Annotated in this window: 416 protein-coding genes, 4 tRNA genes, 1 other RNA gene and 1 pseudogene (1 of these 422 running past the window's edge); 217 read left to right on the plus strand and 205 right to left on the minus strand. The window is 64.5% G+C overall.

The features are described from left to right. Positions 1–235: 235 nt before the first annotated feature. The gene (metG, locus tag ACFSUD_RS02335) at positions 236–1,948 is read right to left on the minus strand and encodes a methionine--tRNA ligase (RefSeq protein WP_386371102.1); all 1,713 of its coding nucleotides are present in this window, start codon (positions 1,946–1,948) and stop codon (positions 236–238) included. A 65-nt stretch (positions 1,949–2,013) separates the two neighbouring features. Further along, positions 2,014–3,255 carry an MFS transporter gene (locus ACFSUD_RS02340; protein WP_386371104.1) on the minus strand — a complete coding sequence of 414 codons (1,242 nt, stop codon included), beginning with the start codon at positions 3,253–3,255 and terminating at the stop codon, positions 2,014–2,016. 158 nt (positions 3,256–3,413) lie between these two features. Between ACFSUD_RS02340 and ACFSUD_RS02345 the strand changes: the two genes are divergently transcribed. Continuing rightward, positions 3,414–4,457, plus strand: a complete 1,044-nt coding sequence (locus ACFSUD_RS02345) for an aldo/keto reductase (RefSeq protein ID WP_386371106.1) — start codon at positions 3,414–3,416, stop codon at positions 4,455–4,457. Here the strand turns inward: ACFSUD_RS02345 and ACFSUD_RS02350 are convergent. Beyond that, entirely contained in the window at positions 4,451–5,464 is a 1,014-nt protein-coding gene (locus ACFSUD_RS02350) for a GlxA family transcriptional regulator (protein ID WP_386371108.1), read from the minus strand. The genes ACFSUD_RS02345 and ACFSUD_RS02350 overlap by 7 nt on opposite strands. Positions 5,465–5,548: 84 nt before the next feature. On the opposite strand from ACFSUD_RS02350, the gene ACFSUD_RS02355 reads away from it, so the two are divergent. The 4 genes from ACFSUD_RS02355 (at position 5,549) to ACFSUD_RS02370 (ending at position 9,467) form a co-directional block, all read left to right on the plus strand. After that, on the plus strand, positions 5,549–6,460 hold the full coding sequence (locus ACFSUD_RS02355) for a BKACE family enzyme (protein ID WP_386371110.1): 912 nt from the start codon (positions 5,549–5,551) through the stop codon (positions 6,458–6,460). A gap of 5 nt (positions 6,461–6,465) precedes the next feature. Further along, positions 6,466–6,945, plus strand: coding sequence for a hypothetical protein (locus ACFSUD_RS02360; RefSeq protein ID WP_386371112.1), 480 nt, complete (start codon positions 6,466–6,468; stop codon positions 6,943–6,945). Then, positions 6,942–8,417 (plus strand): carnitine 3-dehydrogenase, encoded by a 1,476-nt coding sequence (locus ACFSUD_RS02365; RefSeq protein ID WP_386371114.1) that lies wholly within the window; start codon positions 6,942–6,944, stop codon positions 8,415–8,417. The genes ACFSUD_RS02360 and ACFSUD_RS02365 overlap by 4 nt, the downstream gene beginning before the upstream one ends. Before the next feature lie 132 nt (positions 8,418–8,549). Continuing rightward, on the plus strand, positions 8,550–9,467 hold the full coding sequence (locus tag ACFSUD_RS02370; RefSeq protein ID WP_386371116.1) for an EamA family transporter: 918 nt from the start codon (positions 8,550–8,552) through the stop codon (positions 9,465–9,467). 72 nt (positions 9,468–9,539) lie between these two features. On the opposite strand, the gene ACFSUD_RS02375 is transcribed toward ACFSUD_RS02370, so the two are convergent. Both ACFSUD_RS02375 and ACFSUD_RS02380 read right to left on the minus strand, forming a co-directional pair. Continuing rightward, positions 9,540–10,235, minus strand: a complete 696-nt coding sequence (locus ACFSUD_RS02375; protein WP_386371118.1) for an NUDIX hydrolase — start codon at positions 10,233–10,235, stop codon at positions 9,540–9,542. Between the two features lie 41 nt (positions 10,236–10,276). Beyond that, positions 10,277–10,684 carry a DUF983 domain-containing protein gene (locus ACFSUD_RS02380; RefSeq protein WP_386371120.1) on the minus strand — a complete coding sequence of 136 codons (408 nt, stop codon included), beginning with the start codon at positions 10,682–10,684 and terminating at the stop codon, positions 10,277–10,279. 170 nt (positions 10,685–10,854) lie between these two features. Here ACFSUD_RS02380 and ACFSUD_RS02385 point away from each other — a divergent pair, with 170 nt between their 5' ends. Continuing rightward, on the plus strand, positions 10,855–11,334 hold the full coding sequence (locus ACFSUD_RS02385) for a hypothetical protein (RefSeq protein ID WP_386371122.1): 480 nt from the start codon (positions 10,855–10,857) through the stop codon (positions 11,332–11,334). Between the two features lie 24 nt (positions 11,335–11,358). Here ACFSUD_RS02385 and ACFSUD_RS02390 read toward each other — a convergent pair whose 3' ends face one another. Genes ACFSUD_RS02390 through ACFSUD_RS02400 form a run of 3 tightly spaced genes read right to left on the minus strand, consistent with a single transcriptional unit; the run spans position 11,359 to position 13,915 of the window. Beyond that, positions 11,359–11,961 (minus strand): TadE/TadG family type IV pilus assembly protein, encoded by a 603-nt coding sequence (locus ACFSUD_RS02390; RefSeq protein WP_386371124.1) that lies wholly within the window; start codon positions 11,959–11,961, stop codon positions 11,359–11,361. Next, complete coding sequence (locus tag ACFSUD_RS02395; protein WP_386371126.1) at positions 11,961–12,500, minus strand: TadE/TadG family type IV pilus assembly protein; 540 nt, start codon at positions 12,498–12,500, stop codon at positions 11,961–11,963. Before ACFSUD_RS02395 ends, ACFSUD_RS02390 begins: the two co-directional genes overlap by 1 nt. Further along, positions 12,497–13,915: a pilus assembly protein TadG-related protein gene (locus ACFSUD_RS02400; protein ID WP_386371128.1), complete on the minus strand. Its 1,419-nt coding sequence runs from the start codon at positions 13,913–13,915 to the stop codon at positions 12,497–12,499. The genes ACFSUD_RS02395 and ACFSUD_RS02400 overlap by 4 nt, the downstream gene beginning before the upstream one ends. Before the next feature lie 344 nt (positions 13,916–14,259). Here ACFSUD_RS02400 and ACFSUD_RS02405 point away from each other — a divergent pair, with 344 nt between their 5' ends. From ACFSUD_RS02405 to ACFSUD_RS02435, 7 genes are all read left to right on the plus strand, one after another. Then, positions 14,260–15,690 carry a Glu/Leu/Phe/Val family dehydrogenase gene (locus ACFSUD_RS02405; RefSeq protein ID WP_386371130.1) on the plus strand — a complete coding sequence of 477 codons (1,431 nt, stop codon included), beginning with the start codon at positions 14,260–14,262 and terminating at the stop codon, positions 15,688–15,690. A gap of 226 nt (positions 15,691–15,916) precedes the next feature. Next, entirely contained in the window at positions 15,917–16,183 is a 267-nt protein-coding gene (locus ACFSUD_RS02410; protein WP_386371132.1) for a hypothetical protein, read from the plus strand. An 82-nt stretch (positions 16,184–16,265) separates the two neighbouring features. Continuing rightward, positions 16,266–18,236 (plus strand): DNA primase, encoded by a 1,971-nt coding sequence (gene dnaG, locus ACFSUD_RS02415; RefSeq protein ID WP_386371134.1) that lies wholly within the window; start codon positions 16,266–16,268, stop codon positions 18,234–18,236. Positions 18,237–18,377: 141 nt separating this feature from the next. Then, a complete protein-coding gene (rpoD, locus tag ACFSUD_RS02420; RefSeq protein ID WP_386371136.1) occupies positions 18,378–20,363 on the plus strand; it encodes an RNA polymerase sigma factor RpoD in 1,986 nt (661 codons plus the stop codon). 165 nt (positions 20,364–20,528) lie between these two features. Further along, on the plus strand, positions 20,529–20,939 hold the full coding sequence (locus ACFSUD_RS02425; RefSeq protein ID WP_386371138.1) for a hypothetical protein: 411 nt from the start codon (positions 20,529–20,531) through the stop codon (positions 20,937–20,939). An 18-nt stretch (positions 20,940–20,957) separates the two neighbouring features. After that, positions 20,958–21,362 carry a hypothetical protein gene (locus ACFSUD_RS02430; protein ID WP_386371140.1) on the plus strand — a complete coding sequence of 135 codons (405 nt, stop codon included), beginning with the start codon at positions 20,958–20,960 and terminating at the stop codon, positions 21,360–21,362. Between the two features lie 44 nt (positions 21,363–21,406). Continuing rightward, a complete protein-coding gene (locus ACFSUD_RS02435; protein WP_386371142.1) occupies positions 21,407–21,823 on the plus strand; it encodes a secondary thiamine-phosphate synthase enzyme YjbQ in 417 nt (138 codons plus the stop codon). Positions 21,824–21,829: 6 nt separating this feature from the next. Here the strand turns inward: ACFSUD_RS02435 and ACFSUD_RS02440 are convergent, their stop codons facing one another. Next, positions 21,830–22,501, minus strand: coding sequence for an SDR family oxidoreductase (locus ACFSUD_RS02440; RefSeq protein WP_386371144.1), 672 nt, complete (start codon positions 22,499–22,501; stop codon positions 21,830–21,832). A gap of 203 nt (positions 22,502–22,704) precedes the next feature. Here ACFSUD_RS02440 and nrdR point away from each other — a divergent pair, with 203 nt between their 5' ends. Both nrdR and ribD read left to right on the plus strand, forming a co-directional pair. Beyond that, on the plus strand, positions 22,705–23,172 hold the full coding sequence (gene nrdR / locus ACFSUD_RS02445; RefSeq protein WP_386371146.1) for a transcriptional regulator NrdR: 468 nt from the start codon (positions 22,705–22,707) through the stop codon (positions 23,170–23,172). Positions 23,173–23,186: 14 nt separating this feature from the next. Further along, entirely contained in the window at positions 23,187–24,257 is a 1,071-nt protein-coding gene (ribD, locus tag ACFSUD_RS02450) for a bifunctional diaminohydroxyphosphoribosylaminopyrimidine deaminase/5-amino-6-(5-phosphoribosylamino)uracil reductase RibD (protein WP_386371845.1), read from the plus strand. 58 nt (positions 24,258–24,315) lie between these two features. Here the strand turns inward: ribD and ACFSUD_RS02455 are convergent, their stop codons facing one another. The 3 genes from ACFSUD_RS02455 to ACFSUD_RS02465 form a co-directional block, all read right to left on the minus strand. Then, a complete protein-coding gene (locus ACFSUD_RS02455; RefSeq protein ID WP_386371148.1) occupies positions 24,316–26,340 on the minus strand; it encodes a capsular polysaccharide biosynthesis protein in 2,025 nt (674 codons plus the stop codon). Between the two features lie 31 nt (positions 26,341–26,371). Next, positions 26,372–27,508: a polysaccharide biosynthesis/export family protein gene (locus ACFSUD_RS02460; RefSeq protein ID WP_386371150.1), complete on the minus strand. Its 1,137-nt coding sequence runs from the start codon at positions 27,506–27,508 to the stop codon at positions 26,372–26,374. 115 nt (positions 27,509–27,623) lie between these two features. Then, positions 27,624–28,916, minus strand: a complete 1,293-nt coding sequence (locus ACFSUD_RS02465; protein WP_386371152.1) for a capsule biosynthesis protein — start codon at positions 28,914–28,916, stop codon at positions 27,624–27,626. A gap of 130 nt (positions 28,917–29,046) precedes the next feature. Between ACFSUD_RS02465 and ACFSUD_RS02470 the strand changes: the two genes are divergently transcribed. The 4 genes from ACFSUD_RS02470 (at position 29,047) to nusB (ending at position 31,964) form a co-directional block, all read left to right on the plus strand. After that, the gene (locus tag ACFSUD_RS02470) at positions 29,047–29,640 is read left to right on the plus strand and encodes a riboflavin synthase (protein ID WP_386371154.1); all 594 of its coding nucleotides are present in this window, start codon (positions 29,047–29,049) and stop codon (positions 29,638–29,640) included. 164 nt (positions 29,641–29,804) lie between these two features. Next, entirely contained in the window at positions 29,805–30,929 is a 1,125-nt protein-coding gene (gene ribB / locus ACFSUD_RS02475) for a 3,4-dihydroxy-2-butanone-4-phosphate synthase (protein WP_386371156.1), read from the plus strand. A 4-nt stretch (positions 30,930–30,933) separates the two neighbouring features. Further along, positions 30,934–31,485: a 6,7-dimethyl-8-ribityllumazine synthase gene (locus ACFSUD_RS02480; protein ID WP_386371158.1), complete on the plus strand. Its 552-nt coding sequence runs from the start codon at positions 30,934–30,936 to the stop codon at positions 31,483–31,485. Further along, positions 31,482–31,964, plus strand: a complete 483-nt coding sequence (nusB, locus tag ACFSUD_RS02485; protein WP_386371160.1) for a transcription antitermination factor NusB — start codon at positions 31,482–31,484, stop codon at positions 31,962–31,964. The genes ACFSUD_RS02480 and nusB overlap by 4 nt, the downstream gene beginning before the upstream one ends. 271 nt (positions 31,965–32,235) lie before the next feature. Here the strand turns inward: nusB and ssrS are convergent. The 3 genes from ssrS to ACFSUD_RS02500 form a co-directional block, all read right to left on the minus strand. Next, a non-coding RNA gene (gene ssrS, locus ACFSUD_RS02490) (6S RNA) lies at positions 32,236–32,389 on the minus strand. Between the two features lie 118 nt (positions 32,390–32,507). Then, positions 32,508–33,269 carry a COG3904 family protein gene (locus ACFSUD_RS02495; RefSeq protein WP_386371162.1) on the minus strand — a complete coding sequence of 254 codons (762 nt, stop codon included), beginning with the start codon at positions 33,267–33,269 and terminating at the stop codon, positions 32,508–32,510. Next, positions 33,266–34,618 carry a hypothetical protein gene (locus tag ACFSUD_RS02500; protein WP_386371164.1) on the minus strand — a complete coding sequence of 451 codons (1,353 nt, stop codon included), beginning with the start codon at positions 34,616–34,618 and terminating at the stop codon, positions 33,266–33,268. The genes ACFSUD_RS02495 and ACFSUD_RS02500 overlap by 4 nt, the downstream gene beginning before the upstream one ends. Before the next feature lie 106 nt (positions 34,619–34,724). Here ACFSUD_RS02500 and ACFSUD_RS02505 point away from each other — a divergent pair, with 106 nt between their 5' ends. Next, entirely contained in the window at positions 34,725–35,183 is a 459-nt protein-coding gene (locus tag ACFSUD_RS02505; protein ID WP_386371166.1) for an MmcB family DNA repair protein, read from the plus strand. Positions 35,184–35,228: 45 nt separating this feature from the next. Here the strand turns inward: ACFSUD_RS02505 and ACFSUD_RS02510 are convergent, their stop codons facing one another. Next, positions 35,229–35,423, minus strand: a complete 195-nt coding sequence (locus tag ACFSUD_RS02510; RefSeq protein WP_386371846.1) for a DUF6324 family protein — start codon at positions 35,421–35,423, stop codon at positions 35,229–35,231. 228 nt (positions 35,424–35,651) lie between these two features. On the opposite strand from ACFSUD_RS02510, the gene ACFSUD_RS02515 reads away from it, so the two are divergent. Next, positions 35,652–35,728: transfer RNA gene (locus ACFSUD_RS02515), tRNA-His, on the plus strand. Between the two features lie 57 nt (positions 35,729–35,785). On the opposite strand, the gene ACFSUD_RS02520 is transcribed toward ACFSUD_RS02515, so the two are convergent. After that, the gene (locus tag ACFSUD_RS02520; RefSeq protein WP_386371168.1) at positions 35,786–36,070 is read right to left on the minus strand and encodes a DUF6476 family protein; all 285 of its coding nucleotides are present in this window, start codon (positions 36,068–36,070) and stop codon (positions 35,786–35,788) included. Here ACFSUD_RS02520 and ACFSUD_RS02525 point away from each other — a divergent pair. The 3 genes from ACFSUD_RS02525 (at position 36,069) to ACFSUD_RS02535 (ending at position 38,541) form a co-directional block, all read left to right on the plus strand. Next, positions 36,069–37,100, plus strand: coding sequence for an RluA family pseudouridine synthase (locus ACFSUD_RS02525; RefSeq protein WP_386371170.1), 1,032 nt, complete (start codon positions 36,069–36,071; stop codon positions 37,098–37,100). The two genes, ACFSUD_RS02520 and ACFSUD_RS02525, sit on opposite strands and share 2 nt — an antisense overlap. Positions 37,101–37,303: 203 nt before the next feature. Further along, positions 37,304–38,200, plus strand: coding sequence for an RNA polymerase sigma factor RpoH (gene rpoH / locus ACFSUD_RS02530; RefSeq protein WP_386371172.1), 897 nt, complete (start codon positions 37,304–37,306; stop codon positions 38,198–38,200). A 71-nt stretch (positions 38,201–38,271) separates the two neighbouring features. Next, the gene (locus ACFSUD_RS02535) at positions 38,272–38,541 is read left to right on the plus strand and encodes a DksA/TraR family C4-type zinc finger protein (protein ID WP_386371174.1); all 270 of its coding nucleotides are present in this window, start codon (positions 38,272–38,274) and stop codon (positions 38,539–38,541) included. A 1-nt stretch (position 38,542) separates the two neighbouring features. Here the strand turns inward: ACFSUD_RS02535 and ACFSUD_RS02540 are convergent, their stop codons facing one another. The 6 genes from ACFSUD_RS02540 to ACFSUD_RS02565 all read right to left on the minus strand — a co-directional run bounded on the left by ACFSUD_RS02540 (position 38,543) and on the right by ACFSUD_RS02565 (position 44,701). Further along, entirely contained in the window at positions 38,543–38,776 is a 234-nt protein-coding gene (locus ACFSUD_RS02540) for a hypothetical protein (protein WP_386371176.1), read from the minus strand. A 104-nt stretch (positions 38,777–38,880) separates the two neighbouring features. Beyond that, positions 38,881–40,701, minus strand: a complete 1,821-nt coding sequence (locus ACFSUD_RS02545; protein WP_386371848.1) for a M3 family oligoendopeptidase — start codon at positions 40,699–40,701, stop codon at positions 38,881–38,883. A 69-nt stretch (positions 40,702–40,770) separates the two neighbouring features. Then, entirely contained in the window at positions 40,771–42,369 is a 1,599-nt protein-coding gene (locus ACFSUD_RS02550; RefSeq protein WP_386371178.1) for an ATP-dependent DNA ligase, read from the minus strand. Next, positions 42,366–43,379: a ligase-associated DNA damage response exonuclease gene (locus ACFSUD_RS02555; RefSeq protein WP_386371180.1), complete on the minus strand. Its 1,014-nt coding sequence runs from the start codon at positions 43,377–43,379 to the stop codon at positions 42,366–42,368. The genes ACFSUD_RS02550 and ACFSUD_RS02555 overlap by 4 nt, the downstream gene beginning before the upstream one ends. An 84-nt stretch (positions 43,380–43,463) precedes the next feature. Further along, entirely contained in the window at positions 43,464–44,411 is a 948-nt protein-coding gene (locus ACFSUD_RS02560; RefSeq protein ID WP_386371182.1) for an alpha/beta fold hydrolase, read from the minus strand. Then, positions 44,411–44,701, minus strand: a complete 291-nt coding sequence (locus ACFSUD_RS02565) for an SCP2 sterol-binding domain-containing protein (protein WP_386371184.1) — start codon at positions 44,699–44,701, stop codon at positions 44,411–44,413. Before ACFSUD_RS02565 ends, ACFSUD_RS02560 begins: the two co-directional genes overlap by 1 nt. Positions 44,702–44,776: 75 nt before the next feature. Here ACFSUD_RS02565 and ACFSUD_RS02570 point away from each other — a divergent pair, with 75 nt between their 5' ends. The 5 genes from ACFSUD_RS02570 to ACFSUD_RS02590 all read left to right on the plus strand — a co-directional run bounded on the left by ACFSUD_RS02570 (position 44,777) and on the right by ACFSUD_RS02590 (position 50,039). Then, entirely contained in the window at positions 44,777–45,349 is a 573-nt protein-coding gene (locus ACFSUD_RS02570; protein WP_386371186.1) for a tetratricopeptide repeat protein, read from the plus strand. A 14-nt stretch (positions 45,350–45,363) separates the two neighbouring features. Further along, the gene (locus tag ACFSUD_RS02575; protein WP_386371188.1) at positions 45,364–48,360 is read left to right on the plus strand and encodes a helicase-related protein; all 2,997 of its coding nucleotides are present in this window, start codon (positions 45,364–45,366) and stop codon (positions 48,358–48,360) included. After that, positions 48,361–48,747 (plus strand): RNA-binding S4 domain-containing protein, encoded by a 387-nt coding sequence (locus ACFSUD_RS02580; RefSeq protein WP_386371190.1) that lies wholly within the window; start codon positions 48,361–48,363, stop codon positions 48,745–48,747. A 52-nt stretch (positions 48,748–48,799) separates the two neighbouring features. Continuing rightward, a complete protein-coding gene (gene fdxA, locus ACFSUD_RS02585; RefSeq protein ID WP_386371192.1) occupies positions 48,800–49,138 on the plus strand; it encodes a ferredoxin FdxA in 339 nt (112 codons plus the stop codon). A gap of 388 nt (positions 49,139–49,526) precedes the next feature. Beyond that, positions 49,527–50,039, plus strand: coding sequence for a CarD family transcriptional regulator (locus tag ACFSUD_RS02590; protein ID WP_386371194.1), 513 nt, complete (start codon positions 49,527–49,529; stop codon positions 50,037–50,039). A 112-nt stretch (positions 50,040–50,151) separates the two neighbouring features. On the opposite strand, the gene cobS (ACFSUD_RS02595) is transcribed toward ACFSUD_RS02590, so the two are convergent. After that, the gene (gene cobS, locus ACFSUD_RS02595; RefSeq protein ID WP_386371850.1) at positions 50,152–50,913 is read right to left on the minus strand and encodes an adenosylcobinamide-GDP ribazoletransferase; all 762 of its coding nucleotides are present in this window, start codon (positions 50,911–50,913) and stop codon (positions 50,152–50,154) included. A gap of 80 nt (positions 50,914–50,993) precedes the next feature. On the opposite strand from cobS (ACFSUD_RS02595), the gene cobT (ACFSUD_RS02600) reads away from it, so the two are divergent. Then, a complete protein-coding gene (gene cobT / locus ACFSUD_RS02600; protein WP_386371196.1) occupies positions 50,994–52,007 on the plus strand; it encodes a nicotinate-nucleotide--dimethylbenzimidazole phosphoribosyltransferase in 1,014 nt (337 codons plus the stop codon). A gap of 7 nt (positions 52,008–52,014) precedes the next feature. Here the strand turns inward: cobT (ACFSUD_RS02600) and ACFSUD_RS02605 are convergent, their stop codons facing one another. Both ACFSUD_RS02605 and ACFSUD_RS02610 read right to left on the minus strand, forming a co-directional pair. Then, the gene (locus tag ACFSUD_RS02605) at positions 52,015–53,934 is read right to left on the minus strand and encodes a cation:proton antiporter domain-containing protein (RefSeq protein WP_386371198.1); all 1,920 of its coding nucleotides are present in this window, start codon (positions 53,932–53,934) and stop codon (positions 52,015–52,017) included. 24 nt (positions 53,935–53,958) lie between these two features. Beyond that, positions 53,959–54,414, minus strand: coding sequence for an Lrp/AsnC family transcriptional regulator (locus tag ACFSUD_RS02610; protein ID WP_386371852.1), 456 nt, complete (start codon positions 54,412–54,414; stop codon positions 53,959–53,961). A 146-nt stretch (positions 54,415–54,560) separates the two neighbouring features. On the opposite strand from ACFSUD_RS02610, the gene hppD reads away from it, so the two are divergent. Further along, positions 54,561–55,658 carry a 4-hydroxyphenylpyruvate dioxygenase gene (gene hppD / locus ACFSUD_RS02615; protein WP_386371200.1) on the plus strand — a complete coding sequence of 366 codons (1,098 nt, stop codon included), beginning with the start codon at positions 54,561–54,563 and terminating at the stop codon, positions 55,656–55,658. 117 nt (positions 55,659–55,775) lie between these two features. Here the strand turns inward: hppD and ACFSUD_RS02620 are convergent, their stop codons facing one another. Then, the gene (locus ACFSUD_RS02620; protein ID WP_386371202.1) at positions 55,776–58,595 is read right to left on the minus strand and encodes a hypothetical protein; all 2,820 of its coding nucleotides are present in this window, start codon (positions 58,593–58,595) and stop codon (positions 55,776–55,778) included. Positions 58,596–58,800: 205 nt separating this feature from the next. Between ACFSUD_RS02620 and ACFSUD_RS02625 the strand changes: the two genes are divergently transcribed. Continuing rightward, positions 58,801–59,514: an SIMPL domain-containing protein gene (locus ACFSUD_RS02625; protein ID WP_386371204.1), complete on the plus strand. Its 714-nt coding sequence runs from the start codon at positions 58,801–58,803 to the stop codon at positions 59,512–59,514. Positions 59,515–59,643: 129 nt separating this feature from the next. On the opposite strand, the gene ACFSUD_RS02630 is transcribed toward ACFSUD_RS02625, so the two are convergent. The 7 genes from ACFSUD_RS02630 to ACFSUD_RS02660 form a co-directional block, all read right to left on the minus strand. Next, positions 59,644–60,936, minus strand: a complete 1,293-nt coding sequence (locus ACFSUD_RS02630; RefSeq protein WP_386371206.1) for an O-acetylhomoserine aminocarboxypropyltransferase/cysteine synthase family protein — start codon at positions 60,934–60,936, stop codon at positions 59,644–59,646. A 79-nt stretch (positions 60,937–61,015) separates the two neighbouring features. Further along, positions 61,016–62,020 carry a hypothetical protein gene (locus ACFSUD_RS02635; protein ID WP_386371208.1) on the minus strand — a complete coding sequence of 335 codons (1,005 nt, stop codon included), beginning with the start codon at positions 62,018–62,020 and terminating at the stop codon, positions 61,016–61,018. 145 nt (positions 62,021–62,165) lie between these two features. Further along, positions 62,166–62,240, minus strand: a tRNA-Glu gene (locus tag ACFSUD_RS02640). 79 nt (positions 62,241–62,319) lie between these two features. Next, positions 62,320–64,059, minus strand: coding sequence for a single-stranded-DNA-specific exonuclease RecJ (gene recJ, locus ACFSUD_RS02645; RefSeq protein WP_386371210.1), 1,740 nt, complete (start codon positions 64,057–64,059; stop codon positions 62,320–62,322). A gap of 93 nt (positions 64,060–64,152) precedes the next feature. Further along, positions 64,153–65,121: a class II fructose-bisphosphatase gene (gene glpX / locus ACFSUD_RS02650; protein ID WP_386371212.1), complete on the minus strand. Its 969-nt coding sequence runs from the start codon at positions 65,119–65,121 to the stop codon at positions 64,153–64,155. A 70-nt stretch (positions 65,122–65,191) separates the two neighbouring features. Then, positions 65,192–66,478: a homoserine dehydrogenase gene (locus ACFSUD_RS02655; RefSeq protein ID WP_386371214.1), complete on the minus strand. Its 1,287-nt coding sequence runs from the start codon at positions 66,476–66,478 to the stop codon at positions 65,192–65,194. Positions 66,479–66,564: 86 nt separating this feature from the next. Further along, complete coding sequence (locus ACFSUD_RS02660; protein WP_386371216.1) at positions 66,565–66,864, minus strand: hypothetical protein; 300 nt, start codon at positions 66,862–66,864, stop codon at positions 66,565–66,567. A 78-nt stretch (positions 66,865–66,942) separates the two neighbouring features. On the opposite strand from ACFSUD_RS02660, the gene ACFSUD_RS02665 reads away from it, so the two are divergent. Then, positions 66,943–67,557, plus strand: coding sequence for a TetR/AcrR family transcriptional regulator (locus ACFSUD_RS02665; protein ID WP_386371218.1), 615 nt, complete (start codon positions 66,943–66,945; stop codon positions 67,555–67,557). A 184-nt stretch (positions 67,558–67,741) separates the two neighbouring features. Here ACFSUD_RS02665 and ACFSUD_RS02670 read toward each other — a convergent pair whose 3' ends face one another. Both ACFSUD_RS02670 and ACFSUD_RS02675 read right to left on the minus strand, forming a co-directional pair. After that, positions 67,742–69,115 carry an L-serine ammonia-lyase gene (locus ACFSUD_RS02670; RefSeq protein WP_386371220.1) on the minus strand — a complete coding sequence of 458 codons (1,374 nt, stop codon included), beginning with the start codon at positions 69,113–69,115 and terminating at the stop codon, positions 67,742–67,744. Further along, positions 69,115–69,306 (minus strand): hypothetical protein, encoded by a 192-nt coding sequence (locus ACFSUD_RS02675; protein ID WP_386371222.1) that lies wholly within the window; start codon positions 69,304–69,306, stop codon positions 69,115–69,117. Before ACFSUD_RS02675 ends, ACFSUD_RS02670 begins: the two co-directional genes overlap by 1 nt. A 200-nt stretch (positions 69,307–69,506) precedes the next feature. Here ACFSUD_RS02675 and rpiA point away from each other — a divergent pair, with 200 nt between their 5' ends. The 6 genes from rpiA to ACFSUD_RS02705 all read left to right on the plus strand — a co-directional run bounded on the left by rpiA (position 69,507) and on the right by ACFSUD_RS02705 (position 75,976). Further along, positions 69,507–70,295 (plus strand): ribose-5-phosphate isomerase RpiA, encoded by a 789-nt coding sequence (rpiA, locus tag ACFSUD_RS02680; RefSeq protein ID WP_386371224.1) that lies wholly within the window; start codon positions 69,507–69,509, stop codon positions 70,293–70,295. 10 nt (positions 70,296–70,305) lie between these two features. After that, positions 70,306–71,781 carry an FAD-dependent oxidoreductase gene (locus tag ACFSUD_RS02685; protein WP_386371226.1) on the plus strand — a complete coding sequence of 492 codons (1,476 nt, stop codon included), beginning with the start codon at positions 70,306–70,308 and terminating at the stop codon, positions 71,779–71,781. A gap of 68 nt (positions 71,782–71,849) precedes the next feature. After that, entirely contained in the window at positions 71,850–73,058 is a 1,209-nt protein-coding gene (hflK, locus tag ACFSUD_RS02690; RefSeq protein ID WP_386371228.1) for an FtsH protease activity modulator HflK, read from the plus strand. Then, positions 73,058–74,137 carry a protease modulator HflC gene (hflC, locus tag ACFSUD_RS02695; RefSeq protein ID WP_386371230.1) on the plus strand — a complete coding sequence of 360 codons (1,080 nt, stop codon included), beginning with the start codon at positions 73,058–73,060 and terminating at the stop codon, positions 74,135–74,137. The genes hflK and hflC overlap by 1 nt, the downstream gene beginning before the upstream one ends. Beyond that, positions 74,134–74,328, plus strand: coding sequence for a DUF2065 domain-containing protein (locus ACFSUD_RS02700; RefSeq protein ID WP_386371232.1), 195 nt, complete (start codon positions 74,134–74,136; stop codon positions 74,326–74,328). The genes hflC and ACFSUD_RS02700 overlap by 4 nt, the downstream gene beginning before the upstream one ends. A 163-nt stretch (positions 74,329–74,491) precedes the next feature. Next, on the plus strand, positions 74,492–75,976 hold the full coding sequence (locus ACFSUD_RS02705; protein ID WP_386371234.1) for a DegQ family serine endoprotease: 1,485 nt from the start codon (positions 74,492–74,494) through the stop codon (positions 75,974–75,976). Between the two features lie 62 nt (positions 75,977–76,038). Here ACFSUD_RS02705 and ACFSUD_RS02710 read toward each other — a convergent pair whose 3' ends face one another. Then, positions 76,039–76,581, minus strand: a complete 543-nt coding sequence (locus ACFSUD_RS02710) for a peptidoglycan-binding domain-containing protein (protein ID WP_386371236.1) — start codon at positions 76,579–76,581, stop codon at positions 76,039–76,041. A 181-nt stretch (positions 76,582–76,762) separates the two neighbouring features. Between ACFSUD_RS02710 and ACFSUD_RS02715 the strand changes: the two genes are divergently transcribed. Beyond that, positions 76,763–77,086 (plus strand): 2Fe-2S iron-sulfur cluster-binding protein, encoded by a 324-nt coding sequence (locus tag ACFSUD_RS02715; RefSeq protein WP_386371238.1) that lies wholly within the window; start codon positions 76,763–76,765, stop codon positions 77,084–77,086. Between the two features lie 71 nt (positions 77,087–77,157). Here the strand turns inward: ACFSUD_RS02715 and purD are convergent, their stop codons facing one another. Further along, positions 77,158–78,429, minus strand: a complete 1,272-nt coding sequence (purD, locus tag ACFSUD_RS02720) for a phosphoribosylamine--glycine ligase (protein WP_386371240.1) — start codon at positions 78,427–78,429, stop codon at positions 77,158–77,160. A 172-nt stretch (positions 78,430–78,601) separates the two neighbouring features. Here purD and ACFSUD_RS02725 point away from each other — a divergent pair, with 172 nt between their 5' ends. Together ACFSUD_RS02725 and xseA are read left to right on the plus strand one after the other, a co-directional pair. Continuing rightward, positions 78,602–78,976, plus strand: coding sequence for a peptidoglycan-binding domain-containing protein (locus ACFSUD_RS02725; protein WP_386371242.1), 375 nt, complete (start codon positions 78,602–78,604; stop codon positions 78,974–78,976). A 31-nt stretch (positions 78,977–79,007) separates the two neighbouring features. Then, positions 79,008–80,651: an exodeoxyribonuclease VII large subunit gene (xseA, locus tag ACFSUD_RS02730; protein WP_386371244.1), complete on the plus strand. Its 1,644-nt coding sequence runs from the start codon at positions 79,008–79,010 to the stop codon at positions 80,649–80,651. 15 nt (positions 80,652–80,666) lie between these two features. On the opposite strand, the gene ACFSUD_RS02735 is transcribed toward xseA, so the two are convergent. The 3 genes from ACFSUD_RS02735 to ACFSUD_RS02745 form a co-directional block, all read right to left on the minus strand. Then, positions 80,667–81,068: a hypothetical protein gene (locus ACFSUD_RS02735; protein ID WP_386371246.1), complete on the minus strand. Its 402-nt coding sequence runs from the start codon at positions 81,066–81,068 to the stop codon at positions 80,667–80,669. A gap of 48 nt (positions 81,069–81,116) precedes the next feature. Beyond that, entirely contained in the window at positions 81,117–82,130 is a 1,014-nt protein-coding gene (locus ACFSUD_RS02740) for an alkane 1-monooxygenase (protein ID WP_386371247.1), read from the minus strand. A gap of 82 nt (positions 82,131–82,212) precedes the next feature. Continuing rightward, the gene (locus ACFSUD_RS02745) at positions 82,213–83,076 is read right to left on the minus strand and encodes a lytic transglycosylase domain-containing protein (RefSeq protein ID WP_386371249.1); all 864 of its coding nucleotides are present in this window, start codon (positions 83,074–83,076) and stop codon (positions 82,213–82,215) included. Positions 83,077–83,194: 118 nt separating this feature from the next. Here ACFSUD_RS02745 and ftsY point away from each other — a divergent pair, with 118 nt between their 5' ends. Next, positions 83,195–84,514 (plus strand): signal recognition particle-docking protein FtsY, encoded by a 1,320-nt coding sequence (gene ftsY / locus ACFSUD_RS02750; RefSeq protein ID WP_386371251.1) that lies wholly within the window; start codon positions 83,195–83,197, stop codon positions 84,512–84,514. Between the two features lie 9 nt (positions 84,515–84,523). On the opposite strand, the gene ACFSUD_RS02755 is transcribed toward ftsY, so the two are convergent. Beyond that, complete coding sequence (locus tag ACFSUD_RS02755; RefSeq protein ID WP_386371853.1) at positions 84,524–85,009, minus strand: MgtC/SapB family protein; 486 nt, start codon at positions 85,007–85,009, stop codon at positions 84,524–84,526. A gap of 63 nt (positions 85,010–85,072) precedes the next feature. Here ACFSUD_RS02755 and ACFSUD_RS02760 point away from each other — a divergent pair, with 63 nt between their 5' ends. Together ACFSUD_RS02760 and ACFSUD_RS02765 are read left to right on the plus strand one after the other, a co-directional pair. Further along, positions 85,073–85,975, plus strand: coding sequence for an EamA family transporter (locus ACFSUD_RS02760; protein WP_386371253.1), 903 nt, complete (start codon positions 85,073–85,075; stop codon positions 85,973–85,975). Further along, positions 85,972–86,622, plus strand: coding sequence for an inner membrane-spanning protein YciB (locus tag ACFSUD_RS02765; RefSeq protein WP_386371255.1), 651 nt, complete (start codon positions 85,972–85,974; stop codon positions 86,620–86,622). Before ACFSUD_RS02760 ends, ACFSUD_RS02765 begins: the two co-directional genes overlap by 4 nt. 56 nt (positions 86,623–86,678) lie before the next feature. Here the strand turns inward: ACFSUD_RS02765 and ACFSUD_RS02770 are convergent, their stop codons facing one another. Next, complete coding sequence (locus ACFSUD_RS02770; protein ID WP_386371257.1) at positions 86,679–87,161, minus strand: hypothetical protein; 483 nt, start codon at positions 87,159–87,161, stop codon at positions 86,679–86,681. Between the two features lie 351 nt (positions 87,162–87,512). On the opposite strand from ACFSUD_RS02770, the gene metZ reads away from it, so the two are divergent. From metZ to ACFSUD_RS02790, 4 genes are all read left to right on the plus strand, one after another. Then, positions 87,513–88,694 (plus strand): O-succinylhomoserine sulfhydrylase, encoded by a 1,182-nt coding sequence (metZ, locus tag ACFSUD_RS02775; RefSeq protein WP_386371258.1) that lies wholly within the window; start codon positions 87,513–87,515, stop codon positions 88,692–88,694. 114 nt (positions 88,695–88,808) lie between these two features. Beyond that, on the plus strand, positions 88,809–89,903 hold the full coding sequence (gene folE2 / locus ACFSUD_RS02780) for a GTP cyclohydrolase FolE2 (protein ID WP_386371260.1): 1,095 nt from the start codon (positions 88,809–88,811) through the stop codon (positions 89,901–89,903). 137 nt (positions 89,904–90,040) lie between these two features. Next, positions 90,041–90,277 carry a DUF1127 domain-containing protein gene (locus ACFSUD_RS02785; RefSeq protein WP_386371261.1) on the plus strand — a complete coding sequence of 79 codons (237 nt, stop codon included), beginning with the start codon at positions 90,041–90,043 and terminating at the stop codon, positions 90,275–90,277. Between the two features lie 153 nt (positions 90,278–90,430). Next, on the plus strand, positions 90,431–91,879 hold the full coding sequence (locus ACFSUD_RS02790) for a TrkH family potassium uptake protein (protein ID WP_386371262.1): 1,449 nt from the start codon (positions 90,431–90,433) through the stop codon (positions 91,877–91,879). A 60-nt stretch (positions 91,880–91,939) separates the two neighbouring features. Here ACFSUD_RS02790 and ACFSUD_RS02795 read toward each other — a convergent pair whose 3' ends face one another. Continuing rightward, on the minus strand, positions 91,940–93,802 hold the full coding sequence (locus ACFSUD_RS02795; RefSeq protein WP_386371264.1) for a serine protease: 1,863 nt from the start codon (positions 93,800–93,802) through the stop codon (positions 91,940–91,942). 155 nt (positions 93,803–93,957) lie between these two features. On the opposite strand from ACFSUD_RS02795, the gene ACFSUD_RS02800 reads away from it, so the two are divergent. From ACFSUD_RS02800 to glmM, 9 genes are all read left to right on the plus strand, one after another. Beyond that, positions 93,958–94,896: a glycine--tRNA ligase subunit alpha gene (locus tag ACFSUD_RS02800; protein ID WP_386371265.1), complete on the plus strand. Its 939-nt coding sequence runs from the start codon at positions 93,958–93,960 to the stop codon at positions 94,894–94,896. A 93-nt stretch (positions 94,897–94,989) separates the two neighbouring features. After that, a complete protein-coding gene (locus ACFSUD_RS02805) occupies positions 94,990–95,520 on the plus strand; it encodes a DUF6446 family protein (protein ID WP_386371267.1) in 531 nt (176 codons plus the stop codon). A gap of 116 nt (positions 95,521–95,636) precedes the next feature. After that, positions 95,637–96,461 (plus strand): DUF1206 domain-containing protein, encoded by an 825-nt coding sequence (locus ACFSUD_RS02810; RefSeq protein ID WP_386371269.1) that lies wholly within the window; start codon positions 95,637–95,639, stop codon positions 96,459–96,461. 185 nt (positions 96,462–96,646) lie between these two features. After that, positions 96,647–98,698, plus strand: coding sequence for a glycine--tRNA ligase subunit beta (gene glyS, locus ACFSUD_RS02815; RefSeq protein ID WP_386371855.1), 2,052 nt, complete (start codon positions 96,647–96,649; stop codon positions 98,696–98,698). 85 nt (positions 98,699–98,783) lie between these two features. Then, positions 98,784–101,363: a pyruvate, phosphate dikinase gene (gene ppdK, locus ACFSUD_RS02820; protein WP_386371271.1), complete on the plus strand. Its 2,580-nt coding sequence runs from the start codon at positions 98,784–98,786 to the stop codon at positions 101,361–101,363. Positions 101,364–101,480: 117 nt separating this feature from the next. After that, entirely contained in the window at positions 101,481–102,125 is a 645-nt protein-coding gene (locus tag ACFSUD_RS02825) for a cell wall hydrolase (protein ID WP_386371273.1), read from the plus strand. A gap of 99 nt (positions 102,126–102,224) precedes the next feature. Then, positions 102,225–103,154, plus strand: coding sequence for a dihydroneopterin aldolase (locus ACFSUD_RS02830; RefSeq protein ID WP_386371275.1), 930 nt, complete (start codon positions 102,225–102,227; stop codon positions 103,152–103,154). Then, the gene (gene folP / locus ACFSUD_RS02835; protein ID WP_386371276.1) at positions 103,151–104,167 is read left to right on the plus strand and encodes a dihydropteroate synthase; all 1,017 of its coding nucleotides are present in this window, start codon (positions 103,151–103,153) and stop codon (positions 104,165–104,167) included. Before ACFSUD_RS02830 ends, folP begins: the two co-directional genes overlap by 4 nt. Further along, complete coding sequence (glmM, locus tag ACFSUD_RS02840) at positions 104,164–105,513, plus strand: phosphoglucosamine mutase (RefSeq protein WP_386371278.1); 1,350 nt, start codon at positions 104,164–104,166, stop codon at positions 105,511–105,513. Before folP ends, glmM begins: the two co-directional genes overlap by 4 nt. A gap of 84 nt (positions 105,514–105,597) precedes the next feature. Here glmM and ACFSUD_RS02845 read toward each other — a convergent pair whose 3' ends face one another. Together ACFSUD_RS02845 and ilvC are read right to left on the minus strand one after the other, a co-directional pair. Next, positions 105,598–106,536, minus strand: coding sequence for a DMT family transporter (locus ACFSUD_RS02845; RefSeq protein WP_386371280.1), 939 nt, complete (start codon positions 106,534–106,536; stop codon positions 105,598–105,600). Positions 106,537–106,629: 93 nt separating this feature from the next. Next, a complete protein-coding gene (gene ilvC / locus ACFSUD_RS02850; RefSeq protein ID WP_386371282.1) occupies positions 106,630–107,652 on the minus strand; it encodes a ketol-acid reductoisomerase in 1,023 nt (340 codons plus the stop codon). A 138-nt stretch (positions 107,653–107,790) separates the two neighbouring features. Here ilvC and ACFSUD_RS02855 point away from each other — a divergent pair, with 138 nt between their 5' ends. The 3 genes from ACFSUD_RS02855 to ACFSUD_RS02865 all read left to right on the plus strand — a co-directional run bounded on the left by ACFSUD_RS02855 (position 107,791) and on the right by ACFSUD_RS02865 (position 109,886). After that, on the plus strand, positions 107,791–108,246 hold the full coding sequence (locus ACFSUD_RS02855; protein ID WP_386371284.1) for an Lrp/AsnC family transcriptional regulator: 456 nt from the start codon (positions 107,791–107,793) through the stop codon (positions 108,244–108,246). Next, positions 108,243–108,698, plus strand: coding sequence for an Lrp/AsnC family transcriptional regulator (locus ACFSUD_RS02860; RefSeq protein WP_386371286.1), 456 nt, complete (start codon positions 108,243–108,245; stop codon positions 108,696–108,698). The genes ACFSUD_RS02855 and ACFSUD_RS02860 overlap by 4 nt, the downstream gene beginning before the upstream one ends. A gap of 72 nt (positions 108,699–108,770) precedes the next feature. Further along, positions 108,771–109,886 carry an aminotransferase class V-fold PLP-dependent enzyme gene (locus tag ACFSUD_RS02865; RefSeq protein ID WP_386371287.1) on the plus strand — a complete coding sequence of 372 codons (1,116 nt, stop codon included), beginning with the start codon at positions 108,771–108,773 and terminating at the stop codon, positions 109,884–109,886. 36 nt (positions 109,887–109,922) lie between these two features. Here ACFSUD_RS02865 and ACFSUD_RS02870 read toward each other — a convergent pair whose 3' ends face one another. Next, the gene (locus ACFSUD_RS02870; RefSeq protein WP_386371289.1) at positions 109,923–111,119 is read right to left on the minus strand and encodes a UbiH/UbiF family hydroxylase; all 1,197 of its coding nucleotides are present in this window, start codon (positions 111,117–111,119) and stop codon (positions 109,923–109,925) included. 9 nt (positions 111,120–111,128) lie between these two features. Next, complete coding sequence (locus tag ACFSUD_RS02875; protein WP_386371290.1) at positions 111,129–111,776, minus strand: pyrimidine 5'-nucleotidase; 648 nt, start codon at positions 111,774–111,776, stop codon at positions 111,129–111,131. A gap of 98 nt (positions 111,777–111,874) precedes the next feature. On the opposite strand from ACFSUD_RS02875, the gene ACFSUD_RS02880 reads away from it, so the two are divergent. Then, positions 111,875–112,543, plus strand: a complete 669-nt coding sequence (locus ACFSUD_RS02880) for a GntR family transcriptional regulator (protein ID WP_386371292.1) — start codon at positions 111,875–111,877, stop codon at positions 112,541–112,543. An 18-nt stretch (positions 112,544–112,561) separates the two neighbouring features. Here the strand turns inward: ACFSUD_RS02880 and ACFSUD_RS02885 are convergent, their stop codons facing one another. Beyond that, the gene (locus tag ACFSUD_RS02885) at positions 112,562–114,445 is read right to left on the minus strand and encodes a glycosyltransferase family 2 protein (protein ID WP_386371294.1); all 1,884 of its coding nucleotides are present in this window, start codon (positions 114,443–114,445) and stop codon (positions 112,562–112,564) included. A gap of 91 nt (positions 114,446–114,536) precedes the next feature. Beyond that, complete coding sequence (gene carA, locus ACFSUD_RS02890; RefSeq protein ID WP_386371296.1) at positions 114,537–115,700, minus strand: glutamine-hydrolyzing carbamoyl-phosphate synthase small subunit; 1,164 nt, start codon at positions 115,698–115,700, stop codon at positions 114,537–114,539. A 193-nt stretch (positions 115,701–115,893) separates the two neighbouring features. Here carA and ACFSUD_RS02895 point away from each other — a divergent pair, with 193 nt between their 5' ends. Further along, positions 115,894–116,358: a GatB/YqeY domain-containing protein gene (locus ACFSUD_RS02895; RefSeq protein ID WP_386371298.1), complete on the plus strand. Its 465-nt coding sequence runs from the start codon at positions 115,894–115,896 to the stop codon at positions 116,356–116,358. Between the two features lie 105 nt (positions 116,359–116,463). Here ACFSUD_RS02895 and ACFSUD_RS02900 read toward each other — a convergent pair whose 3' ends face one another. The 3 genes from ACFSUD_RS02900 to ACFSUD_RS02910 form a co-directional block, all read right to left on the minus strand. Then, the gene (locus ACFSUD_RS02900) at positions 116,464–116,946 is read right to left on the minus strand and encodes a DUF2244 domain-containing protein (RefSeq protein ID WP_386371300.1); all 483 of its coding nucleotides are present in this window, start codon (positions 116,944–116,946) and stop codon (positions 116,464–116,466) included. A 92-nt stretch (positions 116,947–117,038) separates the two neighbouring features. Further along, positions 117,039–120,479, minus strand: coding sequence for a pyruvate carboxylase (locus ACFSUD_RS02905; protein WP_386371302.1), 3,441 nt, complete (start codon positions 120,477–120,479; stop codon positions 117,039–117,041). Positions 120,480–120,614: 135 nt separating this feature from the next. After that, the gene (locus tag ACFSUD_RS02910) at positions 120,615–121,781 is read right to left on the minus strand and encodes an alpha-hydroxy acid oxidase (RefSeq protein ID WP_386371304.1); all 1,167 of its coding nucleotides are present in this window, start codon (positions 121,779–121,781) and stop codon (positions 120,615–120,617) included. A gap of 150 nt (positions 121,782–121,931) precedes the next feature. Between ACFSUD_RS02910 and ACFSUD_RS02915 the strand changes: the two genes are divergently transcribed. Beyond that, positions 121,932–124,352: an ATP-dependent helicase gene (locus tag ACFSUD_RS02915; RefSeq protein ID WP_386371306.1), complete on the plus strand. Its 2,421-nt coding sequence runs from the start codon at positions 121,932–121,934 to the stop codon at positions 124,350–124,352. A gap of 251 nt (positions 124,353–124,603) precedes the next feature. On the opposite strand, the gene ACFSUD_RS02920 is transcribed toward ACFSUD_RS02915, so the two are convergent. Beyond that, positions 124,604–124,813, minus strand: coding sequence for a DUF1127 domain-containing protein (locus ACFSUD_RS02920; RefSeq protein ID WP_386371308.1), 210 nt, complete (start codon positions 124,811–124,813; stop codon positions 124,604–124,606). 480 nt (positions 124,814–125,293) lie between these two features. Here ACFSUD_RS02920 and ACFSUD_RS02925 point away from each other — a divergent pair, with 480 nt between their 5' ends. Then, a complete protein-coding gene (locus ACFSUD_RS02925; RefSeq protein WP_386371310.1) occupies positions 125,294–126,358 on the plus strand; it encodes an Mrp/NBP35 family ATP-binding protein in 1,065 nt (354 codons plus the stop codon). A 21-nt stretch (positions 126,359–126,379) separates the two neighbouring features. Here the strand turns inward: ACFSUD_RS02925 and ACFSUD_RS02930 are convergent, their stop codons facing one another. Next, positions 126,380–127,132: a hypothetical protein gene (locus ACFSUD_RS02930; RefSeq protein WP_386371312.1), complete on the minus strand. Its 753-nt coding sequence runs from the start codon at positions 127,130–127,132 to the stop codon at positions 126,380–126,382. Positions 127,133–127,932: 800 nt separating this feature from the next. On the opposite strand from ACFSUD_RS02930, the gene mraZ reads away from it, so the two are divergent. Genes mraZ through mraY form a run of 7 tightly spaced genes read left to right on the plus strand, consistent with a single transcriptional unit; the run spans position 127,933 to position 135,609 of the window. Further along, positions 127,933–128,436 (plus strand): division/cell wall cluster transcriptional repressor MraZ, encoded by a 504-nt coding sequence (mraZ, locus tag ACFSUD_RS02935; RefSeq protein WP_386371314.1) that lies wholly within the window; start codon positions 127,933–127,935, stop codon positions 128,434–128,436. 5 nt (positions 128,437–128,441) lie between these two features. Then, on the plus strand, positions 128,442–129,431 hold the full coding sequence (rsmH, locus tag ACFSUD_RS02940; RefSeq protein ID WP_386371316.1) for a 16S rRNA (cytosine(1402)-N(4))-methyltransferase RsmH: 990 nt from the start codon (positions 128,442–128,444) through the stop codon (positions 129,429–129,431). A 4-nt stretch (positions 129,432–129,435) separates the two neighbouring features. After that, the gene (gene ftsL / locus ACFSUD_RS02945) at positions 129,436–129,789 is read left to right on the plus strand and encodes a cell division protein FtsL (RefSeq protein ID WP_386371857.1); all 354 of its coding nucleotides are present in this window, start codon (positions 129,436–129,438) and stop codon (positions 129,787–129,789) included. Next, on the plus strand, positions 129,786–131,573 hold the full coding sequence (locus ACFSUD_RS02950) for a peptidoglycan D,D-transpeptidase FtsI family protein (protein WP_386371318.1): 1,788 nt from the start codon (positions 129,786–129,788) through the stop codon (positions 131,571–131,573). The genes ftsL and ACFSUD_RS02950 overlap by 4 nt, the downstream gene beginning before the upstream one ends. 13 nt (positions 131,574–131,586) lie before the next feature. Further along, on the plus strand, positions 131,587–133,068 hold the full coding sequence (locus tag ACFSUD_RS02955; protein ID WP_386371320.1) for a UDP-N-acetylmuramoyl-L-alanyl-D-glutamate--2,6-diaminopimelate ligase: 1,482 nt from the start codon (positions 131,587–131,589) through the stop codon (positions 133,066–133,068). Then, entirely contained in the window at positions 133,065–134,492 is a 1,428-nt protein-coding gene (locus tag ACFSUD_RS02960; RefSeq protein ID WP_386371322.1) for a UDP-N-acetylmuramoyl-tripeptide--D-alanyl-D-alanine ligase, read from the plus strand. The genes ACFSUD_RS02955 and ACFSUD_RS02960 overlap by 4 nt, the downstream gene beginning before the upstream one ends. Positions 134,493–134,526: 34 nt before the next feature. Beyond that, complete coding sequence (mraY, locus tag ACFSUD_RS02965; RefSeq protein WP_386371324.1) at positions 134,527–135,609, plus strand: phospho-N-acetylmuramoyl-pentapeptide-transferase; 1,083 nt, start codon at positions 134,527–134,529, stop codon at positions 135,607–135,609. Positions 135,610–135,700: 91 nt separating this feature from the next. Here the strand turns inward: mraY and ACFSUD_RS02970 are convergent, their stop codons facing one another. Continuing rightward, positions 135,701–136,612 (minus strand): glutaminase, encoded by a 912-nt coding sequence (locus ACFSUD_RS02970; protein WP_386371326.1) that lies wholly within the window; start codon positions 136,610–136,612, stop codon positions 135,701–135,703. 102 nt (positions 136,613–136,714) lie between these two features. On the opposite strand from ACFSUD_RS02970, the gene murD reads away from it, so the two are divergent. Further along, positions 136,715–138,115, plus strand: a complete 1,401-nt coding sequence (gene murD, locus ACFSUD_RS02975) for a UDP-N-acetylmuramoyl-L-alanine--D-glutamate ligase (RefSeq protein ID WP_386371328.1) — start codon at positions 136,715–136,717, stop codon at positions 138,113–138,115. 2 nt (positions 138,116–138,117) lie between these two features. On the opposite strand, the gene ACFSUD_RS02980 is transcribed toward murD, so the two are convergent. After that, positions 138,118–139,293, minus strand: coding sequence for a BaiN/RdsA family NAD(P)/FAD-dependent oxidoreductase (locus ACFSUD_RS02980; RefSeq protein WP_386371330.1), 1,176 nt, complete (start codon positions 139,291–139,293; stop codon positions 138,118–138,120). Between the two features lie 111 nt (positions 139,294–139,404). Between ACFSUD_RS02980 and ACFSUD_RS02985 the strand changes: the two genes are divergently transcribed. The 16 genes from ACFSUD_RS02985 to ACFSUD_RS03060 all read left to right on the plus strand — a co-directional run bounded on the left by ACFSUD_RS02985 (position 139,405) and on the right by ACFSUD_RS03060 (position 156,272). After that, positions 139,405–139,932 (plus strand): redoxin domain-containing protein, encoded by a 528-nt coding sequence (locus ACFSUD_RS02985; protein ID WP_386371332.1) that lies wholly within the window; start codon positions 139,405–139,407, stop codon positions 139,930–139,932. Positions 139,933–140,077: 145 nt separating this feature from the next. After that, positions 140,078–141,247 carry a peptidoglycan glycosyltransferase FtsW gene (locus tag ACFSUD_RS02990; RefSeq protein WP_386371334.1) on the plus strand — a complete coding sequence of 390 codons (1,170 nt, stop codon included), beginning with the start codon at positions 140,078–140,080 and terminating at the stop codon, positions 141,245–141,247. 31 nt (positions 141,248–141,278) lie between these two features. Then, positions 141,279–142,379 carry a UDP-N-acetylglucosamine--N-acetylmuramyl-(pentapeptide) pyrophosphoryl-undecaprenol N-acetylglucosamine transferase gene (locus tag ACFSUD_RS02995; protein ID WP_386371336.1) on the plus strand — a complete coding sequence of 367 codons (1,101 nt, stop codon included), beginning with the start codon at positions 141,279–141,281 and terminating at the stop codon, positions 142,377–142,379. Continuing rightward, the gene (gene murC / locus ACFSUD_RS03000; RefSeq protein WP_386371337.1) at positions 142,376–143,791 is read left to right on the plus strand and encodes a UDP-N-acetylmuramate--L-alanine ligase; all 1,416 of its coding nucleotides are present in this window, start codon (positions 142,376–142,378) and stop codon (positions 143,789–143,791) included. Before ACFSUD_RS02995 ends, murC begins: the two co-directional genes overlap by 4 nt. Further along, on the plus strand, positions 143,788–144,039 hold the full coding sequence (locus tag ACFSUD_RS03005; protein WP_386371339.1) for a DUF2484 family protein: 252 nt from the start codon (positions 143,788–143,790) through the stop codon (positions 144,037–144,039). Before murC ends, ACFSUD_RS03005 begins: the two co-directional genes overlap by 4 nt. Next, complete coding sequence (locus tag ACFSUD_RS03010) at positions 144,036–144,296, plus strand: DUF2484 family protein (RefSeq protein ID WP_386371341.1); 261 nt, start codon at positions 144,036–144,038, stop codon at positions 144,294–144,296. Before ACFSUD_RS03005 ends, ACFSUD_RS03010 begins: the two co-directional genes overlap by 4 nt. A 10-nt stretch (positions 144,297–144,306) precedes the next feature. Beyond that, entirely contained in the window at positions 144,307–144,618 is a 312-nt protein-coding gene (locus tag ACFSUD_RS03015) for a hypothetical protein (RefSeq protein WP_386371343.1), read from the plus strand. A gap of 31 nt (positions 144,619–144,649) precedes the next feature. Then, complete coding sequence (murB, locus tag ACFSUD_RS03020) at positions 144,650–145,597, plus strand: UDP-N-acetylmuramate dehydrogenase (protein WP_386371345.1); 948 nt, start codon at positions 144,650–144,652, stop codon at positions 145,595–145,597. Between the two features lie 63 nt (positions 145,598–145,660). Continuing rightward, positions 145,661–146,581: a D-alanine--D-alanine ligase gene (locus ACFSUD_RS03025; protein WP_386371347.1), complete on the plus strand. Its 921-nt coding sequence runs from the start codon at positions 145,661–145,663 to the stop codon at positions 146,579–146,581. Further along, positions 146,569–147,450 (plus strand): cell division protein FtsQ/DivIB, encoded by an 882-nt coding sequence (locus tag ACFSUD_RS03030; RefSeq protein ID WP_386371349.1) that lies wholly within the window; start codon positions 146,569–146,571, stop codon positions 147,448–147,450. The genes ACFSUD_RS03025 and ACFSUD_RS03030 overlap by 13 nt, the downstream gene beginning before the upstream one ends. Before the next feature lie 46 nt (positions 147,451–147,496). After that, positions 147,497–148,831, plus strand: coding sequence for a cell division protein FtsA (gene ftsA / locus ACFSUD_RS03035; RefSeq protein ID WP_386371351.1), 1,335 nt, complete (start codon positions 147,497–147,499; stop codon positions 148,829–148,831). Between the two features lie 173 nt (positions 148,832–149,004). Then, entirely contained in the window at positions 149,005–150,648 is a 1,644-nt protein-coding gene (gene ftsZ / locus ACFSUD_RS03040; RefSeq protein ID WP_386371353.1) for a cell division protein FtsZ, read from the plus strand. Between the two features lie 206 nt (positions 150,649–150,854). Next, positions 150,855–151,778 (plus strand): UDP-3-O-acyl-N-acetylglucosamine deacetylase, encoded by a 924-nt coding sequence (gene lpxC, locus ACFSUD_RS03045; protein WP_386371355.1) that lies wholly within the window; start codon positions 150,855–150,857, stop codon positions 151,776–151,778. 235 nt (positions 151,779–152,013) lie between these two features. Beyond that, positions 152,014–152,883 (plus strand): outer membrane protein assembly factor BamD, encoded by an 870-nt coding sequence (locus tag ACFSUD_RS03050; RefSeq protein WP_386371859.1) that lies wholly within the window; start codon positions 152,014–152,016, stop codon positions 152,881–152,883. A gap of 36 nt (positions 152,884–152,919) precedes the next feature. Further along, on the plus strand, positions 152,920–154,590 hold the full coding sequence (gene recN / locus ACFSUD_RS03055) for a DNA repair protein RecN (protein ID WP_386371357.1): 1,671 nt from the start codon (positions 152,920–152,922) through the stop codon (positions 154,588–154,590). Next, a complete protein-coding gene (locus tag ACFSUD_RS03060) occupies positions 154,587–156,272 on the plus strand; it encodes a chloride channel protein (RefSeq protein WP_386371359.1) in 1,686 nt (561 codons plus the stop codon). The genes recN and ACFSUD_RS03060 overlap by 4 nt, the downstream gene beginning before the upstream one ends. Positions 156,273–156,296: 24 nt before the next feature. Here ACFSUD_RS03060 and ACFSUD_RS03065 read toward each other — a convergent pair whose 3' ends face one another. From ACFSUD_RS03065 to ACFSUD_RS03090, 6 genes are all read right to left on the minus strand, one after another. After that, positions 156,297–156,641, minus strand: coding sequence for a DUF427 domain-containing protein (locus ACFSUD_RS03065; protein ID WP_386371361.1), 345 nt, complete (start codon positions 156,639–156,641; stop codon positions 156,297–156,299). Between the two features lie 13 nt (positions 156,642–156,654). Next, entirely contained in the window at positions 156,655–158,463 is a 1,809-nt protein-coding gene (locus tag ACFSUD_RS03070) for an aminopeptidase P family protein (protein WP_386371363.1), read from the minus strand. A gap of 42 nt (positions 158,464–158,505) precedes the next feature. Continuing rightward, positions 158,506–160,380, minus strand: a complete 1,875-nt coding sequence (gene cobT / locus ACFSUD_RS03075; protein WP_386371365.1) for a cobaltochelatase subunit CobT — start codon at positions 160,378–160,380, stop codon at positions 158,506–158,508. Continuing rightward, entirely contained in the window at positions 160,377–161,084 is a 708-nt protein-coding gene (locus ACFSUD_RS03080; RefSeq protein WP_386371367.1) for an aspartate/glutamate racemase family protein, read from the minus strand. The genes cobT (ACFSUD_RS03075) and ACFSUD_RS03080 overlap by 4 nt, the downstream gene beginning before the upstream one ends. A gap of 7 nt (positions 161,085–161,091) precedes the next feature. Next, positions 161,092–162,078: a cobaltochelatase subunit CobS gene (gene cobS, locus ACFSUD_RS03085; protein ID WP_386371369.1), complete on the minus strand. Its 987-nt coding sequence runs from the start codon at positions 162,076–162,078 to the stop codon at positions 161,092–161,094. 289 nt (positions 162,079–162,367) lie between these two features. Next, positions 162,368–162,994: a J domain-containing protein gene (locus ACFSUD_RS03090; protein WP_386371371.1), complete on the minus strand. Its 627-nt coding sequence runs from the start codon at positions 162,992–162,994 to the stop codon at positions 162,368–162,370. A 74-nt stretch (positions 162,995–163,068) separates the two neighbouring features. Between ACFSUD_RS03090 and ACFSUD_RS03095 the strand changes: the two genes are divergently transcribed. After that, positions 163,069–163,326 carry a BolA family protein gene (locus ACFSUD_RS03095; RefSeq protein WP_386371373.1) on the plus strand — a complete coding sequence of 86 codons (258 nt, stop codon included), beginning with the start codon at positions 163,069–163,071 and terminating at the stop codon, positions 163,324–163,326. Positions 163,327–163,333: 7 nt separating this feature from the next. Here the strand turns inward: ACFSUD_RS03095 and ACFSUD_RS03100 are convergent, their stop codons facing one another. The 3 genes from ACFSUD_RS03100 to ACFSUD_RS03110 all read right to left on the minus strand — a co-directional run bounded on the left by ACFSUD_RS03100 (position 163,334) and on the right by ACFSUD_RS03110 (position 167,007). Continuing rightward, positions 163,334–163,723, minus strand: a complete 390-nt coding sequence (locus ACFSUD_RS03100) for a DUF4177 domain-containing protein (protein ID WP_386371375.1) — start codon at positions 163,721–163,723, stop codon at positions 163,334–163,336. A 380-nt stretch (positions 163,724–164,103) separates the two neighbouring features. Next, positions 164,104–165,615, minus strand: coding sequence for an Asp-tRNA(Asn)/Glu-tRNA(Gln) amidotransferase subunit GatB (gene gatB, locus ACFSUD_RS03105; protein WP_386371861.1), 1,512 nt, complete (start codon positions 165,613–165,615; stop codon positions 164,104–164,106). 84 nt (positions 165,616–165,699) lie between these two features. After that, a complete protein-coding gene (locus ACFSUD_RS03110) occupies positions 165,700–167,007 on the minus strand; it encodes a hypothetical protein (protein WP_386371377.1) in 1,308 nt (435 codons plus the stop codon). A 369-nt stretch (positions 167,008–167,376) separates the two neighbouring features. Between ACFSUD_RS03110 and ACFSUD_RS03115 the strand changes: the two genes are divergently transcribed. Then, the gene (locus ACFSUD_RS03115) at positions 167,377–167,970 is read left to right on the plus strand and encodes a lytic transglycosylase domain-containing protein (RefSeq protein WP_386371863.1); all 594 of its coding nucleotides are present in this window, start codon (positions 167,377–167,379) and stop codon (positions 167,968–167,970) included. A gap of 66 nt (positions 167,971–168,036) precedes the next feature. Here ACFSUD_RS03115 and ACFSUD_RS03120 read toward each other — a convergent pair whose 3' ends face one another. Continuing rightward, the gene (locus tag ACFSUD_RS03120) at positions 168,037–168,495 is read right to left on the minus strand and encodes a hypothetical protein (protein ID WP_386371379.1); all 459 of its coding nucleotides are present in this window, start codon (positions 168,493–168,495) and stop codon (positions 168,037–168,039) included. 4 nt (positions 168,496–168,499) lie between these two features. Continuing rightward, the gene (gene pepN / locus ACFSUD_RS03125) at positions 168,500–171,052 is read right to left on the minus strand and encodes an aminopeptidase N (protein ID WP_386371381.1); all 2,553 of its coding nucleotides are present in this window, start codon (positions 171,050–171,052) and stop codon (positions 168,500–168,502) included. 111 nt (positions 171,053–171,163) lie between these two features. Here pepN and ACFSUD_RS03130 point away from each other — a divergent pair, with 111 nt between their 5' ends. The 6 genes from ACFSUD_RS03130 to ACFSUD_RS03155 all read left to right on the plus strand — a co-directional run bounded on the left by ACFSUD_RS03130 (position 171,164) and on the right by ACFSUD_RS03155 (position 179,601). Next, positions 171,164–171,442, plus strand: a complete 279-nt coding sequence (locus tag ACFSUD_RS03130) for a hypothetical protein (protein ID WP_386371383.1) — start codon at positions 171,164–171,166, stop codon at positions 171,440–171,442. Positions 171,443–171,678: 236 nt separating this feature from the next. After that, entirely contained in the window at positions 171,679–173,820 is a 2,142-nt protein-coding gene (locus tag ACFSUD_RS03135; RefSeq protein ID WP_386371385.1) for a malate synthase G, read from the plus strand. A gap of 125 nt (positions 173,821–173,945) precedes the next feature. Next, entirely contained in the window at positions 173,946–174,722 is a 777-nt protein-coding gene (locus tag ACFSUD_RS03140; RefSeq protein ID WP_386371387.1) for a gamma-glutamyl-gamma-aminobutyrate hydrolase family protein, read from the plus strand. 321 nt (positions 174,723–175,043) lie between these two features. Beyond that, a complete protein-coding gene (locus ACFSUD_RS03145; protein WP_386371389.1) occupies positions 175,044–176,618 on the plus strand; it encodes a Re/Si-specific NAD(P)(+) transhydrogenase subunit alpha in 1,575 nt (524 codons plus the stop codon). A 14-nt stretch (positions 176,619–176,632) separates the two neighbouring features. Beyond that, entirely contained in the window at positions 176,633–178,081 is a 1,449-nt protein-coding gene (locus ACFSUD_RS03150) for an NAD(P)(+) transhydrogenase (Re/Si-specific) subunit beta (protein ID WP_386371391.1), read from the plus strand. A gap of 239 nt (positions 178,082–178,320) precedes the next feature. Continuing rightward, positions 178,321–179,601 carry a DUF3422 family protein gene (locus ACFSUD_RS03155; protein WP_386371393.1) on the plus strand — a complete coding sequence of 427 codons (1,281 nt, stop codon included), beginning with the start codon at positions 178,321–178,323 and terminating at the stop codon, positions 179,599–179,601. Here the strand turns inward: ACFSUD_RS03155 and ACFSUD_RS03160 are convergent. From ACFSUD_RS03160 to ACFSUD_RS03175, 4 genes are all read right to left on the minus strand, one after another. Beyond that, a complete protein-coding gene (locus ACFSUD_RS03160; protein WP_386371395.1) occupies positions 179,537–180,610 on the minus strand; it encodes a YeeE/YedE family protein in 1,074 nt (357 codons plus the stop codon). The two genes, ACFSUD_RS03155 and ACFSUD_RS03160, sit on opposite strands and share 65 nt — an antisense overlap. A 217-nt stretch (positions 180,611–180,827) precedes the next feature. Beyond that, positions 180,828–181,826 carry an ABC transporter permease gene (locus tag ACFSUD_RS03165; protein ID WP_386371397.1) on the minus strand — a complete coding sequence of 333 codons (999 nt, stop codon included), beginning with the start codon at positions 181,824–181,826 and terminating at the stop codon, positions 180,828–180,830. Then, on the minus strand, positions 181,819–182,856 hold the full coding sequence (locus ACFSUD_RS03170) for an ABC transporter permease (protein WP_386371399.1): 1,038 nt from the start codon (positions 182,854–182,856) through the stop codon (positions 181,819–181,821). Before ACFSUD_RS03170 ends, ACFSUD_RS03165 begins: the two co-directional genes overlap by 8 nt. Before the next feature lie 183 nt (positions 182,857–183,039). Continuing rightward, positions 183,040–184,758 (minus strand): peptide ABC transporter substrate-binding protein, encoded by a 1,719-nt coding sequence (locus tag ACFSUD_RS03175; RefSeq protein WP_386371401.1) that lies wholly within the window; start codon positions 184,756–184,758, stop codon positions 183,040–183,042. Positions 184,759–185,092: 334 nt separating this feature from the next. Here ACFSUD_RS03175 and ACFSUD_RS03180 point away from each other — a divergent pair, with 334 nt between their 5' ends. The 4 genes from ACFSUD_RS03180 to ACFSUD_RS03195 are packed head-to-tail and all read left to right on the plus strand — an operon-like array spanning position 185,093 to position 190,689. Then, entirely contained in the window at positions 185,093–186,925 is a 1,833-nt protein-coding gene (locus ACFSUD_RS03180) for an ABC transporter ATP-binding protein (protein WP_386371403.1), read from the plus strand. Positions 186,926–186,937: 12 nt separating this feature from the next. Then, entirely contained in the window at positions 186,938–188,101 is a 1,164-nt protein-coding gene (gene argE, locus ACFSUD_RS03185) for an acetylornithine deacetylase (RefSeq protein WP_386371405.1), read from the plus strand. A 30-nt stretch (positions 188,102–188,131) separates the two neighbouring features. Then, positions 188,132–189,475, plus strand: coding sequence for an NAD(P)/FAD-dependent oxidoreductase (locus ACFSUD_RS03190; RefSeq protein WP_386371865.1), 1,344 nt, complete (start codon positions 188,132–188,134; stop codon positions 189,473–189,475). 47 nt (positions 189,476–189,522) lie between these two features. Then, the gene (locus ACFSUD_RS03195; protein ID WP_386371407.1) at positions 189,523–190,689 is read left to right on the plus strand and encodes a M20 aminoacylase family protein; all 1,167 of its coding nucleotides are present in this window, start codon (positions 189,523–189,525) and stop codon (positions 190,687–190,689) included. A 10-nt stretch (positions 190,690–190,699) separates the two neighbouring features. Here the strand turns inward: ACFSUD_RS03195 and ACFSUD_RS03200 are convergent, their stop codons facing one another. Genes ACFSUD_RS03200 through moaA form a run of 3 tightly spaced genes read right to left on the minus strand, consistent with a single transcriptional unit; the run spans position 190,700 to position 194,082 of the window. Continuing rightward, a complete protein-coding gene (locus ACFSUD_RS03200; RefSeq protein WP_386371409.1) occupies positions 190,700–191,782 on the minus strand; it encodes a glycosyltransferase family 4 protein in 1,083 nt (360 codons plus the stop codon). Next, positions 191,779–193,062, minus strand: coding sequence for a 3-deoxy-D-manno-octulosonic acid transferase (locus ACFSUD_RS03205; protein WP_386371411.1), 1,284 nt, complete (start codon positions 193,060–193,062; stop codon positions 191,779–191,781). The genes ACFSUD_RS03200 and ACFSUD_RS03205 overlap by 4 nt, the downstream gene beginning before the upstream one ends. Before the next feature lie 12 nt (positions 193,063–193,074). Further along, positions 193,075–194,082: a GTP 3',8-cyclase MoaA gene (moaA, locus tag ACFSUD_RS03210; RefSeq protein ID WP_386371867.1), complete on the minus strand. Its 1,008-nt coding sequence runs from the start codon at positions 194,080–194,082 to the stop codon at positions 193,075–193,077. Between the two features lie 86 nt (positions 194,083–194,168). Between moaA and ACFSUD_RS03215 the strand changes: the two genes are divergently transcribed. Beyond that, on the plus strand, positions 194,169–194,681 hold the full coding sequence (locus ACFSUD_RS03215) for a hypothetical protein (protein WP_386371413.1): 513 nt from the start codon (positions 194,169–194,171) through the stop codon (positions 194,679–194,681). 15 nt (positions 194,682–194,696) lie between these two features. Here ACFSUD_RS03215 and ACFSUD_RS03220 read toward each other — a convergent pair whose 3' ends face one another. Genes ACFSUD_RS03220 through glmU form a run of 3 tightly spaced genes read right to left on the minus strand, consistent with a single transcriptional unit; the run spans position 194,697 to position 198,554 of the window. After that, on the minus strand, positions 194,697–195,383 hold the full coding sequence (locus tag ACFSUD_RS03220) for a DNA alkylation repair protein (RefSeq protein WP_386371414.1): 687 nt from the start codon (positions 195,381–195,383) through the stop codon (positions 194,697–194,699). Continuing rightward, entirely contained in the window at positions 195,380–197,200 is a 1,821-nt protein-coding gene (glmS, locus tag ACFSUD_RS03225; RefSeq protein WP_386371416.1) for a glutamine--fructose-6-phosphate transaminase (isomerizing), read from the minus strand. Before glmS ends, ACFSUD_RS03220 begins: the two co-directional genes overlap by 4 nt. A gap of 1 nt (position 197,201) precedes the next feature. Continuing rightward, positions 197,202–198,554, minus strand: a complete 1,353-nt coding sequence (gene glmU / locus ACFSUD_RS03230) for a bifunctional UDP-N-acetylglucosamine diphosphorylase/glucosamine-1-phosphate N-acetyltransferase GlmU (RefSeq protein WP_386371418.1) — start codon at positions 198,552–198,554, stop codon at positions 197,202–197,204. 151 nt (positions 198,555–198,705) lie between these two features. Between glmU and ACFSUD_RS03235 the strand changes: the two genes are divergently transcribed. Both ACFSUD_RS03235 and ACFSUD_RS03240 read left to right on the plus strand, forming a co-directional pair. Beyond that, positions 198,706–199,380, plus strand: a complete 675-nt coding sequence (locus ACFSUD_RS03235; RefSeq protein ID WP_386371420.1) for an HAD-IIIA family hydrolase — start codon at positions 198,706–198,708, stop codon at positions 199,378–199,380. Then, positions 199,377–200,591, plus strand: a complete 1,215-nt coding sequence (locus ACFSUD_RS03240) for a DegT/DnrJ/EryC1/StrS family aminotransferase (RefSeq protein ID WP_386371422.1) — start codon at positions 199,377–199,379, stop codon at positions 200,589–200,591. Before ACFSUD_RS03235 ends, ACFSUD_RS03240 begins: the two co-directional genes overlap by 4 nt. Before the next feature lie 127 nt (positions 200,592–200,718). Here ACFSUD_RS03240 and ACFSUD_RS03245 read toward each other — a convergent pair whose 3' ends face one another. After that, positions 200,719–201,195, minus strand: coding sequence for a pyridoxamine 5'-phosphate oxidase family protein (locus ACFSUD_RS03245; protein WP_386371424.1), 477 nt, complete (start codon positions 201,193–201,195; stop codon positions 200,719–200,721). 206 nt (positions 201,196–201,401) lie between these two features. Between ACFSUD_RS03245 and ACFSUD_RS03250 the strand changes: the two genes are divergently transcribed. The 35 genes from ACFSUD_RS03250 to ACFSUD_RS03420 all read left to right on the plus strand — a co-directional run bounded on the left by ACFSUD_RS03250 (position 201,402) and on the right by ACFSUD_RS03420 (position 234,096). Next, positions 201,402–202,565 (plus strand): isovaleryl-CoA dehydrogenase, encoded by a 1,164-nt coding sequence (locus tag ACFSUD_RS03250; protein WP_386371426.1) that lies wholly within the window; start codon positions 201,402–201,404, stop codon positions 202,563–202,565. Positions 202,566–202,603: 38 nt separating this feature from the next. Then, entirely contained in the window at positions 202,604–203,005 is a 402-nt protein-coding gene (locus tag ACFSUD_RS03255) for a DUF1622 domain-containing protein (protein ID WP_386371428.1), read from the plus strand. After that, the gene (locus ACFSUD_RS03260) at positions 202,998–203,717 is read left to right on the plus strand and encodes a flavodoxin family protein (RefSeq protein WP_386371429.1); all 720 of its coding nucleotides are present in this window, start codon (positions 202,998–203,000) and stop codon (positions 203,715–203,717) included. The genes ACFSUD_RS03255 and ACFSUD_RS03260 overlap by 8 nt, the downstream gene beginning before the upstream one ends. Before the next feature lies 1 nt (position 203,718). After that, positions 203,719–205,236, plus strand: a complete 1,518-nt coding sequence (locus ACFSUD_RS03265; protein WP_386371431.1) for an AMP-binding protein — start codon at positions 203,719–203,721, stop codon at positions 205,234–205,236. After that, positions 205,233–205,724: a lysozyme inhibitor LprI family protein gene (locus tag ACFSUD_RS03270; RefSeq protein ID WP_386371433.1), complete on the plus strand. Its 492-nt coding sequence runs from the start codon at positions 205,233–205,235 to the stop codon at positions 205,722–205,724. The genes ACFSUD_RS03265 and ACFSUD_RS03270 overlap by 4 nt, the downstream gene beginning before the upstream one ends. A 1-nt stretch (position 205,725) precedes the next feature. Then, the gene (locus tag ACFSUD_RS03275) at positions 205,726–207,330 is read left to right on the plus strand and encodes a carboxyl transferase domain-containing protein (RefSeq protein ID WP_386371435.1); all 1,605 of its coding nucleotides are present in this window, start codon (positions 205,726–205,728) and stop codon (positions 207,328–207,330) included. Between the two features lie 43 nt (positions 207,331–207,373). Further along, the gene (locus ACFSUD_RS03280) at positions 207,374–207,883 is read left to right on the plus strand and encodes an O-acetyl-ADP-ribose deacetylase (protein ID WP_386371437.1); all 510 of its coding nucleotides are present in this window, start codon (positions 207,374–207,376) and stop codon (positions 207,881–207,883) included. Positions 207,884–207,931: 48 nt separating this feature from the next. Then, a complete protein-coding gene (locus tag ACFSUD_RS03285; RefSeq protein ID WP_386371439.1) occupies positions 207,932–209,884 on the plus strand; it encodes an acetyl/propionyl/methylcrotonyl-CoA carboxylase subunit alpha in 1,953 nt (650 codons plus the stop codon). Further along, on the plus strand, positions 209,881–210,546 hold the full coding sequence (locus tag ACFSUD_RS03290) for a glutathione S-transferase family protein (protein WP_386371441.1): 666 nt from the start codon (positions 209,881–209,883) through the stop codon (positions 210,544–210,546). The genes ACFSUD_RS03285 and ACFSUD_RS03290 overlap by 4 nt, the downstream gene beginning before the upstream one ends. Positions 210,547–210,598: 52 nt before the next feature. Then, entirely contained in the window at positions 210,599–211,453 is an 855-nt protein-coding gene (locus ACFSUD_RS03295; protein WP_386371443.1) for a hydroxymethylglutaryl-CoA lyase, read from the plus strand. 4 nt (positions 211,454–211,457) lie between these two features. Beyond that, positions 211,458–212,243: a crotonase/enoyl-CoA hydratase family protein gene (locus tag ACFSUD_RS03300; protein WP_386371445.1), complete on the plus strand. Its 786-nt coding sequence runs from the start codon at positions 211,458–211,460 to the stop codon at positions 212,241–212,243. 247 nt (positions 212,244–212,490) lie between these two features. Beyond that, complete coding sequence (locus tag ACFSUD_RS03305) at positions 212,491–212,856, plus strand: NADH-quinone oxidoreductase subunit A (RefSeq protein ID WP_386371447.1); 366 nt, start codon at positions 212,491–212,493, stop codon at positions 212,854–212,856. Continuing rightward, positions 212,847–213,380, plus strand: coding sequence for a NuoB/complex I 20 kDa subunit family protein (locus tag ACFSUD_RS03310; RefSeq protein WP_386371449.1), 534 nt, complete (start codon positions 212,847–212,849; stop codon positions 213,378–213,380). The genes ACFSUD_RS03305 and ACFSUD_RS03310 overlap by 10 nt, the downstream gene beginning before the upstream one ends. Beyond that, on the plus strand, positions 213,377–214,006 hold the full coding sequence (locus ACFSUD_RS03315; protein ID WP_386371451.1) for an NADH-quinone oxidoreductase subunit C: 630 nt from the start codon (positions 213,377–213,379) through the stop codon (positions 214,004–214,006). Before ACFSUD_RS03310 ends, ACFSUD_RS03315 begins: the two co-directional genes overlap by 4 nt. Further along, positions 214,003–214,179 carry a hypothetical protein gene (locus tag ACFSUD_RS03320; protein ID WP_386371887.1) on the plus strand — a complete coding sequence of 59 codons (177 nt, stop codon included), beginning with the start codon at positions 214,003–214,005 and terminating at the stop codon, positions 214,177–214,179. The genes ACFSUD_RS03315 and ACFSUD_RS03320 overlap by 4 nt, the downstream gene beginning before the upstream one ends. Beyond that, complete coding sequence (locus ACFSUD_RS03325) at positions 214,179–215,399, plus strand: NADH-quinone oxidoreductase subunit D (RefSeq protein WP_386371453.1); 1,221 nt, start codon at positions 214,179–214,181, stop codon at positions 215,397–215,399. Before ACFSUD_RS03320 ends, ACFSUD_RS03325 begins: the two co-directional genes overlap by 1 nt. Positions 215,400–215,480: 81 nt before the next feature. Next, complete coding sequence (locus ACFSUD_RS03330; RefSeq protein ID WP_386371455.1) at positions 215,481–216,752, plus strand: NADH-quinone oxidoreductase subunit E; 1,272 nt, start codon at positions 215,481–215,483, stop codon at positions 216,750–216,752. A 45-nt stretch (positions 216,753–216,797) separates the two neighbouring features. Further along, complete coding sequence (locus ACFSUD_RS03335) at positions 216,798–217,568, plus strand: hypothetical protein (RefSeq protein ID WP_386371457.1); 771 nt, start codon at positions 216,798–216,800, stop codon at positions 217,566–217,568. After that, positions 217,568–217,852, plus strand: coding sequence for a DUF5337 domain-containing protein (locus tag ACFSUD_RS03340; RefSeq protein ID WP_386371458.1), 285 nt, complete (start codon positions 217,568–217,570; stop codon positions 217,850–217,852). The genes ACFSUD_RS03335 and ACFSUD_RS03340 overlap by 1 nt, the downstream gene beginning before the upstream one ends. Before the next feature lie 4 nt (positions 217,853–217,856). Beyond that, positions 217,857–219,152 (plus strand): NADH-quinone oxidoreductase subunit NuoF, encoded by a 1,296-nt coding sequence (nuoF, locus tag ACFSUD_RS03345; protein WP_386371460.1) that lies wholly within the window; start codon positions 217,857–217,859, stop codon positions 219,150–219,152. 156 nt (positions 219,153–219,308) lie between these two features. Further along, positions 219,309–219,635, plus strand: a complete 327-nt coding sequence (locus ACFSUD_RS03350) for a hypothetical protein (RefSeq protein ID WP_386371461.1) — start codon at positions 219,309–219,311, stop codon at positions 219,633–219,635. Positions 219,636–219,753: 118 nt separating this feature from the next. Beyond that, entirely contained in the window at positions 219,754–220,158 is a 405-nt protein-coding gene (locus ACFSUD_RS03355; RefSeq protein ID WP_386371463.1) for a DUF5333 domain-containing protein, read from the plus strand. Positions 220,159–220,162: 4 nt separating this feature from the next. Next, the gene (gene nuoG / locus ACFSUD_RS03360; protein WP_386371465.1) at positions 220,163–222,178 is read left to right on the plus strand and encodes an NADH-quinone oxidoreductase subunit NuoG; all 2,016 of its coding nucleotides are present in this window, start codon (positions 220,163–220,165) and stop codon (positions 222,176–222,178) included. Then, positions 222,175–222,558, plus strand: a complete 384-nt coding sequence (locus ACFSUD_RS03365; RefSeq protein ID WP_386371467.1) for a hypothetical protein — start codon at positions 222,175–222,177, stop codon at positions 222,556–222,558. The genes nuoG and ACFSUD_RS03365 overlap by 4 nt, the downstream gene beginning before the upstream one ends. 6 nt (positions 222,559–222,564) lie before the next feature. Then, positions 222,565–223,605, plus strand: coding sequence for an NADH-quinone oxidoreductase subunit NuoH (gene nuoH / locus ACFSUD_RS03370; RefSeq protein ID WP_386371469.1), 1,041 nt, complete (start codon positions 222,565–222,567; stop codon positions 223,603–223,605). A gap of 1 nt (position 223,606) precedes the next feature. Further along, positions 223,607–224,101: an NADH-quinone oxidoreductase subunit NuoI gene (nuoI, locus tag ACFSUD_RS03375; RefSeq protein ID WP_386371471.1), complete on the plus strand. Its 495-nt coding sequence runs from the start codon at positions 223,607–223,609 to the stop codon at positions 224,099–224,101. Beyond that, positions 224,098–224,517, plus strand: a complete 420-nt coding sequence (locus tag ACFSUD_RS03380; protein ID WP_386371473.1) for a carboxymuconolactone decarboxylase family protein — start codon at positions 224,098–224,100, stop codon at positions 224,515–224,517. Before nuoI ends, ACFSUD_RS03380 begins: the two co-directional genes overlap by 4 nt. Beyond that, positions 224,514–225,116 (plus strand): NADH-quinone oxidoreductase subunit J, encoded by a 603-nt coding sequence (locus ACFSUD_RS03385; RefSeq protein ID WP_386371474.1) that lies wholly within the window; start codon positions 224,514–224,516, stop codon positions 225,114–225,116. The genes ACFSUD_RS03380 and ACFSUD_RS03385 overlap by 4 nt, the downstream gene beginning before the upstream one ends. 259 nt (positions 225,117–225,375) lie before the next feature. Next, positions 225,376–225,681 (plus strand): NADH-quinone oxidoreductase subunit NuoK, encoded by a 306-nt coding sequence (nuoK, locus tag ACFSUD_RS03390; protein ID WP_025048953.1) that lies wholly within the window; start codon positions 225,376–225,378, stop codon positions 225,679–225,681. 4 nt (positions 225,682–225,685) lie between these two features. After that, positions 225,686–227,812 carry an NADH-quinone oxidoreductase subunit L gene (nuoL, locus tag ACFSUD_RS03395; protein ID WP_386371476.1) on the plus strand — a complete coding sequence of 709 codons (2,127 nt, stop codon included), beginning with the start codon at positions 225,686–225,688 and terminating at the stop codon, positions 227,810–227,812. Next, positions 227,812–229,374: an NADH-quinone oxidoreductase subunit M gene (locus ACFSUD_RS03400; protein WP_386371478.1), complete on the plus strand. Its 1,563-nt coding sequence runs from the start codon at positions 227,812–227,814 to the stop codon at positions 229,372–229,374. Before nuoL ends, ACFSUD_RS03400 begins: the two co-directional genes overlap by 1 nt. A 13-nt stretch (positions 229,375–229,387) precedes the next feature. Beyond that, positions 229,388–230,830, plus strand: coding sequence for an NADH-quinone oxidoreductase subunit NuoN (gene nuoN, locus ACFSUD_RS03405; protein ID WP_386371480.1), 1,443 nt, complete (start codon positions 229,388–229,390; stop codon positions 230,828–230,830). A gap of 66 nt (positions 230,831–230,896) precedes the next feature. Next, positions 230,897–231,631, plus strand: coding sequence for a biotin--[acetyl-CoA-carboxylase] ligase (locus tag ACFSUD_RS03410; RefSeq protein ID WP_386371482.1), 735 nt, complete (start codon positions 230,897–230,899; stop codon positions 231,629–231,631). A gap of 19 nt (positions 231,632–231,650) precedes the next feature. After that, the gene (locus ACFSUD_RS03415; protein ID WP_386371484.1) at positions 231,651–232,427 is read left to right on the plus strand and encodes a type III pantothenate kinase; all 777 of its coding nucleotides are present in this window, start codon (positions 231,651–231,653) and stop codon (positions 232,425–232,427) included. A gap of 1 nt (position 232,428) precedes the next feature. Further along, positions 232,429–234,096: a ribonuclease J gene (locus tag ACFSUD_RS03420; protein WP_386371485.1), complete on the plus strand. Its 1,668-nt coding sequence runs from the start codon at positions 232,429–232,431 to the stop codon at positions 234,094–234,096. An 8-nt stretch (positions 234,097–234,104) separates the two neighbouring features. Here the strand turns inward: ACFSUD_RS03420 and ACFSUD_RS03425 are convergent, their stop codons facing one another. The 5 genes from ACFSUD_RS03425 to ACFSUD_RS03445 all read right to left on the minus strand — a co-directional run bounded on the left by ACFSUD_RS03425 (position 234,105) and on the right by ACFSUD_RS03445 (position 240,355). Continuing rightward, positions 234,105–234,749: a hypothetical protein gene (locus ACFSUD_RS03425; protein WP_386371487.1), complete on the minus strand. Its 645-nt coding sequence runs from the start codon at positions 234,747–234,749 to the stop codon at positions 234,105–234,107. A 118-nt stretch (positions 234,750–234,867) separates the two neighbouring features. Then, positions 234,868–236,451, minus strand: a complete 1,584-nt coding sequence (locus tag ACFSUD_RS03430; protein ID WP_386371489.1) for a DEAD/DEAH box helicase — start codon at positions 236,449–236,451, stop codon at positions 234,868–234,870. Positions 236,452–236,576: 125 nt separating this feature from the next. Next, positions 236,577–237,521: a glycosyltransferase family 2 protein gene (locus ACFSUD_RS03435; RefSeq protein ID WP_386371491.1), complete on the minus strand. Its 945-nt coding sequence runs from the start codon at positions 237,519–237,521 to the stop codon at positions 236,577–236,579. Between the two features lie 67 nt (positions 237,522–237,588). Further along, positions 237,589–239,196, minus strand: a complete 1,608-nt coding sequence (locus ACFSUD_RS03440; protein WP_386371869.1) for a peptide chain release factor 3 — start codon at positions 239,194–239,196, stop codon at positions 237,589–237,591. Positions 239,197–239,341: 145 nt separating this feature from the next. Continuing rightward, on the minus strand, positions 239,342–240,355 hold the full coding sequence (locus ACFSUD_RS03445) for a Hint domain-containing protein (RefSeq protein ID WP_386371493.1): 1,014 nt from the start codon (positions 240,353–240,355) through the stop codon (positions 239,342–239,344). A 160-nt stretch (positions 240,356–240,515) separates the two neighbouring features. On the opposite strand from ACFSUD_RS03445, the gene ACFSUD_RS03450 reads away from it, so the two are divergent. The 5 genes from ACFSUD_RS03450 (at position 240,516) to ACFSUD_RS03470 (ending at position 244,604) form a co-directional block, all read left to right on the plus strand. After that, positions 240,516–241,295 (plus strand): SDR family oxidoreductase, encoded by a 780-nt coding sequence (locus ACFSUD_RS03450; protein WP_386371495.1) that lies wholly within the window; start codon positions 240,516–240,518, stop codon positions 241,293–241,295. Between the two features lie 97 nt (positions 241,296–241,392). After that, positions 241,393–242,751: a sodium:proline symporter gene (locus tag ACFSUD_RS03455; protein ID WP_386371497.1), complete on the plus strand. Its 1,359-nt coding sequence runs from the start codon at positions 241,393–241,395 to the stop codon at positions 242,749–242,751. Between the two features lie 41 nt (positions 242,752–242,792). Beyond that, positions 242,793–243,878 (plus strand): ABC transporter ATP-binding protein, encoded by a 1,086-nt coding sequence (locus ACFSUD_RS03460; protein WP_386371499.1) that lies wholly within the window; start codon positions 242,793–242,795, stop codon positions 243,876–243,878. Positions 243,879–243,889: 11 nt separating this feature from the next. Beyond that, complete coding sequence (locus tag ACFSUD_RS03465; RefSeq protein ID WP_386371501.1) at positions 243,890–244,240, plus strand: Lin0512 family protein; 351 nt, start codon at positions 243,890–243,892, stop codon at positions 244,238–244,240. Beyond that, positions 244,233–244,604 (plus strand): Lin0512 family protein, encoded by a 372-nt coding sequence (locus tag ACFSUD_RS03470; protein ID WP_386371503.1) that lies wholly within the window; start codon positions 244,233–244,235, stop codon positions 244,602–244,604. The genes ACFSUD_RS03465 and ACFSUD_RS03470 overlap by 8 nt, the downstream gene beginning before the upstream one ends. A 29-nt stretch (positions 244,605–244,633) precedes the next feature. Here ACFSUD_RS03470 and ACFSUD_RS03475 read toward each other — a convergent pair whose 3' ends face one another. Then, entirely contained in the window at positions 244,634–245,278 is a 645-nt protein-coding gene (locus ACFSUD_RS03475) for a helix-turn-helix transcriptional regulator (RefSeq protein WP_386371504.1), read from the minus strand. 193 nt (positions 245,279–245,471) lie between these two features. Here ACFSUD_RS03475 and ACFSUD_RS03480 point away from each other — a divergent pair, with 193 nt between their 5' ends. From ACFSUD_RS03480 to ACFSUD_RS03495, 4 genes are read left to right on the plus strand one after another with little or no spacing between them, the layout of a single operon-like run. Further along, positions 245,472–245,738 (plus strand): twin-arginine translocase TatA/TatE family subunit, encoded by a 267-nt coding sequence (locus ACFSUD_RS03480; RefSeq protein ID WP_386371506.1) that lies wholly within the window; start codon positions 245,472–245,474, stop codon positions 245,736–245,738. 5 nt (positions 245,739–245,743) lie between these two features. Beyond that, positions 245,744–246,433, plus strand: a complete 690-nt coding sequence (gene tatB, locus ACFSUD_RS03485) for a Sec-independent protein translocase protein TatB (RefSeq protein ID WP_386371508.1) — start codon at positions 245,744–245,746, stop codon at positions 246,431–246,433. Beyond that, the gene (gene tatC, locus ACFSUD_RS03490; protein ID WP_386371510.1) at positions 246,430–247,305 is read left to right on the plus strand and encodes a twin-arginine translocase subunit TatC; all 876 of its coding nucleotides are present in this window, start codon (positions 246,430–246,432) and stop codon (positions 247,303–247,305) included. Before tatB ends, tatC begins: the two co-directional genes overlap by 4 nt. Then, complete coding sequence (locus ACFSUD_RS03495; RefSeq protein ID WP_386371512.1) at positions 247,302–248,141, plus strand: ATP-binding protein; 840 nt, start codon at positions 247,302–247,304, stop codon at positions 248,139–248,141. The genes tatC and ACFSUD_RS03495 overlap by 4 nt, the downstream gene beginning before the upstream one ends. On the opposite strand, the gene ACFSUD_RS03500 is transcribed toward ACFSUD_RS03495, so the two are convergent. The 20 genes from ACFSUD_RS03500 to ACFSUD_RS03595 all read right to left on the minus strand — a co-directional run bounded on the left by ACFSUD_RS03500 (position 248,131) and on the right by ACFSUD_RS03595 (position 267,953). Further along, entirely contained in the window at positions 248,131–249,165 is a 1,035-nt protein-coding gene (locus ACFSUD_RS03500; protein WP_386371514.1) for a Hint domain-containing protein, read from the minus strand. The genes ACFSUD_RS03495 and ACFSUD_RS03500 overlap by 11 nt on opposite strands. 152 nt (positions 249,166–249,317) lie before the next feature. Next, a complete protein-coding gene (locus tag ACFSUD_RS03505; RefSeq protein ID WP_386371871.1) occupies positions 249,318–250,649 on the minus strand; it encodes a peptidoglycan DD-metalloendopeptidase family protein in 1,332 nt (443 codons plus the stop codon). Between the two features lie 57 nt (positions 250,650–250,706). Further along, positions 250,707–251,381 (minus strand): protein-L-isoaspartate(D-aspartate) O-methyltransferase, encoded by a 675-nt coding sequence (locus ACFSUD_RS03510; RefSeq protein ID WP_386371516.1) that lies wholly within the window; start codon positions 251,379–251,381, stop codon positions 250,707–250,709. Next, positions 251,378–252,166, minus strand: a complete 789-nt coding sequence (gene surE / locus ACFSUD_RS03515) for a 5'/3'-nucleotidase SurE (protein WP_386371518.1) — start codon at positions 252,164–252,166, stop codon at positions 251,378–251,380. Before surE ends, ACFSUD_RS03510 begins: the two co-directional genes overlap by 4 nt. Positions 252,167–252,239: 73 nt before the next feature. Next, positions 252,240–252,890 carry an SDR family NAD(P)-dependent oxidoreductase gene (locus ACFSUD_RS03520; RefSeq protein WP_386371520.1) on the minus strand — a complete coding sequence of 217 codons (651 nt, stop codon included), beginning with the start codon at positions 252,888–252,890 and terminating at the stop codon, positions 252,240–252,242. A 32-nt stretch (positions 252,891–252,922) separates the two neighbouring features. After that, positions 252,923–253,915 (minus strand): mechanosensitive ion channel family protein, encoded by a 993-nt coding sequence (locus tag ACFSUD_RS03525; protein WP_386371522.1) that lies wholly within the window; start codon positions 253,913–253,915, stop codon positions 252,923–252,925. Positions 253,916–253,973: 58 nt separating this feature from the next. Next, the gene (locus ACFSUD_RS03530; RefSeq protein ID WP_386371524.1) at positions 253,974–254,240 is read right to left on the minus strand and encodes a type II secretion system protein N; all 267 of its coding nucleotides are present in this window, start codon (positions 254,238–254,240) and stop codon (positions 253,974–253,976) included. Between the two features lie 154 nt (positions 254,241–254,394). Further along, positions 254,395–254,706 (minus strand): hypothetical protein, encoded by a 312-nt coding sequence (locus ACFSUD_RS03535; RefSeq protein WP_386371526.1) that lies wholly within the window; start codon positions 254,704–254,706, stop codon positions 254,395–254,397. Between the two features lie 119 nt (positions 254,707–254,825). Continuing rightward, the gene (purF, locus tag ACFSUD_RS03540; RefSeq protein WP_386371873.1) at positions 254,826–256,310 is read right to left on the minus strand and encodes an amidophosphoribosyltransferase; all 1,485 of its coding nucleotides are present in this window, start codon (positions 256,308–256,310) and stop codon (positions 254,826–254,828) included. Between the two features lie 136 nt (positions 256,311–256,446). Then, positions 256,447–257,586: a PAS domain-containing protein gene (locus tag ACFSUD_RS03545; RefSeq protein WP_386371528.1), complete on the minus strand. Its 1,140-nt coding sequence runs from the start codon at positions 257,584–257,586 to the stop codon at positions 256,447–256,449. A gap of 69 nt (positions 257,587–257,655) precedes the next feature. Continuing rightward, the gene (locus ACFSUD_RS03550) at positions 257,656–258,210 is read right to left on the minus strand and encodes a CvpA family protein (protein WP_386371530.1); all 555 of its coding nucleotides are present in this window, start codon (positions 258,208–258,210) and stop codon (positions 257,656–257,658) included. A 28-nt stretch (positions 258,211–258,238) separates the two neighbouring features. Next, positions 258,239–259,606 (minus strand): DNA repair protein RadA, encoded by a 1,368-nt coding sequence (gene radA / locus ACFSUD_RS03555; protein ID WP_386371532.1) that lies wholly within the window; start codon positions 259,604–259,606, stop codon positions 258,239–258,241. 116 nt (positions 259,607–259,722) lie between these two features. Next, entirely contained in the window at positions 259,723–260,517 is a 795-nt protein-coding gene (locus ACFSUD_RS03560) for a DNA repair protein (protein WP_386371534.1), read from the minus strand. Positions 260,518–260,730: 213 nt separating this feature from the next. Then, a complete protein-coding gene (locus ACFSUD_RS03565; RefSeq protein ID WP_386371536.1) occupies positions 260,731–261,447 on the minus strand; it encodes an ABC transporter ATP-binding protein in 717 nt (238 codons plus the stop codon). Then, positions 261,444–262,232, minus strand: a complete 789-nt coding sequence (locus ACFSUD_RS03570) for an MlaE family ABC transporter permease (RefSeq protein ID WP_386371538.1) — start codon at positions 262,230–262,232, stop codon at positions 261,444–261,446. The genes ACFSUD_RS03565 and ACFSUD_RS03570 overlap by 4 nt, the downstream gene beginning before the upstream one ends. Next, entirely contained in the window at positions 262,229–263,263 is a 1,035-nt protein-coding gene (gene alr, locus ACFSUD_RS03575) for an alanine racemase (protein ID WP_386371540.1), read from the minus strand. The genes ACFSUD_RS03570 and alr overlap by 4 nt, the downstream gene beginning before the upstream one ends. Positions 263,264–263,523: 260 nt before the next feature. After that, positions 263,524–265,017, minus strand: a complete 1,494-nt coding sequence (locus ACFSUD_RS03580; RefSeq protein WP_386371542.1) for a replicative DNA helicase — start codon at positions 265,015–265,017, stop codon at positions 263,524–263,526. 150 nt (positions 265,018–265,167) lie between these two features. Next, positions 265,168–265,845, minus strand: coding sequence for an orotate phosphoribosyltransferase (locus tag ACFSUD_RS03585; RefSeq protein ID WP_386371544.1), 678 nt, complete (start codon positions 265,843–265,845; stop codon positions 265,168–265,170). A 68-nt stretch (positions 265,846–265,913) separates the two neighbouring features. Beyond that, positions 265,914–266,948 carry a dihydroorotase gene (pyrC, locus tag ACFSUD_RS03590; protein ID WP_386371875.1) on the minus strand — a complete coding sequence of 345 codons (1,035 nt, stop codon included), beginning with the start codon at positions 266,946–266,948 and terminating at the stop codon, positions 265,914–265,916. A gap of 66 nt (positions 266,949–267,014) precedes the next feature. Further along, complete coding sequence (locus ACFSUD_RS03595; protein ID WP_386371546.1) at positions 267,015–267,953, minus strand: phosphoadenosine phosphosulfate reductase; 939 nt, start codon at positions 267,951–267,953, stop codon at positions 267,015–267,017. A 228-nt stretch (positions 267,954–268,181) separates the two neighbouring features. Between ACFSUD_RS03595 and ACFSUD_RS03600 the strand changes: the two genes are divergently transcribed. Then, positions 268,182–269,090 carry an AAA family ATPase gene (locus ACFSUD_RS03600; RefSeq protein WP_386371548.1) on the plus strand — a complete coding sequence of 303 codons (909 nt, stop codon included), beginning with the start codon at positions 268,182–268,184 and terminating at the stop codon, positions 269,088–269,090. 76 nt (positions 269,091–269,166) lie between these two features. Then, positions 269,167–270,426, plus strand: coding sequence for a vWA domain-containing protein (locus tag ACFSUD_RS03605; protein ID WP_386371550.1), 1,260 nt, complete (start codon positions 269,167–269,169; stop codon positions 270,424–270,426). A 27-nt stretch (positions 270,427–270,453) separates the two neighbouring features. On the opposite strand, the gene purL is transcribed toward ACFSUD_RS03605, so the two are convergent. Together purL and ACFSUD_RS03615 are read right to left on the minus strand one after the other, a co-directional pair. Then, positions 270,454–272,613: a phosphoribosylformylglycinamidine synthase subunit PurL gene (purL, locus tag ACFSUD_RS03610; RefSeq protein WP_386371552.1), complete on the minus strand. Its 2,160-nt coding sequence runs from the start codon at positions 272,611–272,613 to the stop codon at positions 270,454–270,456. A 390-nt stretch (positions 272,614–273,003) separates the two neighbouring features. Continuing rightward, on the minus strand, positions 273,004–273,909 hold the full coding sequence (locus ACFSUD_RS03615; protein ID WP_386371554.1) for a LysR family transcriptional regulator: 906 nt from the start codon (positions 273,907–273,909) through the stop codon (positions 273,004–273,006). Positions 273,910–274,076: 167 nt separating this feature from the next. Here ACFSUD_RS03615 and ACFSUD_RS03620 point away from each other — a divergent pair, with 167 nt between their 5' ends. The 9 genes and pseudogenes from ACFSUD_RS03620 (at position 274,077) to ACFSUD_RS03660 (ending at position 284,570) form a co-directional block, all read left to right on the plus strand. Then, positions 274,077–277,493 carry an indolepyruvate ferredoxin oxidoreductase family protein gene (locus ACFSUD_RS03620; protein ID WP_386371556.1) on the plus strand — a complete coding sequence of 1,139 codons (3,417 nt, stop codon included), beginning with the start codon at positions 274,077–274,079 and terminating at the stop codon, positions 277,491–277,493. Positions 277,494–277,660: 167 nt separating this feature from the next. Next, the gene (locus ACFSUD_RS03625) at positions 277,661–278,470 is read left to right on the plus strand and encodes a glutamate racemase (RefSeq protein WP_386371877.1); all 810 of its coding nucleotides are present in this window, start codon (positions 277,661–277,663) and stop codon (positions 278,468–278,470) included. 43 nt (positions 278,471–278,513) lie between these two features. Then, the gene (gene argC / locus ACFSUD_RS03630; protein ID WP_386371558.1) at positions 278,514–279,542 is read left to right on the plus strand and encodes an N-acetyl-gamma-glutamyl-phosphate reductase; all 1,029 of its coding nucleotides are present in this window, start codon (positions 278,514–278,516) and stop codon (positions 279,540–279,542) included. Positions 279,543–279,546: 4 nt separating this feature from the next. Beyond that, the gene (gene ccmE / locus ACFSUD_RS03635) at positions 279,547–279,990 is read left to right on the plus strand and encodes a cytochrome c maturation protein CcmE (RefSeq protein WP_386371560.1); all 444 of its coding nucleotides are present in this window, start codon (positions 279,547–279,549) and stop codon (positions 279,988–279,990) included. 74 nt (positions 279,991–280,064) lie between these two features. Beyond that, positions 280,065–280,679 (plus strand): annotated as a pseudogene (locus ACFSUD_RS03640) (holin-associated N-acetylmuramidase). Then, entirely contained in the window at positions 280,670–281,239 is a 570-nt protein-coding gene (locus ACFSUD_RS03645; protein WP_386371562.1) for a holin family protein, read from the plus strand. Before ACFSUD_RS03640 ends, ACFSUD_RS03645 begins: the two are co-directional and overlap by 10 nt. A 69-nt stretch (positions 281,240–281,308) precedes the next feature. Beyond that, positions 281,309–283,276 carry a heme lyase CcmF/NrfE family subunit gene (locus tag ACFSUD_RS03650; protein WP_386371564.1) on the plus strand — a complete coding sequence of 656 codons (1,968 nt, stop codon included), beginning with the start codon at positions 281,309–281,311 and terminating at the stop codon, positions 283,274–283,276. Continuing rightward, the gene (locus ACFSUD_RS03655) at positions 283,273–283,725 is read left to right on the plus strand and encodes a cytochrome c-type biogenesis protein (RefSeq protein ID WP_386371566.1); all 453 of its coding nucleotides are present in this window, start codon (positions 283,273–283,275) and stop codon (positions 283,723–283,725) included. The genes ACFSUD_RS03650 and ACFSUD_RS03655 overlap by 4 nt, the downstream gene beginning before the upstream one ends. A 68-nt stretch (positions 283,726–283,793) precedes the next feature. After that, complete coding sequence (locus tag ACFSUD_RS03660; protein WP_386371568.1) at positions 283,794–284,570, plus strand: enoyl-CoA hydratase-related protein; 777 nt, start codon at positions 283,794–283,796, stop codon at positions 284,568–284,570. Between the two features lie 16 nt (positions 284,571–284,586). On the opposite strand, the gene ACFSUD_RS03665 is transcribed toward ACFSUD_RS03660, so the two are convergent. The 4 genes from ACFSUD_RS03665 to gltX all read right to left on the minus strand — a co-directional run bounded on the left by ACFSUD_RS03665 (position 284,587) and on the right by gltX (position 288,467). Next, positions 284,587–284,883, minus strand: a complete 297-nt coding sequence (locus ACFSUD_RS03665; protein WP_386371570.1) for a hypothetical protein — start codon at positions 284,881–284,883, stop codon at positions 284,587–284,589. A 364-nt stretch (positions 284,884–285,247) separates the two neighbouring features. Continuing rightward, the gene (locus ACFSUD_RS03670) at positions 285,248–285,496 is read right to left on the minus strand and encodes a peptidase (protein ID WP_386371571.1); all 249 of its coding nucleotides are present in this window, start codon (positions 285,494–285,496) and stop codon (positions 285,248–285,250) included. Positions 285,497–285,657: 161 nt separating this feature from the next. Next, positions 285,658–286,953, minus strand: a complete 1,296-nt coding sequence (gltA, locus tag ACFSUD_RS03675) for a citrate synthase (RefSeq protein ID WP_386371572.1) — start codon at positions 286,951–286,953, stop codon at positions 285,658–285,660. Positions 286,954–287,066: 113 nt separating this feature from the next. Next, positions 287,067–288,467: a glutamate--tRNA ligase gene (gltX, locus tag ACFSUD_RS03680; RefSeq protein WP_386371573.1), complete on the minus strand. Its 1,401-nt coding sequence runs from the start codon at positions 288,465–288,467 to the stop codon at positions 287,067–287,069. A 121-nt stretch (positions 288,468–288,588) separates the two neighbouring features. Here gltX and ACFSUD_RS03685 point away from each other — a divergent pair, with 121 nt between their 5' ends. Continuing rightward, on the plus strand, positions 288,589–290,637 hold the full coding sequence (locus ACFSUD_RS03685; protein ID WP_386371575.1) for a ComEC/Rec2 family competence protein: 2,049 nt from the start codon (positions 288,589–288,591) through the stop codon (positions 290,635–290,637). A 3-nt stretch (positions 290,638–290,640) separates the two neighbouring features. On the opposite strand, the gene lexA is transcribed toward ACFSUD_RS03685, so the two are convergent. The 7 genes from lexA to ACFSUD_RS03720 all read right to left on the minus strand — a co-directional run bounded on the left by lexA (position 290,641) and on the right by ACFSUD_RS03720 (position 296,111). Continuing rightward, on the minus strand, positions 290,641–291,333 hold the full coding sequence (gene lexA / locus ACFSUD_RS03690) for a transcriptional repressor LexA (protein ID WP_386371577.1): 693 nt from the start codon (positions 291,331–291,333) through the stop codon (positions 290,641–290,643). 64 nt (positions 291,334–291,397) lie between these two features. Beyond that, the gene (locus ACFSUD_RS03695) at positions 291,398–292,570 is read right to left on the minus strand and encodes a molybdopterin molybdotransferase MoeA (RefSeq protein ID WP_386371579.1); all 1,173 of its coding nucleotides are present in this window, start codon (positions 292,568–292,570) and stop codon (positions 291,398–291,400) included. Further along, positions 292,567–293,040 carry a cyclic pyranopterin monophosphate synthase MoaC gene (gene moaC / locus ACFSUD_RS03700; protein ID WP_386371581.1) on the minus strand — a complete coding sequence of 158 codons (474 nt, stop codon included), beginning with the start codon at positions 293,038–293,040 and terminating at the stop codon, positions 292,567–292,569. The genes ACFSUD_RS03695 and moaC overlap by 4 nt, the downstream gene beginning before the upstream one ends. After that, positions 293,040–293,852 carry an indole-3-glycerol phosphate synthase TrpC gene (gene trpC, locus ACFSUD_RS03705; protein ID WP_386371583.1) on the minus strand — a complete coding sequence of 271 codons (813 nt, stop codon included), beginning with the start codon at positions 293,850–293,852 and terminating at the stop codon, positions 293,040–293,042. The genes moaC and trpC overlap by 1 nt, the downstream gene beginning before the upstream one ends. Beyond that, a complete protein-coding gene (locus ACFSUD_RS03710; protein WP_386371585.1) occupies positions 293,849–294,520 on the minus strand; it encodes a uracil-DNA glycosylase in 672 nt (223 codons plus the stop codon). The genes trpC and ACFSUD_RS03710 overlap by 4 nt, the downstream gene beginning before the upstream one ends. Further along, positions 294,517–295,533 carry an anthranilate phosphoribosyltransferase gene (gene trpD, locus ACFSUD_RS03715; protein WP_386371586.1) on the minus strand — a complete coding sequence of 339 codons (1,017 nt, stop codon included), beginning with the start codon at positions 295,531–295,533 and terminating at the stop codon, positions 294,517–294,519. The genes ACFSUD_RS03710 and trpD overlap by 4 nt, the downstream gene beginning before the upstream one ends. After that, positions 295,530–296,111, minus strand: a complete 582-nt coding sequence (locus ACFSUD_RS03720) for an anthranilate synthase component II (protein ID WP_386371588.1) — start codon at positions 296,109–296,111, stop codon at positions 295,530–295,532. The genes trpD and ACFSUD_RS03720 overlap by 4 nt, the downstream gene beginning before the upstream one ends. A gap of 162 nt (positions 296,112–296,273) precedes the next feature. On the opposite strand from ACFSUD_RS03720, the gene ACFSUD_RS03725 reads away from it, so the two are divergent. Then, positions 296,274–297,875, plus strand: a complete 1,602-nt coding sequence (locus ACFSUD_RS03725; protein WP_386371590.1) for a divergent polysaccharide deacetylase family protein — start codon at positions 296,274–296,276, stop codon at positions 297,873–297,875. A 33-nt stretch (positions 297,876–297,908) separates the two neighbouring features. Here the strand turns inward: ACFSUD_RS03725 and ACFSUD_RS03730 are convergent, their stop codons facing one another. The 6 genes from ACFSUD_RS03730 to fabI form a co-directional block, all read right to left on the minus strand. After that, positions 297,909–298,949: a succinylglutamate desuccinylase/aspartoacylase family protein gene (locus tag ACFSUD_RS03730; RefSeq protein ID WP_386371592.1), complete on the minus strand. Its 1,041-nt coding sequence runs from the start codon at positions 298,947–298,949 to the stop codon at positions 297,909–297,911. A gap of 2 nt (positions 298,950–298,951) precedes the next feature. After that, positions 298,952–300,463 carry an anthranilate synthase component I gene (gene trpE / locus ACFSUD_RS03735; protein WP_386371594.1) on the minus strand — a complete coding sequence of 504 codons (1,512 nt, stop codon included), beginning with the start codon at positions 300,461–300,463 and terminating at the stop codon, positions 298,952–298,954. A 10-nt stretch (positions 300,464–300,473) separates the two neighbouring features. After that, positions 300,474–302,318 (minus strand): peptidyl-prolyl cis-trans isomerase, encoded by a 1,845-nt coding sequence (locus ACFSUD_RS03740; protein ID WP_386371596.1) that lies wholly within the window; start codon positions 302,316–302,318, stop codon positions 300,474–300,476. A 66-nt stretch (positions 302,319–302,384) separates the two neighbouring features. Beyond that, the gene (locus tag ACFSUD_RS03745; RefSeq protein WP_386371598.1) at positions 302,385–303,563 is read right to left on the minus strand and encodes an aminotransferase; all 1,179 of its coding nucleotides are present in this window, start codon (positions 303,561–303,563) and stop codon (positions 302,385–302,387) included. Positions 303,564–303,694: 131 nt separating this feature from the next. Next, the gene (gene gpt, locus ACFSUD_RS03750; RefSeq protein WP_386371600.1) at positions 303,695–304,216 is read right to left on the minus strand and encodes a xanthine phosphoribosyltransferase; all 522 of its coding nucleotides are present in this window, start codon (positions 304,214–304,216) and stop codon (positions 303,695–303,697) included. 34 nt (positions 304,217–304,250) lie between these two features. After that, on the minus strand, positions 304,251–305,057 hold the full coding sequence (fabI, locus tag ACFSUD_RS03755; RefSeq protein ID WP_386371602.1) for an enoyl-ACP reductase FabI: 807 nt from the start codon (positions 305,055–305,057) through the stop codon (positions 304,251–304,253). Between the two features lie 202 nt (positions 305,058–305,259). Between fabI and pdxH the strand changes: the two genes are divergently transcribed. The 6 genes from pdxH to ACFSUD_RS03785 all read left to right on the plus strand — a co-directional run bounded on the left by pdxH (position 305,260) and on the right by ACFSUD_RS03785 (position 311,842). After that, positions 305,260–305,865 (plus strand): pyridoxamine 5'-phosphate oxidase, encoded by a 606-nt coding sequence (gene pdxH / locus ACFSUD_RS03760; RefSeq protein WP_386371604.1) that lies wholly within the window; start codon positions 305,260–305,262, stop codon positions 305,863–305,865. Positions 305,866–305,945: 80 nt separating this feature from the next. Next, on the plus strand, positions 305,946–306,524 hold the full coding sequence (locus ACFSUD_RS03765; RefSeq protein ID WP_386371606.1) for a cold-shock protein: 579 nt from the start codon (positions 305,946–305,948) through the stop codon (positions 306,522–306,524). Between the two features lie 14 nt (positions 306,525–306,538). Beyond that, on the plus strand, positions 306,539–306,982 hold the full coding sequence (locus ACFSUD_RS03770) for a DUF192 domain-containing protein (protein WP_386371608.1): 444 nt from the start codon (positions 306,539–306,541) through the stop codon (positions 306,980–306,982). 41 nt (positions 306,983–307,023) lie between these two features. Further along, positions 307,024–307,100 (plus strand) — tRNA-Pro (locus ACFSUD_RS03775). A gap of 674 nt (positions 307,101–307,774) precedes the next feature. Next, the gene (locus ACFSUD_RS03780) at positions 307,775–311,419 is read left to right on the plus strand and encodes a vitamin B12-dependent ribonucleotide reductase (protein WP_386371610.1); all 3,645 of its coding nucleotides are present in this window, start codon (positions 307,775–307,777) and stop codon (positions 311,417–311,419) included. 129 nt (positions 311,420–311,548) lie between these two features. After that, positions 311,549–311,842, plus strand: coding sequence for a hypothetical protein (locus tag ACFSUD_RS03785; RefSeq protein ID WP_386371613.1), 294 nt, complete (start codon positions 311,549–311,551; stop codon positions 311,840–311,842). 126 nt (positions 311,843–311,968) lie between these two features. On the opposite strand, the gene ACFSUD_RS03790 is transcribed toward ACFSUD_RS03785, so the two are convergent. Then, positions 311,969–313,270: a D-amino acid dehydrogenase gene (locus ACFSUD_RS03790; RefSeq protein ID WP_386371615.1), complete on the minus strand. Its 1,302-nt coding sequence runs from the start codon at positions 313,268–313,270 to the stop codon at positions 311,969–311,971. A gap of 255 nt (positions 313,271–313,525) precedes the next feature. Then, complete coding sequence (hmpA, locus tag ACFSUD_RS03795) at positions 313,526–314,701, minus strand: NO-inducible flavohemoprotein (RefSeq protein WP_386371617.1); 1,176 nt, start codon at positions 314,699–314,701, stop codon at positions 313,526–313,528. A 132-nt stretch (positions 314,702–314,833) separates the two neighbouring features. Here hmpA and ACFSUD_RS03800 point away from each other — a divergent pair, with 132 nt between their 5' ends. Further along, complete coding sequence (locus ACFSUD_RS03800; protein ID WP_386371619.1) at positions 314,834–315,259, plus strand: RrF2 family transcriptional regulator; 426 nt, start codon at positions 314,834–314,836, stop codon at positions 315,257–315,259. Between the two features lie 24 nt (positions 315,260–315,283). Here ACFSUD_RS03800 and metH read toward each other — a convergent pair whose 3' ends face one another. From metH to ACFSUD_RS03855, 11 genes are all read right to left on the minus strand, one after another. Then, on the minus strand, positions 315,284–318,007 hold the full coding sequence (gene metH / locus ACFSUD_RS03805) for a methionine synthase (RefSeq protein ID WP_386371621.1): 2,724 nt from the start codon (positions 318,005–318,007) through the stop codon (positions 315,284–315,286). Beyond that, complete coding sequence (locus ACFSUD_RS03810) at positions 318,000–319,046, minus strand: homocysteine S-methyltransferase family protein (RefSeq protein ID WP_386371623.1); 1,047 nt, start codon at positions 319,044–319,046, stop codon at positions 318,000–318,002. Before ACFSUD_RS03810 ends, metH begins: the two co-directional genes overlap by 8 nt. A gap of 132 nt (positions 319,047–319,178) precedes the next feature. Continuing rightward, positions 319,179–320,831, minus strand: a complete 1,653-nt coding sequence (xrtE, locus tag ACFSUD_RS03815; RefSeq protein ID WP_386371624.1) for an exosortase E/protease, VPEID-CTERM system — start codon at positions 320,829–320,831, stop codon at positions 319,179–319,181. A gap of 89 nt (positions 320,832–320,920) precedes the next feature. Next, positions 320,921–321,109: a VPEID-CTERM sorting domain-containing protein gene (locus tag ACFSUD_RS03820; protein ID WP_386371626.1), complete on the minus strand. Its 189-nt coding sequence runs from the start codon at positions 321,107–321,109 to the stop codon at positions 320,921–320,923. Between the two features lie 737 nt (positions 321,110–321,846). Continuing rightward, positions 321,847–323,346 (minus strand): SpoVR family protein, encoded by a 1,500-nt coding sequence (locus tag ACFSUD_RS03825; RefSeq protein WP_386371628.1) that lies wholly within the window; start codon positions 323,344–323,346, stop codon positions 321,847–321,849. Then, positions 323,339–324,661 (minus strand): YeaH/YhbH family protein, encoded by a 1,323-nt coding sequence (locus ACFSUD_RS03830; protein ID WP_386371630.1) that lies wholly within the window; start codon positions 324,659–324,661, stop codon positions 323,339–323,341. Before ACFSUD_RS03830 ends, ACFSUD_RS03825 begins: the two co-directional genes overlap by 8 nt. A gap of 23 nt (positions 324,662–324,684) precedes the next feature. Then, positions 324,685–326,619 carry a PrkA family serine protein kinase gene (locus ACFSUD_RS03835; RefSeq protein WP_386371632.1) on the minus strand — a complete coding sequence of 645 codons (1,935 nt, stop codon included), beginning with the start codon at positions 326,617–326,619 and terminating at the stop codon, positions 324,685–324,687. 458 nt (positions 326,620–327,077) lie between these two features. Beyond that, positions 327,078–328,421: an HlyD family type I secretion periplasmic adaptor subunit gene (locus ACFSUD_RS03840; protein WP_386371633.1), complete on the minus strand. Its 1,344-nt coding sequence runs from the start codon at positions 328,419–328,421 to the stop codon at positions 327,078–327,080. After that, positions 328,414–331,008, minus strand: a complete 2,595-nt coding sequence (locus ACFSUD_RS03845; protein ID WP_386371635.1) for a type I secretion system permease/ATPase — start codon at positions 331,006–331,008, stop codon at positions 328,414–328,416. Before ACFSUD_RS03845 ends, ACFSUD_RS03840 begins: the two co-directional genes overlap by 8 nt. 30 nt (positions 331,009–331,038) lie before the next feature. Next, positions 331,039–333,633: a hypothetical protein gene (locus ACFSUD_RS03850; RefSeq protein ID WP_386371637.1), complete on the minus strand. Its 2,595-nt coding sequence runs from the start codon at positions 333,631–333,633 to the stop codon at positions 331,039–331,041. Positions 333,634–333,779: 146 nt separating this feature from the next. Next, positions 333,780–337,208 (minus strand): beta strand repeat-containing protein, encoded by a 3,429-nt coding sequence (locus ACFSUD_RS03855; RefSeq protein ID WP_386371639.1) that lies wholly within the window; start codon positions 337,206–337,208, stop codon positions 333,780–333,782. A 727-nt stretch (positions 337,209–337,935) separates the two neighbouring features. Here ACFSUD_RS03855 and ACFSUD_RS03860 point away from each other — a divergent pair. Beyond that, the gene (locus tag ACFSUD_RS03860; RefSeq protein ID WP_386371641.1) at positions 337,936–338,670 is read left to right on the plus strand and encodes a helix-turn-helix transcriptional regulator; all 735 of its coding nucleotides are present in this window, start codon (positions 337,936–337,938) and stop codon (positions 338,668–338,670) included. A gap of 10 nt (positions 338,671–338,680) precedes the next feature. Beyond that, positions 338,681–339,175 carry a hypothetical protein gene (locus ACFSUD_RS03865; protein WP_386371643.1) on the plus strand — a complete coding sequence of 165 codons (495 nt, stop codon included), beginning with the start codon at positions 338,681–338,683 and terminating at the stop codon, positions 339,173–339,175. A 32-nt stretch (positions 339,176–339,207) separates the two neighbouring features. Here the strand turns inward: ACFSUD_RS03865 and ACFSUD_RS03870 are convergent, their stop codons facing one another. The 3 genes from ACFSUD_RS03870 to ACFSUD_RS03880 form a co-directional block, all read right to left on the minus strand. After that, positions 339,208–340,122, minus strand: coding sequence for a mechanosensitive ion channel family protein (locus tag ACFSUD_RS03870; protein WP_386371645.1), 915 nt, complete (start codon positions 340,120–340,122; stop codon positions 339,208–339,210). 373 nt (positions 340,123–340,495) lie between these two features. Next, positions 340,496–340,930, minus strand: coding sequence for a nucleoside diphosphate kinase regulator (gene rnk, locus ACFSUD_RS03875; protein WP_386371647.1), 435 nt, complete (start codon positions 340,928–340,930; stop codon positions 340,496–340,498). 117 nt (positions 340,931–341,047) lie between these two features. After that, on the minus strand, positions 341,048–341,419 hold the full coding sequence (locus ACFSUD_RS03880) for a GreA/GreB family elongation factor (RefSeq protein ID WP_386371649.1): 372 nt from the start codon (positions 341,417–341,419) through the stop codon (positions 341,048–341,050). A 646-nt stretch (positions 341,420–342,065) separates the two neighbouring features. Between ACFSUD_RS03880 and ACFSUD_RS03885 the strand changes: the two genes are divergently transcribed. Together ACFSUD_RS03885 and ACFSUD_RS03890 are read left to right on the plus strand one after the other, a co-directional pair. Beyond that, entirely contained in the window at positions 342,066–342,365 is a 300-nt protein-coding gene (locus ACFSUD_RS03885) for a DUF1127 domain-containing protein (RefSeq protein WP_386371651.1), read from the plus strand. A 145-nt stretch (positions 342,366–342,510) separates the two neighbouring features. Beyond that, a complete protein-coding gene (locus ACFSUD_RS03890) occupies positions 342,511–342,762 on the plus strand; it encodes a hypothetical protein (RefSeq protein ID WP_386371653.1) in 252 nt (83 codons plus the stop codon). A 113-nt stretch (positions 342,763–342,875) separates the two neighbouring features. Here the strand turns inward: ACFSUD_RS03890 and ugpC are convergent, their stop codons facing one another. The 5 genes from ugpC to ACFSUD_RS03915 form a co-directional block, all read right to left on the minus strand. Then, the gene (gene ugpC / locus ACFSUD_RS03895; RefSeq protein ID WP_386371655.1) at positions 342,876–343,889 is read right to left on the minus strand and encodes a sn-glycerol-3-phosphate ABC transporter ATP-binding protein UgpC; all 1,014 of its coding nucleotides are present in this window, start codon (positions 343,887–343,889) and stop codon (positions 342,876–342,878) included. Positions 343,890–343,892: 3 nt separating this feature from the next. Beyond that, complete coding sequence (ugpE, locus tag ACFSUD_RS03900; protein ID WP_386371879.1) at positions 343,893–344,729, minus strand: sn-glycerol-3-phosphate ABC transporter permease UgpE; 837 nt, start codon at positions 344,727–344,729, stop codon at positions 343,893–343,895. 65 nt (positions 344,730–344,794) lie between these two features. Beyond that, positions 344,795–345,676: a sn-glycerol-3-phosphate ABC transporter permease UgpA gene (gene ugpA, locus ACFSUD_RS03905; protein ID WP_386371656.1), complete on the minus strand. Its 882-nt coding sequence runs from the start codon at positions 345,674–345,676 to the stop codon at positions 344,795–344,797. A gap of 43 nt (positions 345,677–345,719) precedes the next feature. After that, complete coding sequence (gene ugpB / locus ACFSUD_RS03910; RefSeq protein WP_386371658.1) at positions 345,720–347,030, minus strand: sn-glycerol-3-phosphate ABC transporter substrate-binding protein UgpB; 1,311 nt, start codon at positions 347,028–347,030, stop codon at positions 345,720–345,722. Positions 347,031–347,216: 186 nt separating this feature from the next. Further along, a complete protein-coding gene (locus ACFSUD_RS03915; protein ID WP_386371660.1) occupies positions 347,217–348,317 on the minus strand; it encodes an AI-2E family transporter in 1,101 nt (366 codons plus the stop codon). A 316-nt stretch (positions 348,318–348,633) separates the two neighbouring features. Here ACFSUD_RS03915 and ACFSUD_RS03920 point away from each other — a divergent pair, with 316 nt between their 5' ends. Continuing rightward, positions 348,634–349,056, plus strand: a complete 423-nt coding sequence (locus ACFSUD_RS03920) for an META domain-containing protein (protein WP_386371662.1) — start codon at positions 348,634–348,636, stop codon at positions 349,054–349,056. A gap of 43 nt (positions 349,057–349,099) precedes the next feature. On the opposite strand, the gene ACFSUD_RS03925 is transcribed toward ACFSUD_RS03920, so the two are convergent. The 3 genes from ACFSUD_RS03925 to ACFSUD_RS03935 form a co-directional block, all read right to left on the minus strand. Continuing rightward, the gene (locus ACFSUD_RS03925; RefSeq protein ID WP_386371664.1) at positions 349,100–349,795 is read right to left on the minus strand and encodes an endonuclease/exonuclease/phosphatase family protein; all 696 of its coding nucleotides are present in this window, start codon (positions 349,793–349,795) and stop codon (positions 349,100–349,102) included. Between the two features lie 61 nt (positions 349,796–349,856). Then, a complete protein-coding gene (locus tag ACFSUD_RS03930) occupies positions 349,857–351,230 on the minus strand; it encodes a phospholipase D-like domain-containing protein (protein ID WP_386371665.1) in 1,374 nt (457 codons plus the stop codon). Between the two features lie 162 nt (positions 351,231–351,392). Further along, entirely contained in the window at positions 351,393–351,965 is a 573-nt protein-coding gene (locus ACFSUD_RS03935; protein ID WP_386371667.1) for an RNA polymerase sigma factor, read from the minus strand. Positions 351,966–352,177: 212 nt separating this feature from the next. Between ACFSUD_RS03935 and ACFSUD_RS03940 the strand changes: the two genes are divergently transcribed. Then, on the plus strand, positions 352,178–352,441 hold the full coding sequence (locus tag ACFSUD_RS03940; RefSeq protein ID WP_386371669.1) for a hypothetical protein: 264 nt from the start codon (positions 352,178–352,180) through the stop codon (positions 352,439–352,441). A gap of 155 nt (positions 352,442–352,596) precedes the next feature. On the opposite strand, the gene ACFSUD_RS03945 is transcribed toward ACFSUD_RS03940, so the two are convergent. Then, the gene (locus ACFSUD_RS03945; protein WP_386371671.1) at positions 352,597–354,135 is read right to left on the minus strand and encodes a trimethylamine methyltransferase family protein; all 1,539 of its coding nucleotides are present in this window, start codon (positions 354,133–354,135) and stop codon (positions 352,597–352,599) included. A 393-nt stretch (positions 354,136–354,528) separates the two neighbouring features. Between ACFSUD_RS03945 and ACFSUD_RS03950 the strand changes: the two genes are divergently transcribed. Further along, positions 354,529–355,149 carry an outer membrane protein gene (locus ACFSUD_RS03950; protein WP_386371673.1) on the plus strand — a complete coding sequence of 207 codons (621 nt, stop codon included), beginning with the start codon at positions 354,529–354,531 and terminating at the stop codon, positions 355,147–355,149. Between the two features lie 85 nt (positions 355,150–355,234). On the opposite strand, the gene ACFSUD_RS03955 is transcribed toward ACFSUD_RS03950, so the two are convergent. Together ACFSUD_RS03955 and ACFSUD_RS03960 are read right to left on the minus strand one after the other, a co-directional pair. Next, the gene (locus tag ACFSUD_RS03955) at positions 355,235–355,633 is read right to left on the minus strand and encodes a DUF421 domain-containing protein (RefSeq protein ID WP_386371675.1); all 399 of its coding nucleotides are present in this window, start codon (positions 355,631–355,633) and stop codon (positions 355,235–355,237) included. A 171-nt stretch (positions 355,634–355,804) separates the two neighbouring features. Next, positions 355,805–356,440 (minus strand): DUF998 domain-containing protein, encoded by a 636-nt coding sequence (locus tag ACFSUD_RS03960; protein ID WP_386371676.1) that lies wholly within the window; start codon positions 356,438–356,440, stop codon positions 355,805–355,807. Between the two features lie 389 nt (positions 356,441–356,829). Here ACFSUD_RS03960 and cysS point away from each other — a divergent pair, with 389 nt between their 5' ends. From cysS to ACFSUD_RS03980, 4 genes are all read left to right on the plus strand, one after another. Beyond that, positions 356,830–358,206 carry a cysteine--tRNA ligase gene (gene cysS / locus ACFSUD_RS03965; protein WP_386371677.1) on the plus strand — a complete coding sequence of 459 codons (1,377 nt, stop codon included), beginning with the start codon at positions 356,830–356,832 and terminating at the stop codon, positions 358,204–358,206. Positions 358,207–358,321: 115 nt separating this feature from the next. Then, positions 358,322–359,938, plus strand: a complete 1,617-nt coding sequence (gene cimA, locus ACFSUD_RS03970) for a citramalate synthase (RefSeq protein ID WP_386371679.1) — start codon at positions 358,322–358,324, stop codon at positions 359,936–359,938. Position 359,939: 1 nt separating this feature from the next. Then, positions 359,940–360,653: a class I SAM-dependent methyltransferase gene (locus ACFSUD_RS03975; protein ID WP_386371681.1), complete on the plus strand. Its 714-nt coding sequence runs from the start codon at positions 359,940–359,942 to the stop codon at positions 360,651–360,653. After that, positions 360,650–361,420, plus strand: a complete 771-nt coding sequence (locus ACFSUD_RS03980) for a squalene/phytoene synthase family protein (protein WP_386371682.1) — start codon at positions 360,650–360,652, stop codon at positions 361,418–361,420. The genes ACFSUD_RS03975 and ACFSUD_RS03980 overlap by 4 nt, the downstream gene beginning before the upstream one ends. A gap of 99 nt (positions 361,421–361,519) precedes the next feature. Here ACFSUD_RS03980 and ACFSUD_RS03985 read toward each other — a convergent pair whose 3' ends face one another. Then, complete coding sequence (locus tag ACFSUD_RS03985) at positions 361,520–362,734, minus strand: MFS transporter (protein ID WP_386371684.1); 1,215 nt, start codon at positions 362,732–362,734, stop codon at positions 361,520–361,522. A 95-nt stretch (positions 362,735–362,829) separates the two neighbouring features. On the opposite strand from ACFSUD_RS03985, the gene ACFSUD_RS03990 reads away from it, so the two are divergent. From ACFSUD_RS03990 to ACFSUD_RS04000, 3 genes are read left to right on the plus strand one after another with little or no spacing between them, the layout of a single operon-like run. After that, positions 362,830–363,564 carry a precorrin-6A/cobalt-precorrin-6A reductase gene (locus ACFSUD_RS03990; protein ID WP_386371685.1) on the plus strand — a complete coding sequence of 245 codons (735 nt, stop codon included), beginning with the start codon at positions 362,830–362,832 and terminating at the stop codon, positions 363,562–363,564. Continuing rightward, positions 363,561–364,190, plus strand: coding sequence for a DNA-3-methyladenine glycosylase family protein (locus ACFSUD_RS03995; RefSeq protein ID WP_386371686.1), 630 nt, complete (start codon positions 363,561–363,563; stop codon positions 364,188–364,190). The genes ACFSUD_RS03990 and ACFSUD_RS03995 overlap by 4 nt, the downstream gene beginning before the upstream one ends. Continuing rightward, on the plus strand, positions 364,187–364,852 hold the full coding sequence (locus ACFSUD_RS04000; protein ID WP_386371688.1) for an alpha/beta hydrolase: 666 nt from the start codon (positions 364,187–364,189) through the stop codon (positions 364,850–364,852). The genes ACFSUD_RS03995 and ACFSUD_RS04000 overlap by 4 nt, the downstream gene beginning before the upstream one ends. Before the next feature lie 3 nt (positions 364,853–364,855). Here the strand turns inward: ACFSUD_RS04000 and ACFSUD_RS04005 are convergent, their stop codons facing one another. Further along, the gene (locus ACFSUD_RS04005; RefSeq protein ID WP_386371689.1) at positions 364,856–365,290 is read right to left on the minus strand and encodes a VOC family protein; all 435 of its coding nucleotides are present in this window, start codon (positions 365,288–365,290) and stop codon (positions 364,856–364,858) included. A gap of 167 nt (positions 365,291–365,457) precedes the next feature. Between ACFSUD_RS04005 and ACFSUD_RS04010 the strand changes: the two genes are divergently transcribed. Continuing rightward, positions 365,458–366,042 carry an HNH endonuclease gene (locus ACFSUD_RS04010; protein ID WP_386371691.1) on the plus strand — a complete coding sequence of 195 codons (585 nt, stop codon included), beginning with the start codon at positions 365,458–365,460 and terminating at the stop codon, positions 366,040–366,042. Positions 366,043–366,119: 77 nt separating this feature from the next. Here ACFSUD_RS04010 and xth read toward each other — a convergent pair whose 3' ends face one another. Both xth and ACFSUD_RS04020 read right to left on the minus strand, forming a co-directional pair. After that, positions 366,120–366,902, minus strand: a complete 783-nt coding sequence (gene xth / locus ACFSUD_RS04015) for an exodeoxyribonuclease III (RefSeq protein ID WP_386371693.1) — start codon at positions 366,900–366,902, stop codon at positions 366,120–366,122. 69 nt (positions 366,903–366,971) lie between these two features. Continuing rightward, positions 366,972–367,295, minus strand: coding sequence for a HesB/IscA family protein (locus ACFSUD_RS04020; protein ID WP_386371694.1), 324 nt, complete (start codon positions 367,293–367,295; stop codon positions 366,972–366,974). 81 nt (positions 367,296–367,376) lie between these two features. Here ACFSUD_RS04020 and ACFSUD_RS04025 point away from each other — a divergent pair, with 81 nt between their 5' ends. The 8 genes from ACFSUD_RS04025 to ACFSUD_RS04060 all read left to right on the plus strand — a co-directional run bounded on the left by ACFSUD_RS04025 (position 367,377) and on the right by ACFSUD_RS04060 (position 374,889). Further along, complete coding sequence (locus ACFSUD_RS04025) at positions 367,377–368,522, plus strand: deoxyguanosinetriphosphate triphosphohydrolase (protein WP_386371696.1); 1,146 nt, start codon at positions 367,377–367,379, stop codon at positions 368,520–368,522. A gap of 60 nt (positions 368,523–368,582) precedes the next feature. After that, positions 368,583–369,179, plus strand: coding sequence for a hypothetical protein (locus tag ACFSUD_RS04030; protein ID WP_386371698.1), 597 nt, complete (start codon positions 368,583–368,585; stop codon positions 369,177–369,179). Positions 369,180–369,256: 77 nt separating this feature from the next. After that, on the plus strand, positions 369,257–371,002 hold the full coding sequence (gene argS / locus ACFSUD_RS04035) for an arginine--tRNA ligase (protein ID WP_386371700.1): 1,746 nt from the start codon (positions 369,257–369,259) through the stop codon (positions 371,000–371,002). Between the two features lie 79 nt (positions 371,003–371,081). Continuing rightward, positions 371,082–372,143 (plus strand): SPOR domain-containing protein, encoded by a 1,062-nt coding sequence (locus ACFSUD_RS04040; RefSeq protein ID WP_386371702.1) that lies wholly within the window; start codon positions 371,082–371,084, stop codon positions 372,141–372,143. Beyond that, positions 372,140–373,162 carry a beta-N-acetylhexosaminidase gene (gene nagZ / locus ACFSUD_RS04045; RefSeq protein WP_386371704.1) on the plus strand — a complete coding sequence of 341 codons (1,023 nt, stop codon included), beginning with the start codon at positions 372,140–372,142 and terminating at the stop codon, positions 373,160–373,162. The genes ACFSUD_RS04040 and nagZ overlap by 4 nt, the downstream gene beginning before the upstream one ends. Continuing rightward, complete coding sequence (locus tag ACFSUD_RS04050; RefSeq protein WP_386371706.1) at positions 373,155–373,937, plus strand: segregation and condensation protein A; 783 nt, start codon at positions 373,155–373,157, stop codon at positions 373,935–373,937. Before nagZ ends, ACFSUD_RS04050 begins: the two co-directional genes overlap by 8 nt. A 4-nt stretch (positions 373,938–373,941) precedes the next feature. Continuing rightward, positions 373,942–374,604 carry an SMC-Scp complex subunit ScpB gene (gene scpB / locus ACFSUD_RS04055; protein ID WP_386371708.1) on the plus strand — a complete coding sequence of 221 codons (663 nt, stop codon included), beginning with the start codon at positions 373,942–373,944 and terminating at the stop codon, positions 374,602–374,604. A gap of 81 nt (positions 374,605–374,685) precedes the next feature. Further along, positions 374,686–374,889 (plus strand): hypothetical protein, encoded by a 204-nt coding sequence (locus ACFSUD_RS04060; protein WP_386371709.1) that lies wholly within the window; start codon positions 374,686–374,688, stop codon positions 374,887–374,889. 49 nt (positions 374,890–374,938) lie between these two features. Here ACFSUD_RS04060 and ACFSUD_RS04065 read toward each other — a convergent pair whose 3' ends face one another. The 8 genes from ACFSUD_RS04065 to ACFSUD_RS04100 form a co-directional block, all read right to left on the minus strand. Continuing rightward, positions 374,939–376,015 carry a 2'-deoxycytidine 5'-triphosphate deaminase gene (locus ACFSUD_RS04065; protein WP_386371711.1) on the minus strand — a complete coding sequence of 359 codons (1,077 nt, stop codon included), beginning with the start codon at positions 376,013–376,015 and terminating at the stop codon, positions 374,939–374,941. Positions 376,016–376,078: 63 nt separating this feature from the next. Continuing rightward, positions 376,079–376,155, minus strand: a tRNA-Pro gene (locus ACFSUD_RS04070). A gap of 68 nt (positions 376,156–376,223) precedes the next feature. Beyond that, on the minus strand, positions 376,224–377,150 hold the full coding sequence (locus tag ACFSUD_RS04075; RefSeq protein ID WP_386371713.1) for a MerR family transcriptional regulator: 927 nt from the start codon (positions 377,148–377,150) through the stop codon (positions 376,224–376,226). A gap of 4 nt (positions 377,151–377,154) precedes the next feature. Then, the gene (gene ihfA, locus ACFSUD_RS04080) at positions 377,155–377,457 is read right to left on the minus strand and encodes an integration host factor subunit alpha (protein ID WP_386371715.1); all 303 of its coding nucleotides are present in this window, start codon (positions 377,455–377,457) and stop codon (positions 377,155–377,157) included. A 108-nt stretch (positions 377,458–377,565) separates the two neighbouring features. Continuing rightward, positions 377,566–378,537, minus strand: a complete 972-nt coding sequence (locus ACFSUD_RS04085) for a beta-ketoacyl-ACP synthase III (protein ID WP_386371717.1) — start codon at positions 378,535–378,537, stop codon at positions 377,566–377,568. Then, positions 378,534–379,610, minus strand: a complete 1,077-nt coding sequence (gene plsX, locus ACFSUD_RS04090) for a phosphate acyltransferase PlsX (RefSeq protein ID WP_386371719.1) — start codon at positions 379,608–379,610, stop codon at positions 378,534–378,536. Before plsX ends, ACFSUD_RS04085 begins: the two co-directional genes overlap by 4 nt. Positions 379,611–379,650: 40 nt before the next feature. After that, on the minus strand, positions 379,651–379,857 hold the full coding sequence (gene rpmF, locus ACFSUD_RS04095) for a 50S ribosomal protein L32 (protein WP_386371720.1): 207 nt from the start codon (positions 379,855–379,857) through the stop codon (positions 379,651–379,653). 198 nt (positions 379,858–380,055) lie between these two features. Then, a complete protein-coding gene (locus tag ACFSUD_RS04100; RefSeq protein ID WP_386371722.1) occupies positions 380,056–380,619 on the minus strand; it encodes a YceD family protein in 564 nt (187 codons plus the stop codon). Positions 380,620–380,711: 92 nt separating this feature from the next. On the opposite strand from ACFSUD_RS04100, the gene ACFSUD_RS04105 reads away from it, so the two are divergent. The 3 genes from ACFSUD_RS04105 (at position 380,712) to ACFSUD_RS04115 (ending at position 383,939) form a co-directional block, all read left to right on the plus strand. Further along, entirely contained in the window at positions 380,712–381,176 is a 465-nt protein-coding gene (locus tag ACFSUD_RS04105; protein WP_386371724.1) for an outer membrane protein assembly factor BamE, read from the plus strand. A gap of 16 nt (positions 381,177–381,192) precedes the next feature. Continuing rightward, the gene (locus ACFSUD_RS04110) at positions 381,193–382,008 is read left to right on the plus strand and encodes a GNAT family N-acetyltransferase (protein WP_386371726.1); all 816 of its coding nucleotides are present in this window, start codon (positions 381,193–381,195) and stop codon (positions 382,006–382,008) included. A 122-nt stretch (positions 382,009–382,130) separates the two neighbouring features. Beyond that, the gene (locus ACFSUD_RS04115; RefSeq protein WP_386371727.1) at positions 382,131–383,939 is read left to right on the plus strand and encodes an ABC-F family ATP-binding cassette domain-containing protein; all 1,809 of its coding nucleotides are present in this window, start codon (positions 382,131–382,133) and stop codon (positions 383,937–383,939) included. Here the strand turns inward: ACFSUD_RS04115 and ACFSUD_RS04120 are convergent. The 4 genes from ACFSUD_RS04120 to tyrS form a co-directional block, all read right to left on the minus strand. Beyond that, positions 383,936–384,535, minus strand: coding sequence for a hypothetical protein (locus ACFSUD_RS04120; protein ID WP_386371728.1), 600 nt, complete (start codon positions 384,533–384,535; stop codon positions 383,936–383,938). The two genes, ACFSUD_RS04115 and ACFSUD_RS04120, sit on opposite strands and share 4 nt — an antisense overlap. Then, positions 384,535–385,290, minus strand: coding sequence for a 3-hydroxyacyl-CoA dehydrogenase (locus tag ACFSUD_RS04125; protein WP_386371730.1), 756 nt, complete (start codon positions 385,288–385,290; stop codon positions 384,535–384,537). The genes ACFSUD_RS04120 and ACFSUD_RS04125 overlap by 1 nt, the downstream gene beginning before the upstream one ends. A gap of 29 nt (positions 385,291–385,319) precedes the next feature. Beyond that, on the minus strand, positions 385,320–386,180 hold the full coding sequence (locus ACFSUD_RS04130; RefSeq protein ID WP_386371732.1) for a GNAT family N-acetyltransferase: 861 nt from the start codon (positions 386,178–386,180) through the stop codon (positions 385,320–385,322). Between the two features lie 82 nt (positions 386,181–386,262). Next, positions 386,263–387,513, minus strand: coding sequence for a tyrosine--tRNA ligase (gene tyrS, locus ACFSUD_RS04135; RefSeq protein WP_386371734.1), 1,251 nt, complete (start codon positions 387,511–387,513; stop codon positions 386,263–386,265). A 66-nt stretch (positions 387,514–387,579) separates the two neighbouring features. Here tyrS and ACFSUD_RS04140 point away from each other — a divergent pair, with 66 nt between their 5' ends. Beyond that, entirely contained in the window at positions 387,580–388,722 is a 1,143-nt protein-coding gene (locus ACFSUD_RS04140) for an anhydro-N-acetylmuramic acid kinase (protein WP_386371736.1), read from the plus strand. Here the strand turns inward: ACFSUD_RS04140 and ACFSUD_RS04145 are convergent. Further along, positions 388,705–389,622 carry a fatty acid desaturase gene (locus ACFSUD_RS04145; protein ID WP_386371738.1) on the minus strand — a complete coding sequence of 306 codons (918 nt, stop codon included), beginning with the start codon at positions 389,620–389,622 and terminating at the stop codon, positions 388,705–388,707. The two genes, ACFSUD_RS04140 and ACFSUD_RS04145, sit on opposite strands and share 18 nt — an antisense overlap. 309 nt (positions 389,623–389,931) lie before the next feature. Between ACFSUD_RS04145 and ACFSUD_RS04150 the strand changes: the two genes are divergently transcribed. Then, positions 389,932–390,735: a hypothetical protein gene (locus tag ACFSUD_RS04150; RefSeq protein ID WP_386371740.1), complete on the plus strand. Its 804-nt coding sequence runs from the start codon at positions 389,932–389,934 to the stop codon at positions 390,733–390,735. Between the two features lie 78 nt (positions 390,736–390,813). On the opposite strand, the gene eno is transcribed toward ACFSUD_RS04150, so the two are convergent. Continuing rightward, entirely contained in the window at positions 390,814–392,091 is a 1,278-nt protein-coding gene (eno, locus tag ACFSUD_RS04155; protein WP_386371741.1) for a phosphopyruvate hydratase, read from the minus strand. A 34-nt stretch (positions 392,092–392,125) separates the two neighbouring features. Continuing rightward, entirely contained in the window at positions 392,126–393,028 is a 903-nt protein-coding gene (locus ACFSUD_RS04160; RefSeq protein ID WP_386371743.1) for a DMT family transporter, read from the minus strand. A gap of 140 nt (positions 393,029–393,168) precedes the next feature. Between ACFSUD_RS04160 and ACFSUD_RS04165 the strand changes: the two genes are divergently transcribed. Beyond that, entirely contained in the window at positions 393,169–394,200 is a 1,032-nt protein-coding gene (locus ACFSUD_RS04165) for an AbrB family transcriptional regulator (protein WP_386371745.1), read from the plus strand. 9 nt (positions 394,201–394,209) lie between these two features. Here ACFSUD_RS04165 and ACFSUD_RS04170 read toward each other — a convergent pair whose 3' ends face one another. After that, complete coding sequence (locus ACFSUD_RS04170) at positions 394,210–394,911, minus strand: NYN domain-containing protein (RefSeq protein WP_386371747.1); 702 nt, start codon at positions 394,909–394,911, stop codon at positions 394,210–394,212. Beyond that, positions 394,908–395,327: a Fur family transcriptional regulator gene (locus ACFSUD_RS04175; protein ID WP_386371749.1), complete on the minus strand. Its 420-nt coding sequence runs from the start codon at positions 395,325–395,327 to the stop codon at positions 394,908–394,910. The genes ACFSUD_RS04170 and ACFSUD_RS04175 overlap by 4 nt, the downstream gene beginning before the upstream one ends. A gap of 381 nt (positions 395,328–395,708) precedes the next feature. Between ACFSUD_RS04175 and ACFSUD_RS04180 the strand changes: the two genes are divergently transcribed. Continuing rightward, positions 395,709–397,025: a DEAD/DEAH box helicase gene (locus ACFSUD_RS04180; protein ID WP_386371751.1), complete on the plus strand. Its 1,317-nt coding sequence runs from the start codon at positions 395,709–395,711 to the stop codon at positions 397,023–397,025. Between the two features lie 138 nt (positions 397,026–397,163). On the opposite strand, the gene ACFSUD_RS04185 is transcribed toward ACFSUD_RS04180, so the two are convergent. From ACFSUD_RS04185 to mazG, 4 genes are all read right to left on the minus strand, one after another. Beyond that, entirely contained in the window at positions 397,164–398,579 is a 1,416-nt protein-coding gene (locus ACFSUD_RS04185) for a protein adenylyltransferase SelO (protein ID WP_386371753.1), read from the minus strand. 55 nt (positions 398,580–398,634) lie between these two features. Continuing rightward, positions 398,635–399,084: a GNAT family N-acetyltransferase gene (locus ACFSUD_RS04190; RefSeq protein ID WP_386371755.1), complete on the minus strand. Its 450-nt coding sequence runs from the start codon at positions 399,082–399,084 to the stop codon at positions 398,635–398,637. Further along, complete coding sequence (locus ACFSUD_RS04195) at positions 399,081–400,022, minus strand: nucleoside hydrolase (protein ID WP_386371757.1); 942 nt, start codon at positions 400,020–400,022, stop codon at positions 399,081–399,083. Before ACFSUD_RS04195 ends, ACFSUD_RS04190 begins: the two co-directional genes overlap by 4 nt. A 70-nt stretch (positions 400,023–400,092) precedes the next feature. Beyond that, the gene (gene mazG, locus ACFSUD_RS04200) at positions 400,093–400,905 is read right to left on the minus strand and encodes a nucleoside triphosphate pyrophosphohydrolase (RefSeq protein WP_386371759.1); all 813 of its coding nucleotides are present in this window, start codon (positions 400,903–400,905) and stop codon (positions 400,093–400,095) included. Between the two features lie 64 nt (positions 400,906–400,969). On the opposite strand from mazG, the gene ACFSUD_RS04205 reads away from it, so the two are divergent. The 4 genes from ACFSUD_RS04205 to ACFSUD_RS04220 are packed head-to-tail and all read left to right on the plus strand — an operon-like array spanning position 400,970 to position 404,467. Next, positions 400,970–402,139 carry a M20 aminoacylase family protein gene (locus tag ACFSUD_RS04205; RefSeq protein ID WP_386371760.1) on the plus strand — a complete coding sequence of 390 codons (1,170 nt, stop codon included), beginning with the start codon at positions 400,970–400,972 and terminating at the stop codon, positions 402,137–402,139. Positions 402,140–402,141: 2 nt separating this feature from the next. Further along, complete coding sequence (gene speB, locus ACFSUD_RS04210; RefSeq protein ID WP_386371762.1) at positions 402,142–403,107, plus strand: agmatinase; 966 nt, start codon at positions 402,142–402,144, stop codon at positions 403,105–403,107. Further along, the gene (speB, locus tag ACFSUD_RS04215) at positions 403,104–404,051 is read left to right on the plus strand and encodes an agmatinase (protein WP_386371764.1); all 948 of its coding nucleotides are present in this window, start codon (positions 403,104–403,106) and stop codon (positions 404,049–404,051) included. The genes speB (ACFSUD_RS04210) and speB (ACFSUD_RS04215) overlap by 4 nt, the downstream gene beginning before the upstream one ends. 17 nt (positions 404,052–404,068) lie before the next feature. Beyond that, positions 404,069–404,467 (plus strand): DUF1499 domain-containing protein, encoded by a 399-nt coding sequence (locus tag ACFSUD_RS04220; protein WP_386371766.1) that lies wholly within the window; start codon positions 404,069–404,071, stop codon positions 404,465–404,467. Here the strand turns inward: ACFSUD_RS04220 and ACFSUD_RS04225 are convergent. Then, complete coding sequence (locus tag ACFSUD_RS04225; RefSeq protein WP_386371768.1) at positions 404,408–404,701, minus strand: hypothetical protein; 294 nt, start codon at positions 404,699–404,701, stop codon at positions 404,408–404,410. The genes ACFSUD_RS04220 and ACFSUD_RS04225 overlap by 60 nt on opposite strands. A gap of 61 nt (positions 404,702–404,762) precedes the next feature. On the opposite strand from ACFSUD_RS04225, the gene prfA reads away from it, so the two are divergent. The 3 genes from prfA (at position 404,763) to ACFSUD_RS04240 (ending at position 407,549) form a co-directional block, all read left to right on the plus strand. Next, positions 404,763–405,827: a peptide chain release factor 1 gene (gene prfA / locus ACFSUD_RS04230; RefSeq protein ID WP_386371770.1), complete on the plus strand. Its 1,065-nt coding sequence runs from the start codon at positions 404,763–404,765 to the stop codon at positions 405,825–405,827. Between the two features lie 23 nt (positions 405,828–405,850). After that, positions 405,851–406,666: a peptide chain release factor N(5)-glutamine methyltransferase gene (prmC, locus tag ACFSUD_RS04235; protein ID WP_386371881.1), complete on the plus strand. Its 816-nt coding sequence runs from the start codon at positions 405,851–405,853 to the stop codon at positions 406,664–406,666. Positions 406,667–406,877: 211 nt separating this feature from the next. Beyond that, positions 406,878–407,549: a DUF4167 domain-containing protein gene (locus ACFSUD_RS04240; RefSeq protein ID WP_386371772.1), complete on the plus strand. Its 672-nt coding sequence runs from the start codon at positions 406,878–406,880 to the stop codon at positions 407,547–407,549. Between the two features lie 118 nt (positions 407,550–407,667). Here ACFSUD_RS04240 and rsmA read toward each other — a convergent pair whose 3' ends face one another. The 6 genes from rsmA to lptF form a co-directional block, all read right to left on the minus strand. Further along, entirely contained in the window at positions 407,668–408,510 is an 843-nt protein-coding gene (gene rsmA, locus ACFSUD_RS04245) for a 16S rRNA (adenine(1518)-N(6)/adenine(1519)-N(6))-dimethyltransferase RsmA (RefSeq protein ID WP_386371773.1), read from the minus strand. A 103-nt stretch (positions 408,511–408,613) separates the two neighbouring features. Continuing rightward, positions 408,614–409,597, minus strand: a complete 984-nt coding sequence (gene pdxA / locus ACFSUD_RS04250) for a 4-hydroxythreonine-4-phosphate dehydrogenase PdxA (RefSeq protein WP_386371775.1) — start codon at positions 409,595–409,597, stop codon at positions 408,614–408,616. Continuing rightward, positions 409,594–410,832 (minus strand): peptidylprolyl isomerase, encoded by a 1,239-nt coding sequence (locus ACFSUD_RS04255; RefSeq protein ID WP_386371776.1) that lies wholly within the window; start codon positions 410,830–410,832, stop codon positions 409,594–409,596. The genes pdxA and ACFSUD_RS04255 overlap by 4 nt, the downstream gene beginning before the upstream one ends. Beyond that, on the minus strand, positions 410,820–412,976 hold the full coding sequence (locus tag ACFSUD_RS04260) for an LPS-assembly protein LptD (protein ID WP_386371777.1): 2,157 nt from the start codon (positions 412,974–412,976) through the stop codon (positions 410,820–410,822). The genes ACFSUD_RS04255 and ACFSUD_RS04260 overlap by 13 nt, the downstream gene beginning before the upstream one ends. Continuing rightward, complete coding sequence (gene lptG, locus ACFSUD_RS04265) at positions 412,976–414,073, minus strand: LPS export ABC transporter permease LptG (protein ID WP_386371779.1); 1,098 nt, start codon at positions 414,071–414,073, stop codon at positions 412,976–412,978. The genes ACFSUD_RS04260 and lptG overlap by 1 nt, the downstream gene beginning before the upstream one ends. After that, positions 414,070–415,197: an LPS export ABC transporter permease LptF gene (gene lptF, locus ACFSUD_RS04270; RefSeq protein WP_386371781.1), complete on the minus strand. Its 1,128-nt coding sequence runs from the start codon at positions 415,195–415,197 to the stop codon at positions 414,070–414,072. The genes lptG and lptF overlap by 4 nt, the downstream gene beginning before the upstream one ends. Before the next feature lie 130 nt (positions 415,198–415,327). Here lptF and ACFSUD_RS04275 point away from each other — a divergent pair, with 130 nt between their 5' ends. Continuing rightward, positions 415,328–416,818 carry a leucyl aminopeptidase gene (locus ACFSUD_RS04275; RefSeq protein WP_386371783.1) on the plus strand — a complete coding sequence of 497 codons (1,491 nt, stop codon included), beginning with the start codon at positions 415,328–415,330 and terminating at the stop codon, positions 416,816–416,818. 15 nt (positions 416,819–416,833) lie between these two features. Next, on the plus strand, positions 416,834–417,292 hold the full coding sequence (locus ACFSUD_RS04280; RefSeq protein ID WP_386371785.1) for a DNA polymerase III subunit chi: 459 nt from the start codon (positions 416,834–416,836) through the stop codon (positions 417,290–417,292). 13 nt (positions 417,293–417,305) lie between these two features. On the opposite strand, the gene ACFSUD_RS04285 is transcribed toward ACFSUD_RS04280, so the two are convergent. The 3 genes from ACFSUD_RS04285 to ACFSUD_RS04295 form a co-directional block, all read right to left on the minus strand. Continuing rightward, positions 417,306–417,884 (minus strand): retropepsin-like aspartic protease family protein, encoded by a 579-nt coding sequence (locus ACFSUD_RS04285; RefSeq protein ID WP_386371787.1) that lies wholly within the window; start codon positions 417,882–417,884, stop codon positions 417,306–417,308. A gap of 52 nt (positions 417,885–417,936) precedes the next feature. Next, complete coding sequence (locus ACFSUD_RS04290) at positions 417,937–418,569, minus strand: MarC family protein (protein WP_386371789.1); 633 nt, start codon at positions 418,567–418,569, stop codon at positions 417,937–417,939. A gap of 62 nt (positions 418,570–418,631) precedes the next feature. Further along, positions 418,632–420,491, minus strand: a complete 1,860-nt coding sequence (locus ACFSUD_RS04295) for an ABC-F family ATP-binding cassette domain-containing protein (RefSeq protein WP_386371790.1) — start codon at positions 420,489–420,491, stop codon at positions 418,632–418,634. Positions 420,492–420,676: 185 nt separating this feature from the next. On the opposite strand from ACFSUD_RS04295, the gene ndk reads away from it, so the two are divergent. Further along, the gene (ndk, locus tag ACFSUD_RS04300; RefSeq protein ID WP_386371792.1) at positions 420,677–421,099 is read left to right on the plus strand and encodes a nucleoside-diphosphate kinase; all 423 of its coding nucleotides are present in this window, start codon (positions 420,677–420,679) and stop codon (positions 421,097–421,099) included. Positions 421,100–421,164: 65 nt separating this feature from the next. On the opposite strand, the gene ACFSUD_RS04305 is transcribed toward ndk, so the two are convergent. Next, positions 421,165–421,587: a DUF4112 domain-containing protein gene (locus ACFSUD_RS04305; protein ID WP_386371794.1), complete on the minus strand. Its 423-nt coding sequence runs from the start codon at positions 421,585–421,587 to the stop codon at positions 421,165–421,167. Between the two features lie 618 nt (positions 421,588–422,205). Between ACFSUD_RS04305 and ACFSUD_RS04310 the strand changes: the two genes are divergently transcribed. Both ACFSUD_RS04310 and ACFSUD_RS04315 read left to right on the plus strand, forming a co-directional pair. Further along, on the plus strand, positions 422,206–422,790 hold the full coding sequence (locus ACFSUD_RS04310; RefSeq protein ID WP_386371883.1) for a TRAP transporter small permease subunit: 585 nt from the start codon (positions 422,206–422,208) through the stop codon (positions 422,788–422,790). Continuing rightward, a complete protein-coding gene (locus ACFSUD_RS04315; RefSeq protein ID WP_386371796.1) occupies positions 422,790–424,181 on the plus strand; it encodes a TRAP transporter large permease in 1,392 nt (463 codons plus the stop codon). Before ACFSUD_RS04310 ends, ACFSUD_RS04315 begins: the two co-directional genes overlap by 1 nt. 77 nt (positions 424,182–424,258) lie before the next feature. On the opposite strand, the gene ACFSUD_RS04320 is transcribed toward ACFSUD_RS04315, so the two are convergent. From ACFSUD_RS04320 to ACFSUD_RS04355, 8 genes are all read right to left on the minus strand, one after another. Next, positions 424,259–424,603 (minus strand): VOC family protein, encoded by a 345-nt coding sequence (locus ACFSUD_RS04320; RefSeq protein WP_386371798.1) that lies wholly within the window; start codon positions 424,601–424,603, stop codon positions 424,259–424,261. 186 nt (positions 424,604–424,789) lie between these two features. Beyond that, positions 424,790–425,875, minus strand: a complete 1,086-nt coding sequence (locus ACFSUD_RS04325) for a TRAP transporter substrate-binding protein (protein ID WP_386371800.1) — start codon at positions 425,873–425,875, stop codon at positions 424,790–424,792. Positions 425,876–426,036: 161 nt separating this feature from the next. Next, positions 426,037–428,127: an ATP-binding protein gene (locus ACFSUD_RS04330; RefSeq protein WP_386371802.1), complete on the minus strand. Its 2,091-nt coding sequence runs from the start codon at positions 428,125–428,127 to the stop codon at positions 426,037–426,039. A 202-nt stretch (positions 428,128–428,329) separates the two neighbouring features. Continuing rightward, entirely contained in the window at positions 428,330–428,866 is a 537-nt protein-coding gene (locus tag ACFSUD_RS04335) for a DUF488 domain-containing protein (RefSeq protein ID WP_386371804.1), read from the minus strand. Beyond that, on the minus strand, positions 428,863–429,075 hold the full coding sequence (locus ACFSUD_RS04340; RefSeq protein WP_386371806.1) for a hypervirulence associated TUDOR domain-containing protein: 213 nt from the start codon (positions 429,073–429,075) through the stop codon (positions 428,863–428,865). Before ACFSUD_RS04340 ends, ACFSUD_RS04335 begins: the two co-directional genes overlap by 4 nt. Positions 429,076–429,137: 62 nt before the next feature. Continuing rightward, positions 429,138–429,833 carry an RNA polymerase sigma factor gene (locus ACFSUD_RS04345; RefSeq protein WP_386371808.1) on the minus strand — a complete coding sequence of 232 codons (696 nt, stop codon included), beginning with the start codon at positions 429,831–429,833 and terminating at the stop codon, positions 429,138–429,140. A gap of 46 nt (positions 429,834–429,879) precedes the next feature. Next, on the minus strand, positions 429,880–430,398 hold the full coding sequence (locus ACFSUD_RS04350; RefSeq protein ID WP_386371810.1) for a plastocyanin/azurin family copper-binding protein: 519 nt from the start codon (positions 430,396–430,398) through the stop codon (positions 429,880–429,882). Position 430,399: 1 nt separating this feature from the next. Continuing rightward, entirely contained in the window at positions 430,400–430,828 is a 429-nt protein-coding gene (locus tag ACFSUD_RS04355; RefSeq protein ID WP_386371812.1) for a DUF5602 domain-containing protein, read from the minus strand. 385 nt (positions 430,829–431,213) lie between these two features. Between ACFSUD_RS04355 and ACFSUD_RS04360 the strand changes: the two genes are divergently transcribed. The 5 genes from ACFSUD_RS04360 (at position 431,214) to ACFSUD_RS04380 (ending at position 436,646) form a co-directional block, all read left to right on the plus strand. Continuing rightward, positions 431,214–432,185: an ABC transporter substrate-binding protein gene (locus tag ACFSUD_RS04360; RefSeq protein ID WP_386371813.1), complete on the plus strand. Its 972-nt coding sequence runs from the start codon at positions 431,214–431,216 to the stop codon at positions 432,183–432,185. 76 nt (positions 432,186–432,261) lie between these two features. Then, positions 432,262–433,227, plus strand: a complete 966-nt coding sequence (locus ACFSUD_RS04365) for an ABC transporter substrate-binding protein (RefSeq protein ID WP_386371815.1) — start codon at positions 432,262–432,264, stop codon at positions 433,225–433,227. Between the two features lie 114 nt (positions 433,228–433,341). Continuing rightward, entirely contained in the window at positions 433,342–434,388 is a 1,047-nt protein-coding gene (locus tag ACFSUD_RS04370; RefSeq protein ID WP_386371817.1) for an ABC transporter permease, read from the plus strand. A 10-nt stretch (positions 434,389–434,398) separates the two neighbouring features. After that, on the plus strand, positions 434,399–435,463 hold the full coding sequence (locus ACFSUD_RS04375) for a quaternary amine ABC transporter ATP-binding protein (protein ID WP_386371819.1): 1,065 nt from the start codon (positions 434,399–434,401) through the stop codon (positions 435,461–435,463). A 139-nt stretch (positions 435,464–435,602) separates the two neighbouring features. Beyond that, positions 435,603–436,646 carry an aminoglycoside phosphotransferase family protein gene (locus ACFSUD_RS04380; RefSeq protein ID WP_386371821.1) on the plus strand — a complete coding sequence of 348 codons (1,044 nt, stop codon included), beginning with the start codon at positions 435,603–435,605 and terminating at the stop codon, positions 436,644–436,646. 220 nt (positions 436,647–436,866) lie between these two features. Here ACFSUD_RS04380 and ACFSUD_RS04385 read toward each other — a convergent pair whose 3' ends face one another. Next, positions 436,867–437,742, minus strand: coding sequence for a DUF305 domain-containing protein (locus tag ACFSUD_RS04385; protein WP_386371885.1), 876 nt, complete (start codon positions 437,740–437,742; stop codon positions 436,867–436,869). A gap of 127 nt (positions 437,743–437,869) precedes the next feature. On the opposite strand from ACFSUD_RS04385, the gene ACFSUD_RS04390 reads away from it, so the two are divergent. Beyond that, positions 437,870–438,142: a metal-sensitive transcriptional regulator gene (locus tag ACFSUD_RS04390; RefSeq protein WP_386371823.1), complete on the plus strand. Its 273-nt coding sequence runs from the start codon at positions 437,870–437,872 to the stop codon at positions 438,140–438,142. 148 nt (positions 438,143–438,290) lie between these two features. Here the strand turns inward: ACFSUD_RS04390 and ACFSUD_RS04395 are convergent, their stop codons facing one another. After that, positions 438,291–439,145, minus strand: a complete 855-nt coding sequence (locus tag ACFSUD_RS04395; RefSeq protein WP_386371825.1) for a DUF481 domain-containing protein — start codon at positions 439,143–439,145, stop codon at positions 438,291–438,293. A gap of 126 nt (positions 439,146–439,271) precedes the next feature. Beyond that, on the minus strand, positions 439,272–440,201 hold the full coding sequence (locus tag ACFSUD_RS04400; RefSeq protein ID WP_386371827.1) for a LysR family transcriptional regulator: 930 nt from the start codon (positions 440,199–440,201) through the stop codon (positions 439,272–439,274). A 211-nt stretch (positions 440,202–440,412) separates the two neighbouring features. Here ACFSUD_RS04400 and ACFSUD_RS04405 point away from each other — a divergent pair, with 211 nt between their 5' ends. After that, a complete protein-coding gene (locus ACFSUD_RS04405) occupies positions 440,413–440,607 on the plus strand; it encodes a hypothetical protein (RefSeq protein WP_386371829.1) in 195 nt (64 codons plus the stop codon). 181 nt (positions 440,608–440,788) lie between these two features. Here the strand turns inward: ACFSUD_RS04405 and ACFSUD_RS04410 are convergent, their stop codons facing one another. The 7 genes from ACFSUD_RS04410 to ACFSUD_RS04440 form a co-directional block, all read right to left on the minus strand. Continuing rightward, positions 440,789–441,769 (minus strand): branched-chain amino acid ABC transporter permease, encoded by a 981-nt coding sequence (locus ACFSUD_RS04410; RefSeq protein WP_386371831.1) that lies wholly within the window; start codon positions 441,767–441,769, stop codon positions 440,789–440,791. Next, positions 441,769–442,656, minus strand: a complete 888-nt coding sequence (locus ACFSUD_RS04415; protein WP_386371833.1) for a branched-chain amino acid ABC transporter permease — start codon at positions 442,654–442,656, stop codon at positions 441,769–441,771. Before ACFSUD_RS04415 ends, ACFSUD_RS04410 begins: the two co-directional genes overlap by 1 nt. Before the next feature lie 75 nt (positions 442,657–442,731). Beyond that, positions 442,732–443,931, minus strand: coding sequence for an ABC transporter substrate-binding protein (locus tag ACFSUD_RS04420; RefSeq protein WP_386371835.1), 1,200 nt, complete (start codon positions 443,929–443,931; stop codon positions 442,732–442,734). Positions 443,932–443,972: 41 nt separating this feature from the next. Continuing rightward, positions 443,973–444,680, minus strand: a complete 708-nt coding sequence (locus ACFSUD_RS04425; RefSeq protein ID WP_386371837.1) for an ABC transporter ATP-binding protein — start codon at positions 444,678–444,680, stop codon at positions 443,973–443,975. After that, positions 444,673–445,422: an ABC transporter ATP-binding protein gene (locus ACFSUD_RS04430; RefSeq protein WP_386371839.1), complete on the minus strand. Its 750-nt coding sequence runs from the start codon at positions 445,420–445,422 to the stop codon at positions 444,673–444,675. Before ACFSUD_RS04430 ends, ACFSUD_RS04425 begins: the two co-directional genes overlap by 8 nt. Positions 445,423–445,682: 260 nt before the next feature. Beyond that, positions 445,683–446,303 carry an HD domain-containing protein gene (locus tag ACFSUD_RS04435; protein WP_386371841.1) on the minus strand — a complete coding sequence of 207 codons (621 nt, stop codon included), beginning with the start codon at positions 446,301–446,303 and terminating at the stop codon, positions 445,683–445,685. Positions 446,304–446,612: 309 nt separating this feature from the next. Beyond that, on the minus strand, positions 446,613–447,605 hold the 3' portion of the coding sequence (locus ACFSUD_RS04440; protein ID WP_386371843.1) for an amidohydrolase. 825 nt of this gene lie beyond the right edge of the window; only the last 993 of its 1,818 coding nucleotides appear in the window; the start codon falls outside the window, past its right edge; the stop codon is at positions 446,613–446,615.

Here is a 447,605-nt window from a genome sequence, read left to right on the forward strand (position 1 = left end):
CCCTGGCGATGATCGCCTATCCGGTGATCACCCAGATGCTTGATCTCGACGACCGCGCCACCGGTGTATTCCTCGGCTGCGCGGCGCGCCTCTCCAAACGCCGTCTTGAAACGCCAGCCAGTAGCCGATGTTCATTCCACCCCGTGGTCGGCTTTTACTCCGTCTTCGACAGCATCCCCTGTTCTGCCAAGCCAAAACAAGATCGGGGCGTCGGGCGCCCCCCGACCATGTCCATTCACTCCCGTGCGCCTGCAAACCGTTCCGCCCAGATCTCGCGGTTCTCGTCGCTGATCTTGGCAAACAATACCTCAGGCACCTCGAAAGCATGTCCGGGCGCGAGCCGGGTCAATGCAGCGGGAACATCATCTGGCCAATCGCTCGCTTCGGCGCCCATCGCGGTCAGCATCTTTTCTGCCGCCTGCGGAATAAAGGGGGCGGAGAGCACCGCGTAGAGCGGGATCAGGTTCAGGGCCAGTCGGACCTGAGCAGCGGCCTTGTCCGGGTCCGACTTGAAGGTGGTCCAGGGGGCTTCGGCCTGCAGATATTCGTTGCCCGCGGCCCAGATCGCGCGCAGTTCCTGGGCGGACTTGCGCACTTCCATGGCATCCATATGCGCTTGATACTGTGCCACCCGTGCCGTCAGGTCGGCAATCAGCGTTTCTTCGGCGGCTCCGTAGCTTCCGGCCTCCGGCACGGCCTCGCCGAATTTCGAGCGGCAGAACTTGGTGATGCGACTGACAAAATTACCCAGAACATCGGCGAGGTCCTTGTTCACCGAGGACTGGAACAGTTCCCAGGTGAATTCGGCATCGGAAGTCTCCGGCGCGTGGCTCAGCAGCCACCAGCGCCAGTAATCGGCGGGCAGGATCTCCAGTGCCTGGTCCATGAACACGCCGCGTCCGCGCGAGGTCGAGAATTGCCCGCCGTCATAGGTCAGGTAGTTGAACGACTTGATGTAGTCGACAAGTTTCCAAGGCTCGCCCGAGCCCATGATCGTGGCCGGGAAGCTCAGCGTGTGGAAGGGCACGTTGTCCTTGCCCATGAACTGGGTATAGCGCACATCCGCCGCACCCCTGTCGGTGCGCCACCAGCTTTCCCAATCGTTGCCCTTGCCCGCATCGACCCATTCCTGCGAGCAGGCGATATATTCGATCGGGGCGTCGAACCAGACATAGAAGACCTTCCCCTCCATGCCTGGCCAATCTTCCCGACCGCGTTTCACCGGCACGCCCCAGTTGAGGTCGCGGGTGATGCCGCGGTCCTGCAGCCCGTCGCCATCATGCAGCCATTTGCGTGCGATGGATGTCGTCAGCACCGGCCAGTCGTCCTTGGTGTTGATCCAGGCGTCAAGCTTGTCTTTCATCTGGCTCTGGCGCAGGAACAAATGCTTGGTGTCGCGCATTTCCAGATCGGTGGAACCCGAGATCACGCTGCGCGGCTCGATCAAGTCGACCGGGTCCAGCTGCTTGGTGCAATTGTCACATTGATCGCCGCGGGCGGAGTCAAATCCGCAATTCGGGCATGTGCCTTCGATATAGCGGTCCGGCAGGAAACGTCCGTCGGTCACCGAATAGATCTGCTGTTCAACGACCTCTTCGATCAATCCCTGATCGGCCAGCACCCCGGCGAAATGCTGCGTCAATGCGTGGTTCTGCGGTGAGGAAGACCGGCCGAAATGGTCGAAGGAGAGGCCGAAGCCCTCGGCAATGCGCGATTGTACCGCATGCATCTCGGCGCAATATTCGGCCACCGGCTGTCCCGCCTTGGCGGCGGCAAGCTCGGCCGGCGTGCCGTGTTCGTCGGTAGCGCAGAGGAACAGAACGTCATGACCGCGCGCACGCTGATAGCGGGCGTAGAGATCGGCGGGCAGCTGGCTGCCGACAAGATTGCCGAGATGCTTGATGCCGTTGATATAGGGGATCGCGGAGGTGATCAGATGTCGGGTCACTGGGGATGCCTCTGGAATTGGGTGTTGGCCTGCTCTATCAGTCCGCACCGATCAGTTAAAGCCTGTCACTTGCCGCTGCCCCGCGGACGCGCCTCCCGGACGCGGCCGAACAGGCGCCCCACGACGAAAGTCGTGCGCGGCACGTTGACGAAGCGGGTGCGGGCCCTGCGGGTCGGACGCGCGTTCATCCGGGTCAGCCCGAAAAGGACCAGCACCAGATGCGCGGCGGAGACCATCATGAACAGCGCCCCGGCCCCATAGAGATCGATCAGAACGGAGGCGAGATAGGGGGCGAAAATGGCGCCGAGGGCAAAGAAGAACATCAGCGCCGCGGAAAGCTCGACGCGTTCGTGACTGCTGGCAAAATCATGGGCATGGGCGGCGGCGACCGAATAGATCGGGAACGTCGTCGCGCCGAACAGCCCCGCCGATAGCATGATGCCGAACGTGCCCATGGTGGCGGCGGGCAGGGTGATCAGCGAGCTCAGGATCGCCGCCACGGACAGCCAGATCAGCACCCAGCGCCGGTCGTATTTATCGGCGAGCCAACCGACGGGGTATTGCGCCAGCGCCCCGCCGAGCACGAAGGAAGAGAGGAACCAGGCGATCTGTCCGGCGCTGAGCCCGACTTCCTGGCCATAGATCGGCCCGACCATGCGGAACGAGGCGCTCGACACCGCCGCCACCACCACCGCCGCGGCGGCGAGCGGTGATCTGTCCACAGCGAGGCGCGGGCGCAGCCGCGGCGAGTCAGGGGTTTCGGGCTGCTTCACCCGGGTCAGGGTCAGCGGCAGCAATGCTGCGCAGCAGCCGATGGCAAGCAGGTTGTAGGAAACATAGGAAGCCGGGCTCAGCACGCCGATGATCATCTGCGCGGCCAGCGAACCGGTCATGTCCACCACCCGGTAAACCCCCATGGTGCGGCCCCGCGTCTCGTTGTTCACCTTGGCCTGCAGCCAGGCCTCGATCACCGTGTAGCATCCCGCGACGCAAAAGCCCGAGGCGATGCGCATCAGCGCCCAGGCATAGGGGTCGAGCACCATCATATGCGCCATCAGCCCGATCGCACCGGCGGCGGTGAAGGCGGCGAAGGCGCGCGAATGCCCGACACTTCCCATCAGCCTAGGTGCCCACCAGCAACCGATGAAGAAGCCGAAGAAATGCGCAGAGCCCAGCAGGCCGATCTCCTGGCTGGAGAAGCCGAGCTCAAGTCCAGACAGGACATCCAACGGGCCGACGCCGCCGGTGGATAATTGCAGCAGGATCACCGACAGGAACAGGGCCGCAAAGGAAATGAGCATTCGCATATTGCGCGCAGCTTGGCCGCTTTGCCGGGCGAGTCCAAGCGGGATTGCGACAATCGCCGGTCGTTTTTGTGGATGCGGTGCGGCTTCTCCTGAAGTCCCGGCTTGCAGCCGCGGGCCAAGCGCCTAGGTTGGCGCGAAAGCGGAGACAGGAGCGCCCCATGAAAATGACTCAACTCGGAGACAGCGGTATCGAGGTCTCGCAATTTTGCCTGGGATCTATGACCTGGGGCAGCCAGACCGACCGGGGAGGGGCCCATGGACAGATCGAGCGGGCGCTGGCGGCGGGGATCAATTTCATTGACGCAGCGGAGATGTATCCGGTGAACCCGGTAAGCGTTGAGACGGTGGGGCGCACCGAGACGATCATCGGGGAATGGTTCGCGCAGAGCGGGCGGCGGAGCGAGGTTGTGCTGGCCAGCAAGCATTCCGGCGAGGGCATGCAGCATTATCGCGATGGTGCGCCGATCTCGAGCAGGACGATCCCGGCGGCCATCGAAGGATCGCTGAAGCGCCTGCAGACCGATTGCATCGATCTCTATCAATTCCACTGGCCCAACCGCGGCAGTTACATGTTCCGGCAGAACTGGCGCTATGATCCGTCCCGGCAGGATCGCGCTGATACGATTGCCCATATGGAAGACGCGCTTGGCGCGCTGGAACGCGAGGTGGAACGTGGCACGATACGCGCTTTCGGTCTCAGCAATGAAAGCGCCTGGGGCATTACCCAATGGTCCGAGGCTGCGCGGCGTGTCGGCGGACCGGCGCCGGTTTCGGTGCAGAACGAATATTCGTTGATGTGCCGGCTCGCGGATACCGACCTTGCCGAGGTCTGCCATAACGAGCGCGTCGATCTGCTCGCCTTCTCGCCGCTGGCGGCGGGATTGCTCAGCGGCAAGTATCAGGGCGGAGCGGTGCCGGAAGGCTCGCGCATGTCACTGGTGCCGGAGCTTGGCGGGCGGCGCACAGACCGCGCCTTCGCCGCGGTGGATGCCTATCTGGAGGTGGCCCGTCGCCATGGGCTTGATCCTGTCCATATGGCGCTGGCCTGGTGCGCGACACGTCCCTTTATGGGATCGGTGATTTTCGGGGCGACCGACATGGCGCAACTGGAACATGCGCTCGGCGCTGTTGAGCTGAGCCTCAATGAAGCCTTGCTCAAGGAGCTCGATAAAGTGCACCGCGCGCATCCCATGCCCTATTGAGCAGTGGCGGAATTTTTTGAAAATTCCGCATCGTTTTCTTTCAAGGAGAACGAGACATCGGTACCACTCTTGCGCATGTGGCTCGCCGACATGCCGAAACCGGCCCTGAAAGCGCGGGCGAAGCTGGCTTGTGAATGAAAGCCGGTGGCCAGCGCCACGTCCTGCAACGACAGGGCGGATCGGGTCACCAGCCGCTCCGCCTCCGCCAGACGCAGCGACAGGTAATGGGCCTGGGCGGTCACGCCGAGCCGGGCGCGAAACTGTAATTGCATGGCGCGCGGGCTCACGCCGAGGCGACGGGCGATGTCCTTCAGCGGCAAGGGCGTATCGAGCGCAGCCTCCATCATCGCCTGAGCACGTGAGGTCAGCGCGTTGTGGCGCAGATCGGCACGGCGGCTCTGCGGGCGCGCAGGCGGGGCGGAGAGGTCGTAGATGAACGTGCTGGCGATCTTCGCGGCGAGCGCCGGACCATGGCGTTCGCGAATGAGTTGCAGCATCATCTCGATCGCCGGGGCGGCACCGGCGCAGGTCATCCGCGCCCCGCTGACCTGATAGCGGGTATTGACCAGATCGACCCGGGGAAACTCTTGCGCGAAGCGGTCGAGATCCTCCCAATGGCTGGTCGCCCGTTGTCCGTCGAGCAGACCCGCGCGCGCCATCACCCAGGGACCGCCGTCGATACCGGCCACGATTGCGCCTTGTCCGGCCAGACGCCGCAGGCTGGCGGCAAGCTGCGGTGTGGTCTGCGGATCAAGATTAAAACCGGCGGCGACGATCAGGAGGTCACAGCGGTCAATCCGGTGGATCGGATGGGCGGGGATCTGCAACCCGCTTGTCAGGGTGATTGGCTGGCTGCGCGGGGTGACGAAGCGCCAGTCGAAGAGCCGCTGCCCGGATTGCCGGTTGGCAGCGCGCAATGGGTCCACCGCCGCGGCGAAGGTCAAGGTATTGCAGCCGTCGAGCACCAGGATCACCGTCTGGCAGCAGTTCAGATTTTCGGCCTTCATCAAGTAGACTTCGTTTCCTGCAAAGTGGACCGGCTTGCTTTGCATCAATATCCCGCCAAAAGCAATTATCGAGGAGAAAGCTTCATGCCGCTCACCATGAACAAGGAAGTCTTCATCACCTGCGCCGTCACCGGCTCCGGGGGCACGCAGGACCGCAGCCCGCATGTGCCGCGTTCGCCCGAGCAGATCGCCGACAGCGCCATCGCGGCCGCCAAGGCCGGGGCGGCGATCGTGCATTGCCATGTGCGCGACCCCGAGACCGGCGCGCCGAGCCGTGATCCGGCGATGTTCCGCGAAGTGACCGAGCGGATCCGTGACAGCGACACCGACGTCGTGCTGAACCTGACTGCCGGCATGGGCGGTGACATTACCTTTGGGGATGTAGAGAACCCCATGCAGCTCAGCAAATCCGGCACCGACATGGCAGGGGCCAGCGAGCGCGTCGCCCATGTCGCCGAATGCCGCCCGGAAATCTGCACGCTCGACTGCGGCACGATGAATTTCGCCGAAGCCGATTACGTGATGACCAACACGCCGGGCATGTTGACCGCGATGGGCCGGATGATGACCGAGATGGGCGTGAAGCCGGAGATCGAGGCCTTTGATACCGGTCATCTGTGGTATGCCAAGCAGCTCGTCGCCGATGGCGTGCTCGACAGTCCGGCGCTGGTGCAGCTCTGCATGGGTGTGCCCTGGGGCGCGCCGGATGACCTCAACACTTTCATGGCGATGGTCAACAACATCCCCGAGGACTGGTCCTTCTCGGCCTTCGGACTGGGGCGCAACCAGATGGCCTATGTCGCCGCCGCGGTGCTGGCAGGTGGCAATGTGCGGGTCGGACTGGAGGACAACCTGTGGCTTGGCAAGGGCGAGCTGGCGCAGAACTGGCAGTTGGTGGAACGCGCGGGCAGCATCATCGAGAACATGGGTGCGCGGGTGATCGGCCCGGACGAGGTGCGCGCCAAGCTCGGGCTCGAAAAGCGGGCGCCGAAGTGAGGCGAGTGGCCGTTCTGGTATTGCTGATGCTCTCGGCCTGCGGCGTGCAGAAAGCGGCCCCGCTGGTCGAGTTACCCTATCGCAATCCGACGGCGGTGATGGGCGGGACCACCCGCTTTGATCCGGCGCGTTTCGCGGGAGAGTGGCATGTGGTGGCGCGGTTCGGGCAAGAGAGCCTCGCACCGCGCAGCTATGTCTATGACGCCGCCCGTGGCGTGATCCGGGAAAGCGGCGCCGAGCCGCGGCTTTACCGGGTCAGCGGCCCCGGCATCCTCAGCCAGTTCGATCCGGTCTCGGATGAGCGGCTGGTGGTGATGTGGGTCGATGAGGGCTTTCGCACCGCCGCGCTTGGCACGGTATCGGGGCAGCGCGGCGTCATATTGGATCGCAGCCCGCAGGCCGCGCCGGACCGGCTGGCGGCAGCGATCGAGATTCTGGATTTCAACGGCTGGGACACCGGTCGTCTTCAAAAGGTGAACAGATGAGCAAGACAGCAGCAATCATCGGCGGTGGCGTGATCGGCGGCGGCTGGGCAGCGCGGTTTGCGCTGAACGGCTGGAACGTACAGGTTTTTGACCCTGATCCGCAGGCCGAGCGCAAGATTGCCGAGGTGATGGGCAATGCACGGCGTTCGATGCCGGGACTTACGGACGTGGCGCTGCCCGAAGAGGGTACGATCAGTTTTCACGCAAGCATCGTTGAGGCTGTGGCGGGAGCGTCCTGGATTCAGGAAAGCGTACCGGAACGGCTCGACATTAAGCACAAGACTTTCGCAAAGGTGCAGGCGGCCTGCGCGCCCGATGCGGTGATCGGATCTTCGACTTCCGGGTTCAAGCCGAGCGAACTGCAGCAGGGCGCCGCGCGCCCCGAGCAGATCATGGTCGCGCATCCGTTCAATCCGGTCTACCTGCTGCCGCTGGTCGAGCTGGTGCCGGGCAATGACAATACCGGTCTGCTGGTCGAAAAGGCCATGACCATGCTGAGCGCGCTGGGCATGTATCCGCTGCATCTGAAGAAAGAGATCGACGCCCATGTCGCCGATCGCTTCCTCGAGGCGGTCTGGCGCGAGGCGCTCTGGCTGGTCAAGGACGGGATCGCCAGCACCGAAGAGATCGACAATGCGATCCGCTATGGCTTCGGCATTCGTTGGGCGCAGATGGGCCTGTTCGAAACCTATCGGGTTGCGGGCGGCGAGGCCGGGATGAAGCATTTCATGGCGCAGTTCGGGCCTTGTCTGTCCTGGCCCTGGACCAAGCTGATGGATGTGCCGGAATTCACCGACGAATTGGTCGACCTGATTGCCGGACAATCGGACGCGCAGTCCGGGATGCACAGCATTCGCGAGCTGGAACGGATCCGGGACAATAACCTCGTTACCATGATGCGCGGGCTGAAGACGCAGGATTGGGGTGCCGGTGCCTTGATGAACGCCCATGAGAAGCAGATGCGCGCAGGCACGGTTTTGGCGGCGCGCGCGGATGAAATCGAAGATCCGGCGGCGCCGGTGTTGACCGTACACCGCGCGGTGCCACTCGATTGGGTCGATTACAATGGCCACATGAACGAGGCGCGCTACCTGCATGCCTTCGGCGATGCGACCGACCGGTTCATGGAGATGATCGGTTGTGATGCGGCATATATCGCCTCGGGCGGCAGCTACTTCACCGCCGAAACCCATATCCGACATCTTGACGAAGCCCATGCGGGTGATGTGATCGAGGTTACGACGCGGGTGCTGGCGGGAGCGGGCAAGAAGATGCATCTGTGGCACGAGATGCGAATCGGCGAGCGGTTGGTCGCTACGGGGGAGCATTTCCTGCTGCATGTCAGCCTTGCAACACGCAAACCCTCGGCTCCGAGCCCGGAGATCGAGGCGGCGCTGGCACGGTTCGCGCAGGCGCAGGCAACACTACCCCAGCCCGATGGGGCAGGGCGGGCGGTCGGCGCGCCGCGCTGAGACCTGTTGATCCGGGGTGGTGCAGGCTGCCCCGGACAGGGCGCGCGGGTTTTCCGGCAACAGCCGCGCTGCGCCGGGTATCGGCAGGTGGAAGCGCTGGCGGCGCTGCACGGGCTGTGGCTATAGAAGGGCATGAGTGATTTCCTGCCGGATCTGTGGATCCTCGTGACCATTGCGGCCGCCGTGTTCCAGACCGGCCGTTTCATGTTGCAGAAACATCTCGCCACCGCGACGCTGTCCGCAGGTGGGGCTACTTTCTCGCGTTTTCTTTATTCTGCGCCGTTTATCCTGATCTTGCTTGCGGCATATCTTCAGTGCTTCGACAGGCCGCTCCCGACGTTGGCGCCGGGGTTCTGGCTCTATGGTGCTGTGGGCGGCACGGCGCAGATCCTGGCGACGATCTGCGTGGTGTTGCTGTTCAAACAGCGCAATTTCGCGGTCGGCATCACTTTCAAGAAAACCGAGGTGATCCAGACGGTGCTGATCGGCTGGCTGGTGCTCGGCGAAGGCGTGACAGGGTCCGGTCTTGCGGCGATCCTGCTCGGAGTAATCGGGCTTCTGCTGTTATCGGGTGGGCCTGAGACGCGTGGCTGGCGGCTCGCGGATCTGCGCAACCGGGCGGCAGGGCTCGGCATTGCCTCGGGGCTTTTGTTCGCGATCTCGGCGGTCTGCTATCGCGGCGCCTCGCTGGCCGTGCTGACCCCGGACCCTGTGCTGCGCGCCGCCATCACGCTGGCGGCGGTGGTATGTCTGCAGACATTGCTCATGCTGGTCTGGCTGCGGCTACGCGAGCCGGGGCAGATCGGCGCGGTCTGGGCAGCGCGAAAATTGGCGCTGTGGATCGGGCTCACCTCGATGGGCGGGTCGCTGTGCTGGTTCATTGCCTTCACCTTGCAGAACGCAGCCTATGTCAAGGCGCTCGGGCAGGTGGAACTGATCCTGAGCATCGCGGCGTCCACGCTGTTTTTTCGCGAAAGGATCAGCGGGCGCGAGGCGGCAGGCATGGCGGTGCTGGTCGTCTCGATCCTGATGCTGGTGCTGGTGATCTGAGGCGTCCACCAGGCCGGGGGCCGGCCCCCGGACCCCCGGAGTATTTCGTGCATAAAGAGGCGGGCTAGGCCGTCAATTGGGCATCGGGTAGCCGCGCAGGCGGAGGAACAGGCTTTCCTCGTCGTTGTTCTTGAAGAAGGGAACCGAGGTAGGCGGGGTGGTTTCGCGGGCGCGGGCCTCGACTTCCGCCAGGACGACTTCGGTGATGAAGGGCATGTCGAAGGAGCGCGCCCGGGCCAGGGGAACCCATTGCAGATGCGAGAGCTCGTCGCAGGCCGCGTCGAAATCATCGAGATCATTGGCGATCCGGTCTGCATCGGCGAGGAAGAACCGCGCGTCAAAGCGGCGCGGGCGGCCCGGTGGGGTCAGGGCGCGGAAGACGAATTGCAGTCCCGTGGCATCGGGCAGGTGACCGGTGGCGGCGAAGGTCCGCCAATCGTCGGGGATATCGCCGGACCATTGGCCGGGCCGTCCGAGGATCAGCCCGGTCTCCTCCCATAATTCGCGGATTGCGGCGACGCTGAGCGCATGGGCGAGATCGGGGACGGAATCCTCGCAGAGCCGTGTTGCGCAGGTCTCTGTGAGGGGCCCGCATAGCGGTACCTTCGCATCGTCAGGATCTACCGCGCCGCCGGGAAAGACAAATTTGTTGGGCATGAAGGCCGCCTTGGCGCCCCGCTGACCCATCAGGATCTGCGGGTTCTCGTGCCGGTCGCGCAATACGATCACGGTGGCCGCGTTGCGGATCTGGCTCTTGTCGATACTCATCTTCTGGCGTTGCTCCCGGCTAGGCAATTACCGGCGCGCGATCATCCCGGACGGCCGAAACCGCCCATTTCCTTGGCCCATTGATAGCCGATCATCGCGCCCTTGAATCTCGGCAGAAGGTAGAGCGAGAGCCCGACACATCCAACCGCAAAAATCGTGAACAGGGTCAGCGGCTCTGGGCGCCAGGTGGCGAAGACGATATGCAGCAGCGGCGCCATCAGGTGACCGACGAAGAAGATCGTCAGATAGGCCGGACCGTCGTCCGCGCGGTGATGGAAGAATTCCTGCTGGCAGACGGCACAGTCGTGGTTGACCTTGAGGTAGCTTTTCAGCAGGGGGCCGGAACCGCAATTGGGGCATTTGCCGCGCCAGCCCCGCAGGATCGCCGGCCAGCGGGCGCGCTCCGTCGTGTCGGCGTCCGAAGTGTCATAAACCATTGTCTGGGCCATTTGCAGCTTCCCTCTGTTGGACCTTAGATGAGGCATCGGTCGCGATATGGGAAGCTGAAATGGGGCGATTGCGGCGCCATGTCGCAAAGCGGGTGAAGCTTTGTGACCCTTTCGCGGGCTTGTCGCGACGGTGGGGCGCGGTTAGGGAATGTTCTGACAAGGGGGGCGGGATGCGATCTGGTGAGGATGACGAAGTTCTGGCACGGCTCACGGCGTCCAAGGGCCGCCGTTTCATCGGGTTCGCGGCGCTTGTTCTGCTCGGCGCCATGATACTCTACCTCGCGCTCACCGGGACGGTGGGCGCGGGCTGGCGGATGGTTCTGCTGGCGTTCGGCCTCGCGGCGCTTTGGGCGGGGGAGCGTATGCGACGTGCCACGGCCAGCGGTGTGGAGCTGACCGCGCATGTTCTGCGCGACGCCGACGGCACCCTGATCGCGCGGATCGAGGAGATCGTCCGGCTGGACCGCGGTGCCTTCGCCTTCAAGCCGTCCAACGGTTTCCTGCTGAGAACCCGACAACCGGCGCCGCGGCGCTGGCGGCCTGGTCTTTGGTGGCGCGTGGGGCGCCGGATCGGGATCGGCGGGATGACACCGGGGGATCAGACCAAGGTCATGGCCGAGCTGATCGCGGAGATGCTCGCGCGACGCTGAGCGCCGCGCTCGCAAGGGTCGAGATCAGTCGGAGATGCAGGTGTTCTCGGTGTCCTCGCCGCCGTCGTCCCAGAGCACACAGCTGGCATAGCGCGGCCGGGTGAATACGACATTGTGGATATCGCGCTGTTCGAGGCCGACGTTGAACACCGGTTCGAAATTGTTCCAGGTTTCCACGAGCACCACATATTCACGATCCGGCATCGCCGGGAGCCAGGCATGGGCCTGGGCGACATCGTCATTGCTCAGCGGCGGGACCGAGCCGCGTACCTGCGACCAGTCGCGATAGAACTTGTCGGTGGTCAGGTCATAGCGGATCGAGCTGACGCGCAGCGACGAGTCGCCCCTGGCATGCACCAGATAATCGAACAGGCCCTTGGCACCGTCGAGATAGGCATCGTTGATCGGGTTGGTCTCGCGCGAGATCGCGTCACCGATAGTGAAGGCGGCCTTCTGGTTCAGGCTGTTCTGGTGGAAGGCGTCGAAGAAGGTAAACATCGCCAGATAGGTCCAGAACAGCAGCGGCATCATGATCATCGCCTCGATCGTGATGTTGCCATCCTCCCGGGTCAGGAACGCGGACCGCCGCAGCGCCCGGCGCGTCGTATTAAGCTTGGCTCTCAGCATCAGCTCGGCTCCTGTACGAAAGCGGTGGTGGCGATCATCCTCGCCTTGCCGGACCCGTCCTTCTCCATCGCGTAGCCGAGACCCGTGGTGGGGTAGATCGGGTCGAACTTGACGCAGGCGCGCAGCAGCATCAGCTCGTGGTCCTGACCGAGCTTGAAGCCACGGACCGGTTCGACCGGCTTGGAGATATCGACGCAATCGGCCTGCTGGTCGAAGGCGGCGAAGTTACGCGGATTGACCGGGGCCATCTCAAGGCGCAGGGTTTGGTCGCAATCCTTCAGGAAACCGGAATATTCGCAGATCATGTCCTTGAGCTGGGCATGGGTCATCGGCGTGTTCGTATTGAGCCGCACATGGCGCACCGTGATGTCGAGCCCGCGCTCGAGGAACATGTTACGCATTGCATAGATCCCCAGTTCGACCGACATCAGCAGGCAGCCGAACAACAATGGGACGAAGATGACGAATTCGATGGTCAACGCGCCCCCGCTTTCGTCGCGCCTGAAACGGCGCAGGGGTTTATCGAGAAACCTTTTCACAGCACGAGCCTCAACTGGTTGATCTGCCGGGCGATCGCCTCGAAGGCTTCGCTGATCTCGACCCCTTCGACACGGAAGAAATGGCTTGGCGAGGAGGCGCAGTCGCGCATCACCTGGGCGCTGTCATTGGAGACTTCGAACCCGATCGACCAGATGATGATCTTCTTGGCCTTTGCGGCATTGCAAATATTCTGCAACATCGTGTCGGCCTGACCGGATGAATATTTGATATAGGCCCAATCGCCGTATTTTCTCTGCTTCTTCACGTTCTTTTCGAGCCAGTAATAGAGCGGATAGATGCTCCAGTCGCGGCGGTGGCTTGAGTTTGCATATTTCTCATTTCGAATGCGGACCGTATTGACGTTTTTTCCGTCCGTCATCAGGATGACGGTCTTCATGGTTTCGATATCGGTATAGTCGGCTGGCCGTGCGGCGAAGGCCGTGTCGACCGGCAGTTTTTGCGTGATTGTCCGAAAGGATGGATCCAGCATCGCGACACCCCATTTCATCCCGAGGTGGATTGCCGTATTGGCACGCGGACGGAACTGGTTGATACGGGACTTGAGGTCTGTATTGCTCTGCGAGAAAGCGGCGACTTCTTCGAAGCTGCGTTTTGGACAGCCGGGATTGTTGATCGAATTCTCGGTCTTCTTTTTGTTCCAATTGTAGCCGGCTTCGAAATATTGCATATGGGTGTATTTCTTGGCCTGTTCGAGCCCAGCAACATGGAAATCGCTCTGTTCGAAATCTACGCAATGAGCGAAGTAATGGGTCCGGTCGATATTGAGTTCGTCGAAGATGGCGCGGCCGACGTTGACCTGCGCGGTATAGGGTACGACATTGATCGAGATAAGATCGCGGGTCTCCGGGCGCAGCACGGTGTCGATGAACTTGCCCGCCGCCACGTGCAGGTTCTCCATCTTGTTGTTCTCACGCATCGAGCCGGAGATATCGAGCACCATCGAGATCTCGACCTTGTTGACCTTCTCCTCCGCCTTGGCGCGGGCCGGGACGATCAGCGTGTCGACACCCATCATCTTCATGAACTGGGTCTTCATCGTCGATTTCGCATCGACCTCGACGGTGCGGTAATTCAGCCCTTCATCGACCACCACCGAGGCCAGATAATCCGACATGCCGGATTTGGCGAAATAATCCTCGACCACCGTCTTGGGATCGAGCGGCTGATCGAGGTCGGCGGCTGCCAGGACGGCCCGATCGGAGACCGACTGGATCCGGGTACGTTCCATTTCATTGCGCATCACATCCACGCCGATGCCGCCGATCATCAGCATGATCAGGATCATGTAGCAGACGAAGATCGTGACCATGCCGTCTTCCTCGCGGAAGAAACGGCGCGTACAGAGTCCCGCGTTTCGATCTTTCTCCCGAACGGGGTGCGGATCAATTTTCATGGTTGCCAGCCTTTCCCGATGCGCCCGCGGGCACAGAACGTGTCCTTCGACGAAGCCTTGACCCTTCATTCACCGGGGAAGGTGGCGGCAATGGGGCGGCAATGGGGAATTCCTGCGGGACCGGTTCCGCGCTTCGGGGTAATCGACTCCCTACCGTCGCCACCGTTCCTGACCGGGAAACGATGCGCGAGATTTGGTGAGTCTTGGGGGATTTAGGAATATTTTCAGGAAATAACGATTAATCAAGTCGCCTGACCGGGGTTGGCGCACTAGGCTTCATTCACTGTCAGATACCTGCGAGTCGTCCAGCGCGGCCTGCAGTGAGAACGAAACAGGAGAGACCGATGAATCCAGCCAATGAACCGAGCTTTCGCGACAGCGTAGACATGATGTTCAACCATGCAGTGGCGCTGATGGATCTGCCACCCGGTCTGGAAGAGAAGATCCGGGTCTGCAACGCGACCTATACGGTGCGTTTCGGGGTGCGGTTGCGGGGGCGGATCCATACGTTCACCGGCTATCGCTCCGTTCATTCGGAGCATATGGAGCCGGTCAAAGGCGGCATACGCTATGCCATGGCAGTCAACCAGAACGAGGTCGAGGCGCTCGCCGCGCTGATGACCTATAAATGCGCGCTGGTAGATGTGCCCTTCGGCGGTTCCAAGGGCGGGCTCTGCATCGATCCGCGGGAATATGAGGAGCATGAGCTCGAGCTGATCACCAGACGCTTCGCCTATGAGCTGATCAAGCGCGACATGATCAACCCGGCGCAGAACGTGCCTGCTCCGGACATGGGCACCGGCGAGCGCGAGATGGCCTGGATCGCCGATCAATACAAGCGCATGAACACGACGGATATCAACGGCGTTGCCTGTGTCACCGGCAAGCCGATCAATGCCGGCGGTATCCAAGGCCGGACGGAAGCCACGGGACGCGGCGTGCAATATGCGCTGCATGCGTTTTTCCGCGACAGCGAGGGCATGGAAGTCGCCGGGCTGACCGGCGGGCTCGAAGGCAAGCGGGTGACGATCCAGGGCCTCGGCAATGTGGGGTATCACGCGGCGAAGTTCCTCAGCGAGGAGGATGGTTGCAAGATCACGACGATCATCGAACGGGACGGGGCCCTGCACCATGACGACGGTCTGGATGTGGAATCGGTGCATCAATGGATCGTCAAGCACGGCACCATCACCGGCTATCCCGATGCGCGTTGCGAGCCGGAAGGCGCCAAGATGCTGGAGGCCGAATGCGACATCCTGATTCCGGCGGCGCTGGAAGGGGTGATCAACATGGGCAATGCCGAGCGTATCAAGGCCCCCCTGATCGTCGAGGCGGCGAATGGCCCGGTGACCGCAGGGGCAGATGAAATCCTGCGCAAGAAAGGGGTCGTCATCGTGCCCGACATGTTCGCCAATGCCGGTGGTGTGACAGTGTCCTATTTCGAATGGGTCAAGAACCTCAGTCACATCCGTTTCGGCCGCATGCAGCGCCGCGCCGAGGAGAGCCGACATCAGCTCATCGTCGACGAGTTGGAACGGCTGAGCGAGGATTCCGGCGTTGGCTGGACCCTGAGCCCGAATTTCAAAGAGAAGTACCTGCGCGGTGCGGGAGAGCTCGAGCTGGTGCGCTCGGGTCTCTATGACACGATGACCGCTGCCTATGATGCCATGGCACGGGTCTGGCATGGTCGCAATGACGTCAACGATTTGCGCACCGCTGCCTATCTGGTGTCGATCGAGAAGGTCGCGGCGAGCTATCGCGCCAAGGGGCTGTGAAGCGTATCGGGAGCGGCATAAGGCCGCTTCCGGTTTTTCAGGCCATGTGCCGCAGAGCGTCAGGGTCGTGTGGCTTGGCAGGCCTGGGGATTTGAGTATTTCCGAAAGGGTGAAGGAGGGGCTGTCCGATCCGGGTGCGACCGGGGTAAGAAGATCTGGCTTTGGGTTTCGAGGAGTATGTGAAATGTGGAAAACGATTGCTGCGGTATCAGGCGTGGTCCTTTCGATGAGCGTATCGGCAGACGTCGCATGGGCCGGGAAGGTGCAGGATTGTGCGCATCAGGCTTCCGTCGTGGCAGCGGTACGTCAGGCGCGGCTCGAACGGGTCGAGGAACGGCAGGTGGAAGCGTATCTGCAGGCCGGAGCGAGCTGGCCAGCGGCCTATAACCCGGCCATCCCGCTGGTCACGCCCTGGGTCTATGGGATGAAGCTGCGCGATGTGAAGGCCAATGACCTTGCGGCGGCGTGGCGGGAGATGTGTCTCGCCCAATGAGAGGCGCGATCCGAGCCGCGCCGGGGACAGTGGGCGCGGGCCGGTGCTGGACTCTGTCCCGATGTGATCGGTATATGGTGTCATGAGTCTGCCCCCTGGTTTTCTGGAAGAATTGCGCAACCGTGCCAGCCTGTCGCAGGTGGCCGGACGCAAGGTCATGTGGGATGCCCGCAAGTCCAACCAGGGCAAGGGCGATCTCTGGGCACCGTGCCCGTTCCATCAGGAAAAGTCCGCGAGTTTTCACGTCGATGACCGCAAGGGCTTCTATTATTGCTTTGGCTGTCATGCCAAGGGGGATGCGATCTCCTTCGTGCGCGAGACCGAGAATGTCGGCTTCATGGAGGCGGTGGAAATTCTCGCGCGCGACGTCGGCATGGAAGTGCCCAGACAGGACCCTCGCGCGCAGGAGAAGGCGGACCGGCGCAGCCTCCTGGCCGAGGTCATGGAGCAGGCGGTGCAGTTCTTCCGGCTGCAGTTGCAGCGCGGGGCGGCTTCGGGGGCGCGCGATTATCTGGCGCGGCGCGGGCTCGATGCCGCGGCGCTCGAGCATTGGGAGATCGGCTTTGCGCCGGATGCCTGGCAGGGGCTGTGGGATCACCTGCGCGGCAAGGGGGTCTCGGAGGAGCTGATCTTCGGTGCCGGGCTGGCCAAGCCGTCGAGCCGTGGCGGGCGGCCCTATGACACGTTCCGCAATCGGATCATCTATCCGATCCGCGATGCCCGCGGCCGCGCCATCGCCTTTGGCGGGCGTGCGATGGACCCGGAAGACAAGGCGAAATACCTGAACTCGCCGGAGACGGAGCTCTTTGACAAGGGGCGCAGCCTCTATAATCTGCGCGATGCGCGCAGCGCCGCCGGGCAGGGACAGGCGTTGATCGTCGCCGAAGGTTATATGGACGTGATGGCGCTGGTGCAGGCCGGATTCAAGGCGGCGGTGGCCCCGCTCGGTACCGCGATCACCGAGAGCCAGTTGCAGATGCTGTGGCGGATCGCGCCGGAACCGGTGCTGATGCTTGATGGCGACGCCGCCGGGCAACGTGCGGCGCTGCGGCTGATCGATCTGGCGCTGCCCCTGCTCGAGGCCGGACAATCGCTGCGTTTCGCGGTTCTGCCGGAAGGGCAGGACCCGGATGATCTGCTGCGGGCCCAGGGCGCCGGAGCGCTGCAGGCGCTGCTCGATCAGGCGCTGCCGATGGTGCAGCTGCTCTGGCGACGCGAGACCGAGGGCAAGGTCTTTGACTCCCCCGAACGCAAGGCGGCGCTCGACAAGGCGTTGCGGGCGAAGATCACGCTGATCAAGGATCCTTCGATCCGCACCCATTATGGCCAGGAGATCAAGGATCTGCGCTGGCAGCTGTTCCGTCCTGGCAAATCGAAACCGCAGTTTCAGAAGGTCATGCCGCGGGGCAGGGGCGGCGGGCGCTGGCCGTTACCGCCGCTGGCGCCCATGGCCAGTACCAAGGCGTCGGCACTTGGCACGGATGCGCGCAGTACCGAGCATCTGCGCGAGGCAGTGATCCTTGCCGCCCTGGTGCTGTCTCCGATGCTGGTGGAGGAATTCGAACGGGGGATCGAGGCGATGCGGTGCAGCGATCCCGATCACGCCATGCTGCGCGATCTCTTGCTACGCAGCAATGACGCGTCCTCCGAGGCGCTGCGCGACAGGATTGTCGAACAGCTCGGCGAAGATGCCCTTGAAAACCTGCTCACCCAGCGCCACGTTGCGATCACGCCCTGTATCCGCAACCCGGGCAATATCGAGATGACCAGCATGACGGTGGCCGAGGAACTGGCCAAGTTGGAGGCCGCCCGGGGGCTTGATGCGGAGATCGCCGAGGCGGTCGAGGATCTCGACGGCATGGCCGACGAGGCGGTGACCTGGCGGCTGAGCGAGGCTGCCCGGGCGGCCGACAGGGCCCTGCGCAGCGGACAGGGGGACCGGGCGGAATACGAGCTCGGCGACAATGGGGCGCGGATCAGCCGCGACGAGCGCAGTGCGCTCGATGCGCTGCTGCAGACCATACGCTATGAGAAGCCCGGCGGGCGGGACTGAAATGCACCTACGCGGCGATGTTTTCGCCGGGGTGATCAATAAAATGCGAGGCGACGGGTTTAAGAATCACCTGGAACCTCGCATGATTCGGAGAACCGAATCACTCACGGTGATTCGCGCGGATGCGCTGGAGGAAAGCTGATGGCTGCCAAAGACACGAACGAAGACGCCAAGACCGACGATACCGAGGCCGGTCATTCGCTGGACATGAGCCAGGCCGCCGTCAAGAAGATGATCGGCGAGGCCCGCGAGAAGGGCTATATCACCTATGATCAGCTCAATACCGTGCTGCCCCCCGACCAGGTCAGTTCCGAGCAGATCGAGGACGTAATGTCGATGCTCTCGGAAATGGGCATCAACGTGATCGAGGACGAGGAGGCCGAGGAGGAAGAGGCCAAGGGCTCGACCGAGCTTGCGACAACCGACAGCAACCGCGACGTGGCCTTGTCCTCGGGCGGCTCGGAAAAGCTCGACCGGACCGATGATCCGGTGCGCATGTATCTGCGCGAAATGGGTTCGGTCGAACTGCTGAGCCGCGAGGGCGAGATCGCTATCGCCAAGCGGATCGAGGCCGGGCGCAACACGATGATCGCCGGACTTTGCGAGAGCCCGCTGACCTTCCAGGCGATCACCATCTGGCGCGACGAATTGCTGTCCGAGGACATTCTGCTGCGCGATGTGATCGATCTAGAAGCGACCTTCGGTAATCAGCTGGGCGATGAGGACGAGACCGCGCCGGTGGTGGCCCCGGGCACTGCGGCGAGCGAGAGCAAACCGGAAGAGATCAAGACCGAGCTCGATGCCGACGGCAACCCGATCACCAGCGACGACGATGAGGACGAGGACGATCAGGCCAACATGAGCCTCGCGGCGATGGAGGCGGCGCTGAAGCCGCAGGTGCTCGAAGCGCTCGACATCATCGCCGATGATTATGCCAAGCTCAGCGAGATGCAGGACAGCCGGATCTCTGCGACGTTGAACGAGGACGGCACCTTTTCCAAGGAGGACGAGGCGCTCTATCAGAAGCTGCGCTCCGAGATCGTCCTGCTGGTCAACGAGCTGCATCTGCACAACAACCGCATCGAGGCATTGATCGACCAGCTTTACGGCATCAACCGCCGGATCATGCAGATCGACAGCGCAATGGTGAAGCTTGCCGATCAAGCGCGGATCAACCGCAAGGAATTCGTCGACGAGTACCGCGGCTATGAGCTGGACCCGAACTGGCTGGAGCGGATGGCCGACAAATCCGGTCGCGGGTGGCAGATGTTTATTGAGCGCTCGACCGACAAGGTCGAGGAGCTGCGCGCCGACATGGCCCAGGTCGGTCAATATGTCGGGCTCGACATCTCCGAATTCCGTCGCATCGTGCAGCAGGTTCAGAAGGGCGAGAAAGAAGCTCGCCAGGCCAAGAAGGAAATGGTCGAGGCGAACCTGCGGCTGGTTATTTCGATTGCCAAGAAATACACCAACCGCGGCTTGCAGTTCCTCGATCTCATCCAGGAAGGCAACATCGGCCTGATGAAGGCCGTCGACAAGTTCGAGTATCGTCGCGGTTACAAGTTCTCCACCTACGCAACCTGGTGGATCCGTCAGGCGATCACCCGGTCCATTGCGGATCAGGCGCGCACCATCCGTATCCCAGTCCACATGATCGAGACGATCAACAAGCTGGTCCGCACCGGCCGTCAGATGCTGCACGAGATCGGCCGCGAGCCGACACCGGAAGAATTGGCCGAGAAGCTGCAGATGCCGCTGGAAAAGGTCCGCAAGGTGATGAAAATCGCCAAAGAGCCGATCTCGCTGGAGACGCCCATCGGCGACGAGGAAGATAGCCAGCTTGGGGATTTCATCGAGGACAAGAACGCGGTTCTGCCGCTGGATTCAGCCATTCAGGAGAACCTGAAGGAAACCACGACGCGGGTCCTCGCCAGCCTCACGCCACGCGAGGAAAGGGTGCTGCGGATGCGCTTTGGCATCGGCATGAACACCGATCACACGCTTGAGGAGGTCGGTCAGCAATTCTCGGTGACCCGCGAGCGGATCCGGCAGATCGAAGCAAAGGCGCTGCGCAAGCTCAAACATCCAAGCCGCTCGCGCAAGCTGCGCTCTTTTCTCGATCAGTAAGCGACTGATGCGCCGGACGGCGCATCGACTTCGCAGAAGTTTCCCGGAACACCCGCGCGGTCAGACCGTGCCGGGTGTATCGATTCGCGCGGTGCCAAAGCTTTGATTTTGACCGAAGGCTTGACGGGGCTATGATCTGGGAGACCCTACTGAAAGGTCTGTATCATGCGATACCTCATCCTGGCGGCTATTTGCGCGCTGATCCCGATGGCTGTGAACGCACAGGCCTATCGCGCCGTGAATGGGCTCATCGTCGTGCCCCTCAGCAATGGCGATTTCGAGGTGATCGAGGCGCGCGGCGAGGGGGCGAGGGGGCTCTGGTGCGCCGCGGCGGACTACGCGCTGGGCTGGGCGGGCGGTCAGCGGGCCGAGCGGCTCTACGTCAAACGCGCCCGCGCGTCGGCCCTCACCGCCCCGGGCCACAAAGGCGTCGTCTTCACGCTTGACGGCGAACGCCTCGGCACGCGGCCAAGCCGTTCCTATTCCGTCTCGGTGCGTCAGGTAGGGGAAAGCCTGCCGCTCCATCATGCCTATCAATTCTGCAAGGACTTCATCATAGAACCCGATGATTTCTGACCTGCGAAGGAGATGAACATGCGCGCGACCGGTTTTCTGACATTGTGTCTTGCGATTTTTCTGATGGCGCCCCCGGTTACGGCGCAAGGCTACGGCCCGCGCAATCGTGAGGCGGTGACACCAGCGGGCAGCGCTTTCATCGTCCACGGGGATGCCGGATACGGCGCGCGGGGCATGTGGTGCATTGCCGCCGATTACGCAAAACGCAGGCTCAATGCGCATGGCCACCAACGGCTCTATATCCGCGAGGGTCGCGCGCCCGGTCTCGGTCAGCGCGCCGGTGTCGCCTTCACGCTCGACCCGACCGGGTTGACCCCATCCTCGGTTCTGATCCTCGGCACGTCGCTGCGCCGCCCGGGCGCCAATCTTTCGATCGATCATGCCTACAGCTTCTGTGCCGATCTGCGGGGCAACCGCCGTTGAAGCGGTGCCTTGCACCCCCGGGTCCCGCCTGACAGATTGTCCCGATGCAGACCAGCTTCATCCTCTCGACCTGCGGCCCCGGCCTCTATGAATTCACCGTCCAACCGCGGCGCTGGCTGGCCGGGCAGGGCGATGGTCTGCTCACCCTGATGCTGCGCCATACGTCCGCGTCGCTGCTGATCCAGGAGAATGCGGATCTCGACGTGCAACGCGATCTGCAGGCATATTTCTCGCGACTGGTGCCCCCCGCCGATACGCCTCAGATGCGCTATCTGCATCACGTCACCGAAGGCCCGGGCGACATGCCAGCCCATATCAAGGCTGCGATGCTGCCGGTAAGCCTGTCGATTCCCGTCATGGAGGGCAGAATGCGGCTCGGCACCTGGCAGGGAATCTATCTTTTCGAACATCGCACTGCGCCGCACCAGCGTGAAATCGGGGCCCATTTCCGCGCGGATTGACGGACATCAGCCGGTCGGCATCAGGTGGATCTCGCGAATATCGACATGCGCTGGCGCTTCAAGCGCATGCATCACCGCCGTGGCGACATCCTGGGGTTTGAGCTTGTCAGGTTTGGGCTCGTCGAAAAACGCGGTATCCACCATGCCGGGAGAGACCACCATGCAACGCCCGCCCCATTCCTTCATCTCGTCGGCCAGGTTCCCGGCGAAACCATGGATGAACCATTTCGTCGCCGAATAGATCGAGCCCTGGATATGTCGCCGCCCGGCGAGCGAACCGGTGACCACATATTGCCCCCTGCTGGCCCGCAGATGCGGCAGGGCGGCATGGGCGGTGTAAAGCGCACCCATGATGTTGAGATCGACCATCGCCTTCCAGTCCTGCGGATCGCCCTTCTCGGTCCCCGCGGGCGAGGTGCCCCGCCCGGCATTGGCAAAGACCGCGTCAAGCTGCCCGAACCTGTCGAGCAGCTGCGCGATCGCGCTCGCCTGGGCCTCCTGATCGGTGGCGTCCCCGGGCAACGTCAGAGCCTGCGCGCCGATTTCCCCGGCAAGGTCGCGCAGCCTGTCCGCGCTGCGCGCAAAAAGGCCCACGTTCCAGCCCGCTGCGGCAGCCGCACGCGCCGTCGCGGCACCGATGCCGCTCGATGCGCCGGTGATGAAAATTGTCTTGGCCATGCGCCGCACTCCCGTGTTGTAATGATGCAGAACCAACGCGACGGCAGCGCGGATGGTTCGGGCCCAATCGGATCGGCCAAACACCTCCCAGATGTAGCGAATCATTTCGCCTCTACCCAAAACCTCGCGGGTCACCTATAAGTGTGGACAAGTGGGCGCATCGCTCCACAAGGGACAGGAACGACGAACAGGGGGGACGGCCGATGCGCTGCCCGTTTTGCGGAAATATCGACACGCAGGTGAAGGACAGCCGCCCGGCCGAGGATCACGTCTCGATCCGCCGCCGCCGTTTCTGCCCGGCCTGCGGGGGCCGTTTCACCACCTATGAAAGGGTGCAGCTGCGCGATCTGGTGGTGATCAAATCCTCCGGCAAGCGCGAGGATTTCGACCGCGACAAGCTCGAACGCTCGATCCGCATCTCGATGCAGAAACGCCCGATCGACCCGGAACGGATCGACCAGATGATCTCCGGCATCGTGCGCCGCCTCGAAAGCATGGGAGAGACCGACATTCCTTCCAAGCAGATCGGCGAGATCGTGATGGAAGCGCTGGCGCGGATCGACACTGTCGCCTATGTGCGCTTTGCCTCGGTCTACAAGAATTTTCAGGCGGCTGATGATTTCGACAAATTCGTCGCCGAACTACGCCCCGAGCCGCCCGCGGAAGAGTGAGCGACGCGCGTTACATGGCGCTTGCCCTGTCCCTGGGGCGGCGAGGGCAGGGCAATGTCTGGCCCAACCCGGCGGTCGGCTGCGTGATCGTCAACGCGGGCCGGATCATCGGCCGCGGCTGGACCCAGCCGGGCGGGCGCCCGCATGCCGAGACCATGGCGCTGGCACAGGCCGGTGATGCGGCGGTGGATGCGACCGCCTATGTAACGCTCGAACCCTGCGCCCATCATGGCAAGACACCGCCCTGCGCGGAGGCTTTGGTCAGGGCCGGTATTACCCGGGTTGTCGTTGCCACCGGTGACAATGATGCGCGGGTCGATGGCCGTGGCCTGTCACTGCTGCAGGCTGCGGGGATCACCGTTGAAACCGGCCTGCTCGCCGAAGAGGCCCGGGCCGATCACGCCGGGTTTTTCACGCGCAATGCCGAAGACCGCCCGTCGCTGACCCTGAAACTCGCCAGCAGTTTTGACGGCCGCATCGCGACCCGATCCGGCGAAAGCCAGTGGATCACCGACGCCCCGGCACGTCGTCTCACCCATGCGATGCGCGCTCGCCATGACGCGGTGATGGTCGGCGGTGGCACCGCCCGCAAGGACGACCCCTCGCTGAATGTGCGCGGTCTCGGCATCGCCCATCAACCGACCCGCGTCGTGGTTTCGCGCCGCCTCGACCTGCCGCTGATGAGCAAGCTCGCCCGCAGCGCCCGTGACATTCCGCTGATCCTCTGCCATGGCCCCGATGCCGACGGGCCGCTGAAACGCACCTGGGCCGATCTCGGTGCCATCCTGCTGCCCTGCGCTTTGCGCGAAAACCAGATCGATCCGCAGGACCTGATGCGCCAGCTCGCCGGACACGGCCTCACGCGCATCTTCTGCGAAGGCGGGGGCGCGCTTGCCGCCTCGCTCATCTCGGCCGATCTGGTCGACCGGCTGGTCGGCTTCACCGCGGGTCTTGTGATCGGCGCCGAGGGCCGCCCGGGCATCGCCGCCACCGGTCTGCAACACCTCTCAGCCGCACCCCGCTACGAACTTGACGAGACGCGCCGCGTCGGCCCTGACGTGCTGCATGTCTGGCAGCGCCGCTGAGGCTTCTTCTGACCTCAAAATACCTCGGGGGTCCGGGGGCCGGCCCCCGCGCCAACGCCTACCGTCTGCGCCAAAGATGCGCCTGCCCGGCAAGCAGCCCCTGCATCTTCGACAACAACCGCAGCCCTGCGGACCCGCGCGGCAGGGCACCGGCGCGCAAGCGTTCCAGGATCACCTCGACCGGACAGGGCAAGCCGGTCCGCGGATCGAGATAGCGCGGATAATCGATCAGCACCGCGTGAGCCAGACCTTCGAGCGTGACCCGGGCCCGCCGTCTTTCCGGTACCACGCCAAGGTCCTCGCTCAGCGACCAGCCCGCGTAGAAGGGCGCACCGAAGGTCACCACGCGCTTGTCGCGCAATAAAGCCTCGAAGCCGAGCAGCGAGGTCATGGTCCAGACCTCGTCGATTTCTGCAAGCAGCGCCATCGGATCCGCCTGCGGCAGGACCCGATCGGCAAGCCCCGTGGCGTCACAGGCACCGGGGCGCAGACCGGCCTCCACGTCGGGATGCGGCTTGTAGAGAACCACCGCCCCGGGATTGAAGGCCCGCACCGCCTCCAGCAGGGCGCGGTTGCTGCGGATTTTGCCTGCGCCTGTGCGGATCGAGGCATCATCCTCCACCTGTCCGGGCACCAGGATCCGTTTGCCGTCCGGCAGATCCGACAGTTCCGCCCCGCCCTGGCCAAGGTTGTATTTGCTCAACCCGTCGGCCTTCAGCGCGGCGATCAGGGCGCGGGCGCGTATCGTCTGGTCGGGGCGCAGCGTCGCGCGGGCAGCGATCCAATGTTCGAGACGGCTCGGGCAGGCGGGATCGTAATAGATGCCAAGATCGTCACATACCAGTGACAGCGGTGGCACCAGCGCCGCGCCAAGACCGCGCGAGCGCAGGAACCCGTCCTCGACTCGCAGCGTCTCCGCGTCGCCCTCTCCCGCCCGGCTGGCCCAGACCATCCGCCGCCGACCGGGCAGCGTGGCATCGGCGGGATCGTCCTGGAAGATCACCGGACGATACCTGCCGAAGAAGCGCTGCAGCGATCCGTGTTTCCACAGCCGCATGCCCGAGGCGACCCAGCCGCGATGATCCTCCCGCCAGGCCCGCGCCTCGGCCGCCAGCGCCTCGATCGCCTCCTCAAGCGTGGCCAGCCTGTCGCGATGTGGATCGTACCAGGTTGGATAGAGGATCATCGCCGCAGCAAACAATTGGGCCCGGCTGAGCCTGCGTTGACGGCGCGCCAGCGGGAATTCATCCGCCGTGAGCCCCCAGCCCGCATAGAAGGGCTGGCCGAAGACCCGTGGCCTGTGCCCCGCGAAGATCGCCTCGAACCCCAGTTGCGAGGATACCGTATAGACACCGACAGCGCCCTCGAGCAACTGCCAGGGGCTGACCGGATCGCTGAACAGCGTCACCCGTGCGTTTTCATCCTGCGGTCCGAAATATCCCGCGCGATAGCCCTCGCGGGTCTCGGGGTGGGTCTTGATGATCACCCGGGCGCCGGGATGTTCCTCCTGGGCGAAAACCAGCATCTCGAGGAAACGGGCCCTGTCGGCACCCGAAGCGGTGACCGAGGCGTCGCCCCGGGTCTGGTCGATGACCAGCACGTAGCCGGGCTCCGGCAGCGGCCGATCCGGGTCAAAGCCGCTGTATTTGCTGAGTTGCGCCTCGGTGATGCGGGCGATGCCAGCGCGGGCGCGGTCGAGCAGGGCGGTGTCATCGAGCGGATGGCGGGCGAGCAACATCTCCAGATCCGAGGGCTGTGCCGGGTCGAAATGCGCGCCGCGGTGATCGATGAGCAGGCCGAGCGGCGGTACTCCGGCGCGGCCGGGATGCAGCGAGCGCAGAAACGCATCCTCCACGGTCACGAGGGGCACGTCTCGCCCGCGGGCCACCGCGCGCCCGCGATGCGCGGTCGGGGAATTTCCCCAGACCACCACCGCCTCATTCAGCGCCGCAGGTCGCGGCAGGCCGAGATGCAGGGAATAGCCCGCAAGCTGCAGGATTCGCCGCAGCCGTTTCTGTCTCAGAAAACCGCCGTTATAGACGAAAAGCCGCCGGGGCCCTTTGGCGCCGACGGCTTCGTCCATTCGCGGGCCTTGTCCCTGGATCATCGCTTTCTCAACTGCTGCCGGTAAGCGTGGTCAGCCCGCTGGCCGAGGTCGCGGTGCCGGTGATGGCCGATATCACCTTGCTCCATTGGGTAAAGGGCGCCTCGGTGACATAGAGCGTGTCGCCATCGCGGATCACGAAATCGCGGGCCATGAACATGCCATTGGGCTGGGTCAGGTCAAGCACATAGACGAGCCGCTGCGCGCCGCGCAGATCGTCGCGGCCGAGCACCTGCGCCGCGACCTCCTCGGGCTCGTTGCGAAAGATGAACACCCCGGTGGGATCGGCCGTGCCGGCATTGAGGCCGCCGACCTGGGCGATTCCTTCGAGCGCCGAGAGATTCTGCGACTGGAACGGCACCTGAGCCTGACCGCCAGTGGCGCCGAGGGCGGTGAAGGAGCGGGTGTCTTCCTCGACCAGGATCCGGTCGCCGCCGCGCAGGGCGATGTCGAGTTCGGGATGGTCGTAGAGGTCCTGCAGCCAGACCTTGCCGCGCATGTTGCCGCGGGTCACCGTGACCTGGGCGATTTCGGGCACGATCGTCACCCCGCCGGCCTTGGCCAGCATGGTGCCGAGCGTGCGGGTCGGGCGTTCGATCGGATAGACGCCCTGACCGCCGACCGCGCCGATCAGCGACACGGTGGAGCCGTCTCCGGCCATGCGGCGTACCTCGACCTGTGGATCCGGGGTCTGTTCGGCGAGTTTGCTGGTGATGATCCGGCGTATTGCCTCGGGCGTGTTGCCCGCGGCGCGCACCCGGCCGGCATAGGGAACGAAGATGAAGCCGCTGCCGTCGACCTGCACTTCCTCGAGCGCGGTGGCAGCACCGGTTTCCCCGGCCAGCAAGCCGTCATCGACATTTTCCCAGATCGTCAGGCCGAGCACGTCGCCGGGGCGGATCGTGTCCGATCCGAGCTGCGCGGCGTTCTTGAAGGCGTCCGAAAAACCGAGCGCGGGCGTGATCGCGGTGGCGCGGGTGACCCGGTCATTCACCGCCACGACGAAGGCATCCCCCTGTTTCTGTACCGAACCGGCGTAGATCTGTCGCTTGTTGGGTCCAACCTGCGGCAGGCCGCAGGCTGACAGTACGGAAAGCGCCGCGATCAGCGCGACGGGACGGCCCCATCGAATATATACAGGTTTCACTGCCCGGTCTCCTCGACCTGTTCTTGTTCTGCCTCGGATCGCCGGGTTCCCCGGCTTGTTGGCCGACAGAGTAGCGAGGATTCCCGCGAAAAGCCACCGATTGAAAGGGGTTAACTCAGGTCACCAGCCGCAACTGTTGCCGAGGCGCCGCGGTCCCGAGGCTCAGCGCGTCATAGGGATCCTCTGGGGCAAGCATCATATCGACCACCTGCCGCAGCAATTGTCGGCGCCCCCGGGATGAATAGAACCCCCCGGGAAGTTGCGAGGTTTCAAGGAGATAGCGCCGGTAATCCTTGTAGGCGCGATTGTCGGGGCGGCGCGGCGCGGCGAAGAACTCGGCCAGGGGCTGGTCCGAGACGAATTGCGGCTTGGCATAGACGGCACGGCCGAAGACCTTGAGCGGAATCCCGCGCCAGAGCACCTGCTGTCCGGCCGTGGAATTGACGGTCACGGCGCTGCGCGAGTCGTTGAGCAGCTGCGCGAGCTTGCCGCCGCGCACGTAATGGACGCGTTCGGCAACGCCCAAGCGGCGGGCGAGGCGTCCAAGGTCGCGGCGCAGCGGGCTGCGGCCATCCTCCAGCGGATGCGCCTTGATCACCAGATGATGATGGCGCGGCGCGCCTTCGGCGAAACCGGCGATCAGGATCTCCAGGAATTGCGACATCGAGGCGAAGGGCGAATGTTGCCGGAAGGAGCTGTCATGTTCGAGCTGCAGCAGCGCGAGATGATAGGGAAAGCCGCCGCGCCTGATCCGCGTGGTGGCGATCAGCCGGTCGGCGGCAAGGAAGGGCATGAGCAGCAGACGCTTCACGTAGAGGCGAAACTCCTGCGCCACGGTCAGGCTGCGATGCGGGCGGAAATTTCGGTAATTGCCGTTCCGGAACATCACGAACCAATGATAGAGCGCGCCGTAGAAGATGTGATGGCGCATGTCGCCCCAATGTCCGGGCGGCAGCGGCGCCTCCATGTCCGATTGCGCCAGAGCCTCCCGCATTTGCGCGATGCTCATCTGCATCAGCTGGGAATTGCCGTTCGAGCCGCCGCGTTCATAGCTCACCCAATAGGGGCGCATGTAGCCTTCCTCGAAGACATGGACCGTCAGGCCGCGCGCCCGCGCCGCCGCAACCGCCGCGGCGTGGATCGGCCGGGTGTCGCCGTAGAGCACGATATCGGTCACGTCTTTCGTATCGAGCAGCCCGGCAAGATGCGCAGGCCAGTCCTCGACCTCGCCGCGATAGGGCAGATAGCTCTGCGGATGGAACCAGAACGCCCGGTCCCCGGCATTGAACCCGACGCGCCAGACCTCGGCCCCGGCAAGACGCAGCATCTTGCCGAGCCGGTGAAAGAACGGGCCATGCGGCCCTTGCAGGAACAGAAAAACCCGTCTTTGCGGGGGGGTACTGGTCATCGCGATCCTCTGCATGGCGTCCCAACGCATGATTATCATGAAATCGCGGCGGAAATGTGGCTACCTGCCCTCTTGTCAGCCTGCCATGGCGCGGTTACCTCCCTGTTAACGGAAATCCAAGGAGCGCGCCATGTTCACCGGCATCATCACCGATATTGGTATCCTCACCGATGTCGTTCAGGAAGGCGATCTGCGGGCGCGGATCCAGACCGGATATGATACGGACACGATCGACCTGGGCGCTTCGATCGCCTCGGACGGCGTCTGTCTGACCGTCGTCGGACTGGGCGATGATTGGTACGAGGTGCAGATCAGCGCTGAGACCGTGGAGAAGACCAATATCGGCCGCAGCCGCTGGACACCAGGCAAGCGGCTGAACCTCGAGCGCGCCCTGAAGGTCGGCGACGAGCTTGGTGGCCATATCGTCTCGGGACATGTCGACGGGGTGGCCGAGGTCATCGCCATGCAGGAGGAGGGTGACAGCACCCGCGTCACCCTGCGGGCGCCGCGGGAACTGGCGAAATTTATCGCACCCAAGGGGTCGGTGGCGCTCAACGGCACCTCGCTGACGGTGAACGAGGTCGATGACCGCGATTTCGGGATCAATTTCATCCCTCATACCAAAGAAGTCACGACCTGGGGCGAGGTCGCGGTAGGGGACTTCATCAATCTCGAGATCGACACGCTGGCGCGTTACGTGGCGCGGTTGAGGGAGATGACCTGATCCTTTGCGGTCATGCTCCGGGAATTCGGCACCGTCGCGCTTGGCGGCGGCGTCGGTATTGAGTATTTTCAGGCATAAAGAAGGGGGCGCCCCGCGGCGGTGCTCTGGTCAAGCTGCGCAGGCTTCGGTATGTGCGGAGGCGAGTTGCAACAGGGATGGCTGCCATGACGTTTGAAACACCCGGACCGGTCGAGGCGCAGCTGTCTGCGGCGATTTCTCCGATCGAGGAGATCATCGACGTGGCGCGCCGGGGCGGCATGTTCATTCTGGTCGATCACGAGGATCGCGAGAATGAAGGCGATCTGGTGATCCCGGCGCAATTCGCCGATTCCGAGGCGATCAATTTCATGGCCACCCATGGGCGCGGATTGATCTGCCTGCCGATGACGTCAGAGCGCATCGACCATCTGGGATTGCCGATGATGGCGGTGAACAATTCATCGCGTCACGAAACGGCGTTCACCGTCAGCATCGAGGCGCGCGAAGGTGTCAGCACCGGTATCTCCGCTGCGGATCGGGCGTTGACCGTTGGGGTGGCGATTTCCGAACAGGCGGGCGCGGCGGATATCGCCACGCCGGGCCATGTCTTCCCCCTGCGTGCGCGTGACGGCGGCGTGCTTGTACGGGCCGGGCATACCGAGGCGGCGGTCGATATCTCGCGTCTGGCGGGGCTGCACCCTTCCGGGGTGATCTGCGAGATCATGAAGGATGACGGCACCATGGCGCGGCTGCCGGACCTGGTGGAATTCGCGGCAAAGCACGGATTGAAGATCGGCACGATCAGCGACCTGATCGCCTATCGTCACAAACATGACAACCTGCTGGTCGAGCGTGCCAGCCGCACGGTCAATTCGGCCTATGGCGGCGATTGGAAGATGCGGATCTTCGCGGATCAGATGACCGGGACCGATCACGTGGTGCTGGTCAAGGGCGATATCACGACGCCGGAGCCGGTACTGGTACGGACCCATGCGATCAATGCGCTCGAGGATATTCTCGGGCTGGGGCCGAGCCCCGCGGATGAGCTGCCGCGTGCGATGCAGATCATCGCCGCGGAGGGCCGCGGCGCCGTGGTGCTGTTCCGCGATCCCTATCCGCGGCTGCGGCTGGACGAGGAGGAGGACGAGGGGCCGCGCACCATCAAGCGCACCGGGCTCGGCTCGCAGATCCTGTCCTCGATGGGCTTGCACGAGCTGGTCTTGCTGACTGACAATCCCGATACCCGCTATCTCGGGCTTGATGCCTATGACCTGTCCATTGTGGCCACGCGCCCGATCACCACGGAGTAAACCCATGGCCGCATCCGAATCCCATACCCTGCTGGCGCGTCCTGCCTTCGATCGGCCGGTGAAACTGCTGATCGTGGTGTCGCCCTATTACAGCGATATCGCCGAAGGGCTGCTGAAGGGGGCCAAGACCGAGCTGCGCGCGGCAGGGGCGACATTCGAGGTCGTGGAAATGCCCGGTGCCCTGGAGATTCCCACGGCCATCGGCATTTCCGACCGGCACAGCGATTTTGACGGCTATGTCGCGCTGGGCTGCGTCATTCGCGGGGAGACCACCCATTACGAGACCGTCTGCAACGATTCTTCCCGCGCGCTGCAATTGCTCGGGTTGCAGGGACTGTGCATCGGCAATGGCATCCTGACCGTGGAGAACCGTGCCCAGGCCGAGGTGCGGGCAGATCCCGAGGGACAGAACAAAGGCGGCGGCGCGGCGGCTGCGGCCTTGCATCTGATCGCGCTCGCCCGTAAGTGGGGCAGCCAGAGCAAGGGCATCGGCTTCAAGCCGCATGGCGAGGACACGTTGATCGCCGACCAAACAAATGGATCTGACATCGCATGACGACCCCCGCTGCCGGGCTTTCGGGCAACCAGAGACGCAAGATGAAATCCGCTTCGCGGCTCTACGCCGTGCAGGCGCTTTTTCAGATGGAGCATTCCAGCCAGACGTTGGATGCGGTGCGGCTGGAGTTTCTCGATCATCGCTTCGGCGCGGTCTATGAAGGTATCGAGATGCAAGAGGGGGATGGCGATCATTTCACCCGCGTGCTCGAAGATGCGGTGAATTATCAGGCGCCGATCGATCAGATGACCGACCGCGCGCTGGTGGCCAAATGGCCGATCGCGCGCATCGATCCGACCCTGCGGGCCTTGTTTCGTGCCGCGGGCGCCGAACTGCGTGATGCGCAGACGCCTCCGAAGGTCGTGATCAGCGAATATGTCGACGTGGCGAAGGCCTTCTTTCCCGAGGGGCGCGAGGGGAACTTCGTGAATGCGGTGCTCGATCACATGGCACGCGAGGCGCGGCCCGAGGCGTTCTGAGACGCGCTCCATCAAATTCCGGCAGGTGCGGCGGAACGTGAATGATTTGTCAAACAGCCTGGAGCGTGCAGCGGTGAACGCGGTGACGTCGTTACCAGCGCGGCTGACCGGAATCCTCCGGCGTATCTTTCGACGGCAGCCGCATGTTGTCGGAAGGGGACGCGGTCCGGTGCGACAGCGCCCGTTGAGCCGCGGCGAGCTGCAAAGGCTGTTTCCGGATATTCTCGGCTGACAGACCCATAAAGCGGGTCATTGTCATCGAATGAGGCGTGACGGGACCACCGCTGCCGTTCGGTATTTACTCCCGAGGACCTGTATATACAGGTGGGCGCCAGGTAATCGAACCAGGGCTCGACCAGAGCCAGCTCCCTCGGATTTGCTTAAGGCCACTGGAATGTAACCGGTCACGAACAGGGCAGAGCCCGTCACAGCCCAACAGATAGGCTTGGCCTCGCCGCGCGACAAGGGGTGATCGGACGATCCGGTAAATATCCGCGCGACGTCTTTGTGCGGGGGGGCAAGTCCCGGTACGAGCTGTCGCCCCTATTCGCGCGCGCTGATCAGCCTATAGGCACGCAGCTCTTCGGGCAGCAGCAGGTAGATCTGCTCCGGCGGTGTCATGAGCGCATGGCGCATCAGCCGCAGATCAATGCCCATCTCTTCGAGATAGCCCATGACCTCGCCCTGTCCGCGCTGGATATCGGCCACGGCGACGAAGGCGGGCAGGAGCGTATTTTCGCCGAAATAATGCTGGTGCACCCCGACGGAGGCGCTTTCGGGCACCTCCCTGCCTACGCCGGCGGCGAGCAGATAGGGGCAGGCTGAATAGCAGATGTCATTCTCGCGCAAGGCGGTATCCACGCCGGCCTCGCGCAGGTGCCGACCGAGGGTCAATGCATCCTGCACCGATCCGCCGGGGGAATTGATCAGCAGGGTTTTGGGAGGGGATTGCAGGGCGTCGAATTGCTTGATGATCCGCTCCGCATCGCCACCGGCGATCGTCCCTTCGAGCAAGGCTGAGGCTCCGGCCTCCAGGGACGTGAGGATCAGGCGGTCGGGCAGCGGAGTTTCGGGCATCGGGCGGCCGCCGGGCGAGGCGCGGTCGGGGTCAAAGCGCCGTGTCTGATCGCCGGGGCGCACCGGTTCGGTCAGGGACGGGGCCTTGGGGGCGAAGCTCGGCAGGCGCAATCCACTGCGCAAATCGCCCCAGAACAGCAGCAAGCCCAGCAGCAGCTGAAGGATCAGCACGCCGCTCAGCACCCGTGAGACCAGCGAGCGCCTTGTGGGCCTCTCCGGCGTGCTCATGAGGATTTTAGCGGCGTGACCTGCGCTGCGGTCTCGGCAGCAGGCTGACTCGCCTTGTCGGTATCGGAAGCCTCGACCCTCTCTGCGGTCTGCGCTTCGGGCTCGTCCAGCCGCCCGCTCTTCAGCGTCAGATCGACATCGCGCATGGCAGCGAGGGCAGCGCGCAGCTCGGCCAAGGTCAGCGTGTCTTCGACAGCGGCCCCTTCGCGCCCCGTGCGGATCGCGCTCTGGGTGATTGCCAGGATGAACACCAGCACCGCGGGCAGCAGGTCGATGGCGATGGCACCGGCCCAGGAGGGGATGAAATTGCGCGCATAGAGGATCACCGCGTCGGCGCTCGAGATCGGGGTGTAGGTCGTCTCGCTCGGCGGCGGCAGCGCCTGCACCGCCTGGGCGGCGCGCTCCAGCGTCGCGGCGCGTTGCGACAGGACTTCCAGTACCGAGGTGATGGTGGCGCCCTGGGCACCGCGCATCTCGACAGAGCGGCCGTCGAGCTCCGGCAGCACCACGGAGGCGGAGAGATCCTGCGCCGCGCGTTCCACCAGGGCGGCCACCGAGAGCTGGCGCAGCTGGGTGATCAGCCCGGCCAGGCGCACGGCGGCTTCGGAGAATTCGACCGACCGCGCCTCGACCGGGCCGGGCTCCACTGTCAGCGCCCGCATCCGGCTGAGGATCTGGTTTCCTTCGGCGAAGGCCTGTTCGACAAGCGGCGTCTGGCTCGCGATCTGCGCCTCGAGCCCGGAAAGCTCGGCCGATTTCTGCCGCAGCACGCGGAACACGGCGCCGCGTCCGGCGAGCCCGGACAGGGCCCCGGCGGCTTCCTGTTCGCTCAGATCCTCGAAAGATTGCCGCACCCGCGCGACATCGCGCTCCAGCCCCTGGGCGGATAGCGCTACCTCATGTGCCTGTTCGAGCGCGCCCTGATAATCCTGTACCGTCTCCGCCAGATGCTGTTCGACCGCCGCCGAACCGGCCAGTGCCGCGGCGTTGAGCCAGCTCGACATGGCGATGATGGCGAAGGAGCCGAGGCCCATTGCGCCCAGCAGGCCGACCCGCGCGCGGGTGCTGCGCACGGCGGGAAACAGCCGCATCATGTAGGACCAGAAGACAAAGATCCCGACCGAGACCGCCACCGAATAGGCGATCGCGGCAAAGGCCGACATCGCGCCATTGTCATCGAGCAGGGACGATACGCCGAGATAGGTATAGATGCCCGAGGCCGTCGCCAGCACCCCGAGCGCGGTGCCCGAGAACGTATCCAGCCAGCCGAGATGTCCTTCGAGTTCGCGTGCATAGCGCACGCCACGGGCCTGCGCCTGACTTTGGCTGGATTGCTGCGGCTCTGTCATGGCGGCTCCCTGTGCTGACATTGTGCAAAGATAGGCACAGACGCGAAAAATACCAAACTCGCGCTGGCACTCTTGCCAATGTTCATGAAATGTTCATATTTGACCCATGCAATATGATGATCTCGTCTCCCTGCAGCCTGGCCAGCTTCTGGCACGCGGCGTTGCGCGACATCTGGTCAGCCACGGATTCGCCTGTGTCGAGGAATTGGTGCCGTCGCGTGGTCTGCGGGTGGATGTGATGGCGCTTGGACCGAAGGGCGAGGTCTGGGTGGTGGAATGCAAATCCTCGCGCGTCGATTTCATGTCGGACAGCAAATGGCAGGGCTATCTGGAATGGGCGGACCGGTTCTTCTGGGCGGTGGACGAGCAATTTCCTACCGAACTTCTGCCCGGGGGCAGCGGCCTGATCATGGCTGACGCCTATGGTGCCGAGATCATCCGCATGGGACCGGAGCAGCGGCTTGCACCGGCGCGGCGCAAGAAGATGATGCAGACATTCGCATTCCACGCGGCACGTCGTCTGCACCGGCTGCGCGATCCGGGGCTGGACCTGTTGTGGGATTGAAGCAGCTTGCCCGTCTGGACACCGCCCCTGTGTTGCCGGGCCTGCTCAGCGCTTGCCCTTGCCGCCATCGGCACGATGCGCCGCCGCGATGATCTCCTCGGCAATTTCACGGGCCTCGTCGGGGGTGAAATCCATCGGGATCTCGAGCCCGCCGCCCTCGACGAAAAGCCGTACCATGCCCTTGTCGGTCGGCCCGATCTGAAGATTCGCCTCGATGTCACGTTCGGTGTCGATGCCCATGGTCTCATTCTCCGCTGGATAGGGCGTCATCGCTAGCGCGCAGTTGAGCGAAAGGCAAGCGCCGCGGCGGATATGGCGCTGTTTTCAAGGACGCTTGTCCGGACTTCGACCGACCCGATCAGTCGCCGACAATGTTTGGCGGCACCTGCCTTGGCCGGTCAATTCTCTGCAATCAGCCGGTTCTGGGGTCTTGCAATCCGCGTGAACTGGCGCTAAATCCGCCACAGTGCCGCCTTAGCTCAGTTGGTTAGAGCGCCTGATTGTGGATCAGGAGGTCCCCCGTTCAAGCCGGGGAGGTGGTACCACCCTTCATCCTCCCTGCGTTGTGTCTGTATATCAGCTGCGTCTTATGGCGTCGCCGTTCAGTCGATCGTGACCTTCTGGCGCAGCTTGCCGCTGAGGCGGTCGAAGATCAGGATTTCGTCGTCACTTGTGATCACGCCATACCAACCCGCGCCGATAGTGAAATTCACCGCTTCGCTGCCGTCGGGCAGGGTGATGCTGTCAGGCAGATCCGGCCCGCGCTCGCGCAGGCGCGTGACAAGCAGGAAGATCACCACTAGAACGCCGCAGATCATCACCACGGTCAGCACCGTCACCAATCGTCGCAGAAACCGCAGGTTTGCCGGTTCATCGGGAAGTTCCATGTCGCACCGCCATATCACATTCATCCTGGGCGAAGCGCCGCCGCCGCGTCTTGATAAGGCGCTGGCGCGCGATGTGCCAGAGCAGGAAAACCTGTCGCGGACCCGGCTGATGCGGCTGATCGAGCGCGGAGCCGTGTCGGTTGACGGCATTGTGGTCGGCGACCCACGCGCGCGTGTAGCCGAAGGCGCGCAGATCGCCATCGAGGTCGAGGAGGCCGAGGAGAGCCATATCGTCGCCGAGACGATCCCGCTCGATGTGATTTTCGAAGACAGCGAGCTTATCGTGATCAACAAGCCTGCGGGCATGGTGGTGCATCCGGCTCCGGGCTCTCCTTCGGGCACGCTGGTCAACGCGCTGCTGGCCCATTGCGGCGATGACCTTTCCGGGGTGGGTGGCATGAAGCGACCGGGAATCGTGCATCGGATCGACAAGGATACTTCGGGACTGCTGGTCGTGGCAAAATCCGACGCGGCGCATCATGGACTGGCCGCGCAGTTCGAGAAACACGATGTGGAACGATATTACCAGGCACTGGTTTATGGGGTACCTGATGCCAATGATCCGCGGCTGCGCGGGATCAGGGGCGCGTCCTTCGAGCCGGGCAATATCCTCAAGCTGACTACGCAGCTTGCCCGGCATCGGACGGATCGGCAGCGTCAGGCGGTGCTTTTCGACGGCGGACGTCACGCCATCACCCGCGCGCGGACCGTCTCGCGTTTCGGAACGCCTCCGGTGTTGGCGTTGATGGAATGCTGGCTCGAAACTGGGCGCACCCATCAGATCCGGGTGCATATGGCCCATGCCGGGCATGGGCTTGTCGGAGATCCGGTCTATGGCGGCAAGCGCAAGCTGGCCAAGGCAGCGTTGTCGGAGGAAGTGGCAGAGAGTGTGCGGGGGTTCCCGCGCCAGGCATTGCACGCCGCGGTGCTGGGGTTTGAACATCCCGTAAGCGGCGAGCAAATGCGCTTCGAAGCGCCGCTGCCCCCGGATATGGCGGCGCTGTTGGCGGGTTTGCAGGGCAAGGGCTGAGCGCGGCGGACACAATCCCTGCTGCCGCGTCTGTCACATTCCGCACAAGCTGGTGACAGCGTCGAGATGTCGCTATCTTTCGCCGCCGATCGGGCCGATACTGGGGATAAGTCAGCGCCGGGGTCTTGAAACGACCGTTAGCGCAAACCATATGGATGTTAAGCCCGTAAACATACGGGAACCCGAAGGAGGGATGGGACATTATGGCAAATTATGCAAACCTGCCCGCACCGACGCCGGAAGGCGGTCTGAACCGCTATATGCAGGAGATCCGCAAGTTTCCGCTGTTGGAGCCGGAAGAAGAATACATGCTGGCCAAGCGCTGGGTAGAGGAACAGGACACCGAGGCTGCCCACAGGATGGTCACCTCGCATCTGCGGCTCGCGGCCAAGATCGCCATGGGCTATCGCGGTTACGGCCTGCCCCAGGCCGAGGTGATTTCGGAGGCCAATGTCGGCCTGATGCAGGCGGTGAAACGTTTTGACCCGGAGAAGGGCTTTCGCCTCGCGACCTATGCGATGTGGTGGATCCGTGCCAGCATTCAGGAATATATCCTGCGCTCCTGGTCCTTGGTGAAGCTCGGCACGACCTCGGGTCAGAAGAAGCTGTTCTTCAACCTGCGCAAGGCCAAGAACAAGATCGGCGCGCTCGAAGAGGGCGATCTGCGTCCGGAGCATGTGCAGCGGATTGCCACGGATCTCGGCGTGACCGAGGATGAGGTCGTTTCCATGAACCGGCGCATGTCCGGCGGCGATGCTTCGCTCAATGCCACGGTCGGGTCCGAAGGCGAAGGCACGATGCAATGGCAGGACTGGCTCGAGGACGAGGACGCCGATCAGGCTGGCGATTATGCCGAGCGCGATGAGCTGGAAACCCGCCGCGAGATGCTGGCCGAGGCGCTGGAAGTGCTCAATGACCGCGAGAAGGACATCCTGACGCAACGGCGGTTGTCTGACGAGACGGTAACGCTCGAGGATCTCAGCGGTCAGTATGATGTGAGCCGCGAGCGGATTCGCCAGATCGAGGTCCGCGCCTTCGAGAAGCTGCAGAAGCGGATGCGGGAATTGGCCAAGGACAAGGGCATGATGGCCAGCGCCTGAACCGGCAAGCCCTTGACGTAACGCGAACCCTGCCCACATCATGGGCGGGGTTTTCTTTTTGGAGACACAAGATGGCCGGTGGATGGTCCCGCGATGGCGCGGTTTCAGAACAGATCGAAGCATCGATCAACGACGAGCTGGCGCGGCTGAAATCACGCCGCGCGCCGGTCGGGGAGAGCCTGACCCATTGCGCGGAATGTGACGAGCCTATTCCCGAGGCGCGACGTGTGGCACTCCCGGGGGTGAAGCTCTGTATCGATTGCGTGCGCGAGCGCGATGCACGATATCAGGCCCGTGGCGGGATAAACCGGCGCGGTTCCAAGGACAGTCAGCTCAAGTGATCTAGTCGTGCTTGCGACGGCGCCGCCAGCGGGCGCGCAGGGGGCGTAGCCCCAGCGCGGCGATTGCGACGCCGAGCGGCACCATCCAGAAGCCGAGGATCGGCAGGAAGCCGAGCATCCCGAGACAGATGAGCAGCACCCCGAGCGGCAGCCGCCATTGGGCGGGCACCTTCAGCCTGACATAGGCGAGGAACCGGTTGAGGCGCTGTTTCAGTGTCGGTCGGTTATCGCGCATCTGTCACGTTACCTGATCATGAAAACGGGCCATCAACCCCGGCCGATGTCCCGGTCCGGAACCTGTATCCGGGCCGGGGCGGAGAATTGGTCAGAAGAGGCCGATCAATCCTCCATCGCTTCGAGTTCGTCGATGAAGCCGGAAATCATGCTGAGACCCTTGTCCCAGAACGCCGGGTCTGATGCATCGAGACCGAAAGGCGCCAAGAGCTCCTTGTGATGTTTCGAGCCACCGGCCTTCAGCATGTCGAAATACTTGTCCTCGAAACCTTCGTTCCCTTCCGCATAGACCGCGTAAAGCGCGTTTACCAACCCGTCGCCGAAAGCATAGGCATAGACGTAGAAGGGCGAATGGACGAAATGCGGAATATAGGCCCAGAAGGTCTCATATCCGTCCATGAAGTCAAACGCCGGTCCAAGGCTCTCGGCCTGCACGGACATCCACAACGCGTTGATGTCATCCGGGGTCAGCTCACCACCGCGCCGCGCGTCGTGCAGCTTGCATTCGAAATCATAGAACGCGATCTGGCGCACCACGGTGTTGATCATGTCCTCGACCTTGCCCGCCAGCAGCACCTTGCTCTCCGTCTGGTTCCTGGCCTTGTCGAGCATCTTGCGGAAGGTCAGCATCTCGCCAAACACGCTGGCTGTCTCGGCCAAAGTCAACGGAGTGGAGGAGAGCATCTCGCCCTGACCGGCTGCGAGAACCTGATGCACGCCATGGCCGAGTTCGTGGGCCAGGGTCATCACGTCACGGGGTTTGCCAAGGTAGTTGAGCATCACGTAAGGATGCACGTCGGTCACAGTGGGATGGGCGAAGGCGCCGGGGGCCTTGCCCGGTTTCACGGCCGCATCGATCCAGCCGCTGTTGAAGAAGGGCTTGGCAAGCTCGCCCATACGCGGGTCGAAGGCATTATAGGCCTCCATCACCGTTTCCTGTGCCTGGGCCCAGTTCACGATACGCGGGTCTTCCATCGGCAGCGGCGCGTTGCGGTCCCAGACCTGCATACGGTCGAGACCCAGCCATTTGCGCTTGAGCTCGTAATAGCGGTGACTGAGCTTGGGATAGGCATCCACAACCGCGTTGCGCAGCGCCTCGACGACCTCCGGCTCAACCTGATTGCTTAGATGCCGTCCGGTCTGCGGGGTCTCCATGCCGCGCCAGCGGTCGATGACTTCCTTCTCCTTGGCCTGGGTATTGTGTACCCGCGCGAAGGTGCGGACATTGTCGCCGAATACCGCCGCCAGCTCCCGCGCCGCGGCCTCGCGTTTGTCGCGGTCCGGATCGGTCAGCAAGTTCAGCGTGCCCTCGATATTGAGCGTCTCGCCCTCGACCTCGAATTCGAGCGCCGCGATGGTTTCATCGAAAAGCCGCTCCCAGGCATCCCCGACAACCCCGAGGTCATGCAGGAACTTCTCCATCTCGTCAGAAAGCTGGTAGGGTTTCATGGCGCGGATACGGTCAAACACCGGCTTGTAGCGTGCCAGATCGCCGTTCTGCGCCAGCAGCTTGTCGAGGTGATCGTCAGGCAGACGGTTGAGCTCCAGCGAGAAGAAGACCAGCGGCGTGGTGTAATTGGTGATTTTCTCCTGCATGTCGGAAAGGAACTTGGCCCGACTCGCATCGGTGGTGAGCTGGTAATAGCGCAGACCGGCGAAGGACATGATGCGTCCCGCGACCGCAGTGATGCGCTCGTTGCGCAGCACGCAATCGAGCAGCCCCGGCGCATCCAGCGCGGCCAGCTTGCCCTCGTAATCGGCGGCGAAACGCGCGCAGGCGTCTTCGAGCCAGTCGAGATCGCGCTTCAGCTCCGCCGCGTCCTCGCCGGTATAGAGATCATCGAGATTCCATTCTGGCAGATCGCCGAGGTCCTTGCTGCCCTGTTCGGCATTGGCGTCGCGGACGGGATAGGGGAGTTGAAACATCAAGGAACCTCATTTCTGTTTGCACCTACCTAGGGTGCCGGGACCGGGGGAACAAGCGGGGCAGGCATCTCAGCCATAGATGCGCAGCATTTCCTTCAGGTCGTCAAGGCTGTTGGCCTCCTGCAGCGGCTTGTCGTGGCGCCAGCGGGACATGCGCGGGAACCGCAGCGCAACGCCGGATTTGTGGCGCGGGCTGGCCTGGATGCCCTCGAAGGCAATTTCGAAGACATGCTGCGGCGTGACCTTGCGGACCGGGCCGAACTTTTCCAGCGTGTGCTTGCGCACCCATGCGGTGATCTGGCGGAACTCCGCATCGGTGAGGCCGGAATAGGCCTTGGTGAAGGGCACGAGGTCATTGCCGTTCCAGACCGCGAAGGTGAAGTCGGTGAACAGGTTGGCGCGTCGCCCCGAACCCGATTGCGCATAGATCAGCACCGCGTCGATGGTCAGCGGGTCAAGCTTCCATTTCCACCAATCGCCCTTCTTGCGCCCGGTCAGATAGGGGCTGTCGGCGCGTTTCAGCATCAGGCCCTCGGCCTGCGCCTCGCGGGCGGCAAGGCGCAGATCGGCAAGCTGTAACCAGTCGCTGAACACATGCTGCGGCGACAGGCGTACCGGCGCATCCGCGGGCAGGTTCCCGGCGGCCCGCTCCAGCAGGGCGCGGCGCTCGGCAAAGGGGCGGGGGCGGATATCCTCGCCCTGCCATTCGAGCAGGTCATAGGCATGTAGCAGCACCGGCGCCTCGGAGAGCAGCTTCTTCGGCACGTTCTTGCGCCCGATCCGCGCCTGCAGCGCGTTGAATGACGATGGCGCCTCTGCCTGCGATTGCCAGACCAAGAGCTCACCGTCGAGCACGGTACCGGGCGGGATATGGTCGATGGCGCGGGCAAGCTCGGGGAAGCGGTCGGTCATCAGCTCTTCGCCGCGCGACCAGACGAAATATTCACCGTCCCGCAGGATCAGCTGTCCGCGAATACCGTCCCATTTCCACTCGGCGCGCCACTCGCCCGGGTCTCCGAGCGCCTCCGGTCCTTCCTCCAGCGCATAGGCGAGATAAAACGGGTAGGGGCGCGACGCATCCGCGCTGGCATCCTCCGCCTCGATCAGGCTGTGCCAGCTCACGTCATCAGGGTGCCAATTGCCCATCAGGCGATGCGCCAGCTCGGGCTCAGGCTTGTCGGTGGCCTTCGCCAAGGCGCGGGTCATCAGCTTCTGGCTGATGCCGATCCGGAAGCCGCCGGTGATCAGCTTGTTGAACAGAAACCTTTCACTGCCGCCGAGCCGCTGCCACGCGTCGAGCACGAAGGCCTTGCGCGCGGCTTCATCCTGCTCGGCCAGGCCCCGCAGCGCGTTGATCCAATAGCTCAGCGACCGATCGTCGCTCGAGACATTCACCGGCAGCACCAGCGCAATGGTCTCCGCCAGGTCGCCGACGATGGCATAGCTCTCTTCGAACAGCCAGAGCGGCACGCCCGAGGCTTCCGACGCCCATTCCCGCAGCCGCGTCGTCGTGACCGCGCGTTTCGGGCGGCGGCCGGAAAACAGCGCGATGGTCCAGAGTCGGTCCTCTTCTGGCGCTTGCGAAAAATATTCGGCGAGGGCGGCGACCTTGACGTTTGTCTTGGTGCTCTGGTCGATTGTGTTGAAGAGGGCGGCGAAACGTTTCATTCGGCCTCTCCCGTATCCAGGCTCTCGCCCTCAAACTGGGTCGGCACCACCTGCGCCTGCCAGCCCTCGGTATTGAGGTAGCGGCTGAACACATCGGTATAGCCGTGGGTGACATAGATGTTCTCGGCCTGCGTCTCGCGGATCGCCCAGAGCAGCCCGTTCCAGTCGGCATGATCCGAGATTACGAAGCCCCGGTCCCCGGCGCGCCGCCTGCGCACGCCGCGCAGGGTCATCCAGCCCGAGGCGAAGGCGCTTTCCTGCGGTCCGAAACGCCGCGCCCATTGGCTCCCCAGCGCCGAGGGGGGCGAGAGGACCAGCGCGCCGGGATGCTCCTTTGGAGCGAGCTCCGGGGTGACACGGATCGTGTCGGGCAGAGCGATGCCCTGCGTGCGCAGCACCTCGTTGGTATTCTCCACCGCCGCGTGGGTCAGGATCGGGCCGATACCGGGGTCGAGCATCGACAGGAGCCGCTGCGCCTTGCCGAGCGAATAGGCCCCGAGAAAGGCGGTCTTCCCGGCAGCGGCACAATTGGCCCACCAGGCATTGAGCTGGGATGCGACCTCCGTCTGTGCGTTCCAGCGGAACACCGGCAGGCCGAAAGTGCTTTCGGTGATGAAATGGTGGCACCGGACCGGCTCGAACGGTTCGGAGAGCCCGTCGTCGATGACCTTGTAATCGCCCGAAGAGACCCAGACTTCGCCCGCCACCTCGACCCGGATCTGCGCCGAGCCCGGCACATGGCCCGCCGGATGGAAGGACACCAGCGCATCGCCGATGCGACGGGTCTCGTCGAAGTCGATGGGCTCGGCTCTGATATCACCGAGCCGGTGGCGCATCACCGGCAGGGCGGCCGCCGTTGCCAGATAGCTGCCCATGCCATCGCGTGCGTGATCGGCATGGCCATGGGTAATGAGCGCCCGGGGCACGGGGCGCCAGGGGTCGATATAAAAGTCACCGGCCGGGCAGTAGATGCCTTTCTCGGTGAAAGTGAGTGCGGGTTCGCGGGCCATGAGGATGATCTAGGCGGCAGCGCGGATTTTCCCAGCGAAACCATGCGGCAGCGCGAAAGGGCCATACGCCCCTCCGCGCGTGGTTCAGGCCGCGACCCGGCCCAGGAACAGTTCGGCGATCCCGTCGAAAACCGGCTCGCGAATCGCCTCGGTCTCCATCAGCACTTCGTGCTCGCCACCCGGAACGATTTCGAGCCGTCCTCCCGGCCAGCGTTCCATGCGGCGGTGGATGCGCCCGGTCTCGACGATGCGCTCGTTGCTCCCGAGCCAGGTGACGCAGGGCAGGTTCGGCGCCGGGCGCCGGGCGAGCGCGGCGGTCTCGGCAAGCGCCTCGCGCAGCCAGGTGAAGCTCGGACCGCCGAGCGCCAGTTCGGGATGCGCGTTAATCTGGTCGCGCATCATGTCATACATCTGCGCATCGGTGGTCAGCATGTTGTCATCGAATGGTTCGGTCAGCACATAGGGCTCCGCCCTTGTACCCGGCAGCAGCTGCCCGCCCCGCCCGACGCGCGGCATCATCTGCGCCAGCAGACCGGCGATATGGCGGATATGCGGGGCGATATGGATCCCCCACATCGGCCCGGAAAAGGCGCAGGCCTCGACCGGCAGACCCTCCATTGCAGCGCGCAGCCCGATGCAGCCGCCCATCGAGTGACCGAGAAGGAAATAGGGTCTCGGCAGATCCAGCGCGCGGGCCGCGTCCAGCATCGCGGCCACGTCCCTTTGATAATCGTCAAAGACGTCGACATGGCCGATGCGAATGTCGGGCAAAAGCCGGTCGGCCAGTCCCTGACCGCGCCAGTCGATGGTCAGACAGGCGAGGCCCCGCGCCGCGAGATCGCCGGCACAGGGCCCGTATTTCTCGACATATTCGGTGCGGCCGGGAAACAGCAACACGGTGCCGCGCGCATTCTCGCGGGGCCAATAGCCGAGCCTGATCCGTTTGCCGTCCGCTGTCTGCGCCCAATAGGCGACACCCTTCGCCGGTCCGGGATGGATATCGGTGTAGAGGGGCGCAACGGACAGCGACATCAGGCCAGCGCAGCCGCCAGCTTCATCGCCAGCCCCATGTCGCCGTCGATCTTGAGCTTGCCGCTCATGAAGGCGGATGTCGGATTGGTCTCGCCGGAGATGATCGAGCTGAACGTGTCGGCATCCGCCGAAAGCGTCACATCGGCCGGACCGTCACCGGCCCGCGCCCCGGCGTCATCCATCATTACCGCGCCTTCGCCTTCGATGTCGAACTTGGCGGTGCCGCCGAAGTCTTCGCCGGCCAGCTTCTCGTTCAGCACCACAACCGCCTGATCCACAATTTCGCTCATCTCGCGCCCTTTTTTGGCTTTTGACCGCGCCGCCATCTTTAATTGCGCCAGCAGCCTGTTACATTCATCCTTGTTATGCGCCCCGAACTCGTCAACCTCAAACATATCGTTGCGGCACTTGCCCTGGCTTCGGTGCTCGCAGCGGCAGGGGCACCGTTGCGCGCGGCTGCCGAACCGGCGCCGCCCGAGCTTTTCGCGGAACTGGCCGTGGCCGACGAGGATGAGGCGCCGGGGATCGCGCGGCAGATCGAAAGCCTTTGGCGACGCTCGGGTTCGGCGACGATGGATCTGCTGCTGAAACGCGGGCAGGACGCGCTCGACAGCGAGCAGGTGCCGGAAGCAATCGAACATCTCACCGCGCTTACCGATCATGCGCCCGATTTCGCGGAAGGCTATCATCTTCGGGCGCAGGCCTTTTTCCGCCGGGGTCTCGTCGGTCCGGCCCTCGCGGACCTCGAAATGACGCTGTCGCTCAACCCGCAGCATTATCATGCGATCTTCGGCCTTGCGGTGATGCTGCAGGAGACCGGCGACACGCCGGCGGCCGAGCAGCTCTATCGTCGGGTGCTGGCGATCCATCCCCATCACAGGAATGCGCTGGACGCGCTGGACGCGCTGCAGCGCGACGGCATCGGCCGGACGCTGTAGTTCAGGAGCAGATTGTGGCAGGAGATGCACGGGTCGTGGCCGTACTGGGCCCGACCAATACCGGCAAGACGACCTATGCAATCGAGCGGATGCTCGGCCATCGCACCGGGGTGATCGGCTTGCCGCTGCGGCTGCTGGCGCGTGAGGTCTATGACCGCATCGTCAAGGTGCGCGGCCCGTCGGTCGTGGCCCTGGTCACCGGCGAGGAGCGTATCGTGCCGCCGCGCACCCAATACTGGGTCTGTACCGTGGAGGCGATGCCCGACGGCATGGGCGCCGATTTCGTGGCGGTGGACGAGATCCAGCTCTGCGCCGATCCCGAACGCGGCCATGTCTTTACCGACCGGCTGCTGCGCGCCCGCGGATTGCACGAGACGCTGTTCATGGGGGCGGACACGATGCGCGGCACCATTGCGGCGCTGGTGCCGCAGGCGCAATTCATGCAGCGCGAGCGAATGAGCGAACTGATCTATGCGGGTCAGAAGAAGATCAGCCGGATGCGTCCGCGCAGCGCAATCGTCGGGTTCTCGGTCGAGAATGTCTATGCGATCGCCGAGCTGATCCGCCGCCAGAAGGGCGGTGCTGCCGTGGTGATGGGCGCGCTCAGCCCGCGCACACGCAACGCGCAGGTCGACATGTACCAGAACGGCGAGGTCGATTTCCTGGTCGCCACCGATGCCATCGGCATGGGGCTCAACCTCGATGTCGATCACGTAGCCTTTTCGGCACTGAGCAAATTCGACGGACGCCGGATGCGCCCGCTCGCACCCAACGAGCTGGCGCAGATCGCCGGGCGGGCGGGGCGGGGCTTCAGGAGCGGCACTTTCGGCGTCACCGGTGACGCACCGGCGCTTGATGACGGTGTGGCGCGGGCGATCATGGATCATTCCTTCACGCCGCAACAGAAGATCAACTGGCGCAACCACGCGCTGCAATTCGGCTCCATCGACCGGCTCATTGCCACGCTCGAAGCCCCATCGGACCATGAACGCCTGGTACGGGCCCGTGAGGCGGATGACCTGCGGGCGCTCAAGTCGCTGGGGCAGGTTGCCGAGATCGAGGCGCGCTGCACCGACGGTCCTTCCGTCCGGCTGTTGTGGGACGTCTGTCGCATCCCGGACTTCCGCGGCATCAGCCATGCCGAACACGCCGGCCTGCTGGAACAGATCTTCAACGACCTGCATCAGCGTGGCCGCATTGCCGATGACTGGCTGGCGCGACAAATAAAACGGATCGATCGAACCGATGGCGACATCGATGCGTTGTCCAAACGACTGGCGTTCATTCGCACCTGGACCTATGTGGCCCAACGCAAGGGATGGACGGCGGACGAAAGTCATTGGCGCGGCGCCACCCGTGTCGTAGAAGATCGCTTGTCGGACGCGCTGCACGAGCGCTTGACCCAGAGATTTGTAGATCGGCGCACATCCGTGCTCTTGCGCCGACTAGGACAGAAGGAAGCCATGGTGGCCGAAGTAAACGAGACCGGTGAAGTCACCGTTGAAGGCGAATTTGTAGGCAAGCTGGACGGATTCCGTTTCAGGGCCGACAAGGGGGCCGGAGCGGCCGAGGACAAGACGATCAAGTCGGCCGCCCTGCAGGCCTTGGCGCCGCAATTCCATCTGCGCGCCGACCGTTTCTATAATGCGCCCGACACCGAAATCGATTTCACCGAACAGGGTGGATTGATGTGGGGCAGTTCCGCGGTCGGGAAGCTGGTCGCCGGTCCCGAGCCGCTGAAGCCGCAGGTCGAGGTTTTCGTCGACGATGTCGCCGGTCCGGAGGTCGCGCAGAAGGTACAACGTCGCCTGCAGCATTTCATCGATCGCAAGATCGCCGCGCTTTTCGAACCGCTGCTGGCGCTGGCCAAGGACGAGAGCCTGAGCGGGCTCGCCAAGGGCTTTGCCTTCCGCATGGTCGAGAATCTCGGCATCCTGCCGCGTGCCGAGGTCGCCGATGAGGTGAAATCGCTCGACCAGGATGCCCGTTCTGCCCTGCGCAAGCACGGGCTGCGCTTCGGACAGTTCACGATTTTCATGCCGTTGCTGCTCAAGCCCGCCTCGACAAGGCTGCGGCTGGTGCTCTGGTCGCTCTCCAAGGGGCTCAACGAATTTCCCGAATCGCCGCCCCCCGGTCTGGTGACGATCCCGGTCGAAACCGGCGCGCCGGAAGGTGCGGACACGATGTCGGGTTATCGCAACGCCGGAACCCGCGCGATCCGCATCGACATGCTGGAACGTCTGGCGGACATGCTGCGCAGCGAGGATTCCCGTGGCGGTTTCGAAGCAAAGGCCGACATGCTGTCGATCACCGGCATGACGCTTGAGCAATTCGCCGCGCTCATGGAAGGTCTGGGCTACAAGGCCGAGAAGGGCGAGCGGACCAAGGTCAAGGCGGTGGACAAGGTGATCCCTCATGACGGCACCCATGAGGCCATGGCACCCGATGCCGATACCCAGGTCCCCGAGAAGGTGGCAGACGGCGCCAGTGACGTGGCGCTGGACGACGCACCCGACAAGCCGGTGATGGATATTGCCGCCGAACAGCCCGAAGGCGGTATCGTCGAGCAGCCGAGCCCGGCCGAAGCTGAGGATATCCCCGCGGATGTAGCTGCCATCGTCGATGACAGCGTAGCGCCTGTGGCGGAGGAACCTGACCTGGCCGCGGAAGTGTCGGATCATATCGCCGAGACACCCGAGGAAGAGGTCCCACAGGGTACGGCTCCGGATGCCGAAATTGCCGGGGCGGAAACCGAGGTCTTCTATACTTTCACTTGGGCGCGTCAGGCGCGCGGCAATCAGGGCGGCAACCGCCGTGGCGGCGGGGATCGCCCGCAAGGCAAGGGAAGGCCGCAGGGCAAGGGCAAACGGGGCGCACTGCGCGAGGGCAGCAAGCCGGGCAAGGGGGGCAAGGCGCAGAATTTCTCTGCCCGTCCGCCGAAGCCCGAAAAAAAGATCGACCCGGACAATCCCTTCGCTGCTGCCCTGATGGGGCTCAAGGACAAGAAGTAATTGGTTGGGACCGCGCAAAAGCTCCGCCTCGACAAGTGGCTGTGGCATGCGCGGTTCTTCAAGACACGCTCGCTTGCGGCCGCTCAGGTGCAGGCGGGCGTGGTTCGCGTCAATGGTGCACCGACGCAGAAGCGCGCCAGCAGCGTCGGGCAGGGAGATGTACTGACCTTCATCCAGGGTAATCACGTGCGTGTCATCCGCATCGAGGCGGTGGGCACCCGCAGGGGCCCGGCCCCGGAGGCCCAGACGCTTTACACGGACCTTTCCCCGCCCGAAGCGAAACCGCAGGAAAAACCTCCTGAAAATCCGGCCTTCGAGGGAAAAGGGCGTCCAAGCAAGCGCGACAGACGCATCCTTGATCTTTCCAAGGCCCGTCATCTTGAATGATCCCGCGACCTGAATTAGCTAGACAGCAGTTCACCCAGACAAAGTTGACCGCATGACCTATATCGTAAATGACGCCTGCATCGCCTGCAAATACACCGATTGCGTCGAAGTATGCCCGGTGGATTGCTTTTACGAAGGTGAGAACATGCTGGTCATCCATCCGGATGAATGCATCGACTGCGGCGTCTGCGAGCCTGAATGCCCTGCAGATGCGATCAAGCCGGATACCGAGCCGGGCGCCGAGGAATGGGTGGAGTTCAATCGCAAATACTCGGAAATGTGGCCGGTTATCGTCACCCGCAAGGATCCTCTGCCCGAAGCCGAGGAGCGTGACGGCGAGACCGGCAAGCTGGAGAAATATTTCTCCGAAGCGCCGGGCGAGGGCGGCTAAACGGCGATTCGGGGCGATTTTCGAGCTGTAGTGTGACGCCGTCTGTCACAACCTGTTGAAAACGAACGAAAACACACCGGATGACCCAGCGTCAGCTTCCAGAAGCTGCGAATCTGTGTTATGATGACCCAAGTTTGTAGCAGATGGGAAGTGTGTACCAGTTCTAATCAATGGAGCAGCTTCGAAAGTGTCATTGGACGGAGGCCTGAACAGAGCCCCCGCTTCCTGCGCGTCCGGAGCTGATTGTCATCGAGAAATCGGCCTGTCGTGAAGGTCGATCCCTGACCCTGAATGAAACGCATCCGAATACGGGCCGATGCGGCCGTCGTCAGATTGCGTTCACAAAGTATATGTGACCTGCGGATGATCCCGCGCCAAGGAGCCCTAAATGACCAAATCGAAGAAGCATGATTTCCGCCCGAATGAGTTTGTCGTCTATCCGGCCCATGGCGTCGGTCAGATCATGTCGATCGAGGAGCAGGAAGTTGCCGGTATCTCGCTGGAACTGTTCGTCATTTCCTTTGAAAAGGACAAGATGACCCTGCGGGTGCCGACCCATAAGGCGACGGAGATCGGCATGCGGGCGCTGTCGAGCCCTGATGTCATCACCCATGCAATGAAGACGCTGAAGGGCAAGGCGAAGGTCAAGCGCGCCATGTGGTCCCGGCGCGCCCAGGAATATGAACAGAAGATCAATTCCGGTGACCTGATCGCAATCGCTGAAGTGGTGCGTGACCTGCATCGCACGGATGACCAACGCGAACAGAGCTATTCGGAACGTCAGCTCTACGAAGCGGCGCTCGAGCGGCTGACCCGAGAAGTGGCCGCCGTTTCGGGGGGCGACGAGCTCGCCGCGGCGAAGCAGGTCGGCGATGTGCTTGAAAGCCGGGTTGCCGCCTGAGCGACGCTTCGCAGATCCGATCCATGTGACGGAGGCCGCGCCGGGGAAACCGGGCGCGGCTCTATTGTTGCCGGTCAGGGATTGGGGCGCTGCCCCAAACCCCGAGGTATTTTCAGCCAAGAGAAACCAGGCAGAGCAGGATCGTGACCTCGCTCATTTGCTGGGCGGCCCCGAGCACATCTCCTGTCTGTCCGCCAATCTTGCGCAGGGCGAGATGACGCAGCGCCAAGGTCACGGCCAATGCCAGCGGCAGGATCAGGAAGGTGGCCGCGCCGCTCAGCAGAAAGGTCAAGGCCGCGCCAATGGCCAGCGCGGTGAAGGCGGCATTCAGGCTGGGCTGTCCGACGCTCCGGGCGAGACCCGCGTCGCGGGCCTGTTTCATGCTTGCCATGAGCAACGGCAGCAGGCTGCGTGACAGGGCGGCGGCGAGGATGACGGGCCAGAGCGAATGGGCGATCAGGCTCGTCAGGGCGAGCCAGCGCAGCCCGGTGACGAGGATCAGGGCTAGGACCCCGTAGCTGCCGATCTGGCTGTCCTTCATGATTTCGAGCCGCCGGGCGGGGCTGTGACCGCCCCAGAAGCCGTCAAAGCAATCCGCCAGCCCGTCCTCGTGCATCGCGCCGCTTAGCAGCATCAGGAGCGCCAGCACGATACCGGCGCTGATCGGGGCAGGCAGGCCGAGGGCGAGGGCGAGAGCGCCGCCAAGCGCGGCCAGGCTGCCGAGCAATGCGCCCGCCAGGGGGAATGCCCAGACCATGCGCGGAGTTGCGGCGAAGGCGGCAGGGGGCAGGCGCGGGAGCGGCAGGCGGCTGAGCAGGCTCAGCACCGCGAGAAAACCCTGCATCGGCGAGATCCGGGCGTCGTTTTCAGGCATCGTCACGGGGCTTTCATGGGTTCATCACCGGCGCTCCATTGGGTAATGAGGCGCAAGCTTTCTTGCAACGGGGTTTGCCCATGACTTCTTCCTTTTCCGATCTCTCGGCCTTTCGCGCGCTGCTTGCCGATCTGCCCGGGCAGGACAAGCTGGCCAGCGCCAATGCCGCGGCGCGTGACGGACAATTGACCAAGCCGCCCGGCTCGTTGGGACGGTTGGAGGAACTGGCGATTTGGTACCGCGGCTGGCGTGGTGGCGATCGTGCCGAGATCGTCGCGCCGCAGATCATCGTCTTCGCAGGCAACCACGGGATCGCTGCGCGCGGCGTCTCGGCCTTTCCGGTCGAGGTGACCGCGCAGATGGTGATGAACTTTCAGCTCGGAGGCGCGGCGATCAACCAGATCGCCCGCTGCATGGGCGCGACGCTCGACGTGGTGCCGCTCGAGCTCGACCGGCCGACGCGGGATTTCACCACCGGCCCGGCCATGGAGGAGCCGGACCTCGTCGCGGCGCTGCGGGCGGGGTGGGAGGCGGTCTCCTCCGAGAGCGATCTGCTTGTGGTGGGCGAGATGGGGATCGGCAACACGACCTCTGCCGCGGCACTGGCCTGCGCCCTGCTCGGCGGTGCGCCCTCTGACTGGACCGGACGGGGCACCGGCGTCGATGATGCCGGGCTGGCGCTGAAAGCCAACGTGGTGGAGGCGGGCGTGGCACGCCACGGCGGCGCCGGAGACGGGCTGGAGATGCTGCGGCGTCTAGGGGGGCGCGAGCTGGCAGGGATGGCAGGGGCCATTGCCCGGGCGCGCAGCCTGCGCATCCCGGTGATCCTCGACGGTTTCATCTGCTGTGCCGCGGCGCTCTGCCTGGAGCGTACCGAGTCCGGCGCGCTCGATCACGCGGTGGCCGGACACCGGAGCGCCGAGAATGGCCATGCGCGGCTTTTGCAGGCGCTCGGCAAGACACCGCTGCTGGCGCTTGATCTGCGGCTTGGCGAGGCTTCCGGCGCGGCGATGGCGATCGCGCTGCTGCAGGGGGCGTTGGCCTGCCATGTCGGGATGGCGACCTTCGCCGAGGCCGGGGTCAGCGACGCCTGAGCCCGGGTCAGGCGCTTTTCTTCTCCTCGTCGCCGCGGCGCAGGAAGGCAGTTTCCAGATCCTTCTGCAATTCCTTGGCGCGTTCCACATAGGCCTTGTTCTCCGAGGGCGGAACGTCGGGGCGCCAGAGGGTTGCCAGTTCGCGGATTGAATCGCGGTCATGGTGATAGAAGATTCGCTGCGCCTCCGCGGCCTCGTATTCGGACAGGCCCATGTTCTCCAGCACATAACGTCCGGCGCGCAGCGAGGAATCGAACATTTCGCGCACGATGTCGTTGGATCCGGCCTGGAACTGCCGATAGACATCGGTCCTGTCAAAGGCGCGGCTGACGATATGCAGATCCGGGCGCTGCTTGCGCGCATAGGCGATGAGCTGTTCGGCCGCCTGCGGATCATCGAGCGCCACGACCAGTACCTTCGCATCCTTGAGCCCTGCCTTGTTCAGGATGTCGGGCCGGGTCGGATCGCCGAGAAACCCTTTGAAGCCGAAGCGCCGCATCACCGCGATGGTTTCCGGATTGTGATCGAGCACCACGGTATGAAAGCCGCTGGCCTGTACCAGCCGATTGACCATCTGTCCGAAACGTCCCACGCCGACGATGATCACCGGCCCCTGATCGTCGATCTCGTCGGGCGTGATCGTGCCGACATCCTCGAGCCGACGGCTGATCAGGTCATAGAGGATGAACAGCAGCGGCGTGATCAGCATCGACAGGGCGATCACCAGCAGCAGGGTTTCGGCGACGGGATCGGGCATCACCCCGGTGGTGACCGAGAAGCTGACCAGCACGAAGCCGAATTCACCGGCCTGCGCCAGAGCGAGCGCGAAGAGCCAGCGGTCGCGGCCCCTGAGGCTGAAGAGGGTGGCGAGCCCGTAGAGGATCAGCCCCTTGACGATGATCACCAGGAGCGCCATGCCGAGGATGATCACCGGGTTGGAGAACAGCAGGGTGAAGTTGATCCCCGCCCCGACGGTGATGAAGAACAGGCCCAGCAGCAGCCCCTTGAACGGTTCGAGGTCGGTCTCCAGCTCATGGCGGAATTCTGAGCTCGCCAGCACCACCCCGGCGAGGAAAGCCCCGAGGGCCGGTGACAGGCCGACCATGGTCATCAGCGAGGAAATCCCGACCACGATCAGCAGCGCGATGGCGGTATACATCTCGCGCAGATGCGCCGAGTGGATATAGCGGAACACCGGCCGGGTGAAGAAGACTCCGGTGATGATGATCGCGGCAATGGCGCCGATTGTCGCCAGCGTCACCCCCCAGCCCGGCAGGCCCTCGACGAAAGTCAGCGCCGCATGGGCGGTCTCGGACCCATGGTTGGCATTCTCGCCTGTCGGCGCGCCATGTCCGGTATCGGCTTCGTGGCTTTCCAGCGTGATCGAGCCGTCCGGCTGCATCCGTGCCGGCAGACCCGCGGCAAGCAGCGGCAGGAAGGCGAGGATCGGGATGACCGCGATATCCTGCGTGAGCAGCACCGAAAAGACGTTGCGCCCTCCCGCCGTGCGCATCAGCCCCTTCTCCGACAGGGTCTGGAGCACGATGGCGGTCGAGGACAGCGACAGGGTCAGCCCCACCGCAAGGGCCACCCCCCAGGGTTGGTCATAGGCCAGCGCGATAGCCATCAGCGCCCCGGTGGAAAGCAGCACCTGCAATCCGCCCAGGCCGACCAGCTTGTGCCGCATGTCCCAGAGCGCGCGGGGTTCGAGCTCCAGCCCGATCAGGAACAGCATCATCACCACGCCGAACTCGGCAAAATGCTGCAGATCCCGGGTTTCCGACCCGACCAATCCGAAGATCGGCCCGATCAGGATCCCGGCGGCAAGATAGCCGAGCACCGACCCGAGACCCAGACGCGCGGCGAAAGGCACGGCCAGCACGGCGGCAACGAGGTAGATCGAAGCCTGGAACAGGAATGTCTCCATCTGAATCCTCTCGTTCGCGGGCGCTCAGGTGGGCAGCGGGCCGTCCTGTTTCAACTGGTCCATCACGATCTGGCTGTGTACCCGCGCCACGGTCTTGTGAGGCAGGAGCACCTCGTGGATCAAACGGTTGAGGCTGGGCAGATCGGCACAATAGACCCTCAAAAGGTAGTCCGCATCGCCAGTCATTGTCCATGCGCTGACGATTTCCGACCGGGTCGCGAGCAATCGCGCGAAAGCGGCACTGTGTTCCGGACCGTGGCTGTGCAGATGAACCTGCACGAAACCCTGGACGTTGAGCCCGAGCCGGACCGGATCGAGTCGCGCCGTATAGGCCTGGATATAGCCTTCGCTCTCGAGACGCTGGCGGCGTCGCCCGGCTTGCGAAGGAGAGAGATGCAATTGCTCGCCAAGCTCCTGCGCCGTCATATGGGCGTCCCGCTGCAGGGCGGCCAGCAGGCGATTGTCGATCTCGTCCAGCATATGCATCGTTTCCGCAAGGTTTGAATTCATCATGCGGCAAATGCGCACCATTGACCAGTAGCCTGCGTCAGTTTGCGCAAAAACTGCATTGGCGGACATTTACTCTGCTGACGAAGCCACAGGCTACGAATCAAGGAGATGAAAACATGGGTCCTTTCCCGCATGACGCCCCGAAATCGCAGATCACCCCTGAGAACCCCGCTGGCACCGATGGTTTCGAATTCGTTGAATTCGCCGCACCCGATCCGGAAGAATTGCGCGAGGTCTTCACGCGCATGGGGTATACCCATGTGGCCAATCACAAGACGATGAAGATCGAGCTCTGGCAGCAGGGCGACATCACCTATGTGCTGAACGCCGAACCGCAAAGCTTCGCCGCCGGTTTCGTGAAGAAACACGGTCCCTCCGCCCCCTCGATGGGCTGGCGGGTCGTCGATGCCCAACAGGCGCTGGCCCATGCCCTGGCCAACGGCGCGGAGGAATACAAGGGCGACGGCAAGCTGCTCGACGTTCCGGCGATCATGGGCATCGGCGGTTCGCTGCTCTATCTCGTAGATCAATATTACGACACGTCGCCCTATAACTGGGAATACGACTGGATCGCGCGGTCCAAACCCGAGGGGGTCGGCTTTTACTATCTCGATCACCTGACCCACAATGTCTTCAAGGGCAACATGGACAAGTGGTTCAAATTCTACGGCGACCTGTTCAATTTCCGCGAAATCCGCTTTTTCGATATCGAGGGCAAGTTCACCGGATTGTTCTCGCGCGCCCTGACCTCGCCCTGCGGGCGCATCCGCATCCCGCTCAACGAGGACCGCGGCGAGACCGGGCAGATCGTTTCCTATCTGAAGAAGTACAATGGCGAGGGGATCCAGCATATCGCGGTCGGCGCGCGTGATATCTATGATGCCACCGACGCAATTGCCGAAAACGGGCTGAAGTTCATGCCGGGTCCGCCCGACAGCTATTACGCGCTGAGCCACGACAGGGTCGTGGGCCATGACGAGCCGGTCGGGCGGATGAAGAAACATGGCATCCTGATCGATGGCGAAGGCGTGCTCGACGGCGGTGAGACGCGCATCCTGCTGCAGATTTTCTCCAAGACGGTGATCGGACCGATCTTCTTCGAATTCATCCAGCGCAAGGGCGATGACGGTTTCGGAGAGGGCAATTTCAAGGCACTCTTCGAAAGCATCGAACAGGAACAGATCGACAGCGGCGAACTGGCCAGCGAAAGCTGAGCCACATCCGGGCCCTTCTTCTGGCCTGAAATACCTCGGGGGTCGGGGGGCCGGCCCCCCGTCCGATGCTCCCGCAAGCGGCGTCGGTTGCGGCGACGGCGCCGGGCCTGTCCCGGCTCAGCTCTTCGGCATCTGCAACACGACGCTGCGGCCGCGTTTGACATAATGCAGCTCGCTTTCGCTGATCGCCGCGACCCGGCCGCCGTCGATCCGGTCTCCGACCTCGACTTTCTGGTAGCGCCCGTTGCCCAGCCGCACCAGCGCGCGGCGGTTGGCCGGCTTGCCATAGACGCCGATCAGGTTGATTTTGCGCAGGTTGATGGCGTTCTTCACCGTCGCTTGCTTGGCCACGGAGGTTTTCGACGGAATGCTCGGCGCCACTACGGCAGACGGCGCGCTAACCACCGCGGGGGCGCTGCGTCGGGCGGTTTTGACGATCTGCGCGAAATTGCGCGGCCGATCATCGGGGCGCCGCGAGACCTCCGTCGCCTGCGGTGTCGCATTCTGGAACGCCGCCGGTTTGGTCAGGGCGATCGTCACCGCGTCATCGGTTTCCTGCAGCGTCACCGCCACGCCGCCCGGGCTGATTGGCGGGGCGGAGGGGTCTGGCGTAGTCTCCCGCGGTTTCGGACGCAGCCCCGCCAGGGAGCTGTCGCCGACAGGGTCGGACTCGGGCTCTGGCGTCGGCGCAGATGCAACCAGATCTTCGGGCCGCTCACGAGGGCGTTCCTGCGCGACTGCGCTGGTCTCGGGCGTATCCTGCACCGGGTCCTCGGCCTCGGCTGTGGGCCGTGCCGGGGGTACCGCTGCCGGACGTCCGAGATAGATCTTGACCCCGTCAGGGTTCAGCGCGCCCTCGGCGCTGGCCACCACGAGGCCGCGGTCGTCACGCGCGGGGTCGGTTTCCGCCGCCACCGGGGCATCGAGGTCGTCGCGCATGACATCGGAGTCGAAACTGGCGACCGGCGGCAAGGCATCCGCATCTTTTGGCCGGCTTACCGGATCGATAGAGGCCAGGCGAAGATTCTCGAGACGGACCAGCGCGGCAGGATCGGACGGCAGTTGCGGTGCCAGGGGCCAGATGCCGCTCACCGCGTATTTCGCTTCGGCCTCGGCCGCGCTCAGCGGCGACTGCGCCGTGCCGCGCGGCGCGCTGAGAGAATCCGTCACGACCTCCTCCCCGGCGCTCAGGGACACAATCGGTGTTTCGTCGCCCTCGGCTTCCGGCCTGGCGGCTATTGTCTCCGCTTCCTTGGCGGTCCCGGCGGACGAACGCGCAACGCTTTCGGCTTCGCTGTCTGTCTCGGCGTCGGGCTCACGCGGCGCGTCGGCAACGAGTCGCGGCTCGGCCCTGTCGCCGAACAACCGCGACAGGTTGATACCGTCATCGAGGAAGACCGAGGCCCAGGCCGCCACACCGGCCAGCAGCATCAGCAGCGCCGCAGTCAGCATCAGACCGAGATAACGCGGTTTGCCGCCGACTTCACTCTTGCGGGCGCCGAAGATGGTCATCTGCTCTTCTTCGGAGGCCAGGGGGTCGCGGGTCGGCGGTGCCTGCTGCGCGGGGTGCGCGGGGGTTTCAGCCTGCAAGGCTGCGCGCGCCCCCGCTGGGCGCGGGGTGGCAGGCTGCCCTGGCAAGGCGTCGGCGGTCACCGGTGTCGTCTCACCCGGATTGTTCAGCACCGGGGTCGTCGTCACCGGGACGGCGGCGGGTGGCGGTGCCGGGGGCGCCACGAGCGGTTCGCGACGACTTTCGCTCCCGGCCTTGGGCCGCCGACTGGCAAAGGCGACGAGCCGCTGCGCCGCGTTCCGGCGCGGCGCAGTGCTGTAGGAGCCGGGCACCAGCTCCGGGGCATTGATCCGTGCCGCCGCGGGTGCCGCCGGTCGCAGGGAGGCGCTGACCGCTTCGGGTGTGATCAGGGTCGGGCTTTCGCCATGGGGTCTGGCGTGACCTGCGGAGCTGCGGGTCTGCCCGGAGGCGGCAGGGCGTTCGGGCGGCGAAGCCTCCTGCGCCGCGACCGGTTTGTGCATCGTCGTCTTGACCGCCCGATCCGGTTGCGCGGATACGGTGGTCGATGGCGTTGCGCGGGACGTTTCTGCGGAAGGGTCCTTTTGCGCCGGGCCCGTTTTCGCGACGCGGCTGCCAACGTCCTCCTGCCGCATCGCCTTCGTGGGAACGGCGGGGCCACGCCAGTCGGCAGGGGATGTCGGCAAGGGTTTCTGCGACTCCCCGGGCGCGGCCGAAGAGGGCGCCGCAGGGGCGGTCGCCGCGCGCGCCGCCGAACCTGTCGCCGGTTTTTCTGTCGGCGCGCTGTCGGGCCCGGACGGTTTCGCCATATCGGTCAGATCCGCCACCGGCGCATGTTGCGCGGCCCGCGCCGTGGCGCTGGCGATGTCGAGCACCACCACCGCTTCGGAATCGGGCTCTACCGTCTCGCCGGGCTCGAGCAGTTCCGCTGCGGCAGCCGTGGGGCCGAAAAAGGGCTCGCCGGGGAAATCTCCGCGTTTGGGTGCGGCAACGAAGCTGACAGGGTGAAAGCGATGCTCGACGGCGAAGCTCTCGGCCTCTTCCAGCGTGTCGCGCGCCACCGCCGCGATATGGGTCCGAGCACCGTCCGCGGCGATGTCGAAAGCCAGCTCGTCGAGCGCATAGGGCGTCGCGCCTTCCAGCGCCAGATGGGCAGCCCGCAGCCGCGCGGCATCGGAGGGATCCTCCGCGTCGATGCTGAGATATTTGATCTGGGCGTCGGGAATCAGCAGCTTGCAGCGCAGACCGCCGGGATCGAGCGCCGTGGCGGTCTTGCGCAGCGTGGCCAGTTCGGCATCGAGATCCGCAGCATCGAGCGCGACCTCTCCGACGACGCGCCAGCCACCCAGCGCGCGGTGCAGCAGCTGGATGCCGTCGAAGGACAGGGAGAGGGCAAAATTCGGCTTCATCGCGACCCTACAGAATGTGGTTTCGGCACGTCGTCGGGCCCGCCGGGTGCGAGCTCGCGCATGGGCGGGAGAATAGAGCAGGAACCCGCTCAAGGAAAGGCCATGGCGAGGGATCGCCGGACGTGGGCGACAAGCCGCGGGCAGCCTTGCGCGGCTCTGCCGCTGTCGTCATGCTGAGCCGGTGTTATCCTCGAAAGGAGAAGTAATGATGAAGCTGATGCAAGTGGCTCTGTTGGTCTGGGTCGGCTGGGCCGGGGCGGCGCTCGCCCAGGAGGTGCAGGAGGGGATCATCGTCAACGGCGAGGGCGAGGTGGCTCTGGCGCCCGACATGGCGACGATTACCCTCGGGGTGAGCGAAGTGGCGGCGAGTGCCCGGGAGGCGATGTCCGAGGTGTCCGGCGCGGTCGAGGAGATCGTCGCCAAGCTCGACGAATTCGGCGTCGCGCCGGGCGACCGGCAGACCGAGCACTTCTACGTGCGCCCGGTCTACCAGCACCGTCAGGACCCGGTGCAATCCGAGCGTGAGGCGCCTCAGATCACCGGCTATGAGGCGGGCAATTCCGTGACCGTGCGGATCCGCGACCTCTCGCGGATCGGGGCGCTTCTCGATCAGGTGATCGACGAGGGCGCCAACGATTTCCACGGTATCAGCTTCGGATTGCAGGATGATACCGCGGCATTGGCCGAGGCGCGCAAGCTCGCCGTAGCCGATGCCATGGCGCGGGCCGAGGACATGGCGGAGGCCGCGGGGCTGGCGCTCGGCGCGGTCACGCGGATGAGTGAGAACAGCTTTTCCAATCGTCCGGCAATGATGGAAATGTCAAAGGCACGCGGGGCTGCGGATGTGCCCATCGAGCAGGGCGAGCTGACGGTTCGGGCGCAGGTGACCATGGTGTTTTCGATCGCGCCGGGGAAATGACGCCGTGGTTCTCTTGCCCTTGCCAGCGGCGGCGGTCGTTGCGGCGGCGGGATCGAGTATTTTTGGCATAAAGAAGCGGGTTTTGCCCTGCGCCGGGGCTGCCTTGGGAGGCAGCCCCGGTCCTGCGGCTCAGGCGGTGGTCTGGCCGAGAGCCTGGTCGAGATCGGCGATCAGGTCGGCCGGGTCTTCGGTGCCGATCGAAAGGCGCACAACATTGGGGCCCGCACCTGCCGCCTCCTGTTGTTCCGGGCTGAGCTGGCGGTGGGTGGTCGAGGCGGAATGGATCACCAGCGAGCGGGTGTCTCCAAGATTGGCCACATGGCTGAAGATCTCCAGCGCGTTGACCAGCTTGACGCAGGCTTCGTAACCGCCCTTGACGGCGAAGGTGAAGAGCCCGCCGGCCCCTTTCGGGCAGTAGCGCTGGCCGCGCGCGTGATAGGGCGAGGAGGGCAGTCCTGCATAGGTGACGAAATCGACCCGTTCGTCCTGTTCGAGCCATTCGGCGACCTTGACTGCGTTGGCGACATGTTTCTCCATGCGCAGCGACAGGGTTTCGATGCCCATCAGCGTATAGTGAGCCGCCTGGGCGTTCATCGTCATGCCGAGGTCGCGCAGGCCGATGGCGATGGAATGGAAGGTGAAGGCAAGATTGCCGAAGGTCTCGTGGAACTTGAGCCCGTGATAGGCTTCTTCGGGTTGGGACAGTGAGGGGAACTTGTCATTCGCCGACCAGTCGAACTTGCCCGAATCCACCACGCAGCCGCCCATTACCGTGCCGTTGCCGGTGAGGTATTTGGTGGTCGAATGCACCACCAGTGTCGCGCCATGTTCGATCGGGCGGCAGAGATAGGGCGTGGCGGAGGTATTGTCGATGATCAGCGGGATGCCGGCCGCGTCGGCGATGTCCGCAATGGCGCGCACATCCATGATATGGCCGCCGGGGTTGGCGATGACCTCGCCGAAGATCGCGCGGGTATCGTCATCTATGGCGGCTTTGACCGCGTCGAGATCGTCGAAATCGACGAAGGTGCAGGACCAGCCGAAGCGTTTGATGGTCTGGCTGAACTGCGTCACCGTGCCGCCGTAGAGTCGGGTCGAGGCAATGATGTTTTTGCCGGGACCCATCAGCGGAAAGAGCGCCATGATCTGTGCGGCATGGCCCGAGGAACAGCAGACCGCGCCGACCCCGCCCTCGAGCGTGGCGATCCGTTCCTGCAGCACCGCGACCGTCGGATTGGTCAGACGCGAATAGATGAAGCCGACTTCCTGCAGGTTGAACAGCGCCGCCGCATGGTCGGCATCGCGAAAGACATAGGCGGTGGTTTGGTAGATCGGCGTCTGGCGCGCGCCGGTGGCTGGATCGGGGCGCGCGCCCGCGTGGATCTGCAGCGTGTCGAAGCCGTGGCTTGGCGTGTCGGTCATTCGGTATCCTCCTCAGAACATTGCATCGCGGTGTAGGGTGAAAGGGGGCGGCGCTCAACAGGCTTCGCGGCGTCCCGGGTCAGCGCATCCAGAAGCCTTCCGACTTGATCCGGTTGCGGATCGCCTGTTCGCGGCGCGGCAGGTTATCGCGGTCAAACAGCGCGCGCACCTTGGCGCCGCGGCCCTGATAGATCATCCGCTTGATCGGGTCATGCCCCTTCAGCACCTTCTTCAGCCTGTTCGGTGCCGCGATGCGTTCGAGCGTCTCCACCACGTGATCGCTTTCGCGCGCATAAAGCAGCGGCAGCAACCGGTAATGACAGGAGACCGAACCGTCGAGCAGGCCTTCGGGCAGGGTGTCGCGCCCGCCGCCCAGGGCATGGATGACCAGCGGCAGGGTGATCTGGTCGAGCCAGGGATCGAAGGACTGGCAGCACAATTCCACCGGCGGATCGTCCCGGATCGCTAGCGCGAATTCAAGGAACAGCGCGCCGAATTCCCGCGGGCAGCGGTAGAAGAAATATCCTGCGTTGAAATAGAGGTAGCGGCGCCAGTATTCATCGGGCTGGCCGAGGTCGAGGCTGCTCTCGAAATCTAGCCCGAACTTGTCGTAAAGGGCGCGCCAGATTCCGCTGTAGCCCGGTCCGTAGAGCTGCGGGATCGGCCATGTTCCCTCGCGGCGCAGCGAGGCGCTGGGGCGGTCGAAGTCGAAGGGCACGCTTGCCAGATCGCCGGTGAACAGCGTGTCGGTATCGAAGAAGACGAAGGGCTCGCCCGGGGGAAGGGCGGCGAGCATCTCGATCTTGTTGCCATAGGGATAGGCGCTGCCGAAATGCGCGCTTTGAAAGGGCAGGATCTCTGCTCCGAGCGATAGCAGGGCGGTGCGCAGATCGTCCCGGTCAATTCGTGGATCGTCCCGCCAGAGCGGCCCGGGCTGCGGCTCCATCACCAGCAGGCGACCCTGGAAATCGGGGCTGGTGTCGCGCAACGACGCGGCAAAGAGCAGGGCCTCATAGGAAAAACGCCCGGCCTGGGCCACGATCACGACATTGAAGTCTCCCCTGAATTGCCGATCGCCTGTCATGTCGTCGCTGCCCTTTGCTTTGTCGCAGGCTAGCGCGGGAGGGCGCGGGGGGCAAACAGGCAATGAGGGGGTCGACACATGCGGCAAAACGGCCGATTACTGTCGGTTTGCGAGGCCTGCAAGTCACCAAATTATCAGGGAAAAGTGGCAGCCCGTAGGGGAATCGAACCCCTCTTTCCAGGTTGAAAACCTGGCGTCCTAACCGATAGACGAACGGGCCACTCTGTCTGTGAGCGGACGTTTAAGTAATGCCGCAGACGGGCGCAAGCAGAAATGTGCGCTTTCTCCAGAAAAAGTTTTCAGGCCCGCGCCGCGTCTTCCAGGCGCAGCTGAACCGAGCGGCGGCCGCGCCAGGAATTGATGTCGAGACGCCCTGCGAGGTGGAAACGGGCACCGCCGTTATTCTGCAGCGCCGGGCCCAGGGGACCGTCAAAGGCGCCGAACATGATTGCATCGAGCGAAGCGCCGAGACCGTCGCTGAAGCCGACCTTCAGATGGTTTTCGCCGACCCGCTTGGCATGCCGGATCTGCACGTCCGGGAAGACATAGCGCGGAGCCGCGGCCCCGGCGCCGAAGGGGCCCGCCTGTTCGACCATCTCGGCCAGTTCCACCGTCGCGGCGCCGGGCATCAGCAATCCTTCGACGCGCAGATCGGCCGCACCGATGAGATGGGCGCCCTGCCTGGCCAGCAATTCGCCGAGTCGCGCCATCGCGGCCTCGATCTTGTCTTCCGCCACCGTCAGGCCCGCGGCCATCTTGTGACCGCCGCCCTTGATCAGCAGCCCCTCTGCCGCCAGCCGCTGGATCGGCGCGCCGAGGTCGATGCCGGAGACCGAACGGCCCGACCCCTTGCCGATGCCGTTCTCGACGCCGATGACGATGGAGGGACGGTTGCAGGCCTCCTTGAGCCGCGAGGCGACGATGCCGACGACACCGGGATGCCAGCCCGGCCCGGCGGCCCAGACCAGCGGGGTGTCAAAGCCGCGGCTCTCGGCCTGATCGAGCGCGGCGGCGCGCACCGCCGTCTCGACCTCGCGACGCTCGGTGTTGAGCTGGTCGAGCCGCTCGGCCAGCGCGGCCGCCTCATGCGGGTCATCGCTGGCCAACAGCCGCGCACCGAGATCGGCCTTGCCGATCCGCCCGCCGGCGTTGATACGCGGGCCGAGCAGGAAGCCGAGATGATAGGCGGCCGGGGCGGTATCCATCCGGGCGACATCGGCCAGCGCCGCCAGCCCGGGCCGTTCGCGCCAGGCCATGACCTTGAGCCCCTGCCGCACGAAGGCGCGGTTGACGCCGATAAGCGGCGCCACATCGGCCACGGTGGCCAGCGCCACGAAATCGAGCAGCGACATGAGGTCGGGGCCGCGACTGCCTGCCTCGCGCAGCTGTCGCCCGGCTTCGACCAGCATCAGGAAAACCACGGCGGCGGCGCAGAGATGGGCCAGCGCGCCGTCCTCGTCCTGCCGGTTCGGGTTCACCACCGCCAGCGCATCGGGCAGGGTCTCACCCCCCAAGTGATGGTCGAGCACCACCACATCTGCCCCCGCCGCAGCCGCGATCGGCCCATGCGAAAGCGTGCCGCAATCGACGCAGACGATCAGGTCATGGTCCCGTGCCAGCGCCGCCATCGCCTCATCATTGGGGCCATAGCCCTCATCGATCCGGTCCGGCACATAGAGCGTCGCGCCATGGCCCATGTCACGCAGCCAGACCAGCAGCAGCGCCGCCGAGGCACCGCCGTCGACATCGTAATCGGCAAAAACCGCGATCCGTTCGCGCCGTTTCAGCGCCTGAAGAAGACGTGCGGCGGCGATCTCCATGTCCTTGAGGCTGCGCGGATCGGGCAGCAGTGCCTGCAGGGAAGGGGCCAGAAAGCCCTCTGCCTCCTGCGGCGCCACACCGCGCCGCGCCAGGACCTGACAGACGGCCGCGGGCAGGCCGCTCTGTTGTTCCAGAAACTCGCAGGCGCGGGCGGTTTCCACATCCGGCCCCAGCCAGCGCCGCCCGGTGAGGGAGGCATCAACGCCCAGAAAGCTCATGCCATACCTCTCGAAATTGAGATCGTGAAGAAGTCGAGATCGTGATAATGCCCGAGACCGGGGCCGCGCGCGCGATCGGAGCCCTTGCCGCGATCAGTTGTCGGATACCGGGGTTCGGTAATTGATGCGCCGCACCGAGCCGGTCTTGGAACGCATGATCAGCGTCTCGGTGGTCATCCAGCCCGGCTCTCGCCTGACCCCGGGCAGGATGGTGCCGCCGGTGACGCCGGTCGCGGCGAAGATCACATCCTCGGTGACCATCTCGTCGCGGCTGTAGACCCGGTCGAGATCGTCGATCCCGGCCTTGCGGGCACGGCCTTTTTCGTCGCTGTTGCGGAACAGCAACCGGCCCCACATCTGCCCGCCCATGCATTTCAGCGCGGCAGCGGCCAGCACGCCCTCGGGGGCGCCGCCCGCCCCCATGTACATGTCGATGCCCGTTGCCGGATCGGCGCAATGCATCACGCCTGCCACGTCTCCATCGGTGATCAGCCGGATCGCGGCTCCGGTAGCGCGGACCGCGGCGATCATCTCCTCGTGGCGCGGGCGTTCGAGGATGCAGACGGTAATGTCGGAGATTTCGCAGCCCTTGGCCCGGGCCAGCGCCTCGACCCGCTCGCCGGGGGACATGTCGAGCGTGACGACATCCTTGTCGAAACCCGGCCCGATCGCCAGCTTGTCCATGTAGACGTCCGGCGCGTGCAGCATCGAGCCGCGCGGCCCCATGGCGATCACGGTGAGCGCGTTGGGCATGTCCTTGGCGGTCAACGTCGTGCCTTCCAGCGGATCCAGCGCGATATCCACGCCCGGCCCGTTGCCGGTACCGACTTCCTCGCCGATATAGAGCATCGGCGCCTCGTCCCGCTCGCCTTCGCCGATCACCACGACACCGGCGATGTCGAGCAGGTTGAGCTGCTCGCGCATCGCGTTGACGGCGGCCTGGTCGGCTGCCTTCTCGTCACCATGTCCTACCAGCCTGGCAGAGGCGAGAGCGGCAGCTTCGGAGACCCGGGCGAGGCCGAGGGACAACATGCGGTCTTGGAATTCGGCGGATGCGGTCATGGATTGGTCCTTGGAAAAGAGCTTGTCTCAAACGTCTATCGGGGCCGGCGGAGTCGCACAAGCCAGGGGGTCACAGCTCCTCGATGCGCAGGGCAACCGGCTGACCGGCGAGCACGCCGGTGCCTTCCATCGCTTCGAGCGCCTGATCGAGCGCCGCGCGGGAGGTCTTGTGGGTCACGATCAGCACCGGGGCCGAAACATCGGAATGTTCGTATTGCCGCATCCGGTAGATGCTGACCCCGGCTTCGCCGAGCAAGGTCGCGATCTTGGCGAGCGCGCCGGGTTTGTCGACCAGTGCCATGCGCAGGTAATAGGGGGCGGGCGCCTGCGAGAAGGCCGGGGTGGGGGTGACCAGTGCGCTGGCCGCCTGTCCGAAGACCGGCCCGCGCCAGCCGCGCGCGATGTCGCAGACATCGGCCATCACGGCGCTCGCGGTCGGACCTTCGCCCGCACCGGGACCGCGCAGCACGATCTGACCCACGGCGTCGCCCTCGATCACCACCATGTTGGTACCGCCATCGAGCTGACCGAGCGGCGAGCTTTCCGGCACGAGGCAGGGCTGCATACGCTGTTCGAGCCCCCGCCCGGTGGCCTGCGCCACGCCGAGCAGCTTGATCTTGTAGCCCATGTCGGCAGCAGCGCGGATGTCATCGATGCTGATCCGCTCGATCCCCTCAAGCTGGATACCGTTGAAATCGACCTTGGTGCCGAAGGCGATGGAGGACAGGATCGCCAGCTTGTGCGCCGCGTCGATCCCGCCCACGTCAAGCTGCGGATCGGCTTCCAGATAGCCCAGCCCCTCGGCCTCGGCGAAGATCTCCTGATAGCTCTTCCCGGCATCTTCCATCCGCGTCAGGATGTAATTGCAGGAACCGTTCATCACCCCCATCACGCGGGTGATGCCATTGCCTGCCAGCCCCTCGACCAGCGTCTTGATCACCGGGATGCCGCCTGCCACGGCAGCCTCGTAGCGGATGACCCGACCGGCGGCCTCTGCCTGCTCGGCCAGCGTCTGGCCATGGACCGCGAGCATGGCCTTGTTGGCGGTAACCACGTCCTTGCCCGCCGCCAGCGCCGCCTCGGTCGCGGTCTTGGCAGCCCCGTTCTCGCCGCCCATCAGCTCGACGAACACATCGACGTCTTCACGCCGCGCCAATGCCACCGGATCGTCCTCCCAGCCATAGGAGGTCAGCGGGATACCGCGGTCCTTGTCGCGGCTGCGCGCCGAGACGGCGGAGATCACGATCGGTCGGCCGACCCGGGCCTCGAGCAGCGCCGATTGCTGTCGGATGATGCGCAATACGCCCATCCCGACGGTTCCCAATCCGGCAATCCCAAGGCGAAGGGGCTGTGTCATGGGGGCTTCCTTTGATTGATGGCAGGTTTTGCCGCGATGTACCCGCTAAAGGGCGCGCTTGCAACGCGCCTTTGCCGCCGCCGGGCTCAGCGCCGACCCGCGGTCAACCGGGCGCGTTCGGCGGGGCTGAGCAGCGGGCCGCGCAGCGCCGCGGAGCGGGCGCGCAGGGCAGCGATATCATTCTCCATCCCGGCCCGGGTCTGCGCCTCATCGATGCCCGGGGCCTGCGCTTCGGCGAGCAGCGGTTCGAGCGGCACCAGTGCCGGATAGTCCGCCTGCTCCAGCGCCGGGGTGATGGTCGCGTCGAGCGCCGGGAACTGCGTGCAGCCAAAGAGCGGCAGCAGCGCCAGCGGCAGGCCGATCAGCAGGGCGGGGCGTTGTCTCATGGAGTTTTTCTGCACCAGATCGGGTGGGGGGCGCAAGCAGGGTTTGCTTTTGAACAATTGTTCATTAAGCATCCGGCCATGGCGCGCACGGCAGGATCACATTCGGATATCACCGGGCCGCGGGTGCGGGCCGCGGCGCTCAAGCTGTTTGCCGAAGGCGGCTATGCGGCGGTGTCGATGCGCGCGATCGCGGCGGAAGTTGGGGTGCAGGCGGGGGCGCTCTATAACTACACGCCCGACAAGCAGACGCTGCTATTCGAGCTGATGGAAAGCCATATGCGCGAACTGCTGGCGGCCTTCGAGGACGACCCGGCGCTGACCCCGACGGCGCGGCTGGCCCGGTTCACCCGCTTTCACATCCGCTTTCACAGCGACCGTATGAGCGCTGTTTTCATCGCCTATATGGAGCTGCGCAACCTCACGCCGGAGAATTTCGAGAAGGTCGAGGCGCTGCGCCGACGCTATGAGAACCGGCTCGAGGTGATCCTGCGCGACGGGGTGGCTGCGGGGGAATTCGACCTCGGCGACACCAAGATCGCAACGCTGGCGATCATCGCGATGCTGACCGGGGTGAACACCTGGTTCCGCAGCGGCGGGCGGCTGTCGCTGGAAGAGGTGAGCGCGCAATATTGCGATATGGTGCTGCGCTCGGTGGGGCGAACGGGGGGTGTGTTGGAGGGTGGGGCGCGTTGATGTCGTGGTAAGCTGGTGAGGTTATGTCAAATTGTGGTCGGGCTTGCCTCCTTGAAGCTTGATGTAGGTATTCACCTTAGGGTTGCGTTGTGGCCCTTTGAACTTTAAGAAGCCGGGTTGGCGCGGCCTCGCGGCGTTCACCTGTTAGATAGGTGTGTTGAACCACTTTAGCATGCTTGCCCCCTCAACAATTCGGCACATTCACCGCCAGCCCCCCCAGGCTGGTCTCCTTATACTTCTCGCTCATGTCCTCGCCGGTTTGGCGCATTGTCTCGATGCAGGAATCCAGCGGCACCAGATGGGTGCCGTCGCCGCGCAGGGCGAGGGAGGCGGCGGAGACGGCCTTGATCGCGCCGAGGCCGTTGCGCTCGATACAAGGCACCTGCACCAGCCCTTTCACGGGGTCGCAGGTCATGCCGAGGTGGTGTTCGAGAGCGATCTCCGCGGCGTTTTCGATCTGCTCGGGGGTGCCGCCCAGCACGGCGCAGAGACCGGCGGCGGACATGGCGGCGGCGGAGCCGACCTCGGCCTGACAACCGGCCTCGGCACCGGAGATCGAGGCGTTGAACTTGACCAGCCCGCCGATCGCCGCCGCGGTCAGGAGGAAATCCTCGATATGGGTTTCGGAAGCGCCGGGCACGTGGTCGAGATAATAGCGCAGGGTCGCGGGCATTACCCCGGCGGCGCCGTTGGTGGGCGCGGTGACGACCTGACCGCCCGCCGCATTCTCCTCGTTCACCGCCATGGCATAGACGCTCATCCAGTCGTTGATCGTATGTGGCGCGGATTGGTTCTGCCCGCGTTCGGCCAGGAGCGCGTCATAAATTCCCTTGGCGCGGCGCTTGACCTTGAGCCCGCCGGGCAGGATGCCTTCGGTGCTGAGCCCGCGGTCGATGCAATCGTTCATCACCTGCCAGAGCCTTTTGGTGCCTCGCGCGAGGTTCTCCGCACCGCCACGGGATTCCTCGTTGGCGCGTTTCATCTGGGCGATGCTCTTGCCGGAGGATTTTGCCATCTCCAGCATCTCGGCGGCGGATTTGAACGGGAAGGGGACGGGCGCGCCTTCGTCGCTGTCCTTCCCGGCGGCGAGCTCGGCCTCGGTCATCACGAAGCCGCCGCCGATCGAGTAATAGGTCTCGCGCAGCGAGATGTCGCCTTGGGCATCGGTCGCCATCAGCATCATGCCATTGGCATGTCCGCTGAGCCGCGTGTCATAATCGAAGATCATGTCCTTGTCCGGGTTGAAGGCGAGCGGCGGCAGGCCGGGCACCTCGATCCGGTGGCTTTCGCGCAGCTCGGCCAGCACGGCCTCGGCGCGTTCGGCGTCATAATCCTGCGGGGTGAAGCCCGCGAGACCGAGGATGGTGGCGCGGTCGGTCGCGTGGCCGACTCCGGTGAAGGCGAGCGAGCCATGCAGCGAGGCGCGCAGCCCGGCGAAGTGGAAGGGCGAGGCGCGCATCAGGTCGAGGAACCGTGCGGCGGCGACCATCGGTCCCATGGTATGCGAGGAGGACGGGCCGATGCCCACTTTGAACATGTCGAAGACGGAGAGAAACATCAGGAGGCCTTTCCTTCATGGAGAATGGGCCGACGCGCGGCCATGCGGCGGGTCCGGCCCACTCCGCGCGCCCGGTGCCGGGCGGCGTGGCCGGGCAGGCGGGGGTTCGGGGCACATTCCTTCAGCGCCGCGGCATTGGCAAGGCGAAACCCGCCATGGGCGGTGCCGAGGAGGAGGGGAGCGTCGGTCATGTCCCGGTGGTAGCGGGTGCGCCGGGTTTTGCGAGTTCCTATGCGACGCTTTGGGGCGGATTTATACCGACGCCCGGTTTTGCGCGGCTTTCTGCAACCTCGCGGCGCAGGGCCGGGGGCAAAAAAGCCGAAACGGGCCATGGCCCCGGCCCGCACTTGTGCCTATAACCTCCCGGAAACCATTTATCGGAGCTGCCGCCATGACCGGAGAATTATCGCCGATCGACAAAGCCAAATTCGTTGCCGCCCGCCGCGCGGCCGATTTCGTTGAGGACGGGATGCGCGTCGGGCTCGGCACCGGCAGCACCGCCGCCTGGCTGGTGCGCTGTCTCGGCGAGATGGTGCGCGATGACGGTCTGCGGATCAAGGGTGTGCCGACCTCGACCCGCACTGCCGAGCTGGCCCGCGCCGTGGGGATCGAGGTGATCAGCCTTGATGAGGCGAAATGGCTCGATCTGACCATTGACGGGGCCGATGAATTTGACGGTGAGCTGAACCTGATCAAGGGCGGCGGCGGGGCGCTGCTGCAGGAGAAGATCGTCGCCACGGCGAGCGATCAGATGGTGGTGATCGCCGATGTCGGCAAGGAGGTGGAGACGCTGGGCGCCTTCCCTTTGCCGATCGAGGTGATCCCCTTTGGCTGGCAGACCACGCAGGCGCTGGTCGAGGAGACGCTGATCAGCATGGATGTGCTGGGGCGCAATTCGAGCCTGCGGATGAACGGCGACGTGCCTTTCGTCACCGACGAGGGCAATCATATTCTCGATCTCCATCTCAACCGGATCGGCAATGCCCGGCAATTGGCCCTGGTGCTGAACCAGATGCCGGGCGTGGTTGAAAACGGTCTGTTCATCGATATCTGTGACGCGGTGGTGATCGGCTATGGCGATGGCCGGGTCGAGGTCCGCGACATCAACGAGGGCACCATCGATACCGACCGCGTGGATTTCGTCGAGACAGACAACCTGTTCTCCGACCTGAGTGATTGAGGAGGCCCGTATGGCCAAGAGCAAGACCGAGTTCGATTACGATCTGTTTGTGATCGGTGGCGGCTCCGGCGGCGTGCGCGCCGCGCGGGTGGCGGCCGGGGAACATGGCGCGCGGGTGGCGCTGGCCGAAGAGGACCGCTATGGCGGCACCTGTGTCATTCGCGGCTGCGTACCGAAGAAGCTGATGGTCTTTGCCTCGGGTTATGCCGACGTGGTGGACGAGGCCAAATGCTATGGCTGGGATCTGAAGGCCGGGCCCTTCGACTGGCATTCCTTCCGCGGCAGGCTCCACGAGGAGCTCGACCGGCTCGAAGGAGTGTATCGCAAGCTGCTGAGGGGCTCGGGGGTGCATACCTACGACCAGCGCGCCCGGCTCAAGGATGCGCATACCGTCGAACTGGCGGATGGCGAGACGTTCACCGCCAAGCATATTCTGATCGCAAGCGGCGGCCGCCCGGTGCGCCCGGAGCTCACGAACGCGGAACTCGGCATCGTTTCGGACGATATCTTCAGTCTCGAGCAATTGCCCAAGTCGATGCTGATCATCGGCGGTGGCTATATCGCCTGCGAATTCGCCTGTATCATGAACGGGCTCGGGGTCGAGGTGACGCAATATTACCGCGGCGCGCAGATCCTGCGCGGTTTTGACGAGGAGGCCCGCGGGCTAGTGGCGGAATCGATGCGCGAGAACGGCATCGATCTGCATGTCGGGACCAATATCGTCGAGATGGGCCCGGCGGGCGAAGATCATCTCGGCACCAGCCAGATCGGTTCCGACGCGGCCATGGGCGCCTTGCAGAAAAGTGCTGACAGCGCCGCCGATCCGGGCAGCGTGAAGGAACGCGGACCGATCTGGGTGAAATCCACCAATGGCGGCGAGAAGGTCTTCGATGTCGTCTTCTTCGCCACCGGACGGGCGCCGAACAGCGATGATCTGGGGCTCGCGGATCTCGGCGTCAGCCTCGGTCGCAACGGCGCCATCGAGGTCGACGAATACAGCCAGACCGGGGTGCCTTCGATCTATGCGATCGGCGACGTCACCGACCGGGTCAACCTCACGCCGGTGGCGATCCGCGAGGGCATGTCCTTCGTCGAGACGGTCTTTGCGGGCAATCCGACGCCGGTCGATCACGAGCTGATCCCCTCGGCGATCTTCACACAGCCTGAGATGGGCACGGTGGGCCTCAGCGAGGAAGAGGCGCGCGAGCAGGAGGAGGTCGAGATCTATGCGACCTCGTTCCGCCCGATGCAGAGCGCCTTTGCTGAGAAGTCCGACCGCGTGTTGATGAAGCTGGTCGTATCGAAGGAAACCCGCGTCGTCCTGGGCTGTCACATCGTCGCACCTCACGCGGGCGAGCTGATCCAGATGGCGGGGATCGCGGTCAAGGCAAAGCTTACGAAAGAACAGTTTGACGCCACCTGCGCGGTGCATCCGACCATGTCCGAAGAGCTTGTCACCATGCGCAGCCCGGTGCGGACGGCTTGAACTTCGCCGGGAACATGCACAAGTTTAGACATATTGGCCGCGCGTGCGGCTCACGAAGGGAAGAATAAATGGCTGGCAACACGGGCGGTCCCTGGGGAGGGGGCGGAAACAAGGGTGGCGGCGGCGGTCGTGATCACGGCGATGGCGGGCGCGATCAGGGCAGCGGCGGGCGCAGGCCCGGCGACAAGCCGCAGATCCCCGAGATCGACGAATTGATGAAGAAGGGCCAGGAGCAGCTGCGCGTCCTGATGGGCGGCGGCGGCAACCGCGAGCGTGGCAATGGTTCAGGTCCGCGCGGCCCGCGCAACGGTCCGGCATTGACCCGCGGCACGCTCGGGCTCGGCTTCCTCGCGGCGCTGGTGCTCTGGCTCTTTGCGAGCTTTTACACCGTGCGGCCCGAACAACAGTCGATCGAGCTATTCCTCGGTGAGTTTTCCGGCATCGGCACCGAAGGTCTGAACTTCGCGCCCTGGCCGCTGGTCACCGCGGAAGTCTTCGACGTGACCACCAACCGTGTCGAGGAACTCGGCGTGCGCCGCTCCGGTTCGGGCAACGAGGGTCTGATGCTGACCACCGACGAGAATATCGTCGATATCGACTACCAGGTCGTGTGGAACATCAAGGACGCCCGGAATTTCAAATTCTCGCTGCGCGATCCCGATGCCTCGGTGCGTGCGATTTCCGAATCCGCGATGCGCGAGGTGATCGCGCAATCCGAGCTCGCTCCGATCCTCAACCGCGACCGGGCCAATGTCGAGGCCACGGTCAAGGAGCTGATCCAGGGCACGCTCGATCGTCGCAACACCGGGATCAACATCTTGCGGGTCAACCTCAACAAGGTCGATCCCCCCAGCCAGACCGTGCAGGTGACCAATGATGCCGGTCAGACCAAGACCGTGTCGGTGGTCGATGCCTTCCGCGATGTGCAGGCAGCGGAACAGGAACGTGACCGGGTCGAGCGCCAGGCCGATGCCTATGCCAACCGGCGCACCGCCGAAGCACGTGGTGAATCGGCGCAATTGCTGGAAGCAGCGGAGGGCTATCGTGCGCGTGTCGTCAACGACGCGGTCGGTGAGGCGAGCCGCTTCGAAGCGGTCCTGAAAGAATATCTGGAGGCGCCGGACGTGACCCGCAAGCGTCTTTATATCGAGACGATGGAGAATGTATTGGGCGACGTGGACAAGATCATCCTGGGTAACGAGGTCGGTAACGGCGGTCAGGGGATCGTCCCCTATCTGCCGCTCAACGAGCTGCGGTCGAAGGGAGGGTCGAACTGATGCGCGCCACTGGTTTCCTGATCCCCATCGTGGTGGTGGCCATCGTGGCGCTGCTCTCCGCGATCTTCGTGGTGGACGAGCGCGAGAAGGCGCTGGTGCTGCGCTTCGGCCAGATCAAACAGGTCCGCACCGAGCCCGGTATCGGCTTCAAGGTGCCGCTGCTGGATGAGGTCGTGCGTTTCGAGGACCGGATCCTGACGCTCGAAACCCCGGTGATCGAGGTGACCCCGGCGGATGACCGGCGTCTGGAGATCGACGCCTTCGTGCTCTACCGGATCGACGATGTCGTGCAATATCGCCAGGCTATCGGCGCCGGTGGCGAACGTTCCGCCAGCGATCAGCTCAACGGTATTCTCGAAGGTCAGATCCGCGCGGTTCTGGGTTCGCAGGGCGTGACCTCCAACACGATCCTGTCCCCGGAGCGCTCCGCGTTGATGGACCAGATCCGCGACCGCGCCGATGCCCGAGCCAAGGCGCTGGGGTTGAAGATCGTGGATGTGCGGCTGCGTCAGACCAACCTGCCGGAGCAGAACTTCGACGCGACGCTGCAGCGGATGATCGCCGAGCGTGAACGCGAGGCCACCGACGAGCGCGCCCGGGGCCGCGAGGCCGCGCAGCGGGTCACCGCTCTGGCCGACCGGACCTATGAGGAGATCCTGTCGGAAGCCACGCGGGATGCGCGGATCATCGAAGGTGAGGCCGATGCCGAGCGTAACCGCATCTTCGCCGAAGCCTATCGCAAGGATGCGGAATTCTTCGAATTCTATCGCTCGCTCACGGCCTATGAAAATGCGCTGCAGGGCAATAATTCGTCGATGGTGCTGACCCCGGACAGCGAGTTCTTCAACTATCTGCGCTCGTCCGGCGGAGCGGGGACTGGTGCCGCATTGGCCGAAGAGACGACGCCCACCGAAAACGCACCACGTCCGGAGCCGGATGCGGCGACCCCGCAGCAAGACGAGGACCTGCCGGAAGAGCAGAGTTCGGCCGTCGAAACCGATGGGGCGGGCACGGCACGCGCTGTCGCGGCCGATGCCGCCAACGGTGATGCGGCGCAAGAGGCGCCCGCGCTTCGGTGAGCCTGATCCTGCTCAGCTTCGGGCTGGTACTGATAGTGGAGGGGCTGGTCTATGCGCTGGCCCCTTCGCTTTTGGAGCGCATGCTGGAAATGCTGCGCAGCCTCCCCCGGGACGCGGTCCGCCAGATCGGCGCGCTGGCAATGGTCTTCGGTCTTGTGCTGGTCTGGACCGCTTTCCAGATCGGGTTGTAAGGGCCGGTCGTTTCGCCCCGCTCATCCCCTGCGCCGACATCCTTCGCTTTCACGATGCCGTGCCGCCCGTTGACATGGCCCGGCGTGATCCCATCTTTGATGTTGCGACAGGGGCATCCAGGAGGCACTCTGCGCTTAGATGAATTGCCGCAGGAGACGACATATGCAGCCCAAGGCGCGAGCCCAGTCCAGACCATTCCACGAAGCTCCGGCCTTCAGGGCATTGCTGCTGAGCCTGCTGACCCTGGCGTTCATCGCGCTGCAGGCGCTCAGCCTGATGGCCAAACCGGAGAGCCTGGCCCCGCTCGCCGAGAAGATCAGCCCCTCGGTGGTCAACATCACCACCTCGACCATGGTCGAAGGACGCACCGGACCGCGCGGCATCGTGCCCGAAGGCTCGCCCTTCGAGGATTTCTTCCGCGAGTTCCAGGATCGCAACAACAACGGCACCGGACCCCGGCCGCGCCGTTCCTCGGCGCTCGGCTCGGGTTTCGTGATCTCCGAAGACGGCTATGTGGTGACCAACAACCACGTGATCGAAGGCGCGGACGAGATCCTGATCGAGTTCTTCTCCGGCCAGGAGCTCAAGGCAACGCTGATCGGTACCGACCCCAAGACGGATATCGCGCTGCTCAAGGTCGAGGCGACCTCGCCGCTGGCCTTCGTCAGTTTCGGCGACAGCAACGGCGCAAGGGTGGGTGACTGGGTGATCGCCATGGGCAATCCGCTCGGGCAGGGCTTCTCGGTTTCCGCCGGGATCGTCTCGGCACGCAACCGCGCGCTGAGCGGCACCTATGACGACTACATCCAGACCGACGCGGCGATCAACCGCGGCAATTCCGGCGGCCCGCTGTTCAATATGGACGGAGAGGTGATCGGCGTGAATACCGCGATCCTGTCGCCCAACGGCGGCTCGATCGGCATCGGCTTCTCGATGGCCTCGAACGTGGTCAAACGGGTGGTGGATCAACTCAAGGAATTCGGAGAGACCCGGCGCGGCTGGCTCGGCGTGCGCATCCAGGACGTGACCAAGGATGTTGCCGACGCCATGGGGCTCGACAAGGCCAGCGGCGCGTTGATCACCGACGTGCCCGAAGGCCCCGCACGCGAGGCGGGGCTGAAGACCGGCGACGTGATCCTGGCGTTCGACGGCGTCGAGGTCGCCGATACCCGCGCGCTGGTGCGCCAGGTCGGCAACAGCCCGGTCGGCGCCACGGTGCGCGTGAGGGTGCTGCGCGACGGCAAAAGCCAGACGATCAAGGTCGTGCTGGGCCGCCGCGAGGAAGCCGATGGCGAGGCGCTGCCCGCGGTGCAGAAGGACCGCCCCGAAGAGGGCGACGCGCCGCAGAGCAGGCAGTTGATGGGGCTCACCCTGACGCCGCTTACCGACGAGATGCGCGAGGAACTCGGTGTCGATGGCGCCACCGCGGGCCTCGTGGTGACCGACGTGGACGAGAGCAAGGAAGCCTTCGAAAAGGGCCTGCGCGCCGGAGATGTGATCACCGAGGCCGGGCAGCAGAAAGTGGCGAGCCTCGCGGCGCTGGAAGAACGGATCGAGGCCGCCCGCGATGCGGGGCGCAAATCCCTTCTGCTGCTGGTCCGCCGTGCCGGTGATCCGCGTTTCGTGGCGCTCAGCCTCGAGGAATAGCCCGGACCGCCAAGGCAGGACGCGACAAAGACACCCTCCGGGGTGCCTTTGATGTTTCAGCCCTATGCGCGCGGCACCGCGATCAACCCGAGCCGCCGCGCCGCGGCCAGTGACAGGACCGCGCTGTCGAGCCCGCTCTGAAGCTGGAATGCCCGCACCGCCCGTCTTGTGGCGCCATCCAGCCGACCGCTGATCGCGCCCCGATGAAAGCCGCGCACCTGCAACGCGCGCTGCAGGCTGGCAACGAATTCCGCCGTCAGCACCTCATCGCAGGGCGTCTCGAACCAATCCTCGCGGCGCGGGCTGACGATTTTCTGACGGGTCTCGGTACGATAGACTGGCAGCGCCGCCATGCTGTCTCCCGCATCCTGCGCGGCGTCCGTGAGCCGCACCTGCTCCGTCACCGTCTCGATCACCGCCGGCTGCACGCTGCGTCCCCAGCAGCTGCCCGGCGCCGCCCCGGCGGGCCCGGCGTCCGTCGCGGCGCGTAAGGCCGGTTCAGGCTCCGGCCTGGACGCCCGCGGCGTGGTGTCACATGCCGACAGCATCAACACCGCAACGAGCGGCAGCCAGGGGTGATAACGTGCGAGATGTGCCTGCAGCATGGCCCAATATCCCTTGGGTCTGTCCTTGATCGCCAGCCTAGAGGTTTTCCGCGCCGCTGCCCAGCATCCCCACGCCGCCGCGGCATGTTTGTCACTTGCCGCGCAGCGCTGCGAAAGGGGCTGGCGATGGGGCAAGCCGACGGTTAGAAAAAACCGGATGATTAGCGAGAAGGGGCATGAAATGGCCAAAATCACCTATGTGGAACACGGCGGCACAGAACATGTGGTCGAGGTCGCCACTGGTCTCACCGTCATGGAAGGCGCACGCGACAACAACATTCCCGGCATCGAGGCCGATTGCGGCGGTGCCTGTGCCTGTTCCACCTGCCATGTCTATGTCGATCCCGACTGGATGGAAAAGCTCCCGGCGAAGGATGACATGGAGGAGGACATGCTCGATTTCGCCTATGAACCCGACCCGGCCCGTTCGCGCCTGACCTGTCAGATCAAGGTCACCGATGCGCTTGATGGGCTGCGCGTGCAGATGCCCGAAAAGCAGATCTGATCCTAACGAAGATCCGCGCCTTCTTCTGGCGTCAAATACCTCGGGGGGCCGGGGGCCGGCCCCCGGACGCCTCAATCCTGCGCCAGCGCCCGCCAGCCGATGTCACGGCGGCAGAACCCGCCCGGCCAGTCGATCGCATCGACCATGGCATAGGCCCGTGCCTGGGCCTCGGCGAGGCTGGCGCCGCGGGTCGTCACGTTCAGCACCCGCCCGCCGTTGGCAATGATCTGACCGTCCGCCTGCGCGGTGCCGGCATGGAACACCATGTTGGCGCTGTCCTCGGGCAGGGCGGCCAGCCCGCGAATCGCGTCGCCCCTGCCATAGCTGCCGGGATAGCCCTGCGCGGCCATCACCACCGTCACCGCGTGATCCTCCGCCCAATGTACCTGCGCCGTATCGAGCCGCCCCTCGGCCGCCGCCTGGATCAGGTCGAGCGCCTGCGCCCCGAGCCGCATCATCAGCACCTGGCATTCCGGATCGCCGAAACGGGCGTTGTATTCCACCAGCCGCGGCGCCCCGTTCCTGATCATCAGCCCGGCATAGAGCACGCCCTGGTAAGGCGTGCCGCGCCGCGCCATTTCGGCCATGCAGGGCTCGATGATCTCCCTGAGCGCGCGGGCGGCGATCTCCTCGCTCAAGACCGGTGCCGGGGAATAGGCGCCCATGCCCCCGGTATTCGGGCCGGTATCGCCGTCGCCGACGCGTTTGTGGTCCTGTGCCGTGCCGATCGGCAGCACATTGGTGCCGTCGCAGAGCACGAAGAAGGACGCTTCCTCGCCCTCCATGAATTCCTCGATCACCACCTCGGCCCCGGCCGCGCCGAAACTGCCGTCGAACATATCCTCGACCGCCGCCAGCGCCTCGGCGTCGCTCATCGCGATGATCACGCCCTTGCCCGCCGCGAGCCCGTCGGCCTTGATCACGATCGGTGCGGGATGCGTGGCGAGATAGGCTTTCGCTGATGCCAGATCGGTGAAATGCCCGTAACCGGCGGTCGGCGCCCCCGCGGCGGCGCAGATCTCCTTGGTGAAGGCCTTGGAGGCCTCGAGCATCGCGGCCGCCTTGGACGGGCCGAATACCGACAGCCCAGCGTCGCGCAGATCGTCCGCCACCCCGGCGGCGAGCGGCGCCTCGGGGCCGATGATCACCAGGTCCATGGAATTGTTCTCGGCAAAATCCACCACCGCTGCGCCGTCGTTGATGTCGAGATCGGCACAGCTGGCGATGGCGGCGATCCCGGCATTGCCGGGCGCCACGATCAGCTTGTCGCATTTGGGGTTCTGCATCACCGCCCAGGCGAGGGAATGTTCGCGGCCGCCGCTGCCAAGAATGAGGATGTTCATCGGGCTCTCCGTATCATTTGCGGCGCTTCTACGCGCAGGGGCGCGGCGGAACAAGTTGGCACGGCGCCACGATTCGCGGGTAAGTTTGGTCTCTTGATCAATTCAGGGTTGAAAATCCCGATGTCTGCGGCAAGGAATACCCCGGCATTCAGTAACCAGGAAAGACAGTACCTTGAAAAGACGTCACTTCATCACCGGCCTCGGCGCCGCCGCCCTGACCATCGCCAGCGCCCCCGCATTGCAGGCGCAGATGCGCATCGACATCCTGCGCCAGCGATTCGAAATGCTCCCGGCGAGCGACCGGCGCAAGGTGCAGACCGAGCTCTCCTATGCGGGGCTCTACAATGCCGCGATCGACGGCAGCTATGGTCCCGGTACCGAACGCGCATTGGTCGCGGGCGCGCGCTATCTCGAGGATAATTCCCGCGGCCGCGTCCGTGTCGATCTCGCCGCCGCCGCCGGGGTGAATGCCTATGTCACCGGGCTGGTGAACGGCAGCTATGCGGCCTGGCTCTACGGCGAGGGCGGAGAATGCGACGGCTGTTGAACCCCGTCGCGATCTGACGCTATCTAGGACCATGGCTGATTTGTTCGATGAACCTAGCGCCGGGCTCAACAGCCCGGAATTCACCGTCACCGAGCTTTCGGGGGCGATCAAGCGGGTCATCGAGGGAGAATTCGGCCATGTCCGGATTCGCGGCGAGGTCGGACGGGTAAGCCGTCCGCGCTCGGGGCATGTCTATCTCGATCTCAAGGATGATCGCTCGGTCATTTCCGGGGTGATCTGGAAAGGCGTGTCGGCGCGGCTCGAAACCCAGCCCGAGGAGGGGATGGAGGTGATCGCCACCGGGCGGATCACCACCTTCGGCGGCCAGTCGAAATATCAGATCGTCATCGAGGACATCAAACCGGCGGGCATGGGCGCGCTGATGGCGCTTCTGGAAAAGCGCAAGGCCGCGTTGGCGGCCGAGGGGTTGTTCGCGCCCGAGCGCAAGCGCCCGCTGCCCTATCTGCCGGAAATCATCGGCGTGGTCACCTCGCCTTCGGGCGCGGTGATCCGCGACATCCTGCACCGGCTGCGCGACCGGTTTCCGCGCAAGGTGCTGGTCTGGCCCGTAGCGGTTCAGGGCGCGAAATGCGCACCGGAAGTGGCGCGTGCCATCGAGGGGTTCAACCGGCTGACACCGGGCGGCGCGTTGCCGCGGCCCGACCTGCTGATTGTCGCGCGCGGCGGCGGCTCGGTGGAGGATCTCTGGGGCTTCAACGAGGAGATCGTCGCCCGCGCCGCCGCCGCCTCGCAAATCCCGCTGATCTCTGCCGTCGGCCATGAGACCGATACCACGCTGATCGATTTCGTCTCCGACCGGCGCGCCCCGACCCCGACCGCGGCGGCGGAGCTGGCGGTGCCGGTGCGCCATGAGCTGATGGTCTGGCTGGACGGGCTGGAGGCCCGGATGCGCCAGGCGCTGAGCCAGGGGCTGACCCGGCGCGGCCAGCGGCTGCGTGACGTTTCCCGTGCCCTGCCACGGCCCGAGAGCCTGCTCGATACCCCGCGCCAGCGGCTCGACGTGGTGGCCACGCGGCTCGGACCGGCGCTGACCGCCGGGGTACAGCGCCGCAAGGTGCATCTTTCGGAGATTTCCGGCGCGTTGCGGCCGATGACATTGCAGCGTCTGATCGCCAATGACCGACGTCGGCTGACGGCGCTGAGCCAGCGGCTCGACCCGGCGCTGGCCCGCGCCATTGCCACGCAGCGCGAGCGCTACGAGACCCGTGCCGCCCGGTTGCGCCCGGAACCGCTCTCCCGTGACCGGCAGCGCAAGGCCGAGGCGCTGGCGCAGCTTAGCGCACGGCTGAACCCGGCGCTGCAACGACTCGTCTCGGCGCGGCGTGAGAAGCTGAACGACCGGCTGCGCAATTTCCGTCCCGAGACGCTCTTACAGGATCGGCAGCGCAAGGAGTCACAGTATCGCCAGCTTTCCGCGCGACTCGGCGAGGCGGGGCAGCGGCAGATGCGGGATTGGCGACAAAGGCTCGAAGCGCTCGACCGGCTGCGCGAGACGCTGAGCTACAAGGCCACGCTGGCCCGTGGCTATGCGGTGGTGCGCGGCCAGACCGGCGTGGTGACCCGGGCCGAAGAGGCGCGCAGGGCCGACGCACTTGAGATCGAATTTGCCGATGGCATCCTGCCGGTCAACGTGTCGGTGGCAAAACCGGCCTGAGCCCGGCAGGCGCGCTCAGACGCCGATCTTCGGCCCGAGGCAGAGCATCTCGCGGCCGAGCTCGTCAGCCTCGTAGAGCTCGGTGGCGGCCGGATCATTCTCGAACCGCGCGATCAGCCCGCCCGGCTCGGCGCGAAAGCTCCAGCATTGCGGGTCCGGATTGTCCTCATAGACGAAGCAGATGAGGCCCGCGTCTTCGTACCATTCGCCCTGTTTGCATTCGCCGTCGAGAAAGGACCATTCGACCCGGCGATCCTCGTGATAGACCTCGGCGCCGTAGATCTCGCCATTGCGTCCGTAAAACAGCGTCTTGCCGACGGTATAGGCGTCGAATTCCGCCGCCGTCATCGGCTCACCGGCGTTGACCGGAAAGGGCAGGGCGATCAGCAGGGCCAATAGGCAGGCAAGATGTCTCATGTCCGCAGCTTGGCAGAAACCCCGGCGCGGGGCCAGCGAAGGATTGACTCATGTCCCATCCTGCCAGCGCGCGACGCGGCGATCCATCACCCGGCGCCAGAGCGGCGGCGCAAGGGCCAGCACCGCCATAACCGGCAGCGAGCGCGGCAGTTGCGGCATCGTCTCGCGGCACAGCTCGAGTTCGGGGAAGCTGCGGGCGGGGCGCAGATGATGGTCCGAATGGCGCGGCGCATTCAGCATCATCGCGGCACTGTACCAGCTCGGGGCGTTCCAGCTATGCGCAGGGCCGACCGGCTCCAGCCGCCCGTCCGCACGCTGCGCACGTCGCAGCCCGTAATGCTGCACATAATCGGACAGCAGGAGCTGCATCTGCGCATAAAGCGCCAGCCCGAGATGCGCGAGCAGCCCGGCGGGACCGCCCGACAACAGGGAGACCGACAATGCTGCCGCCGCACCGAGCAGATAGACAAGGTAGGGATGGCGAAGGCTCCCCGGCCTATGGGCTCTGCGCTGGTGGCGGGCTTGTTCGGCGCGCCAGCCGGCCATGAACTCGCCCGGCATCGCACGCAGCGCGAAACGCCAGAACCCTTCGCCGCGCCGTGCCGAATTGGGGTCGCCGTCGCTGGCGGCATGGACGTGATGCACCAGCAGATGCGCCGAGACATGATGTCCGTGCAGCAGCGAGACATAGACTGCCGCACCGAGACGCCTTGGCAGGCGGGCCCCCGCATGGATCAGCTCATGCGCGTTGGAATTGGAAATCTGCCCGAAGAACAGGCCGAGCCCGATGAATACCGCGATCTTCTCCGCCTCGGAAAGATGCCCGCCCCCGCCAAGCGCCCGGATGCCCGCGAACATCAGCAGGAAATGCGCCAGCACCAGCACGAGGCTCAGCGCCCGTCCCGAGCCGCGCGGCGTGTCACGTGGCCCCGGCATCCGGTCGAGCAGCCAGGCCAGCAAGGTGATCGAACCGAGCCCGGCCCAGACCCAGCCGCCGCCCCAGATACAGGCCGCCCCGAGCAGCAGCGCCGGGGTAAGGCTGGCAACATAGAACCAGAACATCACGGATTTCCTCTTCAGATCGCCTTTCTAGCGGCGCAAGCTGGGACGGACCAGCGTTTCGCAGCGAAAGCGCCCGGCGGCCTCATTTCTTCACCACGAGGCAAAGGCAGCCGCTGCGTTGCAGCTTCGCGCAGAGCTGCTGCGCGCCCTTGCGGCTGTTGCGGCCGAAATGGGCGAAGTGGAAGCGCTTGCCCGCCGAAACCCGCGTGCGCCGCGCCACCACATCGAGCCGCTCGCCCGCCGCGGCGGAACGGCAGGACCGCAAAGCCTGTTTGACCCGCGCCCGTGCCTGTCCTTCGGAAACGCCATAGCCGACCTGCACGCCCCAGGGTTTCAGCACCGGCGTGACCTTGAGGGAGGTAAGACGGCGGTTTCTGGCCATGTCTAGGCAGGCGGCCTGGAAATCGCCCGATTTCGAAAGGCGGAAATCGGGTGTCACGGGCGGCGCGTCGCGCCAGGCTTCGGCGCTGAGCCCAGTGATGATCGGCACATATTGCACCGTCTCCGGCGCCAGGCCCCGACCCTTCAGAAACCCCTCGGCGCGTCTCTCGCCGCCGTTGTAGCCGATCGCCGCCAACCCCTCGTTGCCATAGCGCGACACCATCTCCGCGAGATATTGCGCCGAATGTTCGAGCGCATCGGCCGGATTATAGGGGTCGACAAGCCCGCGCAGCGCCGCGGTCGAAGGGATGAACTGCGCGATGCCGCGGGCGTTGGCATGGGACAGCGCATTGGGGTCGAAGCGGCTTTCCTGCCAGATCAACCGGGCGAAAAAGTCCTGATCGAGCCCGTGCCGCTTGGCGAAGATCTCGATGGCATTGCAGGTGTCATAGGCGAAATGCGCCGGGCGGATGCAATGGGACTGGCCCCATTTCGACGAGGAGCAATGTTTCTGCGGCGGTTCGGCCAGCGCCGCGCCGCTCAGGAAGTACAATCCCAGGATCATCAACAACCGCATATGTGGAGTTTTGTGTGCCAAAGCCGTCCTGTCAATTGCCCAACCCGACCCTTCCATCTGTGTGATCTTGCCTATAGATCAAGGGAAACCTGACGCGGAGGCCCCCTTGGCATTCTTCAAGAAGCTCAAAGACAAGATGTTCAAATCCTCGTCAAAGATCGACGAGGGGCTCGAAGCGATCGTCAGCGACGGCGGTGCCGAAGAGGAGCTATCGCCGCAGGCGCCGGTCGATGACGTGATGGAAGCGCCGGGCACGGCGTCCGAGGTGATGCCGGAAGCGGTGGCGGATGATTCAGCGCCGATCCCGGCGGCGGAAGAAGAGCCGGAAATCATCGAGGAACGCGCCGTTCCCGTGGGTGACGCACCGGAGCCGCCGGGCACAACGGCGCCGGAGCCGACAACGGAGCCCACCTCCGAGGAGACCTCGGAGCCCGAGCCGGATGCAGGCACACCAGTACCCCCGGCATCCGAGCCGCTGCGCAGCACGCTGACCCCGGTCGCCCCGGCGCTCGAGGATTCCGCGCCCGCCCCGGCCAAACCGGGCCTGCTCGGTCGCCTGATGGGGCGCTCCGCGCCTGCGACGGCGATGCGCCGGGCGCTGGATGACGAAATGCTCGAACAGCTCGAGGAATTGCTGATCAGCGCCGATATGGGGGTCGATACGGCGCTCAGGGTCACCGCAAACATGGCCGAGGGGCGCTATGGCAGGAAACTTTCGGTGGAGGAGATCAAGCGCCTGATGATGCGCGAGATCGCGCGGATCATGGAGCCGGTGGCACGGCCATTGCCGCTCTATCCGAAAACCCCGCAGGTGGTGCTGGTGGTCGGGGTAAACGGCTCGGGCAAGACGACGACCATCGGCAAGCTCGCCAGCCAGTTCCGCGCGGCGGGCAAGAAGGTGGTGATCGCTGCGGGCGACACCTTCCGCGCCGCCGCCGTCGAGCAATTGCAGGTCTGGGGCGAACGCGCCGGGGTGCCCGTGCTGACCGCTCCGCAGGGCAGCGATCCGGCGAGCCTGGCCTTTGACGCGATGGCAAAGGCGCAGGCTGACGGTGCAGACCTGCTGCTCATCGACACGGCGGGCCGTCTGCAGAATCGCGGCGATCTGATGGAGGAGCTCGCCAAGATCGTCCGGGTGATCCGCAAGAAGGACGAGACCGCGCCGCATAACACGCTGCTGGTGCTCGATGCGACGACGGGGCAGAATGCCCTCAATCAGGTCAAGGTGTTCCAGGATATTTCCGATGTCTCGGGCCTGGTGATGACCAAGCTCGACGGCACGGCAAAGGGCGGCGTGCTGGTGGCGCTGGCCGACAAGTTCGGTTTGCCGATTCACGCCATCGGCATCGGCGAGCAGATCGACGATCTGCAGGCTTTCGATCCGGATGAATTCGCCGCCGCGCTGATCGGGCTGGACCTGTCTTGACGCCGCGCGTCAGTCGTGGGTGCCCAGATACCGCTCGAGCTGGCGCAGCAGGGTCAGCACGATGACCACAATGGCTGCGGTTAGACAGCCGAGCAGGATTTGCCCGGCACCGCAGGCCAGTCCGATCGCCCCGGCCAGCCACATGGACGCGCCGGTGGTGATGTTGCGCACTTCACCCTTGCTGGTGAAGATGATCCCGGCAGCCAGAAACGCGACTCCGGCGGTCACCGCCTCGATCAGCCGCAGCGGGTCGAAGCGCATCTGGTCGCCGTTGCCGAATTCCAGTGAGCCAAGCTCCTGCCCGATGATGATGAACAGGCAGGCGGCAATCGCCACGAGAATATGCGTGCGCAGCCCCGCGGGCTTGTTGCGCCGCTCACGCTCGAAGCCGATGATCCCCGCCAGCAGCGCCGCCATGGTGAGCCGCGCCGTGGCGGCGCCGACCGGCACTTTGGAAAAACTGTTGGTGAAATCGCTGATCAGGAAATCGAGCATCCGGGAGACTGCCAATAATTCTTGCTTGCCGGGTCAACGCCCTGCGCCCTTCGGGGTTCCCGCATGAACGGCTGGCTGGCGGGCATCGAGGGCACAGCGGCGGGGCATCAGCTGGCGATGTATCTGGCCCTGTCGGCGGCCTTCCTGCATGCGGTTTTCGGGGCGCTGCAGAAGGGGCGGCACGACCCCTGGCTGACCCGCGGCGCGATTGATTTCAGCTATGGCCTCATGGCCGCGCCCTTCGCGCTCTTCGTAGTGCCCTGGCCCGAGCCGCATATGTGGCCGATCTTCCTCGGCGCCTTCGTGATCCACGTGATCTACAAACTGCTGCAGGCCTGGGCCTATACCAAGGGCGCCTATACCGTGGTCTATCCGGTGGTGCGCGGCACCGGCCCGCTCTTCGCGGTGCTCGGCGCCTATGTTATTTTCGGCGAGCGGTTCACTCCGGTTCAGTGGCTGGGCGTGGCCGTGCTGCTCTCGGGGATCTTCGGGCTGGCGGTTTATAACATGATCTTCCTGACCAAGGAACGCGACACGCTGCACGCCGCGCTGGGGCTGGCGGTGCTGACCGGGCTCTTCGTGGCGCTCTACACCACCTATGACGCCTACGGCATCCGCGCCACCGAGAACCCCTTCACCTTCCTCGCGTGGTTCTTCATGATCGACGGGCTGGTGATGCCGGTGATCGCGGCGCGGCGCTACCGGGCAATTACCGATCCGCCCGCGCCGGGGCCGCTGATGCTGCGCGGCGTCTTCGGCGGGCTGGTGGCGTTCCTGTCCTTCGGCTCGATCATGATGGCCACGCGACTCGACAAGGTCGGCGAGGCGGCGGTATTGCGCGAGACATCGACGGTATTCGCCGCGCTGATCGGCGTGCTGGTGCTGAAAGAGACGGTGGGTCCGCGGCGCATCGCGCTGATGGCATTGATTGCCGCGGGGGCTGTGATAGTGGAGATGGGCGGATGACGGAGAGAGACATGGACAGCGGGCGGCAAGACGACGGGGCGCAGGATGCCGGACGGCAGATCAATCCCTGGTTGAAATCGGCGCTGGAATTCGGCCCGATCCTGCTTTTCTTCATCGCCTATCTGCGGCTCAAGGAGCAGGTATTCACCATCGCGGGCACCGAATATGACGGGTTCATCGTGGTCACCGCCGCCTTCATCCCCTTGCTCGTGGCGAGCACCGCCGCGCTCTGGGCACTGACCGGCAAGCTCAGCCGCATGCAGGTCGCGACCGTGGTATTGGTGGTGATCTTCGGCGGGCTCTCGGTCTGGCTCAATGACGACCGGTTTTTCAAGATGAAGCCGACGATGATTTACCTGCTGTTCGGCGGGCTGCTCGCCTTCGGTCTGCTGCGCGGGCAATCCTATCTGAAATTCGTGATGGAAGAGGTCATGCCGCTGCGCGACGAGGGCTGGATGATCCTCACAAGGCGGCTGATGTTCTGCTTCTTCGCGCTGGCGCTGGCCAATGAGCTGATCTGGCGCAATTTCCCGACCGAAACCTGGGTCTATTTCAAGACCTTCGGGCTCACGGCGGCGGTCTTCGTCTTCTTCATGACGCAGGGCAAGCTGTTCAGCGCCTATGCGTTGGAGAAGGACAAAAGCTGAGGGGGCGACCCTGCGGGAAGTATCCCGACGTTTGCAGCCGCCCCATTCGTGTGATCCTATGCCGCCGCGGCGGTGGGCGCGGCGTCCTCGGCCGGAGCCGGTTCTGCGGCGCGACTGTTCACCAGCGTTTCCATATAGGATTTGATCCCCTGGGCCGGTGAGGTCGTGACCGGCGAGACCTGTTCGAACAGCATGTTGACACGGGCTTCTTCCAGACGCTGCTGCGCGGCGCGGCGGTCATTCGCGATGCTGTCGCTCGCCTTCTGTTCTTCCTTTGCCTGCGGGGACGTGGAATCGCTGCGCGCGCTGACGGCTGCTTTCTGCTCCGCCGTGGCGCCCTGCGTTGCACCGGTTGCCTGCGTTGAGGTCGTGGACGGCGCGGCGCTGTCCTTCGTTGTCTCCGGCTCGGACGCCTGCTGCGGCTGCGAAGTGCCGGAGGTGCCGGTGTCATTCGACGGCTCGCTCGTCGGTTCGGGTTCGCGGGTTTCCGTCCGTGCGTAGCTCGGCGATCCGCCGAAGATCGGGGAGAGGAGGCTCATGTCGGTCCTTTCTTGAATCAGGTCTCGTTCGGTTAACCCCTTGCCTAGGCGCGGAAATAGGCAAGATTGTGGTTAACCTGTGGTCTTGTCGGACCGGCCGCCGGACGCGTGACCCCCAGATCCATCGCATGGGGCCCGTCCCGACAGCGGTTCTTCACCGCATTCGGATGTCTTGACGCAAGCCGCGTCTGGGCGTAGCAGACCGACGTGGCGATTTGTTACCGGATTGCGGGCCACGGGCGGGGAGACCCCGCCGGAACCGCTAAAAGGTCAGGATGAAAGGACCCCTTTCGCTTGGCCGCGACTGGGGTTTTTTTGCGCCTGCCGGAGCGGGCCGGAAGGATGGATAAGATGAGCAACGACTGGCAATCACGCACCAAGGCCGTACATGCAGGCAGCCGCCGCAGCCAATATGGCGAGGTCAGCGAGGCGATCTACCTGACGCAGGGATTCGTCTATGAAACGGCCGAACATGCCGAGGCGCGGTTCGAGAGCATCGGCCCCGATGAATTTATCTATGCGCGTTACGGCAACCCGACCGTGGCGATGTTCGAAGAGCGCATCGCCGCGCTTGAAGGGGCCGAGGATGCCTTCGCCACCGCGTCCGGCATGGCCGCTGTCAGCGGCGCGTTGACCTCGATGCTGCGGGCCGGGGATCACGTGGTCTCGGCGCGGGCGCTGTTCGGCTCCTGTCTCTATATCCTCGAAGAGGTGCTCGCCCGCTTTGGCGTCGAGGTGACCTTCGTCGATGGTGCCGATCTGGCCGAATGGGAGGCGGCGATCCGCCCCGACACCAAGGCGGTGTTCTTCGAATCGGTTTCCAATCCGACGCTGCAGGTCGTCGATATCGAAGCGGTCTGCAAGCTGGCCCATGCACGGGGCGCGCTTGTCCTCGTGGACAATGTCTTCGCCACGCCGGTGTATTCGCGGGCGATCGAACAGGGTGCCGACGTGGTGATCTATTCGGCCACCAAACATATCGACGGGCAGGGCAGGGCGCTGGGCGGTGTGGTGCTCGGCAGCCGCGATTTCATCCGTGGCACGCTTGAACCCTATATGAAACACACCGGCGGCTCGATGTCTCCCTTCACCGCCTGGATCATGCTCAAGGGGCTCGAGACCATGAGCCTGCGGGTGCGCGCCCAATGCGCCAGCGCGCAGGAATTGGCAGAGTCGCTGGAGGGGCATCCGCAACTGGCGAAGGTGCTCTATCCCGGGCTGGAATCCCATGCCCAGCACGATCTGGTGCAGCGCCAGATGGGCGCGGGCGGCACGGTGCTGGCTTTCGAACTCAAGGGCGGCAAGGAAGCGGCTTTCCGCTTTCTCAATGCCTGCAAGGTCGGTATCATTTCCAACAACCTTGGCGATGCCAAGACCATCATGACCCACCCGGCGACCACGACCCATCAGCGGTTGCCGCAGGATCAGAAGGAGCTGCTCGGCATCGCGCCGGGGCTGGTGCGCTTCAGCGTCGGGCTGGAGGATGTGGCCGACCTCAAGGCCGATATCCTGCAGGCGCTCGAACAGGTCTGAGACCGGGGAGAAGGCGCCTTCCGGCGGGTGATGGCTTTCCTGGCAGGAAAAGTTGTGGCTTGGCAAGTCCCGTCTGCGATCTTAGGTTGATGGCGATACGAGGGAGAACTACCTATGAACATCGCATCCGATATCAACGCCGAAAAGGCGCGTGACACGGCACGGCAGGCGCTCGAGACGCTGCGGCGCTGGGCCGAGGGCGCGAGCGCGGCGGAGGTTGCCAGCCTGGACCCGACACTCGCCGCCGCGCTGAAGGGCGAGGCGAGCTATCCCACGTTCGAGCGCAGCTACCCGGCCGATTTCAAGGTAGGCGACAATTACAAGGCGACGATGCCGGACCTGCAGAACGGCCCGACCAGCCTGATCCGCGGCTCGCAGCAGCTGATCCAGCATGTCGGGATCTCCAACTTCCGCCTCCCGATCCGCTTTCACACCCGCGACGGCGGCGATCTGGAGCTGCAGACCTCGGTCACCGGCTCGGTCAGCTTGGATGCCGAGAAGAAGGGCATCAACATGTCGCGCATCATGCGCAGCTTCTATCGCCATGCTGAATCGACCTTCAGCTTCGAGGTGATGGAGGCGGTGCTCGACAGCTACAAGGCCGATCTCGAAAGCCTCGATGCGCGGATCCAGATGCGCTATTCCTTTCCGATGAAGATCGAAAGCCTGCGCTCGGGCCTGTCGGGCTATCAATATTACGATATCGCGCTGGAACTGGTCGAGCACGAGGGTCGGCGCAAGAAGATCATTCATCTCGACTATGTCTATTCCAGCACCTGCCCCTGTTCGCTGGAGCTTTCCGAACATGCCCGGCAGACCCGCGGCCAGCTCGCCACGCCGCATTCGCAGCGTTCGGTGGCGCGGATCTCGGTATTGCTCGACCCGACACAGGAAATCCTCTGGTTCGAGGATCTGATCGACGCCTGTCGCCGGGCCGTGCCGACCGAGACGCAGGTGATGGTCAAGCGCGAGGATGAACAGGCCTTTGCCGAACTCAACGCCGCCAATCCGATCTTCGTCGAGGACGCGGCGCGACTGTTCTGCGAACAATTGCTGGCCGATGTGCGGATCAGCGACTTCCGGGTTGTCGCGAGCCATCAGGAGAGCCTGCATTCGCATGATGCGATCAGCATCCTGACCGAGGGCGAGACCTTCGCCGCCCAAAGTCTCGATCCGAAGCTGTTCAGCACCCTGTTCCACGTCGGTTGAACGATCTCGCTGCGCTGCAGAGCGCGGCGAGGCCTGCAAAATAGCGGGTTCAGGTATGCATTAATGTCGGTACTGCTGCAATGCAGCAAAGCCTATATGGGTGTCAGAAAATGATCACACCCATCGGAGGCATCGCAATGTCTTATCACTCAACCGCCACCCCGTCCCTCGCCGCCAATCTCCACGGTGCGCTGAGCAACGTCGGTTCGTTCTTCGCCGCACTGGGCCGCGGCATCGTCGCCAATTCGAGCGGCGCCCGTCGCCTTGAGCGGATCGAGCGTCTGGAAGCCAAATCGGATGCCGAACTGGCCGAGCTCGGCCTGCGGCGCGAAGATATCCTGCACCACGTGTTCAAGGATCTCTACTACATCTGAACTTCGCACGATTAACGAGTGACGGGCTGACGCCCGATATCAAGTCCAGCGGTCCGGCCGGCGCGGCATAAAGCCAACGCTGTCCGGGCCGTTCTCATGTCCGGGGCGCGGGATCGCTTGACACCCGGCTGTGGCCGCGCCAACCCTGCGCGGATGTTGGATATGCGCCCTGTCGGATATGTCATTGGCCTACTCGTGGCCGTCATGGGCGTGACCATGATGCTGCCGATGCTGGTGGACGTCTATGATGGCAACGGTCACTGGCCGGTGTTCATCGAGGCGGGGCTGATCACCATTCTCGGCGGCAGCCTGATCGCCCTGGCCTGTTCCAACGCGGGGCGCGCCGGGCTGACGATCCAGCAGACCTTTCTGCTCACTTCCGGCGTCTGGTTCATGCTGCCGCTGTTCGGTGCGCTGCCCTTCATGCTCGGCGCCACCGAGGCGGGTCTTACCGACGCAGTCTTCGAGGCGATGTCAGGGCTCACCACCACCGGCGCGACGGTGCTGACCGGGCTGGATGACCTGCCGCGCGGGCTGCTGCTCTGGCGCGGCATCATGCAATGGCTCGGCGGGATCGGGATCGTCGTGGTGGCAATGGTGTTCCTGCCCGAACTGCGCGTCGGGGGCATGCAGATCTTCAAATCCGAAGCCTTCGACACCTTCGGCAAGATCCTGCCCCGCGCCGGTCAGATCGCCACGCAGATCTCGGTCATCTACCTGTGGCTGACGCTGGCCTGCATCATCTGCTACCTGATGCTCGGCATGGCGTTTTTCGACGCCTTCGTCCATGCGCTGACTACTGTCTCGACCGGCGGTTTCTCCAATTACGACGCCTCTTTCGGCACTTTCTCGGGGCCGCTGGAATATGTCGCTTCAATCTTCATGGTCCTCGCGGCACTGCCCTTCGTACGCTATGTGCAGCTGATCAACGGCAATCCTTTGGCGCTGCACCGCGATCCGCAGGTGCGCGGCTTCCTGTTGACCGTCGCGGTGCTGGTCTGCGCGATCTTCGTGGTGCTGCTCCGGGTCTTCCCCCAACATTGGGAGCAATCCCTGCGCGAGTCGCTGTTCAACATCACGTCGATCATCTCCGGCACAGGCTATGCCTCGGTGGATTACATGGGCTGGGGGCCCTTCGCGGTGGCGCTGTTCTTCTTCACCGGGCTGATCGGCGGCTGCGCGGGCTCGACCTCCTGCTCGATCAAGATCTTCCGCTACCAGCTGCTCTTCGCCTCCATCCGCGCCCAGCTGCGCCGGATCCGCTCGCCGCACGGCATTTTCACGCCGCGATATGACGGCCGCCCGGTCGGCCCGGACGTGCTGAGCTCGGTGATGTCCTTCTTCATGTTCTTCGTGGTCACCCTCGGAGTGGTCTCGGTGACGCTCGGCATGACCGGGCTCGATTTCACCACCTCGGTCTCCGGCGCGGCGGCGGCGCTGGCCAATATCGGCCCGGGCCTCGGAGAGATCATCGGCCCGGCGGGCAATTACAGCAGCCTCAACGACACCGCGAAGTGGATCCTCACGGCTGCCATGCTGATCGGACGGCTCGAACTGATGGCGGTCTATGTCATCCTGACGGTCAAGTTCTGGCGCGCTTGAGAGCGCAAAGATACATCAAGCGTCCGGCGCGGCACCGCGGGCCGCGCCGAGGGGCCGGGTTCATTCCCAGCAGCTGACCAGCACGGTCATGTTCTGCGCCTCGCGGGCCAGATCGCGGGGCGCCGGGGAACCGGCCTCGTCGGCTGTCTCCAGCGTCACCCCGGCATCCTTGGCCAGCTTAGCGATCCGCTCGCGGTCGAGCGCGAAGCTGACCTCCTCGGGCAATTGCTGCGCACCGCCGGGCCGCGGCAGCAACATGCCGAGCACGTTGCCGGAGGCATCGAAGACCGGCCCGCCCACATCGCCGGGCAGCGATTTCAGCGCCAGCCGCGACAGATGCTCCTCGCCCTGCAGGCCGCGCAGATCCGCCAGCGTGCCGAAGGTCAGCGTCGCGGCGCTGAGCACGCCCTCGTAGGAATAACCGGCCACGGAGATTTCCGATTGCAGGCGTGGCACCTCGGGGCTGAACCGCGCCACCGCCAGCGGTGCGATCGGCTTGCTCGGCTGCAGCAGAGCCACGCCGCTGGCCGTGTCATCGAGCACCACATGCGCTTCGGTATCCCCGTCGAGCGTCAGGCGACGGCAGGATTGCACCGCCTGCGAGGTGGTCGCAACCACGCCGCCGGAATTGATGAAGAAACCGCTGCGTGCGATCTTCGGCCGCCGGATCTGCAACCCGGCCACCAGGTCGATCGACTGCGCCTCGAGATCCGCGCGGGCCGGGTCGAGCACGCCGGGCAGGCGGGTCAGGCTCTTGGCCATCTCCGCAACCAGGCGGCGGCGCCGGTCCTCGTCGCCCACGGGCCAGATCAGGGTGAAACCCTTGATCTTGCCATCGCGCAGCGACACCTGGGTCTGGCTGACGATATGGCCGTCCTCGCCGATCAGCTCGAAGGAATTGCCGCTGAGCTCGCGCGGGCCTTCCTCGGGCACGATCGCGAGCGTCTGCATGATGTCATAAAGCCCGCGCAGACTGTCCTGATCGCCCTCCTGCGAGATCAGCAACACCCGCGCGCCGCGGTCGCCGACGGCGTTGTAATGGGCAAAGGGCGGCTCGTATTCGACAAACTCCACCTCCGCGCGCGGCATCAGGATCTCGATTCCCGCCCGCTCGTCGCGCACCGGCTGCAGATCGAGATCCGCGAGCACCGCGTTATATTGCCGGAGCAGCTCGCGGCGCTGCAAGGAGGTGAGAATACCGGTCTCGGCATAGCCGTTGGCCGCCTGCCAAGCGCCCATGGAGCGGCGGGTGCCGCGTCCGAAGGCGCCGTCGATGGTGCTGGTGTAGAAACCGGCCCATTGCAGCGCCACCTGCAGCTCCATGCGTGCATCGCGGTCGAGCTCCTGCTCGCTGCGCCGCGCCTCGGCGGGGGTTTCATCGGCCGGGGCGACCGGGATCACATCGGGCTGCGCCGCGGTCTGCGCCGCCGGGTCATCGGCCAAATCGCTGTCATCCTGCGGAGAGATCGTCACGGCCGGGGCTTCCTCGCTTGGCGCCGGTGTCCCGTTGCCGAGATCGAGCGATGCGGGCGGATCGATCACGCCGCGGTTCAGGATATTGGCGCCCACGGGCCAGAATTGCTGGCGAAAGGCGCCGGAGAACTGGATGAAACTGTCGTTCGGCACCAGCCCGTCGCGGCGATAGCTGCGCAGCACCAGCTCCGCGTCGGCGCGCCGGTAGGGGCCCACGGCAATGCCGTACCAGCCGCCGCCGAGGGCGAAACCGTTCACATCCTGCAGCAGCGTCGCATAGGCACGGGCCCGGTCGGTCGCCGCCGCAAGGCTCGGCTGCGCTTCGATCTGCACCCAGACAACCGCGTCGCTGGCCTGCGCATGGCTGCGATGCGGCGTGCCGAGACTGGCCAGCGTGCCAAGGGTGAATGTCCAGATCAGGACCAGCAGGGCCGGGGAAAACCGCATCATTGTGCCAAGTACTCTCGCAAGAAGAAATCCGAAGCAGATAAGCAGGAATCTGCCGCAAACGCCATGGGCAGGACGGCGGAAATTGTCACAATGACGCAATTGACCCGCGCGCCGCACCCCCTTAGGAAAGGCGCGCATCTTCAAAGGTCTGATCCATGTCCGAACCCGCTGGCAAACCCCGCTCCTTTCAGGAAATCATCCTGCGTCTGCAGGCCTATTGGGCCACACAGGGCTGCGCGATTCTGCAGCCCTATGACATGGAGGTCGGGGCCGGGACATTCCATCCGGCCACCACGCTGCGCAGCCTCGGCAGCCAGCCCTGGGCGGCGGCCTATGTGCAGCCCTCGCGGCGCCCGACCGACGGGCGCTACGGCGAGAACCCGAACCGGCTGCAGCATTATTACCAGTATCAGGTGCTGATCAAACCGAGTCCGCCGAACCTGCAGGAGCTCTACCTCGGCTCGCTGCAGGCCATCGGCATCGACATGGCACTGCATGACATCCGCTTCGTCGAGGACGATTGGGAAAGCCCGACGCTCGGCGCCTGGGGCTTGGGCTGGGAAGTCTGGTGCGACGGGATGGAAGTCAGCCAGTTCACCTATTTCCAGCAGGTCGGCGGCCATGATTGCCACCCGGTCTCGGGCGAGCTGACCTATGGTCTGGAGCGTCTGGCGATGTATGTACTGGGCGTCGATCACGTGATGGACATGCCCTTCAACGATCCCGACACGGCAATCGCGCTGAGCTATGGCGATGTGTTCAAGCAGACCGAGGAAGAATACGCGCGCTGGAATTTCGACATGGCCGATACCGACGTGCTGTTGCGCCAGTTCGAGGAGGCCGAGGCCCATTGCAAGACGATCCTCGACGCGCCCGCCACGGACCCCAAGACCGGCAAGCGCATCGTCATGGCGCATCCCGCCTATGATCAATGCATCAAGGCCAGCCACATGTTCAACCTGCTCGACGCGCGCGGGGTGATCTCGGTGACCGAGCGGCAGGCCTATATCGGCCGGGTGCGTGCTCTTGCGAAGATATGTGCCGATGCCTTCGTGCAGACCCGCGCGGGCGGCTGGCGCGAGGCGGCGGCCTGACCCACGGGGACAGGGACGGGGCTTTCGATTGCCTGCGAAAAAAAGGGCAGGGCCGGGGGCTCCGGATCCCCTGCGAAAAAAGGTGACAGCGAGATGAACGGCAAAATCGTCGGAATTGCGATCCTGCTGATGGCGGCGATCGCGGGCTTCGGGCTCTATTACCTGCAGATCTACGGGTTTTATCGCGAGGTACCGGGCCCGGAGCATGGGCTGGCGCTGGTCTCGCGCGCCGGTGGCGAGGCCGATCCGATCGCGGTCACGGGCTACAGGGCCATCGACGCCGACAGCTCGCCGATCCGCTATCGTGCCTGTTTCACCACCGATCAGGATCCCGCCGCGCTCGGCGCGACCTATGTGACCCTCGACGGGCTCGAGCCGCGCAATGCGCCGGGATGGTTCGATTGTTTCGACGCGGGCGCGATCTCGCAGGCGCTGGGAAATGGCACCGCGCAGGTGTTTCTGGCGCAGAAGAACATCGCCTATGGAGTCGACCGCGTCGTGGCGATCACCGATGCGGGGCAGGGTTTCGTCTGGCACGAGCTCAATGAATGTGGCGAGAAATCCTATGACGGCACCGTCGTCGGTGAGGAATGCCCGGCCCGCCCCGAGACCTCCGGCGACTGACAATTCCCCGCGGGGAACTTCGCTTTTCGCCTGCCATATCGGGCCCGGACAGGTCCGGGCGGGAACCATTGGTGCCTGTCATGCGCTGAGCCTGCGAAACATGCAGGGGAATGACGGTGGCGGATAAATCTCACGAAGGACTGAAATGGATCATGCGGGCGGGCTATGGCGCGCGCGGCGCGATCTACGTGCTGCTCGGCGCGCTGACCCTGCTGGCGGCGCTGAAATCGGTGGAGGCCGAAGGCACCAAGGATGCGCTGGCGAGCCTGCGCGATGAGCCGATGGGTGTCGCCGCGCTCTGGGCGATCGGGTTCGGGCTGCTGGCCTATATGGTCTGGCGCATCGTCGCCGGGGTGGCGGATGTCGAGGATCACGGCACCGACGGCAAGGGGCTTGTCGCGCGCGCCGGACAAATCACCACCGGGGTGATCCACGGCGGTATCGGCATTTCGGTATTCGGCCTTGCCATGGGTGGCAGCTCGGGCGGCGATTCCGCGCAGGACTGGACGCAGAAGCTGATGGCCATGCCGATGGGGCGCTATCTCGTCGCCGCCGGGGCGCTGGTCCTGCTCGGCGCCGGGATCTATTACGCCTACAAGGGCTGGAGCGGCAAATACAAGGAACACCTGCGCGACGCTGCCCTGACCCGCAAGCTCGACCCGGTTCTGACCGCCGGGCTGGTGATCTACGGGTTGTTGCTGGCGGTCGTGGCCTTCTCGCTCGGCATCGCCGCGCTGCGTGCCGATCCGTCACAGGCTGGCGGGCTCGGCCAGGCGCTGCACACGATCCGCACCATGCCCTTCGGACGGGTGCTGCTTGGCATCACCGGGCTCGGTCTGCTCGGCTTCGCGCTTTACAATCTCGTTGAAGCGGCCTTCCGGGTGATCCCGCGGATCTCCGGCCCGAACGTGAAGACGCTGGCGGCGCGCGCCATGTCTTGACTTGCGCGGCAGCGGCGGCGCGAAGGATTTGCCGCTGCGGTCCCACCGCTGCCTGCTTGGGGCTGGACGCTCGCGGAAGCCCCGGTTAATCACGCCTCCAGACAAAAGCCGCGTTGCGGCAGGAATTGGGGGCGACATTGCCAGATCTGCTGATCGAACTTTTCTCCGAAGAAATCCCGGCCCGGATGCAGAGCCGCGCGGCCGAGGACCTCAAGAAACTGGTAACCAACGGCATGGTCGAGGCCGGGTTGACCTATGCCTCCGCCGGCGCCTTTGCCACGCCGCGCCGTCTGACGCTGACGGTCGAGGGGATGCTGGCGGCGAGCCCGGCGCAGGTCGAGGAGCGCAAGGGGCCGAAGGCCGATGCGCCGGAAAAGGCGATCGAGGGGTTCTTGCGCGGGGCCGGTCTCAGCCGCGATCAACTTGAGGAACGCGACACGCCCAAGGGCAGGATCCTGTTCGCGAAAATAGAAAGGCCCGGCCGGGCGGCGCCCGAGATCGTTGCCGAGGTGCTGGAACAGACGATCCGCAATTTCCCCTGGCCGAAATCCATGCGCTGGGGCGAGGGCGCGCTGAAATGGGTGCGGCCGCTGCATTCGATCCTCTGCATCATCAGCGCCGAAGACGGCGCGCAGGTAGTGCCGCTGGAGATTGACGGGATCGTCGCGGGCGACCAGACCCGCGGCCATCGTTTCATGGCGCCCGAGCCGTTCAGCGTGTCGAGCTTTGACGATTACACCGGCAAGCTCAAGCGGGCCCATGTGGTGCTCGACGGCAAGGATCGGGCCGAAACGATCTGGAACGACGCCACCAACATCGCCTTTGCCAACGGGCTCGAAGTGGTCGAGGACGCGGGCTTGCTCGCCGAGGTTGCCGGGCTGGTCGAATGGCCGGTGGTGCTGATGGGGCGGATCGGAGAGGCATTCCTCGACCTGCCGCCGGAGGTGCTGCAGACCTCGATGAAGGAGCATCAGAAGTTCTTCTCGGTACGCGACCCGAAATCCGGGCGGATCGAGCGGTTCATCACCGTCGCGAACCGCGAGACCGCCGATGATGGCGCGACGATCCTGGCGGGCAATGAGAAGGTGCTGAGCGCCCGTCTGGCGGATGCGAAATTCTTTTGGGAGAACGATCTGCGCGTGGCCAAGTCCGAAGCGGGCATGGCGGCCTGGGTCGAGAACCTGCGCAATGTAACCTTCCACAACAAGCTGGGCACGCAGGCCGAGCTGATCGAGCGCATGGCGGTATTGGCGCGCGAGCTGGCGCCGATGGTCGGTGCGGCGCCGGACGAGGCCGAGCAGGCGGCGCGGATTGCCAAGGCCGATCTGAGCTCCGAGATGGTCTATGAATTCCCCGAGCTGCAGGGCCTGATGGGCAGCTATTACGCGCGCGCCGCCGGACATTCCGATGCCATCGCGGCGGCGGCGAAGGAGCATTACGCGCCGCTGGGGCCGTCCGATAACGTGCCGAGCGCGCCGGTGTCGGTCGCAGTCGCGCTGGCCGAGAAGATCGACAAGCTGACCGGGTTCTGGGCGATTGACGAGAAGCCGACCGGCAGCAAGGACCCGTTCGCGCTGCGCCGGGCGGCGCTGGGGGTTATTCGGATATTGGTGGAGAATGATCTTTCGCTTGCACTGGATGAAGTGTTCACCAAGAGCGCCAAGATTGTCGGGCAACGGACAGTCCGGGATCATGAAGCCTTCGCTGATACCAATGAAATTCGGACCTTCCTCCACGACCGTCTGAAAGTCTACCTGAAGGATCAGGGCATTCGCCATGACGTCATCGACGCCTGTATTGCGATGGAGGGCAATGACGATCTGACGCTGCTGGTCAAACGCGCGCGGGCGCTGAGCGAAACGCTGAAGACCGATGACGGCGAGAACCTGATCCAGGGGTTCAAGCGCGCCAACAACATCCTGACCCAGGCCGAGGAGGCCGACGGGGTGGAATATTCCTTCGGTGCGGATGTGAAATTCGCCGAGACGGACGAGGAGCGGGCGTTGTTTGCCGCGCTCGATACCGCCGAGGCGCGGATCACGCCGGCGATGGCGGCGCAGGATTTCTCTGCCGCGATGACCGCCATGGCCGCTTTGCGCGGGCCGATTGACGGGTTTTTCGAGGCGGTGAAGATCAACGCGGACAACCAGACGGTGCGGCGCAACCGGCTGAACCTGCTGAGCCGGATTCGCGGCATTTGCCTCGGTGTCGCCGATCTGACCCGGATCGAGGGCTGAGCCGGGCCGCTGCCTGTCCGCCTTGCCGGGCGGACGGGCGCCGCGGCTTTTGCAGCGCGGTCTTGCCAGAGCGATCTCAACCCCTATGCTGCGTCTGAAACCATTGGGTGCCGCAGTGCAGAATAATCCTTTCACCACGCTCGTCACCGCCGACGCGCCGATCTCCAACGACAGCCATGGCGGGCGCGCGAAATGTCTGCAGCGTCTGGTACGGCTCGACCTGCCGGTGCCGCCGACCGTGGCCCTGTCCTTTGACGCGGTGAAGCAGATCGCGAGCGGGCTGCTGCCCGATGTCGCGGCGGTGGTGCGGCAATTTCCCGAAGGGGCGCTGATGTGCGTGCGCCCGTCGAGCCAGGACCCCGATTGGGGCGGGCCCGGCGCGGTGCTCAACATCGGCATGAATGACGCGCGTTTCGCGCATTTGCGCGGGGCCATCGGCGAGGATGCGGCGGCGGCGCTCTATACCCGTTTCATCCAGGCCTATGCGATCAATGTCGCGCGGCTCGACCCGGACATGTTCGACGATGTGGATGGCGACGGGCGGGCGGCGATGAAGGCTTCGCTGCGCGCCTATGAGCGCGAGACCGAGGAGGAATTTCCGCAGGATCCGGCGACCCAGCTCGCGGCGGTGCTGCGCTCCATGGCGCGGGCCTGGAACGGCACCTCGGCGCGGCTGCTGCGCCAGGCCAAGGGCGCGCCGCTCGATGCCGGGCTCGGGCTGGTGGTGCAGCAGATGGTTTTCGGGGTCGGCGCCGGGCAATGCGGCTCCGGCGTGTTGCAGCTGGTGGACAGCGCCACCGGCGCGCCGCAGGTCACCGGGCGGTATCTGAGCCAGAGCCAGGGGCGCGATGCGCTGGCCGGGGATGCCGACACGCTTTATTTGACCAAGGATGCGCGGGGCCCCTCGCTGGAGGAGCTGGCGCCGCAGGTCTTCGCGGAATTGCGGTGTCATGCGGCACTGATGCGAAAAAAGCTGCGCGAGGAAATGCAGGTCGAGTTCGTCATCGAGGATGGCAATCTGTATATCCTTGACGGGGTGCGGGTGGTGCGCTCCTCGCGCGCGGCGGTGCGCATTGCGGTGGCGCTGGCGCAGGACGGGATTATCAGCCGCGCCGAAGCGCTGATGCGGGTGCAGCCGCGCACGTTGACCGAATTGCTGCACCGCCAGGTCGATGTCGGGGCACGGCGCGACGTGATCGGGCGGGGGATCGCTGCGAGCCCCGGTGCGGCGACCGGGCGGATCGTCTTTTCCGCTGCCGAGGCACAGGCGGGGGCGGCGCGCGGCGAGGCCTGTATTCTCGTGCGTCAGGAGACCAGCCCGGAGGATATTCGCGGCATGCATGCGGCGCGCGCCGTGCTGACCGAACGCGGCGGCATCACCAGCCACGCGGCGGTGATCGGGCGCGGCATGGGGCTGCCCTGCGTCGTCGGGGCCTCGAGCCTGAGCATCAACCTGCCCAAACAGCAGCTTACCGCGCGCGACGGGCGCAGTTTCTCGGTCGGGGACGAGATCACCGTCGATGGCACCACGGGCGACGTGCTGGCCGGGGCGCCGGCGATGCAGGAGGCGGCGCTGGACGAGACGTTCCGCACCTTGATGGACTGGGCAGAAGAGGCGGCCGACATCGGCATCCGCGCCAATGCCGACACGCCCGCGGATGCGCAGACGGCGCGCAATTTCCATGCCCACGGGATCGGCCTGTGCCGCACCGAGCACATGTTCTTCGAGCCGGGCCGGCTGACCGTGATGCGCGAGATGATCTTTGCCGAGACCGGCGAGGACCGGCGCGCGGTGCTGGAGCGGCTGCTGCCGATGCAGCGCGAGGATTTCACCGAGCTGTTCAGGATCATGCAGGGCCAGCCGGTCTGCATCCGGCTGTTCGATCCGCCGCTGCACGAGTTCCTGCCGACCGACCGGACCGGGCAGCGCGAACTGGCCGAGGCGCTGGGTCTGCCGCTCTCCAGCGTCATGCGGCGGATCTATGCGATGAGCGAATACAACCCGATGCTTGGGCTGCGCGGTGTGCGGCTCGGGGTGACGGTGCCGGAGATCTACGAGATGCAGGCCCGGGCGATCTTCGAGGCGACGGTGGAGGCGAGCCGCGACGGGGAGCCTGTGGTGCCGGAGATCATGATTCCGCTGGTTTCGGCGCGCCGCGAGGTGGAGCTGGTCAAGACCTCCGTCGATGCCATTGCCGCAGCGGTGCGCAACGAGCGGGACGCGAGCTTCAATTATCGGCTCGGCGTGATGGTCGAGACCCCGCGCGCCACCCTGCGCGCTGCCGAGATCGCGCCGCATTGCGCCTTCCTCAGTTTCGGCACCAATGACCTGACGCAGATGACCTACGGGCTCAGCCGGGATGACGCGGGGCGTTTCATGTCGACATATGTGCAACAGGGGGTCTTCGAAGAGGATCCGTTCCATGTGCTTGACGTTGACGGTGTCGGGGAATTGCTGCAGATCGCTGCCGAACGGGGCCGCAGGGCACAACCGGGGATTACATTGTCGATCTGTGGGGAGCACGGCGGCAATCCCGAATCGATTGCCTTTTGCCGGGCGGCGGGATTCGATTATGTTTCCTGCTCGCCCTTTCGCGTACCGGTTGCACGGCTGGCAGCGGCACAACTGGCCATTTCGGACCAGATCGGCCTAAAGCCCTTGTAAGCATCGCAATATGTTGTAATGGTGCGCGTCATTCCGCGTAAAACCCGGGCTCGGGTTTACGTCAGGCGTTATGTTGTTTAATCGGCCCGGAGCTGCAATAACATAACGAGGCGCGACATGCGTTTGTTCCGGAATTATCACTTGGCGCTTCTGCTCGCGCTGACCACGACATTTCCTCTGACCGCTCAAGCCAATTCCCAGAAAGCTATTGATCTGGCCCGGGTCGAAACCAACGGGCTGAAATCCGCGGGCGGCGCCCGCCTGCAACAGATGATCGCGCAACCCGCCTCGGCAAATGCGACCGAAGTGAAATTCTCCAAGGGCTGGCTTGACCAGCAGCCGCGCGCCGAAGGCGGTTCGCAGCTCAACTGCCTTGCGGAAGCGCTCTATTTCGAAGCCCGCGGCGAGACCGTCAAGGGGCAGTTCGCCGTCGCCGAGGTGATCCTCAACCGCGTCAAGAGCAAGCGCTTTCCCGGCACGCTCTGCGATGTGATCAACCAGGGGACCGGGCGCAAGTACCAGTGTCAGTTCACCTATACCTGCGATGGCCACAAGGAGATCATCGCCGAGCCCAAGGCCTTCTCTCGCGTGTCCAAGGTGGCCCGTGCCGCGATCGACGGCCAGGCTCCCAAGCTGACCGACGGGGCGACCCATTATCACACCACCGCCGTCAACCCGCGTTGGGCCAAGGTGTTCACCCGCACGACGCGGATCGGCCAGCATCTGTTCTATCGCTCCGGGGTGCGGACAGCGTCGAACTGAGGCATTTTCTGGTGCTGGTCAGTGGGGGCTGGCTTTGCTAGGAAGTGCGCAAACGGCTGAGAGTTTGGTCGTCCAAACCGAGATCAGAGGCCGATTGCCATGTCCGATGAAACCCGCCTTGCCTTCGCGCATCCTTCCGAACGGGCCGCTGCCATGGCCGGCAGCGCGCCGCTGGACCGCATCTCGCTGCGCGATCACATCGTCGAAGTGGAGATCGGTGCCTTTCAGTCCGAACGCGGGGTCACCCAGCGGATCTGCTTCAACGTGGTGGTCGAGGTCGAGCCCCTGACCGGGCCGATCGACGATGATGTGGACCGGATCCTGAGCTATGACCGGGTCACCGAGGCGATCGCCCATGAGCTCGCCGACGAGCGGCTCAACCTTCTCGAAACGCTGGCGGCGCGGATCGCCGAGCGGATCCTGCTCGAACCGCAGGCGATTCGGGTCTTCGTACGGATCGAGAAGCTCGACCGCGGCCCCGGCGCGCTTGGCGTCGAGATCGTGCGCGCCCAGGACGGCGCGCCGCCGCCCGAGGCCAATACCGCGCTCAATCCCGAGATCGTCTTTCTCGACAATGCGGCCATTGATGCTCCGCATCTGAAATCCTGGCTCGATCAGCTCGAAGCGTCGGGGCGGCCGCTGGTGCTTTGTGTCGGCGCGCCGGACCTGCCTGCGCCGCGGCTCGCCCACAAGATGGCGCAGCGCCGTATCGACCTGCTGGCGATCGAGCAGAATGCCTGGGTGCTGGCTTCCAAGGATGACCGTTGCGTCGTGGTCGAGACCCGGACCGAGCTCGACTGGGCGATGAAGAACGGCCAGACCTGCGTCTGGGCGCCGTCCAAGATCGTGCTCGATTCGGTCGAGGCACCCTCGGTGCAGCCGGGCGATGCGCTGGCGCTGGCAGCATGGTTCGCCGCGACCTTCTCGGCGCAGGAAATGCTGGTGATCGGCGCGACCCGACCCGAGGATGCCTCGGTGCCGCTGCGCATCGTCTCGCCGGATGAAGTCAAGCTTTCCCTGGGCCGATGACGCTTTACTACCGACCGCTGGTTCAAACCGGCCCGGCGATGCCACCGGGTGCTGCGCCGCTCGCCGGGGGCTGGGGCTGGTTCACCACGCTCGAAGTGCTGGAACGCGGCGGCGCGCCGCGGTTCATCGACGCCTCCGATCTGCCGACAGACGTCGCGGACCGGCTCTGCACGCCGCGTCCTGCGATTGCGGGGTTGGACCTCGCAGAGCCGCGGGTGATGGGCATTCTCAATGCCACGCCGGACAGTTTTTCCGACGGCGGTCGCCATGAACGCGCGGGCGATGCGGTAAAGGGCGGGCTGGCGATGATCGCGCAGGGCGTCGATCTGCTGGACGTGGGCGGGGAATCGACCCGGCCGGGCTCCGCCGCGGTGCCGGTCGAGGAGGAGATCGCCCGGGTCGTGCCGGTGATCGCCGGTCTGCGCGCCGCGGGGGCGGAATGTGTCATCTCCATCGACACGCGCAAGATGGCGGTGGCGCGGGTCGCCGCGCAAGCCGGGGCCGATCTGGTCAACGACGTGGCCGGTTTCGCCTTCGACCCGGCTCTGGCGCCTTTCTGCGCGGAGGCGGGTCTGCCGGTCTGCGTGATGCATGCGCAGGGAGAGCCAGAGACGATGCAGCGCGATCCGCGCTATGATGACGTCGTGCTCGATGTCTATGATCATCTTGCGGAGCGGATCGCAGCGCTTGAGGCCGCGGGAATCGACCGCGCGCGGATCATCGCCGATCCCGGCATCGGCTTCGGCAAGACCCAGGCCCATAACCTCGCATTGCTCGGGCGTCTGGGCCTGTTCCATGGGCTAGGCGTGCCGCTGCTGCTCGGTGCCTCGCGCAAGCGGTTCATCGGCACCATCGGCGGGGCGCCAGAAGCGCGCGACCGTGGCCCCGGTTCCATCGGTGTGGCGCTGGCCGGGCTGGCGCAAGGCGTGCAGTTTCTGCGCGTGCATGACGTGGGTGAAACGATACAGGCAATCAAGCTGTGGCGTGCGGCCATGGCAGGGAGTATTTCATGAGCAAGTTATTTGGTACCGACGGGGTGCGTGGCACCGCGAATATCTATCCGATGACCGCCGAGATGGCGTTGCGCATCGGCGCCGCCGTGGGGCGGTATTTCAGCCGGGAGGGCTCGGGCGTGCACCGGGTGGTGATCGGCAAGGACACGCGGCTGTCGGGCTATATGTTCGAGAATGCGCTGACCGCCGGTCTGACCAGTACCGGGATGAACGTGCTGCTGCTCGGTCCCGTGCCGACACCGGCTGTGGGGCTCTTGACGCGTTCGATGCGCGCCGATCTCGGTGTGATGATCTCCGCCAGCCACAACCCGGCGGATGACAACGGGATCAAGTTCTTCGGGCCTGATGGTTTCAAGCTTTCCGACCGGGTCGAGGCCGAGATCGAAGCGCTCGTCGCCGAGGGGGTGGCGCCGACCAGCGCCGCCACGATCGGGCGGGCCAAGCGGATCGATGACGGGCGGTTTCGCTATGTCGAACGGGTAAAATCTTCCTTCCCGCGGCAGATGCGGCTCGACGGGCTGAAGGTGGTGATCGACTGCGCCAATGGTGCTGCGCACCGGGTGGCGCCGGAGACGCTCTGGGAGCTGGGCGCCGAGGTGATCCCGGTCGGGGTGAGCCCTGACGGGCTCAACATCAACCGCGATTGCGGCTCGACCCATCCGCGGGCCGCGGCCGAGACGGTGGTGGCGCATGGCGCCGACGTGGGGATCTGTCTGGATGGTGACGCGGACCGGGTGATCCTGCTCGACGAGAACGGCAGGGTCGGGGACGGCGATCAGTTCATGGCGCTGATGGCGGCGCGCTGGGCTGAGGAGGAGCGGCTGGCGGGCAAGGCGCTGGTGGCCACGGTAATGAGCAATCTCGGGCTGGAGCATTTCCTCGAAAGCCGTGGCCTGCGGCTGGAACGTACGGCGGTGGGGGATCGCTACGTGGTCGAGCGGATGCGCGCGGAAGGCTATAACCTTGGCGGGGAGCAATCGGGGCATATCGTGATGAGCGATTATGCCACGACCGGCGACGGGTTGATGGCCGGGCTGCAGTTCCTCGCCGAGATGGTACGCTCCGGGCGGCCGTCCTCGGAGCTGCTGCACCAGTTCGACCCGGTGCCGCAATTGCTCAAGAACGTGCGATTCGCCAGTGGGCAGGTGCCGCTGGAGGATGCGCAGGTACAGGCCGCAATCCGCCAGGCGGAGGCCGATCTTGCCTCCGGCGGTCGGCTGCTGATCCGCAAGTCCGGCACCGAGCCGTTGGTGCGGGTCATGGCCGAGCATGAGGATGCGGCCCTGATGGAACGCGCGGTGAATGACGTTTGCGCGGCGGTGGATGCGGCGGTCGCGGCGCCCTGACGCGGGGGTGGCATCCGGGTTTGAGCTCGGATGCCTCCGGCGGAGATATCTCGGGTCAGAAGAAGCCGCGCCCTGGCATATGCCCTATCCGGCCGGGCGGCGTCGGCGGCGGGCGAAGAGGCGGCGCAGGGCGCCGAACTGGCTGGTGGCGACGCCGAGCAGGATCAGCGCCATGGCCCAGATCAGCGAGGGCGGCAGCGGTTCGCCGAGCAGCAGCGCGCCGAGCAGGACCGACCAGACCGGTACCTGGTAATTGACCAGGCTCATGAAAACCGGCCCGGCGCTGCGCACCACCAGCACGCGCAGGAAATTGGCCGCCGCCGTCGGGATGAGGCCGAGGAAGGCCAGCACCAGCAGGATCTTCGGGGAGGGCAGCGGCGGCGAGCCTTCGACGGCCAGGGCCAGCGGCACGCTCAGGCAGGCACCGACGATCAGCACGATCGTGGAAAGGCCGATCGGGTCGATCCGGGGCAGGCGGCGCATCAGGATGGAGCCGATCGCATAGCAGGTTGCGGCGGCGACACAGGCCAGTCGGCCGGGTGTGTCATGCAGGGTGCCGGTGCTTTCGAAGGCCTGACCGCCGATCAGCATCACCACGCCGCAGAATCCGATCAGGAAGCCGATGCCGCGGCGCAGGGTCAGGCGTTCGCCGGGGACCAGAAAATGCGCCAGCGGCAGGATGATCAGCGCCACCGAGGCCATCGAGACCCCGGCAAAGCCGGATGTGACATATTGCTGGCCCCAGGCCAGCAGCGCGAAGGGCAGGGTGGTGCTGATCGTGCCGATGCTCAGCAGGGCCGCCACATCGCCCTTGCCGGGACGCGACTCGAACAGCGGCAGCCCACGCGCGCTCCAGATTGCCAGCATCACCACAGCGGCGAATCCAATGCGCGCGGCGGCGAGCCAGAACGGGGTGATGCCGGTCAGCGCGACTTCGGTGACCAGAAAGGTGCCGCCCCAGGTGAAGCCGAGCAGGGCGATCATCAGCCAGCTTTTCGCGGTGATCCGTGGTCTGCCGCCCATAACATGTCCTTTTCAGCGAAAAGACCCCGGCACAGGGCCGGGGTCAATCAGGATCGCTCCGCAAACAGGTCGGAGCCTATGTTTTGCGAGGCCTCAGTTCTTGGCCTTGTCGACCATCTTGCCTGCGGAGATCCAGGGCATCATTTCGCGCAGCTTGGCACCGACCTGTTCGATCTGGTGCTCGTCGTTCATCCGGCGGGTGCCTTTGAAGAACGGCTGGCCGACGGCGTTTTCCTGCATGAAATCACGCACGAACTTGCCGGTCTGGATGTCGGTCAGGATGTCCTTCATGCGCTTCTTGGTCTCGTCATAGGGCAGTACGCGCGGACCGGATACATATTCGCCGTATTCCGCGGTGTTGGAGATCGAGTAGTTCATGTTGGCGATGCCGCCTTCGTAGATCAGGTCGACGATCAGCTTCACCTCGTGGAGACATTCGAAATAGGCCATCTCCGGCGCATAGCCCGCTTCGACCAGCGTTTCGAAACCGGCGCGGATCAGCTCGACCAGACCGCCGCAGAGAACCGCCTGCTCGCCGAAGAGGTCGGTTTCGCATTCTTCGCGGAAGTTGGTCTCGATGATGCCGGAGCGGCCGCCGCCGATGGCGGAGCAATAGGAGAGGCCGATTTCCAGCGCCTTGCCGGAGGCGTCGCGGTCCACCGCGACGAGGCAGGGCACGCCGCCACCCTTGGTGTATTCGCCGCGCACCGTGTGGCCAGGGCCCTTGGGTGCCATCATGATGACGTCGACGCCTTCTTTCGGCTCGATCAGGCCGAAGTGGACGTTCAGACCGTGGGCGAATGCGATGGCGGCGCCTTCGCGGATGTTGTCATGCACGTATTTCTTGTAGGTCTCGGCCTGAAGTTCATCGGGCATGGTGAACATGATCAGGTCGGCCCAGGCCGCTGCTTCGGCGATGCCCATGACCTTGAGACCTTCGCCTTCGGCCTTGGCGGCGGAGGCGGAACCTTCGCGCAGGGCCACGACGAGGTTCTTGGCACCGGAATCGCGCAGGTTGAGTGCATGGGCATGGCCCTGGCTGCCATAGCCGAGGATCGCGACCTTCTTGTCCTTGATCAGGTTCACGTCGCAGTCACGGTCGTAATAAACGCGCATTGGGGCGTCCTTTCTTGCTTGAGGCTGTCTTGGGAGGCACCTTAACGGCTGTCTTGCGGTTTGACAGGGTTGGATTTGGAGTATTTGCGGCATAGAGAAGAAGGATCATTCGCAATATTGTCGGGAGATGATAAAATCATGCTTGATGATGCGGATCGCCGGATCCTGCGCTATTGGCAGGCGGAGCCGAGTCTGACCCCCGGTGATCTGGCCGAGCGCTGCGGCATGACACCGGGCAAGGTAGCGCGGCGGATCGCGCGGCTGCAGGATCAGGGGATCCTGCGCGGGATCGGCGCGGTGATCGACTGGAGGGCGCTGGGGTATGCGGTGGAAGTGTCCCTGCGGATCACGCTCGACAAGACCCAGTCCAATGCCTTTGACATGTTCATGGCCGAGGCGCGCAAGGTGCCGGAAGTGATCGAGATGCAGACTTTCCTGGGGCGGGTCGATCTGCGGCTCTCGGTGATCGCGCGGGACATGGCGCATTATCAGGAGATCTATCGCGCGAGGATCCTGACGCTGCCGCATATCGCCGATATCGAACCGCTGATGCATCTGGGGCGGATCAAGAGTGACGAGGTGCTGCCGCTATGATCGAGCTGGATGATATCGACCGGGGGCTGATCCGGGCGTTGGCGCGGGACGCGGCGCAATCGGCCAGTGCCTTGGGGCGGCGGTTCGATCTGTCCCAGCCCGCCACCTGGCGCCGGATCCGGCGGCTCGAGCAGGCCGGGGTGATCCGGGGACGGCAGCTGCGGCTGGATGCGGAGAAGCTCGGTTTTGGGGTGACGGTGTTTCTCGGGGTGAAGCTGGCGCTGAAGGGCCGGGTGAGCCTGGAGGATTTCGAGCGCGCGGTGGTGGCGATTCCGGAGGTGCAGAGTGTCGAGCATATTCTCGGGCTCTATGATTACCGGCTGCGGGTGGTGGCGCGCGATGTGGCGGATTTCGAGCGGGTTCTGCGGCGGCGGATCATGACGCTGCCGGGGGCGGGCGAGGTCGAGGCCAATGTGCTGCTCAGCGAAGAGCGCCTGCCGGGACCGCTTTAGCCGATCACGGGTTGCGCCGCGTCGGGGGATTGGCTGATATGGCGCCAACCTTAATTTGCCGGAGCAGAAGAGATGAGCAAGGTCGATCCCGATGGGCTGATGGAATTTTCGGTGGTGTTCACCGATCGGTCGCTGAACCACATGTCGCAGAGTTTCCAGCAGGTGATGCGCGACATTTCCGGGCTGTTGAAAGAGGTCTATAATGCCGAGGCGGTGGCACTGGTGCCCGGCGGCGGCACCTATGGCATGGAAGCCGTGGCGCGGCAGTTCGCGCGCAATGGCGATGTGCTGGTGGTGCGCAATGGCTGGTTCTCCTATCGCTGGAGCCAGATCATCGAGACCGGCGGGCTGACCAAATCCGCGCAGGTGATGAAGGCGCGTCCCGAGGGCAACGGCAGCCCGGCGCCCTTTGCGCCCGCGCCGATCGAGGAGGTCGTGGCGGCGATTCGCGAGCAGCAGCCCGACGTGGTCTTTGCCCCGCATGTAGAGACCAGCGCCGGGGTGATCCTGCCCGATGACTACATCGCCGAGATGGCGACGGCGGCGCGTGACGTCGGCGCGCTGATGGTGCTGGATTGCATCGCCTCGGGCTGTGCCTGGATCGACATGAAGGCGCTCGGTGTCGATGTGCTGATCTCGGCGCCGCAGAAGGGTTGGAGCGCCTCGCCCTCTGCCGGGCTGGTGATGCTGTCGGAACGCGCCGAGGCGCGGCTGGCGGAAACCCAGTCGGATTCCTTCTCGATGGATCTCGGCAAGTGGCGCGCGATCATGAAAGCCTATGAAGATGGCGGTCATGCCTATCATGCAACCATGCCGACCGACGCGCTGCGCGGCTTCCGCGATACCATGCTGGAGACCAAGGAATACGGCTTTGCGCGGTTGAAAGAGGCGCAGTGGCGTCTGGGCGATGGTGTGCGGCAGATGTTGAAGGCCAAGGGCGTGACCTCGGTCGCCGCCGAAGGGTTCGGCGCGCCGGGCGTGGTGGTCAGCTATACCAGCGATCCTGACGTGAAGAGTGGCAAGGCCTTCGCGGCCCATGGGATGCAGATTGCTGCCGGTGTACCGCTGCAGGTCGGCGAGCCGGATAATTTCAGCACCTTCCGGCTCGGGCTCTTCGGGCTCGACAAGCTTTATGATGTGGACGCGACCCTGGCGCGGCTGAAATCGGTGCTCGACAAGGTGCTTTGAGCTCCATCGGGCGGGCCGCGGGAAGCCGCGGCCCGTTCAGCGGGTGCCGAGGCCCATCTGCATCAGCATCTTGCGCAGCGGCGTGAGCCGGTGCAGCGCGTTGAGCCCCATCGCGCGGGCGTCGCGGGCCAGGGGCGAACTGGCCTGGCTGGCGCGGTTCAGCAGGTCGATGCCGCGCACCCGCATCAGGATATCGGGGTGGCGAGCCTTGTGATAGGCGTCGAGCATCACCGCATCGCCCATGCTGTCGCGGTTGTCCCGCGCCAGATCGCGCAGGGTTGCGAGATCGCTGAGGCTCATGTTCAGCCCCTGCGCGCCGATGGGCGGCACAACATGGGCGGCTTCGGCGATCAGCGCCAGACGTTCGCCCGAGAGCCGCTCGGCGTGCTGGCCGATGATCGGCCAGAGGGCGCGGCGGCTGGCCAAGGTCAGCGGTCCGTAGAGGTGGCAGCTGCGCGCGCTCATTTCGGCTTCGAAAGCTTCTGTATCCAGCGTCAGCCGGGCCTGGCTTGCCGGACCGGCATCCATCCAGACCACCGCCGAGCAGGGCAGCCCGTCACGGTCGGGCAGCGGCACCAGGGTGAAGGGGCCGCCGCAGCGGTGGATCTCGGTCGAGACATTGTCATGCGGCACCGGGTGGGTCACGGCGAAGGCCAGCGCCTTCTGGCCGTAGCGCCGTGTGGTCACCCCGATCCCGGCGGCCTGGCGCATCGGGCTGTCGCGGCCGTCGGCGGCAATCACCAGTTTCGCCTGCAGGCGGCTGCCGTCGCTCAGCCCGACGCGCGCCATGGCGCTGCGGGTGAACAGGCTGGTGCTGGCCATGCCGGGGCGGAAATCGACATTGGGCAATGTGGCGAGCCGGGCCAGCAATTCGCGGCGCAGCAGCCAGTTCGGGAAATTCCAGCCGAAGGGGTGCTCGGAGATATCGGCGGCGTCGAATTCTCGCAGGGTGCGCGGGCCTGCCTCCTCGCTGCCGACATCGACGATGCGCATGATCTGCAGCGGCGCGGCATGGGGGGCGAGGCGCTCCCAGAGTCCGGCCTCCTCCAGAAGCGCGCGCGCCGGTTGCAGCAGCGCGGTCGAGCGCATGTCGGCGCCGGTCGCCGTGGCATCGGTGACCGGCGCGGTCGGGTCGAGACAGATCACCGAGAAACCGGCGCTGCCGAAGACCGCCGCCGCGGTCAGCCCGGCGATGCCGCCGCCGGAGATCAGGATATCGCAATCATATGTCATGGCGGGGATCTAGGGCAGGAGCCGGGCAAGGAAACCGCCCAGGTCATCGGTGTGATATTGCACATGCGCGCCGGGATCGCGCAGCGCCGCCACATGGACGGTACGCATGCCCATGGCATGGGGCGCGGCGAGGTTGCGTGGATCGTCCTCGAACATCGCACCGACCAGGGGGTCGAGCCCGTCGGCACCGAACACCCTGTCAAAGGCGGCCTGCTCGGGCTTGGGCAGGAAACCGGCATGTTCGACGCCATAGACGGCATCGAAGAGGTTGGACAGACCGCGCGCCGCCAGCACCCTTTCGGCATAGGGCGCGCAGCCGTTGGTATAGACGATCCGCCGCCCCGGCAGGGCGCGGAGCCGCGCGGCAAGTTCGGGGTCCGGGGTCAGGCTGTCCATGGAGATGTCGTGGACATGATCGAGATACGGGCCGGGATCGACGCCATGCTCGCGCATCAGCCCCGCCAGCGTGGTGCCGTAGCTTTGCCAGTAGTGGCTGCGCAGGCGGTCGGCCTCGGCGCGCTCGACCTTCAATGTATCCATCACCCAAGCGGTCATCCGCACCTCGATCAGATCGAAGAGTCGCGCGCTCGGCGGATAGAGCGTGTTGTCGAGGTCAAAGACCCAGGAACGGACGTGGGAGAAGGCATCGCGTGGCATGACACCTAGCTAGGGCCAACACGCGACGCGTGCAAGGTCGTGGGCTTGCGCAAATGGACGCGGGCAGTAAGGTGGCGCGAGTTAAGGGAAGAGAACGCATGACCACCACAAAATCCGGCACGACCGATGCCTATACGCTGATTCTGGAAGCCATCGACGTCGGTATCTATCGTCCCGGTGACCGGCTGGTGGAAAGCGAGCTGGCCGAGCGTTTCGGCGTGTCCCGCACCCCGGTGCGCGAAGCGTTGCAGCGGCTCGAGACGCAATCGCTGCTGAGCCGCGACGGCCGCAGCCTGATCGTCGCCTCGCTCGATCACAACCAGATGGCCGAGCTCTATGTGGTGCGCGGCGCGCTGGAGGGGCTGGCGGCGCGGCTGGCGGCGCGTCATGCCACTGCCGAGGAGGTGCGGGTGCTGCGCGAGATGGTCGAGATGGACAATGAGCTGGCCGACAATCCGGCAGCCCTGTCCCGTGCCAACCGGCGGTTTCACAAGCAGATCCACCTCGCCTCGCACAACCGCTACCTGGTGCAGCAGCTCGACCTCGTGCATCGGTCGATGGCGCTGATGGCGACGACCTCGCTGGCGGTAGAGGGACGTGGGCCGATCGCGCAGGCCGAGCATGACCAAATCGTGCGGATGATCGAGGCGCGCGACGAGGCCGGGGCGGATGAGGCGCTGCGTACACATATCTCGGTCGCCTTCATGACGCGGCTGAAACAGGAAGCGGCGGAGCGCGAGGCGGAAGAGCAGGAAAAGCAGTATTGATCCGGGTCTGTCGGCGGATCAGCGGGTTTCCTTGCTGATGCCGTGTTCGGTCTTGTCCCAGTAGAACGGGCAGGTGACGAATTCCTGCAGCGCCTTGAGTGCTGCCAACGCGCCGAGCAGGAAATAGAACGGCAGGGTGAAGACCCAGCCGAGCAGGTGCGGACGTCCGAGCCGGGTCAACGCGCACAGGGACAGGCTCAGGTTCAGCACCTCGGCGGCGAGAAAGAACCCGGCCATCGCCCACATCGCCTCGTTGCCCAGTGTCTGCGCCACCGGATGGGCGATGCCGAACAGGGTCAGCCAGAAGGACCAGAGCAGCGGTGCGCAGGTGAATTGCGAGAAGGTCGCCAGCAGCAGCGTCTGCACGCCCAGAAAGCGCAGCGGCCCGAGATCTGCCCATAACCGGCGCGGCGCGCGCATATGGACGCACCAGGTGATCAGGAAGCCCTTGAGCCAGCGCGACCGCTGACGCACCCAGGGCCAGGCCCGGCAATTGGCTTCCTCATAGGTTACCGTGTCGATCAGCTCGGTGACGTAGCCCTGCCGTGCCAGGCGGATGCCGAGATCGGCATCCTCCGTGACGTTATGCGCATCCCAGCCGCCGAGGCTTTCGAGGATCGCGCGGCGAAAGAACAATGTCGTCCCGCCGAGCGGCAGGACCAGGCCGAGCCGCGCGACGCCGGGCAGGATCATCCGCCACCAGGTCGCGTATTCGATGGTGAAACAGCGCGACATCCAGTTGCTCGTGCAATTGTAGTAATCGAGCGCGCCCTGCAGGCAGGCGACATGGGGCGGTGCCTGCTGGAACCGGGAGACGACCTTTTCGATCTGGTCGTGCTCCGGCGCGTCCTCTGCATCCCAGACCCCGACGATGCTGCCGCGGCAGAAATCGAGCGCGTAGTTCAGCGCGCGGGGCTTGGTGGTCAGCCGGTTGGCTTCCGGCACTTCGATGACGCTGATCCAGTCGGGCAGGGCGGTGCGCGCCAGCGTCTGCCGGGTGATCGCATCGCCCGCTTCCAGCACCAGCACCACGTCGAGAAGAGACTTGGGATAGGTCAGCCGGGCAAGCCGCGCCACCAGCGCATCGGCGATGTCCTCTTCCTTCAGCAAGGGTACGAGGACCGAGACCCGGGGCAGGCGGAACGGCGTGCAGACCGCGGGCGGCGAGATCTGCGGCAACGGGCGCAGCGCGCCTGCGCGCAGCTGCGAGACCAGCGCGGCGGCTTTCAGCGCCGTGGTCATCAACAGGGTCGCGAAGGCCCAGAGCATGGCGAGGGTCAGGCTCCAAAGCGGCGCCAGCAGGAGCGCCATTGCGAGAGCGGCAAGCATGATGAGGCCGCCGGACAATCGGCGTTTCGAGGCGATGTCCCAGCCGCGGCAACTGGCCTCGGCAGGGACCCGCAGGGCAGCGCGGCAGGCCAGTTCCTGACCATAGAGGCGGCTGATCTCTGCGCCGATCTGGCTGTCCTCGGCAATGACGGGATAGATCCGCCCCGGATCGGCTCCGAGGGAGGTGCGCAGCTGCGCGATGAGATCGGGGCGGCTGGTGGCGACGAGGAGCATCTCGCCGATGCGCAGCCAGGGCACCAGTCGCAGGCGCAGGCAGAGATCGACCGGGATCAGTCGGGCGATGTCGCGCGGCGGCGGGCTGCGCGCAAGATCGACGAGCTGTGCGCAATGCTGGCGCGACAGGACGCCGAGCATTTCGGGACGCGACAGCAGGCCCTGTCCGACGAGGATTTCCCCGAGCGGCGCGTCGATGCGGCTTTGCTGGGTGAGCGCATGATCGAGGTCGGCCGGGCGGATCAGCCCTTCGGCGAGCAGCCAGTCGCCGAACCTGCGATGCGGCGGAGGCGGCGTCGCGGCGCGGGCCCTGTCGATCTGCAAGGAGAGATTGCTCATGATGCGCCACGTTCTGTTGTGCGATTGCGAACAGAATGTGGCGCGACATGGTTAAGCCCCGGTTAACGGCAACCGGCGGAGACGATGGGGCTCAGGCCGGAACTCGGGCTGCCATGGCTTCGGCGAAACGCTCGAACAGGTAATAGCTGTCCTGCGGACCGGGGCTTGCCTCCGGGTGGTGCTGCACCGACCAGACCGGGCGGCCATCGACGCGGATGCCGCAGTTGGACCCGTCAAAGAGCGAGACATGGGTTTCGATCACGCCCTCGGGCAGGGTTTGTGCATCGACCGCGAAACCGTGGTTCATCGAGGTGATCTCGACCTTGCCGGTATCGCGGTCCTTGACCGGATGGTTGGCGCCGTGATGACCATGGCTCATCTTGGTGGTCTGCGCGCCGAGCGCCAGTGCCAGCATCTGGTGGCCAAGGCAGATGCCGAAGACCGGCAGGTCGGTCTTGTCGAGCACATCGCGGATCATCGGCACCGCATAGGCGCCGGTCGCCGCCGGATCGCCCGGACCGTTGGAAAGGAACACACCGTCGGGCTGATGCGCCATGATGTCCTCATAGGTGGCCGTGGCCGGCAGGACCGTCACCTCGCAGCCCGCCGAGGCCAGGCAGCGCAGGATATTGCGCTTGGCGCCGTAATCCACCGCGACGACCTTGTGCTTGGCTTGCGTCTGCTCGGCATGGCCCTTGGGCCAGGCCCACCGCATCTCGTTCCAGCGGTAGCTCTGGGCGCAGGTCACGTCCTTGGCAAGGTCCATGCCTTCGAGACCGGCAAAGCCGCGCGCCCTGGCGACCAGCGCCTCCACGTCAAAATTGCCCTCCGGATCATGGGCCAGCGCGGCATGGGGCGCGCCCTGTTGACGGATCGCCCGGGTCAGGCGGCGGGTGTCGATGCCGCCGATGGCGATGCGCCCGCGTGCCGCCAGCCAGTTCGACAGCGGCTGCACGTTGCGCCAGCTGCTCGGGTCGGTCGGCATCCATTTGACCACCATACCCGCGGCGACCGGATCGCCGGTCTCGTCATCCTCGGGATTGGTGCCGACATTGCCGATATGCGGGAAGGTGAAGGTGACGATCTGCCCGGCGTAGGACGGATCGGTCATGATTTCCTGATAGCCGGTCATCGCGGTGTTGAAGCACAATTCGGCGACGGTTTCCCCGGTGGCGCCGAAGCCCGTACCGTAGAATATCGACCCGTCCGCGAGGACGAGGCAGGCGGTCGGGCGGGGGTGAGCGGGCGCGGGCATGGGGCAGCCTCCAGCAGGATGTGGGTGGATAAACGGGGGCAACCTAATCCTGCGGGCAGGGAGGGTCAAGACATTGCGCGAAATGAGATTTCCTTGTCTGTCAATGATTTACCGCAGGTTGCCCCCCATTGCGCGCGGCGGAGTGAAACGGTAAGGTCCAAGCCTCACGCTGCCAGAAGGATGTTTTCCTGCCATGACTTTGCGCCTCCGCATTTCCGATGCCCTGAAACAGGCCATGAAGGACAAGGACGCCGACCGTCTGTCGACCCTGCGCCTGATCAATGCCGCGATCAAGGACAAGGACATCGCCGCCCGCGCCACCGCCAACGAGGAGGGCGTCGGGGAAGACGAGGTGCTGGCGATCCTCGGCAAGATGGCCAAGCAGCGGATGGAATCGGCCCGCGCCTATGAGGAGGGTGGACGGCTCGACCTCGCGGATCGCGAGCGCGAGGAAATCACGGTGATCGAGGAATTCCTGCCACGCCAGCTCGACGCGCGGGAAGAGGCGGCGGCGGTCGATGCGGCGATCGCCGAGATCGGTGCCACGTCGATCCGGGACATGGGCAAGGTGATCGGGCTGCTCAAGGGCAAATATACCGGACGCATGGATTTCGCGAAGGTCGGGCCGATGGTCAAGGAACGGCTGAGCGGCGGCTGACGCCGGAGCGCGCCCGGCGATCGGGCGGCGCGCGCAGGTCAGGCGCCGGGGGCTGTCTGCCCCCGGACCCCCGAAGGTATTTGTGGTCAGAAGAAGGCGGCGGCCTCAAGGGCGCAAATGGCGCTGCAGATCCTCGAAGAGGGCGATGCGCTCTTCCTCGCTGAGGAAGGCGCCGATCTCGACCTCGCGGCCCTCGCCGCGCAGGGTGACGTAATGCGGCACCGGGCCGTCCTCTTCGTATTTATGCACCGTGACCCAGTATCGGTTGCATTGCCAAGTCTTCAGCGACCCGTCGGGGGCGCGCTGGCTGAGACGGGCCTGGTCCGCGTCGAGCGTCAGGATTTCCTCGATCTGCCGGGCGTGCCGGTTGCGCCGCAGCGCGTAATAGATGCCACCGACCGCCATCAGCACAAAGGGCAGCAGCCCCCAGAGCAGCACGGTGCCGAGCAGCGCCAGCACCGGGATCAGGATCAGGATGAACGTGGCGAGGATGAACCCCGCGAACCCGCGGGGTGGCAGGGATTGATGGGGCCAGAGGCGCATCTCCTGTCGGGCGGCGCGTGGCGGGGTGATCCAGTGATAGGGCATGGGGCGGTCCGGGGCTTGTGAACCCGCGAGAAGGGGCGCCGGTGCTGCGCTCGTTTCCGGAGGCCGCCCCGGGGCCGGGGCGGCCGGCAGGATCAGCCGTCGTATTCGACGAGCAGGTCCTTGGCGTCGATCTGGGTGCCGGCCTGTACATGCACGGTCTTGATCACCGCGTCGGTCTCCGCATGGATGCCGGTCTCCATCTTCATGGCCTCAATGGTCAGCAGCAGGTCGCCTTTCTTGACCTTTTGCCCGGCCTGGGCCGCGATCGAGGCGACGACGCCGGGCATCGGCGCGCCGACATGGGCCTCGTTGCCGCTCTCCGCTTTCGGGCGCTGGGCGGTGGTGGCCTTGACCAGACGGTTCGGCACCCGGATCGTGCGGGGCTGGCCGTTGAGTTCGAAGAACACCTTGACCTCACCGTCTTCGCCGGTCTCGCTGGTGGTCTGCATGCGGATTTCCAGCGTCTTGCCGGGGTCGATCTCGGCTGCGATCTCCTCGCCCGGTTCCATGCCGTAGAAGAAGCTGCGGGTCGGGAGGCTCCGGACCGGGCCGTATTGGCGGTGGCGGCCCATGTAATCGAGGAAGACCTTGGGATACATCAGGTAGCCGCAGAGATCCTCGTCGTCGATGGCACGGCCTTCGAGCTCCTTTGACAGCTCCGCGCGGGTCGCTTCCAGATCGACCGGCGGCAGATGCTTGCCGGGGCGTTCGAGATTGGGTTTCTCACCTTTCAGCACCTTGTCAAGGATCGGCTTGGGGAAGCCGCCGGGGGGCTGGCCGAGATTGCCGCGCATCATGTCGATCACCGAGTCGGGGAAGGCGACATCGACATTCGGATCTTCGACCTGGGCGCGGGAGAGGTTCTGGCTGACCATCATCAGGGCCATGTCCCCGACCACCTTGCTCGAGGGCGTGACCTTGACGATGTCGCCGAACATCTGGTTCACATCGGCATAGGTGCGCGCCACTTCGGGCCAGCGTTCGGCGAGGCCGAGGGAGGCGGCCTGGGCCTTGAGGTTGGTGAATTGCCCGCCCGGCATCTCGTGGAGGTAGACCTCCGAAGAGGGCGCCTGCATGCCGGTTTCGAAGGCTCCGTATTGGCTGCGCACCGTTTCCCAGTAATCGGAGATCTCGCGGACCGCCTTCATGTCAAGCCCGGTGTCGCGATCGGTGTGGCGCAGCGCCTCGACCACCGAGCCGAGGGTGGCCTGGGAGGTGTTGCCGGAGAGCGCATCCATCGCGCAATCCACCGCATCGACCCCCGCTTCGGAGGCGGCGAGGATGGTGGCGCTGGCAATGCCGGCGGTGTCATGGGTGTGGAAATGGATCGGCAGGCCGACCTCGGATTTCAGCGCCTTGATCAGCACCCTGGCCTGGGCCGGTTTCAGCAGGCCGGCCATGTCCTTGAGTCCGAGCACATGGGCACCGGCGGCCTTCAGCTCCTTGCCCATCTTGACATAATATTTGAGGTCGTATTTGGCGCGGTCGGGATCGAAGATATCGCCGGTATAGCAGATCGTGCCTTCGCAGACCTTGCCGGCGTCGATCACCGCATCCATGGCGACGCGCATGTTTTCGACCCAGTTCAGGCTGTCAAAGACCCGGAACACGTCGACCCCGGTCTTGGCGGCGGTTTCGACGAATTTCTGCACCACGTTGTCGGGATAATTGGTGTAGCCGACGCCGTTGGAGGCGCGGAGCAGCATCTGGGTCATCACGTTGGGCAGGGCGGCGCGCAGGTCGCGCAGACGCTGCCAGGGGCATTCCTGCAGGAAGCGGTAAGCGACATCGAAGGTCGCCCCGCCCCAACATTCCACCGAGAAGAGCTGCGGCAGGTTGGCGGCATAGGCGGGCGCGACCTTGATCATGTCGATCGAGCGCATCCGCGTGGCGAGCAGCGATTGGTGTCCGTCGCGCATCGTGGTGTCGGTGATCAGCAGCTGGCGCTGCTGGGACATCCAGTCGGCCACTGCCTGCGGGCCTTTCTGCTCCAGCAGGTTGCGGGTGCCCATGCGCGGCTCGGCAAGCGCCTGGGGCGGGCGCGGATCGCGGGCCATGGCGGGGCGCGGGTGGCCCTTGGTCTCGGGATGGCCGTTGACGGTGATGTCGGCGAGATAGACCAGTACCTTGGTGGCGCGGTCCCGGCGCTTCCTGAACTGGAACAGCTCGGGTGTCTCGTCGATGAAACGGGTGGTGTATTCGTTGTTGAGGAAGGTCGGGTGCTTCAGCAGGTTCTCGACGAAGGCGATGTTGGTGGAAACGCCGCGGACCCGGAATTCGCGCAGGGCGCGGTCCATCCGCGCGATGGCCATTTCAGGCGTCGGCGCCTTGGCGGTGACCTTGGTCAGCAGGCTGTCGTAATAGCGGGTGATGACGCCGCCCGCGTAGGCCGTGCCGCCGTCGAGCCGGATGCCGAGACCGGTGGCAGAGCGATAGGCGGTGATGCGGCCGTAGTCGGGAATGAAATTGTTCAGGGGATCTTCGGTGGTGACGCGGGTCTGCAGGGCGTGGCCGTTGAGTGTGATCTGATCCTGTCCGGATTTCCCGGTGGCCTCGGCCAGCGACTTGCCCTCGGCGATCAGGATCTGGGCTCGGACGATGTCGATACCGGTGACCTCTTCTGTCACCGTGTGTTCGACCTGCACGCGCGGGTTGACCTCGATGAAGTAGAACTTGCCGTCGTTCATATCCATCAGGAATTCGACCGTGCCGGCACATTCGTAATTCACATGGGCGCAGATCTTGCGACCGAGCTCGCAGATTTCCTTGCGTTGGGCGTCGCTGAGATAGGGGGCGGGTGCGCGTTCGACGACTTTCTGGTTGCGACGCTGGACCGAACAGTCGCGTTCGAACAGATGGTAGATATCGCCCTGCTTGTCGCCGAGAATCTGCACCTCCACATGCCGGGCGCGGGTGATCATCTTTTCCAGATAGCCCTCGCCATTGCCGAAGGCGGCCTCGGCCTCGCGGCGGCCCTCGCGGACCTTCTCCTCGAGCTCGGCCTCACCGTTAATCGGGCGCATGCCGCGGCCGCCGCCGCCCCAGGAGGCCTTGAGCATCAGCGGATAGCCGATCTCGGCGGCCTCGGCGCGGATCGCGTCCATGTCATCACCGAGCACTTCGGTCGCCGGAATTACCGGCACGCCCGCCTCCATCGCGACGCGGCGGGCACTGGCCTTGTCGCCTAGCGCCCGCATGGTTTCGGCGCGCGGCCCGATGAAGGCGATGCCGTTGTTTTCGCAGGCATCGACGAATTCGGGGTTTTCCGAGAGCAGCCCGTAACCTGGGTGGATCGCGTCGGCGCCCGACGCCTTGGCGACGCGGATCATCTCGTCGATCGAGAGATAAGCGGCGACCGGACCGAGCCCCTCGCCGATCCGGTAGGCCTCGTCGGCCTTGAAGCGGTGCAGACCGAGCTTGTCCTCCTCGGCAAAGACCGCGACCGTCTTCTTGCCCATCTCGTTGGCGGCGCGCATGATGCGGATGGCGATCTCGCCGCGGTTGGCGATCAGGATCTTGCTGAAATTGGTCATTACGGTCCCCTCCTCCTCGGATTTGGCGTCACTTTAGGGATGCCGCAGTGCAGCGCAATACCGAGAGCGCCGAAAGCGGGGGAAATCCCGACAGATCCCCGCCGGGGGCGTGATTTTCGCGCTGCGAAACAGGAATCATCGCTGCGGGACCACCGGGGCCGCCTGGAGATCGAATGGCGCGGGCAGATCGCGCAGGCTGCGGGCGCCGAGCTGGCCCATGTTGGCAATCATGTCCCGGGCGAGCAGGTCGATCAGATGGTCGATGCCGCGCGGTCCCAGCGCGGCAAGCGCAATGTGAAAGGCGCGGCCCAGCATCACGAAATCCGCTCCGAGCGCCAGGGCGCGCAGGATGTCGAGTCCGGTCTCGATGCCGCTGTCGAAGATCAAAGGCAACTTGGTGACGGCGCGGATCCGCGGCAGGGCGGCGATCGCCGCCGGAGCGGCGTCGAACTGGCGACCGGCATGATTGGAGATCCAGAGCGCATCGACCCCCGCCGCCGTGAGGGGCGCGGCGTCCTCCGGGCGCAGAACGCCCTTGACGATCAGCTTGCCGGGCCAGGCATCGCGCAGCCAGGCGAGGTAATCATGATCCGGCGCGGTGCGCAGCAGATAGCCGACATGGGCATTTGACGGCAGCGGCGCCGCGGCCGCTTCGCTGGCATAGGGGGCGAGCGTGACCATGCGGGGCAGACCGCGCCGCGCCATGCCGAGCGCCCATGCGGGGCGCTGCACCACCTGCGCGAGCAGGCGCGGCGTCAGTCGCGGCGGGCTGGTGAGGCCCGAACGGGTCTGGCGTTCCCGGCGCGAGGCGACCGGCACATCGAGGGTGAGGACCAGCGTGTGAAATCCGGCGACTCGGGCCCGGTCAAGCAGGTCGCGGCGGATTTTCGGATCCCGCGGCGGGTAGAGCTGGAACCAGCCCTGGGCCCCGAGATGCGGCGCGATGTCCTCGGGGCTGCGGGCGGCGACGGTGGACAGTCCATAGGGGATTCGATGCCGCGCGGCGGCGTGGGCCAGGTGGATTTCGGCATCGGGCCAGATCAGGCCCGACATGCCGATCGGGGCAATGCCGAAGGGCAGCGGGAACTCCGCGTCAAGGAAGGGGGTGGTGAGATCCGGGGTGAATTCGCCATGCAGGATCGAGGGCATCAGCCCGACCCGGTCGAGGGCTGCGCGGTTGCGCGCCTTGGTGGATTCGCTGCCAGTGGCCGAATCGAGATATTCCCAGACGAAACGCGGCAGACGGCGCCGGGCGCGGCGGCGCAGATCGCTCAGGTCGGGATATCTCGCGTGCAGGTCCATGGCGGCATTTGTCCGCAGGGGGGAGGGTTTGTCCAGCGTCGGACCGGGGGCCGACCCCCGGACCCCCGAGGTATTTTCGGTCAGAAGAAGCCAGGGAACATCCGTGGAACACGGCTTTCACTTCCGCGTCTTTGCCGCTAGATTGGGCGAATGAGCAGTTTTGATGAGATGGACGCCTTCGAGGGCGCTTCGCTGTCCGCCCGTGCCATGGCGGCGCGGCCACAGCCCTACCTGGACGGGTTGAACCCGGCGCAGCGCGCGGCGGTCGAGCAGATGGACGGGCCGGTGTTGATGCTGGCCGGAGCAGGGACCGGCAAGACCAAGGCGCTGACCGCGCGGATCGTGCATTTGATGAACACCGGCCGGGCGCGGCCCAACGAGATTCTGGCGGTGACCTTCACCAACAAGGCCGCGCGGGAGATGAAGGCCCGGGTCGGGCAAATGCTCGGCCAGCAGGTCGAGGGGATGCCCTGGCTCGGCACCTTTCATGCGATCTCCGTCAAGCTGTTGCGCCGTCATGCCGAGCTTGTCGGGCTGAAGAGCAATTTCACCATCCTGGACAGTGACGATCAGCTGCGGCTGCTCAAGCAGCTGGTGGCGGCCGAGGGGATCGACGACAAGCGCTGGCCCGCCCGGCTGCTGGCCAATATCATCGACGGCTGGAAGAACCGGGCGCTGACGCCGGACAAGGTACCGGCCGCCGATGCGGGGGCGTATAATCACCGGGGCGTGGCGCTCTATGCACAATATCAGCAGCGGCTGAAGGAGCTCAACGCTACCGATTTCGGCGACCTGCTGCTGCATATGGTCAGCATTTTCCAAACCCATGGCGATTTGCTCGAACAATATCAGCGCTGGTTCAGGTATATCCTGGTGGACGAATACCAGGATACCAACGTGGCGCAATATCTGTGGCTTCGGCTGCTGGCGCAGGGGCATCGCAATATCTGCTGCGTGGGCGATGACGATCAGTCGATCTATGGCTGGCGCGGCGCCGAGGTGGGCAATATCCTGCGGTTCGAGAGCGACTTCCCCGGTGCCCATGTGGTCAGGCTGGAGCAGAATTACCGCTCGACCCCGCATATCCTAGCCGCCGCTTCGGGGGTGATCGCCGGGAATGAGGGGCGTTTGGGCAAGACGCTCTGGACCGAGGCCGAGGGCGGCGAGAAGGTGCGGCTGATCGGCCATTGGGATGGAGAGGAGGAAGCGCGCTGGATCGGAGACGAGATCGAGGCGATGCAGCGCGGCACCCGGGGGCTGTCGGCGATGTCGCTCGAGTCCATGGCGATACTCGTGCGGGCCTCGCATCAGATGCGCGCCTTCGAGGACCGGTTCCTGACCATCGGGTTGCCATACCGGGTGATCGGCGGCCCGCGGTTCTACGAGCGGCTCGAGATCCGCGATGCCATGGCCTATTTCCGCGTGGTCACCAGCCCAGACGACGACCTGGCCTTCGAGCGGATCGTCAACACGCCGAAACGCGGTCTGGGCGACAAGGCCCAGCAGAAGATCCAGGTCACGGCGCGGGAACATGGCGTCAACCTGGTCGAAGGCGCGCGGATCCTGCTCGCGCATGACGGGCTCGGCGGCAAGGGCGGGGCGCAGCTGCGGCGGTTGATCGAGGGGATCGATCGCTGGAGCGCGATGACCCGCGGCCCGCTGCGCGCGCGCGACCTTTCGGACGACGCGGTGATCGATGGCGCGCCCGGGGAAACCGAGCTGGAATATGCTCCGCCGGAGACCAGCCATGTGGAGCTGGCGCAGATCATCCTCGACGAATCGGGCTACACGGGCATGTGGCAGAACGACAAGACGCCGGAGGCGCCGGGGCGGCTGGAGAACCTGAAGGAGCTGATCAAGGCGCTGGAGCAATTCGAGAACCTGCAGGGATTTCTCGAGCATGTCAGCCTGATCATGGATAATGAGCAGGAGGGCGAGGGGGCCAAGGTCAGCATCATGACCCTGCATGCCGCCAAGGGGCTCGAATTTCCCGCCGTGTTCCTGCCGGGCTGGGAGGACGGTCTCTTCCCGTCGCAGCGCAGCATGGATGAATCCGGGGTCAAGGGGCTCGAGGAGGAACGGCGGCTCGCCTATGTTGGGATCACCCGGGCCGAGGAGATCTGCACGATTTCCTTCGCCGCGAATCGCCGGGTCTTCGGGCAATGGCAGAGCGCCATGCCCTCGCGGTTCATCGATGAGCTGCCCGAGGCCCATGTCGAGGTCCTGACTCCGCCGGGGCTTTATGGCGGCGGTTATGGCGCGGCAATGCCGCAGAGCAACCTGCATGAGGCCGCGGCGGAGGCGAATGTCTATAATTCGCCGGGCTGGCGCCGGTTGCAGGCGCGTTCGGGTGCTCGCGGCATGAGCCAGCCGAAGGAGAGCCGCAACGTGACCATCGACATGTCGGCGGTCAGCGCCTTCACCATGGGCGAGCGGGTGTTCCATCAGAAGTTCGGCTATGGCGAGATCGTCGGGATCGAGGGCGACAAGCTGGAAGTCGCTTTCGAGAAGGCCGGGACCAAGAAGGTCGTGTCGCGCTTCCTGAGTGCCGGGAACGACGTGCCGTTCTGAACGGTCGCGCAGTTCCTCGTTGGGCAGCGTTCGACGCCCCCGGCGCGGCGATCGTCCCCCAAACGTAAAACGACGACACCTTGGGAGGAAGGTGCCGCCGTTCTATGCGCTGACCAAGACGTCAGGGAGGGTGCGTCTTGGGGCGTCGGGGTGAGCACCCTCAGGGAGGAGGAGAAGGATGCCGGCCCCGGTACAGGCGCGCGTCAGGGAGGAGGATGCGCGCCCGATCTGAATTCTGTCGTCGTGCGCGTTCAGCGCTTAGCGGCATCCCAGGAGACGCGGCGCAGTTCGCAACGGTTCAGGCCGAGATCGGCCAGCTCACGGTTGCTCAGCGCGCTCAGACCTTCGAATGTCTCGCGGTACATGCGGTGCTGCTTGTAGCGGGTCGCCAGCTTTTCAAAGGCCGTGCCAATGCGGGCGAAGAAGGAAGGGGTCGTTGCGGATGTGTTCATATATGCCATCTGGGCACCTCGTTTCATGCGGCTTCGTTTGTTTCTTGACGCCTAGATAAGCTTTTGCTGCAGATGCACAATGGACGTGTCGGCAAGGCCGTTATGCGTTTTCTGCATGGGAGGAAGATCCGGTAAGATGTTTTCTTGAAACGAAAAAATTCCGCCGTGGCAAAGCCGGGCAGGGCGGGGTCATCGAGGGGAGGAGTAAGCGGCGACATCAGGGAGGAGGAGGATGTCGCCGCCAATAACAGACATTCCCGGGAGGAGGATGGGGCCGTCTGATCCGTTTCGAACATTGCCGTCTGGCCTGTTCGTTGAGCGGTATTTGGTCCTTTCGCCGCAAATGCACAATGGAGCTTTTTGCAATGCTGCTATGCAGCATGAACATGGGCCGCGGGCTGGACCTTCGCGGCTGGCCGGGCGGGGGTCGGACTTGTGATTTGTGCAAAACCTGCCATGCATCATGCAATGATTTGTAAGGAGAAGCTCATGTCCGTCACCAAGGCCGATGTCGAAGCGGCGCTGGCCCGGGTAATGATGCCCGATGGCCGCAACCTGCTCGCCCATGACCTGATCCGCGCGCTCAATGTCGAGGGCAGCGTGGTGCGCTTTGTCATCGAGGCGCCGAGCGCCGAGATCGCCCAGCAGATGGGACCCTTGCGGGATGCGGCGGAGAAGGTCGTCGCCGAACTGCCCGGGGTCAGCGCTGCGCAGGTGGCGCTGACAGCGCATGCGCCTGCCGCGAAGCCGCCGAGCCTGAAGGTCGGTGGTCATCCGAAACCGCAGGAAGGCCCACTCAAGCCCGCAGGCGTCAAGCGCATCCTGGCAATCGGCTCGGGCAAGGGCGGGGTCGGCAAATCGACTGTGAGTTCCAACCTCGCGGTGGCGCTGGCCCGGGTGGGGCGCAGGGTCGGGTTGCTCGATGCGGATATCTACGGGCCGAGCCAGCCGCGGATGATGGGGGTGAACAAGCGCCCGGCCTCTCCGGACGGCAAGACGATCATCCCGCTCGAGGCCCATGGCGTGACGCTCATGTCGATCGGTTTCATGATCGAGGAGGGCAAGGCGGTGGTCTGGCGCGGGCCGATGCTGATGGGGGCGTTGCAGCAGATGCTGGGGCAGGTGCAATGGGGGGAGCTCGACGTGCTCATCGTCGATCTGCCGCCCGGCACCGGGGATGTGCAGCTCACGCTCTGCACCAAGACCGAACTCGATGGCGCCATCGTCGTCAGCACGCCGCAGGATGTCTCGCTGATCGACGCGCGCAAGGCGCTTGACATGTTCGGAACGCTGAAGACCCCGGTGCTCGGTCTGATCGAGAACATGTCGCTCTTTGTCTGTCCCGACTGCGGCAGCGAGCATCATATCTTCGGTCATGGCGGCGTCGCGGCGGAGGCCGGGAAGCTGGGCGTGCCATTGCTCGCCAACCTGCCGATCGATCTGGAGACCCGTCTGGCGGGGGATGAGGGCACCCCGGTCGCGACCGGGACGGGCCCGATGGCAGAGGCCTATGCCAGGCTCGCCGAGACCCTGATCAAGGACGGCAAAGCCTGAACCGGGCCTCTTCGGCGCCGCTCATGAGAGCGGGCGGCGCTGGACCAGGTGACCATAGAGCGTGGTCAGAACGCTGATGAAGATCAGTCCCTCCACGAGATAGGCAAGCGTCCCGAGCGCGATGCCAAATGGCGTTGCCGGTGTCACGAGCAGGGCGATCCCCGCCGAGATCAGCGAATTGATCACCAGCAGCCACAACGCCAGCCAAAGCAGCGGCAGTGCGGATGGTGCCGTCGTCTCCCAGCTCTGCCGGATCGTCATCGTCTCGCCGAGCGCGGCGGCGGGAAGAATGACGCTGAGCCGAAGCGCGACCCAGACGAAGAACACCGCGGCAAGGATGCCGAGCAGGGAGACGGGCATGCCGCTGGCGCCGAATGCCGAGATCAGGAAGATCACCGGGATACTGATCGCCATCTGCACCAACCCGACCAGGATCGCTCGCCAGATATAGGAGAGCACGATGCCGCCGTCCGGACGCAGCTGCTCCGGCCCGTCGAGCAGCACATGGCGGTGCCAGAGGATCGCCACCAGCGCATAGCCGAGCAGTGCCAGCACGGCGAGCAGCAGTCCGGTCAGCATCTTGCCGGGGGTCGGCAGGACGAGGGATTCCGGATCCTGGGCGGAGAGGGCGAGAAAGTCGGGCGCGACGGTAGCCGCGGCGATGCTCGCGCCACCGAGCAGCACCAGGGCTGGCTGCAGCACGCGCAGGGTGGTAGCGGGCTCATGGACCAGCATCCGCAGGGCATGGATCAGGTAGGCTAGGCTCTCGCGCATGGATGCGGCTCCGTGATGGTGTCGCGCGGTTGTGGCTTCTGGCGCTGCAAAGGGCAAGACAGGGCGGCACGGGAAAAGACGGGACGCGGTACGGGAAAGCGTGGGACCGGAGGTGAGATAGCCCGGGAATGGCCCGGCGCAGGGGAGAGCGATTCGGCAAATTTCCGCATTTCGTGGGGCGTTCTCGGGTCACACTCCTTGAAATTCGCGAGGCCGCACAGGTGGCGCGAAGAACATGCAACGAACATGACCCTGTGGATAAAATTGTGCATGAATTAAACTGGGAAATCATGGCACATTCGACACGACTTTGATCTGACACCATATCTATTTCATTCACTGAAGTTCATCACCATATATGCCAATTGTCCCGGAATTTTGTCCACCAGATGTTGTTCTACAAGGATGTGCAAAACTAAATATTGCGGGTTTGAGAAAAATTAAATGTTGCCGCCCATCAATTCCCATGGCATCCCTAATGCATCGGATGAGAACGGGACACGGGGCAACAAACGACCCCAAATACAAATCAAAACCTAGCAGGTTTCATACAGGCAACTCGGTTTCATCAGACCAAAGAGATCCGGCGCGCGGGCGAGCAGACATCCCCCCAGGTGGCGCGCGCAGTCGGACTTCCCCGCCAACGTGCGGGACGAGGGCGGCGGGTTGATCAGTGGCAGCAGATCAACCCGCCGTTTCCATATCCGCAGGGCGGCATGGATGAGGCGAGGCTCGTGAGCGACAGGACAGCATCGAACACGACAACAATAGCGTAACGAGGCGCAGGCAGGGACAAACAGGTGAGCCGCAGGTTCAGAGGCGAAAGCCATCACAAGGTCGATGCGAAGGGGCGGGTGTCTATCCCGGCCTCTTTTCGGCGTGTGCTGGAGGCCGGTGATCCGAATTGGCAGAGCGGCGACAATCCCGAACTGATCATCGTCTATGGCGATCACCGCCGCGATTACCTTGAATGCTACACGATGAAGGCGATCGACGAGGTCGATGCCAAGATCGACGCCCTGCCGCGCGGCTCGATGGAGCGCAAGATGCTGCAGCGGCTGTTCCACGGCCAGTCCTTCCCGACCAATGTCGATGAGACCGGCCGCCTGGTCCTGCCCGCCAAGCTGCGCCAGAAGATCGATCTCGAGGGCGAGGCCTTCTTCATCGCCGCCGGTGACACATTTCAGATCTGGAAGCCCCGGACCTATGATACGGTCGAACGCGCCCGCGAAGAGGAATGGCTGGACGAGCTGCCCGATGATTTCGACCCGCTAATCTTTCTGGACGGCAAGCCCGGGGAGTAATAACGATGGTCGATCCGCAAACCCCTGAACCCGAAACGCCGCACAAGCCGGTCCTCCTCGGCCCGATCCTCAAGGCCATCGCGCCGGTGCGGGGTGTCTGGCTCGACGGGACCTTCGGTGCCGGGGGCTATACCCGGGGCCTGCTCGATGCCGGGGCCGAACGGGTGATCGCGGTGGACCGCGATCCGCTGGCATTCGAAATGGCGCGCAGCTGGGCAGGGGGATATGGCGAGCGGCTCACCATGCAGCCCGGCGTCTTCTCGAAGATGGACGAATACGGTCAAGATCTCGACGGCGTAGTGCTCGACCTTGGCGTGTCCTCGATGCAGCTCGATCTTGCAGAACGCGGGTTTTCCTTCATGCGAGACGGGCCGCTCGACATGCGGATGAGCCAGGATGGCCCGTCGGCGGCGGATCTGGTCAATGGCGCGGAGGAAGAATTGCTCGCCAATATCCTGTTCCAGTACGGTGAGGAACGGGCAAGCCGGCGGATCGCGCGGGCGATCGTGCGGGCACGCGAAGAGGCGCCGATCACCCATACGCTGGAGCTCGTGAAGCTGATCGAGGGCTGCCTCCCACGGCAGAAGCCCGGACAGAGCCATCCGGCTACCCGCAGCTTCCAGGCCCTGCGCATCGCGGTCAACGATGAATACGGCGAGCTGTTCCGCGGACTCATGGCGGCAGAGCGGGCGCTGAAGCCGGGCGGGCAGCTGGCGGTGGTGACCTTCCATTCGGTCGAGGACCGGATGGTCAAGCGCTTCCTCACCGCGCGGGCCGGGGCCGGGGGCAATGCCAACCGCTTCGCGCCCGAAGTGCCGCAGGAGGCGCCGCAATTCCGCATCGAGAAACGCAAGGCCATCGGCCCGGACGCCGAGGAGCTGGCAGAGAACCCGCGCAGCCGTTCGGCCAAGTTGCGGGTCGCGATCAGGACCGATGCCCCGAGCGGCACGGTGGATGGCAAGTCGATCGGCATGCCGATGGTCAGGGGGCTCTGAAATGATGCGCACCGTGCTTTACATTCTCACCACCTGCGCGGTGGTCGGGCTGGCCTTCTGGGCCTACCGCGAGAATTACGCCACCCAGCAGGCGCTGAGCGAAGCGGACAAGCTCCACGCCAATATCCGCGGCGCCCATACGCGGCTCGCGGTCCTGCGCGCCGAATGGGCCTATCAGAACCGCCCGGACCGTTTGCGTGACCTTGCCGACATCAATTTCGACCGGCTCGGGCTGCTGCCCCTGCATCCCGACCAGTTCGGCCAGGTCGATCAGGTCGCCTATCCCCCTGTCCCGGAGCTGCCGATCGTCGACCCGGTCGATGTCTCCACGATGAATGCCGAGGAAGATCCATTATGATCCGCACGCCGTTGCGCCCGCTGGCGCGTATCCTCGAAGCCCGGCAGCGCGGCGAGAACCCGGATGCGATCGAGCGCGAGAACAAGCGTATCCGCCACGAGCAGATGCGCGACGCGGCGCGCCAGCGGGCCGAGGGGCGGTTGCTGGTGCTCGGCGTGTTTTTCTTCTGTGCCTTTGCCGTGGTCGGCGGACGCATGGGGCTTCTGGCCACCACCGAGCCGACAGAACCGCGTGCCCATGCGCCGGGCGCGGTGATCTCCGCCACCCGTGCCGACATCATCGACCGGCGCGGGAATATCCTCGCGACCAATTTCGAGACCCATGCGCTCTATGCGCAGCCGCGCCATATGGTCGATCCCGTCGCCGCGGCCAAAGGCTTGGTCAAGGTCTTTCCCGACCTTGATGAAGAGCGGCTGGTGAAGGACTTCACCGGCAAGCGCAAATTCCTCTGGATCAAGAAGAAGATCAGCCCGGAGCAAATGCAGGCCGTGCATGACATCGGCGATCCGGGCCTGCTCTTCGCGCCGCGCGACATGCGGCTCTATCCGAACGGCACGCTGGCCGCGCATGTCATGGGCGGGGCCAGCTATGGCAAGGAAGGCGTTCACGCCGCCGAGGTGATCGGGGTGGCCGGTGTCGAGAAATATTTCGACGATTACCTGCGCGATCCGGCCAATGGCGGCAAGCCGCTGCAATTGTCGCTGGATCTGACGGTGCAGGCGGCCTCCGAACGGGTGCTCTATGGCGGCATGAAGCTGATGAACGCCAAGGGCGCGACCTCGGTGCTGATGGACGTGCAGACCGGCGAGATCGTCAGCGTGGTGTCGCTGCCCTCCTTCGATCCCAATGACCGTCCGCGTCCGGCGGTGCAGGGGGATGCCTCCGACAGCCCGCTGTTCAACCGCTCGGTGCAGGGGGTCTATGAGCTCGGCTCGGCCTTCAAGATCTTCGCCGCCGCTCAGGCCGTGGACCTCGGACTGGTTACGGCCGACACGGTGATCGACACCGCTGGTCCGATGAAGGTCGGCGGGTTTAGGATCGGCGAGTTTCGCAACAAGAATTACGGCAAGCTGAGCGTTGCCGACATCATCGTCCAATCCTCCAACCGCGGCACCGGGCGCCTGGCGCTGCAGATCGGCGCCGGGCGGCAGCAGGATTTCCTGCGCAGTCTCGGTTTCTTCGAGGCGACGCCCTTCGAGATTGTCGAGGCTTCCGGCGGCAAGCCGCTGCTGCCCAAGCGCTGGACCGAATTGTCGAGCGTGACGATCTCCTACGGACACGGTCTGTCCTCGAGCCCGATGCATCTGGCGGCGGGCTATGCCGCGATTGCCAATGGCGGGCGCAAGGTGGCGCCGACGCTGATCAAGCAGGATGCGCCGCAGCTTGGCGAGCGTGTGATGTCCGAGCGCGCCGCCGCGGAAGCGCGGTTGATGCTGCGCAAGGTCGTGAAGGACGGCACCGCAAGCTTTGCCGAAGTGCCGGGCTACCAGGTCGGCGGCAAGACCGGCACCGCCGACAAACCGCGTCCCAATGGCGGCTATTACACCGACAAGGTGATCGCCACATTCGCCAGCATCTTCCCGGCGCATGATCCGAAATATGTACTGATCGTGACGCTGGACGAGCCGGTCGAGACTTCGGGGCCAAAACCGCGCCGCACCGCAGGCTGGACGGCAGTGCCGGTGGCTGCCGAGATGATCCGCCGGATCGCGCCGCTGCTGGGGCTGCGGCCCACAGTTGAACCCGTCGCCGAGGCTGTGCTAACGCTGACCAGCAACAACTGAAAAGACCTATTCCATGAGCAGCCGTGCCGTTCCGCTCTCCTCGCTGGGCCTGACCGGCCGCGGCGGGGGCAATCCTGATATTACCGGACTGGCGGTGGACAGCCGTGCCGTGAAGCCCGGATTTCTCTTTGCCGCGCTGCCGGGCAGCCGGGTGCATGGCGGAGAGTTCATCCAATATGCCCTGCGCATGGGCGCGGCGGCGGTGCTGACCGATGCCGAGGGCGCAAAGATCGCTGCCGAAGAGCTTGCCGCATCCGAGGCGGTGCTGATCCGCAGCGACAATCCGCGCGAGGCTTTGGCGCGCTCCGCTGCCTTGTGGTTCGGCGCCCAGCCCGCCACGATGACCGCGGTGACCGGCACCAACGGCAAGACCTCGGTTTCTACCTTCGTGCGCCAGATCTGGATCGAGACGGGCCTCGCGGCGGTCAACCTTGGCACCACCGGGGTCGAGGGCGCATGGAGCGCCCCGCTGGCCCATACCACGCCGGAGCCGATCACCTTGCACCGCACGCTGGCCGAGGCGGCGCAGAACGGCATTACCCATGCAGCGATGGAAGCGTCGAGCCACGGGCTTGACCAGCGCCGCCTTGACGGGGTCGTGCTGAAGGCAGCCGGATTTACCAATTTTACCCAGGACCACCTTGATTATCACCGGACCTTTGACGCCTATTTCGACGCCAAGGCGGGGCTTTTTGCGCGCGTGCTGCCTGAGGACGGCGCGGCGGTGATCAATATCGACGATCCCAAGGGGGTCGATATGGCGGCGATTGCCAAGGCGCGCGGCTGTGCGGTGCTGAGCGTTGGGCGTGATGGCGGTGACCTGCATCTGCAGGGCCAGCGCTTTGACGCGACCGGGCAGGATCTGCGCTTCACCTGGCGCGGACGGACCTATCAGAAGCGGCTTGAGCTGATCGGCGGATTCCAGGCGGACAACGTGCTGCTCGCGGCCGGGCTGGTGATCGCCTGTGGCGGTGATCCAGACGAGGTCTTTGACACTCTCCCTTATCTCACCACCGTACGCGGCCGGATGCAGCTCGCCGCCACCCGCGATAACGGCGCGGCGGTCTTCGTCGATTATGCCCATACGCCCGATGCGGTGGCCACGGCGCTTGCGGCGATGCGCCCGCATGTGATGGGTCGTCTGATCGCCATTGTCGGCGCCGGCGGCGACCGCGACCGCGCCAAGCGTCCGCTGATGGGACAGGCGGCGGCGGAACACGCCGATCAGGTGATCGTCACCGATGACAATCCGCGCAGCGAAGACCCTGCCGCCATACGCGCTGCCGTGATGCAGGGCGCACCCGGCGCCCAGGAGGTCGGTGACCGCGCCGAAGCGATCTTGCGCGGCATCGACGCCCTGGGGCCGGGGGACGCCTTGTTGATTGCGGGAAAGGGCCATGAGACCGGGCAGATCGTCGGCGAAGACATTCTGCCGTTTGATGATGTGGAACAGGCCAGCGTCGCGGTGGCGGCGCTCGACGGGAGGCTGGCATGAGTTTGTGGACAAGCGCCGAAGCGGCGGCGGCAACCGGCGGGCAGGCACGGGGCGACTGGGCCTGCGAAGGGGTTTCAATCGACACGCGGACCCTGCAAAAGGGCGATCTTTTCGTAGCGCTGAAAGACGCGCGCGACGGGCATGAATTTGTCGCCCAGGCGCTGGAGAAGGGCGCAGGCGCCGCGCTGGTTTCGCATGTGCCCGACGGCGTGGCGGAAGACGCGCCGCTGTTGATCGTCGATGACGTGCTGCGCGGGTTGGAAGCGCTCGGGGCCGCTGCGCGGGCGCGTACGCTGGCGAAAGTCGTGGCGGTGACCGGCTCGGTCGGCAAGACCTCGACCAAGGAAATGCTGTTGGCGATCCTCGGCAATCAGGGCCGCGCCCATGCCAGCGTCGCGAGCTACAACAACCATTGGGGCGTGCCGCTGACGCTGGCGCGGATGCCGCAGGACACCGAGTTCGCGATCATCGAGATCGGCATGAACCATCCCGGCGAAATCGCGCCGCTGGCCAAGCTGGCGCGGCCCGACGTGGCGATGATTACCACGGTGGCGGCAGCGCATCTGGAAGCCTTCGAGAATGTCGCGCAGATCGCGGTGGAGAAGGCCAGCGTCTTCGAAGGGCTGGAACCCGGTGGGGCAGCGGTGATCAATGCCGATATCGAACATGCGGCGATCCTGATGGCCAAGGCGGTGGACCTGCGCTTGCGCGATGTCGAATTCGGCGAACATGCGCATCATTACAAGCTTAGCGCGGTCAAGGTGCAGGCCGATACGACCGTGGTACAGGCCGAGATCGAGGAGACGCCGCTGCTGTTCAAGCTCGCGACCCCGGGACGGCATTTCGCGATGAACGGGCTCGGAGCACTTGCCGCGGCCGAGGCGATGGGCGCTGACCGCGCGTTGGCGGTGCAATCCCTCGGACGCTGGTCGCCCTACCAGGGGCGCGGGATGCGGGAGCGGATCCTGCTCGACCCGGCCGATCCGCGTTTGACGCTCGAGCTCATCGACGACAGCTACAACGCCAATCCGACGTCTATGGCCGCAGCGCTCGACGTGCTGGCGGCCAGCGCCGTGACCCATGATATCGGCCGGGTCAGCAAGGGGCGGCGCATCGCCTTTCTCGGTGACATGAAAGAGCTCGGCACGGATGCGGTTGCCCTGCACGCGGGGCTCGCGCATCTGGCGGCGACGCAGGAACTCGACAAGGTGCATTGCATCGGTCCGCTGATGCGCAGTCTCCATGACCTGCTGCCCGAACATCAGCGCGGCGACTGGACCGAGAGCGCCGAAGAGATGCTCTCCGGTCTGCGCGCAAGGCTCGATCCCGGCGATGTCGTGCTGGCCAAGGGCTCGCTGTCGATGAAACTAGGTCTGATCGTTGACGCGATCCGAAAAATGGGCCATCCGGTCGCAACCTCGTGACTCCCCCCGTTGATTACTGAGTAAGGACGCGCGCATGCTCTATTGGCTGACACTGCTGTCGGATGGTGGCGACTTTTTCAACCTGTTCCGCTACATCACCTTCCGCGCCGGCGGTGCCTTCCTGACTGCGCTGCTCTTCGGCTTCCTGTTCGGCAGGCCGCTGATCCAGGTGCTGCGGCGTCATCAGGGCAAGGGCCAGCCGATCCGCGACGACGGGCCCGAGGGGCATTTCGTCAAGGCAGGGACGCCGACCATGGGCGGCTTGCTGATCGTCGGCGCGCTGCTGACCTCGACCCTGCTCTGGGCCCGGCTCGACAATGCCTTCATCTGGCTGGTGCTCTTTGTCACCATGAGCTATGCCGCCATCGGTTTCGCCGATGATTACGCCAAGGTCAGCAAGCAGAATGTCAACGGGGTACCGGGGCGAGTGCGGCTGCTGCTGGGCTTCGCGATTTCCGGCATCGCGGCCTTCTGGGCGGCGCAATATCACCCCGAGGCGCTACAATATCAGCTCGCCCTGCCGGTCTTCAAGAACACGCTGATCAACCTCGGCTTTTTCTTCGTTCCCTTCGCGGTGATCGTGATCGTCGGGGCCGCGAACGCGGTGAACCTCACCGACGGGCTCGACGGGCTTGCGATCATGCCGGTGATGATCGCCGCCGGCGCGCTCGGCGTGATCGCCTATGCGGTCGGAAGGGTCGATTTCACTGAATATCTCGATGTGCATTACGTGCCGGGCACCGGCGAGATCCTGATCTTCACCGCCGGAATCTTCGGCGGTGGTCTCGGATTTTTGTGGTACAACGCCCCGCCCGCCGCGGTGTTCATGGGTGACACCGGTTCGCTGGCTCTCGGCGGGGCGCTCGGCGCCATCGCGGTGGCGACCAAGCATGAATTGGTGCTGGCGATTGTCGGCGGGCTTTTCGTGGTCGAGGCGCTCAGCGTGATCGTGCAGGTGCTCTATTTCAAGCGCACCGGCAAGCGGGTGTTCCTGATGGCTCCGATCCATCACCATTATGAGAAGAAGGGCTGGGCCGAGCCGCAGATCGTGATCCGGTTCTGGATCATCTCGCTGATCCTGGCGATGATCGGGCTGGCGACGCTGAAAGTCCGCTGAGAACGCGGCCCGGGCGGACCGGGCGGGGGCCAGCCCCCGTCGGCCTAAGGGCCGACTCCCCCGAGGTATTTGTGACCCAAAGAAGCCGGGATCAGAACACCGACCAGTCCATGGCGCGGGCAAGCCGGGCGAGCGCTTCGGTGCCCTTCTGGGAATTGCCGTAGCGGTTCAGCCCCGGTGACCAGACAGCGATGCTGGCGCGCCCCGGCACGATCGCGAGGATACCGCCGCCGACCCCGGATTTGCCGGGCAGGCCGACGCGATAGGCGAAATCGCCCGAACCGTCGTAATGGCCGCAGGTCAGCATCAGCGCGTTGAGACGGCGGATGCGGGTCGGCGAGACGAGGCGCGGCAGGCCGGGCGCATCGACGAGGAACCGTCCCGCCATGGCCAATTCGCGCACGGTCATTTCCAATGCGCAATGGTGGAAATAGGTGCCTAAGGTCAGCGCGGGCGGGTTCTTCAGATTGCCGCAGGAGGCCAGGAAGTGCGCCAGCGCGAAATTGCGGTTGCCAAAGGCGGTTTCCGAGGCGGCCACGGCGTCGTTGATATGGATGTCATCCGACCCGGCCGCACTGCGCACGAATTGCACGATCTCGGCCAGTGCCTCGCGGGGGGGACGATTGCCGAGGACTTCATCGGTGGTGACGATGGCACCGGCGTTGATGAAGGGATTGCGCGGGCGGCCCTGTTCCTGCTCAAGCTGCACGATCGAGTTGAAGGCTCGGCCCGAGGGCTCGCGTCCGACCCGTTGCCAGAGCTGGTCACCGGCCCGGCCGAGGGCGATGGCCAGGGTGAAGACCTTGGTGATCGATTGCACCGAGAAGGGGATCTCGGCGTCTCCGGCCGCGTGCAGGTCGCCCTCGGCGGTGGCGACGGCGATGCCGAATTGCGCGGGATCGATATCGGCGAGTTCGGGGATGTAACCCGCGACCTCGCCCCAATCGTCGCTGTCGTGCATCTGGCTGCTGATGCGATTCAGAATCTGGTCCAGGTCGGGCATTGCTGCTTGTCTCGCTTGTCGTCGGGGCCGATTGTCGCCATTCTGCCGATCGGATAGAGGGCAGGGCCATGCTGTGCGCAATTCTGGGAAAAAGGCAATCGGATGATACCAGTTCAGGGTCTGGAGGGCGCGCGGGTGGCGGTGCTCGGGTTGGGGCGTTCGGGCCTCTCGGCGGCGCGCGCCTTGGCGGCGGGCGGGGCGAAACCGCTGTGTTGGGACGACAATCCGGCGGCCCGCGCCAAGGCGGAGGCCGAGGGTTTCGCCTGTGTCGACCTGAAGGCACCCGGCGCCTTTGACAAGGTCGCGCGGCTGATCCTCAGCCCGGGCATTCCGCATCTCTATCCGGTGCCGAACCCGGTGGTGGCCGCGGCGCTCGAGGCCGGGGTGCCGGTGGACAATGACATCGGACTGTTTTTCCAGAGTTTCGCGACCCTGGCCTGGGACAATTACGATACCGCGCCGCGGGTGATCGCGGTGACCGGCTCGAACGGTAAATCGACGACCTCGGCATTGCTGCACCATATCCTGCGCCATGTCGGCCGCCCCACCCAGCTGGCCGGGAATATCGGCCGCGGCGTGCTGGATATCGACCCGGCGATCGACGGCGAGGTGGTGGTAATGGAATTGTCGAGCTACCAGACCGATCTGGCGCGCGCGCTGACGCCTGATATCGCGGTGTTCACCAATCTCAGCCCCGATCACCTTGACCGGCACAATGGCCGCGGCGGCTATTTCGCGGCGAAGCGTCGGCTCTTTGCCGAGGGCGGGCCGGACCGGGCGATCGTCGGGGTCGATGAGGAGGAGGGCCGCTTTCTCGCCGGGCAGCTCAGCGAGGCGCCGGGCGATGACCGGGTGATCCGGATCAGCGTGACGCGCAAGCTCACCGGGCCGGGCTGGCAGGTCTTCGCGCGCAAGGGATTCCTCAGCGAATACCGCCGTGGCAAGCAGGTCGCCTCGATCGATCTGCGTGACGTGGCCGGGCTGCCGGGGGCGCATAACCATCAGAATGCCTGCGCCGCCTATGCCGCGGCGCGCGCCCTCGGGCTGGCACCCAAGGTGATCGAGGCGGCATTCCACTCCTTCGGCGGGCTGCCGCATCGCTCGCAGCTCATCGGCGAGATCGACGGCGTGCGGTTCGTCAACGACAGCAAGGCCACCAATGTGGATTCCGCCGTCAAGGCGCTGGCGGCCTTCGAGAACATCCGCTGGATCTGCGGCGGGCTCGAGAAGGAGGGCGGGCTCGGCGGGCTGGCCGGGGTCGGGGACACGGTGCGCAAGGCCTATGTGATCGGACGCGAGGCAGCGGCATTCGCAATGCAGCTCGAGGTCGAGACACAGGTTTGCGGTGACATGGAGACCGCGGTGGCGCAGGCGGTGGCCGAGGCCGAGCCGGGCGATGTCGTGCTGCTTGCGCCGGCGGCGGCGAGTTTCGATCAATACGACAGTTTCGAGCGGCGCGGCGAGGATTTCGTCGCCCAGGTGCAGCGATACATGACGCGCTAGTTTCAGGTGGCGATGGCCCGCGCCGCCGCCATGCCCGAGGACCAGGCCCATTGGAAATTGTAGCCTCCGAGCCAGCCGGTCACATCCACGGCCTCGCCGATCGCGTAGAGCCCCGGCACTTCACGGCTCTGCATGCTGCGCGAGGAGAGCGCGTCGGTGTCGATACCCCCGAGCGTGACCTCGGCGGTGCGGTAGCCCTCGGTGCCGGAAGGGGTGAGCTGCCAGTTCTTCAACGTGTCGGCGAGTTCTTTCAGGCGGCTGTCGGGCCAATCCGCGAGATTGCCGCCAAGGTCCATGTCTTCGGCCAGGAAATCGACCAGGCGGGTCGGCAGGTGTCGGGACAGCTCCGTGGTGAGGTTGCGTCGCCCCGAGCGTTGACGCTGCTCGCGCAGCAGGGTGAAGAGATCGGCATGTGGCAGCAGGTCGATACAGACCGGCGCGCCATCCTGCCAATAGGACGAGGCCTGCAGCACTGCCGGACCGGACAGCCCGCGATGGGTGAACAGCAAAGCTTCCTCGAAGCTGGCGGCCCCGGCATTGATGATCGAGGGCAGGGCGACACCGGAGATAGGCGCGAAACGTGCTTGGGGAAAGGTGAAGGGCACCAGCGCGGCGCGGGTCTCTGTCACGGGCAGGCCGAACTGGCGGGCAATGTCATAGGCAAAGCCCGTGGCGCCCATCTTCGGGATCGACTTGCCGCCGGTGGCCAGCACGAGGTTGCTGGCGGTGATGCGCCGCAGGCCATCCGGTGTCTGCAGATCGAAGCTGAAGCCGCTCTCGCGCCGGGTAATGTTGGCGACGCTGCTCTGCAGCCGCAGATCGACGCCCGCCGCCTGCATCAGCCCGCGCAGCATGGCGATGATTTCCTTCGCGCTGACATCGCAGAACAGCTGACCGAGGGTCTTTTCATGCCAGGCGATGCGGTGGCGCTCGACCAGATCGAGAAAATCCCATTGCGTATATCGCGCGAGGGCGGATTTGGCGAAATGCGGGTTGTTGCTCAGGAAGGCATTGGGAGCGCAATGCATATTGGTGAAATTGCAGCGCCCGCCGCCGGAGATGCGGATCTTTTCGCCGGGTGCCTTGGCGTGATCGATGAGCAATACGCGCCCGCCGGCATGGGCGGCGCACATCATGCCGGCGGCTCCGGCGCCGATGATCGCGGTATCGTACTGCATGGCGCGGCTCTGCAATGTTTGCGCGGCGGGGTCAAGATCGCGTGAGGCGGCTGGGTCACGCCGCCGCGAAGGCTAGGTGAGCGGTGGAATACGTCAGAAAAGGAGATCGAGATGACGATGCTGAAAGCAGGACAACCCTTTCCCAAACAGAAGGTCGCGAAGCTTGGCGGGGGAGAGTTAACATTAGGCGAGCCGCGGGAGGGGCGCGACTGGCAGTTGGTGGTGCTTTATCGCGGCCTGCATTGCCCGATCTGCAAGAAATATCTGAAGACGCTAGAAGGGCTGCAGCAGAACTTCTACGACATCGGCGTCGATGTGGTCGCGGTCTCGGGCGATCCCGAGGAGAAGGCCCGCGAAATGGCCGATGAACAGGAGCTGAGCCTGGCCGTGGGCTATGGGCTGACGCTGGAGCAGATGGCCGCCCTTGGTGCCTATATCTCCGATCCGCGCAGCCCGCAGGAGACCGACCGGCCCTTCGCCGAACCGGCGACCTACGTGATCAATGCGCAGGGCAATGTGCAGATCGTCGATGTATCGAATGCACCCTTCTCGCGGCCGGACCTCGAAGGGCTGTTGGGCGGGCTGAAGTTCATCCGCGAGAACGATTACCCGGTACGGGGCACCCGCAAGGCCGCCTGATCGCTGAAGAACCTGCCGCCGCGGGAGGAAACCCGCGGCGGAAACAGGCTGGCGCGATGCCTCGAAAAAGGCTATGCTGCGCGGCAGATCCCCATAAGGGGGCACCCCCGAAACGGGGACAACGAGCAGTGCAAGGCAGATACCCATGACAGAGATGGTCTATGGTGCGGCTCCCGTTCGGGATGCCGAGCCGATTCTTCCCAAATGGTGGCGCACGATCGACAAATGGGCGATGTCCTGCATCCTCATGCTGTTCGCGCTTGGCATGTTGCTGGGCCTCGCCGCCTCGCCACCGCTGGCCGCCAAGAACGGTTTCGAGCCGTTCCACTACGTGCAGCGACAGGCCTTCTTCGGCGGGCTGGCGATCATCACCATGTTGCTGACCTCGATGATGTCGCCAGTGCTGGTACGGCGGCTGGCGGTGCTGGGGTTCCTTGGGGCCTTCGTGGCGCTGGCGCTGCTGCCCTTCTTCGGGACCGATTTCGGCAAGGGCGCGGTGCGCTGGTATTCGCTCGGCTTTGCCAGCCTGCAGCCCTCGGAATTCCTCAAACCCGGTTTCGTGGTGGCCTCGGCCTGGATGATGGCCGCGGCACTGGAAATCAACGGTCCGCCGGGGCGGCTCTGGTCCTTCGCGCTATGTATCGCGATCGTGCTGATGCTGGCGATGCAGCCCGATTTCGGACAGGCCTGTCTGGTGCTGTTCGGCTGGGGGGTGATGTATTTCGTCGCCGGAGCGCCGATGGTGTTGCTGGTCGGCATGGCCGGGCTGGTGGTGCTGGCCGGGACCGTCGCCTATTCCAATTCGGAGCATTTCGCGCGGCGCATCGACGGGTTCCTCAGTGTCGATGTCGATCCGACGACGCAGCTCGGCTATGCCACCAACGCGATCCGCGAAGGCGGGCTCTTCGGGGTCGGTGTCGGCGAGGGCGAGGTCAAATGGTCGCTGCCCGATGCCCATACCGATTTCATCATTGCCGTGGCGGCGGAGGAATACGGACTCATCCTGGTGCTCTGCATCATCGCGCTTTACACCGTCGTCGTCGTGCGCTCCCTGCTGCGGCTGGTGCGGGAACGCGATCCGTTCATCCGTCTGGCAGGTACCGGGCTGGCCTGCATGTTCGGGGTTCAGGCGATGATCAACATGGGCGTCGCGGTGCGGCTCCTGCCGGCCAAGGGCATGACGCTGCCTTTTGTCAGCTACGGCGGTTCTTCGGTGATTGCATCCGGCATCGCCGTGGGTATGTTGCTGGCCTTCACCCGGAGCCGGGCGCAGGGTGAGATTTCGGATATTCTCGGGCGGGGCCGGGTCCGGTGAGCGGGCGCCCTGACGACTTGCGGAGGGTCCCTTGACCGCACCATTGCTGATCATCGCCGCGGGCGGCACGGGCGGGCACATGTTTCCCGCCCAGGCGCTGGCCGAGGTCATGCTGGCGTGCGGCTGGCGGGTCAAGCTCAGCACCGATGCGCGCGGCGCGCGCTATACCGGCGGTTTCCCGGAAGCGGTGGAGATCGAACAGATCAGCAGCGCGACCTTCGCGCGCGGCGGTCTGGCGGCCAAGGCGATGGTGCCGCCGCGGCTGGCGGCCGGTGTGGCGGGGGCCATGATGCAGATGCTGCGCGACCGGCCTGCCGTAGTGGTCGGCTTTGGCGGCTATCCATCGATCCCGGCGCTCTCGGCGGCGCTGTTGCTGCGGCTGCCACGGATGATCCATGAACAGAACGGCGTGCTCGGCCGGGTCAACGAGATCTTCGCCAAACGCGTCGATGCGGTGGCCTGCGGCACCTGGCCGACGAAGCTGCCCGAGGGGGTCGAAGCGGTCCATGTCGGCAACCCGGTGCGCGGTGCGGTGCTGGAGCGGGCCGGGGCGGGGTATATCCCGCCGGGCGATTATCCGATGGAATTGCTGGTGATGGGCGGCTCGCAGGGTGCGCGGATCCTGAGCGACGTGGTGCCCCCGGCGATCGCCGGGCTGCCGCTGGAGATGCTGAAGAACATTCGGGTCAGCCATCAGGCCCGCGACGAGGATGGCGAACGGGTCGCCAAATTCTATGCGCAATCGGGCATCAACGCCGACGTGCAGCCTTTCTTCGATGACGTACCGCGCCGGATGAGCGAGGCACAATTGGTGATCAGTCGGGCCGGGGCATCGAGCGTTGCCGATATCTCGGTGATCGGGCGCCCGTCGATCCTGATCCCCTTTGCCGCCGCGACCGGTGATCATCAGAGCGCCAATGCGCGCGGTCTCGTGGATGCGGGGGCTGCGATCATGGTGCCCGAGCGCATGGCCGAACCCGAGAGCATGACCGCGCAGATCGAAACCGTGCTCAGCCATCCCGACGGCGCGCTGCAGATGTCGCGCGCCGCATTGTCCAGAGCCATGCCCGACGCCGCCGAGAACCTCGCACAGATGGTGCAAGAGATTGCCAACAAAGGAAAATCCACATGAACGCTGCCACGAAACTGCCCGGTGATGTTGGCCCGATCCATTTCGTCGGAATCGGCGGCATCGGCATGTCGGGCATTGCCGAGGTGTTGCTCAACCACGGCTATCAGGTGCAGGGGTCCGATCTCAAGGCGTCCAAGATCACCGACCGGCTGGCCGAGCTCGGCGCGACCATTTTCGAAGGCCAGCGGGCTGAGAATATCGAGAGGGCCGAGGTCGTCGTGATCTCATCCGCGATCAAGCCGGGCAATGCCGAACTCGACGCGGCGCGCCAGCGCGGACTGCCGATCGTGCGCCGCGCCGAGATGCTGGCCGAACTGATGCGGCTCAAGTCCAACATCGCGGTGGCCGGCACCCATGGCAAGACCACGACGACCACGCTGGTGGCCGAATTGCTGGTTTCGGGCGGCATCGACCCGACGGTGATCAACGGCGGGATCATCCATGCCTATGGCTCCAACGCCCGGATGGGGCAGGGCGAATGGATGGTGGTCGAGGCCGACGAGAGCGACGGCACTTTCAACCGGCTGCCCGCGACCATCGCCATCGTCACCAATATCGACCCCGAGCATATGGAGCATTGGGGTGATTTTGACCGGCTGCGTCAGGGTTTCGTCGATTTCGTTTCCAACATCCCGTTCTATGGGCTTGCCGTCTGCTGTACCGATCACGCCGAGGTGCAGAGCCTCGTGGGCAAGATCACCGACCGGCGCGTCATGACCTACGGGTTCAACGCCCAGGCCGATGTGCGGGCCGTCGGGTTGCACTACAAGGCCGGGGTGGCGCACTTCGACATCGCGTTGCAGGCCGAGGACAAGGTCATCAAGGATTGCAGCCTGCCGATGCCCGGCGATCACAACGTCAGCAACGCGCTCTCGGCCGTCGCGGTGGCGCGGCATCTGGGTATGAAAACCGACGAGATCCGTGCCGCGCTGGCCGCCTTTGGCGGCGTCAACCGGCGTTTCACCAAGGTGGGCGAGGTCGATGGCGTCACGATCATCGACGACTATGGCCATCACCCGGTGGAGATCGCCGCCGTGCTCAAGGCTGCGCGGCAGGCCACCGAGGGCCGGGTGATCGCAGTGCACCAGCCGCACCGCTATTCGCGGCTCAGCGGTTTGTTCGATGATTTCTGCGCCTGTTTCAATGATGCCGATGTCGTCGGTATCGCCGAAGTATTCGCCGCCGGCGAAGAGCCCATCGAGGGCGCCGACCGGGATGGGCTCGTGGCCGGGTTGATCCGTCATGGCCACCGTCACGCCCGCGCCGTGCAGGACGAGGATGACCTCACGAGGCTGGTGCGCGAACAGACCCGCCCCGGTGACATGGTCGTCTGCCTCGGCGCCGGGACGATCAGCACCTGGGCCAATGGCCTGCCCGAAAGGCTGAAGGCCGCGAAGGGAGCCGCGGCGTGACCCTGTTCTGGGCCTGTTTCCTGTGGATTTGCGCCGCCGCCGGCGCCGCCCTGCTGCCGCCGCGGCATCGATATATCCCGGGATTGTCCCTGATGCTGGCTGCGCCTGTTCTGCTCGGCGGGGTGGTCGCGCGGACGGGCTGGCTGCCGGGCGCGCTGGCGCTCTGTGCCTTCCTGTCGATCTCCCGCGCCCCGCTCTGCACGTTGCTGAAGCAAATGCGCGGCAGCGAGCCGGAGCTCGGGCGATGAGCTTTTCACTGACCCTCGTCTGTCTCTGGGCGGTGATCGCCAATATCCTCGCGATGACCCCGTCGGCCGACAACCATTGGCGCAATGCCTATGTCCTGATCGCCGTCGGCATTCCGCTCGCGGGATTCGTGACCATGCAGCATGGCCCCTGGGTCGGGCTGCTGGTGCTGGCGGGGGGCTGTTCGATCCTGCGCTGGCCCGTGATCTATCTCGGTCGCTGGCTGCGCCGCGGCGCGACCCGCGGTCCGGCGGAATAAAGCGCCTGCGGTGAGTCTCCTGTTGGTCCTGCTCGTCGGCATTTTGCTGCTCTGGCTGCTGGCCTGTGGCTGGGCAGGCTATCGCCTCCGCCCGCTGGCCCTGATCGCGATTCTCTGCGGCGGTCTGGCGCTGAACAGCGCCTGGATGGTCTTCGGCCTCGATGCGCATCCTCTCGAGCGACATGCCCTGACCGCCCATGCCGCCGCGATTCTCTATGCTTTCTCCGCCTTCGGGATCGGCTATCTGATCGGTCGGGTGATGCGCCACTGGCGCGCCGACCGCGTCGAGGAACGGCCGGATAGACAGGAAGGATCGGTTTGACGAGCTCGGGAATAGCGGCTAGGCGGAGTGCATGAGCAGCAAGACATTTCCCGCCGTTCGCGGCCGTCTGACCCCGGACCGCGCGCTTCACGAACTGACCTGGCTCAGGGTCGGCGGACCCGCCGATTGCCTGTTCGCCCCGGCGGATCTTGACGATCTGCGCAGCTTCCTGCGGGATCTGCCGCAGGATGTTCCGGTCTTCCCCATGGGCGTGGGCAGCAACCTGATCGTGCGCGATGGCGGGCTGCGCGCGGTGGTGATCCGGCTTGGACGCGGGTTCAACACTATCGAGATTGACGGTGAGCACGTGATCGCGGGCGCGGCGGCGCTCGATGCGCATGTGGCGCGCAAGGCCGCCGATGCGGGGCTCGACCTGACCTTCCTGCGCACGATTCCCGGTTCGATCGGCGGTGCGGTGCGGATGAATGCCGGCTGTTACGGCAGCTACACGGCCGATCACCTCGTCTCGGCAGAGGTGGTGACGCGGCAGGGCGATGTCCGCACCCTGTCCCCGCGGGAGCTCAATTTCCGCTATCGCCAGAGCGATCTGCCCGAGGGCGCGGTGATTGTCTCCGCCCGTTTTGCCCCGCCCCGAGGCGTGCCGGAGGCGCTGCACGCGCGCATGACGGAACAGCTTTGCAAACGCGACGAGAGCCAGCCCACCAAGGAACGCAGCGCCGGCAGTACCTTCCGCAACCCGGCCGGATTCTCGAGCACCGGCCGCGCCGATGACGTGCATGATCTCAAGGCCTGGAAGGTGATCGACGAGGCCGGGATGCGCGGCGCGATGCGTGGCGGCGCCCAGATGAGCGAGAAACATTCCAACTTCCTCATCAACACCGGCACGGCCAGCGCCGCGGACCTTGAGGCATTGGGCGAAGAGGTGCGAAAAAAGGTTTACGATTCAAGCGGCATCAGGCTAGAATGGGAAATCATGCGCATCGGTGAAAATTTGGGTGATCCGGTGCCAGAGGCTTGAGCCGCTAAGCGGTGACGACAATATTAAAAAGGGTCGCCAAAGACCCGGGAAAAAGGCACTCCGGTGGGTACGTCGAGCAGGACAGCCCCGACAGTGGCGGTATTATTGGGTGGCCCCTCGGCTGAGCGTGAGGTGTCACTCTCCAGCGGGCGCGCCTGCGCCGCCGCATTGCGGGAACGGGATTTCAACGTGATCGAGGTCGATGCAGGCCCCGATCTTTGTGCCGTTCTGGGCGATATCAATCCCGATTATGTGCTCAATTGCCTGCATGGCCGCTGGGGCGAGGATGGCTGCGTGCAGGGCCTGCTCGAATGGATGGGGCTCCCCTATAGCCATTCCGGCGTGCTGGCCTCGGCATTGGCGATGGACAAACAGCGCTGCAAGGAGGTCTTCCGGGCGGCCGGCCTGCCGGTGGTGCAGAGTCTGATCGCCGCCGCAGGGGACGTGCGGACCCGTCACGTGATGGAGCCGCCCTATGTGGTCAAGCCCAACAACGAGGGATCCTCGGTCGGCGTCTATCTGATCGGCGAGGAGAACAACGGCCCGCCGCAGCTCGATGCCGACATGCCCGATTTCGTCATGGTCGAGCAATTCGTGCCGGGTCGCGAGCTGACCACGACCGTTCTCGGACAACGCGCGCTTTCCGTCACCGATATCCTGACCACCGGCTGGTACGATTACGATGCGAAGTACAAGGCCGGGGGATCGACCCATGTGGTGCCCGCCGAAGTGCCGACCGAGATTTTCGAGCTTTGCCTCGACTATGCCCTGCGCGCGCATAACGCGCTCGGCTGCCGCGGTGTCAGCCGGACCGACTTTCGCTGGGACGAGAGCCGCGGCGCCGAGGGACTGATTCTTCTCGAGACCAATACCCAGCCGGGGATGACACCGACCTCGCTGGCGCCGGAACAGGCGCTCGCCTGCGGTATCTCCTTCGGGGAGCTCTGCGCCTGGATGGTGGAGGATGCGTCATGCGGACGCTGATCCGCCGCAGCCCTAAACCCGCAAAGGCCGATCCGGCACCGTCCCGTTGGGCCTGGCGCATGCAGCGGCTGATGCTGACGCCGGGGTTTCGCCTGGCGCTGCGTGCCGGGGTGCCCTTCGGGCTGGCGATGCTGATCGGGACTATCTACCTCTCCGACGAGTCACGCCGCGGCGCGATCATCCAGGTGATCGAGGATACCCGCACCAGCATTCAGGATCGGCCGGAATTCATGGTCGAGCTCATGGCCATCGACGGGGCCGAGGATGCGCTGGCGCTGCAGATCCGCGAGGCGGTGCCGCTGGATCTGCCGAAGAGTTCCTTCAAGCTCGACCTGCCGCAGATCCGGGCCACCATCACGGCGCTGCACGGGGTGCGGCAGGCATCCGTCAGGGTGCGTCCCGGCGGGGTGTTGCAGGTCGACGTGACGCCACGGGTGCCCGCGGCGATCTGGCGCCGGACCGAGGGGCTGGCGCTGATCGACGAGAGCGGCGCGCATGTGCGCGACGTCGGCAGTCGGCTCGATCATCCCGAACTGCCGCTGATCGCCGGGCGTGGCGCATCGCGTCATGTGCCCGAAGCGCTGCAATTGATGCGCGCGGCTGCTCCCCTGGGCAGTCGCTTGCGCGGCGTCGTGCGGATCGGCGAGCGGCGCTGGGACGTGGTGCTCGACCGCGAGCAGCGGATCATGCTCCCCGAGGCCGATCCGGTGCAGGCGCTGGAACGGGTGATCGCGCTGGAAGGCGCGCAAGAGGTGCTCAGCCGCGATGTCGCGGCGGTGGACATGCGGTTGGCGTCAAGACCGACCGTCAGAATGAACGAAGAGGCCACCCGCGAATGGTGGCACATCAGGCAGCTTTCGGGCCAGTGACGATACATCGCTGATCCGCAGGCAATGATTTGGGGCAGTAACGGTAATGATGGACTTATACGATTCACAGCGCTCGATGCGGCATATGCGCAAGCTTGCGATGCAGCGCGGCGTGGTGGCGATCCTGGATGTGGGCAGTTCCAAGATCGCCTGCCTTGTCCTGCGCTTTGACGGCCCGAGCCGCCTTGGCGACGAGGGCGAGATCGGCTCGCTGGCCGGGCAATCGGGGTTCCGTGTCATCGGCGCTGCCACGACCCGGTCGCGCGGGGTGCGTTTCGGCGAGATCTGCGCCATGGGGGAAACCGAGCGCGCGATTCGCACCGCTTTGCAGGCCGCCCAGAAAATGGCCGGGATCCGCGTCGATCACGTCATCGCCTGCTTTTCCGGCGCCGAACCGCGCAGCTACGGACTCGATGCGCAGGTCGAGCTCGAGGGCCAGATGGTCACCGAGCAGGATGTCGCGCGGGTGCTGGCCAGCTGCGATGTGCCGGAATACGGTGAAGGCCGCGAGGTGCTCCATGCCCAGCCGGTGAATTTCGCGCTCGATCACCGGTCCGGTCTCAGCGATCCGCGCGGCCAGCTCGGCAATGCGCTGTCGGTGGATCTTCACATGCTCACGGTGGAGGCCGACGCGGTCCAGCATCTGGCCCATTGCATCAAACGCTGCGATCTCGAACTCGCGGGGATCGCCTCGTCGGCCTATGTTTCGGGCATCGCCTCGCTGGTGGAGGACGAACAGGAGCTCGGCGCCGCCTGCATCGATCTCGGCGGCGGTTCGACCGGCGTGTCGATCTTCATCAAGAAACACATGATCTATGCCGATGCGGTGCGCATGGGCGGCGATCACGTGACCTCGGACATTTCCATGGGTCTGCAGGTGCCGACCGCCAATGCCGAGCGGATCAAGACTTTCTATGGGGGAGTCCATGCCACCGGAATGGACGACCGCGAGATGATCGAGATCGGCGGCGATACCGGCGATTACGAACATGACCGGCGCACCGCCAGCCGGGCGGAGCTGATCGGCATCATGCGCCCGCGGGTCGAGGAGATTCTCGAAGAAGTCCGCGCGCGGCTCGATGCCGCCGGTTTCGACCACTTGCCGAGCCAGCAGATCGTGCTGACCGGCGGTGGCAGCCAGATCCCCGGACTCGACGGCCTGGCTTCCAAGATCCTCGGTCAGCAGGTACGGCTGGGCCGTCCGCTACGGGTGCATGGGCTGCCACAGGCCGCCACCGGCCCGGGCTTCGCCTCCGCAGTGGGGCTCGCTCTTTTTGCAGCGCATCCGCAGGACGAATGGTGGGATTTCGACATCCCGGCGGATCGCTACCCGGCACGCTCCTTGAGGCGCGCCGTGAAATGGTTCAGGGATAATTGGTAACCGCAAGATCCGGTAGATGGTCCGATATAGGGGTGAAAACGGCGAAAAATCGCCCATATTTAGCGGAAAAACCGCGATTTAGACGTGACGAAACAGCAACAGCTCGATAAAGTCGGGGAAATTCGGGAAAAAATCTCTCGCGACGCGCGGGCCAGCAAACAGGCGGACATCACATGACACTGAACCTTTCCATGCCAGGACAGGAAGATCTCAAGCCCCGTATCACCGTTTTCGGAGTCGGTGGGGCAGGCGGCAACGCCGTGAACAACATGATCGAGAAAGAGCTGGACGGCGTTGATTTCGTAGTCGCCAATACCGACGCGCAGGCGCTGCAGCAGGCGCGGGCGGAGAACCGCATCCAGCTCGGTATCAAGGTTACCGAAGGGCTCGGCGCCGGGGCGCGTGCCACCGTCGGCGCGGCCGCGGCCGAAGAGAGCATCGAGCAGATCGTCGATCACCTCGCGGGCGCGCATATGTGCTTCATCACCGCCGGCATGGGCGGTGGCACCGGCACCGGTGCGGCCCCGATCATTGCGCAGGCCGCGCGTGAGCTCGGTGTGCTGACCGTCGGCGTGGTCACCAAGCCGTTCCAGTTCGAGGGCGCCAAGCGCATGCGTCAGGCCGAGGATGGCGTCGAGGCGCTGCAGAAGGTCGTCGATACGCTGATCATCATCCCCAACCAGAACCTGTTCCGGCTGGCCAACGAAAAGACAACCTTTACCGAGGCCTTCTCCATGGCCGACGATGTGCTCTATCAGGGTGTCAAAGGCGTGACCGACCTGATGGTGCGTCCGGGCTTGATCAACCTCGACTTCGCCGACGTTCGCGCGGTAATGGACGAGATGGGCAAGGCGATGATGGGCACTGGCGAGGCCGAGGGCGAAGATCGCGCCATCCAGGCCGCCGAGAAGGCCATCGCGAACCCGCTGCTCGACGAAATCTCGCTGCGCGGCGCCAAGGGCGTGCTGATCAACATCACCGGCGGTCACGACCTGACCCTGTTCGAGCTTGACGAGGCGGCCAACCGGATCCGCGAAGAGGTGGACCCGGAAGCAAACATCATCGTCGGCTCGACCTTCGACACCGGCCTTGGCGGGATGATGCGGGTGAGCGTCGTCGCGACCGGCATCGACGCTACCGATGTGGATACCGAAATGCCGGTACCGCGCCGTTCGATGAGCCAGCCGCTGAAACAGCAGACCGCCGCCGAAGAGACTGCACCGGCCCCGGCGCCCGCACCGGAGTCCAGGCCCGTCGCCGCAACCTTGCGCCAGGCCGATCAGCAGCCGCTGTTCCAGGACATGAACGCCCGGCCGGTCGAGCAGGATGAACCGCTGATTGAGGATTACCGCAGCGCGGAAAGCCAGCAGCAGACCTCCGATGGCCTGCCGCCCCCTGCCTACCAGCCGCAGGTCGCCGAGTTTGAGCCGCGCCACGACAATCTCGAGGCCGAACCCGAGGAATTCGTCGCCCCGCGCGCCCCGGCGCCGGGCACGCCTTCTCCCGAGGCGCTGGCCCGTCTGCGCGCCGCCGCGGAGAAGGCCGCGCCGACCAGCCAGCAGCGCGCGCCGCAGCAGCATCAGGCCCCGAGCCAGGGCAGCGACAAGCCACGGTTCGGTATCAACTCGCTGATCAACCGGATGACCGGCCACGGCGAGGCCGAGGCCCAGCAGCGGCCCGCACGCCAGCAGCCGCCCCGCCAGCAGCCCCCGGTGCAGAGTCGCGCCGCAGCCGCCGCGCCGCAGCCGCAGGAAGCACCCCAGGAAGATCAGGAACGTATCGAAATTCCCGCCTTCCTGCGTCGCCAGGCAAACTGAACCGGTCACATTCGTGACAAAAGGGTCGCCTCCGGGCGGCCCTTTTTCGTTTCATAACAGTTGTTTAAATGCGGTTAGGCGCGTTTGCGCGCAAACGTTACATTAGTGTTTCAGACGGTTGCAAAGTTTGAGTTGAGCATTGCAAGCGGCGCGACTAGGTCTTTGTTCAAGTTAGGAAATGTTCCGCGACCCCGAGGATTTACATCGTGCAAACGACCATCAAATCAGCGATCAGCTTTGTCGGCAGAGGCCTGCATACCGGCCAGCCTGCGACAGTGACGATCCGTCCCGCCGGGGTCCATCATGGTATCTGGTTTTCCCGCAGCGATGTCGCCGTCGGCGACCGGCTGGTTCCGGCCCGCTGGGATGCCGTGAACCGCTCGCCGCTCTGCACCAAGCTCGAGAATGCCCAAGGGCTTTCGGTCTCGACCGTCGAGCATTTGATGGCGGCGCTGGCGGGTTGCGGTATTCACAATGCAATGATCGAGATCGACGGGCCGGAAGTGCCGATTCTCGACGGTTCCTCGGCGCCCTTCGTGCGCGGCATCATGCAGCGGGGAATCCGCTCGCTCAGCGCCCCGGTCCGGGCCTATGAAGTGCTGCAGAACGTGAGCGTGCGCGAGGGCAATGCCTGCGCCAGCCTGACTCCCGCCGAGACCCTGCACATCGATTTCGAGATCGATTTCGTTGATGCGGCGATCGGCCATCAGCAGAAATCGCTGCAGATGAACAACGGCAGCTTCGCCCGCGAACTCTGCGACAGCCGCACCTTCTGCCGACAGGCCGATGTGCTGGCAATGCAGGCCAACGGGCTGGCGCTCGGGGGCGAGCCGGGGCGCAATGCGGTGGTCTTCGACGGCGACCGTGTGCTGAGCCCGGGCGGGCTGCGCCATGCCGATGAGCCGGTCCGCCACAAGATGCTCGACGCGCTTGGTGATCTCGCGCTGGCCGGGGCGCCGCTGCTTGGCCATTACACCGGTCTGCGCGCGGGCCACTCGCTGACCAACACGCTGCTGCGCAAGCTTTTCGCCACGCCGGGGGCGGTGCGCATGGTGACCTGCGATGCGGCAATGGCGGCGCGTCTGCCGGGCTTTGGTCTCGTCCGCGAAGAGATCCCGCAAGTCGCCTGACTGCCCGTTCCGCAGGAAATGCCCGCCGGGCGCGCGCAGCGCCGGTCGCATGAAGGCCAATCGCCGTCCCGACTATTGTCCCTGCCTTGTGGCCCTGCATCCCCAGCCGGAACGCTTTTGCGCGGGGTCGGCCGCCGATCTGCGGAATCGGCGTTTTGCACCCGAAATTAATGTGCTAGTCAGGGGCCAAGCGAGGTCACAGGACCACAACATGAACAAAGCGAAGGGTACAGGCATGACAGTGGCGGGGTCGCGCAAGCGGATGATCGGTGCGGTGCTTGTGGTGGCGGCGCTTGGCGCTTGCGGCGCGAATGATCCGGGCCGGACCACTTCGAGCTTTTTCAATCCCCAGGAGATTCCGCTCGAGACCTATTCGGCCGAGCAGATCTACGAGAGGGGCGAATTCGAGCTGGGTCGGCGCAAACCGGATCAGGCGGCATTCTATTTCGCCGAGATCGAGCGGCTCTACCCCTATTCCGAATGGGCCAAACGGGCACTGATCATGCAGGCCTTCGCCTATCACAAGGATCAGGACTATCCCAACAGCCGCTCCGCTGCGCAGCGCTTCATCGATTTCTTTCCCGATGACGACGACGCGGCCTATGCGCAATATCTGCTGGCGCTGTCCTATTACGACCAGATCGAGGAGGTCGGCCGCGATCAGGGGCTGACCTTCCAGGCGCTGCAGGCGCTGCGCACCGTGATCGAGAATTACCCTGACAGCGAATATGCCCGAGCGGCGATACTGAAATTCGATCTCGCCTTCGATCATCTGGCGGGCAAGGAGATGGAGATCGGCCGCTATTACCTGCGCCGCAACCACTACACCGCGTCGATCAACCGGTTCCGCGTGGTGGTGGAGGATTTCCAGACCACGTCCCACACCGCCGAGGCGCTGCACCGGCTGGTCGAGGCCTATCTGAGCCTCGGGCTGACCGACGAGGCGCAGACCGCGGGGGCGATCCTGGGGCATAATTACCGCTCGACCGAATGGTATCAGGACAGCTATCGCCTGCTCACTGGCAGGGGACTGGAGCCGAAATCCCTCGGCGACAACTGGCTGAGCGCGATCTATCGCCAGACGATCAAGGGCGAGTGGATTTAACAGCCGGGCGTGACGCCCGCCCGACGGATGGTTCCGATGCTGCGCGGACTTGATATCTCGGACATGTTGATCATCGACCGGCTGGAGCTCGGCTTCCAGCCCGGTCTCAACGTGCTGACCGGCGAAACGGGGGCGGGCAAGTCGATCCTGCTGGATTCGCTGGGCTTCGTGCTCGGGTGGCGCGGGCGCGCCGATCTGGTTCGCCAGGGTGCGGCTCAGGGCGAGGTCACCGCCTGGTTCGATCTGCCGCCCGACCATCCGGCGCGCGCCGTGCTCGCGGAAGCGGGGCTCCCGGCCGAGGACGAGCTCATCCTGCGCCGCATCAACACCAGCGACGGACGCAAGACCGCCTGGGTCAACGATCGCCGGGTTTCGGGCGAGGTGCTGCGCGCGCTGTCCGAAACGCTGGTGGAGCTGCACGGCCAACATGATGACCGGGGTCTGCTGAACCCGCGCGGCCATCGGGCCATTCTCGATGAATATGCGGGCAATGAACCGCGGCTGTCCGGAACGCGCAAGGCGTGGTCGGCGCTCAATGCCGCGCGCAAGGCGGTCGAGGCCGCCGCTGCCGAGCGCGAGGCGATCCTTGCCGAAGAGGAATTCCTGCGCCACGCGGTCGCCGAGCTCGACAAGCTCGATCCGCAGGAGGGCGAGGAGGCCGCGCTCGACACCCGTCGCCGTCTCATGCAGGGCGCCGAGAAAATCCGCAGCGACGTCACCAATGCCTATGAGATCATGGGGCAGGGCGGCGCGGAAACCGCGCTCGGCGATGCGCTGCGTTGGCTCGACGGTGTCGCCGACAAGGCCGAGGGCGCATTGGAAGCACCGATGGCGGCCCTGAACCGCGCTCTGGTCGAACTCGACGAGGCGATGTCCGGTGTCGCGGACGCGATCGACGCGATGTCCTTCAACCCTTTGGAGCTGGAAGAGACAGAGGAACGTCTCTTTGCAATCCGCGGGCTGGCGCGCAAACATGACGTCGCCCCCGACGACCTGGCGGGATTTGCCAGCGCATTGCGCGCCAAGCTCGACGCGCTCGACGCCGGGGAGGCCGCGCAGGCCGCGCTCGAACAGGCGGTGCGGGCCGCCGAAACCGATTATGACGCGGCCGCCGATGCTCTCACCAAGGCGCGGCGCAAGGCGGCCAGTAGGCTCGACAAGGCAGTCGCCGCCGAGCTTGCCCCGCTGAAAATGGAGCGCGCCGTCTTCGCTACCGAGATCACCGACGAGGCGGCCGGCCCCGAGGGGCGCGATGCCGTCTCCTTCACCGTTGCCACTAATCCCGGTGCCCCGGCCGGCCCGCTGGGCAAGATCGCCTCCGGCGGTGAGCTCAGCCGTTTCCTGCTGGCGCTGAAGGTCTGCCTCACCGAGGGCCAGCCGGGCCTCACGCTGATCTTCGACGAGATCGACCGCGGTGTGGGTGGTGCCACCGCCGATGCGGTGGGCCGCCGCCTGCAGGCGCTCGCGAACGGCGGGCAGGTGCTGGTGGTGACCCATTCGCCGCAGGTCGCCGCACTCGGCGCGCATCACTGGCGTGTCGAAAAGGCTGTGAAGGCGGGCATGACCACCTCCACCGTCGTGCCGCTCGCAGCGCCCGAGCGGATCGACGAGGTCGCGCGGATGCTCGCCGGGGATACGATCACCGACGCCGCCCGCGCCGCGGCGCAAGCGCTGCTCGGCGCCGGACAGCCCGCCGCCGCCCGATGAGCCAGCCGCAGCCCTCCTTCGTCGCCGAGCAGATCGGCCTTGCGAAGGCGGCGCTCATCGAAGCCTGGCAGGTGCTGCGCCATCGTGGGCCGGGCAAGGTCACCTTCTGGTTCATCGCGCTGCTGATCGGCATTGCCGCGGGTTTCGCGGCGCTGTTCTTCCGCAAGGGCATCAATTGGCTGCAGGCCAGTCTCTACGGCACCGAAGACGTGCAGCGGCTGCACACATTCATCTCCGGCCTGGCCTGGTATTGGGTGGTACTGATCCCGACATTCGGCGGGCTGGCTGTGGGGTTGATCCTGCATCACTTCACGCGGGATGCGCGCGCCCGCACCGTCGGAGACGTGATCCTTGGCGCCGCCCTGCATGACGGGCGGGTCGAGACCCGCGCCGGTCTCGCCTCGGCCCTGTCCTCGCTCATCACGCTCAGCACCGGCGGTTCCTCGGGGCGCGAAGGGCCGGTGGTGCATCTCGCCGGGGTGATCTCGACCGCGATCTGCCGCCTCATCAAGGCCGACGGCATCACCGGACGAGACCTTCTCGGCTGCGCGGTCGCGGCGGCGGTCTCCGCAAGTTTCAACGCGCCGATCGCCGGAGCTCTCTTTGCGCTCGAAGTCGTGCTGCGGCATTTCGCGGTCCATGCCTTCGCTCCGATCGTCATCGCCAGCGTCGCGGGCACCGTGATCAACCGGCTCGAATTCGGCGGGCTTACCGAATTTGTCCTGCCCACTTATGGCGATCTGCAATTCTACATCGAGCTGCCCGCCTACCTGTTGCTCGGCCTGACCTGCGGCCTGGTCGCGGTGGTGCTGATGCTGAGCATCTTCTGGGCCGAGGACCTGGGCGATTACCTGCAGACCCGGATCAGACTGCCCCGTTACCTCAGACCGGCATTTGCGGGGGCGGGGCTCGGCATCATGGCGCTGTGGTTTCCCCATATCATCGGGGTCGGTTACGAAACCACGTCGATGGCATTGACCGGCGAGCTGCTGCTGCATGAGGCGATCATCTTTGCCATGCTCAAGGTCGCGGCGGTGGCGATCACCATGGGCGGACGCATGGGCGGCGGGGTATTCTCCCCCTCGCTGATGATCGGCGCGCTGACGGGGCTGGGCTTCGGGCTGATCGCGACCGGGGTGTTTCCCGATGTCTCGGGTTCATCCTCGCTCTATGCGCTGGCAGGAATGGGCGCGGTCGCGGCGGCGGTGCTCGGCGCGCCGATCTCGACGACGCTGATCGTCTTCGAAATGACCGGCGACTGGCAGACCGGTCTGGCCGTGATGGTCGCGGTCAGCATGTCCACCGCGCTGGCTTCGCGGCTGGTGGATCGCAGCTTCTTCCTGACCCAGCTCGAACGCCGCGGCATCCGGCTTGCTGCCGGGCCGCAGGCCTATCTGCTCTCGATGTTCACCGTCGCCCGGCTGATGCGCCGCCCGGGCGAGACGGGCGCCGCCGCCGAGGCGGCCTGCTGGGACCTGATCGATGCAGGCACCTATATCGACGGTGCCGCGACGCTGGAGGCGGCCATGTCGATTTTCGAGCAGAATGCCGTCGCCTTCATCCCGGTGGTGACCTTGCAGGCCGACGCGCCGCCCGAATTGCTCGGCGCGCTGTTCCATGTCGATGCGCTGAAAACCTACAACCGCGCGCTGGCGGCCACCGCCGCCGAGGAACATTCCTGATCGCCGCCCCGGGCCGGTGTCGCGTCAGATCCGCTCGATGGTGATCTCTTCGATCGGATTGAAGGCGAGATAGCCCCTGATCGCACCGACCTCTTCCTTCGGCGACTCGTAGGACAAGACCGCATCCTCGAGCGTCCGGCTCTTGGTGACCACGGAATAATAGCGCGCATCCCCCTTGTAGGGGCAATGGCTGGTCTTCTCTGAGGTATCGAGGAAGGCCATGGCAATGTCCTCGCGCGGAAAATAGATCACCGGCGCCTGATCACCTTCGCGCAGTTCCAGCGCCTGACGGCTCTCGCCGATCACGGCGCCTCCGGCACGCACGGTCCAGGTGCCCTCTGCCTCGCGAATCGTGATATGGTCAGCCATGTATTCCCCCCTTTTAGCCTGTTTCCTTGATGGCAATTTCTGCCGTTGCCGCATCCAACCATGTTTTCGCGCGGGACGATAGCCGGGGACCGATTTTTTCGGCCACCTGCGCATGATAGCGGTTCAGCCAGTCCAGCGCCGCGGGGTCGAGCGCCTCGGGCAGGATCAGCCGACGGTCGATCGGCGCGTAGCTCAGGGTCCGCCAGCAGAGCATCGCCCGGTGATCATCCCCCCCGGGCAGCGCCGGAGCCTGCTCCACGACCAGCAGGTTCTCGATACGGATGCCGAAGGCCCCCTCGCGGTAATAGCCCGGCTCGTTGCTGAGGATCATGCCCGGTTCCAGCGCCACATGGCTGGTCTTGCTGAGCCGTTGCGGCCCTTCATGCACGCTCAGATAGGCGCCGACGCCATGGCCGAGCCCATGATCGAAATCCTGCCCGGCCATCCACAGGGGCAACCGCCCCACAGCCTCGATATCGCGCCCCGCCAGCCCGACGGGCCAGCGCAGTCGGCTCATGGCGATCATCCCCGAAAGCACCCGGGTAAAGGCGGCGCGGGCCTCCCTTTCCGGCGCGCCGATGGCGATGGTGCGGGTGATGTCGGTCGTCCCGTCGAGATACTGGCCGCCGGAATCGAGCACCAGCAGATGCCCGTCCCCGAGTATGCTGTCGCTCTCCTCGGTGACACGGTAATGCATGATCGCGCCATTGGGCCCGGTCCCGGCGATCGTGTCGAAGCTGATGTCCCGCAGCGCCGGATCGCGGCGGCGGCTCTCCTCGAGCCGTCGCACCACCTGGGTTTCGCTGAGCGTCCCGGGCGCCTGGGCATCGAGCCAGGCCAGCACCTCGACGAGCGCCGCGCCGTCGCGCAGATGCGCCTCCGCGGACCCCGCGATCTCGGCCGGGTTCTTGCGCGCCTTGGGCAGGCCGCAGGGATCGACGCCCCAGACCGCGCGCTCGCCCACCGCTTCTGCAAGGATCAGCGGCACGCTGGCCTTCTCAAGCCGCACCGGCCCTTCGAGCCCACGCAGGAAGTCCGGCAGGTCCGCAGGATCATGCCGCCGCACCTCCGGGCCCAGATGCTCCTCAAGCCCCGACAGCTTGGCAGCGGCCATGAACAATTCGACAATACCCGAGGCCCGCAGCACCGCGAATCCATGCGCCACTGGATTGCGCGCGATATCGGCGCCGCGGATGTTCAACAGCCAACAAAGTGAAGCCGGCAGGGTAATCAGCGCTGCCGATTCCCGCGCCGCGTGCAGTGCCTCGCCGAGCCGCGCACGCTTGCTGTCATGGCTCTCCCCGGCGAATTTCAGCGGATGCGCGCGGACCGGCTGCATCGGTGCCTCCGGCTGATCCTCCCAGATCCGGTCCACCAGATTGGCCGAGGCGCGCAGGCGCAAACCGGTTCCCGCCAGATTCTGCTCGAGCTGCTCGATCTGCCCGGCACTGTGCAGCCAAGGATCGAATCCCACCACGCCGCCCCCGGGCAGTTGATCGCGCAGCCAATCGGCAAGTTGTACCTCGGGCCAGGGCACCGGGGTGAATTCACCGGCCACCTGCGCCTTGACCTGCGTGCGATAGCGCCCGTCAACGAAGACCCCGGCGACCTCTGGCAATACCGCGCAGAATCCGGCCGAGCCGGTGAACCCGGTCAGCCAGGCCAGCCGCGCATCGCGCGGCGCCACGTATTCCCCCTGATGCGCATCGGCACGCGGCACCAGGAAGGCATCGAGCCCCTCGGCCCGCAACTCTGCGCGCAGCGCCTGCAATCGCGGCGGCCCCTGTTCCGGCCGCGCCGTGACCTCAAATGACTGGAACATCGCCACACTTCTTTATGCCAGAAATACTCAAATCCTGCCGCCTCATCCGACGCGCCGCATGCCCATGACGCGCGCGCGTGCGCGCGGGTCATTGTCAAACAACGCCGCCAGCTGCTCGGTCATCGCCCCCGCGAGCTGATCCACATCGGTGATCGTCACCGCGCGGTCATAATAGCGCGTCACATCATGGCCGATGCCGATTGCCAGCAGCTCCACGGCACGGCGCTTCTCGACCATGGCGATCACATCGCGCAGATGTTTCTCGAGATAATTCGCCGGGTTCACCGACAGCGTGGAATCATCGACCGGCGCGCCATCGGAAATCACCATCAGGATCTTGCGCGCCTCGTGCCGCGCCATCATCCGGCGATGCGCCCATTCCAGCGCCTCGCCGTCGATATTCTCCTTCAGCAGACCTTCCTTCATCATCAGCCCGAGATTGTCCCGTGTCCGCCGCCAGGGTGCATCCGCTGATTTATAGATGATGTGGCGCAGATCGTTGAGCCGTCCCGGCTGCACCGGGCGACCCTCCGCCAGCCAGGCCTCGCGCGCCTGCCCGCCCTTCCAGGCACGGGTGGTGAAGCCGAGGATCTCCACCTTGACGTTGCAGCGCTCCAGCGTGCGCGCCAGCACATCGGCACAGATCGCCGCGATTGAGATCGGGCGGCCGCGCATCGAGCCGGAATTGTCCAGCAAGAGTGTCACCACCGTATCGCGGAACTCGGTATCCTTCTCGATCTTGAAGCTGAGCGGCGTCGTCGGATTCGCCACCACCCGCGCCAGCCGCCCGGCATCGAGCATGCCCTCTTCGAGGTCGAATTCCCAGGACCGGTTCTGCTGCGCCTGCAACCGGCGCTGCAGCTTGTTGGCCAGTCGCCCGACCGCGCCCTTGAGCGGCTCGAGCTGCTGGTCGAGATAGGCCCGCAGCCGCTCGAGCTCGACCGGCTCTGCCAGTTCCTCGGCACCAATCACCTCGTCATGATCGCTGAGGTAAACCAGATAATCCGGGTCGGCGTCCGACACCGGCGGCGGGGCGGGCGGCTCCATCGGCGCGTCGCCCTCCGGCATCTCGGCCTCTTCGCCAAGCTCCTGATCGGCCATGTCATCCATCGAAACCTGCGCCTCGGCAGCATCCTGCTGCTCTTCCTGGCTCTGTTCCGGAGAAGCGTCCTCTTCGTCGTCCTGATCGTCCTGGCCGCTGCTGTCGGGCTCCTGTTCCTCTTCGGCGCCTTCCTCGGCCTCGTCCAGCTGGTTCTCGTCGGCCTGATCCGGATCGTCGCCGAGCTGGTCGCCATAGCCGAGATCGGAGATGATCTGGCGCGCGAAACGGGCAAAGGCCGCCTGATCGGCCAGGCTGTCATCAAGCCCTTCCAGCGTGCCGCCGGCCTGATCCTCGATGAAACCGCGCCACAACTCCATGACGTTCTGCGCCCCCGCCGGGAGCTGGCGTCCGGTGGCCAGATGCCGCACCAGATAACCCGCCGCTACCGCCAAGGGCACGTCACTGGCCTGTTTGACCTGATCGTAGCCTTTGCGCAGCGCCTCGTGGCGAATCTTGGCATCGATATTGCCGGCGGTGCCGGGCATGTCACGCGCGCCCATCGCCTCGCAGCGGGCGGTTTCCATGGCCTCATAGAGATCACGGGCCATTTCGCCCTGCGGCGCATAGCGGGCATGGGTCTGGCCATTGTGATAACGCCGGTTCAGCGCCAGCGCATCGGCGGTGCCGCGCGCCAGCATCACCTCGTCACGGGTCATCCGGCGGCTGACCTGCGGCAGACGCATTGAATCTCCCGACAGGCCGGAAGGATCGACCGTATAGCTGACGTTGAGCTCCGGGTCCTTGGCCATGACCTTGGAAGCCTCGGCGAGCGCCTTCTTGAACGCGTCGGCGGGATTGTCGCTGGGTTTGCTCACGTGGATCTCCCTCCTGTCACATCGGATAATGCGACCTTGCCGCATGCAATATCAGCCAGAAGCGCCACATGCACGTCCAGCGCGTCGATCACCTCATAGCCCGGGTCGCGCCCGTCAAAGGCGAGGTTGAGGTCGGTACCGGCCAGAATGACCGCATCGGCCTGTTGCCGCGTCACCATGTCCCGGCCCGCCGCAAAGAAGATCTCGCGCTCCGCCTCACTGCAGGCACCGCTCACTGCGATATCCTGATAGCGCTTGCCGAGCGCCGCAAGATCACCCTCCGGCGCCACCGCTTCGGTCTGCTCAAGCTGCCCGTAAAGCCGCGTGCGCATCACCACCTCGGTACCAAGCAACCCGACCCGGCGCAGCCCGCGCCGGGCAAACTCCGCATCAAGCGGCGCCACGGCACTGACCAGCGGCAGCGGGGACAGGGCCTCGGTCTCCGCAAAACAGAAATGCCCGCCCAGCGACGTGATCGCCGCGCATTCCGCCCCGGCCGCCTTGAGCCGCGCGATCAGCCCGCCATAGATCGCCGCCTGCGCGGTGCGCTCATCGGCCAGGTTGTTGCGGATCAGATCGCCGACATCGGCCTGCACAATGGTCAGTTCCAGCCGCGCGTTGCGGGCCCGCATGAGCCCGCAGAGCCGCTGATAATAGACGATCGTTGCCGCCGGTCCGATGCCTCCGATCAGTCCAACATGCATGGCCGCCTCAACCGAGGCTGACGCTGGCGGCGCTTTCGGGCAATTCCTCGTCAAACAGCCGCTGATAGAATTCCGCCACGGTCTGGCGCTCCAGCTCATCGCATTTGTTGAGGAAGGACAGGCGGAACGCATATCCGATGTTGCGGAAGATCTCGGCATTCTGCGCCCAGGCGATCACCGTACGCGGCGACATCACCGTGGACAATTCGCCATTCATGAAGGCGGTGCGGGTGAGGTCGGCGACCGTCACCATCTGCTTGATCTTCTTGCGCCCCTCGGCGGTGTTGTAATGCGGGTTCTTGGACAGCACGATCGCGGTCTCGGCATCGATGCTGAGATAGTTCAATGTCGCCACCAGCGACCAACGGTCCATCTGCGCCTGGTTGATCTGCTGGGTGCCGTGATAGAGCCCGGTGGTATCGCCAAGACCGACGGTGTTGGCCGTGGCGAACAGGCGGAAATAGGGATGCGGCGTGATGATCTCGTTCTGATCCATCAACGTCAGCTTGCCGTCATGCTCCAGCACCCGCTGGATCACGAACATCACATCGGCGCGGCCCGCGTCATATTCATCAAAGACGATCGCGGTGGGATTGCGCAATGCCCAGGGCAGGATGCCTTCATGAAATTCGGTGACCTGCTTGCCGTCGCGCAGCTTGATCGCGTCCTTGCCGATCAGGTCGATCCTCGAAATATGGCTGTCGAGATTGACCCGCACCGTCGGCCAGTTCAGCCGCGCCGCCACCTGTTCGATATGGGTGGATTTGCCGGTGCCGTGATAGCCCTGGACCATGACCCGCCGGTTATGGGTGAACCCGGCAAGGATCGCCAGCGTGGTATCGGGGTCGAACTTGTAGGTGTGATCGATGTCCGGCACCCGACTGGTGCGATCGTCAAAACCCTTGACGATCATGTCCGTATCGATGCCGAAGACGTCACGGACCGAGATCTCGTTGGTGGGTTTGGTGTTGAGTTCCAGTGCGCCGTCAGCCATGCGATTGTTCCTATGCTATTCATGCCCTCCCGTCGCCGGAGGGCGTTCCGCTCGTGGTGCAACATATATCTTGCCGCGGCAAGGGGAAGGCAGAAAGCGATCTGGACCAATCGACAGCCCGTTTCTGTCCAGTGCAGGAGCGGCGGGCCAGCGCGTCACTATCTGCCCCGCCCCCGCTTCTCTTGACCCGAAATACCTTTGGGGGAGTTTGAGGGGGCAAACAGCCCCCTCATTCCGACCTTTGCCCAAATCGCGCCCCGCGCGACCAACGGCGGCCGCCGCGGCGCTCTCAATCCTTGAAATTGCGGCTGCCCTTGATCTGGTCCCAGGCCCAGACCACAAGCTGCAATTGCTCTTCCTGGCTGCGGTCGCCGCCGTTCATGTCCGGATGCAGCACCTTGATCAGCGATTTATAGACCTTGCGCACCTCGGGCTTGGTCCAGCTGTCCTTGGCCTCGAGAATCTCCAGCGCGCGGCGCTCGGTGGGAGGCAGGCGGCGGCCGGTCTGCGCGCCGCGACCGGGGTTCTGCGTGGCATTGGCGCCAAGCACCTGATGCGGATCCTCGATGCCGAGCCGGGCCCAGGCCCGCGCCTCGGGATCGCCGAGCGGCTTGGTGGTGCGTTCCCAGACCTTGTCCTTGGTCATCTGCGCATTGAGCTCCGCCTCGGTGGTGCCGTCGAAGAAATTCCACTTTAGGTTGTACTCACGCACATGCTGCTGGCAGAACCAGAAATAATCGTCGAGCACATCCGGAGCCTTGGGCGCGCGGAACTTGCCGGGCGCGTCGCAGCCCTCGTGGTCGCAGACCCGTGTGGAGGTTTCCGAGGCACCGGACTGGCTGCGTCGTCCGCGGGGGTTCTTCTTTTTCGCGGATGACACGGACATGTCGAATCCGAAGGGATCAGCTTTGGGCATATGTAGGACCTTTCCGACTCAGGCCGGTCAGTTTAGACGAAGGGTTGCAGGATTGAAGGGGCGGAGACAAAAAAATGTCGGTAACACAGGAGATATCGGAGCGGCTCGAGACGGTGTTCGCGCCGCGTGAGTTGCAGGTCGTCGATGACAGCGAGAGCCATCGCGGTCATGCCGGATATCGGGACGGTGGCGAGAGCCATTTCAATGTGCGTATCCGCTCGGAGCGGTTCAAGGGCATGAGCCGTCTGGCGCGCCACCGGGCAGTGCATGACGCGCTCGGCGAAGATCTCATCGGCCGCATCCACGCGCTGGCGCTGGACCTCGACAGCTGATCCGCCGCTAGGTTCCGGGCGCGGAGGCCGCCTGACTGTCGGGCGTCGCATCTGGCTGCCCTGCCGGATCCGCCGCATCTGCGGTTTCCACGGCCGTGGTAACCGTGCCATCCGTGTGCCTGTCCTGCGGGGCCGGAGCGGGCAGCAGTTCTGTCGCCGTCTCTTCGAAGGGGCGGCGGAACACCAGCACATTGCGCCATTCGGTGCTGGTCGAGGTCAGGCCGGCACGCTCGAGGCTCGGCAGTGTCTCGGCCCGCTGATATTCCCAGCCCGCCGCGGCGAGGCTGTTCATCAATTCCTCCAGCCCATGCGAAAACCGCGCTTCAGCGCCCTTGATCCCCTTGCCCTTGACGCCCCGGTTCGGTGCCGGAACAACCTTGTATTCATAACGCGCCATTGAGCTACCTCCGATATGAGCCGCCTGCTTCTAGGCGGGAGAGGCGGGAAAGGGAACGGTGGTCTGGGCACGCCGATGCTGCGCCGACGTGGGAGATCCCCGGGTCAGGCCCGGGGATGACGTTTTGGTGCGCGAGGGGCATTGCGGAGGTCGCGAGTGTAAAACCGTCATCCCCGGGCTCGCCCCGGGGACCTCAAAGAGCAAGCGCTGCGCCCTAAATAAACCAACGTAGCGTCAAGGCGAGCGGATCGTCGGCGTTGCGCTGGAGCGGGGGAGATCCCCGGGCGAGCCCGGGGATGACGGTAAAACGGGGGCATCGCGGCCGCCCCGGGATCTCGCGGGAGTAGCGCCGTCACCCAAGAAAGGTGACGCCGACCCCCTCAGCCGCCCAGCTTCGCGGCGACGATTTCGTTGACCGCTTTCGGGTTGGCCTTGCCGCCGGTGGCCTTCATCACCTGGCCGACGAACCAGCCCGCGAGCTTGGGGTTCTGCTTGGCCTTCTCGACCTGCGCGGGGTTGGCGGCGATTATCTCTTCGACGGCCTTTTCGATGGCGCTGGTGTCGGTCACCTGTTTCATGCCGCGTTCTTCCACGATCACGGCCGGGTCGCCGCCCTCGGAATAGACGATTTCGAAGAGATCCTTGGCGATCTTGCCGGAGATGTCGCCCTTGCCGATCAGTTCGATGATACCGCCGAGCTGTGCCGGTGAGACGGGGCTGTCCTGTATCGTCTTCTCGTCCTTCTTGAGGCGGCCGAACAATTCGTTGATCACCCAGTTGGCAGCCATCTTGCCGTCACGGCCCTGGGCCACCGCCTCGAAATAGCCGGCCGATTCCAGATCGGCGGTCAGCACCGAGGCGTCATAATCGCTGAGGCCGAAATCGGCGATGAACCGGGCCTTCTTGGCGTCGGGCAATTCCGGCAGGTTGGCGGCGATGTCATCGACCCAGGCCTGTTCGATCTCCAGCGGCAGCAGGTCGGGATCGGGGAAGTAGCGGTAATCATGCGCCTCTTCCTTGGAGCGCATCGACCGGGTTTCCTGCTTGTCGGGATCAAAGAGCCTCGTCTCCTGCACCACCTCGCCCCCGGCCTCGACAATGGCGATCTGGCGGCGGGCCTCGACCTCGATGGCCTGCTGGATGAAGCGCATCGAGTTCATGTTCTTGATCTCGCAGCGGGTGCCGAGATGCGAGAAATCCTGGGTTTCCTGATACTTCTCGTATTGGCCGGGGCGGCAGATCGAGACGTTCACATCGGCGCGCATCGAGCCCGACTGCATGTTGCCGTCACAGGTGCCGAGATAGCGCAGGATCTGGCGCAGTTTGGACAGATAGGCCGCCGCCTCTTCCGGGCCGCGGATGTCGGGGCGCGAGACGATCTCCATCAGCGCCACGCCGGTGCGGTTGAGATCGACGAAGGACATGTTCGGGTCCATGTCATGGATCGACTTGCCCGCATCCTGCTCGATATGGATCCGCTCGACCCGCACCAGCCGCGCGGTGCCGTCACCCATCTCGACCAGCACCTCGCCCTCACCGACGATCGGATGGTAGAGCTGGGAGATCTGATAGCCCTGCGGCAGATCCGGGTAAAAATAGTTCTTCCGGTCAAAGGCCGACTTCAGGTTGATCTGCGCCTTTAGCCCGAGCCCGGTGCGCACCGCCTGTTCGACGCAGAATTCGTTGATCACCGGCAACATGCCCGGCATCGCCGCATCCACAAAAGCCACGTTCGAATTCGGCTCGGCACCGAATTTCGTGGAGGCCGAGGAGAACAGCTTGGCCTTTGACTGTACCTGCGCGTGGACCTCCATGCCGATGACCAGTTCCCAATCGTCTTTGGCCCCGGCGATGGTGCGGGCTTTGGGCGTGTCGTAGGTCAGGTCGAGCATGATGTTCCTCGTGTGCAGGATGAGATCGCCTGCGGTCATAAGTCAGCCATGGGGATGCTGCAAGAGGCATGCCGTGCCGCTTGGTCAGGCGGCCAGCGCGGTGGCCCCCGACCCTGTGAAGACGATGCGCTGGCCCGCGGCGATCTCGCGTTTGAACAGCGCGGTGATGATGCGCAGCGCATCCTCCCGGCCCGCGGCGGCGAAACGGTTCGGCGAATGGATCCGCAGGTTGCTGTCGAAACCGCGCGCCGCATGGGCCCAGATCATCGGATGCAGCTCGGTCAGGTGATCGCGCACGATCCAGCCGGTGCATTCCGCGATCTGGCTCCGCACATGATCGGCGCGGTCATCGCCGGAAAAGGACTGTCCGATGGCATTGCCGCAATAGGCGGCGAGCAGATTGGCGGTATAGGGATCGGGGCGGCGCTTGAGGATGTCGCGCAGCCCTTCGATGAAGAATGCGAGATCGAGATTGGCGCAAGCCCGATCGTCCCGGGAGATCGCGTCGAACTGCACCCAGGTATAGCCGCCCGCGCCCCAGACATGCGCGCAGCGCGCAGCGGTACGGCGGGCCGCGCAATCGAGCTCTTCATAGCTGCCATGCCAACGCGGCAGCAGATGGTTGCCCATGGCACGCATCGGACGCGGATTGGCCGGGTTGAGATCGATCAGCGCCCCGTAGCGGTCCGCCACCCCGCGCCGCCCAGCGTCGGTGCCGCCGAGCAGGGCGCAGGCGGTCGTCGCGATCAGCGGGGTTTGCAGGTCGCTTACGCAGGGGGCTTGCATGATCTGCGCCGCGCGATCGAAATGCGCCTCGAAGGCCTCGCGATTGCTGATCGGGACCTCGACATCCCAGCCGGTGCCGCGCCAGGCCCAGGCGACGTCCATATGACTCTGCGCGACGATACAGGTCACCACGTAATCGTCGCGATGCTCGCTCAGCACATGTTCGAGCGCCTCGATCCCGGCCTGCAGCGGCGCGCCGGGCTCCGGACTGCCGGCGAGCAGCGCATGTTCGGCCGCCAGCACCACATCCGCGCGGGCACCATAGGCCATGAGGTCGGCCACCGCGAGGGCGCCCGGGGTCAGCCTGCGGGTCCGGTCGGCCTCGCGGATGAGCGCCGAAAGGTCATGCCAGCGTTCCTGACGCACCAGATGCCGGGCGCGGGACTGATGACGGTCACGCAGTTGATCCTCCGCCGTCGGGTCGGGACAGGCGATCTGCAGCAGGTCGCGTGCCGGGGCCGGTCGGCCCTGCGCGGAAATGCGGCGCAGGGACGGTGTCGCGAGAGGCGCGACCGGCAGCGTTGCCGACGGCGCGCTAGGATTACCGGCGAACCAGCCCCGCAGATGGCGCAGTGGAGTCTTGATCCGGTGGTTCAGCATGTTCATGCGGGTCGTCCTGCGGGGGCTGGGAGATATCTCGAATTGTCTGCAAACTAGGCGCCGTTTGCGGCGGGAAGATGGCGGCAGTGCGGAGAGAAAGCGTTTCGCCGGTGTTCGGCGCGGCTCTGCGGAAACCCGCTCAGGTTCTTGTTGATACTAGGCAACCAATTGATATTCATCAATTTTTCTAGATGGCTGCGAGGGGCTGAAGGGACTTGCCAGTTTCGCTTTGCCGCGAGCATTATCCATGCCATGAAATATCTTCTTCTCTCCGCTCTGCTGGTCCTTCCCTCATTCTCCGTATCCGCAGAGGAAGCGGCGGCCAAGAGGGCATCACTGCCGCTGACGAAAGTGGCCCTGGAGATCGAGGCGCCGATGGCCGAGGGGGCAGCGAAGATGCAGCTCGCCGCACTGCGGCCCGAAGCGCGTCCGGCCAGCCTGCCGCGCACGCGCTGGCAACACAAGCCGGGCCATGCGGTCTGGACCCGCACCGCGCTGTCGGCGCTGAAGTCGCATGGCAGGCCGCTGGTCGAACTGGTGCCGGAGGACATCGATTTCTGGTGCCCGGCCTATGCCACGGCCGGGGATACGCAGCGTCGTGCCTTCTGGGTCGGTTTTCTCTCGGCATTGGCCAAGCATGAAAGCACCTACAAGGCGCGGGCGGTTGGCGGGGGTGGCAAGTGGTTCGGCCTGTTGCAGATCTTGCCGGGCACGGCGCGCGGCTACAAATGCAACGTCGGTTCCGGCGCGGCGCTGCAGAACGGCGCGGCGAACCTGAGCTGTGCGCTGCGGATCATGGCGGTGACGGTGCCGCGGGACGGGGTGATCTATGCGCCCGGCTGGCGGGGCGTGGCCGCGGATTGGGGACCGCTGCGCAACCCGCGCAAGCGGGTGGATATGGCCAATTGGCTGAAACGGCAGAGCTATTGCAAGCCACTCGATGCGACACGACCGCGGGCCCGGCCCTGAACCGCGGCGGGGGGACAAGAGATCCATGCCTTCGGCGAGGGTATTTTCAACCCGAAGAAGCCCGGATCATTGAAACAGCGTGAAATGGTGACGCTCGGTCGGGATCGCGCGCGCCTGCAGAGCTGCTTCGAATGCGCGATGCGGCGGGGTCGCCTCGTAGGGCAGGCGGATCTTGCGGCCCGAACGCAGAACCGCCGTGACGCGCGCGGAGAGATCGAGCGCGGTGTCGAAGCGGATATGGTCGATTTTCGCAAGGGGCAGCGTCGCGCGGCGGTTTGCGCTGTGCCAGGACAGGGCATTCTCCGCAAGGCTCAGGCCGCTCGCCGGGTTTCGCCACAGATCCCAGAGGGCGGGCAGGCTGAAGAGCGCGAGGAAGCCCAGAACCGGGAGGGCGGCATCGAGCCAGAGCCAGGCCGCGAAGAGCGCCAGCCAGAGCAGCGCGACCGCCGCCGCCGTGCGCGGGGAACGGGCTCGGCGGCGGTAGTGATAACCGTCGCCGGACCCGGCTGCCCCTGTCGGCGCCATGTTGTCAGGTGCCCCTGATCCGGGTCAGCATCTCCGTAGTGTCGCGGCTCAGCTTCGGGGTCGCGAGGATGCGGTCGAGTTCGGCGCGGATCATGTTGCGGCGCGCCGCGTCGTAGCGCGCCCAGGTCTGGAAGGCGGCGCACATCCGGGCCGTTGTCTGCGGATTGACCGGGTCGAGCCTGATCAGCCAGTCGGCGAGCAGCCGGTACCCCTTTCCGCTGACGTGATGGAAACCGGCATGATGCGCGGCGAGACTGCCGAAGACGGCGCGGAAACGGTTGGGGTTCTTCCAGTTGAAATCCGCGTGGCGGGTGAGTTGCTCGGCCACGTCGGCGGCGTCGTCGGGCTTGGCTTCGAGCACCTGCAACCCGAACCATTTGTCCATCACCAGCCGGTCGTGCTGCCATTGGCTCTCGAAAGCGGCGAGCGCGGCATCGCCCGCTTCGGCGCGGATCAGGTTGGCGAGTGCGGCGAGCTGTTGGGTCATGTTGTCGGCCGCGTCGAATTGCGCCTGCGCCTTCGCGGGACCATGGTGCCGGGTGATCAGCGAGAGCATCGCATTGCCGAGGCTGCGCCGCCCGGCCTGATCCGCATCGGGGCGATAGGGTGCGTCGATCTGGCAGGCTTGGTAAATCCGTGGCGCGATTTCGGCGAAGCGGGCCGCGAGCGCGTCGCGCATCGCTTCGCTGACCTTGTGGATCGCCGCCGGGTCCGGCACGTCGCCCGCGTCATGCAGGGCGGTCGCGAGGTCGGACTGGCTCGGCAGGCCGAGCATCAGGGCGCGATAGGCCGGGTCGAGGCTCTCGTCGCTGACCACCGCGTGAATCCCGTCAAGATAGGCGCGGTCGGGATCGGCGTTTTCACGGATCATTGCCAGCAGCGATTGGCGTGCCAGGATGCGGCCCTGTTCCCAGCGGTTGAACGGGTCGCTGTCATGGGCCAGCAGATGCGCGCGCTCGTCGTCCGACAGGTCATGTTCCAGCACAACCGGGGCCGAGAAGTCGCGCAGGATCGAGGCGACGGGACGGGCGCCGAGATCGTCGAAGCGAAAGCTCTGCTCGGCTTCGGTGAGCTCGAGCATCCGGGTTTCCAGCACCTCGTCACCATTGGGGCCGACCAGCCCGAGCGCCACCGGGATCACCTGCGGCTGCGGGTCGGGGGTGGCGCTGGAGGGGGGGATATGCTGGGCGAAATGCAGCGTCAGGCTGCCGTCCTGCCAGGTCTCGGTAACCTTGACGCGCGGCGTGCCGGCCTGGGAATACCAGCGCTTGAACTGGGTGAGATCGCGCCCGGTGCTGTCCTCGAAAACCTTGAGCCAATCCTCGATCGTCGCGGCATCGCCGTCGTGGCGGTCGAAATAGAGGTCGAGTGCCTGGTAATAGGCGGCATCGCCGACCAGTCGTTTCAGCATGCCGATCACCTCGGCACCCTTTTCATAGACGGTGGCGGTGTAGAAATTGTTGATCTCCTGGAAGCTCTCCGGGCGTACCGGATGGGCCAGCGGACCCTGATCCTCGGCGAACTGACGGGCGCGCAGGTCGATCACGTCTGAGATCCGCTTGACCGGGGCGGAGCGCATGTCGGCGGTGAACTGGCTGTCGCGGTAAACCGTCAGCCCCTCCTTCAGGCAGAGCTGGAACCAGTCCCGGCAGGTGATCCGGTTGCCGGTCCAGTTGTGGAAATATTCATGGGCAATGATCGCTTCGATACGCTCGAAATTGGCATCCGTCGCGGTCTCGGGTGAGGCCAGAACCGCGGAGGAATTGAAGATGTTGAGCCCCTTGTTCTCCATCGCGCCCATGTTGAAATCATCGACCGCGACGATGTTGAACAGGTCGAGATCGTACTCCCGGCCATAGACATGTTCGTCCCAGCGCATCGAGGCTTTCAGCGCCTGCATGCCGAAGGCGCATTTATGCTCGTCGCCCGGCCGTACATAGAGGTTGAGCGCGACGTCGCGGCCCGAGCGGGTGGTGAAGCTGTCGGCATGGGCGATCAGATCACCGGCCACCAGCGCGAAGAGATAGGAGGGTTTGGGCCAGGGATCGTGCCATTCGGCATGATGCTCCTGTGTCGCTACCGGATTGCCGTTGCTGAGCAGCACCGGATGCGGGCCGTTGATCGTGACGCTGAACACCGCCATCACGTCGGGCCGGTCGGGGTAATAGGTGATCTTGCGAAATCCCTCGGCCTCGCACTGGGTGCAATACATGCCGTTCGACATGTAGAGCCCCTCGAGCGCCGTGTTGCCCGCCGGGTCGATCTCGACCTCGGCTTCCCAGATGAACGGCGCATCGGGGACCTCGCAGGTGAGGCCTTCGTCGCTGAGCTCGGGCGTGACCGGCGCGCCGTCGATGCTGGCGCCGATCAGCTTCAGCCCCTCGCCGTGCAGGAAGAAGCGGCGTTCCGTGCTCTCCGGGTTGGGCCGAAAGGCGATGCGGCTTTTCACTCTCGTATGATGCGGATCGAGGGTGAAAGTCAGCGCCACATCGTCGATCACATAGCCGAAAGGCGTGTAATCGGCGAGATAGATGGTCTGGGGAGCGGCGTCGCGCATCGGGTTTCCTTTGCATGGGCAAGCAGGTGGGAACAATCGGGTTGGCGGCACGTTAGGTCCTATGACCGGGGCCTGCAAGCTGGGCCCCCGTAGCGGATTGAGGAGAACGCCATGTCAGCCCCCCGGACCAATATCGAGAAACAGGAGCGAGACCATAAGCCGTCCTTGCTGGGAATCAGGGGCGCGATGATTTTCGGCGCGCTGATGCTGCTCGGTGTGTTCTTCTATGTCATCATCAACGGCGGCGATGAAGATGCCGACGCGGTGATCAACACCGATCAGGCCAGCGAGCCGGAAGCAAGCGTTCCCGCGGTGGACCCGGTCGAGCCCGGGACCAACCAATCGCAGACCAACGATCCCAGCAGTATCGACGTCGACGACAACAATTGAGCGGGTGATCATCCGGTTTCAGGACGGATCGTGCAGATGCACGGTCCGTTTTCTTTTTGAACGGAGGTCGGCGAAATTTTCGGTGTGCCATGGTACACTCAGCGCCGCTCATGCTAGAGGCTGGCCCGAGTCCCGCCATCAAGCGGACGGTGGCCATGCAAGCGCAGCACAGAGCGACCGCGGCGCGCGCATGTGACCGAGAGATTTTGCAAAGTTCAGAAGACGTAGGAAACGCAATGACCGAGAGAGCTGAAAGAAACGGCCTGCAAGTGGATCGCCGGTTGGTGGAATTTGTCGAGAGCCGGGCATTGCCGGGCACCGGGGTGAAGGCGGAGGCGTTCTGGGCGGGGCTGGCGGAGCTGGTGAACGATTTCGGGCCGCAGAACCGGGCGCTGCTCGACCGGCGCGGGGAGATGCAGGAAAAGATCGACGCCTGGCACATCGCCAATCGCGACAGGCCTCATGACCATGAGGCCTACAAGGCCTTTCTGGCAGAGATCGGCTATCTGTTGCCCGAGGGCGGGGATTTCGAAATCGAGACACAGAATGTCGATCCCGAGATCGCTTCGGTGCCGGGGCCGCAGCTGGTCGTGCCGATCACCAACGCGCGCTATGTGCTGAATGCGGCCAATGCCCGCTGGGGCAGCCTCTATGATGCGTTCTATGGCACCGATGCCATGGGCAGCCCGGCACCGCTGGGCGGCTATGACCGGGGCCGGGGTGCGCGGGTCGTGGCGCGGGCGCGGGTGTTTCTTGACGAGGCTTTTGCGCTGACCGGGACCAGCCACGCGGATGCGCGGCGCTATCATGTGCAGGACGGTCAGCTGCTGGTCGATGATGTCCCGCTGGCGCAGCCGGAGAAATTCGCAGGCTACCGCGGCAATCCCAAGGCACCGGCGGCGGTGCTGCTGCGCAACAACGGTCTGCATGTGGAGCTGGTCTTTGACCGGGCCCATGCAATCGGCGCGCGCGATCAGGCCGGTCTGGCGGATGTGCGGCTGGAGAGCGCGGTTTCCGCGATCATGGATTGCGAGGATTCCGTTGCCTGCGTGGATGGCGAGGACAAGGTGCAGGCCTATGACAATTGGCTGGGGCTGATGAAGGGCGATCTCGAAGCGAAGCTCGACAAGGGCGGCAAGACGATCACCCGGCGTCTCTCCCCGGATCTGGAGTTCACCGCGCCCGATGGCAGCGCGGGGACGCTCAAGGGCCGCGCGCTCCTGTGGGTGCGCAATGTCGGTCATCTGATGACCAACCCGGCCGTGCTGGATGAACAGGGTGACGAGGCATTCGAGGGGCTGCTCGACGCGCTGATCACCACGATGGTCGCCATGCACGATCTGCAGCGTGACGGCGGCAATTCGACCAAGGGTTCCGTCTATGTGGTCAAGCCGAAGATGCACGGCCCCGAAGAGGTGGCTTTCGCCGACCGGATCTTCGACAAGGTCGAGGAGATCCTCGGCCTGCCGCGTCATACCGTTAAGATCGGCATCATGGACGAGGAACGCCGCACCTCGGTTAACCTCAAGGAGTGCATCCGCGCCGCGAAACACCGGGTGGCCTTCATCAACACCGGCTTCCTCGACCGTACCGGCGACGAGATCCATACTTCGATGGAAGCCGGGCCGTTCTCGCGCAAGGATTTCATCAAGCGCAAGGGCTGGATCGGCGCCTATGAGAATCTCAACGTCGATATCGGCCTCGAATGCGGCCTGAGCGGCAAGGCGCAGATCGGCAAGGGCATGTGGGCGATGCCCGACCAGATGGCGGCGATGTTGGAGCAGAAGATCGAACACCCGAAGGCGGGTGCCAATTGCGCCTGGGTCCCGAGCCCGACCGCCGCCACCTTGCACGCGCTGCATTATCACAAGATCGACGTTTTCGCGGTGCAGGAGAAGCTGAAGGCCGGTGGCCGCCGCGCCCATGTGGATGGCCTTCTCGACATTCCGCTCGCGACCTTCCGCAAATGGACGCCCGGGCAGATCGCCCGCGAGGTCGAGAACAACGCGCAGGGCATTCTCGGCTATGTGGTGCGCTGGATCGATCAGGGGGTCGGCTGCTCCAAGGTGCCCGACATCAACGATGTGGGTCTGATGGAGGATCGCGCGACCTGCCGGATCTCGGCGCAGGCACTGGCCAACTGGCTGCACCACGGCGTGGTCAGCGAGGCGGAGGTGATCGCAGCGCTGCAGAAGATGGCGGCGGTCGTGGACCGCCAGAACGCCGACGATCCGGCCTATACGCCGATGGCACCCGGCTTTGATGGGTTGGCATTCAAGGCGGCCAGCGATCTGGTGCTGAAGGGGCGTCAGCAGCCGTCGGGCTATACCGAGCCGGTGCTGCACGCGCGGCGTCTGGAGCTGAAGGCGGCTTCCTGAGCCGATGACAGGGGTGGCGCGGGCTCGTTCCGCGTCGCCTGACTGGTCTGATAGGGCTGCGGCAGGGATGCTTGAGATCGCGTTGCGCTGGACCTATGTTGGCTGGGGCAAATCCCGGAGGATATATGGCGCGACCCGTCGTCGGCATCATTGGCAATTCCTATCTCATCAACGATCAATATCCGGTCCATGCCGGTGGGCAGATGAATTCCGACGCGGTGGCCGCGGTTTCGCGCTGCATGCCGCTGATCGTACCCAGCGATCCGCGCCATGTCAGCGTCGCCGAGCTGGTTGAGACCTGCGACGGATTTCTGTTCACCGGCGGGCGCCCGAACGTGCATCCCGAAGAATATGGCGAGGTCGAGACGCTGGCGCATGGGGCCTTCGATCGGGCCCGCGACGCCATCGCCCTGCCGCTGATCCGCGCGCTGGTCGAGCGGGGACAGCCCTTCCTCGGGATCTGCCGGGGTTTTCAGGAGGTCAACGTGGCGATGGGCGGCACGCTCTATCCCGAGATCCGCGACCTGCCGGGCCGGATGAATCACCGGATGCCCCCGGACGGCACGCTCGAAGAAAAATTCGAACTGCGCCATGACATCACTTTCACCGAAGGCGGTGTTTTCCACGAGGTGATGGGCGCCCGGGTGGTGCGCACCAATACGCTGCACGGACAGGGCATCAACCGGCCCGGCGCGCGCGTGGTGATCGACGGACTGGCCGAGGACGGGACGCCCGAGGCGATCTATGTCCGGGATGCCCCGGGGTTCACGCTGGCGGTTCAATGGCACCCGGAATGGGACGCGGCCAACGACCCGGTCTCCCGGCCCCTGTTCGAGCGTTTCGGCGAAGCGGCGCGCGACTGGGCGACGCGCCGGGCGGCTCCGTCGCTGCAGGCGGTCTGACAGGCGCTGTCGAAGCTCACTCGGCCTGCCGGGGATTTCGATGCAATGAACGTCGAATTCGCGCATGGGGTGACGTGCTGCCCAGATCGCGATGAGCAGACGTACCGCGCCAACCAGGGCCGGGAGATGTGACGTGGCGTTGCCGCAAAAAGTCTCTGCTGCACTGCGGCAACAGAATGTTATTGTTAGCGCTAAGAGTGACGAAGCGATCGAAAAGCGCCAGCCCGGCTGCTTGTGCAATTGCTGCACGCGCGTTATCGCTCTGGTAACATTCTTCCGCCGCCGCGGAGCGGCACCAGCTCAAGCAGGGGGACTCTGGGTTTGAAAATCGGAACGCCAAAGGAAATTTTCGAGGGCGAGAACCGGGTCGCGATGACGCCGGAAAGCGCGCAGCAGCTTCAGAAGCTGGGCCATGAATGCGTGATCGAGAGCGGCGCCGGAGCCAGGGCCGGATTTGCCGACAGCGCCTATGAGGCCGCCGGGGTCGAGGTAGTGCAGAACGCCGCCGCGCTCTGGAAGGTCGCCGATGTCGTCGCCAAGGTGCGTCCGCCCAGCGAGGAAGAGGTCAAACGCCTCAGCAACGGCCAGACGCTGATCTCCTTCTTCAACCCGGCAGGCAACACCGAGCTGATGGAGGCCGCCGCCAACAAGGGCGCCAGCGTCATCGCCATGGACATGGTGCCGCGGATCAGCCGCGCCCAGAAGATGGACGCGCTCTCCTCGATGGCAAATATCGCGGGCTATCGTGCGGTGATCGAAGCGGGGAACAACTTCGGCCGTTTCTTCACCGGGCAGATCACCGCCGCGGGCAAAGTGCCGCCCGCAAAGGTGCTGGTCGTCGGTGCCGGCGTCGCGGGTCTTGCCGCGATCGGCACATCGACCTCGCTCGGTGCCATCACCTATGCCTTTGACGTGCGCCCCGAAGTGGCCGAACAGGTCGAGAGCATGGGCGCCGAATTCGTCTATCTCGATTTCGAGGAAGAGCAGCAGGACGGCTCCGCCTCGGGCGGCTATGCCTCGGTCTCCAGCCCCGAATTCCGCGAAGCGCAGCTTGCCAAGTTCCGCGAGCTGGCCCCGGAGATGGATATCGTCATCACCACCGCGCTGATCCCCAACCGCGAAGCGCCGGAGCTGTGGACCGAGGACATGGTCAAGGCGATGAAGCCGGGCTCGGTGATCGTCGACCTTGCGGCGGAGAAGGGCGGCAATTGCAAGCTCACCGTGCCGGATCAGAAGATCGTCACCGACAACGGCGTGACCATCATCGGCTATACCGATTTCCCGAGCCGCATGGCCGCGCAGGCCTCGACGCTCTATGCCACCAACATCCGCCACATGATGACCGACCTCACGCCGGAGAAGGACGGGGTGATCAAGCATGACATGGAAGATGACGTGATCCGCGGATCGACCATTACCCATGCCAAGGAAGTGACCTTCCCGCCACCGCCCCCCAAGGTCGCGGCGATCGCCGCCGCGCCGAAGAAACAGGCGCCCAGGGAGCTGACCGCGGAAGAGAAAAAGGCCGCCGAACTGGCCGCCTTCAAGGCCGCGACCAAGTCGCAGGTGATCCTGCTTGCCGTCGGCGCCGCGGTAATGCTGCTGATCGGTGCCTATGCCCCGGCGAGCTTCATGCAGCATTTCATCGTCTTCGCACTGGCCTGTTTCGTCGGTTTCCAGGTGATCTGGAACGTCAGCCACGCGCTGCACACGCCGCTGATGGCGGTGACCAACGCGATCTCCGGCATCGTCATCATCGGCGCGCTGCTGCAGATCGGTTCGGGCAACCTGCTGGTGGTGCTGCTCAGCCTGATCTCGGTCTTCATCGCCTCCATCAACGTGGTGGGCGGCTTCCTTGTTACCCGGCGCATGCTCGCCATGTTCCAGAAATCCTGAAGGAGGCTGCCTGAATGTTCTCTCTTGGTTTGACTTCGGCCGCCTATATCGCGGCATCGGTCCTTTTCATCCTCTCGCTCGGCGGTCTTTCCAATCAGGAAAGCGCCAAACGCGCGGTCTGGTACGGCATCGTCGGCATGGCGGTGGCGATCTTCGCCACCATCTTCGGCCCCGGTGTCTCCAACATCCTGCTGATTCTGATCGCCGTGGCGGCAGGCGGCTATGCCGGTTACTACGTTGCCGGGCGCGTCCAGATGACGGAAATGCCGCAGCTCGTGGCGGCGCTGCACTCCTTCGTCGGTCTCGCGGCGGTGTTCATCGGCCTCAACGCCGACATCATGCTCGGCTCGGTGATCGCCCTGCGCGACAGCGGCATGTCGATCGTCGATGCCGATCTCACCGGCTTCGGCGAGCGGCTCTGGCACAAGGATGCGGTCGAGATCGCGATCCTCAAGGTCGAGGTCTTCCTCGGTATCTTCATCGGTGCCGTGACCTTCACGGGCTCGGTCATCGCCTTCGGCAAGCTTGCGGGCAAGGTCGATGGCAAGCCGACGCAGCTGCCCGGCGGTCACATGCTGAACGCCGCGGCGCTGATCGTGTCGCTGATCCTCGGCATCATGTATTTCAACGGTGCGGGCATCTGGACCATGGTGCTGGTGACCCTGATTGCCGGGTTCATCGGCTGGCACCTGATCATGGGCATCGGCGGCGCCGACATGCCGGTGGTCGTCTCGATGCTGAACTCCTATTCCGGCTGGGCCGCGGCGGCGATCGGTTTCACGCTGGGCAATGACCTGCTGATCGTGACCGGCGCGCTGGTCGGCTCCTCGGGTGCGATCCTCAGCTACATCATGTGCAAGGCGATGAACCGCAAGTTCGTCAACGTGATCCTCGGCGGTTTCGGCGGCAGCTCCGGTCCGCAGATGGAAGTCGAGGGCGAGCAGGTGGCAATCGACGCCGAAGGTGTCGCCGCCGCGCTCAACGATGCCGACAGCGTCATCATCATCCCCGGCTACGGCATGGCGGTGGCCCAGGCCCAGCAAGCGGTCAGCGAGCTGGTCAAGAAGCTTCGCGACGCGGGCAAGGAGGTGCGTTTCGCCATCCACCCGGTGGCGGGACGTCTGCCCGGCCACATGAACGTGCTCTTGGCCGAGGCCAAGGTGCCTTACGACATCGTCATGGAGATGGACGAGATCAACGACGATTTCCCCGACACCGACGTCGCCATCGTCATCGGCTCCAACGACATCGTGAACCCGGCCGCACAGGACGATCCCAACAGCCCGATCGCCGGTATGCCGGTGCTGGAATGCTGGAAGGCAAAGACCGTCTTCGTCTCCAAGCGCGGCCAGGGCACCGGCTATTCCGGCATCGAGAACCCGCTGTTCTTCAAGGAGAACACAAGGATGTTCTATGGCGATGCCAAGGACAGTCTCAACAAGCTGCTGCCGCTGATCGACTGATCCCAGAATTGCGAAAAAATTTCAGGGCGGCGCTGCCATGCGCCGCCTTTTCTGGTCTTTCGGACGACAGCATCAAACCCATCCGAAATGCGCCCGAACCAGCGACAAGGGCATGAAAGATTTCACTTCTTCAATGTGTGCCGGTCCGCTGCAACAATCAGATAACCGGGCGGAAAAAGCTGTTCCCCGCGGGGAATTCGCCTATGTTGCCGCGGCACGGGCAGCGAGAAGGCAAGGTCATGGCATTCATCAAGGATCACCCGGAGCGCTTTGCGCTCACCGGCGAATTGCACGCAAGGCCCTTTCCGGCCCTGAAGGCACCTTGTGTCGCCGCCTTCATCGCGATCCGGCAGGCGCAGGATCCGGCCACCCGCGACCGCAGCCTCGATTTCAAACATCTGGTGCAGCTTCTGGATCACTACAATGCGCCCCGGCCTGATCCCGAGGCGACGCACTACTACGGCGAAATGGGCCGCTACTGGCTGAAATGGGAACAGCATACCGAATTCGTCACCTATACGGTCTTCGCGGCCACGCCCGGCGGCGACCCCTTCGACCCAAGGAATTTCGACGTCTTCCCGAATTACTGGCTCGGCGCCGCCCCGGGCGAGCGCATCACCTCCGCGCTGCTGCAGGTGCAGATGCGGCCCGACGAGGCGGAAGTCGCGGACCGGCTACAGGATTGGTTCGTTCCCGAGAGCCTCGCGGTCGCCCATGTGCTCGACGAGGCGGCCATCGTCGCCAGCGATTTTCGCATCGACCCGGCGGGCCACATGCGCTTTGCGGTCTTCGCCGCGCAGGACACCGGAGTGCGGCGGATCGGCCGCATCGTGCAGCGGCTCTGCGAGATCGAGACCTACAAGGCGATGTCGATGCTCGGCTTCCTGCGCGCGCGCAAGATGATGCCGCAGATGGATGCGCTCGACGGGCGGCTGACGGAGCTCATGTCGGCGATGCGCAGCACCGAGGCCAGTGCCGAGGACACGCTGCACGCACTGCTCGATGCCTCGGTGGAGATGGAAACGCTGGCGGCCCAGACCGCCTATCGTTTCGGCGCCACCGGCGCCTATGAGGCGATCGTGCACCAACGCATCGCGGTCCTGCGCGAAAGCCGCTTCATGGGCCGCCAGTGTTTTGCCGAATTCATGCTGCGCCGCTATGAACCGGCGATGCGCACGGTCAAGTCCACCGAGGCGCGGCTGCAGACCCTCTCGGCCCGGGCGATCCGCGCCAGCGAGCTGCTGCGCACCCGCGTCGATGTGGAACGCTCGGCGCAAAACCAGCAGATCCTCGCGAGCATGGACCGGCGTGCCGATCTGCAGCTGCGCCTGCAGCACACGGTCGAGGGGCTCTCGGTCGTGGCGATCAGCTATTACGCGGTGTCGCTGGCGGGTTACCTGCTTTACCCGTTCGCCGAGGCGGTAGAAATCAGCAAGGGCATGCTGACCGCCTTGGTCACTCTGCCGGTTGTACTCGGCGTCTGGTGGATGCTGCGGCGGCTGCGGAAACGGATCGGCTGAACAACGCCTGCGCGGCAAGCGCGCCAAACGCAATCGACACGATGGCCAGAATCGCCGCCACCGACAGGGTCGGCACGCCCGACAGCCCGGCTCCGAGCGTACAGCCCCCGGCCAGCACGCCGCCGACGCCCATCAGAACCGCCCCCGCGAGATAACGCCCGGTCTGCCCCGGTGTCTCGAAACTGGCCCAGGCAAAACCGCCGAACAGCAGGCTCGCCACCAGCGCGCCCAGCACGATACCGCCCATGAAACCCGCGCCGAACCCGGCCGGGATCGAGGAGCTGGCGATGGTGAAGAACAGCGCCTCCGCCGAGGCCGAAGTGGTCGACAGGCTCTCCATGGCAATCGGGTCGAATTCGTCAAACAGCACCAAGCCGGTCCCGACCCAGGCCAGCGGCACCAACAGACCGATCATCGCCGCCATCAGCAGATGACCGGCGCGATTGCCCGAACGCGCGGCAAGGAGCAGCGCCGCGACGGCGATCATCCCGGCCCAGGGCAAGGCACCGCCGGGCAGGGCGGCGAGGCTGACATATTCCCCGAAGTCGAAAGTCACGTTCCCTAGCGCCACCCGCAACGGCGCCAGCACGCCTTTCAGCGTCGCATGGGCCACCAGCGCAAACACCAGCAGCACGCTCAGCGCCCGCAGGTTGCCCGAGCCGGTCAGCACCGTGAGCCGCGAGATACAGCCACGGGTCAGCACCATGCCGATCCCGAAGGACAGGCCGCCTAGGACGATCGCCAGCACCGGCACGTCGGAGATCATGAAACGATGATCGTCAAAACCGATCCAGCCCGCCGCCACCGCGCCCTGGGTGCCGATCACCGCCACCGCCAGCGCCGTCAGCCAGACCCCGGCAGCCGCGCGGCGATCCTCGCCGACAAGGGCACGGCGAAAGCAGAACCCGGTACGCTGCGCCAGCGCCCCGAAAGCGACCCCCAGCAACAACGCCAACGCCACCGACGCCTGCCGCGCGGTGATTTCCTCAAAGCCAAAAGTCTCAAACATCGGAAATTATCCCCCAGGCCGGACCCTCCCTAACTGGCTCGGGAAGGGCGTCCGTTCAAGGGCGGCAGATAAGTCACGGATCAGGAAAGCGCCATCGGCAAAGAACAACATTCCGCGAGCGCGCCGCGCGATGAAACCAGCTTCTTTATGCGAAAAATACTCAAAACCCGCCGCCCGCCGGGAGCGTCGCATCGGCGGTCTCATCCTTTTTCGAGCCTCAGCGTCCGCGGATCCGCGGATCCAGCGCATCGCGCAGCCCGTCCCCGAGGTAATTGACGCTGAGCACCGTCAGCGAAATGGAGATTCCCGGCAGCAGCACGCGTTCTGGGAATTCCTGCATCCGGGGCACCGCATCGGACAGAAGCTTGCCCCATGTCGGGTAGTCCGACGGGAAGCCGACGCCAAGGAAGGACAGGGCGCTCTCGGTGATGATCGCGGTCGCCAGACCCAACGTCGCCGAGACCATGATCGGCGAGATCACATTGGGCAGAAGGTGGCGGCGGATGATCTTGCCGGGCCTCGTGCCGATCGAGCGCGCGGCGAGAATGAACTCACGTTCCTTCAGTGCCAGGATATCGCCGCGCACGATCCGCGCGGTCTGCATCCAGGAGGTCAGGCCGATCACCCCGACAATCAGGATGAACATGCCGCCCTCGGGGCCGAAATTGGCGCGCAGCGGCTGGCGGAACAGCGTCACCGCAACCAGCAGCAGCGGCAGGATCGGCAGGGACAGCACTAGGTCGGTAAAGCGCATCAACCAGAAGTCGAGCTTCTTGAAATAGCCCGAAATGACGCCGACCGCCGTGCCAATCACCAGCGCCAGAAGCATCGCCATCCATCCGACCGCCATCGAGGTGCGCCCGCCGAAGATCAGCTGCGCCAAGATATCCCGCCCGAGATTGTCGGTGCCGAAAGGATGCAGCCAACCGGCCCTGGCCTCCCCGTCCCAGAGCAGGGTGTAGATCGGGCGCCAGTCCTTGTTGCGGATGTCGAGCTTCTTGGGGTCCACGTCCCAGGCCCAGGGGCCGAAGATCACCGCGAGGGTGATGAACAGCAGGAAGGCGCCGCCGAACATCGCGCCCTTGTGCTGGCGGAACTGGTCCCAGACATCGCGCCACTGGCTGCGCGGCGGGCGCTGCGGCTCCTTGTCCTGCAGCGCGGTTATGAATTCCAGATCGGCCTCGAGGGGGCTCGCGGGGAGCGGTTGCTCAGTCATAGCGGATCCTCGGGTCAAGTATGCCGTAGAGCACGTCGGCGATCAGGTTGAACAGCACGATCAGGATCGCGAAGATGAAGGTCAGGGTCATCACCATCGGGATGTCATTGGCAAAAAGCGCGGTCAGCAGCAGCTGGCCGATGCCGTTCACCTTGAAGACATTCTCGGTGATGATCGCGCCGCCGAAAATCGCGGGCATGCCGAGCGCGATCACCGTGACCACCGGGATCATCGAATTACGCAGCACATGGACCATCACCACGACGCTTTCCTTCAGCCCCTTGGCGCGGGCGGTGCGCACGTAGTCCTGATTTAGATTGTCGAGCATCGCGCCGCGCATGTAGCGGCTGATCTGCGCCGTGGTCTGAAGGGCGAGCACCATCACCGGCATGATCATCTGCATGAACTGCACTTTGAAGCTGGCCCAGTCGCGCACCACATGGGTGGTGTCATAGATCGACGGCAACCAGCCGAGATAGACCGAGAAGATCACGATCAGCAGCGGTCCGGTAAAGAACGGCGGGATCGAGAAACCGACCATGGTGACGAAAGTCCCGGCTTGGTCGAACAGCGAATAATGGCGATAGGCTGAATAGATTCCGATGGGAATCGCGATCAGGATGCCGACGACATAGCTCAGCCCCACGACCCAGAGGGTTTGCGGCATACGCTGCATCACGATGTCCATCACCGGCGAGCGGGTCTGCCAGGAGATCACCCGGAGCTGGCCTTCGGAGAAGGACGTGTCGGGCAGCCAGCCGAGCAGGGCGGAGCGGTTGGTCAGGTAGTCGATGAATACCTGCGGCTCGATCCAGAAGAACTGCACCAGCCATTTCCAGTATTGGATGTGCAGCGGCTGGCCGAGCCCGAGCGCCTCGCGCATCTTCTGCTTGACCTCGGGCGGCACGGTCAGCGGCACCTGCGCCATCGGATCGCCGGGGGCGAGCTGCAGCAGCAGGAAGATCACCAGGCTGATGAACAGGAGCGTCGGGATCGACAGCAGCAGCCGCCGGATGGTGAAGGTCAGCATGCGCGGAGCCTTTGTGGGTCAGTCGTGGGGTAGGGTGAAGGGGTGGGGTGATGGGTGAAATCACCCATACTACGGGCGGTAGGATGGGTGATTTCACCCATCCTTAACCATCCCCAGGTCCCCCGCGCCGCGCCCCGGTGACAGGAACCTTCCCCATCCCCGATGCGCCGCGCGGAAAACAAGTCACTCGACCCGATACCAGTCAGCCACGTTCCAGAGCTCCGAATCCCAGGTGTTCAGGACCACGCCGCCGAGCGTGTTGGAGGCTGCTGAGACCCGGCCGCGATCGACCAGCGGCAGCAGGCTCATGCTTTCCTTGGTCAGCATCTCGTTGAGCTGCTTGGCGATCTCGCCGCGCTTTTCCATCTCGCCGGTGCGCGACAGCTCATCGAGCAGCGCGTCGTATTCCTCCGAGCAGAAGCGGTTGATGTTCTCGCCCTGCCACTGGCTCGACGGTTTCGGCTCATTGTCGCAGCGCCGTTCCGCCAGATAGGCCTGCGGATCGGTGCCGTCGAAGTTGTTGGCGTACATCTCGACATCGGCATAGAACTTCTGGAACGTATCGGGCGAGCCCGGATCGCCGCCGAAGAACACCGAGGCGTCGATGTTGCGCAGCTCGACCTCGACGCCGATCTGGTTCCACCAATCCTTGATCAACGCCTGGAAATCCTGGCGCACCGCATTGGTCGAGGTCTGGAACAGCAGCGAGAGCTTCTCGCCGTCCTTCTCGCGCACCCCGTCACCGTCGCTGTCGCTCCAGCCCGCTTCCTCGAGCAGCGCCTTGGCGCCTTCGAGATCCTGGGTCAGACATTCGGTATTGTCCGATGCATAGAGCGCCGGGGCCGGGACCAGGTTGCAGGTGGCACGGCCCGACTGGCCGTAGCCGATCTCGACCAGCAGCTCGCGGTCGATTGCCATCGACAGTGCCCGGCGCACCTTTTCGTCCGAGAGGATCGGATGCGGGTGCTGCACCGTGGCGCGCTCGCCTTCGGGCAGATCGGGCGAAGGGTCGGTGAGGTTCATCTCGATCCGTTCGACCAGTGTGCCGAAGGCCGAGATCGGCTTGCCCTTGCCGCCTTCGGCCATCTTCTGCAGCACATCGGGGGCAAGCTGCATGTTCCAGGCATAGTCGAACTCGCCGGTCTCCATCACCGCGCGTCCCGCCGCCGTGGCATCGCCGCCGCCCTTGAAGGTGAGGCTCGCGAAGGCCGGTTTGCCTTCCTCGCGGTAATTCTCGTTCGCCTCCATGGTGATCACGTCATTGGGGCGGAATTCCTTGACCTTGAACGGGCCGGTGCCGATCGGGTTGAAATTCGCCTCGGTACATTCGGGCGCGCGCGCACCGAGGCAATCGGCGAATTGTGCCTTCTGGATGATCGGGGACTGGGCGCCCATGAACGGGCCATAGGGGTTGGGCTTGGCTTCGGAGAAGGTCACCTTGACCGTCAGATCGTCGATGATCTCGACGCTTTCGACCCCGTCGAACTTGGCGCGCTGCGCGCAGCCGCCCTCGGGATGCATGCAATATTCGGCGGTGAATTTCACGTCTTCGGTGGTCACCGGGCTGCCATCGGACCAGACGAGGTCGGGCTTGAGTTTCCAGGTGATCGATTTGAGGTCCTCGCTGACCCCGGCATTCTCGACCGTCGGGATCTCCTCGGCGAGGTAGGGCACCAGCGCGCCGGTCTCGTCATAGCGGCCGAGCGGTTCGATCACCAGCGAGGCGGCCTCCATGTCCTTGGTGCCCCCCGACAGGTAGGGGTTCAGGATCGAGGGCGCCTGCCAATAGATGATCTTGACCTCGCCATCCCGGCCACGCTCGCCCTCGTGGCCTTCCGCGAGGACAGAAGGGGCGAAGGCGACCGATGCGACCGCCCCCATCAATAGGGTCTTCATCTTCATACTTTTCTCCCAGTTGGACACATTCCGCGTGTCGCATTTTTGCGGCCGGTAACGGATGCCGACCGTTTCGCGCCCGGCGGGAAAGCGCGGGAATCGTGATGATCCGCAGGCAGATGCCATCTTTGATTGTCGCGAAACCGCCAGAACGCATGACTTCATCGAAAACCGGTTCTTGCGAAAAAGCAAGCCCCCGTCCGGGGCCGGGCGCGCGAGACAGGCGGCGCGCATCCATGCGTACATCCCGCGTGCCGTGGCGTCGCCGTCGCGGTGTTTGACAGGGGCACGGGCTTGGCCGTAGCGTTCATGCCAGCGCAGCAAGTCACCGGAGATCAGGATGCTGGATCAGCCAACGGCCACGCCGATTGCCCAGATCAAGGGGCTTCGGGTCGAATTCCAGACCAAGGACGGGCCGGTGGTGGGGGTCGAGAATGTCTCCTTCGACATCAACCCCGGCGAAACCGTCTGCGTGGTCGGCGAATCCGGTTCCGGCAAATCGGTCTCCTCCCTGTCGCTGATGCGGCTGGTGGAATATGGCGGCGGCGAAATCGCCGGGGGCGAACTGCTGTTTGACCGCAAGGATCACGCGGTCATCGATCTGGCCCATTCCGGTCAGGAGCTGATGCGCCATATCCGCGGCAACGAGATCGGGATGATCTTTCAGGAACCGATGACCGCGCTGAACCCGGTGTTCACCATCGCCAAGCAGCTTACCGAGGGGTTGCGTCTGCACAAGAACATGAGCCGCGCGCAGGCCGAGGCACGGGCGCTGGAGCTGCTCCGGCAGGTGCGTATCCCGGAGCCCGAGCGCCGTCTGAAGCAATATCCGCATGAGCTGTCGGGCGGCATGCGCCAGCGCGTGGTGATCGCCATGGCGCTGGCCTGCGAGCCGCGGCTACTGATTGCCGACGAGCCGACCACGGCGCTCGATGTGACCATTCAGGCGGAAATACTGGCGCTGATTGACAGGCTGAAGCGCGAGACCGGCACCGCGGTAATGTTCATCACCCATGACATGGCGGTGGTGGCGCAGATGGCCGATCGCGTAGTGGTGATGTTCCGGGGCAACAAGGTCGAAGAAGGGTCGGTGGCGCAGATCTTCGAGAACCCGCAGCACGCCTATACGAAAGCGCTGCTGGCGGCGGTCCCGAAGCTCGGCGAGATGCGCGGCAAGGACTGGCCCGAGCCGATGAAGCTGCTCGGCACCAAGGACAAGGAAATCGTGCCGATCACGGGCAGCGACGAGGTGTTGTTGCGGGTCGAGAACCTGACCACGCGTTTTCCGGTCACCGGCGGTTTGATGCGGCGCACCATCGCCAATGTCCGCGCGGTCGAGGATCTCTCCTTTACCATCAACCGCGGCCAGACCTTGAGCCTCGTGGGGGAATCGGGCTGCGGCAAATCGACGGCCGGGCGCTCGATCCTGCGGCTGGTGGAACCGCAATCGGGGCATGTGACGCTCGATGGCAAGGACATCATGGCATTGAACCAAGGCGCTTTGCGCATGGCGCGGCTCGACATGCAGATGATCTTTCAGGATCCCTTTGCCTCGCTCAACCCGCAGATGCAGCTGGCCGAACAGGTCGCCGAGCCGATCCATAATTACGGCACGCTGAAAGGCGGTGAGGTCCAGAAACGCGTCGAGATGCTGTTTGACCGGGTCGAGCTGCCGCGCAGCTTCATGCGCCGCTTTGCCCATGAGCTGTCCGGCGGGCAGCGCCAGCGCGTGGCCATTGCCCGGGCGCTGGCGCTGAACCCCAAGCTGATCATCGCCGACGAGGCTGTCTCGGCACTCGATGTCTCGGTGCAGGCGCAGGTACTCAACCTGATGCTGGAACTGCAGGCGGAAATGGGGCTGTCCTTCCTGTTCATCAGCCATGACATGGCGGTGGTGGAACGGGTCAGCCATCAGGTCGGGGTGATGTATCTGGGCCGAATCGTCGAGCTCGGCTCGCGCAGGCGGCTCTTCGAGAACCCGCAGCACCCCTATACCCAAGCGCTGATGAAGGCGGTGCCGATCGCCGATCCGCGCCAGCGCAAGGATGAGAAAGACCTCAACTTCAAGCCCATTCCATCGCCCATCCACCCGGTCGGCTACACGGCGCAACCTTCTGTTTACAAAGAGGTCGAGCCGGGGCATCTGGTGCTCGAAACCGACAGCGGGTATTGAAGGAAGTAGAACATGGCCGAGCGTCTCAGCCCTCTCGATCTGATGCGGAAACTGGTGAGCTTTCCGACCGTTTCGCGCGACAGCAACATCCCGCTGATCGACTGGGTTGCCGATTACCTTGCCGCGCATGGTATCGAGAGCCACCGCTATATCGACCCGGATCAGCCCAAACACGCGCTCTTTGCCCATGTCGGTCCCTGGGTCGAAGGCGCGATCGTGCTGTCGGGTCATACCGATGTGGTGCCGGTTGACGGCCAGCCATGGGAGAGCGATCCCTTCAGCGTCACCGAGAAGGACGGACGCTATTACGGGCGCGGCACCTGCGACATGAAGGGGTTCGACGCGCTGGCGATCTGGGCGCTGGTCGAGGCGCAATATGGCACGCCGAAGCGCCCCCTGCAGCTGGCGCTCAGCTTTGACGAGGAGATCGGCTGCACCGGTGCGCCGCCGATGATCGCGGCGATGCAGGGCGTGCTGCCCAAGGGCTCGGCGGTGATCGTGGGCGAGCCCTCACGGATGCAGGCGGTCACGGGGCACAAGGGCGGCATCGGCTTTGATACGCATCTGGTCGGCTTCGAGGTGCATTCCTCGCTGATGCATACCGGCGTTAACGCGATCATGGCGGGGGCCAAGCTGATCGAATGGGCCAATGACATGAATACCGAGAACATGGCCGACAAGCCGGACGAGCTGGCCGCGATGTTCGATCCGCCCTTCACCACGGTGCATGTCGGGATGATCTCCGGCGGGACCGCGCATAACATCACCGCCAAGGAATGCCGCTTCGCGATGGATTTCCGGGTGCTGCCGGGCGAGAACAAGGATGCCTGGGGCATGGCCTATCTCAAGGAGGTGCGCCGGGTCGAGAAACAGATGCAATCGGTGGTGCCGGAGACCTATATCGAGGTGACGCCGCGTTTCGATGTGCCCGCACTCGAACCGGAGAAGAACGGCGAGGCGGAGACGCTGGTGCGCAGTCTCACCGGCGACAATGCCAGCCACAAGGTCAGCTATGGCACCGAGGCCGGGCAGTTCCAGCAGGCCGGGTATTCGGCGGTGATCTGCGGCCCCGGCGACATTGCGCAGGCGCATCAGCCGAACGAGTATATCGAGGTGGCGCAGTTCGAGGCGGGGCATGATTTCATGCGCCGTCTGCTCAGGCGCCTGCAGGGCTAGGCGCGGCTTGCAGCGCGGTTTCCCCGAATGATGTCCTTTCCCTTTAACGTGCTGAGCCCGGTCGCCTATCCCGGCCCGGCACCGGCAGAGGCCGATGCGGTGGTGATCGGCGGAGGGGTGATCGGGGTTTGCACCGCACTTTATCTGACCCGCCAAGGGCTGCGCGTGACGTTGTTGGAGAAGGGGCGCATTGCGGCCGAGCAATCAAGCCGCAACTGGGGCTGGATCCGCCAGCAGGGCCGCGATCCGGCGGAACTGCCGATCATGATGGAGGCCAACCGGCTCTGGTGCGAGCTGGCCCGGCAATGCAGCAGCGACATCGGGCTGGTGCAAGGTGGCATTACTTATCTTGCGACCGACCAGCGGCAGATGGCGGCGCATCACGCGTGGTTGCCACATGCGCAGGCGCTCGGGATCGACAGCCGGATACTCAGCAGTGGCGAGGTGACGCGGATGTTTCCGGCGTTGCGCCAGCCTTGCGTCGGAGCGCTGCATACGGCCAGCGACATGCGCGCGGAACCTTGGCGCGCGGTGCCCGCCCTGGCGGCGCTGGCGGCATCCGAAGGGGTCAGGATCGTCGAGAATTGTGCGGTGCGCGCACTCGATATCGCGGGGGGCAGGGTCGTCGGGGTGATCACCGAGGCCGGGCGCATCGCCGCGCCGGAGGTGGTGCTGGCGGGCGGGGTGTGGTCGGCGCTTTTCCTGCGCAATCAAGGGGTTGCGCTGCCGCAGCTTTCGGTGCGCGAAAATGTTGCCGCCACCGGCCCCCTGCCAGACATCCATGCCGGGGCCGTCGCCACGGCGAGGGTCGCGTTCCGGCGCCGCGCGGATGGCGGCTATACCCTGGCGCCGCCCGGTGCACCGGAATTGTTCATAGGTCCGGACGCGTTTCGCGCGCTGCCGAAATTCATCGCCCAGTTGCGCGCCGATCCGTTTGGCCATCGGCTGCTGCCCTGCGCGCCCCAAGGATTTCCGGATGGCTGGCGCACGGCGCGGCGCTGGGCGGCGGACGAGACCTCGCCTTTCGAGGCAATGCGCATTCTCGATCCGGCGCCGAACCGGCGGCGCATCGCGCAGCTGGTCCGGGATTTCGAGGAATTGTTTCCGGGCCTGCCCGAAGTAAAGCTGAAATGCGTCTGGGCCGGGATGATCGACACCATGCCCGATATCGTCCCGGTTGTGGACCGCTGCGCGCAGCTGCCCGGCCTGACCATCGGGACCGGCATGTCGGGCCATGGCTTTGGCATCGGGCCGGGGATGGGCAAGGTGCTGGCGGCTCTGGTATGCGGGCGCGATCCGGGGCATGATCTGCGCAGATTCCGTGCCACGCGGTTCAGCGACGGCAGCCCGATCCGCCCCGGGCCGGACGTCTGATCACCGCGCTACACCCGGAATTACCCCTACCGACCAAAGGAAACCTGATGCCCGTCAAGAACCGTTTCGCCGAACTGCACGCCGACATCACCGCCTGGCGCCGCGACATTCATGAAAACCCCGAGATACTGTTCGACACGCATCGCACCTCGGCGCTGGTTGCGAAAAAGCTGCGCGAATTTGGCTGTGACGAGGTCGTCGAGGGGATCGGGCGTACCGGGGTTGTCGGGGTAATCAAGGGCAACAGCACCGCCTCGGGCAAGGTCATCGGGCTGCGCGCCGACATGGACGCGTTGCCGATCCATGAGCAGACCGGGCTCGATTATGCTTCAAAGACCGCCAATGCGATGCATGCCTGCGGCCATGACGGACATACGGCGATGCTGCTTGGCGCGGCGCAATATCTGGCGGAGACCCGGAACTTCGACGGCAGCGTGGTGGTGATCTTCCAGCCTGCCGAAGAGGGCGGCGGCGGCGGCAAGGAGATGTGCGATGACGGGATGATGGCGCGCTGGGGCGTGCAGGAAGTCTATGGAATGCACAATTGGCCGGGGCGGCCGACCGGGTCTTTCTCGATCCGTCCGGGTGCCTTTTTTGCCGCCACCGACCTGATCGAGATCGAGATCGAAGGGCTGGGCGGCCATGCTGCCAAGCCGCACGAGACCATCGACACCACCGTTGTCGCCAGCCATCTGGTGCTGGCGCTGCAGACCATCGTCAGCCGCAATGCCGATCCGGTCGAGCAGATCGTGGTTTCGATAACCTCGTTCGAGACCTCGTCAAAGGCCTTCAACGTGATCCCGCAGCGGGTCTCGATCAAGGGCACGGTGCGGACTATGTCCAACGCGCTGCGCGATCTGGCGGAGAGGCGCATGGGCGAGATCTGCGACGGGGTGGCGGCGATGTTCGGGGCGCGGGCGACGCTGAGCTACACGCGCAATTACCCGGTGATGGTGAACCACGACGCGCAGACCGAATTTGCCGCCGAGGTGGCGCGCAGCATTTCCGGGCAATGTGACGTGGCGCCATTGATCATGGGCGGTGAGGATTTCGCCTTCATGCTCGAAGAGCGTCCCGGGGCTTATATTCTGGTCGGCAACGGCGACACGGCGGCGGTGCATCACCCGGAATACAATTTCAACGACGAGGCGATCCCGGCGGGCTGCAGCTGGTGGGCGGGGATCGTCGAACAGCGGATGCCCATCGCGGGATGAGCCCCGGCGGTCAGCGCATCGGCGCTGGCCCTTCGTCGTTGAGCAGACGCCGGTAAAGCGCCACCAATGCGGCCGCCTCGGTGGCGATCGAGAAGTTTCGTTCGACATGATCGCGCGCCCGGTCGCGCCAGCGCGCCAGCCGCGGGGCATCGCTGAGCGCTGCATCGACCGCACCGGCAAGTGCCTTGATGTCATCGGGCGGCACCAGCAGCCCGGTCTCGCTTGGCACCACCAGTGCCTCGAAAGCGCCGACGCGGGTGGCCACCACCGGACAGCCGCAGGCCATCGCCTCGATCGGGGTGAGGCCGAAACCCTCCCAGCGCTGCGGCGCGACATAGAGATCGAGCACCGCATAGTAATTGGCGATCTGGTCGGTCGGCACTTCGGGCAGGAACAACAGCCGCTCGGAGAGCCCGGCGGCCGCGACCTCTTCCTTGAGCCCACGCTCGAAAGCGGCATGGGCCTCGGTCGCGCGGCCCATGACCAGCGCCGTGGCATCCGGGTGCCGCCCCAGCACCTCGATCATCGCCTCGACATAGGCGTCGGTGCCCTTCTGGGCGCGGATCCGGCCATAGCAGCCGATCAGCGGGCCGCTCTCGGGCAGACCCATGCGGGCGCGCAGAGCGGCGCGGTCGGGGGCGGGGCGGAAGGTGTCGATATCGATGCCATGCATGATCACCTGTGCGGGAATCTCAAGATAGGCGGCGGTGCGCTCGGAAGTAGCGACGACCGCGTCCATGCGCCGGATCAGCCAGCGGGTAAGGCCGCTCTGCTGGCGCTGCGAGGCAGAGGTGAACAGCAGTTTCAGCTTCTTGCCCGCCAGATATTTCAGTGCCAGCCCGCCGATCATCTCGACATTGCGCCGTGCGTGCCAGACGCGCGGGCCGTCAGGACCGCGACGGGGCAGGGTCAGCAGGTGGCCGAGCGGGATTTGCGGCACATGTTCGGGCAGCACCGGACCGGTGGCGACGATGGCGATGTCCTCGGCCTGCACCGGCACCAGCCGCACGATGGTGGCGGTGACGCCGGAAAGGCGGCGTTTGAAATTAGGCGCGATGACCTGGATCTCGCGGGCGGTGAAGCGCTTGGTCATGGCGCCAGCTCCAGCGCCTTGATGAGCCGTTCGGCGATCCCGTCGAGCCGGTCGGTCTGGCTTTCGGCAAAGTCGGTAGCGGCGCGCCGGGTCTGCTGCAACGCCGTCGGCTCCTCCAGCCATTGCGCCAGTTGCCGGGTCAGATCCGCGCCCTCGGCGACCAGCTTCGCGGCCCCGGCGATCTCCATCGCAGCGAAGGTCTCGGCGAAATTGGCGACATGGGTGCCGGAGAGCACCGCGGCGCCCGACTGCGCCACCTCATAGGGATTGTGACCGCCGATCTCGCGCAGGGAACCGCCGAGAAATACCATGCCGGTCAGCGCGTACCAGGTGCCGAGCTCGCCGAGAGTATCGGCGAGATAAACCTGCGCGCCGGGCTGTTCGCCGAGGCTGCGCCTTGTCTGGGTGAGCCCGGCGTCGTTGATCAGCGTGCTGACCTCATCGCCGCGTTCGGGATGGCGCGGGGCGAGGATCAGGCAGAGGTTTGGCCAACGCTTCAGCAGCTCCGCATGGGCCTTGAGCACTGGTTTCTCCTCGCCGGGATGGGTCGAGGAGGCGACCCAGACGGGACGGTGGCCAAGCGCCGCGCGGGCCTCGAAAAGCGCGTCTTCATCGACCGGCAGCGGACCGGCCATGGATTTGAGATTGATGCCCCGTGCCACCCGTTCGGGCGGCGCGCCGATCTCGACCATGGCGTCGGCCATGGCGTCGTTCTGGGTCAGGATCAGGTCGAAGACGTCGAGCATGTAGCGCGCCAGCTGCGGTCGCTTGCGCCAGGCGGCGATGGAGCCCTGCGACAGCCGCGCATTGACCAGCGCCATGCGCGCGCCGCTCTCCCGGGTGCGGCGCAGCATCTGCGGCCAGAGTTCGCTCTCCACGAAAACCGCCCCGTCGGGCTGCCAGTGCCGCAGGAAGCGCTTCAACGGGCCGGGGGCGTCGAGCGGGGCGAATTGATGGGTGGTGCGCGGCGGCAGACGCCGGGTGAGCAGCCTGGCGGAGGTCGCGGTGCCAGAGGTGATCAGGAAGGTGGCACGCGGCAGGGCGACCCCGATCCGGGCAATCAGCGCCAGCACGGCGAGGCTTTCGCCGACCGAGGCGGCATGGAACCAGATCAGCGGCGCCCCCGGCGCGCGCGGCGCGCTGGCGTGGCCGAGCTTCTCGTGGGCGCGCTGCACCGACATTCCAGCCCGGCGCAGCTTGGCGGTTTCGCGGCGCGCCACGAAAGGCACCAGTAAAGTGCTCGCCGCGACCCAGGCGCGGTAGAGAAAGGGGGTCTGCAAGGGCAGTGCCTCTCAGCCGCCGGTATGGCTCATGTGACGCGGCATCTGCCCGTCGAGCCGCTGCCGGGAATAGTCGAAATCATGACCCTTGGGCTTGCGCTCAATCGCCGCGCGGATGGCCTGCTGAAGCGGCGCGTCATCCTCGGGATGCTCCCGCAGCGGTGCGCGCAGATCGGCGACGTCTTCCTGACCGAGGCACATGTAGATCTCGCCGGTGCAGGTCACCCGCACGCGGTTGCAGCTTTCGCAGAAATTATGGCTCAGCGGGGTGATGAAGCCAATCTTCTGGCCGGTTTCCTCGAGCCGCACATAGCGGGCAGGGCCGCCGGTACGCTCGGCCAGGTCGGTGATCGTGTAATGCTCGGCGTATTTGGCGCGCACGTCCTTCAGCGACCAATATTGATCGAGCCGGTCCTCGTTGCCGATGTCGCCCATCGGCATCACCTCGATCCAGGTGAGGTCGATGTCGCGCGCGGCGCACCATTGGGTAATCTGTGGCAGTTCTTCCTCGTTGAAGCCCTTGAGCGCCACCGCGTTGATCTTGACCCGCAGCCCGGCGCGCTGTGCCGCGTCGATGCCGCGCAGGACCTGGGGCAGGCGGCCCCAGCGGGTGATCTCGGCGAATTTCTTTTCGTCGAGCGTATCGAGCGAGACATTCACCCGGCGCACCCCGGCGGCATAGAGATCATCGGCGAAACGTTCGAGCTGGCTGCCGTTGGTGGTCAGGGTCAACTCCTGCAGGCGGCCGCTGTCGAGGTGACGCGACATTGATTGGAAAAACGTCATGATGCCGCGCCGCACCAGCGGCTCGCCGCCGGTGATGCGCAGTTTCTGCACCCCCAGATCGACGAAAGTGCTGCACAGCCGGTCGAGCTCCTCAAGCGTCAGCAATTCCTTTTTCGGCAGGAATGTCATGTTCTCGGACATGCAATAGACGCAGCGGAAGTCGCACCGGTCAGTCACGGAGACCCGCAGGTAGGTGATGGCGCGCGCGAATGGGTCGATCAGGGGCATGGTCATGCTCCATAGGTAGTGATCCGCCGAAGCCGGGGCAAGCGGGGATTTCGCCGATTGCCGGGGCCGGGCGGCGCGGCTAAGCTGTTCGCATGACACGATTGATCCTGACGATGGTTTCGACGCTCGCCCTTGTGGGCTGTGGCGATATGGCGCAACGCATGGGGCTCGGGAGCGCGGCACCCGGGGCCGACGCCGGTGATATGGCTTCGGCGGAGGATGGCGCGAGCGGGACGAGCGCGACACTGGCCTCGGCGCCGCGTCCCCCGGCCTCGGCCACGAACGCGGAGACGCTCGATACCACGACCCCCGAACAACGCGCCGCCGCGACGGCACCGAGTGCGGGAGCGGGCCGACAGCTCGGGAATACCGTGGTCTCGCTTGGCAGTCCGACGGAACCGGGGCTCTGGCTTAAAACTCCGTTGGTCAAGGCCGAGCAGGCCGGTCGGGTGACCAATCCGAAGACCGGCAAATCGGCGCAGGTGACGCTGATCCCGATCGAGGGACCGCCGACTGCGGGCAGCCGGATGTCACTGGCCGCCCTGCGCCTGCTCGGCGCGTCGCTGACCGATCTGACCGAGATGCAGGTGGCGCTGGCGGGCTGATCCGCCCGCCTCGTTTCAGCTCTTCGGCAGAAGTCGTGCCGCTTCCTTCGCCATGGAGACCCGCATCTTGCCGCCGTGTTCCGCGAGAAAGGCCCGGGTACGGGCCGGGTCGTGTTTGCCGAGCTCGCGCAGCCACCAGGCGATGGCCTTCTGGATGAACCAGGTCTGATCCGAGACCATTTCCGCCGCCCAGCCGAGCACGCGGTCCCGTACCGCCAGTTCATCGGGCTTGGGATTGTTCTGCTTGGTCCAGGGCAGGGTTGAAACCAGCGCCGCGCGGCGTTGCCACAGCAGATCCGATGTGACCCAGCCTGCAACTTCGTCAAGCCGTGACGGATCGGCGATCAGGCGCTTCTGCGCTGCCATACAGGCGTGATCGGCGATTGCCCAGCTGTCGAAATCCGGCACCCAGGAGACGATCAGCCGCCAGGCCGCGCCGTCGTCGGGACGCATCCGCGCCTGGGTGAGCAGCTTGGCGGCGGCGATCCGTGCTTCGAAGATATCGCTCCGCCAAAGCGTATCGGCCAGCGCCACGCGCGCGGGCAGGTCAAGCGCCGCGCGCCACTCGGCGGTGAGGTCGTTTATCTGTGGGTTGGCGAGCCCGAGATAGCGCCGTTCCGCCTTGTGATAGGCGCGCATGCTCTCCGCCCGGGCCGGATCGGCCAGGGCTTCGAGCTGCTCGAGAGGCGATTGCTCGCTCATTCGACGGTGACCGACTTGGCGAGGTTGCGCGGCTGGTCGACATCCGTGCCCTTGGCGACGGCGGTGTGATAGGCCAGCAATTGCGCCGGGATCGCGTAGAGGATCGGGGTCAGTGCATCGGCGCAGTGTGGCATCTCGATCTGCGCCCACACGCCTTCGCCCGCCTCGGCGAGCCCGGTCTGATCGGAGATCAGCACCACCTTGCCCTTGCGCGCCATGACCTCCTGCATATTGCTCACGGTCTTGTCGAACAACGCATCGCGGGGGGCCATGACCACCACCGGAACGTTCTCGTCGATGAGCGCGATCGGCCCGTGTTTGAGCTCGCCCGAGGCATAGCCCTCGGCGTGGATATAGCTGATCTCCTTGAGCTTCAGCGCGCCTTCGAGGGCCAGTGGATACATCGGCCCGCGCCCGAGGAACAGCACGTCGCGCGCCGCGGCCAGCTTGCGCGAGGCCTCGCGCAGGGCGTCATTCTGCTCAAGCGCGTTGCTGATCACCGCGGGCAGGCCCCGGAGCGCGCTGATGTGGTCGGCAAAGGCTTCGGTGCTGATCTCTCCGCGGTCGCGGGCCGCCTTGAGGGCCAGCATGAAGAGCACCGAAAGCTGGCAGGTGAAGGCCTTGGTCGAGGCCACGCCGACCTCGACACCGGCATGGATCGGCAGCGCCAGGTCGCTTTCCCGGGCGATGGAGGATTCCGGCACGTTCACTACCGCGGCGATGGTGCGCGCACGACCCTCGCAATAGCGCAGCGCCGCCAGCGTGTCGGCGGTCTCGCCCGACTGGCTGACGAAGATCGCCAGGGTGCGGTCGGGCACCGGCGGCTCGCGGTAGCGAAACTCGGAGGCGACATCGACCTCGACAGGGATGCGGGCGATCTGCTCGAACCAGTATTTCGCGGTCAGGCAGGCGTAAAAAGCGGTGCCGCAGGCGACCATGGTGATCCGGTCGATATTGGTGAAGTCGATCCCCTTGCCGGGCAGGCTGATCTCGCCTTCCGGGGTCAGGTAATGGCCGAGCGCGGCACCGATGACGCCGGGTTGTTCGGCGATCTCCTTGGCCATGAAATGCTTGTGCCCGGCCTTGTCGATGCGCGTGCTGTCGATCTCGATCGTGCGCACCGCCCGGTTGGCGATATTGCCCTTGGCATCGCGGATCTCGACCGAAGTTCGGGTCATCACCGCGCGGTCGCCCTCTTCGAGATAGCAGATCTGGTCGGTCAGAGGTGCCAGCGCAATCGCATCGGAGCCCACGTACATCTCGCCCTCGCCATAGCCGATGGCCAGCGGCGATCCCTTGCGCGCCACGATCATCAGATCGTCCTCGCCCTCGAACAGGAAGGCCAGCGCGAAGGCGCCCTCGAGCCGGTCGAGCGTCCGGTTCGCGGCCTCTACCGGGTTCGCCCCCTTGCTCAGGTGATGCTGTGCCAATAGGGCCACCGTTTCGGTATCGGTCTCGGTGGTGCAGTTGATGCCATTGGCGGCCAGCTCGGCGCGCAATTCGCGGAAGTTCTCGATAATGCCGTTATGCACGACCGAGACCGGACCGGCCTGATGGGGATGCGCATTGATCACCGAGGGCGCGCCATGGGTGGCCCAGCGGGTATGGCCGATGCCGGATTTTCCGGCCAGCGGCTCATGCACCAGCAGGTCGCTGAGATTGACCAGCTTGCCGACGGCGCGGCGGCGGTCGAGCTTGCCCGCATTGACCGTGGCGATACCGGCGGAATCATAGCCGCGGTATTCAAGACGTTTCAGCGATTCCACGAGGATCGGTGCGGCCTCGTGCGTGCTCAGCACTCCAACAATTCCACACATATCAGCTGCCTCTCTGCATTCTGGCCTTCTTGGCCGTCAATATTTCAAACAATTTCTTCGCCATGCCGGGTTTCTCCACTTGCGGCGCACGCGACAGCGCCAGCGCGTCGGCCTCGACATCCGAGGTGATCACCGAGCCGCTGCCGGTCATCGCGCCGTCCCCGACATGCACGGGCGCCACCAGCATCGTGTTGGAGCCAATGAAGGCGCGCGCGCCGATATGGGTATGGTGTTTCATCACCCCGTCGTAATTGCAGGTGATGGTTCCCGCCCCGACATTGGCCTTCGCGCCGATCGTGGCATCGCCGATGTAGCTGAGGTGATTGACCTTCGCACCCTCGGCGATCTGCGCGTTCTTGACCTCGACGAAATTGCCGATCTTCACATCCTCGGCCAGTTCGGCGCCGGGACGCAGCCGGGCATAGGGGCCGACGATCCCACCGCGTGCCACATGGCAGCCTTCAAGATGCGAGAAGGCGCGGATCGTGGCGCCGGATTCCACCGTGACGCCGGGGCCGAAGACGACGTTGGGCTCGATCGTGCTGTCGCGTCCGATCACCGTGTCGCGTGCCAGATAGACAGTCTCGGGCGCCATCAGGGTGACGCCGTCCTCCATCAGTGCGGCGCGGGCGCGGATCTGAAAGGCGGCGTCAGCGGCAGCGAGATCGCTGCGCGAATTGACGCCGAGCGTTTCTTCCTCGGGGCAGGTCACGGCAGTGGCCGAGAGGCCGCGGGCGCGGGCGATGCCGATGATGTCGGTGAGGTAATATTCCTGACCGGCGTTCTGGTTGTCCACCGCCTCGATCAGCTCGAAGAGCAGGGCGGCGCGGCAGGCGATCACGCCGCTGTTGCACAGGGTGATGGCGCGTTCTTCCTCGGAGGCGTCCTTGAATTCGACGATCTTCTCGAGCGTCTCGCCCTGCATCATCAACCGGCCATAGCGCGCCGGATCGGCGGCCTCGAAACCGAGCACCACGACGTCATGCGCGCTCAAAGCCGCCTGCATCTTCTCCAGCGTTTCGGTGCGCACGAAGGGTGTGTCGCCGTAAAGAACCAGCGCCATGCCGTCGAAACCGACGAGCGTCGCGCGGGCCTGGGCGACCGCATGGGCGGTTCCGAGCTGTTCCTCCTGCACCACCACCTCGGCATCCGCATCGAAATCCTGCGCCGCGGCGCGCACTTGGTCGGCGCCATGCCCGGCCACCACGATCGTGTGCTGTGGCGACAGGGCGGCGCCGGAGGCCATGGCATGTTCGAGAAGCGGCGCAAAAGCCACCTTGTGCAGGACTTTGGGCAGGTCGGACTGCATCCGCGTTCCCTTGCCCGCGGCCAGGATGATCAATGCTGTTTTCATCATAATCTCTTTGTACTCAGTGTTGCGCTCTCTTTACGCGTCTCGCACAAAGGCGCAAGGCTGTGGGCCATCAAACAAGGTTGCGCGTTGCAACATTCACGGCGTGTTTTCACCGACGGTGACACAAACGCGCCAAGGCAGAGGAGCAGGCATGAAAACGGTAGTCTTTGACCTTGATGGTACGCTGGCGGACACCAGCGGCGATTTGATCGCGGCGGCGAATAATTGCTTTCGGCAGATGGGCGAGGGCGACCTGCTGCACCCAGAGCGCGATGCCGGGACGGCGCTGCTTGGCGGGCGGGCGATGCTCAATCTGGGGATGGAGCGGCTTGGCCGGGCCCGGGACGCTGCGGCGGTGGATGAATATTACCCCAAGCTGCTGGAACATTACGCGCGCGACATCGACACCCATACGCTGCTCTATCCCGGCGCGATGGAGGCGGTGGCGGAATTGAAGGCGCTGGGCTACCGGGTGGCGATCTGTACCAACAAGCCCGAGGCGCTGGCCGAGCTGCTGCTGACCCGGCTCGGGGTGCGCGAAGCTTTCGGCGCGATGCTCGGTGCCGACACGCTGCCGGTGCGCAAGCCCGACCCGGAACATCTGTTCGAGACCGCGCGCCGGGCCGGGGGCGATCCGGCGCAATGCGTGTTGATCGGCGACAGTGACACCGACCGCAAGACCGCCGCCGCCGCCGGTGTGCCCTGTGTGCTCGTCACTTTCGGACCGAGTGGCGAGGACATGGCGGCGCTGGAGCCGGAAGCGCTGTTGGAGGATTTCAAGGATCTGCCTGCTCTGGTCACCCGTCTGATCGGCGCTGCGGCATGAGCGCGGAGGTTTTCACCGGCAGTTTCACCCAGCAGGAGCCGATCCCCGACGAGGGTATCGCCGCCGCCAACGCCGTGATGCGTTCCGGGCGCCTGCACCGCTACAACACCGCGCCGGGAGAAACGGCTGAAACGGTGCTGCTCGAACAGGAATTCGCGGCGCAGGTCGGGGCGAAATACTGCCTTGCCGTCGCCTCGGGCGGCTATGCCATGGCCACAGCCCTGCGCGCGCTGGGGGTGAAGCCCGGCGACCGAGTGCTGACCAATGCTTTCACGCTGGCGCCGGTGCCGGGGGCGATCGCGGCTGTCGGGGCGGTGCCGGTATTTGTCGGGGTGAGCGATCAGCTGGTAATCGATCTTGAGGATCTGGCGGCGAAACAGGGTGAAGCGAAGGTCCTGCTTCTAAGCCATATGCGCGGGCATCTCTGCGACATGGAAGCGCTGATGACGCTTTGCAATGAGGCGGGGATCGCGGTGATCGAGGATTGCGCCCATACGATGGGGGCGGCCTGGAAGGGCGTGCCTTCGGGCACACAGGGGCGGATCGGCTGCTATTCCTGCCAGACCTACAAACATGTAAATTCCGGCGAGGGCGGACTGCTGGTCACCGATGATGCCGAAGTCGCCGCACGGGCGATCATGCTGTCGGGCTCCTACATGCTTTATGAAAAGCATCTGGCCGGGCCGCCGCCCGAGACATTTGCGCAGATCCGCTATGAAACGCCGAATATCTCAGGTCGGATGGACAATCTGCGCGCTGCGATACTGCGTCCGCAACTGCGCAACCTGGCCGAGCAGCGCGAGCGCTGGAACGAACGCTACCGAAAGATCGAAGCGGGACTGCGCGGGACGCCGGGTCTGACGCTAATCGCGCGACCGGAAGCGGAAAGTTATGTCGGTTCCTCGATCCAATTCCTGCTGAAGGACTGGTCCGGCGAGGCTGTGCAGCAAGTGCTACGGCGCAGTGCCGAACGCGGTGTCGAGCTTAAATGGTTCGGTGCCCCGGAGCCGGTCGGCTTTACCAGTCGTTACGATTCATGGCGCTATGTCGATACACCGCCAATGCCGCGAAGCGATGCAGTGCTGGCGGGGATCATCGACATGCGGGTGCCGCTGACCTTTTCGCTGGAAGATTGTGGGCTGATCGCGCGGATCATCCGCGCCGAGGTGGGGGCCGTGTATCAGGCGACACAGGATGAAAACTCTGGGTGAGGGGTCTCAACGAGGCTTTTGTTGACCCCTCACCCAAACCTTCCCGCAGGCCGGGAGAGGCATTCCGGGCTATCGCGCAGGACGCTGACAGCCCGGTCAAACGCACGGTGACGGAAATGGTTCCCCTTCAGAAGCGAATTATTTGATGTTCGCCGATATCGGGTTTGACGCCGCTCGATTGAGCCTTGGCGATCTCGTAGAGAAACTTCAGCCTGCCGCCGGTGATCCAGACCTCCGCCTCGCGCAGGTCCATGCGGATGAGCTGCACGTCGTCGTCGCGCTTGCCATCGTCGAACCACGCGCCCGCCACCCGGTTCCAGATCCGGTCGAGCTGCGCCATATCCTCTGAACGGCGCACCTCGCCCTCGATCCGCGCATAGAGCGATTCATCTTTCGACGAGACCAGATATTCCGCCTTGGCGCCACCGACGGCCGCCTCGGCGAGATCGGTGCCCTTGGCTGTGATGAACCACAGTACCGGCGCGTCGTTCTCGTCGTCGATATAATGGGTCATGGGGATGGCGCGCGCAGCGCCGCTGGCCAGCATCCCGGTGCGGGTATCCTCGAGCCGCTCCCAGAATTCCTTTTTGAGATTATCGGTCATCGCAAAATCCTTTGATCGGTGTACCTTTGTCAGAAGAGGAACCTGCGCAAAGCGGGATCGGTTCCAGCGATCGGGCCTTGTGAACGGCGCCTGCCGCGCGGTCGCCCGGCCATGTCGCTTGACGGAATCGGGCAGCTCGCATAACTAATGAACAAGTGTTCAATAACGCGGCCCGACGAGGCCGAAACGCAACAGGGAGCCACGACATGTTCAGCGCAAGCATGCAATTCGATCTGGGAGAGGACGTCGCGGCCTTGCGCGACATGGTGCATCGCTGGGCGCAGGAACGGGTCCGTCCGATGGCCGCGCAGATCGACACCGCCAACGAATTTCCTGCTGAGCTGTGGAATGAGATGGGCGGGCTGGGCCTGCTTGGCATGACCGTCGAGGAGGAATTCGGCGGCACCGGCATGGGCTATGTCGCGCATACGGTGGCGGTCGAAGAGATCGCCCGGGCCAGCGCCTCGGTCTCGCTGTCCTATGGCGCGCATTCCAACCTCTGCGTCAACCAGATCAAGCTCAACGGTACGCCAGAGCAGAAGGCGAAATTCCTGCCCGGCCTGTGTTCGGGCGAGCATGTCGGCGCGCTGGCGATGTCCGAGGCGGGGGCGGGCAGCGATGTCGTGTCGATGAAGCTGCGCGCGGAGAAGCGCAATGATCACTACCGGCTCAACGGCAATAAATACTGGATCACCAACGGCCCCGACGCCGATACGCTGGTCGTCTATGCCAAGACCGACCCCGAGGGCGGCTCCAAGGGCATCACCGCTTTCCTGATCGAGAAATCGATGAAGGGTTTCAGCACGTCGAAGCATTTCGACAAGCTGGGGATGCGCGGTTCCAACACAGCCGAGCTGATCTTCGAGGATGTCGAAGTGCCGTTCGAAAACGTGCTCGGCGAAGAGGGCAAGGGCGTGCGGGTGCTGATGTCCGGGCTCGATTACGAGCGCGTGGTGCTGGCCGGAATCGGGCTTGGCATCATGGCCGCCTGTCTGGACGAGATCATGCCCTACATGGCCGAGCGCAAGCAATTCGGCCAGCCGATCGGTTCATTCCAGCTAATGCAGGGCAAGATGGCCGACATGTACACGGCGATGAACTCTGCCCGCGCCTATGTCTATGAGGTCGCCAAGGCCTGCGATCGGGGTGACGTGACCCGTCAGGATGCGGCTGCCTGTTGTCTCTATGCTTCCGAACAGGCCATGGTGCAGGCGCATCAGGCTGTGCAGGCGATGGGCGGGGCCGGCTATCTGAGTGACAACCCTGTGGGGCGGATCTTCCGCGATGCCAAGCTGATGGAGATCGGGGCCGGTACTTCCGAGATCCGCCGAATGCTGGTTGGGCGCGAAATGCTCGGGGCGATGGGGTGAGAACGGCGCCGGGATCTCGGTGAAACAGCGGAGGGTTCATGGGCGGTCTGATCGACATGGAGAGCGAGGGCGGGGTGCTGCACGGGCAGTTGCCCTGGCTGATCGAGATCCTCGAGATACTCGCCGCCGTCATCGACCTTGCCGCCATCCTGCTGCTGCTGATCGGTGCGAGCCGTTTCATCATCGGGGTCGCGGTGGCGGAGCTGGGGCGCAAAGGCGTCGAGCGTGTGCGCCGCACCAACCGCGAGCGCATCGAGCTGGGGCGCTATATTCTGGCAGGGCTGGAGTTGTTCATTGTCTCGGATGTGATCCACACGGCGCTGAGTCTGCGTTTTTCGGACCTGATGTTCTTGCTGATGCTCGTCGTGATCCGATCGATCACCTCCTATTTTCTCGAACGCGAATTGGGTCAACTGAAACAGGAGCTGGGCAATGACTGAGTTCTCCGACCTCAAGGCGCTGTTCATCAACACGTCGCTGAAGAAACAACCCGAGGAGAGCCATACCAAGCTGCTGTTGAATGCCAGCGCCGGGATCATGGAAAAACAGGGGGTCACGGTCGAACATCTGCACATGCTCGCCCATCAGGTGCCGCCCGGTGTCTATCCGGACATGACCGAACACGGTTGGGAGCGAGACGACTGGCCGATGCTCTGGGAGAAGGTCAGGGCGGCCGATATCCTGATCATCGGCTCACCGATCTGGCTCGGTGAAGAGAGCAGCACCTGCCGGGTCCTGATCGAGCGGCTTTACGCGATGAGCGGGCTGCTCAATGACAAGGGCCAGTCGATCTCCTATGGCAAGGTCGGCGGCACCGTCGTGACCGGCAACGAGGACGGGATCAAGCATGTCGCGATGACCACCGGCTTCGCGCTCAGCCATCTTGGGTACACGATCCCGCCGCAGGCCGACTGCGGCTGGATCGGCGAGGCCGGGCCGGGCCCCTCCTATGGCGACCGGATGGAGGATGGCAGCCGTGTCGGTTTCGACAATGCCTTCACCCGGCGTAATACCACGATCATGAGCTGGAACTGCCTGCATCTGGCGAAGATGCTGAAGGCGGCGGGCGGCTATCCCAATGAAGGCAATGACCGCAACGCGATGGATGCCGGGGCGGATTTCGGTTTTGAGAATCCGGAATACAGGAGCTGAGATGAAGATACCGGGATTGAATGCGCAAGGGTGCTGGGACATCCCGGAGCGTCTGAACATGGCGGCGCAATGTCTCGCGCATCCGCCCGGGCAGCTGGCGCTGATTGACCTCACCCATGCGGCGCGGCGCGATGTGAGTTTCGGCGAGCTGACAGAGATGGTCGATGCATTGGCGCGGGCGCTGCAGGCCCGGGTCGCGCGGGGCGACCGGGTTGGCGTATTGCTCAGCCAATCGCCCTCTTGCGCCGCCGCGCATCTGGCGATCTGGAAAATCGGCGCGATCTCGGTGCCACTGTTCAAGCTCTTCAAACATGATGCGCTGAAGTCGCGCATCGGCGATGCGGGCTGTGAGATTGTGCTGACCGATCCTGAAGGCGCCGGGCTGCTCGGCGATCTGGCCGAGGCATGGATGGTGGATGAGGTCGGCATAGGCAGCGCGCCGGTGGATTTTGCCGATACCGCAGCGGAGGACCCGGCGGTGTTGATCTACACTTCCGGCACCACCGGCACACCGAAAGGCGCGCTGCATGCGCATCGGGTGCTGACCGGTCATCTGCCGGGGGTCAGCATCAGCCATGATCACCTTGGACAGGCGGGCGATTGCCTCTGGACCCCGGCGGATTGGGCCTGGATCGGCGGGTTGTTCGATGTGCTGATGCCGGGCCTCGCGCTGGGCGTGCCGGTGGTGGCGGCGCGGATGGCGAAATTCAGCCCCGAGGGCTGCGCGCGGGTGATTTCGGAGGGCGACGTGCGCAACGTGTTCTTCCCGCCCACCGCGCTGAGAATGCTGAGGGCGGCGGATGTGAGCCTGCCGGGGCTGCGCTCGGTCGCCAGCGGTGGTGAGCCCTTGGGGGCGGAGATGCTGAACTGGGGGCGCCGGGCCTTTGGCCTCGAGATCAATGAATTTTACGGTCAGACCGAATGCAACATGGTCGCTTCGAGCTGTGGCGCTGATTATCCGGCCAGGCCGGGCTGTATCGGCAAGGCGGTCCCGGGCCATGAGGTCGCCGTGATCGACGAAGAGGGCGTGCCCACGGATGCAGAAGGCGATGTGGCGGTGCGCCGTGGTTCGGCTTCGATGATGCTGCGCTACTGGAACCGGCCTGAGGAAACGGCGGCAAAGTTTCGCGGCGACTGGCTGGTGACCGGTGATCGCGGTGTCTCGGACGGTGATTATCTGCGCTTTGTGGGTCGGGAAGATGATGTGATCACCTCCGCGGGCTATCGCATTGGCCCGGCGGAAATCGAGGATTGCCTGCTGACCCATCCGGACGTGGCGACGGTGGGGGTTGTCGGCAAGCCCGATGCGCTCAGGACCGAGCTGGTCAAGGCCTATGTGGTACGCAGGGAGGGCTCGCAGGTGGCAGCGAGCGAGTTGCAGGATTGGGTCAAGGCCCGGCTGGCCAGCTATTCCTACCCGCGTGAGATCGAATTTCTCGAGGCGCTGCCGATGACGGTCACCGGCAAGGTGATCCGCAAGGAGCTGAAGCGCCGGGCTGTGCAGGAGGGGACGACATGAGATATCTGACGATGGCTGCGCTGGCGGCCTTCGCATGGCCACAGACGGGCATGGCGCAGGCGGCAAAACCGATCGACACAGGCTATATCGAGCAATGTTTCACCAGCGCGCGTGTCGGTGAGGTGGCCCCGGCCTGTATCAGCCAGGCTGCCAGACATTGCAGCGAGACGACCGGCGGCACGACGCTCGATTACTCGGAATGCCTGATGGCCGAGACCGCTCATTGGGATGCGATCCTGAACAGCCAATATCAATCCCTGCGCGCGGATTTCACGGCGCAGGATGCCGATGCCGCGACCGGCAATCACGATCTGGCCGGGCAATTGCTTGATGCGCAACGCGCCTGGATCGCCTTTCGCGATGCCGATTGCGGGTTGGTCTATGCACAATGGATCGACGGCTCGCACCGGGTTATCGCGGCGGGCTTCTGTCATTTGAACAAAACCGCGCAGCGGGCGATCGAGCTGCGCGACATGGGTGGGGAATAACATGAAATTGAGCTCACAGGCACTACCGTCCTCCGAGGCGTTCAAGGCCAATGAAATGGCGCATCTCAAGGCGTTGGCAGAGGTCCGCGAAGCGGCACAGGCGGCGGCACTGGGCGGCGGCGAGAAGAGCCGCGCGCGACATGAGAGCCGCGGCAAGATGCTGCCGCGCCAGCGGGTGGCCAATCTGCTCGATGCGGGCTCGCCGTTTCTGGAGATCGGCGCCACGGCGGCGCATGGGCTCTATGACGGGGCCGCGCCCTGTGCCGGGGTGATCGCCGGGATCGGAAGGGTGCAGGGGCAGGAGGTCATGGTGGTGTGCAACGACGCCACGGTGAAGGGTGGCACCTATTACCCGATGACGGTGAAGAAACACCTGCGCGCGCAGGAGATCGCTGAGGCCAATCATCTGCCCTGCATCTACCTGGTCGATTCCGGCGGAGCCAATCTGCCCAACCAAGACGAGGTGTTTCCCGACCGCGACCATTTCGGCGCAATTTTTTACAATCAGGCGCGGATGTCGGCCAAGGGGATCGCGCAGATTGCCGTGGTAATGGGTTCCTGCACGGCCGGGGGGGCCTATGTGCCCGCGATGTCGGATGTGACGATCATCGTGAAGGAACAGGGCACGATCTTTCTTGCGGGGCCGCCGCTGGTCAAGGCGGCGACGGGCGAAGTGGTCAGCGCCGAGGATCTTGGCGGCGGCGATGTGCATACCCGGCTGAGCGGGGTTGCCGATTATCTGGCCGAAGATGACGCCCACGCCCTCAGTCTCGCGCGGCGTGCGGTCGAGCACCTGAACCGCGCCAAACCCGCCACCGTGCAATGGCAGAGCTCCGAAGAGCCCGCCTATGATCCGGCCGAGATGCTTGGCGTGGTGCCTGCTGATCTGCGTACCCCCTACGACATTCGCGAGGTGATCGCGCGGCTGGTCGATGGCAGCCGGTTCGACGAGTTCAAGCCGCGTTTCGGCGAAACGCTGGTCACCGGCTTTGCCCATGTCAAAGGCTGCCCCATCGGGATCGTCGCCAACAACGGCGTGCTGTTCTCCGAATCCGCGCAGAAAGGCGCGCATTTCGTCGAGCTCTGCAGCCAGCGCAACATTCCGCTGGTGTTCCTGCAGAACATCACCGGTTTCATGGTGGGCCGCAAATACGAGAACGAGGGCATTGCGCGCCATGGCGCCAAGATGGTGACAGCGGTAGCGACCACCAATGTGCCCAAGATCACCATGCTGGTCGGCGGCTCCTTCGGGGCGGGCAATTACGGTATGTCCGGCCGTGCCTACCGGCCGCGGTTCCTTTGGACCTGGCCGAACAGCCGGATTTCGGTGATGGGCGGTGCACAGGCCGCCGGGGTGCTTGCCACCGTGAAGCGAGACGCGATGGAACGCGCCGGAGAGAGCTGGACCGAGGAGGAGGAAACCGCCTTCAAACAGCCGACGATCGATATGTTCGAGGAGCAGAGCCATCCGCTCTATGCCAGCGCCCGGCTCTGGGACGACGGGATCGTCGATCCGAGGAAGAGCCGTGACGTACTCGCCCTGTCGCTCAGCGCCAGCCTCAACGCGCCGATCGAGGAGACGAAATTCGGCGTCTTCAGGATGTGACGGGGTCACGGGTGATAGGGATATTGAACCGGGGAGGAAACCGATGAGCGCGCAGATCGAGGTCGTGGTGGGCGATATCACCGAGCTGGAAGTCGATGCGATCGTCAACGCGGCCAACAAGCAGCTGAAGGGCGGCGGCGGTGTTGACGGCGCGATCCATCGCGCGGCGGGTCCCGGCCTGCTGGAAGATTGCCGCCGCCTCAATGGCTGCGAGACCGGCGATGTGAAGGTGACCGGGGGGCATGATCTGCCCGCGTCCTGGGTGATCCATGCTGTCGGTCCGGTCTGGGGCGGGGACAAGGAGGAGAAGGACCGGCTGCTCGCCGCGTGCTACACCACCGCGCTGCGCAAGGCCGAGGGGCTCGGCTGCGCGAGCATCGCCTTTCCGGCGATCTCGACCGGGGTCTACGGATTTCCGGGCGACCGGGCCGCGAGGGTGGCGGTAAAGGCGCTGCGCGCGACCTTGCCGGACTGCGGATCCATCGAGAAAGTGGTGCTCTGCTGCTTCTCCGAAGAAAGCGCCACGCATCACCGTGTGGCATTGGAACAATGAATCCCGCACCGCCACGGGCGGCTTTGGGAGCGGGCAAGGGAGTTGCGGATGTTTGACAGGATATTGATTGCGAACCGGGGCGAGATCGCCTGCCGGGTCATGGAAACGGCGCATCGTCTCGGCGTGGAATGCGTCGCGGTCTATTCCGATGCCGATGCCGGGGCCAAACATGTGCAGATGGCCGACCGCGCCGTGCATATCGGCGGCGCGGCCCCGGCGCAGAGCTACCTGAAGGGCGATGTGATCATCGCTGCGGCGCTGGAGAATGGCTGCCAGGCGATCCACCCGGGCTATGGCTTCCTGTCGGAAAACCCCGATTTCGTCGAGGCGGTCGAAGCGGCTGGGCTGGTCTTTATCGGCCCTTCCGCCAAGGCGATCCGCGCGATGGGGCTCAAGGATGCCGCCAAGGCGCTGATGGTCGAGGCCGGGGTGCCGGTGGTGCCGGGCTATCACGGGGCCGACCAGGATGACGCCCTGCTGGCGGCGGAGGCCGAAAAGATCGGCTATCCGGTGCTGATCAAGGCGGTCGCCGGGGGCGGCGGCAAGGGGATGCGGCTGGTCGAGGAAAAGGGCGAGTTCCAGCGGGCGCTGGAAAGCGCGCGCTCCGAGGCGCGCACCGCTTTTGGCAATGCCGATGTGCTGGTCGAGAAATTCGTCGCCAAGCCGCGCCATATCGAGGTGCAGGTGTTCGGCGATGGCAACAAGGCGGTGCATCTGTTCGAGCGTGACTGCTCGTTGCAGCGCCGCCACCAGAAGGTGATCGAGGAGGCCCCGGCACCTGGCATGACCGCAGAGATGCGCCAAGCCATGGGCGCGGCGGCGGTGAAGGCGGCGGAGGCGATCGGTTACAGCGGCGCTGGGACGGTGGAATTCATCGTCGATGGCTCGGAAGGGCTGCGCCCGGACGGCTTTTTCTTCATGGAGATGAACACCCGTCTGCAGGTCGAGCATCCGGTGACCGAGGCGATCACCGGGGTCGATCTCGTCGAATGGCAGCTGCGCGTGGCATCCGGCGAGGGCCTGCCGATGGCGCAGGAGGACCTGGCGATCCGCGGTCACGCCTTCGAGGCGCGGCTCTATGCGGAGGACGTGCCGAAGGGCTTCCTGCCCGCGACCGGACAGCTCACCCATCTGCGCTTTCCGGCAGGGGCGCGGGCGGACAGCGGCGTGCGCGCCGGGGACGTGATCAGCCCGTTTTATGATCCGATGATCGCCAAGGTGATCGTGCATGGCCCAAACCGCGCCGTGGCACTGGCGCGGCTGCGCGCCGCGCTGGCCGGGACCGAGGTGGCCGGAACGGTCACCAATCTCGCCTTTCTCGGTGCGCTGGCGGCGCATCGCGGCTTTGCCGAGGGCGATGTCGATACCGGGTTGATCGCACGGGATATCGAGACGCTGACGCAGATGCCCGAGGTGGCGGCGCGCCATGCCGCGCTTGCCGGGATGGCGGCGCTCGACCTGCTGGCGCCGGACGCGGATGCCGGGTTTCACCTCTGGCAGCCGCTGAAACGCCACGTGATCCTGGGCTGGGGCGGCGAAGAGCATCTGCTGAAGGTGCAGGTGCTCTCCGACGCGGTGCAGATCTGGCATGTCGGGGAGAGCGAAATCGAGGCACGGCGCGTCGCCGGTCACTGGCAGATCGCCGGACTGCCCGCGCCGGAAGTCGTCCATGCCGGGAGCCGGGTCACCGTCTTTGACGGTTACGGGTTGAATTTCGATGTCATCGACCCGCTGGCCCGGGCGGCCGCGGCGCAGGGCGATGGCAATCTCATCGAGGCGCCGATGCCGGGACTGGTGCGCAGCGTCGATGCGCAGGTCGGACAGAGCGTGGCCAAGGGCGACCGTCTGGCGGTACTCGAGGCGATGAAGATGGAACATGCCCTCCTGGCGGCCCGCGACGGGGTGGTGGCGGAAGTGCTGGCCTCGCCCGGCGATCAGGTCGAGGCCGGGGCGGCGCTGGTGCGGCTCGAGGCCGAGACCGGGGCCGGGGCGGCGGCATGATCACCCTGCACCATTGCCCGCAGACCCGCTCGATGCGCACGCTCTGGCTGTTGCACGAGATGGAGCTCGACTTCCAGATCAGGATGCATGCGTTCGACAAGAGCCTGCGGGCGCCCGATTACCTGGTGCTCTCCCCCGCCGGGCGGGTGCCCGCGCTCGAGATCGACGGCGAGCGGATGTTCGAGACCGGCGCGATCACGCAATATCTCTGCGAACGCTACAGCCCCGAACGGCTCGGCCGCCCGATGGGCGCGCCGGATCGCATGGCCTGGCTGGTCTGGGTGCATTTCGCCGAGACCGTCAGCCAGCACAGCGCGGCGCTGACCCAGCAGCATGTGGCGCTGCGCGAGGATCACATGCGCAGCCCCATCGTGATGAAGCTCGAGGCGGCGCGGATCGCCAAATGCTATGACGCGATCGAAGCGCGGCTCAGCACCCCGGTGGAAAACCGCGACTACCTGCTGACCAGCGGTTTCTCGGCGGCGGATATCTCGGTCGGGCAGGCGGTCTATATGGCGCGGCATTTCGTGCGGCTCGATGACCATCCGAGCCTCGCGGAATGGTATGATCGGATCACCGAGCGTGCTAGCTTCGTGAAATCGCTGCCCGAGACCGGCGGCATCTACGAGCGGGAATTCTATCCGCCCTGGCCGGTCGAGTGACGCCGAGGGCGGGATCCGAGTATTTTTGGCATAAAGAAGCAGGGGACAGGCGATGACATTGGGACGCTGTGAGATATTCGAGGTCGGACCGCGCGACGGTCTGCAGAACGAGGCGCGCGAGATTCCCGTAGCCGAGAAGGTCGTCCTCGTCGACCGGCTGAGCGCGGCCGGTTTCGCACGGATCGAGTGCGCGAGTTTCGTAAGCCCCAAATGGGTACCGCAGATGGCCGGGTCGGACCAGGTGCTCGCCGGGATCACGCGTGCCGAGGGGGTCCGCTATGCGGCGCTGACGCCGAACCTGCGCGGCTATGAGGATGCGGTGGCGGCGGGGGCCGACGAGATCGCGATCTTCGCCTCGGCGTCCGAGGGCTTCAGCCGCAAGAACATCAACGCCAGCATCGCTGAATCTTTCGAGCGTTTCGCCCCGATCCTGGAAGAGGCGCGCCATGTGGACATGCCGGTGCGCGGCTATGTCTCCTGCGTGGTGGAATGCCCCTATGACGGGGCAGTCGCGCCCGGCGCGGTGGCGGCGGTGGCGGATCGGCTGTTCGCCATGGGCTGCTACGAGATCTCGCTCGGCGACACGATCGGTGCCGGGACACCCGATTCGATCGCGCGGATGCTGCTGGCGGTGCGTGATGTGGTGCCGGTGGGACGGCTCGCCGGGCATTACCATGACACCAACGGCCGGGCGATCGCCAATATCGATGCATCGCTGAGCCTCGGCCTGCGGGTGTTCGATGCCGCCGTCGGGGGGCTGGGGGGCTGTCCCTACGCGCCCGGGGCGGCGGGTAATGTCGCGACCGAAGCGGTTAACGCGCATCTCACGGCCTTGGGTTATGACACCGGGCTCGATCAGGGAATACTGGAAGATGCCGCCGGGATGGCGCGGGCAATGCGGGGCTAGGCAGATGTACGAGACGATCACGATCGAGAAGGATGCCCGGGGCGTGGCGACCCTGACCCTGGCGCGGCCGGAGAAGCATAACGCGATGTCGGCGCTCATGCTCGAGGAATTGACCGCGGCGGCGGCGCAGCTCGGCGGTGATGTAGCGGTGCGTGTGGTGGTGCTGACCGGGGCGGGCAAAAGCTTCTGCGCGGGCGGCGATCTCGGCTGGATGCGCGCTCAGATGGAAATGGACCGCGAGACCCGCGCACGCGAGGCGGGCAAGCTGGCCAGTATGCTCGGTGCGCTCAACAGCCTGCCGAAACCGCTGATCGGGCGGCTGCAGGGCAATGCGTTCGGCGGCGGGGTCGGGATGGCCTCGGTCTGCGACGTGGCGATCGGGGTCGATGGCCTGAAGATGGGGCTGACCGAGACGCGGCTGGGGCTGATCCCGGCCACCATCGGGCCCTATGTCCTGGCGCGGATGGGCGAGGGCCGGGCGCGGCGGGTGTTCATGTCGGCGCGGCTCTTTGGCGCTGACGAAGCGGTGGATCTCGGGTTGTTGGCGCGGGCCGTGCCCGAGGCCGATCTCGATGCGGCGGTCGAGCGCGAGGTCGTGCCCTATCTTTCCTGCGCACCGGGGGCGGTGGCCGCGGCAAAGCAGCTGGCTCGGGATCTCGGGCCGCGGATCGATGCGCAGGTGATCGCCCATAGTGTCGCGGCACTGGCCGCACGCTGGGACGATCCGGAGGCCGAGGAGGGCATCGCCGCCTTCTTTGACAAACGGTCTCCGGCCTGGCAGGCAGACTGAGCGAAAGGCTCGGCTCCGTCGCTCCCGCAATCGGGTTCGAGCTTTGCCCAACCGCGCGTCTCCACACCGCTCCGGCCCTGTTCCGCGCTGCAGGACTGGCAGGGCGCGCGATCCCGGGTTCGATCGCGATTTCTGCCCCCCGAACCGGCGCAGCCTTGGTTGACCCTGCCGGGCGGCAAGGCTAAACCCGGTGCCAAGCGTCTGCCGGGGCCCGAGAGGCCCCTTGCCACCCGAAAAGGAGCCTCCCTTGGACGATATGTTGCGGGAATATCTGCCTATCCTCGTTTTTCTGGCTGTTGCAATCGGATTGGGGCTCGTCCTGATCCTCGCCGCGGTGGTTCTCGCCGTGCGCAATCCCGATCCCGAAAAGGTCTCGGCCTATGAATGCGGGTTCAACGCCTTTGACGATGCGCGGATGAAGTTCGACGTGCGGTTCTATCTGGTCGCGATCCTGTTCATCATCTTCGATCTCGAGATCGCCTTCCTGTTCCCCTGGGCCGTTGCCTTCAAGGATGTGAGCATGGTCGGCTTCTGGTCGATGATGGTGTTTCTGGCCGTGCTGACCGCCGGCTTTGCATATGAGTGGAAGAAGGGAGCGCTGGAATGGCAGTAGCCACCGGAGCGATCAGCGCGGGAGCCGACCGCGACGTCGCCACCCAGAACCTGAATGCGGAACTTCAGGACAAGGGTTTCCTGCTGACCTCGACCGAGGACATCATCAACTGGGCGCGCACTGGCTCGCTGCACTGGATGACCTTCGGCCTGGCCTGTTGCGCGGTCGAGATGATGCATACCTCGATGCCGCGCTATGACCTCGAGCGCTTCGGCACCGCGCCGCGCGCCAGCCCGCGCCAGTCCGACCTGATGATCGTGGCGGGCACGCTGACCAACAAGATGGCTCCGGCGCTGCGCAAGGTCTATGACCAGATGCCCGAGCCGCGCTACGTGATCTCCATGGGCTCCTGTGCGAATGGTGGTGGCTATTATCACTATAGCTATTCCGTGGTGCGCGGCTGTGACCGGATAGTCCCGGTCGATATTTACGTGCCGGGCTGCCCGCCCACGGCCGAGGCGCTGCTCTACGGCATCCTGCAGCTGCAACGCAAAATCCGCCGTACGGGGACGATTGTAAGATGAGCGCACAATTGCAAGAACTCGGCGCCTATATCGAGGCGAAACGCCCGGATTGCGTGCTGGGCTGGGACGTCACCAACGGCGAGCTCAATGTCGATGTGGCTCTGGCCAATATCACCGGACTGGTGGATTTCCTGCGCGGCGACGCGACCTGCCGTTTCTCGACGCTGGTCGACATCACTGCGGTCGATTATCCAGGCCGGGCCAAGCGTTTCGACGTGGTCTATCACTTCCTCAGTATGTACCAGAACCAGCGCATCCGTCTGCGGGTCGCCACCCGCGAGAAGGACATGGTGCCCTCGATCGTGTCGGTGCATCCTTCGGCCAACTGGTTCGAGCGTGAAGTCTTCGACATGTTCGGCATCCTGTTCTCGGGCCATCCCGACCTGCGCCGCATCCTCACCGATTACGGTTTCCGCGGCTATCCGCTGCGCAAGGATTTCCCGACCACCGGCTATACCGAAGTGCGATATGACGAGGTCGAGAAGCGGGTGGTCTATGAGCCCGTGAACCTGGTTCAGGAATACCGGCAATTCGATTTCATGTCCCCCTGGGAGGGGGCCGAATACATCCTGCCGGGCGACGACAAGACGGCGCCGGATGGTCATGCCAGCAAGGAATCCAAGTGATGGGCTTTCTCGGCTGGCTGATCGTCGCGGTCCTGACCGTGATCCCGATGCTGAAACTGCTGCCGCATTTCGGCATCAACAAGAACTGGACCTTCGCGGGGATCATCCCGCTGGGCGGGCTGGCGCTGATCTGGTGGATGGCGAGCAAGCTGCAAGAGCTGGAGCGTAGATGATGGACGGTACCAAAGGTTTCGAAGACGCCCTGACCGGCGAACAGAAGATCCGCAATTTCAACATCAATTTCGGCCCGCAACATCCCGCGGCACATGGCGTTTTGCGTCTCGTTCTTGAGCTGGACGGGGAGATCGTCGAGCGTTGCGACCCGCATATCGGCCTGCTGCACCGTGGTACCGAGAAGCTGATGGAAAGCCGCACCTACCTGCAGAACCTGCCCTATTTCGACCGCCTCGATTATGTCGCGCCGATGAACCAGGAACATGCCTGGTGCCTGGCGATCGAGCGGCTCACCGGCGTCGAGGTGCCGCGCCGCGCCTCGTTGATCCGGGTGCTCTATTCCGAAATCGGCCGTATCCTCAGCCACCTGCTCAACGTCACGACCCAGGCGATGGACGTCGGCGCGCTGACCCCGCCGCTCTGGGGCTTCGAGGAACGCGAGAAGCTGATGGTGTTCTACGAGCGTGCCTGCGGCGCGCGCCTGCACGCTGCCTATTTCCGTCCCGGCGGCGTGCATCAGGATCTGCCCGAGGCCTTGATCGACGATATCGCCACTTGGTGCGAAAGCTTTCCGGCGGTGCTCGATGACATCGACGAATTGCTCACCGAGAACCGGATCTTCAAACAGCGCAATGCCGATATCGGCATCATCACCGAACAGGATATCCAGGATTGGGGCTTTTCCGGCGTGATGGTCCGCGGTTCCGGCCTGGCCTGGGACCTCCGCCGCGCGCAGCCCTATGAATGCTATGACGAATTCGACTTCCAGATCCCGGTCGGCAAGAACGGCGACTGCTATGACCGCTATCTCGTCCGCATGGAAGAGATGCGCCAGTCGGTGAAGATCATGCAGCAATGTATCGAGAAGTTGCGCGCACCGGAAGGGCGCGGCGATGTGCTGGCCCGCGGCAAGATCACCCCGCCGAGCCGCACCGCGATGAAGACCGACATGGAAAGCCTGATCCACCATTTCAAGCTCTACACCGAAGGGTTTCACGTGCCCGAGGGCGAGGTCTATGCCGCCGTCGAGGCACCGAAGGGCGAGTTCGGCGTCTATCTGGTCGCCGACGGCAGCAACCGGCCCTACCGCGCCAAGCTGCGCGCGCCGGGCTTTTTGCATCTGCAGGCGATGGATTACGTCTCCAAGGGTCATCAGCTCGCCGATGTCGCCGCGATCATCGGTACCATGGATGTGGTGTTCGGGGAGATCGACCGGTGAGCGCCAGCGCCAGCTTCTTTATGCCCGAAATACTCCCGCCGGAGGCGCCCGCCGTCTCCGCCTGCACGAAAGCCTGATCCGATGCTCCGCCGTCTCCACCCTGACCAACCCGACAGTTTCGCCTTCACCCCGGCCAACCAGGCCTGGGCCGAGGCGCAGATCACCAAATACCCCGAAGGGCGCCAGGCCAGCGCCATCATTCCGCTGTTCTGGCGCGCGCAGGAGCAGGAGGGCTGGCTGACCCGCCCGGCGATAGAACATATCAGCGAAATGCTCGGCCTGGCCTATATCCGCGGCCTGGAAGTGGCGACGTTCTACTTCATGTTCCAGCTGCAACCGGTTGGCAGCGTTGCGAATATCCAGATCTGCGGCACCACGTCCTGCATGATCTGCGGTGCCGAGGACCTGATCTCGGTCTGCCGCGAGAAGATCGCCGCCAATCCGCATGAGCTGAGCGCCGATGGCAGGTTCAGCTGGGAAGAGGTCGAATGTCTCGGCGCCTGTTCCAACGCGCCGATGGCGCAGATCGGCAAGGATTACTACGAGGACCTGACCGCCGCACGGCTCGGCGAGATCATCGACGAGCTCGCCGCCGGGCAGGTGCCGGTGCCGGGACCGCAGAACGGTCGCTATGGATCCGAACCGCTGAGCGGGCTGAGCAGCCTCACCGAATATGACAGCGGCAAGACCCAGTACAATGCTTCGGCGCAGTTGGCGGTCGATATCGGCGATACGGTCAAGCGCATCGACGGCACCGAAGTGCCGCTGCTGACGCCCTGGCGTGACCGTGCGGAACACCGGGACGGCGATCAGCGGGACGCCGCCCCGGAGTCGCCGCGCGATGACATGATGCCGCCGCGCGGACCGGATGGGGCGCAGGGCGGGCGCAGTCGCACCGAGGAACGTGCGCCGCGCGAGGTCGGCGACAGTTCGGACAAATATTCCGAAGCTCCGGGAGAAGCGCCCGAGGTCGAGGCCAAGGGCCATCCCGAAGAGGGCGCGGTGGCGCCCGCGAACAAGACCGGCGCCGAAGCGGAATCTGGCGTGGCCACGGGCGGGGCCGGGCGCCAGCCGCAAGGGCTCACCGCCCCGCGCGCCGGGCAGGGCGATGATCTCACCCGGATCAAGGGCGTCGGTCCGAAGATCAAGGCGCTGCTTCACAGCATGGGCTATTACCATTATGATCAGATCGCCGGTTGGCAGGCCGATGAAGTTGCCTGGGTCGATCGGAATCTCGAAGGCTTCAAGGGCCGGGTCAGCCGCGATGAATGGGTGGCCCAGGCGCAGGAACTGGCCGACAGTGAGGAAACCGCAACTTCCGGACGTGCCGAAAAGGATGACGACAACAGATAGAAGATAGGGCGGCGCGCAGGATCCAACCAATAAGGAATGGATACGATGAACAGCGAACTGGACAGACAGGCCTGCACCGTCAGGTGCTGGTGGATGGGCGCGGCGATCGCGCTGGTTCTGGCGATTCTGCTGTGGATCCTCGTCGGCGTCGCACTGCTTACCTCCCTGATCATCGGGATCCTCCTCGGCGCGGCCGCCGGAGCTGCGCTCATCGCGACGAAATGCCGGGACAGCGCGCTGCCCGACAGGGAGCCGACGCCGCATCGCTCCGAACCGGACCGCGCGCCGGAAGCCTCGGGTGCTGCGCTTGCCTCGACCAGCATGGCGGCCGGAGCAGGGGCCGCGGTCGCGGACCCGGATCCCCAGCCGCCCGCGGAGCCCAATGCCGCCGGCACTACCTCCGCGGTGGAATTCGTCAGCGAGGCTCCCGATCCGCAGCCGGTCCCCGAGCCGCAGGCCGAGCCTGGGCCCGTGGTAGAGGACCATCACGCGACACCGGCAGGGGTCGAGACCGTCGCGGCGCCACCCCCGGACACCGCCCCGGCCGACGGCGCGCCCGAGGTTTTCGACGCGCCGCGTGACGGAGGGGCTGACGATCTCAAGCGGATCAACGGTGTCGGGCCGAAGATGGAAGAGACGCTCAACGAGCTCGGGATCTACCATTTCGATCAGATCGCCGGTTGGAGCGAGAGCGAGATTGACTGGGTCGATGCGCGGCTGCGCTTCAAGGGCCGTATCCGCCGTGACGACTGGATCGGCCAGGCGCGCAGCCTCGGCGCGAACGCGGCCAGCCAGGGAACGGGCCGGGTCGAGTGATGCAGGAGGCCGACGACAGGGCGCTGGCCCGGAAGGGCCGGATGGTCGCGCTGGTGATCGCGGGCACCATGCTGCTGTGGATCGCGGCGCAATGGGCCGGACCCGCGCTTGGCCTGGCCGGGCGTTATGCGCTGCTGTTCGACTTCGCCGCCCTGGCGGCGCTGTTCTGGGCGATGGTGGTGATTTTTCAGATGTGGCAGGCCCGGCGGGTCGGCCAGGGTAATTCCGCCCCCAAGGGGCGCGATAGCAGTTCCGCCCCTTCGGGGCGCGATAAACGAGGGTAGCTTCATGCTTCAGGATAAAGACCGCATTTTCACCAATCTTTACGGGATGCATGACCGCACTCTGAAGGGCGCGCAGCAGCGGGGTCACTGGGACGGTACCGCCGGGATCATCGAGAAGGGACGCGACTGGATCGTCGAGCAGATGAAGGCCAGCGGTCTGCGTGGTCGCGGCGGCGCGGGGTTCCCGACCGGGCTGAAATGGTCCTTCATGCCCAAGGAAAGCGATGGCCGTCCGTCCTATTTGGTGGTCAATGCCGATGAATCCGAGCCCGGCACCTGCAAGGACCGCGAGATCATGCGCCATGATCCGCACACGCTGATCGAAGGCTGCCTGATCGCCAGCTTCGCGATGAATGCCCATACCTGCTACATCTACCTGCGCGGCGAATATATCCGCGAGCGCGAGGCGCTGCAGCGCGCCATCGACGAGGCCTATGACGCGGGTCTGGTGGGCAAGAACGCCTGCGGCTCGGGCTGGGATTTCGACATTTTCCTGGCCCATGGCGCCGGGGCCTATATCTGCGGCGAAGAAACCGCGCTGCTGGAAAGCCTCGAGGGCAAGAAAGGCATGCCGCGGATGAAACCGCCGTTCCCGGCGGGGGCTGGTCTCTACGGCTGCCCGACCACGGTGAACAACGTCGAATCGATCGCCGTTGTGCCGACGATCCTGCGCCGCGGGCCGGAATGGTTTGCCGGCTTCGGCCGCCCCAACAACGCCGGTACCAAGCTGTTCGCGATCTCAGGGCATGTGAACAATCCCTGCGTCGTCGAAGAGGCGATGAGCATCTCCTTCGAGGAACTGATCGAGAAACATTGCGGCGGCATCCGCGGCGGCTGGGACAATCTCAAGGCAGTGATCCCCGGCGGCTCTTCCGTGCCGCTGATCCCGGGCCATGCGATGCGCGATGCGATCATGGATTTCGACTATCTGCGCGAGCAGCGCTCCGGCCTCGGCACGGCGGCGGTGATCGTGATGGATAATTCGACGGATGTGATCAAGGCAATCTGGCGGCTTGCGGCCTTTTACAAGCACGAGAGCTGCGGCCAGTGCACGCCGTGTCGCGAGGGGACCGGCTGGATGATGCGGGTAATGGACCGGCTGGTGCGCGGCGATGCGGAACCCGAGGAGATCGACATGCTGCTCGACGTGACCAAACAGGTCGAGGGCCACACGATCTGCGCGCTCGGGGATGCCGCAGCCTGGCCGATCCAGGGTCTGATCCGGCATTTCCGCGACGAGATCGAAGACCGGATCAAGCACAAGCGCACCGGGCGCGTCAGCGCGGTGGCCGCGCAATAGGCGCAAGGGAAGGGGGCGTCGGCCGCGGCTTTGGCCCACATGCCCTTGACCCGAGGCGCGCCAGGGACGATAGCCCTGTCGAACATGGTTGATCCTATCTGAAACCGACGAGGCGAGCCTGTCGCAGCCGCGGCGCGCTCGATGTGGAGTGACGCGATGAGACGAGTATTCCTTCCGCTGATACCCCTGGCGCTGCTGGCCGCCTGTGGCGGTGTCGGCGACGACCTGGCCTTCGACGGAAAGTATTTCCGCAGCGATCTGAAGCTGGTCTCGGGGCGACGGGATCATTTCGTCGTGACGGTGCGCGATGCCACCCAATCGCTCGAAGGCGCGCGCGCCGCCGGACGTCACGAGGCGATCGCCCATTGCGTCGGAACCTATGGCTCCTCCGACATCAAATGGATCGTCGGTCCCGACACGCCGGGTCAGGCCTTGCAGCTCAGCGATGGCGCATTGAGGTTCGAGGGGATCTGTCCGCAGTGAGTTTCGTGGCGACATATCGCCGCCGACCGGCACTCTCTCGGGATGTCATTGCATATCATCGGGGGCGATCCACATGTCCGGCAGGGGCCATTGGCGCCGCTGACATGAGGAGAGCGACATGAAGAAGATCATCCTGACCGCATTGCTGGGCGCCGGATTGCTGGCCAGCCCGCTGGCCGCGAAACCGCCGCTGCGCGAGGTCGCCGCAATCGACGATGCGTTGCTGGATCTCGGCATCGCCGACCGGATTCGCAAGAACTGCCCGAGCATCTCGGCGCGAATGCTGAAAGCCTACGGCTATGTCTATGGTTTGAAGGACAAGGCGCGCGAACTGGGGTACAGCGATGCCGAGATTGACGCCTATGTCGATTCGGATGCCGAAAAGGCCCGGATGAAAGCGCGGGGAGCCGCATTTTTCAAGGCAAGAGGGGTCGATACTTCGAACCCGGATAGCTATTGTGCGCTCGGACGCGAAGAGATTCAAAAATCGAGCCGGATCGGTTCGTTACTGAAGGCAAAGTGAGCTTATGAGCGACATCCGCAAAATCATCATCGACGGCAAGGAAATCGAGGTCGACGGCGCCATGACGCTGATCCAGGCCTGTGAGCAGGTGGGCGTCGAAGTGCCGCGTTTCTGTTATCATGAGCGTCTGTCGATCGCCGGCAATTGCCGGATGTGTCTTGTGGAAGTCGTCGGCGGGCCGCCCAAGCCCGCCGCCTCCTGCGCCATGCAGGTGCGCGACCTGCGCCCCGGCCCGGAAGGCCAGCCGCCGGTCGTGAAGACCAATTCGCCGATGGTCAAGAAGGCCCGCGAAGGGGTGATGGAATTCCTGCTCATCAACCATCCGCTCGACTGCCCGATCTGCGATCAGGGCGGCGAATGCGACCTGCAGGATCAGGCCATGGCCTATGGCGTCGATTTCTCGCGCTACCGCGAGCCCAAGCGGGCCACCGAGGATCTCGATCTCGGGCCGCTGATCGAGACTCACATGACTCGCTGCATTTCCTGCACCCGCTGCGTGCGCTTCACCACCGAAGTGGCGGGCCAGCATGTGATGGGTCAGACCGGTCGCGGCGAGGATGCCGAGATCACCACCTATCTCGGCGCGCTGATCGACAGCAACCTGTCGGGCAACATCATCGACCTTTGTCCGGTCGGGGCGCTGGTCTCCAAGCCCTATTCCTTCACCGCCCGCCCCTGGGAGCTGACCAAGACCGAGAGCATCGACGTGATGGACGCGCTCGGATCCAGCATCCGGGTCGATACCAAGGGGCGCGAAGTGATGCGCTTCCTGCCGCTCAACCATGATGGCGTGAACGAGGAATGGATCTCCGACAAGACCCGTTTCGTCTGGGACGGTCTGCGCCGTCAGCGGCTGGATACACCCTATATCCGCGAGAACGGCAAGTTGCGCAAAGCCGACTGGCCCGAAGCGCTGGCCGCCGCCGCTACCGCTATGAAGGGCAAGAAGCTTGCCGGTCTGATCGGCGATCTGGCCCCGGTCGAGGCCGCCTATGCGCTCAAGCAGATGATCGAAGGGCAGGGCGGTGTCGTCGAATGCCGCACCGACGGGGCCAAACTGCCCGCGGGCAACCGGTCGGGCTATGTCGGCACGGCGCGGATCGAGGATATCGACAACGCGCAGGCGATCATGCTGATCGGCACCAATCCGGCTCTCGAGGCACCGGTGCTCAATGCCCGGGTCCGCAAAGCCTGGGCCCGCGGCGCCAATATCGGGGTGATCGGCGAAGCGGCCGATCTGACCTACGAATATCACCATGCGGGCAGCGATCGTGCTGCGCTTGCCGAGCTGCTGGAAGAGGATCATTCCAACGCGCTGGAGAAGGACACCATCGTGATCGTCGGCCAGGGCGCCCTGCGCGAAGCCGACGGTGCCGCGGTGCTCGGGCAGGCGATGGCCTTTGCCGAGAAGACCGGCTCGAAATTCATGGTGCTGCATACCGCTGCCAGCCGTGTCGGGGCGCTCGATATCCATGCGGTTACCGAGAACGGCATGGACGATGTGGCCGGGGCGGAGGTGATCTACAATCTCGGCGCCGACGAGATCGAGATCGGCGAAGGCCCCTTCGTGATCTATCAGGGCAGCCATGGGGATCGCGGTGCGCATCGCGCCGACATCATCCTGCCGGGTGCGGCCTATACCGAGGAACCGGGGCTTTTCGTCAATACCGAAGGCCGCCCGCAGCTGGCGCAGCGCGCCGGTTTCGCGCCTGGCCAGGCAAAGGAAAACTGGGCGATCCTGCGGGCGCTTTCCGCAGAGCTCGGCGCCACATTGCCGTTCGATTCCATTGCCGCCCTGCGTCGTGCGCTGGTCGCGGATGTGCCGCATCTGGCGCAGATCGACGAGGTTCGCCAGAACACCTGGGCGCCGGTCGCCACTGGCGCTCTGGGGCAGGCCGAGTTCCGCCCGGCGATCACGGATTTCTATCTTTCCAACCCGATCGCCCGCGCCAGCCAGCTGATGGCCGAGCTCTCCGCCGGGGTGGCGGCGCGCCGTGCCGAGCCTCTGGCAGCGGAGTGAAACTCTTGAGCGTGGCCTGTCCTGTTTTGCTGGCTGCCTGCGCGGCTCCGGTGCCGACGGCGGAGGATTTCATCCCCGAGTACAAGGGCGTGGAAACCAAGCTCCTGGACGGGGATCTGGTGCAGTTCAACGTGGCGATGACCAAGGCGCAGAGCGCCGAGGATGTCTCCGATTACGCGGAATGTGCCGCGGCGCAATATACCCTGATCCGGGGCTACGGATTTGCGCGACATCTGCGCACAAATGTGGCTCAGGAGGGTGGCATATGGCGGGCAGATGCTGTTTACACGATCTCGCCGAGCCTGCCACGGGGCTTGAAGACAATCGATGCCGAAGTGACCACGCAGAGCTGCGTGGAAAAGGGCATTCCGACGGTGTGAGGACGTATGGCTGATTTCTTTTACAACACTGGTCTTGGCATCGGATTGCTGACGGTCGGGCAGATCATGCTGATCGTGCTGCCACTGCTGCTGGCGCTGGCCTTCCTAATGTATGCCGACCGCAAGATCTGGGCCGCGGTGCAGATGCGGCGCGGACCCAACGTGGTGGGCGTTTTCGGCCTGTTGCAGAGCTTTGCCGACCTGATGAAATACGTCGTCAAGGAAGTGGTGATCCCTGCCGGTGCCGACCGGGCGGTGTTCCTGCTGGCGCCGATGATTTCCCTCGTGATGGCGTTGGTCGCCTGGGCGGTGATCCCGTTCAACGAGGGCTGGATCCTGTCGGACATCAACGTGGCCATTCTCTATGTCTTCGCGATCTCCTCGCTCGAGGTCTATGGCGTGATCATGGGCGGCTGGGCGTCGAACTCGAAATACCCATTCCTCGGCTCGCTGCGCTCCGCGGCGCAGATGATCTCCTACGAAGTCTCGATCGGCCTGATCATCATCGGCGTGATCCTCTCGACGGGCTCGATGAACTTCACCTCGATCGTGCGCGCCCAGGATGGCGACTGGGGCCTGCTGCACTGGTATTTCCTGCCGCATTTCCCGATGCTGATCCTGTTCTTCATCTCCGCGCTGGCCGAGACCAACCGTCCGCCCTTCGACCTTCCGGAAGCGGAATCCGAACTGGTGGCGGGCTATCAGGTCGAATATTCCTCGACGCCCTTCCTGCTCTTCATGATCGGCGAGCTGGTGGCGATCGTGTTGATGTGCGCGCTGGTGTCGCTGTTGTTCTTCGGTGGCTGGCTGTCGCCGGTGCCGTTCCTGCCCGATGGCTTCCTGTGGATGTTCCTGAAGATGCTCTTCGTCTTCTTCATGTTCTCCATGGTCAAGGCGATCACGCCGCGCTTCCGCTATGACCAGCTGATGCGACTGGGGTGGAAAGTTTTCCTGCCGTTCTCGCTGTTCTGGGTGGTCTTCGTCAGCTTCGCGGCAAAATTCGACTGGTTCTGGGGCATCTACGCCCGTTGGACCGTAGGAGGCTGATATGGCACAGATGGATTACACCCGCGCCGCAAAATATTTCCTGCTGTATGATTTCATCATCGGCATGAAGGTCGGTCTGAAATATTTCTTCCGTCCGAAATCGACGATCAACTATCCGCACGAGAAGGGACCGCTGAGCCCGCGTTTCCGTGGCGAGCACGCGCTGCGGCGCTATCCCAACGGCGAAGAGCGCTGCATTGCCTGCAAGCTCTGCGAGGCGGTCTGCCCGGCGCAGGCGATCACCATCGATGCCGAGCCGCGCATTGACGGCAGCCGCCGCACCACGCGCTATGATATCGACATGACCAAATGCATCTATTGCGGTTTCTGCCAGGAAGCCTGCCCGGTGGATGCGATCGTCGAAGGGCCGAACTTCGAATTCAGCACCGAGACCCGCGAAGAGCTGTTCTACGACAAGGCCAAGCTGCTGGCGAACGGCGACCGCTGGGAAGCGGAGATCGCGCGGAACCTCGAGATGGATGCACCCTACCGATGAGCGATCCCAAGAAAACCTTCGAGGGCGCCAACCCTTTCGCTTCGATGATGGAGCAGGCGCAGGAAATGGCGAAGAATTTTCCTGCGATGGAGGCATTCTCGCCCAAGGGGTTCGAGAAGATGATGGGCACGATGCCCAAGGACATGATGGAGATGATGTTCGGCAACACGCTCAACGAGGGCGGGCTCGATGCCCGTACCCGGCTGTTGCTGACGCTTGCCGGACTGACCATGCAGGGCGCGCAGAACGACGTGGCGCTGCGCCAGACCGTGCGCCACGCGCTGGAGGCCGGGGCCACCAAGCAGCATATCGTCGAGACCATCGGGCAGATGTCGGTGTTCGCCGGGATCCCCGCCATGACCCGCGCGCTGGAGCTGGCGCAGGCGGTGCTGGATGACAAGGAAGGTGACCAATGATTGTCTTTTCATTCTACCTCTTCGCGATCTGCGTGATCGCGGGCGGCCTGTTCACGGTCATCAGCCGTAATCCGGTGCATTCGGTGATCTGGCTGATCCTGGCTTTCCTGAGCTCCGCCGGGCTCTTCGTGCTGCTCGGCGCCGAATTCGTCGCCATGCTGCTGATCATCGTCTATGTCGGTGCCGTCGCGGTGCTGTTCCTCTTCGTGGTAATGATGCTCGACGTCGATTTCGCCGAGCTCAAGGCCGAGATGGCCCGTTACATGCCGCTGGCGCTGCTCATCGGGCTGGTGATCCTGATGCAATTCGTCATGGCCTTCGGTGCCTGGGAGAGCAACCTCGCCGCCGAGGGGCTGCGCGCGCAGGTGATCGAGCCGACCCGCTATAATACCGAAGCGCTGGGGCTGATCCTTTATGACGATTACTTCCTGCTCTTCCAGCTTGCCGGGCTGATCCTGCTGGTGGCGATGATCGGGGCAATCGTGCTGACCCTGCGCCACCGGACGGACGTGAAGCGGCAGGACCCTGTCATGCAGATGATGCGTGATCCGAAACTGGCGATGGAGCTGCGCGACGTGAAATCGGGGCAGGGGCTCTAGGACGGGCTTCGAGCAGGATCCCGGCCGGGGTTCCCGGCGGGGAACCGGCTCGGATGCGGCTGAAGTGATCAAGGCGGAAATGCCGCCCTATGGAAGGAAACGGACATGTCGAGAACAACCATCATCGTGCTGGTCGTCGTGCTGATCATCCTGTTCGGCGGCTACAGCTTCATCGGCTGAGCTTCGGACGATCCCGGTGGCATCGGGGCACGACAACGACTAATGAAGGCCCGGAAAGGGCAAGGAACCGAGGGACGACATGATCGGACTTGAACATTATCTGACGGTGGCGGCGACGCTTTTCGTCATCGGCATTTTCGGGCTATTCCTGAACCGCAAGAACGTGATCATCCTGCTGATGAGCATCGAGCTGATGCTGCTGGCGGTGAATATCAACTTCGTGGCTTTCTCCAGTTTCCTCGGCGATCTGGTCGGTCAGGTCTATACCCTGTTCGTGCTGACCGTGGCGGCCGCCGAGGCGGCGATCGGTCTGGCGATCCTGGTCTGTTTCTTCCGCAATCGCGGCACGATCGCGGTCGAAGATGTCAACGTGATGAAGGGCTGAGGCGATGCTCCAGACAATACTCCTGGCGCCGCTTGTCGGCGCGCTGATCTGCGGTTTCACCTGGAAGATCATCGGCGAAAAGCCCGCGATGTGGGTGGCCACCGGGCTGCTGTTCCTCTCCGCGCTGCTGAGCTGGGTCGTGTTCCTCGGCTTTGACGGGCATCTCGCCCAGGTGCAGATCCTGCGCTTCATCGAATCCGGCACGCTTTCCACCGATTGGGCGGTGCGGCTCGACCGGCTGACCGCGATCATGCTGATCGTGATCACAACGGTTTCGAGCCTCGTGCATCTCTATTCCTTCGGCTACATGGCCCATGACGACAATTTCCGCGACGGCGAGAGCTATCGCCCGCGTTTCTTCGCCTATCTGTCGTTCTTCACCTTCGCCATGCTGGCGCTGGTTACGGCGGACAACCTGGTACAGATGTTCTTCGGCTGGGAAGGCGTCGGTGTCGCCTCCTATCTGCTGATCGGTTTCTACTACCGCAAGCCAAGCGCCAATGCGGCCGCGATCAAGGCCTTCGTGGTCAACCGTGTCGGCGATTTCGCTTTCCTGCTCGGTATCTTCGGTCTCTATTTCCTGACGGATTCGATCCGCTTTGACGATATTTTCGCCGCGGTGCCGGAGCTGGCGGAAACCTCCGTGCGGTTCCTCTGGACCGACTGGAACGCCGCCAATCTGATCGCCTTCCTGCTGTTCATCGGCGCGATGGGCAAATCGGCGCAGCTGTTCCTGCACACCTGGCTGCCCGACGCGATGGAAGGTCCGACCCCGGTCTCGGCACTGATCCATGCCGCGACCATGGTGACCGCGGGCGTGTTCCTCGTCTGCCGCATGTCGCCGCTGATGGAATTCGCGCCCGAGGCGATGGCCTTCGTGACCTTCATCGGTGCCACGACCGCCTTCTTCGCCGCGACCGTGGGTCTGGTGCAGACCGACATCAAGCGTGTCATCGCCTATTCGACCTGTTCGCAGCTCGGCTACATGTTCGTGGCGGCGGGCGTGGGCATGTATTCGGCGGCGATGTTCCACCTGTTCACGCACGCTTTCTTCAAGGCGATGCTGTTCCTCGGGGCCGGGTCGGTGATCCATGCCATGCATCACGAGCAGGACATGACCATGTATGGTGGCCTGCGCAAGAAGATCCCCTATACGTTCTGGGCGATGATGATCGGCACGCTGGCCATTACCGGGGTCGGGATTCCGCTCACCCATATCGGTTTCGCCGGTTTCCTCAGCAAGGACGCGATCATCGAGAGCGCCTGGGGCGGCGGGTCTATGTACGGGTTCTGGCTGCTGGTGATCGCGGCGGCGATGACCTCCTTCTATTCCTGGCGGCTGATCTTCCTGACATTCTTCGGCACGCCGCGCGGTCCGCGCCATACCAATGCCCATGCGCATGAGAGCCCGCTGACCATGCTGATCCCACTCGGTGTGCTGGCGCTCGGCGCGGTGTTCTCCGGGATGCTCTGGTACGGCAGCTTCTTCGGCCATACCGAGGATATCGCCGAGTTCTACGGCATTCCGCTGGCCGGTGAGACCGCGGCGCATGCCGCGGAAGAAGGCGCCGCCCATGACGGCGACGTGGTGGCGAGTGACGGTGATCATGGCGTCGATGCGGTGATCGAGGGTCACCAGGATGCAGCCGGACATCACGCCAGCTTCGGCGGTGCGCCGGGCGAGGGCGCGCTTTACTTCGGCGCGGAGAACCATGTGCTCGACGCGGCTCACGAAGCGCCGGTCTGGGTCAAGGTGAGCCCCTTCGTGGCGATGCTGCTGGGCCTGTTGCTGGCGGTGCAGTTCTACATCGTCAATCCGAGCCTGCCGGGACGGTTGGCGGCTAACCAGCGGCCTCTCTACCTGTTCCTGAAAAACAAATGGTATTTTGACGAGATCTACGACGTGATATTTGTGACCCCCGCCAAGGCGATCGGCCGGTTCCTGTGGAAACGCGGCGACGGCAATGTGATCGACGGCACGCTCAACGGTGTCGCCATGGGCATCATTCCCTTCTTCACCCGTCTCGCGGGCCGGGCACAATCGGGCTATATCTTCACCTACGCCTTCGCGATGGTGATCGGGATCGCCGTGCTCGTCACCTGGATGACCTTCAGCGGAGGGGCAAACTGATGGACCACCACCTGCTTTCCATCGTCACCTTTATGCCCGCCTTCGCGGCGCTGATCCTCGCCGTTTTCCTGCGCGGCGACGATGCGGCCGCCGGGCGCAATGCCAAGTGGCTGGCGATGATCACCACCACGGTGACCTTCCTGATCTCGCTGTTCATCCTGTTCGATTTCGACCCGAACAACACCGGCTTCCAGTTCGTCGACGAGGCCGACTGGCTGCTCGGGCTGCAATACCGGCTCGGCGTGGACGGGATTTCGATCCTCTTCGTCATGCTGACCACGTTCATGATGCCGCTGGTGATCGCGGCGTCCTGGGACGTGACCCACCGCGTCAAGGAATACATGATCGCCTTCCTGCTGCTGGAAACGCTGATGCTCGGCGTGTTCATGGCGCTCGACCTGGTGCTGTTCTACCTGTTCTTCGAGGCCGGACTGATCCCGATGTTCCTGATCATCGGGATCTGGGGCGGGGCGAACCGGATCTATGCGAGCTTCAAGTTCTTCCTCTACACCTTCCTCGGCTCGGTGCTGATGCTGGTGGCGATGGTGGCGATGTTTGCCGAGGCTGGGACCACCTGTATCGGCGGCTGTGAAGTCAGCCTGCTGACCCACAATTTCGGCTCCGAAAGCTTCGAGCTGCTTGGCATCCAGATCGTCGGCGGCATGCAGACGCTGCTTTTCATCGCCTTTTTCGCAAGCTTCGCGGTCAAGATGCCGATGTGGCCGGTCCATACCTGGCTGCCCGACGCACACGTTCAGGCGCCCACCGCGGGATCGGTGGTGCTGGCGGCAATCCTGCTCAAGATGGGCGGCTACGGCTTCCTGCGCTTCTCGCTGCCGATGTTCCCGGTTGGATCCGAGGTGATGACTCCGCTGGTGCTGTGGCTCTCGGCCATTGCCATCGTCTATACCTCGCTGGTCGCACTCGTGCAGGAAGACATGAAGAAGCTGATCGCCTATTCCTCGGTCGCGCATATGGGTTTCGTGACGATGGGGATCTTCGCGGCCAACCAGCAGGGCGTGGACGGGGCGATCTTCCAGATGATCAGCCATGGCTTCATCTCGGGTGCGCTGTTCCTCTGCGTCGGGGTGATCTATGACCGGATGCACACCCGCGACATCGATGCCTATGGCGGTCTGGTGAACCGGATGCCCGCCTATGCGATGATCTTCATGCTGTTCACCATGGCCAATGTCGGCCTGCCCGGCACCTCCGGCTTCGTCGGGGAATTCCTGACGCTGATGGGCACGTTCCAGGTCAATACCTGGGTGGCGCTGGTGGCGACCTCCGGGGTGATCTTCTCGGCGGCCTATGCGCTCTGGCTCTATCGCCGCGTGGTCATGGGCGACCTGATCAAGGAAAGCCTGCGCGCCATCACCGACATGAACCGCCGCGAGCGCTGGATCTTCGCGCCGCTGGTGGCGATGACCCTGCTGCTCGGCGTCTATCCGGCGCTGGTGCTCGACATGATCGGCCCGTCGGTGGCGGCGCTCGTGGAAAATTACGATATCGCGCTCGAGGCGGCCAGCACGGCCCTGCAGACCGCCGAAGCGTCACACTAGGAAGGATAGCGCGATGATCTCCGCTGATCTCAACATCATCCTGCCCGAAATCCTGCTGGCGGTCTTTGCCATGCTGGCTCTGCTGGGCGCGGTCTATACCAGCAAGGACGAGACCGGCGGACTGCTGGTCTGGCTCACCGCCGCGATCATGGTGGTGCTCGCCGCCTGGATCGGACTGACGGGGGAGGGCACACGCGTCGCCTTCAACGGCATGTTCATCGAGGATGGTTTTGCCCGGTTCGCCAAGGTGACGATCCTCCTTTCGGCAGCCTCGGTGCTGGTCATGTCCGAAGGTTACATGAAAAGCCGCGGGCTGTTGCGTTTCGAATATCCGGTGCTGGTGGCCCTGTCGGCCGTCGGCATGATGATGATGGTCAGCGCCGGTGACTTGATGGCGCTCTACATGGGGCTCGAACTGCAGTCGCTGGCGCTCTATGTCGTCGCCTCGCTGCGCCGCGACTCAGCGAAATCGACCGAGGCCGGGATGAAGTACTTCGTGCTCGGCGCTCTGTCCTCCGGCCTGCTGCTCTATGGTGCGTCGCTGGTCTATGGCTATGCAGGCACCACGCTGTTCAGTGGCATCATCACCACCGCGCAGAGCGGTCAGACCTCGCTCGGCCTGCTGTTCGGGCTGGTGTTCCTGATCTCCGGCCTCGCCTTCAAGGTTTCCGCCGTGCCCTTTCACATGTGGACCCCGGACGTCTATGAGGGTTCGCCGACCCCGGTCACCGCCTTCTTCGCCACCGCGCCCAAGATGGCCGCGATGGCGCTCTTTGCGCGGCTGCTGCATGACGCTTTCGGCGCCGCGGTCAGCGAATGGAGCCAGATCGTCGCGTTGCTCTCGCTGCTGTCGATGTTCCTCGGCTCGGTCGCCGCCATCGGACAGAACAACATCAAGCGGCTGATGGCCTATTCCTCGATCGCCCATATGGGCTATGCGATGATGGGGCTGGCGGCAGGCACAGCGCTCGGTGTGCAGGCGATGCTGGTCTATATGGCGATTTACGTGACCATGAACATCGGCACCTTCGCGTTCATCCTGATGATGCAGAAGGATGGCGCGCCGGTGACGGACATCACTTCGCTGAACATGTACTCCAAGCGCAATCCCGGCCGCGCGCTGGCGATGCTCGTGCTGCTCTTTTCGCTGGCGGGCGTGCCGCCGATGCTGGGCTTCTTCGGCAAGCTCTACGTGCTGCGCGCCGCCTATGACGGCGGGCTGGTCTGGCTGGCTGTTGCCGGGGTGATCGCCTCGGTGATCGGCGCCTATTACTACCTGCGCATTGTCTTCCTGATGTATTTCGGCGAGGAAAGCTCCGAACAGCTCGACAATCAGCGCGGCGGCCTGCTCGGCGGTTTCCTGACCGCTGCGGCACTGGTCATGGTGCTCGGCATCGTCAACATGTTCGGTGTCGAAGGGGCGGCGGCCTCGGCGGCGGCGATGCTGGTGAACTGAGACATTGCGCAGCGTTCGGCCTGATGAACAACGCGGCATGACACCCGTGAACGGCGTCCCGCGGCCATGAGCCTCTGGCCGGATGGATATGATCGGCGGGTCTTTGACACGCTCGATTCCACCCTGTCCGAGGCCGCGCGCATGGCTCCGACCCTGGCCGGTCCGACCTGGATCCTGGCGCTTGAGCAAAGCGCCGCGCGCGGCCGCCGCGGCCGCGCCTGGGCCACGCCGCGCGGCAATTTCGCCGCCACCCTGATCATGCAACGCAGAGAGCCGCCCGCGGAAGCGGCGCTGCGCTCTTTCGTGACCTCTCTGGCCCTCTGGCGCAGTTTCGTGGCGCTCAGCGGGCGCGAGGAGGCTTTCGCGCTGAAATGGCCCAATGACGTGCTGCTGCGCGGGGGCAAGGTCGCCGGGATCCTGCTGGAAAGCGTCGGCGATCATCTGGCCATCGGCATCGGCGTCAACCTCGCCACCGCCCCGGACCCGGCGACGCTGGAACCCGGCGCTGTTCCGCCGGTCACGCTGAAACAGGTGCTGGGGATCAATGTCACGCCGCAGGATTTTCTGGACCTGCTGGCCGGTCACTACGCGACCCTCGAAAGCCAGTTCCAGACCCAGGGTTTCGCCGCGATCCGCCGTGACTGGCTCTCCCATGCGGCGCGCCTCGGCGAGGTGATCACCGCGCGCAGCATGCGCAGCGAGACAACCGGCGTGTTCGAGACCGTCGATGAACGTGGTAATCTGATCCTACGCGGCGCCGGGGGCCCGGTCGCCATCACGGCAGCGGATGTGTTTTTCTGAGCAAGCAAGGAGGCCGGAGATGCTTCTGGCAGTCGACTGCGGCAATACCAATACCGTGTTCTCGATCTGGGACGGAGAGAGCTTCATCGCCACCTGGCGCACCGCGACCGAATGGCAGCGCACGGCGGATCAATATTATGTCTGGCTGAGCACCCTGATGCGGCTGCAGGAGATCGAGGCAGATATCACCGACATGATCATCAGCTCGACCGTGCCGCGCGTGGTCTTCAACCTGCGGGTGCTGGCCGATCGCTATTTCCACACGCGCCCCCTCGTGGTCGGCAAGCCGGAATGCCGTCTCCCCGTCGATGTGCGGGTCGATGCCGGCACCGCCGTCGGCCCGGACCGGCTGGTGAATACCGTGGCTGGGTATGACCTGCACGGCGGCAATCTCGTGATCGTCGATTTCGGCACCGCGACCACTTTCGATGTCGTGGCGGCGGACGGGGCCTATATCGGGGGGGTCATCGCGCCGGGGGTGAATCTCAGTCTCGAGGCGCTACATAACGCGGCGGCGGCGCTGCCGCATGTCGATATCTCGCAACCGCAGGCGGTTATCGGCACAAATACCGTGGCCTGTATGCAATCGGGGGTGTTTTGGGGTTATATCGGGCTGGTACGTGAGATATGCGCTCGGATAAAGGCGGAACGCGGCACCGAGATGCGCGTCATCGCCACGGGCGGGCTGGCCCCGCTGTTTCAACAGGCGGTCGACCTGTTCGATGATTACCATGATGACCTGACAATGCACGGCCTGACCGTGATTCACGATTTCAACAAGGAAAAAGCTGAATAATATGAGCAGCGAAAGATTGATCTATCTGCCCCTCGGCGGGGCAGGGGAAATTGGCATGAACGCCTATGTCTACGGCTATGGCAAGCCCGGCAAGGAACGGCTGATCGTGGTCGACCTCGGTGTCGCCTTTCCCGACATGGACACTAGCCCCGGGGTGGACCTGATCCTGCCCGACATCAGCTGGCTGAAGAAGCGCCGCGACCGGATCGAGGCGATCTTCATCACCCATGCCCACGAGGACCATATCGGCGCGATCGCCCATAGCTACGAGGCACTGCAAGCGCCGATCTATGCGCGCCGCTTCACCGCCAATCTGGCGCGCCGCAAGATGAGCGAGCATGGACATCCCGAGGATGCCGTGACCACCGTCGGCGCCTGGCCCGAGCAGGTGACCGCCGGTCCCTTCACCGTCGGCTTCATGCCGATTTCCCATTCGATCCCTGAATCCTCCTCCATGGTGATCGACAGTCCCGAGGGCCGGGTGATCCATTCCGGCGATTTCAAGATCGACCTGACCCCGGGTGTGGGCGAGGCATTCGACCCGGCGCTCTGGGCCGATGTCTGCAAGGATGGCATCAAGGCGCTGGTCTGTGACAGTACCAACGTGTTCTCGCCGCTGCCCGGCCGCTCCGAAGCGACGCTCGGTCCGGAGATCGAAAAGCTGGTGAGTGCCGCCGAGGGCATGGTCGTGGCCACCACCTTCGCCTCCAACGTGGCACGGGTGAAGACCCTGGCCGTTGCGGCGGACAAGGCCGGGCGCTCCGTAGTGCTGCTCGGGCGGGCGATGAAGCGCATGGTCGAGGCGGCGGTCGAGACCGGGGTGATGAAGGATTTCCCGAAGGTCGTGAGCCCCGAGGAAGCGCGCGGCATTCCGCGGGAAAACCTGATGCTGCTGGTCACCGGCAGCCAGGGCGAGCGCCGTGCCGCATCGGCGCAGCTGGCGCGCGGCAAGTATCAGGGGATCGAGATGAAACCGGGCGATCTGTTCCTGTTCTCGTCCAAGACCATCCCCGGCAACGAACGCGGCGTGATCCGCATCATCAACCAGTTCTCCGAGATGGGCGTCGATGTCGTCGATGATTCCTCCGGTCTCTATCATGTCTCGGGCCATGCCAACCGGCCCGACCTCGAGACCTTGCACGACGTCGTGAAGCCGCAGGTGCTGATCCCGATGCACGGCGAACACCGCCATCTGCGCGAACATGTGAAGCTCGCCGAAGCCAAGGGAATCACCGGGGTGCTGGCGGTCGACGGCATGATGATCGATCTCAGCAGCAAGACGCCGACGGTCGCCGAATATGTCGATACGGGCCGGACCTATCTCGACGGGTCGGTAAAGATCGGTGCGCTCGACGGGGTTGTCCGCGACCGGATCCGTCTGGCGCTGAACGGTCATGCCACGGTGACGCTGGTGCTCGACGATCAGGACGAGCCGCTTGGCGAGCCCTGGGTCGATCTCATGGGGCTGCCCGAGAAAGGCCGCAGCAATGCGACGCTCGTCGATGTGCTGGAAGCCGATCTCGGCCAGTGGCTGAACCGGCAGGGCGCCAAGACCCTGCGCGACGAGGACAAGCTCAACGAGGGGCTGAAGCGGACCCTGCGCCAGTCGGCGCAGGACGAGATCGGCAAGAAGCCGGAAGTCACGGTGGTGGTCAGCCGCCTGAGCTGACCACTAGCCTAGCCGTCGCTGCACATGTAGACCGCGCCGCCCACCGCCACCACGCTGACGCCGACGGCGGCCAGGGCGGCGGGGGTGGAGAGCGCGGTCATCAGCGTCGCCCCGGCGGCGCTGAGGCTGGTGCTGAGCGAGCTGGCGGTGCCTGACAGGATCAGCGCACCCGACTTATGCGCCACGGCCCGCAGATTCTCGGGGTTCGTGGCGCTTTGCAGTGTGCTGCGGGTCAGATCCCTGGTAATCTCGGCAGTTTCCTCGGCGGTGGTATTCACCCGCTCGCAGATCGTCTTCTTGCACATTCCCCGGTAGTTGCGGTTGCCCGGCACCAGAAAATAGCCCTGTTCGGCGTTGGAGGTCAGGCAATATCCGTCGATCTCCTCGGTCGGGATCGTCGTCGCGAGATAATCGTAAAGCACGCCGCTGTCACAGGCTGGGGGGATTCCCCAGGTCTTGTTCCAGCGCCGCGATGGCCAGTTACGCAACTTTTCCCGGCGCTTGACCTCATCGGCGAAAGTGGCGAACCGGTCTTCTTCGACCACGACTTCGCTGCCGTTGACCATCGCGCGGCAGCGTTCGCTCTGCGCCGTTTCCTCGGCCAGGGCCGGGCCGGGGGTGAGAAGCATCAACATCATCAAGAGGCGAAACATGGGGGATGTCCTGTCAGATCGTTACCTGTTGCAGGACGATCTAGCGCGTCGGGCGCGGCAGGAAAAACCTTTCGCGCGGGCACCGTGATGCCCGAGCGATTACTTGCCTAGATCCCGTTCAATCGGCCTGACGATCCGCGAAGCTGAGTTCGATGAAGGTCGGCGTGTGATCGCCGAGCCCGACCACCGGCTTGCCGCCCCGGTCGTTGCGATCGGAGCCGCGGCCACGACCGCCGCGCATGCGCTGCTCGTCGCGGGCAGGGGGGGGCGGGGTCTTCTCCGACTGGCGCTCCGCCGGTGTCCTTCGGCCGGAGGACGCTTCCCGGGCGGGTTTGTCCCGTGTCTTCTCCTGATCCGCCCGGGCCTCTTGCCGGGCGTTGGCATCGTCGGCAGTTTCGCTCTCGACAGAGCCGTTCTCCGGTGTTGTTGCGGCGTCGCTCCGGGCCTCGTCTGCGACAGCGTCGGACTTCCGGCTGCGGCTGCGCGTACGGCGCGGCTTGCTCTGACCCTCTTCGCCCGACTTCTCCGGCTTCGCTTCCGGCCCCGCGTCATCGCCGAGCGGGTTGTCGAGACGCGGGATTTGCCGCTGCACCAGCCGCTCGACATCGGCGAGGTTTTTCTCGTCGCGCGGGACGCAGATCATGATCGCCTTGCCATCGCGCCCGGCCCGGCCGGTGCGGCCGATGCGGTGTACGTAATCCTCGGCATGGCTCGGCACGTCGAAGTTGAAGACATGGCTGACGCTCGGCACGTCAAGCCCGCGTGCCGCCACGTCCGAGGCAACGAGGAAGCGCAGCTCGCCGTTGCGGAAGCCTTCGAGCGTACGGGTCCGCTGGCTCTGGTCCAGGTCACCATGGATCGGGGCGGCGTCATAACCGTATTTTTTCAGCGACTTGGCGACCACATCGACATCCATCTTGCGGTTGCAGAAGATGATCGCGTTGCTGCATTTCTCGCCTTCGGCGTCGATGAGCTTGCGCAGCACCTTGCGCTTCTCGCTGGCTTCGCGGTCCTTGCGCGAGGCCTGGAACATCACAACGCCCTGGGTGATATTCTCGCCGGTGGTGGCCTGACGCGCGACCTCGATCCGCTCGGGATTGCTGAGGAACGTATTGGTGATCCGCTCGATCTCCGGCGCCATGGTGGCAGAGAAGAACAGCGTCTGACGGGTGAAGGGGGTCAGCCCGAAGATCCGTTCGATATCGGGAATGAACCCCATATCGAGCATCCGGTCGGCCTCGTCCACGACCATCACCTTGACGTCCGAGAGGATCAGCTTGCCGCGCTCGAAATGATCGAGCAGGCGGCCCGGCGTGGCGATTAGCACGTCAACGCCCTTGTCGATCAGCGTATCCTGTTCCTTGAACGACACGCCGCCGATCAGCAGCGCCTTGGTGAGTTTGAGATGTTTGGTGTAGGTGTCGAAGTTTTCCGCCACCTGCGCGGCCAGTTCCCGGGTCGGGCAGAGCACCAGGCTGCGCGGCATCCGCGCCCGGGCGCGGCCCCGCGCCAGCGCGGTGATCATCGGCAGCACGAAGCTGGCGGTCTTGCCGGTGCCGGTCTGGGCAATGCCGAGCACGTCGCGCCCTTGCAGGGCCGCGGGAATGGCCCCCGCCTGGATCGGGGTGGGGGTTTCGTAGCCCGCTTCCGCAATCGCTTTCAATACCTTGGGATTCAGGTTCAGATCAGAAAATTTGGTCATGTGTGTCCGTTCGTAGCGGACATCGACTTGGCCCGCGGCAGCGATACGTGGCGGCCCGCATGGCCCTGAAGGCGACCTAAGGTCGCGGCACGTTGAGCACGCCATAGCAAGAAGTGCGGGAATGGTCAAACAGATGCGAACTCAGAGGCTTGGTCGGGGAAATGTCGGGCGAGCGAGGCCGCGAGGGCCAGATCGGCCTGCCGATAGAGCCCGTGACGTTCGAGCCGGGCGCGCAATGCGGGCCGGTCGGTGCAGACTTCCTCGAAAAAATGCTGCAGCCCGCAATCGCCCTCTTCGGCCTCCAGATGCGACAGGAGCTGATGCAGGCTCAGCCCGCCGGTCCGGTCAGGATCCCCCAATTCGGCGCGATAGGAGCCTTTGGCGAGGCGATAGCGAAAGGCGGCGGCGAAATGGTCCCAATCATCGGCGTGATGATGGGCCAGCGCGATCTCGTCATGCTGCTCGGGGCCGGGGATCATTTCATCCCCCTGAAAGCCATTGTGGATCTGCAGGCGGACATCGGGCAGGCCGCTGCGCAGGAACACCTTGCCTGCCAGATGGCTGAGAAAACCGCCGGTCAGGTAACGTCCATAGGTCGGATAGATTTCCTCCACCAGCAGGCGGCGGCGCGGTCCATTGGGGATGAAGGCCTTGTAGCTGCCCGCGCCACCGACAAGTGATTCCATCGGGCGGATTCGTACGAGTCGCTGCGAGGCGGGGATGTCGGCGAGGCAATCGCCGACCAGGCGCTGACACACGAGGAACTCATCGACATCCATGTGGATGAGCCAATCGACTTCGGCGCGGCGGTGATAGGCATGGGTGGCGTTGAGGCTCTGGCGCACCTGATGTTTGCGCGGACGCCTGCCGCAGAGCCGCTGCCAATGCAGCGCGTCGCATTCCATCACCCTGATCTTCGGATGGGCCTTCAGTGCCGCGAGAGCCTCGAGGTTGGGCGCGTCAAGATAGAGATAAAGCCGCTGCGCCCCGGCCTCGAGGTGATGCGCGGCGAACCGCAGGATATCATGCGTCGGGGCGAGGATCGTGGCGCAGAGGCCCCAGGTGGTCATCTTGGTCGGGCTCCGGCCGGGTCGCGACCCAGCATCGCCGTGCGCGGGCGAAGGTCAAGCCCGCGCGTCAGACCATCATTTCCTTGGTCGCGGTCAGCCGCACCTCGGGATAATCGCGCTCGACCCGGTCGATATCCCATTGCAGCCGCGTCAGATAGACGATGTCGCCATCATGGTCATAGGCGATATGCTGCTTGTTGGTGTCGATGAATTTCTCGACCGCCGGTCTCGCGCCGTTGACCCAGCGCGCCGATGCGAATTGCGAAGGCTCAAACCGTACCGGCAGCCCGTATTCCAGCTCGATCCGGCTGGCCAGCACCTCGAATTGCAGCTGCCCGACCACACCGACGACGAAGCCCGAGCCGATCGACGGCTTGAAGACCTTGGCGGCGCCTTCCTCGGCGAATTGCATCAGCGCCTTTTCCAGATGTTTGGACTTTAGCGGATCGCCGGCGCGCACGCCCTGCAGCAGTTCCGGCGCGAAGGAGGGAATGCCGGTCACCCGTATCGCCTCGCCCTCGGTCAGCGTGTCACCGATGCGCAGCTGGCCGTGGTTCGGGATGCCGATGATATCCCCGGCCCAGGCCTCCTCGGCCAGCTCGCGGTCCGAGGCGAGGAACATCACCGGGTTGGTGATCGACATCGGCTTGCGGGTGCGCACATGGGTCAGTTTCATGCCGCGCTGGAAATGCCCGGAGGCGAGCCGCACGAAGGCGACCCGGTCGCGGTGCTTAGGGTCCATGTTGGCCTGCACCTTGAAGACGAAGCCCGCCACCTTGTTTTCCTCGGGCAGGATCTGGCGCGGCTCGGCGGACTGGATCTGCGGCTCGGGACCGAACCTTGCGATCCCCTCCATCAGCTCCTTGACCCCGAAGGAATTGATCGCCGAACCGAACCAGATCGGCGTCAGGGAGCCCTCGGCCATCAGCTCGATGTCGAGCGGCGGCATCAGCTCGCGGACCATCTCGAGATCCTCGCGCAGCTTCTCGAGCAGCTGGGGCGGGACATGTTCGGCAAGCTTCGGATCGTCGAGCCCGTTGATCTCGATGCTTTCGGCGACCTTGTTGCGGTCGGCGCGGTCCATCAACTCGAGCCGGTCGCGCAGGATGTCATAACAGCCGAGGAAATCGCGCCCGACCCCGATGGGCCAGGAGGCCGGGGTGACGTCGATGGCGAGGTTCTGCTGGATTTCGTCGATGATCTCGAAGACATCGCGGCTCTCGCGGTCCATCTTGTTACAGAAGGTCAGGATCGGCAGGTCGCGCATCCGGCAGACCTCGAACAGCTTCTGGGTCTGGCTTTCCACTCCCTTTGCCCCGTCGATCACCATCACCGCGGCATCCACCGCCGTCAGGGTGCGATAGGTGTCTTCGGAGAAATCGCTGTGCCCGGGCGTGTCGACGAGGTTGAAGCGATACTCCCTGAAATCGAAGGACATCGCCGAGGCCGAGACGGAAATGCCGCGGTCCTTTTCCATCGCCATGAAATCGGATCGGGTGCGCCGCGCCTCGCCCTTGGCGCGTACCTGTCCGGCCATCTGGATCGCCCCGCCGAAAAGCAGGAACTTCTCGGTCAGGGTGGTCTTGCCCGCATCGGGATGCGAGATGATCGCGAAAGTGCGGCGGCGCGCGATTTCGGCGGGCAGATCGGGGCGGTTCTTGGCATTGTCCAACATGAGGGGCATATATCCGCGCCTGTTGGGCGGCGCAAGCGCGGCTGACGGGCGCCGCGTCAAGCGACGGGGGCGTGCAACGCGGGCAGGGGAAACGGGGGCCAGCCCCCGGACCCCCGGAGTATTTTCGGCATAAAGAAACGGGCGCTCAGCGGCGGCTGGCGCGGCGCAGGAGGTCGGCGGCGTCGGGACGGTCGAGCAGATGTGGATCGACATCGAGCCCGGCATGGGGCTGATCGGAATGGCCGGGGATCAGCCTGCCCATCCGCGCCGAAAGATCCGCGGGCAGGAGCGCGCGGGTGCGCGGGTCGATCAGCATCGATTCAGCGGCGATGCCCTCGGCATAGATGATCTGGTGACCGTCAAAGAGCAGCTGGAAGTAATCCACGAATCCGCCGTCCTGCACGGTGATATCCTCGCCGTTGACCAGGTGGCGGGCCTTGACCAGCAATTCCGGGCGCCCGGCGCCGAGCGCGTCTTCGCGCTGGTAGATGAACAGCCGGTGATCGGGGCTGACGATCAGGTCGTTCTCGTTGTTGAGCGTGCCCGCGCGGATCCGGATCGGGGCGAAATCGCCGACCGCGCGCAGGGTGGTCTGGCCGATCCAGCGGATCTCCTGCACCCCGTCGTCGCGGGTCAGAAGCCGGTCGCCCACCTGCAGGGTCTCGATCAGGCGCTGTTCGCCGGATCCCATGGTGATCGCGGTGCCGCGGGTGAAGGAGACGCAGGCGACCTCGCCGAACCTGCGCCGTGCGGCGCGCGCATCGATGCCCACCAGTCGGTATTCGGTCTGGCTGCGCAGATGGGTGAGCGGCAGCAGGTAGGTCTGCAGGGCATGGCCCGCGTCATCGAGCTCGACCAGCAGCAGTGCCTCGTTGATCTGCCCGTCCGGTGACATGAAGGTGAGCGCGCTGTCCAGATGCAGCCGGGCCCCCGGCGTGCCGTGACCGGTATCCTCGGCGATGCGAAAATGATCGGCATCGGGAGAGAGCAGCGACAGGCGCCGCATCCGGGCATCGCCCGCCCTTTCATAGACGTCATCGAGCACCAGCTCGGCGGCGAAGGACAGGCTGTCGCCCATATTGGCCCCGTCCGTGGCGATGAAGTCGGCCGCCAGGTAGACCGGGAGGTTCTGGGCCGGGGCGGGGCGGAAGGCGGTCATGTGGGGCTCCGTGAGGGTCGTTCGTCGGTTTTAGCGGATCGATAATGCAGGATTATGGCGCCATCTGGGCGCAGGCCGAGGCGGCGCGATATTAACCGGGTGCTGGTCTTGGCGCGCACACATGCTAGATCTTCGGCGAATGACAAGGGGGAATCATCCGATGGATCTGGGAATCAAGGGCAGGACCGCGCTGGTCTGTGCCGCATCGAAAGGGCTGGGGCTGGGCTGCGCCGAGGCACTGGCCGCGGCCGGGGTCAACCTCGTGATGAACGCGCGCGGTACCGAGGCGCTGGAGGCATCGGCCGAACATATCCGTCAGGAATACGCGGTCGAGGTGATCACCGTGGCGGCGGATGTGGCCAGCGAAGACGGGCAGAAACTGCTGATCGAGACTGCCGGAGAGGTCGATATCCTGGTCAACAACGCCGGCGGCCCGCCGCCGGGGACCTGGCAGGATTGGCAGCGCGAGGATTTCATCAAGGCGCTCGATGCGAATATGCTGGCGCCGATCGCATTGATGAGGGCGCTGGTGCCGGGGATGATGGAGCGCGGCTGGGGGCGGGTGGTCAATATCACCTCGCAATCCGTGCGCGCGCCGATCGCCGTGCTCGGCCTGTCCAACTGCGCCCGTGCGGGGCTCACCGGCTACGTGGCGGGCACCGCGCGTCAGGTGGCGGGCAAGGGGGTGACGATCAACAACCTGCTGCCCGGCATCCACGCCACCGATCGCGCTGATTCGCTCGATGCCGCTGTGGTCAACGCCAAGGGTGTGACGCTGGAAGAGGCCCGCGCCGAGCGCGCTGCCGGTATTCCCGCCGGGCGTTATGGCACGCGCTCCGAGTTTGGCGCGGCCTGCGCTTTCCTGTGCTCGCAATATGCCGGGTTCATCGTCGGGCAGAACCTGCTGATCGATGGCGGGGCCACCAATATCACCATCTGACCCACGCCCCGCTCGCGGGCGGTCACAACTTCGTTGAGCCCGTGGCGGGGCCGCATCCCTGTCCCTAGCCTGTCCCGAACCGGACAAGGGGACAGGGATGCAGGCCATTATTCTGATCGGCGTTTTCGCCGCAATCGTCATCGCGAGCTTGCTCGCGGCGCCGCGCCGCGCCAGTGTCGAGGGGTTCTTTGGCGGGGCCGGGCACGACGGCAGCGCACCGGGATTGTGGGTGCTGGTGCTGAGCCAGGTAACCACCTGGATCTTCGCCCGCAGCCTGATGAACGCGGCCATTCTGGGCTATTATTACGGCTTTGTCGGCACGCTGGCCTATGCGGCCTATTACCTCTCCTTCCTGACCGGCGGTTTCATCGTCGCGCATTTGCGCGCCAATGGTGCGCGTTCGGTGCAGGACTGGCTCGGCGCGCGTTTCGGCACGGTAGGAAGCGGGTGTTACAATATCGTTGTGGGCTTGCGTCTGCTGTCGGAGGTCTTTGCCAATCTGCTGGTGGTCGGGCTGATCTTCGAGGCGCTGCTGCCGGGCAGTGGCAGGCTGGCGATCCTCGCGGTGGCGATCATCGGGCTGGCCTATTCCGCCTGGGGCGGGCTCTCGGCGGCGCTGCGGACCGATGTGTTGCAGATGCTGGTGTTTCTGCTGGTCTTCGGGGCCGCCTTTGTGGCGTTGATCGCCGCGCCGGGCTTCGATCTGCGGGCGGTGCTGACCGCGCCGGGGGCAGCGGGGCCTTACAACGGTTGGATCTTGCTGGCGGTGGCGCTGTTGCAGGTGTTTTCCTATCCGGCGCATGATCCGGTGATGATGGACCGCGGCTTTCTCGCCGATCCGGCGCGGACGCGCGCCTCGTTCCACCATGCCTTCTGGATCTCGACCCTCTGCATTCTCGGTTTCGGGTTGTTCGGCATTCAGGCGAGCCTGACCGGGGCGGGTTTCGAGGGCGAGCTGATCGGTACATGGGGTCTGATGTTCCCGCCCTGGCTGTTTCTCGCGCTGATGGTCTCGCTTCTGGTCTCGGCGCTCAGCACGCTGGATTCCGCGCTGGCCTCGTCGGCGCGGCTGATGGTCGAGGAACTGGCGCTGGCGCCGCGCACGCTCAATGGCGGGCGGGTGGTCATGGTACTGTTCATGACGATCGGCGGCGCCTTGACGCTCTGGGGCAACGCGACGCTGTTCGATGCGGTTGCCGTCTCGGGCACGGCGTCAATGTTTCTCACCCCGGTGTTGCTAGTCGGGCTGATCTTGGGGCGCGCGGTGCCGCTCTGGTCCTATCTGCTGGCCTTCGCAGCGGCGATAATCGGCGCGCTGACCTATCTGGGTCGCGACTGGGAGCTGTTCGCTGCGCTGCTGCCTCAGGGCCATAAATATGAGCAATTGCTGGTGATCTGCATCGCGGTGCTTTGCATCGGTTTCGCGGCGGTGCTTGCGGGCGCGCGGCGGGGCTGATAGCTGCTTTCCGAGTTATTTTATCGGATACATCCCGCCTCATGACAGATTCCGCCCCCAGGCTCGAAATCAAGGATCTCAGGCGCAGCTACGGTGGCCGTGCGGTGGTCGATGGCGTGTCCCTGCAGATCCAGCCGGGGCAGGTGACCTGCCTGCTCGGCCCTTCGGGCTGCGGAAAATCCACGACGTTGCGGATGATCGCCGGGGTCGAGATGCAGGACAGCGGCACCATCCATGTCGATGGCAAGCTGATCTGCGACACGGTGCTGCGGGTGCCGCCCGAGCGGCGCGAGATCGGGCTGATGTTTCAGGATTTCGCCCTGTTCCCGCATCTCAGCGTCGCCGACAATGTCGGTTTCGGGCTGAAGAACGGCAGCAAGGCCGAGCGCCGCGCGCGGATCGAGGAATTGCTCGAACGGGTGGATCTCAAGCGCTTCATCGACGGCTATCCGCACCAGCTTTCGGGCGGCGAGCAGCAGCGCGTGGCACTGGCCCGCGCGCTGGCGCCGCGGCCGCGGATCATGCTGATGGACGAGCCTTTTTCGGGGCTCGACAACCGGCTGCGCGACGGGATTCGCGACGAGACGCTGAGCATTCTCAAGGAAGAGGATACCGCGGTGCTGCTGGTCACCCATGAGCCCGACGAGGCGATGCGCATGGCTGACGAGATCGCGCTGATGCGCGAGGGAAAGATCGTCCAGCAGGGCGCGCCCTACAATGTCTATACCAGGCCCCACGACCGCGCCTCGGTCGCATTCTTCAGCGATGCCAATGTCTTGCGCGCCACTGTGACCGGCGCTCTGGCCCAGACCCCGTTCGGACGGTTCCTCGCGCCCGGTGTGCCGGATGGCACGCTCGTCGATATCGTGTTCCGTCCGCAACATGTGCGGATCGATTTCGACCGCGCGGGCAAGGGGCCGGCGCCGACCGCGAGCGATGGCACGGCGGCGCGCGGCGTGGTGGCGCGGGCGCGGTTCATGGGCAACGAGAGCCTGGTGGAATTCGTCATGGATCATGACGGCAGCGTGCTGAAGGCGACGGTGCCCAATGTCTTCCTGCCCCAGCCCGGCGCGGTGATGTGGTTGACGATCCGCCGCGACCGGTGCTTTGTTTTTCCGGTGCATTGAGGGAGACATAAATGCAGACGTTGCTGGTAGAATTCGGCATGGGGTCATCGCTGCGGCGGGCCGACTATACCGAGGCCGCGAAACGCGCGGTGCAGGATGCACTGTGGCACAATTCGATCAACCTCGCCGAGCTCTTCGGGTTCGGGAAGAGTGACATGCGGATCCGGCTCGATGTCGGCGTGCAGAGGCCCGAGGAGGTCGATCCAGAAGTACTCAAGGCGTTGTTTCCCTACGGCAATGTCGACGTCAACGTGACGCGGGGCGGGCTCGATGTGGGGCGTCCCGAGGGGCAGGGCAAGCCGACCGTGATGGCCAATGTCGCGCTGTCGGTCGGATTTGACATGGAGCGGGCCGATGGCTGAGCAGGCGGGCGATCAACGGCTGATCATCGAGATGGGCATGGGCAATGACCTGCATGGCATGGATTACACCAAGGCCGCCGAACGCGCCATCGAGGACGCGCTGCGCCATTCCTCGCTGCCGCTCTTCGCGGTGACCGGCATGGCGCACGACCAGATGCGGGTCAGCGTGACGGTAGCGGTGCAGGAACCCGACAAGGTCGATGTCGATGCGCTGGTATCGCGGCTTCCGCGTGGCCGGGCCGAGGTCCGTGCCGTGTTCGGCGGGCTCAACGTGCGCACCAATGGCGAGCCGATCGTCATCGCCCAGGCCAGTGTCGAGGCCTTCCTTCCGCCACAGCAGGGTTGGTCCCTGCGCCGGGGCTGAATCGCTTCGCGGACAGGGCGAACCGCCGTTCAGACGAATAGTTCCGGCAGCGGCTCGGCGGTCTCGATTAGGTCGAGCCGCAGGCGCAGCATGGTTTCGCCGGTCTCCGAATAGCCGCTGAGCAGCCAGGTTCTCGCCTGATGCTCGAGCCTGTGCGGATGCAGCACATGGCTCTCGACCGCGCCGCTCTGCGCCGTATGGACGATCCGCAACTTCTGCCGGGCCCGGATCGCGGCGCGCAGCACCGGCAGATGCGCCAGGCCGCGTCCCGGATCGGCGAAGGGATGCGCGATGCGCTGCCAGGCGTCGTCGTCGGGAAGGGTGCGTTCGGGCAGGGCGGCGTCGATCTTGTCTGTGAGGCTCGCGGCGGCGGCCTGCATCTCCGGATCGGGGATCTGCAGCACGATGGCCAATGCGAGCTGCAGCGCCTCCACCTCGTCTTCCTGAAGCGTCAGGGGAGGCAGGGTCAGCGCCGGGGCCAGACGATAGCCGAGGCCGCGCGTGCCGCTGACCGGCACACCGGCGCGCTGCAACCTGTCGATATCGCGATAGAGCGTGCGCAGCGAGACGCCATGGCGCGCGGCAAGATCGCTGGCGCGGTGGATCTCATGATCGCCGAGACTGTCAAGCAGGGCAAAGAGGCGGTCGGAGCGGCGCATGGCCGCTTGTGCCATGACAGATCGGCGCGCGCAAGCTCCTGCCAAAAAGCTGTCAGTTTAACGATCCCCCCTGTCAGAAATGCCTTCGGGAGGCCCGCACAGACCCAACAAGCGCCGCTTTGGCCTTTCGCCCCATTGCCTGCTGCGCTTAGAACGGGGTCGAAGACGCGCGGGCTTCGCGCGCAAGGACATGATCGGGAGAGAACACATGTTGAACAATATTGGCCTGCCGGGTCTGCTGCTGATCGCGGTGGTGGTGCTGGTTCTTTTCGGACGCGGCAAGATCTCGTCGCTGATGGGTGAGGTCGGCAAGGGCATCACGAGCTTCAAGAAGGGCATCAGCGAAGGCGAGCGCGATCTCGACGAGACCCAGACCCGGAACATCGGCGAAGTGCATGACGCCGACCTGCCGGAGCATACCGACATCGGCACGCATCCGAAGACCAACCTGAAGACCGACAAGGATCAGGTGTAACCCCTATGTTCGATATGGGCTGGACCGAGCTTTTGGTCATCGGCATCGTCGCGTTGATCGTGGTGGGGCCGAAGGATCTGCCCGTGCTGTTTCGCCGGGTCGGGCAATTCGTCGGCAAGGCGAAGGGCATGGCACGCGAATTCTCACAGGCGATGAACGACGCCGCCGATGAGAGCGGCATGCGGGAGATGTCCTCGAGCCTCAACAAGTCGCTGAAATCCGCGACCAACCCGCTTGGCAGCGCCATGGACGGGGTAAAATCGGCGGCGAAATCGCTGACAGATATCGACCCGGAGAGCGAGACAAGCAAGCTTGCCGCCGCAAGGGCCGAGGACACCAAGAAGATCCAAGCCGCGACCGCGCGCAAGGCCGCCGAGCGCAAGCAGCGCGAGGCAAGCGAGGCGCTGGCGAAGGCCGAAGAGGCCGAGGCGGCGCTGACGCCTGCAGCGGCGGCAACGACACCTGCCACTGACACGCCTGCGACTGCGACTGCGAAAAAAACCGCTCCGGCGACGAGTGCAAAAGCGGCAAGGCCTGCTGCCAAAGCTGCCGCGCCCAAGCCCGCATCTGCGAAAAAAGCCGCTGCGCCGAAGGTCACTGCGGGTAAGACAGCAAGCAAGACTGCCGCTGCGCCAACGCCCAAACCCAGCAAACCGGCTGCGAAAAAACCGGTCGCGAAGAAGAGTGAGACATGAGCGCCTCTGACGATATCGACGACAGCGCCGCGCCGCTGATCGAGCATCTGGCCGAGCTGCGCACGCGGCTCATCCATTCGGTGATCGCCTTCATCATCGGCATGGTGATCTGTTTCACGGTGTGGAACCCGATCTTCAACTTCCTCACCCATCCGCTCTGCCAGGCCATGGCCGAACGCGGCCAAGAGGATTGCGGGCTGATCCTGATCAAGCTGCAGGAAGGTTTCTTCGTGGCGATCTCGATCTCGCTGCTCGGCGGCCTGGTGCTCGGCTTTCCCTATATCAGCTACCAGCTCTGGCGCTTCGTGGCGCCGGGCCTTTACAAGAACGAGAAGGGCGCCTTCCTGCCCTTCCTGATCTCCTCGCCGGTGATGTTCTTCCTCGGCGCGGCCTTCGCCTTTTACGTCGTCACGCCGCTGGCCTTCGACTTCTTCCTCGGTTTCCAGCAGGCCGGGACGCTGGTCGGCGAGGGCGAGCTCGACGGTGGCGGTATCGCCGCCATCGCCTTCCAGGGCTCGGCGCAGGAATATCTCAGCCTGACGATCAAGTTCATCGTCGCCTTCGGCCTGTGTTTCCAGCTTCCGGTGCTCCTGACGCTGATGGGCAAGGCCGGGCTGGTCAGTTCCGAAGGGCTCGGCAACGTGCGAAAATATGCCGTGGTGGCGATCCTGGTGCTCGCCGCTCTGGTCACGCCGCCGGATGTGATCACCCAGGTGATCCTCTTCGTCGTGGTCTACGGGCTCTATGAGATCTCGATCTTCCTGGTCCGCCGGGTCGAGACCAAGCGCGACGAGAAACTGCGCGCCGAAGGCTATTTCGACGACGAGGACGAAGCTCTGCTGGCCGAGTTCGAGGATGACGCGCCGAAATGAGTGAAGTTGCCTTGAACCGCATTGCCGCGGCGCTGGAGCGGATGTCTCCGGCGCCGCTGGCGGCTCCGGATTTCGACGCCGCGAGCGCCTTTGTCTGGCACACCGAGCCGGACCGGCTCTCGCCCGTGGCAGAGGTCAGCCGGGTCGATCTCGATCTTCTGGTCGGCATCGATCGGGCGCGCGATACGCTGCTTGCCAACACCCGGCAATTCGCCGCCGGGCTGGGTGCCAACAACGCCTTGCTCTGGGGCGCACGGGGGATGGGTAAATCTAGCCTCGTCAAGGCGATACATGCGCATGTTCAGACCAGCCATCCGGCGCTGCGCATCGTCGAATTGCAGCGCGAGGATCTGCCATCGGTCGGTCGCCTGCTGGGATTGCTGCGCAATGCCCAGCAGCGGTTCATCCTGTTCTGCGACGATCTGAGTTTCGGTCACGACGACGCCCATTACAAATCGCTGAAAGCGGTGCTCGACGGCGGGATCGAGGGACGGCCGGAGAATGTCGTGCTCTATGCCACGTCGAACCGTCGCCACCTGATGCCGCGTGACATGATCGAGAACGAACGCGGCTCGGCGATCAACCCGTCAGAGGCGGTGGAGGAGAAGGTTTCGCTTTCCGATCGTTTCGGACTCTGGCTCGGGTTCCACCCCTGCGATCAGGCGCAGTATCTGGCGATGATCCGCGGCTATTGCGACGCGCATGGGGTCGAGATCGACGAGGCGACGTTGCAGGCCGAGGCGATCGAATGGCAGGCAACACGCGGGGCGCGATCAGGCCGGGTCGCCTGGCAATATTTCGTCGATCTGGCGGGCCGTCACGGCGTCACGCTCTAGCATTGCCGAGACTTTTCGCCTCATAGCCGCGCAGGCAGGGCGCGGCGCGCGGCCCATAGGCGGCCAGATCGGGAAACAGCGTCTCGATCTCGCGACGCGCGGCCGGGTTCACGTTCTGGCGGGTCATGTCACCGGGATAGAGGCTCTCGCTCCATTGTCCTTCCGAGCGCAGCAGGTGATGCGCGTCAAGCAGCAGGTGGTGATAGCTTACACGCCCGCCGACGCGGCGATAGACCCCGTCATGGCCGATCAGATCGACGGCGCGGATCAGCACCTCCTCCTGCGCGAAGAACAACTCGGCCCGCCAGTCATCGAGCAGGATCGCGTGCTGGGGCGAGACCACGAGATCGGCGTGATTGCCGAGCACGCCCTTGCGGATCACGATCGGGGCGAGATCCCCCTGCGCCGCGACGATGGTGTGCGCCGCCCAGACCACCGGTTGCAGCCCGCCGTCACGGGTCAGCACCAGATCGCCCTGCGCGATGGTCTCGACCGGGCGGGGGCCATCGGCGCAATCGATCATCGTCCCGGCCGCGAAACAGACCACCCGGGCCCCGAGCTCGCGATGCGGGGTCATGCTGTCGTTCTCCACCACGCCGCTCACACGCAGGTTGGTATCGGCGGGCGGCATGCCGTCGGGAAAGACCAGGTAATAGCCATTCTCCTGCCCGGCCTCGATGATGTCGTCGTTGTCGAGATCGACATCGATCACCGCGACGCGCCAGGTCTCAGATCCGTCGGTGACGGTGAAGGTGTAATCCCAGATCGCCTGCCGGTCGATGCCGTCGATCTCGATGGTCTGTTCGCCCGAGCCGCCGATCTGCCGGTCCGCGTCGATCCGCTCGTTCTGCGGGTCGCCGTTGAACTGCGTCGCGCCCGGCGCCACTTCGCGCACGGAGAAACTGGTCGTTCCGCCGCTGTAGCGCCAGGTGCCCGTGGGCTCATAGCGGTAATCCACGCGGGCGCCGTTGAGGCTGCTCTGATGGCCGAAGATGGTGTTGGTATAACCGTAAAAGATGGGCACGGGCGGTCCAATCGCTGGGTTGCGTCTGGTACCGTGCTAGCGGGAAAACCCGGCAGTTCTGCGGCAGGTCGGCGCGAAATGTGGCCGCATCGGGGAAATTTCAGGAATTTGGCGGGCCGCTGTCCAACTGCGCGCGGCCCGACGCAAGGGATCTATTGCAGATAGGGCGCCGGATCGACGCTGTCGAAACCCTTGCGCACTTCGAAATGCACGTAGGAATCGTCACCGTCGCGCAGCTTCGCGATCTGCTGGCCCCGGCGGACGGGATCGCCCTTCTTGACCGCCACGCCGGTGACATTGGCATAGACGGTCAGCAGGTTGTCGTCATGGCGAATCACCACGATCGGCACGCCTTCGGCGCTGTTGGTGATCGCGGCGACAGTGCCGTTGTCGGCGGCCTGCACCGGGGCACCGGCCCCGGCCTTGATGTTGATGCCCTCGTTCTTGCCCTTGGCATAGCCACGGATGATGGCGCCCTGCACCGGCGCGGCGAGCTTGCCGGAGCTCACCGGCTCGGTCGTCGGACCGATGTCGGCGACCGGTTTCTTCGGGGTGCTGGCGGCGGGCAGGGGGCGGGCCGTGTCGTCCTTGGGCAGCGGCTTGGCCGCGGACGGCGGGGTCGGGGTCGGGCTGCCGACGCCGGGCATGGTGGTGGCCTCGGGCAATGTCGGCGCGGGGGCAGGGGCCGGTGCCGGGGTCGGCGTGCTGGCCGCGACCTCCCTCGGGACAGGCTGCGTGCTCGGCGCCGGAGTGGCGCTGGCGGCGGGGTTTCGCCGCGGCGGGCTCTGCTCGGGCACCGGGATCAGCAGGAACTGCCCTTCGCGGATCGAGAAGTCCGAGCCGAGGCCGTTCCATTCCGCCAGGGCCGTCACGGGCACGTCATAGAGCCGCGCCACGGTATAGGCGGTCTCGCCGCGCTCGACCCGGTGGCGCACCGGCTCCTTGCCGCTCTGCGCGCTCGGCGCAGGCGCCGGGGCGGCGCGCGGCGTCGCATTGGCGGCGGGCAGGGCGCTGGTCTGCACCCCCGGCGTCGCCGGGGAACGGTCGATGGCATTGCCCGCAAGGCTCGAGATATCGACCGGCTGGATCGGTCCGGTGGAAGCGGCTCCGGTCGCCGGAGAGGGCTCCGACACCCGGCGGGGCAGGGCGACGATCTCGCCCTTGCGCAGCCGTGCATCGGCATCGATGCCGTTGTAGCGTGCCAGCTCGCCGGTATTGGCGCCGATCCGCCCCGCGACATCGGCCAGCGTGTCGCCGCGCCGCGCCACCGCGACCTGGTAATTCGGATAGGAGATCACCCCGCGGTCGTCCGGTTCCGGTCGCTCGGCCAGCGCGGCGGTGGCGGCGGGCGCGGTGCTGAAGCCGCCGCCAATGCCGCGCAGGTCGAAATCGAGCGGCTGGCGGTCGCATGCCGCGAGCCCCAGCGCCGCGCAGCCCGCCAGCAGGGTCAGCCGCGTGCCGCGGAGCGATTTGGAATGGTGCATCTGCATGTCCTCGTCTTTTTCCCCGTGTGCTCCGGGGTTCGTGCCATCATAGCGCATCTAGCTGTCCTTGCCCAACCCTTCGAGCAGGGGCACGAAGCGCACCGCGCGCATCTCGTCGTATTCCAGACCGTCCTCGGTCTTGCGCACCCGGATCAGCCGCTGCACCGCGTCCGACTGGCCCACCGGCAGCACCATGATGCCGCCGACCTTGAGCTGGGTCAGCAGCGGGCCCGGCGGATCCTCCGCCGCGGCGGTGACGATGATCCGGTCGAAGGGGGCCTGTTCCGCCAGACCGAAGGAGCCGTCGCCGGTGATCGCGGTGATGTTGGACAGATTCATCGCCTCGAAGATCTCGCGCGCCTCCTGGACGAGTCGGCGGTGGCGGTCGATCGTGTAGACCCGGCGCACCAGCTTGCTGAGGATCGCGGCCTGATAGCCCGAGCCGGTGCCGATCTCGAGCACCTTGTCGCGCGGGCTGAGCTGCAGCGCCTGGGTCATCAGCCCGACGACCGAAGGCTGCGAGATGGTCTGGCCGCAGGCGATGGGCAGGGGCATGTCGTCATAGGCGCGCGCCGCGAAGAGCCCCTTGATGAACGGGCCGCGGTCGATCGCCTCCATGGCGCCGAGCACCCGGGCATCGGTCACGCCACGCGAGCGCAGGGCGTAGAGAAACTGCATCTTGCGTTCTGCGTCGCCTCCGACTTCGCCGCCCATTCCGTCGTCTTCGTTCATCTGGCAATGTCCTGGAGGCTTTCCAGCGCCGCATGGTCGGTGAGATCGGCGCGCATCGGGGTCACCGAAATATAGCCCTGCAGATTGACCTCCGCGTCGGTGCCCGGCGCGCAGCGGACCTGCTGGTCGCCGCCGCGGATCCACAGGAAACGCCGTCCCGAGGGTGACAGATGCGGCTCGGTGGAAAAGCCGGTGCCCGGGCGCATGCCCTGTGCGGCAAGCCGGATGCCCCTGACGTCACCGCCCGGGACCGGCGGGAAATTGACGTTGTAGAACAGCCGGTAGCCCTGTTCCTGACGCGGGCTGGCCGCGAGGATGCGGCGCACCACATCGACCCCATGTTCGGCGGCCGCCTCGAAGGGATCGTCGAGATCGCGGTTGGCGGCGCCGAAATATTGCGACAGGGCGATGGCCGGGATGCCCTGCAAGGCAGCTTCCATGGCACCGCCGATCGTGCCGGAATAAAGCGTGTTCTCCGCCGAATTGTTGCCCCGGTTGACGCCGGAGAGCACCAGGTCGGGGGGCGCGGCGGTCATCGCGTCATGGATCGCCGCAAGCACGCAATCGGCCGGGGAGCCCTCCGCGGCAAAGACTCGCTCGCCGAGTTGGTTGATCATCATCGGATGCGTATAGCTGATGCAATGGCCGACGCCGGATTGCTCGAATGCCGGAGCGACGGTCCAGACCTCGCCGCCGTTTTCCGCGGCCAGTGTCTCGGCGATGCGGCGCAGGACGCTCAGACCCGGCGCGTTGATGCCATCGTCATTGGTGATCAGAATGCGCATGGAAATCCCTTTTTGCCTTGATAGGCGAGCGACGCGCGCGCGGCAAGGACGGGAGCCTCCGGCGGAGGTATTTTTAGCCAGAAGAAAGCCCGAGCGCGGAGAGCACATTTTCCGCCTCGGTTGCCGGGTCGCTGAGGCTGGACCTGTCCTCGCCCGGGAAGAAACGGGCGCGGGTGGCGGTGGGCATCGGAGCGGGGCGCAGGATATGGACCTTGGGGCCGAGACTGGCGGTTTCCTCCTGCCAGGAGCGGGCCAGCGCGATCTGCGCCGCTTTGCTGGCGCCGTAGCTGGCGAAGAACTTTGCACCGGCGCGCGGGTCGTCGAAGAATACCGCCTCGCCCGTGGTGCCAAGCAGCGGCGCGACATAGGTGATCAGCGTCGCTGTGGCGGTAATGTTGCAATCGATGGATTTCTTCATGTCCTTGGCATCGACATGATCGGCCGGGGTGAGAGGCGCGGCATGGATCGCGCAATGCAGCCAAAGATCGAGCCTGCCCCAACGGTCATGAATGCCCCGGCAGAGCGTTGCCATGGCCAGGGCCGTGGTGACGTCCATCGGCGCGAGCGTGGCACTGCCGCCCTTCGCCTTGATCCGGTCATCGAGCTCTTCGAGCGCGCCGGTGGTGCGGGCCACGGCGATGATGTGATGCGAAGGCGCGAGCGCCTCGGCCAGGGCGGCGCCGAGGCCGCGGGAGGCGCCGGTGATCAGAGCTGTCTTTGTCATGCACCGGGATTTGCACCGGCAGCGCTACCGGGTCAAGCCTCTGCCGACCTTTCGGTTTTCGCGCGGGCCGATGCATCGCGCTTTTCCAGCGCATCTGCAATGCGCCGGGGCGCCGGGTCGTCACCGCTGGCAGGCCAACCCTCGCGCTGCTTCGCGCGATCGCCGTCATGTTCGTCGGTCTGGTCATGGAAGAGCTGCACCTGGGTCGGATAGGGCATGTCGATCCCGGCGTCGTCGAGGGCCTTGTAGACCGCCTGCAGCACCTCGCCGCGGGTATGGATCATCGACGCCTGATCCGACGCCGTCCACCAGCGCAGCCGGACCACATTGGCGAAATCGCCCAGTTCCACCGGGATGGTTTCGGGGGCGGGGTCATCGAGCACGTTCTTCACGCCGCGGCAGGCCTCCACCATGATGCGGCGGGAGTCGTCCCAATCGTCGTTGCAGCCGACGCCGATGTCATATTCCGAGCGCCGTTTCTTGAAGGCGGTGTTGACCACGACGCTGTCGGTATAGATGTCGGCATTGGGGATCACGACGCGGCGTCCGTCATAGGTCTTGATCAGGGTGGCGCGGGTCTCGATCCGTTCGACCGTGCCTTCGTGGCCGGAGGAGACGACGATCTGATCGCCGACCGCGAAGGGCTGTCGCAGCAGGATCAGGATACCGGCGAGCATGTTCTGCAGGATGTCCTTGAAGGCGAAGCCGATGGCCACGGAACTGACCCCGAGACCGGCGATCAGATCCCCCGGGGTAAGACTGGGCGCAACGATGGTGATGGCCAGCATCAATCCAATGATGGTGATCGCCCAGCGACAGAGCGAGCCGCCGACATCGCCGAGCGAGGGCCGGTCGTGGCGTCGGGCGGCGCGGCGGATGAGAAGGGCGATGCCCTTGCCGAGCAGCCAGAAGATCAGCAGGACGACCAGCGCTACGGCGATATTGGGGAGCAGTCTGAAGAGACCGTCCAACCACGAATCGAGCTTGTCGAATATCAATCCGGGGTTGGCTTCGACCTCTTCCATGCGACGTTCTCCTGCAGCAATGCCTCCGGATGAACGCGCCGCACCGGGCCGGGGTTCCTCAGCTCCTGGGCAGTTTCAGCACCTCGTTGCGGCCCCGGCGCGACAATACCAGCGTATCGTCCGCAATCGCCGCCACCACGGCGCCGCCGATTCTGTCGCCAAGGCTGACGCGGGAAATGCGTCCGCTGCGGGTGCGGATCAGCGCGCCGGGGGCGGATGTGCTGCCGAAGATGCCGATAAGCGTGACGCTGCCGAGCGGCGCCTTGCTGGTCGCCAGCCTGGCGATATTGGCGGGTGTCGGGCCGGGTCTGTCCTGCGAACTCATACGCTAGCCTCCAGGGCGGCGATGCGCCGCCGGTATCATCTGCTTGGGGTGATGCAGCGGAGCTAGCAAGCCGAGACGACGCGCAAAAGGGGGCGACGCGGGATCGGCCGAAGCCTGCCGGAGGCTCGGCGGGATATGGCCGGTCGCTCCCGGCTCAGAGGCGTCGCTCCAGATGATAGCCAAGGACCATTGCCGCCAGATGGGTGATCGCGGCTTCGGGCAGGGGAAGCCTGAGGTCGAGACCGATCTCGCGCCGCTTGTCGTTGTCCGGTATCTCGGGATGCAAGCCGCGCATCCTTTCGGCAAGGTCGGTCCTGCAATCGATCAGTAGCGCCAGCCGGGCGCCGCGGGCGTGGCGCCAATGGATGCGCAACGTGCTGCCGAAGCGCGGGGGATGCGGGCGCCAGGCCGGTTGTCCCCGTTTGAGCGATTCATCCAGAGGACCGATTTCGGCCTCGCGGGCCACGATGTGAAACAGCCTGCGACAGCATGGCACGGCATGGCGCGGCGGGATATCAGGACGCGATCAGTTCGGCGACAGGGGCGGGCAGATCCTCCATGTAAAGGATCATGCCATGGTTGGGATCATTCCGCTGCCGAATTCATTTCGAAACCCTGCTCGATCTGGTCCGACGGGGTGACCGGATAATCGCCGGAGAAGCAGGCGTCGCAATATTGCGGACATTTGGCATTGCGCCCCTCTGCCTCGCCCACGGCGCGGTAGAGCCCGTCGAGCGAGATGAATTTCAGGCTGTCGACCTGCAGATGCGCGCGCATTTCCTCTTCGGACATGGTGGCGGCCAGCAGCTTTTCGCGCTGCGGCGTGTCCACACCGTAAAAACAGGGCCAGGCGGTCGGCGGGCTGGCGATGCGGAAATGTACCTCCGCGGCCCCGGCATCGAGGATCATTTCCTTGATCTTGCGCGAGGTGGTGCCGCGCACGACGCTGTCATCGACGAGGATCACCCGTTTGCCCCTGATCAGGGCGCGGTTGACGTTGAGCTTCAGACGCACGCCCATGTTGCGGATCTGCTCGGTGGGTTCGATGAAGGTGCGGCCCATGTATTGATTGCGGATGATCCCGAGCGCATAGGGGATGCCGGATTCCAGCGAATAGCCGATCGCCGCCGGTGTGCCGCTGTCGGGCACGGGGCAGACCAGGTCTGCATCAACCGGGCTTTCTTTGGCCAGTTCGCGGCCGATCGCCTCGCGGGTTTCATAGACGCTGCGGCCGCCGAGGATCGAATCGGGGCGGCTGAAATAGACATGTTCGAAGATGCAGAAGCGGGGTTTGGCACGACGGAACGGGAAATTCGACTGCACGCCCTCTGCGGTGATCACAACCATCTCCCCAGGCTCGATCTCCCGGACGAATTCGGCGCCGATGATGTCGAGCGCGCAGGTTTCCGAGGACAGTACCCAGCCATCGCCGATCCGGCCCAGCACCAGCGGTCGCACGCCGAGCGGGTCGCGCACGCCCATCAGTTTGGTGCGGGTCATCGCCACCACCGAAAAGGCGCCCTCGACGCGGCGCAGCGCGTCTTCCATCCGTTCGGGGATGTTGCGTTGCAGCGAGCGCGCCATGAGGTGGATGATACATTCGCTGTCCGAGGAGCTCTGGAAGATCGAGCCATGTTCGATCAGCTCGCGGCGCAGGGCGTTGGCATTGGTGATATTGCCGTTGTGGGCGATCGCGGCGCCGCCCATGGCGAATTCGCCGAAGAAGGGCTGCACGTCGCGGATCGCGGTCGGCCCCCTGTCACCGGCGGTGGAATAGCGCACATGGCCGATCGAGATCTCGCCGGGCAGGGTTTCCATGACCGATTGCGAGGTGAAATTATCACGCACATAGCCGAAACGCCGTTCCGACTGGAAGCCGACCTGCGGATCATAGGTGACGATGCCGCCGGCCTCCTGTCCGCGATGTTGCAGCGCATGAAGGCCAAGCGCGACGAAAGACGCGGCATCGGCCACGCCGATGACGCCGAAGACGCCGCATTCCTCTTTGAGCTTATCCTCATCCGCGGCGTCGCGCAGATAGGACGTATCGAAAGGATGGGCGGGGGGCATGATTTTGGCCAACGGTGCAGCTCCGAATCCGGCTTGGGGTCAGCGCCTATGTAGGTGCTCTCCGCCTCCCTGTCACCCCGCTGTTCTGCCCCACCGTAACTTGCGGCCTGAGCAGGTGCTTTCGAGCCGCCGTTGATCATCCCCGCAACTCGGCCAGGAGACCGGACAAAGCGACGATCTGCTGCTCCGCAGGCATCGCGGCGGCGGTCGGGGTCGCGAGCGCCGCCTGGTCGGTGACGATCACCCCCGGCAGGGTGAAGCTGATTGTGCCGCCGCCGCCCTCCGGCAGCGTGATCTCAACCTGACCGCCGCGGGCATTGATGAGACGTCGCACGCCAAACAGCGCGCAGCCGTTGCCGGGTTGGCGGGCGCGCTGGTCCAGGAAGCTCGGACTCAGGTTGGGAAAGGCGGAATCGGTGCTGATCAGCGTGAAGTCGAGCATGCCGATAGCGCGTTGCTTGACCAATATGTCGATCTTCAGCCGGTCGTCGCCGCCCTGTTCCATGGCGTTGTCGAGAAAACTGCGCAGCACGATCTGCAGGGCGGTGCGGTCGGCCGCGATCCTGCTCGCGCCATAGGTCACCACATGACGGGTCTGTGGATCGAGCACGTCGCAGATGTCGCGGCACAGGGAAGGGAAGCTGAACTGTTCGATCCTGGCCTCAGGTACGGCGGCGCGGGCATGGGCCAGCACATCGGTGATCAGCGACATGGATTTGCCGGTCATCTGTTCCAGCGTGTCGATCAGCTGCAGCTTGCCATCGCCGTGATCGACGAAATTTTCGCGCAGCAGATTGGCGAGCATGGCGACATTGCGCATCGGTGTGCGCAGGTCACGCGCCGCGATGGAGACGAACTGCTCGATCTCCGCGGAGAGTGTGCCGAGGGATACCTGCGCCTCGCGCGCGCGCTGCTCTTCGGTGGTATCGCGCGCGCAGCCGTAAAGCTGTACCACCGCGCCGCTGTCATCCTTGATCGGCGTCAGCGTTGTCTGGAAACTGCGCTGCCTGCCGGCGATCAGCAGATCCTGCGGGTAATCGACGGGCTGACCGCTCTGCGCGACCTGGCATTGTCGATCAAAGACGGTACGGCCATGCGCCGACTGATAGATCTCAAGCGCGGTGCGGCCGAGGTATTCCGACAACGGCCGCCCGCTCAGGCCGCGCGCGAAACTGTTATAGGCGATATAGACCGGCCGCTCCGGTTGCCGCACGTCGAGTACGAAGATCGGGCTGGCGATGTGATCGAGCTGCGAAAAATCTGTCTCTTGCTGCATCCGAAGGCCTCTTTCAGCCTTCGAAGCTAGCTACGAGATCTTAACGAAGACCTAACGACCGAAGACGTTTCAGGCGCCGCATTCGCCCACGAGCGCTTCGTAGCGGGTGGTGATCCAGCCGAGCGCCTGTTCGGGGTCCCTTTCCTCGATCTGACCGGTGAACTGGGTGAACACCGCCGCCGAGCGGCTTTCGTCGACCATGGCGAAGCTTTGCCCGGTGATCACCGTGTCATAGACGAAGAAGGCGATTGCCACCAACAGGATACCGCGCGCCACGCCGAAGACGAAGCCGAGCGCCTGATCTGCCCCGCCAAGCACGGAGCGCTGGACCAGCGAGGAGAACAGCGGCGTGAACAGTGACACCACGATCAGCGCGACAGCGAAGACGATGGCGAAGGCGCCGATGATCGACAATTCGCAGGAATCTGCGAGGAATTCGCCCACCACCGGGATTTCGGTCACCAGCGGTTCGACGCTCGGGGCGAATAGAAAGGCGAGGATCGCGGCGACGATCCAGCCGACAATCGCCATGAACTCGCGCACCAGCCCGCGCCCGTAGGCCAGCAGGGCGGAGAGCACGATGACCAATGCCACCACACCATCGATAATGGTAAAACCTTCCATGTCTGCCCGTGCCTTCCGTTGGGGGCGTTCAACCTGCCCCGAAAATTTCACCTACAAACCCGGTCAGGTCGCTCATCGTGTTGAGCGTCAGACCCGTGGCACCCACGGCCTTCCCGCCTGCGGGCGCAATGGCGCTGGTAAAACCAAGTTTCTGCGCTTCTTTCAACCTGTTTTCCGTCTGGGTGGCGGGGCGCAGCGCACCCGAAAGGCTGATCTCGCCGAAAACCACCGTCTCGGCAGGCAGCGCGGCATCCTCGCGCGCCGACAGGATTGCAGCTGCCACGGCCAGATCGGCCGCCGGTTCGTTGATTTTCAGGCCGCCGGCCACGTTGAGATAGACGTCGAGCCCGGCAAAGGGGATGCCGCAGCGCGCCTCGAGCACCGCGAGGATCATCGCCAGCCGCCCGCTGTCCCAGCCGACCACGGTGCGTAGGGCCTGGGAATGCGGCGAAGGCGCAACCAGCGCCTGCAATTCAACCAGTACCGGGCGTGTGCCCTCGATCCCGGCAAAGACGACCGAGCCCGGCGAGGGCTGGCCCCGTTCGCTGAGGAAGAGGGCGGAGGGGTTGGTGACCTCGGCCAGCCCGGCGCCGGTCATCTCGAAGACGCCGATCTCGTCCGCCGGGCCGAAGCGGTTCTTCACGCTGCGCAGGATGCGGAACTGATGGCCGCGCTCGCCTTCGAAATAAAGCACCGTATCGACCATGTGCTCGACGACCCGGGGTCCGGCGATCTGTCCTTCCTTGGTTACGTGACCGACGAGGATCACCGAGACGCCGCGGCGCTTGGCAAAGCTGGTCAGCTCATGAGCGGCAGCGCGGACCTGGCTCACCGACCCGGGCGCGCTTTCGACATTGTCGGCCCACATGGTCTGGATCGAATCGATGATCGCCAGCTGCGGACGCTCCGCTTCCAGCGTCGTCAGGATATCGCGCAGGTTGGTCTCCGCCGCGAGCCGTACCGGCGCATCCGAAAGGCCGAGCCGCTGGGCGCGCATCCGCACCTGTGCGCTAGCCTCCTCGCCGCTGACGTAGATCGTGCTGACCCCGGCACGGGCGAATTGTGCCGCCGCCTGCAGTAGCAGGGTCGATTTCCCGATGCCCGGATCGCCGCCGACGAGGATCGCCGAGGCAGGGACCAGCCCGCCGCCGAGCACCCGGTCAAGTTCGCCGATGCCTGAATGTTCGCGGGGTGGCGGTGCTTCCTGCGTGGACAGATCGCTCAGCGTCACGGACGCCCCCCGCCGTGCGCCAAGCGACTTGCTCGGTGGTCCGGCGGAAATGCCCTTGTCCTGCTGGATTGTGTTCCATTCGCCACAGCCGTCACAGCGGCCGGACCACTTGTTGAAGGAACTGCCGCAGGCAGTGCAGGAGAATGTCGGGTTGTTTCTTGCCATGCGGCTTTCTGGCCGAGCCGCACGGCAGCGTCAAAGGGAAAGCGCCGTGCCCGGCGCTATCCACTGCGCACTGCGGGGAAACGTCGGGTCACGGCGCCGGACCGGGGAGCATCAGGTCACTCGGCGGCCTTGGGCGGCATGCCGATGATGATATTGTCGCGGTTGTCACGCGACGCGGCCGGTTCGGGATCGGTCTTCACCACGCTTTCGCGTCCAAGCTCCGGCATGATCTCGCGCATCTCCTCCCGCAGTCGTGCCAGCTGCGCCGCTGCAACGCTTTCCTCCAGCTCGACCTCGTGCAACCATTGCTTCATCTCGGTCGCAACGGCCTTGGCATGGTCGAGCCGTTCGTTAAAGGTTTCGACCTCCTCCTGACGCTGTTGCAGGAAACTGCGGGCGCGGACGATCCGCTCTTCGGAATAGACCTCCGCCAGTTCCTTGGAGATGTGGCTCATCTGCGCAGCGATCTCCAGCACCGCCGGTTCGAGATTGCTCAGGTCCGGGTGATCCCGCAGATAGGCGAGCCGTTCGCGCACTGAATCGAATTCCGAAGAGAGCTGGAACAGGCCTTTGCGATCCACCGCATGGGCGGTGGCATAGGCGCGGGCCACGTCCTGCATTCCGATGGAAAATTTGCGGTGAGAGTTTTCAAGCTGCAGCACCCGGTTCGTCGACGGCAGGAAGAAACACTGCGACAGCGCCAGGAGGGTCAGTGCGATTTGCGCATACATGCCCGCGTTCTCGATCGTCTCACCCCGATATTGCAGGGGCAGACTGATCCAGGACCATTGACCTATGGCGGCCATGAAAGTGGCCAGACAAAGCGCGATAGCGGCAGAGACACAGACCAGCATTGCAAGGCGCTGCATGACATGCTGAACGAGATAGGTAACGGAACGGAACTGACTCACTGGAATAACCCCCGTGGAAATGTTGCCATAGGCAAGTTTATGCCGATTAACGAAATTTACTAAGGGAAAGTTCCATGGACCTGCGCAGTTCACGAATAAGCAGTGATTCGGCGCGGAGAGGGCAGGGATTGTTTCAGCAAAGTGATGCGCGTTGACCCTTGCCACAACCTGAGCGGGGGCTAGAGCCGCAGGGTGAGTCGTGCGGCCGCGGGTTCAGCTTTGCTGACCGGTGATGAACCGGGTCAATTGCGGATCGCTGGCGCGGTCCATGGCGGCGACATCGCCCTGCCAGTGAATGACCCCGTCCTGCAGCAATGCCACCTCATCGGCGATGGTACGGACCGAAGTCATGTCATGGGTGATGGTCAGCGCCATCGCGCCCGTCTCGCTGACGATATCGCGTATGAGCCGGTTGATGACCCCCGCCATCACCGGATCGAGCCCCGTCGTGGGTTCGTCGAAGAACAGGATCTCGGGGTCGGCGGCGATGGCGCGCGCCAGCCCGGCGCGTTTCTGCATGCCGCCCGACAATTCAGCGGGCAGGCGGTCGGCCACGTCTTCGGACAGGCCGACACGGTCGAGTTTGCGGATGGCGATTGCGTGGGCCTCGGCACGCGGCATCCGGCGCAGCAGGCGAAAGGCGACGTTCTGCCAGACCGGCAGGCTGTCAAACAGCGCCGCAGCCTGAAACAGCATCCCGAACCGGTCGAGAAACATTCTGCGCTGCCCCCCGGCCAGAAGTTCCCCGTCGAAGGTGATCCGCCCGCGATCAGGGCGCACCAGCCCGAGGATCGATTTCATCAGCACCGACTTGCCGCTGCCCGACGCGCCGATCACCACCAGTGAGCGGCCCCGCCGCAGCTCCAGATCGACGCCACGCAGCACGTCGTTGCCGTCAAAGCGCTTATGGACATGCTCAAGCCGGATCATAGCGCGAAGAGCGCGCCGGTGAGCAGGAAATTCGCTGCGAGGATCAGCACCGCCGCCGCCTCAACCGCGCCCTTGGTCGCGCGCCCCACGCCACGCGCTCCGCGTCTTGCATGGATGCCGAAGTAACAGCCCATCAAGGCGGCGATGAAGCCGAAGGCCGCTCCCTTTATCAGCGAGGACGCGATGTCGAGCGGTTCGAGGAATTCGATCGTGTTGCGCAGATAGGCCGCCGGGTTGAAGCCGAGCGTGCCGGTCGCCATCGCGTAGCCGCCCATGATCCCGATGACATCGCCCACCGCCACCAGCAGCGGCACCACCAGCACCCCGGCCAGCAGACGCGGCGTGACGAGATACTTGATCGGATCGGTGGACAGGGTGATCAGCGCGTCGATCTGTTCGCTGACTTTCATCGTGGCAATCTCCGCCGCGATGGCCGCCGTCACCCGCGCGGCGATCATCAACCCGACCAGCACCGGGCCGAGCTCGCGCACCATGCCGATAGCGACGATCTGCGGCACCACCGCCTCGGCGTTGAACCGCGCGCCCCCGGCGTAGATCTGCATGACCAATGCCCCGCCGGTGAACAGAGCCGTCAGCCCCACCACCGGCAGTGACAGCCAGCCGATCTGCAGCAGCGCATTGCCGAACTGCGCGCCGCAAAACGGCGGGCGCAGCAGATGCGACAGCCCGCTCAGCGCAAAGAGCACCACCCGGCCGATCACCGCCAGCGCCCCGAGCGGCAGCCGCCCGACAGCCGCGAGCCCGGCCAGAGCCGTCTGGCTCATGACTGATATTGCCGGTCGTATCTGGCACCGAGCGCGGTCAGCACCTCATAGCCGATGGTTCCGGCGAAACCGGCCAATGTGTCGATCGACTGGTGCTGTCCGAGCAGTTGCAACGAGGTCGGGGTCTCGGGCAGGCTGCTGATATCGACGGTGATGAGATCCATGGAGACGCGGCCGACCACCGGCACTGGGCGGCCTTCATGGGTGAAACGTGCCTTCGGCGCCATCGCCCGCATCAGCCCGTCGGCATAACCTGCCGCCACGGTGGCAACACGGGTCAGCCGTTCGGCCTGCCAGTCGTTGCCATAGCCGACACTCTCCCCCGGGGCCACGTCGCGGGTCTGGATCACCGGCACGTCAAGCGTCACCACCGGCACCGCATCGATGAAGGGCAATCCGCCATAGAGCCCGACGCCGGGCCGGGTCAGGTCGAAATGATATTTTCGTCCAAGCAACAGCCCGCCGGTCGCGGCGAGCGAGCGCGGGGCGTCGATCCCCTGGGTCATTTCCTCGAACACCTTGAGCTGCATCTCGTTCATGGGATGCTGCGGCTCGTCAGCGCAGGCAAGATGCGACATTACCAGGGTTGGTTGCTGGGCCAGCGCGATATCGCGCAGTGCCGCCCATTCGTTCGGCTCCATGCCGAGCCGGTTCATGCCGCTGTCAAGCTGGATTCCGAAAGGATGGCCCGGCAGCGCCTCCACATGGGTCAGCAACTGATCGAGCGAATTGATCATCGGCGTCAGGTTGCCCGCGCGGATCATCTCCGCATCACCGGGCATGTGGCCCGAAAAGACGCTGATCACCGGACCGGGACCGAGCGCGCGGCGCAGTTCCATGCCCTCCTCGGCCAGGGCCACGAAGAAATGCCGTGCTCCGGCCCCGGCCAGTGTCTTGGCCACCGGGGCGACGCCGAGCCCATAGGCATCGGCCTTCACCACGGCAGCGGTTTCTACATCGCTCTGCCCGTCGAGGGCGCGCCAATTGGCGGCGATGGCGGAGAGATCGATCTTGAGGGTGGCATTGCTCATGACAGCGGTTTTGACAGGATGTGCGTGAAGGTCAAGCACCGAGCGGCGCGACACTGGTGAGGAAGCGGCGACCGGCGGGGTTCTGCGCCCGCTTCAGGTTGCCTTCAGGCTGCGCGCAAGGGTTGCGAAGGGCCGGAACACTGCGCTGAACGGTAGCTGCCCCAGCGGAAACATGCACATGAGCTTCTGCCGCTAAGCTGAGCGCACGCCTGAAGAACCGGCGTCGCCGGGTGTTTTTCCACAGTTTTATCCACTGCTGCTCAGAATTCTTGATCGTTACCTTGTTGCCAGGGCTTGGCAAGGTTGCCAAAGCGGGTGAACCGCCCCTCGAAGCTGAGATCCACGGTGCCGATCGGACCGTGACGCTGCTTGCCGATCACCACCTCGGCGCGGCCGTGCAGACGTTCCATCTCTTCCTGCCAGATCGCCATCTTGTCGAGCTCGTGATCGCCCGGCTTCTCGCGTTCCTTGTAATATTCCTCGCGGAACACGAACATCACCACGTCGGCATCCTGTTCGATCGAACCGGATTCGCGCAGGTCGCTCAGCTGCGGTCGCTTGTCCTCGCGGTTTTCCACCTGCCGGGAGAGCTGCGACAGCGCGATCACCGGAATGTCGAGCTCCTTGGCGATCGCCTTGAGACCCATGGTGATCTCGGAAATCTCGTTGACCCGATTCTCGGATTTGCCGGTGCCACGCACCAGCTGCAGATAATCGATGATCAGCACATCCAGCCCATGCGTCCGTTTCAACCGTCGCGCCCGCGCGGCGAGCTGGCTGATCGGCAGGGCCGGGGTATCGTCGATGAACAGCGGACAGGCCTCCAGCGCCTTGGCGGCATCGACGAAGCGACGGAATTCCGCCTCGGTCATGTCCCCCGACCGGATCTGCTGGCTCGGGATCTCAGCGGCTTCCGACAGGATCCGTGCGGCGAGCTGCTCGGCCGACATTTCGAGCGAGTAGAACCCGACGACCCCGCCATCGACCGCGCCTTCGGTGCCGTCATGCAACTGACCGCGCTTGTAGGCCTTGGCGACGTTGAAGGCGATGTTGGTGGCCAAGGAGGTCTTGCCCATCGAGGGGCGCCCGGCAAGGATCAGCAGGTCGGATTTGTGCAGCCCGCCAAGCTTCTTGTCCATGTCGATGAGCCCGGTCGAGACACCCGACAGGCCGCCGTCGCGCTGATAGGCGGCATTGGCGACATTGACCGCATCGGTCACCGCCTTGAGGAAAGACTGGAATCCGCTTTCGACCTGACCCTGTTCGGCGAGCTTGTAGAGCTGCTGTTCCGCCTCGACGATCTGCTCGCGCGGCTCGGAGGAGACATCGACCTGCGCCGCCTTGGCGGAAATGTCACGGCCAAGCTGGATCAGGTCGCGGCGCACCGCCAGATCATAGATCATCTGCGCGTAGTCGCGCACCGCGAAAGCGCTGATCGCGGCGCCGGCGAGACGGGCGAGATAGGCAGGACCGCCAAGCTCCTTGAGCCCCTCGTCATCCTCCATGAACGCCTTCAGCGTCACCGGCGAGGCGAGGTTGTTCTTGGCAATGCGGGTGCTGGCGATCTCGAAGATCCGGGCATGTACCGGATCATAGAAATGCTTGGCCGAAATGATCGAGGCGACCCGGTCGTAAATGTCGTTGTTGGTCAGGATTGCACCGAGGAGCTGTTGCTCCGCCTCGATCGAATGCGGCATCGTCTCCGGAGCCTGCACGGCGATCTGGTTCGCGTTCAGCGAAGTAATCTCGTTCATTGTCTCACCCAAGTCTGCCCGGTGCCGTCATAGACAGCACGATTCCTCGGCGCAAATTGTATGTTTTTGTGGATATCCGGTGGATACCTTGCGCCCACCATATCTTGCCTCAACCGGCAGGCTCGCGTCAATATCTCGCTGGCTTACCGCTCAGGATTGACGTTTTTCCTGCCATTCCCGCGGCGCGTTGAGGAAGGATTCGACCTCCGCCAGCGTCTGCGCATCGAAGACACCCTGCTCCTTGGCTTCTGCCAGCACATCCCACCAGGTGCAGAGCGCGTGCAGGGAGACGCCGTGATCACCCAGCGTCCTCTCGGTCTGCGGGAAGATGCCGTAGTAGAAGATCACCGCGGTATGTGCGCAGCTCGCCCCGGTCTCGCGGATCGCATCGACGAAGCTCAGCTTGGAACCGCCATCGGTGGTCAGATCCTCGACCAGCAGCACCCGCTCGCCCTCGCGCATCTCGCCCTCGATCCGCGCATTGCGGCCATAGCCCTTGGGCTTCTTGCGCACATAGCTCATCGGCAGCGCCATGCGCTCGGCCACCATCGCGGCAAACGGGATGCCCGCGGTCTCGCCCCCGGCAATATTGTCGAACGCCTCGAACCCCGCGTTGCGCATTACCGTGACGGTGAGGAAATCCATCAGGGTCGCCCGGATGCGCGGATAGGAGATCAGCTTGCGGCAATCGATATAGGTCGGCGAGGGCAGGCCGGACGCCAGGGTGAAAGGCTCCTCGGCGTTGAAATGCACGGCCTTGATCTCCAGCAGCATCCGCGCGGTCAGACGGGCCATTTCTTCGGGCGAGGGATAGCTGGTGGGAATCATCGTTGCGTCCTTTGCATGCAATGTGCCGGGACATCGCGACGCCCCGGGCGGAAGTCCTCGTCGGCCTGTCAGGCGACCGACCAGTTGAGCGGCATCATCGGGTCGAAGACCGTCACAGGCCCCTCCGCCGTCTCGATCTGCTCAGGGTAGCGTGCCGGGCTCCGGGTCAGCGTCAGCGTCGCCTCATTGGGTGCCATGTCGTAAAAGGCCGGTCCATGCAGCGAGGCGAAGCCTTCGAGCCGGTCGAGCGCATTTTCCTGCTCGAATACCTCCGCGAGGATCGACATGGTGTTGGGCGCGGTGAAACAACCCGCGCAGCCACAGGGCAGCAGCTTGTTGGCATCGGTATGGGGCGCGCTGTCGGTGCCGAGGAAGAACCGCGCATCACCTGACGTGGCGGCGGCGCGCAGCGCCAGCCGGTGCTGCTCGCGCTTGGCCACCGGCAGGCAGTAATAATGCGGCTTGATGCCCCCGACGAGAATGTGGTTTCGGTTGATCACCAGGTGATGCGTGGTGATCGTGGCACCGAGCCCGGTTTCGACACTGCGCACGTAATCGGCGGCATCCTTGGTGGTGATATGCTCCATTACCACGCGCAGCCCCGGATGGCGGCGGCGGATCGGATCGAGAACTTTTTCGATGAACACGGCCTCGCGATCGAAGATATCGACCGCCGGGTCGGTCACCTCGCCATGGGTGCAGAGCGGCAGACCAATCTCGGCCATCTTCTCCAGCACCGGCGCAACCCTGTCGAAATCGGTGACCCCGGAAGCGGAATTCGTCGTCGCTCCGGCGGGGTAGAGCTTCACCGCCGAGATCAGGCCCTGCGCGTGCGCGGCGGCGACATCCTCGGGATCGGTATCCTCGGTCAGATAGAGCGTCATCAGCGGGGTAAAATCGGCCCCTTCGGGCAGCGCCGCCACGATCCGGGCGCGATAGGCAGCGGCATCGGCGCCGGTCACAACCGGCGGCACCAGGTTCGGCATGATGATCGCGCGGGCGAAATGCGCTGCGCTATGGGGCAGCACTGCCGCCAGCATTTCACCATCGCGCAGATGCAGATGCCAGTCGTCGGGACGGCGGATGGTAAGGCTCTGGCACATCGGATCGCTCTTGGACATTGTCATGCGCGCGCAGCTAGCATGTTGTCCGCAGCGGCGCCAGATGCCTTATGCGATCCGGTCCTGCCGCGCCGCCTGCAGCTGATTGAGGGTGCGCTGGAACCGCGGCGCCCGCATCCGTTCGGTGACATTGCCGCAGAGCAACAGCAACAGGCCCTCGCGCCGCGCCTCGCCGAGCAGGTTCAACAGGTTGCGCAGATAGGGCAGGTAGTCGCGCCGCGCCTGGTAAAGCTGCGCGAAACGCAGCGCGTCGAGCTCGCCCCCGGCCAGCGCCAAAAGCAGTGGTGCCAGCTGACCCATGTCGAGCAGATCGGTCTGCAGCGCATCGCCCATGTTGGGCATGCGCAGCTTGGTGACATTGCCCCGGGTGAACAGCGCCGCATGCATCGCGTCGAGCCGCTGGCGCGGGTCATAGAGCACGAAAGCCGCCTCCGCCGCGTCGAGCATGTCCGGCGCATAGCCATAGCGGCTAGTGAAATCCACACGCCGCATGTCGGTAAAGCGGTCATCCCATTCGGTGAGCCGCGGATCGAGCGTCGCCTGCGGCTGGATCGCCAGCACCCGCGCCGCCGGGGCGCTGACCGAGAAGGCAGCGGCCGCATAGGCGCAGGGCCCGGCCCCATAGAAGATCACGGTCTCGAACTCATCGAAGAAACCGTCATCGACCAGCCGGTCGAAATATCGATAGATCGCCTCGTCGCGGAACCAGGTGTCGCCGTCGCTGGCCAGGCATAGATGCGACCATTGATGATCGCGCAGCATTTCCCAACCGAGCGGCTGCGCCTTCTCCGAAAGCACCTGAATGCCCTGGAAGGTCTCGAACGTGACGAGCAGCGTCGGCCCGGCTTCGATGAAACTGGCAAAATGCCGTTTGCCCAGCGACAGGAAATAGCCGTCCTCCTCGGAAATCTCCGAGATCGCCTCCAGCCAATCGGCCTTGGACAGGTCCATGAGGGATGTCTCGATGCTCGGCTTCTGGTCTGACATGGCCGCGTCCTCAAACTGTTTCGTGCGATATCGTCATCGCGCTGTCGCCGAGAGATAGGCAGGCATTGCGGCAGAAATGCGGTAATGCGATGCGTATTTCATGCCAATTTTGCGCATGTTTTCGGCATCTTGAGCCGATCGGGAGCGTTCCCGTCAAGCTTGCCTGACCCGCTGAAGGCTTGACCCGGCGCGACAGGAATGCACGCTGGGTCAAAGCCGGAGGGGAACATGGCCGACATCACCGATATCGACGCGGTCCAGGGGCTTCTGGCCGGGGAGGGCTATATCTGCGGGCGCCCCCTGGCCACCGTGGTTTTCCTGGCGCTGCGGCTGGGACGGCCGCTGTTTCTCGAAGGCGAGGCCGGAGTGGGCAAGACCGAGATTGCCAAGGCGCTGGCGGCCGGGCTCGACCGGCGGCTGATCCGCCTGCAATGCTACGAGGGGCTCGACGCCGCCACGGCGGTCTATGAATGGAACTTCCCGGCGCAGATGGTGGCGATCCGCACCGCCGAGGCCACCCATCAGGCCGACCGCAGACAGCTGACCGCGGAACTGTTCAGCGACGAATTCCTGATCGAACGCCCGCTGCTTCAGGCGCTGCGCCCGGATGCGCGCGGCGCGCCGGTTCTGCTGATCGACGAGCTCGACCGCACCGATGCGCCCTTTGAAGCTTTCCTGCTCGAGGCGCTGAGCGATTTCCAGGTGACCATCCCCGAACGCGGCACGATCAAGGCCGAAGCTCCGCCGATCGTGATCCTCACCTCCAACCGGACCCGTGAGGTCCACGACGCGCTCAAACGCCGCTGTCTCTATCACTGGGTCGATTACCCCGATTTCCCCCGCGAAATGGAAATCCTGCGCGCCCGTGCCCCGGAGGCCGAAGCCAGCCTCAGCCGCGAAGTCGTCGCTTTCGTGCAGCAATTGCGCAGCGAAGACCTTTTCAAGAAGCCCGGCGTTGCCGAGACCATCGACTGGGCCAAATGCCTGCTCGCCCTCGACGTGATCGCGCTCAGCCCCGAGGTGATCGCAGACACGCTCGGCGCAATCCTCAAATATCAGGATGACATCGCCCGGCTGCACGGTTCGGAAGCCAAACGCATCCTCGATCAGGCCAAGGCCGGTCTGGAAGCCTCCTGATGCGCCCGCCGGCTCTTCTTCTGGCCGCAAATACCTTCGGGGGTCCGGGGGCAGAGAGCCCCCGGCGGCCTGAAACATGAGCGAAGCCTCGCCACTGACGCTGCCCGACGATCCGAAACTGGCAGGCAACATCACCCATTTCGCCCGCGCCCTGCGCCGCGCCGGTCTGCCGATAGGGCCGGGCAGCGTCATTGACGCGATCAACGCGGTCACCGCCGCCGGTTTCAGCAACCGGCAGGATTTCTTCTGGACCCTGCACGCCTGTTTCGTCACCCGACCCGAACAGACCCGGGTCTTTGCCCAATTGTTCCGGCTCTACTGGCGCGATCCCCGCTATCTCGAACACATGATGGCCGCGATGCTGCCCGCGATCCGCGGCGTGCAGGAGGACCGCCCGGCGCAACCGGCCGAGAAACGCGCCGCCGAAGCCCTGCTCGACGGTGCCGAAGTCCCTCGGCCCGATCAAACCGCGGAGACCCCTCGGGAAGAAACGATGATCGAGGTCGATGCCAGCCTCACCATGTCGCGTAATGAACGGCTGCGCAGCCTCGATTTCGAACAGATGAGTCTTTCGGAGACCGCCGCTGCCAAACGCATGCTCGCGCGACTCAGGCTGCCGATAAAACCCTTGCCCTCGCGGCGCGGCATCCATGCCCATATCGGGCGTATCGACCCGCGCCGCAGCATGCGGCTGGCCCTGCGCCGCGGCGGCGAGATCCACGAGCTGGCTTTCAGGAAACCCCGGCCGCGCTATCCCAATCTGGTGGTGCTCTGCGACATTTCCGGCTCGATGAGCCAGTATTCCCGCATGGTGCTGCATTTCCTCCACGCGGTCAGCAACCGACAGCGCGGCGGCTGGGCGCAGGTGCATGGCTTCACCTTCGGCACCCGCCTGACCAACATCACCCGCCATCTCAAGACTCGCGATGTCGACGCGGCCCTCGCCGCCGCCGGGTCCGAAGCGCGGGATTGGGAAGGCGGCACCCGTATCGGCGCCTCGCTGGCGGCGTTCAACCGCGATTGGTCACGCAGGGTGATGGGGCAGGGCGCGGTAGTGCTGCTGATCACCGACGGCCTCGACCGCGACGCCCCGGCCGAGCTGTCCCGTCAGATGAAGCGCCTGCAGCTCAGCGCCCGGCGGCTGATCTGGCTCAATCCGCTACTGCGCTGGGATGGTTTCGCCCCGAAAGCCCAGGGCATCCGCGCAATGCTGCCCCATGTCGACAGTTTCCGCGCCGGTCATTCCATCGCCTCGCTGGAGGCGCTGGCCGACGCGATCTCCCGCCCCGATGATCAGGGCGAGAAGACCCGCCTGCTGGCCCGGATGGCAGGGTGATCAAACCCTGCCGACCGGGCCCGATCTTCAGGCGAAAGTCTCTGCAAAGACGCCGCGGTAGAGCGCCGACAGCTCCGCCAGCGGCGCTTCCACGCCGCCGAACCGCACTGCCTCGCCGCCGAACTTGCCGACTGCATTCAGCGTGATCCCGGCGGCACCCGCCGCGGTCATCAAAGCTTCGGCCTGATCGAAATTACAGGCAATCAGGTAGCGCCCCTGATCCTCGCCAAACAGAGTCGGTGTATCGCCCGCATCAAGCTGCACGCCCACTCCGGCTGCCTCGGCGAGTTCAAACGCGGCCAGAGCCAGACCACCGTCGCTGAGATCGGTGCAGGCCTTGATCAGCTCGCGGTTCTCGCGGATGAATTCCCCATGACGGCGCTCGGCCTCGAGATCGACCGCAGGGGCATCGCCCTCGATGCGGCCAAAAACCTGCGCAAGGATCGCCGATTGACCAAGATGCCCGGCGGTGTCGCCGAGCACCAGTGCCACATGGCCCTCGCGCACTTCCGTCCCGATGATCTCGTCCACGTGCTGCAGCAACCCGACTGCACCGATTGTCGGGGTCGGCAGGATCGCGGCGCCATCCGTTTCGTTGTAGAGCGAGACATTGCCGGACACGATCGGCATATCGAGCGCCGCAACCGCCGCGCCGATGCCCTTGATCGCGCCGACCAGCTGACCCATGATCTCGGGCTTTTCGGGATTGCCGAAATTGAGGTTGTCGGTGGTCGCCAGCGGCCGTGCCCCCACCGCGCAGAGATTGCGATAGGCTTCCGCCACCGCCTGCTTGCCGCCCTCGACCGGGTTTGCCTTCACATAGCGCGGAGTCACGTCCGAGGTGAAGGCAATCGCCTTGACGGTGCCATGCACCCGCACGATGCCGGAGCCGATTCCCGGCGTGCGCGCCGCATCGCCCATGACCATCGTGTCATATTGTTCGAACACCCAGGCCTTGGAGGCATAGTTCGGATGGCCGATCAGCGCCTTCAATCCGTCGATCGGGTCCACACCGGGCACATCAGCCAGCGGCTCTGCGGGGGGCGTCTCGACATGGGGCCGGTCATATTCCGGCGCGGTACTGGCCAGCTTCGACAGGGGCAGGTCGGCCTTGACCTCGCCATTGTGCAGGATCAGGAACCGATCCTCGGCAATGGTCTCGCCGACAATGGCGAAATCGAGGTCCCATTTGTCGAACACCGCCTTGGCTTCGGTTTCAAGCTCGGGGCGCAGCACCATCAGCATGCGCTCCTGGCTCTCCGACAGCATCATCTCATAAGCCGTCATCTGCAGCTCACGGGTCGGCACCTTCTCCAGATCAAGCCGCACGCCGAGCTTGCCCTTGTCGCCCATCTCGACCGCTGAACATGTCAGGCCCGCAGCCCCCATGTCCTGAATCGAGATCACCGCCCCGGTCGCCATCAGCTCCAGCGTCGCTTCCATCAGGCGTTTTTCGGTAAACGGATCGCCGACCTGCACGGTCGGGCGTTTCTCTTCGATCGTGTCGTCGAACTCGGCACTGGCCATGGTCGCGCCGCCAACCCCGTCACGACCGGTCTTGGCCCCAAGGTAGACCACCGGCATGCCGACACCGGAGGCAGCGGAATAGAAAATCTTGTCGGCATCCGCGAGACCGGCCGCAAAGGCATTGACCAGACAATTGCCATCATAGGCGGTATCAAAGCGCACTTCGCCGCCCACGGTCGGCACGCCGAAGCAATTGCCGTAACCGCCGACGCCCTCGACCACGCCATGCACAAGCTGGCGTGTCTTGGGATGATCGACCCGCCCGAAGCTCAATGCGTTCATCGCCGCGATCGGGCGCGCGCCCATGGTGAAGACATCGCGCAGAATGCCGCCCACGCCGGTCGCCGCACCCTGATAGGGCTCGATATAGGACGGGTGATTGTGGCTCTCCATCTTGAAGACCAGCGCCTGACCATCGCCGATATCGACCACACCGGCATTCTCGCCGGGTCCGCAGATCACCTGCGGTCCCTCGGTCGGCAGGGTGCGCAGCCATTTCTTCGAGGATTTATAGGAACAATGCTCGTTCCACATGGCCGAGAAGATGCCCAGCTCGGTAAAGCTCGGTTCACGTCCGATGATCTCGAGAATGGTGACATATTCATCCGGCTTCAGGCCATGGCTGGCGATCAGTTCAGGCGTGATGGCAGGTTCGGTCATGATGCTTCTATCCCCGTGGCAGATACGCGCCCCTCTTAATTGAAGCCGCCTGAGGGGGAAAGGGCAAAGGGGCGGGGGGTGCATGCGCAACCGGGTGATTTCTTTATGCCGAAAATACTCATGGCGCGCAGGGAGTGAGTGCGGCAGCGATGCGGTGAGGGAGAAGAGGGCAGTCTGGGGGGTATACCGGGAATCTGGCTTGGGGTGAGGGAGGAGCTCGGCTCAAAAAAAAGGCCGAGCTCAAAGCTCGGCCAAGTCCAACAGGGAGGTATGAAGCGAAGCGCCGAAGCGTCTCAATCTTCATGAGGCTGAATTAGGGATCCGTCCCGTTCCGATCAAGTAAGATTCCGCATCCCGCCAAGCATGGCCGCTATGCGTTTTACGCATGGCTCAGCTGTTCTGCTTGTCGCGCAGCAGCTTACGGTAGCTGATGATCTCGTCCTGTACGAAATCCTTGAATGCCGAAACCCGTTTCGATTGCCGCAATTCCTCGGGATAGGCGAGATAGACGGGCACGTCCGCCGACTCGATCTCGGGCAGCACATGTACGAGATCGGGGAAATCCTGGGTGAGGTAATCGGGCAGCACGCCGATGCCGAGGTCATGCAGCACGCCCTGCAGCACGCCGAAGTAATTGTTCACTGTCAGCAGCGATCGCACGTCATTGAACATCAGTTGCTGGGCCAGGTGCAGCCCGGCGCTGACCTGGTTGCTGTCGGTGTTCTGACAGATCAGCCGGTGATCGGCGATGTCCTCGATCCGCTTCGGCGTGCCATTGTCCGCCAGGTATTTCGGGCTCGCATAGAGACACATGCGCACCGACATCAACCGCTTGCGGATCAGATCGGCCTGGCTCGGCTCCTTCATGCGGATCGCCACGTCGGCTTCGCGCATCGGCAGGTCGAGCACCCGTTCCTCGAGCATCAGGTCGACTTTCAGGTCGGGATATTTCTCATAAAGCTTTGGCAGGCGCGGCGCCAGCCAGAGCGTGCCGAAGCCGGTGGTGGTGGTGACCCGCAGATCGCCATAAACCTCTTCCTCGCTGTCGCGGATACGTGCCGCGGCGGCGTCGAGCCGTTTGGTCATGGCAGAGGTCGCATCGAACAACAGCTCGCCCTGTTCGGTCAGAATCAGCCCACGGGCGTGGCGGTGGAACAGGTTGGTGTTGAGCTGCTCCTCCAGCCCGCGAATCTGTCGCGACACGGCGGATTGCGACAGGTTCAGCCGGTCCCCCGCATGGGTCAGGCTGCCGGCATCGGCGACCGCGTGAAAAATTCTGAGTTTGTCCCAATCCATCTTTTCGGCACTTTCATTGACTTGCGCTCTCCTAACCTAATCGCACGAGATTAACAGAGGCGTGACGTTCTTGCCCCTAGATAGGAGTAATTTTCGACTATACAGGTCAGCAATTGTGACCTATCATCTCCCCGAACCGCAGATTGACGTGACCAGGGAGGCCCGCCATGACGACGCAGAAGATTTCACTCACCGACCGTTTCGACCTCGAGAAGAGCCCGGTGCTGCTCAACGGCACACAGGCGCTGGTGCGGCTGATGATGATGCAGTCGGCGCGCGACCGCGCGGCAGGTCTCAACACCGCAGGCTATGTCACCGGCTATCGCGGCTCACCGCTCGGGGCGGTCGACCTGCAGATGGGCCGCGCCGAAAAGCTGCTCGCCGAGCATAACGTCAAGTTCCATCCCGGCCTCAACGAAGACCTTGCAGCGACCGCGCTCTGGGGCAGCCAGCAAGCGGAGCTGCGCGGGGAGGGCAAGTATGACGGCGTCTTCGGTCTCTGGTACGGCAAGGGGCCGGGGGTGGACCGGACCGGCGACGTGATGCGCCATGCCAACATGGCCGGCACCGCGCCCCATGGCGGCGTGCTGATGGCGATGGGCGATGACCATACCGGTGAATCCTCGACCGTACTGCACCAGTCCGAATGGGCGATGGTCGATGCCTACATGCCGGTCGTGTCGCCCGCCGGGGTGCAGGAGATCCTCGATTACGGCATCTACGGCTGGGCGCTGTCGCGTTTCTCGGGGCTCTGGGTCGGGCTCAAGACCATGAAGGACACGGTCGAAGCCACCAGCGTCGTCAACGGCGATCCGCAGCGCATGCAGCTGGTGCTGCCCGAATTCGACATGCCCCAAGGCGGGCTCAACATCCGGCTCGGTGACACCCCGCATCTGCAGGAAGCGCGGATGATCGACTACAAGCGCTTCGCCGCCGAAGCCTTCAGTCATGCCAACAAAATGGACAAGCGGGTCTGGGGCAAACGCGGCGCCAGGATCGGCTTTGCCGCGGCGGGCAAGAACTGGCTCGATCTGGTCCATGCCCTCAGCCTGCTGAACATCGATGAGAACGAGGCCGAGCGCCTCGGCATCACCACCTACAAGATCGGCCAGACCTTCCCGCTCGACATGCACGGCTTTCACGACTGGGCCGAAGGGCTCGACCTGATCGTCGTGGTCGAGGAAAAGCGCAAGCTGATCGAAGTGCAGGTCAAGGAAGCCCTGTTCTCTGATACCCACCGCCGGGTCTATGGCTGGCACAAGGGCGGCGGTGCGGGCATGGAACATGGCGAAGAGCTGTTCCCGACCCGTGGCGCGCTCGACCCGATTCTGATCGCCGAGAAGATCGGCGGTATCCTGCTCGAAGAGAGCCGCGAGACCGATGGCATCCGCGCCGGGCTGGCCGCACTCAACGAAGCGCGTCGTGCCGACAATGCCGAGGATATCGCCGCCCGTCTGCCCTATTACTGCTCGGGTTGCCCGCATAACTCCTCCACCAAGGTGCCCGAAGGCTCGCGCGCCTATGCCGGGATCGGCTGTCACTACATGGTGCAATGGATGGACCGCGAGACCACCGGCTTCACCCATATGGGCGGCGAAGGTGCCAACTGGATCGGCGAGGCGCCGTTCTCCACCACGCCGCATGTGTTCCAGAACCTCGGCGACGGCACCTACAACCATTCCGGCGTGCAGGCGATCCGCGCCGCCCTCGCGGCGGGTGTCAACATCACCTACAAGATCCTTTACAACGACGCCGTGGCGATGACCGGTGGCCAGCATAACGAGGGCGATCTCGATGCCTACCGCATCGTGGCCGAGCTCAAGGCGATGGGCGTGAAGAACATCGCCGTGGTCTATGACGAGAAGGAAGAGGTGGACCTCAAGCGCTTCACCGGGGTCGAGATTCACGAACGCGCCGAGATGGACAATGTCCAGAAGGCATTCACCAAGCATCAGGGCGTCAGCGCCATCGTCTATATCCAGACCTGCGCCGCCGAGAAACGCCGCCGCCGCAAGCGCGGCCTGTTTCCCGACCCGGACAAGCGGGTGTTCATCAACGAAGACGTCTGCGAAGGCTGCGGCGACTGCGGCGTGCAATCCAACTGCGTCTCGATCGTCCCGAACGAGACCGAACTGGGCCGCAAACGCGCCATCGACCAGTCCTCCTGCAACAAGGATTTCTCCTGTCTCAAGGGCTTCTGCCCTTCCTTCGTAAGCCTTGAGGGCGCAAACATCCGCAAGGACCCGACCACCGAGATCACCATTCCCGATCTGCCGATGCCGGAGCTGCCGCGCATCAAGGGCACCCATAACGTGGTGATTACCGGGGTTGGCGGCACCGGGGTCGTCACCGTCGGCGCGCTGCTGGCACAGGCGGCACAGCTCGACGGCAAGGGCGCGGGCATGATGGAAATGGCCGGTCTCGCGCAGAAGGGCGGTGCGGTGCATATCCATTGCCGTCTCGCCGAGAAACCCGCTGACATCAGCGCCATTCGCGTCGCCACCGGCGAGGCCGACGCGCTGATCGGTGGCGATCTGGTGGTTTCCGCCGGGCACAAGACGCTGGGGCTAACCAAGCAGGGCCGCACCGGCGCGGTGGTCAATTCCCATCAGATCATCACCGGCGACTTCACCCGCGATACCGAATTCCAGCTACCCTATGACCGGCTCAGCCTCGCCATCGAAGCACGGCTCAAGGACCGGCTGGCGATGTTCGATGCCTCCGACCTTGCCAAGGCGGCGCTGGGCGATTCGATCTATTCCAACATGATGATCTTCGGTGCCGCCTGGCAGCGGGGGCTGCTGCCGCTGACCCTTGAAAGCATCCAGGAGGCGATCCGCATGAACGGGGCTGCCGTCGATCGCAACCTGCGTGCCTTCGAGATCGGGCGCTGGGCAGTGCTCCATCCGCAGGAAGCTGCGGCGCTCAGCACGCCCAAGGTCATCGACCTGCCAAAATCGCTCGACGAAAAAATTGGCTACCGTGTTGCGCAGTTGAACGCCTATCAGGGCAAGCGACTGTCGCGCCGCTATACCGCGCTGCTGGAGCGGATCGAGGATCGCGACGTCGTGGCCGCAGCCGCCGTCGGCTATCACAAGCTGCTGTCCTACAAGGATGAATACGAGGTCGCCCGCCTACTGCTGTCCAGCCGCGACAAGGCCCGCGCCGAGTTTGACGGTGATTTCAAGATGACCTTCCACATGGCGCCGCCGATTATTTCCAAGGACGGGCCCGATGGCCGCCCGATGAAGCGCGAATTCGGCCAATGGCTCGAAGGACCGCTGCGTCTGATGGCCAAGTTCAAAGGCCTGCGCGGCACCCCCTTCGACCCGTTCGGCTATACCGCCGAGCGCAAGATGGAACGCGCGCTGATCAGGCAATACGAGGCCGACATGGAGGAGGTGCTGCCGCTGCTCACCGATGCCACCCGCGCGCCGATCATCGCGCTTGCCGAACTTCCGTTGCAGATCCGTGGCTTTGGTCCGGTCAAACAGGCCAACGAGGCGAAGGCTGCCAAGCGCCGCGAGGAATTGCTTGCCGTAATCCGTGCCGGTGGCACGGCGACCGCGAAGGCGGCGGAGTGACAAAGCGCACGGCCGCCCGGCGCGGGGCGGCCGAACCCGTATTGCGGGAACAGCGCATCCTGCCGATGGATTTCCCGCGCGAAGCCGCGTAAGAGCATTCCTGAGACACGGCACCATGCCCTGCCCCCGGCCGGGAGCAGGCGCGCCGCAACATGGCTGAGGATATTATGGCAGTTGGTATTTTCGACTCGGGGCTTGGCGGGCTGACCGTCTGGGCGGCGGTGCAGGAACGGCTTCCGGAAGTGGATTTCGTCTATCTCGCGGACAGCGCCCATGCGCCCTATGGCGTGCGCACCGCTGATGACATCTACGAGCTGACCTGCGCCGCCGTGCAGCGGCTGTTCGATGCCGGATGCGATCTGGTCATTCTCGCCTGCAACACCGCCTCGGCAGCGGCTCTGCGCCGGATGCAGGAAAGCTGGGTGCCGGAGGGCAAACGCGTGCTCGGCGTCTTCGTGCCGCTGATCGAGGCGCTGACCGAGCGGCAATGGGGCGACAATTCGCCGCCGCGCGAGGTTGCCGTGCAGCACGTGGCGCTGTTCGCCACCCCCGCTACCGTGGCGAGCCGCGCCTTCCAGCGTGAACTGGCCTTCCGCGCCATCGGCGTCGATGTCGAGGCGCAGGCCTGCGGCGGAGTGGTCGATGCGATCGAGGAGGGGGATTTCATCCTCGCCGAGGCCCTGGTGCGGTCCCACGTCGATGCCCTGCGGCGCAAGATGCCGCTGCCGCAGGCGGCGATCCTCGGCTGCACCCATTATCCGTTGATGCAGGAAGTCTTCCAGGCCGCATTGGGCGAAGAAGTGCAGGTGTTCAGCCAGGCCAGCCTCGTCGCCGAGAGCCTCGCCGACTATCTGGCCCGGCACCCGGCCCTGATGGGGAGTGGCGAGTCGGCCTTCCTAACCACCGGCGATCCGGCCCGGGTCAGCAGCCGCGCCACCCAGTTCCTGCGCCGCGAGATCCGTTTCGAGGCTGCCTGAGATACCGACACGATACCAACATGTTACCGACGGGATACCGCAAATGAGCTACAACATCGCCATACTCGGCGCCTCGGGCTATACCGGCGCCGAATTGATCCGCCTGATTTCCGGCCATTCCGCCATGAAGATCAAGGCTTTGGGTGGCAATTCGAAAGCCGGGCAAAGCCTCGCCCAGGTGTTTCCGCACCTGCGCCACCTCGATCTGCCCGATCTCGTCACCATGGAGGAAATCGACTTCTCCGGGATCGACCTGTGCTTCTGCGCCCTGCCGCACAAGACCTCGCAGGAGGTCATCGCCGCGCTTCCGCAAGACCTCAAGATTGTTGATCTTTCCGCTGACTTTCGGCTGCGCGATCCGGAGGATTACGCCAAATGGTACGGCAACGAACACGCCGCCCTCGCGCAGCAGCAAGAGGCCGTCTACGGCCTTACCGAATTTTACCGCGAGGAGATCCGCCGGGCCCGGCTCGTGGCCGGTACCGGATGCAATGCGGCAACCGGGCAATATGCGCTGAGACCCCTTGTGTCCGAGGGGGTGATCGACCTTGATGACATTATCCTTGATCTCAAATGCGCCGTCTCCGGGGCCGGGCGCAGCCTCAAGGAGAACCTGCTCCATGCCGAGCTCAGCGAGGGCTATCACGCCTATGCGCTTGGCGGCACACATCGCCATCTGGGCGAGTTCGATCAGGAATTCTCGGCCCTTGCCGGACGCCCGGTAAAGGTACAATTCACCCCGCATCTGATCCCGGCGAACCGCGGTATCCTCGCTACGACCTATGTGAAGGGTGACGCGCAAGTCATTCATGAAACTCTGGAAAACGCCTATTCGGGTGAACCCTTCATTGCGGTGCTTCCGTTCGGCGAGCCGCCAAGCACGCGCCATGTGCGCGGCTCGAATTATTGTCATATCGGCGTGGTGGCGGACCGGCTCGAAGGACGGGCTATCGTCGTGGCAGCGCTCGACAACCTCACCAAGGGTTCAAGCGGACAGGCCTTGCAGAATGCCAACCTGATGTTAGGTATTGACGAGACAGAGGCGCTGACGATGGCGCCGCTTTTCCCGTAGTGTCATGAAAAGTCTCAAGAAACAAAGGCGTATTCAGGTCGTCCTCGTGGCGGTCGTGGCGCTGGTGCTCTCCACCGGGCTGATCGGCTACGCTTTGCGCGACGGGATAAATTTTTTCCGCGCGCCGAGCCAGGTGATCGCCGAACCGCCCGGCCCGAACGAGGTCTTCCGTATCGGCGGGCTAGTCTCCGAAGGCTCGCTGATCCGCGGCGAGGGCGAGACGATCCGTTTCTCGGTCACCGATGGCGGCGCCGAGGTGCCGGTTACTTTCACCGGGGTGTTGCCTGATCTCTTCGAGGAGAACCAGGGCATGGTCGGCACCGGACGCTACGTGAATGGTGTATTCGAAGCATCTGAAATCCTTGCGAAACATGACGAAACCTACATGCCCAAGGAGGTCGTGGACGCGCTGAAGGAACAGGGCGTTTACCAGGAACCCGAAAGCTGAGGGCGCACGCCCGGTCCAGCCTCTCTTAACCTCTTGCCGACCAGTCTCTTCCGCATCACAGCGGGAGAACAGGCATGTTGCAAGTCAGGGAAATCGCGGCGCAGATCGTGGCTCGGGAGGGCGGCTTCGTCGATGATCCGGACGATTCGGGCGGGGCGACGAAATACGGGGTGACGATCCATACGATGCGACGGCTCGGGCTCGATCTCGACCGGGATGGCGACGTGGATCGCATTGATGTGCAGCGCCTTTCGAAGCGGCAGGCAGTGCAGATTTTCCTTGATCACTACTACCGCGCCCCGCGGCTGGCGGAATTGCCGGAGCCATTGCAGCCCAGCGTCTTTGATATGTATGTCAATGCCGGGGCCAATGCCGTGAAGATCCTGCAACGGCTGCTGCGCGACATGGGGTAGGGCAAGATCGCTGTGGACGGGGTGCTCGGGCCGCAGAGCCTTACGGCGGCAGAGAGGGCGATGCGGGCTGCGCCGGATCATCTGGTCGATGCCTACGGGATCGCGCGGCGCAATTATTATTTCCGGCTGGCTGATCGCCGTCCGGCGAGTCGCAAATATGCCCGCAGCCGGGCGGGTGGCAAGGGCGGCTGGATCCGCCGGGCCGAGGCATTCATCGCCCCGCGCTATCATCTTAGCGCCAGTGAATTTCAGCGGAGAGTGGCGGCATGGGGGTGATCGAACGGATTTTCGGGTTGATCTTCGGCGAAGGCAACATGCTGCGCGGGACAGCGGAGGTATTTCGCGAAAACGCCGAAGCCGGGGCGCAGCGCGGCGCCGCTGCGCAGGCTCAGGCGATGGTCCAGTTTGGCGGCGAATTCGCCGGGACGGGGCGGGGTCGTTTCGACAGGCTGATGGACGGGATCAACCGCCTGCCGCGCCCCTTGCTGGCGCTCGGCACGCTGGGGCTCTTCGTCTCCGCCATGGTCGATCCGCTCTGGTTTGCCGAACGGATGCAGGGCATCGCGCTGGTACCGGAGCCGCTATGGTGGTTGCTCGGCGTGATCGTGTCGTTCTATTTCGGAGCGAGGCATCAGGTGAAATCCCAGCAATTTCAACAGGCGCTGGCGGGCAGCATCAATCGCGTGCCGCGGGTGATCGACAATATCTCGATGCTGCGAGATCTGCGCGCGGACACTGTCAGGATTGCCGCCACCGGCGCCGATGCGCGCCTGACCTCGGCAACGCTCCACCCCGATCAGAATGCCGCCCTGGCGGCGTGGCGTGCCAAGGGCTGACTGCGACGCTTTGGTCGGTGCGACGATGAGCTATGGCATGGGGCGCGGCGGCACTTTATAGTCGCGCCCATGATTACAGAACTCGGACATTTCGCACTGATCCTCGCCTTCGTTCTGGCCATCATCCAGACGGTCGTGCCGCTGATCGGTGCGCAGCGCCGCTGGCCCGGCTGGATGGCGCTGGCCGAGCCCGCCGCTACCGCGCAATTCGCTTTGACCGCGCTGGCCTTCGGAGCGCTGGTCTGGGCCTTCGTCACCTCCGATTTCAGCCTGCGCGTCGTGGTGCTCAACAGCCATTCCGCCAAGCCGCTGCTCTACAAGATCAGCGGCACCTGGGGCAATCACGAGGGCTCGATGCTGCTCTGGGTGTTGATCGTCACGCTGTTCGGCGCCATGGCTGCCTGGTTCGGGGGCAACCTGCCGCCCACCTTGCGGGCAAGGGTGTTGGCGGTGCAGGCGGCGATCGCGGTGGCGTTCTTTGCGTTCATCCTGTTCACCTCCAATCCCTTCCTGCGCCTCGCGGTGCCGCCCTTCGACGGCGAAGACCTCAACCCGCTGCTGCAGGATCCGGGCCTCGCCTTCCATCCGCCGTTCCTCTACCTCGGCTATGTCGGGCTCAGCATGACCTTCAGCTTCGCTGTGGCGGCGCTGATCGAGGGGCGCGTCGATGCCGCCTGGGGGCGCTGGGTGCGACCCTGGACGCTGGCCGCCTGGGTCTTCCTGACCATCGGCATCGCTCTGGGGAGCTGGTGGGCCTATTACGAGCTTGGCTGGGGCGGTTTCTGGTTCTGGGATCCGGTCGAGAACGCCTCCTTCATGCCGTGGCTTCTGGCCGCAGCGCTGCTGCATTCCGCGATCGTGGTGGAGAAACGCGAGAGCCTGAAGAGCTGGACCATCCTGCTGGCGATCCTCGCCTTCGGCTTCTCGCTGATCGGGACGTTCATCGTGCGCTCCGGCCTGCTGACCTCCGTCCATGCCTTCGCCAATGATCCCGAGCGTGGCGTTTTCGTGCTGGCGATCCTGGCCTTCTTCATGGGCGGAGCGCTGGTGCTCTTCACCTTCCGCGCCGGGGCCATGGAGGCCAAGGGCGTGTTCGGGCTGGTGAGCCGCGAATCCGCGCTGCTGGTCAACAACCTGCTGCTCGCGGTGGCCTGTTTCGTGGTCTTCGTCGGTACCATGTGGCCGCTGCTGGCGGAGATGTTCTTTGACCGCAAGCTCAGCGTCGGCCCGCCGTTCTTCAATGCCGCTTTCACGCCCTTCATCGTGGCGTTGGGTTTGTTCCTGCCAATCGGCTCGGCGATGCCGTGGAAACGCGCGCGCTGGGGCCGGGTGCTGCGGCCGCTGATCCCGGCGATGCTGCTGGCGATCGCCCTTTTCGGCCTGCTCTTCGCGCTGCAATCGGGGCGCAGCCTGCTCGGACCCTTCGGTCTCGCGCTCGGCGCCTGGCTGGTGATGGGCACCGGCATTGACCTGGCGCGCCGCACCGGACGCGGCACCGGGCGCTGGCGCCGTCTGGCGCGGCTGCCGCGGGCCGAGTGGGGCAAGTTCACCGCCCATGCCGGGCTCGGGATCACCATCATCGGTGTCGCCGGCCTCACCGCCTGGAGCATGGATGACATCCGGGTGGCGCAGATCGACACCCCCTTCACGGTGGGCGACTACACGCTGACCCTGAACGGGGTCGCGGAGGTCGAGGGGCCGAATTACCTGACCAGCATGGCCGACGTGACGCTGGCACGGGAGGGAGACGAAATAGCCCGGCTGCGGCCGGAAAAACGTTTCTACCCGGTCGCGCAGATGCCGACCACGGAGGCGGCGATCCATCAGAACCTGGCGCGCGATGTCTATGTGGTGATCGGCGATGCACAGGGCGATCGCGGCTGGACGCTGCGGACCTATATCAAGCCGCTGACCAACTGGATCTGGATCGGCTGCGCGCTGATGGCGCTTGGCGGCCTGCTGAGCCTCAGCGACCGGCGCTTCCGTGTCGCAGCCGGGGCGCAGAAACAGCCTGTCTCGCCGGTGGCGGCGGAATGAAACGCCTGCTGCTGGTCCTCCTGCTCTGCACCGGCCCCGCGCTGGCGGTGGAACCGGACGAGATGCTCGACGATCCGGCGCTCGAGGCGCGCGCGCGCGAGCTGTCGCAGGGGCTGCGCTGCCTCGTCTGTCGCAATGAAAGCATCGACGAGAGCAACGCCAGCCTGGCGCGCGACCTGCGCCTGCTGCTGCGCGAGCGGCTCATAGCGGGGGACAGCGACGAGGAAGCGGTCGATTACATCGTCGGGCGCTATGGCGAATATGTGCTGCTCAATCCGCAGGCCACCGGCGCCAACTGGCTGCTCTGGGGGGCCGGGCCGCTGATGCTGCTGCTGGCCGGGGGCATGGGGCTTATCTACCTGCGCGGCCGGGCGAAGGCGCGGGGTGCCGAGGAAACCCCGCTCAGCGCGGAAGAGCAGTCCCGGCTGCGCGATATTCTCGATCGCTGACGTGCGGTCCCTCTGGTCCGGTGCACCGGCTTTGCTAGGGTGTGCGCAACCAGCGAGGAAACACCGCCATGCAATACGAGACCCTGACCTATCAAGTGAGCGACGCCGTCGCCGTGATCACCCTGAACCGCGCCGAGCGGATGAACGCGCTCAGCAGCCAGATGCGCGCCGAGATCACCCATGCGGTGACGCAGGGCGGCAAGGAAGCGCGGGTCGTGGTGCTGACCGGCGCGGGGCGCGCCTTCTGTTCCGGGCAGGATCTGGGCGATGGCGCCTCGGCGGCGGATCTCGATCTCGAACGTACGCTGCGCGACGAATACGCGCCCATGCTGAGCGCGATCAGCGATTGCCCGGTGCCGACGATCTGCGCCGTCAACGGTCCTGCGGCCGGGGCGGGGGCCAATCTGGCGCTGGCGGCGGACGTGGTCTTCGCAACGGAATCCGCTTATTTCATGCAGGCTTTCACGCGGATCGGCCTGATCCCGGATGCCGGTGGCACCTATGCGCTGCCGCGTCAGATGGGCATGGCCAAGGCAATGGGTGCAGCGCTTTTCGCCGACAAGATCAGCGCGCGTCAGGCGGATGATTGGGGGATGATCTGGGCCGCGGTGCCGGATGCGGAATTCGACTCCCACTGGCGCGCCAAGGCGCTGCAGCTCGCCGCCGGTCCGACCGCCGCTTACGCCGCGGTCAAACGGGTGATCCGGCAATCCTGGGACAACAACCTCGAAGATCAGTTGACACTGGAGGCCCATGAACAGGGGCTCTGCGGCAAGTCGCGGGATTTCAAGGAAGGGGTGCTGGCCTTCACCGAGAAACGTGCGCCGCGTTTCGAAGGGCGCTGAACCGCCGGTCGGCCCTTCAGAAACTGCGTTCGACGAGCAGCACGTCCTCGACGCAGGGGGCGGGCCCGGCGCGGGCGATCACCGCCACTGCGATGCCATCGGCCAGCACCTGATGGACCGACCGCGAAAGACTGCAGATGGTGATCTCCGGCGGGCAATGACCCTTGGCATAGACCACCGCGACCTGGTCGCAATCATGCAGTGTATCGGGCACCAGCGCGCCCTGCGGCAGCGCCTCGGCATGATCGGCCAGAGACGACAGACCCGCCGCGCGGTCCCAGCGCAGCTTCGAAGAGATCGTCGATCTTCCCATCAGCCTCTCCTGACGTGTTCCGTAGGCGCATTGCCGATCGTCACCGTTTCGCCCCTCGGGCGCGGGTCGGCATTGCTGTTGATCGGCATGCCTGACCCTCTTCAAACTCTCATGAAACGCTCTCCCGAATGAGGGTAGCGAGTGCCGGAGGGGGCGGTCAAGCACGGGCGGGGCACTGTCACAAGACCCGCAACAATGCCATGATCCTGCCATCATTCTCAGATCGGCGTGGCAGAATCCCTTGTGGCGAACGAAACAATCGCGGCGAAACAGGCCGATTCGACATGGCGGAGCCGGTGCTCCCGTGGAGCGATTCGTTGGCTGCTTCCGGTAGGTTCCTACAGAAGGAACCCCCACGGCCTCTTCAGCCATTCAGCAGGAAATACCGTGCAATGCCGTAGACATAGAGGCCCGAGAAGATGATGTTGATGATCTTGAGCTGCGGTTCGCTGCGGAACCAGCCGTAAAACACCCAGATCAGGCAGAAGGGCAGGCCGAAGAACATGGCGGCCAATTGCCAGCCTTGAACGATACAAATCGTGCTGCAGAGTCCCAAAGCGAAGGCAGCCCATTTCACCGGCTGCTCATAGGCAGCCAACGTCAAAAGCGTCATTGTTCAAACTTTCAGGTAATCAGCGCCGTAAACCCGGCGTTCTGATGCGAATTTGCTAGCAGATCATCGGTCGGCGAGCAACATCGTGGGCCTTGCCGCCCCGCGCGCGCAAAAAAATACCCCGGAGAACCGGGGTATTGGGAGGGCAATCTGTGCCGCCTTCAGCGGTTTTCTATATCTACATAGTCACGCTGTTCCGCGCCGCGGTAGAGCTGACGCGGGCGGCCGATCTTGTTCTGCGGATCGGCAATCATTTCCTTCCACTGCGAGATCCAACCGACGGTGCGCGACACGGCGAAGATCGGGGTGAACATCGAGGTCGGGAAACCCATCGCCTCAAGAATGATGCCGGAATAGAAATCGACATTCGGGAACAGCTTCTTCTCGGCGAAATACGGATCTTCCAGCGCCTGACGCTCGAGCTCCTTGGCGACCTGCAGGATCGGGTTGTTTTCCACCCCGAGCAGTTCCAGCACCTCGTCGGCGCTTTCCTTCATCACCGTCGCGCGCGGATCGAAATTCTTGTAGACCCGGTGGCCGAAGCCCATCAGGCGGAACGGGTCGTTCTTGTCCTTGGCTCGGGCGATGAATTCCGGGATCCGGTCTGGTGTGCCGATCTCCTTCAGCATCTCCAGGCAGGCCTGATTGGCGCCGCCATGGGCCGGACCCCAGAGACAGGCGATCCCGGCGGCGATGCACGCGAAGGGATTGGCACCCGAGGAGGAGGCGAGCCGCACGGTCGAGGTCGAGGCGTTCTGCTCGTGATCCGCATGCAGGGTGAAGATCCGGTCCATCGCACGGCTCAGGATCGGGTTGACCTGATATTCCTCCGCCGGGACGGCAAAGCACATGCGCAGGAAGTTCGACGCGTAATCGAGATCGTTGCGCGGATAGACGAAGGGCTGACCGACAGTGTATTTATAGGCCATCGCGGCGATCGTCGGCATCTTGGCGATGAGCCGGATCGAGGCCACTTCCCGTTGCCAGTCGTCGGTCACATCGGTGCTGTCGTGATAGAAGGCAGACATCGCCCCGACCACGCCGACCATCACCGCCATCGGATGCGCATCGCGGCGGAAACCGCGGAAGAAATACATCATCTGCTCGTGCAGCATGGTGTGATTGGTCACCCGCATCTCGAAATCTTCAAGCTGCGCGGGGGAGGGCAGCTCGCCGTAAAGCAGCAGGTAGCACACTTCGAGGTAATGTGACTGGCTGGCGAGCTGGTCGATCGGGTAGCCGCGGTGCAGCAACACGCCCTCATCGCCGTCGATGAAGGTGATGGTGCTGTCGCAGGCCGCGGTGGAGGTGAAGCCGGGATCATAGGTGAAGACATCCGCCTGGGCATAGAGCTTGCGGATATCAACGACATCCGGTCCCACGGTGGGTGAATACATCGGCAGATCATAGCTCTTGCCGTCGATGGTCAGCGTTGCGGATTTCTTGCTTTCAGCCATGAATTACCTTCCCGAATATATGTCGCGCGGACCTGCCGCAATTTGGGCATGCCCCCGGTCGGGGGTGGCCCTTTGGTTACCTCATACCGCCTTGAGATGAGGTGAACCTGATCTCAGATAGCGGCGTCCTCCAGCCGGGCCAGGGATTCGTCGCGTCCCAGCACCAGCATCATATCAAAAACCGACGGTGTCACGGCACGCCCGGCGAGCGCCGCCCGCAGCGGCCCCGCCAACTTGCCGAATTTGGTGTCCTTCGCAGCGGCAAAGCCGTTCAGCACATCCTCCAGCGTTTCCTTGTCCCAATTAACATTTTGCAGATGCGGCGTCAATTCCGCCAGTATACCACGGGATACCGTATCAAGGTTCTTGGCCGCTTTCTCGTCACATTCAACGGGGCGGGAGGTCAGGGCGAAATGTGCTTTATCAAGCAGTTCCGGCAATGTCTTCGCGCGATCCTTCAGGCAGTAGAGCGCTTTCTCGAGCGCGCTTGACTGCGCGGCATCCAAGGCAGGAAGCCCGGCCGCCTGCAAATATTCCTCACATTCACGCCGCAGCGCGGCATCATCGGCGGCGGCAATATGCTGACCGCAGATGTTTTCCAGCTTCTTGAGATCGAACTGGGCCGGAGACTTGCGGATACCGTCAAGATCGAACCATTCCTGCGCCTGGGCATCGGTAAAGAATTCGTCATCGCCATGGCTCCAGCCGAGCCGTGCGAGATAATTCCGCATCCCCGCCGCCGGGTAGCCCATGACCTGATATTCCTGTGCCCCGAGCGCGCCATGACGTTTCGAAAGCTTCTTGCCGTCGGAGCCGTGGATCAGCGGGATATGGGCCCAGACCGGCACCTCCCAGCCCATCGCCTCGTAGATCATCATCTGCCGTGCGGCATTGTTGAGATGGTCATCGCCCCGGATCACATGGGTCACACCCATGTCATGATCATCGACCACCACCGCAAGCATGTAGACCGGCGTGCCATCCGAGCGCAGCAGCACCATGTCGTCGAGCTGATCGTTGCGGATCGTGACGTCGCCCTGCACCCGGTCGCGGATCACCGTCTGGCCGGTCAACGGTGCCTTGATGCGGATCACATAGGGCGCGTCGGGATGGCTTTCGGGCGCCGCATCGCGCCAGGGCGAGCGGTAGAGGGTGCTGCGGCCCTCCGCCTTGGCTTCCTCGCGGAATGCAGTGATCTCGTCCTGGCTGGCGAAGCATTTATATGCCTTGCCACGGGCGAGCAGATCCTGCGCGACCTCGGCATGACGCCCGGCATTCTCGAACTGGCTGATGATCTCGCCGTCATGATCGAGACCGAGCCATGCCATACCCTGCAGAATCGCTGCCGTCGCTTCGGGGGTGGAACGGGCGCGGTCGGTGTCCTCGATGCGCAGCAGGAACTTGCCGCCACGGCCGCGTGCATAGAGCCAGTTGAACAGCGCCGTGCGCGCCCCGCCAATGTGAAGATACCCCGTGGGTGAAGGGGCAAAACGGGTGACAACTGGCGAGGACATGGGCGCGACTAACCTTTCGTAGATGGATCTGACTGCGGCGCAGGGCGGCATTTACCTTTTGCTAACCTTGTGAACCGTAAGCTTTGCCCCTGTCTAGCGAGTGCGACGAACGGGGGCAAGCATGGGGCTCAGGGTGCTGCTGTCCGAGACCATGCGCCGCCAGCGCGGCCATCTGATCGGCTGGGTGCCGGTCTGCCTGGCCGCCGGGGTGGGGCTGTTCTTCTCGCTGAAATTCGAGCCGCAGATGCCGCTGCTCTCCGGGCTGGCGCTGGTGATGTTCCTGCTGATCCTGCTGGTGCGACATCTCCCCGAAACGATCTCGCCACTTTGTACCGCATTGATCCTCTGCCTGCTCGGCTTTCTGTTGGCGGCGGCACGGACCCATATGGTGCAGGCGCCGATGCTGTCCTGGCGCTATTACGGGCCGGTCGAAGGGCGGGTGGTGGCGATCGACCGCAGCGGTTCGGACGCGCTGCGCCTGACGCTCGATCAGGTCCGGCTCGACAGGATATCGCCCGCGCGCCTGCCACATCGGGTGCGACTCTCGCTGCATGGCGATCTGCAAGCGGGAATCACGCCCGAGCCCGGGCTGCGGGTGATGACCACGGCGCATCTCTCGCCGCCCGGCGGCCCGGTCGAACCGGACGGGTTCGACTTTCAGCGCCACGCTTTTTTCGCAGGGCTCGGCGCGGTGGGCTATACCCGGGTGCCGCTGCTCGGCGTGGCGCCTGCATCCGAAGGGCAGGCCGGTCTGGCAATCGCGCGGCTGCGCATGGCAGTCTCGGCGCGGATCAGGGCGGTGCTGCCGGGTGACATCGGCGGCTTTGCGACCGCGATCACCACGGGTGATCGCAGCGCCATCAGCGGCGATGCCCTGCAGGACCTGCGGACCGCCAACCTGGCGCATCTGCTGGCGATTTCGGGGCTGCATATGGGATTGCTGAGCGCGCTGGTCTTCGGGGCGCTGCGGCTGCTGCTGGCGCTGCATCCCGTGACCGCGCTCTATTGGCCGACCAGACAGATCGCCGCGGCGGGCGCCCTGCTGGCGGCACTCGGGTATCTGGCGCTGTCCGGCGGCAATGTCGCCACGCAGCGCGCCTTCATCATGGTTGCGGTGGCGCTCGGCGCGCTGATGATCGGGCGGCGCGCCCTGTCAATCCGCGCGGTGGCCGTGGCGGCAAGCATCGTGCTGCTGCTGCGTCCCGAAGCGCTGATGGGGCCGGGGTTCCAGATGTCCTTCGCGGCGACCACGGCGCTGGTCGCAGTGTTCGGCTGGCTGCGCGATGTGGATCTGGACTGGATGCCGAACTGGCTGCGCCCGGCCGTGGCGGTGTTCATCTCCTCAGGCGTTGCAGGGGCGGCGACGGCGCCGATCGCGGCGGCGCATTTCAACATGATCGCGCATTACGGGTTGATCGCCAATCTGCTTTGCGTGCCGCTGATGGGGACGGTGGTAATCCCGGCGGCGCTGGCGGCGGCGCTTCTGGCGCCCTTCGGGTTCGAAGCGCTGCCGCTGTGGCTGATGGGCAAGGGGCTGGCCTGGATCCTCGGTGTCGCGCAGGCGATTGCGGAAATGGAAGGCGCGCGGGGCGCCGTGCCCTCGCCGGGGCGCTGGGTGGTGCCGCTGCTGGCACTCGGCTGCCTCATGCTGATCCTCTGGCAGGGTTGGCTGCGTTGGAGCGGGGTTCTCGTCGTAATGCTGGCCTTCCTGCTCTGGAGCTTCGCCGAGCGCCCGGCGCTGCTGATTGCCGAGACCGGAACGCTGGTAGGGGCGATGACGGCGCAGGGCCGTGCCCTCAGTAAGGAGCGCAGCGCCGGGTTCGTGGCGCGCAACTGGCTGGAGAATGACGGCGATCCCGCGAGCCAGGCTGACGCTGCCGCGCGCTGGCCGCGCGGCGCACCGATGCGGCTTGGCCGGATACCTGTGCTGCATCTGACGGGCAAACGGGCGGCCTCGGCTTTTGTCGGGTGTCGGCACGGGCAGATCGTCGTATCGAGCGTGAAACTGCCTGCCGACATCGCCGCATCCTGCGAGGTTTTCGATCCGGCGCGGCTGAAGGAGACCGGCGCGGTCGCTCTCTACCGGGAAGGGGAGAAACTGCGCCTCGTCACCGCGCGCGACCGGGCGGGCGCGCGGCTCTGGAATCACTGGGAGCGGGGGCGGGAGTAGAGCTCAATAAGAGCGGATAAGCCCCACCAGACGACCCTGAACCTTGACCTGATCGGCGCGCAGCGTCCTCGTTTCATAGGCAGGGTTGGCGGCTTCGAGCGCGATGGCGGTCCCGGCCCGGCGGAAGCGTTTCAGCGTCGCTTCGTGGTCCTCGACCAGCGCCACGACGATATCGCCGTCATCGGCCACCGAGGTTTCGCGGATCACCACGACATCACCGTCGTTGATCCCGGCATCGATCATCGAATCGCCCTTGACCTCCAGCGCGTAATGCTCGCCGGAGCCCTGGACCATGTTGCCCGGCACCGAAATCGAATGGGAGACCTGGCTGATCGCCTCGATCGGCACACCGGCGGCGATCCGGCCCATGACCGGCACTTCGAGCGCGTGAACCGGTGCATTCGCGACCGCGGCGGGGGTGTCGGGCAGGTCGCCGTCGATCACCTGCGGCGAGAAACCGGATCTGGCCGCACCGCCGAGGCTCTCGGGAAGTTTGACAATCTCGATCGCACGGGCGCGATGGGCCAGGCGGCGGATGAAGCCGCGTTCCTCCAGCGCCGTGATCAACCGGTGGATGCCCGATTTCGACCGCAGGTCGAGCGCCAGTTTCATTTCGTCAAAGCTCGGAGGGACACCGTCACGCTGCACACGCTTGTGAATGAAGGCCAGCAGATCGAGTTGTTTTCTGGTCAGCACCTGGGAAACCTCCGGTTGTTGGTTTGGATTTGTTCTATGGACGTTCCCGTTTTGTGTCAAGTTTTCAAAGATTAATGCAATCCACCATGTCTCCTGCCTTACGGGGCGGGTCATGCGGCGGGCGCACCAGCAGCACATCCGACGAGGACAACACGCTCAGAAGCGAGGAATCCTGACTGCTTTCCGGGCAGACCCGACCGCCCTGCATCCGGGCGCGCATGTAATGGGCACGCGGCCCGTTTTCCGGAAGGTCGGCGGCAAGCGGCATGCGGTGACGCGGCGCGGCTTCGGCGGGCAGGCCCTGCATCACGCGCAGCATCGGCGCGACAAAGACGGTGCCGCAGACCATGGCCGAGACCGGATTGCCGGGCAGGCCGATCATCGCCGCCTTGCCCATCCGCCCGGCCATCAGCGGTTTGCCGGGTCGCATCGCCACCTTGTAGAAGCTCTGTTCCAGTCCCAGCTCGGCACCGACCGACGCGACCAGATCGTGATCCCCGACCGAGGCACCGCCGATGGTGACGATCAGATCGCCCCCCTTGGCCAGGGCGAATGCCTGCTGCAGGGACGCCTTGTTGTCCCGTGCGATCGGCAGCATCCGCACCTCGGCCCCGAAGTCCTCGAACATCGCGGCCAGACCGTAATTGTTCGAAGCAATGATCTGATCCGGCCCCGGGGATTCGCCCGGCTGCACCAGCTCGTCGCCGGTTGCCAGTAATGCCACGACAGGGCGGCGGCTGACCGGGACCTCCGCGATGTTCATGGCGGCAAGCAGGGCAATGTCGGACGGGCGCAGGCGGCGGGGCGCCTGCAGCGGATCGCCGATCTCGAAATCCACCCCGGCAGGGCGGATATTGTCCTTTTCCCCGATGCGATGGCCGAGCGTGATCAGATCGCCGCGGCGGGTCACATCCTCCTGGATCACCACGAAATCGGCACCTTCCGGCAGCGGCGCGCCGGTGAAGATGCGGACCGCCTGACCGGCCCGGACCTGGCCTTCGAAACGATGTCCGGCGGCGGCTTCGCCGATCACCTTGAACAACGCATCGGGCTCGACTTCGGCGCGGCGCAGCGCGTAGCCATCCATCGAAGAGGCGGCGAAAGGGGGCTGGCGCCGGGTCGCGGCGACATCGCGCGCGAGCACCCGACCGGCAGCCCGGCGCAGTGGCACCAGCTCAACCGCGCCGGGCTTGACCAGCGTGAAGAGCTGCTCGAGCGCCGCCTCGACCGAGATCATTGCGCCTCGTAACGGCCGGATTTGCCGCCGTCCTTCAGGACCACGCGCTGCCCGCCTATCTCCATGTCCTTGTCCACGGCCTTGCTCATGTCATAGACCGTGAGGGCCGCGACCGAGACGGCCGTCAGCGCTTCCATCTCGACCCCGGTCTGTCCGGTGGTCTTGACCGTGGCACTGATGCGGATGCCCGGCAGATCAGGATCCGGCGTCAGTTCCAGCGCGACCGAGGTGATCGGCAGCGGGTGGCACAGCGGGATGAGATCGGAAGTGCGCTTGGCGCCCATGATCCCGGCAAGCCGCGCAACACCCAGGACATCGCCCTTCTTGGCCCGACCTTCGGTAATGATCTCAAGGGTTTCGGGCGCCATCCTGATGTAGTTCTCGGCGCGCGCGATCCGCGCGGTCACGGCCTTGTCGGAGACATCGACCATATGGGCGTCGCCCTTCTTGTCGAAATGGGTCAGGCTCATCACATACCCCCGGCGGTCAGCGGATTGGCGAGCAGATCGCGGGTCGCCTGCTCGACATCGCTCTGGCGCATCAGGCTTTCGCCGATCAGGAAGATCCGCGCGCCATACATCGCGATATCGGAGAGATCCTTCGGCGTGCTCAGCCCGGATTCAGACACGATCACCCGGTCCTCGGGTACCAGCTTCGACAGGCTGCGCGTGGTGTCGAGCGAGGTCTCGAAGGTGTTGAGATTGCGGTTGTTGATGCCGATCAGACGGCTTTCAAGCTTGCTGGCGCGTTCCAGCTCCTCGCGGTCATGCACCTCGATCAGCGCATCCATGCCCCATTCCTTCGCTGCCGCCTCGAGCTCCGCGGCCTGTGCATCGCTGACCGAGGCCATGATGATCAGGATGCAATCGGCACCGAGGCTGCGCGCTTCGGCGACCTGATAGGTGTCATACATGAAATCCTTGCGCAGAACCGGCAGATCGCAGGCAGCGCGGGCCTCGGTGAGGAATGATTTGGCACCTTGAAAGCTCGGCGTGTCGGTCAGCACCGACAGGCAGGCAGCGCCGCCCGCCTCATAGGCCTGCGCAAGCGCGGCCGGGTCGAAATCTTCGCGGATCAGCCCCTTGGACGGGCTGGCCTTCTTGATCTCGGCGATCAACCCATAGCCCTCGCGGGAGGCATCGTGCAGCTTGGCGGCAAAGGGGCGGACCGGACCGGCGCCGCGGGCCTCGGCCTCGACGCTTTCCAGCGGCTTTTCCTGCTTGTCGGCGGCGATCTCGTCGAGTTTGTAGGACTTAATCCTGTCGAGAATGGTCTCGGTCATAATTTACCCCTCTGGTTGGCCCAGTTTATGGCGTTCCTGTCATTGGCCTGCAACCATACATTGGTGCGGCTGAAAGGGCGCGATCCGAAAAAGCCCCGTCGCGCCGAGAGCGGCGAGGGATGGGCGCTTGCCAGTTTCAGATTATCCGCCGGATCGACCCCGGCCGCCGCTTTCTGTGCCTGTGCGCCCCAGAGCAGATAGGCACGGGGCCGGTCCGAGAGCCGCTGCAGCACCTGTGACGTCAGGTCCTGCCAGCCCAGCAATCGGTGCCCGCCCGCGTCGCCCGCAGGCACGCTCAGCACGGTATTGAGCAGCAAGACCCCCTGATCGGCAAGGAAACGAAGATCGGCAGTGTCGGGGCAGACGCCGAGATCAGCCTGCATTTCCTTGTAGATATTTGCCAGCGAACGCGGCAGCGGTCTGACGTCGGCGGCGGCCGAGAAGGCAAAGCCATGGGCATGGCCCGGCGTCGGGTAGGGATCCTGACCGAGGATCACCACCTCTACGTCGTCGGGCTGACTGCGTTCCAGCGCCGCGAAAACCTGCGGTGCGGGCGGCAGGAAGGGGCGTTCCTCGCTTTCAAGTCGCGCTTCGATCTGCGGCAAGCGCTGCTCGAAGAACGGCAGGGCGGCCCAGGCGCCCAGTCCCGAGTGGGGCAGCAGGGTCATTTGCGCTGCGAGATTTCGGCGACCCGTGTGAGTTTCTCGCTTGCCGCGCCGCTGTCGATGCTCTGGCGGGCCATCTCGACCCCCGATTTCAGGTCGGACGCGGCATCTGCCACCACCAGCGCGGCAGCCGCATTGAGCAGTACCGCGTCGCGATAGGCCGATTTAGCACCGTCCAGCAGCGCGAGCAGGTCGCGGGCATTTTCCTGAGGCGTACCGCCGATGATCGCCTCGAAAGGATGCGCCGGCAACCCGGCTTCCTCGGGATGGATCTCGAACTCGCGCAGCTCCCCCTGCTCCCAGGCCGCGACCCAGCTCACCCCGGTAATGGTCAGCTCATCGGTGCCGTCCGAGCCATGTACGATCCAGGCCTTCTCGCTGCCAAGCTGGCCGAGGGTCTGCGCCATCGGGCGGATCAGCTCGCGCAGATAGGCGCCGGTAAGCTGGCGGGTGACCCCGGCGGGGTTGGTCAGCGGGCCGAGGATGTTGAAGATCGTGCGGGTGCCGAGCTCCGAACGGGTCGGCATCACATGGGCGATCGCCGGGTGATGCATCGGCGCCATCATGAAGCCGATTCCGGCACCTCCAAGCTCGCGCTCCACGACTTTCGGCCCGACCATGACATTGAGCCCGATCTGCGTGAGCGCATCGGCGGCGCCGGATTTGGACGACAGGTTGCGGTTGCCATGCTTGGCCACGACCACACCGGCACCGGCCACCACGAAGGCGGTTGCGGTGGAGATGTTCAGCGTGCCTTTGCCGTCACCGCCGGTGCCGACGATGTCGATGGCGCCCTCAGGCGCCTGCACCGGATGGCATTTGGCGCGCATCACGGCGGCGGCGGCGGCATATTCATCCACCGTCTCGCCCCGGGTGCGCAGCGCCATCAGGAAACCGCCGATCTGGCTCGGCGTGGCTTCTCCGTCAAACAGGATCTGGAAGGCTTCGCGGGCCTGCGCAGGGCTCAGAGGCCCGTTGGCTGCGGCGTCGATCAGCGGTTTCAGGGCGTCGCTCATGCCGGAACCTGCATCTTGTCGAGGAAATTCTTGAGCAGCGCATGGCCATGTTCCGAGCGGATCGATTCCGGGTGGAACTGCACGCCATGAAGCGACAATTCGCGGTGCTGCAGCCCCATGATCGTGCCGTCGGCCAGCTCGGCGGTGATGCGCAGACATTCCGGCAGGCTCTCGCGCTCGACGACCAGCGAATGATAGCGCGTCGCCTCGAAGGGCGAGGGCAGACCGGCGAAGACGCCGCTGTTGTCGTGATGCATCACGCCCATCTTGCCATGCACGATCTCGCCCGCACGCACGACCTTGCCGCCGAAAGCCTGGCCCAGCGTCTGATGGCCAAGGCAGACACCAAGCAGCGGCAGCTTTGCCTCGGCCGCCGCGCGGGTCAGCTTTAGACAGATACCGGCCTGATCGGGATCGCAGGGACCGGGCGAGAGGAGGATGCCCGCAGGTTTCATCGCCAGCGCCTCGGCCACGTCAAGCGTGTCATTGCGCCGGACCTCGACCTCGGCGCCGAGCTCGCCGAGGTAATGCACCAGATTGTAGGTGAATGAATCGTAGTTATCGATGAGCAGCAGCAAGGGGCAAAACTTCGTATTAGGGCTAGAGATACCGTGCGGAGACGGGATATATGTCGGGCATACATGTTCAGGCTTGTCCCGCGACGTCAAGAGCGGAGGCGGTTGGCGGCCAAGGGCAGGAATGGCGCGATAGGGCGCAGGGCAGGTTACGGGAGAGGTGGAATGGCGCGCGGATTTCTGGGCGGACTCATAAGTGGCGGCATCGTCGTGCTCGGGCTCGGCGGGGTCGTCTCGCTGCTGGCGCCGATGCCGCAGCCGCCGCAGATCGGCGCGACCCCCGGCGCGGCAGAGACGCCCGAGGCCGATATCGAGGTTTCCCAGGCCCGGCAATCCATCGCTGATACACCGACGGCACCGGCCAGCCAGACCGCGACGCCAAGCGATACCCCGGCTCCGGATGACCTCGCCAGCCTTGACGAGACGACAACCGCGAGCGCCGGACAGCCGGAAACCGGCGAGGTCGGTGACATCGCCGCGCCGAGCGTCGTCGCCACGGCCCGCAACGATGTTCCCCGGGCCGAGGCCCCGGTGCAGGCCAATCCGCGAATTTCGACACCCGCGACACCCGAAGCGGTCGAGGAATTGTCGATTTCGACCGAGCCCGCCCAGCCCATGGCGCCGCCGCTCGAAGCCGTGGAAGGGGCTTTCGACCTGCCGGTGCAGCCGGAAGTCGGCATGATCGACGCGCCGGTCCTGACCGCGCCTGCGGCTGAGGCAGAGGAAGAGCCGCTCTTCGCGCGCACGCCAATCGAAACTCAGGCGGAACCGGGCGCACCGCAACCGCGGCGGTCCTCTCCCGCAAACCGGGTGGACGAGCCCGATGCGGCAAACCACGCGGTGCCGGAATCCCTGCATCAGACCGCGCAGGCGACGGCAGGCGAAAGCGGTCCGGAGAACGCGTCGGTTGCCACTGGCCCGAGGGTCGGCAAACCGGCACGCGATCCCGGCGCGCAGAAGAGCGGGGTGATCGTCAACCGATTGCCGAATATCGCCGAGGATGTCGCGACGGAAGATCAGGTCAAGCCCGACACGGCAGCGGAGCAGGCCGAGCCCGACGCCGCCCCTGTCGCGGAGCCCGATCCGCGCGCGATCATCCGAAATGCGATGCCTTTCACATCGAGCGAGGATAAGCCGCTGATGGCAATCGTGCTGATCGACAACGGCAAGTCCCTGACCGGCGGCGAGGCCGGACTGGCCGCGCTGCGCAGCTTTCCCTATCCGGTGAGCTTTGCCGTCGATGCGACGCTGCCCGATGCCGCGGAAAGGATGCAGGCGTTTCGCGAAGAAGGGTTCGAGGTCCTGGCGATGGTCGACCTGCCCGAAGGCGCGACTCCCGGCGATGCCGAGACCAATTTCGCCGTGGCGCTCGGGAATTTGCCCCAGGCGGTCGCGGTGCTGGAAGGGACGAAAGGGGGGCTGCAGGTCTCGCGCGATGTTTCCGACCATGTGGCGGCGATGCTGGCGGAGAGCGGCCATGGGCTGGTGACCCAGGACAGGGGGCTCAACACGGTGCCGAAACTGGCGCGTAAGAACGGCGTCCCGGCGGCCCCGGTGTTCCGCGATTTCGACAGCAAGGACCAGACGCCGACGGTGATCCGAAGGTTCCTCGATCAGGCGGCGTTCAAGGCCGGGCAGGAGGGCGGGGTGATCATGCTCGGCCGCCTGCGTCCCGACACGATCTCCGCGCTGCTGCTCTGGGGGTTGCAGGAGCGCGCCAGCAAGGTGACGCTGGCGCCGGTCTCGGCGGTTCTGTTGCAGGAGTGATCGGTTCCGCGCCAGCCCCGGACAGCCGCGCCCTCAGATAATCTCATCCTCATCGAAGAGCGGATCGGTCTCGAGCTGCGAGGCCAGGTTGCCCACCGTGGTGACCGCCGCCTCGTCGCTGAGCCGGGCGAGGTGGAACACCGCATCGCCCTCATTGACCACCGGCAGTATCGCCCGGCCGATCAGGATCCCGGCATCCGGCGCGACCAGATGGGTCTCGATCTTGCCGAACGGGTCCGAGACGGTGGCCAGGACATCGCCCTTGGCGACAGTCTCGCCCTCGGCCCGGAAGGTGCGCAGCAGCCCGCCCGCCGGGGCGCGCAGCCAGTTCGATGTCCTGCAGACGTGCGGCGCCGCTCGGGCCGGGGCGATGCCCTTGGCAGGCAGCATCTCCTGTCCGCGCATCACCCGCAATATCCCTGCCAGACCGGCCCGCACCGCCATCTCGTCAAAGCGCAGCCCTTCGCCGGCTTCGTAGAGCAGGATGGGCGTCCCGAGCTTGGCCGCCACGGCGCGCAGCGATCCCTCGCGCAGCGCCGAGCTCAGCACCACGGGCGCCCCGAAATCGAGCGCCATTTTGCTGGTGACCGCGTCCGCTGGCGAGACCCGTACCTGCGGCAGGTTGGTGCGGTGGATCGCCGCCGAATGCAGGTCGATCCCGAAGTCGCAGCGCAGCACCACCTCCTGCATGAAGATGAACGCCAGCCGCGCCCCGAGCGAGCCGGAAGGGTGACCGGGAAAACAGCGGTTCAGGTCGCGCCGGTCGGGAAGGTAGCGCGAGCGGTTGAGAAAGCCGAAGGAATTGACCACCGGCACCACCAGCAGCGTACCGCGCAGCGACCTGAGCTGCGGCGCACGCAGCAGGCGGCGCACGATCTCGACGCCGATCACCTCGTCGCCATGTACGGCTGCACTGACGAACATGGTAGGACCGGGCCGTTTGCCGTGGAAGACCTCTACCGACAGATGCACCGGCGTATGATCCGGCAGGATCGAGACCGGCAGATCGATCTCCGCGCTGGTGCCGGGCGCGACGATCATGCCCGCGATTTCGAAAGGGGCGCGGGCGGCCATGTTCAGTTGTTTCCCTTGCCGCCAAAGCGCGCGGCATCGGCGGCGGCGCGACGGATGGCGTTGGATTTATGCACCGTCTCCATGTATTCCGCCTCCGGGTCGCTGTCATAGACGACCCCGCCGCCGGCCTGGATATAGAGCGTCTCGTCCTTGATCACGGCGGTGCGCAGGGCGATGCACATGTCCATGTCGCCCCCGGCGCTGAAATAACCGACGCCGCCCCCATAGACGCCACGCTTTTCCGGCTCGAGCTCGTCGATGATCTGCATGGCCCGGACCTTTGGCGCGCCCGACACGGTCCCGGCGGGCATCCCGGCAAAGAATGCATCGAGCGCATCGCAGCCCTCGCGCAGCTCGCCCACCACGTTGGAGACGATATGCATCACATGGCTGTAACGCTCGACGATGAATTCCTCCGTCGGGCGCACGGTGCCGATCTTCGCCACCCGGCCGACATCATTGCGGCCCAGATCGAGCAGCATCAGATGTTCGGCAAGCTCTTTCTGATCGGCAAGCAGATCCGCCTCCAACGCGCGGTCCTCTTCCGGCGTGGCCCCGCGTTTGCGGGTGCCGGCGATCGGGCGGATGGTGACCTCCTTGCCGAACACCCGCACGAGGATCTCGGGCGAGGCGCCCACCACATGAAAGCCACCGAAGTTGAAATAAAACATGAACGGCGACGGGTTGGTGCGCCGCAGGGAGCGGTAGAGCGCGAAGGGCGGATGGGCAAATCCCTGTGCCCAGCGTTGGCTCGGCACCACCTGAAAGATGTCGCCTGCGCGAATATAATCGCGCGCCTTCTCGACCGCCTGTTTGTAGCCCTTATGGCTGAAATTGCTGACCGGTTCCGGTGCCTCGGCTGCCTCGCCGAGATCGCGGGAGGTGCCGGGCATGGCGCGTTCAAGATCGCGCACCGCATCCATCACCCGCTCGGCGGCCTGCGCATAGGCGGCCTTGGCGGAATGGCCGTCCGATACCCAGGCAGGGGAGACGATGGTGACCTCGCCCTTCACCCCGTCGAGCACGGCGATCACCGAAGGCCGCAGCATCATCGCATCGGGCAGGCCGAGCGGATCGGGGTTCACCTCCGGCAGATGCTCGACCAGCCGGATCATATCATAGCCGAGATAGCCAAACAGCCCGGCCGCCGCCTGCGGCAGATCATCGGGCAGGTCGATCCGCGATTCCGCGATCAGGGCGCGCAATGTGTCGAGCGGGTCACCCGCCAACGGCTCGAACGCATCCGCATCATAGCGCGCGGCCCGGTTCAGCGCCGCCTCGGTCCCCCGGCAACGCCAGATCAGGTCGGGTTTCATGCCGATGATCGAATAGCGCCCGCGCACCTCGCCACCGGTCACCGATTCCAGCACAAAGGCATTCTCGGCGGCACCGGTGAGTTTCAGCATCAGCGACACCGGCGTGTCGAGATCGGCTGCCAGCCTTGTATAGACGATCTGGTTCTTCCCGGCCGAATAGGCTTCGGAGAAATCCTCGAATCTGGGGGTCAGGGCCATCTGCCGTCCTTCAGGGGAAATTGACATGCACGGCGGCAACCGCCCGCTGGTCGACCTGCGGCCCGGCGCGACGCACCACCTCCTCGGCATAGATGTCAAAGACATCCTGCGCGAGCGCCTGATCGAGCTGCGCATCGAGCCGCTCGATCAATGCGCTGGCGTCATCGTCCGTCTCGGCAGCGACGATATTGTCGAGCAGCACGATCGCGACCTTGTCTTCTTCACCCTGCAGAATCTCCACATCGCCGGGCTGCATCTTGAAGACCGTTTCCATGAACTCGGCCGGGCTATCCTCGACGAATCCGTTGCGGGTCATGTCTTCCTCGATCACCGCGTCGAGCCCGGCTTCGGTGAAGGCGGTGGCGCCGGTGAGGGCGGGCTTCAGCGCCTCGGCCTGGGCGACCAATGCCGTCCGGATCTGCTCGGCGCGCCAGGCGGCCTCGACGTCGTCGCGGGCCTGTTCGAAGGGTTCGGGCCGTTCCGGCAGCGCCTCATCAAGACGCAGCGCGAAGATACCACCGTCATCGAGCTGTCCGATCTTCGGAAAATCATCCTCCTTCAGCGCCGCCGCGGCTTCGCGGAAGGCGGCATAGGCGGCGATGCCCGCGCTGTTCTCTTCGGTCCAATCGATCTGGCCGAGTTCCATCTCGCTTTCCTCGGCGAGCTGTTCCAGGGTAGCGCCACCGGCAAGCTGATCGTCGAGTTCCTGCGCCCGGGCCTCGACCGCGCGCACCGCGCGGCTGACCGCCAGTTCCTGGCGCAGGGCCGCGCGCGCCTCTTCGAAGCTGGTGTTCTGCGCGGGCAACACGCCGTTGACCCGGAACAGGGCCGGGCCGAGCGGGCTGGGCAGCGGGCCGACGACATCGCCGACCTCGGCCGCGAAGACCGCTTCGCCCGCCGCCTCGAGCTCGAGCCGTCCGACATCTCCCAGATCGACATCCGCCAGATCAAGCCCCCGCTGATCGACCAGCGTCTCGAATGTCGTGCCGTCAACCTCGAGCGCCGCGGCGGCCTGATCGGCGCTTTCCGCATCGGCAAAGACCAGGCGCTCGACCAGGCGGCGTTCGGGTTTCTGATATTCCCCGGCGCGGTTCTCGTATTCCTTGCGCAATTCCTCCTCGGAGACCTCCACCTCCTCGATCAGCGCATCGGGGCTGAGCCAGGCATAGGTGATTTCCTTGCTGGCAGGCAGCATGAAACGCTCGGAATTGGCCTCGTAATAGGCGCGCAATTCCTCCTCGCTGGCCGACGGGAGTGGCGTTTCGAGATCGCCTTCGTCCATCAGCGTCCAGGTGAAACTGCGCTGCTCGCGCAGGTAGCTGACCAGCGTCTCGGCATAGGTCTGCGGCATCTGCACGCCCCCGACGATCGCGCCCTGCAGCAGGGTGCGCGCCGCTTCCTCGCGCAGCGATGCCTCGAATTCGGCCTCGCTCAAACCGCTCTGCTGCAGCGCGAAGCGATAGCCTTCGCGGTCGAACTTGCCGTCGATCCCCTGAAAGGCGGAGATTTCGAGGATCTGGCCGCGCAGGGATTCATCGCCGATCGACAGACCGAGCTGGCTCGCCTCGTGATCCAGCGCCCGGTTGCGCACCAGCCGCTGCAGCACCGCACGGTCGAGCCCGATCTCCTGGGCGCGACGGAAGGTCAGCGGCTCGCCGGTCTGGGCCTCGACGGCGCGGATCTCCTGCTGGAGCTGGCGGGCATATTGATCCACCGGGATCGACTTGTCGCCCACCGAGCCGATGCTGCGGATATTGCCGCTCAGGTTGATCGCGCCGAAGCCGCCGAGACCGAGGATCAGCATCCCCATCAGCACCCAGACGGCGGTTTTCGTAATGCTCGAGCCTTTGGCCATGTTCTGTTCACCCTCAACGCGTTTCGTGATTGTCTATGCGCTGCGCGGCGAGGGAGCAAGGGGCGCTTAGGCAGAGGGCAGGGCGGCAAGCCGGTCGAACAACCCGCTGATACCGCCGCGATCGAGATTGGCGAAGGCGATGCGCAATTGTCCCGCGGCACCGGGGTCATCGACCGGGCAGAACATCGTGCCCGGCAGCGCGAGTATCCCGGCCTCGCGTACCAGCCAGGGCGCCAGCTCGGCCGAGGACATGGAAAAGGGGTGCTGAAGATAGGCGAAATACCCGCCGAGCCCGAGCAGCTGCCAGCCGCGCGCCGCAAGACGCGGAAACTGCGCGGCGATATGGGCCCGCCGGGACAGGATTTCTTGCCGCTCTCCGGCCAGCCAGTCGCCGAGGTTCTGCATGCCCCAGAGCGCCGCATGCTGGCCGATCTGGTTCGGACAGATCGTCACGGTATCGAGAAATTTCTCGGCCTCGGCCAGGCGCGCGGCGGAGGCGATCATCGCCCCGACCCGATGACCGGTGAGCCGGTAGGATTTGGAAAAGGAATAGAGCTGGATCAGCGTGTCCGGCCAATCCGCCTGCGCGAACAGGCCATGCGGGGCACCGGTGCGACTGTGAAAATCGCGATAGGTCTCGTCAAGGATCAGCGCGATGCCCCTGTCCCGGGCCAGATCGAAAAAGACCTGCAGCAGGTCGGCGGGATATTCGACCCCGCAGGGATTGTTCGGACTGACCAGCGCGATGGCCCGCGTACGCGGGGTGATCAGCGCCGCGGCGCGCGCGGGATCGGGCAGCATGTCGCCCGCTACCGGCAGGGCAAGCGCGTTGACGCCGGCCATGTCGAGCCACATCTTGTGGTTGAAATACCACGGCGTCGGCAGGATGACCTCATCCGCCTCGCCACAGAGCGCCGCGATGGCGGCGGTAAATGCCTGGTTGCATCCGGCGGTGATGGCGACCTGTTCCGCACCGATCCTGCCCCCGTAGCGCGCGGCGCTCTGGCGGGCCAGTTCCGCACGCAGTTCGGCCAGTCCCAGCACCGGCCCGTAGAGATGCGCCGCATCGCAATTGAGCGCCACCTCGGCCATCGCCTCGCGCAGCGCCCGCACCGGCGGCTCCACCGGCGCCGCCTGGCTGACATTGATCAACGGTCGTTCCGGCGGGAAAGTGATCCCTTCAAGCCAGCCCCGGGCCTGCATCACGGGCGGCAGGAAGGTGGCGGCGGTGCGTGTCATCGTCATGGCGGGGCTCCTCGGGGCGAGCGCGGGAGCCTCCGGCGGAGGTATTTAGGGTCAGAAGATGCGGCGACGGAGCGTCATTCTTTGGGTTTCAAATACCTCCGCCGGAGGCGGAAAGTCCTTCTGAGGCCGGTTCAGTCCTTGCCGCGATAGGGTTCGACATATTGCAGCGCCATGTCCCAGGGGAAGAAGATCCAGGTATCCTGCGAGACTTCGGTGATGTAGGTATCGACCTGCGGACGGCCCTTCGGTTTGGCATAGACCGTGGCACAATGGGCCTTGGGATAGAGGGCGCGCACGACCTCCAGCGTCTTGCCTGAATCCACCAGGTCGTCGATGATCAGGATACCGGTGCCGTCGCCCATCAGCTCGGGATCCGGAGCTTTCAGGACCTGTGCATCCGACTGGGTCTGGTGATCATAGGATTTGATCGAGATCGTATCGACGGTGCGGATGTCGAGTTCCCGTGCCGCGATCATCGCCGGCGCCATGCCGCCGCGGGTGATCGCCACCACCGCGCGCCAGGCGCCGTTGTCGGGTCCGTGCCCGTCGAGCCGCCAGGCCAGGGCGCGGCTGTCGCGGTGGATCTGGTCCCAGGAAATGTGAAAGCCCTTTTCATGGGGCAGGCGCCGGAAATTCTGCTTGTCGTCGGTCATCGGGCGGTCTTTCGGTTGGGGCTGCGGGGGAGGATCATTCCTTCGACATGTCCGGCGCATCGACCGCCTTCATGCCCACGACGTGATACCCGGCATCGACATGCAGGTTCTCGCCGGTGGTGCCGCTGCCGAGATCGCTGAGCAGGAACAGCGCCGCCTTGCCGACATCGTCGATGGTCACGTTGCGGCGCAGCGGCGAATTGTATTCGTTCCATTTCATGATGTAGCGGAAATCACCGATGCCGGAGGCGGCCAGTGTCTTGATCGGGCCGGCGGAGATGGCGTTGACGCGGATGCCGTCCTTGCCAAGATCCTCGGCGAGATATTTCACGCTGGCCTCGAGCGCCGCCTTGGCCACGCCCATGACGTTGTAATGCGGCATCACCTGTTCGGCGCCGTAATAGGTCAGCGTCAGGGCGCTGGCGCCGGGGCGCATCATTTTCTCGGCGCGCTGCATGATCGCGGTGAAGGAATAGACCGAGATGTCCATCGTCATGGTAAAATTGCCGCGGCTGGTATCGACATAGCGGCCACGCAGCTCGTTCTTGTCGGAGAAGCCGATGGCATGGACGATGAAATCGAGCCCGTCCCAACGCGCGCCCAGATCCGCGAAAAGCGCGTCCATCGACGCTTCGTCCGCGACGTCGCAGGGCAGGACGATGTCGCTGCCCAGCTGTTCGGCCAGCGGCCCGACGCGTTTCTTCAGCGCTTCGCCCTGGTAGGAGAAGGCGAGCTCGGCCCCGGCATCGGCGAGGGTCTTTGCAATCCCCCAGGCGATGGACTTGTCATTGGCGAGCCCCATGACGAGCCCTCGTTTGCCCTGCATCAGATTGTTGCCCATCGCACTGCCCTATTCCTTGGAGATATCTTGCCGTGGGTTTATGTCATTGCGCGGAATGCATCAAGACTGCAACGCCATGCATGGTTCGGGGGCTTGCGCGCTTCTGTTGTCCACGTTTTGGTTGTTGGATCGAAACAATTGCTATATCTTCGGTCAGGCGCTATTTGCGCATATGTTATTTTATTGATGTGAATGATTTAAGATGGACAAGCGGACCGGCATTTTTGCGGGAGATGACCCGTTCCAGATCGCGCGGCAATGGCTGCGTGCGGCGCAGGACAGCGAACCGAACGATCCCAATGCCATCGCCCTTTCGACGGTTGATGGCAGGGGTATGCCCAATGCGCGCATGGTGCTTCTCAAGGAGATCGAGGCCGATGGTTTCGTCTTCTACACCAATTACGAGAGCACCAAGGCAGGGGAGCTGGAGGGAACGGGCAAGGCGGCCTTCGTGATGCACTGGAAGTCGCTGCGGCGGCAGGTGCGGGCGCGGGGGTCGATCGGCAGGGAAGAGGGGCCGCAGGCCGATGCCTATTACGCATCGCGCTCGCTCAAGAGCCGCCTCGGGGCCTGGGCATCGCGGCAGTCGCAGCCACTGGAAAGCCGCGCTGCCCTGATGGCCGAAGTGGCCAGGGTCACGGCCCAACATGGGATCAATCCCAAACGCCCCCCTTTCTGGGGCGGGTATCGACTGACCCCGCTGGAGATCGAGTTCTGGGCTGACGGCGAATTTCGCCTGCATGACCGGTTCCGCTGGACGCGCGAAGCCATCGACACGCCCTGGGAGGTTGCACGGCTCAATCCGTGAGACCGACAGGGGCCGAATTACGGAGGGGATGCCAGATTTTTCAGGCATTTCTGCGAGCAATGTAATATGCTGACCGAAGGATGAATGTGTCTCAGGATGATAAAAACGCCCCGGCCGTAAGTGGTATCGTCAAATGGTTCGATCCGGTCAAAGGGTTTGGTTTCGTGATTTCCGACGCCGGAGGTCCCGATATTCTCTTGCATGTGAATGTGCTGCGCAATTTCGGCCAGAGTTCGGTGGCGGACGGTGCCCGGATCGAACTCTATGCCCAGCAGACGGAGCGCGGGGTTCAGGCGACGTCGATCGTCTCCATCCAGCCGCCGCAGGGCGCGCAGGCGGCAGCACTTGCCGATATCGTCGGGCTCGACCCGGGCTCGGTGGCCAATGCGCCGCTCGAACCCGCCCGGGTCAAGTGGTTCGACAAGGCCAAGGGTTTCGGCTTTGCCAATGTCTTCGGGCGACCGGAGGATGTGTTCCTGCATATCGAGGTGCTGCGCCAGTCCGGCCTGTCGGATCTGCAACCCGGCGAAGCCTTGGCGATGCGGGTGATCGAGGGTAAACGCGGCCATATGGCAGCGGAGGTGCAAGCATGGGAAGCAGCGGTGACAACAAGGCAGCCCGGACAGGCCGAGACGGCCGACAACGGCAGCGAAGCCTGAGTTTTTTCGCAACTATGCTGGCGTTCGTTGCATCGGTTTCGGCCGCTGCAGCCGGGTGCCGGGAAGACCAGGTGTTCCTGCGTGGCGACTGGGGTCAGGCGCGGTTCAGCGTCGAAGTGGCGGATGATCCCGAAGCCCGGGCGCGGGGGCTGATGTTTCGCGAATCCCTGCCTGCCAGCGCCGGGATGTTATTCGTCTACGAGAAACCGCAGCCCCTCAGTTTCTGGATGCGCAATACGCTGATTCCGCTCGACATGCTCTTCGTCGATGCGGGGGGCGTGGTGCGGCGGATCCATCATATGGCGCGGCCCCATGACGAAACCGCGATTATTGGCGGCGATGACCTGCTTTCGGTACTGGAGATCAACGGCGGCATGGCGCGCAGGCTTGGGATAACCGAAGGCAGCGCGCTGCGTCATCCGGCTTTTTCCGGTCCGGCGGCGGCCTGGCCCTGTTAGGGCTTTTCAATCGCGCCGCTTCTGTCTAAAGAAGCGCAAGTCGGAGCGTGGCGCAGCCTGGTAGCGCACCTGTTTTGGGTACAGGGGGTCGGAGGTTCGAATCCTCTCGCTCCGACCATCTTCATCGAATTTTCATTCATTTGAACCGCTAGGGGATCGCGACTCGGTCCGCCTATATCTTGGGGCTGATCTCCTGTCCGACTCAATTTCTGGCACGCGAGTCCCCTCTGACCGGCGCGGATACCCCTGACAAGGCGGGCCGATGTGATGATTTCGAAACACCGGCGCGGTCTTGCCAGCTGTGCAAGGGATTATTCGCATCACGCGGTTCGGGCCTGTGCATATCTCCCCCATGCCTGTGAGAGACTCCCGCTAACCCCGTTGCGATACTAGAAAAAATTCCTGCGTCGGAAATATCGCCCGGACGGGCAAATCTGGGGATATCCGGTGCGGGACTCGGTATGGTTCCGGGGCACTTTGAAATGGCCCGATGGTCAACACTTCCGATCCGGAAAATTTGAAAAAAAATCAATTGACCAATGTGGTTGAGATACGTCAGGTTGTGGGTGCTGATACCGGCAACACAAGATGTGGTGGTTTCACCGGAGGGTGCATCAAGGCTGATCGCACCGGCGCAAGATCATAATTCGCGCTTTTCGAGCGGCTGTCCCGGTTCCTTTCGGGGTGGCAGGATGATTACCGTTGGCCGGGTGGCAGGGTGAATTTGAGTGGGGCGGACTGCCATCGCGGGGCCGGTCCGGGGTTGAAATAGCGAGATACGGGGCTGCGATAATGAAGATTGAACGGAAATTCACCAAGGCCGGGCAGGACGCCTATGCAGATCTGGATTTCGTGAGCGCCGTCTCCGAGATCCGCAATCCCGACGGTTCCGTTGTCTTCAAACTCGATAATGTCGAGGTGCCCGCCAGCTGGAGCCAGGTCGCCAGCGACGTGATCGCGCAGAAATATTTTCGCAAGGCCGGGGTGCCCTCCGAAACCCGAAAGGTGAAGGAAAAGGGCGTGCCCGAATTCCTGTGGCGCTCCGTGCCCGCCGAAGGGGCCGAGATGGGCGGCGAGACCTCCTCCAAACAGGTCTTCGACCGTCTCGCCGGGGCCTGGGCCTATTGGGGCTGGAAAGGTGGCTATTTCTCGACCGAGGACGATGCGCGCGCCTATTACGACGAGATGCGCCACATGCTCGCTTCCCAGCGCGCCGCGCCGAATTCACCGCAATGGTTCAACACCGGGCTGCACTGGGCCTATGGCATCGACGGTCCGGCGCAGGGGCATTTTTACGTTGATCACAAGTCGGGCAAGCTGACCCGGTCGACGTCCTCCTATGAACATCCCCAACCGCATGCCTGTTTCATCCAGTCCGTCGCAGACGATCTGGTCGGCGATGGCGGCATCATGGATCTCTGGGTCCGGGAAGCGCGGCTGTTCAAATACGGCTCGGGAACGGGCACCAACTTTTCATCGCTCCGCGGAGAGGGCGAGAAGCTGTCGGGCGGCGGCAAGTCGTCGGGTTTGATGGGGTTCCTCAAGATCGGGGACCGTGCCGCAGGCGCCATCAAATCCGGCGGCACCACCCGGCGCGCGGCCAAGATGGTGATCGTGGATGCCGACCATCCCGATATCGAGGATTTCATCAACTGGAAGGTGATCGAGGAGCAGAAGGTGGCGAGCATCGTCGCGGGCTCCAAGATGCACGAGGAAAAGCTGAACAAGCTCTTCGCCGCGATCAAGGCCTGGGACGGCGCGCAGGCCGATGCCTATGACCCGGCGGTCAACGAGGGCCTGAAGGCCGCAATCCGCGAGGCCAAGAAGGTCGCGATCCCCGAGACCTACATCAAGCGGGTGCTGGATTACGCCAGGCAGGGCCATACCGGCATCGAGTTTCCGACCTATGACACCGATTGGGACAGCGAGGCCTATTCGAGTGTTTCGGGGCAAAACTCGAACAACTCGATCCGGGTGACCAATGCCTTCCTCACCGCCGTCGAGAAAGACGCAGATTGGGAGCTCATCAGCCGCACCGAGAACCGGGTGACCAGAACGATCCGCGCCCGTGACCTCTGGGACCAGATCGGCCATGCCGCCTGGGCCTGCGCCGATCCGGGCATCCAGTATCACGACACGGTCAATGACTGGCACACCTGTCCCGAGGACGGCGCGATCCGTGGATCGAACCCGTGTTCGGAATACATGTTCCTTGACGATACCGCCTGCAACCTGGCCTCGATGAACCTGCTGACCTTCCTCAAGGACGGTGAATTTCAGGTTGAGGATTACATGCACGCCTCGCGGCTCTGGACCGTGACACTGGAAATCTCCGTGATGATGGCGCAGTTCCCGTCGAGGGAAATCGCCCAGCGGTCCTATGATTTCCGCACCCTCGGTCTTGGCTATGCCAATATCGGCGGGCTGCTGATGAACATGGGCTTCGGCTATGACAGCGCGGAAGGGCGTGCGCTCTGCGGGGCGCTGAGCGCGATCATGACCGGCGTGGCCTATGCCACCTCCGCCGAGATGGCCGGGGAGCTCGGCGCCTTTCCCGGCTATGATAAGAACGCGGCACATATGCTGCGGGTGATCCGCAACCATCGCAATGCGGCCTATGGCAAGGACAAAGGCTATGAGGCGCTGTCGGTCAAGCCGGTGCCGCTCGACCACGCCAATTGCCCGCAGGCCGATCTGGTCGATGTCGCGATGTCCTGCTGGGACGAGGCGCTCAGCATCGGGGAGCGGCACGGCTATCGCAACGCCCAGACCTCCGTGGTGGCGCCGACCGGCACCATCGGTCTGGTGATGGATTGCGACACCACCGGGATCGAGCCCGATTTCGCGCTGGTGAAGTTCAAGAAACTGGCCGGGGGCGGCTATTTCAAGATCATCAACCAATCGGTCCCGGCAGCGCTGGTGAAGCTCGGCTATCTGCCTGCCCAGATCGAGGAGATCGTCGCCTATGCCGTCGGTCATGGCAGCCTTGGCAATGCACCGGGGATCAACCATACCTCGCTCACCGGCCATGGTTTCGGCCCCGAGGAGCTGGCCAAGATCGAAGCGGCGCTGGGATCGGCCTTCGACATCCGCTTCGTGTTCAATCAATGGATGCTGGGCGAGGAATTCTGCACGCAGGTGCTCGGCATCCCGGCGGAGAAGCTCAACGATCCGACCTTCGACCTGCTGCGCTCGCTCGGGTTCAGCAAGCAGGACATCGACGCGGCCAACGATCACGTCTGCGGCACCATGACGCTCGAGGGTGCGCCGTTCCTCAAGGAAGAGCATTACGCGATCTTCGACTGCGCCAATCCCTGCGGCAAGAAGGGCAAACGCTATCTCAGCGTGAACAGCCATATCCACATGATGGCGGCGGCGCAGAGTTTTATTTCGGGTGCGATCTCCAAGACGATCAACATGCCCAACGACGCCACGATCGAGGATTGCCAGAAGGCCTATGAACTCAGCTGGTCGCTCGGCATCAAGGCCAACGCGCTCTACCGCGACGGCTCCAAGCTCAGCCAGCCGCTGGCGGCGGCGCTGGTGGAGGATGACGACGAGGCGGCCGAGGTGCTGGAAAGCGGCTCCGCGCAGGAGAAGGCGACGGTGCTGGCCGAGAAGATCGTCGAGAAGGTGATCGTCAAGGAAATCGTCCGCTCGCACCGCGAGAAGATGCCGCAGCGTCGCAAGGGCTATACCCAGAAGGCGAATGTCGGTGGGCACAAGGTCTATCTGCGCACCGGCGAATACAGCGACGGCACGCTCGGCGAGATCTTCATCGACATGCACAAGGAAGGTGCGGGCTTCCGCGCGATGATGAACAATTTCGCCATCGCCGTGTCGGTCGGGCTGCAATATGGCGTGCCGCTGGAGGAATTCGTCGATGCCTTCACCTTCACCAAGTTCGAGCCCGCCGGGATGGTGCAGGGCAACGACAGCATCAAGAACGCCACCTCGATCCTTGATTACGTGTTCCGTGAGCTCGCGGTCTCCTATCTCGACCGGACCGATCTGGCGCATGTGAAACCCGTCGGCGCGACCTTTGACGATCTCGGCAAGGGCGAGGAGGAAAACCTCGCCAATGTCAGCGAACTCAGCGACGGCGCCGCGAGCAAATCCCTCGACGTGCTGCGCCAGATCAGCTCCACCGGCTTTCTGCGCAACCGTCTGCCGCAGGAATTGGTGGTGCTGCAGGGCGGGCAGGGGGCGCCGGTGGCGCAGGGGAGTGCCACCCCGGCCGCGGTGCAGAGCGTCGCCGCCGTGGCGATGAGCAGCACAGTCGTCTCCGGCCCGGCGGCAAGCATGAACGCGCGCACCAAGGCCAAGATGCAGGGCTATGAGGGCGAGGCCTGCGGGGAATGTGGCAATTACACGCTGGTGCGCAATGGCACCTGCATGAAGTGCAATACCTGCGGCGGCACCAGCGGCTGCAGCTGATCGCGAGCGGAGCGGTTCCCTGCGGGGAACCCGCCCAGGTTGTGCCGCAGCGGCACGGCGAGAGCGGTCCAGTGCATGAACAAACAAGTTTCGGCCCCATCGCGCCGACACTCACAGACAGGCGTCCCGATGCCCGGCACATGCGACCGGCGGGCCAATGCGGAGAAGATTTTGGAACTGATCGTTGGAAATACCCGGGTGACGGCGGCAGCGCTGGAACTGACCGAGGACGGCGTGATCGCCAGATTGTCGGGCGCCGCCCTGCGCGACGTGCTCGATGCGACATTCGGCGGGCCTGCCTCCGTGCAGGTCTGGGGGCAGGACATCGGCGCGCGGTTGATGACGGTGACCGAGATCCGCATGCATGGCGCGACCTCGACCGTCACCCTCGAAGATACCGGAACGGCGATGGCGGTGCATTGAGCCCGCCGACCCTCCCGACGGTGCCCGGATGCCCCGTCGCACAATCCAGCCATAGGCCAGGTTGCGCGCCGCAGGTCGTGAGGCTGCCGCATCCGGGCCGCTCGGGCCCGAACGCGGACCCCGCGCTCAGCCGGTGACTGGCCGGAGCTGTTCCTCTCTAGGGCGCCGGTCGGACGGCAGGTAGCGCTCGTATCCGTATTCGGCTGCCGGAATGGCGCTGGCGCTGCCGCTGACGATGTCACAGAGCAGCTGCCCCGAACCGGCCGCCATGGTCCAGCCCAGCGTGCCGTGACCGGTGTTGAGGAACAGGTTTGCCGCCCCGGCCCGGCCGATCACCGGCGTGCCATCCGGCGTCATCGGGCGCAGTCCGGTCCAGAATTGCGCGCGGCTCTGGTCGGCTGCTCCGCCGAACAGGTCCTCGACCGAGAGGGTCAGCGTGTCCTGTCGCTTGGCCACCAGCGTCTTGCTGAACCCGTTGAGCTCGGCCATGCCCCCGGCGCGGATCCGGTCGCCGAGCCTTGTGATCGCGACCTTGTAGCTTTCGTCCATCACCGTCGATTGCGGCGCGCGCTCGGGATCGACCAGCGGCGCGGTGATCGAATATCCCTTGACCGGATAGATCGGCAGCTTGACCCCTAGCGGCCGGGTCAGCAGTGGCGCGGGGCTGCCGAGCGCCACGACGAAGGCATCGGCCTCCATCGGCCCCTGCGAGGTTTCGACCGAGGTGATCCGCCCGCCGCTCTGCTCCAGCCGCCTGATCGCGGTGCCGAAACGGAAGGTCACGCCAAGCGCGCGGGCCATCTCGGCGAGCCGGGTGGTGAAAATCTGGCAATCGCCGGTCTCGTCACCGGGCAGGCGCAGCCCGCCGGCGATCCTGTCCCGCGCATTTTCGAGCCCCGGCTCGGCAGCGACGCAGCCCGCGCGGTCGAGCAGTTCGAAACGCACGCCGCGCTCCTTCAGCACGTCGATATCCTTGGCCGCGCCATCGACCTGTTTCTGGGTGCGGAACAATTGCAGCGTGCCCTGCTGGCGCCCGTCATAGGCAATGCCGGTTTCCTCGCGCAGCGCGATCAGGCAGTCGCGGCTGTATTCGGCAAGCCGCACCATGCGGCCCTTGTTCACGGCGTAGCGTGCTTCGGTGCAATTGCGCAGCATCTGCGCGAGCCAGGTCAGCTTGGCAAGCTCGGGACGGGGCGAGACGATGAGCGGCGCATGTTTCTCGAACATCCATTTCAGCGCCTTCAGCGGCACGCCGGGCGCGGCCCAGGGCGCGGCATAGCCCGGCGAAATCTGCCCGGCATTGGCGAAGCTGGTATCCTGCGCCACGGCGTCGTTGCGCTCGATCACGGTGACCTCATGTCCGGCCTTGGCGAGATACCAGGCCGAGGTGACCCCAACCACACCGGCGCCCAAAACGATGATCTTCATAGCATTGCCCTCTTTGGCTCTGTCGTCTTTCACCGCAGATTACCTGAAGATTCCGGGAGTTCTTGGCGAAGGGAGGCGCGGATAAGCCCAGTTTTCGAAGGCTGTCCGAAGAAGCTGGTTGACTGCGCAAATTTATTGCGTGTTTCTGGGTCAATGGGGGCATATGGCGGCGCCGGGCGGATTGTGATTCTGCTCCGCCAGGGCCGGATTGATAAAGGCGCGCCATGCCCGAAGGCTTGGCGCGCCCTGCCTGTCTTACAGTGCCTCGGAGGCCGGGCCGAAGAACTCATAATGCAGCCGGTCGTCGCTGACGCCGATCTCGCGCAATCCTTCGATCGTGGCCTTCATGAAGCCGACCGGCCCGCAGACGTAGTAATCGGCGCGCTCCGGACTGGTGTTGGCGGCGAGCCATTGGGTATTGACCCTGCCTTCGAGCACATCCGCGTCGCCCGTCGCCTCGGTCTCTTCGTAGAATACCGCCGTTCTGGTCGCGAGATTGCGCGGGGTGTCCTTCATCGCGTGATGCATCGGGCTGCGGGCGGCGTGGATATAGGTCACCGGCAGGCGCCCGCCGCTTTGGGCTTCGAGGATCGAGAGCATGGGGGTCTGGCCGACACCGCCCGACAGCAGCACGATCTCCGATTTTCCGGCCGGATCGAGGAAGAAATCCCCCGTCGGCGCCGCGACCCTGAGGATCGTGCCTTCCCGGGCCACATCGTGCAGCCATCCGGATGCCTTGCCCGCCGCCTCGCGCTTGACGGTGATCCGGTAATCCCGTCCGTTCGGCGCCGACGAGACCGAATAGGTGCGTCGCAGCGGCTCGCCCGCGCCGGTGTCGATCAGCAGCGTCAGATATTGTCCGGGCTTGTGACGCAGCACCGGCGCATCATCGGCCGGGCGCAGGATGAAGGAGCTGATCTCCGAGGTTTCGGCGATCTTCTCGGCAACGACGAAATCGCGCCAGCCGGACCAGCCTCCGGGGGCCTCGGCCTGTGCGGTGTAGAGATCCTTCTCGCGGCCGATCAGCACATTGGCCAGGAACCAATAGGCCTCGCCCCAGGCGGTGAGCACCTCCTGCGTCGCGGCCTCGCCCAGCACGTCGGAGATTGCCGCAAGCAACGCATTCGCCACGGCGTCATAATGTTCGGGCGCGATCTGCAGCGCGACGTGTTTATGGGCGATCCGCTCGATCGTGGCGGCCAGAACCTGCGGCTCGCGGATATGCCGGGCATAGCCGAGGATCGCGCCGGTCAACGCCTTGTGCTGTGGCGAGCTGCCGCTCTGGTGGGACATGTTGAAAAAGGCGCGGATGGCGGGATCTGCCAGCAACCGTTCGTACATGCGCGCGACGATAGCCTCGCCATGGGCTTCGAGGGCGGGGACGGTGGCGCTGACGATTTCAATGGTGCTTTCGGACAGGGGGGTGGTCATTCGAGGGCTCCTGGTCAATAAGATTCCGATGAGGGGCATCTATTGATACGAGGGTTATTGATGCAAGTAGAAAGACTCTTATATCCCGACTCTGCGACAATTCGCGCGGACGGCAGCCGATGGAGTGACTAGATGCGCCTGACAGATACCTGCGACATTGCGTTTCGTGTCCTGATCTTCGCGGCGGCAAAGGGCGAGCAATGGTTTCGCATCGAGGATGTGGTGAATTTCTATAGCGTCTCGCGCAGCACCACGATGAAGGTCGTGAACACGCTCACGCGGTCCGGTATGCTCGAAGCGCGGCGCGGGCGCAGCGGCGGGCTGCGGCTCGGGATGCCGACGGGGGAGATTGCCCTTGCCGACGTGGTCCGGCTGATAGAGCCGGACTTTGCACTGGTGGAATGTCAGCGTCCTGACAATGCTTGCCGCATCACGCCGATCTGCGCGCTGCCCGCACCGCTGATCGCGGCGACCCAGGCGTTTCTTGACACGCTCGGACAATATACGCTGGAAGATATCGCCATTGACGGTCAGCGGATGTTCCCGGCGCCGGGTTGAGCGGCGCCGGGGAAACTTCCCGTGCTATTCGGCGGCCAGCGCCGATTTCTGCGAGGGCACGTAATTGAGGATCGGCGCGAGCCAGCGCTCGGCTTCGGCCATGTCGATCCCTTTGCGCCGCGCATATTCGGCGACCTGGTCGCGCTCGACCTTGCCGACGCCGAAATAATAGCTGTCCGGATGACCGATATAGAGGCCGGAGACCGAGCTGCCGGGCCACATGGCCATGCTTTCGGTCAGCTTCACCCCGGTGTGCTTTTCGGCGTCGAGCAGCGCGAAGAGCGTCTCTTTCTCGGTATGGTCAGGCTGCGCCGGATAGCCCGGGGCAGGACGGATGCCGGCGTAAGGCTCGGGGATCAGTTCCTGCGGGCTGAATGTCTCATCCGGCGAGGTGCCCCAATGCTCGCGGCGCACCTTTGCGTGCAGCATCTCGGCCATGGCCTCGGCGATGCGGTCGGCCAGCGCCTTGACCAGAATGGCGGAATAATCGTCATTGGCCTGCTCAAAACGCTTGGCGATTTCCGCTTCCTGCGGTCCGGCGGTCACCACGAAACCGCCCAGCCAATCCGCCGCCCTGCCTTCGGGCGCGACGAAATCCGACAGCGCCAGATTGGGGCGCGGCGCGCGTTTGGCGGTCTGCTGGCGCAATGTGTGGAAGGTGGCCAACGTGCCGGTGCGGCTGGCATCGGCATAGAGGCGGATGTCATCGCCCACGCTGTTTGCGGGCCAGAACCCGATCACGGCGCGGGGGGTGAACCATTTCTCCGCGACGATCCGGGCGAGCATCTCCTGCGCCTCGGCAAAGAGCGCGCGCGCGGCTTCGCCCTGTTTCTCGTCCTGCAGGATCTTCGGATAGATGCCCTTGAGCTCCCAGGTCCGGAAGAACGGCGTCCAGTCGATATATTCGGCAATCTCGGCGAGATCCCAGTCCTCGATCACCTTGACCCCGTTGACGTCCGGCGTGGCCGGGACATAGGCGTTCCAGTCGAGTTTCAGCGCATTGTCACGTGCATCTGCGAGCGACAGGCGCACCTTGGCGGCCTCGCCGCGGGCATGACGCTCGGCCACCTCGGCATATTCGGCGCGGACCTTGGCCGCATAGTCTTCCTTGCGCGCCGGGCTGAGCAGGTTGGACACCACGCCGACAGCACGGCTGGCGTCGTTGACATGCACGGTCTGGCCGCGCTTGTAGCCGGGCGAGACCTTCACCGCCGTGTGCACTTTCGACGTCGTCGCGCCGCCGATCAGCAGCGGGATGTCGAAACCGTCGCGTTCCAACTCGCTGGCCATATGCACCATCTCATCGAGGGAGGGCGTGATGAGCCCCGAGAGGCCGATCACATCGACCTTCTCGGCGCGGGCAACTTCGAGGATCTTCTGCGGCGGCACCATGACGCCGAGGTCGATGATCTCGTAATTGTTGCAGGCCAGCACGACGCCGACGATGTTCTTGCCGATGTCGTGAACATCGCCCTTCACCGTCGCCATCAGGATCTTGCCGGCACTCTCGCGCCCGTCGCCACCCGACAGCCGCTTTTCCTCTTCCATATAGGGCAGCAGCAACGCCACCGCCTGTTTCATCACGCGGGCGGACTTGACCACCTGCGGCAGGAACATCTTGCCCGCGCCGAACAGATCGCCCACGACGTTCATCCCGGCCATCAGCGGCCCTTCGATCACTTCGAGCGGGCGCTCGGCGGCCTGGCGGGCCTCTTCGGTGTCGAGGTCGATAAACTCGGTGATGCCGTTGACCAGCGCATGTTCGATGCGCTTTTCGACCGGCCAGTCACGCCATGCCAGATCGCGCAGCTTTTCCTCGCGCTTGCCGTCGCCGCGGAACCGTTCGGCGAGGTCCAGCAGCCGCTCGGTCGCGTCGTCACGCCGGTTCAGCACCACGTCCTCGCAGGCCTCGCGCAGCTCCGGGTCGATCTGGTCATAGACCGCGAGCTGCCCCGCGTTGACGATGCCCATGTCCATGCCCGCCTGAATGGCGTGATAGAGGAACACCGCATGCATCGCCTCGCGCACCGGTTCGTTGCCGCGGAAGGAGAAGCTGAGGTTCGACACGCCGCCGGAGACATGGGCATGGGGCAGGTTTGCGCGGATCCAGCGGGTCGCCTCGATGAAATCGACGCCGTAATTGTTGTGCTCCTCGATGCCGGTGGCCACCGCGAAGATATTGGGATCGAAGATGATATCCTCGGGCGGGAAGCCGACCTCCTCGGTGAGGATCTGATAGGCACGGGCGCAGATCTCGGTCTTGCGTTTGGCCGTGTCGGCCTGGCCTTCCTCGTCGAAGGCCATGACCACGACGGCCGCGCCGTAGGCCAGACAGAGCTCGGCATGTTCGCGGAACTGCGCCTCGCCTTCCTTCAGCGAGATCGAGTTGACGATCGGTTTGCCCTGAACGCATTGCAGCCCGGCCTCGATCACCTCCCATTTGGAACTGTCGATCATCACCGGCACGCGGGCGATATCGGGTTCGGCGGCAAGGAGATTGAGGAATTCGACCATCACCGCTTTTGAGTCAATCAACCCCTCATCCATGTTGATGTCGATGATCTGGGCGCCATTCTCGACCTGATCGCGGGCGACTTCGAGCGCGGTGTCGTATTCGCGGTTGGTGATCAGCTTGCGGAACCGGGCGGAGCCGGTGACATTGGTCCGCTCGCCGACGTTCACGAAGGGGATGTCTGACGTCAGCACGAAGGGTTCGAGCCCCGAGAGGCGGAGGAGACGGTCAGTCATGGGTTTCTACCTTTCGCGGAGAATGGGCAGCGACGGCATCGGCCATGGCGCGGATATGATCGGGCGTGGTGCCGCAGCAGCCGCCCACCAGATTGACCAGCCCCTGTTCCGCGAATTCGCCGATCTGTGCGGCGGTCGCTTCCGGGCCTTCGTCATATTGGCCGAATTCATTGGGCAGGCCGGCATTGGGATAGGCGCAGGTCAGTGCATCCGCGACGGTTGCGATCTCGGCGATATGCGGGCGCATGGCCGCTGCGCCGAGCGCGCAGTTGAGCCCGACGGAGAAGGGCCGCGCATGGCGGATCGAATGCCAGAAGGCGGTCGGCGTCTGCCCCGACAGGGTGCGCCCGGAGGCATCGGTGATGGTGCCTGAGATCATCACCGGCAGACGCGTGCCATGTTCCGCGAAAGCCTCGAAACAGGCGAAGATCGCCGCCTTGGCGTTGAGCGTATCAAAGATCGTTTCGATCAGGATCAGGTCCGCACCCCCGGCGATCAGCCCGCGGATCTGTTCGCCGTAGGCGATGCGCAGGTCATCGAAGGTCACGGCGCGATAGCCGGGATTGTTGACATCGGGGCTGAGCGAGGCGGTGCGGTTGGTCGGCCCCACCGCCCCCGCGACGAAGCGCGGGCGGCCATCCTCGGCCGTCGCCCGGTCGAGCGCGCGCCGCGCGACGCGGGCCGCCGCGACGTTGAGATCATGCACCGCGGCCTGCAGCCCGTAATCGGCCTGCGCGATGCTGGTGGAGGAAAAGGTGTTGGTCTCGACGATGTCAGCCCCGGCCAGGGCGAAGTCGAAATGGATCGCCTCGATCGCCGCGGGCTGGGTCAGCGTGAGCAGGTCGTTGTTGCCCTTCTGCGGCAGGTCGGTCGGATGCGGGCAGGGGCTGCCGCTGCCGGTCCCGGCGTAATCCTCCTCGCCGAGCGGCAGGGCCTGGATCATCGTGCCCATCGCCCCGTCCAGCAGCAGGATCCGCTCCCGGGCGAGATCGTGCAGCCTATCGAAAGTGTCTGATCGGGGCAGTCTGAAGGTTTTCATGGCTCTACAACGCTGGAAGGGTCGGGGAGCCTTTGAGGTAGCTTCTTTGGTTTCTGACAGCAAATTCATAATTGACGTAAAGATTATGAATGCTGCTCAAGTGAACGCCCGAACGGGCGGAGGTCGCGCCTCTCAGATCAGCGCCCAGTTGCCCAGTATCAGGGCCTGCCCGGCAATCACTGCGTTGGCAATGACATGACACAGAACCGCGTCGCTCAACCTGCCGTCGCGGCGCAGTGCCAGCCAGGCGAAGACCAGCCCGGCGAGAGCGGCGGCGAGCCAGCGGTCATGCAGTAGCGCAAAGGCAGCGGTGCTGAGCGCGACGGCGAGCAGCATGAACCAGGGGCTACGCCCGGCACCCAGCCGTTCGAGGAGATAGGAGCGGAAGAACAATTCCTCGATCAGCGGCACGGCAAGGATGGTGCCGCCGACCCGCGCGACGATCCAGATCGCCAGCGCCAGGGGACCGAGGCTGGCAAGCGCGAGATCGAGCGGGGTGTCCGCCTGCGCGACCGGCGCGCTCCAGAGCCAGAGCAGGCCGATCACGGCACCGAGCCCGGCCGCGAGCGGCGAAAGCCGCCAGTCGATCCGGGCGAGGGCCCGGCGGAACAGAAACAGCACCGCCAGCATCAGCAGGAAGCGCATGGGATAGGCGAGGCTCGGCAGGGTGAAGAAGGTCGAGGCAATCACCGCCGAGGCCATGAACACCGCGAAAGGCAGGATCCGCACCGCGTTCCAATCCTGCAGCAGCGGCGGCAGCGGTCGGGGCGCGGAAATCGCGGCGGCGGAGGCGCTCCGGCCGACATGGGCCCGCTGGAACCAGGGCACCAGACGCAGGCTCAGCGCACAGCCGAGCGCGAGCACCGAAAACATCAGCCAGCCTGCATGGGAGTGAAACCCGTCGACGGCGAGATCCGGGGAGATATTGACACCGATCCAGATCAGCAGGGTGATGCGGATTACGTTGAACACCCATGAGAGGGCGAGACCGATGGGCAGGATCAGGAAGATCCGCGGGAAGGCCAGTTCACGGCGGAACAGCGTGATATAGAGCGTCAGGAAGACCGAGATCAGGGCGAAACCCTCGACCCCGGAACAGCTTTGATTGATGCGCACCAGGAAATCGCCCTGACCGATCACGTATTCTCCCGGAATATGGAACAGGTCGAGCCCGGTCAGCGGCGCGAGCGCGACCACCGCGTCGAAGGAGAGCTGGCGCACCGCCTCGATATGCCACAACGGAAACAGGAAGCGACCGATCTCCGGCAGGCTCAGCGCGATGAGTGCAGGCAGGGCCAGGCTGAGCCAATTCTCCCGCAACGTGCCGCCCCAGACCGACCAGGGCGCGATCAGGCGCAGCGCGCCGGCGGCCACGAGCAGACCGCCGGTGATCCAGGCGGTGAGGCCGATCTGGCGCAGTCCGGCCGGGTCGGTGGCCTCGAAGAAGAGGCTCGACAGCAGTACCAAGAATACGCCGGGAAGGATCAGCATGAATTGCGGCCCGGTGGCGGCAGGTGTCATCGCGGCGCGCCCGAGGGCGGTGAAACGCCCGGGTCGCGCCATCATCGCCAGCAGCAGGATCACCAGCAGCGCCAGCAGTCGTTTCTCGAGCGTCACCAGGAACAGGCACATGCGCCAGATGGTGAACTTGCCGCATTCCGGCTTGTAGATCGCGTCGAAGGCATGGCCCATCAGGGTCAGCGTCGCTGCCGCGATCAGCAGGGCCAGAAGCGGACGGGCAAAACGAACGGGCGTGCGCGGCAGGTCGAGATCCTTGAAGGTCATGGAAAGGCGCGGCTCCTCTGGCATTCGCATTACGCCAGCCCGGCGAGGGGACGCCGGGCTGGATTCGGAAGCAATATATCCGTCGGCCATTAACGGCGGCGACGGCGCTCCCACATCAGGGCGACGGTTGCGCCGAGCACCGCCAGGGCGGCTGCCCCGGACACAGCGCTGATCTCCGGAACATCGGAGACTTCGCCATTGCCGTTGTACGGAACAGTGGCCAAAGCCTGACCGGCCCAGAACATCGCAAGAGTTGACAGTCCAACAAGTTTCTTCATCAGTTTCTCCCTAGTTTTCCACCCGGCGTCGCAGGGCGAAGGTTGCATGGCATGCCGCGAGGGGCGGCATGTTTTCCGCGCAGTGATCGGACCTGCGCGAATCCTGTCGCGGCATCGGCGGTGCGGAATTTTCCGCGCTGCTGGTGCCTGGTCCTCGCGGTCAGCGCGGCACGAGGCGCAACGGCCCCTGCACGGAAAGATTCCGCGTTTCCCGCAAGGGGAAAGGACTTGTGTTCGGAGAAAAGCGAAGGTGATGGGGTGACCCTGTCGGAACGGGAAGGACTCCGTAGCCGGTGCATTCGCGAGAGCCGCCCCATTGCCAATAGTGCAATAGGGTGTCGATAAAATGGAATTGCGACAGTTTCTGCGTGCCTGAATTAAAACACGTCATTGCGATGCACTCCTCGTGCGACGCGAAAGTTGCGCGTTTGAAACGGTTTTGTAAGAAGAAGACGCTTAACAGAACACTTTATACGGGTCTTGAAAAGTCTGGATCCCGAAATTCGTGAAATCCCATAAAAAAGCTTTCCAAAATACCGCCGCAAAGTCAACTTAATTTGCAGTCGTTACGACGAATTGAGGCGGGCAGGGCCAGTACGTTGGCGCAGCGCCAACGCTTGGCCGATGCGAAGGAAAATGGGCGGTTTCGGAAGCCTCCGCGAATGGCGAAGCCACGATCGCGCGGCCGCCGCGAGGCGTATGGCCCGGTGGCGGGAAAAAGCGGGCTCTAGCGCCGGTCAGGTCTGGGCGCTTTCCTCGAGCTGCACGTTATAGCCCCAGAGCCTGCGCATATATTCGAGCGTCGCATTGCGCGTCTCGGGGTCGAGCGGGACCCGGTTGCGCTGGAAATGACGCAGGTGCAGACAGCGGTCGCCCAGCAGATCCACATCGACGACCTGGATATCCGGGTCGGCATTGGACACATCGAGCGAATTGGCCAGGGCGTCGCGGACCGCGTGATAGCCGCGCTGATCGTGGATCGCGCTGACCATGCGGAAGGCGTCCTCGGCATCGTCGCTGAGCGCGAAGAGCCGGAACTTGCGGATCACCTCGGGGCCGAGGAATTGCTGGACGAAGCTTTCGTCGCGGTAATTGGTCCAGGCATCCTTGAGCACGTTGCGCCAATCTCCGGCCCCGGCGATGTCGGGAAACCATTCCCGATCCTCGTCGGTCGGCTCGGTGCAGACGCGTTTGATGTCCTGCATCATCGCGAAACCGATCGCATAGGGGTTGAGGCCGACGGAATGGGGGGAGTCGAAATCCGGCTGGGTCAGCACATTGGTATGGTTGTGCAGGATTTCCAGCATGTCGCCGTCGCTCAGCAATTTCTGCTCATAGAGCGCGTTCATGATGTAGTAATGCACGAAACAGGCACAGCCTTCGTTCATCACTTTGGTCTGGCGCTGCGGATAGAAATATTGCGAGATATTGCGCACGATGCGCAAGACCTCGCGTTGCCATGGTTCGAGGATCGGGCTGTGTCGTTCGAGGAAATAGAGCAGGTTCTCTTCCGGCAATCCCATGGCCCGCTTGCGCTTCTGGGCCTCCTCGTCGGTCCTTTGATGCGGGCGGGCGCGTTCGAAGGCGTCCCAGAGGTAGTTGGCCGCTTCCTCTTCCTCGCGCAGCCGCTCGCGCTGGCGCGCTTCCTCGTCACGCAGGGAGATCGAGGCGGGGCGGCGATGGCGGAAGACGCTGGCCTGCATCAGCGCATGGGCAGCGTCGAGCAGGTCTTCGACCTCCCGCTCGCCATGCCGCGTCTCGCATTCGGCGATATAGTCGCGCGCATATTCGAGGTAATCGAGAATACCCTCGGCATCGCTCCATTGCCGGAACAGATGGTTGTTCTTGAAGAAATGGTTATGGCCGAAAGCGGCATGGGCAATGACCAGCGTCTGCAGCGCCATGGAATTGTCTTCCATGCAATAGCTGATGCAGGGGCTGGAATTGATCACGATTTCATAGGCCAGCCCGCGCGCGCCCTTGCGGTAGAGCTGTTCGTCGCGCACGAAACGTTTGCCGAAGGACCAATGCCGGTACATCAGCGGCATGCCGTTGGAGGAATAGGCATCGACCATCTGCTGGGAGGAGATGATTTCGATCTGGTTGGGATAGACATCGAGTTGCAGATCCCCCAAGGCGATCTTCTCGATCGCCTCGTAGCTGCGCCGGATCGCGTTGAAATCCCATTCCGCATGCTGGAAAAGCGGCGTGCCGCCTTCGATCACCTGTTCAGACATCGCTCACCTTCTGACCCTTACGGACAAACAATTCCCGGAAGACGGGGTAGATATCGGCCGGTTTGGAGATCCGCTTCATCGCGAAATTCTCCCATTCGGTGGCGACCTGACGGTAGGAACGCCACAATTCCATGCCGTTTTCCTCGCTGTTCATCAGCTTGACCTCGCTCTCTTCGAGGATCTCGATATAGGCGAAATACTGGCAGAGCTTCATCAGCCGGTCGCCGAGGAGCTCGGCGCAGAGCCGTGAGTCGCCGCTGTAATTCTCGCCGTCCGACGCCTGCGCCGCGTAGATGTTCCATTCCGAGGGCGGATAGCGCGCCTCGATCACCTCCTGCATCTGCTTGAGTGCGCTGCTGACCACCGTGCCGCCGGTCTCCCGGGAGTGAAAGAAGGTCTGTTCATCGACTTCGCTGGCCACCTGCGTATGCCGGATGAATACCAGTTCGATGGTTTCGTATCGCTGTTTCAGGAACAGGTGCAGCAGCACGAAGAACCGCTTGGCCAGATCCTTTTCGCGTTCGCCCATCGAGGCCGATACATCCATCAGGCAGAACATCACCGCGTTGGAGGAAGGCTCGGGACGCATCTCGAAATGCTTGTAGCGCACGTCGAGCGGATCGACGAAGGGGATCAGGCGGCGTCGCCGTTCCTGCCTGTCGAGCGTTTCACGCAGGCTTTCAAGCTCGCGGGACTGGCGGCTGTCACGGCTGTCGAGCGCTTCGAGCTCGGCAATCCGCGCGGCCATTTCCAGCATGTCGCGGGTCTTTGGCCGTCGCAGGGCGATGCGGCGCCCGAAGGCGTTGCGCATGGTCCGGCTGACGCTGAGATTGGAGGGTGTGCCCGCGACGGTATAGCCCATGCGGTTGGGCTTGGCGGCCTTGATTTCCTTGAGGTTCTGCTTGACCAGATCGGGCAGTTCGAGATCCTCGAAATAGAGTTCGAGAAACTCGCTTCGCGACAGGACGAAGAGAAACTCATCCTCGCCCTCGCCATCGGCAGAGCCCTGTTTGCCCCCCCGACCACCGCCGCCGCTGCGCTGTTTCTTGATCCGGTCACCGACGTTGAAGCTTCGGTTGCCGCTCAGCACATATTCGCGGTGACCGCCCTCGGAGGCATGGCGGAACGTGGGCTCCGCAATACCCTTGCCGGGGACGGTGATCATTTCCTTCTGGTCTGCATCGGCAATGCCACGGCGCCGGACGCTTTCGTTGACCGCCTCCTTCACCGCGGTGCGGACCCGTCCGATGAACCTTCGGCGGTTGCCGTGGCTCTTGCCCTTCGGATTCAATCGACGATCAACGAAATGGGCCATCTGCTCTGGACCTCTCTGGTTGGTTACCCTGCCTTGTTGACGCGCATGTACCATTCCACCAGTCGTCTGACCTGACGGCGGGTGTAGCCGCGGTCGATCATCCGGTCGATGAATTCATCATGCTTGGCTTCGGTTTCCTTGTCGCGCTTGGCGCCGAAACTGACGACCGGCAGCAGGTCTTCGATCTGCCCGAACATCCGTTTCTCGATCACCCGGCGCAGCTTCTCGTATTTGCGCCAATCCGGATTCTCGCCGTGGTTCTCCGCCCGGGCACGAAGCACGAACTTGACCACCTCGTTGCGGAAATCCTTCGGGTTGGTGATGCCTACCGGTTTCTCGATCTTGGCCAGCTCCTGTTCGAGGATCTCGCGGTTGAAGAGCTGCCCGGTATCGGTGTCCTTGTAATCCTGATCCTCGATCCATGCATCGGCATAGGCGATGTAGCGGTCAAACAGGTTCTGACCGTAATCCGAATAGGATTCGAGATAGGCTTTCTGGATCTCGTTGCCGATGAATTCCGCATAACGCGGCGCGAGCTCGTCCTTCATATAGGAGAGATACCGACCCTCGACCTCTTCGGGCAGTTGCACCCGCTTGACCGATTGCTCGAGCACGTAGAGCAGATGCACCGGATCGGCGGCGACTTCTTCGTTGTCGTGGTTAAAGGTCTCCGACAACACCTTGAAGGCGAAACGGGTGGAAATCCCGTTCATCCCCTCGTCGACCCCCGCGACATCGCGGTATTCCTGCACCGAACGGGCGTTCGGATCGGTGTCCTTCAGAGTCTCCCCGTCATAGACGCGCAGCTTGGAATAGATCGGCGAGTTCTCGTGCTCCTTGAGCCGTGTCAGCACGCTGAACCGACCCAGCATCTCCAGCGCCTCGGGGGCGCAGGTCGCGTCGGCTAGACTGCTTTCACTGAGCAGCTTCTGATAGATCCGGGTCTCGTCAGAGGCGCGCAGGCAATATGGCACGTTAACGACGCTGATCCGGTCGAGGAAGGCCTCGTTGTTGCGGTTGTTCTTGAACTGCTGCCATTCCGCCTCGTTGGAATGTGCGACGATGACCCCTTGATAGGGAAAGGCGCCGATATTCTCCGTGCCGACGTAGGACCCCTCCTGGGTCGCGGTCAGCAGCGGATGCAGCACCTTGATCGGTGCCTTGAACATCTCGACGAATTCCATCATCCCCTGGGTGGTCCGGTTCAGCGCGCCGGAATAGCTGTAGGCATCCGGGTCGTTCTGGCTGAAATCCTCCAGCTTGCGGATGTCGAGCTTGCCGACCAGCGAGGAGATATCCTGGTTGTTCTCGTCTCCCGGCTCGGTCTTGGCCACGCAGACCTGGCGCAGCTTGGAGGGGTAGAGCTTGACCACCGACAGCTTCGATACATCGCCATCGAGCTCGCCCAGCCGTTTCACCGCCCAGGGCGAGATCAGCCCGGTCAGCAGCCGCTTGGGAATGTTGTACTTGGTTTCCAGCAGATCGCCCATCTGGTTTCGGTCGAACAGACCGAGGGGCGATTCAAAGATCGGGCTGATTTCCTCGCCCGCCTTGAGCACGTAGATCGGCTCGACTTCCATCAGGTTCTTGAGGACCTCGGCCAGGGTCGACTTGCCGCCGCCCACAGGCCCGAGCATGTAGAGGATCTGCTTGCGCTCTTCCAACCCCTGGCTGGCGTGCCGGAAGAACCCGACAATGCGCTCGATCGTCTCCTCGATCCCGTAGAGATCTTCGAAAGGTTTGTAGCGTTTGATCGTCCGGTTCAGAAAGATCCGGCTCAGCCGCTGGTCCTGCGCCGTATCCACCAATTCCGGCTCGCCGATGGCCGTGACCATCCGCTCCGCCGCCGTCGCCCGCATCGCAGAATCCTCGCGACATCCAAGCAGGTAGTCCTGCAGCGACATCTCTTCGAGTTTGTTGCGTCCGTAAGCTTCTGCGAATTGCTCGAAAACTTCCATTTCCTCATCCTTTCCGCCTGAAAATCGTCTTCCCCTCTGATTTCTCACCCTTTTTCACTCTAGCATAACATATAAATGGGGTGAAAATTCCCGATTTCTATTCACATTTGATTTTATTTCACCGAGCGCGGTTACAAATGCGTGATGGATCAAGGCTGCCTGTCGATCATGTCTAAGTTGTGGCGATGCGATTTCTGCTTGCCATAATTGCGCGCTGGAGCGGGGTTTTTCGTGGCGAAATCAAGGCGGAAGAGGCGGCTTGCAGAGCGATTTCAAACGGTCCTGCCGGCACCCGAAAACCTGTTGCTGAGTGCGTTCCGCCGCATCCCGTGGCGCTGCGGACAGCCAGACAGATTTACTCGGGATGAAGCGTTTTTGCGGAGCCGCTGGCGCCAGTTCGAGAGCGAAAACGAGACGATCCGGGCGACACGGGCCGCCCGGATCAGAGAATCGCTTCCCTATTGCTCGCGGAAGGCGCGGGTCATGCTGTCGCGGATCGGGCGGGCCAGATATTGCGCGAAGGTGCGTTCGGCGGTCTGGATCATGATCTCCGCCGGCATGCCCGGGGTCGGTTTGAATCCGACGACGCGGCCAAGCTGTTCCGGCGGGAGTGACACGCGCGCCACATAGACTTCCATCGCAACGCCGGTGGACGTGTCGGTGATCGAATCCGCCGACACATAGATCACCGAACCGTCCAGCACCGGTGTGGTCCGCTGGTTCAGGGCGGTAAGCCGGACCTTGGTCGGCTGGCCGACGCGCACGCTGTCGATATCGATCCGCGGGACCTGTACCTCGATGATCAAAGGCTCGTCGAGGGGCAGGATCTCCATGATCGCCCGGCCGCTTTCCACGACACCCCCGGCGGTATGGTAATGCAGCCTGACCACCGTGCCGTCCACCGGGGCGATGACATCGGTCCGCTCGCGCACGTTGCGGGCGGTGCGGGATTGTTCGCGGATCGAGTCGAGCTGTGACTGGATCGATTGCAGGTCGGTCAGCGCGGTCTGCCGGTAGCGGCCGATGGCCTGTTCGATCTGCGTCTCGTATTTGGCGCGGATCTGGCTGATCTCGTCGATCTCGGCCTGCAGCCGTCCGATATGGCCCTCGGCCTCGATCATCGCCCGGTCGAGCGCCGTCACCTCGGAGCGCCGGGCGAGCCCTTTTTCGAGCAGCTTGCGCTTCGCGGAAAGATCCTCCTCCAGAATGATCCGCTGCCGTTCAAAGGAATCCAGCTGCGTCTCATAGCCGATCCCGCGGGAGGCGAGGGCGTCGATATTGCGTTGCAACAGCGTCAGATCGCTTTTCAACGCCGACTGGGTCACGATGAAGGCCAGCGACTGGCCGTCGAGGATGGAGGCGACCTCGAGGTCCTGTTCCTTCGCCTCCTGCAAATGTGGCGGGAATTTCAGCACATCATGCTGCTGATGCTCGGCGATGAGCCGCGCCTCGGTGGCTTCGAGTCGCATCTGCCGGAGCTGCAATTCGCGTTCATTGGCGGAGGCGGCGGTGTGATCGAGCCGCACCAGCAGATCGCCGGACTTCACCCGGTCGCCCTCGCGGACCCGGATCTCCTCGATGATGCCGCCCTCGAGATGCTGGACGATCTTGTTCTGCCCGGTGGCGACGAAACTGCCCTGCGCGATCACAGCCGCTGCCAATGGTGCGCGGAAGGCCCAGAGGCCAAAGCCCCCGAATGTCAGCACCAGCAGCAACACCCCGAAGATTGCGAAACCGCTGATCGAGCGCGGCACCTCGGCATACCATTCGCCATCCGGCCCTTCGATCATCGTGTCAGCCATTGCCTTCGACCTTCTTCTGTGGCGCCTTGCGGCCCGCCAGTTTCTCGAGCACCGCGGTACGTTCGCCGAAGAGCTGGATATTGCCATCCGCGAGCAGCATGATCTTGTCCACCGAGCTCAGCAGCGAGGGTTTCTGGGTGATCACCACGGTGGTGATGCCGCTCTTGCGCGCGTGATCCACGGCCCGCGCCAGCGCTTTGTCGCCGTTGCTGTCGAGGTTGGAATTGGGCTCGTCGAGCACCACGAAGCGCGGATCCCCGAAAAAGGCCCGCGCCAGCGCGATCCGCTGTTTCTGCCCGCCGGAGAGCGGCGCGCCATCGGCCGCGACGATGGTTTCGTAGCCATGCGGCAGGTTGGCGATCATCTCGTGCACATCGGCCAGCATCGCGGCGCGGAAGACCTGCTCATCCGTGGCATCCGAGCGCATCCGCCCGATGTTGTCCTTGATCGTGCCCGGGAAGAGCTGCACGTCCTGCGGCAGATAGCCGATGTTTTCGCCGAACTGCCGGGGATCCCAGTTGCGCAGGTCCATGACGTCGAGCCGCACATTGCCCGAGGTCGGCAGGATCGACCCCACCAGCATCTTGCCGAGCGTCGTCTTGCCCGCGCCGGAATTGCCGATCACCGCCAGCGCCTCACCCGGATTGAGCGAGAAGCTGATACCGTTGAGCACCACCTGCTTGGTTCCGGCAGGCACATATAGCAGCCGTTCCACATCGAGCCGCCCCTCGGGTTTGGGCAGGTTGAGCTTCTCGAATTGCAGCCGCGACGCGGTGAGCAGCCCGGTGATCCGCGCATAGGAGGAGCGCGACATCGAGAAAGCGTTCCAGCCCTCGATTGCTCCTTCGATCGGCGCCAGCGCGCGACCGGCGATGATCGACGCGGCGATCACCATGCCGCCGGTGATCTGTCCGTCGATCGCGAGATAGGCCCCCCAGCCGAGCATCGCGATCTGCGTCAGCAGCCGCACCGCCCGTGAAACGGCGGAGGTGACGATGTTGCGGTCCTGCGCGCGCACCTGCGCGGTCAGCGAGGCCGAAGTGTCCTTGCCCCAGATCCGCACCGCCTCCGGGATCATCGCGAGAGCGTTGATGATCTGGCTGTTGCGGGCCATCGAGTCGAGATGCATGTTGGCCTTGGACTGCGCCGTGTTGGCTTCGGCGAAGGGTTTGGAGGTGATCTTCTGGTTTATCAGCGCGATCACCAGCAGGGCCAGCGAGGTGCCGATCACGATCGAGCCGAGATGCGGATGCACCAGGAAGATCGCCAGGATGAACAGGGGCGCGAAGGGCACGTCGAGGAAGGAAATCAGCGTGCCGGACACCAGGAAGCCGCGCACCTGCTGCAGATCGCCCAGGGTCTGATATTCGCGTCCCGTGCCGTGCAGGGAGGCCGCGGAGGCGGCGCTGAGGATCGGCGCGCCGAGCCGGACCGCGACTTCGACGGCCGTTCGCATCAGCACGAAGCGGCGCACGGCATCGAAGATCGCTTGCAGTATCACGGCGCCGACGATGACGACGGTGAGCATGATCAACGTATCGACGGAGCGGCTGGTCAAGACCCGGTCGGAGATCTGGAACAGGTAGACCGGGATCGCCAGGATCAGGATATTTGTCGCGCAGGTCAGCACCAGCACCAGCAACAGGTTGCGCCGTACCGCTGCCTTGCCGGATTTGAGCGATTCCGAGAAGTTCGACGGGCCGAGGCGTTTGTGAAATTTCGGTGGCTTGCTGCCGCCTCCGCCACCGGCGGAGGGGGGCGAGCCGCCCTGTTTGCGCCGGATCGGCCCGGTGTCGCCTTCTATCGTGACGCCGGGCAGCGCACCGCCGGTATCGCGGGCTGTTTCCGGTGTGGCACGGGCTTCATCGGGCTTGGCTGCGTTCGATCCGGCCCCTTTCGGCTGGGCCTTTTCTGATCGCGGCGGGTTCGCCTGTGATGCGTTCGGCGCTGCCTTGTGCGCTTCGGCCGTGCCGCTGGTCGCGGCGGACTTGGCCGCCTCGGGTTCAGCATGTTCCTCAGCTTGCGTCGGCTGCGGGGCGATTGTCGCGGGCTCGGCTGCGGGAGAAGCCGGGGCCTCGGATGTGGGCGCGCCGGAAACCTCCGGTTGCGGTCCTTTTGTCAGTGGTTTTGCCGGTGCCTGTTCGGCGACAGTAGCCGTCACGTTCTTCAGCGCGGGTTCTGCGGGCGCAGAAACCTCGGCTGCGACATCGGAGCCGGGTCCTGCAGAGCTGACCGGGACCGCAGAGGCATCTTCGCGGGCCTTCACGTCGGTATCTTGGCTGGATTTTGGTCCATCGCCTCCCTTGAGCTGAGTTGCCCGCGCCGCCTTTTCGCGCGCGGCGGCGGATTTCAGCGCCTCGGAAGGGCGCCAGCGCCGGAAAGCCGGTTCGCTCTGGGGAACCTTGGCGCCGTCGAATTCGATATCGGTGCGCTGGTCCACGGTCAGATAGAGCGGAGAGACCCGCCGCGCCGCGACCTTTGACGCAGGCTGGCAGCCCGGCCCGGCGGTGCGACAGCTCGCCTTGTTCTTGATTTTAGGAACATCCGTACGACCCGGAAACGGGGGATAATCGGGAACATGCTTCACGCGACCCTGCCTTTCATGTCATCGACCAGTTCACGCCAGCAAGGTCTGCATGACGTCGGACTGCCCTGCAGTCTCGGTAATCATCGAATCTGCCGTCGCGGCAATTTCAGAGACATTGGCCGGGGCGACCATGTCATCGACCAGAAAGGCCACCGCCTCGTTGGCCAGCGCGCCGAGGCTGACCCCCGTCGGCGGTGCATCGGCCTCGATCAGCCCGGCCTGATGGATCAGCGCGTCCGAATAGGTTTCGCCTCCCGACATCACGGCGGAATCGACGCCGTCATCGGTAATCTGAGCCAGGTTGGCGAGGATGTTGGAGCCGGTGGTGAGGGTGATCTCTTCGTTCAGACCATCAGCGAATTGCGATGTCGCCATGTTGATCTGATCGACGTTGCCCAGCACGTTGGTCTGGTTGACCTGATCGACGGTAATGAAGTCGCCGGTGATATAGAGCACCTTGAGCAATTCGATGCCGTCGAACAGCGGATTGGCCAGGATCTCGTCGGACAGCGTCTGATCCCCGTTTGCCAGTTTCTGTATCTGGTCTTTCATCGCAGCATCGAGCGGCACCGAAGTGTCGATTCCGGTGTTATGGATCGCGGCCTCGTTCCAGAGCAGGTTGTCGCCCGTCGTTGGATTGCCCGTCGGTGCCTCGGCAACTGCGCCGTTGTTGCCCGCAGCGCCCTGTACCACGGCAACGGCAGGTTGCGCCGTGTCGGTGCTGCCGTGGGAATCTGTATCGGACGTGGTGGTTTCGGTCGTGTCGGAAACGGCGGTTTCGGTGGTGTCCGAGGTTGCGGTTTCGATCGTATCCGAAGTTGCGGTTTCGATCGTGTCTGATGTGGCGGTTTTGGTAGTGTCCGAGGTTGCGGTAGTGTCCGACGTAGCGGTTTCGTCGGCATCCGAGGACGACGTGCTGACCGAATTCTCGGATGTGTCCGAGCTCGCATCGGTCGTTTCGGAACTGCCGGTGTTGCTGGTCTTGCTGCTGTTGGTGTCTGTCGTGCTCTGATTGTCGCTCTTTTCCGATTGCCCAGACACCGGCGCTCCGCCGTCCGGGCTCGTGCCAGATGCCGTATCGCTCTGCGGCAGGCCGGAGATCGGATCGGCCGCCTGGGTGGTGCCCTTGGCTGCCTGGCCCGTGCTGCCCGCTGCGCCTGTGGACGCCGGAGCTTTGGCACCGGAGGTGCCGATATCATAACCGTCGAGCAGGATATTGACCTGATTGATCATGCTGAGGTCGATCATCCTGCCGCCGACGATGATCAGATCGTAGGTAAAACCGATTTCCCACATCGAGACGTGGTTGAAAATGTCGTTGGACCCGAGCCCGAGATAGGTGTTGGTGCCGCTGACACTGACCTCGGCCATGTCGTTGTCGGTGGCGAAAGTATATTGGTCGACCCAGTTGATCTGCGTGACGTCGCCCTCGATCGTGACCATGACCCAATCCTTGGGCCCGCCGGTCGGGACCGGGGAGGGGGGCAGGGCCGCCTCTCCCTGACCATCGACCGGTTGCAGATGCGATTTCGTCGTGATTTGCGCCACGTTCTGCGCGGTCGAAGGTGCCGGTGTATGTGCGCCCGTGCCATAGGAGACGCTGCCGCCATTCAGCAGCACGTTCACCTGGGAGATCGCGTCGAATTTCAGGACGTCGCCCGCCACCGCGATCACCGGCGCATCGAGCCAGTCGGAACTCAGCGAGACATGGTTCACCGCCGTATTGGCGCCGGATACCACGTGATGGCCGGGATCAATGGCGTAGGGGTTGGCCTCGTCATCCTCGAAATCGCGGGAATAATCATGCGCCGCCGGTGTCGTTTCGTCGGCGAGCGTCTCGTCCTCGTCCTCCTCGTTTCCGGCTCTCTGCGGCAGGCGCACATCCTTGTCCAGAAAATAGACGGGCAGATAGTCGCTCCAGTCGGGCAGGGACTCGACCAGTTCACCATTGACGAAGATCCCGCCGTCGGCATCGGCACCCCGGATCACCGCCGAATGGTAATTGACCTCGGAGATCACATGCGCTTCCGGCAACTGCGCGCTCAGCGCGTCGAGCGCGGCGAACCAGTCATCGGAGGCTTCCGCAAGGTCGAGCCGCACCGGGCTCAGCGCCTCGGCCAGCTCCGCCAGCTTGTCGAGCACCGCGACCACACCGCCAAGGTCGACAAAGCCGGACTGGCTGATGTCGCCGAAAACGTCATCGTCGAACAGCACGGCGCTCTGAAAGGTGACCGCGATCAGCGAGCTCGGTGGAGACAGCACCGGCCTGGCGCCGCCGCCCGCATCGTCCGAAGGCAGCGGGTCGAATCGCGCCATCAGGGCAGGGACCGCAAAATCGAACGGCGCCATTTCGAGCTCCAGCTGGATGGCTTCGAAAGGCGCCGGGGGCAGGTCCGCCGGGGTGGCGGGCGCTTCGGCCTTGTAGTCGAGATCGGGATCCACGTCTTCGAGTTTGTGGGGAGATTTGACCCGCGCCATGTTGAGGGCGAGTTCCTCGGCTTCCTTCTGCGCGGCGCGCTCGGCAAGAAACCGGTCAAAATCGCTGCGCATCCTCGCCTGTTCTTCCGCGATACTGAATGCGCCTATGAAATGGGCAATGGAATCGGTCGTTGTGTCAAATGCCATGACGAATTTCGCCTTCCATTCAGGGACACGCCGTCAGCGTAGAATGCGCCTGTGTCCCGGATCGTCTAGTCTCTGTCTTGCCTTCCCGGTTGCCGGAGAAGGGCCGGGGCCGGTCGCGAGACCGGCCCCGGATAGTGTCTTCAGGTTCAGCCGTCGGAGTCGTCGCCGACGTAGGTGCTGCTGAACGACCCGCCGACCACATTCATGTCGACCGTGTTGCCCAGGACGTTGGCACCCATCACGATGCTCTGGTTGAACGCTGCAACATCGACCTGCGCTGCGGCCGAAGCGTAGGATTCGCCGGTCACGTAACCGTCGTCTCCGTTGCCCGAACCCCAGGAGCCCGCGTTGCCGCCCATGCCACCGTCGCCATTGGTGGCCACGCCGCCCGCGCCGCCGCTGGTCGCACCGCCGGTGGCCATGCCGCCTTCGGCCATGCCGCCTGTGGCGTTGCCGGTGTTACCACCCGCAGCCGCTGCGTCGCCGGTGGCACCCGAGTAGCCGGAGGTTGCCATCACGTCGCCGCTGGCGTTGGTCTGGCTGTCGGCAGTGGCGTCGTTGTCGGTGGCACCACCGTCACCCGTATCGACATGGGTGCTGTTGCCGGTGCTGCTTTCGGCAAGTGCCTCAGCCGCGATATCCGACAGGCCGCCGTAGCCGCCATCACCGTCGGCATAGCCGTCGGCAGCGCCGTTGGCATTGGCGTCAGTGTCCGAAGACGCTGCCCCGCCGTCACCGCTGTTGGCGTCCGAGTCGGCCATACCGTCGGAGTTGCCGGTTGCGTTGGCTGTCGCGTCCGCATCGGCATTGCCGCCCGTGGAGGCCGCATCGCCATTACCGGTGCCGGTCGCGTCGGCATCGTTCATGGCGTCACCTGCCGCACCTGCGCCACCGTCGGAGTCGGTGCTGCCGGTACCGTTGGCATTGGCGTCGTCGTCGGTATTGGCCGTTGCCGAGCCACCGTAGCCGGTGGTGCCGTCATTGGCGGCCGCTCCGGAGACGTCGCTGTCGAGCATGCCGGTCGTGGCGCCCGAGGAACCGCCAGCTCCGGAGTTGTTCTCCGAATTGGCTTCACCATGGGCAGTGGCATCATTGTCGGTGGTGCCTTCCGCGCCTGCGCCGGTCTCGGTGTCGGATGCCGCTGCCGCACTGGCGGTCGCGTCATCGTCGGAGGTCGCAGTACCGCCATTGGCGTCGCCGGTCGTGGCGTCGTTCGCGGCATCGGCAGCGCTGTCGTTGGTCGCGTCACCGGCGTCGCCGTTGGCATTGCCACCAGCACCGCTGTCGTTGTCGGTGAGGGCATCACCGCTGGCATCGGCCGTGTTGCCGGTCGTGGCGTCACCGCCGTCGCCGCCATCATTATCCGACTTCGCCTTGGCCTTGGCCGTGGCATCGTCATCGGTATTGGCGTTGCCACCCTGCGCCGAGCCACCGTCGCCGTCGGCGCTGCCGTCACCCGAAGTATCGGTGTTGGCATCTCCGCTCGTGGTCGTCGCCTCACCACCTGCACCACCGTCACCGCCGGTTCCCGTGCCGGTGCCGCTGGAGTTGTTGGTGGCGCCATTGTCGGCTGCACCGTCACCACCGTCGCCCTTGGCTTTCAGCTTGGTGTCGCCACCTTCGCCGCCATCGGAGCCTGCGCCTGAATCAGCGCTGCCGTCTGCGTCGCCGGTGCCGTGGTTGTCGGTGTCGCCACCGTCGCCGCCTTCACCATCGGCATCGCTGTCGGTCTTGGCCTTGGCCTTGGCATCGCTGTCGCCATCGCCATAGCCGCCATCGCCCGGATCAGCGTTCCCGTTGGAATCCGCGGTGCCGTTTCCAGTCGCATCGCCAGCCGTGTCACCGGCATCGCCGCCGTCACCATTGGCCTTGCTGTCGGCATCGCCATCGGCCTTGGCCTTGGCCTTCTGATCGGCTTCACCGGAGTCGCCGCCATTGGCATCGGTGCTGCTGTCGGTCTCGGCCTTGCCCTTGGCATAGACATCGCCGTCGACGTCGCCGCCGTCACCGCCGTCGCCGTCACCATCGGCCTTGGCCTTGGCCTTGCCATCCACGTCGGCATCGGCATCGCCGGTGTCGCCGCCATCGGAGTCAGCCTTGGCCTTGGTGGTACCCTCGGCATCGACCTTCGCTTTCTGCTCCTGGTCGCCGCCGTCACCACCGTCGCTGTCGGCATCGCTGTCGGTCTCGGCCTTGGTCTTCACGGTCAAGTCGCCGTCGACATCGCCCCCGTCGCCGCCATCGGCGTCGGCAGTGGAATCGGACGTCGCGGTTCCGGTACCGGTACCGTTGCTGTCAGCATCCCCGCCACGACCGCTGGTGGAATCGGCAGCGTTGTCGGCCGAACCGTCGGAGGATTGGTCGGCCGCCGAGTCCGCATCGCCGCTGTCGCCGCCCGTATCGGTGGAAGCCGCGTTGGCGTTGTTGGTCCCGGACACGGTGCTGTCGGAGTCGGAGTTTCCGCCGTTACCACCGGTGCCGTCAGCATCGGTCTTGGCCTTGGTCTCGCTGTTACCGCCGTAGGTTTCGCCAGTGCCGTCGCCCCCGTCGCCGCCGTCGCCGTCAGCCGTCGCATCGACGTCGCCGCCGTTCGCTTCGTTGCCGTTGGCCTTGGCCTTGCCGGTCTCACCGGAATCGCCGGTCTTGGCTTTCACGTCGCCATTGTCGCCGCTTTCGCCGCCCTTGGCCTTGGCATCGCCACCATAGGTATCGCCGCCCTTGGCCTTGCCGCCATCGGCATAGGCTTCATCGCCGCCGTGACCGCCGTCCGTGCTGACCTTGATGCCTTCCTCGGCATAGGCCTCACCGCCCGTCGCGTTGCCGCTCTGGGTGAAGGTGCCGTCATTGCTGACCGTGGCATTCTCCAGTACGTCGCTGTCGTTGAGGTCGTTGCTCTGGTTGTTGAGGAAACCGGCATCGTTGCCTTCACCGTTGAGCGAATGCTTCAGCAGGTCGCCGATCTCGACATCATTGCCGGGATTGTAGTCGATATCCCCTTTGGCAAACATGATGTCGCCGGTGGAGGATCCGCCGCTCAGGTCGAAGTCGCCGAAATCGTTGTCGTCCGGCTCATAACCTTCGAGCGCCACGGAGACGTCGACATCGACGTCCGTGCTGCTGGTATTGTCGTTATTGTTGGTATTGTCGTTGTCGGAAGATGAATCCGACGTGGCATCGCTTGAAGCATCGGTCGAGCTGGTATTCTCGTTCGTGTTGTTATTGGTACTGTCGTTGCTGTTGGCGTTGTCGTTGCCATTGTTGTTGTCGTTGCCATTGGTGTTGTCGTTACCGTTGGCATTATCGTTGCCATTGGCATTATCGTTGCCATTGGCGTTGTCGTTCAGCCCGACGTTCTCGTTGTAGTTGCCGTTCTCGTTGCCGTTGCCGTTCTCATTTCCGTTGGCGTTTTCATTGCCATTCGCATTGTCGCTGTCATTATCGTTATCGTTGTCGTTATCACTGTCGTTCTTGTTCTTGTTCTTGTTGACGTTCAGATCGCCATCGTACCAGGACTGCTCGCCGTCGCCGTCGCCGTCGCCCCAGCCGATAATGTTGTTTCCATTGCGCGTAGACATGTTGAATCTCTCATCAATGATGCCCCGGGACGCACCGCCACTCATTCAAAAGCGATCATTGTCCGGGGAAGTTGCGTTGAGCTTGGAAGTGTACGGCGTGACCTGGGATCAACTCTTCAGGTCCGGCCGTCGGTTCGGTCATGTCGGGTTTCTAAATAGGCAAATCCCCCTTCGATAAAGTCTTCCTAAAATCGGCGTCTTGCGAAAAGTGGTGCCGGCCCGGGGCTCATTGAAATAGCGAGCTGAGCCGGAACCACCCGGGCTGCTGGGCCGGGTCGAAAGGTTAAAAATGGGTGCCGTTGAAATGGCGGGACTATGAGCAGCTACCCAGAAGTGTGCCGTCCTCCCGGTATCCGCGCATCCTAGAAATACGGTTAGTCCGGAGCCGAAGATGGTGATTCTTTGGTGTTTTCCCGTCAGGAACGGGCCCGAAACAGCGGCAGCTCATGGTCGAGAATGAGAAATTTCTGACCGGTTTCGGCCATGTTTCACCGCGCTGATTCAGTTTCCCCAACGTCACTAAGCGTTAAGAAAAAGTTACCGTTTCAACTTCAGGGAGAGGCGGATTCCAGGCCGGGAACCGTGAGTCACCGTGCTGCGCGCGAGATGTATTAACCTTACGATTAGTTTGCCAAACCGCCTGATCAGGGTAGGATGAAGGCATTAATCTAAAGATCAGAGCATTTTTTTATGCGGCGTAACGGCTTATTGCATGGAGGTTATTTGTATGGACCACGAGGTGAACAATGCCGACCGGAATATTGATCCTTGTCAGCTTCACGGCCAGAATGTGGTCCTCCTGGGCAGTGTGCGACACTTTCCGAACCGGATGCTGCAGGTTTTTTCGGCCGAGTTTGAAGAGGCGGATTTTCAGCGCATAGCCGATGTCGCCGCGCTTCAGGAGATCGGCGAGACGCGGGCCGGTGCCGATCTCACCATCGTCGATGAGGATTTTGTCGACGACATCCTGACCCGTCCGCAATTCTACATCGACGCGGCAGCGCCGGGGCGGCTGGTGCTGGCCTATCGCGATTGTGCGGTTGCGCAGCGGCTGCTGGCGGAAAAATCCGTTCGCACCGAGCTCAGCGAAATCGGCTTCCTGCCGCTCAATGTTCAGATCGATGTCTGGCTTTCGGTGATGCGGCTGCTGCTCTGTGGCGAGGTCGTCTATCCGCAGGCCCTGCTGAGGGGGCGCGACGGCGCCCCGGTGGAGGCCACAGCCGAGCCCTGCGACAAGCGCAAGCTGACCACGCGGGAATGGGAGATCCTGACCATGGTGGCGACCGGCAAGCAGAACAAGGTGATCGCCAGTGATCTCGAACTTTCCGAACATACGGTGAAGCTGCATGTCCATCATATCCTGCGCAAGCTCGGCGTCAGCAACCGCACCGGCGCGGCGACATGGTTCTCGCTTGCCACGGGGGAGGCCCCGGGCGGCGCGGATGGCGCGGCGCTGTCATGATCGCTTTCGTATGAGCGCGGGTTCCGAGACATTCGACGCGTTGCTGCTGCGGGTCGGTCGGCTCAACTATGCCTGGAGCAATACGGAAAGCCTGCTGATCCACCTCATCGCCGGATTGGCGGGCACCGACAAGGACACGGCCGTCATCATCTTCCTGACGCTGAACACGACGCGGGCGCGGATCGATCTGGTCGAGCGGCTGGCGAAGATGCCCCGTATCCCCGGCGAGCAGCGTCAGCGTATACTCGCACTGACCGGCAAGGTGATGAAACATTCCGCGCTGCGCAACCGCTACAGCCACAGCATCTATGCTTTCGATCCCGAAAGCGGGGATGCGCGGACGATCCTGATGCGCATCGCCGACCGGAAGGACGATATCAAGGTTGGGCAGAGCCAGGCGATCGACGCCGCCGCGCTGAGCGATGTCGAGGCGGCGATCCGTGACCTCGCCGAGCTCAACGGCGATTTCTGGCAGCTGATCCGGGATTTCGACTATCCCGCGTGAAGCCGGTGCCGGTGCTGCGTGTCACTGCTGCGTCAGGGCGACGTGCGCGCGCTATCGCCGCGTCCGGACATCTCGGCGCGGATCAGCTCGATGCGCCGATGCGGCGCGATCGTACCGGCGCGGCGCAAGGCATCATCGACCAGACCATAGACTTCATCGCGGCAATCCACATCACGCTCGAACCGGCTTAACCAATAGCGCAGCGCATAGGTGATCCCGCCTTCCTCATAGGCCAGCACCCGCACGTCGGGCGCGGGGTCCTGCTCGATCAGCTCGGCTTTCTTCGCGGCTTCGAGTATCACCTTGCGGGCCAGCGCGATCGGCGTCGAATGATCCAGCGTGAAGGTCACCTGGGCCCGGTATTGCGGTTTCGGCGCTGAATAATTGCTGATCCGCTGGCGGGCGATCTGGCTGTTGGGCAGGATCATATAGGTGGAATCGCGGGTCAGGATCCGGGTGGTGCGCCAGCCGATTTCAATGACCTTGCCACGCGCCAGTCCGTCGATGTCGATCCAATCGCCGATACGGAACGGCCCTTCGATGCCAAGCGCGATCCCCGAAAGAGTATCCGCCACGACGTTGCGAATGGCAAAGCCGAGCATCGCCAGCACCAGGCCCGAACCGGCCAGCGCCCCGACCGCGCCCTGACCCATGAACAGCGCCACCGAGGCGGAGAGCGCCACGAGAAACAGGATTGCCGCGATCAGATCCTTGAGCAGGCGCGGATAGGGACGCCGCCGCGATGCCGCCTGATCGAGCGCGAGACCGAGGATCCGGCTGATCAGCCAGGCCAGCGAGAAATAGACAAGCGCCTGCGCGCCCGGCTGCGCCCAGTCGCCCGCGCCGAGCATTGCGCGCAGTTCCGGCAGGAAGCGCAGTACGGCGAGGCTCATCAGCAGCAGAAGCACGGGCCAGATCAGGCGGCGGGTGAAGTGACGCAATTTCATCGCCGCAGCCTCCGGCCTTGGTCGGACATCCCGAAGTCACGTTTCGCCACGGCGCAGGAGGGACATTGCCCGGCATGGGCGCGCGGGATCGGACGATTGCAATCGGGGCAATCGTTAGTCTGCAAAACGATTCTGCGTGACCGTGGCTCCTGACAAAAGGGGCAGCGGTGCGAGGCGGCGCGGGGCAGGGTCTTGTGGCAGTTGCGACAGGTCAGGCGCGGATCGGCGGGGCGCATGGGCTTACTCCGGGGCGGGGGGACGGCGGAAATGGGAAGCCCCCCGGCAAAGCGCGCGCGACCGGGATCAGGTCATCGCGCCGCGGCTTCGCGGGAGGGCGGGTTTGGCCGGGCAGGCCCGGCAGGCGCGCGGCGCATCAGCCGCTTTGCTCATCCGCCAATGCGTCCTGCTCGACCTTGATCACCGTCAGCGTGCGGCGCTGGTCATCGCGCGTGTCCCAATAGAAAGCCGCGCCTTCGGTCAGGCCGAGAAGCGCCACGCCGATCGGGGTCATCACCGATACGCGCTGCCGCGCGATATCGGCGTTCTCCGGATAAACCAGCGTGACCGACTTCTCGAGCCCGGTCGTCTCGTCGCGGTAGGTGACGCTGGAGCCGATCGACACGACATTGTCCGGCATTTTCGCCGAAGCCACGACGCGGGCGCGCCCGATCTCTTCGAGCAGTCGGTCGGCAAGGGCCGGATTGCGCTTCATCGCGCCTTCGGCCAGCGATTCAATATGAGCCAGGTGATCGGCATCGATGACGATCTTCGGGGCGCGGCCGCGGGGCTTCTTTTGGGTCGTGCTCATGGGGGTTTCCATTTGTGTTCTCCTCGAACGAATGAGCTGAGTGGACTTCAGGATAAAGGCGACCGCGCGGTTGTTGCCGGGCGCTGCCGCCCGACAGGAAAAGGACGGGACGGGGGGCTAGGGCGAGGGGCTGACGGCGAGGACGGAGACAGGCAGGCTGGTGCCATCCTCGCGCGGCAGAGCGGTTTCCTGTCCGGCACGCAGGCCGATCAGCGCGTGACCCAGCGGCGAGCAGGCCGGAATGATCCCGCCCCGGGTGCCGCGTCGGGCGCGGTTCACCAGCAGACCGGATTGCACCGGCCCGTCGCCGATCACATAGGAAACCTCGCTGCCGCAGGTGACGAGATCGACCGGAAGGGCCCCGGCGGGGCGTTTGCCAAGGCGCAGCCTGCGCCGGTCGGCGTCGCTGAGCAGGGCTGCGTCCGCTTTTGTCACATGCGGTTCGATCTGGCTGTCGGACGTGGCTTTGTTTCGCTGCAGGCTGGTCATCGTTCTCTCCCCCGTACGGCGTGCGCCGCTGGTGTGTTCAGGTCTGTCAGGAACGTCCCGGAGGTCGGTTCCCTAAAATCCGGCGAATTGAGGAGGCCCCGGGGGTGACGCAGGCGCGTAGGCGCCTAGACCGCCCGGGGAAAGGGGCGGTTGAGCAGGATAAATCGAAAATGATCTGCGTGAGCCAACATGCCTCAAGAGTTAGGTACCCCGGCAGGGCAAGTCAACTGCCGCGTTTCCCGCGATGCGCGCGAACCGCCGATCCGGCTCCTGCTCTGCCCATGCCGCGCCATTTCGCGCCTGCCTGTCACAGGGATGAGCGCGATCGCGCCGAAAGGTCGCAGGGGAGCACGCAGGAGTTGAAAGGCGCGCGCGAGAGGCCCATCTTCGGAGCATGGTCAACAAATTGCATAAGAGGCGCCCGATCACCACGGGTACGTTGCTGAACCGCCGGTAGCCCCGGGCAGGACAGTGATCGGCCTGTCCGCGCCCCGGGGTGTGCAGAGACCTTTGCGATCAGATGAGATGACGGTGAAAGCCTGTCCAGGCACGTCGGTGCGGGTTAGGCGCGGAATCCTGCTGCGCATGGAGGCGTGGCGCGCAATATTCACCGTCCGGCTTTGGCACGTTCATGTTGGAGGATGTCATGACCCCTTATATCACTCGTCAGATGCTTCTGGAAATGGTCGGCGCGGAGAAGCGGTCCGCGCACGGTGGCGCGGCGCGACAGGGCCGACTGCGGCAATGGTTCGGCCGCGTCATCGCAGGCTGGCAGCGCAGCCGTATGATTTCGGCGCTGCATAATCTCGACGACCGGCTGCTCGACGATATCGGACTCTATCGCGCCGATATCCCGCAATTGGCGGAGGCGCATTTCCAAAAAGCCGAGCCGCGGCGCGGTCCGGGTGCGAACCTGCCTTCGCGCCATCGGCGCATGCTGGCCTGAGGCTGGCCATAGTTTGGCCCGATAGCGGGCCGATACTGCCCTGTCACGAGTTCGATCAGGTTGGTTTTTCGCGCGCCGGGTGTTGGCGGCGCGCCCCTTTTCCCGGCGCCGTGATGCTCCGGGATCTTGCACAGGAGACAGGAAGATGATGTTGAGTGCTGCGGATTTCGAAGAATTGTTCCCCGAACTGAACCGGCGCGCCGTGAAGGTCAGCTCCTCCGGCCCCGCGCGTCGGCAGGATGATGGCGGCGCATCGACCGCGCCGCGGGAGCCCCGGGTGGAACCCGCAAGCCCGGCATTGAGGGCGGGGATGACCCTGGCGATGATGCCGAGCTTCGCCGCCGTAGGCGCGGCCAGCGCGATGTTGCACGGCTATCACCTGATGAATGGCAAGTGAGCGACAAGTGAATACGGCGGGGGCGGCAGGCTGCCGCTCCCTTTCAGCAGCGGGATATTCGTCCCGGCGCGGTGACCATGGACCGGGCTTTGCAAGCCGCCATGGCCGTCCGATCAACCAAGCAGGCGCTGCCCCTCGGCGTTGAACAGGACCTCGTCACCCGCCGACCAGTCGAGCCCGACCATGGCGCCCTCACGTGGCAGCATCTGCTGCGCATCCTGGCGCAGCGTCGCCGTTTCTCCCCCGGGCAATCGCAGATGCACCAGGCTCTCCGCTCCCAGCGCTTCGGTATAGAGCACTTCGCCGCGCAGCCTCGGCTCGGCATCGACGAGGCGCAGATGTTCGGGGCGAATACCGAGCCGATGCGCGCCGGGGATTGCGATTGAAATATTGCTGGCCGACAGGAAGTTCATCGGCGGCGAGCCGATAAAACCGGCGACGAATTCGGTCTGCGGATTGGCATAGACCTCGAGCGGCGCGCCGATCTGATCGGCGCGGCCTGCGTTCATCACGATCATCCGGTCGGCCAGGGTCATCGCCTCGACCTGATCATGGGTCACGTATAGCGAGGTGACGCCAAGGCGACGCTGCAATTGCTTGATCTCCAGGCGCATCTGCACCCGCAGCTTGGCATCAAGGTTGGACAGCGGCTCATCGAACAGGAAAACGGAAGGCTTGCGCACGATCGCCCGGCCCATCGCCACCCGCTGGCGCTGCCCGCCCGACAGCTCGCGCGGACGCCGCGTGAGATAGGGTTCGAGCTGGAGCAATTTGGCCGCCTCCGCCACCCGCTCGGCGATCTCGGGTTTCGGGCGGCCCGCGATCTTCAGCCCGTAGGCCATGTTGTCAAACACCGACATATGCGGATAGAGCGCGTAATTCTGGAACACCATGGCGATGTCGCGTTCCATCGGCTCCTTCTCGTTGACCCGTTTGCCGCCGATGCGGACCTCGCCCTCCGTCACCGTCTCCAACCCCGCGACCATGCGCAGCAAGGTGGACTTGCCACAGCCCGAGGGGCCGACGATCACGATGAACTCGCCATCCTCGATGTCGATATCGATGCCGTGGATCACCTCGGTCCGGCCGAAGGATTTCTTGATATTGCTCAGGCTGACGGTCGCCATTTGTTACTTCTCACTGTCTACAAGGCCGCGGATGAACAATCTCTGCATCGAGATCACCACGATCACCGGCGGGATCATCGCCAGAATCGAGGTCGCCATGATCACCGGCCAGTCGGCGATGTCATCACCGCTGGGGAACATCTGCTTGATGCCCATGACGATGGTATTCATCGACGGATCGGTGGTGATCAGCAGCGGCCAGAGATATTGGTTCCAGCCATAGATGAACAGGATCACGAACAGCGCGGCAATGTTGGTGCGGCTCATCGGCAGAAGGATGTCCCGGAAAAACCGCATCGGCCCCGCGCCATCGACGCGCGCCGCCTCGGCCAATTCATCTGGGACGGTCATGAAGAATTGCCGGAACAGGAAGGTCGCGGTGGCCGAGGCAATCAGCGGAAAGATCAGCCCCGAATAGGAATTCAACATCCCGAACCCGGCAACCACTTCATAGGTTGGCACGATGCGTACCTCGACCGGCAGCATCAGCGTAAGGAAGATCAGCCAGAAGAACAGCCTGCGCCCGGGAAAGCGGAAATAGACGATGGCGAATGCCGAGAGCAGCGAGATCGCGATCTTGCCGAGCGCGATGCCCATCGCCATGATCAGCGAATTCAGCATCATCATCGCCACCGGGGCATTGACCCCCGCCACCAGCGCCTTGCGGTAATTTGCGAAAAACTGATCGCCGGGCAGCAGCGGCATCGGCGGGCGCACGATCTCGGGCTGGCTGACGGTCGAGGCGACAAAGGCCAGCCAGATCGGGAAGAAGATGAACAGCAGCCCGACGATCAGGCCCAGATGGGTCAGCCAATAGCCCGAACCGCGCCGCTCGACCATGCCGCTGGCGGGCAGGCGGGAGCGTTTGATCGGGCCGGTTTCGGCGGCAAGGGCGTCACGGGCGGTCAATAATGCACCCTCCGTTCGATGAACTTGAACTGCACGATGGTCAGCAGCCCGACGATCACCAGCAGGATCACCGATTGCGCCGCCGAGGAGCCGAGGTCCTGCCCGACGAAACCGTCCGAATAGACCTTGTAGACCAGAATGGTGGTCGCCTGCTGCGGCCCGCCGCTGGTGATCGTGTGGATCACCCCGAAAGTTTCGAAGAAGGCATAGACGATGTTCACCACGAGCAGGAAGAAGGTGGTGGGCGACAGGAGCGGGAAGACGATGGTGCGAAAACGGGTCCAGAAATGCGCACCGTCAATCGCCGCCGCCTCGATCACCGACTTCGGTATCGCCTGCAGCCCGGCAAGGAAGAACAGGAAGTTATAGCTGATCCGTCCCCAGGCCGAGGCCACGACGACCAGCCCCATCGCCTCTTCGCCGTTCAGCACATGGTTCCAGTCATAGCCAAGCAGCCCGAGATACCAGGTGACCACGCCGACGCGGGTGTTGAACATGAACAGCCACAGCACCCCGGCAACCGCAGGGGCCACCGCATAGGGCCAGATCAACAGGGTGCGGTAGATGCCCGACCCCTTGATCAGCCGGTCCGCCAGCACCGCCAGATAAAGCGCCACGCCCATCGAGACCAATGTCACAAGGATGGAAAATACCGCGGTGGTGACGAAAGAGGCCCGGTAATAGGTATTGGACAGCAGATATTCGAAATTGCCCAAGCCGACCCATTGCATCGACAGGCCGAAAGGGTCGGGAATGAACAGCGATTGCCAGATCGCCTGACCCGCCGGATAGAAAAAGAACACCGCCGTGACGATGATCTGCGGCAGGACCAGCAGCAGCGGCAACCAGATGCCCTTGAAAGTGACGCGCTTTTCCATGGCTCAGCGGCGCGCCCCGATTGTCGCGGGGCGCGCCATGGACTCAGCGGTTGGCCTGCTCGAAGCGGCGCAGCAGCTCGTCGCCGCGCTCAACGGCGGTATCGAGCGCTGCCTGCGCGTCCTTGTCACCGGCCCAGACCGCCTCGAGCTCTTCGTCGATGATGCCGCGGATCTGGTCGAAGGAACCGAGCCGCAGACCCTTGGAATTCTCTGTTGGCTCCTTGGCGGTCATCTGCTTTACCGCCACGTCGGTGCCGGGATTGGCGTCATAAAACCCCTGTTCGCGGGTCAGATCGGCCGCCGCCTGGGTGATCGGCAGATAGCCGGTGTCCTGATGCCACTTGGCCTGGACCTCCGGCGAGGACAGGAAGTTGAGGAAATCAGCCACGCCCTTGTATTCCTCATCCGATTGCCCCGCCATCACCCAGAGCGAGGCCCCGCCGATGATGGTGTTTTGCGGCGCGGCCTCGACATCGCCCCAATAGGGCAGCGGGCGTACGTCGAACTCGAACTGCGCCTCGTCCTTGATCCCGGCATAGCCTGCGGAGCTTTCGGTGAAGAGCGCGCATTCACCGCCCCGGAAATTCGCGCCACCCTCGTTGCGCCGCCCGGCATAGATGAATTTGCCGTCGCGGGCCCAGTTGCCCATGGTCTGGATATGCTTGACCTGCACCGGCCCGTTGAAAGACAGCGCGGTATCGACCCCGTCAAAACCGTTGGCCTTGGTGGCGAACGGCGTGTCGTGATAGGCCGAGAGGTTTTCCAGATGCACCCAGCTTTGCCAGGCCGTGGTCAGCGGGCAGACGCTGCCCGCCGTCTTGAGGGCGTCGAGCACCTCGCCAACCTGCTCCCAGGTCGAGAGATCCACATTCGGATCGATCCCGGCATCCTGCAACGCGTCGCGGTTGACCCAGAGCACTGGGGTCGAGGCGTTGAACGGCAGCGACAGCATCTCGCCGTCGCTCGATGTGTAATAGCCTTTGACCGAGCCGATATAGGCATCCTGATCAAAGTCAGCACCGGCATCGGCCATCACCTCATGGACCGGCTTGATCGCGCCCTTGGCCGACATCATCGTGGCCGTGCCGACTTCAAAGACCATCAGGATGTCCGGCTGCTCCCCGGCGCGGAAGGCGGCAATCCCGGCGTTCAGCGTTTCGGAGTAATTGCCCTTGTGGGTGGCGGTGACCTTGTAGTCGGATTGCGATGCGTTGAAGCTCTCCACCTGTTCGGTGACCAGCTCACCAAGACGCCCGGTGAAAGCATGCCAGAACTCGATCTCGGTCTGCGCCAGCGCCGGTGCGGCAAGTGTCATCGTCGCGGCGGTGGCGAGCAGAAAAGTCTTTAACGTCATGGTGATCCTCCCAGTTGCAAATGCATCTATCAGCGGCGAGCATATCCCGGCGCAGGTACAAAGCAACAAATTGATTGTGAAGCTTTCGCGACAGCCGGGCGCGCAGCGGGGGCCGACCCCCGGACCCCCGAGGTATTTGAGGTCAGAAGAACCGCGGAGGTACAGACCGCGGTCCTCGGCCTGGGATCAGGCCGGTGGCGGGCGGCGCGGTGCGCCGGGCGGCGGCAATGCGCCATAATCGGCGACGCGATCGGCCATCAGCACCGCGAAGGGGCGCGTCGTGTCGAATGCCGAGAGCACGATCGCCAGCATCGAGGTCAGCGGCACCGCCAGCAGCGCCCCCGGCAGGCCCCAGAGCGCCGACCAGACCGCCAGCGAGACCAGCACCACGAAGGGGCTGAGATTGACCCGCCGTCCGATCAGCCGCGGTTCGAGGAAAGACCCGACGGTGACCTGCGCGGTCGTGAGCAGGAAGCCGAGCAGCAACGTGCGGCTGAGGTCGCCAAATTGCACCACCGACAGCGCCACCGGCAGCGCCACCCCGACCAGCGAGCCGAAATAGGGGATGTAGTTCAGCAGCCCGATCACCAGCGCCCAGAACAGCGGGAAATCAACATCTAGCATCCAGAGGATCACGAAGGAGGCCGCACCGAGGATGACATTGAGCAGCGTCTTCACCGCCAGGTAAACGCCGATCCTGTCGTTGACGTCGCGGATGATCGCGGCAGTGCGCGCGGCGTCCTGCGGATCGCGCAGCGCGGTCGAGAGCTTGGCGGCGAAACCGGCGCGTTCCGAGAGCAGGAAGGCGGAATAGACGATTACCAGGAACACCGACGCGCCGATACTGGTGAAGTTCAGCAGGATCGTGTTGATCAGCCCCTGCAGCGAGAAGCGGCCGAGCGTGGCGTCGCGGATGGTTTTCCAGTCGGGCCGCTCGTCGATGCCGACCACATCGGCGGCCTGGGCCACCAGCCGTTCGATATTGGCCTGGTAGGTGGGGGCATCGCGCAGGATCTGGCTGGTGGTGCTGATCACCACGCCGAGCAGCATCAGCACCGCCGCGGTGAAGGCCAGCAACACCAGCAACCGGTGCAGCGCCGCGGGCAGCCGCGCAAGGAGCGGCACCCGTGCGAGCGCCTGGCTGGCACTGAGCAACACATAGACCGCGATCACCGCGGCGAGGATCGGCAGCAGCACGGGTTTGCCGACCATCAGCATGAAACCGACCAGCACGATCAGCAACGCCGCGTTGAGCAACCGGGGCAGGGCGGACGGGGCGCTGTTCATGCGGCCTTGTTGGGCCGGACCGGGGCCGTTGAGGTCTTCAGGTGGCGTTCAGCCATGTTCAATCTCCATCGTCTTGCCCCCGCGGATGCCCCTGTTTCGACGGGGTTGGCGGAAACGTGCCGGTTTTCAGCAGTTTAGCACAGATCGACCAGGTTCCCCGTTCCCTTTTCCCACCATCCGTGTGACAGGCAGGGAACTATAGCCCGGCGGCGGTATCAAGCGCCGATGTCCCTCCGCGCCGTGCCGGAATGCCGTTTGATATGGTCCGGCGGCGCGGCAGGGCCAGGGCAGCGGGGATTCCAAAGGAGCGATAACAATGAAAACTACCCTGAAACTGACTGTGCTGTTGATGATCGGCGCGGGTCTTGCCGCCTGCGAAAGCGAAGCGCCGGGTGTCGATCTCTCCACCGAACTGACCGGTGCGGAATGGGTGATCGAGGATATCGCCGCGGGTGGTGTGATCGACAACAGCCAGCCGAGCCTGCTGTTTCAGGAAGACGGCAGCCTCGCGGGCAGCACCGGTTGCAACCGCATCCTCGGGCAATATGCGCTCGACGGGCAGACGCTTACGATCGAGCCCGCTGGCACCACGATGATGGCCTGCCCCCCGGCGCTGATGAACCAGGAGCGCAAGCTGCTCGATCTGCTGCCGATGATCACCACTGCGCAGATCGACGAGACCGGAGCGCTGCGGCTCGGCGGCGCCGAGGGTATCGCCATCACCGCGCGCCGCCAATAACCGCAGGGTCAGCAGCGGGCCGAAAGGGAGCGCGCGGCGCCCCTCACAACGGCGCCACATCCACCCAGATCGGCAGATGGTCGGACGCAAGACGGGTTTCCTCGGTCTCGACCACCCCGGCATTCTCAAGCCTCAGGGTCTCGTCCAGCGCGATCCGGTCGAGCGCTGCGAGCGGCAGGCGGGCGTGGAAGGTCTTGCCCGGTGCATAGATGGTGAAATGCCGCGCCAGGCGGCCGAGCCCGACCTTCTGGGACCATTCATTCATGTCTCCGGCGATCAGCGCGGGCAAGGTCGGGCGTTCGGTCAGGTGATCGAACATCGCAGTCAGCTGTTCCTTCCGCGACGGGCGCAGCAATCCCAGATGCACGGCAATCACCCGCAGCGCCTGTCCGCGCAGCCGCAGATCGACGACCATCGCGCCGCGCGGCTCGATCCCCGGCAGGTCGAGCAGTTCGACATCGCCGATCTCGGCCTCCCGAGAGACCAGGATCGCATTGCCATGCCAGCCGATGCTGACCTCGTTGGGCACGGCGACAGGGCGCATGCCAGAGAGACGCTCGACATCGGCCAGGGGCAAGGCCGAAGGACGCGGCGCGCGGCGCCGGTCGGCCTCCTGCAGGACCACGACATCGGCCTGCAGTTGCTTGATGATGCGCAGTATCCGGTCCGGATCGCGGCGTCGGTCGGTGCCCATCGCCTTGCGGATATTATAGCTGGCGATGCGCATGGAAGCTGTCATCGATCCCCGGTCCCCTTTTCATTCCGTCGCCGCCGAATGGCGTCCCTCTGTCCGCTGCGACTTACAATACCGGCGCCCCGAGCCGGAACACGCCTTCGGCCACGCGCCGCAGCATTCCCGAGGGCGGCTTCTCCGAGCGGCAATCGGCGCTGAGCGCGGTGAACCAATCCGCCAGATCCGCAACCGTTCCCGCGTCATAGGCAAAGAGCATGGTCTCGAAGTTCAGCAGCATCGAGCGTACATCGAAATTCGCCGAGCCGATAAAGGCCAGATCGTCGATCAGCCCGGCCTTGGCGTGAATCATCCCGGGTTGATAATATAGCACCTGTCCGCCGGCTTCATGCATCTCGCGCAGATAGGCCCCGCGGGCGAAATCCGCCAGCCGCTGGTTGGATCGCGCAGGCACCAGCAGGCGCACGTCGACACCGCGCCGCGCCGCGATGGTCAGCGCATTGCCCAGCTGTTCGGTCGGCACGAAATAGGGGGTGACGATCCAGATCCGCGCCTCCGCCATATGCAGCGCCCGGATCAGGCCGTCATGCAGCGGATCCTCGCGGATGTCCGGCCCGGCGGGTACCAGCTGCACCGTGGCGCTGCCTCCGGAATCGGGCGCTTCGGGGCGCGCCGGGTCCAGCGTCTCGCCGCTGGCCACGCACCAGTCGGAACGGAAGACATCGGCGAAGCTGCGTGCCGCCACGCCTTCGAGGGTGAAGGCAAGATCGCCCCAGCCGCCCGTGACGGGACGCGCGGAGAGGTAATGCAGGCCGATGTTCATGCCGCCCGAAAACACTCGCAATCCGTCGACGATCAGCATCTTGCGGTGATTGCGCAGGTTCATATGGCCCGAGCCCGGCAGTTGCAGCAGCGGCGAGTAGAAACGTACGTCTCCGCCTGCCGCGCGCAGCCGTTTCAGCGCTGCCGCCGGGCCGCGCCCGGTGCCGAGCCGGTCCATCAGCAGCCGCACCGTCACCCCGGATTCGGCCCGCGCGGTCAACGCATCCACGAAAGCGGTCCCGGTCTCGTCATTGGCGACGATATAGAAAACCGCCTCGATCCGCTCCTCGGCATCGGCGATCAACTCGAGCAGCGCCTCATAGGCATTCTGCGGGTTGTCGAGCAGGGTGAGCTTCTGGCCATGGGCGGCGGCGGGCAGGCCGAAATGCTGGAACGTGTCATCGAGCGGATGCGCCGGTGTCGGGGGCGGGCCGCCGGTATCCCCGGCGCAGAAGGCGACCTCGTGGGCCCGCGGGCTGTGCTTGCGAAACCCGAGACCGAGGAACAGCGGGATCGCCGCCCAGGGCAGCGCGATGATGAAGAGGAGCCAGGCGGCGGTCGATTGCGGGGTGCGTCGCTGCTGCAGGATCACCACCGCCGCCAGCAGAGTCAGCACCACCACGATCATGATCTCGAGATGGGTGGTGATCCAATACATCATCGCGCTGTTCCCTCGGCCGCCATTGTCCTGACAGGGCTAGCATTCCGCGACGCCTAGCGCATCCGCTTCGCGCTGCCCGAAACAGCACAATGCGGCAGGAAGGCCACAGTTCCGATGGGTGCAGGCCGACTCCGGGGGCGTGCGGCGGTATTGCAACAGACTTCAGAGCAATTCGCTCACCGGGCTGTCCTGCAGCAATCCCAAGTCGCGACGCAGGCTGGCCCGGGCGCGTGCCAGCCGTGACATGATCGTGCCCTTCGGGACACCGACCTGTGCGGCGAGTTGCTTCGGGCTGGTTTCGCCCGCCGCGACCAGGCTCATCAGCGCCGCCTGATCTTCCGGCAGCCGCAGGATTGCCGCCTGCAGCTCGGCGCAGGCAATCCGCCCCGGTGCCTCGGGCTGGGTTCCTATCATGTCATCCTCGTAGCTCTCGGTCTCGCGTCGCTGCCGCCAGCGCTGACGCGCGAGGTTATGCAGCAGGATCATCGCATATCTATCCGGGGCGGTGATCTGCGCGCCGCCGCGCAGTGCTTGGCACAGCCGCAGCACCGCCTCCTGCGCCAGGTCCTCCGCTTCCTCCCGGCTGCGCGACAGGCGACGCGCGCGCCGGGTCAGCCGCGGCCAGAGTTCCGTAAGGATGTCGGAATGAAGGTCGATATGAATATCGGAGGAGATGTCGATGGTCATGCGGGTGCCATTTCTGTTGTTGCTCGCCCGCAGCATCGCGATTTTCATCGTTTCAACCAGTGAGGGTATTCCGCCGATCCCCGTCGAGGGGGCTTTTTGGGCGGCGCCTTGCCCAGCCGGGACCGCTTGATCGGCAGTCTCCCGCGCGCCGACACTGAACGGTGCCCCAGCCGGGACGCGATCGCCCCCTGATGCATCTGGTCATGTGAAGGCCGAGAAGCCTTCGTCAACAAAACTGAAAAAAGACTGGAGTTAAGCCAATGACACATCTGACAAAAGCCGCCGCCTTGGGGATGATCCTGCTGGGCCTGCCGGCCTATGCCGCGGGTGAGGATGCGGGCACGCTCGATGCCAATGGTGACGGCATGGTGAGCGTGACCGAGGTGCAGGCCGTCTATCCGGAGATCACGGCAGAGCAGTTCTCCACCATGGATCTGAACGGCGACGGCGCGCTTGACGAGGCGGAGATGACAGCGGCGAGTGACGCCGGTCTGATGCCCTCGGCAGCACCCAGCGAAGGCTAAACGGATCGGCCCGCGGGGCGGGGGCAGCGACCCGCCCGGCAGGGGGCCGAGTGAGACCCGGCCCATGTCGCGCCGGGTCTCATCCCCTTCGGGCCGCGTTCGGGGCCGGGACAGCGCGATCCGGCGGGCAGATCCGCCCGCCAGGACTTACCTCTCTAGCCGGGCAAATGGATATTGAACCTCTCCCGGATCGCGCGATCGACCTCCTCCGGCAGCCGGGCCGTGCTCGGCTGCCCCAGGATCTCCTCCTTGCGCGCCCTGGCTCTCTCGATCAGGTCAGGCTTGCCGCGCTCCTGCCATTCCTTCGGCGAGGTCCTGTCCCCCAGAGCCGGATAAACGTGATCGACCTGCATCCGCCCCAGCGTCTGTTCGGTGCCGAGGTAATGTCCCGGCCCGCCCATGCAGACCGCGCGCATCTGATCGAGCGCCAGCGTCTCGTCATTGACCTCGATCCCGCGCACGCAGCGTAGTGCCTGTCCGATCAGATCGTCGCCGAGGATCAGGGATTCATGGCAAAAGCCCAGCAGCGAGGCATGCATGCCCGCCGCTTCATAGACCATGTTGAGACCCGAGAGCCCGGCCATGACGTTGGAGCACATCTGCTCCCAACCCGCCTGCATGTCCGGCAGTTTGGAATCCGCGATCCCCGCCGCCGCACCGCCGGGCAGATCGTAGAATTTGTGCATCTGCGCGCAGCCCGCGGTCAGCAGAGCCTGTTCGCCCGAACCGCCGGTCATCGCGCCGCTGCGCAGATCGAGCCCGAAGGGCCAGGTGCCGACCACCGCCGGATGCCCCGGTTTCACCGCGTTGACATAGACCAGCCCGGCCAGACATTCCGCCACCGCCTGGGTAATCGCGCCGGCAATGGTGGAGGGCGCGGTCGCCCCGGCCATCCCGGCCGACAGCAGCAGGACCGGCATACCGCCCTTGATCACCTCTTCCATCACCTGACAGGCTTCGGTGGCAAAGCGCATGGGCGGCACCACGAAGCAATTGGAATTGCTCACGAAGGGCCGTTCGCGCCACTTGTCCTCGCCCCCGGCGATCATGTGCAGCAGCGCAAGTCCATGTTTCACGAAACCGGGCTCGGTGAAGGAGACGCCGACGTGTTTACGGGTGCCTGAACAGCAGGCATAGATCGTGTTGAGATCCATCTCCAGATTGTCGGGAATGTCCCGGCACACCATCGGACGCTGCACGAAATGGATATTGTCGAGCTGTTCGCAGATCCGCGCCGCATCGTGCAGATCCTGCACCCCGCATTCGCGATAATTGCGCCCCTCGGCATCCACCAGATGCACCGCCGCCCCGGCGGTGCCGTAATGCACGCGCGTGCCGCTGAGTTCCAGATCATGCGCCGGATCGCGTCCGTGCAGGGTGATCTCGCGGTTGGCCCGCGCCAGCGTGTCCTCGACCAATGCCCGCGGGAAGCGCAGGCGTCCGTCCTCGCCGAGCACCGCCCCGGCCTCGGTCAGATAGGCGCGCCCCGATGGCGGCGCATCGGCGAGACCGATCTGCGCCAGCGCGGTGAGCGCGGCCTCGTGGATGCGCTCCATATCGAGCTGGCTTAGCGGGCGGTACTGGCCGCCCTTCAGGCCGGGGCGCACCGGGCGCAGGTGATCGGCAAGCTTGCTGCTGCGTGCCGCACGACGGGCGGCGCGGCCGCCGGTTCTCATGGGGGTCTGGTCTGACATGCTATGTTCCGTGATGGAGAAAGGGGGAATGGGAGCGACGACTCAGCGCCGCCCGGGTGCCCCCCGCGCCGCCCGCCCCCGTTCCGCACCGATGGTGCGGATCACACGCTGAAGGATGCAGTGCTCATCGCGCATGGCCGATCTCCCTTTCGATCCAGCATGAACCGGGGGGAAATGCTGAATCTATCCAGTTTGCGACGCAGATTCTGTTTGCGACAAGGAGTTTAGCCGCGATTCCGGCGGTTCACCGCCACCAGTCTGTGACGTATCGGCAACATTTAGCCCATCAAAACAAAGAAAGCTGCGCCGGGCGAAACCCTGAGCTATCTGCCAAGTTGTGATGCTGACAGGCGCGTCAACGCGTCGTCGGCAATCGAAAACCAGGAGCAAGTAATGAAAAACGTATTCAAGATCGCGACAGTTTCCCTGCTGGCCAGCACGGCCCTCGGCGGCGCCGCGTTCGCAGGCAGCCTGCAGGAACCCGTTGTCGAAGCACCGGTCATCACCCCCGCGCCCGCACCCGTGGCGCTTGGCGGCGACTGGACCGGCTTCTACACCGGTCTGCAGCTCGGCTATGCTGACATTGACGGCGATACCCCGGACTTTGCCGGTGATGACGACGACGATTTCGACGGCGACGGCATGACCTACGGTTTCCACGCCGGTTACGATTATGACTTCGGTCAGTATGTGCTGGGTGCGGAACTCGACTATGACAAGGCCGATTTCGACCTGTCCAACGGCATGGAAGTTGATTCCATCGCGCGTCTGAAAGTCAAAGGCGGATACGACCTTGGCCGGACCCTGGTGTATCTCACCGCAGGTGCCGCACGCGTTGAAGTCGAGGACGCCAATGAAACAGGTCCCTTCGGTGGTATCGGTGTCGCTTATCAGGTTACCGACAGCTTCACCCTGGGCAGCGAACTGCTCTACCACGAGTTCGACGACATCGAAGATACCGGTGTTGATGCGGACGCGACGACCTTCAACATCCGCGGTTCCTACCGCTTCTGATCCGATCCTGATCGGGTGAGACCGGGCCGGGGGGCATTTGCCTCCCGGCCTTTTTCATGCGCGCTTTCACCAAGGGGCGGTCCGGTCACACCCTCTCGACCCCATCGAGCAGCCGCGGTTCCAGCTTGTCGCCATGCAGGACGGAAATATCGCCGGTTGTCTCCAGCACCACGGCGCGCACCTTGGAGAATTCCAGCACATTAGCCTCGCGCAGCTTGGCGATCAGGTCGGTCTCGGCCACGCGGGTCGCGGTCAGCGCCTCATGCAGGATTTCCCCGTCTAGCATCAGCAACTTCGGATCGTTCTGCACCAGCTGTTCGAACCTGTCGGAGGCCTTGCGCAGTTTGGCGACCGTGAACTGCACCCCCAACAGGCAGGCAATGGCAAGGGTCGACTGGGCGAACTGCGACCAGTCGGTCGCCTGGCTGGCCCCGGCAAGCAGTGAGCCGATGGCAACGGTGGCGACGAAATCGAAGGCGGTCATCTTCGAGAAGGCCCGTAACCCGATCGTCCTGACCACGATGACGACCCAGCATACGGCAAGGGTTGACAATAGAAGAGCCCGAAGGACGGTATCGAAGGGCGCGAGATCAGAAAACATTGGCTAGACTCCGTGATTGAAAATGCCGGGATCCGCGGCTGCGGGTCGCAGGGTTCAGCGCAGCCGGTTCCCGCGGCCGATGAACAGCCGCGCCAGGGTGAGGATCACGGCAATTGCGATCAGGCCGAGGTAGCGCTCATAGATTCCGTCGATATGGGTCGGCAGGACGAAGAACACAGGCGCCGACAGGGCCCAGAGCACCGAAAGCACCTTCAATATCCGCGCCGACGCCACGGCCACCCGTTCCACGCCGAGAGACATGGCCCAGGGCAGCACCGCCAGAAGCAGACCGAGCGCATAGACGAGATAGACGTGAATAACGACGCCGTCGCTGTCATTGTCGCCATATTCGTTACGTGCCCCGACCAGAAAGACGATAAGGCCGAGCAGCGCGAAACCGACGATCCCCCAGCTCCATTCCCACCCCCCGAGATGACAATGCGCGGCCAGCAGGGCGAGGGAGATGAAAGAGGCCGAAAAGGCATAGATGCCGATATCGACGATGAATTCATACCGTCCCGCGCCGAGGTCGCTGATCGTATCGGCGATCCAGTCATGATCAGGAACGACGAAATCGGCGATCAGGATCGAGACGATGAAAAGAACGCAACCGACAATCGCGCTATAGCCGAGCGCGATCAACAGGGCAGGGTTCTCGTCCACCTTGGGCAATCTGGGCTGATCTTTCACCGGACATTCTCCCCCACGGTTTGAAAGCCAACGCCCCATCGCCGCGATCAGTTCAGCCCTAAGTTCCGCGCTCCCGCAGGCGCCGCGCGATGATCCGGCGAGACCGGCTTCGCAGAATGTCGTCAGGCGGCCCCCTCCGGGCGGCGCGCCCTCGCTTCTTCGGGTCGGAGATACTTCGGGGGGACAGGGGGGCAGAGCCGCCGAAAAGGCGGCCTGGCAGAACCCTCTTGGCCCGGCGCCCCGCCTTTGCTATGCAACGCCCATGAACACGACAATCGCCATCTGTTGCATCATTACCTGCTGAACCCATCTGCGGGCCGCGTTCACGTCGTTTTCATCCTGACCGAAATGTGCCAGACCCGCGCCAGACCCGCGCAAGGACACCGGCCATGACAGAGCTTCCGACGATCAAGCTGCATAATACCAAGACCCGTCAGAAAGAGGTCTTCGCCCCGATCGACGCGCGTAACGTCCGCATGTATGTCTGCGGCCCCACGGTCTATGACCGCGCCCATCTCGGCAATGCCCGCCCGGTGATCGTCTTTGACGTGCTCTACCGGCTGCTGCGCGAGATCTATGGCGCCGATCATGTGACCTATGTGCGCAATTTCACCGATGTTGATGACAAGATCAACGCTCGCGCTGCCGAGAGCGGCCGTCCGATCAGCGAGATCACCGCCGAGACCACCCAATGGTTTCTCGATGACATGGCCGCCGTCGGCGCGCTCGAGCCCGACGCCATGCCCCGCGCCACCCAATATATCCCGCAGATGATTGCGATGATCGAAGACCTGATCGCCAGGGGCCATGCCTATGAAGCCGAAGGCCATGTGCTGTTCGCGGTCGAAAGTTATGCCGGTTACGGCGCGCTCTCGGGTCGCTCGGTCGATGACATGATCGCGGGTGCGCGGGTCGAGGTCGCGCCCTACAAGCGCAATCCGATGGATTTCGTGCTCTGGAAACCCTCTTCGGACGAGCTTCCGGGCTGGGATAGCCCGTGGGGGCGGGGGCGTCCGGGTTGGCATATCGAATGCTCGGCGATGTCCTATGAACTGCTCGGCGCGCATTTCGACATCCACGGCGGCGGCAACGACCTGATGTTCCCGCATCATGAGAACGAAATCGCCCAGAGCTGCTGTGCCAACCCCGGCAGCGGATTTGCCAATATCTGGCTGCACAACGAGATGCTGCAGGTCGAGGGCAGGAAGATGTCCAAATCCCTTGGCAACTTCTTCACCGTCCGCGACCTGCTCGATCAGGGCGTGCCGGGCGAGGTGATCCGCTTCGTGATGCTCTCGACCCATTACCGCAAACCGATGGACTGGACCGAGAAGAAGCGCGAGGAGGCGGAGAAGACCCTGCGCAAATGGTACGCCCAGATTGCCGAGACCGACAAGGGCACGCTGGATCCCGAAGTGCTCGCCTTCCTCGCCGACGATCTCAACACGCACGGGGTACTCAGCCATTGCCACCGCCTGTCCCGAGACAATGCAAGTGGCAGGCTGCGCGCCGCGTTGGCCCAGGTCGGTCTGTTTGACGGTGCGATCCCGGATTGGGCCGTTGCCCAATCCATCGAACTCAGCGATCTCGAAAGTATCCTCAGTGACGCCCGCGCTGCCGCGATGCAAAGCAAGGATTTCGCCGAGGTGGATAGGATCAAGGCGGCCCTGCTCGCAGCCGGTATCGAGGTGCAGATGAGCAAGATCGGCGTGAAACTCTCCGCCTCGCCAAATTTCGATCCCGCCAAACTGGACGCTCTCAAATGACCCGGACCTGTAGGGTGGGTGCCAACCCACGCGCCCTCCCGCCCCAACAAACACCCGTTAACCCCTTATTAACGAAGATGTTTCGCATGCGAAACGTCGCCCCCGACCCGTGCCCATGACCCGCGACTACATCACCCTCTATGACACTACCCTGCGCGACGGCCAGCAGACCCAGGGTGTGCAATTTTCCACCGGGGAAAAGCGCCAGATCGCCGCCGCTCTCGACGCGCTCGGGGTTGATTACATCGAAGGCGGCTGGCCCGGAGCCAACCCGACCGACAGCGCCTTTTTCGAGGACGCGCCGAAAACCCGCGCCCGGCTCACCGCCTTCGGCATGACCAAACGCGCGGGCTTCTCGGCTGAAAACGATGACGTGCTCGCGGCAGTGCTCAACGCCGCTACGAAATCTGTCTGCCTTGTCGGCAAGACCCATGATTTCCACGTCGAAACCGCCCTCGGCATCACGCTCGCTGAAAACACCGACAACATCGCCCGCTCGATCGCCCATGTCACCGCAGAGGGCCGCGAGGCTCTGTTTGACGCCGAGCATTTCTTCGACGGCTACAAGACCAACCCGACCTATGCGCTGGAGGCCGTCCGTGCCGCCCATGACGCGGGGGCGCGCTGGATCGTGCTCTGTGACACCAACGGCGGCACCTTGCCCGCCGAAGTGGGTCGCATTACCGCCGAGGTGATCGCTGCGGGCATCCCCGGCAGCCATCTCGGCATCCACACCCATGACGACACCGAAAACGCCGTCGCCTGTTCGCTGGCTGCGGTCGACGCCGGTGCCCGCCAGATTCAAGGCACGCTCAACGGGCTCGGCGAGCGCTGCGGCAATGCCAACCTGACCGCGCTGATCCCGATCCTGCTGCTGAAAGAACCCTATGCCAGCACCCTGCGCACCGGCGTCACCCCCGCGGCGCTGCAGGGCCTGACCCGCACCAGCCGGATGCTCGATGAGATCCTCAACCGGGTCCCGATGAAACAGGCAGGCTTCGTCGGCTCCTCGGCCTTCGCCCACAAGGCCGGGCTGCACGCCAGCGCTATTCTCAAGGACCCGAGCACCTACGAACATATCGATCCCGCCCGGGTCGGCAATGCCCGGATCATCCCGATGTCCAATCAGGCGGGCCAGTCCAACCTGCGCCGCCGCCTCGCGGAGGCCGGCCTCAAGGTGAGCAAGGACGACCCGGCGCTCGGCCAGATCCTCGAAGAGGTCAAGGCCCGCGAAGGGCTCGGCTACAGCTACGATACCGCCCAGGCCTCTTTCGAACTGCTGGCCCGCGCCGCGCTCGGCCAGATGCCCGACCTTTTCGAGGTGAAGCGCTACCGGGTCACGGTGGAGCGGCGCAAGAACAAATACGACCGCATGGTCAGCCTTTCCGAAGCCGTGGTGGTGGTCAAGGTCGATGGCGAGAAACGCCTTTCGGTCAGCGAAAGCATGGACGAGGACGGTGCCGACCGCGGTCCGGTCAATGCGCTCTCTAAGGCGCTGGTCAAGGATCTCGGCCAATATTCGGCGCTCCTCGAAGACATGCGGCTGGTCGATTTCAAGGTCCGCATCACGCAGGGCGGGACCGAGGCGGTGACACGGGTGATCATCGACAGCGAAGACGGGCAGGGGCGGCGCTGGTCCACTGTCGGGGTCTCTGCCAATATCGTCGACGCCAGCTTCGAGGCGCTGCTCGACGCGATCCGCTGGAAACTGATCCGCGACGGAGCCGCCTGAGATGGATATGAAAGCCTTTTTCACCCTGCACCGCGATCTGCCCCGCGAAGGACCGGGCACGCCCGAGGATGTCGCCTGGGCGGCGCAGCACGCCGGTCTGGCGTCCAATGCGCGCATCGCCGATGTCGGCTGCGGCCCGGGCAGCGACATCGCCGCATGGCTTGCCGTGCTGCCGCAGGGCCATGTCACCGCGCTCGATACCACGGCGCATTATATCGCGGCCGCCCGCGCGATCTGGGCCGATGATCCGCGCGTCACCATGCTGCAGGCCGACATGGCGCGCATCCACAACAAGCATGACCTGATATGGAGCGCCGGTTCGGCCTATTTCCTCGGCATCACCAAGGCGCTGAAAAACTGGCGCAAGACGCTCACCTCCGGCGGCATGGTGGCGTTCAGCGAACCCTGCTGGCTGACCCTCGACCCTTCCGATGAAGCGCGGCAGAACTGGCAGGACTATCCGGCGATGAGCGACGCCGCGGGCATCGCCACGCGCATCGCAGCGGCAGGCTACGAAGTCATCGCGACAAGACAGCTCTCGGATGCGGCATGGGAGGCCTATTACACCCCGCTGGAGGCCCGTATCTCCATGCTGCGCCCCACGGCCGATGCCGCGCTCACCGAGGTGCTCGACGCCGCCGAAGCCGAGATCGCCTGCTGGCGCAGTCACCGCGACGAATTCGGCTACCTGCTGAGCCTGGCCCGTCCGAAATGAGCTTCGATCCCGACCTCACCGCCTGCGCCGCCCTGGTCGAGCGCGCCGACCCCTGGCGTTTTCGCTGTGCCATGGCCGCCCCGGTCGCGGCGCGGCGCATCCTGTTCCCGCTCTATGCTTTCAACATCGAGGTCGCCCGCGCGCCTTGGGTCACCAAGGAAACGATGATCGCCGAGATGCGCCTGCAATGGTGGCGCGACGTCTGCGAGGAAATCGCCAAGGGCGGCCCGCCGCGGCGCCACGAGGTCGCCACACCGCTCGCCCAAGCGATCACCCCCGCAGATGCGGCCCTGCTCGACGAGCTGGTCGCCGCGCGCCGCTGGGACATCTATCGTGACGCTTTCGAGGATCAGGACCATTTCGAACGCTATATCGGGCAGACCTCGGGCAATCTCACGCTGATCGCCGCCCGCCGCCTCGGACCGGTGAACGAGGCGGTGCTGCGCGACGCTGCCCATGCCATTGGCGTCGCCGCCTTCCTGCGTGCCATTCCCGAGCTCGAGGCCGCCGGGCGCATCCCGCTGATCGACGGCAGCCCTGAGGGCCTGCGCCACCTCGCCGACAGCGCCCTCCGGCGCCTGTATGATGCCCGCCGACTACGCCGCGAGATCTCGCGTGCCGCCGCACCGGCGCTCCTCGCGGCGCCGCAGGCCGAGATCATTCTGAAGATTGTCCGCTCCGAACCGTCCCGTGTCGCGACAGGCAACCTGCCCGATCCGCAGGCCAGCCTCAGCTTCCCGCTTCGCGCGCTGACCGCCCGCTGGTGAACTCACGCTTCTTCTGACCGGAAATACCTTGGGGGGCAGGGGGCAAAGCCCCCGGATCCTCTTGGCCGCAAAGAGCAGCCTTGACGATCTGCCCCGGTCTCAGGCCACGCGCGCCCGCCGTCCATGCAGCACCAGCCAGACCAGCGACCCGCCCGCCAGCGCCAGGAACGGCACCATCGCGAGGTTCACCGCCGCCCAGCCCTGTACCGGGTCACCGCCCGAACAGTTCATCAGCCCGCCCGAGGCCAGCGAGGCGAGGGTGACGCCGCCGAAGACCAGCAGATCGTTGAGCCCCTGCATCCGGCCGCGCTCATGCGGGCCATGCGCCCCGGCCAGCATCGTCGTGGCGCCGATGAAGCCGAAGTTCCAGCCAAGGCCGAGCAGGATCAGCGCGATGAAGAAATTCGGCAGCGCCACGCCCTGCAGCGCCACCAGACCGGCCCCGGCAAGGATCGCGATCCCGAGCCCCATGATCCGCTCGACCCCGAAACGCGCGATCAGGTGACCGGTAAAGAAGGACGGCGCGAACATCGCCAGCACATGGCCGGTCACCACGTTCGACGCATCGGCAACCGCGAACCCGCAGCCCACCACCGCCAGCGGCGTCGAGGTCATCACCAGGTTCATCAGCGCATAGGAGACCATGGCGCAGATCACCGCCACCGCGATCCGCGGCGTTCTGAGCAGCTCGCCCAGCGTGCGGCCACGCGGCGCATCGGCCTCGGGGCGGGGCGGGCGCGGGATGTCGAGCAGCAGAAACAGCCCCATGCCCAGCAGATTGAGCATTATCGCCGTCAGATAGACCGGCAGGAACCGCATGACGCTGGCATCGGGTCCGGCGGTCAGAAACGCGACAAGCTGCGGCCCGATCACCGCCGAGATCAGCCCGCCCGCCATCACGTAGGAAATCGCCTTGGGCCGGAAGGCATCCGAGGCGGTATCGGCGGCGGCAAAGCGAAAGAACCCCTGCGAGGACATGTAGATCCCGGTCAGGTAACTGCCGAACAGGAAGACCCAGAAATTCTCGAGGCTGAGCGCATAGGCGCAGATCGCGGCCCCGATCAGCCCGCCGAGCGCCCCGAGTACGAAACCGGTGCGCCGCCCGAAACGCTGCATCGCCGCTGACAGCCACGGCGCGGTGGTCATCGAGCCGAAGACGATCATCGAGATCGGCAGGGTGGCAAGGCAGATATTGGGCGAGAGCTGCTGACCGGCAAGCCCGCCGATGACGAAGATCATGGTGATCTGGCTGCCAAGGAAGGCCTGCGCGGCCACTAGTACCGCCACATTGCGCCGGGCGCGGCTGTCATCCATGCTGCTCTCCATCACTGCATGTCCGAATGGGTAGCGCCGGGGTGAGCGAGGAGCAAGCCCTTGCGCCCGCGCGACTTCCGCCTAATGTCGGCGCCATGAGCAGAGTCCTCAACCTCCTGCTGCTGGCAGGCAGCGCCGAAGCAAGCGAGATCGTCGCGCATCTGTCCGGCGGCGCATATCGGATCGACGTGCTGCTCAGCGAACCGGCACGCGGTCCCGGCGCGCTGGCGCTGCCGGGTCGGTTGATGCCGAACCCGTCCGCATCGCAGATCGCCGCCGGACTCGACCGGATCGACGCGGTGCTCGATGCCAGCCACGGCTTTGACGCGCGGTTGAGCGTTGCCGGGCAGGCGGCAGCAAAGCACCGCGGCCTGCCGTTCATGAGCCTGCAGCGCCCGCCCTGGGACCTTGCCGAGAACCCCTTGTGGCAGGGGGCTGCCGACGTGACCGGGGCCCGACAGCACATCACCCCCGATGCCCGGGTCTTCGCCGCCACCGGTTGGGCCAGCCTCGAGGATTTTCTGCCGTTTCCCGGCGCCAGGCTGTTGCTGCGCCAGACCCGGGCCCGCCTCCGCGACATGCCCGATCCGCTGGTCGAACCGGTCTTCAGCCCGCCGCCCTATAGCGTGGTGGGCGAGACAGCCCTGTTCCGCCGCCTCGCCATCGACATGCTCATTTGCCGCAACATCGGCGGTGACGCCAGCCGTCCCAAGCTCGACGCGGCGACGGCTCTGGGCCTGCCGGTCGTGCTGATCGACCGTCCGCCGCGCCCCGCCATGCCGCAGGTCGCTGACACGCAGGCAGCGCTCGACTGGCTGGCGACCCTATGAACGCCGGTCGGATCATCCTGAACGCGGAGGATATCGCCGAAGGCGCGGCCTATCTCGTGGCCCGCGAACCGCGTTTCGCCGCGACCCTCGGCGAGGGGCCGCTGCCGCTGCGACTGCGCCCCGACGGTTTCGCGGCGCTGTTGCAGGCGATCGTTTCCCAGCAGGTCTCGGTGGCCTCTGCCGACGCGATCTGGCTACGGCTCGAAGCGGCCGACCTCTGCCACCCGGAAACAATCCGCGCATCGGGCGAAGACGGCCTGCGCTCTGCCGGGCTCAGCCGCCAGAAGATCCGCTACGCGCTGGCTCTCGCCGATGCCGGAATCGACTACGCCGCGCTGCGCACCGTGCCGGATGACGAGGTCATCGCCACTCTGACGGCCGTGCCCGGCATCGGCCAATGGACCGCGCAGATCTACGCGATGTTCTCGCTCGGCCGGGCCGATGTCTTCGCGCCCGGCGATCTCGCTCTGCAGGAATCCGCGCGGCTGCTCTTTGATCTGCCCGAACGCCCGAAACCCGCCGCCCTCGCGACACTGGCGCAAAGCTGGGCGCCTTGGCGCGCGGTTGCGGCCCGGGCGCTCTTTGCCTACTACCGCATTGCCAAACAACGGGAAGGGATCTCATGACACGGGTATTGAATGCAGAACGACGCGAGGCGCGCTCAGGCGAGACCCGCTCGGCGGTGGTGTTCCTGCATGGCTATGGCGCCAATGGCGCCGACCTGCTCGGCCTTGCCGATCCGCTCGGCGAACATCTGCCCGACACGCTCTTTGTGGCGCCGGATGCGCCCGAAGCCTGCGCCGGGGCGCCGATGGGCTTCCAATGGTTCCCGATCCCCTGGATCGACAATTCCTCCGAGGAGGAATCCGAGCGCGGCATGGCGCGCGCGGTCGATGACCTCAACGCCTTCCTCGACGCGCTGATGGTCGATGAAGACCTGCTGCCCGAACAGGTGGTGCTCTTTGGTTTTTCGCAGGGCACGATGATGGCGCTGCACGTGGCGCCGCGCCGCGAGGATGCGGTGGCCGGGATCGTCGCCTTCTCGGGCCGGTTGCTCTCGCCGGAAACCCTTTCCGACGAGGCGCGGGTCAAGCCGCCGGTGCTGCTGGTCCATGGTGACGCCGATGACGTGGTGCCGCCGCAGTCGTTACCGCAGGCCGCCGAGGCACTGCAGCAGGCGGGCTGGCAGGATGTCTATGCCCATATCATGAAAGGCACCGCCCACGGCATCGCGCCTGACGGACTCAGCGTGGCGCTGGCCTTCATGCGCGACAAGCTCGGGCTCTGAGCCTCAGCTTTCCCAGAGCCAGCCTTCGGCAAATTCCACCGAATTGCCCGACGGGTCGCGCACATAAAGCGAGCGCGCCCCGTTCGGCCAGTCAAACTCCGCATCGACCGCCACCCCGGCGGCAAGCAGCCGCGCGCGCATCTGTGCAATGGCTTCGCGGCTCATGGCAAAACAGACATGTCCCGGTCCGCGTGCGCCATGGGGTGGCACCGGCAGACGCGGGTTCGAGGGCGGTTCGGCGGTGCGCTCGGGGTTGAACACCAGCAACACCGCGGCCCCGAGCCGGAAGAACATATGCCGTCCCGGCACTTCCTGAAACAGCTCCAGTCCAAGCAGATCGGCATAAAACAGCCGTGCGGCCTCAAGATCCGTGACATAGAGCGCCGCTTCGAGGATCGCGCCGGGGGCAGGGGCGGGGGGCAAATCTAACCTATCCATGGCGCGAGAATAGCAGAGCGATACTGCCCTGTCAGGCCGGACACTTCCGTCACGTTGCCGTTACCTCGATCCGGCATCCTGCCGACGTCGCGGCCCTGCGCAGCTTTATCTTGCCAGAGCCCGATCACGATATATAGTCAACCCATGAAGCGCAGGGATGGAGGCGCATGGACGGAGATTTCAGAACCGAGTTCACCCGCAATCCGGCGGGTCTCAGTCACCGACCCGCGCTGGTGCTGAATGCCGATTACAGACCGCTCAGCTATTATCCGCTGTCGCTCTGGCCTTGGCAGGAGGCGATCAAGGCGAAATGGCTCGACCGGGTCGATATCGTCGCCGAATACGAGGACGTGGTGCGCAGCCCCTCCACAGTGCTGCGAATACCCTCGGTGGTGGTGCTCAAGGATTACGTCAAACCTCAAAAGCGCGTGGCCTTCACGCGCTTTAATTTATTTCTGAGGGATGAATTTCGCTGCCAATATTGCGGCGCCCGGGGCGATCTTACCTTCGATCATGTGGTGCCGCGCGCCAGCGGCGGGGTAACGAGCTGGCAGAATGTCGTGGCGGCCTGTTCGCCCTGCAACCTGCGCAAGGGCTCAAAACCGCTGCACCGTACCGGGCTCAACCTGCGCAAACCGCCGCGCCAGCCCGGCGCCGAGGAGCTGCGCAACATCGGCCGCAAATTTCCGCCCAATCACCTGCACGACAGCTGGATGGACTTTCTCTACTGGGACGCCGAACTCGAAGCCTGAGCCTTCATTCTTTGGGTCGAAAATACCTTCGGGGGTCCGGGGCAGACAGCCCCCGGCGGCCCGCGACCTGTACGACCTCAGATATCTAGCTCGACCCACACCGGCACGTGATCCGACGGCTTGTCGAGCCCGCGCACCTCGCGGTCGATCTGGCAGTCGCGCAGGTGATCGGCGCAGGCCGGGCTGAGCAGGAAATGATCGATGCGGATGCCGTTGTTGCGGTTCCAGGCCCCGGCCTGATAATCCCAGAACGAATAATGCCCGGGCCCCTGGACCCGCGCGCGAAACGCATCGGTCAGACCGAGATTGACAACGTCGCGCCAGGCGGCGCGGGATTCAGGGCGAAACAGCGCATCCTCGCGCCACGCGTCCGGAGTGGCGGCGTCTTCGGCCTGGGGGATGATGTTGTAATCTCCGGCCATCAGGAACGGCATCTCTTCGGCCAGCAGCGCTTCGGCGCGGGCTTTGAGGCGGCGCATCCAGGCGAGCTTGTAGTCGTATTTCGGCCCCGGCACCGGGTTGCCGTTCGGCAGGTAGAGGCCGCAGATCCGCAGCGCGTCGCGCTCTCCGACTACCGTCGCCTCGATCCAGCGGGCCTGTTCGTCCGCGTTATCGCCGGGCAGGCCGCGGGTGACGTCTTCAAGCGGCAGTTTCGACAGGATCGCCACGCCGTTGAAGGATTTCTGCCCGTGCGTCTCGACCTGATAGCCCCGGTCCTCGAACAGCGCGCGCGGAAAGGCCTCGTCGACCGACTTGATCTCCTGCAGCAGCACCACGTCGGGCTGCGCCGTATCGAGCCAGGCGGGCAGTGCCTCGGCACGGGCCTTGATGCCGTTGATATTGAATGTGGCGATCTTCATGGGGCACTCCTCGCTCGGCCTGCCCCCGCTATTGCCCAAAACGGCGGCGCGGAGCAAGGGTGCGAGGCTTTACATCGAGAAGGAGGTGCCGCAACCGCAGGCGCTGGAGGCGTTGGGGTTTTCGATGACGAAGCGCGCCCCGATCAGCTCTTCGGAGAAATCGATCACCGCATTGGCCAGAAACGGCAGCGAGACGGAGTCCACCACTACCTTCTGACCGCCGCCTTCAAGGATCAGGTCGTCGTCCTTGGGCTCATCGAGCGCGATGTCATATTGAAAGCCCGAACAGCCGCCGCCTTCGACAGCGACGCGCAGGGCCTTGCCCGTGCCTGCCGCATTGATCTCGGCAAGGCGCTCGAAGGCGCGCGGGGTGACTTTCGGGGGCAGGTTCATAAGGGCTCCGCAGCGTCGGTTTCATTCCGTAATCCCGTGTAATATAGAAGTCCGCAGGACAGGCGACAAGGACCAGCGGCGATGCGCGCAACTTTTGCTTCCGATCCGGACAAGGCCCGGGGACGGCTGGTGCCGGAAGAGGAGAGCACCTTCCGTTCCTGCTATCAGCGGGACCGTGACAGGATCATCCATTCTTCGGCCTTTCGCCGGCTCAAGCACAAGACCCAGGTCTTTGTGGAGCATGAAGGCGATTACTTCCGCACGCGGTTGACCCATTCGATCGAGGTGGCGCAGGTGGCGCGCACCATTGCCGGGGCTTTGGGCCTGAATTCCGAGCTGACCGAGGCGGTGGCGCTGGCCCATGATCTTGGCCACACGCCGTTCGGGCACACCGGCGAGGATGCCCTGCACGCGTTGATGGAACCCTACGGCGGTTTTGATCACAACGCTCAGGCGATCCGCATCGTGACGGCACTGGAGCGCCATTACGCCGAGTTCGACGGGCTCAACCTGACCTGGGACACGCTGGAGGGGATCGCCAAGCACAACGGGCCGGTGACCGGTGATCTGCCCTATGCGCTGGCCGAATATGACGCGCGTCACGATCTTGAGCTGCATACCCATGCCAGCGCCGAGGCGCAGGTGGCTGCGCTTTCCGATGACGTGGCCTATAACAACCATGACCTGCACGACGGGCTGCGTGCGAGGCTGTTCACCGAGGAGGAGATCGCCGAGTTGCCGCTGATCGGCGTCGCATATCGTGAGGTCGATGCCGCCTATCCGGGGATCAACAGCTACCGGCGTCGCCATGAGGCCCTGCGCCGGGTCTTCGGAGTGATGGTTGCGGATGTGATCGAGACATCGCGCAACGCGCTGGCACAATCGGGCGCGCGCTCGCCCGGGGAGATCCGCCATCTCGGCCATCCGGTGATCCGCTTTTCGCCGGGCATGTGGCAGGATCTGCGCGAGATTCGGCATTTCCTGTTCAACCGCATGTACCGCGCGCCGAGCGTCATGCGCAAACGCGCCGAGGTGACGAAAGTGGTGGAGGAATTGTTCCCGCTTTTCCTCGACCGGCCCGACCTGCTGCCGCGCCATTGGGCGCGCGAGATCGCGGCGGCCGGACAGGATCGTACCGCGCTGGCACGGATGGTGGCCGATTACATCGCCGGCATGACCGATCGTTTCGCCCTTCAGGAGCATGAAAGGCTGACCCGCATCGGGTAAGCGCGCTTTGCCGAAGACGGTGGTCATGCTAGGCTCGCCACCAAAAAGGCAGGTTCTCGCATGACCGCGCAAGGCGATTTCACCGATATGCCGATCCTGCTGGTGGCTGCCTGTCAGCCGCCGGGGCCGATATTCGTGCAGCGGCTTGTCGCAGGCGGCGCGCGGCTGGTGGTGTTCGACAGCGCCTCTGCCGGGCTGCGGTCTCTGGCGGCGCACGATCCCGAACGGGTCGAGCCCCTGCCGGTGAGCGATTACGATCGCACTGCTTTCTCCGGATTGCAGGATGACTGGGGCCGCGCGCCGATCGCGGCGGTGATCAACCTTCTGCCGCTGGCGCGACCCGGCGATATTTCCGGTCAGATCGAGATGCTCAAACTGCTGATGCAGGTCTTCGGCCGCGGGTTGGTGGCCGGACGCGGCACTCTGCTAAGCCTCGCGTCCCGGCCACGCGATCCGCTGGCGCTGCGCGGGCAGGGGCTCTGTGCCGCGCTGGGCGAAGCGGGCGCGGCGCTGGGGCGTGAATTTGCGCGCCATTCGGTGCGCATCCATACGATCATCGCGCCCCCGGGCGAGGCGGAGGCCGCCGTGGCGCCGGGGCTTTTCCTGTGCAGCGAGGCCGGGCGCAAGCTGGCCAGTGCCACTCTCGAACTGGCCTGAGGATTTTTCCCCTGCTGCACCCTTGATTGACCTCCCCTCTCCGGATGATACAGGGACGCGATACAAGGAAATCTGACATGAACCTATTTGCCGAAATCCGCGGACTGGTGATCGCCACGCTGGAAAACATGGTTGCCCAGGAGGCGCTGCCCGTCGATCTGCGCTTTGACGCCATCGCGGTGGAGCCGCCGCGCGATCCGGCGCATGGTGACATGGCCACCAACGCGGCGATGGTGCTGGCAAAGCCCGCCGGGATGAAACCGCGCGAGATTGCCGAGGCGCTGGCCACGCAGCTTGCCGCCGACGATCGCATCACCTCGGCAGAGGTGGCGGGACCCGGGTTCCTCAACCTGCGGCTCGCCCCCGGCGTCTGGCAGGGTGTCGCGCGTGCGGTGCTCGAAGAGGGCGTCGATTTCGGGCGGCTGACGCTTGGTGCGGGCCAGAAGGTCAATGTCGAATATGTGTCCGCCAACCCCACCGGGCCGCTCCATGTCGGTCACACCCGGGGCGCGGTGTTCGGCGATGCGCTGGCCTCGCTGCTCGATTTCGCCGGGTTCGACGTGACCCGCGAATATTACATCAACGACGGCGGGGCGCAGGTCGATGTGCTCGCGCGTTCGGTCTACCTGCGCTATCTCGAAGCCCATGGTCAGGAGGTCGCCTTTCCCGACGGCACCTATCCCGGCGATTACCTGATCGCGGTCGGCGAGGCGCTGAAGGACAAGGTCGGCGATGCCTATGTCGGGCAGGATGAGAGCGTCTGGCTCGAGGAGATCCGCAATTACGCCACCGAGGCGATGATGGATCTGATCCGGGCCGATCTGAAGGCACTCGGGGTCGAGATGGATGTCTTCTATAGCGAGAAATCGCTCTATGGCACCGGCCGGATCGAGGCGGCGCTGGAGGATCTCAAGGCCAAGGGGCTGATCTACGAAGGCGTTCTGGAGCCGCCGAAAGGCAAGATGCCCGAGGATTGGGAACCGCGCGAGCAGACCCTTTTCCGCTCCACCGCGCATGGCGATGACGTCGATCGCCCGGTGATGAAATCCGACGGTGGCTGGACCTATTTCGCCCCCGATATCGCCTATCACTACGACAAGGTGCAGCGCGGTTTCGATGCGCTGATCGACGTGTTCGGCGCTGATCACGGCGGCTATGTCAAACGCATGAAGGCGGCGGTTTCGGCGCTGTCTGAGGGCCGGGTGCCGCTCGACGTCAAGCTGACGCAGCTTGTCAAGCTCTACAAGAATGGCGAGCCGTTCAAGATGTCCAAGCGGGCGGGCACTTTCGTGACCCTGCGCGACGTGGTCGATCAGGTCGGTCCGGATGTGACGCGGTTCGTGATGTTGACCCGCAAGAACGACGCCTCGCTTGATTTCGACTTTGACAAGGTGCTGGAGCAGAGCCGCGAGAACCCGGTGTTCTACGTGCAATATGCCCATGCGCGGGTCTGTTCGGTGATGCGCAAGGCCGCCGACGCCGGGATCGCCACTGACGACGCGACGCTGAAACAGGCGGATCTGAGCCTGCTCGATCACGAGGCGGAGATCGGTCTGCTGCGCAAACTCGCCGAGTGGCCGCGCCTGGTGGAGACCGCGGCGCGCAGCAACGAGCCGCATCGCGTGGCCTTCTATCTCAATGAATTGGCTGGAGATTTCCACGGTTTGTGGAACCGCGGCAACGAGGTCACCGGCCTGCGGTTCCTGCAGGACGGCGATCCGGCCATCAGTCAGGCGAAAATCGCCCTTGCCCGGGCCACGGCAATTGTAATCGCGGCCGGTCTTGGTATTCTTGGCGTCACACCCGCGCAGGAAATGCGGTAGGCGCGCCCTGGCGCGCCGCACAGGCATATTGATGATCAGACCCGTCAGGCAAAGCATCTGAGCGGGCAGCGAGGCACAGATGGCAGATTTCAGAGCCGCCCGGACGACGGGCGATTACGAAGCTGAATCGGACTACCAGGCATCGGAATACGAAACCGAGTCGGATTTCGCGGACGGGTTCGAGAATGAACCCGATCTCGGTGCGCCTGCCGGAGCGCGGCCACTGGCAAAACTCACCAACGTGATCGGGGCAGGGATCTCGGTCGCGCTGGTCGCCGGGATCGGTGTCTGGGGCTACAAGTTGCTGATGCGAGACGTAAGCGGCATTCCCGTCGTGCGCGCCGCGGTCGGAGAGATGCGCGTGCGCCCCGAGGAACCGGGCGGCCAGCTGGCGCGGCATCAGGGCCTGTCGGTCAATGTGGTCGCCGCAGAGGGGGTTGCCGGAAAACCTGCGGACCTGCTGAAGCTCGCGCCGAAACCCGTGGACCTCGCCGAAGAGGATCAGCCGATCCTCGCCAGCGCGCCGCTGGAAGACAAGCCTGAACCGGAAGTCGAGATCGCCGAAGTAGCGGCGGAGGAGAGCCCGGCAGATACGCAGGATGACACGCCACTCGATGTCGCGGCGGCCTTGGAGAATGGCGACGTCGAAAATTTGGTGGCACTGCTCACGGCAGGTGCCATTCCGATGGGCGAGGAACCCGAAGAGGACGAGGCGCTGGCCCAGCCGAAAGTCGTGGCGGCGGTGCTGAACGCGCCCGGCGTGCGTCATTCGCTGCGCCCGCCCCGCGAGCGCCCGGAAGAGCAGGCGATGATCCAGCCTGCGAGCCTGCGCAGCACCAGCCCGGCGCGCCCTGCCGAGACGGCGGAGATCGATGCCGCGAGCCTGCAGGTCGGCACGCGCCTGGTGCAGCTCGGCGCTTTCGACAGCCCGGAGGTCGCGCGTGAGCAATGGGATGTGCTGCGCGGCCGTTTCGACGATTACATGCAGGACAAATCGCGGGTGGTGCAGAAGGCGACGAGCGGCGGACGGGTGTTCTACCGGCTGCGGGCCCATGGTTTTGAGGATATCGCCGACGCGCGCCGGTTCTGTTCGGCGCTGCTTGCCGAGCGGGCCGATTGCATTCCGGTCGTGACGCGATGACGGCGACAGGCGGGCAATCCTTCGGCGCCACGATCCTTGATGCCGAAGGCCTGCGTCTGAGCGCCGATGAAAAGGCGCTGTTTCGCGCTGTGAATCCCTTCGGCTTCATCCTCTTCGCCCGCAATATCGACAGCCCCGACCAGATACGCGCGCTCTGCGATGATTTCCGCGAGGCGGTGGGCTATGACGCGGTGATCACCATCGACCAGGAAGGCGGGCGCGTGCAGCGGCTGCGCGCGCCGCTCGGGCGTGAATGGTTGCCGCCCCTGGAGTTCGTGCACCGGTCCGGGGATCAGGCCGAGCGGGCGATGTATCTGCGCTACCGGCTGATCGCCGATGAGCTGCACGCGCTCGGCATCGACAGCAATTGCGCGCCGATGGTCGATCTTGCCGGAGACACCACCCATGATTTTCTGCGCAACCGCTGCTATGGAAGCGATCCGGCAGAGGTCGCGCGGCTCGGGCGCGCGGCGGCGGACGGGATGTTGGCGGGCGGGGTGCTGCCGGTGCTGAAACACGTGCCGGGCCATGGTCGCGCCACGCAGGACAGCCATTTCGATCTGCCACGGATCGCAGCGGACCATACCAGCCTCAGCACCCATGATTTCGCGCCCTTCAAGACGCTCAACGATCTGCCCATGGCGATGACCGCGCACCTCGTCTATGAGCAGATCGACCCGAACCCGGCGACCTGTTCGCCCGCCGTGATGCGGTTGATCCGCGAGGAGATCGGTTTTGATAACCTGATCATGACGGATGACATCTCCATGAAGGCCCTGAGCGGCTCGCTGTTGCAGATCACCGGGGATGCTCTTGCGGCGGGCTGCGACGTGATCCTACTCTGCAACGCCAGCTTTGAGGAACGTGCCGCGGTGGCCGGGGCCGCCGGTGAGATGACCGCCGCGGCTCAGCGCCGCGCGCATCGGGCCCTGGCGGCGCGCCGCGCGCCGGATGTTTTCGACATCGCGGCGGCGGAAGCGGAGCTGGACAGGCTTCTCCGCGGGGCGCGGCATGGCTGACGGGGGCATCGCGGAAAGCCGGTTGTCGGTGGCGGATCGGGTCGCCGCCGAGGCGCTGATCGTCGATGTGGACGGTTTCGAGGGGCCGCTCGACCTGCTGCTGAGCCTGAGCCGGACCCAGAAGGTCGATCTGCGCAAGGTCTCGGTGCTGCAACTGGCGCGGCAATATCTCAGCTTCGTCGAGCAGGCCAAGGCGCTGCGACTGGAACTGGCGGCGGATTATCTCGTGATGGCGGCCTGGCTGGCTTTCCTGAAATCCCGGCTGCTGCTGCCGCCCGACCCGACCGAAGAGGGTCCCTCCGGCGAGGAAATGGCGGCGCATCTGGCCTTTCAGCTCGAACGGTTGCAGGCGATGCGGGATGCCGCGGCGCGGCTGATGGCGCGGGATCAATTGGGGCGCGACTTCTTTGCCCGCGGCCAGACCAACGAGGTCCGGCAGGTCCGCCGGGTGAGTTATACCGCGACCCTGCTCGACCTGATGCAGGGCTATGCCCGGATCCGCACGCGGGACGACTTCCGCCCCTTCGTGATGGATCGCGAAGCGGTCTTCACCATGGAAGAGGCGCTCGACAGGCTGCGCGGGCTGATCGGCTATGCCGGGGATTGGGCGGAGCTGAACAGCTATCTGCCCGAAGGCTGGGAAAGCGACCCGGCCAAGCGCCGCTCGGCCACGGCGGCGACTTTTGCCGCTTCGCTGGAACTGGTCAAGGAAGGGCAGCTGGAGATCCGGCAGAGCGAGACCTTCGCGCCGATCCAGATGCGCAAAAAGGATTAAGACCGTGTCGGAAGCTATCGAGATATTGCAGAACAAGAGCTTCACGGCTCCAGATCTGGCGGAGCAGGAGCGGATGATCGAGGCGATTCTCTTCGTCAGTTCCGAGCCGCTGAACCTGCGCGAAATCGAGTCGCGCCTGCCCGAGGGCTGCGATGTGGGTGAGGCATTGGCGCTGCTCCGGCGGCGCTACGATGGGCGCGGGGTGGAGCTACGCAAGATCGGCGACGGCTATGCGCTGCGCACCGCGCCGGATCTCGGCTTTCTGATGCACCGCGAGACGGTGGAGATGCGCAAGCTCAGCCGCGCCGCGATCGAGACCCTGGCGATCATTGCCTATCATCAGCCGGTGACCCGAGCCGAGATCGAGGAGATCCGCGGCGTGTCGGTGTCGCGCGGTACGGTGGATCAACTGCTCGAACTCGAATGGATCCGCTTTGGGCGACGCAAGATGACCCCAGGGCGGCCGGTGACCTTCGTGGTCACGCAGGACTTTCTCGATCACTTCGGGCTCGAAAGCGCGCGCGACCTGCCGGGGCTGCCGGAGCTGCGCTCTGCCGGATTGCTCGACAACCGCCCGCCGCCCGGCCCGGTGCCGTTGCCGGGAGATGGCGTGGTCGAGGAAGAGGAAGAGGCGAGCAGCGGGCAGAGCGAATTGTTCGAGGACTGAGCGCGATTTATCCGGTCGGATGACCTGAAAATCGCCGCAATGCCTGCTATATGTCAGGGCGGAGCCAATGGAGGGCAAGACATGAACCAGATCATCAACATGATTCTGCGCCAGATCACCCGGCGGCTGGTCAACAAGGGCATCGATGCCGGTTTCAAACAGGCGGGCAAGTTCGGCCGCACCGGCAAGGAGGCGCCCAAGAGCGCCGGTCAGCCGAAACAGCCGGGCCAAAGCAAGGCCGGGAAACAGGCGATGCGGCTGCTGCGGCGGACAACGAAATTCTGAACACGGGACGGCGCGTGCCGTCGCGCGATCGAACCGCAGATACGCGTGGTCAGGTCGCTTTGAAATGTTTGCTGAGCTTCAGCCCCTGGCCCTGATAGTTCGACGCGATACCCGCGCCATAGAGCTGGGTGGGCGGCACGGCCATGCGTTCATAGATCAGCCGTCCGACGACCTGTCCATGTTCAAGCACGAAGGGCGCTTCGTGGCAGCGCACCTCCAGCACCCCGCGCGAACCGGAGCCGCCTGCGGTCTCATGTCCGAATCCGGGGTCGAAAAATCCGGCATAATGCACCCGGAATTCACCGACCATGGCGAGATAGGGCGCCATCTCCGCGGCGTAGCCGGGCGGAATTGTCACCGCCTCGCGGCTCACGAGGATATAGAAAGCGCCGGGATCGAGGATGATCTGGCCGCTACTGCTGTGCACTTCCTCCCAGTATTCGGCCGGTTCGTAATAGCCGATATTGTCGAGGTCGATCACCCCGGTATGGGGCTTGGCGCGGTAGCCGACAAGGCTGGTGCCGGGCAGTTTCAGATCGACCGAGAAACCGAGCCCGTCATCGATCACCGCCACGCCATCGACCAGCGGTGACTCGGCATGCAGGGCGCGCAGCGCGGTGTCATCGAGCACGGCATCACCCTGGCCGAAGCGGATCTGATTGAGCCGCATGCCCGGCCGCACCAGTACCGAGAAGGAGCGCGGACAGATCTCCGCATAGAGCGGCCCGGTGTAACCGGGCGCGACGCGGTCGAACTCGCGGCCGCCATCGGTGATTGTCCGGGTCAGCAGGTCGAGCCTGCCGGTGGAGCTCTTGGCGTTGGCGACGGCGGAGATGTCATCGGGCAGGGCCAGCGATTCCATCAGCGGCACCACGTAGACGCAGCCCTTCTCGAGCACGGCGCCATCGCGGAGATCGACCCGGTGCATCTCGAATTCCTCGAGCCGTGCGGCGACGCTGGCGCCATGACCGGCAAGGAAGGAGGCGCGGACCCGATAGGCAACCTGGCCGAGGCGCAGATCAAGGCTCGCGGGCTGGATCTGCTCGGGGATGACGGGCGCCGTGGCGTGGATCTGACCCGCGTCGATCATGGCGGTGATTTGCTGGTTGGGGATCACGCCGCTCATGCCGCACCTCTTTATATGACAAACGCCCGCGTCACGAAGGCGCGGGCGTTTTGCTTGGTCTTTTGGTCGGGCTAGCAGGACTCGAACCTGCGACCTTCCGTCCCCCAGACGGACGCGCTACCAGGCTGCGCCATAGCCCGACTTGTGGCGGTTCTTACCTGATCTGGCCCCGCGTGCAAGAGCAAATCGCGGCTCCCGGCAAGAGAGTTCAATTCGCCCTCGCCGGGGCATCTCCGGGGATGCGCTGTGACGCCATCCGGTCGCGCAGGGCGCTGAGCCGGGTGAGCAGCGGCGCGACTTCGGCGGCGCTTGCAGCATCGAGCCGGTCAAGCTTCTGCGCAAGAGACAGCACGCCCGGCGCGACGGGAATGTCGGCCTCGGGGGTGAGGGCGGGCAGGGCGATTTGCCGGGGCGTCTTTGCGGAAGCGGCCGCATCGGCTGCGGCTACTGGCAGTTCTGTCGCTTCTGACTGTGACGCCGGCGATTTTGCAAGAGTTTCCGGAGACGGTTCAGCGACCGTGGGTTCCGCCGGGGGCAGGTTGTCTTCCGACGTCATTGCCGTGTGCAGCGGTTCGCGGAGGAAACCCGGCAGATCCGCTGCTTCCGCTCTCGGCGCTGCGGCAGACACCGGCTCTTCGGCCCTGTCCCGAGTGCTCTGAGGCTGATCCGCCGACGGTTCATTGCCCGAAGTATCGGACGACCCACCGGCAGTCGGATCGGGCTGCGCCGCATCCCGGGGAGGGGCGGCTGGTTCGGGGCGTGTGGCAGGGTCGAAGGACAGCACAACGCCTTTTTCCTCCGGCGTCTGCGTGGTTTCGATCCCGGCCTGCGCCGCGGCATATTCCGGCGCGGTGGTCTCGTCGAGCGGCGGGGAGAGCGCCGCCACATGGCTCATACCCTCTTCGCGCAGGATCTTCTGCACGCCCTTAATGGTCAGCCCGTCCTCATGGAGCAGCCGCTTGATGCCGCCGAGCAGCAGCATATCGGCAGGCCGGTAATAGCGCCGCCCGCCGGCCCGCTTGATCGGCTTCACCTGGGTGAACTTGCTTTCCCAGAACCGCAGTACATGGGCCTGGATCCCCAGCCAGTCGGCGACCTCGGAAATGGTGCGAAATGCGTCCCGTGACTTGGACATGAGATCAGGACTTGTTGCCGTCCGCGACCCGGTCCTTCATCAGGTGGGAGGGGCGGAAGGTGAGGACGCGGCGCGGGTTGATCGGAACCTCTTCCCCGGTCTTCGGATTGCGCCCGACCCGAGCGGACTTGTCACGGACCGAGAAGGTGCCGAAGGACGATATCTTCACCTGTTCGCCCTGCACCAGCGCGTCCGACATATGTTCGAGCACCGCTTCGACGAGCTGTGCGCTTTCGTTGCGAGACAGACCGACTTCACGAAACACGGCCTCGCTGAGATCCATTCGCGTCAATGTCTTGTTTGTCATGATACCCCCAGACTATCCGTCAGCATAGGCTGCGCAAAATTTGCGAGTCAACTAGGATGACCCGCAACGCCCTGTTTAGGCGGAATTTTAGCAGATTCCTACCGGGTATTACCAGCGCAGAACCACGGCGCCCCAGGCGAGCCCGCCGCCGATCGCCTCGGTGACGATGAGATCGCCGGGCTTGATCTGCCCCCGGTTGCGGCCCACCGAAAGCGCCAGCGGGATAGAGGCGGCGGAGGTATTTCCGTGATCCTGCACGGTAACCACGACCTTTTCCATCGGCAGACCGAGCTTCTTCGCCGTACCCTGGATGATCCTGATATTGGCCTGATGGGGCACCACCCAATCGACCTTCTCGGGGGTGACCCCGGCACGGGCGAGGGCGCTGTTGGCGGTAGCGGCAAGTTTCTCGACCGCGTGGCGGAATACCTGATTGCCCTGCATTCGCAGATAGCCGGTGCTCCCGGTGCTGACGCCGCCATCGACATAAAGCAATTCGCGGAAGCGGCCGTCGGAATTCAGATCGGTGGCAAGAATGCCGCGGTCCTCGGAACTGCCCTTGCCCTCCTGCGCTTCGAGCAGCAGAGCGCCGGCGCCGTCGCCGAAGAGCACGCAGGTCGACCGGTCGCTCCAGTCCATGATCCGGCTGAAGGTCTCGGCCCCGATCACCAGCACCCGCTGGGCCTGTCCCGAGGCGATGAGGGCGTTGGCATTGGTCAACGCATAGACGAACCCGGCGCAGACTGCCTGCAGGTCGAAAGCGAAGCCACCGGTCATGCCGAGCTCGGCCTGCACCATGGTCGCGACGGAAGGGAAGGTCAGGTCCGGGGTGGAGGTGGCGACGATGACCGCATCGACGTCGTTCGCGGAGAGACCGGCATCCGCCAGCGCGGCGCGCGCGGCATTGCTTGCCATCATGGCGGTGGTTTCCCCTTCGGCGGCGAAATGCCGCCGCTCGATACCGGAACGCGAGCGGATCCAGGCATCGTCGGTATCCAGAGTCTTTTCGAATTCGGCATTCTCGACGATACGTTCGGGCAGATAATGCCCGCAGCCGATGACCACAGCACGCTGGCTCATGTTAACGCCTCCTCTGTGGGCTGAGCTGCCGCGACACGGGCGGCGAGCTTGTCGTTGAATTTGCTGTCCGACAGATGCGCGGCCAGCTTGATCGCGGCGGAAACCCCGGTAGCATCGGCGGAACCGTGCGATTTGACCACCGTGCCGTTGAGACCGAGAAAGACGCCGCCGTTCACCCGGCGCGGGTCGATCTTGCGTTTCAGCCGCTGCAGGGAAGTATAGGCCAGTAGCGAGGCGAGTCGCGAGAGCGGCGAATATTCGAAAGCCTCGCGCAGGCGATTGCCGATCATGCTCGCGGTGCCTTCGCCGGTCTTGATCGCGACATTGCCGGTGAAACCGTCGGTTACGATGACATCGGCACGATCACCGGCGATATCGCTGCCTTCGACGAAACCGACGAAATCGAAACCGGCGCTCTGCTGCTGATCGCGAATCAGCTCATAGGCTTCCTTGAGCTCGCTGCGGCCCTTGTGCTCTTCGGTCCCGACATTGAGCAGCCCGACCCGCGGACGGGTCAGCGCCATGCCGTTGCGCGCGTAGGACGTGCCCATCAGCGCATAGCGCAGCAGGTCTTCGGCATCGGCGCGCACATCGGCGCCGACATCGAGCATCACGTTGAAGCCCTGCCTGTTGGACGAAGGGTAAAGCACCGCGATGGCCGGGCGGTTGACGCCGGGCAGTTTCTTCAGCCGGATCATCGACAGCGCCATCAGCGCGCCGGTATTGCCGCAGGACACCGCCACCGCGGCCTCGCCGCTGCGCACGGATTCGATCGCCGACCACATCGACGTGTCCTTGCCGGTGCGCAGCACCTGGCTCGGCTTGTCGTCCATGGTGACGACATCCGATGCATGCCTGATCTCGCAGCGGCCCTCGAGTTCGCGCCGCTTGTTCACCAGCGGGCCCAGCACCGCCTTGTCCCCATGCAGGATGAAGGCAATGTCCGGATTGAGCTTGGCAGAGGTCGAACACCCGGCAACAACGATTGCCGGGCCCTGATCGCCCCCCATGGCATCAACGGATATCAGGGTGGGCTGGGGCTTCGCGGAGCTCTGATCGGTCGCGGCCGTCATCGGTGCGAATGCCTCATCTGCCAATGCCTGACGAAACGGCTTAGGCCGCGTCGTCTTCGAGGTCCACTTCCTCGGTCAGGGCCACGACTTCCTTATCGGCGTAATGGCCGCAGGAGGCGCAGATATGGTGCGGACGCTTCAGCTCACCGCAATTGGAGCATTCGTTGGGATTTGCGGCCACAAGCGAATCGTGCGCGCGGCGGTTGTTGCGGCGCGATTTGGAGACTTTATTCTGCTGGACAGCCATGTCTGGTGCCTTTGTCTTCGGGGCCGGGACCATGCGCTTGCAAAGGGCGGCCGTGTTTCGGATCAACTCCCGTTCGGGCGTGACGTGCGTGTAGGCGCAAGCCCGCACATTGTCCAACCTTAATTGGGGGTGAGAGCGGCAAAATACTGCGAAAGCGGTCGGATGCAAGCAGGTAATTCGCCGAGGCCATCGGCGGGCTCAGTCCTTCTTCGGTTTGAGCTGGTTCTTCAGCCCTGCAAGTCCTGCAAAGGGACGCGCCTGCTCGTCGGTCATCGGTGCTTCGCCGGGCTTGGTATAGACCATCTGTCCAAGCTCGGCCGCGTCCTTGCGGGGATATTCCGGCACTTCCAGCGCCAGCGCCTCGATCATCACCGCGGCGGGATCGATCCACTGGCCGAGCGGTTCGCTGCTGTCATCCTCGGGCATTTCCATCTCGGCCTCGTCGGGAAGCTCGTAGCCCTTGATATAGCGACGGGTGACATCGACGTCGATCCGCGTGGTGACCGGCTCGAGGGTCACGACGCAGGGCTGTACCAGCGTGGCACCAAGCCGCCCTTCCAGCGTCCAGTCCTGCCCGCCGAGCGGCATGACCCTGCCGATAAAGCTGAGCTTGCGCAGCGCCGAGAGATCGAGTTCGGCCGCGATCTGCGCGCAGCTATCGGTATCCGGGCGCAGCGCGAAGGCATTGTCGCCGGTCTGGGAAAGCTCGGCAACGCGCAGGGCATGCGGGCTTGGCGGGGTGCGGGGGGTTTTCTCTGTCATCGGGCGGCCTACTTTCGTTTCTTGAACCCAAGGGGCGCCTTGGTGTATGCGAGATAAAAGCCAGAAACCCCAAGGGCAAGAGGTCAGCGTAAATGTGCACCAGAAGCCGAGTTAATCCCCGGATCCTCGGGACGATCGTCCTCGGGGCGGTGCTGTCGCTTTCCGCCTGCGCACCGCAATACAAGAATTACGGCTATATCCCGCCGGAAGACCAGCTCGAGCGGATTCGCGTCGGGGTCGATACGCGCGAAAGCGTGACCGAGACCGTCGGCGCGCCGGTCGCTTCCGGTGTGCTGGAGGGCAGTGGCTATTACTATGTGCGCAGCCGCCAGCGCGCGCTCGGTTTCCTGGCGCCAGAAGAGGTGGAGCGCGAGGTTGTCGCGATCAGCTTCAGCGATGCTGGCGTAGTCAACAATGTCGAGCGTTTCGGACTAGAACGCGGGCGCGTGGTGGTGCTCGAGCGCCGGGTCACCTCGGCGCCCGTAGGGTCGAATTCCCCTCTGCGCAAGCTCCTGAGCAATATCGGACGGCTGGGCCCAGCAGGGCTGGGCGAATAGGGCCGCGGCGCGGGGCTTGCCGCGTGATGCAGCGGTGCCAGAGCTGCGTCAGGGTCGGCACAGCGGCAACGATCCTGCTACTCGGATGAGCCACGAACATCTTGTCGAGACCTTTGGCGGCCGGTACCGGGTGCGGATTGCCGCGAATTCGGGCGATCTCGACACGGTGCTGGCGCTGCGCAAAGCCTGTTTCGGCGGCGCTGCCGGGCGTGCCGATGCACATGATGCCACGGCAATCCAGGTATTTGTGGAAGCGGCAGATAACAATGCGTTGGTCTGCAGCTATCGGCTGAGGCTGCTGGAGGGCGGGGAGCTGCACCGGAGCTACGCGGCGCAATTCTACGATCTGCGCCGATTGTCCGCCCATGAGGGGGTGATGATGGAGCTCGGCCGCTTCTGCATCGACCGGAATTATCGCGACCCCGATATCCTGCGCCTCGCCTGGTGCGCGATCACCGCGCTGGTGGATGCGCGGAATGTTAAAATGCTTTTCGGATGCAGCTCCTTTGCCGGGGTCGATCCGCGACCCTATCACGATGCATTCGGGATGCTGAGAGCGCGGCATCTGGCGCCGCCCGCCTGGCGCCCGGGGATCGGCGCGGCGGAGGTTTTCGCCTTTGCCGATATCCCGCGGGACCGGCCCGACCCGCGCGCCGCGGCCCTGCAGATGCCGCCGCCGCTGCGCAGCTATCTCCTGATGGGCGGTCGGGTCAGCGATCATGCGGTGGTGGACCGCGCGTTGCAGACACTTCACGTGTTCACCGCGCTGGAGGTCGCCGCGATTCCCGAGGGACGGAAGCGTTCGTTGCGCGCCCTGGTACAACAGATTTGAGGCCTCCGGCGGAGGTATTTTGACCCAAAGAAGCCGGGGCCGGGTGCGAATCTGATGGTCGCCCGCCACCCTGCGCTGCGCGGGACATTGACCTCCGCGCGGCACGGCGATAGCTGGCAGGCATGGCACGTGCACCTCTCTTACAGCTCACCGGGATTTCGCTGACCTTCGGCGGCGATCCTGTTTTCGAAGATCTATCGCTGGTGGTCCAACCCGGCGACCGTGTGGCCCTGGTCGGGCGCAATGGTTCGGGCAAATCCACTCTAATGAAGGTGATGGCCGGGCTGGTCGAAGCCGATCAGGGACAGGTGATCGCCGGTCCCGGCGTGTCGGTCGGCTATATGGAGCAGGAACCCGATCTGAGCGGTTTTGAGACGCTCGGCGATTTTGCCGCGCAGGGGCTCGATCCCGGGGAGATGTACAAGGTCGAACGCGCCGGCGAGGGATTGAAGTTCGACCCGGCACGGCCGGTCGCCACCGCCAGCGGCGGGGAGCGGCGGCGCGCGGCGCTGGCGCGGTTGATGGCATCGGAGCCCGAGCTGATGCTGCTCGACGAACCGACGAACCATCTCGATATCGAGGCGATCGCCTGGCTCGAGAACGAGCTCAAGACCACCCGTACCGCCTATGTGATCATCAGCCACGACCGGGCCTTCCTGCGCGCCCTGACCCGCGCGACCCTGTGGATCGACCGCGGCACCGTGCGGCGTCAGGAGACCGGGTTCGAGGGTTTCGAGGCCTGGCGCGACAGGCTCTGGGAAGAAGAGGACATGCAGCGCCACAAGCTTGACCGCAAGATCAAGGCAGAGGCACGGTGGGCGGTCGAAGGCATTTCGGCGCGGCGCAAGCGCAACCAGGGACGGGTCCGGGCCTTGCAGGACCTGCGGGCCGAGCGCGCGGCGCAGATCAACCGTCAGGGCAGTGCCGCGATGGCGCTGGAGGCCGGCCCGAAATCGGGGCGCAAGGTGATCGAGGCGGAGAATATCGGCAAGTCGTTCGACGGCAAGGTGATCCTGCGCGATTTCTCGATCAAGGTGCAGCGTGGCGACCGGATCGCGCTGGTCGGGCCCAACGGGGTTGGCAAGACGACCCTGCTCAACATGCTGATCGGGCGCGAGGAGCCCGACGAGGGCAGCGTGGCGCTCGGCACGAATCTGGAGCTGGCCCTGTTCGATCAGGCGCGCGCCCAGCTTGATGGCGACATGAGTCTCTGGGACAGCCTGACCGGCGATCCGGAGATGCGGGTCTCGGGCAAGGCGGATCAGGTGCTGGTGCGCGGACAACCGAAGCACGTGGTCGGCTATCTCAAGGAATTCCTGTTTGACGAGGCACAGGCGCGGGCGCCGGTGCGCTCGCTTTCCGGGGGCGAGAAGGCGCGGCTGCTGCTGGCCAAGATCATGGCGCGGTCCTCCAATTTGCTGGTGCTCGACGAACCCACGAACGATCTGGATGTCGAGACGCTGGACCTGCTGCAGGAGTTGCTCGGCACCTATGACGGCACCGTGCTTCTGGTCAGCCACGACCGTGATTTCCTTGACCGGGTCGCCGCGACGACGATCGCCATGGAGGGCGATGGCCGCGCGACGATCTATGCCGGGGGCTGGAGCGACTACCTCGCGCAACGGGGGCAGGATGATTTCGCCGAAAGCGTGACCAGGCCGAAGGCCGCGCCGCCGAAGCAAAAACAGACCAGGGCAGCGAAATCGGGGCTGAGCTTTACCGAGAGGCATCGGCTGGAAGCGTTGCCGGAGGAAATTGCCCGGCTCGAGGCCGAGATCGGCAAGCTCGAGCAGTTGATGGCCGATCCCGATCTGTTCACCCGCGAGCCGATGAAGTTCAAGAAGGCGACGCAGGCCCTGACCGAACGGCAGGAAAAGCTGGCGGCGGCCGAGGAGGAATGGCTGACGCTGGAGGAGAAGGCGGAAACCTAATCGAGTGCCATCCTCGGGCGATAGCCGTTGCGAAAGGCAGCGACGATGCTCGGCGGGGTGAGCAGCTGCACCGGGCCCCGCGGCAGGGCGCGCGCGCTGGCATAGCCCTCGGGCCGGTAGGGATGAAAGGCCGTCTCGTAGATCAGCCCGGCGGTGCCATCGGACGTGAGGACGAAGCTGCCGTCCGGCAGATCCGTCGCATCGGGCAGGGGATGGCGGCGCTGTGCGAAGCGTCGTGCAATCGCGCGTTCATGGTGAAGCTGCCGGTCCAGCGCGGCGGCGGGGCCGATGAGCGGCAAGCAGGCACGGAAATCACGATAGGCCGCGTTCCGGCATTGCGCGCAGGGCCGGTGCCCGGCGGCAAAGGCCACCGCCTCATCGAGAAAGAACAGCTCCGTATAGCGTCCCGGCGCCATCAGTTCGCGGCGGTTGCCCTTGTAGCTGAGGCGGCAGCAGACCCAGTTGCGATGGGCCCAGCGGCGCTTGGGATGCAGGCCCTGGGCCTTATGCAGAATGCCGCGGTTGCCCATGAAGCCGCCGCGCGCAGGATGCGCGATGATGTCTCTGGTCGGCTGTACCCGGTTCTGACGTGCCATCAGCGCATCCGCAGCGCGCCGTCGAGGCGGATGACCTCGCCGTTCAGGTAACCCATTTCGACGATGAAAGCCGCGAGCCGCGCATATTCCTCCGGCGCGCCGAGCCGGGGCGGGTTCGGCACGTCGGCGGCGAGGCTGGCCTGAACCTCCTCGGGCAGGCCCGCAAGCATCGGGGTCATGAAGATGCCGGGCGCGATGGCCATGACACGGATGCCGGTCTGCGCGAGGTCGCGGGCCATCGGCAGGGTCATCCCGACGATTCCTCCCTTGGACGCGGCATAGGCCGCCTGGCCCTTCTGCCCGTCGAAGGCGGCGATCGAGGCGGTGTTGATGATCACGCCGCGTGCGCCGTCGCTGTCCGCGTCGTTCTGTGCCATCGCCGCAGCGGCGAGGCGCGAGACGTTGAACGTGCCGACGAGGTTGATGTCGATGCTGCGCTGGAAGGAGTCGAGCGGATGCGGTCCGTCGCGGCCCAATGTCTTGATGCCAAGCGCGATGCCCGCGCAATTCACGCAAGCCGTGATCCGGCCCATCCGGTCGCGCGCCTGATCGATTGCCGCCCCGACCGAAGCTTCATCGGTGACGTCGGTCTCGATGAAATGGCCGTTGATCTGGGCGGCCACATCGGCACCGCGCGCGGCGTCGCGGTCAAGCAGGGTGACCCGGGCGCCCTGGGCCGCGAAATGGCGGGCGGTGGCCTCGCCGAGGCCCGAGGCGCCTCCGGTGACGAGCGCGGCGGTGGTGGCGAGCTGCATGGGGCTTCCTTCATGATTTGAACATATGTTCAGTAAAGCGCATGACCGGGTGCCGCGCAAGTCGCGCGCCGATCCCTCAGCGGCTGCCAGCGCAGCCAGGTGCCGCCCGTCGGGACGAGACTCGCCCCGGCGCGAGTCTTGAACCGGGCCAGCCCCGGCGCGGCGGCGCAGACCGGGCCGAGGTCCAAAAGGTCGTGACCCTGTTCGGCAAGCCAGAGTGACGCCTGCCAGAGCAGCAGATTATGGGCCTGCAGCGCCTTTCCCGCCGAGCAGATATTGCCGATGTGATAGGTCGCCGCATTGCCATGGCGCAGGAACAGCATGTGAGCCACGGGGCGGCCGCGATGATGCGCGGTGAAGAGACGCGTCTGATCGGGTGCTGCGGCGGCGAAGGCGGCGGTCAGGCGCGCGGGCCAGTTGCGATAGCCCCGCTGACGGGCCTGGGCGGCATCGGCCAGGAGCAGCGGATGATGCGGATCGGCGGGCAGCGGCGCGTGACTGACGCCCAGTTCGGCGCCTTCGGCGCGGCGCAGCTGGTTGCGCCATTTCCCGTGCAACGCAGCGCGGCGTCGCACGGGCGGCGGGCGCAGGTCGACCTTCGCGAGCATCTGTGGGGTGCGCAGTTTCCAGGCGGGCGGCAAGGGACATGGCGTTTCCGGCGACAGGATCAGCGGCAGGTTTTGCAGACCGGCCTCGCGCAGCTGGGCAAGCAGGTCTGGCGGCGGCACGGCGCGTGGCAGCATCGCCAGGCGCAACCCGAGAAACCGGCGGCGCAGCACAAGCAGGCCGCCGGGCAGGATCACGGGATCTTGCCCGCAGGCGCGCAGGGCAGCGGCGAAGGCCGGGCTCTGCAGAAGCGGTTTATGGCACTCGGTCGGGGTGTCGCGCATGCCTTATTGGGCGCGATGGCGGTTAAGACGGAGTTAAAGGCGGGAGGGATCAGGCAGGACCGATGGCCTTGCCTGATCCCTTTCAGCCGAGCTGGACCAGCGCGTGACGTTTCTTGCCGGCGCTGAGCTTGATCGGGCTGGCCAGCGCCGCCGCATCGAGCATCATGCCCGCGTCGGTCAGCGGCCGGTCATCGATCCGCGCACCGTTCTCGGCGATCAACCGCTTGGCCTCCTTGCCGGAGCCCGCAAGCCCGGATTTGACGATCAGCTGCACGATGGAGATCCCGTCGCCGAGGTCCGCCGAGCTCAGCGTCAGGGTCGGCAGGTCATCGCCTACACCGCCGCGCTCGAACACTTCGCGCGCCGTGGCCTCGGCCGCGGCTGCCGCTTCGGTACCATGCAGCAGCGAGGTCACCTCATTGGCCAGGAGCACCTTCGCCTCATTGATCTCCGAACCAGCCAGCGCGCCGAGACGGTCACATTCTTCGACCGGAAGCTCTGTATAGAGCTTCAGGAATCGTCCGACATCGGCATCGGTGGAATTGCGCCAGAATTGCCAGAACTCATAGGGGGACAGCATGTCGCCATTGAGCCAGACGGCACCGCCTGCCGATTTGCCCATCTTCTTGCCGTCGGACGTGGTCAGCAGCGGCGAGGTGAGGCCATAGACCTCCCCGTCGATCACCCGGCGGGTGAGGTCGATCCCGTTGACGATATTGCCCCATTGATCGGAGCCGCCCATCTGCAGGATACAGCCGTAGCGGCGGTGCAGCTCCAAGAAGTCATAGGCCTGCAGGATCATGTAGTTGAATTCGAGGAAAGACAGCGATTGCTCGCGGTCGAGCCTTGATTTCACCGACTCGAAAGACAGCATCCGGTTGATCGAGAAATGCCGCCCGATGTCGCGCAGGAAATCGAGGTAGTTGAGCCCGTCGAGCCATTCGGCGTTGTTGAGCATGAGCGCATCGCTCGGCCCATTGCCGTAATCGAGGTAGCGCGCGAAGACCTTGCGGATTCCTTCGATATTGTCGTCGATCGCCGTCGGCGTCAGCAGCGGGCGCTCGTCGGCGCGGAAGGACGGGTCGCCCACCTTGGTCGTGCCGCCGCCCATCAGGGTGATCGGCTTGCCGCCGCATTTCTGCAGCCAGCGCAGCATCATGATGTTGACCAGATGGCCGACATGCAGCGACTTGGCGGTCGCGTCATAACCTACATAGGCAGGCTGGGCACCTTTCAGCAGCGCCTCGTCCAGGCCCTGATAATCGGTGCAATCCGCGAGAAAGCCGCGTTGCATCATCGTCTGGATGAAGTCCGATTTCGGATGGTATGTCATGGTGCCTTGCCTCATGCGTGGTTTGCGGGGCAATCTATAGGCGCAGAGCAGTCAAAGGAAAAGGCCATGAATAAGGCCATGCATAAGGCCAGTTACGGGGCGATCGGAAAATCCGGCGTGGTTACCGCGCTCGGGGCAATGTCGGGCACGTCGCTCGACGGGGTCGACGCGGCGGTATTGCGCAGCGACGGCCATGAGATCACCAGCTTCGGCACCAGCCGCTATCGCAGCTATACGACGCAGGAGCGTCAGGTCATAGCCGCCGGCTTCGGCAAATGGTCGGGGCCTGAGGTGGCAGCGGCGGCAGAGGTGGTCGAGACCGCACATCGTGAGCTGCTGGCCGGGTTTGACAAGATCGACCTGATTGGCTTCCATGGTCAGACGCTGGCCCATGCGCCGCGCGTCCAGGGCACCTTGCAGGTCGGCGATGGCGCGGCACTGGCCGAAGCGCTCGGGCGTCCGGTGGTCTGGGATTTCCGCTCGGCCGATGTGGAGCTCGGGGGCGAGGGCGCGCCCTTGGCACCATTCTTTCACCATGCTTGCGCGCGCTATGTGGGGCTCGATGCGCCGGTGGCGTTTCTCAACCTTGGCGGTGTCGGTAACCTCACCTGGGTCGATCCGCGCGTGGCGCGGCCCGAGCAGGAGGGCGCATTGCTGGCCTTCGACACCGGCCCTGCCAATGCGCCGCTCAACGATCTGATGCAGGCCCGTCGCGGCGAATATTTCGACGAGGGCGGGCGACTGGCGGCACAGGGACGGGTAGAGCAGGGCGCGCTGGAGCTGTTTCTCGCCGAGCCCTATTTCGCGCGCATCCCGCCCAAGTCGCTCGACCGCAATGATTTTGCCGAGATGGTGGCGCTGGTCGGGGAGCTTTCCGATGCCGATGCCGCGGCGACCCTGACGGCGATGTGCGCCGCCGGGGTGGCCGAGGCGATGCAGCATTGCCCGGCACCGCCCGCGCGGGTGCTGGTGACCGGCGGCGGGCGGCTCAACCCAGTGCTGATGCGGATGCTCGAAGTCTCGCTGGATTGTCCGGTGATGCCGGTCGAAGAGGTCGGGCTCGATGGCGATATGCTCGAAGCGCAGGCCTTCGCCTATCTCGCCGTGCGGGTGGCGCGCGGCCTGCCGACCTCTTGTCCCGGCACCACCGGCGTGCGTGCGGCAGTGGGCGGCGGCACCGTCAGCCTGCCGTCAGCGCACGGCGGCTGAAGTGCTCTCAGCACTCTTCAGCCCTGCCACATAGTCCCGGCTGAATTCGCCATACCCGTTCGAGACGGATTTCAGATGCGTCTCGATCTCGGCGTGCAGGCGTGGCAGGGCGTGAAACGGCACCATCGGCAGCGCGTGATGCTCGGCATGATAGGGCATGTTCCAGGCCAGAAACCGCACGATCCGGTTGGTCAGCGTGGTGCGGGTGTTCTCCAGCATGTCGGCGACCGGCGGGCAATGGCCATGCTCGGCCAGCAGATAGGCGCGCAGAAACGGCTGGCCGACCAGCGCCGGGACGATCCACAGCCACAGCGCCAGCGGGGTGAACAGCAGTGACAAGGCGATCAGCGCATAAAGGGCGAGCAGCAGCCGCGCCTCGCGGATCATCGCGCCGTGCTGGCGGGGCGGCAGATAGGGAGCGCTGACGCGGCCGCGCGCGTGGTCCCAGATCAGCCCGGCATTGCCGCGCCAATACCCCCAGCCACTGAGGTAGATCAGGTAATCGCGCCAGGTCTGCGGACGCGGCTGGTCGGCAATCTCCGGATCACGGGCGGGGTCGTTGGTGAATTTGTGATGCGCCAGATGGAAATAGCGGAACCAGGTGAAGGGCAGCAACAGGGGCAGGGCGAGAGCATGGCCGATCACCTCGTTGAGGCGCTTGCTGGCGAAGGGAGTCGCATGGGTGCATTCATGGCTCAGCGTGAACAGGAACACCAGGGCGACGCCATAGGGCAGCATCAGCAGCGGCCAGAACGGCACCTGCGCGATGATGAGTGCCGCGAGAGAGACCAGCAGGCCGAGATGCCCGGCCAGATGTGCCAGCCCTTTGCGATCCGATCGCACCTGCAATGCGGCGCGCCTGGCGGGATCGAGACCGGCTATGAATTCAAGATGCGTCATGGCGTGTAAATGGGGCCATGCTTGTCGTTTGGCAAGGCGATGGGGAAAGACGGCACATTGATATCATATTCGTGCCGCGCCTTCCCGGACGCGGGGCCGAATGATCGTTTTAGGCAAGTTTTTGCCCGCCATAAGTCCTGGAATTATCAGTGTAATCAATTCTATGTATCGCATATGTGCAATTTTTTGCACTCTATGATTGCCCGCCAAAGCAAGGCCATACTTCCGGTTGAAGCTGATGTGACAGGGAACGGCGCCGGGGCCTTTCGGCTCCCGGCCCGGCTCGAATTCATCGAAGGAGGATTTTACATGACACGTTTCAGCAGTTTCGCAATGCCCATGGTCTTTGTCGGCTTGGCCACCAGTGCCGTGGCGCTCGAGGTTGGTGTAGGCGCGGAGGTTGGCGTTGGCGATGTCGGAGTTGGTGCGGGCGTCGGCGCTTCGGTCGGCAGTGATGGCGCAGGTGCAGGCGCTGCGGCTGGCGTCGGTACTGGCGGTGATGACGGCGGTAGCGTCGGGGCCGGGGCCGGCGTCGGCGCGGGCGTCGGAGCCGAGGGTGATCATGGCGGGGTCGGCGCCGGGGTTGGCGCCGATGTAGGTATCGGCGGTAGCGGTTCAGGCGCCGGAGATTCCGGTGACGATGGCTCATCCGGCGGCGGTTCCGGCGGCAGCGGTGGCCCGAACGGCGGCGATTCTGGCGGCGATGGTGGCTCGACTGGAGGCGGTTCCGGCGGCGGCGGCGGTTCGACCGGCGATACTGGCGGATCAGGCAGCAGCGGCAACGGCTCGGGGGGCGGTCAGGCGTCTTCGGGGGGCGGCGACGCCGCGATGCGGGAGGCCAACGGCAGTGCTGCCGACGGTCTCACGCTCAAGCAGGTTCAAACGCAGCTTGTCGGTGCGGTGGTCTGGGCCAAGGACGATGTCGCCATCGGTATGGTAGAGAGCAGTAGACCCGCCCCGGGGGGCAAGGTCGACGCGCGGGTCCGGCTTGGCAGTACCATATCGGCAGGCGGCGGCACCGCGACCCTGCGCATAAAACCGGTATTGGTCAAGGACGGCAGATTGATCCTGGACCTGACCAGCGCCCAGTTCCTGCGCCGCGCCGGGCTCTGATCCGCAAGCGCCTTGCTGTTCTCGCGCGTTGTCATGCCGCCGGCTATCCGGCGGCATGATTCCTGTCGGCCTCCCGGCTCAGCGGCGCAGGATCGAACGTCCTGCATATTCGGCAGTCTCGCCGAGCATCTCCTCAATCCGGATCAGCTGGTTGTATTTCGCCAGCCGGTCGGAGCGGGCCAGCGAGCCGGTCTTGATCTGCCCGCAATTCGTCGCCACCGCGAGATCGGCGATGGTGGCATCCTCGGTCTCGCCGGAGCGATGCGACATCACATTGGTGAAACCGGCGCGATGAGCCATGTCCACCGCTTTCAATGTCTCGGTCAGGCTGCCGATCTGGTTGACCTTGACCAGCATCGAATTGGCGGATTTGCGTTCGATCCCCTGTGCGAGACGCGCCGGATTGGTGACGAAAAGATCGTCGCCGACGAGCTGCACCCGGTCGCCGAGCTTCGCGGTCAAGGCGGCCCAGCCGTCCCAGTCGTCCTCCGACATGCCATCCTCGATCGAGATGATTGGATAATCGGCGCAAAGCGCGGCGAGGTAATCGGCATTCTCCTCGCTCGAGAGCGTCTTGCCCTCGCCCGCGAGCACGTATTTTCCGTCCTTGTAATATTCGGTAGCGGCGCAATCGAGCGCGAGGTGGATCTCCTCGCCGGGCTTGTAGCCTGCCTTCTCGATCGACTTCAGGATGAAATCGAGCGCTTCGCGGGTCGAGCCCAGTTCAGGCGCAAAGCCGCCTTCGTCGCCGAGGCCGGTCGACATGCCCGCGGCCGAAAGCTCCTTCTTCAGCGTGTGGAACACCTCGGAGCCCATGCGCACCGCGTCGCGGATGTTCTCCGCGGCCACGGGCATGATCATGAATTCCTGGATGTCGATCGGGTTGTCGGCATGTTCGCCGCCGTTGATGATGTTCATCATCGGCACCGGCAGCACGCGGGCCGAGGTGCCCCCGACGTAGCGATAAAGCGGCTGGGCGCAGAAATCGGCGGCGGCCTTGGCGGCGGCGAGGGAGACGCCGAGGATCGCATTGGCGCCGAGGCGCGACTTGTTGTCGGTGCCGTCGAGCTCGATCATGATTTCGTCGATTTCCACCTGTTCGGTGGCTTCGATGCCCACCAGCGCCTCGGCGATCTCGCCGTTGACCGATGCGCAGGCTTCAAGCACGCCCTTGCCCATGTAGCGCGCCTTGTCGCCGTCGCGCCGCTCGACCGCCTCATAGGCGCCGGTCGAGGCGCCCGAGGGCACGGCCGCGCGGCCCATGGTGCCGTCTTCGAGGATCACGTCGACTTCGACGGTCGGATTGCCCCGGCTGTCGAGGATCTCGCGTGCATGGATATCGATGATGGTGCTCATGGAACTGTCCTTTGACCTATATTTTGGCTCTGGTTTAGCGTGCCATGCTGGGCTTGGAAAGGCTGGCTGGCGGGCGGGCGCGATGTTTGCGTTCGCGCCACACCGTGTAGATGCCCGAGCCGACGATGATGGTGGCGCCGATCAGCGTCAGCGCGTCGGGTTGCTCGGCAAAGATCACCATGCCGATCAGCATCGCAAAGAGCAGTCGCGAATAGCGGAACGGGCTGACGAAGCTGATCTCGCCGACCCGCATTGCCGCGACGATGCCGTAATAGGCGAAGACTCCCACGGTGAGTGCGCTGCCGAGGTAGAGCCAGTGCAGGGGGGAGGGTGCGACGAAGACGGTCTGGCGTGCCAGCATCAACAGCAGTCCCGAGGGCACCAGCACCACGAAGGCAAGAAAGCTGAGCTGCATCGACGATATGCCCGCGGGCACGCGGCGGGTTGCCAGATCACGCAGCGCCAGGCCGATCACTGCGAGCACCGCGAAAAGCGACAGCGCGTTGAATCCTTCGAGACCGGGGCGGATGATCAGCAGCACGCCGAAGAAACCGATGCCGATGGCGCTCCAGCGCCGCCAGCCGACCGCTTCCCCGAGAAACAGCGCCGCGCCCAGCGTCACCGCGAGCGGCGTCGCCTGCAGGATCGCCGAGGCCGAGGAAATCGGGGTGAGGGCGATGGCGGTGACAAAACTCAGCGAGCCGACGACCTCGCCCACGCCGCGCAGCACGATCGGGACACTCAGCATGTCGCGCGAATAGAGCGCGCGGCCCTGAAGCCGCAGGATCGTCGCGAAGATCAGGCTGCCGCCGATGCCGAGCGTGGCGATGATCTGCTCGACCGGCAGCACATCGGACGTCAGTTTGATGAACATGTCCTCGATCGCGAAACCCGCCATCGAGAGTACCATCAGCAATGCGCCGCGCAAATTGTCCATCGCCCCAACCTTTCAACCGGGAATATTCCCCAATCGCCATGAACCTTTTGCCGCGCAAGGGCAAGCCCCGGCTGGTATGGCGAGGGGCGCGGTGCTAGCGATGGGGCATGAGACGGCCCCGGTTCCCAGCTTCGCTGCACATGACCGCCCTGACGCTGGCCATTGCCGCGGTCGGGGCCGGGCTGTTCTGGGCGCTTTCCGCGCCGGTCTACATGCTGCTCGGCCCGGCCATCGCGGTCAGCGTCGCCGGGCTCTGCGGGATGCGGACGGGGATCGCGCCGCGCCTGCGCGACGCCTGTTTCGTCCTGCTCGGTCTCGGCGTCGGCGCCGGGTTCGACGGGGATGCACTTGCCGCGATGCTGCGCTGGCCGCTGGCCTTTCTGCTGATGGCGGTCGTGATCTGGGCGATCATGGCTGCATCTCAGGCGCTTCTGGTGCGGTTCTTCGGCTTCGAGCGACGCTCGGCGCTGCTGGCCTCGGCGCCGGGGCATCTGAGTTTCGTCATCGCCATGGCCAGTGACACCGGTGCCGATGTGGCGCGGATCTCGATCACCCAATCGGTGCGGCTGCTGAGCCTGACGCTGCTGGTGCCGTTTCTGGCGCTGGCCATAGGGGTGGAATGGTCGGGCTCGCTGGCGCCGCCGGGGGACAAGATGAGCGCGCTTTCCCTGCTGGCGCTGGTGCCCCCGGCGCTGGCGCTCGGCTGGCTGTTCCAGCGTCTTTCGGTGCCCGCACCGCTGCTGCTCGGGGCATTGACGGTTTCCGGTCTCGGCCATGCTGGCGGGCTGACGCCGGGGGTGGTGCCGGGCTGGTTGATCCTGCCTGCCTATCTGGTGCTGGGCGCGCTGATCGGCACGCGCTTCTCGGGCATGCAACCGCGTCAGCTGCTTGGCGGTCTGGGAGCCGGGCTGGCGATGACGCTGGTGGCGATGAGCTTCGCCGGGCTTGGCGCGCTGCCGGTGGCCTGGGCGCTCGGGATGCCGCTGGCCCATGTGCTCATCGCCTTTGCGCCTGGCGGGCTCGAGACGATGATCGCCATGGGGGCGGTGCTCGGCGTGGTGCCAGGTTTCGTCGCCGCCTGCCATGTGGCGCGGCTGCTGGTGCTGAGCATCCTGTTGCCGGTCATGCTGGCCGCTCTGCGCCGCGAGACCCCGCGGCGCTCGCCCGGCTGAGCACTGCGCTCAGGTGCGCAGCCGCACCATCAACCGGTTGCCGGTCTTGCGGGTCTCCAGCGCATCGAGCGCCTCGACCAAGGCGCTGAGCTTGCCATGGCCATAGGTCCGGCTGTCGAAATCCGCATGGCGCGCCTGAATGGCCTGACCGACCTGGCCGAGATTGACCCATTCATCCTCTGAATCGATCTTGTCGAGCGCCTCGCGGAACAACGGCAGCGCTTTCTCGGCCTTGGCCGAGCCGCCGCGCGGCGTGTCCGGCGCGCTGCCACCATCCAGGTTCTCGATCAGAATGAAGCGGTTATAGACATTGCGCAGGGAATCGTGGGTCTTCTTTTCGCCGATGCCGATCACCGTCAGCCCCTGTTCGCGCAGACGGTTGACCAGCGCGGTGAAATCGCTGTCGGAAGAGACGATGACGAACATGTCGAACCGCCCCGAATGCAGGATATCCATCGCATCGATCACCAGACCGATGTCGGAGGCGTTCTTGCCCGTGGTGTTGTTGGTCTCCTGATGCGCCACCAGCCCGAGCTCGCGGATCGGCGTGCGCCAGCCTTTGAGATGGTCGTTGGACCAGTCGCCATAGACCCGGCGCAGCGCCGGTTCGCCGATCGAGGCGACCTCGCGCATGATTGCGCCCGCATGTTTGGCCGGAACATTGTCGGCGTCGATCAGAACCGCGAGAAGCGGGCGGTCGGAATTGCTCATGTGCTGCCTTTCTTGAGCGGGACCCCGTAAAGTTCGAGCCGATGACCGCGCAGCTCATAGCCGAGCTTGGCGGCGATCTTCTCCTGCAGGGCCTCGATTTCGGGATCGACGAATTCGATCACCGCGCCGGAATTCATGTCGATCAGATGGTCGTGATGGTCGCGCTCGGCATCCTCGTAGCGCGCGCGCCCGTCGCCGAACTCGAGCTTGTCGAGTATCCCCGCTTCCTCGAACAGCTTGACGGTGCGATATACGGTGGCCAGCGAGATCGCCGCATCAAGCGCCACGGCACGGGCGAAAAGCTCTTCGACATCCGGATGATCGTCGCTGTCCTCGATGACCTGGGCGATGGTGCGGCGCTGGCCGGTCATGCGCAGGCCCATGGCCTCGCAACGTTTGATGATCGGTTTGCTCATGCGCAGCCTCTTGCACGGTCTTCATCGGGTTCTGTGGTGTAGCGGCATTTGCCGCGAGAGGCCAACCGCTTTCGCCGGACAAGGGGTTTTTGTCGCGCCAGGTTGACTTTTGCCGCACAACAGCCCAGATGGGGGTCAAGCGATGCCTTCTGCCGCGTGAGCAGTTCCGGTGCCGGGGTCATGTGACCTCACGCAATCACCGGCTTCCAAGGCCCGCCGATGTTCCCAAAATCACGCGTGGGGCCAAACGCGATGGACAGGTTCAGGGCAGATGGCCCGTGCCTGCGATCCGTTTCGCGTGACCCTGCGGCGCTCGTGACGGGCGCGGCGAAAGTATATGACAGGGGCGCGGCCTGGCCGAGACCCCGGAAAGACGGATATATGAGCGATTTCGACATGATGGACCTGCCGCCGAAACTGGTGGCGCGGCTGCATGAAATGGGTCTGAAAGACCCGACCCCGATCCAGCGCCAGGCGATCCCGCACGCGCTCAACGGACGGGACGTGATGGGGCTGGCGCAGACCGGGACCGGCAAGACCGCCGCTTTTGGCGTGCCGCTGGTGGCGCAGATGCTGGAGATGGAAGGCCGCCCGAAGCCGCGCCACGTGCGCGGACTGGTGCTGGCGCCGACCCGCGAACTGGCCAACCAGATCATGGAAAACCTGCGCGGCTTCTGCGACAAGACTCCGCTCAAGGCGCAGATGGTAGTTGGCGGCCAGTCGATCAACGCGCAGATCAAGCGGCTCGAGCGCGGCACCGACCTGCTGGTCGCGACGCCCGGGCGGCTGCTCGACCTGATGGACCGGCGCGCGGTACTGCTCAACGAGACGACCTTCCTCGTGCTCGACGAGGCCGATCAGATGCTCGACATGGGATTCATCCACGACCTGCGCAAGATCGCCAGCGTGATCCCCAAGGAGCGCCAGACCATGCTGTTCTCGGCGACCATGCCCAAGCTGATGAACGAGATCGCCAACAGCTATCTCAACGCGCCGATCCGCATCGAGGTCTCGCCTCCGGGCAAGGCTGCGGACAAGGTGACCCAGGAGGTGCATTTCATCGCCAAGGCGGAAAAGACCGCGTTGCTGATCGAGCTGCTGGGCAAGCATCGCGGCGAGCGGGCGCTGGTCTTCGGGCGTACCAAGCACGGGTCGGAAAAGCTGATGAAGACGCTGGTGAAGGCCGGTTTCGACGCCACGTCGATCCACGGCAACAAGAGCCAGGGCCAGCGCGATCGCGCCATTGAGGGGTTCAAGAAGGGCGATCTGACCGTCTTGGTCGCCACGGATGTCGCGGCGCGCGGGCTCGATATTCCGGATGTGAAACATGTCTATAATTTCGATCTACCGAACGTGCCGGACAATTACGTGCACCGGATCGGCCGTACCGCGCGGGCCGGCAAGGACGGTGCCGCGGTGGCCTTCTGTGCGCCTGACGAGATGGGCGAGCTGAAGGCAATCCAGAAGACCATGGGGATCTCGATTCCGGTGGCCTCGGGACGGCCCTGGGAGGTGATCGATGAGCCCGCCAAGCCAAAGGGCCGGGGCCGGGGACGCGGCGGTCGCCCAGGCGGCGGCGGTGGTCGTCCGGGCGGTGGTGGCGGCGAAGGCGCGAACACAGGCGCCAAGCCCGGTGGCGGTCGCAACCGGCGCCGGGGCGGCGGTGGCGGCAAGTCGAGTGGCCAGCGCGTCGCCTGACGTCGTTCGGCGAAGCGATCGAAACAGAAGAACGGCGCGGCTCGCGAGAGCCGCGCCGTTTGGCTGTGTGGGTGCTTCATGCGCCGCCGTATCGCCGGTCGCTGCGACTGCGTTCAGGTATTTGAAGTCAGAAGAAGCTCAGGTGCCGCAGAAGGTTGCCGACACGATCTCGGCTTCGGTCGGAGGGCGTTCGAGCGCAGCATCGGTACTGGCGAAGGGCGTCGCGAGCGCCTTCATCAGCCGCTCGAACGGCGCCATGTCACCGGCGACCGCGGCTTCGATCATCTGTTCGATCCGGTGATTGCGCGGGATGACGGCCGGGTTGGCGGCGTTCATGGTCGTGATCGGATCGGGCTCGGCTTGCAAGCGGGCGCGGTGCTGTGCGCTCCAGCTATCAAAGGCGGCGCGATCGGTGAAGTGATCCCGTGCATCCGGCCCGGCCAGCGCGCGGAAGGTGTTGGTGAAATCGGCGCCGTCCTGCTGCATCAGGGTGAGCAGGTTCTGGATGAGCGCCAGATCGTCCTGCCGCACATGGGCAATGCCGATCTTGGCCGCGAAACGTCTGAGCCAGGCAGCCTCGATCAGCCCCGGCATTTCGTGCACGATGGCGGTGGCCCCGTCCACTGCGGCCTCCTTGTCTTCAGCCTGTTGCAAAAGCGATGTGGCAAGCTGCGCCATGTTCCAGACCGCGATATTGGGCTGGTTGCCATAGGCGTAGCGGCCCTGCGCATCGATCGAGCTGAACACGCGGCCATTGTGAAAGGCGTCCATAAAGGCGCAGGGGCCGTAATCGATGGTCTCCCCGGAGATCGCGCAATTGTCGGTGTTCATCACGCCGTGGATGAAGCCGACCGAAAGCCAGGCGGCGACGAGTTCGGCCTGCGCAGCGCAGACCGCGCGCAGCAGGTCCATCGGGCCCTGTGCTTCGGGGTAATGACGCTTTATCGCGTAATCGGTCAGCGTCTTCAGATCGTCGAAGCGGCCACGATGGGCGAAGACCTGGAATGTACCGACGCGCAGATGGCTTCGGGCCACGCGGGTCAGCACCGCGCCGGGCAGGGCACCATTCTCGCGGAAGATGGGCTCGCCGGTGGCGACAGCGGCGAGGGCGCGGGTGGTGGGGATGCCGAGGGCATGCATCGCCTCGGACACCACGTATTCGCGCAGCACCGGACCGAGCCAGGCGCGGCCGTCGCCCATCCGGGAATAGGGCGTGCGGCCGGAACCCTTGAGCTGGATGTCGCGGCGCATGCCGTCACCGCCCACGACCTCGCCGAGCAGGATGGCCCGGCCATCGCCGAGCTGCGGATTGAAATTGCCGAACTGGTGCCCGGCATAGAGCTGCGCCAGCGGCGCGGCGCCGTCCGGAACGCGGTTGCCGGAAAAGATCTCGGCCAGCTCCGCATCGCTGCCCGGGGCGATGCCGAGGATCGCCGCGAGGTCGTGGTTGAAGGCCAGCAGCTGCGGCGCCTTGACCGGCGTCGGATCGAGGCGGCTGTAGAAACCTGCGGGCAGGTCGGCGTAACTGTTGTCGAAGGGGACTGAAAAACTCATGGTGCAGATATAGGGGCGGTACGGGCGCGGCGCCAGCCTTCGCGCCGGATTGCGCTCAGAGGCGGCGCGACATGAAGATCTGCGTCTCGCGCGCCTTGAACCCGGCGCGGCCATAGAGCTTCTGCGCGGCTTCATTGTCGCGATCAACCTCCAGATGCATCGCCTTCAGCCCGCCCGCCGCCAAAGCCTTGGGCAGCGCCAGCAGCGCTTCGCTGGCAATGCCGCGCTTGCGCACGCCGGGGCGCACGTAGATCTCGTCGACGATGGCATCGAGCCCGCCGAAGGCCACCGACCAGCCGAAGGTCAGCACGATATAGCCGATCGGAGCGCGCGGCGGTCCGATGAGATAGGCGGCGCCATGCGGGATGCCCTCCAGCAGCGGTGCCAGCCCGGCCCGGCGGGCCTCCTCGCTGAGCTTGGTGCCGGTCTCTTCGTGACAGGCGGTGACCAGGGTGACCAGCCGGTCGAGGTGATCGGGGCCTGCGAGGGTGAGCGCGGCGCTCATAGCCTCGCGAGCCTCTCGGTAAGCAGGCCGAAGAAACCGTCGGCATCGAGCTTGCCCATGAAAGTGGCATTGGGCGCGCGTTCGGTGACGCGCCACCAGTCGGCGACGGTCATGCCAAGGGTCAGTTCGGAGGAGGTTTCGATCTCGACATTGATATGGCGCCCCTCGAACAGCTCCGGCCTGACCAGATAGGCGGTGACGCAGGGATCATGCAGCGGCGCGCCGTCGGAGCCGTATTTCTCCTTGTCGAACCGCTCGAAGAAATCGGTCATCTCGGCAACCGCGATCCCGACCCTGGAGCCAAGGGCGCGAAAGGCGTCGTTGCGCGCCTTGGTGACCAGCGCCTGATGGGTGACGTCGAGTGGCATCACCACGATCGGCGCACCGGATTTGAACACGATATCAGCGGCTTCCGGATCGACATAAATGTTGAATTCGGCGGTGGGGGTGATGTTTCCGCCCTCAAAATAGCCACCGCCCATCAGCACGATTTCGGCGATGCGGTCGGCAATTTCGGGGGCTTTTTGCAGCGCCGTGGCGATGTTGGTCAGCGGGCCGAGCGGACAGAGGGTGATGGTGCCGGGCGCGTGCTCGCGCAGCTGCTCGATGATGAAATCGACCGCATGGCCCTCGGCGAGCGGCATCGTCGGGTCGGGCAGGTCGGGACCATCCAGTCCGGTTTTGCCATGCACATGTTCCGCCGTCACCAGATCGCGCTTGAGGGGGCGGTCGCAACCGGCGAAAACCCTGATGTCCGGACGGCCCGCCAGCTCGCAGACGATCCGCGCGTTCTTTGAGGTCAGATCCAACGGCACGTTGCCCGCCACGCAGGTGATGCCGAGCACATCCATGTCCTCCGGGCTTGCCAGCGCCAGCAGGATGGCGACCGCGTCGTCCTGGCCGGGATCGGTGTCGATGATGATCTTGCGAGGGGGCATGGTTTCTTCCTCAATGTTTGCAGGAGCCTTGCCGCACCCACCCGCACTTGTCCAGCAGGCAGCGCTGCCGTTAGCTGCGTTCCGCCAGTTTGACCGCGTCCCAGAGCGCGTCCATCTCGGCCAGGTCGCTGTTGGCAGGACGCTTGCCGCGATCTCGCAGGCGGCTTTCCACCGCCTCAAAACGGCGGGTGAACTTGGCATTGGCGGCGCGCAGGGCGGCTTCCGGGTCGAGCCCGAGATGGCGGCCGAGATTGGCCATCACGAACAGCAGGTCGCCGAATTCCTCCTCGACCTCCGCCTGGCTGAGCGTGTCGCGGGCCTCGACAAGCTCACGGGCCTCTTCGCAAATCTTGTCGATCACATGATCGGTCTGGGGCCAGTCAAAGCCGACGCGGGCGGCGCGTTTCTGCAGCTTCAGCGCGCGCAAAAGGGCGGGCAGGCCGATGGCGACACCGTCGAGCGTGCCCTGCTGCGCCTTGCCTGCGCGTTCCTCCGCCTTGATCCGCTCCCAGTCACGGGTCTGCTGCTCGGCGGATTTGTCGCGGGATTCGTCGCCAAAGACATGCGGATGCCGCGCCACCATCTTGTCGCAGACATTTCGCACCACCGACTGGAAGCTGAAATGCCCTGCCTCTTCGCCCATGGCGGTGTGATAGACCGTCTGCAACAGAAGATCGCCCAGCTCGCCCTCCAGCTCGCGCCAGTCGCGACGCTGGATCGCGTCGGCCACCTCATAGGCCTCCTCGATCGTGTAGGGCGCGATGGAGTCGAAATCCTGTTCGATGTCCCAGGGGCAGCCGGTCTCCGGATCGCGCAGGCGGCGCATGATCTCGATCAGCCGTTCGATTCCCGCGTTATGATCAAATATCAGATCGTCGCCCATTGCAGCCCCTGCTTCTGTGGTGTCAGATGCGACCTGATCAAACATGGCCCAAGGAGTCCAGCCAATGCCCGTGGTGAACCGCATCGCCGATATGACTGCCGAGATGACCGCGTGGCGCCGTCACCTGCACAGCATTCCCGAATTGTCCTTCGATTGCCCGCAGACCGCCGCCTTTATCGCCGCGCGGCTGCGCGATTTCGGGGTCGACGAGATCCATGAGGGCATCGCCCAATCCGGCATCGTCGGGATCATCAACGGGCAGGGCGCGGGCCGCACCATCGGGCTGCGCGCCGATTTCGATGCGCTGCCGATCCTTGAGGATACCGGGGTCGAATATGCCTCGACCCATCCCGGCAAGATGCATGCCTGCGGCCATGACGGGCACACGGCGATGCTGCTCGGCGCCGCGAAATACCTGGCCGAAACGCGCAATTTCTGGGGTCGCGTCGCGCTGATCTTCCAGCCTGCCGAAGAGGATGGCGGCGGTGCCGAGGTAATGTGCCGCGAGGGCATGATGGCGCGGTTTGACATCGACGAGGTCTATGCCCTGCACAACATGCCGGGCAAGGAATTCGGCGGTTTCTTCACCACGCCGGGGCCGATCATGGCCGCGGTGGACAGTTTCACCATCGATATCCACGGCCGGGGCGGCCACGGCGCGATGCCGCATGAGACCCAGGACCCGGTGGTGGCCGCCTGCGCCATGGTGCAGGCGATCCAGACAATCGTCAGCCGCAACAACCATTCCGCCGAGGAGCTGGTGATCTCGGTCACCCAGATCCACACCGGCTCGGCCAGCAACGTGATCCCAGACACCGCCTATATCAACGGCACGGTGCGCAGCTTTGATCCGCAAGTGCGCGAGATGGTGCAGCGCCGCATGGCGGAGATCGTCGCGGGGCAGGCGGCAAGCTATGGCGTGCGCGCGGAGCTGGATTACGAGGCGGGCTATCCGAGCACCGTCAATACGCCGGAGCAGACCGGTTTCGCCGCCGAGGTGGCACGCGAGGTGGCAGGTGCCGCCACCGTCGATGCCGAGATGCCGAAGGTCGCGGGGGCGGAGGATTTCGCCTATATGCTCGAAGAGCGTCCGGGCAGCTACCTGTTCCTCGGGGCCGGTGAAGGTGCCGGGTTGCACCATCCGAAGTACAATTTCAACGACGAGATCGCGCCGATCGGGGCGTCGTTCTTCGCCCGGCTGATCGAACGGGCGCAGCCGGTCACGGGGGGCTGAACATGGCGCTGGAAGATGCGAAGAACCAGGTCGATCAGGCCTTCACGCGTGACGATCTGAAAGGGCCGAGCTTTGAGAACGCCTTCGGCGGCGCCACCTCGTTCCTGCGCCGCCGCTACACCAAGGATCTCACCGGCGTCGATATCGCGGTGACCGGGGTGCCCTTCGATCAGGCGGTGACCAACCGGACCGGGACAAGGCTCGGGCCGCGGGCGATCCGGGAGGCGAGCAGCCTGCAACCCTATGATCCGCCCTATGGCTGGGATTTCGATGTGCTCAGCGAATTTGCCATCGCCGATTACGGCGATCTGGCCTTTGATTACGGTCACGTCAGCCAGTTCCCCGCCGCGCTGACCGCGCATATCAAGGGCATCCTCGATGCCGGGGCGGCCAGCGTGACGCTCGGGGGCGATCATTACATCAGCTTCCCGATCCTCAAGGCCTATGCCGAAAAATACGGCCCGATCAGCCTGTTACAATTCGACGCTCACTCGGACACATGGGTCGATGACGACATGGAGCGGATCGATCACGGCACGATGTTCTACAAGGCGGTGAAATCCGGCGTCGTCGATCCCGCGACCTCCGTGCAGGTCGGCATTCGCACCACCAATCCGGACACGCTCGGCGTCACCACCATCGACGCGCGCGAAGTGCATGAGAATGGAGCGGCAGCCGCCGTGGCGAAGATCAAACAGGTGCTCGGCGACCGGCCCTGTTACCTGACCTTCGACATCGACGCGCTCGATCCGGCCTTCGCCCCCGGCACCGGCACGCCGGTCTGGGGTGGGCTCACTTCCGGGCAGTGCGCGATCATGCTGCGCGATCTGGCCGGGATCAACATCGTCGGCGGCGACGTGGTCGAGGTCTCGCCACCCTTCGACAGTACCGGCGCCACGGCCATCGCCGGCGCGCATGTGGCAACCGAGATCCTCTGCCTGCTCGGCGCGAGGATGCGCCGGTCATGAGCACGAAGAACCAGCCGATCAGCGGCAATGACCTCGCCCGGTTCTCGGGGCCCAACACCTTCATGCGCCTGCCCGCCGCGAATGACCTTGCGGGGCTCGATGTCGCGGTACTCGGGGTGCCGATGGATATCGGCACGTCCTGGCGTTCGGGCACGCGGTTCGGCCCGAAACAGGTGCGCGCCGAGAGCGCGATGATCCGGCCCTATAACCTCGCCACCGGAGCGGCACCCTTTGACGGGCTGCAGGTCGCGGATATCGGGGATCTGGCGATCAACACCTTCTCGCTATCCGATTCTCTGCGTATCATTTCAGAGTCTTACGATACGATCCTCAAGTATCAGGCAACCCCGGTGGCAATCGGTGGCGATCATTCGATCACGCTGCCGATCCTGCGTGCCATGGCGCGAAAGCACGGGCCGCTGGCGCTGGTGCATGTCGATGCCCATGCCGATGTGAACGACGAGATGTTCGGCGAGCGCGAGACGCATGGCACGGTGTTTCGCCGCGCCTATGAGGAAGGGCTGATCGATCCGGCCAAGACCTACCAGATCGGGCTGCGCGGCTCGGGCTATTCGGCAGAGGATTTCTCCGAGGCGGCGGGCTGGGGATTCCAGCATTTCCCGGCGCATGAATTCTGGGGCCGCAGCATGGCCAACCTCGGCGCCGAGATCCGCCGCGACATCGGCGAGGGACCTGTCTATGTGAGCTATGACATCGACAGTCTCGATCCGGCCTATGCGCCGGGCACCGGCACGCCGGAAATCGGCGGGTTGACCACGCCGCAGGCGCTGGAACTGATCCGCGCGCTGAAGGGGCTGAATATCGTCGGCTGCGATCTGGTCGAGGTATCGCCGCCCTATGATCCGAGCGGCAACACCGCCTTGACGGCGGCAAATATCCTGTTCGAGCTGCTCTGCGTGCTGCCCGGCGCGGTCTACCGCTGAAACGGAAGGTCTGGCCAATGCTCGGGATCATGGCAGTCACGGCGCTGGCGGCCGGGGTAGGGTATGTGCGGCTTGCCCCGTCCGATCCCGCGCGCTGGCACCGTCCGGTCGAGCAGGACGAGCATACCGATTTTCGCGGCGGTGCGTTGCGCGTCTTGCCGGGGGATAGGACCAGTCTGGCGGCATTTGACGTGGCACTGCTGGCGCTGCCGCGTACCCGGCTGTTGGCGGGATCGCTCGAAGAAGGTCGCCTCACCTACATCACCCGCAGCCGTGTAATCGGCTTTCCCGATTACACGACGCTGGAGCTCGATGGCGGGCAGGTGAAACTTTTCGCGCGGCTGCGCTTTGGCGGTTCAGATCTTGGCGTGAACGCCGCGCGGCTCGATGGGCTCCTCCGTCAGGTGGCGCCTTGAAGATAGGCAGCCCTGTTGCACCTCGCGCCACATCGGCACGTTGAGCGACATCTGGCATTGCGCCATGAACATACGACCATCGACCTGCAGGCAGATGGTTTCGCCAAGTTCGACCCGGGCGCCCGAGCGATCGGTGCAATAGCAATCGATGGTCTTCCCGCCCGGAGCCTTCACGTCGCCCCGCGCGGCGGGAGCGGCGAGCGCCAGCAGGCAAAGGGTCAGCAACGCTTTCATCCTGCCATACTAGCATATCGCAGGACTTGACCAAAGCCGCCTCATCGGCGACAGGAACGGGATGATCCCGATGGACCGCCTTGAGCAGATTTCGCAGCGCTTTCAGTTTCTGGAAGCGTCCATGTCGGCTGGCGCGGAGGGGGCGGATTACGCCCGTCTCGCCAAGGAATATGCCGAGCTGCGGCCCGTGGTCGAGCAGATCGACAGCTACCGTCAATTGCAACGCGATCTCGCGGATGCCCGTGCCATGCTCGGTGATCCGGAGATGGCGGAACTTGCGGAGGAGGAGCTGCCCCGGTTGCAGGGTGAACTGCCGAAAGTCGAAGCGGCGCTGCAGCTGGCGCTGCTGCCCCGCGATGCCGCCGACGCGAAACCGGCGATGCTCGAGATTCGCCCCGGTACCGGCGGTGACGAGGCGGCGCTCTTCGCCGCCGATCTGCTGCGCATGTATCAGCGTTATGCCGAGGCCAAGGGCTGGGGGTTCGAGCTGATCGAGGAACAGATGACCGAGCTTGGCGGGGTCAAGGAAGTCGTCGCCCATATCACCGGCCAGCATGTCTTCGCGCGGCTCAAGTTCGAATCCGGCGTGCACAGGGTCCAACGGGTGCCGAGCACCGAGAGTGGCGGACGCATCCACACTTCGGCGGCCACCGTGGCGGTGCTGCCCGAGGCCGAGGATGTCGATATCGAGATCAACGCCAATGATCTGCGCATCGATACGATGCGCTCTTCGGGCGCGGGCGGACAGCATGTCAACACCACCGATTCCGCGGTGCGGATCACCCATTTGCCGACCGGGATCGTCGTCACTTCTTCGGAAAAGTCCCAACACCGCAACCGCGACCGGGCGATGCAGGTGCTCAAGGCGCGGCTCTATGACCTCGAGCGCAGCCGCCTCGACAGCGCACGTTCCGCCGACCGCGCGGCGCAGGTGGGCTCGGGCGACCGGTCCGAACGGATCCGCACCTATAATTTCCCGCAGGGACGGCTGACGGATCATCGGATCAACCTGACGCTATACCGGCTCGAAGCAGTGCTGCAGGGCGATCTTGACGAGATCGTCGATGCGCTGACCGCCGATGCCCAGGCGCGGCTGCTGGCGCAGATGAACGAGATGCAGCGGTGAGCGGCATTACCGCCGCGCAGGCGATGTCCGCCGCCGCCGCGCGGCTGCGTGCGGCGGGCGTCCCTGATCCGGCGCGCGATGCGCGCATCCTGCTGGCCCATGCCGCCTCGGTCGATGCGGCGCGGGTAACCCTGATCGCACCGGAGGAGATCGCGCCGGAGATCGCCGAGCGCTACGAACAGCTGATCGCACTTCGGGCGGTCCGGGTTCCGGTCTCGCAGCTGATCGGGCAGCGGGCCTTTTACGGACGCGACTTCAAGGTCAGCCGCGACGTGCTCGACCCGCGCCCCGAAACCGAGACGCTGATCGAACTGGCGCTGTCGGAGCCATTCGGCCATGTGCTTGACCTCGGTGTCGGCTCGGGATGTATCCTGGTGACGCTGCTGGCCGAACGGCCCGATGCGCGCGGTGTCGGGGTCGATCTGTCGGAGGCCGCCTGTCTGCAGGCCAGCGCCAACGCGGTGCAGCAGGGGGTCGCGGAGCGCTGTGACATTCGTCAATCGGACTGGTTCGAGACGGTGGAGGGGCGTTTCGATCTCATCGCGTCGAACCCGCCTTATCTGGCGCAGGCGGAAATGGACGATGTCGCCCCGGAACTGCGGCGCCACGAGCCGGAAATGGCCCTGAGCGACGGCGGCGACGGGCTCAGCGCCTATCGGGTGATCGCGGCGGAGGCGCAGGGTTATCTCACCGCGGAGGGCCGGGTGCTGGTGGAAATCGGCTGGCAGCAGGGGCCCGACGTTATGGAGATATTCGCACATGCGGGCTGGGGCGAGGTCAGCCTGACCCATGACCTCGATCGCCGCCCGCGGGTGATCTGCGCGCGCCGCCCGGCGTGACTTTGCCAAAAAACCGTGATTTTGCAGCAGAACCATGCAATTTCCGCTTGCCGTGGCGCTTTGCGCATGTTTATTCAGAGTTGTTGCAGCGGTGGATGCCAATTGGCGGTCCCGCGCGGCGTTAAGCCCAACTCATCGCATGACCGGGACTGAACAGGCACAGGCCGCGCCCGGCACCACGAACACCAGCATTGAAGGCTGATATCATTTCATGAAATCTTCAAGATCACGCTCCCGGTCCAAGAATAACCGCAACCGTCAGGCGCAGAGCGGCGGCAATGTCGTGAACCGGGTATTCGACAGTTCGGGTCCCGAGGGCAAGGTACGCGGCACGCCACAGCAGGTCATCGAGAAATACAACCAGCTCGCCCGCGACGCCCAGCTTGGCAATGACCGCGTGGCGATGGAGAATTTCCAGCAACATGCCGAGCATTACCTGCGCATGTTGAGCGAGGCGCAGCGGGAGATGGACCAGCGCCGCGAAGAGCAGGAACGCCAGAACCGCGAACGCCAGGCAGAACGCGACCGCGAACGGGCCGAGCGCCAGGAACGCGAATCCAACCAGGGCGGCAGCGATCAACCCACAAGCCAGTCGCAGGGCCAGTCCCAGGTCGAGAATGACGATCAGCCGCAGCCCGAGGCTCCGGCGAAGCAGGAAAGCGCGCCGAAGTCGCGCAGCCGGGCCAAGCCTGCGGCCAAGGCCGAGTCAGCCCTGGAAACCCAGGATGACGATGGCGAAAACGACAGCGGCCTGGTCGAGACACCGGAAAGCAAACCCAAACCCAAGCGCGCGCCGCGCCGCAAGCCGAAGCCGAAATCCGAGGATGACTCGGGTAATTCCGGCAATCCCGGCAATGGCGACCAACCGGAAGCCGCCGAATAGATCTCTGACAGGGCTGCGGATTTCACGATGGACGACCGATCAGGGCCCCGCTTGCGCGGGGCTCTTGTCGCTTCGGCAGGGCAAGTTTGGCCGATAGGTCCGCCGGGTGGCGCGCTTCTCAGCGTCGGGCAACCTCTCGCGCCAGGGCGCAGAACCCTTCGAGCGGGATCTGCTCGGCCCGTTCGGTCGGCGCGATTCCGGCGGCGCGCAGACGGTCCTCGATGTCGGGGGCCACGCCCTTGAGCGAGGCGCGCAGCATCTTGCGGCGCTGATTGAACGCGGCGGCGACCACACGGTTCAGCACCGCCGGATCGGCCGGATAGCGCGGCTCGGGCAGGGCGGTAAGATGCACGACGCTGGAGGACACTTTGGGCGGCGGGGTAAAGGCGCCGGGCGGCAATTGCAGCACGATCCGCGCGTCGCTGCGCCATTGCGCCAGCAGCGCCAGCCGTCCATAGGCTTTCGAGCCGGGCTTTGCCACGATCCGCTCTGCAACCTCGCGCTGGAACATCAGCGTCAGGCTCTGCCAGAACGGCGGCCAGTCCGGCGGGGTGAGCCAGCGCACCAGCAATTCGGTACCCACGTTATAGGGCAGGTTCGCCGCCACCCGGATCGGCGGGGTCAGATGCGCGAGCGGATCGATCTCTAGCGCGTCGCCCTCCATCACCGTCAGCCGCCCGGGATGTGCCTCTGCGATCTCGTTGAGCGCCGGGAGACAGCGGCTGTCCTTCTCGATCGCCAGCACATGGCGCGCGCCCTCCGAGAGCAGGCCCCGCGTGAGCCCCCCCGGACCGGGGCCGATTTCCAGCACGTCACAGGCGCTGAGATCTCCGGCCTGTCGGGCGATCTTGGCGGTCAGGTTGAGGTCGAGCAGGAAGTTCTGCCCCAGCGACTTGCGCGCGGAGAGGCCGTGCTCGGCGATGACCTCGCGAAGCGGGGGGAGATTGTCGATGGCGCTCATCTGGGCTCCGGGAGGCGGCAATCCGGCGTGCAGCCCTCTGCAGAAAGGGTGGGATGAAGAAATTTCGGGCCTCCGGCGGAGGTATTTTCGGTCAGAAGAAGCCTCATGCCCGGCCCGTCTTCTGAGCCATGTCATGGGCGAGCCTGATGGCCTCGATCATGCTGCTCGGGTTGGCGCGGTTCTGTCCCGCGATGTCAAAGGCGGTGCCGTGATCGGGCGAGGTGCGGATGAAGGGCAGGCCGAGCGTAACGTTGACGCCGCGGTCGAAGTCGAGCGTCTTGATCGGGATCAGCGCCTGATCGTGATACATGCAGATCGCCGCATCATAGCGCGCCCGTGCCGCCGGGTGGAACATCGTATCGGCAGGCAGCGGCCCGTTGAGATCATGGCCTTCGTCCCTCATTTGCCGGATCAGCGGTGCGATCCAGTCGAGCTCCTGCCGCCCCATGGCGCCTTCTTCCCCGGCATGGGGATTGAGCCCGGCAATGGCGATACGCGGTGCGGCGAGGCCGAAATAGCGGCGCAGATCGGTCGCAGTGATTTCGATGACCCGGCGCAGCTTGCCGGGGGTCAGGGCATTCGGGACCGATTCCAGCGCAATGTGGATGGTGGCGGGCACGACGCGCAGCTCCGGGCTGGCCAGCATCATTACCACCTCATCGGCCCCGGCAAGGGCAGCGAGGAATTCGGTATGGCCGGGATGGGCGAAACCGGCCCCGTCGATCAGCGCCTTCTTGTGGATCGGCGCGGTGCAGAGCGCGGCGGCCTGTCCGGTGCGGAGCAGCGCGACGCCCTCTTCGATGGCTGCGATCACGCCGCGGGCATGTTGGGGCTGGGCCTGGCCGGGCCTCGCGGGCGGGCCGAAATCGCGCTGTAGCACCGGCAGGGCATCGGGAGAGATCGCAGCGGCCTCGTCGGGATCTGTGATGATGCGATGCGGAATGTCGCCGGGCAGATGACGGGCATCGCCGATCCACAGCATCGGGATCCTTTGTGCCAGCGCCGCCCAGGCGCGGGCCGCAACCTCCGGGCCGATGCCGCCCGGTTCCCCGCAGGAGATGGCGATGGGCCGGGGGGCGCTGCTCATGGGCGACGGATGCGGGAATTGGCGCGCAATTGTTCCAGAAGCTGCGCGGAATAGCCCTCGAGCCGACGCTGGCGCAGGCTGTTGACCACCGCCTCTTCGCTGACCTCGGCATTGGCGCTGGCGGTGCGGCCGCAGAGCATCAGGAAGACCAGGTTCCGGCCATCGGCGCGGGTCAGCGCGGTCGAGACCTCGCCGGGGTCGAGCTTGGCCAGTTCGATGGCGATGTCCTGGGGGATCTGCGCCGGGCTCTCGCTCTTGCGCTCGAGCTGCCCGGCGGGACCACCCTGGTTGATACCGTAGAGATCATCGCATGTGTCGATCTCGGCACGGATCTGTGCCGCGCGGGTCAGCGCGGCGTCGCTGCGCCCGCCGGGGATGTGATAGGCCGCGTAATCGATCTGCGCGTAATTCTGCGCCGGGGCGCCGGTCTCCTCGATGGCGCGCAGCTGGAACAGGGCGACCGCATTGGGGATCGGCAGCGGCGCGGTTACCTCGCCCGGCGCGAGATCCCTGATCAGCGGCTGGATCGCCGGGGGCAGTTTCTCGAGCGGGGTCCAGGGCATCTGGCCGCCGCGCTCCCGCGAGGCGGTGGCGGAATATTGCCGCGCGAAGCTGGAGAATTCGGCGGTCGAGCGGGTCTTCGAGATGCGTTCGGCCAAGGCCGCGACCTCGGCGGCGCGCGGCGGCGGCGCCGGGATGATGATCTCGGAAAGCAGTACCCGCAGCCCGCCTGCACCGCGATCGGCAGCACGCGCCCGGTCGATCTCCGCCCGGGAGATCTGCACCCGGTCGGCATAGCGCGCGCGGATCAGCTCGCGCCAGGCGATGTTGACGGTGACGAAATCGCGGAACGTCTCTTCGGAAACGCCGCTCTGGTTCAGCGCTGCGATGAATTCATCAGTTTGAAGATCGGCACGTCCGGCGAATTCGCGCATCCCTTCGCGGATCGCTTCCGGCGGCAGTTCGAGCCCCGCCTCGCGCGCCGCCCGGGCGCGCAGGCGGTCGTCGATCAGCGCCTCGATCGCGGCCTCGCGCGTGGCACCCGGCGCGTTCAGCAGTTGCAGGAAGCGCTGGCGCTGCTGTACCTCGTATTCGGTCACCACCGCATCGTCGATCCGCACAACCGGTGCGAAAAGATTCTGTGCGGCGCCCGCCTGACCGAGCCCGATGAGCAGCAGCAGGGGCCAGAGACAGCGGCGCAGCGACTGTGAGATGTTCCTGGTTATTTTCCACATGAGCGCACGTATCTTTCTGTTCCAGTTGAAGCGGCGAAGCCGCGCAGGCCGATGTTAAAACCGATATCCGTCGAAGGCTCAACACTCGTCGAGGAGCTATAGCGGCGGCGCACCGAAAGATCGACCGTCAGGCATTCGTTGTTGTAGGTCAGCCCGAGCCCGGCCCGCGCGGCGCGATCGTCGGCAAGGTCAAAGCGCAGGTCGGCGGAGGCTTTCCACTGGCGGCTGACCGCGTAGGATCCATCGAGCGTGATCTCCGAAACGTCGCTGTCGCGCGCCTCGTCGGGATCGGCGGTGAGCCAGACATAGCTGCCGCCGAGATGTCCGCGGGCGAAATCCCAATCGCCGCGCAGTTCCGCCTTGGCGAAATCGAAATCCTCGTCGAACAGGCTGCGCCCGGTCAGCGAGAGTCCGCCTGCATTGGCAATCTGTCCGGCCACCAGCAGGTCCGAGCGCGTGCCGTCGAGCCCGGAGCTGGCGGTGAAATCGGGGTCCGCATCGCTGCGCAACACCTGCCCGATGGTCAGATGCGCGTTCCAGCCATGCGGGGAGAACCGCGCCCAGTTGACGCCGAGCGCCGCCACGGCCCCGCGTTCGCGCCGGTCGGGACGCGGGAAACGCGACAGGGCCAGCAGATTGCCCTCGTCGAATTCGACGCGGGTGCTTTCCTCGTTGGGGATTTCCAGGCGGTTGCCATCGACCCAGCCGAGCTGCGCCAGCGGTTCCAGCAGCTGCACCGCGCCGCCGCGGCCCTCTCGCCGCATCGGATAGCGCAGTGCCAGCGTCATCTCGGGCACCACTTCGCTGTGGTTCTGCGGCGTCGTGATATCCTGGGTGATATCGAAGAAATTGACAGAGACCGCGCCGTGCAGGTCCGAGACCAGGCCATTGTCGAAGGTCAGGCGGCGCAGATAGGCCAGCTCGGCGTTGATCCGTGCCACGTCCCGGCCATCGACGATCAGGTCGGGATCGGCACTGTCGAAATCGAGGTCGGAGTTGCGCCGGTGGCTGTGGGCCTGCAGGCTGAAGCGCAGCTCGCCGCCGAGCGCTTGCGGAAAGAAGCGGCGCTCCCATTCGCCATCGAGCACCACGGTCGGCTGGGTGTCATTGACCTCGCCATCGCGCAGGGATTCGAAGTTGAACAGGCTGGCGCGTACATATTCGTCGCGCCGCGCCCGGCTCACCGTCAGCTCGCTGGTCAGCCGGTCCTTGTCGGAATAGCCGTAATCCGTCAGATAGGCGCGGTCTCCCACCGCCTCGATGTTGAAATGCAGCCTGTAGTCGCGCGCCAGTTCGAAATCACCCTGGCCGAAGAAATAGCCGCGGGTCTCGCCGGGGCGTTCGTCATCGCGGCTGGCCGCTGTGTTGAGGGTGATCTCCCCGTTGCGGAAGGCCTGGCGGTAGCGCAGGTGCAGCGTCTGCGTCGCGGAGGAGAAATAGGGCGTCAGGGTCAGGTCGCGATGCGGTCCGAGGGTGATGAAATAGGGCAGTTTCAGCCCGACACCGAGCTGTGACGTGCTGCGGATACGCGGTGCGAGGAAGCCGGTGGCGCGGTCCTGGGTCGGATCGGGCAGGCGCAGCCGCGGCAGGTAGAAGACCGGCACGTTGCGGATGCGGAACTGCGCCTCGTCGAAATAGAGCTGCTGGGCCGCCTGGTCATGCACCACGCGCTTGGCGCGGATCTGCCAGAGCGGCGGACGCCCGTCGCCGCAGACCCGGCAGGAGGTGACGGCGGTCTTGTAGAGCTGGCTGTAGCGCCCCTCGACCCGGTTTATCTGCAGGGCGGCAAGCTGCAATTGCTGGTTCAGCACCAGACGCGCACCGGTCAGCAGGCCGGAGCGCAGCCCCTCGTCGAGTTCGGCCGCATCCGCGAGGATGATCGTGTCCGCGCCCTCGGTCAGGGTGATCGGCCCGACGATGCTGAGGGTCCCGGCCTCCTGATCGTAGCGGATCTCCGCCGCGCGCAGCCGCGTCTCCCCCTGCAGCGCCTCGACATTGCCCTGGGCCACCAAAACTCTGTCACGGGTGATGAACAGCTGATCGGCGACCAGCATCGCGGGGCTGGCGGCGCGGTCCTGTGCGGAAAGAGCGCCGGGAATGCCGAGCAGGGCAGCGGTCAGCCAGGCGGCGAGACGGCGGCGCATCAGCCGTCCTCGCGGTGCAGCAGGAAACCGAGCGCCAGCAGCATCGCCGCGACCGGCGGCGCCCAGGCGGCCAGCATCACCGGTATCTGCCCGTTCTCGCCGAGGATCTGTGCGAAACTGCGAATGAAATACAAACCGAACCCCAACAGAACAGATGTCAACACCGCCACGCCGGTGCCGCCAAACCGGGTATGGCGCATGGTGAAGGCGCTCGCAACCAGAACCATCGCCACGAGGAACAGCGGCCGGGCCAGCTCCGTCTGCAGCCAGACCTTGTGTCGGCGCGGCGAGAAACCCGCCTGTTCGAGCTGGCGGATGAAACCGGGCAATTCGTAGATCGAGACCGCCGCGGGCTTGCCGATGCTCTCGCGGATCCGCTCCAGGGTCAGGGTCGAGGGGATGGTCAACATCTCGAAACGCTGCGCGCTGCCTTCGGCGTTGATATTGCCGCGCAGGGGCCAGATCTTGGCTTTGCTGAGCGTCCATTCGCCATTCTGCAGCGCCGCACTTTCCGCCTCGATCCGCTGGATCGGCCCGCCGCCGGGCTCGTAGGTGATGAAGGTCACGTCAAACAGCACCGAGGCGTCATTGTTCGAGCGCCAGGCACGGATCACCGTCTGGCCATTCTCGCCGCCCTGGCGCAGCCACAGGCCCTCCTCGCTGATCGACAGGGTCGAGCGGCCGTCACTGCGATAGGTGTCGGAGAGCTGTTCATAGCGTTTGCCGGTGGCCGAGACGATGGGGTTGAGCAGCGCCACCGCCATGATCCCGATCAGCAGCGCCACCGTCACCGGGGCCACCAGAGCCTTCAGCGCCGATCGCCCGGCGGCGCGGGTCACCACCATTTCCGAGGACCGCGCCAGCGAGATGAACAGCACTACGGTGGCCAGAATCATGATCAGCGGCAGGATCAGGTTGATCGTCTGGGGAACATTGAGCAGGGTCAGCCCGACGAGACGCTGCCAACCGAGATCATAGCTGCCGAACTTCCGGGTCTGTTCGACCAGATCGACGAGCATCACCAGCGCGAAGAGCACCGCGGTGATCAGCACGAAGCCGAGGGCAAAGCGCCGGGCGAAATAGAGATGCAGGATCATGCGGCGACCTCGCGGCGGCGTCGGGAGAGCCAGCCCGGATGGGCTGCATAGGCAAGAAGCGCCAGCACCAGCAGCCCGCCGATCAGGCTGGGTAGGTAGATCAGCGGCCAAAGCGCGGCATTGTCCTGCACCACGTCCACAAGCGACGAGCGCAGCCCGTCGATGACCAGCAACAGGCCAAAGGCGATGACGATCTCGCGCCAGACGCCGAACCGAGAATACCCTCCGACCAGCAGGGTCGCGAAACCGATCAGCGCCGCCACAAGGCAGAACAGGGGCTGCGCGAAACGGGCGTGCAGCTCTTCGGCGATGTCGCCGGCGCTTTCGCCGGTCACGTCCTCCAGCGCCGCCCATTGGCCAAGCATCTGCGGCGTGGTCATGTTGGCGGAAGAGGGGTCGTCGGCGACCTCGCGGCGCATCAGCCCGGAGATATCGAAGGAGAAATCCTGGAAATTGGCGGTGGCCAGCCGCTGGTCCTCGCGGTTCAGCCGCTGCGCCATGCCATCGACCATGATCAGCGTCGTGCCCTCGCCATTGCGCACGAGATAGGCCTCCGACGCGGTATAGATGACCGCCTCGCGCGGCTTGCGGCGGTCCGACAGGAAAACGTCATGCAGGACCCCGTCGGCGCCGATCGCGCGGGTGTAGAAGGTGACCTGCGGGCTGGGATGCAGGAAGGTGCCCTCGCTGAGCAGCCGCGCCGTGACATTCTGCGCGATCTCGCGTTCGCGCAACTCGAGTTGCTCCTGCGCCATGGGCAGCAGGATATGGGTCAGGATGCTCATCATCACCGCCACGCAGAGCCCGTAGACCAGCACCGGCCGCGCCAGGCGCCAGGGTCCTGTGCCGGTGGCCTGCAGCACCGCCAGCTCGGATTCGTTCGACATCCGGTTGGTGACATAGGCCGCCGCGGCAAAAGCGGCGATCGGCAGCACGGTGGTGATCAGCTTCGGCAGGCTGAGAGCGGAGAATTCGAGGAAGATCAGCGCCGATTGCCCGTCACCGATCAGCCGGTCGAAGAGCAGCACGGCGCGGTTGATCCAGAACAGCGCGACGAGCACCAGCGCGAAGAAGCCGAACAGCACCAGCAGCTGCGACAGCATGTAGCGGTCGAATCTGGCCACTGCAATCTCCCAAGATGTCTGCCCGTTTTCACAGGACATTAATGGATAAACGCGAGCGGGAAAACTGCTATCTGGTCATGTCGGCGCCCGCGCGCTAGGTCTGGGGCGCAACCATCAAGAGGCACGCCACATGACCGACCTGACCCCGATCACCTTTGCCGAAACCGAGATCGACGAGATCGCAGGCCATGCCGGTCGGATCGCGCTGGTCCTCGACCCGGACGGCCGCCTGAGCCCCGCGGCGCGGCGGCTCAACAAGCTGACCCGCGGTGCGCTGGCGCGGCTGGTCGAAAGCGAGCGGTTCAAGAAGGCCAAGCCGGGCGATGCTATCACCCTGGAATTTCCTACCGGGCTCGCGGCCGAGGCGCTCGACGTCGTGCTGCTGGGCCGCGGCGCCACGCAGGAGGAGGCCCGCCGCGGCGGCGCGAGCCTCGCCCGCCAGCGCGGCGGGGCCGATCTGCTGGTGCTGGCAGGCAATCTGCGCCGGGTGGCGGAGCTGGCCTATGGTCTGGCGATGCGCGATTATGAGTTCGATGCCCACAAGTCCGATCCCCAGCCCCGCGGCGGCGCGGTGCGGATCATGTGCAGCGCCCCGGAGACTGCCGAGACGGCGGCGGCTCCGCTTCTGGCAGTGGCGCAGGGAACCTTCATGACCCGGGATCTGGTGAATGCCCCGGCCAATGTGCTGACCACCAGCAATTTCGCCGAGCGGCTGGCCGAGATGGAGAGCCTCGGGCTCGAAGTTGAGGTGCTGGATGAGGAAAAGCTTGCAAGTCTTGGCATGCGTACGCTTCTTTCGGTCGGGCAAGGCTCTGACAGCCCGAGCTACGTGGTGGTGATGCGCTGGAACGGCGGCGCCAAGGACGCGGCACCGCTGGCGCTTGTCGGCAAGGGCGTGGTCTTCGACACCGGCGGCATCAGCCTCAAGCCGGGGGCGGGCATGGAAGAGATGACCATGGACATGGGCGGCGCCGGGGTGGTTGCCGGAGTGATGCGCAGCCTCGCCCTGCGCAAGGCGGGCGCCAACGTGGTCGGGCTGGTCGGGATCGTCGAGAATATGCCCTCGGGCAATGCGACGCGCCCGGGTGACGTCATCACCTCGATGAAGGGCGACACGGTCGAGGTGATCAACACCGACGCCGAGGGGCGGCTCGTGCTCTGTGACGCGATGTGGTACGCGCAGGAGCGGTTCAAGCCGGCAGCGCTGATCGATCTGGCGACCCTGACCGGGGCGATCATCGTCGGGCTCGGCCATGAGAACGCCGGGGTCTTCTCCAACGATGACGCATTGTGCAATGCCTTCCTGAAGGCGGCGGAAAGCGAGGGCGAGGGGGCCTGGCGGATGCCGCTCGGCCAGGCCTATGACGACCTGCTGAAAAGCCGCATCGCCGACATGAAGAACATTGGAGGCCGCCCGGCGGGTTCGATCACGGCGGCGCAATTCCTCAAGCGCTTCGTCAAGAATGACATGCCGTGGATCCATCTCGATATTGCAGGGGTGGCGCTGGTGAAATCCGATACGACGCTCGCCCCGAAAGGCGCGACCGGCTGGGGCGTCGCGGCGCTGAACCGGCTGATCGCGGAGCGCTACGAGACCAAGGCCGACGATCAGGCCGGGTAAGGAAGGAAGCCAGTCTTGGGCGCTGCATTTTTCTATCACCTGACCCGCAGGTCGCTGGCCGAGACGCTGGCGAAGCTGCTGGAGAAATCGCTGGCCAATGGCTGGCGGGTGCAGGTCCGCGGCCGTGACCTTGCGGGGCTGGAAGCGCTTGATCAGGCGCTCTGGCTGCGGCCCGAGGAATCCTTCTTGCCGCATGGCATGGCGGGGGGTGCGCATGATGCGGATCAGCCGGTGCTGCTCGGCACCGGCGCGGAACTGAGCAACGGGGCGTGCTGCATCATGGCGGTGCAGGGCGCCGAGGTCAGCGCCGAAGAGGTCGCGGCGCTGGAGCGGGTCTGTATCCTGTTTGACGGAGAGGATGCGGAGGCGGTCGCCCGTGCCCGGAACCAGTGGAAGGCGCTGACCGGCGCAGGCGCCAGGGCGCAATACTGGTCCGAGGAAAGCGGGCGCTGGGAGAAGAAGGCAGAGAGCTGAGCGTCCCCGCGGCTCAGCGGGTCAGGATCAGCTCCCCTTCGGCGATCTCGATCCGTCCCCAGCGCTGTAGATAGCCCATGCCGAGCAGGGATTGGCGCATGCTGCCCTGATTGACCAGGGCGGACACGTCGTGATCACGCACGCCGCCGAGGCTGACCTCGTCAAGACGCACGAAGGCGGTACGCACCTCGCCATTGGCGGTACTGGCGCGGCCTGCATAGTTGAGATTGTCGGGGTCGATCCCGGCGCGGGCGGCGTCCTTCTGGGTCAGCACCATGTCGCTGGCGCCGGTATCGACGACGAACCGGATCGCGGCGCCGTTGATCTGCAGGCTGAGGTAGTAATGCCCGTCGCGGCCGCGCGGCGCGATGATCTGGCCGCTGGCGCTGCTGTTGATCTGGGTGCCGCGGCTGTCGCGGCTGAGGTCCAGCCACAGCCCCGCCGCGGCCACGGCCGCGAGGAAGATCAGCCCCCAGACCGCCGCCTGCTGCAGCGTCTTGTTGAGGCCGGTGCGGCCGCTCATGAAAAACCAGCCCGCGATCATCGCCAGCAGCACCAGATAGATCAGGCGGCCGGTCTCGATCTGTTCCATGTCCTCTCCCCCCGGTTGCTCGCGCAAGATATAGGCATCAAGCCTCGCCGCGTCAGCCCGGACCGTTGCCAAATCCGAAGGCGGTGAGCCCTTCGAGCACGAATTGCACCGAAAGGGCGGCCAGCAACATGCCGAGCAGCCGGGTGACGATGTTGATCCCGGTCTTGCCCAGGGCGCGCTCCAGATGTCCGCTAACCTGTAGCGTCAGCGCCATGACCACCAGCGTCAGCGCGGTGATGACCAGCACGGTGATCAGCCCTTCGGCGCCGGGTTTCTCGCCGGTGAGCAGGATCACCGAGGCGATGGCGCCGGGGCCGGCGATCAGCGGGATTGCCAGCGGGAAGACCGACGGATCGTCATGATCCTCGCCATCGGCCCGGTCCTCGCGGCGCTTGGTGCGCCGGTCAAACAACATGTCAAAGGCGGTGAGAAACAACAGGATGCCCCCCGCGACCCGGAAGGCGGGCATCGAAATGCCGATGAAGCCGAGCACCGCTTCGCCGAAGGCCGCGAAGACCGCGAGGATCAGCCCGGCGACGAAGACCGCGCGCCAGGCGATGCGGCGCCGCTCGGCGGCGGTAAGGCCCCGGGTGATGGCGAGGAACAGCGGCGCGATCGCGATCGGGTCGACCACCACGAACATGGTGACGAGGGCGGTGATCATATAGGCGGTGTCGAGCTGCATCACTGTTCCGATCGGGGGCCGGCCCCCGGACCCCCGGAGTATTTAGAGCATAGAGAAGCGGATCAGGCCGACGCCTTTTCGAGCTTTTCCAACGCTGACATCCACAGCGCTTCGGCGCGTTCAAGCGCCTCCATCACCTCGGCGTATTTCTTGTTCCAGACTTCAAGTTCGCCGATCTTGTCGCTTTCGTAAAGGGCCGGATCGGCGAGCTTTTTCGCCAGCTTGTCGCGCATTTCGTTGATCTTGGTGACGCGGGCCTCGGATTTGCGGACTTCCGAGCGCAGGGCGAGAATATCCTCGCGGCTGGCGCGTCTGGGCTTGGGCGCTTCCTTGGGCTTGGCGGCCTTGCTGACCGGCTTCTCCGGAGTGAGGAGCATTCTGCGATAGGCTTCGAGATCGTCGTCATAGGGTTTGACGGTACCGTCAGAGACCAGCCAGAGCCGGTCGGCGACCATCGAGAGCAGGTGCATGTCGTGGCTCACCAGGATGACTGCGCCGGAATAGCGGGTCAGCGCCTCGACCAGCGCTTCGCGGCTTTCGATGTCGAGGTGGTTGGTCGGCTCGTCGAGGATCAGCAGATGCGGCGCGTGCAGGGTGGCCAGCAGCAGCGACAGGCGCGCCTTCTGACCGCCGGAGAGGCGGCCGACCTCGGTTTCGGCCTGATCGGGGCCGAGGCCGAAGCCTGCGAGCTGGGCCCGCAGCTTGGATTGCATGACGCCCGGACGGGCGGCGAGCATGTGCTGCAGCGGGGTCTCGTCGATGTTGAGCTCATCGACCTGATGCTGGGCGAAGAAGCCGATGCGCAGCTTCGAGGATTGCACCGACTTGCCGCCCATCAGCGTCAGTCGGTTCGACAGCAGTTTCGACAGGGTGGATTTGCCCTGACCGTTCTTGCCCAGGAGGGCGATACGGTCGTCCTGGTCGATGCGCAGGTCGAGACGCGACAGCACCGGCCGCTCGTCGACATAGCCGACCGAGCCGCCCTCGATCGAGATGATCGGCGGCGAGAGTTCTTCGGGTTCGGGGAAGGTGAAGACCTTGCGCGCCGCTTCTTCGGGCGGCGTGATCATGTCCATCTTCTCGATCATCTTCAGCCGCGACTGGGCCTGTTTGGCCTTGCTGGCCTTGGCCTTGAAGCGGTCCACGAAGCTTTGCATGTGATCGCGCCGGGCCTGCTGTTTCTTGGCCATCGCCGCCTGCACCGCGCGCTGTTCGGCGCGCTGGCGGGCGAATTGGTCATAGGGGCCATGGTAGAACGTGAGCTTGCGGTCCTCGAGATGCAGGATGCCGCCGACCGCGCGGTTGAGCAATCCGCGGTCGTGGCTGATTATCAGCACCGTGTGGGGGTATTTGGCCAGATAGCTTTCGAGCCAGAGCGCGCCTTCGAGGTCGAGATAGTTGGTCGGTTCATCGAGCAGCAGCAGGTCGGGCTGCGCGAACAGCACCGCCGCCAGCGCCACGCGCATGCGCCAGCCCCCCGAGAAGGCGGAGCAGGGCATCTGCTGCTCGGCGTCGTCAAAGCCGAGACCCTTGAGGATCGAGGCGGCGCGGCCCTCGGCAGACCAGGCATCGATGTCGGCCAGACGGGTCTGGATGTCGGCGATCCGGGACGGGTCTTGCGCGCTTTCGGCCTCGACCAGCAGGGCGGCGCGTTCGGTGTCGGCGGCCAGCACCGTGTCGATCAGCGAGGTCTCCGAGGAGGGCACTTCCTGCGCCACACCGCCGATCTTGGCCCGGCTCGGCAGCGTGATCGCGCCGCTGTCGAGCCCGAGCTCGCCGCGGATGATCCGGAACAGGGTGGTCTTGCCCGCGCCGTTGCGCCCGACGAGGCCGACCTTGTGGCCATTGGGAATGACGGCGCTGGCCTCTTCGAACAGAGGGCGGCCTTCGACGGAATAATTGATCTCGGAGATGCGTAACATGGCGGCGCTGTAGCAGAGGCTTGGGGAAGGGGAAAGCCGGATACGGCAAGCGCGCCGAATGGGTTGAAATGACCGGGCACCGGCGCGGGCGGTCTTTCCATGCCCGCAAAGCCGTGTTACGGGGCGGCCACATGAATCCCGGCCCCTGCATTGCGCGGGGCCTTGTCACAATTGGAGAGACCCCGATGGCCCTTGAGCGCACATTCTCGATCATCAAGCCCGACGCGACCCGCCGCAACCTGACCGGCAAGATCAATGCCAAGTTCGAGGAAGCGGGCCTGCGCATCGTCGCGCAGAAGCGCATCCACATGACCAAGGCACAGGCCGGCGTTTTCTATGCCGTGCACGCCGAGCGTCCGTTCTATGACGAGCTGTGCGAATTCATGGCGTCCGAGCCGGTCGTCGTGCAGGTGCTGGAAGGCGAAGGCGCCATTGCCAAGAACCGTGAAGTCATGGGCGCGACCAACCCGGCCGATGCGGCGCCGGGCACGATCCGCGCAGAATTTGCCGAGAGCGTTGGCGAGAACTCCGTGCACGGGTCCGACGCACCGGAAACCGCGGCTGTCGAGATCGCCTATTTCTTCTCCGGTCTGGAGCTGGTGGGCTGAATTCAGCTGTGCCGGAACGACAAGGCAAAGGCCGCAGCGATGCGGCCTTTTTCTTTGCGCGGCGCCTAGCCGTTCAGCGTCGGGTGATGCGAGGACAGACGGCCTTCGACGTCCTTGTTGCCGGGCGCATTGGCCATCTGGCGGCTGAGGTGGCGATCCAGCAGGTCGACGTTGCGGATGTTGGCGCGCCAGCCGATGTCGAAGAGGTCGCCGAGCAGCGGGATCGTCCCGATGGCCCAGTCGATGCCGACATTCGCCCCCATGCGCATCAGCGCGCTGCGCGGCACGCCGAGGCGGTGCGCCTCCTTGATGATATAGGCCGAGGGGGCCAGCGCCACGGCGTCGCCCACGCCGGGGATAAGGCCAAGGATCGCGTCCCAGCCGATGCGGGTACCGATCACCGGCAGGCGGAAGGCGCTGTCCATGTTGCGCGCCAGCTTGCGCAGGCGGTGCAAATCGGCGGCATGAGGGTGGTCTTCGGGGGACATGGGGGCTTTCTCGGCAGGGCTATCGTCTGGTTGCGGGGATCGGGGTTTCAACGCATCGCCGCGCGGCTGGTTCCGCGGGATCGTCCGGATCAGGCGGTCTGAGGAAACCCGCGCGATGCTCGCGGAGGTTTCGCATGCGAAACCCTTAGCGTTAACAATAGCTTAACGATATCCCCGTCAGAGACTTGCGTAATCGGTGATATCCGGTTTGGGTTTCTTCGGAGGCTCGGGCTGTCTTGTCGGCTCGTTCGAATTCCGATCCGGTTTGGAAACGTCTGGCTTGGCCATTGCGCTGCTCCTCCTGCCGAGGCGGGTGCCGCCGCCCGTAGGAACAGATTGCGCGGCAAAGCTGCCGGGAGCGGGGCGGGAATGTGGCGGAAACCTGTCAATCCCTTGTCGGATGAAGTGATTTTGTCGCTTCGGCCGGTTGCTGAGGGTTTGGTGGAATTGAATAAACGTGCAATTCTTTGCCCGGGACGCGGGGATCGGGGCGGCACAAGACTTGTCGTGGCCCGCGTGCTTGGATAATCACGGCCTATCCTGGACACATCTGTCCCTTCGTCCTGTTCACCGGATCGGATGGGTCGTTATCACGGTCACAGAAAGGACGAAATCATGATGCGGATATTGGCAGGGCTGGCCGCGGGGATCAGCCGGATCAACCTGATCGTCGGCCATTTGTTTTCCTGGCTGTCACTCGGCATCGTGCTCGTCTGTTTCACCGTGGTGGTGCAGCGCTATGTCTTCGCGGTCAGCTATGTCTGGATGCAGGATCTCTATATCTGGCTCAACGGGGCGATGTTCACGGCGGTCGCGGGCTTCGCGCTGCTCAAGGACGATCACGTGCGCGTCGATATCTTCTATCGTCCGGCACGGATACGCACCCGGGCGCTGGTCGATCTCATAGGGGTGATCTTCTTTCTGATGCCCTTCGCCTGGGTCGTCTATGTCTATGCGTTGCCCTTCGTGCAGCGTTCCTGGGCCTATAAGGAAGGGTCGGCCAATGTCGGTGGCATGCCGGGTCTCTTCATTCTCAAGAGTTTCATCATCGTCTTCGTGGCGCTGCTGGCGCTGCAGGGGGTCGCGATGATCTGCCGCTCGCTGCTGGTGCTGGGCGGACGCCGGGATCTCGTGCCGCCGATGATGGCCTATCTCGAAAAACCGGCGGATGCCGCCTACCAAGCCGACGAGGGTAAAGTCTGATGGATCCTGTAACGATTGGTGAACTCCTCTCGGGGCTGATGTTCTTTGGCATCATCGGCTTTCTGCTGCTCGGGTTTCCGGTGGCCTTCACCCTGGCCGGTGTAAGCCTTGGCTTCGGCGCGCTCGGCATGGCCTTCGGGGTGTTCGATCCGTCGAATTTCGGCTCCCTGCCGAACCGCTATATCGGCTTTATGACCAGCGAGGTGCTGGTCGCGGTGCCGCTGTTCATCTTCATGGGGGTGATGCTGGAGCGCAGTCAGATCGCCGAGCAATTGTTGCTGACCATGGGCAAGCTCTTCGGCAACCTGCGCGGCGGGCTCGGCTTTTCGGTGATCCTTGTCGGCGCGATGCTGGCGGCCTCGACCGGGGTGGTGGGGGCCACGGTGGTGACCATGGGGTTGATCTCGCTGCCCGCGATGCTGCGCGCCGGATATGATCCGAAGCTGGCGACCGGGGTGATCTGCGCCTCCGGCACGCTGGGGCAGATCATTCCGCCCTCGACGGTGCTGATCTTCATGGGAGACATGCTCTCGGGGATCAATTCGCAGGTGCAGATGGCCAAGGGCAATTTTGCTCCGACGCCGGTATCGGTGGGGGATCTTTTCGCCGGCGCGCTGCTGCCGGGATTGCTGCTGGTCGGGCTATACCTGTGCTACACGCTGTTCAAGGCTGTGACCGATCCGCAATCCTGCCCGGCGACCCCGGTGCCCGAGGATGAGAAGAAGGCGCTGCTGCGCGAGGTCTGTGTGGCGCTGGTGCCGCCGCTGCTGTTGATCCTGGCGGTGCTGGGCTCGATCCTTGGCGGTATCGCCACGCCGACGGAGGCGGCTTCGGTCGGGGCGGTGGGCGCAATGCTGCTGGCGGCGCTGCGCTGGCGGTTGAGCTTCCCGATCCTGCGCGAGACCATGGTGGCCACGGCGACGATCACCTCGATGGTCTTCATCATCCTGCTCGGCGCTTCAGTCTTTTCCGTGGTGTTCCGCCTGATGGGCGGGGACAACCTGGTGCATGAATTCCTCTCCAGCTTGCCCGGCGGTCGGCTTGCCGCGGTGGCGGTGGTGATGGCGATCATGTTCCTGCTCGGTTTCATTCTCGACACGTTCGAGATCATCTTCATCGTGATACCGATCACCGCGCCGGTGCTGCTGGCGATGGATATCGATCCGATCTGGCTGGGCGTGCTGGTCGGGGTGAACCTGCAGACCTCGTTCCTGACACCGCCTTTCGGTTTCGCGCTGTTCTATCTGCGCGGTGTGGCTCCGGCGGAGATGCCCACCTCGGCAATCTACAAGGGCATCCTGCCCTTCGTGCTGCTGCAGGTCCTGGCGATCGGGATCCTGTTCGCCTTCCCGGAACTGGTAACCTGGCTGCCGCGGTTGATCGCCGGTTAGGGCGCTACCGCTTCGGAGGTGCAACAAGGGCCCGCTGACTGAACGGTTGCCGGGCTCTTATCTTTGCGAACACAGGCTCAGGCGCGTCCGGGTTGGGCGAGCACCACGAGGTTTCCGTCCGGGTCGCGCAGACGGATGAGGCTTGTCGTGTCAGCGGCCTCGATGGCGGGCGGCGCGAGGCCCGCGTCGGCGAGTCTGGCATGTTCGCCCCTCAGATCGCGCATGATCAGCGTCAGGGTGCCGCTCCCGGCATGGGCCTCATCCTCGAAAATCTGCAGGCCCGCGCCGTCGCCGTGATGCCATTCCGCAAGGCCGGCCATCGGTCGCGCGTCCGGTGATCGGTCGAACAGCTGCTCGAACCAGCATATGCTCTGCGCCAGATCGCGGCAGGCCAATTGTGCGAAGATCTTCTCGATGGGCATGGGAACGCTCCCTTCGCGGATCAACGCGGGGCGGTCCATTTGGTTGCCGGGCAGGGCGACCAAAGCGGCGCCGGGCGGATCTGTGGAATGGAAACGGGCGACGGAAGATCCGCCGCCCGATCCTGCGAAGTCGCACTCGCATCAAAGGTCCGAGCGCTGGTCGAAGCGCTCGGACCCCAGCGCGGCTTACATGTCAAAATACTGCTCGCGGGCACGGACGAACGGGCCTTCGGCGATCTCGCTCTTGCCGCGCATCAGGCGCAGAGCCTCAAGGAAGCTCTCGGTGGTGCGCTTGGTCAGATCGTCGCCATTGTCGCGCAGGGAGGTGAGCACCTCCTTGGCAGCCTCGGCACCGGCCTTCATCACCTCGTCGGGGAACTGGCGCATGTTGACGCCATGTTCTTCGACAAGTGTCTTGAGCGCGCGCGGATCATTGGCGGCGAATTCCGAGCCGACCTGATCGTATTCGGCCTGCGAGACGTCACGGACGATCGCCTGCAGGTCTTCGGGCAGGGCCTGGTATTTCGCCTTGTCCACGACCAGCTCGGTCGCCAGACCCGGCTCCACGAAGGAGGGGAAATAGTAGTTTTTGGCGACCTGGTGGAAGCCGAGCGCGAGATCGTTGTAGGGACCGACGAATTCGGCCGCATCGAGCGTGCCCGACTGAAGCGCCTGGAAGATCTCGCCCGCGGCCATGTTGGTCGCGGTGACGCCGAGTTTCTCCCAGACCCGGCCGCCGAGACCCGGCGTGCGGAAACGCAGACCCTTGAGGTCTTCGAGGCTGTTGATCTCGTCGCGGAACCAGCCGCCGGCCTGGATGCCGGTGTTGCCCGACAGGAAACCCTGTACGCCGAACTGGTCATAGACCTCGTCCCAGAGTTCCTGACCGCCCATGTGCCGCATCCAGCCCGCCAGCTCCGCCGAGGTCATGCCATAGGGCACGCCGGTGAAGAAGTTCAGCGCGTCGGATTTGTTCTGCCAGTAATAGGCGGCGGAATGGCTCATCTCGGCGCTGCCGTCGATCACCGCATCGAGCGATTGCAGCGGCGGCACGAGCTCACCGGCGGAATAGACCTGGATGGTCAGGCGACCGCCCGAGGCCGCGGTGATGCGGTCCGCGAGACGCTGTGCGCCGACGCCGAGACCGGGGAAGTTCTTCGGCCAGGTAGTCACCATGCGCCAGGTGATCTTGTCTTGTGCGACGGCCGGGGCCGCCAGCGCTGCGGCACCGGCACCGAGCGCGCCCGCGCGGATGAATGAACGACGATCCATTGTTAAACCTCCATAGACAATGAATTGGGTGCGGCGCAGAACCGGCCGACCTCTGATATGTTACAGACCAGCAGTTCGCCGGGATGTCCAGTGGCGCGCTGCGGAACTTGCAGGGGCAAGGGCCGCGGGATCGTCCTGTTCCGGGCAGCTCGGGGCGCGGTTCAGACGCTTGCCAGCGCGGGTTTGGCGGGTGCGGGCGGGGTGTTTTTGTCCTGCTCGCGTGGCAGGGTCAGCGAGAACAGGCTGCCTTCTCCCTCGACGCTGCTGACCAGCAACTCGCCGCCATGGGCACGCACGATGTCCTGCGAGATCGCCAGCCCGAGCCCGGTGCCGCCGAAGCGCCGCCGGGCCGTGGAATCGACCTGGTGGAAAGGATCGAAGACCTTGCCGAGCTCATTCGCCGGGATGCCGATACCAGTGTCGCGGACCGCGAAGGTGAGCGCGGTGTCCGTTCCCGTGACGCTGAGGGTGATGTTGCCGCTGTCGGTAAACTTGACCGCATTGCCGATCAGGTTGACCAGCACCTGTTGCAGGCGCTGCACGTCGGCGCGAAGGCGGCCTTGGGTGGATTGCACCTCAAAGCGCAGCCCTTTCTGTTCAACCAGCGGGCGCATCTGCTCGGCGACGGGGGTGATGATATCGCCGACCTCGGCCTCCTCAAGCGTAATGGAGAGCCCGCCCGCGTCGATCTTGGCGAGATCCAGTATCTCGTTGATCAGCAGCAGGAGGTTGTTGCCGGAACGCTCCAGCGTCGCCATCGTCTTGCCGAACTGGCCATGCAGCGCATCCAGCGCCGGTTGGATCTCGCGTGCTGCCTCCGGGTGACGGTCGAGCGCGTCCTGCAGCGCCAGCGCGGGCGGCATACGTTCGACGTGACGGGCCATGCGGACATGGCCGAGGATAACGGTCAGCGGGGTGCGCAGTTCGTGGCTGAGCACGCCGATGAAATCGGACTTGGCCTGGTTCGCCGCCTCCGCCGCCATCTGGGCCTGTTTGAACTCGGAGATATCGACCCGCAGGCCGACGATGCTGCCATCGGCCATGACCCTGTCGGAAGTATTGATCACCCGGCCATCGGGGGTCACCTGTTCGACATCCGAAATGCCTTGGCCGCGCATGGTCTGCCATTCGGCGAGCCATTCCTCCTCGCGCCCGATCGCATCCTTGACCGAGCCACGCGCGACGGAAGCGCGCACCATCTCGTCATAGCAAGTGCCGATCTTTACCGATTCGCTGTCGATATGCATGCGTTTGTACATGTCGTTGAAGAGCACGATCCGCCCGTCGGGGTCGAACATGACGAAGCCGTGTTCGAGTGCCTCGATGCCGTTGTGAAGCCGCGTCTCCGCCAGACGGCGGGTCTCTGCAAGCCGCATCACGTACAGGAGCAGGCCGAGCACGGCCGCCACGGCAGAGATAAGGATCAGCCATTGCTGCAGGTAGACGGGCCGCTGCTGTGGCCAGCCGCCCGCGGTGGTCGCGGCGAGTTCCCAATCGCCGAAGGCGAAGCTGAAGGGCAGGGTGACGGGATCGCGCAGGGCAATCTGCGGATCGCCGTGAAAGACCTGCTCGACGCCACCGTCGCGCGCCGGTTCCCGGATCAGCAGGTCATGGCCGGTTTCGAATTCCGCGATGCCGATATTGTCGAGAAAACTCGGATAATCGAGGACGATCGACAGGATGCCCCAGGGCCGGGGCGGTTCGTCCCGGTCTTCTGCAGGCGGATAGAACACCGGTTGGCGCAGGATCAGCCCGAGCCCGCCCTGGACCAGCTCGACAGGCCCGGTGACCAGCCCCCGGCCGCTGCTCAAGGCCTCTTCGACCTTGGGATATTGCGGACCGCCGCGGTAATCATAGCCGAGCGCCTTTTCATTGCCCGCCAGCGGATGCACAAGGGAAATCACCTGATCGCGCGCCGCCGCCATGATCAGCACATCGGGATTCTCCGCGATGAAGCTGCGTGCCCGGGCGGTGAACTCCGCCTGATCGATCTTCGGCTGGAGCCCGATGATGGTCGCCAATTCGTTGAGCTTCAGGATCCGTCCGAAGACCTCGTCCTCGATCCGTTCGCGCAGTTCGACCATGCGGAGCGTCGTGTCGAGCTCGAGTTCCTGCAGGTAGCTCTGATAGGAGAGTTGTTCGATGCGATGGCCGACGCCGAGCATGAGGGCCCCGGCGCTGCCGAGGATCAGCGCGGTTCTGAACCGCCGCAGCCAGCCGGGCTTGGCAAGGGAACGGGTCTTCTCGGTCAATTGTCATCCTCGGCAACAGGGGGGCAAGCGGCGCGACGTCTGAGCCGGTCGCGGTAGCGATACCTTCCGGCAAGGACCGTGCGTTTGCACCGATAATCCAGAGATCGGTGCAGGTTAATCCGCAGCTATGGCGAAAATGAAACGCTCGGGCGCAGCTGTGCGGAGTGCGAAATCGCGGCAATCACCGGGCAGGCGGGACCGTTCACGCCGTTTCCGGATAGACCACCCTATCATCATCGCACTTGCAGGCCCCGTCGGTCGCCTTCGCCGCGTCGGCCCGGCCCGGTGCCATGATGTGAGTGACCTCATGTCCGTTCAGCAGGAGGTAATCGGTGATGATACGGCGATGGCACCGCCACCAGACCGCCTCGGAACACATCATTGCAACGCGCTGTTCGCGCCCGAGCTCCAGCAGGGTCTGAAACGCGGTCTGAAAAGCCTCGCCAAGCGCGTAATCGGCGTAGTTATGGAAGGAACGCAGCCGCCACATCGCGTTGGTCTCGTCCGGCACTTCGGGTTGCTTGGGACGACGTCCGCCGAGATCGGGCATGTGGCGATAACCGATCTGATATTGCGCGAGCAGGTCGGGAAAGGTGTCGATGTTGAAGCCGGGATTGTTGCGCGAACGGGGAAAGGAACGCACGTCGATCAACAGGGTGATCCGGTTCTCGCGCAGCATCTCGATCACGGTTTCCAGGTCTCGGTTGGAATGGCCGATGCTGAAGAAACCGCCGCTCATGACTTGAGCTTGCTCAGCGCCTCTTCCTTATGCGCTGCGATATGGTCGGTCTTGTCGCTCTCGATCTCGTATTGCGGCTCTTCCTCGGAAGCACGCCGCTTGTGACCCTTGTAGGTGAAATCCTTCTCGTGGACCTTGATGATATGCCCGCTGACCCGTCCTGCTTCGGAATTCCAGCTGACGTGATCGCCTTTTGAAAACTTGGCCATTTCGTCCTCCTTTTCGTGGTGGAAACGCGGGTGGGCGCGGCGCGGTTCCTTCGTGTCACGGTTCAGCCGCGCGCCGCCCGTCGGCCGAGCGCCGCGATCACCCTGTCAGCCATGTTCGCGCAGCGGGCACCATCGAACGGGAAGACGCCGGAAAATTCCGCCGCGATATGACGGGACAATTCGTTGCGCAGCATCCGGCGGGCACGGAACAGCCGGGTCTTCACGGTCACCGGCTTGACCCCGAGAAGCTCCGCCACGTCGCGGGTCGGCAAGTCCTGAACGTCGCGCAGCAGATAGGTCAGGCGGAACGGTTCGGGCAGGGCGTCGATCGCCCGCTCGAGAAAGACCCGCACCTGCGCACGCGCGACCTCGGATTCAGGGCCCGGCGGTGCCGCCTGTGTCGAATAGACGGTGCTGTCCGGCTCGGCAGCGAGGGTTCCTGCACGATAATCGTCAAGCTGCACGATGCGGCGGCGGCGTCGCAGCCGACCATAGGCCTCGTTCATCACGATCCGGGTCAGCCAGGTCGCGAGCGCCGCTTCGCCGCGAAACAATTCGAGCCGGGTGAAACCGCGGACATAGGCGGCCTGCACCACGTCCTCGGCCTCTGCATCGTCATCGAGGATGCCTCGCGCGACCCTGAACAGCTGCTGGTTGCAGCGCGCGATCAACAACCGCACCGCCGCCTGATCCTGCGCACGGGCGCGGGCGACGAGTTCGGGTTCGGGCAGATCCTGGAGCGATGCGGCATGCGGCATGGGAAGCTCTCCCCTTTCGGGCCTGCAGGTCATCGGAGGCGCCATGTCACGTCTCCCCGGCCGTGACCCGACCACGGGCGATAATGTCGGAAATCTCCGGCAACCGCGCCAGCGCTTCGGGCGGCAGCCCCGCCGGGGAATAATCGGTGAAATCGTCCGCGCCCGCCGCGGCGACGATGACACGTCCGACCATGCCCGACATCTCGTGCGGGGCGCAATAGTAATCATAGACACCGGGTTCGGTGAGGGCCACTTCGTAGCTCTCGCCGAGCAGCAGATAGCCGCTGTCGAAAGCCGGTGCTTTCGGAGGGATCCGGAGCGGATGATCGGCATTGTCCGGATGATAGGCGGTGGCGGTATGGGAATTGCCGCGATCCTCATTGCGCCAGCGCAGCGTGGTGCCGGGGCGGATCAACAGCCCCGGCGGGTCGAACCAGACCAGCGAGCCGTCCTTGCGGCCTGCCATCACGATTTCCTGCAGCTCGCCGTCGGCGGCCGAGACGAGACGGGGGGCGACGCCGACCAGAAGCGCGGCGCCGCCGAAAAGAAAGACCCTGCGCCGCATGTCACTCGGCCACGCTGGCTTCGCCGTCCGGGGCGACATGCCAGAGCACGATATGCACGTGCGGCTGCTCGACGCCCGGGTGACCGGCATTGTAATAGATATCGGTGTGATCGACGCTGCCGCCCGGCACCGCGAGATTGTCAAAGCTCTGCTCGGGGTTCAGGTCGGCAATCGGGATCATGTAGATCGTGCTGACCACTGCACCGTCCCGGTCATAGGCCACGAAGGGCCCGACGGGAAGGGTCTCGGGATCGACATAGAGCTCGCCGATACCGGGCAGGAAATCGGGCAGCGCCACGAGTTCGCTGACCTTCTGATAGGGTGCCTGCGGCGGGTGGCTCGCGACGGCCTCGGCAGGTGCTTGGGCGAAAGCGGCCGTGACGGGCAGCAGGGACAGGGCGGCGAGGGCGGACAGGAAACGGGTCATCATCAAGGGCTCCTTTAATGGACGGCGCCGGAATTCCGCGCCGTGACGGGCGAAGGATCTCGCTCCGTCTGCCTCATTGGATGGCGCAGCGCGCGAAAGGTTCCCGAAAATTGTCAAGGCCGTCGGAAAATGCAGGCTCCGTGGGTGACCCTTAGCCCTGCAAAGCAATTTTGTCCGGATCGGGTTGCATCTTGGGTTGCGACTGCTAGGTTGCGCCCGAGCAATAGGCGAAGGAATAGCGGCATCTTCTTGGTCCGGTACGACATAACATTGGTTCAAGCCCGCCCTTCGGCGGATCCGCGCAGGGATGCTGTGCGCCAGGAGCTTTCCCGGAAGGTCGCATTTTCAGAGCGTCGGCCGAACTAATTTCGTAACCAGGAGAGATGATATGAAACGCTATGTTTATAGTGCAATTTTGGCTGCCGCCATTGCCCCTGCCTCGGCCTCTGCCGCGGAGCAATGCGGTGAGGTGTCGATCACCGAGATGAACTGGGCCTCCTCGGCCATCGTCACCGCGGTATCGAGCTTCCTGATGGAACAGGGCTATGGCTGTGATGTCACCGTGGTGCCCTCCGACACAACCCCGGCGGTCACCTCGCTGGCCGAGAACGGCGAGCCCGATATCGTCACCGAATTGTGGACCAACTCTGTCGGCGACGTCTACAAGAAGCTCAAGGCCGATGGCGCGATTGTCGAACTGACCAGCGTGCTTGACCCTGGCGGTGTCGAGGGTTGGTGGCTGCCGACCTACCTCGTCGAGGAACATCCCGAGCTCAAGACCATCGAGGGCGTGCTGGCCAATCCCGAGCTGGTGGGGGGCATGTTCAACAATTGTCCCGACGGCTGGGGCTGCCGGGTGGCAAGCGACAACCTGATCCGCGCCTTTGACGTGGAGAGCCACGGTATCGAGATCTTCAACCACGGTTCCGGCGAAACCCTCGCGACGTCGATGGCATCGGCCTATGAATCCAAGGAGCCCTGGTTCGGCTATTACTGGGGGCCGACAACGCCGCTCGGCAAATATGACATGACCAGCATCGACCTTGGCGAATACGACAAGGAAGCGCATCTGGCCAACCAGAACGCCAACACGCCGGACCCGAAACCCTCGGCGTTCCCCTCGGCGCCGGTGCTGACCGTAGTGACCAAGGAGTTCCAGCAGGAACAGCCCGAGATCGCCAAGCTGATGAGCAATGTCACCTTCAAGACCGACACGATGAGCCAGATCCTTGCCTGGCAGGATGAGAACAACGCCACGAACGAAGAGGCGGCGGTCTATTTCCTGGCCAACAACAAGGACGTCTGGGCCGACTGGTTGAGCGACGAGGCGCGCGAGAAGCTGTCCAACCTGCTGAAATAAGCAGCAAGCGGGGCGGGATCATTCAATCCCGCCCCGCAATTTCCTGTTTTGCAAGAACAACAAGAAAGACTGACAGATGAAAAAATCACTGATCGCGGCAGCGTTTGGCGCCGCGGCTGTTCCGGGCCTCGCGGCCGCCGATTGCGGGGAGGTCTCGATTACCGAGATGAGCTTTTCCTCGGCGATCATCACCACCGAGATCGCTGCTTTCCTGATGGAACAGGGCTATGGCTGCGAGGTCACGCGGGTGCCGCTTGAAACCATCCCGGCGGTTACCTCGCTGGCGGAGAACAACGAGCCGGATCTGGTGACGGAGCTCTGGGTCAATTCCGCCGGTGAGGTCTATGACCGGCTGAAGGCCGAAGGCAAGGTTACGGAGTTGACCGAAGTGCTGAAACCCGGCGGGCTCGAAGGCTGGTGGATACCGACCTATCTGGCCGAGGAACACCCCGAGCTGACGACGATCCAGGGTATACTGGACAATCCCGAGCTCGTCGACGGGCGGTTTCACAATTGCACCGACGGTTGGGTCTGCCGGATCATCAACCGCAACAACGCCCGTGCCTGGGGGATGGAAGAAGCCGGTATCGAGATTCTCGATCATGGTTCGGGCGAAACCCTCGCCGCGTCGCTGGCCTCGGCCTATGAGGAACGGAAGCCCTGGTTCGGCTATTACTGGGCCCCGACCGAGATCATGGGGCGGTTCGACATGACACCGGTGGATTTTGGCGCGCTCGACCGCAAGGCGCATCAGGCCAATCTCAATTCCGAGACCGTTGATCCCAAACCGAGCGCCTATCCGCCGAGCCTCGTCTATACCGTGGCCACCACCAGCTTCACCGAACGCGAACCCGAGATTGCCGAGATGATGAGCAAGCTCAGTTTCCAGACCGACGACATGAGCGCGCTGCTCGCCTGGATGGAGGAAAATGATGCCAATGCCGAGGAGGCTGCGGTGCATTTCCTGCGCAGCAATCCCGATCAATGGGCCGATTGGCTGAACGCGGAGGCGCGCGAGCGGCTCGCGGCGCTGCTTCAGTAATTACACGTCAGGACGCTGGCGAATGGCCAGCCGGGAAGGCGGCGCCCTGCGGTGCCGCCTTGATATTTCAATCCAAGGAAGGCGGGACCCGGCCGGGTCTCGAACAAAACACGTATGGCGACGTATGATTTCATTTTCGACCGGCTGGGGCTGCGCAATTGGTGCGGCGGTTCCGAAGCGGGCTCCGGGGGGGCTGACGGCCCGATGTCGATGGCCGATCTGCTCGGCCAGGCCGAAGGCGCGGATGTCGAGGTCTCGGCCTGGGACACGCCCTTTCCCTCGCTCGATGCGCTGAACGACGCCTGCCCGGCGATCCCGCAATCGCGCGACCTGACCACCGGGTTGGAACGCGGCTTTCTCGATATAAAGGACGGGCTCAAGGTCGTTTTCGATCCGCTGACCCAGCCACTGAGCTGGGCGCTCAATGAATCGCTCTGGCTGATGCAGGCGGTGCCCTGGTGGATCATGATACCGGTGCTGATGCTGCTGACCTGGGTCGTCGGGCGCTCGCTGAAGCTGGTCGGGCTGGTCGCGCTGGTCTTCGGTTTCCTCGCCTTCGTGGATTACTACGACTATACCATGCAGACGCTGGCGATCATCTTCGTCTGTGCGATCATATGTGTTCTGCTCGGCGTGCCTATAGGAATTGCGATGTCGCGCAATGACAGGGTGCAGAAGGTGATGATCCCGGTGCTCGACATGCTCCAGACCCTGCCGCCCTTTGTCTATCTGATCCCGCTGATCTTCCTCTTTTCGGTGACCGAGCCCAAGCTCTATGGCATCGCGATCATCCTCTATGCCATCGTGCCGGTCGTGCGTCTCACCGATCTCGGTATCCGGCTGGTCGATCCGGATGTGATCGAGGCGGCGGATGCCTTCGGCATGACCAACCGCCAGAAACTCTTCGGCGTGCAGATCCCGCTGGCGCTGCCCAATATCATGGCGGGCGTCAACCAGACGATCATGATGAGCCTCGCCATGGTGGTGATCGCCTCGCTCGTCTCGGCCCCCGGTCTCGGCGTGCTGGTGCTGCGCGGTATCCGCAGTCTCGAACTCGGGGTCGGCCTGCTTTCCGGCCTCGGCATCGTGCTTCTCGCCATCATCCTCGACCGCGTGACCAAGGCGGCACTGGCGCGGATCAACGCCGCACAACCGCGATAAGGAACCTGTCATGTCTGACGATATCAAGATCAAGATCCGCAATCTCTACAAGATCTTCGGCGCCCAGCCCAACAAGGCGCTCGAGCATGTGCGCAGCGGTATGGGCAAGACAGAGCTTCTGGCCGAGCATAATCATGTGCTCGGACTCAACGACATCAATGTCGATATCCCGGCGGGCAAGACGACGGTCATCATGGGGTTGTCGGGCTCGGGCAAGTCGACCCTGATCCGGCACCTCAACCGGCTGATCGAGCCGAGCGCCGGGGAGGTGATCGTCGATGGCGACAACATCCTCGACTACAACGCCCGGCAGCTGCGCGAGCTGCGCAAGCACAAGATGTCGATGGTGTTCCAGAAATTCGCTCTGCTGCCGCACCGCACGGTGCTGGAGAATACCGGGCTGGCCCCGGCGGTGGAGGGCCAGAGCCTGCGCAAATATGCCGACGAGGCGCGTAAATGGCTCGACCGGGTCGGGCTCGAAGGGCAGGGCGAGCAATACCCCCATCAGCTCTCGGGCGGGATGCAGCAGCGCGTCGGGATCGCGCGGGCGCTGACGTCGAATTCCGACATCATGCTGATGGACGAGGCGTTCTCGGCGCTCGACCCGCTGATCCGTACCGACATGCAGAACCTGCTGATCGAGCTGCAGGCCGAGCTGCACAAGACCATCGTCTTCATCACCCATGACCTCGATGAATCGCTGAAACTGGCGGATCATCTGGTGATCCTGAAGGACGGGTTCATCGTCCAGCAGGGCGAGCCGCAGCATATCCTGCTCAACCCGGCCGATCCCTATATCGAGGACTTCGTCAGCGACATCAACCGCGCCCGCGTGCTGCGCACCCGCTCGATAATGCTGCGCACCACGGAACCGGCCGGAGAAGCGGCGGGCGAGGTCGATCACGACGACACACTGGAATCGGTGATCGAGCTTTCCGGCGGCGATACGACCAAGCATTACCGGGTGATGCGGGACGGTCGACAGGTCGGACTGCTGGAAATGCGCAACCTGGTACGCGCACTGGTGCCCCAGGGCGGCTCCGATGATCCCGAGGCGGCCCGCCGCGCGGGGTGACCGCTCGGGCACGGCGGCGGCACAGTCGGCCGCCGTGCCCCCTCGCCATTGCGAAAAACCCTCTGGAAAGACCTGTTGCGATGCGGCAGACAACGTCGTGACGCCGATAGCAACGCGGCAGGGGCGGAGGGAGAGCGCGATGACCGAACTGCACAAGGGGCACGCTGGCGCAGTGGAGACTTCCCTCGCTGATTTCCTTGCCGCCCATGGGCATGGCGGACAAGCGCTCGAAAGCCTCGCCGCGGATGCCTCGGCCCGGCGCTATCACCGGCTGCCCGGAGAGGGGCTGCTGCTGATGGAGGACCGCACGGATCCGACCGGTTTCGCGGCCTATCTGCGCCTGTCGCGCTTTCTGAATGGCGTCGGCCTGTCGGCACCGCGGGTCATTGCAGCGGATTCCGGGCAGGGGCTCGCACTGATCGAAGATTTCGGCGATCAGACCTATGCTGCCTGCCTCGCCGCGGGAAGGGATGAGACACAGCTATACGAGCTGGCGATCGATGCGTTGCTGCATCTGCATCATCAGAAGGCGGCGCTTCTGCCGGAGCAGCCGCGATACGACCGCGAAACCCATTTGAGGGAATTGCAGATCTTCTGCGACTGGTTCGCTCCCGCAATCGCGCCGGATGTCGACCGGGAGAGCTTCAGCGCCTCGTTTCTCGGGCTCTGGTCGCAGGCCCTGACGCCTCTGGCCGAAAGGTTCGATACGCTGGTGCTGCGCGATTTCCACGTCGACAACCTGATGCTGCTGGAAGGCCGAAGTGGCGTGGCGCGCTGCGGCTTGCTGGATTTTCAGGACGGGGTGATCGGACCTTGTGAATATGACCTCGTGTCGCTGCTGCAGGATGCGCGCCGCGACCTTGCGTCCGGGCTCGAGGCGGTGCTGCTGGCGCGCTATCTCGACGGCGCCCCGGCGCATCTCGGCGCGCCTGCTGACATCCGCCACCGCTATGCCCTGCTGGGTGCCCAGCGTCATGCCCGTATTCTCGGGGTCTTCGTGCGACTCTGTCAACGCGACGCGAAACCACGCTATCTCGACTACATGCCTCGGGTTCTGGCGCAATTCGAACAGGCGCTCGGCGATGCAGGACTCGGCGAAATTGCCGCGCTGCTCGATCGCGACCTGCCGGATTGGCAGATCAAGGGCCGCAAGCTCGCGCTAGGCCGTGATGTGGATCGGTGAAACAGCGTTATATGGTAGGACCGGCCGGACTCGAACCCGCAACCAAAGGGCTATGAGAGGATCCGAAGTTCAGCGAACCGCGAGCTTGCATTTCGATAGAGAATCGGGCGACTAGGCGCGATCAGCCCGCTGCCAGAGTTCTCGCTCCGCCATCCGCCTGCTGCGGCAATTGAGGTGCGAGATGCCGTCCACCATCCATCCCATTCCGTTCGCAGCATTGTCAGGTTCCGCAGCTGTAATAACCGCGGTATCCGGCGCGCAGACCGGCATCGAGTTCGAGGATCAGGTCGGCTTCCTGCCGCCCCGCCGAGACATCGAGCGCACCGTCGTCGCCCGGGGCGGACAGGCGCATTGCAATTCCGTCGGCCATCAGGCTCGGCCCGGTCGTCACTGCGCCTGCATCCTCCGCATCGAGGCGCACCAGATCGCCGGAAATGCGCACCAGCGCCGCGCCGTTCTGGCCCACGGCCAGAACCGGCGGGCTGGTTTCGGTATAGGCGAAGGTGCATGCCGCTCCGTCCGGAAAGAGCTTCGCAATATGCGCGTCCGTCAGAAACTCCGGATCGAGGATCGCGATTTCGGCCGTTGAGAGCGCTTGGGCGAGCGGGACAATCTCGGGTGTTTCGCTGTTTCCTGCTGCCGGTTTATCGCCGTTTGCCTCGATATCCGAGACGAGGAACCGCATTTCGGCAATTTCCTTGTCCTGGGCATAGACGATTTCGTCCGCCAGCTTGCGCACGCGCGTGTCCGAGAGGTTCGAGCGGCTGGAGGTCATGATAGCGATGGAATGGTGCGGAATCATCGCCCGCATGAAGCTTGTGTCGCCCACCGTGACCTGGCTGCGCACCAGCCAGAGGGAACCGGTGAAGGCGATGGCTGCGCCGATGAAGATGGCGGCATTGATCGCCTTGCTCGAATACATCGATCGCATGAAAGCGAGCATGATGATCACCATAGTCGCGCCCATCAGCAGAGCCATGTAGGCGCGGGTTTCCGACCAGAAGACGTGGGAGACGAGGTAAGTGTTCAGATACATCAGCCCGAACATCACCACCGTCGAGGTTGCGATCATCGCGGCAAAGCGTCCGTAGCCCATGCCGCTGCTCTCGTGATTTCCGCTGTCCTGTGCCATGCTGATCGAACCTTCCCTTACCGGTTTGAATCATACCCCCTATAGGTATCCTTAACCAACGCCCGCCGAGATGGTTCCAAAGGAGTGCCGCATGAAAAAGGACAAGCAAAAGACACTGGACCGCCTTGCCCGGCTGGAAGGGCAGGTGCGGGGCATCGCTCGGATGGTCGAGGAAGACCGCTATTGCGTGGATGTCTTGGCGCAGACGGCGGCGGTGCGGTCCGCCCTCAAGGGAGTGGAGCGGATGTTGCTGGAAAACCACGCCCGGCATTGCGTCGAGGATGCGATTGCCAGTGGCGGTGCCGAAGAGCAGCGCAAGAAGTTCAACGAGCTGATCGCGCTGCTGCAGAAAGCGCAGACCTGAACGTCTTCAGCTCCATATACCCTCAAAAGAAAAACCCCGCCAATGATGACGGGGTTTGTCGGCAGTGTGAGGATGGGTTGCCCCATCCTCCTGTCGGTCGGTCGTGTGCGATACGAGGAAAGAAACCGCTCCGACGTCCCATTTCGTCCTAGAAGCCGATCACTAGCGAAACGCCGATCGTGTTGTCGGTCGATTTCAGGCCCGGGGTCGGGTCGGTGTTGTAATCTGTCCGGTAGCTGACGCGGGTGGACAGGTTGTCGGACATCTTGAAGTTCACACCGGCGTCGTTGGAGAGGACGGTGTTCACATCCGAACCGAGAATGTCGGTATCGTTGGTGAAGGACACCGTGTCGGTGAACGCGTAATAATAGCGCGATGACGCGATGAAGCCGACTTCGGTATCAGACTCACCGTTTGCGTCCTTGAAGTAACGCGCACCAGGGCCCGCCTGCACGCGCCAGGTGTGGTTCGGCGTATTCAGCACACGGTAGCCCGGACCGAAGCCCAGGAAGGCGTCGGTTTCGGAGCCGGGCAGGATGGTGCCGGTGTTGTCGGTCAACAGACCGTCAAACTGGAAACGGCCCAGGCCAAACGCGTAGAATTCGGGCGTGAAGTAGCGGCTGGCTTCGTAGGTGCCAAAGAACTTCTCTTCGTTCTTGATGCCGTTGGATTCACCGTACTCGATTGCGAAACCAACCAGATGGTTCCAGGAGCCGATTCCGTAGGTCAGACGGCCTGCGCCTGACAGCTCACCGGTGTCGGTGTTACCGGATGTGCCGGAAGCCGTCAGAGCGAACGAACCGCGCCAACCCTGGGCGACGCCGTTGGGGCCGAAACGCTCGGCATCCTGACCGCGGCGCTGGTCGCGCTCGACTTCGGTGGTGATGTCGTCGATCTGGTCGTTCAGATCGGTGATGCCTGTGATGGTGTTTTGTGCCGAAACAGGGGCAGCGACCAACAATGCCAGCGCGGAAGCGGCGGCATATTTTACAAGAGAGTCCATGGGTCAATCCTTCCTCAAAAGAAGTGATCCGAACCGTGAATGGTCCGAAAGCATCTCTGCTGAGGACGGGTTTACGGGCTCGGTTGACTTGAGGAAAATTCGAATGACTTATGTATAAAGAGATTATTACTCACTTGTCATAGTGGTCTGAGTGCCAGGCTCGTAATCTTCCATGGTTTCCAACTCGTCGACGAGGGATTCCTGATCTTTTTCAGCCGCTTGAACAACGAGCTCCAATGTGGTCCGGGCTATTCGTGCCAGATCCTCATCAAGGTCATCTCGCCAAACAACCCAGGACGGATAGGGAAACCGTGGCGCATCCGCCACAACATGAAGTTTCTTTCCATCCAGATAGCGCCGAACTGACCGCGCAGGCAGAAATGCCGCCGCTCTTCGGTTGACGACATACTCCATTGCCAGTGCCCCCAGCGCCATTGACCGACCAGAATCCGTCAGGTGAGGCAGCGCGATAGCGAGCGCGTGGATAAACTCCGGGCCCCAATCGACGGACACAAAATCAGTGAGGGTCTCCAGGGTTGCGTCTGGATAGGAGGTCACAAGGATCAGTTCGTCATCAATTGCGGGTTCGACAATCAATCCGGGTCGCAATTGTGGCGTATAAAGGAGTGCGGCCTGCACAACGCCTTCCACCAGAAAGCGGGTGATGCGGTCCGTCATGCCGACTTCCGCATGCACGCTCAGTTCCGGCATTTCCAGCTGGAGGGCATCGATCCAGCGAAAGCCCAGTCCGGGCCATAGAGAATATTGAGCGCCGATACTGAACGCCCGTGAATAGCCTTCGGGAATGGCAATCTGCTGCCGGGCCTCCTCCCAGATCTTCAACAGGCTCAGCGCGTAGGGCTCGAACTGCACGCCTTCGGGCGTGAGGACCGCTCCGGCCTTGGACCGCGTGAACAGTTGATGCCCAAGACTGTCCTCCAGGCGCTGTATGCGCAGGCTGATGGCGGATTGCGTGACAAACAACCGATCACGCGCCGCGACGAAGGATCCGGTATTGGCGACTTCGACGAAGGTCTTGATCAGGGTTATGTCCATGCTTCATCTACAAGTAAGACGCGCTTCAAGCATTATTCTTATTCGTTATTAGAATATTGCGAAACCCTTTATGAAAGTGTCAGTAAAGCGAAGGATGCAAGGTTTCATGATTGGATCCCGGTGGGTCGGGGGTGTCGCGCCCTTGTCCTGTCCCTTCGGAGTTACTTTGCGAGACAGTCGAAGACTTGACGCAGCAGAAAGGAAATTGAGTATGTTGAATGCAAAAGCTGTACTTATCGCCGCAATGATCAGCGCGCTGGCAAGCCTCTCTGCGTGCTCCACCGAGCGGATCGTGGATAACACCGTGGACGCAACTGGCTTCGTCGCCAAAACCGCGGTCAAAGGCACCGTTGGCGCGGGCCGACTGGCGGTCAAAGGGGCCAAAAAGGTTTCCGGCGCCGATTAAGATGCGGCGCTCGATCCAGGGCAAGCCTAGCTGAATGGCGCGCTGAGGGGCGCGCCATTTTTCAGGTAACTTCGCTGCAAAAAGCGCATACTTTGGGCGACGCACGCCTGGTTTCGACCGCTTCGGGGCGTTCCGGTTCTCCGGCACCGTTGCCAGTCATCTTGAGCTGTCACGAGCGCGTTCAAAGCGGTCGTTTTATCCAGCGGGAAATCACGCCAACAATGCCTTCGCGGAACAGCAGCACGCCAATGACGAAGATGACTCCCTGGATCACCGTGACCCAGGCGCCGAAGGTGGCGAGGTAATTCTGCATCGTCACGATGATCGCCGCGCCGACAAGCGGGCCGAAGATCGTGCCCATGCCCCCCAGCAACGTCATCAATACGACTTCACCCGACATTGCCCAATGCACATCGGTGAGCGATGAGAGCTGGAACACCTGGCTTTTGAGGGCTCCTGCCAGACCTGCGAAGGTGGCCGAAAGGACAAACACCATCAGCTTGTAGCGGGTTACGTTGTATCCCAGCGAGATAGCCCGCGGCTCGTTCTCGCGGATTGCCTTGAGAACCTGGCCGAAGGGCGAATGAACAATTCGGTAAAGAAACAGGATTCCGGCGAAAGTCACCGCAAGTACGAAGAAATAAAGCGCCACGTTGTCCTCGAGCGAGAACAACCCGAACAGGTCGCCGCGCGGCACCGATTGAATGCCATCTTCACCGCCGGTGAAAGGCGCCTGCAGCGAGAAGAAATAAACCATCTGCGCGAAGGCCAGTGTGACCATCGCGAAATAGATACCCTGTCGCCGGATCGCGAGAAAACCGATGGCCAGCCCCAGTACCCCGGCTGCCACCGTGCCGCAAAGCACCGCAAGTTCCGGGGTCAGGCCCCAGACCTTGGCGGCATGGGCAGCGACATAGCTCGCCCCTCCGAAATAGGCCGCATGACCGAAAGACAATAGACCGCCAAAACCCAGCAACAGGTTGAAGGCCGCCGCGAAGAGCGCGAAACACATCACTTTCATCGCGAAGACCGGGTAGACGAGGAACGGCAGGGCGACGAGGAACACCAGCAACATGGCAAAAATAACCTTGTGCAGCCGGGGCATCCCCGCCTGCTGCGCTGCCGACGTTGCCATGGTGGAATCTATGGCGGTCTTCTCCATTACGCGGTCCTTCCGAAAAGCCCTTCAGGCTTGATAAGCAACACGATTGCCATGATGACAAAGATCACCACGGCCGAGCCCTCGGGGTAGAATACCCGCGTGAGCCCTTCGATCAGACCGAGCATGTAGCCGGTCAGGATCGCCCCCATGATCGACCCCATGCCGCCGATCACCACCACGGCGAAGACTACGATGATAAGGTCGGCGCCCATGTTTGGATTGACCGAATAGATCGGCGCGGCCAGCACCCCGGCAAAGCCTGCCAGTGCCACGCCAAACCCATAGGTCAGCATGATCATCAGCGGCACGTTGATCCCGAAGGCTCCCACCAGCGTCGGGTTTTCCGTCGCGGCCCGCAGATAGGCGCCAAGCCTTGTCTTTTCGATCATGAACCAGGTTCCAAAACAGACAAGGATCGACGCCACGACGACCCAGGCGCGATAGTTGGGCAGGAACATGAAGCCGAGATTGCGCCCGCCCGAGAGCGCCTCGGGGATCTGATAGGGTAGACCGGAAATGCCGTAGTAATTGCGAAATAGCCCCTGAATGATCAGCGCCAGACCGAATGTCAGCAGCAACCCGTAGAGGTGATCGAGGTGATAGAGCCGCGACAGCATCGTCCGCTCCAGCAGCACCCCGAAGGCGCCCACGATAAGCGGTGCGAGAATGAGCGCGGGCCAGTAGCCGATGCCGAGGTATTCCAGCAGCATCCACGCCACGAAAGCCGCCGCCATATAGAGCGCTCCATGAGCGAAATTGATGATATTGAGCAGGCCGAAAATCACCGCCAGTCCCAGTGACAGCACCGCGTAAAAGGAGCCGTTGATCAGTCCCAGCAAAAGCTGTCCCAGCAGGACCTGTGGCGGTATTCCCAAAAGCTCGAACATTTCCGTGCCCCTCCGCAGCGGATGGTCAGACAGACATGTGCCCGGCCCCCCGGGCCGGACACATGCATTGACGGTTTACTTCTTGGAAAAATCGCATTCTTCCAGCATCGGCAGGAAGGCGTCTTCTCCGCTGATGGTGGAGATTTGATTGTAGAGATCCCATTCACCTTCGGATTCGTCGGGCTTCTTCACCTCGAAGAGATACATATCGTGGATCGCCCGGCCATCGCCGCGCACAGTGACCTTGCCGAAGAGCGGATCGTCGATGTCCATCTCCCGCATCTTGGCCACGATCGCACGGCCATCCTCGGCGCTACCAAGTTCCTCGACCGCCGCGAGATAAGCCATGGTGGCGGAATAGGCGCCGGCATGCACCATCGTCGGTTTCGCACCCATCTGTTCCTCGAAACGGGCCGACCATGCGCGTGTGGCGTCGTTCTGATCCCAGTAGAAGGCCTCGGTCAGGTTCAGACCCTGCGCCGTTTCGGCCCCCAGCGAATGCACGTCGGTGACGAACATCAAGAGCGCGGCCAGTGACTGGCCAGCCTGGGTGATGCCAAATTCCGACGCCTGCTTGATCGCATTGACAGTGTCGCCACCAGCATTGGCCAGGCCGATCACGTCCGCACCCGAACCCTGAGCCTGAAGCAGGAAGGACGAGAAATCCTGCGAGGGGAAGGGATGGCGCACATTGCCCACGACTTCGCCGCCATTGTCTTTGACAACCGCCATGGTATTTTCTTCAAGGGAATGACCAAAGGCGTAATCCGCGGTCAGGAAAAACCATTTCTTGCCGCCTGCGTTGGTTACGGCACCGCCCGTTCCATTGGCCAGAGCGGCGGTGTCATAGGTCCAGTGCACGGTCGTCGGCTGGCATTGTTCGCGTGTCAGGCTGGTGGAGCCGGCGCCGGAATCCAACAGGACGCCATTGGCGTCTGCGGTAATATCGGCCACCGCGAGAGCCACCGAGGAAGTCGGCACGTCAACGATAGCATTCACGCCGTCCACGTCATACCACTGGCGCGCGATGTTGGAGCCGACATCGGGTTTGTTCTGGTGATCGGCCGAGATCACCTCGACGTTCATACCCTTCTCGGCGGCGCCGAAATCCTCGACGGCCATGCGTGTCGCGACGGCGGAGCCTTCGCCCGAGAGGTCGGCATAGGTGCCTGAGCGGTCATTGAGCACACCCAGTTTCACGTTGATATCCTGCGCCAGTGCGCCGCTCGCGCCAAGCGCTCCCAGCGCTGTGCTCAGGGCCAGTTTCTTCAGCATGGTTTTCCTCCTGTTGTGACGCATATTGGCGCCGGTTATCGCTACACACCCAGATAGGTCTGGAGTTTCTCGCTGTTGGCTTCGAGCTCGGCATTGGGGATCATGTCGATCACCTTGCCCTGTTCGACTATATAGTGCCGGTCTGCCACCGAAGCGGCGAAGCGGAAGTTCTGTTCCACCAGCACGATGGTGAAGCCCTCGTTCTTCAATGCCGCGATGGTCCGGCCGATCTGTTGCACGATGACCGGTGCCAGCCCTTCAGTCGGCTCGTCCAGCAGAAGCAGCTGCGCCCCGGTGCGCAGAATCCGCGCAATGGCAAGCATCTGCTGTTCACCGCCCGAAAGTTTGGTCCCTTGGCTGCGGCGACGTTCCTTGAGGTTGGGGAAAAGATCGAAGATCCGCTCCACGCTCAGCCCGCCATCGGCAATGCGCGGAGGCAGCATGAGGTTCTCTTCGACGTTGAGCGAGGAAAATATGCCGCGTTCCTCGGGGCAAATTGCGATACCGGCGCGGGCTATCTGGCGCGGCTGCATGTCGATGGTTTCCCTGCCGATGTAGCGCACGGAACCAGTGCGGCGCGGCAAGATGCCCATCACGCCCAATAGTGTCGATGTCTTACCGGCACCATTACGTCCCAGAAGCGTGACCACTTCGCCGCGCTGGACTTCGAAATCGATGCCATGCAGCACATGGCTTTCACCATACCAGCCGTTCAGGTCCTTTACGGTCAGGAGACTCTCGTTACTCATACTCCGCTCCGATATAGGCTTCGATAACCTCGGGAGCGGTGGATACGGCGGCATAATCGCCTTCGGCAAGAATTTCGCCCCGGGCCAGTACGGTGATCTTGTCGGACAGGTCGGCCACGACCGACAGGTTGTGTTCGACCATGAGGATGGTGCGGTTCTTGGCAACTTGACGGATCAGTGCCGAAATACGCTCCACGTCCTCCTGCGCCATGCCTGCCATCGGCTCATCCAGCAACAGCATCTGGGGCTCCAACGCCAGGGTCGCGGCGATTTCAAGCGCACGTTTGCGGCCATAGGACAATTCCGCCGCGCGGTGATGCAGGAACTCGGTCAGCCCGACCTCTTCGATATAGCCACAGGCGATGTCGTCATACTGGCTCAGGCTTTTTTCCGAGCGCCAGAAATCAAAGCTTTCACCCCGGCGCCGCTGCAAGGCCACGCGCACGTTTTGAAGAACGCTCAGATCGGGAAAGACCGCTGAGATCTGAAATGAGCGCACCATGCCCAGCTTCGCAATGTCAGCGGGTTCCATACGGGTGATGTCCCGCCCCTCGAAGACGATCCTGCCACGTGTCGGCTTAAGGAATTTGGTCAGAAGGTTGAAACAGGTCGTCTTGCCCGCCCCGTTCGGGCCAATCAATGCGTGAATCGTACCTTCTTCTACCTTGAGGTTCACGTCTTTCACTGCGACGAACCCCTTAAACTCCTTTGTCAGCCCGGTAGCTTCCAAAACTATGCTCACGTCGAGACCATTCCTCTAAACCCTCCCCAATGCCCCATGTGTACCAAAGTATACAGCTAGAGCGCGCATCCTTAGTCCACGATCTGCGTGTCGTGGTAATCGGTGTAGAGACTATATGATTGCGGCGATGTTCACGTTTGTAAACGTTAATTGTCAAGATTTATGGGCGTTTAGACCAGATGATATTTTTCGAAGCGACTGAGCGGCATTCAGCATCCGAGGATATGGCACCGAGCCAAAGTGGCGGCGCCGCTCGGATATCATTCCGCTCTTTGCCCAGCCAATCCAGCATTCTGCAGAGCCTCTCGTTCTCCCGGCCTGATCACTGCGGGATCATACGGTGCCCGGGAAAAGACGTCGTGCACCATTGGCTCGAAGAAATCGATGGGAAGGGTGTCGTAGGCTGGATCAAAGCTTGCCTGATCCCAGCGTTCGCAAAAATCAGCGCAGTCATCGAAATACTTGTGGCCGTTGTAAGCGTCGCGCTTATGCTGGTTGCCGCCGACGTGATGGCCGTAATAAAGCATTTGGAAATCGCCGTGTTTTTCGACCACCCAGGTGCATTGTTCGCGAACGAACGGACGAATGATTGTAGCGGCATATTCATCATGGTTATAGGGCGCATAGATGTCGCCAATGTCGTGCAAGAGGGCCGAGACGATCCAATCGATATCAGCTCCGTCACGATAGGCCCGGGTGGCGGACTGCAGGGAATGACCAAGACGAGAAACCTGGTAACCTGAGAGACCTTCGTCCAGGTCAACCAATGCTGCCAGCAGACGGGACGCGGTGCCTTTGGTATACGCAACTTCGTGCTCGGTCAGGAATTGGTACTCTTCCGGAGTCCCGTCTTTCATCTGGGTGAATTTAACGCGATCCATGAGTTTGATCCTTCGTCATCAATGGGCCAACCTATTCGGCGTCACTTGTTCTCACCTTGGGCTGAGAGCGGCGTTTGGTAAAGTACGGAAATTGGCTTGGCGATCAGCAAAATTGATCTCGTCTCACTGTCTGATGACGAAGAGAACAAGATGCTGCGCGGCGTATGAGTGACCGGCATTGGTCCGGCGTCTGTGTTTGTTGTGCTGCAAGATGGGCGTGCCCAAGTGTGTTGATCAAATATCTCGCACGAGCACGCCGCAGGGCGTTCAGGTCATGCCGCCGCGCTGCTTCAGCGCGGCGGCGTCGGTTCAGCGCACGTCAAGCGCGTTCTGATAGCTGACGACGGGGGACCAGTCCGGGCTGACTTCGGGCAGAGCCTCGGGCGCGAAGTCGGCGAACATGTCGTCGGCATAGACGACGTTGCCGCCTGTCACGGTCAGCACCGATTCCAACGACATGATGTCCTCCTCGGGAACCGTGAAATAGTCATCCGACAGGATCGCGAAGTCGGCATACATGCCTTCCTCGATCTTGCCCTTCACGTCCTCCTCCTGCGAGAACCATGCACTGCCCGAGGTGAATATGCCGAGCGCTTCTTCGCGCGACAGCCGGTTGGTCTCGTCCCACAGCTGAAAACCACCCACGGTCTTGCCCGTGACCAGCCAATAGAGCGATGGCCATGGGTTGTAGCTGCTCACACGGGTACCATCGGTTCCGGCGCCGACGGGAATGCCCATATCTAGCATCTTGCGCACTGGTGGGGCGGCCTTTGCAGCATCGGCGCCATAGCGGTCGACGAAATATTCACCGGCAAAGGCCATGCGGTCCTGAATGGCGATACCGCCGCCAAGCGCCTTGATGCGTTCTAATTCCGCATCCCGCACGGTTTCGGCATGGTCGATCGCCCAACGGGGGGCAAACTCGCCCTGTTCCTCGTTCACCTGCTCGAAAACATCCATGATCAGCGCGATGCTGTCACCATAGGTCGCGTGCTGGCGCAGCGGCCAACCGGCTTCGACCAGCATTGTGGTGACCGCGTGCAGATCGCCACGCGGATCCTGCCCTTGGGCTTCGCGTTCGGCCAAATCGGGGGCAGGGGCCATGAAGTTTTCCCAGTCGCCAACGCTGTGAACCAGAAATTCGCCCGCGCCGTCCAGCTCGTAGCCATGATCCAGATGCGCGTCCTGATTGACCCCAACCTCGTTGTTCGCGATCCAATCCTTGAACTCGGCGATTTCACCGCCCGGATCCTGCGCAAAGAGGTAGTAGCTCATCCGCAGCGGCAGCCCATCATTGGTCGC

It is taken from the genome of Sulfitobacter aestuarii, from assembly GCF_042685005.1.
GTDB lineage: Bacteria > Pseudomonadota > Alphaproteobacteria > Rhodobacterales > Rhodobacteraceae > Sulfitobacter > Sulfitobacter aestuarii.

What these genes read in the sequence shown, in the direction of transcription:
- rpmF (WP_386371720.1), bottom strand. Translation starts at nt 379,857, where the DNA reads ATGGCTGTCCAGCAGAATAAAGTCTCCAAATCGCGCCGCAACAACCGC.
- nuoH (WP_386371469.1), top strand. Translation starts at nt 222,565, where the DNA reads ATGGCTGATTTCTTTTACAACACTGGTCTTGGCATCGGATTGCTGACG.
- eno (WP_386371741.1), bottom strand. Translation starts at nt 392,091, where the DNA reads ATGAGCACCATCATCGATATCCATGCACGCGAGATCCTCGACAGCCGG.
- ACFSUD_RS03810 (WP_386371623.1), bottom strand. Translation starts at nt 319,046, where the DNA reads ATGAAAACCTTCAGACTGCCCCGATCAGACACTTTCGATAGGCTGCAC.
- ACFSUD_RS03400 (WP_386371478.1), top strand. Translation starts at nt 227,812, where the DNA reads ATGGACCACCACCTGCTTTCCATCGTCACCTTTATGCCCGCCTTCGCG.
- ACFSUD_RS02990 (WP_386371334.1), top strand. Translation starts at nt 140,078, where the DNA reads ATGACAGAGATGGTCTATGGTGCGGCTCCCGTTCGGGATGCCGAGCCG.
- ACFSUD_RS04370 (WP_386371817.1), top strand. Translation starts at nt 433,342, where the DNA reads ATGGCGACGTATGATTTCATTTTCGACCGGCTGGGGCTGCGCAATTGG.
- ACFSUD_RS02550 (WP_386371178.1), bottom strand. Translation starts at nt 42,369, where the DNA reads ATGAAACGTTTCGCCGCCCTCTTCAACACAATCGACCAGAGCACCAAG.
- ACFSUD_RS03430 (WP_386371489.1), bottom strand. Translation starts at nt 236,451, where the DNA reads ATGACCAAATTTTCTGATCTGAACCTGAATCCCAAGGTATTGAAAGCG.
- ACFSUD_RS04305 (WP_386371794.1), bottom strand. Translation starts at nt 421,587, where the DNA reads ATGTCCCCCGAAGACCACCCTCATGCCGCCGATTTGCACCGCCTGCGC.
- ACFSUD_RS04160 (WP_386371743.1), bottom strand. Translation starts at nt 393,028, where the DNA reads ATGGACAATTTGCGCGGCGCATTGCTGATGGTACTCTCGATGGCGGGT.
- ACFSUD_RS04105 (WP_386371724.1), top strand. Translation starts at nt 380,712, where the DNA reads ATGTGCACCAGAAGCCGAGTTAATCCCCGGATCCTCGGGACGATCGTC.
- dnaG (WP_386371134.1), top strand. Translation starts at nt 16,266, where the DNA reads ATGAGTCTGCCCCCTGGTTTTCTGGAAGAATTGCGCAACCGTGCCAGC.
- ACFSUD_RS03110 (WP_386371377.1), bottom strand. Translation starts at nt 167,007, where the DNA reads ATGAACATGCTGAACCACCGGATCAAGACTCCACTGCGCCATCTGCGG.
- ACFSUD_RS03445 (WP_386371493.1), bottom strand. Translation starts at nt 240,355, where the DNA reads ATGACCGCCTTCCGCCCCGCCCCGGCCCAGAACCTCCCGGTCTACCTG.
- cobT (WP_386371196.1), top strand. Translation starts at nt 50,994, where the DNA reads ATGACTTCTTCCTTTTCCGATCTCTCGGCCTTTCGCGCGCTGCTTGCC.
- ACFSUD_RS02400 (WP_386371128.1), bottom strand. Translation starts at nt 13,915, where the DNA reads ATGAAAATTGATCCGCACCCCGTTCGGGAGAAAGATCGAAACGCGGGA.
- ACFSUD_RS04195 (WP_386371757.1), bottom strand. Translation starts at nt 400,022, where the DNA reads ATGCCCCCTCGCAAGATCATCATCGACACCGATCCCGGCCAGGACGAC.
- carA (WP_386371296.1), bottom strand. Translation starts at nt 115,700, where the DNA reads ATGCCCGCGCCCGCTCACCCCCGCCCGACCGCCTGCCTCGTCCTCGCG.
- ACFSUD_RS03095 (WP_386371373.1), top strand. Translation starts at nt 163,069, where the DNA reads ATGTCGGTAACACAGGAGATATCGGAGCGGCTCGAGACGGTGTTCGCG.
- trpE (WP_386371594.1), bottom strand. Translation starts at nt 300,463, where the DNA reads ATGGCCCTGACCCCCAGATTCGAGGATTTCTCCGAAGCCTATTCGGCC.
- pdxH (WP_386371604.1), top strand. Translation starts at nt 305,260, where the DNA reads ATGGACAAGCGGACCGGCATTTTTGCGGGAGATGACCCGTTCCAGATC.
- ACFSUD_RS03050 (WP_386371859.1), top strand. Translation starts at nt 152,014, where the DNA reads ATGACAGTGGCGGGGTCGCGCAAGCGGATGATCGGTGCGGTGCTTGTG.
- argE (WP_386371405.1), top strand. Translation starts at nt 186,938, where the DNA reads ATGGCCGAGCGTCTCAGCCCTCTCGATCTGATGCGGAAACTGGTGAGC.
- purF (WP_386371873.1), bottom strand. Translation starts at nt 256,310, where the DNA reads ATGCCCCCCGCCCATCCTTTCGATACGTCCTATCTGCGCGACGCCGCG.
- ACFSUD_RS02865 (WP_386371287.1), top strand. Translation starts at nt 108,771, where the DNA reads ATGAGCAAGGTCGATCCCGATGGGCTGATGGAATTTTCGGTGGTGTTC.
- ACFSUD_RS02685 (WP_386371226.1), top strand. Translation starts at nt 70,306, where the DNA reads ATGGCCAAGAGCAAGACCGAGTTCGATTACGATCTGTTTGTGATCGGT.
- ACFSUD_RS02610 (WP_386371852.1), bottom strand. Translation starts at nt 54,414, where the DNA reads ATGCTGGACGAGATCGACAATCGCCTGCTGGCCGCCCTGCAGCGGGAC.
- ACFSUD_RS02870 (WP_386371289.1), bottom strand. Translation starts at nt 111,119, where the DNA reads ATGACATATGATTGCGATATCCTGATCTCCGGCGGCGGCATCGCCGGG.
- ACFSUD_RS02705 (WP_386371234.1), top strand. Translation starts at nt 74,492, where the DNA reads ATGCAGCCCAAGGCGCGAGCCCAGTCCAGACCATTCCACGAAGCTCCG.
- ACFSUD_RS04385 (WP_386371885.1), bottom strand. Translation starts at nt 437,742, where the DNA reads ATGGGCTACGGACGCTTTGCCGCGATGATCGCAACCTCGACGGTGGTG.
- xrtE (WP_386371624.1), bottom strand. Translation starts at nt 320,831, where the DNA reads ATGACCTTCAAGGATCTCGACCTGCCGCGCACGCCCGTTCGTTTTGCC.
- argC (WP_386371558.1), top strand. Translation starts at nt 278,514, where the DNA reads ATGAGCTACAACATCGCCATACTCGGCGCCTCGGGCTATACCGGCGCC.
- cimA (WP_386371679.1), top strand. Translation starts at nt 358,322, where the DNA reads ATGACCCGCGACTACATCACCCTCTATGACACTACCCTGCGCGACGGC.
- ACFSUD_RS02350 (WP_386371108.1), bottom strand. Translation starts at nt 5,464, where the DNA reads ATGAAGGCCGAAAATCTGAACTGCTGCCAGACGGTGATCCTGGTGCTC.
- ACFSUD_RS02825 (WP_386371273.1), top strand. Translation starts at nt 101,481, where the DNA reads ATGCGTTTGTTCCGGAATTATCACTTGGCGCTTCTGCTCGCGCTGACC.
- ACFSUD_RS04295 (WP_386371790.1), bottom strand. Translation starts at nt 420,491, where the DNA reads ATGTTACGCATCTCCGAGATCAATTATTCCGTCGAAGGCCGCCCTCTG.
- ACFSUD_RS03300 (WP_386371445.1), top strand. Translation starts at nt 211,458, where the DNA reads ATGTACGAGACGATCACGATCGAGAAGGATGCCCGGGGCGTGGCGACC.
- gltX (WP_386371573.1), bottom strand. Translation starts at nt 288,467, where the DNA reads ATGTCCTCGCCAGTTGTCACCCGTTTTGCCCCTTCACCCACGGGGTAT.
- rpiA (WP_386371224.1), top strand. Translation starts at nt 69,507, where the DNA reads ATGACCGGAGAATTATCGCCGATCGACAAAGCCAAATTCGTTGCCGCC.
- ACFSUD_RS03915 (WP_386371660.1), bottom strand. Translation starts at nt 348,317, where the DNA reads ATGAACAGCGCCCCGTCCGCCCTGCCCCGGTTGCTCAACGCGGCGTTG.
- ACFSUD_RS02980 (WP_386371330.1), bottom strand. Translation starts at nt 139,293, where the DNA reads ATGCAGTACGATACCGCGATCATCGGCGCCGGAGCCGCCGGCATGATG.
- ACFSUD_RS02785 (WP_386371261.1), top strand. Translation starts at nt 90,041, where the DNA reads ATGTCTTATCACTCAACCGCCACCCCGTCCCTCGCCGCCAATCTCCAC.
- ACFSUD_RS03245 (WP_386371424.1), bottom strand. Translation starts at nt 201,195, where the DNA reads ATGACCGATAATCTCAAAAAGGAATTCTGGGAGCGGCTCGAGGATACC.
- gltA (WP_386371572.1), bottom strand. Translation starts at nt 286,953, where the DNA reads ATGGCTGAAAGCAAGAAATCCGCAACGCTGACCATCGACGGCAAGAGC.
- ACFSUD_RS04310 (WP_386371883.1), top strand. Translation starts at nt 422,206, where the DNA reads ATGCGGATATTGGCAGGGCTGGCCGCGGGGATCAGCCGGATCAACCTG.
- ACFSUD_RS02895 (WP_386371298.1), top strand. Translation starts at nt 115,894, where the DNA reads ATGACTTTGCGCCTCCGCATTTCCGATGCCCTGAAACAGGCCATGAAG.
- ACFSUD_RS03830 (WP_386371630.1), bottom strand. Translation starts at nt 324,661, where the DNA reads ATGGCCCATTTCGTTGATCGTCGATTGAATCCGAAGGGCAAGAGCCAC.
- ACFSUD_RS02425 (WP_386371138.1), top strand. Translation starts at nt 20,529, where the DNA reads ATGCGATACCTCATCCTGGCGGCTATTTGCGCGCTGATCCCGATGGCT.
- ACFSUD_RS03545 (WP_386371528.1), bottom strand. Translation starts at nt 257,586, where the DNA reads ATGCAGCAAGAGACAGATTTTTCGCAGCTCGATCACATCGCCAGCCCG.
- ACFSUD_RS04420 (WP_386371835.1), bottom strand. Translation starts at nt 443,931, where the DNA reads ATGCTGAAGAAACTGGCCCTGAGCACAGCGCTGGGAGCGCTTGGCGCG.
- ACFSUD_RS03425 (WP_386371487.1), bottom strand. Translation starts at nt 234,749, where the DNA reads ATGTTTCGCCTCTTGATGATGTTGATGCTTCTCACCCCCGGCCCGGCC.
- ACFSUD_RS03745 (WP_386371598.1), bottom strand. Translation starts at nt 303,563, where the DNA reads ATGACGATGACACGCACCGCCGCCACCTTCCTGCCGCCCGTGATGCAG.
- ACFSUD_RS02605 (WP_386371198.1), bottom strand. Translation starts at nt 53,934, where the DNA reads ATGGAGACATTCCTGTTCCAGGCTTCGATCTACCTCGTTGCCGCCGTG.
- ACFSUD_RS02900 (WP_386371300.1), bottom strand. Translation starts at nt 116,946, where the DNA reads ATGCCCTATCACTGGATCACCCCGCCACGCGCCGCCCGACAGGAGATG.
- ACFSUD_RS03790 (WP_386371615.1), bottom strand. Translation starts at nt 313,270, where the DNA reads ATGAAGATCATCGTTTTGGGCGCCGGTGTGGTTGGGGTCACCTCGGCC.
- trpD (WP_386371586.1), bottom strand. Translation starts at nt 295,533, where the DNA reads ATGAGCGACGCCCTGAAACCGCTGATCGACGCCGCAGCCAACGGGCCT.
- ccmE (WP_386371560.1), top strand. Translation starts at nt 279,547, where the DNA reads ATGAAAAGTCTCAAGAAACAAAGGCGTATTCAGGTCGTCCTCGTGGCG.
- ftsZ (WP_386371353.1), top strand. Translation starts at nt 149,005, where the DNA reads ATGACACTGAACCTTTCCATGCCAGGACAGGAAGATCTCAAGCCCCGT.
- prmC (WP_386371881.1), top strand. Translation starts at nt 405,851, where the DNA reads ATGTCCGCCGCCGCCGCGCGGCTGCGTGCGGCGGGCGTCCCTGATCCG.
- ACFSUD_RS04075 (WP_386371713.1), bottom strand. Translation starts at nt 377,150, where the DNA reads ATGTCCAAGTCACGGGACGCATTTCGCACCATTTCCGAGGTCGCCGAC.
- ACFSUD_RS03170 (WP_386371399.1), bottom strand. Translation starts at nt 182,856, where the DNA reads ATGCTGACCTTCACCATCCGGCGGCTGCTGCTGTCGATCCCGACGCTC.
- ACFSUD_RS03175 (WP_386371401.1), bottom strand. Translation starts at nt 184,758, where the DNA reads ATGAAGATGAAGACCCTATTGATGGGGGCGGTCGCATCGGTCGCCTTC.
- ACFSUD_RS03510 (WP_386371516.1), bottom strand. Translation starts at nt 251,381, where the DNA reads ATGAACGAAGACGACGGAATGGGCGGCGAAGTCGGAGGCGACGCAGAA.
- pepN (WP_386371381.1), bottom strand. Translation starts at nt 171,052, where the DNA reads ATGCGCGACGCCGCTCCCCAGACCATCTATCTCGCCGATTACACGCCT.
- cysS (WP_386371677.1), top strand. Translation starts at nt 356,830, where the DNA reads ATGACAGAGCTTCCGACGATCAAGCTGCATAATACCAAGACCCGTCAG.
- ACFSUD_RS03180 (WP_386371403.1), top strand. Translation starts at nt 185,093, where the DNA reads ATGCTGGATCAGCCAACGGCCACGCCGATTGCCCAGATCAAGGGGCTT.
- ACFSUD_RS04315 (WP_386371796.1), top strand. Translation starts at nt 422,790, where the DNA reads ATGGATCCTGTAACGATTGGTGAACTCCTCTCGGGGCTGATGTTCTTT.
- ACFSUD_RS03070 (WP_386371363.1), bottom strand. Translation starts at nt 158,463, where the DNA reads ATGTTCCAGTCATTTGAGGTCACGGCGCGGCCGGAACAGGGGCCGCCG.
- ACFSUD_RS03595 (WP_386371546.1), bottom strand. Translation starts at nt 267,953, where the DNA reads ATGTCAGACCAGAAGCCGAGCATCGAGACATCCCTCATGGACCTGTCC.
- ACFSUD_RS02860 (WP_386371286.1), top strand. Translation starts at nt 108,243, where the DNA reads ATGATCGAGCTGGATGATATCGACCGGGGGCTGATCCGGGCGTTGGCG.
- ACFSUD_RS03955 (WP_386371675.1), bottom strand. Translation starts at nt 355,633, where the DNA reads ATGACCGCCTTCGATTTCGTCGCCACCGTTGCCATCGGCTCACTGCTT.
- ACFSUD_RS03885 (WP_386371651.1), top strand. Translation starts at nt 342,066, where the DNA reads ATGACCCCTTATATCACTCGTCAGATGCTTCTGGAAATGGTCGGCGCG.
- ACFSUD_RS03725 (WP_386371590.1), top strand. Translation starts at nt 296,274, where the DNA reads ATGGCGCGCGGATTTCTGGGCGGACTCATAAGTGGCGGCATCGTCGTG.
- ACFSUD_RS02740 (WP_386371247.1), bottom strand. Translation starts at nt 82,130, where the DNA reads ATGTTCTGGTTCTATGTTGCCAGCCTTACCCCGGCGCTGCTGCTCGGG.
- tatC (WP_386371510.1), top strand. Translation starts at nt 246,430, where the DNA reads ATGAGCGCCTCTGACGATATCGACGACAGCGCCGCGCCGCTGATCGAG.
- alr (WP_386371540.1), bottom strand. Translation starts at nt 263,263, where the DNA reads ATGAGCAATGCCACCCTCAAGATCGATCTCTCCGCCATCGCCGCCAAT.
- ACFSUD_RS02925 (WP_386371310.1), top strand. Translation starts at nt 125,294, where the DNA reads ATGTCCGTCACCAAGGCCGATGTCGAAGCGGCGCTGGCCCGGGTAATG.
- nuoN (WP_386371480.1), top strand. Translation starts at nt 229,388, where the DNA reads ATGATCTCCGCTGATCTCAACATCATCCTGCCCGAAATCCTGCTGGCG.
- ACFSUD_RS02845 (WP_386371280.1), bottom strand. Translation starts at nt 106,536, where the DNA reads ATGGGCGGCAGACCACGGATCACCGCGAAAAGCTGGCTGATGATCGCC.
- ACFSUD_RS03470 (WP_386371503.1), top strand. Translation starts at nt 244,233, where the DNA reads ATGGCTGAGCAGGCGGGCGATCAACGGCTGATCATCGAGATGGGCATG.
- rnk (WP_386371647.1), bottom strand. Translation starts at nt 340,930, where the DNA reads ATGAGCACGACCCAAAAGAAGCCCCGCGGCCGCGCCCCGAAGATCGTC.
- ACFSUD_RS02375 (WP_386371118.1), bottom strand. Translation starts at nt 10,235, where the DNA reads ATGAGTATCGACAAGAGCCAGATCCGCAACGCGGCCACCGTGATCGTA.
- ACFSUD_RS03950 (WP_386371673.1), top strand. Translation starts at nt 354,529, where the DNA reads ATGAAAAACGTATTCAAGATCGCGACAGTTTCCCTGCTGGCCAGCACG.
- ACFSUD_RS02970 (WP_386371326.1), bottom strand. Translation starts at nt 136,612, where the DNA reads ATGCCCGACCTGGACCAGATTCTGAATCGCATCAGCAGCCAGATGCAC.
- ACFSUD_RS03780 (WP_386371610.1), top strand. Translation starts at nt 307,775, where the DNA reads ATGAAGATTGAACGGAAATTCACCAAGGCCGGGCAGGACGCCTATGCA.
- ihfA (WP_386371715.1), bottom strand. Translation starts at nt 377,457, where the DNA reads ATGACAAACAAGACATTGACGCGAATGGATCTCAGCGAGGCCGTGTTT.
- ACFSUD_RS03385 (WP_386371474.1), top strand. Translation starts at nt 224,514, where the DNA reads ATGATTGTCTTTTCATTCTACCTCTTCGCGATCTGCGTGATCGCGGGC.
- ACFSUD_RS03800 (WP_386371619.1), top strand. Translation starts at nt 314,834, where the DNA reads ATGCGCCTGACAGATACCTGCGACATTGCGTTTCGTGTCCTGATCTTC.
- ACFSUD_RS03530 (WP_386371524.1), bottom strand. Translation starts at nt 254,240, where the DNA reads ATGAGTTCGCAGGACAGACCCGGCCCGACACCCGCCAATATCGCCAGG.
- ACFSUD_RS04355 (WP_386371812.1), bottom strand. Translation starts at nt 430,828, where the DNA reads ATGATGACCCGTTTCCTGTCCGCCCTCGCCGCCCTGTCCCTGCTGCCC.
- ACFSUD_RS02555 (WP_386371180.1), bottom strand. Translation starts at nt 43,379, where the DNA reads ATGGCCCGCGAACCCGCACTCACTTTCACCGAGAAAGGCATCTACTGC.
- ugpC (WP_386371655.1), bottom strand. Translation starts at nt 343,889, where the DNA reads ATGGCGACCGTCAGCCTGAGCAATATCAAGAAATCCTTCGGCCGGACC.
- ACFSUD_RS04415 (WP_386371833.1), bottom strand. Translation starts at nt 442,656, where the DNA reads ATGTTCGAGCTTTTGGGAATACCGCCACAGGTCCTGCTGGGACAGCTT.
- ACFSUD_RS03820 (WP_386371626.1), bottom strand. Translation starts at nt 321,109, where the DNA reads ATGAAGAAACTTGTTGGACTGTCAACTCTTGCGATGTTCTGGGCCGGT.
- ACFSUD_RS02505 (WP_386371166.1), top strand. Translation starts at nt 34,725, where the DNA reads ATGCAATATGATGATCTCGTCTCCCTGCAGCCTGGCCAGCTTCTGGCA.
- ACFSUD_RS02760 (WP_386371253.1), top strand. Translation starts at nt 85,073, where the DNA reads ATGAACGGCTGGCTGGCGGGCATCGAGGGCACAGCGGCGGGGCATCAG.
- ACFSUD_RS04100 (WP_386371722.1), bottom strand. Translation starts at nt 380,619, where the DNA reads ATGACAGAGAAAACCCCCCGCACCCCGCCAAGCCCGCATGCCCTGCGC.
- ACFSUD_RS04165 (WP_386371745.1), top strand. Translation starts at nt 393,169, where the DNA reads ATGACCGCCCTGACGCTGGCCATTGCCGCGGTCGGGGCCGGGCTGTTC.
- ACFSUD_RS02545 (WP_386371848.1), bottom strand. Translation starts at nt 40,701, where the DNA reads ATGTTTCAACTCCCCTATCCCGTCCGCGACGCCAATGCCGAACAGGGC.
- ACFSUD_RS03660 (WP_386371568.1), top strand. Translation starts at nt 283,794, where the DNA reads ATGCAATACGAGACCCTGACCTATCAAGTGAGCGACGCCGTCGCCGTG.
- rsmH (WP_386371316.1), top strand. Translation starts at nt 128,442, where the DNA reads ATGGTCGATCCGCAAACCCCTGAACCCGAAACGCCGCACAAGCCGGTC.
- ACFSUD_RS04185 (WP_386371753.1), bottom strand. Translation starts at nt 398,579, where the DNA reads ATGAGTTTTTCAGTCCCCTTCGACAACAGTTACGCCGACCTGCCCGCA.
- nuoF (WP_386371460.1), top strand. Translation starts at nt 217,857, where the DNA reads ATGCTTCAGGATAAAGACCGCATTTTCACCAATCTTTACGGGATGCAT.
- ACFSUD_RS03840 (WP_386371633.1), bottom strand. Translation starts at nt 328,421, where the DNA reads ATGGCTGACACGATGATCGAAGGGCCGGATGGCGAATGGTATGCCGAG.
- ACFSUD_RS02410 (WP_386371132.1), top strand. Translation starts at nt 15,917, where the DNA reads ATGAGCGTATCGGCAGACGTCGCATGGGCCGGGAAGGTGCAGGATTGT.
- ACFSUD_RS03625 (WP_386371877.1), top strand. Translation starts at nt 277,661, where the DNA reads ATGGCAGTTGGTATTTTCGACTCGGGGCTTGGCGGGCTGACCGTCTGG.
- mraY (WP_386371324.1), top strand. Translation starts at nt 134,527, where the DNA reads ATGCTCTATTGGCTGACACTGCTGTCGGATGGTGGCGACTTTTTCAAC.
- ACFSUD_RS02535 (WP_386371174.1), top strand. Translation starts at nt 38,272, where the DNA reads ATGGCCGGTGGATGGTCCCGCGATGGCGCGGTTTCAGAACAGATCGAA.
- ACFSUD_RS04395 (WP_386371825.1), bottom strand. Translation starts at nt 439,145, where the DNA reads ATGGACTCTCTTGTAAAATATGCCGCCGCTTCCGCGCTGGCATTGTTG.
- ACFSUD_RS02795 (WP_386371264.1), bottom strand. Translation starts at nt 93,802, where the DNA reads ATGATGCGGTTTTCCCCGGCCCTGCTGGTCCTGATCTGGACATTCACC.
- ACFSUD_RS03925 (WP_386371664.1), bottom strand. Translation starts at nt 349,795, where the DNA reads ATGACAGCTTCCATGCGCATCGCCAGCTATAATATCCGCAAGGCGATG.
- cobS (WP_386371850.1), bottom strand. Translation starts at nt 50,913, where the DNA reads ATGCCTGAAAACGACGCCCGGATCTCGCCGATGCAGGGTTTTCTCGCG.
- ACFSUD_RS04400 (WP_386371827.1), bottom strand. Translation starts at nt 440,201, where the DNA reads ATGGACATAACCCTGATCAAGACCTTCGTCGAAGTCGCCAATACCGGA.
- ACFSUD_RS03465 (WP_386371501.1), top strand. Translation starts at nt 243,890, where the DNA reads ATGCAGACGTTGCTGGTAGAATTCGGCATGGGGTCATCGCTGCGGCGG.
- ACFSUD_RS03685 (WP_386371575.1), top strand. Translation starts at nt 288,589, where the DNA reads ATGGGGCTCAGGGTGCTGCTGTCCGAGACCATGCGCCGCCAGCGCGGC.
- ACFSUD_RS03065 (WP_386371361.1), bottom strand. Translation starts at nt 156,641, where the DNA reads ATGGCTGACCATATCACGATTCGCGAGGCAGAGGGCACCTGGACCGTG.
- ACFSUD_RS02910 (WP_386371304.1), bottom strand. Translation starts at nt 121,781, where the DNA reads ATGGACCTGCACGCGAGATATCCCGACCTGAGCGATCTGCGCCGCCGC.
- ACFSUD_RS03505 (WP_386371871.1), bottom strand. Translation starts at nt 250,649, where the DNA reads ATGCACCATTCCAAATCGCTCCGCGGCACGCGGCTGACCCTGCTGGCG.
- speB (WP_386371762.1), top strand. Translation starts at nt 402,142, where the DNA reads ATGGCGCTGGAAGATGCGAAGAACCAGGTCGATCAGGCCTTCACGCGT.
- ACFSUD_RS04260 (WP_386371777.1), bottom strand. Translation starts at nt 412,976, where the DNA reads ATGCGCCGCCGTCTCGCCGCCTGGCTGACCGCTGCCCTGCTCGGCATT.
- ACFSUD_RS03115 (WP_386371863.1), top strand. Translation starts at nt 167,377, where the DNA reads ATGGCCGAGGGGGCAGCGAAGATGCAGCTCGCCGCACTGCGGCCCGAA.
- ACFSUD_RS04350 (WP_386371810.1), bottom strand. Translation starts at nt 430,398, where the DNA reads ATGCGGCGCAGGGTCTTTCTTTTCGGCGGCGCCGCGCTTCTGGTCGGC.
- ACFSUD_RS03160 (WP_386371395.1), bottom strand. Translation starts at nt 180,610, where the DNA reads ATGTTTGAGACTTTTGGCTTTGAGGAAATCACCGCGCGGCAGGCGTCG.
- ACFSUD_RS03350 (WP_386371461.1), top strand. Translation starts at nt 219,309, where the DNA reads ATGAGACGAGTATTCCTTCCGCTGATACCCCTGGCGCTGCTGGCCGCC.
- ACFSUD_RS04240 (WP_386371772.1), top strand. Translation starts at nt 406,878, where the DNA reads ATGAAATCTTCAAGATCACGCTCCCGGTCCAAGAATAACCGCAACCGT.
- ACFSUD_RS03930 (WP_386371665.1), bottom strand. Translation starts at nt 351,230, where the DNA reads ATGATGTATTGGATCACCACCCATCTCGAGATCATGATCGTGGTGGTG.
- ACFSUD_RS04275 (WP_386371783.1), top strand. Translation starts at nt 415,328, where the DNA reads ATGACCGACCTGACCCCGATCACCTTTGCCGAAACCGAGATCGACGAG.
- ACFSUD_RS03265 (WP_386371431.1), top strand. Translation starts at nt 203,719, where the DNA reads ATGAAGATACCGGGATTGAATGCGCAAGGGTGCTGGGACATCCCGGAG.
- ACFSUD_RS04220 (WP_386371766.1), top strand. Translation starts at nt 404,069, where the DNA reads ATGCTCGGGATCATGGCAGTCACGGCGCTGGCGGCCGGGGTAGGGTAT.
- ACFSUD_RS03100 (WP_386371375.1), bottom strand. Translation starts at nt 163,723, where the DNA reads ATGGCGCGTTATGAATACAAGGTTGTTCCGGCACCGAACCGGGGCGTC.
- moaA (WP_386371867.1), bottom strand. Translation starts at nt 194,082, where the DNA reads ATGACCATGCCCCTGATCGACCCATTCGCGCGCGCCATCACCTACCTG.
- ACFSUD_RS03450 (WP_386371495.1), top strand. Translation starts at nt 240,516, where the DNA reads ATGGATCTGGGAATCAAGGGCAGGACCGCGCTGGTCTGTGCCGCATCG.
- ACFSUD_RS02385 (WP_386371122.1), top strand. Translation starts at nt 10,855, where the DNA reads ATGCGATCTGGTGAGGATGACGAAGTTCTGGCACGGCTCACGGCGTCC.
- ACFSUD_RS03435 (WP_386371491.1), bottom strand. Translation starts at nt 237,521, where the DNA reads ATGACCACCTGGGGCCTCTGCGCCACGATCCTCGCCCCGACGCATGAT.
- plsX (WP_386371719.1), bottom strand. Translation starts at nt 379,610, where the DNA reads ATGACGGCCGCGACCGATCAGAGCTCCGCGAAGCCCCAGCCCACCCTG.
- xth (WP_386371693.1), bottom strand. Translation starts at nt 366,902, where the DNA reads ATGAAGATCGCCACATTCAATATCAACGGCATCAAGGCCCGTGCCGAG.
- ACFSUD_RS02520 (WP_386371168.1), bottom strand. Translation starts at nt 36,070, where the DNA reads ATGGAACTTCCCGATGAACCGGCAAACCTGCGGTTTCTGCGACGATTG.
- ACFSUD_RS03255 (WP_386371428.1), top strand. Translation starts at nt 202,604, where the DNA reads ATGGGCGGTCTGATCGACATGGAGAGCGAGGGCGGGGTGCTGCACGGG.
- ACFSUD_RS02540 (WP_386371176.1), bottom strand. Translation starts at nt 38,776, where the DNA reads ATGCGCGATAACCGACCGACACTGAAACAGCGCCTCAACCGGTTCCTC.
- cobS (WP_386371369.1), bottom strand. Translation starts at nt 162,078, where the DNA reads ATGGCTGACGGCGCACTGGAACTCAACACCAAACCCACCAACGAGATC.
- murB (WP_386371345.1), top strand. Translation starts at nt 144,650, where the DNA reads ATGAGCAGCAAGACATTTCCCGCCGTTCGCGGCCGTCTGACCCCGGAC.
- ACFSUD_RS04140 (WP_386371736.1), top strand. Translation starts at nt 387,580, where the DNA reads ATGAATAAGGCCATGCATAAGGCCAGTTACGGGGCGATCGGAAAATCC.
- ACFSUD_RS03600 (WP_386371548.1), top strand. Translation starts at nt 268,182, where the DNA reads ATGGCCGACATCACCGATATCGACGCGGTCCAGGGGCTTCTGGCCGGG.
- ACFSUD_RS03665 (WP_386371570.1), bottom strand. Translation starts at nt 284,883, where the DNA reads ATGGGAAGATCGACGATCTCTTCGAAGCTGCGCTGGGACCGCGCGGCG.
- ACFSUD_RS03770 (WP_386371608.1), top strand. Translation starts at nt 306,539, where the DNA reads ATGCTGGCGTTCGTTGCATCGGTTTCGGCCGCTGCAGCCGGGTGCCGG.
- ACFSUD_RS02570 (WP_386371186.1), top strand. Translation starts at nt 44,777, where the DNA reads ATGCGCCCCGAACTCGTCAACCTCAAACATATCGTTGCGGCACTTGCC.
- ACFSUD_RS02905 (WP_386371302.1), bottom strand. Translation starts at nt 120,479, where the DNA reads ATGACCAATTTCAGCAAGATCCTGATCGCCAACCGCGGCGAGATCGCC.
- nuoK (WP_025048953.1), top strand. Translation starts at nt 225,376, where the DNA reads ATGATCGGACTTGAACATTATCTGACGGTGGCGGCGACGCTTTTCGTC.
- ACFSUD_RS02500 (WP_386371164.1), bottom strand. Translation starts at nt 34,618, where the DNA reads ATGACAGAGCCGCAGCAATCCAGCCAAAGTCAGGCGCAGGCCCGTGGC.
- ACFSUD_RS02355 (WP_386371110.1), top strand. Translation starts at nt 5,549, where the DNA reads ATGCCGCTCACCATGAACAAGGAAGTCTTCATCACCTGCGCCGTCACC.
- ACFSUD_RS02565 (WP_386371184.1), bottom strand. Translation starts at nt 44,701, where the DNA reads ATGAGCGAAATTGTGGATCAGGCGGTTGTGGTGCTGAACGAGAAGCTG.
- hppD (WP_386371200.1), top strand. Translation starts at nt 54,561, where the DNA reads ATGGGTCCTTTCCCGCATGACGCCCCGAAATCGCAGATCACCCCTGAG.
- ACFSUD_RS03165 (WP_386371397.1), bottom strand. Translation starts at nt 181,826, where the DNA reads ATGACTGAGCAACCGCTCCCCGCGAGCCCCCTCGAGGCCGATCTGGAA.
- ACFSUD_RS02855 (WP_386371284.1), top strand. Translation starts at nt 107,791, where the DNA reads ATGCTTGATGATGCGGATCGCCGGATCCTGCGCTATTGGCAGGCGGAG.
- ACFSUD_RS03580 (WP_386371542.1), bottom strand. Translation starts at nt 265,017, where the DNA reads ATGAACGAGATTACTTCGCTGAACGCGAACCAGATCGCCGTGCAGGCT.
- ACFSUD_RS03865 (WP_386371643.1), top strand. Translation starts at nt 338,681, where the DNA reads ATGAGCGCGGGTTCCGAGACATTCGACGCGTTGCTGCTGCGGGTCGGT.
- ACFSUD_RS03495 (WP_386371512.1), top strand. Translation starts at nt 247,302, where the DNA reads ATGAGTGAAGTTGCCTTGAACCGCATTGCCGCGGCGCTGGAGCGGATG.
- ACFSUD_RS04285 (WP_386371787.1), bottom strand. Translation starts at nt 417,884, where the DNA reads ATGGAACAGATCGAGACCGGCCGCCTGATCTATCTGGTGCTGCTGGCG.
- ndk (WP_386371792.1), top strand. Translation starts at nt 420,677, where the DNA reads ATGGCCCTTGAGCGCACATTCTCGATCATCAAGCCCGACGCGACCCGC.
- purD (WP_386371240.1), bottom strand. Translation starts at nt 78,429, where the DNA reads ATGAACATCCTCATTCTTGGCAGCGGCGGCCGCGAACATTCCCTCGCC.
- ACFSUD_RS04340 (WP_386371806.1), bottom strand. Translation starts at nt 429,075, where the DNA reads ATGGCCAAGTTTTCAAAAGGCGATCACGTCAGCTGGAATTCCGAAGCA.
- recN (WP_386371357.1), top strand. Translation starts at nt 152,920, where the DNA reads ATGCTGCGCGGACTTGATATCTCGGACATGTTGATCATCGACCGGCTG.
- ftsA (WP_386371351.1), top strand. Translation starts at nt 147,497, where the DNA reads ATGATGGACTTATACGATTCACAGCGCTCGATGCGGCATATGCGCAAG.
- ACFSUD_RS02365 (WP_386371114.1), top strand. Translation starts at nt 6,942, where the DNA reads ATGAGCAAGACAGCAGCAATCATCGGCGGTGGCGTGATCGGCGGCGGC.
- ACFSUD_RS03475 (WP_386371504.1), bottom strand. Translation starts at nt 245,278, where the DNA reads ATGGCACAAGCGGCCATGCGCCGCTCCGACCGCCTCTTTGCCCTGCTT.
- nagZ (WP_386371704.1), top strand. Translation starts at nt 372,140, where the DNA reads ATGACGGCGACAGGCGGGCAATCCTTCGGCGCCACGATCCTTGATGCC.
- ACFSUD_RS04405 (WP_386371829.1), top strand. Translation starts at nt 440,413, where the DNA reads ATGTTGAATGCAAAAGCTGTACTTATCGCCGCAATGATCAGCGCGCTG.
- ACFSUD_RS02470 (WP_386371154.1), top strand. Translation starts at nt 29,047, where the DNA reads ATGTTCACCGGCATCATCACCGATATTGGTATCCTCACCGATGTCGTT.
- ACFSUD_RS03550 (WP_386371530.1), bottom strand. Translation starts at nt 258,210, where the DNA reads ATGGAAGGTTTTACCATTATCGATGGTGTGGTGGCATTGGTCATCGTG.
- mazG (WP_386371759.1), bottom strand. Translation starts at nt 400,905, where the DNA reads ATGGGCGACGATCTGATATTTGATCATAACGCGGGAATCGAACGGCTG.
- ACFSUD_RS02405 (WP_386371130.1), top strand. Translation starts at nt 14,260, where the DNA reads ATGAATCCAGCCAATGAACCGAGCTTTCGCGACAGCGTAGACATGATG.
- ACFSUD_RS03060 (WP_386371359.1), top strand. Translation starts at nt 154,587, where the DNA reads ATGAGCCAGCCGCAGCCCTCCTTCGTCGCCGAGCAGATCGGCCTTGCG.
- ACFSUD_RS03570 (WP_386371538.1), bottom strand. Translation starts at nt 262,232, where the DNA reads ATGAGCCAGACGGCTCTGGCCGGGCTCGCGGCTGTCGGGCGGCTGCCG.
- ACFSUD_RS02950 (WP_386371318.1), top strand. Translation starts at nt 129,786, where the DNA reads ATGATCCGCACGCCGTTGCGCCCGCTGGCGCGTATCCTCGAAGCCCGG.
- ACFSUD_RS03215 (WP_386371413.1), top strand. Translation starts at nt 194,169, where the DNA reads ATGACACGATTGATCCTGACGATGGTTTCGACGCTCGCCCTTGTGGGC.
- ACFSUD_RS04125 (WP_386371730.1), bottom strand. Translation starts at nt 385,290, where the DNA reads ATGCAGCTCGCCACCACCGCCGCGCTCGTCACCGGAGGCGCCTCGGGC.
- pdxA (WP_386371775.1), bottom strand. Translation starts at nt 409,597, where the DNA reads ATGAGCAGCGCCCCCCGGCCCATCGCCATCTCCTGCGGGGAACCGGGC.
- ACFSUD_RS03585 (WP_386371544.1), bottom strand. Translation starts at nt 265,845, where the DNA reads ATGATTCCCACCAGCTATCCCTCGCCCGAAGAAATGGCCCGTCTGACC.
- moaC (WP_386371581.1), bottom strand. Translation starts at nt 293,040, where the DNA reads ATGAGCCTGACCCATTTCGACAAGAAGGGCGACGCCCATATGGTCGAT.
- ACFSUD_RS03135 (WP_386371385.1), top strand. Translation starts at nt 171,679, where the DNA reads ATGACCGAGAGAGCTGAAAGAAACGGCCTGCAAGTGGATCGCCGGTTG.
- ACFSUD_RS03935 (WP_386371667.1), bottom strand. Translation starts at nt 351,965, where the DNA reads ATGAAAATCGCGATGCTGCGGGCGAGCAACAACAGAAATGGCACCCGC.
- ACFSUD_RS02830 (WP_386371275.1), top strand. Translation starts at nt 102,225, where the DNA reads ATGTCCGATGAAACCCGCCTTGCCTTCGCGCATCCTTCCGAACGGGCC.
- ACFSUD_RS03835 (WP_386371632.1), bottom strand. Translation starts at nt 326,619, where the DNA reads ATGGAAGTTTTCGAGCAATTCGCAGAAGCTTACGGACGCAACAAACTC.
- ACFSUD_RS03355 (WP_386371463.1), top strand. Translation starts at nt 219,754, where the DNA reads ATGAAGAAGATCATCCTGACCGCATTGCTGGGCGCCGGATTGCTGGCC.
- ACFSUD_RS03455 (WP_386371497.1), top strand. Translation starts at nt 241,393, where the DNA reads ATGCAGGCCATTATTCTGATCGGCGTTTTCGCCGCAATCGTCATCGCG.
- ACFSUD_RS02770 (WP_386371257.1), bottom strand. Translation starts at nt 87,161, where the DNA reads ATGAGCCTCCTCTCCCCGATCTTCGGCGGATCGCCGAGCTACGCACGG.
- ACFSUD_RS04085 (WP_386371717.1), bottom strand. Translation starts at nt 378,537, where the DNA reads ATGAGCCAGCGTGCTGTGGTCATCGGCTGCGGGCATTATCTGCCCGAA.
- ACFSUD_RS04290 (WP_386371789.1), bottom strand. Translation starts at nt 418,569, where the DNA reads ATGCAGCTCGACACCGCCTATATGATCACCGCCCTCGTCACCATGTTC.
- ACFSUD_RS03985 (WP_386371684.1), bottom strand. Translation starts at nt 362,734, where the DNA reads ATGGATGACAGCCGCGCCCGGCGCAATGTGGCGGTACTAGTGGCCGCG.
- ACFSUD_RS02675 (WP_386371222.1), bottom strand. Translation starts at nt 69,306, where the DNA reads ATGACCGACGCTCCCCTCCTCCTCGGCACCGCCCATGGCGGGTTTCGC.
- ACFSUD_RS04375 (WP_386371819.1), top strand. Translation starts at nt 434,399, where the DNA reads ATGTCTGACGATATCAAGATCAAGATCCGCAATCTCTACAAGATCTTC.
- ACFSUD_RS03420 (WP_386371485.1), top strand. Translation starts at nt 232,429, where the DNA reads ATGAGCAGCGAAAGATTGATCTATCTGCCCCTCGGCGGGGCAGGGGAA.
- ACFSUD_RS02755 (WP_386371853.1), bottom strand. Translation starts at nt 85,009, where the DNA reads ATGCTCGATTTCCTGATCAGCGATTTCACCAACAGTTTTTCCAAAGTG.
- nrdR (WP_386371146.1), top strand. Translation starts at nt 22,705, where the DNA reads ATGCGCTGCCCGTTTTGCGGAAATATCGACACGCAGGTGAAGGACAGC.
- ACFSUD_RS03480 (WP_386371506.1), top strand. Translation starts at nt 245,472, where the DNA reads ATGTTGAACAATATTGGCCTGCCGGGTCTGCTGCTGATCGCGGTGGTG.
- ACFSUD_RS04175 (WP_386371749.1), bottom strand. Translation starts at nt 395,327, where the DNA reads ATGAGCAAACCGATCATCAAACGTTGCGAGGCCATGGGCCTGCGCATG.
- ACFSUD_RS02955 (WP_386371320.1), top strand. Translation starts at nt 131,587, where the DNA reads ATGAGCAGCCGTGCCGTTCCGCTCTCCTCGCTGGGCCTGACCGGCCGC.
- ACFSUD_RS03280 (WP_386371437.1), top strand. Translation starts at nt 207,374, where the DNA reads ATGAGCGCGCAGATCGAGGTCGTGGTGGGCGATATCACCGAGCTGGAA.
- ACFSUD_RS04435 (WP_386371841.1), bottom strand. Translation starts at nt 446,303, where the DNA reads ATGGATCGCGTTAAATTCACCCAGATGAAAGACGGGACTCCGGAAGAG.
- ACFSUD_RS03155 (WP_386371393.1), top strand. Translation starts at nt 178,321, where the DNA reads ATGGCATTCATCAAGGATCACCCGGAGCGCTTTGCGCTCACCGGCGAA.
- ACFSUD_RS04425 (WP_386371837.1), bottom strand. Translation starts at nt 444,680, where the DNA reads ATGAGTAACGAGAGTCTCCTGACCGTAAAGGACCTGAACGGCTGGTAT.
- ACFSUD_RS03090 (WP_386371371.1), bottom strand. Translation starts at nt 162,994, where the DNA reads ATGCCCAAAGCTGATCCCTTCGGATTCGACATGTCCGTGTCATCCGCG.
- ACFSUD_RS03260 (WP_386371429.1), top strand. Translation starts at nt 202,998, where the DNA reads ATGACTGAGTTCTCCGACCTCAAGGCGCTGTTCATCAACACGTCGCTG.
- ACFSUD_RS03310 (WP_386371449.1), top strand. Translation starts at nt 212,847, where the DNA reads ATGGCAGTAGCCACCGGAGCGATCAGCGCGGGAGCCGACCGCGACGTC.
- ACFSUD_RS03855 (WP_386371639.1), bottom strand. Translation starts at nt 337,208, where the DNA reads ATGTCTACGCGCAATGGAAACAACATTATCGGCTGGGGCGACGGCGAC.
- ACFSUD_RS03870 (WP_386371645.1), bottom strand. Translation starts at nt 340,122, where the DNA reads ATGAAATTGCGTCACTTCACCCGCCGCCTGATCTGGCCCGTGCTTCTG.
- ACFSUD_RS03335 (WP_386371457.1), top strand. Translation starts at nt 216,798, where the DNA reads ATGAACAGCGAACTGGACAGACAGGCCTGCACCGTCAGGTGCTGGTGG.
- ACFSUD_RS02880 (WP_386371292.1), top strand. Translation starts at nt 111,875, where the DNA reads ATGACCACCACAAAATCCGGCACGACCGATGCCTATACGCTGATTCTG.
- ACFSUD_RS04325 (WP_386371800.1), bottom strand. Translation starts at nt 425,875, where the DNA reads ATGGATCGTCGTTCATTCATCCGCGCGGGCGCGCTCGGTGCCGGTGCC.
- gatB (WP_386371861.1), bottom strand. Translation starts at nt 165,615, where the DNA reads ATGCTCGACCTGACCTACGACACGCCCAAAGCCCGCACCATCGCCGGG.
- ACFSUD_RS02805 (WP_386371267.1), top strand. Translation starts at nt 94,990, where the DNA reads ATGAACGGCAAAATCGTCGGAATTGCGATCCTGCTGATGGCGGCGATC.
- glpX (WP_386371212.1), bottom strand. Translation starts at nt 65,121, where the DNA reads ATGACCGCATCCGCCGAATTCCAAGACCGCATGTTGTCCCTCGGCCTC.
- ACFSUD_RS03130 (WP_386371383.1), top strand. Translation starts at nt 171,164, where the DNA reads ATGTCAGCCCCCCGGACCAATATCGAGAAACAGGAGCGAGACCATAAG.
- ACFSUD_RS03995 (WP_386371686.1), top strand. Translation starts at nt 363,561, where the DNA reads ATGAACGCCGGTCGGATCATCCTGAACGCGGAGGATATCGCCGAAGGC.
- ACFSUD_RS02620 (WP_386371202.1), bottom strand. Translation starts at nt 58,595, where the DNA reads ATGAAGCCGAATTTTGCCCTCTCCCTGTCCTTCGACGGCATCCAGCTG.
- pyrC (WP_386371875.1), bottom strand. Translation starts at nt 266,948, where the DNA reads ATGTGCCAGAGCCTTACCATCCGCCGTCCCGACGACTGGCATCTGCAT.
- ACFSUD_RS03850 (WP_386371637.1), bottom strand. Translation starts at nt 333,633, where the DNA reads ATGGCATTTGACACAACGACCGATTCCATTGCCCATTTCATAGGCGCA.
- ACFSUD_RS04170 (WP_386371747.1), bottom strand. Translation starts at nt 394,911, where the DNA reads ATGAGCAATTCCGACCGCCCGCTTCTCGCGGTTCTGATCGACGCCGAC.
- ACFSUD_RS03565 (WP_386371536.1), bottom strand. Translation starts at nt 261,447, where the DNA reads ATGATCCGGCTTGAGCATGTCCATAAGCGCTTTGACGGCAACGACGTG.
- ACFSUD_RS04050 (WP_386371706.1), top strand. Translation starts at nt 373,155, where the DNA reads ATGGCTGACGGGGGCATCGCGGAAAGCCGGTTGTCGGTGGCGGATCGG.
- fabI (WP_386371602.1), bottom strand. Translation starts at nt 305,057, where the DNA reads ATGGGCAACAATCTGATGCAGGGCAAACGAGGGCTCGTCATGGGGCTC.
- ACFSUD_RS03440 (WP_386371869.1), bottom strand. Translation starts at nt 239,196, where the DNA reads ATGTTGGACAATGCCAAGAACCGCCCCGATCTGCCCGCCGAAATCGCG.
- ACFSUD_RS04000 (WP_386371688.1), top strand. Translation starts at nt 364,187, where the DNA reads ATGACACGGGTATTGAATGCAGAACGACGCGAGGCGCGCTCAGGCGAG.
- ugpE (WP_386371879.1), bottom strand. Translation starts at nt 344,729, where the DNA reads ATGGTCGAGCGGCGCGGTTCGGGCTATTGGCTGACCCATCTGGGCCTG.
- ACFSUD_RS03650 (WP_386371564.1), top strand. Translation starts at nt 281,309, where the DNA reads ATGATTACAGAACTCGGACATTTCGCACTGATCCTCGCCTTCGTTCTG.
- ribD (WP_386371845.1), top strand. Translation starts at nt 23,187, where the DNA reads ATGGCGCTTGCCCTGTCCCTGGGGCGGCGAGGGCAGGGCAATGTCTGG.
- ACFSUD_RS03990 (WP_386371685.1), top strand. Translation starts at nt 362,830, where the DNA reads ATGAGCAGAGTCCTCAACCTCCTGCTGCTGGCAGGCAGCGCCGAAGCA.
- ACFSUD_RS03860 (WP_386371641.1), top strand. Translation starts at nt 337,936, where the DNA reads ATGGACCACGAGGTGAACAATGCCGACCGGAATATTGATCCTTGTCAG.
- glmU (WP_386371418.1), bottom strand. Translation starts at nt 198,554, where the DNA reads ATGAAAACAGCATTGATCATCCTGGCCGCGGGCAAGGGAACGCGGATG.
- nuoI (WP_386371471.1), top strand. Translation starts at nt 223,607, where the DNA reads ATGGCACAGATGGATTACACCCGCGCCGCAAAATATTTCCTGCTGTAT.
- ACFSUD_RS03880 (WP_386371649.1), bottom strand. Translation starts at nt 341,419, where the DNA reads ATGACCAGCCTGCAGCGAAACAAAGCCACGTCCGACAGCCAGATCGAA.
- ACFSUD_RS03655 (WP_386371566.1), top strand. Translation starts at nt 283,273, where the DNA reads ATGAAACGCCTGCTGCTGGTCCTCCTGCTCTGCACCGGCCCCGCGCTG.
- ACFSUD_RS03010 (WP_386371341.1), top strand. Translation starts at nt 144,036, where the DNA reads ATGAGCTTTTCACTGACCCTCGTCTGTCTCTGGGCGGTGATCGCCAAT.
- ACFSUD_RS04145 (WP_386371738.1), bottom strand. Translation starts at nt 389,622, where the DNA reads ATGACGCATCTTGAATTCATAGCCGGTCTCGATCCCGCCAGGCGCGCC.
- ACFSUD_RS04345 (WP_386371808.1), bottom strand. Translation starts at nt 429,833, where the DNA reads ATGCCGCATGCCGCATCGCTCCAGGATCTGCCCGAACCCGAACTCGTC.
- ACFSUD_RS03765 (WP_386371606.1), top strand. Translation starts at nt 305,946, where the DNA reads ATGAATGTGTCTCAGGATGATAAAAACGCCCCGGCCGTAAGTGGTATC.
- ACFSUD_RS03150 (WP_386371391.1), top strand. Translation starts at nt 176,633, where the DNA reads ATGTTCTCTCTTGGTTTGACTTCGGCCGCCTATATCGCGGCATCGGTC.
- ACFSUD_RS02790 (WP_386371262.1), top strand. Translation starts at nt 90,431, where the DNA reads ATGTTGGATATGCGCCCTGTCGGATATGTCATTGGCCTACTCGTGGCC.
- ACFSUD_RS03340 (WP_386371458.1), top strand. Translation starts at nt 217,568, where the DNA reads ATGCAGGAGGCCGACGACAGGGCGCTGGCCCGGAAGGGCCGGATGGTC.
- ACFSUD_RS03295 (WP_386371443.1), top strand. Translation starts at nt 210,599, where the DNA reads ATGACATTGGGACGCTGTGAGATATTCGAGGTCGGACCGCGCGACGGT.
- ACFSUD_RS03140 (WP_386371387.1), top strand. Translation starts at nt 173,946, where the DNA reads ATGGCGCGACCCGTCGTCGGCATCATTGGCAATTCCTATCTCATCAAC.
- ACFSUD_RS02710 (WP_386371236.1), bottom strand. Translation starts at nt 76,581, where the DNA reads ATGCTGCAGGCACATCTCGCACGTTATCACCCCTGGCTGCCGCTCGTT.
- ACFSUD_RS02735 (WP_386371246.1), bottom strand. Translation starts at nt 81,068, where the DNA reads ATGAGACATCTTGCCTGCCTATTGGCCCTGCTGATCGCCCTGCCCTTT.
- ACFSUD_RS03195 (WP_386371407.1), top strand. Translation starts at nt 189,523, where the DNA reads ATGCCCGTCAAGAACCGTTTCGCCGAACTGCACGCCGACATCACCGCC.
- ACFSUD_RS02765 (WP_386371255.1), top strand. Translation starts at nt 85,972, where the DNA reads ATGACGGAGAGAGACATGGACAGCGGGCGGCAAGACGACGGGGCGCAG.
- argS (WP_386371700.1), top strand. Translation starts at nt 369,257, where the DNA reads ATGAACCTATTTGCCGAAATCCGCGGACTGGTGATCGCCACGCTGGAA.
- ACFSUD_RS02495 (WP_386371162.1), bottom strand. Translation starts at nt 33,269, where the DNA reads ATGAGCACGCCGGAGAGGCCCACAAGGCGCTCGCTGGTCTCACGGGTG.
- ACFSUD_RS03785 (WP_386371613.1), top strand. Translation starts at nt 311,549, where the DNA reads ATGCCCGGCACATGCGACCGGCGGGCCAATGCGGAGAAGATTTTGGAA.
- ACFSUD_RS03200 (WP_386371409.1), bottom strand. Translation starts at nt 191,782, where the DNA reads ATGACCAAGCGCTTCACCGCCCGCGAGATCCAGGTCATCGCGCCTAAT.
- ACFSUD_RS03380 (WP_386371473.1), top strand. Translation starts at nt 224,098, where the DNA reads ATGAGCGATCCCAAGAAAACCTTCGAGGGCGCCAACCCTTTCGCTTCG.
- ACFSUD_RS03525 (WP_386371522.1), bottom strand. Translation starts at nt 253,915, where the DNA reads ATGGAAGAGGTCGAAGCCAACCCCGGATTGATATTCGACAAGCTCGAT.
- ACFSUD_RS03980 (WP_386371682.1), top strand. Translation starts at nt 360,650, where the DNA reads ATGAGCTTCGATCCCGACCTCACCGCCTGCGCCGCCCTGGTCGAGCGC.
- ACFSUD_RS04060 (WP_386371709.1), top strand. Translation starts at nt 374,686, where the DNA reads ATGAACCAGATCATCAACATGATTCTGCGCCAGATCACCCGGCGGCTG.
- ACFSUD_RS02480 (WP_386371158.1), top strand. Translation starts at nt 30,934, where the DNA reads ATGGCCGCATCCGAATCCCATACCCTGCTGGCGCGTCCTGCCTTCGAT.
- radA (WP_386371532.1), bottom strand. Translation starts at nt 259,606, where the DNA reads ATGGCAAGAAACAACCCGACATTCTCCTGCACTGCCTGCGGCAGTTCC.
- fdxA (WP_386371192.1), top strand. Translation starts at nt 48,800, where the DNA reads ATGACCTATATCGTAAATGACGCCTGCATCGCCTGCAAATACACCGAT.
- metZ (WP_386371258.1), top strand. Translation starts at nt 87,513, where the DNA reads ATGAGCAACGACTGGCAATCACGCACCAAGGCCGTACATGCAGGCAGC.
- ACFSUD_RS02560 (WP_386371182.1), bottom strand. Translation starts at nt 44,411, where the DNA reads ATGTCGCTGTCCGTTGCGCCCCTCTACACCGATATCCATCCCGGACCG.
- ACFSUD_RS04335 (WP_386371804.1), bottom strand. Translation starts at nt 428,866, where the DNA reads ATGAGCGGCGGTTTCTTCAGCATCGGCCATTCCAACCGAGACCTGGAA.
- ACFSUD_RS03645 (WP_386371562.1), top strand. Translation starts at nt 280,670, where the DNA reads ATGGGGGTGATCGAACGGATTTTCGGGTTGATCTTCGGCGAAGGCAAC.
- ACFSUD_RS02390 (WP_386371124.1), bottom strand. Translation starts at nt 11,961, where the DNA reads ATGCTGAGAGCCAAGCTTAATACGACGCGCCGGGCGCTGCGGCGGTCC.
- ACFSUD_RS02590 (WP_386371194.1), top strand. Translation starts at nt 49,527, where the DNA reads ATGACCAAATCGAAGAAGCATGATTTCCGCCCGAATGAGTTTGTCGTC.
- ACFSUD_RS03710 (WP_386371585.1), bottom strand. Translation starts at nt 294,520, where the DNA reads ATGACCCTGCTGCCCCACTCGGGACTGGGCGCCTGGGCCGCCCTGCCG.
- prfA (WP_386371770.1), top strand. Translation starts at nt 404,763, where the DNA reads ATGATCCCGATGGACCGCCTTGAGCAGATTTCGCAGCGCTTTCAGTTT.
- nusB (WP_386371160.1), top strand. Translation starts at nt 31,482, where the DNA reads ATGACGACCCCCGCTGCCGGGCTTTCGGGCAACCAGAGACGCAAGATG.
- ACFSUD_RS03315 (WP_386371451.1), top strand. Translation starts at nt 213,377, where the DNA reads ATGAGCGCACAATTGCAAGAACTCGGCGCCTATATCGAGGCGAAACGC.
- ACFSUD_RS04410 (WP_386371831.1), bottom strand. Translation starts at nt 441,769, where the DNA reads ATGGAGAAGACCGCCATAGATTCCACCATGGCAACGTCGGCAGCGCAG.
- ACFSUD_RS03620 (WP_386371556.1), top strand. Translation starts at nt 274,077, where the DNA reads ATGACGACGCAGAAGATTTCACTCACCGACCGTTTCGACCTCGAGAAG.
- ACFSUD_RS02380 (WP_386371120.1), bottom strand. Translation starts at nt 10,684, where the DNA reads ATGGCCCAGACAATGGTTTATGACACTTCGGACGCCGACACGACGGAG.
- ACFSUD_RS04205 (WP_386371760.1), top strand. Translation starts at nt 400,970, where the DNA reads ATGCCCGTGGTGAACCGCATCGCCGATATGACTGCCGAGATGACCGCG.
- ACFSUD_RS03410 (WP_386371482.1), top strand. Translation starts at nt 230,897, where the DNA reads ATGAGCCTCTGGCCGGATGGATATGATCGGCGGGTCTTTGACACGCTC.
- ACFSUD_RS04020 (WP_386371694.1), bottom strand. Translation starts at nt 367,295, where the DNA reads ATGAACCTGCCCCCGAAAGTCACCCCGCGCGCCTTCGAGCGCCTTGCC.
- xseA (WP_386371244.1), top strand. Translation starts at nt 79,008, where the DNA reads ATGGCTGATTTGTTCGATGAACCTAGCGCCGGGCTCAACAGCCCGGAA.
- gpt (WP_386371600.1), bottom strand. Translation starts at nt 304,216, where the DNA reads ATGACCGACGACAAGCAGAATTTCCGGCGCCTGCCCCATGAAAAGGGC.
- ACFSUD_RS03825 (WP_386371628.1), bottom strand. Translation starts at nt 323,346, where the DNA reads ATGTCTGAACAGGTGATCGAAGGCGGCACGCCGCTTTTCCAGCATGCG.
- ACFSUD_RS03460 (WP_386371499.1), top strand. Translation starts at nt 242,793, where the DNA reads ATGACAGATTCCGCCCCCAGGCTCGAAATCAAGGATCTCAGGCGCAGC.
- ilvC (WP_386371282.1), bottom strand. Translation starts at nt 107,652, where the DNA reads ATGCGCGTTTATTACGACCGTGACTGCGACGTGAACCTGATCAAGGAC.
- ACFSUD_RS03270 (WP_386371433.1), top strand. Translation starts at nt 205,233, where the DNA reads ATGAGATATCTGACGATGGCTGCGCTGGCGGCCTTCGCATGGCCACAG.
- ACFSUD_RS02465 (WP_386371152.1), bottom strand. Translation starts at nt 28,916, where the DNA reads ATGACCAGTACCCCCCCGCAAAGACGGGTTTTTCTGTTCCTGCAAGGG.
- ACFSUD_RS02435 (WP_386371142.1), top strand. Translation starts at nt 21,407, where the DNA reads ATGCAGACCAGCTTCATCCTCTCGACCTGCGGCCCCGGCCTCTATGAA.
- ACFSUD_RS03325 (WP_386371453.1), top strand. Translation starts at nt 214,179, where the DNA reads ATGGACGGTACCAAAGGTTTCGAAGACGCCCTGACCGGCGAACAGAAG.
- ACFSUD_RS04115 (WP_386371727.1), top strand. Translation starts at nt 382,131, where the DNA reads ATGGCACGTGCACCTCTCTTACAGCTCACCGGGATTTCGCTGACCTTC.
- ribB (WP_386371156.1), top strand. Translation starts at nt 29,805, where the DNA reads ATGACGTTTGAAACACCCGGACCGGTCGAGGCGCAGCTGTCTGCGGCG.
- ACFSUD_RS03235 (WP_386371420.1), top strand. Translation starts at nt 198,706, where the DNA reads ATGAAAACGGTAGTCTTTGACCTTGATGGTACGCTGGCGGACACCAGC.
- glmM (WP_386371278.1), top strand. Translation starts at nt 104,164, where the DNA reads ATGAGCAAGTTATTTGGTACCGACGGGGTGCGTGGCACCGCGAATATC.
- rpoH (WP_386371172.1), top strand. Translation starts at nt 37,304, where the DNA reads ATGGCAAATTATGCAAACCTGCCCGCACCGACGCCGGAAGGCGGTCTG.
- ACFSUD_RS03695 (WP_386371579.1), bottom strand. Translation starts at nt 292,570, where the DNA reads ATGATCTCGGTCGAGGCGGCGCTCGAGCAGCTCTTCACGCTGGTCAAG.
- ACFSUD_RS03605 (WP_386371550.1), top strand. Translation starts at nt 269,167, where the DNA reads ATGAGCGAAGCCTCGCCACTGACGCTGCCCGACGATCCGAAACTGGCA.
- ACFSUD_RS03250 (WP_386371426.1), top strand. Translation starts at nt 201,402, where the DNA reads ATGTTCAGCGCAAGCATGCAATTCGATCTGGGAGAGGACGTCGCGGCC.
- folP (WP_386371276.1), top strand. Translation starts at nt 103,151, where the DNA reads ATGACGCTTTACTACCGACCGCTGGTTCAAACCGGCCCGGCGATGCCA.
- ACFSUD_RS02885 (WP_386371294.1), bottom strand. Translation starts at nt 114,445, where the DNA reads ATGAGCAATCTCTCCTTGCAGATCGACAGGGCCCGCGCCGCGACGCCG.
- ACFSUD_RS03240 (WP_386371422.1), top strand. Translation starts at nt 199,377, where the DNA reads ATGAGCGCGGAGGTTTTCACCGGCAGTTTCACCCAGCAGGAGCCGATC.
- ACFSUD_RS04130 (WP_386371732.1), bottom strand. Translation starts at nt 386,180, where the DNA reads ATGCGCGACACCCCGACCGAGTGCCATAAACCGCTTCTGCAGAGCCCG.
- glyS (WP_386371855.1), top strand. Translation starts at nt 96,647, where the DNA reads ATGCAGAGCCGCGCGGCCGAGGACCTCAAGAAACTGGTAACCAACGGC.
- ACFSUD_RS02635 (WP_386371208.1), bottom strand. Translation starts at nt 62,020, where the DNA reads ATGACAGGCGATCGGCAATTCAGGGGAGACTTCAATGTCGTGATCGTG.
- ACFSUD_RS02985 (WP_386371332.1), top strand. Translation starts at nt 139,405, where the DNA reads ATGACGATGCTGAAAGCAGGACAACCCTTTCCCAAACAGAAGGTCGCG.
- ACFSUD_RS04380 (WP_386371821.1), top strand. Translation starts at nt 435,603, where the DNA reads ATGACCGAACTGCACAAGGGGCACGCTGGCGCAGTGGAGACTTCCCTC.
- ACFSUD_RS03975 (WP_386371681.1), top strand. Translation starts at nt 359,940, where the DNA reads ATGGATATGAAAGCCTTTTTCACCCTGCACCGCGATCTGCCCCGCGAA.
- hflC (WP_386371230.1), top strand. Translation starts at nt 73,058, where the DNA reads ATGCGCGCCACTGGTTTCCTGATCCCCATCGTGGTGGTGGCCATCGTG.
- ACFSUD_RS02800 (WP_386371265.1), top strand. Translation starts at nt 93,958, where the DNA reads ATGTCCGAACCCGCTGGCAAACCCCGCTCCTTTCAGGAAATCATCCTG.
- recJ (WP_386371210.1), bottom strand. Translation starts at nt 64,059, where the DNA reads ATGAGCTTTCTGGGCGTTGATGCCTCCCTCACCGGGCGGCGCTGGCTG.
- ACFSUD_RS03740 (WP_386371596.1), bottom strand. Translation starts at nt 302,318, where the DNA reads ATGGCCAAAGGCTCGAGCATTACGAAAACCGCCGTCTGGGTGCTGATG.
- ACFSUD_RS02715 (WP_386371238.1), top strand. Translation starts at nt 76,763, where the DNA reads ATGGCCAAAATCACCTATGTGGAACACGGCGGCACAGAACATGTGGTC.
- ACFSUD_RS03670 (WP_386371571.1), bottom strand. Translation starts at nt 285,496, where the DNA reads ATGACGCTTTTGACGTTGGCTGCCTATGAGCAGCCGGTGAAATGGGCT.
- ACFSUD_RS03120 (WP_386371379.1), bottom strand. Translation starts at nt 168,495, where the DNA reads ATGGCGCCGACAGGGGCAGCCGGGTCCGGCGACGGTTATCACTACCGC.
- ACFSUD_RS03030 (WP_386371349.1), top strand. Translation starts at nt 146,569, where the DNA reads ATGCGGACGCTGATCCGCCGCAGCCCTAAACCCGCAAAGGCCGATCCG.
- ACFSUD_RS04320 (WP_386371798.1), bottom strand. Translation starts at nt 424,603, where the DNA reads ATGCCCATCGAGAAGATCTTCGCACAATTGGCCTGCCGCGATCTGGCG.
- rsmA (WP_386371773.1), bottom strand. Translation starts at nt 408,510, where the DNA reads ATGAGCGCCATCGACAATCTCCCCCCGCTTCGCGAGGTCATCGCCGAG.
- ACFSUD_RS04365 (WP_386371815.1), top strand. Translation starts at nt 432,262, where the DNA reads ATGAAAAAATCACTGATCGCGGCAGCGTTTGGCGCCGCGGCTGTTCCG.
- nuoG (WP_386371465.1), top strand. Translation starts at nt 220,163, where the DNA reads ATGAGCGACATCCGCAAAATCATCATCGACGGCAAGGAAATCGAGGTC.
- hflK (WP_386371228.1), top strand. Translation starts at nt 71,850, where the DNA reads ATGGCTGGCAACACGGGCGGTCCCTGGGGAGGGGGCGGAAACAAGGGT.
- purL (WP_386371552.1), bottom strand. Translation starts at nt 272,613, where the DNA reads ATGACCGAACCTGCCATCACGCCTGAACTGATCGCCAGCCATGGCCTG.
- ACFSUD_RS03890 (WP_386371653.1), top strand. Translation starts at nt 342,511, where the DNA reads ATGATGTTGAGTGCTGCGGATTTCGAAGAATTGTTCCCCGAACTGAAC.
- tyrS (WP_386371734.1), bottom strand. Translation starts at nt 387,513, where the DNA reads ATGACATACCATCCGAAATCGGACTTCATCCAGACGATGATGCAACGC.
- speB (WP_386371764.1), top strand. Translation starts at nt 403,104, where the DNA reads ATGAGCACGAAGAACCAGCCGATCAGCGGCAATGACCTCGCCCGGTTC.
- surE (WP_386371518.1), bottom strand. Translation starts at nt 252,166, where the DNA reads ATGCGCATTCTGATCACCAATGACGATGGCATCAACGCGCCGGGTCTG.
- ACFSUD_RS02440 (WP_386371144.1), bottom strand. Translation starts at nt 22,501, where the DNA reads ATGGCCAAGACAATTTTCATCACCGGCGCATCGAGCGGCATCGGTGCC.
- tatB (WP_386371508.1), top strand. Translation starts at nt 245,744, where the DNA reads ATGTTCGATATGGGCTGGACCGAGCTTTTGGTCATCGGCATCGTCGCG.
- ACFSUD_RS02455 (WP_386371148.1), bottom strand. Translation starts at nt 26,340, where the DNA reads ATGGACGAAGCCGTCGGCGCCAAAGGGCCCCGGCGGCTTTTCGTCTAT.
- ACFSUD_RS03940 (WP_386371669.1), top strand. Translation starts at nt 352,178, where the DNA reads ATGACACATCTGACAAAAGCCGCCGCCTTGGGGATGATCCTGCTGGGC.
- murC (WP_386371337.1), top strand. Translation starts at nt 142,376, where the DNA reads ATGAACGCTGCCACGAAACTGCCCGGTGATGTTGGCCCGATCCATTTC.
- ACFSUD_RS02345 (WP_386371106.1), top strand. Translation starts at nt 3,414, where the DNA reads ATGAAAATGACTCAACTCGGAGACAGCGGTATCGAGGTCTCGCAATTT.
- ACFSUD_RS02960 (WP_386371322.1), top strand. Translation starts at nt 133,065, where the DNA reads ATGAGTTTGTGGACAAGCGCCGAAGCGGCGGCGGCAACCGGCGGGCAG.
- ACFSUD_RS02430 (WP_386371140.1), top strand. Translation starts at nt 20,958, where the DNA reads ATGCGCGCGACCGGTTTTCTGACATTGTGTCTTGCGATTTTTCTGATG.
- ACFSUD_RS04190 (WP_386371755.1), bottom strand. Translation starts at nt 399,084, where the DNA reads ATGAGCGCCGCGCTCACCCTCGCAGGCCCCGATCACCTCGACCGGCTG.
- ACFSUD_RS04360 (WP_386371813.1), top strand. Translation starts at nt 431,214, where the DNA reads ATGAAACGCTATGTTTATAGTGCAATTTTGGCTGCCGCCATTGCCCCT.
- ACFSUD_RS04030 (WP_386371698.1), top strand. Translation starts at nt 368,583, where the DNA reads ATGACCGCGCAAGGCGATTTCACCGATATGCCGATCCTGCTGGTGGCT.
- ACFSUD_RS04255 (WP_386371776.1), bottom strand. Translation starts at nt 410,832, where the DNA reads ATGTGGAAAATAACCAGGAACATCTCACAGTCGCTGCGCCGCTGTCTC.
- ACFSUD_RS02510 (WP_386371846.1), bottom strand. Translation starts at nt 35,423, where the DNA reads ATGGGCATCGACACCGAACGTGACATCGAGGCGAATCTTCAGATCGGG.
- ACFSUD_RS02340 (WP_386371104.1), bottom strand. Translation starts at nt 3,255, where the DNA reads ATGCGAATGCTCATTTCCTTTGCGGCCCTGTTCCTGTCGGTGATCCTG.
- ACFSUD_RS02660 (WP_386371216.1), bottom strand. Translation starts at nt 66,864, where the DNA reads ATGAGACAACGCCCCGCCCTGCTGATCGGCCTGCCGCTGGCGCTGCTG.
- trpC (WP_386371583.1), bottom strand. Translation starts at nt 293,852, where the DNA reads ATGACCGAGACCATTCTCGACAGGATTAAGTCCTACAAACTCGACGAG.
- ACFSUD_RS02630 (WP_386371206.1), bottom strand. Translation starts at nt 60,936, where the DNA reads ATGACCGACACGCCAAGCCACGGCTTCGACACGCTGCAGATCCACGCG.
- ACFSUD_RS04040 (WP_386371702.1), top strand. Translation starts at nt 371,082, where the DNA reads ATGGCAGATTTCAGAGCCGCCCGGACGACGGGCGATTACGAAGCTGAA.
- ACFSUD_RS03080 (WP_386371367.1), bottom strand. Translation starts at nt 161,084, where the DNA reads ATGCATGTTGGACTGATCGGAGGCATCGGACCGGCGGCAACGATCGTC.
- ugpB (WP_386371658.1), bottom strand. Translation starts at nt 347,030, where the DNA reads ATGACGTTAAAGACTTTTCTGCTCGCCACCGCCGCGACGATGACACTT.
- ACFSUD_RS04180 (WP_386371751.1), top strand. Translation starts at nt 395,709, where the DNA reads ATGAGCGATTTCGACATGATGGACCTGCCGCCGAAACTGGTGGCGCGG.
- ACFSUD_RS02525 (WP_386371170.1), top strand. Translation starts at nt 36,069, where the DNA reads ATGTCGCACCGCCATATCACATTCATCCTGGGCGAAGCGCCGCCGCCG.
- ACFSUD_RS03190 (WP_386371865.1), top strand. Translation starts at nt 188,132, where the DNA reads ATGTCCTTTCCCTTTAACGTGCTGAGCCCGGTCGCCTATCCCGGCCCG.
- ACFSUD_RS03285 (WP_386371439.1), top strand. Translation starts at nt 207,932, where the DNA reads ATGTTTGACAGGATATTGATTGCGAACCGGGGCGAGATCGCCTGCCGG.
- ugpA (WP_386371656.1), bottom strand. Translation starts at nt 345,676, where the DNA reads ATGGAAAAGCGCGTCACTTTCAAGGGCATCTGGTTGCCGCTGCTGCTG.
- ACFSUD_RS04010 (WP_386371691.1), top strand. Translation starts at nt 365,458, where the DNA reads ATGGACGGAGATTTCAGAACCGAGTTCACCCGCAATCCGGCGGGTCTC.
- ACFSUD_RS04225 (WP_386371768.1), bottom strand. Translation starts at nt 404,701, where the DNA reads ATGAAAGCGTTGCTGACCCTTTGCCTGCTGGCGCTCGCCGCTCCCGCC.
- glmS (WP_386371416.1), bottom strand. Translation starts at nt 197,200, where the DNA reads ATGTGTGGAATTGTTGGAGTGCTGAGCACGCACGAGGCCGCACCGATC.
- ACFSUD_RS02920 (WP_386371308.1), bottom strand. Translation starts at nt 124,813, where the DNA reads ATGGCATATATGAACACATCCGCAACGACCCCTTCCTTCTTCGCCCGC.
- ppdK (WP_386371271.1), top strand. Translation starts at nt 98,784, where the DNA reads ATGCTGCGTCTGAAACCATTGGGTGCCGCAGTGCAGAATAATCCTTTC.
- ACFSUD_RS02665 (WP_386371218.1), top strand. Translation starts at nt 66,943, where the DNA reads ATGGCGCGCACGGCAGGATCACATTCGGATATCACCGGGCCGCGGGTG.
- murD (WP_386371328.1), top strand. Translation starts at nt 136,715, where the DNA reads ATGATACCAGTTCAGGGTCTGGAGGGCGCGCGGGTGGCGGTGCTCGGG.
- ACFSUD_RS03220 (WP_386371414.1), bottom strand. Translation starts at nt 195,383, where the DNA reads ATGAGCGAGCAATCGCCTCTCGAGCAGCTCGAAGCCCTGGCCGATCCG.
- ACFSUD_RS03615 (WP_386371554.1), bottom strand. Translation starts at nt 273,909, where the DNA reads ATGGATTGGGACAAACTCAGAATTTTTCACGCGGTCGCCGATGCCGGC.
- ACFSUD_RS02745 (WP_386371249.1), bottom strand. Translation starts at nt 83,076, where the DNA reads ATGATCCTGGGATTGTACTTCCTGAGCGGCGCGGCGCTGGCCGAACCG.
- ACFSUD_RS03945 (WP_386371671.1), bottom strand. Translation starts at nt 354,135, where the DNA reads ATGTCAGACCAGACCCCCATGAGAACCGGCGGCCGCGCCGCCCGTCGT.
- ACFSUD_RS04065 (WP_386371711.1), bottom strand. Translation starts at nt 376,015, where the DNA reads ATGAGCGGCGTGATCCCCAACCAGCAAATCACCGCCATGATCGACGCG.
- hmpA (WP_386371617.1), bottom strand. Translation starts at nt 314,701, where the DNA reads ATGACCACCCCCCTGTCCGAAAGCACCATTGAAATCGTCAGCGCCACC.
- ACFSUD_RS03275 (WP_386371435.1), top strand. Translation starts at nt 205,726, where the DNA reads ATGAAATTGAGCTCACAGGCACTACCGTCCTCCGAGGCGTTCAAGGCC.
- ACFSUD_RS03290 (WP_386371441.1), top strand. Translation starts at nt 209,881, where the DNA reads ATGATCACCCTGCACCATTGCCCGCAGACCCGCTCGATGCGCACGCTC.
- folE2 (WP_386371260.1), top strand. Translation starts at nt 88,809, where the DNA reads ATGAACATCGCATCCGATATCAACGCCGAAAAGGCGCGTGACACGGCA.
- ACFSUD_RS02655 (WP_386371214.1), bottom strand. Translation starts at nt 66,478, where the DNA reads ATGACACAGCCCCTTCGCCTTGGGATTGCCGGATTGGGAACCGTCGGG.
- ACFSUD_RS03520 (WP_386371520.1), bottom strand. Translation starts at nt 252,890, where the DNA reads ATGACAAAGACAGCTCTGATCACCGGCGCCTCCCGCGGCCTCGGCGCC.
- ACFSUD_RS04005 (WP_386371689.1), bottom strand. Translation starts at nt 365,290, where the DNA reads ATGGATAGGTTAGATTTGCCCCCCGCCCCTGCCCCCGGCGCGATCCTC.
- ftsL (WP_386371857.1), top strand. Translation starts at nt 129,436, where the DNA reads ATGCGCACCGTGCTTTACATTCTCACCACCTGCGCGGTGGTCGGGCTG.
- ACFSUD_RS03330 (WP_386371455.1), top strand. Translation starts at nt 215,481, where the DNA reads ATGCTCCGCCGTCTCCACCCTGACCAACCCGACAGTTTCGCCTTCACC.
- ACFSUD_RS04025 (WP_386371696.1), top strand. Translation starts at nt 367,377, where the DNA reads ATGCGCGCAACTTTTGCTTCCGATCCGGACAAGGCCCGGGGACGGCTG.
- ACFSUD_RS03920 (WP_386371662.1), top strand. Translation starts at nt 348,634, where the DNA reads ATGAAAACTACCCTGAAACTGACTGTGCTGTTGATGATCGGCGCGGGT.
- ACFSUD_RS02875 (WP_386371290.1), bottom strand. Translation starts at nt 111,776, where the DNA reads ATGCCACGCGATGCCTTCTCCCACGTCCGTTCCTGGGTCTTTGACCTC.
- ACFSUD_RS03415 (WP_386371484.1), top strand. Translation starts at nt 231,651, where the DNA reads ATGCTTCTGGCAGTCGACTGCGGCAATACCAATACCGTGTTCTCGATC.
- ACFSUD_RS04150 (WP_386371740.1), top strand. Translation starts at nt 389,932, where the DNA reads ATGACACGTTTCAGCAGTTTCGCAATGCCCATGGTCTTTGTCGGCTTG.
- ACFSUD_RS02625 (WP_386371204.1), top strand. Translation starts at nt 58,801, where the DNA reads ATGATGAAGCTGATGCAAGTGGCTCTGTTGGTCTGGGTCGGCTGGGCC.
- lptG (WP_386371779.1), bottom strand. Translation starts at nt 414,073, where the DNA reads ATGATCCTGCATCTCTATTTCGCCCGGCGCTTTGCCCTCGGCTTCGTG.
- ACFSUD_RS03730 (WP_386371592.1), bottom strand. Translation starts at nt 298,949, where the DNA reads ATGGCCGCCCGCGCCCCTTTCGAAATCGCGGGCATGATCGTCGCGCCC.
- metH (WP_386371621.1), bottom strand. Translation starts at nt 318,007, where the DNA reads ATGACTGACCGTCTCCTCCGCCTCTCGGGGCTCGAACCCTTCGTGCTG.
- ACFSUD_RS02930 (WP_386371312.1), bottom strand. Translation starts at nt 127,132, where the DNA reads ATGCGCGAGAGCCTAGCCTACCTGATCCATGCCCTGCGGATGCTGGTC.
- ACFSUD_RS04120 (WP_386371728.1), bottom strand. Translation starts at nt 384,535, where the DNA reads ATGGCACGTCAGAACCGGGTACAGCCGACCAGAGACATCATCGCGCAT.
- nuoL (WP_386371476.1), top strand. Translation starts at nt 225,686, where the DNA reads ATGCTCCAGACAATACTCCTGGCGCCGCTTGTCGGCGCGCTGATCTGC.
- ACFSUD_RS02915 (WP_386371306.1), top strand. Translation starts at nt 121,932, where the DNA reads ATGAGCAGTTTTGATGAGATGGACGCCTTCGAGGGCGCTTCGCTGTCC.
- ACFSUD_RS02670 (WP_386371220.1), bottom strand. Translation starts at nt 69,115, where the DNA reads ATGTTTCTCTCCGTCTTCGACATGTTCAAAGTGGGCATCGGCCCGTCC.
- ACFSUD_RS04390 (WP_386371823.1), top strand. Translation starts at nt 437,870, where the DNA reads ATGAAAAAGGACAAGCAAAAGACACTGGACCGCCTTGCCCGGCTGGAA.
- ACFSUD_RS02370 (WP_386371116.1), top strand. Translation starts at nt 8,550, where the DNA reads ATGAGTGATTTCCTGCCGGATCTGTGGATCCTCGTGACCATTGCGGCC.
- rpoD (WP_386371136.1), top strand. Translation starts at nt 18,378, where the DNA reads ATGGCTGCCAAAGACACGAACGAAGACGCCAAGACCGACGATACCGAG.